This window comes from Serratia sp. CY84636, from assembly GCF_052166245.1.
GTDB classification, from domain to species: Bacteria; Pseudomonadota; Gammaproteobacteria; order Enterobacterales; family Enterobacteriaceae; genus Serratia; species Serratia nevei.
Genome location: NZ_JBJNOX010000002.1, coordinates 1,458,576 through 1,919,948, shown reverse-complemented (window position 1 = coordinate 1,919,948; position 461,373 = coordinate 1,458,576). Strand labels below are relative to the sequence as shown.

Genomic DNA, 461,373 nt, shown 5'->3' with positions numbered 1-461,373 from the left:
GGCAGCAAGAAGTGGCCAGCGTGCAGCAACGCCTGGAGCAGGCGTTGAGCAAGGTGGCGGATGCGCCGATTAGCGTGCTGTGCGCCGGGCGTACCGACGCCGGGGTGCACGCCACCGGGCAGGTGGTGCATTTCGAAACCACCGCGCGCCGCAAGGACGCCGCCTGGACGATGGGGGTAAATACCCATCTGCCGCCGGATATCGCGGTGCGTTGGGTGAGCCCCGTCGCCGACGATTTTCACGCGCGCTTCAGCGCCACCGCGCGCCGCTACCGCTATATTATTTTCAACCATCGCTACCGGCCGGCGGTGCTGCAACAGGGGGTGACGCACTTTTATCACCCGCTGGACGCCGAACGCATGCATCGGGCGGCGCAGGCGCTGCTGGGCGAGAACGACTTCACTTCGTTCCGCGCGGTGCAATGTCAGTCGCGCACCCCGTGGCGCTGCGTAAAACACGTTAAGGTTACGCGCTACGGCGAATATATTGTGGTAGATATCAAGGCGAATGCCTTCGTGCATCACATGGTTCGCAACATCGTCGGCAGCCTGATGGAGATCGGCTGCGGCAATCAGGATGAGAACTGGATGGCCGAGTTGCTGGCGCTGAAAGATCGCAATCTGGCGGCGGCGACGGCGCGAGCCGAGGGGCTGTATCTGGTTGCCGTGGATTACCCTGACCACTTTGGTCTACCGCGGCCGCCGATGGGGCCGCTGTTTTTGCCCGACGATTAAACGCCGGCACGCCTGAAAGCGTCGCTCCCTTGTGCTTCTGCCGGGTGACTGAAACACCCGGCATCAATGAGAGAATTTATGGACATCATCAAGTTTATTATTGATTTCATTCTGCATATTGATGTGCACCTGGCCGAACTGGTCGCACAATACGGCATGTGGGTCTACGCTATTCTGTTCCTGATCCTGTTTTGCGAAACCGGTCTGGTGGTGACGCCGTTCCTGCCGGGGGATTCTTTGCTGTTTGTCGCTGGTGCGCTGGCGGCGTTGCCGACCAACGATCTTAACGTGCACACCATGGTGGCGTTGATGGTGGTGGCGGCGATCCTCGGCGATGCGGTGAACTACACTATCGGGCGGTTGTTCGGCGAGAAGCTGTTCAGCAACCCGAATTCGAAAATTTTCCGCCGCAGCTATCTGGACAAGACGCACCAGTTCTATGAGAAACACGGTGGGAAAACGATTATTCTGGCGCGATTCGTGCCGATCGTGCGTACTTTTGCGCCGTTCGTCGCCGGTATGGGGCATATGTCCTATCGCCACTTCGCCGCCTACAACGTGATTGGCGCACTGGTTTGGGTGCTGCTCTTCACTTATGCTGGCTACCTGTTCGGCGATCTGCCGGTGGTGCAGGAGAACCTGAAACTGCTGATCGTCGGGATCATCATCGTTTCGATTCTGCCGGGCGTGATTGAAATTTGGCGCCACAAGCGCGCGGCCGCCCGCCAGCAAAAACAGTAAAAACATTGTTTAACCTGTCGGTTCGACCAGTTTTTTGTCCACAGCGTCGGGCCGATATGGTTTAATGAGCGACATTATGGTCTGTTCCTGCGAACAACCCTGAAGCCGATGCCTCAGTCGCCGCGCTTGCCGCGCCGCGAACGGGCATTTTTTCATTGGGGTGTTTTCGGGGGGATTGTTAAAGCATGAACAGCGGACTGGCGTGTGCCAGGTTCAAACAGAAAGGTCATCGATGAGCTGGATTGAACGAATTCTTAACAAGAGCAATATCACACAAACCCGTAAGGCGAGCATTCCTGAAGGGGTCTGGACCAAATGCGACAGCTGCGGCCAGGTTCTCTACCGCGCCGAGCTGGAGCGTAATCTGGAAGTGTGTCCGAAGTGCGACCACCACATGCGTATGGGCGCGCGCGCGCGTCTGCATACCCTGCTGGACGAAGGCAGCGAAGTGGAGCTGGGCAGCGATCTGGAGCCGAAAGACGTTCTGAAATTCAAGGATTCCAAGCGCTATAAAGATCGCCTGGTCGCCGCACAGAAAGCGACCGGCGAGAAAGACGCGCTGGTGGTGATGAAGGGCACGCTGTACGGCATGCCGATCGTCGCGGCCTCCTTCGAATTCGCCTTCATCGGCGGCTCGATGTCTTCCGTGGTCGGCGCGCGCTTCGTGCGTGCGGTTGAGCAGGCGCTGGAGGACAACTGTCCGCTGGTGTGCTTCTCCGCCAGCGGCGGCGCGCGCATGCAGGAAGCGCTGATGTCGCTGATGCAGATGGCGAAAACCAGCGCGGCGTTGGCCAAAATGCAGGAGCGCGGCTTGCCGTATATCTCCGTGCTGACCGACCCGACCATGGGCGGCGTTTCTGCCAGCCTGGCAATGCTGGGCGACATCAACATCGCCGAGCCGAAAGCGCTGATCGGCTTTGCCGGCCCGCGCGTCATCGAGCAGACCGTGCGCGAGAAATTGCCGCCGGGCTTCCAGCGCAGCGAGTTCCTGATCGAAAAAGGCGCGATCGACATGATCGTTCGCCGTCCGGAAATGCGCCAGACGTTGGCGAGCATTCTGTCCAAGCTGACCAACCAGCCGCAGCCGCATTTCGATGAGGCCGCGCCGGTCATTGAGCCGGAGCCGCAGGCCGACGCCTGAGGCAAAGACAGATCCCGCCCGGGTTCAGCCGCCACTTTGTGGCTAAGTGACGGCTGATGCCCGTTCCCTGCCGGCCGCAGCCCATCTCGCTGCGGTTTGCAGGCTGGCGGCAGTCACGAAGCGCATCGCCTTTACCGCGGTGAGGGTGGTGCCCTGATGGATTAATGAACCCAAGTTCAGTGATGGGACTCATGCAAAACCACCAAATTCCCCAAGCCACGTCGCCATTGAGCTCGTGGCTTTATTATCTGGAACGTCTGCACAGCCAGGCGATCGAACTCGGCCTTGAGCGCGTACAGCGCGTCGCGGCGCATCTGGATTTACTGACCCCCGCTCCCACGGTGTTCACCGTTGCCGGCACCAACGGCAAAGGCACCACCTGTCGTACCCTCGAAGCCATTCTGCTGGCCGCCGGCCTGCGCGTCGGCGTCTACAGTTCGCCGCATCTGGTGCGCTATACCGAACGCGTGCGCATTCAGGGGGAAGAGCTGAGCGAAGCGGAGCACAGCCGCTCGTTCGCCGCCATTGAAGCCGGCCGCGGCGAAACGTCGCTGACCTATTTCGAATTCGGCACCCTGTCGGCGCTGCAGCTGTTCAAACAGGCGCGGCTCGACGTGGTGATCCTGGAAGTGGGGCTGGGCGGGCGTCTCGACGCCACCAACATCGTCGATCCGAGCGTGGCGGTGATCACCAGCATCGCGCTCGATCACACCGACTGGCTGGGCAACGATCGCGAAAGCATCGGCCGCGAGAAGGCCGGCATTTTCCGCAGCGGCAAGCCGGCGGTGGTGGGCGAACCCGACATGCCGGACAGCATTCGTCAGGTTGCCGAAACGCTGGGCGCGCCGCTGTATCGCCGCGGCGAAGCCTGGAGCTTCAGCGAGCAGGGCGATCGCTGGCAGTGGCAGGGCGGCGACACGCTGCTGACCGATCTGCCGACGCCGAACGTACCGCTGGCCAACGCCGCTACCGCGCTGGCGGCGCTGAACTGCTCCCCGCTGGAAATCGACGAACGCGCGATCTTCACCGGGCTGCAACAGGCGACGCTGCCGGGGCGTTTCCAGATCGTGCGGCGGGAGCCGACGCTGATCCTCGACGTGGCGCACAACCCGCACGCCGCCGGCTATCTGGCCGGGCGCCTGGCCAAACTGCCGCGCGACGGCGGCAAGGTGCGCGCGGTGGTGGGCATGCTGTCGGACAAAGACATCGCCGGCACGCTCGCCTGCCTCAGCGAGCAGGTGGATGAATGGTACTGCGCACCGCTCGACGGGCCGCGCGGCGCCAGCGTCGAACAGCTGGCGCAACATCTGACGGAACCGCGCCGCTTTAATGATGTCGAAACTGCCTGGCGGCAGGCTATGCAGGATGCTGATAAACAGGATATTGTGATCGTCTGTGGATCGTTCCACACCGTGGCGCAGGTGATGGCGGCGTTAGACGAGATGCGGGGAGTGTGAGTGGCGAGTAAATTTCAGAACCGACTGGTCGGAACCGTGATTCTGGTGGCGCTGGGGGTAATCATCCTGCCAGGGCTGCTGGACGGCAAAAAGAAGCATTACGAGGATGAATTCGCGGCCATTCCGTTGGTGCCGAAGGCGGGCGATGTCGAAGAGAACGACGTGCTGCCGCCGGTGACGCAGCCACTGCCGGCACAGCCGCCGGAAGGGGCGGGCGCGCTGGTCGAGCAGCAGGCGGCCAACGAAGCGGCGGCGCAACAGGCGGCGCGGCAGACTGCTCAGCAGCCGACGCAGGTGGCACCATCGCCGGTCGAAACGCGTCCTCAACCGGTGCCGCAGCCCAAGCCGAAACCGGTAGAAACCAAACCGGTAGAAGTGAAGCCGAAACCGGCACCACAACCGAAGCCGGTGGAAGTGAAGCCGGCGCCGAAGCCGGAACCGAAACCTGAACCGACGCCGAAGCCTGAACCGGCACCGCAGCCGAAACCGGCGGAAGAAAAAGCGCCGGCTGGACAAGCCTATGTCGTGCAGCTCGGGGCGTTGAAAAACGCCGCCAAGGCGAACGAGATTGTCGCCTCGCTGCGCCTCTCGGGCTATCGCGCCTTTACCGTGCCGTCAACGCCGGTGCAGGGGCAGATCACCCGCATCTACGTTGGCCCGGACGCTTCCAAGCAGAAGCTGCAGGCGGCGCTGCCGTCGCTGAACTCGATCAGCGGGCTGAGCGGGCAGGTGAAGCCGTACGGCCGTTAAACCCCGCGGGGGCGCAGCAGGATGCGCCCCTGAATTAAGGAGTGGTGGAGCGAAAGCGAGAAAAACCGCGCCTTTTACAGGCGAAATCACCTATGTAGGCGCGGCGATTGGGAATTTTTTAATCGCCGCTTTTTATTTGTAACGTGGTAGGAAATCCCCTACGCAAACGTTTTCTTTTTCTGTTAGAATTCGCCGCGAATTGGATGCAGGGGCGATTCATCATTGGAATAGTTCATGGTCTGGATTGATTACGTCATTATAGCGGTGATTGGATTTTCGGCTCTGGTGAGCCTGATCCGAGGGTTTGTTCGCGAAGCATTGTCACTTGTGACATGGGGATGTGCGTTTTTTGTTGCCAGCCATTTCTACTCTTACCTTGCGGTCTATTTCACTCGTTTTGAAGATGAACTGGTGCGAAACGGCATCGCGATCGCGATTTTGTTCATCGCGACCTTGATCGTAGGGGCTATTGTTAACTATGTGATTAGCTCACTGGTAGAGAAAACCGGGTTGTCGGGCACCGACCGCGTGTTGGGCATCTGCTTCGGCGCGCTGCGCGGAGTGTTGATCGTCGCGGCGATCCTGTTCTTCCTGGACACCTTTACCGGCTTCTCACAAAGCGCCGACTGGAAACAGTCGCAGCTCATTCCCCAGTTCAGTTACGTCATCAGGTGGTTCTTTGACTACCTGCAGAGCACGTCGAGTTTCTTGCCGACCCAATTGCCGGGGCGGTAGCGCTGATGAGGAAAAGACAACATGTGCGGTATTGTCGGTATCGCCGGTTTCATGCCGGTAAACCAGTCGATTTATGATGCGCTGACGGTGCTTCAGCACCGTGGCCAGGATGCCGCAGGCATCGTCACCATTGACGCCCACAACGGGTTCCGTTTGCGTAAAGCCAACGGCCTGGTGAAAGATGTGTTTGAGGCGCGCCATATGCAACGCTTGCAGGGCAACATGGGCATTGGCCATGTGCGTTACCCGACGGCCGGCAGCTCGAGCGCCTCTGAGGCCCAGCCTTTCTACGTCAACTCGCCGTTCGGCATTACGCTGGCCCACAACGGTAACCTGACCAACGCCCATGAGCTGCGCCAAAATCTGTTCGAAAGCGGCCGCCGCCATGTCAACACCACCTCCGACTCGGAAATCCTGCTGAACGTGCTGGCCAGCGAGCTGGACCGCTTCCCGCACTACCCGCTGGAGGCCGACAACATCTTTACCGCGGTCGCCGCCATGCATCAGCAACTGCGCGGCGCTTACGCCTGCGTGGCGATGATCATCGGCCACGGCCTGCTGGCGTTCCGCGACCCGAACGGCATTCGCCCGCTGGTGATCGGCAAGCGCACGCTGGAGGATGGCCGTAGCGAGTACATGGTGGCCTCCGAGAGCGTGGCGCTGGATACCCTGGGCTTTGAGTTCCTGCGCGACGTGGCGCCGGGCGAAGCGGTGTACATCACCACCAAGGGCCAGCTGTTCACCCGCCAGTGCGCGGAGAACCCGAAAACCAACCCGTGCCTGTTCGAATACGTTTATTTCGCGCGCCCGGACTCCTTTATGGACAAGATCTCGGTCTACAGCGCCCGCGTGCGCATGGGCCAGAAGCTGGGTGAGAAGATCGCCCGCGAGTGGGAAGATCTGGACATCGACGTGGTGATCCCGATTCCGGAAACCTCCTGCGACATCGCGCTGGAGATCGCGCGCATTCTCGAGAAGCCATACCGCCAGGGCTTCGTGAAGAACCGCTACGTCGGCCGCACCTTCATCATGCCGGGCCAGCAGGCGCGTCGCCAGTCGGTGCGCCGCAAGCTGAACGCCAACCGCGCCGAGTTCCGCGACAAGAACGTGTTGCTGGTGGATGATTCCATCGTGCGCGGCACCACGTCGGAACAGATCGTCGAGATGGCGCGCGAAGCGGGCGCCAAGCGCGTGTACCTGGCTTCCGCCGCGCCGGAAGTGCGCTTCCCGAACGTCTACGGCATCGACATGCCGAGCGCCAACGAACTGATCGCCCACGGGCGTGAAGTGGATGAAATCCGCCAGATCATCGGCGCCGACGGGCTGATTTTCCAGGACCTGGACGATCTGATCGAAGCGGTGCGCGAAGAGAACCCGGACATCACCCAGTTCGAATGTTCGGTGTTCAACGGCATCTACGTGACCAAAGACGTCGACCAAAGCTATCTGGAATACCTGGAGTCGCTGCGCAGCGACGACGCCAAGGCGCTGCGGGTGCAAACCGAAGCGGAAAATCTGGAACTGCACAACGAAGGCTAGCCGCCTGCGTTGATCCCTCAGGGTGCATCGCCGCGTCTGCGGCGGTGCACCTTGCTCCTCTGACTTGCTTATCCCTCGCCATTGCGGCAAAGTCTGCCTGATCTTACTTTTTACGGCAGAGGCCATTTTCCATGAAACGACTCATCATCGGCATTTCCGGCGCCAGCGGCGCTGTCTACGGCGTGCGCCTGTTGCAGGTTTTGCGCGACGTCGCAGAGGTGGAAACCCATTTGGTGATGAGCAACGCGGCAAGACAGACGCTGGCGCTGGAAACGCCGTACAGCCTGCGTGAAGTGCAGGCGCTGGCCGATGTGGTGCACGACGCACGCGACATCGCCGCCGGCATCTCCTCCGGCTCCTTCAAGACCCTGGGCATGGCGATCCTGCCCTGCTCGATCAAAACCCTGTCCGGCATCGTCAACAGCTACAGCGACGGGCTGCTGACTCGCGCCGCCGACGTGGTGCTCAAAGAGCGCCGCCGTTTGGTGCTGTGCGTGCGGGAAACGCCGCTGCATTTGGGGCACCTGCGGTTGATGACCCAGGCGGCGGAGATGGGGGCGGTCATCATGCCGCCGGTGCCGGCGTTTTACCACCAGCCGAAAAGCGTGGAAGACATCATCGATCAGACCGTCAATCGGGTGATTGACCAGTTTGATATCGAACTGCCGACCGATCTGTTCACCCGCTGGCAGGGTGCTAATTAACAGTTTTATCCCTAAATTGGTACATTTGTGCAACACCGCACTGAATTGGGGCGGAGTATGCACCATAATGATCCCACTTCATCACGCTCACTGTTTCATGGCGCCGCCTTGTCGCGGCTGCCAGTGGCGCGGCCCCGACCGGCCGATTTAATTTTGCGGTTATCGTCCCAGGAAACAGTATTGTGAAGGCCGGAGCCGTTCCCTCCGCCCGTAGCACCGAATGTGGCACGATTACTGCAAATTGATTTGGTGGGGAAAGTAATGCCCGTAGTGGCATCAAAAAAATCAATTTGAGGGTAATTTATGAAAAAGCGGGTTTTGATTTTGCCGTTAGTTCTGGCTTTGAGCGCCGCCAGCAGCGCCTTTGCCGCCATTCCTTCCACGCTGAAGATTGGCACCGATCCGACATACGCGCCGTTTGAATCCAAAAACGCCAAAGGCGAGCTGGTCGGCTTTGACATCGATTTGGCCAAAGAGCTGTGCAAACGCATCAATACCCAATGCACCTTCGTGGAGAGCGACTTCGACGCGCTGATCCCATCCCTCAAGGCGAAGAAGATTGACGCCATTATCTCTTCGCTGTCCATCACTGAAAAACGCCAGCAGGAAATCGCCTTTACCGACAAGCTGTATGCCGCCAACGCGCGTCTGATCGCGCCGAAGGGCTCCAAGCTGCTGCCAACCGCCGAAGCGCTGAAAGGCAAGAGCGTGGGCGTGCTGCAGGGCACCACCCAGGAAGCCTACGCCAACGCCATGTGGCAGCCGAAAGGGGTGACCGTCGTGCCTTACCAGAACCAGGATCTGGCTTATGCCGACCTGGCCTCCGGCCGTATCGATGCCGCCTTCCAGGATGAAGTGGCGGGCAGCGACGGCTTCCTGAAACAGCCGCCGGGCAAAGACTATGCGTTCGCCGGCGAATCGGTGAAGGATGACAAGTTCTTCGGCGTCGGCACAGGCATGGGGCTGCGCAAGACCGATACCGAGCTGAAAGCGGCGCTGGACAAAGCCTTCGCCGAGATGCGTAAAGACGGCACCTACGACAAATACGCGAAAAAGTACTTCGACTTTGACGTCTACGGCGGGTAATCCGCTTCCCGTTCCATGCTGTGACTGCGGGGCCGGTGCGCCGGCCCCGATGGTTCGGATCCTAGACCACAGGGTGAAGTAGATGCTGCAAGGCTATTCCCAACTGATTTTCGAGGGGGCTCTGGTGACGTTGGAGCTGGCCCTCAGTTCCGTGGTGCTGGCGGTGGTGATCGGTCTGATCGGCGCCGGTGGCAAACTGTCTCATAACCCCTTTATCTCCGGCCTGTTCGGCGCCTATACCACGCTGATCCGCGGCGTGCCCGATCTGGTGCTGATGCTGCTGATCTTTTACGGTTTGCAGATCGCGCTGAACAACATCACCACGCTGCTGGGCTTCGCGCAGATCGATATCGATCCGCTCGGCGCCGGCATCATTACCCTCGGCTTTATCTACGGCGCTTATTTTACCGAGACCTTCCGCGGCGCCTATCTGGCGGTGCCGAAAGGGCAGATCGAAGCGGCGACGGCCTACGGCTTCAGCGGCGCGCAGATCTTCCGGCGCATTCTGTTCCCGGCGATGATGCGTTTCGCCTTGCCGGGCATCGGCAACAACTGGCAGGTGATCCTGAAGGCGACGGCGCTGGTGTCGATCCTCGGCCTGAACGACGTGGTGAAAGCCACGCAGCTGGCGGGGAAAGGCACCTATCAGCCGTTCTTCTTCGCCATCGTGGCCGGCGTGGTTTACCTGATCTTCACTACCGTTTCCAACGGCGTGCTGCTGTGGCTTGAACGGCGTTACTCACTGGGCGTCAAGAGGGCCGAGCTATGATCGACATCCTGCAACAGTATTGGCAGTCGCTGCTGTGGAGCGACGGCTACCGCTTCACCGGCGTGGCGGTAACGCTGTGGCTGCTGATCGCCTCGGTGGTGATGGGCGGGCTGCTGGCGATCCCGATGGCGGTGGCGCGCGTCTCTTCCATCCGCTGGGTGCGTTTCCCGGTGTGGCTCTACACCTATGTGTTTCGCGGTACGCCGCTGTACGTGCAGCTGCTGGTGTTCTACTCCGGCATGTACAGCCTTGAGATCGTGCGCGGCAGCGAGTTTCTCAATGCGTTTTTCCGCAGCGGGCTCAACTGCACCATCCTGGCGCTGACGCTCAACACCTGCGCCTATACCACCGAGATCTTCGCCGGGGCCATCCGCTCGGTGCCGCACGGTGAAATCGAGGCCGCCAACGCCTACGGTTTCTCGCGCTTCAAGATGTATCGCTGCATCATTTTGCCTTCGGCGCTGCGTACCGCGCTGCCGGCTTACAGCAACGAAGTGATCCTGATGCTGCACTCCACCGCGCTGGCGTTTACCGCCACCGTGCCGGATCTGCTGAAGATCGCGCGCGACATCAACGCCGCGACCTATCAGCCGTTCTACGCCTTCGGCATCGCGGCGGTGCTGTACCTGATCATCTCCTACGTGTTAATCAGCCTGTTCCGCAAGGCTGAAAAACGCTGGATGGCACACGTTAGTCACTGATAAATGACGGGAAGAAAAACCATGTCTGAGAATAAATTAGCCGTCACCGAACTGCACAAACGCTATGGCGATCACGAAGTGCTGAAGGGCGTCTCGCTGGCGGCCAACGCCGGGGATGTGATCAGCATCATCGGCTCCTCCGGCTCCGGCAAAAGTACCTTTCTGCGCTGCATCAACTTCCTCGAGAAGCCGAGCGAAGGCTCGATCAGCCTGAACAACGAAGACATTCGCATGGTGCGCGACAAAGACGGCCAGCTGAAGGTGTTCGACAAGAAGCAGCTGCAGCTGCTGCGCACCCGCCTGACCATGGTGTTCCAGCATTTCAATCTGTGGAGCCACATGACGGTGCTCGAGAACGTGATGGAGGCGCCGGTGCAGGTGCTGGGGCTGAGCAAGGCCGAAGCGCACGAGCGCGCGGTGCGCTATCTGGATAAGGTGGGCATCGATGAGCGGGCGCGCGGCAAATACCCGGTGCACCTGTCGGGCGGCCAGCAGCAGCGCGTTTCTATCGCCCGCGCGTTGGCGATGGAGCCGGAAGTGCTGCTGTTTGACGAGCCGACGTCGGCGCTGGATCCCGAGCTGGTGGGCGAGGTGCTGCGTATCATGCAGAAGCTGGCGGAGGAGGGGAAAACCATGGTGGTGGTGACGCACGAAATGGAGTTTGCGCGCCACGTTTCCAACCACGTGATCTTCCTGCACAAAGGGTTGATTGAAGAGCAGGGGCCGCCGGCCGAGCTGTTCGGCAACCCCAAAAGCCCGCGCCTGCAGCAGTTCCTGTCCGGCGCGTTGAAGTAACGTCAGATCAGCGGGCTTCGGCCCGCTGATTAATCACGTCATCCAGAGCCTGTTCCAGCTCCAGATAGCGGAAGTGGAAGCCGGCCTCCTCCAGCCGCTTCGGCACCGCCCGCTGGCCGCCGAGCACCAGCACCGCCGCTTCCCCCATCAACAAACGCATGACGAACGCCGGCACCCGCAGAAACGCCGGGCGATCGAGCACGTTGGCCAATTGGGCGGCGAACTGTTCGTTATGCACCGGGTAGGGAGCGACCATGTTGAACGGGCCGGTCAGCGTGGCGTGATCCAGCAGATAAATAATGCCGTTGACCATGTCTTCGAGATGGATCCACGGCAGGTATTGGCGGCCGTCGCCGATCGGGCCGCCCAGCCCGAAGCGGAACGGCGGCAGCATTTTAGCCAGCGCGCCGCCCTGTGGCGCCAGCACCACGCCGGTGCGCAGCAGGCAGACCCGGGTGGCGTCGCTCTGCGCCTGCAGCGCCAGCGCTTCCCAGCGTTGGCACAGCTGGTGGGTGAATTCGTCGTGCGGCGGCTCCTCTTCGGTGACCACCGCCTGCCCCTGGTCGCCGTAGTAGCCGACGGCGGAACCGGAAATCAGCACGCCGGGCGGCGTGCTGCCTGCCTTGAAAAGCTGCGCCAACCGCTCGGTCAGATCCCAGCGGCTATGGCACAGCCGCTGTTTCTGCTGTGCGCTCCAGCGCTTGTCGGCGATAGGTTCGCCGGCCAAATTGATCACCGCATCGAAGTCATCCAGCGACTGCCGGTCGTCCAGCGTTTGCCAATAGCTCGGCTGGTCGCCCAGCCTGGCCCGGGCTCGCCGTTCGTCTCGCGTCAGCACCGTAATTTGGTGAGAAAGCGCCAGCAGCCTGGCCGTCAGGCTGCTGCCTATCAATCCCGTTGCGCCGGTGATCAGGATCCGCATGGTCGACCTCCCTGAGTTAGTCCCGGCGGTAGCTCATGGTCATGGAGACCGAATCGGCGTAGCGCAGGGCCAGAAGTTTATCTATCTCCACTTCAGCATAGGTCACCCAGGCATGTTCTTTTACGATATCGAGCACATCCTGCGTTAATTTTTCCAGCAGCGCGAAACGGTTATCTTCCACATGGCGGATGATCGCTTTGGTGATGGTGCGGTAGTTGAGCGCGTCGGCGATGTCTTCGCTGTTGCGCGCCTTGTCCGCCGGGTAGTGGATCACCACGTTAATCAGGACGTCCTGTCGGTTGTTGATTTCTTCTTCCTTGATACCGATGAACGTGCGCAACCGCAGATTTTTAATGCGAATAACGGCGTCGGGTTGACTGAAAGACATCAGAGATTCTCCATAGGTCTGATTATTGGCGTTCAGAATACACGGAAAGTAGGGAAATGATAACGCAGGGGCGATGTGACTCCCCGGCGGCGGGGAGTCGGGGAGCGGGGGTTAGCCCTGTTCAGCCAGCTTATAGGCGCGCTCGGTCGCCGGGCGGTTGCTGATGCGCTCGAACCAGTTGCGCACCGCCGGGTAATCCGCCAGATCGATGCGCTGGCGCGGATGCGACACCACCCACGGGTAGGTGGCGATATCGGCGATGCTGTAGTTGTCGCCGCCCAGGTACGGGTGTTTTTGCAGTTCGGCTTCCAGCACGCCGTACAGCCGCTTGGTCTCCAGCTGGTAGCGCTCAATGGCGTAAGGCACCGGCTGCGGCGCGTAGTGGTTGAAGTGGTGATTCTGCCCGAGCATCGGCCCGAACCCGGCCACCTGCCAGAACAGCCACTGCAGGGTGGCGGCGCGTTCGCGCAGGCCCTTGCTCAACAGCTTGCCGGTTTTCTCCGCCAGATACAGCAGGATTTCCCCGGACTCGAACAGGCTGATTGGCGCGCCGCCGTCCACCGGTTGCTGATCGACGATCGCCGGGATTTTGTTGTTGGGAGAAATGCTCAGAAAGTCCGGTTTGTACTGCTCGCCGGCGCTGATGTTTACGCGATGGATACGGTAGGGTAAGCCGACCTCTTCCAAAAACAAGGTGATCTTGTGACCATTGGGAGTAGGCGCGTAATACAGGTCAATCATGTTGCCTCCTGCGGTAAGGTGATCTGTAATTCATTACACGTTGCTGCGGTCTTCGCCGCGCACAAAGGTATATCAGAGATCCAACAATAGCAGCTAAGGATAGCAGGCTATGTGGGATTCGTCCGATGCTATCTGCGCGGTTGGATCACAATTCTCCACCGGGGCGGACGGCGGTTTGCCGCACGGCGCCGGCGCGGTAAAATGGCGCTTATTTCCCTCTATAGGACAAGGTTATGAAGCTGATGTTCGCCTCGGATATTCACGGATCGCTGCCGGCCACCGAACGCGTGCTGAAATTGTTCGAACAAAACGGCGCCGACTGGTTGATTCTTCTGGGTGATTTGCTGAATCACGGCCCGCGCAACGCGCTGCCGGCCGGGTATCAGCCCGCTCAGGTTGCCGAACGATTGAATCGCTATAGCGACAAGATCATCGCCGTTCGCGGCAATTGCGACAGCGAGGTCGATCAGATGCTGCTGACGTTTCCCATCGAGGCGCCCTGGCAACAGGTTTTACTGCAAAAAAGACGATTGTTTTTGACCCACGGTCACCTTTATCATCCCTCGGCACTGCCGCCGTTATCCCGCGGTGACGTCTTGGCCTACGGCCATACGCATCTGCCGCAGGCGGAGCGGCAGGGTGAGATCTATTGCTTCAATCCGGGCTCGGTCAGCATTCCCAAAGGGGGCTTTCCGGCCAGCTACGGCATGTTGGATCGGGGCACTTTGCGCGTGCTGACGCTCGACGACGGCAAGGTCGTCGCGGAAGTGGCGTTAACACGCTAAACGCACTAATTTATACACACACAATAAAAATCTTTGAAAAACACTCATTGATTAACCAGCGCGCGGGATGCATCGCGCCAAAATAGAAGGTTTTAGAGGATGGCGGAACAGGGTCAGGCTGCAGATACCGAATGGGTTGATATCGTCGACGAGCAAAACGAGGTGATCGCGCAATCCAGTCGTCAACAGATGCGGGCGGAGCGGCTGCGCCATCGTGCTACCTATATTGTGGTGCATGATGGGATGGGAAAAATTCTGGTGCAGCGTCGCACCGAGATCAAGGACTTCTACCCGGGCTGGTTGGACGCAACGGCGGGTGGCGTAGTGCAAAGCGGTGAAAACGTGCTGGATTCGGCGCGCCGCGAGGCGGAAGAAGAGCTGGGCATTGCCGGTGTGCCTTTCGCCGAACACGGTCTGTTCTACTTCGAAGAAGAGCAGTGCCGGGTGTGGGGCGCGCTGTTCAGCTGCGTATCGCACGGCCCGTTCGCGCTGCAGGAAGAAGAAGTGGCCGAGGTGTGCTGGCTGACGCCGGAAGAGATCACCGCGCGCTGCGACGAGTTTACCCCGGATTCGCTGAAGGCGCTGTCGCTGTGGCTGACGCGCAACAACGAGCAGGATTACGGTAAGCCGCTCGACAACCATTGAGACGCCAACGCGTGAGAAAGCCGGTCATCGACCGGCTTTTTTTATGGCGCGGATTCAGCAGCTGTCGCGGCGGCACAGCGTGGCGGGCAGGGAGCCTGCCGGCAGCCAGGGCTGCTCGTTCAGGCGCGCCAGCAGCGCCTGGCCGGCCTGAATGCCGATGTCGCGATGCGGAATGGTCATGGTGGTCAGCGGCGGCTGGCAGACCCGGCTGAACTCGCTGTTGCCGAACCCCACCACCGCCAGATTGTCCGGCACCTTGATGCGCCGCCGTTGGCATTCATACAGCGCGCCGCCGGCCAGTTCGTCCGAGGCGCACACCAGCGCGTCCAGCTCCGGCCAGGCCAGCAGGAATTCCGGCAGCTGCTGCGCGCCGGTGCTGAAGCTGGCGGGCTGCGCGGCGTTGATCACCCGATGCGGCGACATATGGTTGCGCAGCAGCGCCTTGTGCCAGCCCTGCAGGTGCTGCTGGAAGATCCACTGTTCCTGGTTGGCGCACAGCAGCCCGATGTTCTGATAGCCGCTGGCGATCACCGTTTGCGTCAGCTGATACATGGCCGCCACGTAGTCGATGCCGATGCTCATGTCGATAGGATCGGCGCGCACGGCGCCGATCTCCACCACCGGAATGTTGGCGGCGATCAGCGCGTTGCGGGCGTTTTGCGAATGCTCGACGCTGAGCAGCACCGCCGCCGCCAGGTTGTAAGAGAGCAGGGTCTCCAGCAATTTCTCTTCGCGCTCCAGATGGTGCTGCGACTCCGCCAGCATGATGTGATAACCGGCCGGCTGCAGCACTTTCTGCAGGCCGGCGAACATCTCGGCGCAGCCGGATTCGGACAGGCTGGGCACCACCATGGCGATGGTGTAGGACGAGGCCGACGCCAGCGAACTGGCGGCCAGGTTGGGCAGATACCCCAGTTCGCTCACCGCGGCTTCAATCTTCTCGCGCAGTTTGTCTGAAACCTGCTCCGGCGTGCGCAGCGCGCGCGACACCGTCATGGTGCCGACGCCCGCCAGCTGCGCTACGTCAGCCAACGTCACCCTGCCCGTGCTGCGTCGTTTTTTACCGATCGACATGCCTAATCCCGACTGAAATGCGCGCGCGGCGCATAAAAATGGTGAGGGTGGGAAGCCGACGGCGCGGCTTCGACGATCCCCGTATGCGGCACATTCTACCCCGTTACCCGAAAGAGCGAGAAAAAATTGTGGTTAACGCCATGCCGCAGCGCGGCGTTTTGATAGCGCTATCACAGATCTGCATGATAGCGCTTTGGTAGCGCTATCTTTGTGATATCCATCACTGTGTGGCCGGGTGGGGTTGATTAAAGTTTTACCGTCGTCGGTGAATTAATCACCGGCCGAAACCATCAACCTTTAGGAGGGTAACGTGCTGAAAGAGTGGCTGACCGCCGATCATATACAGCTGTGCGAACGGGTGGAGGACTGGCGCCAGGCGGTAACGCTGAGTGCGCAGCCGCTGCTGCAAGACGGCGTGATCACGCCGAATTACCTGACGGCCATCTTTCATCAGCAGGAGAAGCTCGGGCCTTACTTTGTCCTGGCGCCGGGCATCGCCATGCCGCACGCCCGGCCCGAAGAGGGCGCCAACGCGTTGGGATTATCGCTGTTGAAGATCCATCAGGGGGTGAACTTTCATTCCGCGGATAACGATCCGGTTCAGGTGGTGGTGATGCTTTCGGCGCCCGACGGCGACAGCCACATCGAATTGATTTCGCAACTGGCGGAATTATTTTCAGACAATCAGGCCATGGAGGCGTTATTTCACGCCAAAGATAAACGGCAAATCGAGGATATTATCGCCCGCTATTAACGCTTAATCACCAGGAACACTATTAATGCTAACAACGCCGGGAATATGACCGGCGGCGCTACCCTACACGCTAAATTCAACAGGTGGATATTATGAAAATCATGGCGATTTGCGGTTCCGGTCTCGGCAGCAGTTTTATGGTGGAAATGAACATTAAAAAGGTGCTGAAAAAGATGGGCGTGGAGGCCGAGGTCGAACACTCCGATCTGTCGTCCGCCACCCCCGGCGCCGCCGACGTGTTCGTGATGGCGAAAGACATCGCCGACAGCGCCAGCGTACCGGCCGAGCAGCTGGTGGTGATCAGCAACATCATCGACATTAATGAGCTGGAAGCCAAGCTGCGCGCTTACTTCGAAGCCCACTCAATCATCTGAATAAAACGATTGGCGAGGTGGATATGTTTATCCAGGAAACGCTTAAGTTTGTGGTGGATATATTAAAGGTGCCTTCGGTACTGGTCGGGCTTATTGCGCTGATCGGTTTGCTGGCGCAAAAGAAATCGTTTTCCGACGTGGTAAAAGGCACGGTAAAAACCATTCTCGGCTTTATCGTTTTGGGCGGCGGCGCCACGGTATTGGTCGGATCGCTCAATCCGCTGGGCGGCATGTTCGAACACGCGTTCAATATTCAGGGCATCATTCCGAATAACGAAGCCATTGTCTCCATCGCGCTGGAGAAATACGGCGCCTCCACCGCGCTGATCATGGCGTTCGGCATGGTGGCGAATATCGTGGTGGCGCGCTTCACCCGGCTGAAATACATCTTCCTGACCGGCCACCACACCTTCTACATGGCCTGCATGATCGGCATCATCCTGACGGTGGCGGGCTTCGAGGGCGTGCAGCTGGTGTTTACCGGCGCGCTGACCCTGGGGCTGGTGATGGCGTTCTTCCCGGCGATCGCCCAGCGCTATATGCGCCGCATCACCGGCAATGACGATATCGCCTTCGGCCACTTCGGCACCCTGGGCTACGTGCTGTCCGGCTGGATCGGCTCGAAGGTGGGTAAAAACTCGCGCTCGACCGAGGAGATGAACCTGCCGAAAAACCTCAGCTTCCTGCGCGACAGCTCCATTTCGATCTCGATGACCATGATCGTCATCTACCTGATCCTGGCGATCTGCGCCGGGCGGGCCTATGTTGAAAGCGAGCTCAGCGGCGGCCAGAACTACCTGGTGTATTCGATCATTCAGGCCATCACCTTCGCCGCCGGGGTGTTCATCATCCTGCAGGGCGTGCGTTTGATTCTGGCGGAAATCGTGCCGGCGTTCACCGGCTTCTCGGAAAAGCTGGTGCCGAATGCGCGGCCGGCGCTGGATTGCCCGGTGGTCTATTCCTATGCCCCCAACGCGGTGCTGATCGGCTTCCTGTTCAGCTTCCTTGGCGGATTGGCCGGGCTGTTCCTGCTGGGGCAGCTGAAGATGGTATTGATCCTGCCCGGCGTGGTGCCGCACTTCTTCACTGGCGCTACCGCCGGGGTGTTCGGCAACGCCACCGGCGGGCGGCGTGGCGCGATGCTGGGCGCCTTCGCCAACGGGCTGCTGATCACCTTCCTGCCGGTATTGCTGCTGCCGGTGCTGGGGGCGCTGGGCTTTGCCAACACCACCTTCTCCGACGCCGACTTCGGCGCGATCGGCATCCTGCTGGGCAATATGGCGCGCTTTATGTCGAAGGAGATGATCATGCTGGCGATCGTCGCCGTGTTCGCGCTGCTGGTGGCGCATAACTTCCTGGGAAAACGCAAAGGCGCGCCGGCCGCTGACCGCGTCGAGAAATAACGAGGGCAGACTGATGAACTACACAACGAGCGAAACGGAAATTGGAGAGCTGTATACCCTGGCGCGGGCGATCCGCCTGGAAACGCTGAAAGCGCTGACCGGGCTGGGCTTCGGCCACTACGGCGGCTGTATGTCGGTGGTGGAGACGCTGGCGGTGTTGTACGGCAGCGTGATGCGCATCGATCCGGCGGATCCGGACTGGCCGGAGCGCGATGACTTCGTGCTGTCGAAAGGGCACGCCGGCCCGGCGCTTTACAGCACGCTGGCGATCAAGGGCTACTTCCCGCTGGCGGAGCTGAAGACCCTCAACCAGAACGGCACGCGTCTGCCGAGCCACCCGGACCGGCTGCGCACGCGCGGCGTGGACGCCACCACCGGCTCGCTGGGGCAGGGCGTGTCGATCGCCGCCGGCATGGCGTTGTCCCATCGGCTGGCGGGGCGCCGCAATCGGGTGTTCAGCATCCTCGGTGACGGGGAACTGAACGAAGGGCAGTGCTGGGAGGCGTTCCAGTTTATCGCCCACCACAATCTGAACAACCTGACGCTGTTCATCGATTACAACAAGCAACAGCTGGACGGCGCGCTGGACGAGGTGATCCAACCGTTCGATCTGGCCGCCAAGTTCCGCGCCTTCGGCTTTGAGGTGCAGACCATCAAGGGCGATGACATCGCGGCGCTGCTGGCGGCGGTGGCGCCGGCGCGCGGCGGCGAACAGCGGCCGCTGGCGATCGTGCTCGACAGCATCAAAGGGCAGGGCGTGGCCTATCTGGAAAACCTGTCGAACTCTCACCACCTGCGCCTGACGCCGGACGTGCAGCAGGAAATCGAAAAAGCCATCGCCGAACTGGAGGCCGCCCATGTTTAACGTAGTGACGCAGTTGGAAAACGACGCCGTCGAAATGCGCAAAGTCTACGCCGGCGCGGTGCGTCGGCAGATTGAGGCGGGCGCGCCGATCATCGCGCTGGAGGCGGATCTGATGAGCTCGATGGCGATGGATGGCGTGCACAAGGATCACCCGCAGCACGTGATCAACTGCGGCATCATGGAGGCCAACGTGATCGGCGTCGCCGCCGGGCTGTCGCTCACCGGCCGGGTGCCGTTCGTGCATACCTTTACCGCCTTCGCCAGCCGCCGCTGTTTCGATCAGCTGTTCATGTCGCTGGATTATCAGCGCAACAACGTCAAGGTAATCGCCTCCGACGCCGGGGTGAGCGCCTGCCACAACGGCGGCACCCACATGTCGTTCGAGGATATGGGCATCGTGCGCGGGCTGGCGCATTCGGTGGTGCTGGAGGTGACCGACGCCACCATGTTCGCCGATATTCTGCGCCAGCTGATGGATCTGCGCGGCTTCTACTGGGTGCGCACCATTCGCAAGCAGGCGACGCGCATCTACCAGGAGGGCTCGTGCTTTACCATCGGCAAGGGCAACCTGCTGCGCGACGGCGACGACATTACGCTGATTGCCAATGGCATCATGGTGGCGGAGGCGCTGAAGGCGGCTCAGATGCTGGCGCAGCAGGGCGTCAGCGCGGCGGTGATCGATATGTTCACCCTCAAGCCTATCGACCGTGAACTGATCAAAACCTATGCGGCCAAAACCGGGCGCATCGTCACCTGTGAAAACCACAGCATTCATAACGGGCTGGGATCGGCGGTGGCGGAGGTGCTGGCGGAAGAGTGCCCGACGCCGATGCGGCGCGTGGGGGTGAAGGAGCGTTACGGCCAGGTGGGCACCCAGGCGTTTTTACAGCAGGAGTACGGCCTGACCGCCGAGCATATTCTGGAGGCCGCCGGGCAGCTGTTGTAAAGCAGAATAGGAATTACCTGCATTCTCTTCGGTAATCGAATCGGTTATTACCCGCGAGGTGTTCTGCCCTGAGACGTTGATCAACATGTTACCCATTGCAAAGTCCCCTAGGGGACTTTTTCTTTTTTTATTGATAATAACTGGCCAATGTAGGAATAAAACATGATAATTGAAAAATAGATCAATAAATACAATTAGTTATATTTATTTCGTGAATGATATGTATCACACTCTCTTATTCATACATGGAGTGAATAAGGGAGTGTGCAATTTTTCCATTAACCCTATGATTGAATGACATCCAACTCTCAAGGAGGAGATTATGGCCGTAGTTCCATTACTGCCGCCAGGCGGTTTTACTGTTCTTGCCAGAAACTTGCGCGAGGCGCGCAGGCAGGGGCAACCGCGTAACATGGCGTTGCCTGGTACTTACTATTGGTTCTACCATCAGGTAAAAAATCGGGGCCCTTGGGATTACAAACAGCAAAATCGCGCATTGGCTAACTTTGGTAATTTCAATTATGGTGCAACCGGTACCGCGGCTGGAATTCCCGCAGATATTTTGTTGATGGGCGCTGGATTTGCTCAGTCACGGGCAGGAACATCGCGGTCAGAATGGAGTCATTGGTATCAACGTCCGCCGTATGGTGATGACCCTCAGGATCAATATTGGATCAAACAAGGAATTGATTATGCAACTCGGCATGGTTACTAAATGGGCTCATCGGCTATTGACGACGGTTTTGTTGGTTATTGTCGTTGGCTTTGCGGGGTATTGGTATGCCACCCGCGATACTTATGACGATAAGCTCTACAGCAAAAAGCAGTTGACCGACGAGATTTGGCTCTATGTCACCGAGTACCAGAATGCGGGGGCCACTGACACGGATGTGTATCGTTACTATTTGAACAGAAGCCTGGATGGGGACCCTATCAACGTGCTGAGTCAAAGCGCGCCAATTTTGACGGCGGATCGGGCTGATGCAACTATCCTTGGTGAGGGTAACCGCATCACCATCAATTTTTCCGGGAAGGTGTATTCCTTTACGAATTCGGCATTTTTCTATGCCACGAACAGCCAAACACCCATCATGCCTACCATTGATTTTTCTGCAAGGGGTGTCAGTGCCTGGCGATGATGATGGGCGCAGCTGATTTGGCGGGTATTGTCTAAAACAGCATAATCACAAGAATATCAGGCATAAAAAAGCCAGTCAGGTAATCCTGACTGGCTTTTTTTAACGGTTTATTACGCCTTGGCGGCTGCGTCAGCCTGGGAAGACTGGATCGCCGTCAGCGCGACGGTGTAGACGATATCGTCAACCAGTGCGCCGCGCGACAGGTCGTTCACCGGCTTGCGCATGCCTTGCAGCATCGGCCCGATGGAAACCAGGTCAGCGGAACGCTGTACCGCTTTGTAGGTGGTGTTGCCGGTGTTCAGATCCGGGAAGATGAACACGGTCGCCTGGCCGGCTACCGGTGAGTTCGGCGCCTTGGACTTGGCAACGTCGGCCATGATGGCGGCGTCGTACTGCAGCGGGCCGTCGATGATCAGGTCCGGGCGTTTTTCCTGCGCCAGACGGGTCGCTTCGCGCACTTTCTCGACGTCGCTGCCCGCACCGGAGTTGCCGGTGGAGTAGGAGATCATCGCTACGCGAGGCTCGATGCCGAAGGCCGCGGCGGAATCCGCAGACTGGATGGCGATCTCAGACAGCTGCTCGGCGGTCGGATCCGGGTTGATCGCGCAGTCGCCGTAGACCAGTACCTGGTCAGGCAGCAGCATGAAGAACACGGAGGACACCAGCGAGCTGCCCGGCGCGGTTTTGATCAGCTGCAACGGCGGACGGATGGTGTTGGCGGTGGTGTGAACCGCGCCGGAGACCAGACCGTCGACTTCGCCTTGTTCCAGCATCAGGGTGCCGAGCACCACGTTGTCTTCCAGCTGCTCGCGCGCGACCACTTCGGTCATGCCTTTGCTCTTGCGCAGCTCAACCAGACGCGGCACGTAGTTTTCACGTACGGCGACCGGATCGACGATTTCGATGCCTTTGCCCAGCTCAACGCCTTGCGCTGCCGCGACGCGCTGGATCTCGTCCGGGTTGCCGAGCAACACGCATTCCGCGATGCCGCGTTCGGCGCAGATGGCTGCCGCTTTCACGGTGCGCGGCTCGTCGCCTTCCGGCAGCACGATGCGTTTGCCGGCTTTACGCGCCAGCTCGGTCAGCTCGTAACGGAACGCCGGTGGAGACAGACGGCGTGAACGTTCGGAGGTGGCGGTCAGCGAGTCGATCCACTCGGTGTTGATGTGGCTGGCCACGTAGTTCTGCACTTTCTCGATGCGCTGGTGGTCGTCCGCCGGCACTTCGAGGTTGAAGCTCTGCAGGCTCAGCGAGGTCTGCCAGGTGTTGGTGTCGACCATGAACACCGGCAGGCCGGTCTGGAAGGCGCGTTCGCACAGCTTCTTGATCGGCTCGTCGATGGCGTAGCCGCCGGTCAGCAGGATGGCGCCGATTTCCACGCCGTTCATCGCCGCCAGGCAGGCGGAGACCAGCACGTCAGGACGGTCTGCGGAGGTCACCAGCAGAGAGCCCGGGCGGAAGTGTTCCAGCATGTGCGGGATGCTGCGCGCACAGAAGGTCACGGACTTCACGCGGCGAGTCATGATGTCGCCTTCGTTAACCACGCGGGCCTTCAGGTGGCGAGCCATGTCGATGGCGCGGGTGGCGATCAGATCGAAGCTCCACGGCACGCAGCCCAGAACCGGCAGCGGGCTGTTGGCGAACAGCTGCGCAGGATCGACGTGGGCGATGCTGGCTTTGGTGGAGTCGTCGAAGATTTCGGATAGGTCAGGACGGGTGCGGCCCTGATCGTCGACCGGTGCGTTCAGCTTGTTGATGATTACGCCGGTGATGTTTTTGTTCTTGCTGCCGCCGAAGCTGGTGCGCGCCAGTTCGATGCGCTCTTTCAGCTGCGCCGGGGAGTCGTTGCCCAGCGCCAGCACGAAGACGATCTCGGCGTTCAGGGTTTTGGCGATCTCGTAGTTCAGCGCGTTGGCGAACTGATGCTTGCGGGTCGGCACCAGGCCTTCGATCAGCACCACTTCCGCGTCTTTGGTGTTCTCGTGGTAGCGCGCCACGATCTCTTCCATCAGCACGTCTTGCTGGTTGGAGCTCAGCAGGCCCTCAACGTAGTCCATGCGCAGCGGTTCGGCCGCCGTAATGGTGGAGTTGCTGCTGCGGATGATGGTGGTGGTCTGGTCGAGCGCGTTGTCGCCGGTGCGCGGTTGAGCGATAGGCTTGAACACGCTCAGACGAACGCCTTTTTGCTCCATGGAGCGGATGACACCCAGGCTGACGCTGGTCAGGCCGACGCTGGTGCCGGTGGGGATCAACATAATAGTACGTGACACAGAATAGTCCTCTTCACGATTAACATGAGGCTAAAACAACACCGTCAGCCTGGGCTGACGGTGTTTTGAGAGCATTACGCGGTCAGGCGGGATGCGTCCTGCGCGATGACCAACTCTTCGTTGGTCGGGATCACCAGCGCCAGGCGGCTGCCGTCTTTGGTGATGGCGCCGGATTTGCCGAAGCGAGCGGCCATGTTGCGGTCGTGGTCGATTTCGAAGCCCAGCAGGCCCAGTTTGTTCAGGGTCAGCTCACGCACCATGCCGGCGTTCTCGCCGATGCCGCCGGTGAAGATCACCGCGTCCAGACGGCCTTCCATCAGGGCGCTGTATGCGCCGATGTATTTGGCCAGACGGTGGCAGAACACGTCCATGGCGCGTTTGGCGTCGGCTTTGCTGTCGTAGTTGTCTTCAACGTAACGGCAGTCGCTGGTGACTTCGGTCAGGCCCAGCAGGCCGGATTCTTTGGTCAGCATCTTGTTGATCTGGTCAACGCTCATGCCCAGAGAATCGTGCAGGTGGAAGATGATAGCCGGATCGATGTCACCGCTGCGGGTGCCCATCACCAGGCCTTCCAGCGGGGTCAGACCCATGGAGGTGTCAACGCACTGGCCGTTGCGCACTGCGGTAACGGAACCGCCGTTGCCCAGGTGGCAAGTGATCACGTTCACTTCTTCTACCGGCTTGTTCAGCATCTTCGCGGCTTCCTGAGTCACGTAGAAGTGGCTGGTGCCGTGTGCGCCGTAGCGGCGAACGCCGTGGTCGCGGTACAGGCTGTACGGCAGGGCGTACAGGTAAGATTCTTCCGGCATGGTCTGGTGGAACGCGGTGTCGAACACGGCAACGTTCTTGTCGGCCAGGTTAGGGAAGGATTTCAGCGCTTCCGCGATGCCGATCAGGTGAGCCGGGTTGTGCAGTGGTGCAAACGGCACGGAATCTTTGATACCCTGCAGAACTTCGTCGTTGATCACGGCGGAAGCGGTAAACTTCTCGCCGCCGTGCACGATGCGGTGGCCGATAGCGGTCAGCTGCGCAGAAAGCTCTGGTTTTTGTGCCAGAATAGTATTAACAATGAAGTTCAGCGCTTCGCTGTGTGCAGCGCCGGCCCCCAGGGCAGCTTCGTGTTTGGCGCCGTCCATTTTCCACTTGATGCGAGCTTCAGGCAGGTGGAAACACTCGGCCAAACCGGAGAGGAATTCGTCGCCGTTAACGGCATCGATGATGGCGAATTTCAGAGAAGAACTGCCGCAGTTAAGAACCAGTACTAGCTTACTCGACATGGAAGTACCTACTTAAATAGTCGTGTTGTTAAAAGAAAATCGAAAACACGTGGTGAATTAATCGTCAATCAGACAACAAGCGTAGCGCATAGTGCCGATGACATTTATGATTAACATCATGTGAAGTGCACAAATCACAGGATGATGGAAAAACCGATGATTTCTCTGCGGTTTAAATAATCTTGATTTTTATAGGGCTAAAAGTTGACAAAATTTGCGTCATCTTCTACCGGCCACAAGGCCGGCTTAGGATACCGATAGCCCGGTGCAAACACAAAATAAATTTAAAGCTTCAAATTTTTTAGTATGGTCTCTGGCAGCACGCTTTTAGTTTCTTTACGTGACGTTGAGGTACGCAATGACGAGCAAACCGTCCGGTTCCGTAAGCTGGTTTCAGGTCTTCCAGCGCGGGCAGCATTATATGAAAACCTGGCCGTCGGACAAACGTCTGGCACCGGTCTTTCCGGAGAACCGCGTTGCGCGTGCCACCCGTTTCGCTATCCGTTTCATGCCGCCGTTGGCGATTTTCACGCTGACCTGGCAGATCGCGCTTGGCGGTCAGCTCGGCCCGGCGATCGCCACCGCGCTGTTCGCCTGCAGCCTGCCGATGCAGGGACTGTGGTGGCTGGGGCGCCGTTCGGTCACGCCGCTGCCGCCGACGCTGCTGCAATGGTTCCATGAGGTGCGCAACAAGCTGACGGAAGCCGGGCAGGCGGTCGCGCCGCTCGAAGGCACGCCGACCTATCAGACGTTGGCCGATCTGCTCAAACGTGCTTTTAAGCAGCTGGACAAAACCTTCCTCGACGATCTGTAACTGAGAAAAGGCCGCGTTGATGCGGCCTTTTTCGTCTAAGCGTCAATAACCCCGGTTTAAATCAAAGAACGGTCGAGTTGTGATTTCCTGCGTTCTTGCGCTGTGCGATGCTCCCGCCATCACACAGAAATGAGGAAATCCTGATGGAAATGACCAACGCCCAGCGGCTGATCCTGTCGAACCAGTACAAGATGATGACCCTGCTCGACCCGGACAACGGCGACCGTTATCGCCGGTTGCAAACCATCGTCGAACGCGGCTTCGGGTTGCAAATGCGCGAACTGGATCGCGACTTCGGCGAACTGAGCGAAGAGGTGTGCCGCACCATCATCAACGTGATGGAGATGCACCATGCGCTGCAGGTTTCCTGGGGCAACCTGAAAGAGAAGCAGGATCTGGACGAGCGCCGCCTGGCGTTTCTCGGCTTCGACGCCGCCACCGAAGCGCGCTACCTGAGCTACGTGCGTTTCCTGGTCAGCACCGAGGGGCGTTATACTCACTTCGATTCCGGCAGCCACGGTTTCAACGCCCAGACCAAAATGTGGGAAAAATACCAGCGTATGCTGGCGATCTGGCTGGCCTGTCCGCGCCAGTATCACCTGAGCGCCGTTGAGATAGCGCAAATCATCAATGCTTGATTAAGAAGAGGTTTTCTGTGGAGTGTAAGGGTTTTCTGTTCGATCTTGATGGCACCCTGGTGGATTCATTGCCGGCGGTAGAGCGCGCCTGGACGCACTGGGCCGAGCGCCGCGGTGTCAACCCGCAAGCGGTGCTGGATTTCATTCACGGTAAACAGGCCATTACTTCTCTGCGCCACTTTATGCCGGGCGAAAGCGAAGCGGAAATTCAGCGCGAGTTCGAGTTGCTGGAGCAGGCCGAAGCGCAGGATACCGACGGCGTTCGCGCGCTGCCGGGCGCGATTGCGCTGCTGGAGCGCCTGAACGCGCTCGGTATCCCTTGGGCGATCGTCACCTCCGGTTCGGTGCCGGTGGCCGGCGCTCGCCGCCAGGCCGGCGGTTTGCCGCAGCCGGAGGTGTTCATCACCGCCGAGCAGGTTAAACACGGTAAGCCACAGCCCGACGCCTATCTGCTGGGCGCCGAGCGCCTGGGGCTTGCGCCGCACGAGTGCGTGGTGGTTGAAGACGCGCCGGCCGGCATTCTCTCCGGCCTGGCGGCGGGCTGCCAGGTGATTGCGGTCAACGCGCCGGCGGATGCGCCGAAGCTGGAGCAGGTCGACCTGCGGCTGGATTCGCTGGCGCAGATCGCCGTCGATAAAACGGCGCAGGGCGCGATCGTTCGCCGGCTGGCCTGAGCGGCATTATCTTCACCCTAATTGATTAGACCCCGCTTCGGCGGGGTTTTTTTATGCTATTTTTTAGACCCTTGGACATTTGCCGGATGAGGCCGTTTTGAACAGCGAATTACTGTGGGTGCTGAGTTTACTGCTGATTGCCATCGTGCTGTTTACCACCAACAAGCTGCGCATGGACGTGGTGGCCCTGTTGGTGATCATCGCCTTCGTGCTGAGCGGCACGCTCAGCCTGCAGGAGGCGACGGTCGGTTTCAGCGATCCCAACGTGATTTTGATCGCGGCGCTGTTCGTGATCGGCGAAGGGCTGGTGCGCACCGGCGTGGCCTATCAGGTGGGGGACTGGCTGGTGAAAGTGGCCGGCAGCAGCGAAACCAAAATGTTGATGCTGCTGATGGTGACGGTCGCCGGGCTGGGGGCGTTCATGAGCTCGACCGGCGTGGTGGCGATCTTTATCCCGGTGGTGCTCAGCGTGACGGCCAGAATGAAGATCGCGCCGGGGCGGCTGATGATGCCGCTCAGTTTCGCCGGGCTTATCAGCGGCATGATGACGCTGGTGGCCACGCCGCCCAACATGGTGGTCAACAGCGAGCTGGTGCGAGAAGGCATCCATGGTTTCGGTTTCTTCAGCGTGACGCCCATTGGCCTGGTGGTGCTGGCGCTGGGCGTCGGTTACATGCTGATCGCCCGGCGTTGGCTGGGCTGCGGTGAAACGGGCAAAGCCGGCGATGACTGGCAGCGCCGTACCTTCCGCGATTTGATCCGCGACTACAAGCTGACCGGTCGCGCGCGGCGGCTGGCTGTCCGCAGCGCTTCGCCGCTGATCGGGCGTTCGCTGGATGAACTGCACCTGCGTGCGCGTTATGGCGCCAACGTGGTGGGTATCGAGCGCTGGAAACGCTTCCGGCGGGTGATGGTCAGCGCCTCTGGCAGCACCGAGCTGCGCGAGGGCGACGTTCTTTTGATCGACATGTCGGACAGCCAGGTCGATCTGCGCGAATTCTGCGGCGAGCAGCGGCTGGAGCCGATGGTGCTGCGCGGCGATTACTTCTCTGAACAGTCGCGCAACGTCGGCATGGCGGAAGTGTCGCTGATCCCGGACTCGGCGCTGCTGGGCAAAAGCCTGCGCGAAGCGGCGTTCCGCAGCCGCTACGATCTCAACGTGGTGGGCATCCGCCGCCACGGCGAGACGCTGGGCGGCAAGCTGGTGGACGAGCCGCTGGAGCTGGGCGACATTTTGCTGGTGATCGGTGACTGGAAGGCGATCCGTCAGCTGCAGGCCAAAACCCACGACTTTATCGTGCTCAACCTGCCGGCCGAGGTGGACGAAGTGGCGCCGGCGATCACGCAGGCGCCGCACGCGCTGTTTTGCCTGGCGTTGATGGTGGCAATGATGTTGACCGACGAAATCCCCAATCCGATCGCGGCGCTGATCGCTTGCCTGCTGATGGGTAAGTTCCGCTGTATCGATATGGAAAGCGCCTATAAATCGATCCATTGGCCGAGCATTATTTTGATCGTCGGGATGATGCCGTTTGCGCAGGCGCTGCAAAAGACCGGCGGGGTGGATCTGATCGTCAGCGGGCTGATGGACGTCGCCGGCGGCGCGGGGCCGCGCGTGATGCTGCTGTGCCTGTTCGTCTTGTGTGCCACCATCGGCCTGTTTATTTCCAACACCGCGACGGCGGTGCTGATGGCGCCGATCGCCATCGCCGCCGCGCGCGAAATGGGCGTCTCGCCATACCCATTTGCGATGATTATCGCCATCGCCGCGTCCGCCGCCTTTATGACGCCGGTCTCTTCACCGGTCAACACGTTGGTGCTGGGGCCGGGCAATTACAAGTTCGGCGATTTCGTGCGTCTCGGCGTGCCGTTCACTCTGCTGGTGATGGCGGTCAGCGTGATTGTGGTGCCGTGGCTCTACGGCTTTTAACGGCGCAGCGAGGCTGCGCCGGCGGGGTTACAGCGAACTGTCGAGGCTGATTTCGTCCAATGACAGGCTGAAGCTGGGAATGAACACGTCCATGAAGTAGTCCATTTCCGGGCTGCGGCGCTGTTCCAGGGTTTTATCCAGCCGCGCCTTGGCCAGGGTGAATTCGTTGTTGCCGGCAGAGAGTTCCTCCAGGCATTTCAGGTAGGCGCACAGCGCGTCTGCCTGCTTCACTACCTGCTTTTCATCTTCGCTGTAGTAGTGCTCATCGAGAATGGTGCGGAAATCGTTGCGCAGCTCCGCGGGGATCATGTCCAGCAGCTTTTGCTGGGCGATCTTTTCGATCTTCTTGTATTCATGGGCGATCTGCGGATTGTAGTACTTGATCGGCGTCGGCATGTCGCCGGTGATCACTTCGCTGGCGTCGTGGTACATCGCCAGCAGCGCAACGCGGTCGGCGTTGAGGTTGCCGTTGAATTTGCGGTTCTTGATCACCGCCAACGCGTGGGCGACAAAGGCCACCTGCAGACTGTGTTCGGAGACGTTCTCGGTACGCACGTTGCGCATCAGCGGCCAGCGGTTGATCAGTTTCAGGCGGGACAGATGGGCGAAGAAATGGCTCTGGCTCATGGTGCTCTCTTTAACGGCAAGTGAGGGCCCCATTGTGAAGCAGTGACGGCGAATTTTGCAACCGGGCAATGAGAGAAGGGCGCAGCAAGGCGCTGCGCCCCAGGCGATTACTGGTGGTAACCTTCCAGGAAGCGGCCCAGCTTGCCGACCGCCATTTCCAGTTCATCTACGCGCGGCAGGGTGACGATACGCACGTGATCCGGGTAAGGCCAGTTGAACGCGGTGCCCTGCACCAGCAGCACTTTTTCCTGCAGCAGCAGGTCAAGCACCAGCTTCTGGTCGTCGTGGATGTTGAAGCGCTTGGCGTCGATGCGCGGGAACATATACAGCGCGCCCTGTGGCTTCACGCAAGAGACGCCCGGGATGTCGTTGAGCAGTTCCCAGGTGCGATTGCGTTGTTCGTACAGGCGGCCGCCAGGCTGAATGAATTCGCTGATGCTCTGATAACCGCCCAGCGCGGTTTGAATGGCGTGTTGCATCGGCACGTTGGCGCACAGGCGCATCGAAGCCAGCATCTCCAGCCCTTCGATATAGCCTTTGGCGTGTTTCTTCGGCCCGTTCAGCACCATCCAGCCCTGGCGGAAGCCCGCCACGCGGTAGGTTTTCGACAGGCCGTTGAAGGTCACGGTCAGCAGATCCGGCGCCAGCGCGGCGATCGAATGGTGCTCGGCTTCGTCATACAGGATCTTGTCGTAGATCTCGTCGGCGAAGATGATCAGGTTGTGTTGACGGGCGATCTCGACGATCTGTTCCAGCAGCGCTTTGCTGTAAACCGCGCCGGTCGGGTTGTTCGGGTTGATGATCACGATGCCGCGGGTGCGCGGGGTGATCTTGCTGATGATGTCGTCCAGATCCGGGAACCAGCCGGCCTGCTCATCGCACAGGTAGTGCACGGCCTTACCGCCGGACAGCGATACCGCGGCGGTCCACAGCGGGTAGTCCGGCGCCGGCACCAGCATTTCGTCGCCGCTGTTGAGCAGCGCCTGCATGGATTGGACGATCAGCTCCGAGACGCCGTTGCCAATGTAGATATCCTCAACGGTCACGTCACGCATGTTGCGCGCCTGGTAGTGCTGCATGATCGCTTTACGCGCCGAGAAGAGGCCTTTGGAATCGGAGTAGCCTTGCGCCGTGGGCAGATTGCGGATCACGTCGACCAGGATTTCGTCCGGGGCGTCGAAACCGAACGGGGCAGGGTTGCCGATGTTCAGTTTCAGGACTTTATTGCCTTCTTCTTCAAGACGTTTAGCTTCTTTAAGCACCGGGCCGCGAATGTCATAGCAGACGTTGTCCAGTTTGCTGGATTTCTCAATGGGGGACATAAAAAGTTGAGCCTTTTGCTGGGATAGGGGCGCTCCTACCGTGGGACGCCGCAACCCGCCCAATGTACTCCTGGCGTAGTTGCTTTTGAAGGGTTTTGCACGCCTTTGGTGCAAATGCATGTCGTAACGGGGGATTTTAGTTATGATAAGCAAAGGTAAAGTTATTTTGTGGTTCATAATTTCATGAACTATAATTTTACTAGGGTTTTGTTCTGTAAAATCCCGCCTCGATAAACGCGACGTGCCGGCGATCGTGGCCGGCAGCAGTGAACTGATAAGCCGAAAGGGAGAATAGGCTTCAATAAACTGTAAAGGAACGATAATACCGGAGTTGTCTGATAGCGGGGTGTCAGTTAGCGCACCACACTAAGAAAAATGACATATTTACATTAGCTTTACTTTATATTTTACCTTAAGCATTGTTTATGTGGTTATAGGATTATTATTTAAAGCAAAAATCTTACTGATTGAATTTATTAAATTCATTGAGTGGTAACACGAAGTCGGTAGCGTTAATTATTTATCTTTTTTGCTCTGTAATGCAGTCTGAACGCCGGTTGATAAGGGTTCTCAGTAGCACGAATGGAGTGGAAATTAGGCAGTATGAATGAGTAAAATCTCAGGTTCGGTGGGGGTTTTCCCTTTTCACCGGTATTCAGTCCCCCGCGTTCTATAAGCACCATCGATAGATCGCATTTTAAAAAGCGATAGAGGTAACGAATCATAAGTAATTTTTTTGCCCTCCACTTATGAGTGGGGTACTGTCATAACAGGCTCCGTCCTTTTCAACGGCGTCTGAGAAACACACCAGGGTAGTAGTTCGTAAATTAGAATTTAAAAAAGTGAAGAATACACTATGACAACTGCAAATCGTCCGATACTTAATCTCGACCTCGATCTGCTAAGAACCTTTGTTGCGGTTGCTGATTTGAATACCTTTGCGGCGGCGGCGGTTGCCGTATGCCGTACTCAATCAGCCGTCAGTCAACAAATGCAGCGATTAGAGCAACTGGTCGGCAAAGAACTGTTTGCCCGCCATGGGCGTAACAAACTCCTGACTGAGCATGGTATTCAGCTTCTCGGTTATGCCAGGAAGATCCTGCGCTTTAACGACGAAGCCTGTACCTCGCTGATGTACAACAATATTAAAGGTGTTCTGACCATCGGCGCTTCCGACGACACCGCCGATACCATTCTGCCTTTCCTGTTGAACCGCGTGACCGCCATCTATCCGAAGCTGGCCATTGACGTGCGCGTAAAGCGCAGCACGACGATGGTCGATCTGCTGGAAGAGGGCGAGATCGATCTGGCGGTGACCACGGCCGATCCGGCCGGACATCCGCATATCGTGCTGCGCACATCGCCGACGCTGTGGTACTGCGCCGCCGATTACCACTATCAGGCGGGCGAACCGATCCCGTTGGTGGTGATGGATGAGCCAAGCCCGTTCCGCGCGCTGGCGATCAAGCAGCTGGACGAAGCCGGTATCCCTTGGCGCATCGCCTATGTCGCTTCCACGCTGTCCGCAGTGCGGGCGGCCTGTAAGGCCGGCCTGGGCGTGACCGCGCGGCCGATCGAGATGATGAGCCCCGATCTGCGGGTGCTGGGGGCGGTGGAAGGTTTGCCGCCGCTGCCGGATACCCAGTATGCGCTGTGCAAAAACGCGCAGTGCAGCAATGAGCTGGCGATGGCCATCTTCAGCGCAATGCAGGGCGGCAATGACGGTTATGGCTTCAACGGCGCGGAAGCCGGTCTCCAGGGCGATCAGGATGACGCCAGCCTGGTGGACGAAGAAGAATAACGCCGCGGCGTTAGATCTGATGAAAACCTCTGCTTCGGCGGAGGTTTTTTTTGCCCTTTTTTTGGCGATTTTTACTGTTATAGGGATTTAATGACGATTTTGTTATGAGTTGGCTGTTTTATTAACTTTTAAGCGTTACTGAAAAGAGAGTTTGGCCGGGTTTAAGACGCTGAGTTTGTTTTTTGAGCAATAAGATTGAATGGGTTAAAGGCATGGTAATAGCAGGGTTATTTTGTTAGCTTATAGCGGCCGTTTTTGCGGCTTAATTTGAGGAAAATTGTTAAAGGGCCACACTTTTTTTGAGGATTTATGCTGAAAACGTGTCCTGGATCAAAAAAATACCCCTAGGTAGTGAGTGGAAGAACAGGGAATTCCTGAGACAATGGTATAGTAAAACTGAAATGTGCACGTTGGTTTATATCTATCTGTTTCTACACAAAAATTAACTGACACGATTTAGCCAGCCCCTGGCGCATCAAATGTTAATCAAATGATACGTATGTAAACTAGTGTGTAGATACTTTTGTCAAAGTTGACAAAAGGTTATAGAAAGGAGTAAAAAGCCCACAGAAAAACGCTGCCTAACTCGCTGTAAAAGCAGTTTGTTTGTGTGGTTATTTATCCTTCCCTTAAATCGATGTGGCGCACTAACTGCCGGTGACAAGAGCAGCGCGATCGACGCCACTTTTGATGAGTAAGCATAGAGTATGTCAACAACCACTGAAGTTATCGCTCATCACTGGGCGCTCGCCGTATTTCTCGTCGTGGCTATCGGGCTTTGCGGCTTAATGCTGCTGGGTGCGTTCTTCTTGGGCGGGAGAGCCCGGGCGCGCGCCAAACACACCCCGTTTGAATCAGGCATCGACTCGGTCGGTACGGCGCGCATGCGCTTGTCCGCCAAGTTCTACCTGGTGGCCATGTTCTTCGTTATTTTCGACGTTGAAGCCTTATACCTGTATGCCTGGTCGGTCTCGGTTCGCGAGAGCGGTTGGGTAGGCTTTATCGAAGCCGCCATTTTCATTTTGGTGCTATTGGCCGGTCTGGTTTATCTGGTGCGCATCGGCGCGTTGGATTGGACTCCGGCGCGTTCCCAACGCCGCAGCAAACCGAGCACGATCACTAACACCAACAGTCATCCGCAGTAACAGCGAGGCATTAAGATGGACTATACGCTCACCCGCATAGACCCGAACGGTGAGAACGACCGTTATCCCCTGCAAAAACAGGAGATCGTCGCCGATCCCCTGGAACAACAGGTCCACCGCACGGTTTACATGGGTAAACTCGAACATGCGCTGCATGACATGGTGAACTGGGGGCGTAAAAACTCTATTTGGCCGTATAACTTCGGCCTTTCGTGCTGTTACGTGGAGATGGTGACGTCGTTTACCGCCGTTCACGACGTGGCGCGTTTCGGTGCGGAAGTACTGCGCGCCTCCCCGCGTCAGGCTGACCTGATGGTGGTGGCCGGTACCTGTTTCACCAAGATGGCCCCGGTCATCCAACGCCTGTACGAGCAGATGCTGGAGCCTAAGTGGGTGATCTCGATGGGCGCCTGCGCCAACTCCGGCGGCATGTACGACATCTATTCCGTGGTGCAGGGCGTGGACAAGTTCCTGCCGGTCGACGTGTACATTCCCGGCTGCCCGCCGCGTCCGGAAGCCTACATGCAAGCGCTGATGCTGCTGCAGGAATCCATCGGCAAAGAACGTCGCCCGCTGTCGTGGGTTGTCGGCGATCAGGGCGTTTACCGCGCCAATATGCAGTCTGAAAGAGAGCGTAAACACGGCGAACGCATCGCGGTGACCAACCTCCGGACGCCTGACGAGATTTAAGACGTTCATTTAACGTCCATCTTAGTGCGCTATTGGTTAACACAGCGAAAAGTGAAACTTGCGGCGAATAACCCTTTAGTGTGGTGAAAAAAAATTATGACAGATTTGACGACGCACGACGCCTTGCCTGCCTGGCAGACCCGAGATCACCTTGACGACCCGGTGATCGGCGAACTGCGCAACCGTTTTGGGCCGGAAGCCTTTACTGTTCAGGCCACCCGTACCGGCATGCCCGTGGTATGGGTTAAACCTGACCAGTTGCTGGAAGTAATGACGTTCCTGAGAAAACAGCCGAAGCCGTATGTCATGCTGTTCGATCTGCATGGCGTGGACGAACGTCTTCGCACCCACCGCGACGGCCTGCCCGCTGCGGATTTCTCCGTTTTCTACCATCTGATTTCCATCGAACGCAACCGCGACATCATGCTGAAGGTGGCGCTGTCTGAAAAAGACCTGCACGTGCCGACGGCGACCAAGGTGTTCCCGAACGCCAACTGGTACGAGCGCGAAACCTGGGAAATGTTCGGCATCACCTTCGACGGCCACCCGCACCTGTCGCGCATCATGATGCCGCAGACCTGGGAAGGGCACCCGCTGCGCAAGGACTACCCGGCGCGCGCCACCGAATTCGATCCTTTCGTGCTGACCAAGCAGAAAGAAGATCTGGAGATGGAAGCGCTGACCTTCAAGCCGGAAGACTGGGGCATGAAGCGCGGTACCGAGAACGAAGACTTCATGTTCCTCAACCTCGGCCCGAACCACCCGTCCGCGCACGGTGCGTTCCGCATCATTCTGCAGCTGGACGGCGAAGAGATCGTCGACTGCGTACCGGATATCGGCTATCACCACCGCGGCGCCGAGAAGATGGGCGAGCGTCAATCCTGGCACAGCTACATTCCGTACACCGACCGTATCGAGTACCTCGGCGGCTGCGTGAACGAAATGCCTTATGTGCTGGCGGTCGAGAAGCTGGCCGGCATCAAGGTGCCTGAGCGCGTCGACACCATCCGCGTGATGCTGTCCGAGCTGTTCCGCATCAACAGCCACCTGCTGTACATCTCCACCTTCATTCAGGACGTCGGCGCGATGACCCCGGTGTTCTTCGCCTTTACCGACCGTCAGAAAATCTACGATCTGGTGGAAGCGATCACCGGTTTCCGTATGCACCCGGCCTGGTTCCGCATCGGCGGCGTCGCGCACGATCTGCCGCGCGGCTGGGATCGCCTGCTGCGTGAATTCCTCGACTGGATGCCGAAGCGTCTGGACTCCTACGTGAAAGCGGCGCTGAAGAACAGCATCCTGAAAGGCCGTTCCATCGGCGTAGCCTCTTACAACGCCAAAGAAGCGCTGGAGTGGGGCGTGACCGGCGCCGGCCTGCGTGCCACCGGCGTCGAGTTCGACGTGCGTAAATGGCGTCCGTACTCCGGCTACGAGAACTTCGACTTCGAAGTGCCGGTCGGCGACGGCACCAGCGACTGCTACACCCGCGTGATGCTGAAGGTGGAAGAGCTGCGCCAGAGCCTGCGCATTCTCGAACAGTGCCTGAACAACATGCCGGAAGGCCCGTTCAAGGCCGATCACCCGCTGACCACGCCGCCGCCGAAAGAGCGCACGCTGCAGCATATTGAAACGCTGATCACCCACTTCCTGCAGGTTTCCTGGGGTCCGGTGATGCCAGCCAACGAATCATTCCAGATGATTGAAGCCACCAAAGGGATCAATAGCTACTACCTGACCAGCGACGGCAGCACCATGAGCTACCGCACCCGGGTACGTACGCCGAGCTTTGCGCACCTGCAGCAGATCCCATCGGTCATCCGTGGCAGCCTGGTTTCCGACCTGATCGTCTATCTGGGTAGTATCGATTTTGTAATGTCAGATGTGGACCGCTAACTATGCATGATCAAAAAGACAATCACGCAGTCAATGATGCGCTCGAGCCCATCAACGCAGCCGCTCCTCAGAGCGGCGTTGATGCATTTGTACTGAGCGCGGAAGAACGTGATGCGATCGAGCACGAAAAGCACCATTACGAGGATCCGCGCGCCGCTTCCATCGAAGCACTGAAAATTGTGCAGAAGCAGCGCGGCTGGGTTCCGGACGGTGCGATTTACGCCATCGCGGAAGTGCTGGGCATCCCCGCCAGCGACGTAGAAGGCGTGGCCACGTTCTACAGCCAGATTTTCCGTCAGCCAGTAGGACGTCACGTGATCCGTTATTGTGACAGCGTTGTTTGTCACATCACCGGTTACCAGGGCATTCAGGCCGCTATCGAGAAGAAGCTGAACATCAAGCCGGGTCAAACCACCTTTGATGGCCGCTTCACGCTGTTGCCGACCTGCTGTCTGGGCAACTGCGATAAAGGGCCGACCATGATGATTGATGACGACACTCACAGTCAGCTGAAGCCTGAAGATATCGAGACGCTACTGGAGCAGTATCAATGACCAAGCACATTGTACGCACTCCCGAAACGCATCCGCTGACCTGGCGTCTGCGCGATGACAAGCAGCCGCTGTGGCTGGACGAGTACCGCAGCAAAAACGGCTATGCCGGCGCAGAAAAGGCCCTCAAAGGCCTGGCCCCGGACGAGATCGTCGGCCTGGTGAAAGACTCCGGGCTGAAGGGCCGCGGCGGCGCGGGCTTCTCCACCGGTTTGAAGTGGAGCCTGATGCCGAAGGACGAATCCATGAACATCCGTTACCTGCTGTGTAACGCCGATGAAATGGAGCCGGGCACCTATAAAGACCGCCTGCTGATGGAGCAGCTGCCGCATCTGCTGGTGGAAGGCATGTTGATCTCCGCGTTCGCGCTGAAAGCCTACCGTGGGTACATCTTCCTGCGCGGTGAGTACATCGAAGCGGCGGCGCACCTGCGTCGCGCCATCGCGGAAGCCACCGAAGCCGGCTATCTGGGCAAGAACATTCTCGGCACCGGGTTCGATTTCGAGCTGATCGTGCACACCGGCGCCGGCCGTTACATCTGCGGCGAAGAAACCGCGCTGATCAACTCGCTGGAAGGCCGCCGCGCCAACCCGCGTTCCAAGCCGCCATTCCCGGCCAGCGCCGGCGTATGGGGCAAGCCGACCTGCGTCAACAACGTCGAAACGCTGTGCAACGTGCCGGCCATTTTGGCGAACGGCGTGGAGTGGTACACCGGCATCTCCGGCAGTGAAGACAAAGGCACCAAGCTGATGGGCTTCTCCGGCCGGGTGAAAAATCCGGGCGTCTGGGAGCTGCCGTTCGGCACCACCGCGCGCGAGATCCTGGAAGACTACGCCGGCGGCATGCGCGACGGTCTGCGCTTCAAAGCCTGGCAGCCGGGCGGTGCGGGGACCGACTTCCTGACCGCCGATCACCTCGATCTGCCGATGGAATACGGCGCGATCGGCAAAGCCGGCAGCCGTCTCGGCACCGCGCTGGCGATGGCGGTAGACCATGAGATCGGCATGGTGCCGCTGGTGCGTAACCTGGAAGAGTTCTTCGCCCGCGAGTCCTGCGGCTGGTGTACGCCATGCCGCGACGGCCTGCCGTGGAGCGTGAAGATCCTGCGTGCGTTGGAAAACGGCGAAGGGCAGCCGGGGGATATCGAAACCCTCGAACAGCTGTGCCGTTCCCTCGGCCCGGGCAAAACCTTCTGCGCCCACGCGCCAGGTGCCGTAGAGCCACTGCAAAGCGCGATTAAATATTTCCGTGAAGAGTTCGAGGCGGGCATCGCCGTGCAGCACTTCGGCAACGCCCATGCGATTGGCGGCATTCAGCCGAACAATCTGCTGAAGCAGCGCTGGTAAGCCGACTCGCCCGAACACGGCCAGAATTTTTGATTAACGCCTGCCGCAAGGCAGGCCACTTGGAAGCATGCTGACTATGGCTACGATTCATGTAGACGGCAAAGAGTATGAGGTAGACGGAGCGGACAACCTGCTGCAGGCTTGTCTTTCCCTCGGCCTTGATATTCCTTACTTTTGCTGGCATCCGGCGCTGGGAAGCGTCGGCGCTTGCCGCCAATGTGCGGTAAAGCAATACCAAAACGCGGAAGATACGCGCGGCCGTTTGGTGATGTCCTGTATGACCCCGGCATCCGACGGCACCTTCATCTCCATCGATGACGGCGAAGCGAAGCAGTTCCGTGAAAGCGTGGTCGAGTGGTTGATGACCAACCACCCGCACGATTGCCCGGTCTGTGAAGAAGGCGGTAACTGTCACCTGCAGGATATGACGGTAATGACCGGCCACAGCTTCCGCCGCTACCGCTTCACCAAACGCACCCACAACAACCAGGAGCTGGGGCCGTTTATCTCGCATGAGATGAACCGCTGCATCGCCTGCTACCGCTGCGTGCGTTACTACAAAGACTATGCGGACGGCACCGACTTCGGCGTGTACGGCGCGCACGACAACGTCTACTTCGGTCGCCCGGAAAGCGGCACGCTGGAAAGCGAGTTCTCCGGCAACCTGGTGGAAGTGTGCCCGACCGGCGTATTCACCGACAAAACGCACTCCGAACGCTACAACCGTAAATGGGACATGCAGTTCGCGCCGAGCATTTGCCAGCAGTGCAGCATCGGCTGTAACACCAGCCCGGGCGAACGCTATGGCGAGCTGCGCCGTATCGAAAACCGTTACAACGGCAGCGTGAACCACTACTTCCTGTGCGACCGCGGCCGTTTCGGTTACGGCTACGTCAACCAGAAAGATCGTCCGCGTCAACCGCAGCAGCTGCGCGGCGATGACTGGATCACCCTGAACGCCGAGCAGGCGATGCAGGGCGCGGCGGACATCCTGCGTCAGGCGAAGAAAACCATCGGCATCGGCTCCCCGCGCGCCAGCCTGGAAAGCAACTTCGCGCTGCGCGAGCTGGTCGGCGCCGAGAACTACTACACCGGTATCGCTCAGGCGGAGCAATCACGCCTTGCGCTGATGCTGAACGTGCTGAAAAACGGCGGCGTCCATACGCCGGCGCTGCGTGAGATCGAAGATTACGACGCGGTGCTGGTGCTGGGCGAAGACCTGACGCAAACCGGTGCGCGTATCGCGCTGTCCGTGCGCCAGGCCGTCAAGGGGAAAGCCCGCGCGATGGCGGCGGCGCAACGCGTGGCCGACTGGCAGATCGCGGCGGTGCAGAACATCGGTCAGCACGCCAAGTACCCTCTGTTCACCACCAACGTCGACAACACCCGTCTGGACGACATCGCCGCCTGGAATTACCGCGCGCCGGTGGACGAACAGGCGCGCTTCGGCTTCGCCATCGCTCACGCGCTGGACAGCGCGGCGCCGGCGGTGAACGATCTGGCTGAAGGCCTGAACAAGAAAGTCGATATCATCGTGCAGGCGCTGACCGGCGCACGCAAACCGCTGATCGTGACCGGCAGCAACGCCGGCAGCGAAGCCATCATCGAAGCGGCGGCCAACATCGCCAAAGCGTTGAAGGGCCGCGGTTCCGATGTCGGCATCACCTTCGTGGCGGGCGCAGCCAACAGCATGGGCCTGGCGATGATCGGCGGCGGTTCGCTCGATCAGGCGCTGGAACAGCTGGCGAGCGGCGCAGCAGACACCGCCATCGTGATGGAAAACGATCTCTATCGTCATGCGCCGGCGGCGCAGGTGGATGCGGCGTTGGCCAAGGTCAACAACCTGATCGTCGCCGACCACCAGCGCACTGCGATCATGGACAAAGCCAACCTGATCCTCTCCTCGGCCAGCTTCGCCGAGAGCGACGGTACGCTGATCAACCAGGAAGGCCGCGCGCAGCGCTTCTTCCAGGTATACGATCCGGCTTACTACGACGACGCCAAGAAGAATCAGTTCACCGTGATGCTGGAAAGCTGGCGCTGGATGCACTCGCTGCACTCCACCTACACCAGCCGCCACGTGGACTGGACCCAGCTCGATGACGTGATCACCGCTTGCGTTGCCGCGTTGCCGCAGCTGCAGGGCATCGTCGACGCTGCGCCGGACGCGACTTTCCGCATTCGCGGTCAGAAGCTGGCGCGTTCGCCGCACCGCTCCAGCGGCCGTACCGCCATGCGCGCCAACATCAGCGTGCACGAGCCGCGTCAGCCACAGGATAAAGACACCATGTTCGCCTTCTCGATGGAAGGGAACAACAGCCCGCTGGCCGATCGTCAGCAGATCCCGTTCGCCTGGGCACCAGGCTGGAACTCACCGCAGGCATGGAACAAGTTCCAGGCCGAAGTGGGCGGCAAACTGCGCCACGGCGATCCGGGCGTGCGCCTGATCGAAGCGGGGGAGGGCAGCCTCGGTTACTTCGATCGCGTGCCTGCCGCGTTCAATCCGGTCGACGGCTGGCGTGTCGCGCCTTACTACCACCTGTTCGGCAGCGACGAAATGTCGCAGCGCTCTCACGTGATCCAGCAGCGCATGCCGGAAGCCTACGTGATGGTCAACCCGGCCGACGCGGCGACGCTTGGCGTCAACGCGGGCAGCCTGGTGGAGTTCAGTTGTGCGGGCCAGACCCTGCGTCTGCCGGTGCGTCTGAGTGAAACCCTGACCCAGGGCCAGGTTGGTTTGCCGCTCGGCTTGCCAGGGATCCCGCCGATCTTGGTGGGTGCTAAGGTAGACAATCTGCGGGAGGCAGCACGATGAGCTGGTTTACCCCTGAGGTGATCGACATTCTGATCGCCATTCTTAAAGCGGTCGTGATCCTGTTGGTGGTCGTGGCGTGCGGGGCATTCATGAGCTTCGGCGAACGCCGTCTGCTCGGCCTGTTCCAGAACCGCTACGGACCGAACCGCGTAGGCTGGGGCGGCTCGCTGCAGCTGGTCGCCGACATGATCAAAATGTTCTTCAAGGAAGACTGGGTACCGAGATTCTCCGACCGGGTGATCTTCACCCTGGCGCCGATGATCGCCTTTACTTCCCTGTTGCTGGCATTTGCCATCGTTCCGGTCAGCCCGACCTGGGCGGTGTCCGATCTCAACATCGGTATTCTGTTCTTCCTGATGATGGCCGGCCTGGCGGTGTACGCCGTGCTGTTCGCCGGATGGTCGAGCAACAACAAATACTCGCTGTTGGGCGCGATGCGCGCCTCCGCGCAAACCCTGAGCTACGAAGTGTTCATCGGCCTGTCGCTGATGGGCGTGGTGATGCAGGCGGATTCGTTCAACATGCAGGCCATCGTTGAATCCCAGGCGCACGTCTGGAACGTCATTCCGCAGTTCTTCGGCTTCGTGACCTTCGCGATCGCCGGCGTGGCGGTGTGCCACCGTCACCCGTTTGACCAGCCGGAAGCCGAGCAGGAACTGGCCGACGGTTACCACATCGAATATTCCGGCATGAAGTTCGGTCTGTTCTTCGTGGGGGAATACATCGGTATCGTCACCGTGTCCGCCCTGATTGTGACGTTGTTCTTCGGCGGCTGGCAGGGTCCGTTCCTGCCGCCATTCATCTGGTTCGCGTTGAAAACGGCCTTCTTCATGATGATGTTCATCCTGATCCGTGCCGCGCTGCCGCGTCCGCGTTATGACCAGGTGATGTCCTTCGGCTGGAAAGTGTGCCTGCCGCTGACGCTGCTGAACCTGCTGGCAACCGCCGCGGTCATTTTGTACAACGCTCAATAAGGGGTGAATAAACCATGACATTGAAAGAGTTAGTGGTTGGTTTCGGCACCCAGGTGCGCAGCATTTGGATGATTGGCATGCATGCCTTCGCCAAGCGCGAAACCCAGATGTATCCGGAAGAACCGGTTTACCTGCCGCCGCGCTACCGTGGCCGCATCGTGCTGACGCGCGATCCGGACGGCGAAGAGCGCTGCGTCGCCTGTAACCTGTGTGCGGTGGCCTGCCCGGTCGGCTGTATCTCGCTGCAAAAAGCGGAGCAGAAAGACGGCCGTTGGTATCCGGAGTTCTTCCGCATCAACTTCTCGCGCTGCATTTTCTGTGGCCTGTGCGAAGAGGCTTGCCCGACTACCGCTATCCAGCTGACGCCGGATTTCGAACTGGGTGAGTACAAGCGTCAGGATCTGGTGTACGAAAAAGAAGATCTGTTGATCTCGGGGCCGGGTAAATATCCGGAATATAACTTCTACCGGATGGCCGGTATGGCGATTGACGGCAAAGCCAAAGGCGAAGCCGAAAACGAAGCCAAACCGATCGACGTCAAAGGTCTGTTGCCCTAAGGAGCCAGCAAGCATGGAAATTGCATTTTACCTGGCAGGTTTGATTGCGGTGGCCGCGACGATTCGCGTGATCACCCATACCAACCCTGTGCATGCGCTGCTGTATCTGATCGTCTCGTTATTGGCGATCTCGGCAGTCTTCTTCTCTCTCGGCGCCTACTTTGCCGCCGCGTTGGAAATCATCGTTTATGCGGGCGCCATCATGGTGCTGTTCGTGTTCGTGGTGATGATGCTGAACCTCGGCAACGTGCAGCAGCAAGAGCGCGACTGGATGAAGCCGACGGTGTGGATCGGGCCTGGCCTGCTGTCACTGGCGCTGCTGGTGGTATTGATCGTCGCGATCCGCAGCGTATCCGATCAGGGCATCAGCGGTGAGATGGTCGACGCGAAGGCGGTGGGCATCAGCCTGTTCGGGCCTTACGTACTGGCGGTTGAGCTGGCTTCAATGCTGCTGTTGGCGGGGCTGGTTGTCGCCTTCCATATCGGCCGCGAGCACAAGCCTGGCGAGGTGCTGAGCAACGCGCCGGTGGGTGGCGAAATGGCGAGAAGAAAATCGGAGGAGCAAGCATGATCCCTCTTCAACACGGCCTGATCCTGGCGGCTATCCTGTTTGTGCTCGGGTTGACCGGGCTGCTGGTGCGCCGCAACCTGCTGTTTATGCTGATCAGCCTGGAAGTGATGATCAACGCTGCGGCGTTGGCGTTTATCGTGGCGGGAAGCTACTGGGGCCAGGCGGACGGGCAGGTGATGTACATCCTGGCGATCAGCCTGGCGGCAGCCGAGGCCAGTATCGGCCTGGCGCTGCTGCTGCAGCTCTACCGTCGTCGTCATACCCTGAATATTGATACTGTCAGTGAGATGCGCGGATGAACCTATTATATTTAACAATTCTGCTACCGCTGATCGGGTTCCTGCTGTTGGCATTTTCCCGCGGTCGTTGGTCTGAGAACACGGCGGCCACCGTCGGCGTGGGCTCTATCGGCCTGGCTGCGCTGGTCACGGTGTATGTGGCGATGGATTTCTTCGCCCAGAAAGCCGCCGGCGTGCAGCTGTTCGAGCAAAGCCTGTGGACCTGGATGGCCGTCGGCAACTTCAATATCGGCGTGACTCTGGTGCTGGACGGCCTGTCGCTGACCATGCTGTCGGTGGTCACCGGCGTCGGCTTCTTCATCCACATGTTCGCTTCCTGGTACATGCGCGGTGAAGAGGGCTATTCGCGCTTCTTCGCCTACACCAACCTGTTTATCGCCAGCATGGTGGTCTTGGTGCTGGCGGACAACCTGCTGCTGATGTATCTGGGTTGGGAAGGCGTGGGCCTGTGCAGCTACCTGTTGATCGGCTTCTACTACAAAGATCCGGCCAACGGCGCGGCGGCGATGAAAGCCTTTATCGTCACCCGCGTGGGCGACGTGTTCCTGGCGTTCGCGCTGTTCATCCTCTACAACGAGCTGGGCACGCTGAACATCCGTGAGCTGATGATCCTGGCGCCGCAGAAACTGGCGGTGGGCGATACGGCCATCACCTGGGCGACGCTGATGCTGCTGGGCGGCGCGGTCGGTAAATCGGCGCAGCTGCCGTTGCAAACCTGGCTGGCGGACGCGATGGCGGGCCCAACCCCGGTTTCTGCACTGATCCACGCGGCAACCATGGTGACCGCAGGCGTCTACCTGATCGCCCGCACGCACGGCCTGTTCCTGATGGCGCCGGAAGTGCTGCACCTGGTGGGCATCGTCGGTGCGGTCACTCTGCTGCTGGCCGGCTTCGCCGCGCTGGTGCAGACCGACATCAAGCGCGTGCTCGCTTACTCCACCATGAGCCAGATCGGTTACATGTTCCTGGCGCTGGGCGTGCAGGCATGGGACGCGGCGATCTTCCACCTGATGACCCACGCGTTCTTCAAGGCGCTGCTGTTCCTGTCGTCCGGTTCGGTGATCCTGGCCTGCCACCATGAGCAAAACATCTTCAAGATGGGCGGCCTGCGCAAGAGCATCCCGCTGGTGTACGTCTGCTTCCTGGTGGGTGGCGCGGCGCTGTCTGCGTTGCCGCTGGTCACGGCCGGCTTCTTCAGTAAGGACGAGATCCTGGCGGGCGCGATGGCCAACGGCCACATCAACCTGATGGTGGCCGGCCTGGTCGGTGCGTTCATGACCTCGCTGTACACCTTCCGTATGATTTTCATCGTGTTCCATGGCGAAGAGAAAATCAAAGCGCATGCCGGTAAAGGCATCACTCACCACCTGCCGCTGCTGGTTCTGCTGGTGCTGTCCACCTTCGTCGGCGCGATGATCGTGCCGCCGTTGCAGGGCGTGCTGCCGGATACGACCGAGCTGGCGCACGGCAGCGTGCTGACGCTTGAAATCACCTCCGGCGTGGTAGCTATCGTCGGCATTCTGCTGGCGGCCGCGCTGTGGCTGGGCAAACGCAGCCTGGTCAACAGCATCGCCAACAGCGCGCCAGGGCGTTTCTTCTCGACCTGGTGGTTCCATGCCTGGGGCTTCGACTGGCTGTATGACAAAGTGTTCGTCAAGCCGTACCTGGGCATTGCGAAGCTGCTGCAGCGCGATCCGCTGAACTCGCTGATGAACCTGCCGGCCGTCTTCTCCCGCTGGGGGAACCGCGGTCTGACGGTGAGCGAGAACGGTCAGGTGCGTTGGTATATAGCGTCTATGGGTGTGGGTGCAGTGGTCGTATTGGCTCTGTTGATTTTGGTTTAATTGAATAATTTAAACAGACGCATTTTTCGGGCGTAGCGCCGGGCAGGCGCTACGTACAAAGTTTGAAATTATTCGTATAAGGGACACAAAACGCCATGCTATTACCTTGGCTAATTCTTATCCCCTTTATCGGCGGTCTGCTGTGCTGGCAGCTTGAGCGCTTCGGTACTAAGGTGCCGCGCTGGATAGCGCTGATCGCAATGGGGCTGACGTTGGCGCTCTCTCTGCAGCTGTGGATGCAGGGCGGCTATACCTTGACCACGCCGAAAGGCATTCCGCAGTGGCAGAGCGAATTCCTGCTGCCGTGGATCCCACGCTTCGGCATCTCCATCCACCTGGCGCTGGACGGCCTGTCGCTGCTGATGGTGGTGTTGACCGGTCTGCTGGGCGTGCTGGCGATCCTCTGTTCCTGGCGTGAAATCCAGAAGTATCAGGGCTTCTTCCACCTCAACCTGCTGTGGATCCTGGGCGGCGTTATCGGCGTGTTCCTCGCCATCGACATGTTCCTGTTCTTCTTCTTCTGGGAAATGATGTTGGTGCCGATGTACTTCCTGATCGCGCTGTGGGGCCACAAGGCGTCGGACGGTAAAACCCGTATCACCGCGGCGACCAAGTTCTTCATCTACACCCAGGCCAGCGGTCTGGTGATGCTGATTGCGATCCTGGGCCTGGTGTTCGTGCACTACAACGCGACCGGCGTATGGACCTTCGATTACGAAGACCTGCTGCAAACGCCGATGTCCCACAACGTGCAATATCTGTTGATGCTGGGCTTCTTCATCGCCTTCGCGGTGAAAATGCCGGTGGTGCCGCTGCACGGCTGGTTGCCGGACGCGCACAGCCAGGCACCGACCGCAGGTTCCGTCGACCTGGCGGGCATCTTGCTGAAAACGGCGGCCTACGGCCTGCTGCGTTTCAGCCTGCCGCTGTTCCCTGAGGCTTCGCACGAGTTTGCGCCAATCGCCATGTGGCTGGGCGTGATCGGCATCTTCTACGGCGCCTGGATGGCGTTCGCGCAGACCGACATCAAGCGTCTTATCGCCTACACCTCGGTTTCGCACATGGGCTTCGTGCTGATCGCCATCTACACCGGCAGCCAGCTGGCTTACCAGGGCGCGGTGATCCAGATGATCGCGCACGGTCTGTCCGCCGCCGGTATGTTTATCATCTGCGGCCAGCTGTATGAGCGTCTGCATACCCGCGACATGCGTCAGATGGGCGGCCTGTGGGGGCGGATCAAATTCATCCCTGCGCTGTCGCTGTTCTTCGCCGTGGCTACGCTGGGGATGCCGGGTACCGGTAACTTCGTCGGCGAATTCATGATTCTGTTCGGCAGCTACCAGGTCGTGCCGGTGATCACCGTGATTTCTACCTTCGGTCTGGTGTTCGCTTCGGTTTACTCGCTGATCATGATGCAGCGCGCTTATTACGGTGCGCCTAAATCCGACCAGCCGCTGCAGGGCATGACCGCGCGCGAGCTGTTCATCATTCTGCTGCTGGTGGTGTTGCTGGTTCTGCTGGGGGTTTACCCGCAGCCGATTCTGGATACTTCCAACGCGGCGATGAGCAACGTGCAACACTGGTTTGGTTCGTCAGTTTCAGCAATTTCAACAACAAGGCCGTAATTCGCCATGACAATAACTCCTCAACAACTGATCGCACTGCTGCCGCTGTTGATCGTCGGATTGACGGTGGTGGTTGTGATGCTAGGCATTGCGTGGCGACGCGACCACTTTATCAACGCCACCCTGACCGTGATCGGTCTCAACCTGGCGCTGCTTTCGCTGTACTTTGTCGGCCAGGCAGGCCCAATGGACGTCACCCCGCTGCTGCGGGTTGACGGTTACTCGATGTTCTACACCGGGCTGGTGCTGCTGGCGAGTCTGGCGACCTGCACCTTCGCCTATCCTTGGCTGGTCGGCTATCCGGATAACCGCGAAGAGTTCTACCTGCTGGTGCTGATCGCCGCCATGGGGGGCATCCTGCTGGCGAGCGCCAACCATCTGGCTTCGCTGTTCATCGGTATCGAGCTGATCTCGCTGCCGCTGTTCGGCCTGGTGGGCTACGCCTACCGCCAGAAGCGCCCGCTGGAAGCCGCCATCAAGTACATGCTGCTGTCCGCCGCCGCGTCGTCGTTCCTGCTGTTCGGTATGGCGCTGCTGTATGCCGAGTCCGGCGATCTGTCGCTGGCCGGCCTCGGCAAGAGCCTGCAGGAAAACATGATGCACCAGCCGCTGATCCTGGCCGGTATGGGCATGATGATCGTCGGTCTGGGCTTCAAGCTGTCGCTGGTGCCGTTCCAACTGTGGACGCCGGACGTGTATCAGGGCGCGCCTGCGCCGGTCTCGACCTTCCTGGCGACCGCCAGCAAGATCGCGATCTTCGCGGTCGTGATGCGTCTGTTCCTGTATGCCCCGGCCGCCGACAACGAGGCGCTGCGCATGGTGCTGTCGATCATCGCGTTCTGCTCTATCTTGTTCGGTAACCTGATGGCCATCAGCCAGACCAACATCAAGCGTCTGCTGGGCTACTCGTCGATCGCTCACCTGGGCTACCTGCTGGTGGCGCTGATTGCGGTGCAAACCCATCAGCTGTCGCTGGAAACCGCCGGCGTTTACCTGGCCGGTTACCTGTTCAGCAGCCTGGGCGCCTTCGGCGTGGTCAGCCTGATGTCCAGCCCGTACCGCGGCCCGGATGCGGATTCGCTGTTCTCTTACCGTGGTCTGTTCTGGCACAAGCCAATCTTGTCCGCGGTGATGACGGTGATGATGCTGTCGCTGGCCGGTATCCCGATGACGCTGGGCTTTATCGGTAAGTTCTTCGTGATCGCGATGGGCGTCAGCGCGCACCTGTGGTGGCTGACCGGCGCAGTTGTGGTAGGCAGCGCCATCGGCCTGTACTACTACCTGCGCGTGACCGTCAGCCTGTTCCTCAGCGCGCCGGAATCACTGCAACGTGATACCCCGAACAACTGGGCGTTGACCGCCGGTGGCGTCGTGGTGCTGATCTCAGCCGCGCTGGTGCTGCTGTTGGGCGTCTATCCGCAGCCGCTGATTTCGCTGGTGCAGATGGCTCAGCCGACGTTCTGATAACGCTTCAGACGGTAAAAAGGTCGCTTCGGCGACCTTTTTTTATGGGCGGGGGAAAGAAGCTATTACAACGTCATTTGTGCCGGTTGGCAGCGATAGAGGACAGCCAGCTTTTCCCGGGTTTTCTTTTGTGGTTTCGAGTGAGGGGCTTCCCATTGGGAAACGGCGGATTGTGTCGTGCCCAATTTTTCCGCTACATCGTATTGCGAGAGGCCACGGAAAATTCGCCAAGCGGCAATCAAGCTGACGTCTTGATCCAGCATGATGGAAACGACTTCATGGGGGACGGTTTCATCATCATGCTTATCGGCATGGTAGGGAAGAGGCTCGTAGTCCTCTTGCTGTCTCACAAGCCTTTTATACTCATCGAGCGGCAATACCACATAGAGCGGCTGGCCGGAGTCATCATGGATATACTGTAACTTCGCCATTCGGCATACCTCTGACTTTCAATAAGTTGTCGATGTTCTGCGTTTTACCTGCTGAATCAGGCACACGACAGGTTCATCATCGACGATCTCAAAAATAATGCGGTAGTTCCCTGCGCGTAGACGGTACTGGTTATCGGTACCGTGCAGCTTTTTAATGTCCAGTCTGACGGTCGGGAAAGTGCCCAAGAGTTCAACCTTGTGCGCAATGGCCAACCGGTTCTGAGAAGGCAGTGTCATCAATTGTTTCAGTGCTTTACGTGACCAGCTGATCTTTGCCATTGTTCCCTCGGGCCGAATGCACGTCCTGTGCAGTGATTAGATAATAAGCTTTATATCTTATTATTTCAATCTTGGACGAAGAAGGATACGTGAGACATCAGCGATGTTTCTCCACGTGTCGGCACTCAGCCGTAATGGACGCTAAACGACGTTTCCAGCGCCTGCACCACCGCGCGCACGCGGGCGGCGCGTTGCAAATCGGGATGCAGCACCAGCCAGATATCCACCCAGTCTTTGTTCTCCGGGAGCAGGCGCACCAGCTCCGGGTCTTTGTCCGCCAAAAACGCGGAGAGCAGGCCGATGCCCAGCCCGCTGCGGGTGGCGGAGCGCAGCAGCAGCTGCGAATTGCATTGCAGCACGACGTTGGGCTCGTGCAGAGCCTCGCCGCAGAAATTGTTCCAGTGGCGCGGCACCAGCTCGCGCGGGAACATCAGCAGATCGTGGCCGCGCAGCTGCTCGCCCCTGACCGGCATGCCGCGCCGCGCCAGGTAGTGCTGAGAGGCGTACAGACCCATTTCGATGGTGGCTAAGCGTTTGATGATCAGCTCGTCGTCATCGGGGCGGGCGCCGCGGATCGCCAGATCTGCGCCGTGGTAAGAGATATCGGCGATGTTCAGCGCCGTTAACAGCGTGACGGTGATGGCGGGGTAGCGTTCCCGCAGATCTTGCAGCGCCGGCATCACGAAGGCTTCGGCCAGGGTGTCGGTGGTGGCGATGCGCACGTTGCCACACAGGCTTTCGTCACCGCTGGCGGCTTTACGGTTGATCGCCTGCACCGCATTTTCCATCTTCATCACGTCCGCCAGCATCTCCTCCCCCAGCGGGCTGAGGGCGAAGGATTTCGGCGTGCGGATAAACAGCTTGGAGCCGAGCGCATCTTCGAAAGCGGACAGCCGTCGACCGACGGTCGCCTGATCGACATGCAGCTGGCTGGCGGCTTTGCGTAGCGTGCCACAGCGTGCGACGGCCAAAAAGAAGCGCGCGTCGTCCCAATTCATCATGCCATTTCCTCTCTGCAGATTTGTCGGCACCGTGGGGCACGGGCCAAGCCAGGCGAACAATAACGGTTTCTATCATAAAGCGTTGTTCCGTCCGGGGGGAGACAAAGACGGTTAACGGCCTGCACATCGGCGGTTATTTCTCCGGTGATGCAAGAATGCATCAGGGTGATTCATTCTTGACGATACTTCGCCCGTCGCCGTAACGCTATGATAAGCGCCGTTCCCGGCTCGTCGGGTGAGGAAAAACGTCGATGGCAGGCCGCCACCTGCCGACTTTGGGAGTTAAAGCATGTCAGAAAATACCGCCATCCAGGACACGGTGCCGAAAAACGCGCAGGCATCGCGCATGGGTATTCTATTGTTCCTGGCATTGGCACTGATGTCGGCATTGCTGAACAGCAGTGCGCCGACGCCGCTGTATCCGCTGTATCAGCAGCAGCTTGCGCTGAGCTCCGTCAGCCTCACCGTTGTTTACGGCGCTTACGCCGCCGGCGTGCTGATCGCTTTGTTCGGCGTCGGCAATCTGTCCGGCAAAGTGAAGGATTTGCGCAGCATGATCGTGCCGGCATTGCTGGTGGTGTTGAGCGGTGCGCTGCTGTTCGCGCGGGCTGATACCTTTGCCATGATGCTCATGGCACGACTGTTAGCCGGGGTGGGCACCGGGGCATTGACCGGTGCGGCAAACATCGCGTTGGTGCGTTTTGGGCCACGAGACGGCGGTAAAAACGCCGCGCTGATCGCCACGTTGTCCTTTACCACAGGATTGGCGCTGGGCCCGATCTTCAGCGGCATCGCTTTGCAGACCGGTTTTCATCCCACGACGCTGCCGTTCGTTTTCATCATGGTCATTGCCGCCGTGGCTGCGTTGGGCGTGGTGTTCTCGTGGCCGCGTGGCGTGGTTACGGCGCCGACCCATGCTGCGCCGGCTGCGACAGAAAAAAGCTCGCTGCTCGATGGCCTGCGCGCCACCGGCGGTAAATTCTATGTCTGTGCCGGGGCGCTGTTTATCTGTTGGGCCCTGGCCGCCAGCATTTTGGCTATCGGCCCCAGCGTGGCGGAAACGCTGTTAGGCCTGCACGCTCGAGGCGTCTTTGGCTATGCGATTGCGGTTTATCTGTTGATCGCCGGTATCAGCCAGATCCTGAGCCGCCGCCTTAACGCCCGCCATTCGCTGTTGTTCGGTTGCCTGGCGCAGGTGCTGGCGGCGGTGGTATTCGCCGTGGCGATCCAGTGGCATTCACTGTGGCTGGCGGCTGCGGGGCTGGTGGTGGCCGGCTATGCTTACGGCGCCATTTTCGTTGGCAGCGCGACCCTGGTAAACCTGATTTCGCCGCCGGCCAGCCATGCACGTTTGCTTTCGCTGTTTTACGTGATCGCTTATATCGCCAACTGGGTGCCTATCTTGCTGGGGATCGTGGTCGACCGTGTCGATCTACAGCAGGCAACCCATCTGCTGTTCCTTAGCAGCACCACGGTATGCCTGTTGTTGGCATGGATGACGGTACGTGCTGGGTTCCCACGTTAATAGTTTTGTGATTGAAATCTCTTTTATTTAATTAATTATTCTTTAATTGCATTTATATTGTGATTTTAATCACATGAAATGACCGGCTTTCGGGTAAACTGCGCGCTTTCTTTTTGCCGCGGGTCACTTTATGAACGTTCTTTTCGCCATTGCCGTTACTACCGGGATCCTCTCCGGCGTGTGGGGCTGGGTTGCCGTCAGCCTGGGGCTGATCGGTTGGGCCGGTTTTCTCGGCTGCACGGCGTATTTCGCCTGCCCGCAGGGTGGGTTGAAAGGGCTGGTGATCGGCGCGTTGACCTGCTGCAGCGGCGTCTTCTGGGCAATGGCGATCATCCACGGCAGCGAACTGGCGCCGCAGTGGAATCTCTTGGGGTATCTGCTGACCGGCGTCGTGGCATTCCTGATGTGCATTCAGGCCAAACAGCAGTGGCTGGGGTTCGTGCCCGGCACCTTTATCGGCGCCTGCGCGACCTTCGCCGGCGGCGGTGATTGGCCGCTGGTGACGCTTTCCCTGCTGGTGGGCCTACTGTTCGGCTATGCGATGAAAAACAGCGGTTTGTGGTGGGCGGCGCTCAGCGAAAAAGCCCGCGCTACGCCGCCGATGGGCTCGAATGCCGGCTCAAACGGTGCCGCCGAGTGAGAGGCGGTAATGCAGATCGTGGCGCTCGGCGCAAGGTTCGCCCGCGATCCGCAACAGCAGCATTTCGGCGGCGGTTTTCCCCATGTCAAAGCGCGGCGTGATCACGCTGGCGATGCTCGGCGTGGTCGCCTGGCCAATATCCAGGCCGTGAAATCCCGATAACGCAACCTCTTGCGGCACGCGCACGCCGAGACGCAGGCAGGCCTGCAACACGCCCACCGCCAGATCGTCGTTGGTGCACAGGATACCGTCGAGCTGCGGGTAGCGTTCGCGCGCCATCGCCAGCATGTCGGCGCCGATCGAAACCGAAGAGACCCGATGCGGCGCGATCTGACGCGGCGTTTGCCCCTGAGCCGCCATGGCGCGGCAGTACCCCCGATAGCGTTTATTGTCGCGGGCGTCCGACATGGCGCCAAAGTAAACGATATGCCGTTTGCCGCTGGCGAGCAGCGCTTCGGTCATGTCATACCCCGCCTGTTCATTATCGAACCCCACCGCAATCCGCCCCGGCGGCGCGTCGAGATCCATCACCTGCGCGAGGGGGATTTTGGCGGCGCCGAGGTAGGTCTCTGCGCGCAAGGTATGCGCAGAATCGGTGAGGATCAGCCCGGCGATCGGGTAGCTCAACAGCTGCGCGATCTGCTCTTCTTCCCGTTGCGGGCTGTAATCGTAGTTCATCACCAGCGTTTGGTAACCCCGCGCTTGGGTAACGGATTCGATGCCGGCCAGCAGATCGGCGAAGATCTGGTTGTTGAAGGAGGGGACCAGCACGCCGAGACGCGGTTTTCTGCCGGCCTGTGCGGCATCGGCGCCGGTGACGTTCAGCTCCCGCATGACCTGCGCAATGCGTTCGGCGGTGTCGGCCGCCACTTTTTCCGGCGTGCGCAGGAAGCGGCTGACGGTCATTTTGGTCACGCCGGCCAATTGTGCGATGTCCTGTAGCGTAACGCGGGGGTGTTTCATTCGGTGGCCTTCACGGGCGGCGCGGCAAGGGCGGATAGCGGTATGTTAACAAATCGATTTGGCGATAACAATGAATGCACCTCTATTGAAAATAGCCATTTTTCAATCGGATAGCTGATTTTTACCCGCGTGCTGCCTGCGTGAGATCACGTTAAGGGTAACAGGGTTTCGTAACATGATTTTCAGTGATTTTCATCACGTTTTTACCGGTAACAATCGGCTGAGATAGAGGCCTGTCCGATTGGAGGCCTGATGGCCGGGAATCACCATGAACAATCTGTTTTCACTGGATAACAAAATCGTCTTGATCACCGGCGCCTCGCGCGGCATCGGTTTTCTGCTGGCGCGCGGCCTGGCGCAGCAAGGCGCACATATTCTGGTCAACGCCACCACCGAAGAACATGCCCGGCACGCCGCCGAGCGCCTGCGCGAAGAGGGCCTGCGTGCCGATGCGGCGGCGTTCGACGTCACCGATTCCCAGGCGGTGCATGCCGCCATCGACCGTATCGAAGCGGATATCGGCGCGATAGACGTCTTGATCAACAACGCCGGCATCCAGCGCCGCCACCCGTTCACCGAGTTTCCGGAGCAAGACTGGGACGACATCATCGCCGTCAACCAGAAGGCGGTCTTCATCGTGTCGCAAACCGTGGCGCGTTATATGGTGCCGCGCCGGCGCGGCAAGATAGTCAACATCGGCTCGATGCAAAGCGAGCTGGGGCGGGACACCATCACCCCTTATGCGGCGTCCAAGGGGGCGGTGAAAATGCTGACGCGCGGCATGTGCGTGGAGCTGGCGCGCTACAACATTCAGGTCAACGGCATTGCTCCCGGCTACTTCAAAACCGAGATGACGCAGGCGCTGGCCGACGATCCGGCCTTCACCGCCTGGCTGACCCAACGCACGCCCGCCGCGCGCTGGGGCGATCCGCAGGAGCTGATCGGCGCGGCGGTGTTCCTGGCCGCCGACGCCTCCGCCTTCGTCAACGGGCAGCTGCTGTTTGTCGATGGCGGCATGTCGGCGGCGGTGTAACCTTTTTCGTGGAGTCTTGAGATGAAAATTCAAACCCAGTCCTGCGTGGTCAATGGCAAACGAGACGTGGCGGTGATCGCGCAAGAAGTGGATTACCGGGGGCAGGGAACGCTGGTGAAAATCAGCCGCGGCGGCATCTGTGGTTCCGATCTGCATTACTTCCAGGAAGGCAAGGTCGGCAATTTTCAGGTGCGTCAGCCGATGGTGCTGGGCCATGAGGTGATCGGCGAGGTGGTCGCCAGCGATTCACCGCGGCTGCCGGTCGGGCAGAAGGTGGCGCTCAATCCCAGCAAACCCTGCGGGCAGTGTAAATACTGTCTGGCGCAGCAAAGCAATCAATGCGTCGAGATGCGTTTTTTCGGCAGCGCGATGTATTTTCCGCACGTTGACGGCGCTTTTACCCAATACAAAGTGGTGGATAGCGCGCAGTGTGTCCCTTACGGCGCCGATCGCGACGACAGGGTGATGGTGTTCGCCGAACCGCTGGCGGTGGCGATCCACGCAGCGAAACAGCCCGGCGACGTGACGGGAAAAAAGGTCTTCGTGTCCGGCGTCGGCCCGATCGGCTGCCTGTTGGTGGCGGCGCTGAAAGCGCTGGGCGCCGTCGAGATTGTCTGTGCCGATCTCAGCCCGCGCTGCCTGGCGATCGCCAGGCAAATGGGGGCCGATCGGTGCCTGCATGCCGCGGACGACGATGTTAGCGATTATCAGCAGGACAAGGGGTATTTCGACGTCGCCTTCGAAGTGGCGGGGCACCCGCAGTCGCTGCAGCGCTGTCTGGAGATCACCCGCGCCAAAGGCACCGTGGTGCAGGTGGGCATGGGCGGCAGCTTCCCCGATTTCCCGCTGATGTTGTTGATCGCCAAGGAGTTGAACCTGCTCGGATCCTTCCGCTTCGTGGCGGAGTTTGCGCTGGCGGTGGCGTGGCTGGCCGACGGCGTGGTCGATCCGCTGCCGTTGCTGTCGGCGGAGTTCGCCAGCGGGCAGCTGGCGCAGGCGCTGGAGTTTGCCGGCGATAAGCGCCAGGCCGCCAAGGTGCAATTGGTGTTTTCGGGTAAAAGTCCGATGGCCGCAGGCGGCGATCCTTGTCTATAGTGTAGGAACGCTTAATTTTTCAACCACGGAGATCTCACGATGGCAAGACATACGGATGCTGAGCAAACTACGCTGGATGACGATCTGAGAATGCTGACCGAGACGCTGGAAGAAGTGCTGCAATACACCGGCGATCGCGCGGATCAGGCTTACGTCGACATCAAGTCGCACGCCGAGCAGGCGCTGAGTGAGGTCAAGGCGCGCTGGGCGAACACCGGTGAATCCTACTACGCGCGCGCCAAAGAAGCGGTGCACCGCACCGACGACTACGTGCGGGATAAACCCTGGCACAGCGTAGGTATCGGCGCCACCGTCGGGCTGGTGCTGGGGCTGCTGCTGGCCCGTAAATAAATCACGGCATCGGGGCGGCGCAGGCCGCCTCGTGCTTTTCTGCAGACTGTGTTGTTCATCTCGCTGTTTCCCCGCTGGCTTTCCCTTATCCCGCCTATACTTCCCGCTAGCCGTCGTCGGAGCGCCTTTATTTCCCTTGTTTTTGTATGGACGGATTGAGCCGGCGTCGCCGCAAGTGTAAAGTATTTGTGTTTTTATTGTTTATTTTTTGTTCTAAATCAAATAATTATCTGGTGTAAACACCCAGGGATATACGGCGTTCTTGCGCTGGCGCAAAAGCCGTGAAAATAACACCTCATATAATACAGAGCGTAACTACAGGCGCGGCGTCCGTCGGCTGCGCCGGAGACGATCTCTGCTAACTGACTTGTGAGCGAACTATGTCGACAAGTGTTTTTAATCGCCGGTGGGCGGCTGTGCTGCTCGAGGCGCTGGCCCGCCATGGGGTGCGGCATGTTTGTATCGCTCCGGGATCGCGCTCCACGCCGCTGACGCTGGCCGCTGCGGCCAACCGATCGTTTATCTGTCATACCCATTTTGATGAGCGCGGGCTCGGCCATCTGGCGCTTGGGCTGGCGAAGGCGGCGCGTGAGCCGGTGGCGGTGATCGTCACGTCCGGCACCGCGGCGGCGAACCTTTATCCCGCGTTGATCGAAGCCGGCCTGACCGGTGAGCGGCTGGTGTTTCTCACCGCCGATCGGCCGCCGGAACTGATCGACTGCGGCGCCAATCAGGCGATCCGTCAAAGCGGCCTCTACAGCAGCCACCCGACGCTGGCGATCGATCTGCCGCGTCCTACGCCGGATATTCCGGCCGCGTGGCTGGCCTCCAGCGTCGACAGCGCGATGGCGCGCTTGCAACACGGCGCTTTGCATATCAACTGCCCGTTCGCCGAGCCGCTGTACGGCGGCGACGAACGTCACTATGCCGATTGGTCCGCCGCGCTGGGCGACTGGTGGCAGAGCGATCGTCCGTGGCTGCAGGAAAGCGAGACGCGTGCGGCGCCATTGCCGCAGCCGGACTGGTTCTTCTGGCGGCAGAAACGCGGCGTGGTGCTGGCCGGGCGCATGAGCGCGCAAGAGGGCGCTCAGGTGGCCGAATGGGCCGCAACGCTGGGCTGGCCGCTGATCGGCGACGTGCTGTCGCAGACCGGGCAACCGCTGCCCTGCGCCGATTTGTGGCTCGCTCACCCGCAGGCGCAGCGCGTACTGCAAGATGCGCAACTGGTGGTGCAGTTCGGCGGCAGCCTGACCGGCAAACGCCTGCTGCAGTGGCAGGCGCAGTGCCGGCCGGAAGAGTATTGGGTCATCGACGAGCTGCCGGGGCGGCTCGATCCGGCCCAGCACCGGGGGCGGCGACTGCGCGCCGGCGTGGCGCAGTGGTTGGCGCAGCACCCGGCACAGCCGCGCGCGCCGTGGGCCGCCGGGCTGGCCGCGCTGGCAGATAAGGCGCTGACGGCGGCATCCACGCATCTGCACGATAACTTTGGCGAAGCGCAGCTGGCGCATCGCCTGCCGGAACTGCTGCCGGAGAACGGCCAGCTGTTTCTCGGCAACAGCCTGGTGGTGCGACTGATTGACGCGTTAACGCCATTGCCCGTCGCCTACCCGGTATTCAGCAACCGCGGCGCCAGCGGCATCGACGGCCTGGTCTCCACCGCCGCCGGCGTGCAGCGCGCAACCGCCAGGCCGACGTTGGCGGTGGTGGGCGATCTTTCCGCTCTGTATGACCTCAATGCGCTGGCGCTGCTGCGCCAGAGCTCGGCGCCAACGGTGTTGATCGTCGTCAACAACAACGGCGGCCAAATTTTCTCGCTGCTGCCGACGCCGGAAGAGGATCGTCAGCGCTTTTACTGCATGCCGCAGAACGTCGAGTTTAGCCACGCGGCGGCGATGTTCCAGCTGGGTTATGCGCGGCCGGAGAACTGGAGCCAGCTGCAACAGGCGGTTGAACAAGGCTGGCGGCGCAGCGGCGCTACGCTTATCGAACTGCAGGTGCCGCCGAGCGCGGGGGCCGAAAGCCTGCAATACCTGGTGCAACAGATGGCGGTGCAATGATGCTGGCGACGCGAATTTTGCAACAGGGCGAAGCGGGCCGCCCGTGGCTGGTGTGGCTGCATGGCCTGCTCGGCAACAACAATGAATGGCGGGTGATCGCCGCACGCTGCCCGGAATGGCCGTCGCTGGCCATCGATCTGCCCGGCCACGGCGATTCCGTGGCGGTGAGCTGCCACGGCTTCGACGACATCAGCGCGCAGATTGCCGCCACGCTGCAGCTGCGCAATATCGAACGCTATTGGCTGGTGGGCTACTCGCTCGGCGGGCGCATCGCCATGTATCACGCCTGCCACGGCCGCCATGCCGGCCTGCAGGGGGTGATCGTCGAGGGCGGCAACCCGGGGCTGGAGGACGAAGAGCAGCGCCGTCGGCGCTGCGAACAGGATGCGCTGTGGGCGGCGCGTTTTCGCAGTGAGCCGATCGCCGAGGTCCTGGCGGACTGGTATCAGCAGCCGGTGTTCAAAGAGCTTAGCCACGTGCACCGCCAGGCGCTGATCGCCGCGCGCTCGGTCAACAGCGGCCCGGCGATCGCCGACATGCTCGAAGCCACGTCGCTCGGGCGGCAGCCCTATCTGGCGCCGCAGCTGCGCCAACTGAGCGTGCCGCTGCAGGTGCTGTGCGGTGAGAACGACCCCAAATTTCAACGGCTGGCGCGCGACGCCGGGTTGCCGTTGCGCATCGTGCCGCAGGCCGGGCACAACGCGCATCTGGCCAATCCGCAGGATTTCGTCGCCGAGCTGCAGACCTTTCTCGTTAACCCTGGTTAAAGGAACCGAACATGCTTTATCCGAATGAAGAACAGCTGTATGCCGCCATCGCCTGGCAGGATTGCACCGGCGATTTCGAAGACATTCTGTATCACAAGTCCGCCGACGGCATCGCCAAAATCACCATTAACCGGCCGCAGGTGCGCAATGCGTTTCGCCCGCAAACGGTTAAAGAGATGATCGACGCGCTGGCCAACGCCCGTTACGACGACGGCATCGGCGTCATTATTCTGACCGGCGCCGGCGATAAGGCCTTCTGCTCCGGTGGCGATCAGAAAGTGCGCGGCGACTACGGCGGCTATCGCGACGACAGCGGCGTGCATCACCTCAACGTGCTGGACTTCCAGCGCCAGATCCGCACCTGCCCGAAACCGGTGGTGGCGATGGTGGCCGGTTATTCGATCGGCGGCGGACACGTGCTGCACATGATGTGCGATCTGACCATCGCGGCGGATAACGCCATCTTCGGCCAGACCGGCCCGAAAGTGGGCTCGTTCGACGGCGGCTGGGGTGCGTCTTACATGGCGCGCATCGTCGGCCAGAAGAAGGCGCGCGAAATCTGGTTCCTGTGCCGCCAGTACGATGCCGCTGCCGCGTTGGACATGGGCCTGGTCAATACCGTGGTGCCGCTGGCCGATCTGGAAAAAGAGACGGTGCGCTGGTGCCGAGAAATGCTGCAGAACAGCCCGATGGCGCTGCGCTGCCTGAAGGCGGCGCTGAACGCCGACTGCGACGGCCAGGCCGGTTTGCAGGAGCTGGCGGGCAACGCCACCATGCTGTTCTACATGACCGACGAAGGGCAGGAAGGGCGCAACGCGTTCAACGAGAAGCGTCAGCCGGACTTCAGCAAATTCAAGCGTAACCCGTAATGAGCGGGGTAAACCGCAGCGCGGCGCTTTACCGTTACAGCCTGCCGATGGAGGCGGGCGTGGTGCTGCGCAATCAGCGGTTGAAAACGCGTGACGGATGGGTGGTGCAGCTGCGTCAGGGCGAGCGTGAAGGCTGGGGCGAGATCGCGCCGCTGCCGGAATTCAGCCGGGAAACGTTGGCGCAGGCCGAACAGGTCGCGTTGGACTGGCTGCAGGTCTGGTTGGCGGGCAACGAACCGGATGACAGCACGCTGCCCTCGGTGGCCTTTGGGATTAGCTGCGCGCAGGCCGAGCTGGAGCAGCGCTTGCCGACGCAGGCGGATTTTCGCAAGGCGCCGCTGTGCACCGGCGATCCGGACGAGCTGTTCGAGATATTGAGCGCCTTGCCGGGCGAGAAAGTCGCGAAAGTGAAGGTGGGGCTGTATGAGGCGGTGCGCGACGGCATGATCGTCAACGTGCTGCTGGAGGCGCTGCCGGATCTGCGGCTGCGGCTGGATGCCAACCGCAGCTGGACCCGCGCCAAAGCCGACGGTTTCGCCAAATACGTCAACCCGGCGTGGCGCGATCGCATCGCCTTTTTGGAAGAGCCCTGCAAGACCCGTGATGAATCGCGCGATTTCGCCCGGGCGACCGGCATTGCCATCGCCTGGGATGAGAGCGTGCGTGAGGCGGACTTTGTGGTGCAGGCCGAGCCGGGCGTGGCAGCCATCGTGATCAAGCCGACGCTGGTCGGCAGCCTGGCGCGCTGCCAGGCGCTGGTGGCGCAGGCGCATGCGGCGGGGCTGACGGCGGTGATCAGTTCCAGCATCGAGTCCAGCCTGGGGTTAACCCAGCTGGCGCGCATCGCCCGCTGGCTGACGCCGGACACCGTGCCGGGGCTGGATACGCTGGGGCTGATGCAGGCGCAGGTGCTGCGGCCTTGGCCAGGCAGCGCATTGCCGCTGCTGGATATTTCGGCGCTGGAGTGCCTATGGCGCCGTTAAGCGATTGGCCGTGGCGACACTGGGCGCGCCTTCAGCCGCAGGCGACGGCCCTGTTGCTCGGCGAACAGCCGCTGAGTTGGCTGGCGTTGCAAGGCCAGGTGGATGAGCTGGCGGCGGATTTTCAGCACCAGGGCGTGGAGCCGGGCTGCGGCGTGGCGCTGTGCGGTAAAAACAGCTATCCGCTGCTGTTGGCCTATCTGGCGCTGCTGCAATGCGGCGCGCGTCTGTTGCCGCTCAATCCCGCCTTGCCGACGCCGCTGCTGACGCAGCTGTTACCCGAATTAGACATCACCTTTGCCTTCGGCCCGGATCCGTTGCCGGCGCTGCCGGAAGAGGTGATTCGATTGACGCCGCCCTCGACCGAGCCGCGCTGGCCGAACCTGCCGAGGTGGGATGTGCGGCGTCTGGCGACGCTGACGCTGACCTCGGGCTCCAGCGGCATGCCTAAAGCGGCCGCACACAGCTACGCCAACCATCTGGCCAGCGCCGACGGGGTGTTGCGGTTGATGGATTTTCAGCGCGAGGATTGCTGGCTGCTGTCACTGCCGCTGTTTCATGTCTCCGGCCAGGGCATCGTCTGGCGCTGGCTGGCGGCGGGTGCGCGGCTGGCAGTGCGCGAAATGCATCCGCTGGCCGAGGCATTAGTGGGCTGCACGCACGCCTCGCTGGTGCCGACACAGCTCTGGCGGCTGCTGGCGCAACCGCTGACGGGCACGACGCTGAAAGAGGTGCTGCTCGGCGGCGCAATGATCCCGGTGGCGCTGACCGAACGGGCGGAGGCGGCGGGGATCCGCTGCTGGTGCGGCTACGGCTTGACCGAACTGGCTTCCACGGTGTGCGCCAAGCGCGCCGATGCGCGGCCGGGCGTTGGCCTGCCGCTCGGCGGCCGCGAGATCAAACTGGTGGACGAAGAAGTCTGGATCCGCGCCGACAGCCTGGCGCTCGGCTACTGGCGTCATGGGCATCTGCAGCCGCTGGCCGATGAACAGGGCTGGTTTGCGACCCGCGATCGCGGCGCGATGGCCGAGGGGGAACTGCGTATTCTCGGCCGGTTGGACAACCTGTTTTTCAGCGGCGGTGAAGGGGTGCAGCCGGAGGATATCGAACGCGTGCTGGCGGCGCATCCGCAGATCACGCAGGCGTTTGTGGTGCCGGTGGCGGACGCCGAGTTCGGCCAGCGGCCGGTGGCGGTGATCGACGGCGAACCGTCGCTGTCGCTGGCGGCGTTGCTCGCCTGGTCGCAGGATAAGCTGGCCAATTTCCAACGCCCGGCGGCGTTGCTCCCGCTGCCTGAGGAGCTGAAAAACGGCGGCATCAAGATTTCGCGCCGCCAGTTGCAGCAGTGGGTGGCGCAGCGTCTCTCTCAGGCATAAAAAAGCCGCCCGACAGGGCGGCTGAGCGGATGGCAGCAGGGGGGTTATTTCAGCCCCAGCGCCTTGGCGACGCCGGCGCCGTAGTCCGGGTGCACCTTGGTGAACAGCTCGACCTGACGGCGCTGGATGTGTTCCGGCACCTGCGACAGTTCGCCGGCGATGCGGGTGAACATGCGCTGGTGCTCTTCGGCGCTCAGCAGGTTGAACAGCGCGCGCGGCTGGCTATAGTAATCGTCGTCTTCACGATGATTCCAGTGGTCGGCCGCGCCCTCAATGCTCAGCGGTGGCTCGCTGAAGTCCGGCTGCTCCTGGAACAGGCCGAAGCTGTTCGGTTCGTAGGTGGCGCCGTTGCCGCTGTTGCCGTCCACGCGCATCGCGCCGTCGCGATGGTAGTTGTGGAACGGGCATTTGGCGCCGTTCACCGGGATCTGGTGATGGTTGACGCCCAGGCGATAACGGTGCGCATCGCCATAGGAGAACAGACGGCCCTGCAGCATTTTATCCGGTGAGAAACTGATGCCCGGCACCACGTTGGCGGGGTTCATCGCCACCTGCTCAACCTCTGAGAAGTAGTTGTCGGGGTTGCGGTTCAGCTCGAAATAGCCGACGTCGATCAGCGGATAGTCGCCGTGCGGCCACACCTTGGTCAGATCGAACGGGTTATATGGCGTCTGCGAGGCTTCGTGTTCCGGCATGATCTGAATTTGCAGCTTCCAGCGCGGGAAGTCGCCGCGTTTGATCGCGTCGAACAGATCGCGCTGTGAGCTTTCGCGATCCTTGGCGATGATCGCTTCCGCTTCTTCATCCATCAGGTTTTCAATGCCTTGCTCGCAGCGGAAGTGGAATTTCACCCAGAAACGTTCGTTGGCGGCATTGATAAAGCTGAAGGTGTGGCTGCCGAAACCGTGCATGTGACGGTAGGATTTCGGAATGCCGCGATCGCTGAAGTCAATGGTCAGCTGGTGCAGCGATTCCGGCAGGTGGGAGAAGAAGTCCCACTTGTAGACGGGGTTGCGCAGGTTGGTATGCGGATCGCGTTTCACCACGTGGTTGAGATCGGGGAACTTCAGCGGATCGCGCAGATAGAACACCGGCGTATCGTTGCCCACCAAATCCCAGTTGCCTTCTTCGGTATAGAACTTCATGGCGAAGCCGCGAATGTCGCGCTCGGCGTCGGCGGCGCCGCGCTCACCGGCGACGGTGGAGAAGCGGATAAACATGTCGGTCTGTTTGCCGACCTCGGAGAAGATCTTGGCGCGTGTGTAGCGGGTGATGTCGTGGGTAACGGTAAAGGTGCCGTAGGCGCCGGATCCTTTGGCGTGCATGCGGCGCTCGGGGATAACCTCACGGTCGAAGTGGGCCAGTTTTTCCAGGAACCACACGTCCTGCAACAGCATCGGGCCGCGTTTGCCTGCGGTGATCACGTTATTGTTATCGACAACCGGGGCGCCGGCTGCGGTGGTCAGTCCTTTCTTGCTCATCACTTGCTCCTTATCGTAGTGCAGTTAAGTAAAGACTCGGGCGGTTTAAGCGTTCATCAGCATAGTCCTTTGGCGGGGCTTCTTCCCCTGACCTTGGTCAAAGCCACTACTAGTTGTAGCTCTATTGGCGAGCGGCGGCAAATAGGTCTCGGTTATCGTTGGCATCGCCTTGACGAATATAGAATCTTGTTTGCAAATATTTACATTTATTTGATTATTGAAGAATTTTTTCGCTTTTATCCCTTAAATACTCATTGCGCTTTGGTATAGACTCGTGACGTTATTATTATGCGTTGATTCGATCATTCGGTACGGATGACAAACCAGAGGGAAAGATGATGAAAAAGACTTGGGTCGCGTGCGCGGCAGGATTGCTGTTTGTGACCGGTGCGGCGAACGCCATCAGCGTGTCGGGCGAAGCCGGGCAGCACTACACCAACCTGGGCGTCGGCATGAGCACCGGCTCTTCAGGCTTAGGCCTGACCGGCAACTGGGCGCGCAGCGACCACGACGGCAACGTCGGCAGCCTGGGGCTGAACTTCGGCGTGCCGCTGGGGCCGTTGACGGCGACCGTGGGTGCCAAAGCGCTGTACCTCAGCCCGAAAGACGGGAAGAGCGGCGGGGCGGTGGCGCTGGGCGGCGGCCTGGAGTGGGAGATTAACCGTTACTTCAGCCTGCACGGCGAAGGGTACTTTGCGCCTGAATCCTTCACCAGCGGCGTGAAAGCCTATAACGAAGCCAGCGGCGGCCTGCGCTGGAAGTTCCGTCCGCTGAGCGTGGATGTGGGCTACCGTTACATGAAGATGGAAGGCAAAGACGGGCGTCGCGACAATACGCTGGCCGATGGCCCTTATGTCGGTGTCGGCCTGAGCTTCTAAGGCCGGCTGACGGCTGCGGCTCATCGCGTTTTCCGAATCCCTCGGTCATTGGCCGGGGGATTTTTATTTGTGCCATCAACGGGAAATCCATCCGGACTCTGAATGGCAAAAGATTAAATAATTTAAAGACTCGACGATCGGCATCGCCATAGGCGAGCACATGCCGTAAAATGCGTAATATAAATGTTTATATAACGATATGGACGTCATGACTTACCGAAATCCACTGGCGGCGCTGATGCCGCTGCTTGCCTCACTCTTTCCTTATACCGCTGCGGCGCAGGCCGATCGTGACGAGGTGTTGACCGTCACCGGCAGCGCGTTAACCCCCGCGACGGAAAGCGCATCCGGCGCCGGTTTTAAAACGCCGGAGATTGAACTCGGGCCGCTGGGTACCAGGGCCTGGATCGATACGCCTTATTCTTCTACCACCGTGACCCAACCGATGATCAAAAATCAGCAGGCGAAAAGCGTCGCCGAATTGCTGAAATATTCACCGAGTACGCAGATGCAGGCTCGCGGCGGCATGGACGTCGGGCGGCCTCAAAGCCGCGGTATGCAGGGCAGCGTGGTGGCGAACAGCCGCCTGGATGGGTTGAACATTGTCTCCACCACGGCCTTTCCCGTTGAAATGCTGGAACGGCTGGACGTGCTCAACAGCCTGACCGGCGCGTTGTATGGCCCTGCGAGCCCGGCCGGGCAGTTCAACTTTGTGGCGAAACGCCCGACGCCGCAACCGTTACGCGAGGTGACGCTCGGGTATCAGAGCCGCAGCGCCTTCAGCGGCCACGTCGATCTCGGCGGCCATCTCGACGACGACAATATGTTTGGCTATCGCATCAATGCCCTCAACGAAGAGGGCGAAGGCAGCGTTGACGACAGTACCCTGCGCCGACGGCTGTTGGCCGTGGCGTTCGACTGGAATATCAAGCCGGGCACGCAGCTGCAGCTGGACGCCAGCCATTACGAGTTCCTGCAAAAGGGCTACCCCGGCGGCTTCAGCTATGGGCCGAATGTTCCGTTGCCCTCCGCCCCTAATCCGCAAAATAAACACCTGGCGCTCGAGACGGCGGGCAACGATTTAACCACCGACACCCTCAGTACGCGCCTGATTCATTACTTCAATGACGATTGGTCAGTCACGGGCGGCATAGGGTGGCAACAGGCAGATCGCGCCATGCGTTCGGTATCCAGCACTCTGCTCAACGGCAGCGGCGATATAAAACGGTCGATGAGCGACTCCAGCGCCTCGGGGCGATTTCGGGTGTTGAGTAATACGCTGGCGCTGAACGGCCATGTCGATACCGGTTCGGTGGGGCATGAGTTGGCGCTCGCTACGACGGGCTACGTCTGGTCTATCTGCAGCGGCAAGGGGGCCAGCCGGCGCTACGATTTGGGCATCGACAATATGTACCATCCGTCGGCGCTGCATGAGCCGGGCGACGGAAAAATCTCCAAGAACGGCGCGCGCTATAAATCCAGCGAGAACAGCCAGCAGAGCGTGACGTTCGGCGATACGCTGACATTCAATCCGCAGTGGTCGGCGATGCTGTATTTAAGCGAAAGCTGGTTGCAGACGCGGAATTACAGCGCTGACGGCAAGAAAATCGAAGAAGACAATCAGCAGGGTTTGAGCCCGAATGCGGCGTTGATGTACAAAATCACCCCGACGCTGATGGCCTATGTCAGCTATGCCGACTCGCTGGAGCAAGGCGGTACGGCCCCGTTGGGGGAAGGCGTGAAGAACGAAGGGCAGACGCTCAAGCCCTATCGCAGTCGGCAATATGAGATTGGCCTGAAAGCCGACGTCGGGGAGATGAACCTCGGCGCCGCGCTGTTCCGCCTCAAGCGGCCGTTCGCTTATGTTGACGCCGAAGACCGGGTGTACAAGGAGCAAGGCGAACAGGTGAACAATGGCCTGGAGCTGACGGCCGCTGGGCGCGTGGGTGACGGGCTGAGCCTTTTTGGCGGCGTCACTCTGCTCGATCCGCAACTGAAAGAGACGGTTTCCGACAGCACACGCGACAAACGCGTGGTCGGTGTGCCGAAGGTGCAGGCCAATATGCTGGTGGAGTACAGCTTGCCGTCGATGCCGCAATGGGTCTATAGCGCCAACGTGCACTATACCGGCAAGCGAGCGGCGAACGACACCAACAGCGCCTGGGCTGACAGTTACACCACGCTGGACCTGGGGGCCCGCTACGTTACCCGGATTCATTCTGTGCCTGCGACCTGGCGGCTGGCGGTCAATAACGTCACTAACGAACATTACTGGGCCTCTATTTTCCCCTCGGGCACGGATGGTAATGGCGGTTCGTCGAGCGCCTTTCTCGGCAACGGCCGTGAAGTGCGCGCATCTGTCACGTTTGACTTCTGAGGGCGCTATGAGGATCGCATCGTTGTCTGCATGGGCACTGTTGGTTGGCGTGTTGTTGCACGGCGATTTGTGGGCTGCATCACCTGCGAGCGAAATGCGTATTGCCTCGCCGTGGCCCGCGCAAAACGCCATCATCGCGATGCTGGGTTATGGCGATAACATCGTCGGCACCTCGAATGTCGCGAAACAGATCCCGCTGTTTCGCCAAAGCCTGCCGCGCATTGACGCCGTTCCGGTGGTGAGTGTGAATAGTGGGCAAGCGTTGAATCCGGAACAAATCATCGCGCTTGGCACTCGGCTGCTGTTTGTGCCTGACAGCATGAAAGTGCCGCAATTGGATTTACTCGAACGGGCTGGGGTGCGCGTATTGGCGTTTAAAGCCAATTCGATGGCGGCTCTGCGCGCGCGAGTGTTAAAAACGGGGGCCGCGCTGGGGCCGGATGCACAGGAAAAAGCGTTGGCTTACGAGCGCTATTTTTCTCGTAATGTGGCGCGCGTCGCCGAGCGACTGAAGGATTTACCGCCAGGGCAGCGCATTCGCGTTTATCACAGCATGGGCAATCCGCTGACCACCTCAGGGCGACCGTCGCTTAACCAGGATTGGATGGATCTGGCCGGCGCCGCCAACGTGGCGGAAACGTGGTTTGGTCTGAAAAAAGAGGGGGCGGGCGAAGTGGCGTTGGAGCAGATCGTGGCCGCCAATCCGCAGGTGATCGTGGCGATGAACAGGCGCGATGCCGAAGAGATACGCACGTCCGCGCAATGGCAGGGCATCGATGCCGTTTTGCGGCATCGGGTCGTGGTCAATCCCAAGGGGATGTTCTGGTGGTGTCGCGAGACCAGCGAAGAGGCGCTGCAGTTTTTATGGTTGGCGAAAACGCTGTACCCGGCACGTTTTGCCGACATTGACATGCGGGAAGAGACGAGAAGTTTTTATCGGGACTTTTTCGGTCTGTCGCTCACTGCGGCGCAGATTGACGCTATTCTTAATCCACCCGCTTGAACAGATTCGGGGGCCCAAACGGCCCCCGAATGCGTTACCCCACCGCCGGCAGCATGCCGCTGGCGATGCCCAGTTGAATCGCGATGACCGTCACCCCGCAGACAAACACCAACGCCAGCGCCGGCGTACCGCCCCAGACGCGATACTGCGCCTGATGTTTTTGGCGCGTTTTCCACACCAGCAGTGAAGGCAACAGCAGCGCCAGCACCGACAGGGCGATGGCGGCGAATCCCAACGCCAGCACGAAGCCGCGCGGGTAGAACAGCGCAAAGGCCAGCGGCGGCAGGAAGGTGATGGCGCCGGTTTGCAGGCGGCCACGCACGTTGTCTTGCCGCTTGAACAGGTCGGCCAGGAAATCGAACAGCCCGAGCGCCACGCCGAGGAACGAGGTCGCCAGCGCCAGATCGGCGAACAGGTGCACCGCCAGTTCAACGTGCGGCGAAGCCACCGCATCGCGCACCGCCTGCAACAGGCCATTCAGCCCGGCCTGCTGCGCCAGAATGCCGACGAAGGTGTCGGAGCTGATGCTGCCCAGCGTCGCCAGCTGCCAGAAGATATAGGCGATCAGCGGGATCGCGCTGCCGATGATAAACACCCAACGCAGTTTGCGAATGTTGCCGCCCATGTAGTTGACGATGCTCGGCACGCTGCCGTGGAAGCCGAAGGAGGTGAAAATAACCGGAATGGCCGACAGCGCCAGGCCTTGCTCCAGCGGCAGCGTCATCAGATTGGTCTGGTGGATATTCGGCAACATCAGGCCGAGCATCACCACCAGAAACACCACTTTGGCGCTGAACAGGATGCGGTTGAACAAGTCGACCGAGTGGGTGCCGATGCACACCACGCCGCCGGCCACCAGGGTGAACAGCAGCACGCCGAGCGACACCGGGAAGTCCTGCGACGTCCATTGGCTGATGCTGGTGGCGAGCAATTCGCCGGCGCCGCTGATATAGGCGGCGGTGAGGGCATACATCAGGAACATCATGCTAAAGCTGGTCAGCCATTGGCCGCCGCCGCCGAGATAACGTTTGGCGAGCGTGCCCAGACCGGTATCCGCTTGCTCATGCTGGTAAACCTCCACCAGCAGCAGCGCGGTGTAACACATTAACAGCCACAGCCCGACCAGTAAGGCCAGCGTGACGCCGAAGCCGACTCCGGCTGCTGCCAGCGGCATCGCCAGCATCCCGGCGCCAATGGTGGTGCCCGCCACGATAAAAACACTGCCAAGAGTGCGATTCTTCACGTTTTTTCTCTACCAGCCGAAAGATTTTGAAAATTATAGGTAACGATTTATGAGGATGGCAGGATAGTGGAAGCCCTAATTTGTGTCAAACCGGCGTTACGCATGGTGTACAGTAATGTTTACATTGCGGCGGGCTGCATGGCGCATGAGGAACGGGCCCATGGCTGAAATTATCCGCAGGCGGCTAGTGAAAAGTTATTTACGGGCTTCTATAGTGGAATGACCAAAAAATGTGGGAGAGATCAATGTTAAGGGTGGAGATGCTCAGCACCGGCGATGAGGTGCTGCACGGGCAAATTATTGATACCAACGCCGCCTGGCTGGCGGACTACCTGTTCCAGCAGGGGGTGCCGATGAGCGGGCGTGAAACGGTCGGGGACAGCCTCTCTGCGTTGATCGAGATCCTGCAGGAACGAAGCCATATCGCCGATGTGCTGATCGTCAACGGCGGCCTGGGGCCGACCAGCGACGATCTCAGCGCGCTGGCTGCCGCGAAAGCCTGTGGCGTAGAGCTGGTCGAACGGGCCGACTGGCTGGCGCGCATGGAAGCCTATTTCGCCGAGCGCGGGCGGCCGATGGCCCCTTCCAACCGCAAGCAGGCGCAGATCCCGGCCAACGCGGAAATGCTGGATAACCCGGTAGGTACCGCCTGTGGGTTTGCGCTGCAGCTGAACCAATGTCAGATGTTCTTCACCCCCGGCGTGCCGTCGGAATTCAAAGTGATGGTCGAACAGCAGATCGTGCCGCGCCTGCGCCAGCGCTTCACCTTGCCGGCGCCGCCGCTGTGCCTGCGCCTGACCACCTTCGGTACCTCCGAGAGCGATCTGGCCGCCGAGCTGGATGGCATGCCGCTGCCGCCGGAAGTGGTGCTGGGCTACCGCTCATCCAGCCCGATTATCGAGCTGAAGCTGACCGGGCCTGAAAGCCGGCGTGCGGAAATGGAGCAGGCCTGGCGGCGCGTGCGCGAGGTGGCGGGGGACAACTGCATCTTTGAAGGCACCGCCGGGTTGCCGGCGACGCTGACGCAGGGTCTGAATCAGCAAGGGCTGAAGCTGGCGTTGAGCGAGCAGTTCAGCGCCGGGTTGATCAATCTGCAGCTGCAGAGCGAAGGGGCGCCGCTGGCGGGGGGCGAGCTGTTGCCGGCGCACTGCATCGAAACGCTGGAAACGACGCTGGCGCGCGCCCGTTCGCTAGCGGAATTGACCGGTGCGCCGTTGGCGTTGGCGGTCAGCGCCATGCGCGACGAGCAGGTGAGCATTGCGCTGCATACGCCGCGCGGCGGCATTGGCCAGACCGTGCGTTATCGGGCGTCGCGCCACGGTCTGCGGCTGCGGCAGGAGTCGGTGGCGATGCTGGCGCTGGATATGCTGCGCCGCTGGCTGAATGGGGGCCAGGCGTGCGGTAAAAACGCCTGGCTGGAGGTGGTGGAAATTATCGAGTGACGGTCATGGCACTGAGTCGCCGGCGTCACGGTTTTGCTGCAGCCGTTCGGACGCCAGGCGTGAAAGGCGTATCGCCGCCGCGCCCCGCGTTAGCAGATCTGCACCATAGTCCTTGAGCGCCTGCGCGGCGCTGCCGGCCTGCGCCAGATGCATCGCCAGGCTGGCGGCGTCCGCCAACGCGGTGTTGGCGCCTAGCCCGCCCGCCGGGCTCATGGCGTGCACGGCGTCGCCGAGAAAGGCGATGCGTTCGCTGTGCCACACCGGCATCGCCTGCGTGACCTGCACCGCCCGCACGCTGAGTGACTGAGGATCCGCCAGCGCTAACGCCGTTTGCAAAGCGGGGGCCCATCCCTGCGAGATATGCCTTACGCGCGCCTGCAGCGCAGCGCTTCCCTCCGCCCGCGCCGGCCCGCCGAGCCGTTCAGCCGTTCCGATACAGGCCCAATAGAGATAGTCGTCGACCGGCGTGAGGGGGCAGTCCGGCGCATAGTCGGCTGCCAGCTGCGCCATAGGCGCCTGAAAGCGCATCGGTTCAATCACCAGCGACAAGCCGTCGGCGAAGACGACCGACACGCCGCGCAGCAATTCGGGGGCCAATTGGGCACGGGTCGCCGCATCGAGCGGCGTTTTGCCGTAGAGGGTGACCGCGCCGCTGTCTTCGGGCCCCGCCTCGGGCAGGCAGCGCCGCCGCACCAGCGAGTTGACGCCGTCGGCGGCGATCAGCACATCGACCCGCACATGCTCGCCGTTGGCGAACTGAAGCTCCACGCCCTGCGGCGTTTGTGCAAATTCACACAGGGTATAGCCGAAGCGCACCCGGTCTTGCAGACCGGTGAGCAGGATTTCGCGCAGCGTTTGCCGATGAATGCCGAGATCGCCGCTCGGTTCCTGCGCCTGCCGCGGGCTGGAGGGCAGCCAGTGCTCGGGGCGTCGGGCGTTGAGCGGGGCAAGCTGCGGATCCCATAGATTGCTCTCGCCGCTGTTTTGCGCGTTGCCGGCGCAGAGCAACCGGTAATGCGCCGGCGGCAGACAGGCGGCCAGTGCCTGCTGGCCCGTCGGATCGATGCGCAGCCGGTAGCCCTGCTCGCGCGCTTGCGGCGTGGTGTCGCGTTCAAACACCGTGGCGTGGATGCCGAAGCGGCGCAGTCCCTGAGCCAGACACAGGCCGCCGGGCCCGGCGCCGATAATGCCAATGCTGAGTGTTGTCATCATGTTCCCTCGTGAGTCAGTGGCCACAAACGGGAGCGGCCGGAAGCATTTCATTATGTCGGCGCAGGAAAAGGTTGATATAACGGTATCTGGACTAAAAATAGTGATAAGTGGCCAATATGAACGATAATCCTCACTTCGCCGACGCTGACTGCAGCGAATGGCGGGCGGGCCCCTGGCTGATCGCCCTTGGCGGCCGCGACGCGGCAGGCCGGGAGTATCGGTTGGGCACGCGCGAATACGGCTGGCATCAGCATGTGCGCGGGCAGCTGTTGTGCGTCGAAAGCGGTTTGCTGCATGTGCGCACGGCGCACGGCGATTGGGTGCTGCCGCCGCAGCGGGCGGGGTGGATCCCGCCGGCGACGCAGCACCGGGTGCAGGTCTGCGGCGCGCTGAGCGGCTGGAGTTTGCTGCTGGCGCCGGAGACCTGCAACGACCTGTCGAATGCACCCTGCGTCATCGGTATTAGCCCCGTGCTGCAGGCGCTGGCTCTGCGAGCAGAAGGCTGGGATAAACGCAGCGCGCTCACCCTGGAGCAGGATCGCATGGCGCAGGTGATGCGGGACGAGATACGTCTGGCGCCAACGGAGCCGCTGCATTTGCCGATGTCGTCCCATCCGCGCCTGGCCGGCGTTCTGCAGGCCTTGCTGGCGCAGCCGGGGAGCGAGCGTTCGCTGGAAGCCTGGGCCGAATGGGGGGCGATGTCGCCGCGTACCCTGCGGCGGCTGATGATCGGCGAAACGGGGCTGAGTTTTACCCAGTGGCGCCAGCAGGCTCGGTTGTCATATGCATTGGCGAAGCTGGCCGAAGGTGAAACGGTGTTGCAGATCGCGGAAACGCTGGGGTATGCCTCGCCGAGTAATTTTATCGCCATGTTTCGCAAAGCCTTTGGCGATTCTCCGGCGCGTTATTTTTCCGCATCGGCAGGAAAGGGGCGCTAAGCGAAATACTTTGAGGATGGTTATATATCCCTGATTAATCATAATCTTATAGGGGATATTCGCGGCGAGGGAATGCTGTTACTCTTTTGGCGGGTGCTTGAGACTGTTCGTCTTGGGCATTGTGTGACAAGGCGGATAGATGAAAGCCCCAGACTGACTCTCAATCAGAATGGGGCTGCACATACCGCCTAGACACCGGTATGGTAGCCCCTTCACAGCAAGGAGGCAAGCATGCGTTTAAAGCATGTGTTTCACTCGCTAACCGTTGTATGTATTACGGTTTTGTTATTTATCTGGATGATAAGAGACTCGCTGTGCGAGCTGAAAATCTACCAGGAAAAAATCACTATCCTGATCAGGTTGGCGTGTGAGGTGAAGCGGTAATCATAGGGCGGGGGCAACCCCGCCTTCTGGTCTCCAGGCGCGGTTTCCGGCACCCGACTTTACATTTCCAGCTCGATATCCGTCAGCGGCATACAGCAGCAGGGCAGGATCTCGCCGGCGTTGATAAACGCCAGCGGCTGTTGGCGGTAGGCCACTTCGCCTTTCACCAGCTTCAGGCGGCAGGCGCCGCAATAGCCGGAGCGGCATTGGTACTCCACCTGCACGTCGTGCAGTTCCAGCACGTCGAGCAGGCAGTTTTCACTGTTGGGGCAGGAGAGCTGCGTGCCGGCGGCGCGCAGCGTTACGATTGGCGTCGCCATCGCTTACAGTTCGAAGTCGCTCAGGTCGTCGGCGTTGATCTCCGAGTCGATCTGGCCAACCAGGTAGGAGCTCACTTCCACTTCCTGCGGCGCCACCTGTACGTTGTCGGACACCAACCAGGCGTTGATCCACGGGATCGGGTTGGAGCGGGTTTCGAACGGCAGACCGAGGCCGACCGCCTGCATGCGGATATTGGTGATGTACTCCACATACTGGCACAGGATGTCTTTGTTCAGGCCGATCATCGAACCGTCGCGGAACAGGTATTCCGCCCACTCTTTTTCCTGCTGGGCGGCCAGCACGAACAGATCGTAGCACTGCTGCTGGCATTCTTCGGCGATCTCTGCCATTTCCGGATCGTCGGCGCCGGAACGCATCAGGTTCAGCATGTGCTGGGTGCCGGTCAGGTGCAGCGCTTCGTCGCGGGCGATCAGCTTGATGATTTTGGCGTTGCCTTCCATCAGTTCGCGCTCGGCGAACGCGAAGGAGCAGGCGAAGCTGACGTAGAAGCGGATCGCTTCCAGCGCGTTCACGCTCATCAGGCACAGGTACAGCTGCTTCTTCAGCGCGCGCAGATTGACGGTGACGGTTTTACCGTTCACCTGGTGGGTGCCTTCACCCAGCAGGTGATAGTAGCTGGTCATCTCGATCAGATCGTCGTAGTAGCCGGAGATGTCTTTCGCGCGCTTCTTGATCTCTTCGTTGGTGACGATGTCGTCGAACACCAGCGCCGGATCGTTGACGATGTTGCGGATGATGTGAGTGTAGGAACGGGAGTGGATAGTCTCGGAGAACGACCAGGTTTCCACCCAGGTTTCCAGCTCAGGGATCGAGATCAGCGGCAGCAGGGCGACGTTCGGGCTGCGGCCCTGGATGGAATCCAGCAGCGTCTGATACTTCAGGTTGCTGATGAAGATGTGCTTCTCGTGCTCCGGCAGCGCCTGGTAATCGATGCGATCGCGGGAGACGTCAACTTCTTCCGGGCGCCAGAAGAAGGAGAGCTGTTTTTCGATCAGCTTTTCGAAGATTTCATGCTTTTGCTGGTCGAAACGCGCAACGTTTACCGACTGGCCGAAGAACATCGGCTCTTGCAGCTGGTCGTTTTTGGTCTGAGAAAAAGTGGTGTAAGCCATAAGCCTGAATCCATCGTAACGTGGCTAAATGAAGGGGCCGGAAAATTCCGGCCCGCTAGGTCAAACTTTAGATCTTGCAGGCGCCGCTTTCGCAGTCGTCATCGCCGGCCTTGGCAGGCTGCAAATCTTCCTGGGCGTCTTCCGCACCGTCGCGGGTGTTTTGGTAGTACAGCGTTTTCACGCCGAACTTGTAGGTGGTGAGCAGGTCTTTCAACAGCTGCTTCATCGGCACCTTGCCGCCCGGGAAGCGGGTCGGATCGTAGTTGGTGTTGGCCGAAATCGACTGGTCGATGAATTTCTGCATCAGCCCCACCAGCTGCAGATAGCCGTCGTTGCTTGGCATTTCCCACAGCAGCTCGTAGTTGTCTTTCAGACGCTCATACTCCGGCACCACCTGGCGCAGGATGCCGTCTTTCGACGCCTTGATGCTGATGTGGCCGCGCGGCGGCTCGATGCCGTTAGTGGCGTTGGAAATCTGCGAAGAGGTTTCCGACGGCATCAGCGCAGACAGGGTCGAGTTGCGCAGGCCGGTTTCCTGGATCTCTTTACGCAGGGTTTCCCAGTCGTAGTGCAGCGGCTCGTTGCAGACCGCATCCAAATCTTTCTTGTAAGTGTCGATCGGCAGGATACCCTGCGAATAAGTGGTCTCTTTGAACCACGGGCAAGCGCCTTGTTCCTGAGCCAGACGGTTGGAGGCTTTCAGCAGATAGTACTGAATGGCTTCGAACGTTTTGTGCGTCAGGTTGTTGGCGCTGCCGTCGGAGTAGCGCACGCCGTTCTTCGCCAGGTAATAGGCGAAGTTGATGACGCCGATGCCCAAGGTGCGGCGGCCCATCGCGCCACGGTGTGCGGCCTTGATCGGATAATCCTGATAATCCAGCAGGGCGTCGAGCGAGCGCACCGCCAGGGTTGCCAATTCTTCCAGGTCGTCCAGGCTGTCGATCGCGCCCAGGTTGAAAGCGGACAGGGTACACAGCGCAATCTCGCCGTTTTCGTCGTTGACGTCTTCCAGCGGCTTGGTCGGCAGGGCGATTTCCAGGCACAGGTTGGACTGACGCACCGGCGCGATCTGCGGATCGAACGGGCTGTGGGTGTTGCAGTGGTCGACGTTCTGGATGTAGATGCGGCCGGTAGAGGCGCGCTCTTGCATCATCAGCGAGAACAGCTCAACCGCTTTCACGCGTTTCTGGCGAATGCTGTCGTCTTTCTCGTACTGGGTATACAGGCGTTCGAATTCGTCCTGATCGGCGAAGAACGCGTCATACAGCCCCGGCACGTCGGACGGGCTGAACAGGGTGATGTCTTCGCCCTTGATCAGACGCTGGTACATCAGGCGGTTCAGCTGCACGCCGTAGTCCATGTGACGCACGCGGTTGCCTTCAACGCCACGGTTGTTTTTCAACACCAGCAGGCTTTCCACTTCCAGGTGCCACATCGGGTAGAACAGCGTTGCCGCGCCACCGCGCACGCCGCCCTGCGAGCAGGATTTAACGGCGGTCTGGAAGTGTTTGTAGAACGGAATACAGCCGGTATGGAAGGCTTCACCGCCACGGATCGGGCTGCCCAGCGCGCGGATGCGGCCGGCGTTGATACCGATGCCGGCGCGCTGCGAAACGTATTTCACAATGGCGCTGGAGGTGGCGTTGATGGAGTCCAGGCTGTCGCCGCACTCGATCAGCACGCAGGAGCTGAACTGGCGGGTTGGGGTGCGCACGCCGGACATGATCGGCGTAGGCAGCGAAATCTTGAAGGTGGAAATCGCGTCGTAGAAACGTTTGACGTAATCCAGACGAGTTTCACGCGGGTAGTTGGAGAACAGGCAAGCGGACACCAGCATGTACAGGAACTGGGCGCTTTCGTAAATCTCGCCGCTGACGCGGTTCTGCACCAGATACTTGCCTTCCAGCTGCTTGACGGCGGCATAGGAGAAGTTCATGTCGCGCCAGTGATCGATAAAGGAATCCATCTGCTCGAACTCTTCAGCGCTGTAGTCTTCCAGCAGATGCTTATCGTATTTGCCCATCTCGACCATGCGAGTGACGTGGGCGTGCAGCTTCGGCGGCTCGAACTGGCCATAAGCCTTTTTGCGCAGGTGGAAGATCGCCAGGCGAGCGGCCAGGTACTGATAGTCCGGCGCATCGCGGGAGATCAGATCGGCTGCGGCTTTGATGATGGTTTCATGAATGTCGGCGGTTTTGATGCCGTCATAAAACTGAATGTGTGAACGCAACTCTACTTGAGAAACCGAGACGTTGTGTAATCCCTCTGCGGCCCAATCGATGACCCGGTGGATTTTGTCGAGATTGATGCGCTCTTTACGGCCATCGCGTTTAGTTACAAGCAGACTTTGGTTCATGTGGTGTTTTACCTGTCCGTATGGTGCCCCTAAGCAGAAGTGTAGTCGCTCTGCTCAGTATGTAAACACTATATATAGGGGTTGTATGTCGGTGAGGTAACAAGATAGTGAGAAAAAACGGCGTTTGCAAGTGAACAAAACCGGCCTAATTTGTGGATAACTTGGGGGTGAAATGTAACTTGCCGCGCGAAGCGCGCGCCGTGACTGGCGCGACAAGCTTGTCAATAAGCGCGATCAGATTTTACTGAAAAACTGAAAAAACCGATCGTTTGGCGCTTTATTAAACGTTAGAAAAAAACGGCATATTGATCTGATTTAATATTCTAAAAAACTGTTTACAACGGCTATTTTGATCGAAGTCGCGGAAATTAGGTATTTTTCCGAATGCTCCGCCGGCGCCGCCCCCCGGTAATGCAGGGCCGGCGCGGTTTACAACGCTTAGCCTTCGTGCTGGGTGTGCACCATGTAGTTCACGTCAACGTTGCGTCCAAGCTTGAAATGATCGGTGATCGGGTTGTAATGCAGGCCGATCATGTGCTTTTCGCGCAGCGGCGTGCCGTCGACCCAGCCGATCAGTTCGGAAGGGCGAATGAACTTCTTATGATCGTGGGTGCCCTGCGGCACCATCTTCAGCACGTACTCCGCGCCGATCACCGCCATCAGCCAGGCTTTGGTGTTGCGGTTGATGGTGGAGAAGAACACATGGCCGCCCGGTTTCACCAACTGGGCGCAGGCGCGCACCACCGAGGCCGGATCCGGCACGTGCTCCAGCATCTCCATGCAGGTGACGACGTCATAGCGTTGCGGGTTGGCCTGAGCGTGGCTTTCCACCGTCTCCTGCACGTAAGTGACGTTCATGCCGCTTTCCAGCGCGTGCAGCCGCGCGACCTGCAGCGGCTCCGCGCCCATGTCCAAGCCGGTGACCTTGGCGCCTTCGCGCGCCATGCTTTCCGCCAGAATGCCGCCGCCGCAGCCCACGTCGAGCACCTGCTTGTCAAAAATGCCGCCGGCGCGCTGCATGATGTAGTTCAGGCGCAGCGGGTTGATGCGGTGCAGCGGTTTGAACTCGCCTTCCAGATCCCACCAGCGGGAGGCGACGGCCTCGAACTTGGCGATTTCCTGGTGGTCAACGTTTTGCACTCGGCTGGATGATTCTGCGTTCATGGGCTTGTCTGGCTCCTTGTTCTCGTTGCGCGGATTATACATGTTCCGGCGCGGCATCGTCTGCGCCGATGCGTTTTTAGCGCACTTATCTGCACAATTTCCGTGAAACAGCGGCGGTTATTTTCCCGTAAAGCGTGCTTTGTGATATAGTTTTACACCTTTGCCACTATGGCAGCGGGCAGATGAATCATTAGTAGAGGGATAGCAGCTCCATGAGCGACCTTGCCAGAGAAATCACACCGGTAAACATCGAAGACGAGTTGAAAAACTCGTATCTGGACTATGCGATGTCCGTTATTGTCGGACGTGCGCTGCCAGATGTTCGTGATGGACTGAAGCCGGTTCACCGCCGCGTTCTGTACGCGATGAGCGTACTGGGTAACGACTGGAATAAACCATACAAGAAATCGGCCCGTGTCGTCGGGGACGTGATCGGTAAATATCACCCACACGGTGACAGCGCGGTTTACGACACTATCGTGCGTATGGCCCAGCCGTTTTCACTGCGCTACATGCTGGTGGACGGCCAGGGTAACTTCGGTTCCGTCGACGGCGACTCCGCCGCGGCGATGCGTTATACCGAAGTGCGCATGTCCAAGATTGCTCACGAACTGTTGGCGGACCTGGAAAAAGAAACCGTCGACTTCGTGCCTAACTATGATGGCACCGAGCAGATCCCGGCCGTCATGCCGACCAAGATCCCGAACCTGCTGGTCAACGGCTCGTCGGGTATCGCCGTGGGCATGGCCACCAATATTCCACCGCACAACCTGGCGGAAGTCGTCAACGGCTGCCTGGCCTATATCGACGATGAAAACATCAGCATCGAAGGGCTGATGGAACACATCCCGGGGCCGGACTTCCCGACGGCGGCGATCATCAATGGCCGCCGCGGCATTGAAGAGGCCTACCGCACCGGGCGCGGCAAAGTCTACCTGCGCGCGCGCGCGGAAGTGGAAGCCGACGCCAAGACTGGGCGCGAAACCATCATCGTTCACGAGATCCCGTATCAGGTGAACAAGGCGCGTCTGATCGAGAAGATCGCCGAGCTGGTAAAAGAAAAACGCGTGGAAGGCATCAGCGCGCTGCGCGACGAGTCCGATAAAGACGGCATGCGCATCGTGATCGAAGTCAAACGCGACGCGGTCGGCGAAGTGGTGCTGAACAACCTGTATGCGCTGACGCAACTGCAGGTCACCTTCGGCATCAACATGGTTGCGCTGCATCAGGGCCAGCCTAAGTTGCTGAACCTGAAAGACATCCTCGAAGCCTTCGTGCGTCACCGCCGCGAAGTGGTTACCCGCCGCACCATCTTCGAACTGCGCAAGGCCCGCGACCGCGCCCATATCCTGGAAGCGCTGGCCATCGCGCTGGCCAACATCGATCCGATCATCGAGCTGATTCGCCGTGCGCCGACCCCGGCCGAAGCGAAAGTTGCGCTGGTGGCGCAACCGTGGGATCTGGGCAACGTCAGCGCCATGCTGGAGCGCGCCGGTGACGACGCCGCCCGCCCTGAGTGGCTGGAGCCGGAGTTCGGCATCCGCGACGGAAAATACTACCTGACCGAGCAGCAGGCTCAGGCGATTCTGGATCTGCGCCTGCAGAAACTGACCGGCCTGGAGCACGAGAAGCTGCTGGACGAATATAAAGAACTGCTCAACTTTATCGCCGAGCTGATCTTTATTCTGGAAAGCCCAGAGCGCCTGATGGAAGTGATCCGCGAAGAGCTGGTGGCGGTCAAAGAGCTGTACAACGACGGCCGCCGCACCGAGATCACCGCCAATACTTCCGACATCAACATCGAAGACCTGATCAACCAGGAAGACGTGGTGGTGACCCTGTCTCATCAGGGCTACGTGAAGTATCAGCCGCTGTCCGACTATGAAGCTCAACGCCGCGGCGGCAAAGGCAAATCTGCGGCGCGTATTAAAGAAGAAGACTTTATCGATCGCCTGCTGGTGGCCAACACCCACGATACGATCCTGTGCTTCTCCAGCCGTGGCCGCCTGTACTGGATGAAGGTGTACCAACTGCCTGAAGCCAGCCGTGGCGCGCGCGGTCGCCCAATCGTCAACCTGCTGCCGCTGGAGGCCGATGAGCGTATCACCGCTATCCTGCCGGTACGCGAGTATGAAGAAGGGCGCCACGTGTTCATGGCCACCGCCAGCGGTACCGTGAAGAAAACTGCGCTGACCGAGTTCAGCCGCCCACGCAGCGCCGGCATCATCGCCGTCAACCTCAACGAGGGCGACGAACTGATCGGTGTCGATCTGACCGACGGCAGCAACGAAGTGATGTTGTTCTCCGCCAACGGTAAAGTGGTACGCTTCCCGGAAACGCAGGTGCGTTCGATGGGCCGCACCGCAACCGGCGTGCGCGGCATCAACCTCGGCGAAGGCGACAGCGTGATCTCCCTGATCGTGCCGCGCGGCGAAGGCGACATCCTGACCGTGACGCAAAACGGCTTCGGTAAACGCACCGCCGTGACCGAATATCCGACCAAGTCACGCGCCACCCAGGGGGTTATCTCCATCAAGGTGAGCGAGCGTAACGGCCAGGTGGTCGGCGCCGTACAGGTGGAAACCAGCGACCAGATCATGATGATCACCGATGCCGGCACGCTGGTGCGTACCCGCGTTTCGGAAGTCAGCGTGGTGGGCCGTAACACCCAGGGCGTGACGCTGATTCGCACGGCGGAAGACGAAAACGTCGTCGGCCTGCAGCGCGTGGCCGAGCCGGTGGAAGACGAAGAGCTGGACAGCCTGGAACCGGGCGCGGAAGCGGTGGAAGAAGACACCACGCCGCTGGACGATGGCGACGACGCGGCTGAGCCGATGGACGACGACAACGTTTAAAGCAGGGTGAGGGCGTCGGCATGCCGACACCCTAATGCACTGAGACAGAAGGGCCTGGCAGCGATGCTAGGCCCTTTTTCAGTTATATGGTTTAATTGGCGCACCGAGCCGCCGGCTGCCGCGCCGGCGAATGCGTGCACCGCCACTGACTTTCGTATGGTATCCGATTGAAATACTTAGCCTCTTTTCGAACTACGCTGAAGATATCCCGCTATCTGTTCCGGGTGCTGGCGATTTTGCTGTGGTCGTTGGGAGCGCTGCTCACCACCTTTTATATTCTGAATATCCTGCATCAGAAAGAATCGGACATCCGGCAGGAGTACAACCTCAATTTTGATCAGGCGCAGGGCTACATCCGCCATTCCGCCGACATCATCCGCGACATCAAGTATATGGCGGAGAACCGCCTCAACGGGTCGGTCAGCAGCCTGGACATGTTCAGCGGCGTGTTTCCCGGCAAGGGCAGCCCGCCGCAATTCTTTCCGCTGTACCCGGAGTCCAACTGCACGCTGAGCACCACCTACCGCAGTTCGCTCGATTCGCTGAGCGGCCTGATCCAGTATTGGAAAGAGAACTTCGTGGCGGCCTACGATCTCAACCGGGTGTTCTTCATCGGCGGCGACAGCCTGTGTATGGCGGAGTTCGGCGGCGGCAACGCGAGCGCCAATCGGGAAAACGTGCTGAAGTCGCTGCACGAGCGCATTCTGAAATACCGCAACGCCAAGAATCTGGACAAAGACAACAACCTGTATTGGATCAGCCCTAGCGCGCAGCGGCCGGACGTCGGCTATCTGTATGTGCTGACGCCGATTTATATCGGCAACAAGCTGGAGGCGCTGCTGGGCATCGAACAGACCGTTCGGCTGGAGGATTTCGTTACCGCCGGCAACCTGCCGATCGGCGTCACGCTGCTGGATGAGAACAACGAGCCGGTGCTGCGCCTGGCGGACGGCGATCGCTATGCCGCTTCGCTCAACAGCTATCCCACAGAGCACGCCTACTTCGGCTATGTCGACAATTATCGCGATCTGATCCTGAAGAAAGCGCTGCCGCCTTCTTCGCTGAGCATCGTCTATGCGCTGCCGGTGAAAAGCGTAGTAGAACGCTTCAAAATGCTGATCCTCAACGCGCTGTTGCTGAACCTGCTGTCGGCCATCGTGCTGTTCACGCTGGCGTGGCTGTTTGAACGTAAAATGTTCCTGCCGGCGGAGGACAACGCCTTCCGCCTGGAAGAGCACGAGCAGTTCAACCGCAAGATCGTCGCTTCGGCGCCGGTGGGTATCTGTATCCTGCGCATCAGCGACGGCACCAATATCCTGAGTAACGAACTGGCGCACAACTACATCAACCTGTTGACCCACGAAGATCGCGATCGCATTACGCGCATCATTTGCGAGCAGCAGGCGAATTTCGTCGATGTAATGACCAGCAATAACAACAACCTGCAGATCAGCTTTGTCCACTCGCGCTACCGTAACGAAGAGGTGGCGATTTGCGTGTTGGTGGACGTCAGCGCCCGCGTGAAGATGGAAGAGTCGCTGCAAGAGATGGCGGCGGCGGCGGAACAGGCCAGTCAGTCCAAATCGATGTTCCTGGCCACCGTCAGCCATGAGCTGCGCACGCCGCTGTACGGCATTATCGGCAACCTCGATTTGCTGCAAACCAAGGCGCTGCCGCAAGGGGTCGATCGGTTGGTCAATGCGATGAACAACTCTTCCGGCCTGCTGCTGAAAATCATCAGCGATATTCTCGATTTCTCCAAAATCGAGTCCGAGCAGCTGAAGATAGAACCGCGCGAGTTCTCCTGCCTGGAGGTGATCACCCATATCGCCGGTAACTATTTGCCGCTGGTGGTGAAGAAACGTCTGGGGCTGTACTGCTTTATCGAACAGAACGTGCCGGAGCGCATTTTCGGCGATCCGGTGCGGCTGCAGCAGGTGCTCTCCAACCTGGTGAACAACGCCATCAAGTTCACCGATACCGGCTGTATCGTGCTGCAGGTCTGCACCCGCGGCAGCTATCTGGAATTCAGCGTACGCGATACCGGCGTCGGTATTCCGGAGAAGGAAATTTCGCGCCTGTTCGATCCGTTCTTCCAGGTGGGCACCGGCGTGCAGCGCCATTTCCAGGGAACCGGCCTGGGGTTGGCGATCTGTGAGAAACTGATCAACCTGATGGACGGCGATATCGCCGTCGAGTCCGAACCGGGTCTGGGCAGCTTGTTCAGCATCCGCATTCCGCTGTTCAACGCTCAGTTCCCCATCCCGCAGGCCAGCGATACCTGGCAGGGCCGTCGGCTGTGGCTGGATATCCGCAATCAGCGGCTGGAAAGTTACCTGATGGCGATTCTGGGGGGCTACGGCGCCGATATCCAGCGCTATGACGGCCAAGAGACCGCCGCCGGAGAGGTGATGCTCAGCGATCATCCGCTGATGCTGGACACGCCGCTGCTGGCTCAGATCCAATTCTCTACCGAACATATCGGCCCATCGCTGGAAACTCGGCCGGGTTATTGGATGCACAGTACCTCCACGCCGCGAGAAACGCTGAGCTTGCTCAACCGGTTGTTCGGCGTCGGCAGCGGCGCGGCAGAGGCGCTGGTGCAGCTGCCGGTGCCCGCCAAGGCCAGCGCGGCGGACAACGGCGATATTCATCTGCTGGTGGTTGACGATCATCCGATCAACCGTCGCCTGCTGTCCGATCAACTGGGATCGCTGGGGTATCAGGTGGTGACCGCCAACGACGGCGTCGACGCGCTCGGCGTGCTGAAACAGCACCACGTCGATATTGTGCTGACCGACGTCAATATGCCGAACATGGACGGCTATCGCCTGACGCAGGAACTGCGACAGATGCAGTTCAGCGCGCCGGTGATCGGCGTGACGGCGAACGCGCTGGCGGAAGAGAAGCAGCGCTGCCTCGAGGCGGGTATGGATAACTGCCTGTCGAAACCGGTCACGCTGGAGACGCTGGCACAGACGCTGGCTTACTACAGCCAACGGGTACGCTACAGCCGCAGCGAGGCTTGAAAAGCAAACAGGCACGGCGAATGCCGTGCCTGTTTGGCGCTAACCTGCCGTGAGGCGGGATTTAGTCTTTGTCCAACGGCGTCATGCTGACGGAGGAGAGGTAGTTGAGCAGGGCGATGTCGTTCTCGACGCCCAGCTTCATCATCGCCGATTTCTTCTGGCTGCTGATGGTTTTGATGCTGCGGTTGAGTTTCTTGGCGATTTCGGTCACCAGGAAACCTTCGGCGAACAGACGCAGCACTTCGCTCTCTTTCGGCGACAGGCGTTTGTCGCCATAGCCGCTGGCGCTGATTTTTTCCAGCAGTTTAGAGACGCTTTCCGGCGTGAACTTCTTGCCTTTCTGCAGGGCGGCCAGCGCCTTCGGCAGATCGGTCGGCGCGCCTTGTTTCAGCACGATGCCTTCGATATCCAGATCCAATACCGCGCTCAGGATCGCCGGGTTGTTGTTCATGGTCAGCACGATGATCGACAACTGCGGATAGTGGCGCTTGATGTACTTAATCAGCGTGATGCCGTCGCCATACTTGTCACCCGGCATCGACAGATCGGTGATCAGCACGTTGGCGTCCAGCTTGGACAGATTGTTGATCAGTGCGGTTGAGTCTTCGAACTCCCCAACGACATTCACCCATTCAATTTGCTCAAGTGACTTCCGGATGCCAAACAGTACGATAGGATGGTCATCAGCAATAATTACGTTCAGGTTATTCATGTTGTTGGCTACCTTGCTTCAGCAGTCTGCTGACGAAAAAATCAATCTGACTGATGTTATTCTCGATCTCGGGCGCATCACCTTCTGCGATGCGCTGTTCTAACGATTCGCACAGCTGCTTGCCGGGAAGCAGATTTAACATGGCAAACACGCCTTTAAGGCGGTGTGCGGTTTGTGACAGCGCATTGAAATCACTGCTGCCCGCCTCAGTATACAGTTTTTTGACATCGTCGGGTACTGTATCGACAAACAGCCCATAGTAATCACTTGATTTCAATTGTTTTTCATAGAGTTGGATATCTTCTGAGCTCAATGAAAGCGGGCTTTCTTCCTGTTCCAGCGCGGCCATTTGCTGTTCGATCAGCATCAGCACGGCGTCGATTAATGCGCCGTTCAGATTATAGTTCACCCGAATGTAGCGTTTATCCAGCGCTTGCCAGCCCGGCTCATCGGTCGCCAGCAACAGGGTATAATCATCGGCGCGCTGCGGGTTATCGGTCAGCAGCACGTCATAATCTCGGTTGACCGCGCGATCTTCGGCGACGAGACAGTCGGCGCCGTAGGCCTGCAGCAAACGGGTCACGATGCCGCGCACTTCATCCGACGTGACGTCCAACAGGGCGGTGACGCCGTCGAGCAACTTTTCCTGCTCCTGCGGCTCTTTTTTCTCCATCTCCATGGCGACGCGAATGGTATAGCGAGTGCCGATATCCACCTTGCTGCGAATGTCCAACTGGCCATTAAGTTTTTTGCACAGCTGGTTGCACAGGAAGAAGGTGAGCCCGGAACCGTGGTTGAAGCGGTCCACCAGCGTCTGGCTGAGGAAGGGATAGTTGAGGTTGCTGATCTCTTCGTTGGAGATGCCGGAGCCGGTGTCATTGATTTGGAAAATCAGGCGATCCGGGTGCTCGGGCTCATGGTCGACAACCAGCGAAATCTTGCCGCAGGCGGTGGTGATAATGGCGTAATGCACCAGCAGCGCAATCACTTTGCGCAGCGCGTTGGCGTCGCCGATATAGTTCTGCTCGACGTCCAGCTGGAAATGCTTGAACAGCGCCAGCCCCTTCTGGTTAAGGGCGGGCAGGGCCTCCAGCAGCAACTCGTCGACCATCGCCGCCGGGTTGAACGGTTCGCGCGTAGGCTGCCAGTCCTGGGTTTCCAACCGGGTCAGCAGGGTAATGTTATCGATCAAACCTAGCACCGAAGCCGACTCCGCGGTCAACTGGCCCAGCAGTGCCTGCTGCTGCTCCTCATCCGGCCGGTTGCGCAGACGATCGACCAGATCGTGCATATGGCGTACCGGCTGATTGAGCTCGATGCCCAGGTTGTGCAGCATCAGCTTGCGTGCCTGAACGTTCTTGTCGTATTCGCGCCGCGCCTGCTGCAGCCGCTTGTTCACCATCACCTCTTTATCCTGATCGTGCATCAGGAACAGGTAGGTGTCCGGCGACAGCTGGCTGCGGAAGATACGGATTTCATACACTTCATTGTTGACCGTCGCCTGGATCACCCCGTGATGCTGTTCGGCCATATGGGCGATTTTTTGCAGGCTGAGGTGCGGCAGCAGATGTTCGGCGATTTTGTTGCTGGCGATCACCGTATTGTTGGCGAAGCTGTAGACCAGCAGGCCGGAAGGCAGGCTGGAGACGATCTCCTGATTCAGCGCGCGCTCGGCTTCCAGCTCCACCGCCATGTTTTCGCTCGGGCGAATGTACTGGCGGCGGATAAAGTAGATGCTCAGCATCGACAGCGCCAGCAGCAGCAGGTTGATCGCGATCAGCCAGATGTTGTTGCGCAGCAGATCGATAGCCAGATTGATGGCCGAAACGCGATATACCACCTTCAGAGGCGCATTGGGCAGGGCGGCGCTGAACTCGACCCAACCGCCGCTCATCGTCGCATGGGTACCGAGAGCCGTTTCCGCCGGGATGGCGCTGTCGTCGAGATCGACATCGTCCGGCAGCAGCAGGAAATTGGCGCGGGCCAGATTGGCCGGAATGATGTCGTTGATCGGCAAGTCGAAGGCGATCACCGTCGCCAGATGCCCCGGTTGATTAAAGGTGGTGCGAATCGAGAACGAATAGGCGTTCTGGAAACGCTGCTTGCGCAGATCGGAAAAGCTTTCGCGCTCGTCGAGCATGTTGGCCTGTTGCAGCATCTCTGCGCGGCGTTCGTCCGCCGAGGTGGTCAGGTAGCTCTCTCGAAAGCGCGAAGCCAGCTCTTTGAGCGGTTGGGTGGTGATCAGACTGAGGCTGTTGTCCTGACCATTGAGGTAATACATGGCGTAGTTCTCGGTCTTGGCACCCCAGCGGGTGTCCAGATAATCCGAGATGTTGGCGATCATCGCCAGCGTGTTCTCGTCATGGCTGCCGAAGATCACCGCGTCGGTTTTCTTGTGCGGCTTCTCGACATAATAGACGTCGGGCCGCAGGCGGGTTTCCTGCAAGCTGGGATCGCCATTCTGCGCCGGCGCATTGCCGAATTTGTCATAGACCTGGTAGGTCATATAGCGGTAGGTATCGATACGCTTTTGCAGCGAACCGGCAATGCTGTTCAGCGTGTACTTCTTTTCCGCCAGCCAGGCGTTGGTGTAGTTGTAACCATACAGGCCAATGCCGATCGTCAGCAGCACGATAAACAGCAGGAAGCAGCGGGTAATGTTGCTGGAGCTGATGGTCAGTTGTTTATTTTGCATAGTGGCTGCACATTCCTGAATCAGCGAGTGACGGCCTTGGCGCTGGCGGTTACCGCCAACAGCAGAGCGGCTACGCAGGCGAAAGCCACCGTCAGGCTGGAAAACTGAGCGATAAAGCCGATCAGCGCCGGACCGGCCAGAATGCCGGCATAGCCGACGGTGGTGACGGAGGCGATCGCCAAATTGGCCGGCATGTCGCGCTGGTTGCCGGCCGCGCTGAACAGGATCGGCACAACGTTCGAGGCGCCCAGGCCGACCAGCATGAAACCGACCAGCGACACGGTGGCGTGATTGAAGGCGATGGCCAGGCTCAGACCGAGTGCGGCGCACAGGCTGCCCAGCAGCAGCACCCGGTAGCGGCCCAGCGAATTCACCACCCGATCGCCATTGAGCCGGCCGAGCGTCATGGTGATGGAAAACAGCGCATAGCCCAGGCCGGCCTGGCTATGTTCGACGCCGCGCAGCGTGGTGAGGAACAGCGCGCTCCAGTCGAGCATCGATCCTTCCGCCAGAAACATGATAAAGCACAGGATGCCGATGAACATCACCCAGCCGCGCGGCAAAACGAACATCGGCCCGCCGTCGTCGGCGCCGCTCTCACGCAGCAGATGGCGGCTGGCGAGCGCCAGCAGCACTATCACCGCCAGTACGGTAAGCAGGGTGGATTGCAGCGGCGTCAGGCCCAGCCACAGCAGCGCGCTGACGCCACCGGCGCCGGCAATGCCGCCGATGCTGAAGAAACCGTGAAAACCGGACATCATCGCCTTGCCGCTGGCGCGTTCAACGATCACCGCCTGAACGTTCATCGCCACGTCGATCATGCCGATCGCTGCCCCAAACAGCAGCAGCGCCACGGCCATGCCGCCGAGGGAATCCATCAGCGCCAGCAGCGGCAGATCGATGCATAACCCGAGCCCCGCCATCAGGATCACCGCGCGGCAGCCCAATTTGCCGGTCAGGAAACCGGTCAGCGGCATCGCCAGCATGGAACCGGCGCCGATACAGAGCAGCAACAGGCCGAGCGAGCCGTCATCGATACCGATGCGCGTTTTGGCGAAGGGGACCAGCGGCGCCCAGGCGGCCATGCCGAGGCCGGCGACGAAAAAGGCCAGACGGGTGGCGATCTGTTGAGGAACGCCGGGCGTTTGCTGTTCATTGCACAAGGTGGCTGTCATGTAAGCGTCAGGATCTTGGGTCAAAAGAGTGGCGAAAGTTACTGACAGTTTTTATCACAATCCGCGATCCGGGTCGAAAAGATTCGCGTTTGGTTCCTCTCTGGCACCGCCTCTGCGCACCAGCCACAGGGCGATCACCTGGACTATATACGCCTTTTGCCGTTGGTCGAGCGCGATACCCTGCGGTATGCCGTGCCATTTTTCCAGACAGCCGCGGCAGCAGGTGGCGGTGGCGTGCTGGGCGACGAACACCGGGTGGCCGCGCATCGGCGTTTGCTTGCCGTCATTCTTGGGATGGGCGGCGGCCAGGCGGCGGTCGATGAAATCGCGGGCATGGCTGAGGATCAGCGGCAGGCCTTTGTCATCGAGATAGGTTTGGTCTTTGGGATTCAAACGGAAGCGGGCGCGGAAGGGGGAGCTTTGCAGCCGCCGCCAGAGCGCGTCAGGGTGAAATGGCATCATGACTTTACTCGCTGAAGATGAGCTTTTTTTCAGGCTACCAGAAGTGAAACTCCACGGCTAATTATGCCTGCGGCAAGAAATAACGGATGGGATAAAGCACGAAATGAAAAACAAGCTCAATTTGTAGACTAAAATAAGGAAAAAGATTAGCAATTAGTGCGGAAGTGAATTAGTGAAACTATATCATGAGGTTATTTATTTGTGTGCTATTTGTACGAGTTGAAATTGTGAGGAGAGTGTGAAGAAAAATAAAAAACCGGCCATAAGCCGGTTAAAGGAATGCTGAAATTATCTTCGGATAATGAAGGTAATAATGAAAATAATGATGATAGCGAGGTGATTATAGCGACTGAGTGCGGACAGCGTTTTGGCACAATGTGCTTATTGCCCGGTTCAATTGTATGGTTGCCTTTTTTTTCTTAAAGATATGTATAACTACATGATTTTTTATCAATTAATCTATTCTTTGTCTTTAAGTGCTTTATTTTGTTTGTCTGTAAGGTTTTGTGAAAGTTCGCGCGTATTTACATTTTGAAACCTTTATTAATTACAATGAAACACTATCGGATACTTGGTATCATTTTCTTTCTGGATTAATATAACCCTTGTTACCAGAATGGTAATGCACAGTCGTGCTAATAATGCTCGAAAAGGGCAGTGGCCGTAGCTCGACATAATTAACGAGGATAATAACAATGAAACTTCGAGTACTCTCTCTGATGGTACCCGCACTGCTGGTTGCAGGCACAGCAGGCGCGGCGGAAATCTACAACAAAGACGGTAATAAACTGGATTTGTACGGTAAAGTCGACGGTCTTCACTATTTCTCCAGCAATGATGGCGCGGACGGCGATCAGTCTTATATGCGTTTTGGCCTGCGTGGCGAAACGCAAATCAGCGATCAGCTGACCGGTTACGGCCAGTGGGAATATCAGGCTAACCTGAACCACGCTGAAAACCAGGACAACAAGAACTTCACCCGTTACGGCTTCGCCGGTCTGAAATTCGGCGACTACGGTTCCTTCGACTATGGTCGTAACACCGGCGTGCTGTACGACGTCGCGGCTTACACCGACTTGCAGCCTGAGTTCGACGGCTCGACCTACGGCGCTGACCAGTTCATGTTCCAGCGTTCCAGCGGCCTGGCGACCTACCGTAACAACGGCTTCTTCGGTTTGGTTGACGGCCTGAACTTCGCCCTGCAGTACCAGGGTAAGAACGGCAGCCCAGAAGAAACAAACAACGGCCGTGACGTTCTGGGTCAGAACGGCGAAGGCTACGGCATGTCCATGAGCTATGACATGGGCTACGGCATCAGTGCTGCCGGTGCCTTCTTCAACTCTCGTCGTACCAGCGAGCAGAACGGCGGTGGCGGCTACCAGAACATCATGGGCCGCGGCGATAAAGCAGAAGGGTATTCCGGCGGTCTGAAATATGACGCCAACGATACTTACCTGGCTGTGATGTTCACCCAGTCTTACAACGCGGCGCGTTTCGGTAGCTCTACCAGCGATGCTTTCGGTTACGCCAACAAGGCGCAGAGCTTCGAAGCCTACGCGCACTACCAGTTCGACTTCGGTCTGCGTCCGTTCGTGGGCTATAACCAGACCAAAGGTAAAGACCTGGGTCGCGCCGGCAACGGTAAGGACTACGGTGATGAAGATCTGGTCAAATTCGTCGACCTGGGCGCGACCTACTTCTTCAACAAAAACATGTCCACCTATGTTGACTACAAAATCAACCTGTTGGACAACAACGACTTCACCCAAGCTGCCGGTATCAACACCGACAACGTGGTTGCCGTGGGCCTGGTTTACCAGTTCTAAGCCTCTGCATGTGAATGTCATCGCGCGGCCTTCGGGTCGCGCTTTTTTTTGCCTGTGAAGAAGCACGGATTGATCCGTGAGCGGCACGGGAAGCGCTTTGGGTTTCCGCCCCTCGGCCTACGCTGTCAATACAGCAAACAGAGCGGAGGTGATATGGAGCTCAAGATCGATAAAGTGATCGAGACTGTGTTGTACGTCAGCGATATTGAGCGCGCGGACGCTTTCTATCGAGAGGTGCTGCAGCTGCCGGTGATGGTCGCCAACGAGCGATTTCGCGCCTATAACGTCGGCGATCGGAGCGTATTGCTGCTGTTTGTCGAGGGTGATTCGCTGCGCGGGGCGCAGTATCCGACCGGCTTTATTCCCGCGCACGATGGCGTGGGGCCGGCGCATATCGGGCTGGCGGTGGCGAAAGAACAGCTGCTGCATTGGGAACGGCATCTGATGGCCAACGGCGTGGAGATTGAGGGACGGATGCGTTGGGAGCAGGGCGGCGAGAGCATTTATTTTCGCGATCCCGACGCCCACCTGTTGGAGCTGGTGACGCCGGGCATCTGGGCCAATTACTGATCGAAGCCGCCTTGCGCCAGTATTGTCAGCGTGGCATCCAGCACCTGCAGCGCTGCCTGTGGTTGCCGCTCTATCTGCACCCTGACAATGGCGCCGTCGATCAACATCGCCAGCATCGCTGCGTGCTGTTCCCGCTGTGGGCCGGCGGGCAGGTGGCGCGCCAACTCATCCGTCATCTGCCGCTTATGCTGGCTGGCGATGTGCAGGCTTTCCGGCAGCAGGTCGGCGATCTCCACCGCCGTATTGATAAATGCGCAGCCGCGAAAGCGCGGATCGTCGAACCATTCCGCCAGGCAGGGGGCCAGCGCCGGCAGCAGCCCGCCGGCCTGCGCCACATGGCGCGCCAACGATGCGCTGAACCAGTCCAGCCACTGCTGATGGCGATAGGCCAAAAACGCCGTAATCAGGTCGTTCTTGCTGGGAAAATGGCGGTAGAACGTCACCTTGGTCACCCCTGATTCCTTGATGATGCGATCGATGCCGGTGGCGCGGATCCCCTCCTGATAAAACAGATCATGCGCCGTCAGCAAAATGCGCTGGCGAGCGGGTAAGGCGTTGAGATCGGCGGTCATCATTTTCTCCCGGGCTATTTTCGGGTGATTGTAGACAACTCTGTCTACATGCGCTAGCGTAATGTTGTAGACAGAGTTGTCTACATGCCTTCACTCAGGAGATGAACATGAGCATTAAACCCCCATTGCCGCCTTTTACCCGCGAATCCGCCATCGAGAAGGTGCGGCTGGCGGAGGATGCCTGGAACAGTCGCGATCCTGAACGCGTATCGCAGGTATATTCCCTCGATACCCATTGGCGTAACCGCGCGGAGTTTGTCGACGGCCGCGCAGCGGTGGTCGGTTTTTTACAACGCAAATGGGCGAAAGAACTGGAGTATCGGCTAATCAAGGAACTGTGGGCGTTTGATGGCGCGCGCATCGCGGTGCGTTTCGCCTATGAATGGCGCGACGATTCCGGCAACTGGTATCGCAGCTTCGGCAACGAAAACTGGGAGTTCAATCAGGAGGGGCTGATGATCAACCGCCATGCGTGCATCAACGACATGCCGATCCGCGAACAGGATCGGCGTTTTCACTGGCCGCTCGGCCGGCGGCCGGATGATGTCCCGGCCCTGAGCGATTTCGGTTTTTGAATCTGACGTCGCGCCCGCGATGGCCGCTCGTGAGGAAAAGCGCACCGATCGACAAAGGGGAATTTGTAGAAAAGCCTTTCCACTTCTAGACTTAGGGGACAACAAACGCACTCCAAGAGGACAAGCTATGACGAAGAAGTTGGTTTTGGCCGTCGGCACTGCGGCGGTATTTTCCATTCTTGCCGGCTGCACCGCCTATGACCGCGCAACCAGTTATGTCAATGAGCCGGTGGTCAGCGATGTCAAAGTAGGGATGACCAAGCAGCAGGTGCGGGCTATCGCCGGTCCGCCGTCGACCACCGCCACGCTGGTTCATGCGCAGGGCACTTGCGACACCTATGCGGTGGCGCCGCGCGACGGCAAAGTGCAAACGTACTTTGTCAGCTACAACGACACGGGCCATGTCATGAACAAGGGCTATCAAACCTGTTCAGACTACGATTCTCAGCCGAAATAATCGCGTTTCGGCCGACACAAAAAGCCTCGCTTGCGCGGGGCTTTTCATTTTTTAAGCGTTTAAGGCCTGAAGTTTAGGCAACTGCACCGGTTGTGCTATTTTTTTGCATGAAAACGATAGACATTTCATAACGGTATCGCTAATATCAGCGCCCATTGGAAGGATGGCCGAGTGGTTTAAGGCAACGGTCTTGAAAACCGTCGAGTGTAACAGCTCCCAGAGTTCGAATCTCTGTCCTTCCGCCAAATTCAGCCGGCTTAGCTCAGTAGGTAGAGCAACTGACTTGTAATCAGTAGGTCACCAGTTCGATTCCGGTAGCCGGCACCATGATAAAAGCCCCAGCAGCGATGCTGGGGCTTTTTGTTATGCGCTGCACGCTGACACCGAAGGATCAAATTAACCTATAGGCGGGGCTTTCATCTGCCGCATGGAGCTTGGACATTCATCACGGAGGGGAGGAGCCTATGGCTTATTCTGGCAGAAATATAGCCGGAGGATGAGCCGTCTATCAGGTAGGGTTCAAATCTCAGTGACCAGCCACTGATCCGCTTCTTCGAACATCTCTTCCAACATTCGGTTCAGCTTCTCACGATCGCTTTTGCTGGCGTCGGAGTTCAGGCCGTTGGCCTGCATCGGTTTTACGCGCACTTCGGCTTCAGGAAACAGCGCATGCACGCGTTTTTCCAGCTCGTTGCGAATAATCTCGGCGGCGTTGGGTAGCCCAGCGACGTTGCGCTTGTCGTACACTAATTCTACAAACATGACTCACCTGTAAATACTGATTTAATGTACAGTATTCTGGCCTGAGGAAGGCGGGTTGGCAAGAGTGGGAAAGCAATTTTGCATGAGGCGTTCATTCTTGCGCTGTGCGCGACCAAGCCTGCAGCTGAATCACTAATTCGGCGAGGCTGGCGGCCTGCATTTTTTCCATGACTTTCGCCCGGTGAACCTCCACGGTGCGCAGCGCGATATTCAGCTGCTCCGCCATTTCCCGATTCATCATACCCCGCACCACCAGATGCGCGATCTCGCGTTCTTTCGGCGTGAGCGTGCGGTAGCGGCCGAGGGTTTCATGGCGCTGCCAGGCCTCGGCGGAGATGTTCTTCGCCCGTTCAAGGGCGGCGATCAGCGGTTCAGCGGCGATCGGTTTTTGCAGGAAGTCCACCGCGCCGTACTTCATCTGCTCCACCGCCATCGGCACGTCGCCATGGCCGGACAGGAACACCACCGCCAGCGTGCTGCCGAGGCGGCGCAGCTCAGCGTAGGCCTGGTGCCCATCGAGTTTCGGCATCCTCATGTCCAGCAAGACGATCCCGGTCTGAAACAGGTCGGCCTGCGCCAAAAAGTCGGTGCTGTCATTCCAGCACTGCACGTCGTGGCCGAGGCTGGTCAGCAAAAAATGGCAGGCGTCGGTGACGGCGACGTCATCGTCCACCAGATGAATTAGCGACATGGTTTTCCTCATCGTTCAATATGAAATGCAGCGTTACGCACAGCCCATTGCGGCTGTCGGGGGCGGGGCGGTTAGCCAGGCGGATTTCGCCGCCGCCATAGCGGGCCAGGCGCCGACAAATGGCTAACCCCAGCCCCATGCCGCCGGCTTTGGTGGTGTTGAAGGGGCGAAAAGCCTGTTCCAGCCCGGCCGTTGTCATGCCGCCCGCGTTGTCCTGCAGATGCAACTCGATCGCCCGTTCGCTCTGGGTGGCGGAAAGCCAGACGGCATTGGCCCCGGCCTGCGCCGCATTCAGCAGCAGGTTCGCCAGCAGCTGTTCCAGCAGCGCCGGCGGCAGGGTTAGCGTCAGCGAAGGCGCCACGTTGTTGAACAACGTCAGGTCGGGATAGCGCTGCGTCAGGCGCAGCAGCGCCCACACCCGCTCGGCGGTTTCGCTTACCGCAGCGGGCTGCCAGCGCGTTTGATCTATCGCCTTAGCGGTGGGCTGTGCCCACTGGCGCAGGTTATGAATCGTTTCGCCGCCGCGCTGCGCCTGTCGGTCGATATTTTCCAGCGGCCCCAGCAACGGATGCCCGGCGTCCGTGTTGCGCAGTTGGATCAGGCATCCTTGCGCATAGTGGCGAATAGCCGCCAGCGGTTGATTGAGCTCGTGTGCGAAGCCGGAGGCCATTTCCCCCAGCACGTTCAGTTGCCTGGCGTTCTCCAGCGCCTGCTCCTGCCGCCGCAGTTGCTCTCCGGCATGGAGCAACTGCCGCCCGCGCCGGCGTACCAGCAGCGCGATCCAGATGTGGTTGACGATCAACAGCGCCAGCACCGCCAGCGACAGGCCGACGGCCGTCTGATGCTGGATCAGCCAGCTTTTGATATCCAGCCACAGCCGCCGCTGTTCCGGGTGCTGATTGACGGCGCGCAGCAGCGCTTCCACCTCGCTGGTCGAGGCCGGTGCGCCCCACAGGAAGGGTGACTGCGGCGGTGCGGTCAGCAAGGCTCTTGCCACCGCATCCACCAGTGAGTTATCCAGGCCGGGCAGGGCGGCGAACGACCAGTTGGGGTAAAGCGGCGTGCTGGTAACGCAGGGAACCGATGCGGCCTGTTGCAACAGCGGGCGAAAATCCGCCGGATTGATCAGGCCTTCCTGATCCATTTTCTCCAGCAGGCAAACGGGGACGATGGCGGCCTGAATGGCGCGTTCGCGCAACAGATAGAGCAGGGCGTCGGCAGGGAAACCGGTAAAGCGCAGGTGAAAATCGCGCTCGGGCCGTATGCCGGCATCGCTGAGCGCCTTATAACCGGTCAGATAACCGCCGAAGGCCTGCGGATCGATGGCGCCCACCGTTTTGCCCATCAGCGCCTGCGGCGTCGTAATGCCGCTGTCGCGCCGCACCAGGATCACGCTGCCGATGATGTTGCCCGTTGCCCGGTCGCCGTTGGCGGCGCGCAACGACGCCAGCCAGCGCAGATGATAGTGGCTGTTCAGCTGTACAAACTGCGCCGGATTGGTGACCACGAACTGCACGCTGCCCTGATTGACCGCTTCACGCATCTGCGCCAAATCGAGCGGCCGCAGGTGGAAGCGTTCACCGCCGACGCTGCCGTTGAGCCTGTCGATCAGCGGCTGCCAGTCACGCGCGGTCGCTGCATCGCCGCGCATCGCCAGCACGCCGACCGACCACTCGCCCGCCTGTGCCGCCATCCCCCAGCCGAGACTGAGCAGCAGTAATAACACGACCCTCACGGCCCCTCCTGGTGGGCAATCTGCCTGCCGTCACTTGTTTTAGATCAACGTTAGGTTCGGTATGTGGTTAACCACAATAGAGCTGAGCCCAACGCCATTTTTACACTGTAAATCATCGACATTGTTTATTCATCTAACGGGCATCAATAGCGTGATCGGGGTGATGCCCAGGGTGTGGGAGAGGCGCATGGATTTCGGTAAACGGCAGTTTTTGCAGCGGCTGGGCGTGTTGACGGCGGGGGCTTCGCTGATCCCCATGGCGGAAGCCGGGCTGACGTGGGCGCCGACGCGGCGCGAGGGGGATGTTCGCCGACGCTATGCGATGCTGATCGACCTGCGGCGCTGCGTCGGGTGCCAGGCCTGTACCGTGAGCTGCGCCATTGAAAACCAGACGCCGCATGGGGAGTTTCGCACCACGGTAAACCAGTACCAGGTCAGCCTCGAAGGCGAAGAGCTGGCGACCAACGTGCTGCTGCCCAGGCTGTGCAACCACTGCGACAACCCGCCCTGCGTGCCGGTATGCCCAGTACAGGCCACCTTCCAGCGCGAGGACGGGATCGTGGTGGTCGACAACAAACGCTGCGTGGGATGCGCTTATTGCGTGCAGGCCTGTCCGTACGATGCCCGCTTTATCAATCACGCCACCCAAACGGCGGACAAATGCACCTTCTGCGTGCACCGGCTGGAAGCGGGATTGCTGCCGGCGTGCGTGGAGTCGTGTGTGGGCGGGGCGCGGATCATCGGCGACATGCGCGATCCGCACAGCACGCTGAGCAAGCTGCTGCGGCGCCACGAGGACGAGATCAAAGTCCTCAAGCCGGAGAATCAAACCGCGCCCCACGTCTTTTATCTGGGGCTGGATGACGCCTTCGTCACGCCGCTGCCGGGCCGGGCGCAGGTCGCCTTATGGGGGGAGGGACGATGAGCCGCCAACTGATGATCGCAGAAGTGCTGAGCCAGCCGCAGGCGGTGAGCTGGCTGCCGTGGGCCGTGCAATATTTCTTCTTTATCGGCATCGCCGCCTGCGCCGCGTTGCTGGCCTGCGTGTGGCGCTGGCGCGGTGGAGATAACGCCACGCATCTGGAGCGCATGGCGCTGTTTATCGGGCTGACGTGCGCCATCACCGCGCCGCTGGCGTTGACCGCCGATCTGCATCAAACCGCCCGTTTCTGGCATTTCTACGCTTATCCGACGCCCTGGTCGTGGATGCCGTGGGGGGCGCTGTTCTTGCCGCTGTTTACCTTGTTGATCGGCCTGTGGTTTATCGCGGTCGAATTTACGCGGCTGACGGGCAGGCGGGTGGCGCTGCTGCGTGGGATAGCGCCCGCTTGTGCGCTGGTAGCTATCGGCCTGCTGTTGTACACCGGGCGTGAGGTTTCCGTCGTGCGCGCCCGCCCCATCTGGTTCAGCTATGGATTTCCGATCGTGATGTTCCTCAGCGCGCTGCAGGCGCTCTTGGCCCTGTTGCTGTTGGCGATGCGCAAACGGCCCGGACTGCAAGCGCCGCTGGCGCGCGGGATGCTGCTGACGCTGTTGCTGCTCGGCGGGGCGATCCTGCTGTGGGTGTGCGGCGATACGCTATCCGGCGCGGCGGTACGCCACTGGCTGCAGACGCAGGCGACGGCACGTCAGTATGCCGCCGGGTGGATCGCGCTGTGGGCACTGGCGCTGGCGTGTGCCGCCTGGGCCGCCTATCGACGTTTGCCGCGCGGCGGCGCGCCGCTGCTGGTGGCCGGCGCGCTGGGGCTGAGCTGGCTAATGCGCTGGACGCTGTTGATCGAGGTGCAAACCCTCCCGAAATACAACGCGTCTTATTCCCTCTATAGCCTGCCGCTGGGTACCGACGGCTTGCTGGCGATCGTCGGCACTTTCGGGCTGTGGCTGGCGTTAATGATCATGGTGCGTGAAGCACAGGCGTTTTTATTGCGGAGAAAACAACATGGCTAAACTCACCCGGCGTCAGTGGTTGAAAGTGGGCCTGGCCTTCGGCGGGTTGTCCGCTTTTGGCCTGAGCTATCGTGAGGTCGCCAAACGGGCGATCGACGGCTTGATTCACGGCACCTCAGGGCGGGTGACGTTGGATCGCATCAACGGCAACTCTCTGCTGCCCGAAGGGCGGGCAATGCCGGAATGGCAAGGCAATCCGCAGCAGGCCATCTCAATGACCCAGTGTTTCGGCTGCTGGACGCAATGCGGCGTGCGGGTTCGGGTGGACAGACAGACCGATCGGGTATTGCGCATTGCCGGCAACCCTTATCATCCGCTGTCTCAGGAACGGCACGTCGACTCGGCGTTGCCGTTGCAGGAGGCGTTGGCGCAGCTGGGCGGCGAAAGCGGCCTCGACGCCCGTTCCACCGCCTGCGCGCGCGGCGCCACGCTGCTGGAGGGGCTTTACAGCCCGCTGCGCGTGCTGGAGCCGATGAAGCGCGTCGGCAAGCGCGGCGAGGGCAAGTGGCAACGCATCAGCTTCGAACAGCTGATCGCTGAAGTGGTGGAGGGCGGCGATCTGTTCGGCGAGGGGCATGTGGACGGCCTGCGGGCGATCCGCGATCTGGAAACGCCGATCGACGCCCGGCGGCCGGGGCTGGGGCCGAAAGCCAACCAGCTGCTGGTGACCAACGCCGGTGACGACGGGCGCGACAGCTTCCTGCGGCGCTTCGCCCAGAACAGCTTCGGCAGCAAAAACTTCGGCGCACACGGCGCTTATTGTGGGCTGGCCTACCGTGCCGGCTCCGGTGCATTGATGAACGATCTGGACAAGAACCCGCATGTGAAACCGGACTGGGAACAGGTCGAATTCGCGCTGTTTATGGGCACCTCGCCGGCGCAGTCCGGCAACCCGTTCAAGCGCCAGGCCCGGCAGCTGGCCAGCGCCAGATTGCGCAGCGAGTTTCGCTATGCGGTGGTGGCGCCGGCGCTGCCGCTGACCACCACGCTGGCGGACGATCATGGCCATTGGATCCCGATATTGCCGGGCACGGACTCGGCGCTGGCGATGGCGATGATCCAGTGGATCCTCGACAACCGGCGTTATCAGGCCGGCTATCTCGCCATCCCGTCGGAGGTCGCCATGCAGCGTGCCGGCGAGAAGAGCTGGACCAACGCCACGCATCTGGTGATCGCCGAGAGCGAGCACCCGCTGGCGGGGCAGCATCTGACGCTTGCTCATCTGAACGGCGCCGAGTCGGCGTCGCCGCTGGTCGTCAACGGCGCGGGGGAGCTGGTGCCGGCCGAGGCGTGCGACCGTGCCGAGCTGTGGGTAACCCGCACGGTGACGCTGCACGACGGCGCGCAGGTGGCGGTGAAAAGTGGTTTCCAGTGTCTGAAAGAGGCCGCCGATAAACTGTCGCCGGAGGCGTACAGCCGGGAATGCGGCGTGCCGGTGGCGCGCATCGCGGCGCTGGCCGAGGCTTTTACCGCCCATGGGCGCAAGGCGGCGGTGATCGCCCATGGCGGGATGATGGCGGCAAACGGGTTTTACAATACCTGGTCGGTGATGATGCTCAATGTGTTGATCGGTAACCTTAGCCTGGAGGGTGGAGTGTTCGTCGGCGGCGGCAAATTCAACGGCTTTGCCGAGGGGCCGCGCTATAACCTGGTCGAGTTTCCCGGCCTGGTAAAACCGAAGGGGCTGAATATCGCGCGCAGCAAGGCCGCCTATGAAACCTCCGACGAATACCGCGAAAAAGTGGCGGCGGGCGTTTCACCCTGGCCGGCCAGGGCGCCCTGGTATCCGTTCGTCGCTGGGCAGTTGACCGAGCTGCTGACGTCTGCGCTGGCGGGGTATCCGTACGGGCTCAAAGCCTGGATCTCGAACATGACCAACCCCCTGTACGGTATTGCCGGGTTGCGCGGCGTGGCGGAGGAGCGGCTTAAAGATCCGGCGCGTTTACCGCTGTTTATCGCCATCGATGCATTTATCAACGAAACGACGGCGCTGGCCGACTATATCATCCCGGATACCCATAACTTTGAGAGCTGGGGATTCAGCGCTCCCTGGGGCGGCGTCGCCAGCAAGGCCACTACCGCGCGCTGGCCGATAGTGACGCCGGCGACCGCGAAAACGGCGCAAGGGCAGCCGATTTCCATGGAGGCGTTTTGCATCGCCGTCGCCAAACGCCTGGGGCTGCCGGGGTTTGGCGATCGCGCGATCGGCGACGGCCAGGGCGGGCTGCTGCCGCTCAACCGCGCCGAGGATTATTATCTGCGCGCCGCCGCCAACGTGGCGTTTGCCGGCAAGGCGCCGGTGCCGGCCGCGAGGGCGGAAGAGCTGGCGCTGTGCGGCGTCGATCGCTTGTTGCCGCAGCTTGCGCAGACGCTGCGCGCCGATGAAATCGACCGCGTGGCGTTTATCTACAGCCGCGGCGGCCGCTTCGCCGATCATGACAGCGGTCGCCGCGACGGCAGCGTGGGCAACCGTTGGGAGAAGCCGCTGCAGATCTGGAATGCGGAAGTGGCAAAGCACCGCCATGCGATCACCGGCGAGCGTTTCAGCGGCTGCCCCACCTGTTACCCGGCGCGTTTGTCGGACGGCCGCGCGGTGGAAGAGCTCTACCCTGAGCGGCAGTGGCCGCTGCGGCTGATGTCCTTCAAATCCAATGTGATGAGCAGCTCCACCGCGGTGATCCGGCGCTTGCACGACGTGAAGCCGGTGAACCTGGTGGCCCTGAACCCGGCGGACGGGGTGCGTTTCGGCATTCAACACGGTGATTGGGTGAGCATCAGTACGCCGGGCGGCAGCCGGGAGGCGCAGATCAGTTTGCTGGCGGGGGTCATGCCTGGCGTGATCGCGGTGGAACACGGTTACGGCCACTGGGAGATGGGCGCCAGCCAGCACTACCTGGACGGCGAACCGCTGGCGATGGATGAGCGCATCGCCGCCGGCATCAACCTTAATGATTTGGGCTTTGCCGATCCGACGCGCGAAGTGCCGAACACCTGGCTGGATTGGGTAACCGGTGCGGCGGTGCGCCAGGGCATTCCTGCGGCGATCGTCAAACTTTCCGCGTAAACGGCAGACGAAAAAAAACCTGCTGTAACAGCAGGTTTTCTTAAATTTGGTCGGCATGAGAGGATTATGCGCATCTTCGATGCTTGCCCTGCGGGCCGTTGCTAAAGCAACGTGGTCTCACTGCGCTCGGCTCAAACCTCCTTCGGAGATTCTCATCCTCTCAGCGTGCAGACGAAAAAAAACCTGCTGTAACAGCAGGTTTTCTTGAATTTGGTCGGCATGAGAGGATTCGAACCTCCGACCCCCGACACCCCATGACGGTGCGCTACCAGGCTGCGCTACATGCCGACGCTATGAAAAATCATACTACCGATTCCCGATGTTAATGCAAGCGCCTCGCCACTTGATTGCTTTAGTTTTAAGCAGTTAGTTGGCGATAAAGCGTTTTACATCGGTCAGCACCTGCAACAGCAGAGCAAGCTGCGGTTTCTCGTCTTTTATTTCATCGCCGTTCTGATCGTAGACGCGATAGTTGCCGCTGTTGTCCAGCATCAGCGTCTGCGTCGGCGTGGTGATCACCAGCTGATTGCCATCGCCGGTGGCGATCCAGTTGTTGCGGCGCTGGGCGGTGAACAGATCTTCGCCCTGCGAATAGTCTTTCGGCGCGGTCTTCACGTGCAGCAACCGTTGCATCAGGGTGCGCATCACGTCGTTATGGCCGGTCAGCTTGCTGATGGTCTGGGCCGGGGTGCCCGGCCAGTGGATCACCAACGGTACCTGCAGCTGCGCCTGGTTGAAGCCGTTGCCGGCCCCCCATTGGCCTTTGCCGCTGTCGTTGAATTCGACGCCGTGCTCGGCGGTGATCACCACCACGGTTTTGTCCAGCAGGCCGCGCTGTTTCAGGGTGTCCAGCACCTGGGCTATCTGGGCATCCACGTCTTGCGCGCCGGTACGATAGCGCTGGATAAAGTCGGCCGGCGCCGGGGTTTTGGCACCTTCGGCCGGCTCGGCGCCGCTGAAGTTGATATAGGAGAACCACGGCTCTTTATCGCCCTGATCCGTCAGCCAGCGCTGCCATTGCTGCGTGGTTTGCGCGTCGCTTTGCGGCGCCGGCGTCGGCAGCGAGAAGTCGGTCAACAGGGCCTGACGGTACAGGCTGGCGTTGAAGCCGTCGGAGGAGAACAGACCCAGCTGGTAGCCTTGATCGCTGAGCGCATTGATCAGCGCCGACGGCTTGCGCCCGGCGAGCACGCTGTCCAGATAGGTCGGGGAAATGCCGTAGAACAGGCCGAACAGCCCGGTATCGGCATGGTTGCCTGAACTGTAATGATCGCTGAAACGCACGTTTTCCTGGGCGAAGCGCGTCAGCGCCGGCATGTCTTGCGCCACGTCTTTGGCGCGAATGCCGTCTACCACGATCATCAGCAGGTTATAGCCGCTGCCTTTATCGCCGTAGCTGAGATCGCTGAGCGGATATTCCACCGCCACCGCTTCCGGATTGCCTTGTTGCACCAGGCGGCGCTCATACTCTTGCTGGTCGAGCAGGCCGTGTTTTTCGAGGAACTTGCGCGCGGTCATCGGGTACGAGAGCGGCAGGTTGGCTCGCTGCATGGTGATCGGGCGATAGAAGTTGGCGTCGGCCCAGATATAAATCAGGTGCGACGCGAAAAAGGCGCTGATAAACAGCGCCGCCAGCGGCTTGCCGAAACGGCGGCGATTCAGGCTGCGCAGCTTTTGCCAGCTCCAGGTGCCGAACAGCATCTCCACCAGGAAGATCACCGGCACGCAGATAAACATCAGCTGCCAGTCGCGCGAAAGCTCGCTTTGGTCCGGGTTGACCACCAGATCCCACACCACCGGATTGAGGTGCAGGTGGAAATGGGAGAACACTTCGCTGTCGACCAGCAACAGCGTGAGCCCGGCGGTGGCCAGCGCGGCGGAAATAAATCGCAGCAGCCGCTGCGACATCACCACGAAGGTGAGCGGGAAGATCACCAGCAAATAGCCGGCGAACACGATAAAGCTGAAATGCCCCAGCAGGCTGACCAGAGCATAGACGCGGCCCAGCAGGGAAGCGGGCCAGTCGGTGACAAACAGGTAGCGGCTACCCAGCCCAAGGGCGAGCAGAATGTTGAATAAGGCGAACCAGTGCCCCCAGCTGATCATCTGGGAGACTTTTTCACGATAACGCTGACGGTTTGTCACCATAAGTCAATATTAATGCGCTTTATCTTCACGGACAGAAGCCTGCAGGGCTTCCGCGAACGATCTCGCCAGGGTTTTCCGCTGCGCGGGGGCAACGCTGGTGTTGATCAAATTAGTGACCATGTTGCCCAGCACCATCAGGGAAAGATCGGTGGGGGTATGGTGTTTTTCCAGAACATTGACCAGCTCTGAGAGCAGTTGTTCAACGTGTTCGTCACTGTAACGGGATGATTGTGGCATAAAATTGCGCTTAGTAATCTGCAAAGTGCTCTATCTTACCGTATAGGACAGTGATTTTCCGCTCTTTTATCACTTCCTGTCATTCGGGAAATCGTTCGCCCGCGCCGGGGCGGCCCCTCGCTGCGCCTTTCCGGTTTGCCGCAGTTTTTTAGTATTGCAGGGCGGGGCCTTCAGTGTTTGAATACGCGCCTAAAGAACAGGAGGATTTACCATGAGTCTGGATATCGACCAGATCGCTCTGCATCAGTTGGTGAAACGCGACGAGCAAACGCTGGACGTGGTGCTGCGCGATTCCTTGCTTCCCGCCAACGCGGCGGTAGAAGAAATGATGGCGGAATTGCATCGCGTCTACAGCGCCAAGAGCAAGGCCTTAGGCCTGTTCAACGAAGGCAGCGAACTGGCGGAAGCGCTGCGTACCTGCCGCAAGGACGATAAAGACTTTCTGGCCTTCAGCCGCGCGGCGACCGGCCGCCTGCGCGACGAACTGGCGAAGTATCCGTTCGCCGAAGGCGGCGTGGTACTGTTCGGCCAATACCGCTATCTGGCGGTGGAGTACCTGCTGATCGCGGTGTTGAACAGCCGTAACAGCATGCGCGTCAACGAAGAGCTGGATATCAACACCACGCACTATCTGGACATCAACAACGCCGATATCGTTGCGCGCATCGATCTGACCGAGTGGGAAACCAACCCGGAATCGACCCGCTACCTGACCTTCCTGCGCGGGCGCGTGGGCCGCAAGGTCGCCGACTTCTTCATGGACTTCCTGGCGGCGTCCGAAGGGTTGGACACCAAGGCGCAAAACCGCGGGCTGCTGCAGGCGGTAGACGACTATTGCGCCGATGCGCAGCTGGACAAGAACGAGCGCCAGTCGGTGCGCCAGCAGGTGTACAGCTACTGCAACGAACAGCTGCAGGCGGGCGAAGAGATTGAACTGCAGGCGCTGTCGCAGGAGCTGTCGCCGGTCGGCGAGAAAGACTTCATGCAGTTCTCCAGCGAGCAAGGGTATGAGCTGGAAGAGAGCTTCCCGGCGGATCGCGGCACGCTGCGCCAGCTGACCAAATTTGCCGGCAGCGGCGGCGGCATCAGCCTGAACTTCGACGCCATGCTGCTGGGCGAGCGCATTTTCTGGGATGCGGCCACCGACACGCTGACCATCAAAGGCACGCCGCCGAACCTGCGCGATCAGCTGCAGCGCCGGACCGGCAGCGGCAAGTAAGCTTGCCGAATCGCAGACAATAAAAAACGCCGCAATTGCGGCGTTCTTTATTTCGGCGTCCCGAAAGGTTCGAAAACGTAGCGATTAAACGCGAACGAAGTCGATGTGAGCCAGTTTTGGCTTGAACGGGTGACGCTGTACAGCCTGAACCTTAACTTTGGTTTCTTTACCGTCGATAACCAGAGTTACTGCTTCGCTGTAGAATTCTGGTTTAGCTTCCATGTTCTTAACAGAATCATGGTCCAATTCGATGGAAACTGCAGCTTCTTTGCCACCGTAAACGATAGCTGGGAATTTGTTTGCTGCACGCAGGCGGCGGCTCGCACCTTTACCCTGGTCTTTACGTACTTCTACATTGATAGTGAACATTGTTTTTTCTCTTAAAAGAAAATTTACCCTGCTACAGGCGACCCAAGTAGCAAGTTCGGAAACCCGCTTTAACGCTGGGCAGGCCCAGGTAAAGCGCGCGGCATTTTAACGGAAAGCCGCCCGCAGGGCAACGAAAACCTGCCCAGGTTGGGGACAGTTCGCTCAGGCCAATTGATTGGCGCGGCGGAAACGGCCTTGATAATCGAACACTTTCTCGCGCACCTGCCAAAACTGCCCGCGTTTGCGCGCCACCACGAAATCCGGATGGCGCAGCGCCTGCTGTTGCGCCAGCACGTCGGCGGCGGTGTGCCAGGCGAACGGCACGCCCGGCGCGCGCTGATGCGGGCGCAGGAACAGCATCTCGAACGCTTTGCGCTGCGCCGGCGTCTGCAGACGGAAGCGCTCGCTGGTGCTGGTGCCGTCCTCGTCGTAATAGGTGGCCTTCAGCCATTCGCCCTTGTCGTCGCGGCCGCTTTGCAGTTCCATGCCGCCGCAGCGCAGCACCAGCGCATCTTTCAGCTTCAGCGCCGCTTTCAGCATGTCGTCGGGATCGACCAGCACTTCCTGGCACTGATGGCAGCGGCGCGCGGCGATGTCGTTCTCCGCGCCGCAGTGCGGGCAGCTCTTGAATCGGAAGCGGTAATCGCACTGCTCGCGGTGGCCGTCGTCGTCCTCCAGCCAGCCCTGACAGCGGCGGCCGTAGTGCTCGATGATGTCGCCGTTTTCGGTGCACTTGCCCCAGAACAGGTTGGCGAAGCCGCAGGCCGGGCAGAACACCTGCACCGGTTGGCTGTCACCGTGCGGCTTGCTGACGCCGACCTCCGGCGTGAACAGGTCGTGCGGGTTGCCGGCGTAGTCGAGGATCAGGCAATCCTCCTTGCCGGGCGCCAGCCGCAGCCCGCGGCCGACGATCTGCTGATACAGGCTGACGGACTCGGTCGGGCGCAGGATCGCGATCAGATCGACGTGCGGCGCGTCGAAGCCGGTGGTCAATACCGCGACGTTGACCAGATAGCGCAGCCGCTGCTGTTTGAACGCCTCGATCAGCGCATCGCGCTCGGCGGGCGGCGTTTCGGCGCTGACCAGCGCGGCCTCGCCGGTTGGCAGCAGACTGTGGATCTCGCGGGCGTGCTCGACGGTGGCGGCGAAGATCATCACCCCTTTGCGGTCTTCGGCGTACTCCACAATCTGGCTGATGATATGCGGCGTGACGCGGTTTTGCCGCTTCAGCTCGCGGTTCAGATCCGCTTCGCTGAACAGGCCGTTGCTTCTGGCCTCCAGCCGGCTGAAATCGTACTGCACGATCGGCATGTCCAGCCGCTCAGGCGGCACCAGGAAGCCGTTCTTAATCATGTAGCGCAGCGGCAGCTCGTAGATGCAGTCGCGAAACAGGCTGGCGCCGTCGCCGCGGGTGAAGCCGTGGTAGTGATACTGGTAAATCCAGCCCTTGCCTAGGCGATAGGGCGTGGCGGTCAGCCCCAGCAGCCGCAGCTGCGGGTTGGTTTTCTGCAAATGCTGGATGATTTGCTGGTACTGGCTGTCGTCGTCGTCGCTGATGCGGTGGCATTCATCGACGATCAGCAGCGAAAAGGCGCCGTCGAACAGCGGCAGATTGCGCGCCACCGACTGCACGCTGCCGAACACCACCTTGCCGGCGCTCTCTTTCTGCTGCAGGCCGGCGGCGAAGATGTCCGCTTCCAGGCCGTAGGCGCAGTATTTGGCGTGGTTTTGCGCCACCAGTTCCTTGACGTGCGCCAGCACCAGCACCCGCCCGCGGGCGCGCTTCGCCAGCTCGGCGATCACCAGGCTTTTGCCGGCGCCGGTCGGCAGCACGATCAGCGCCGGTTCGGGGTGCCGCCGGAAATGATTGATGGTGGCTTCGACCGCTTCCAGTTGGTAGGGGCGTAGGGTAAAGGCCATAATGAACGCCGTGGGTTGAGATGGGCCGTCGGGAAGCGGCTTTGTCACCGCTGCTCTCACAGAAACCGTGACATTCTACTCCCCGGACAGCCGAAAAATTTCTATTATTATGCCTTCTACGCGCGCGCGCTGCGAGGAGCGTGAAAATTACCTCTGTCGGGCAACGCGTTGTGCCGCTATACTCGTGTGACAGCAATCGCTGTTCCCCCACGCGATTCCCCCCCTGAACCTGCCATTTGCACCCGGTGCAACGGCGGGCGTCATATTTTGGCAATACGATCAATGCGATCATAACAACGACAGGCAAAGCAGATCCCATGCGATTGGACAAGTTTTTATCTCAGCAGTTAGGCATCAGCCGTGCGCTGGTTGCGCGCGAACTTCGGGCTAAACGCGTCACCGTGGATGGTGAGGTAGTGAAGAGCGGGGCGATCAAACTGACCCCGGAGCAAGAAGTGGCGTTCGACGGCAATCCGCTGCAGCAGCAGAACGGCCCGCGCTATTTCATGCTCAATAAACCGCAGGGCTACGTCTGCTCCACCGACGATCCCGATCATCCGACGGTGCTGTATTTTCTCGATGAACCGGTCGCGTACAAGCTGCACGCCGCCGGACGGCTGGATATCGACACCACCGGGCTGGTGTTGATGACCGACGATGGCCAGTGGTCGCACCGCGTCACGTCGCCGCGCCACCACTGCGAGAAAACCTATCTGGTGACGCTGGAGCACCCGTTGGCGGAAGACACCGCGCAGCGTTTCGCCGAAGGGGTGCAACTGCACAACGAGAAAGACCTGACGCGCCCGGCGACGCTGGAGCAGGTCGACGAGCGCGTAGTGCGCCTGACCCTCAGCGAAGGGCGCTACCACCAGGTGAAGCGGATGTTCGCTGCCGTCGGCAACCGGGTGATCGAGTTGCACCGTGAGCGCATCGGCGCCATCGTGCTGGATGACGATCTGGCGCCGGGCGAATACCGCCCACTGACCGAAGAAGAGATCGCCAGCGTGGGCGCGCCGCACCTGCAGGACTGAAAACCGATCATCGATTGCGGCCGATTAAGGAGTCGTGGAACGTGCAACAGAACCGAACCTCTCATCTCGGTTTGATTTTCATTTTGGGCCTGTTGTCCATGTTGATGCCGTTGGCCATCGACATGTACCTGCCCAGTATGCCGGTGATCGCCGCCCAGTTTGGCGTCGAGTCCGGCAGCGTGCAGATGACCCTCAGCGCCTATATGCTCGGCTTTGCCTTCGGGCAGCTGTTCTATGGGCCGATGTCGGACAGCCTCGGCCGCAAGCCGGTGATCCTGTGGGGAACGCTGATCTTCGCCATCGCCGGCTGCGCCTGCGCCATGGCGCAATCGATCGATCAGCTGATCGGGCTGCGTTTCCTGCACGGCCTGGCGGCGGCGGCCGCCAGCGTGGTGATCAATGCCCTGATGCGCGATATGTTCACCAAGGATGAGTTCTCGCGCATGATGTCGTTCGTCATTCTGGTGATGACCATCGCGCCGCTGCTGGCGCCGATGATCGGCGGTGCGCTGTTGCTGTGGTTCAGCTGGCACGCCATCTTTTGGACCATGGGCGCCGCGGCGCTGATCGGTTCACTGCTGGTGGCCCTGTTCATCAAGGAGACGCTGCCGAAAGAGCGCCGACAACGGTTCCACCTGCACACCACGCTGGGCAACTTCGGTTCGCTGTTCCGCCATAAGCGGGTGCTCAGCTACATGCTCGCCAGCGCCTTCTCGTTTGCGGGCATGTTCTCGTTCCTCAGCGCCGGGCCGTTCGTCTACATCGAACTGAACCACGTTTCGCCGCAGCATTTCGGCTACTATTTTGCGCTGAACATCGTCTTCCTGTTCCTGACGACGCTGATCAACAGCCGCAACGTGCGGCGGTTCGGCGCGGTCAAGATGTTCAAGCTGGGGCTGTTGGTACAGTTGGCGATGGGGCTGTGGCTGGTGGCGGTGAGCGCCGTCGGCCTGGGCTTCTGGGCGCTGGTGATCGGCGTTGCGGTCTATCTGGGGTGCATCGCGATGATCTCCTCCAACGCCATGGCGGTGATCCTGGATGACTTCCCGCATATGGCGGGCACCGCGTCTTCGCTGGCCGGCACATTGCGCTTCAGCATCGGCGCGCTGGTGGGGGCGGTCCTGTCGATGGCGCCGGGTAAAAGCGCGTGGCCCATGGTTACCTCAATGGCGCTGTGCAGCATCGTGGCGGTGCTGTTTTATCTTTACGCCAGCCGGCCACGCGATCGCGCGGCCTGACGTTCTCCCAATGCGGGGCGTGTCGCCCCGCATCGTCATAGGGTTGCGCCCTGCCATTTCAGGGTGCAACTGGCAATTGAAATTTTGTTGCTAAATATACGCAAGCTAATCAATTGGCCATTTTCCCCTCTGTGTGTTTTTTGTTAAAAAATTCCGCCGCCGCACCACCCCATATTCCCCGGGAGGCGCGGCGTTCTGCCGGCTGAGCGCGGCGGGGGGGTTGTATTAGGATTGATGTAAATCAAGGCATTAGCAGGGAAGGCTGCGCTAACGTGGTGGGGAAAATGTTTCTTCATTGTAAAAATATGGCGACGGAAAAGTAGTCGCATTGCAAGAAAAAAGAGTTGAGATCGCTGCGGGAAAGGGTTACATATAACGCAAAAATGCGAGCTGAGTCGCAAAATGCCGTGAAATAACACCGCACGGCGCGCCAAAAAATGGCACGGCATCGGCAAGCACGGGGTCTGGTTAATGGCTAGCGGCAAAATTTACATTTAAATAACATTTGTGCGCGGCAGAGTCGGGAGTCAGCGGCTATAACTTAGTAACCCTGTCAGGTAAAAGTGTTTCACCTTTTCAATCTAGGGATTTCATGTGGAGAATATCCAACTTTCGGTAGTGCATCGCTTGCCGCAAAGTTATCGTTGGCTATCCGGTTTCACCGGCGTGAAGGTAGAACCGATTCCGTTTAACGGAATAGACGAAGATAACAACCTGATAGGGCTGAAGTTACTCAGCCATGAAGGGGCCGAGGCCTGGCAGGTAATGCAACAGCTCAATCTGTCGCTGCAGGAGATTCAGGTCGACTGCGCGATCGTCGAATGGGAAGGGGAGCCTTGCCTGTTCGTGCAGCGCAGCGACGAGAGCGCCACCATGTGCCGCCTGAAAAACGTCGGCGCCGCGATCGCCGAACCGCTCAGCGCGCAATACCCCTTCTAGAATTCGCCGCTAATCCGCCAACTGCAGCAGTTGACGGGTATAGTCGGCGGCGGGCGCCGCGAAAATCGCCCGGCAGTCTCCCTGTTCAACCACTTCTCCCTGTCGCAACACGATGACCTGGTGGCATAGCGAACGCACCACCTGCAGGTCATGGCTGATGAACAGATAAGCCAGTCGGTGGCGTTGCTGCAGCGATTTCAGCAGCGTCAGGATCTGCGCCTGCACCGATTTATCCAGCGAAGAGGTCGGCTCGTCGAGGATCAGCAGCTGCGGCTGCAGGATCAGCGCGCGCGCGATGGCGATACGCTGGCGCTGCCCGCCGGAAAACTCGGTGGGATAGCGATGGCGCAGCTGCGGATCCAGGCCGACTTCCTGCAACACCTCGATCACGCGCTGTTCCCGCTGCTCTGCGCTAAGCCGCTGGTGCACTTCCAGCCCTTCGGCGATGATTTGCTGCACGTTCAGGCGCGGGTTCAGGGCGGAGTAGGGATCCTGGAAGACGATTTGCATCCGGCTGCGGTAGGGCAGCATCTGCTTCATCGTGAGCGGGTGCAGCGGTTCGCCGTCGAACCAGATGGCGCCCTGTGAGGCCAACAGGCGCAGCAGCGCCAGCCCGGTGGTGCTTTTACCCGAGCCGGATTCTCCCACCAGCCCCACGCTTTCCCCGGCGCGCAGCTCGAAACTCAATGATTTCAATGCATAGTGATAATCCACCGTGCGGCGCAGCAGGCCGCGGCGGATGGGGAAGCGTACCTGCAGATCTTCCACCCTGAGCAGCGGCCGCTCATCGCCGGGGCGCCCGTTGGCCGCGGCAGGCAGCGGCAGCGGTTCACCGACGTCCTCGGCGGCCAGCAGCTGCTGCGTGTAAGGATGCTGCGGCTGGCTGAACAGTTGCGCACGGCCGTTTTGCTCCACGCAGCGTCCCTGACGCATTACCGCCACGTTGTCCGCCAGGCGGCGCACGATATTCAGGTTATGGGTGATGAACAACAGCCCCATGCCCATCTCCTGCTTCAGCTCTTGCAGCAGCGTCAGGATCTGCGCCTGGATAGTGACGTCGAGCGCGGTGGTGGGCTCGTCGGCGATCAGCAGTTTCGGGCGAGTCAGCACCGCCATGGCGATCATCACCCGCTGGCGTTCACCGCCGGACAGCTGATGCGGGTAATCCTGCAGCCGGCTTTTGGCCTGACGGATGCCGACGCGCTCCAGGCATTCGACGATCTCTGCGCGCGCGGCTTCGCGCCGCAGGCCGCGGTGCAGCATCAGCACTTCCGCGAGCTGTTTTTCGATGGTGTGCAGCGGGTTAAGCGACACCATCGGTTCCTGAAAGATCATCGCGATCTGATTGCCTCGCACCTTGCGCAGCGCCGCTTCCGGCGCATGCAGCAACGAGTCGCCGTTGAACAGGATATCACCGGCAGGGTAAACCACCGGCGGCGCGGGCAGCAGGCGCAGTATCGACAGGGCGGTGACGCTTTTGCCGGAGCCGGATTCCCCCACCAGCGCCAGCGTTTCCGCCGGCGCGATTTGCAGCGAGAGTGCGTTGACCACCGGCGTGACGGTGTCGCCCTGGCGAAAGGCGATGCTGAGATCCTGAATAGCGAGCAAAGGAGTGGCCATATCAATGCGCCTTGCTGGGGTCAAAGGCGTCGCGTACCGCTTCGCCGATAAAGATTAATAACGACAGCAGCACCGCCAAGACCAGGAAGGCGGTGATGCCGAGCCACGGCGCCTGCAGATTGTTTTTGCCCTGCAGCAGCAATTCGCCGAGCGACGGCGAGCCTATCGGCAGACCGAAACCGAGGAAATCGAGCGACGTCAGGGTGGTGATCGAGCCGCACAGGATAAACGGCAGGAAGGTCAGCGTCGCCACCATGGCGTTGGGCAGCATATGGCGGGACATGATCACCCGATCCGGTACGCCCATGGCGCGCGCGGCGCGGATGTAGTCAAAATTGCGCGTGCGCAGGAATTCGGCGCGCACTACCCCCACCAGGCTCATCCAGCCGAACAGGATGGTGATGCCGAGCAGCCACCAGAAATTGGGCTGGACGATGCTCGACAGCAGAATGATCAGAAACAGCGTCGGCATGCCCGACCACACTTCGATAAAGCGCTGCCCCCACAGATCGAAACGCCCGCCGTAATACCCCTGGGTCGCGCCGACGCACACGCCGATCAGGCTGGAAAACAGCGTCAACGCCAGGCCGAACAGCATCGAGATGCGAAAACCGTACAGAACACGAGCGAGCACGTCGCCGCCGTTGCTGTCGGTGCCCAGCAGGTTGTGGCGCGAAGGCGGCGAGGGGAAGGGCACCTCGGTGGCGAAGTTGATGGTGTCGTAGCTGAAGCGGATCGGCGCCCAAACCGCCCAGCCGTGCCGTTCGATCTGCCGCTGTACGAACGGATCCTGATAGTCGGCTTCGGTGTTCAGCTCGCCGCCGAAGGCGGTTTCGCTGTAGTTAATCATAAACGGTAGGTACAACCGGCCTTCATAACGCACCAACAGCGGTTTGTCATTGGCGATCAGATCGGCGGCCAGGCTCAGGGTGAATAGCACCAAGAAGATCCACAGCGACCAGTAGCCGCGGCGGTTGCGGCGAAAACGCGCCCAGCGCGCCTGGTTGATCGGGCTAAGGCGGCTCATTGGCGGGCCTCGAAGTCAATGCGCGGATCGACCAGGGTGTAGGTGATATCGCTGAGGATATTCAACAGCAGGCCGATCAGGGTGAAGATATACAGCGTGCCGAACATCACCGGGTAGTCGCGCTGCAGCGTGGCGTCGTAGCCCAGCAGCCCCAGGCCGTTGAGCGAGAACATCACCTCAATCAGCAGCGAGCCGGTGAAGAACATGCTGATAAAGGTGGCCGGAAAACCGGCGATCACCAGCAGCATGGCGTTGCGGAACACGTGGCGGTAGAGGATTTTTTTCTCATCCAGCCCTTTGGCGCGGGCGGTGGTGACGTACTGCTTGCGGATCTCGTCGAGGAACGAGTTCTTGGTCAGCATGGTCAGGGTGGCGAAGCCGCCGATCACCGTCGCCAGCACCGGCAGGGTGATGTGCCACAGGTAGTCGGCGATCTTTGCCGGCCACGAGAGGGTGTCGAAGTTGCTGGACACCAGGCCGCGCAGCGGGAACCAGTCGAGGTAGCTGCCGCCGGCGAACAGCACGATCATCAGGATGGCGAACAGGAAAGCCGGAATGGCGTAGCCGATGATGATCAGCGTGCTGCTCCAGGTATCGAAGGCGCTGCCGTTGTGGACGGCCTTGCGGATGCCGAGCGGGATCGACACCAGGTAAATGATCAGCGTGCTCCAAAGGCCCAGCGTGATGGAGACCGGCAGGCTCTGGCCGATCAGCTGCATCACCGAAGCGCCGCGAAACAGGCTGTCGCCGAAGTCGAAGCGCATATAGTTCCACAGCATGGTGAAGTAGCGTTCGTGCAGCGGTTTGTCGAAGCCGTAACGTTGGGTGATCTCGGCGATCACCTCCGGATCCAGGCCGCGCGAACCGCGGTATTGGCCGTCGCCAGCCGCGATGCCCGCCCGGGCATGACCCAGGCCTTCACCTGCGCCGCCGCTGCCAAAACCGCTGCCGTGCCCCAGCTCAATGGCGGCGATGGCTTGATCGACCGGACCGCCGGGCGCAATTTGCACGATAAAAAAGTTGATGGTGATGATCGCCCACAGCGTGGGGATCACCAATAACAGTCTGCGTATCAGATAGGCCGCCATTCCGACTCCTTATTGCCGTTGAGCCGGTAAACGCGCCGCCTTGTTGACGTCGTACCACCAGTTATCGAAGCCGATCGCATAGGCCGGGCGGATCGGCGGCGTGGAGAACTTGTCCCAATAGGCGTAGCGATCGTGGTTGGAGTACCACATCGGCAGCATGTAGTTGTTCCAGGTCAGCACCCGGTCCAGCGCGCGGCCGAGCGGCAGCAGGGCTTTTTCGTCGCCCTGATGGGCGGCGATTTGCCTGACCAGGCTGTCGACCGCCGGATCTTTGACGCCGGCCGTGTTGTAGCTGGAATCGATGTACTGCGAATCCCACAGGATTTGCAGATCGGCGCTGGGGAACGGCATCGCCATGTACACCGTCGACATCATGTCGAAATCGCGCTCGCGCATGCGACGGGTGTACTGCGAGGCATCAACCTCGCGAATTTGCATCTCGATGCCCAGCCGCTGCAGGTTGTGGCGGAAGGGTAATACGTACTGGAAGTTGCTGCCGCTCAGCAGCATCAGTTCGAAGGTGAACGGCTGACCGGTTTTGGCGTTGACCAGCTTTTGATTTTTGACCACCCAACCGGCTTCTTTCAGTAGTTGAGTCGCTTTCAGCAGATTTTGCCGATCGTTGCCGCTGCCGTCGGAGGAGGGCGGCTGGTAGATGCTGGTAAACACCTCCGGCGGTATCTGGCCTTTGAGCGGTGCCAGCAAGGCCAGTTCGGCGGCGTCCGGGTAGCTACGGGCGGCGTAGGCGGTGTTTTGGAAATAGCTGTCGGCGCGCTGATAAGCGTTGTAATACAGCGCCTTGTTCATCCAGTTGAAGTCGAAAGCCAGGCCAATCGCTTCCCGTACCCGGCGATCGGCAAACAGCGGTTTTTGCAGGTTGAACGCCAGCCAGCGGGTATTCTGCGCCGCCTGGTTGGTCTCGTCCTGCTTGATGATGTAGTTGCGCGCGAAGTTGCCGCCCTGGTACTGGGTGGCCCAGCTTTTGGGCGACGGCTCGATGCGAAAATCGTAAGCCCCGGCCTTGAAGGCTTCCAGCGCCACTTTATCGTCCAGGTAATAATCGTAGCGAATGCTGTCGAAGTTATAGCGGCCGCGATTCACCGGCAGGTTGGCGGCCCAGTAGTCGCGCACTCGCTGGTAGGTGATGTACTGGCCGAGGCGGTAATCGCCGATTTTATACGGGCCGCTGGCGAGCGGCGGGGTGCTGAGCGGTTCGTTGAGCTTATGGTTTTTCCAGAAGCTTTCCGGCAATACGCGCAGGCTGAGCAGGCTGAGGATTTGCTCACGGTTGGCTTTAGGCAGCTCGATGCGCACCGTCAGCCGGGAAATGGCCTTGACCGTGACGCCTTTGTAATAGGAGCGAAACTGCGGCACGCCTTCGGTCATGAATTTATTGAAGGTGAAGGCCACGTCGGCGGCGGTGATCGGGCTGCCGTCTTGGAAGCGGGCGCGCGCGTTGATATCCAACTCCATCCAGCGCATGTCGGCCGGGAAACGGGCCGATTCGGCAATCAGCGGATAATAGCTGCCGGGTTCGTCGTCGGAGTTGGTGAACAGCGTATCGTACAGCTCCATCGTGCGTTCACCGGGTACGCCACGGGTGGCGAAGCGGTTGAAGTTGTCGTAGGTGCCGATGGCCGCCAGCCGTACGTCGCCGCCCTTGGGCGCCGCCGGGTTGACGTAGTCGAAATGGCTGAAGTCGGTGGCGTATTTCGGTTCACCGAGAAGGGCGAAAGCGTAGCTTTCGTTGAGGGCTTCGGCCTGCAGACCGAAGCTCAGTGCCGAGAGCACCAGAGCAGCGAAAATGCGCACGGACATCGGACGGTAAGCTCCTGCTGTGGAATAAAGTACAACCTGCGCCCAGCATAACATTCTTCGGGTGGGCGCAGGGTAAAGATGCTTAAAGATTAACTATTTTTTTGCCTGATAATCAAAGACCTGATGAGCATTGCAGTAGGCGACGAAGTTGTCGATGCTCAGCGGCTTGCTGAAGTAGTATCCCTGCATGAAGTTGACGCCGTGTTCTTGCAGGAACTGCATCTGCTCGGCGGTTTCGACGCCTTCGGCCACCGTCAGCATTTTCAGCTTTTTCGCCAGCGAGATCACCGCATCCAGCACCGGCGCGGTGACCGTGTCCTGGCCAATGGTGTTGACGAAGCCACGGTCGATCTTCAGGTAATCCATGGTGAAGCGCTCAAGATAGATCAACGCGCTGTGCCCGGTGCCAAAATCGTCTACCGCGATCTCGATGCCCTGTTTGTGCAGCCAGTCAAACTCCGCCAGCGCGCTCTCTTCTTCCACCATGCCGCGCTCGGTGATTTCAAACACCAGCGTAAAGTAATCACCCGGCAGCTGCGCCAACAGTTCATACACGTCCTGGTGGAAGGACGGTGCGCTAAGGTGGGCGGGGGAGATGTTGAGGCCGACTTTACCTCCCCGTGGCAGCGCTTTGGCAAGCTGCGGCGCATCTTCGGCGATCAGCCTGAACAGCTGGCGGGTAAGCGGCACGATCAGCCCGTTGCTTTCGGCGTAGGGGATAAAGACATCGGGCGGGATGCGGCCCTCGATCGGATGCTGCCAGCGAATCAGCGCTTCCAGCCCGCCGATGCTGTTGCTGTCGGTGTGGAACACCGGCTGGTATTCGATAAAGAACTCGTTGCGCTTGATGCCGCGCAGCAGCGCGCGCTCCGGGCTTTGCCGCAGCAGCAGCATGTAGTAGCAGAGTACGCCGATCATCAATGACAGCACCAGGCTGCCCAACAGCGTCAGGCGAATGTCGTTGGGCGTCAGCTTCTCGTTGTAGAACATGATGGTCAACGGCAGATTGGGCAGCGTCAGGTTATCCGCCTTGCCTTTCGGCAGTTGATCGACCGGCATCAGGTTCGGGCTGAAAGTGGTCAGCGCGCGATTGCCCATCACGATGGCGATGCCCGGCGCCTGTTCGTCGTGCGAGGTGAACAGCAGATAGGGCATCAGATCGATGTCCAGCGTAGCGAGGATGCCGGTGGCCTGCTCGCCGGGATGCCGCAGCCAAACCGCAACCGCAGGCTTATTTGGCACGATCGGCGTGCCCTGCTGCAGCTTGAGATCCAAAGGCAGATCCCAGTCGATGTCCTGATAGAGGTTTTTCATCGGCAGCATCATGTCGCCGGTGGCGGAGGAGCAATAGGCGTAGCCGTCTTTCACCAACAGAAAGGTGCGCACGCCGCTGGTAAAGGCCGCCTGGTAGGTAATGTCCGACTGGCTGGAGAGGCAAGGCTTGTCCAACAGCGGCATCATTTGCTGCATCACGGCCGTCAGATGCGAGATATAACCCAGCGTGAACTTTTGCGTACGCGCTTCGACTTTATGTTGATATTGCGTGCGCTGGTGGTTGATCAAAGAAAGCGTGACCGCGGTGAATAGCGTAAAAAATACCAGAGCGGCGACGCCGCTTTTAGCCAGGCTGCGCTGTCGGTGAGAGACGCTGCGGGCGAAAGCCCTTTTCAAGCCCATAACCGAGTCCTCTGCAACAGGGCGTCAGGGGTGTCGCACAGCCAGTTAATGGATTGTACCAACGGCTTTTTTTTCATTTTTGCCTTTTTATCCCGTACCAACCGGCGGCGCCGTTTAAATACGCGGCGTCGCCGACAGAAATATAATGCGCCTATTCTAAGCGGAAACGTTTTAAATAACGCCGGGGCGCCGTTGCCGTCATCTGACGATAATAGGCGAGTTTTTCCTCGACGGCGCGATTTCCTGCCAACAGTTTATCAAAATAATGGCGTGCGGCGGCGTTAAGCGGGGAGAGGTGACGATAAGCCAGGGACCAAGCGCGAGGGCACCTGTTCAACCGCCAAAAAAAACGCCGCCCGTAGGCGGCGCTTATCGCTCGTTTGGTATTCGGAATCTTCAAGGCGATGCGCCGTCAGCCGCTGGTCAGCACCCGGCGCGCTTCTCGATAACGTTTGTCCCAATAGTTATCGGTCAGCTTGGAAATCATGACACCACTGCTGGTGGAGGCGTGAACGAATTGATCGTTGCCTAAATAGATGCCGACATGGCGCCCGGTAGAGCCGGCGCGGAACAGCACCAAATCGCCGGCGCGCAGCTTGGTGCGCTGGATTTTCTTGCCGAGATCTTCCTGTTCATAGGTAGAGCGCGGTAAATCCATGCCGAACTGTTCGCGGAAGGTACGCTGCACAAACGCCGAGCAATCGATGCCGCGCTTGGTGTCACCGCCTAAGCGGTAGCGAACGCCTTTCCAGTCCGCGTACTGATCCATAATCTTTGACTTGACGTCAACGTTGCGGACCATCGCTTCGAATTCATCCTGAGAGGCTTGCAGTAAAAGACCGTCTTTGTCATTAACTGCACGCATCTCAGTTTGTGCGTTATTCAAGTTCGAAGTGTGAGTCGAGCTGCACGCTGACAGCATAACCGCCGCGGCAATTGCAGGGACTACCCGCAAAAAATATCTCAGAAACGGTTGAGATTTGACCATTGTTGTTGTTTTCCCTTGAAGTCCTTAACGACGAAAGTCGCTACCTGAAAAATGCCAAACGGAACGAGCCTAGTCCGCACCTGTTGCATCGACAACCAGTTACCGTTGAAAACGTGCGAGAACGCACATTTTTATCGGATTCCATACTGATTCGACTTAAACCAGGCACAAACGCATCTGAGATTACCGGAACAAATAGGGGATTGCGAGCCTTTTTCCCGTCTTTTTTATATGAATTTGTGATGTAACATAATGTAAATCTTCATATAAAAAACGCCAATTGTCCGATGTATGAATCTGGCGTGAAATCAGGTTGCAAAAGAGTTAACGGGCGGCGGTGAAATTTTGTGCGCGGCGCGGGGGGAGAGCACGGGAGGCGTGGGCCTCCCGGCATGAGTCATAGACGCAAGTTATGGTTGGCCGGGGCGGTGCTTGCCAGGCAACAGGCGATTCAACCGATCGACAATCCAGTCGCTGCAAGGCGTCATCAGCACCCAGCTGGCGCCTACCAGCACCACGGACAGCGAACCGACGGCGATATCGGTAAACCAGTGGGCGCCAATCATCACGCGTGGCAATGAAAAGACCAGCGTAATCAGCAGGGCGACGGCGAAGGCGCCGCGGCCGAAATAGCGCAGCATAAAGCAGGAAAAAATAATCAGCATCATGCCGTGGTCGCCGGGGAAGCTGTCGCCGGAAGCGTCCTTGGTCGGGATGCCGGTCAGCTCGCTGACGCGATGGATATTGTCGAAGGTCAGGGTAGGGCTCGGATGTTTCACCGGCAGCAGATGGCCAAGCTGATTCAGCACCACGGCGGTCAGCAGCATCACCACGCCGGTGATCACCAGGCGGCGGCGGCCGGCGGCGTCCTGCTTCAGGTAGAAGTACAGATACAGCAGACCCATGGCGAGCAGCGAAATGACATCAAACGCGCGGTTATTGGTGATGGCGACCAGATGCAAAAATGCCGGGTCGGTAGCCAGATGGCGGTTAAAGAAGAAAAAAATCGCCGAATCCAGGGTAAACCAGCCGCCGTGATTGGCCGGCAGGAACCAGGACAGAAACAGCGCAACGCCCAGTAAGTTGAAGAAGAGAATGAAGGGTAAATTGCGGCGTGTCATGACATAACCTGTTGAAAAAATGAAAACGAAACAAAACCCGGCCGCCCTGCGACAACCGGGGGGGCAACGGTACGGGGTTTAACTTAAACGAATCTTAAACAAGGCGGATTGCAGGGCGTTCCAGTCGGTATTTTCGCTGTGGATCAGTTCAATCCGGCTGTCGAGCGGCGCGAGCGGGCGGGTTTCGATGTTGAGATCCTGCCCCTGCCGATTGATCAGCAATGTGCCTTCGGGAATGCGCACCACGCCTTTGGCGCGTTCGACCGGCGCGAGTCGTACCCACTCCATAAAGCCGACGGTGTCGAACTGGGTGTCGGCGTCAAAAATCCAGCCGCAGCTGGTGAAGCCTTGCCCCTCGTTCAGCGCTCGCCGCCAGCGGGCGTGCTCCGGCAATCGCAGCGCCGCCAGCCCCTGCGTTTTCGCCTGACCATGATGATGCTGCGCGTCCGGTAATTCTGCACGATTCGTGCGCGGGAGGGACAACAGCGCGACATCCGCTTGGCCTTGCGTGATGGTGTAGCAGGGCCGCTGCAGCGGATCTTGTGCCCTCCAGGCTTCCAGCGCCTGCCTGTCTTCCGGCTGATAGGTATCGCTTTTGCTGGCCAAAATAACGTCGGCCGCGGCCAGCTGATCGCGGAAGTTTTCGTTGTCGCGGTAACGGGGGTGGCTGAGCTGGCGGGCATCCAGCAGGCACAGCGTGGCCTGCAAATCGATCCAGCCGGCATAGCTCTCCTGGGTCAGCAGCGACAGGATTTGTTTCGGATGCCCGAGCCCGGTCGGCTCGATCAGCAGCCGGTCCGGTTTGGCCTGCTGCAACAGCATATTCAAGCCCACCTGCATCGGCAGGCCGTTAACGCAACACATGCAACCGCCGGGGATCTCTTTGAGCACCGCGCCGCTGTCCGCCAGCAGCGCGCCGTCGATGCCGATCTCGCCGAATTCGTTGACCAGTACCGCCCAGCGTTCCTGGTCGGGCTTATGAGCCAGCAAATGGCGGATGGTGGTGGTTTTACCGCTGCCGAGAAAGCCGGTAATCAAATTGGTTTTGGTCATTAATAATTCCTGGCGTAAAAATTAACTTGCTTAATAAATGAGTTACGCTGCCTTGTCGGTGAAGCGGCCGCAATTTAATTTGTGCTCTATCTCGCAAATTTTGCACGTCACCCTGCGCTTTTCAACCGGCAAAAGCCACCTTTAAAATCAAGAAAATTCTTAGATAAAACCCTGTATTAGATGCGGTTAACTTTTGTTAGTAGCTTGTTTTTACATTGTTAATGACGCGATTAACGATCAAATTGCGTCCCTTTCCTTGCGATTATTCCTAACAAGATCCTCTATGGTTAAATTGGCTTAACTAAAAATGAGGTTGCCATGAATACCTTTCGGTTATTTTTGATCGTAGGAATGTTGTTTTCATGGACGGCAGTGAGTCATGCAGGAGTGGCCGGCGGGGTAATTCGCTTCGTCGGTTCTATCGTTGAAAGTCCTTGCACGGTCAATATTGCAGATTCTAAGGCGAATACGCAATGTTACCGCAACGGCCAGCGTTATCAGGCCCAGCAAGCGTTGTCAGGTTTTGATACTACACGCAAAGAACTTCCGCTAAATCTAGGCACAACCGAAATGAAGTGGGTAGACCAACAGAAGAAGCTCGCTGTTATGACGGTCGTTTATCGTTAAGTCGTTCCGCCATGCCGGCGTAACGTTACGCCGGCATGGTTATTCTCGGCCCTGCAGGCTCCTCACCGCATCACCCACTCCTTCACCGTTTCACGCGCCCCGCGATCGCGCAGGGACAAATAGGCTTGCGTTACCGCTTCGGTAAACGCCGCATGCGCCGCCAGCGTTTCGCCGAACACCGATTTCAGCGCCAGCAGCGCCGTTACGCGTCGCCGATCGTCCGTTGTGGCGGCGATCGTCTGTTGCAACACGTCTGCCAGCGGATCGCGAATGTCGATCGGCTGACCGGCGTCATCGACGCCGCCGACGTAACGCATCCAGCCCGCCACGCCCAGCGCCAGCCCGCTATAGTCACCGCCGTGCCGCAAATGCCAACGCACCGCGTCCAGCAGGCGTTGCGGCAGCTTCTGCGAGCCGTCCATGGCGATCTGCCAGGTGAGGTGTTGCAGCGCCGGATTGTTGAAGCGCGCGATAAGCTGTGCGGCGTAGTCGGCCAGACTGATGCCGGTGACGCTCAGCGTCGGGGCCTGTTCGTCCAGCATCAACCGCAGGGCGGCGCGGCGGTAGTGCTCATCCGCCATGCACTCGTTGATATAGCGGTAGCCGCCCAGGTAACCGAGGTAAGCCAGGAATGAGTGGCTGCCGTTCAGCATGCGCAGCTTCATGTGTTCAAACGGCAGTACATCGCTGACCAGTTGGACGCCGGCCTGCTCCCACGCCGGGCGTCCGGCGATAAAGTTGTCTTCCACCACCCATTGGATGAAGGGCTCGCAGGCGATGGCGCATTCGTCGCGCACGCCGCCCAGCGCGGCGGCGATCTCATCCAGCGTGGCCGGCGTGGCGGCCGGCACGATGCGATCCACCATGGTGCAGGGGAAGGTGGCGGCGGTGGCGATCCAGTCGGCGAGTGCCGGATCCCGCGCCTGCGCCAGATCGAGCACCGCCCGGCGCAGCACGTGGCCGTTCTCCGGAATATTGTCGCAGGAGAGCAGGGAGAAGGCGGGCAGGCCGCGTTCGCGCCGCAGCCGCAGCGCTTCCACCAAAATGCCCGGCACGGTCTGCGGCTGATGCGGCCACGCCAGATCGGCGACGATCCCCGAATGCTGTCGATCCAGCCGCCCGCTGCCGGGCTCGATGCAATAGCCTTTTTCGGTGATGGTCATCGAAACGATCGCCACCTGCGGCTCGGCCAGCTTCTCCAGCACCGCGGCGATGCCTTCCAGCTTGCGATGCAGGCTCTCATGCACCGCACCGACCACGATGGCCTGATGGCCGTCCGCGCCTTTCTCCAGCACGCTGTACAGATGATCCTGTTGCCGCAGCGCCTCAAACAGCGGCACGCCGCCGGAAAGACTGATTTCGCAAATGCCCCAATCGCCGCCTTGGGCGTTCAGCACCCGATCGGTCAGCAGCGCCTGATGCGCGCGGTGGAACGCGCCGAAGCCAAGGTGCACGATGCGGCTGCGCAGGGCCCGGCGGTCATAGTCCGGCTGCCGGACGGCGCTCGGCAGCGGGGTGTTGGCGATCGTTTTCATCTCATCTCCAAAACGGGTAAGACAGCTGGCGGGCCACTTGCGCCAAGTTAGCAGACCAGTTTTTCGCCGCGCAGGCTGGGTGGCACCGGTGATAAAAAACTGCGACCAGTGTAAGGATGTCGGCCAGTTAAAGGAATTGGTCAGTCCAAAATAAGCCAGAATCGTGAAGTGGATCAACCAATGAGGGGTTCGGTTTTGACAGCGCAGGGCGAAAGAGTAAGTTAAAGATAACTGACATCTAAATTAAACTGGTATAACAGCATTGCGGTGCGAGACAGGCATAAGGACAAAACATGGAACAAACATGGCGTTGGTATGGCCCGAACGATCCGGTTTCTTTGGACGATGTGCGTCAGGCCGGGGCGACAGGGGTGGTGACGGCGCTGCATCATATCGCGAACGGTGAAGTCTGGCCGATCGACGAAATCCGCGCGCGGCAGGCGCTGTTGGCGGAAAAGGGGCTGGTGTGGTCGGTGGTGGAGAGCGTGCCAGTACATGAGGAGATCAAAACCCACAGCGGCGACTGGCGGCGGTATATCGCCAATTACCAGCAGTCGCTGCGCAACCTGGCGGCCTGCGGCATCGATACCGTCTGCTACAACTTCATGCCGATCCTCGACTGGACGCGCACCGATCTGGCCTATCCGCTGCCGGACGGTTCCAAAGCGCTGCGTTTCGATCAGATAGCCTTCGCCGCGTTCGAGCTGCATATCCTGCAGCGCGCCGGCGCCGAAGCCGACTATACGCCGCAGGAACGCAGCCAGGCGGCGGCCCGTTTCGCCGCCATGAGCGAGGAAGAAAAAAATCGGCTGACCGGTAACATCATCGCCGGGCTGCCGGGGGCGGAGGAGGGCTACACGCTGGATCAGTTCCGCCGCCGGTTGGCGGAATACGACGGCATCGACAAGGCGCGGCTGCGCGAAAACATGGCGGTCTTTCTGCGTGCCATCGTGCCGGTGGCGGAAGAGGCCGGCATCCGGCTGGCGGTGCACCCCGACGATCCGCCGCGGCCGATCCTCGGCCTGCCGCGCATCGTCTCCACGATTGAAGACATGCAGTGGCTGAAGCAGACCGTCGACAGCATTTATAACGGCTTCACCCTATGCACCGGTTCATACGGCGTGCGCGCCGATAACGATCTGGTGCGGATGATTGAGACCTTCGGCGATCGCATTCACTTTACCCACCTTCGCGCCACCTGCCGCGAGGAGAACCCGAAAAGCTTCCACGAAGGGGCGCACTTGCAGGGCGATGTGGACATGGTGGCGGTGCTCGAAGCGATCCTGACCGAAGAGCTGCGTCGGCAACGGGCAGGCGATCGGCGGCCGATCCCGATGCGCCCCGATCATGGGCATCAGATGCTGGACGACTTGAAAAAGAAAACCAATCCGGGCTATTCGGCCATCGGGCGGTTGAAAGGGCTGGCGGAGCTGCGCGGCGTCGAGCTGGCGCTCAAGCGGCGCTTTTTCCCGGAATTGCCGTAGCGGAAAAGGGAACGGGGCCGAGACTCGGCCCCGCTGGCGTCGACTAGTCGGCGCGGCTCATGTAGCGGCGTTCGGCGATATGAATGCGAATCTTGTCGCCGGCGCTGAGGTATTCCGGCACGTGGATCACCAGGCCGGTCGCCATGGTGGCCGGTTTGTTGCGGGCGCTGGCGGAAGCGCCTTTGATGCCCGGCGCGGTCTCGACGATTTCCATATCCACGGTCTGCGGCAGCTCCAGCGCCAGCACCTGGCCGTCCAGCGTCAGCACCTGCATGCCCGGCAGACCGCCTTCCGGAATGAACAGCAGCTCGTCTTCGATCTGGTCTTTCTTGAAGATGTACGGCGTGTAGTCTTCGTCATCCATGAACACGTATTCTTCACCGTCGATATAGGAGAAGTTCACCTTGCGGCGCGACAGGGAAATGGTGTCCAGGATATCGTCGCCCTTGAAGCGTTCTTCCACTTTCAGGCCGGTGCGCACGTCGGAGAAGCGCATTTTGTACAGGGTGCTGGCGCCGCGGGCGCTCGGGCTCTGCACGTCGATATCTTTTACCAGCAGCAATTTGCCGTTGTAGCTGATCGCCATGCCGCGCTTAATTTCGTTAGCTCTTGCCATTTCAATTCATCCGCAATGAAGAGTATTAGAGAAGTTGCGACAAGGTACTCGCGCCGCTGATTTCAGGCAATAGCCCGGCGTAAAAACAGTGCGGGAAAGGGAGAGCAGATGCTCTCCCTTCGGGGATTAGTGGAAGACCGGCAGCAGACCGAACAGCGACAGAATATGCGCGGCGGCGTTGATCAAGCCGAACAGGATGACGAACAGGATCACGCCGTTGCCGCCCGGTGCGCGGTATCCCGCCTGCGGATAGCGGCGGCGGCTGGCGCGCGCCATCAGCGCCGGCACGATCACTGCCCAAATGGTGGCCGCCAGCCCGGCGAAGCCGATGGCGTACAGGAAACCGTTCGGGAACAGCAGCGCGGCCAGGGTCGGCGGCACAAAGGTCACCAGCGCGGTCTTGCTGCGTCCGACGGCGTCGTCCTTGAACTTGCAGAAGTCCGCCAGGTAATCGAACAGGCCCAGCGACACGCCGAGGAACGAGCTGGCCAGCGCCATATAGGAGAAGGCGTTCAGCAGTTGGCTGACGGTCTGGCTGCTGGAGACGTTGCCCATTTGCTTGAGCAGGCTGCCGATATTGCCGCCCTCGGCGATCACCTGCTTGAAGGCGTCGCGTGCGATATTGCCCTGAATCACATACTGCCACAGGATGTAGATCGCCAGCGCCAGCAGGGTGCCGTACACCAGGCTGCGCACCACGGAGCCGCTGTCCTTGTGGTAGTACTTCACCAGCCCGGGAATGTTGCCGTGGTAACCGAACGAGGTCAGCAGGTAAGGCAGCGCCGCCAGGGCGTAAGGCAGATAGCTGGCCTGATCATCGCCGGTGTTGAACAGCACCGCAGGCTGCACGTGGGTGAACATGTCGCCCACCGACATCACGAAGGTGATCACCATACCGCCGATCAGAATGGTGCTCAGGCGATCGACCGCGCGGGTGGAGAGCCAGACGATAAACGCCACGACCAGCGCGAACACCAGGCCGGCGGTGGTCTGGCCGACGCCGACGATGCCCTCCAGCGTATGCGCGATAATCGAGCCGCCGGCGGAGATATAGGCGTAGGTCAGGATGTACAGCACGAACGCTACCGACAGGCCGTTCACGGCGTTCCAGCCTTTACCCAGCAGATCCTTGACCATGGTGTTGAAGCTGGCGCCGCTCGGATAGTGCAGCGTGGCTTCGAGGATCATCAGGCCGGAAAGCAACATGCAGGCCCAGGTATACACCAGCAGCGCGACGGAGCCGCTGAACCAGACACCGGAAGTGACGATCGGAATGGAAAACATGCCGGCGCCAACGGCGGTTCCGGCAATGATCATCGCGCCGCCGAGGACGGAAGGGCGGGCCAGCTTCTGGATGGTGTCCGTAGACATGCGTGCTCCTGATGGAAGAGGTTCTTTTGTACTAGCTCAATGGTACATGGGTGTATGGCGCATGTAAAGCGGGGTAATTGCACGTTTCACGCGTTTTTATCTGTAAATCAAGGTGTGTTGGGCGTTTATTCGCCATACGATGACGCCGGCCGGCGCAGGGCGATGAGTGTAAAGATCGCCGGGGCGCAGGGATTCTGCTGGCGGCCGCCGCGCACGGCTGCTATTGTCGCGCTTCTTTTCCCCAGCCCACCAGGAGTAGCGCTGATGGACTGTCGCAGCGACTGCGGCGCCTGCTGTATCGCGCCGTCAATATCCAGCCCGATCCCCGGCATGCCGAACGGCAAGCCCGCCAATACCCGCTGCATTCACCTGGATGAGCAGCTGCGCTGCGGCCTGTTTCATTCGCCGCTGCGGCCGAAAGTGTGCGGCAACCTGCAGCCGAGCCGCGACATGTGCCACGATCACCGCGATCAGGCGCTGATTTATCTCGCCAGGCTGGAAGCGGACACCGCGCCCTAAGCGTCTTTCAACCGCCACAGGCACAGCGTGGCCCCCACCGTCATCGCCAGCGCGGCGTAAAACACCGCATGGTAGTTCCAGATTTCCGCCACCGCGCCGGCGATCGAGCCGGCGATGATCCAGCCCACCCGGGTGGTGTTGGTGAACAGCGTGGTGGCCGCGCCGGCCTGGCCGGGCATCAAATCCTGAAAATAGAGCATGCCGATCCCCGCCAGCACGCCGATAAACGCCGCATTCAGCAGCTGCAGAGCGATGAGCTGCCAGCTGCCGGTGATAAACAGCAGGCCGCAGTAGAACAGCACGCCGGCGACCACCGCCCCGCGCATCAGGCGGCGTTTGCCGCAGCGCTTCGCCGCCAGGCCGGCGAGCAGCATGACCGGGATCTCCAGCCCGGCGGCGGCGCCCATCAATATCCCGGCCAGCCGCTCCGGCAGCCGCAGCTCGTGCACCACGTACAGCGGCATGTTGATCAGGTACATGCTGTTGGCGGTCCACATCAGGGTGCAGGCAACGAACAGCAGCAGCGAATCGCGGCGGTGCTGCTGCGGTGCGGCCAGGGGCGCGTTCGTCGCCGCGGTTTTCGGCATCGAGGGCAGCCGTTTCCACACCAGCAGGCCGCACAGCACAAAGGCCGCCGCGCCCGCCAGATACATGGCCTTAAAGCCGAAGCCCAGCGCCAGCGCGAAGGCGATCGGCGGGCCAATGACCCAGGCCAGGGAGACCTGGGCGCGCATGATGGAGGTGAACATCACCGCCTCGCGGCCGGTACGGTCGGCATGCTCACGCGCCAGCGCAAACATCTGCGGGTTGGCGGTGGAGCCGAAGCTGGTAAGCACCACGCCGACGATCAGCAGCAGAGAGTAGTTGCGGCTCCAGGCGAACAGCGTGAACCCCAGCGCACCCAGCATGCAGCAGAGGAAGATCAGCGATTTGCGGTCGCCTTGTTTATCCGAACGGCCGGCGAGAAACTGGCTGACCAGAATGCCGATCACCGCGCTGCCGGTAAAGAACAGCCCGACCAGCGCCGGGCGTACCTTGACCTCGGTTTCCAGAAACAGGCTCAGCGTCGGGGTTTGCAACGCACCGGCGATGCCGGTAAGAAACGCCACCGCCAAAAAGGCCAGCGAAGTGAGATCGGGCGCGCGTCGCGTTATTGCGGATGAAGTCGGCATGGTGGTTGATAATTCGTCGAAAAAGGAAGGTCGCGCGCATCATACGCCCGTTGAAATGAAACGCAAACCGCTCCCTTGCGGCGAAGGGTAAACGGATATGTCGTGCGGCGACGAGAAAAAAGGGGCGCGTTGCGCCCCCCAGACCGTTGACAAAGGAGGAAAAAACGTGGTTTTTCCTCCTTTGTGGTCATCAGCCGAAAATCAATTCATTGATTTTCCCTGTTTGTTATCCGCTGCTTTCTGCAAACCGGGCAATGACATGAGGTTTGTCATCAACCTCAGGGGCGCGTCGCGCCCCTTTGCTTGCCGGTAAATCAGGCGCCTTGTGGCACCGCGTGCGCGGTATTTTTCAATACCGGCCCCCGATATTTCTCGATCTGCAGCTGCGCCATCTGCCCGCAGTTGCCCTGCGCCAGGCTGGAAGAGCCGATGTCGAAGGTCAGGCAGTTGACGTTGCCGTTCTTGCACAGCGAGCCCGGCTGCGCCGGATCGGCCGGATCGAACCAGGCGCCTTCGCTGATGCGCACCACGCCCGGTCGCACGTCTTCGCTGACCACCGCGCCCACCAGGATCTGGCCGCGATCGTTGAACGCCCGCACCAGATCGCCGCCGCTGATGCCGCGCGGCTGCGCGTCCTGCGGATGGATCAGGATAGCTTCACGATCCGCTACCGCGTATTTCTCGCGCAGCGGCGTGTTGTCGAGCTGAGAGTGCAGCCGGTTGGTCGGGTGCGCGGTATTGAGCGACAGCGGATATTTGGCCGCTTCCGGCCCGCGATACCACTCGTGCGGCGGCATCCAGGTCGGGATGCCGGGGCAATCCTCGTAATGCATTTTGGCGATGGCGTCGGAGTAGATCTCGATCTTGCCCGACGGCGTGCCCAGCGGGTTCAACAGCGGGTTGTCGCGATAGTCGGCGAAGCGCACCCACTGCGTGTTGGCCTCCGGCACCGGGAAGCGCACGTAGTTGTTGGATTGCCAGAACATGTCGAACGGCGGCAGCGCCACCCGGGCCGCGCGCGCCTGGTTCTTCATGTCGTCGTACATGCCTTTCAGCCACTGGGTTTCGTCTTTGCCCTCGGTAAAGGCCTCCTGCACGCCCAGCCTGGCCGCCATCGCCGAGAAGATGTCGAAGTCGCTGCGCGACTCGTGCTGCGGCGGCACGCATTGATGCATCGGGAACACATAGAGCTGCGAATAGTCGCCGCCCATTTCCAGATCGTTGCGCTCGTAGCTGGTGGTGGCCGGTAGCACGATGTCGGCATGCTTGGCGGTAGCGGTCCAGTAAGGCTCGTTGACCACGATGGTGTCCGGCCGCTGCCAGGCTTTGACCAGGTTATTGGTGTCCTGATGCTGGTGGAAGGTGTTGCCGCCCGCCACATACACCATTTTCACCTCAGGGTAAGTGACCTTGGCACCGTTGAAGTCGATGGTTTTGCCCGGATTGCTCAGGCATTCGGCGATGCGCGCCACCGGGATCGGCGCCGGGGAGTTCTTCGGCGCGTTGCCGGCGGAGATGCCGGCGATGATGCCGCCCTTGGCGGTCGGGCTGCCGCCGGAGGAATAGTGGTAGCTGAAGCCGAAGCCGCCGCCCGGCAGGCCGATCTGGCCGAGCATCGCCGCCACCGTCACCAGCAGCCAGTGCTGCTGTTCGCCGTGGTGCTGGCGCTGAATGCCCCAGCCGCCCATGATCATGGTGCGATGCTTCGCCATCTCGCGCGCCAGACCGCGCAGCGTGTCGGCATCGACGCCGCTGATGTCGGCCGCCCATTCGGCGGTTTTCGCCACGCCGTCGCTCTCGCCCAGCAGGTAGGCCTGGAACTTGTCGAAGCCGACGGTGTAGGTTTTCAGGAAGTCCGGGTTATGCAGCTTCTCGGTCAGCAGCGTGTGGGCGATGCCGATCAGCATGGCGCCGTCGGTATAAGGACGCGGGGCGATCCACTGCGCATTGACGAATTTGGCGCTGTCGCTGTGCACCGGATCGATGCTGATCACCCGGGTGCCTTTCTTCTTCAGCGCCTCGAAGCCGGTCTGGCCGACGTGATCCGGCACGTTCCAGCTGTTTTTCAGCGTGACCATCGGGTTGCAGCCCCACAGGATCACCAGCTCGCTGTTCTCGATCACGTTCGGCCAGGCGGTCTGCTGTTCGTAGACCTCCATCGAACCGACCACGTGCGACATGATCACCTGCGCCGCGCCGGTGGAGTAGTCGCCGGCGTAGCCGAGGAAACCGCCGGTCAGGTTCATCAGGCGCTGCAGCAGCGTGCGGCTGTTGTGCAGCATGCCGACGCTTTTCCAGCCGTAGGAACCGGCGTAAATCGACTGCGGCCCGTGATCTTTTTGCAGGCGAACGATCTCATTGCACACCAGCTCGGTCGCTTTGTCCCAGCTGACGCGCACCCACTCGTCGCGGCCGCGCAGCTCGGTATGGCTGCCGGGGCCGCCCTCCAGCCAGCTTTTACGCACCATCGGGTATTTGATGCGGTTCTCGGCGTGCACCTGATAAGGCGCCATGGTGATCAGCTCATTCGGATACGGATCGTCCTGCACCGGCTGCACGCCGACCATCTTGCCGTCCTGCACGATGGCCTCGAACGCGCCCCAGTGGGCGCCGGTCAGAATGCCTTTTTGCGCCTGACGCAAGACGATGAACTGCGGCAGCGCTTCGCTGATGGCCTGCGCCAGCGCCGCTTTGGGCCATAAGCCAGCCAGCAGCGGGGCGGCGGCCAGCGCGGCGGCCCCGGTCAGGAAGCGGCGGCGGCTCATTGTTAACGGTTGTTGTTTGCTCATTACGCTTCTCCCTTAAAGCTTGGCCGGTGCGGCAGGTGGCATGTCGCTGGCGTGTTTTTGTACGTATTGCGTCAGCACGCGCAGCTGTTCCTGCGTCAGCGAGGTGCGCGGCGCCATGCCTTTGATGACGCCGATCCATTGGTTGGCGTTGAAGCGATCGAGCGCGGTCAGCCCGTGGCAACCGGTGCAGTTGGCCGACATCATGTCCGCGGCGTAGCGCCAGATTTTTTGCTGATCGTCGATCAACTGTTTACGCGGCAGCCACACCTGCAGAGAAACCTGATGCCAGACCAGGCCGGTTTCCGCATCGGTCTGGGTGGAGGCGGTCTTCAGCTGTTGGCGCGCGTCTTCACCCAGCAGCACGCTGAGGATGCGTTTGCCCTGCGCGGCGTAGAACACTTCGCTGACGCCGTCCTGCTGCCAGCCGCTGACGGTGGCCAGCACCTTGTCGCCCTGCTGCTTAACCACCTGCACTTCGGTGGACGGCATCAGGTTGCCGGCGTTATGGCTGTCGTTGGCGCCGAGGAAGAACGGCTCGGTGGCGATGGTGTAGAGGGTGGTGGCGTCCGGTGCGGTCAGCGCCGCGGCCTTAGCCAGCTCGGCGGCGCCGGCCTGGGTTTCGCCGCTCATGTCCGGCAGGATGTGGGCCACGCCCTTATGGCAGTCGATGCAGGTCTCGCCCTGTTTGATCGCCACCGGGTGCTGCAGGCGCGCCTCAGGGCGCTGGGCGGTGATGTCCATGGCGTCGTAGCTGTGGCAGGAGCGGCAGGTGGCCGAGTCGTTCTCTTTCAGCGTTTTCCAGACCGACTGCGCCATCGCCAGCTTGTGCGCTTCGTATTTTTCCGGCGTATCGATGGTGCCGACCATCTCGCCATAAATGTCTTTCACCGCGCGGATTTTGGTCCACAGGTAATCGATCGGCTGGTGCGGCACGTGGCAGTCGGCGCACTCGGCGCGGATGCCCTTGGTGTTTTGGAAGTGGACGCTGCCCTGATATTCGGCCAGCGGTTGTTGCATGGTGTGGCAGGAAACGCAGAAGGCGGTATCGCTGGTTTTATGGAAGACGGTGGCGGTCCCGGCCAACAGCGCCGCGCCGAGGATAATCCCCAGCAGCAAAAGCCATAGCCACCCCCACCGGCGCTTTTTTTCAAAGCCAGTCAGTTTTTTGCTCATGGTAAACCCGCTTATAATTATGAATTTAAAATAAAATCTTGCCAAAAGGCCGCCGACCGGAGGTCAGAATGCCACGTCGATTGCAGGGGTAATAATAGAAGAGGGTTAACCCCATAGGGTTATCCGTAGTCAAAAAAAGGGCATATATCGCAAAAAATAGCGTTATATTCTAATTTATATAGCGGTGGGGCAGTGCGGCAGGGGAGGCGAGCGCAACACGCGCTCGCGATGGGTCAGGCCGTGGGCACATAGGCCTGGCCGCTCAGCCACAGGCGGATGGCGGTGCGGCTGGCTTCGAAATGCGGTTCCGGCAGGGCGTCCGGCGCGCACCAGCGCCACTCGGCGCACTTTTCGGGTTCTTTCAACTCGGCGCTGCCGCCGGGATGTTCCACTTGCAGGCAGATGGACACCGTGTGTTTGCCTTCGGCGCGCCAGGTTTGCAGATTGTTGCTGACGCCAACGAAGCGCGGCGGAGCGATGAGCAACCCGGTCTCTTCGGCGATTTCGCGCTGGGCGCACTGCTCGAAGGTTTCGCCGGTATCCAGATGCCCGCCGGGGATCGACCAAAAGGGCGCGTGCGGGCCGCAGCGTTTGCCCAACAAAATCTCGCCCTGCGGGTTGACGATGATCACCCCGACGCCCGTCACTACGTTCATGCTTTTCTCCGTCAGCAAAGTTTCAGCACAGTATGTCATTTTGCCCCGGCGCTGACCAATGCGCCGGCGAAAGTGTGCGTAAGCTCAAAAATCTGCAATGGCAAAAGGGAGAAAGCTTGCTTTCGCCTTGCGCTGCTTACACACTCCTTGAAACGTTTCAGCGTTATCCGGCCGCTTGTGGCGAGCGGGTAACGCTCCTTTTTCTCAATGAAGCTGAAACGATTCAATTCAGCAGGAGAGGAGAATCATGTTCCAGTTGTCACCGCAAGACATTCATCTGGGCGCCGCTGCCGACGGTAAGCAGGAGGCCATCCGCCAGGTGGCCGCCGCCCTGACCGAAGCGGGCTGCGTCAGCGCCGGTTACGTGGACGGCATGCTGCAGCGCGAACTGCAGACGTCCACCTATCTGGGCAACGGCATCGCCATTCCGCACGGCACCACCGATACCCGCGATCTGGTGCTGAAAACCGGTGTGCAGGTATTCCAGTTCCCGCAGGGCATCGCCTGGGGCGAAGGCCAGACCGCCTATGTGGCGATCGGCATCGCCGCCCGCTCCGACGAGCATTTGGCGCTGCTGCGCCAGCTCACGCACGTGCTGAGCGATGACAGCGTGGCGGAGCGGCTGGCGAAAACCACCTCCGCGGAAGAGCTGCGCAGCCTGCTGATGGGCGAACAGCAGAGCGCCGAATTCCAGTTTGACGTTTCGCTGATTGCGCTCGACGTCGCGGCCGACAGCCTGATGACGCTGCAGGCGCTGAATGCCGGCCGGCTGCAAAAGGCCGGCGCGGTCAACGCGCAGTTCGTCAGCGATGCCATCACCCGCAAGCCGCTGAACCTGGGGCAGGGCATCTGGCTGAGCGACAGCGTCGAAGGCAACCTGGCCAGCGCGGCCACCGTCAGCCGTCCGGCGCAGGCTTTCGTGGAAGACGGCGAGCCGGTGGCGCTGCTGCTGACGGTGTCGGTTGCCGATGCGCAGCCGCTGGCGGTGCTCAACTACCTCAGCGACCTGCTGCTGGCCAACAAAGCTGAACGCCTGCTGAAGGCGGATGCCGCCGGGGTGCTGGCGCTGCTGACCAGCGAAGTGGCCGAGGAAAGCAGCGTGCTGAGCGCCGAGTTTGTGATCCGCAACGAGCACGGCCTGCACGCACGGCCGGGCACGGCGCTGGTCAACGTGATCAAAAGTTTCAACAGTGACATCACCGTCACCAACCTGGACGGCAGCGGTAAGCCGGCCAACGGGCGCAGCCTGATGAAGGTGGTGGCGCTGGGCGTGAAGAAAGGGCATCACCTGCGCTTTACCGCCAATGGAGAAGATGCTGAAGCCGCGCTGAAGGCGATTGGCGAAGCGATTAATGAAGGACTGGGCGAGGGCGCAGCATGAGCAGAAGAGTAGCAACGATCACCTTGAACCCGGCGTACGATCTGGTGGGTTTCTGCCCGCAGATCGAGCGCGGGGAAGTCAACCGGGTAAAAACCGCCGGCCTGCACGCCGCCGGTAAGGGTATCAACGTCGCCAAAGTGTTGAAGGATTTGGGCATCGACGTCACCGTCGGCGGTTTCCTGGGCAAAGACAATCAGGACGGTTTCCAGCTGCTGTTCAGCGATCTGGGGATCGCCAACCGCTTCCAGGTGGTGCCGGGCCGCACCCGCATCAACGTCAAGCTGACGGAAAAAGACGGTGAAGTGACCGACTTCAACTTCTCCGGTTTTGAAGTCACACCGCAGGATTGGGATCGCTTCGTCAGCGACTCGCTGAGCTGGCTGGGCCAGTTCGACATGGTGGCGGTGAGCGGCAGCCTGCCGGCCGGCGTCGATCCCGATGCCTTTACCGACTGGATGACCCAGCTGCGCGCCAAGTGCCCGTGCATCATTTTCGACAGCAGCCGCGAAGCGCTGGTCGCCGGGCTGAAGGCCTCGCCGTGGCTGGTGAAGCCGAACCGCCGCGAGCTGGAAATCTGGGCCGGCCGCCCGCTGCCGACGCTGGCGGACGTGGTCGAGGCCGCGCATGCGCTGCGCGAACAGGGCATCGCCCACGTGGTGATCTCCCTCGGCGCGGAAGGTGCGCTGTGGGTTAACGCGTCCGGCGCCTGGATCGCCAAACCGCCGTCCTGTGAGGTGGTCAGCACCGTGGGCGCCGGCGATTCGATGGTCGGGGGCCTGATTTACGGCCTGCTGATGCGCGAATCCAGTGAACATACCCTGCGTCTGGCCACGGCGGTAGCGGCGCTGGCGGTCAGCCAGAGCAACGTCGGCGTGACCGATCGTCCCCAGTTGGCCGCGATGATGGCGCGCGTCGATCTGAAACCTTTCAATCAATAGCAGGAGGCAGAATGAAAACGCTGCTGATGGTAGACAGTTCGCTGGGGCAGGCCCGAGGCCACCTGGCGAAACGCATGCTGGAGGCTGCCGCGGCCAAAACCGGCCTGACGCTGGTCGAGTCGCTGCAGGACGCCGAACTGGTGGCGGTGGCGGGGCAGTCTGCCCCTGCTGACGCCGGGCTGAACGGCAAATTGGTGTATGTGGGCGACGTAGAGCAGGCGGTGCGTGAACCGGACGCTTTTCTGGCGCGCGCCAAGGCCGAAGCTGAAACCTATCAGGCACCGCAGGCAGCGGCGCCGGTGAAAGCCGATGGGCAAAAACGCATCGTGGCGATCACCGCTTGCCCAACCGGCGTGGCGCACACCTTTATGGCGGCCGAAGCCATTGAAAGCGAAGCGAAGAAACGCGGCTGGTGGGTGAAGGTGGAAACGCGCGGCTCCGTCGGCGCCGGCAACGCCATCACCCCGGAAGAAGTGGCGGCGGCGGATCTGGTAATCGTCGCGGCGGATATCGAGGTGGATCTGGATAAGTTTGCCGGTAAGCCGATGTACCGCACTTCCACCGGCCTGGCGCTGAAGAAAACCGCCCAGGAACTGGACAAGGCGCTGGCCGAGGCCGAGGTGTTCCAGCCGCAGCAGCGCGGTAGCGCGGCGCCGGCGGGTAAAAAGAAAGAGGGCAACGGCCCGTATCGCCACCTGCTGACCGGCGTGTCCTACATGCTGCCGATGGTGGTGGCCGGCGGTCTGTGTATCGCGCTGTCGTTCGTGTTCGGCATCAAGGCGTTTGAAGTCAAAGGCACGTTGGCGGCGGCGCTGATGCAGATCGGCGGCGGCTCCGCCTTTGCGCTGATGGTGCCGGTATTGGCCGGTTTCATCGCCTTCTCCATCGCGGATCGCCCGGGCCTGACGCCGGGCCTGATCGGCGGCATGCTGGCCGTGAGCACCGGCGCCGGGTTCCTCGGCGGCATCATCGCCGGTTTCCTGGCGGGTTACGTCGCCAAGGCGATCAGCAGCAAGCTGCGTCTGCCGCAGAGCATGGAAGCGCTAAAGCCAATCTTGATCATTCCGCTGGTGGCCAGCCTGATCACCGGTCTTATCATGATTTACGTGGTCGGCACGCCGGTGGCGAAAATCATGGAAGGTCTGACCCATTGGCTGCAGTCGCTGGGCACCGCCAACGCGGTGCTGCTGGGGGCGATTCTCGGCGCGATGATGTGTACCGACATGGGCGGCCCGGTGAACAAAGCGGCCTACGCCTTTGGCGTGGCGCTGCTCAGCTCCTCGGTGTATGCGCCAATGGCGGCGATCATGGCCGCCGGCATGGTGCCTCCGCTGGCGATGGGGCTGGCGACGCTGCTGGCGCGCCACAAGTTCGAGAAATCCGAACGGGAAGGCGGCAAAGCGGCGCTGGTGCTGGGCCTGTGCTTTATCTCTGAAGGGGCGATCCCGTTCGCCGCCCGCGATCCGATGCGCGTGCTGCCTTGCTGCATCGCCGGCGGGGCGCTGACCGGCGCGCTGTCGATGGCGTTCGGTGCCAAACTGATGGCGCCGCACGGCGGGCTGTTCGTGCTGCTGATCCCGGGTGCAATCACGCCGGTGCTGCTGTATCTGGTGGCGATCGCCGCCGGTACCCTGCTGGCGGGCGTGGCTTATGCCCTGCTGAAGCGTGCTGAAACGTCGGTCGCCGCCGCGGCGTAACTGACGTCGGTATCGCCAAAACGCGCAGCCCTGGGCTGCGCGTTTTTGTTTGTGGTTTAGGCCGTTAGCACGATTTACCCCTGGCCAAAAGCCACACCGCTTTCTAAGCTGACAGCGCGACTTTGTTCATGCGAACAAGGAATGACTCAAGGAGATTCATCCGTGGCTAAAAAAGTGGCGATCGTACTGGCATCCGGTTTCGCCGATTGGGAATACGCGCTGATTGCCGGCGTTGGCGGCCCGTTTTATGGGCTGGAGGTGGCGTTTTTTGCGCCGCAGCCCGGAAAGTTTCGCTCGCAGGGCGGGCTGACGGTAGAGGTTGAAAAAAGCGTGGCCGAATTGGCGGATTGGCGCCCCGAGGTGCTGGTGGTGGTCGGCGGTACCCTGTGGGAAACCGAACGGGCGCCGGACATCAGCGCGTTGCTCAACGAGCAGTTTCAACGCGGCGCAACCTTGACGGGCATTTGCGGTGGAACGTTGGCGCTGGCGCGGGCCGGCCTGTTGAACGGCAGGGCGCATACCTCCAACGATGCTGGGTTTTTGACGCGCCATGCTGAGGGCTACACCGGGCAGCGCCATTTCGTTGCGAGCGCCGCCGCCGTCGTGGATGACCGTGTCATTACGGCACCGGGATCGGCGCCGGTCAGCTTTACCACCGCCGTGTTCAGGGCTGCGGGCCTGGATGAAGAGACGCTGCGCCAGCTCAGCGCCATGCTGGCGGCGGAGCACGCGGTGGGGGAAACCGCTCGCGCCTAGGCGAGCGGCCAGAGGTGGGTTACTGCTGTGCCTTCAGCCAGGCGATCTCTTCCGCCCAGATATCCGGATTTACCGTTTCCAGAATCAGCGGGATATTGTCGAAACGCGGATCGCGCATGATGTAGCTGAACACCGTTTTGCCGATGTTGCCCTCTCCCAGGCTGTGGTGGCGGTCGACGCGGCTGTTGAACTCGCTCTTGGCGTCGTTCAGGTGCATGCCGCGCAGGTAGTTGAAACCGACGATGTCGCCAAGCTGCTTAAAAGTGCGCTCGCACTCTTCTTCGGTACGCAGATCGTATCCGGCGGCGAAGGCGTGGCAGGTGTCGATGCAAACGCCGACGCGGCTCTTGTCTTCCACGCCGTCGATGATCGCCGCCAGATGTTCGAATTTGAAGCCCAGGTTACTGCCCTGGCCGGCGGTGTTTTCGATCACCGCCGTCACGCCGGCGGTTTTGTCCAGCGCGATGTTGATCGATTCGGCGATGCGCGCCAGGCACTTGTCTTCATCGATTTGCAGCAGGTGGCTGCCCGGGTGGAAGTTCAGCAGCGTTAGCCCCAGCTGTTCGCAGCGCTGCAACTCGTCGATAAACGCCTCGCGCGATTTTTCCAACGCCTCGGCCACCGGGTGGCCCAGGTTGATCAGGTAGCTGTCGTGCGGCAGGATTTGCCCCGGCCCGAAGCCGTACTGCGCGCAGGCGCTCTTGAACTTATCGATCACGTCGGCGGCCAGCGGCGCGGCCTTCCATTGACGCTGATTTTTGGTGAACAGGGCGAACGCGGTCGCCTCCAATTCGTGCGCGCGGATAACCGCCTGATCCACGCCGCCTGACGCGCTGACATGTGCACCGACAAACTTCATCTTCATTCTCCTGTGTTATCGGTGACATTATGGCATTGATGGCGGGCGGATTGAATGATGAAAAGCGGCGGCCCGCCGAAGCGGGCCGCTGAAGGGGATGATTAGAGCCAGTGTTGCACCAGCTGGTTTATCGCGCCGCCGCCGACCAGCAGCCAGACGAACAGCAGCGTGGCCAACAGAATCGGTTTCATCCCGGCCTGGCGCACGGCGCTGATGTGGGTGGTCAGCCCCAACGCCGCCATCGCCATCGCCAGCATCCAGGTGTCGGCGGTGATCAGATGGTGCACCAGCGTGGCCGGCAGCAGGTTGAAGGAGTTCAGCCCGGCGACGGCGATAAACAGCACGGCAAACCACGGAATGGTGATGGCGGATTTTTCCGCCTTGCCTGCGCTGCCGCGGCTGATGTAGCCCGACAGCAGCAGCAGGAACGGCGCCAGCATCATCACGCGGATCATCTTGGCGATCACCGCCGCATTTTCGGCGTCCGGCCCAATGGCGTGCCCGGCCGCAACCACCTGAGCCACTTCGTGGATGGTGGAGCCGGCGTAGATGCCGAAGGTTTCCTGGCTGAACGGCAGCCACTGGAAGTGTTCATTCAGCTGATACAGCCATGGGTAGGCGAAGATCGCCAGGGTGCCGAACACCACCACGGTCGAGACCGCCACCGCCACTTTGCTGGAGTCGGCCTTCAGCACCGGCTCGGTGGCCATCACCGCCGCCGCGCCGCAAATGCTGCTGCCGGCGCCGATCAGCATCGCGGTCTGGCTGTCGATGCCAAACACTTTCTTGCCGAGCCAGCAGGCCAGCAGGAAGGTGGTGGTCAGGGTCAGCGCATCGATGATGATGCCGCTGGCGCCCACGTCGGCGATTTGCTGAAAGGTCAGGCGGAAGCCGTAAAGGATAATGCCCAGACGCAGCAGGCGTTGTTTGGCCAGCTGTACGCCGCCGTGACAAACGGTTTGCCAGCGGGGATACAGCGTGTTGCCCACCAGAATGCCGAACAGGATCGCCAGCGTCAGCGCCCCCAGGCCCAGCTCCGCCACCCAGGGAATGTCGCCGGCCCAGACGGCCAGCGCGGTGAGCGCGCCGGTGAGCGCCAGCCCCGGCACCAGGCGCGGCAGGCCGAACAGCGGAAAGCGTCGCTCGGGATAAGTGTGAGTGGTATCAGTCGCCATAAAAGTCAGTCCTTCAGTCTGTTTCTTGCTGCTAAGAGTACGTTTGGGCTGAATAAAAGAGAAATTGATTATATATTTATAACCTATCTGAATAAGTGGTATGGCGTCAGGCATTGGCATAAAGCCGCATTGCGGCTAGGGTGAGGAGGAGCGGCGAGCCGCCGTCAACTTTCCAACTGAACAGGAGCAGGCGATGGATACCGACGATCAACGCAGAGAGCAGATAGACCAGGAAGTGGGGCGCGCGGTGCGGCGGTTGATTGAAGAAAACAAGGTGGTCGATCGCGATCGCCTGGTGGCGATGCTGCAATTAATACAGCGGGACGAAGCCGGCACGCCGCGCGAGGCGGTGCTGGCCGCGGCGGCGCAGCTGGTCGCCTTGGGCAAGTAACGGGCCGAATTGGCCGTAAACCGGGTAGCCTCGCCGGGCTACCCACATCATGTTGACATCATTTTGTGGTTCTCTGGCAGAACCCTTTTTCACTACCGGGACGGCTATGCATATCACGTTGCGTCAACTGGAAGTCTTCACCGAAGTGCTGAAAAGCGGTTCGACCACTCAGGCCTCGGTGGTGCTGGCGCTGTCGCAGTCGGCGGTCAGCGCGGCGCTGGCGGATCTGGAGGGGCAACTGGGCGTGCAGCTGTTCGATCGCGTCGGCAAACGGCTGGTGATCAACGAGCACGGCCGGTTGTTGTATCCCAAGGCGCTGGCGCTGCTGGAGCAGGCGGGGGAGATCGAGCAGCTGTTTCGCCATGACGGCGGGGCGCTGCGCATCGCCGCCAGCAGTACCATCGGCAACTACATGCTGCCGGAGATGATCGCCCGTTACCGCCGGGACTTTCCGGCCACGCCGCTGGAGCTGAACGTCGGCAACAGCCAGGACGTGATCGTAGCGGTGGCGGATTTCCGCGTCGATCTGGGGCTGATCGAAGGGCCTTGCCATATGCCGGAGCTGGTGACGCAGCCGTGGCTGGAGGACGAGCTGGTGGTGTTCGCCGCGCCGGACAACCCGCTGACCCGTCAACCGCCGACGCTCGAGGCGTTGGCCAATGCGCCGTGGATCTTGCGCGAGCGCGGTTCGGGCACCCGCGAGGTGCTGGATCATCTGCTGTTGGCGCACCTGCCGCACTTCCAGCTGGTGATGGAGCTCGGCAACTCGGAGGCTATCAAGCACGCGGTGCGGCACGGCATCGGCATCAGCTGCCTGTCGCGGCGGGTGGTGGCGGAACAGCTGGCCAGCGGCGCGCTGGTAGAACTGCCGGTACCGCTGCCGCCGCTGCGGCGCACCCTGTACCTGATCCGCCATCGGCAAAAGCACATTTCCAACGCATTACAGCGTTTTCTCAGCTATTGCGCGCTGTAATCGGCAGCGCGTCACGCCCTCTGCTGCCGCGCAGGCCGGAAAAAGCATAAAAACCTGCGCGCGCTCACATTAATGAGAGTAAGTAAGGCCATAAGGGCCGCGGCTAATAATTGCCTCTGAATTATGAAGCTATCTTATATCAGTGCAATGTTGCTAGTTCACCGGCGGGTATTTGTTACAATCCGCCCTCATTTTTCAAAGAGCAGATAGGGTACGAATGGCTCAGCAGGATATAAAAACATCGGGGCAGCAAGCACCCGGATTGCGCCGCGAGCTGAAAGCCCGGCATTTGACCATGATCGCCATCGGCGGCTCCATCGGCACCGGCCTGTTCGTCGCCTCGGGGGCCACGGTTTCTCAGGCAGGCCCCGGCGGGGCGCTGTTGTCTTACGCGCTGATCGGTTTGATGGTGTACTTCCTGATGACCAGCCTGGGCGAACTGGCGGCCTTTATGCCGGTCTCCGGTTCATTCTCCACTTACGGCGCCAAATACGTGGAAGAAGGCTTCGGCTTCGCGCTGGGCTGGAACTACTGGTACAACTGGGCGGTGACCATCGCCGTTGATCTGGTGGCCTCGCAGTTGGTGATGAGCTACTGGTTCCCGGACACCCCCGGCTGGATCTGGAGCGCGCTGTTCCTCGGCCTGATGTTCCTGCTGAACTACATTTCGGTGAAAGGGTTCGGCGAGGCGGAATACTGGTTCGCGCTGATCAAGGTCAGCACCGTGATTATCTTCATCGCCGTCGGCGTGCTGATGATCGTCGGCATTCTGAAGGGTGGCGAGCACGCCGGCTGGCAGAACTGGACGATAGGGGACGCGCCGTTCGCCGGTGGCTTCTCGGCGATGATCGGCGTGGCCATGATCGTCGGCTTCTCGTTCCAGGGCACCGAACTCATCGGCATCGCGGCCGGCGAATCGGAAAACCCGGGTAAAAACATCCCGCGCGCGGTGCGTCAGGTGTTCTGGCGTATCCTGCTGTTCTATATCTTCGCCATTCTGATCATCAGCCTGATCATTCCGTATACCGATCCGAGCCTGCTGCGCAACGACGTGAAGGACATCAGCGTCAGCCCGTTCACCCTGGTGTTCCAGCATGCCGGCCTGCTGTCGGCGGCGGCGGTGATGAACGCGGTGATCCTGACGGCGGTGCTGTCGGCCGGTAACTCGGGCATGTACGCCTCTACCCGCATGCTGTTCACCCTGGCGTCGGAAGGCAAGGCGCCGCGCATCTTCGCCAAGCTGTCGAAAGGCGGCGTGCCGCGCAACGCGCTGTACGCGACCTGCGTGGTGGCCGGGCTGTGCTTCCTGACGTCGATGTTCGGCAACCAGTCGGTTTACCTGTGGCTGCTGAATACCTCGGGCATGACCGGTTTCATCGCCTGGTTGGGCATCGCCATCAGCCACTATCGCTTCCGTCGCGGTTACATGCTGCAGGGGCGCGATCTGAACGACTTGCCGTACCGTTCCGGGTTCTTCCCGCTGGGGCCGATCTTCGCCTTCGTGCTGTGCCTGATCATTACCCTGGGCCAGAACTACCAGGCCTTCCTGCAAGACAAGATCGACTGGTACGGCGTGACCGCGACCTACATCGGCATTCCGCTGTTCCTGCTGATCTGGTTTGGTTACAAGCTGTCGCGCGGCACCCGCGTCGTGAAGTACAGCGAAATGGAATTCCCGAAGATGGACGTGAAGTAATTTTCGGAGAGTGAGACGCGGCGGGGGTTCCCGCCGCGTGTGGTTTTACTTTTTCCCGCCTTTGGCTTCCGCCAGCGCCTGCTGCGCCGAGCTCATCAAATTTTCCACCGTCGCATAATCCTGCGTCAGCGCCAAAATGCCGGCGTTGAGCTGCATGTTCACCTCGCCGAACGCGCCAAAATCGTAGGGTGCCTCCAGCGGCGGCACGATGCGCGCGAGGAACTCGCTTTCCGCGCCGTAGGGCAGATCGTGCACCAGTATCAAAAACAGGCCGCCGGTATAGCGGCAGACGTAGTCGCTGGGGCGGATCAGCGTCTTGAGGCGCTCGCCGACGGTGCGCAGCACGTCATCGCCAATCTGGACGCCGTGGCTTTGGTAGAGCGCAGCCAGCGGACCGAACTCAAGAATGAACAGGTGGGAGATCGTCTGCGCTGCTGCGGGGCGGCAGATGCTGCGCATCACCACCTCGCCGCCCGCTCGGTTGAGGAAGCCGGTCAGGCGATCGCGGTGCGACGCCTGCTGCTTCTCCCAAGCCAGCGTGACGTGCTGTACCCGCTGACGGTGGTAGCGAGCGATCATGCCATGGGCCAGCACCAGCCACAGCGGCGCGAGGTCCGCCAGGACAAACAGGTTTTGCACGCGCGACAGCGGCGCCGCCAGCAGGTAGGGCAGCGTCAGCGCGATCACCTCAAGCAGCGCGAAGCGCGGCGCGGCGGCGTGGCGCTGCATCAGCCAGCAGGCCAGGGCGGTGATCGTCAGCCCGGCGAACAGGATTAAAACGAAGCGGCCTGACAGCATCGCCAGCGCGGCGCTGGCGCCGACCAGCAGCATCCACAGCAGCACTGTCACCAGCATGGCGTCCGGCCAGGCGGGTTGGCGCCGCTGCGCCAACCCGGCGCGTCCGGCGGTTAACAGCAACAGCAGCAGCAGCAAACCGATGCCGACCAGCCGCTGGTTCAGCCAGGCGTACCCCACCAACAGCGCCGCCGGCCCCACGGCATTCAGCCAGGGGGTGAGGGGAGAGGGCGTCAGCGTGAGCCGCAGCTGGCGTTGAAACGGCTCGTCGTCGGCGTGCAGCGGGCTGTACAACAGCCAGTTCAGCAGCGCCGGGCGTTTGGGCGTTACCGCCGGAGATGGACTTCTCATTACAGCCTCGTCAATAAAGGCCGCTCTTGCGGCGGCCTGAAGGTTTTTTGCACGCGCGGTGCTGTGGTTTTGGATTCTAAGTGGTTTTTTCGTTATTTGTCAGAGTCTGGTCGGATCAGGAATAACTTTCAGAATAATGAACCTAATGGCCGTTGGCGGGGTAAAGGCGAGGGGATGAAAAATGGCGATAGAAAACAATTTATTACATTTTCTTAACGCCGTTTTCACCTATTGATATGATTGATAAGTATTATCGTTTGCTTTATTGTTAACGGCTGCGCGCAGGCTGTCGCCGCGCGCTTTCCGGTTTACGGCGGACGCTTTCGCGCCGCTGTCATGATGGTTGTAACAGGTATCCTAACTAATGAGCGTATCCACCGATCCCATGACTGAAGCCAAGGGGCAACCCGACGCCGGCGTGATGGGGCGTTATCAGCATATTCTTCGCCATCGCCTGTTGATGATGGGCGTGTTGGCACTGGCAATCCTGGGCTCGCTGCTGCTGGATTTCACCATGGGGCCGTCCGGGCTGTCGCTGTCGTCCTTATGGCAAACGCTGCTCGATCCCGCCGCGGCCGATGCCGGCACGCGGGTGATCGTCTGGGACATCCGCTTGCCTTATGCGCTGATGGCGGTGGTGGTGGGCTTTGCGCTCGGCCTGGCCGGGGCGGAAATGCAGACCATCCTGAATAACCCGCTGGCCAGCCCCTTTACCCTCGGCGTGTCTTCCGCCGCGGCCTTTGGCGCCGCGCTGGCGATCGTGCTCGGCATCGGCATTCCGGGCATTCCCGATCAGTGGTTCATCTCCGCCAACGCCTTTATCTTTGCGCTGTTCGCCGCGCTGATGCTCGACGGCATCACGCGCTGGACGCGGGTCGCCACCTCCGGCGTGGTGCTGTTCGGCATCGCACTGGTGTTTACCTTCAACGCGCTGGTATCGATGATGCAGTTCATCGCCAGCGAGGACACGCTGCAGGGGCTGGTATTCTGGACCATGGGCAGCCTGGCGCGCGCCTCGTGGGACAAGCTGGGCATCCTGTTCGGCGTTTTCGCCGTGCTGCTGCCGCTGTCGATGATGAGCTCGTGGAAACTGACCGCGCTGCGTCTGGGTGAAGATCGGGCGGTGAGCTTCGGTATCGATGTGCGCCGTCTGCGGCTGGCCACGCTGCTGCGCATCAGCATTCTCTCGGCGCTGGCGGTGGCCTTCGTCGGGCCGATCGGCTTTATCGGCCTGGTGGCGCCGCACATCGCCCGCATGATCTTCGGCGAAGATCACCGCTTCTATCTGCCGGCCAGCGCGCTGATTGGCGCGCTGGTGCTGTCGATGGCCTCGGTGGCGTCGAAAAATCTGGTGCCCGGGGTGATCATTCCGGTGGGCATCGTCACGTCGCTGGTCGGGGTGCCGTTCTTCCTGAGCATTATTCTGCGCCACCGGGGGAACGTATGATCCAGGGCTTACGAATAGAAAACTTCTCGGCGGGCTACCCGAAGCGCCCGGTGATCGACGATCTCTCGGTGCCGATGCTGCCGCGCGGGCAAATCACCGTGCTGCTGGGGCCGAACGGCAGCGGCAAATCGACGCTGCTGCGCTCGCTGGCCGGGCTGAACCCGGCGCAGGGCAAGCTGTGGCTGGACGACGGCGATCTGATGCAGATGCCGTTCGCCCGTCGGGCGGAGAAAGTGGTCTATCTGCCGCAGTCGCTGCCCGCCGGGGTGCATCTGCACGTGCTGGAGTCGATCATCGTGGCGCAGCGCGCCTCGGGCGGCCGCAGCAACGCCGGCAGCGAAGCGGAAGTGATGGCCCTGCTGGAGCAGTTGGGCATCGCGCACCTGGCGCTGAGCTACCTCGATCAACTGTCCGGCGGCCAGAAACAGCTGGTGGGATTGGCGCAGTCACTGATCCGTCAGCCCTCGCTGTTGCTGCTGGATGAGCCGCTGAGCGCGCTCGATCTCAACTATCAGTTCCACGTGATGGATTTGGTGCGCCGCGAAACCCGCAAGCGCAATATCGTGACGGTGGTGGTAGTGCATGACATCAACATCGCGCTGCGCCACGGCGACCACGTGCTGATGCTGCAGGATGGCGATCTGATCGCCGACGGTGCGCCGGAGCAGGTGATTACGCCGCAGAGCCTGGCACGGGTCTACGGCGTGCGCGGGCGCATCGAACGCTGCTCGCAGGGCACGCCGCAGGTGCTGATAGACGGGCTGGTAAACCAGCCGACGATTTAACCCAAGAAAAAGCCCGGCATCGCCGGGCTTTCTTTATCGCGCAGTGTGGTTCAGCGCCTCGCTCACGCGTTCGACGACGTGCTGGGCGGTGACGATGCCGCCGGACAGATACACCTCGGCCGCCGGCAGGTAAACCACCTGGCCTTTTTTCACCGCCGTGGTTTTCTTCAGCGCGGTACCGGTAAGGATTTTCTGCGGTGCCACCGCGTTCGGCCGTCCGGTCGCGGCGTCTCTGTCGATAACGAACAGCCAGTCCGGATTCAGTTTGGCCACCTGCTCAGGCGTCAGCTTGTTGCCGCGCACGTCTTTTTCGTCGGACTGCAGCGCAGACGAGAAGCCGAGGGCGTCATAGACGAAGCTGAAACGACTCTTGGGGGCGTAGGCGCTGATCTTGCCGCCGGAGAACAGCACCACCAGCCCGCGCCCGGCCTGAGCGGCCTGCGGTTTGACCGCCGCGATCTGCGCATCCAGCTTATCAACCGCCGCCTGCGCCTGCTGCTGCTTATCGAACAGCTCGCCCAGCTGCAGCGTGCGCTGTTTCAGGCTGCCCAACTGATCCTGCGGATCGACGGACATGTTCAGCGTCGGCGCCAGCGCGTTCAGCTCGTCATAGGCTTTGGCAGCGCGGCCGGCGATCAGGATCAGATCCGGCTTGGCGGCGCGCAGCACGGCCATATCCGGCTCGAACAGGGTGCCGGCATTGAGGTATTTGTCATCCTGATAGCGCTTCAGATTATCCGGCAAGTTCTTGCGGTTGCCGGGCAGCGCCAGCGGCTCGACACCCAACAGCTGCAGCGTTTCAAGCGAGGCGTAATCCAGCACCACGATGCGCTGCGGGTGCTTTTTCACCTCGGTGCTGCCGTTCAGGTGCTGGACGTTGACGGTGGCCGGCGCCACCGGCGCGTCGGTTTTGCTGTGGCAACCCGCCAGCGCCATCGCGGCCAGCAGGGCGATCATCAGGGGGGAGCGGCGTAATCTCATGGAGCTTCCTCACGGTGATGGAATGAAAAGGGCGCGCAGCGCGCGCCCAGGGGCATCAGAAGTTGTAGGTCATGCCGACGGTGTAACGGCGGCCGTCCAGCGTGGTGCGGTAGTGGTCGTAATCCACGGTTTTGTCGAGGATGTTGTAAACCCCGCCGGTCAGCTGCAGGTTCTTCGCCGCCTGATAGCTCAGGCCCGCATCGACAAAGGTGTAGGATGGGGTGCTGGTCTCCATCGACGTGCGGCTCAGGTAGTCAGAGGTGCGGCTGCGGAAGTTGACGCGCGACCACAGGCTGAGGTCCTGCGTGGCCTGCCAGTCCAGCACGGTGTTGAGCATGTGCTTCGGCATCTGGTTGAGCGCCTTACCCTGGAAGTCGCCGCTCTTCTGTTCGGAAGCGGTGTAGGTGTAGTTGGTGTTCCACTTCCAGTCTTTGTTGATCTGCCAGCCGAAGGTGGCCTCTACGCCGCGCATATTGGCTTTGTCGACGTTGACGCGATCGCTGATAAAGTCATAGACATCGTTGCCGATCTTGCAGTCCGGCGTGTCTTCGCAGCGGCGTACTTCGGTGATCTTGTTCTTGAAGTCGGTGTTGAAGACCGTCACGCCGGCGTTGACGCCTTTCAGGCTATCCCACATCAGGCCGATCTCTTCGCTCAGGCTCTTCTCCGGCTGCAGATCCGGGTTGCCGACGATGATGCCGTTACGCACGCCGCCGCCGGTGACCTGGCCCCAGCTGGCGGAGGATTGGCGCAGATCCGGCGAACGGTAGCCGGCGGAGACGCCGCCTTTCATCGTCCACTGCTCGGTCAGGTGCCAGACGCCGTACATGCGCGGCGACCAGTGGCTGCCGAAGTTCTGATCGCGATCCATACGGATGCCGCTGGTCAGGCTGAAGTCATTGGTCAGCGCCCATTCGTCTTCGGCGAACAGCGCCCAGCTCCAGCGCGTCAGCTGGTTGACGTCTTTCGCCGAGCTCAGCTGGTTGCCGCTGTCGCCCAGTTTCTCATAGCGGTATTGGCCGCCGAGGTTCAGCATGTGGGAACCCAGCTCGAACTGGTTCTGGGTGTTGAAGATGGTGTTGTACATCTTCATCTTGCGGCCCGGGTTATTGGTCTCTTCCCGCTGAACGTAGCTGGTGGAGTTGCCGAAGTCGTAATAACCGTTGTGGGTCAGCGAGTAGTTGGTGCGCGTGTAGAGATCTTCGCTGCGAGAGGTAGGTTTGCACTTGCCTTTGCTGCAACGCTCTGCCACCACCGATTTGCCCGGTGTGCTGTTGCGATCCTGCAGCGAGCGGCCGATTTCGAAGTCGAATTCGTTTTTCTCGTCCGGCGTCAGGGTGAACACCGCGGTGCCGCTGCGCATGCGCTGTTCGTTGTAACCGTTGGCGATTTTATCTTCGGCGCGGCGCGACAGCAAGCCGTTGACCCGCACGCCGAGCAGGCCTTCAATCAGCGGGCCGGAGGCGTAGGCGTTGGTCTGGAACAGATCGCCGGAATCGCGGTTTTCCTGAAGGGTGGCGTCGCCGTGCAGCGAGCCTTTCCACTCGGTGCGGGAGGTCTTGCGGGTGATGACGTTGATCACGCCGCCCATGGCGTCGGAACCGTACAGCGAAGACATCGGCCCGCGCACCACTTCGATACGCTCGATGGCTTCCATCGGCGGCAGCCAGCCCTGTTCGATGCCGGCGTTGTCGCTGTTCGGACGGGTACCGCGGGTGTCAACGCGCTTGCCGTCCACCAGGATCAGCGTGTACTTGGAGGACATGCCGCGGATGCTGATGTCACTGCTGCTGGCGCCGCCGGTGACCACCACGCCCGGCACGTCTTTCAGCGCGTCGGTCACGTCGCGATAGGCCTTGTCTTCAATTTGCTGGCGTGGGATCACCGAGATGGAAGCGGCGGAGTCCTGAATTTTTTGCTGGAAGCCGGAGGCGGTGACGACCATGGTGTCCTGGGTGTCATCCTGCGGCGCGGCCAGCGCGGCGGTGGCGCTGAGTGAGGCGACGACCAGAGCGGCGAGCTTGCTGTAACGTGGCGTTTCCATGAGGTAAACCTTTCCTGGATTGAAGTGAAAGTAATTAACCAATTGAATTTCTAATGAAATTATTCATCGTTCGCTGAGAAATACTTCGCTTCGTCAGCGTTGCGTGAGGGTATTGTAAGGATTTTTTACTGAATGTAAACGCTAATGATAATTCATATCATTTGTATGCTTGTTCTGCTGACGGGAAAGGGTAACCGGATGAATTAAAGGGAAAAGCGGCGCAGCGGGCGTGCGCCGGGGAGGATCAGCGCTTCTGGATGTAGGTGATGGCCAGCGCCAACGCCAGCACCAGGCCTTTGATAATGTCCATGGCGTAGTAGGGCACCGACAGCATCACCAGGCCGTTTTGCAGCACGCCGAGGATCACCGCGCCGATCAGGGTGCCGAGCGCATTGGGTTTACCGGCCCCGGCCAGCGAGAAGCCGATATAGGCCGCCGCCACCGCGTCCATCAGATAACCGCCGCCGGCGTTGACCTGCGAAGAGCCGATACGTGACGCCAGCAAGATGCCGCCAAGCGCCGCCAGCCAAGAGGAAATGACGTAAGCGGCAACCCTGTAACGCACGGTGCGGATGCCCGACAGACGTGCGGCTTCGGGGTTGCCGCCGATGGCATACATGCGGCGGCCATGCTTGGTCAACGACAGGAACAGCTGCACCGCGACGGTGACCGCCAGCATGATCAGCACGATCACCGGCACCTGGCCGAGGGCGGAAAACACCTCCGGGATCAGGCCTTCCGCCATGTCACCATTCGGCAGCACCATGTTTTGGGTGATGGATCCGCCGTAGCTGTAGGTCATCGCCACGCCCTGGATCACGAACAGGCTGGCCAGCGTCGCCAGCATATCGGGAATTCTGAACACCACGATCAGCAGGGCGTTGAACAGGCCGACCAGCGTGCACAGCAGCAGCGTTACCACGATGGCGCCGGTGGTGCCGAATCCGTGCCAGACGAACAGCGAAATCACCAGCGCGTTGGCCAACGAGGCGGTTGAGCCGACCGACAGATCGAAACCGCCGACCGACAGCGAGATAGAGACGCCGATGGCGATCACCGTCACGATGGCGATCGAACGCAGGATATTGATGATGTTGTTGGCATCGAGAAAGTTGTCCGACGCCAGGCCGAACAGGGCGATCAGCGCCGCCACGGTCAGCAACATGCCCCATTTGTAGAGGAAATCGAACAGCTGTTGGCGCCAGGGCAGCGCAGGCCGCAGGGCTAATTCTTTACTCACGCAGGGGTTCCTCCGGTGGAATAGAGCAATAAGGTTTCTTCGTCGATGTCGGCGGCGTTCAACTCCGCCACGATGCGGCCGTCCCACAGCACGCAGATGCGATCGCACAGGCCAACCAGCTCGGCGAACTCGCCGGAGGCGTAAATCACGCCTTTGCCGGCGCGCGCCAGGCCGTCGATCAGGCCAAACAGCTCTTGCTTGGCCTTGATGTCCACGCCCTTGGTCGGTTCATCGAAGATCAGCACCTCGGCGTTGCCGCGCAGCCATTTGCCGATCGCCACTTTTTGTTGATTGCCGCCGGACAGGCGCGCCAGCCGCTGTTGCGGGCCCGAGGCGCGAATGTTCAGGCGCTGCATGATCTCGCGCGCCCAGCGCAGCGCTTGCCGCCGGCTGAACAGGCTCCAGCGCGAGAAGCTGTCGTCGGCGCTGACGCTCAGGTTCATCGGGATCGCCTCATCGATGAAGATGCCCTCTTTGCGGCGCTCTTCCGGCACCAGCGCCAATCCTTGTTCGACCGAGAGGTGCGGCGCGCGCGGTGCCCAGGGTTGCCCGCGCAGTTCGCCGCGCTCGAGCTGCACGGCGCTGGCGCCGAACAGCGCTTTGCACAGCTCGGTTTTGCCGGCTCCGGCCAGCCCGGCGATGCCGAGAATTTCGCCCTCATGCAGCCGCAGCGAAACGTCGCGCAGCTTGTGGCGATCGCGCAAGCCTTGCACCTGCAGCAGCGTTCGCTCGGCGTGCGGCGGGCGCGGCGGCGGGAAAATGTCGTCCAGCCGATGGCCGAGCATCTTCTCGACGATCTGCTCGCCGCTCAGCCCGCGCATGGGGTCTTCACTGACGCGCCGGCCGTCGCGCAGCACCGTCAGCCGATCGCAAATGTCGCTCAGTTCGTGGATGCGGTGGGAAATAAACACGATGCCGATGCCTTCGGATTGCAGGCGGCGCACCACGTTAAACAGGCGCTCGCTCTCGGCGCGATCGAGCGGCGCGGTCGGTTCGTCGAGCACCAGAAAACGGCAGCGGTGCGACAGCGCACGCGCCAGCAACACCTGCTGTTTTTCCGCCAGCGTGCAGTCCGCCAGCCGCCTGCGCGGGTTGAGCGGCAGCGCCCATTGCTGCAGCAACTGCGCGGCGCGGCGGTGCAGCTCCGCCCAGTTCAGCCAGTGGCCCGGCTCGTTCAGCCAGTCCAGCATGATGTTTTCCGCCACCGACAGCGTGGGGATCAGCGCGACATCGACCTCTTGCTGCACCACGTGAATACCGTGGAGGCGCGCCTGCAGCGGGGAGTGGATCGCCACCGCCTGGCCGTCGATCAGGATCTCGCCGCGATAATGATCGTGGGCGCCGGAGAGGATCGCCATCAGCGTCGACTTGCCCGCGCCGTTGGCGCCGACCAGCGCGTGGATTGAACCGCCCTGCAGCGTGAAGTCTACGTCCTGCAGCGCGTTGAAGCCGGCGAAGGCGATCGAGATATTGCGCATCTCGAGGCGTGAAGGCGTTGCGGTTGGCATAGAGCAATAAGGCCGTTTAGATGTTTAGATGGCTGTTCTGCTCTGTTGTAACACAGATTGCGCCGTTGGCAACCAACAAAATGGCATAACGGCGGTGAAAAACGCGTTGGCGGGCAGGGGCGCAACCCGCGTCAGGCTGCGCCGGTGCGAGAAGCGTCAGAAGGTGGTGGGGGTGTGTGCGCTGACGATGCGGCAGATGCGCGCCGAGGTATTGCTGAAGCTGTGCGGGATGCCGGTGTTGATGGCATAACTCTGGCCGGCGGTCAGGCAGTAGCTCTGGCCGTTGATGGTCAGCACGATCTCGCCTTCCAGCAGGGTGCCGATCTCTTCGCCCTGGTGCTTGATCTTTTCGCCGGTGGTGGTGCCGGGCTGGTAGGTTTCCAGCATCATCGCCAGGTTGCGCGTCGGGCTGCCGTTGTGCACCAGCTTCATCGACACCCCCTGACTGCCGATCTCAATCAGGTCCTCGGCGTCGATCACCACGCGCGGTTCGTCGGCGGCTTCCGGTTCGGCAAAGAATTCAGACAGCGACAGGCCATACACCTTCAGCAGCTTTTGCAGCGTGCTGATGGCCGGGCTGACTTTGTCCTGTTCGATGGTGCTGATCGCACTGTGGGTTAACCCGGACAGTTCGGCGACCCGGCGCTGCGACAAACCCAATTGCTGACGGATTTGCGACAGGCGTTTGCCCGGTGCCAAGCTGGCTTCGCTCATAACGGTACTTCCTTCTGGTAGGGGCGACAGGCAGACATGAATATCGCTATCGGGCGCCTGTCTGGGCGATAACGATGCTGCATGATATCGGTAGTTAGGGCAGGTTTGGAAAATATATTGCCCATGTTCACTCTCGGTGCGTTGGACGAAATAATTGACGTAAAAAGGACGGCAAGGCCTTTTCGGTCAATATTTTATCAATTTAGCAGCCGGTGGCGAATAATCAAACGGGATTGTAACATTTGCAAACCTATTCTGTTAAGGCTATGTTTCATATTGTGGATGTTATTTTGAGCGCCCAGCAGCGGCGCAGCCTGGCGAGAAATCCAATCATGTGTTGAATCGAACGGCGGACGGGCGCCAACGCGCCTTAAGAGCATAATGGCGGGTGACGTATGCAAACCAATAGCGCAGCAGTTGAACATTTTGCACAGCATCATGAAGAGAGGCGAAGTAGCGCGTTCCAAAATGAGGTTGCTCATTATTTGGAACGCCATCCCGCCACGCAGTATGTCGATATCCTTCTCACCGATCTCAATGGTTCCTTCCGCGGCAAACGCATACCCGTCTCAGGGTTGAAAAAACTGGAAAAAGGCAGCTACTTCCCCGCGTCGGTGTTCGCCATGGACATTCTCGGCAACGTGGTGGAGGAAACCGGTCTTGGGCAGGAGCTCGGCGAACCGGACCGCGTATGCCTGCCGGTGCCCGGCTCGCTGACGCCGTCGGCCGCCGATCCGGAGCATATCGGCCAGGTGCTGCTGACCATGCTGGATGAAGATGGCACTCCCTTTGACGTTGAACCCCGCAATGTGCTGAACCGCGTGTGGCAGGCGCTGCGGCAGCGCGGCTTGTTCCCGGTGGCAGCGGTAGAGTTGGAGTTTTATCTCATCGATCGGCAGCGCGACGCGGAGGGCGATCTGCAGCCGCCGTGCGCGCCCGGTACCCAGGAGCGCAACACCCAAAGCCAGGTGTATTCCGTCGATAACCTGAACCATTTCGCCGAGGTGCTGAACGACATCGACGCGCTGGCGAAGCTGCAGGGGCTGCCGGCGGACGGCGCGGTGGCGGAGGCGTCGCCGGGGCAGTTCGAGGTCAACCTGCGTCATACCGACGATATCTTGCTGGCCTGCGACCACGCGCTGGCGCTGAAGCGGCTGGTGCGGCTGGTGGCCGAGAACCACGACATGCACGCCACCTTTATGGCCAAACCCTATGAGGATTACGCCGGCAGCGGCATGCACGTGCATGTCAGCATGCAGGACGGGGCGGGCAACAACCTGTTCGCCGACGCGGAAGGCGAGGATTCACCGCTATTGAAACAGGCGCTGGCCGGGATGATCACCCTGATGCCGGCATCGATGGCGCTGCTGGCGCCGAACGTCAACGCCTACCGGCGCTTCCAGCCGGGGATGTATGTGCCGATCCAGGCCGCCTGGGGCCACAACAACCGCACCGTGGCGCTGCGCATTCCCTGCGGCGAACCGGAGAACCACCGGGTGGAGTACCGCGTGGCCGGTGCCGACGCCAATCCCTATCTGGTGATGGCGGCGATCCTGGCCGGCATGCTGTACGGGCTGGACAACGCGCTGCCGCTGCCAGAGCCGGTGACCGGCAACGGCCTGGAGCAGGAGGGGCTGCCGTTGCCGATCCGCCAGAGCGACGCATTGTACGAGTTCGAACACCAGCACGCGCTGACCCATTATCTGGGCGAGCGTTTTACCCAGGTTTATCACGCCTGCAAGACGGACGAACTGCTGCAGTTTGAACGGCGGGTGACGGAAACCGAGATCGACTGGATGTTGAAAAATGCCTGAATGGGCGTATAAAGTAAGAGGTATGTGCGGGCGACCGGCCTGCTGGTAGCGGATTAATTCGCCTGCCGAGCTGGTTTTCCGTTCGATCGACAAAAAGAATTTGTATTTGAGGGCTTCCGGATCTTGTCATCCGGAGGCATTCTGGTGCAAAATATCTCAAATGCAGATAGCCGACGTTTTAACGCGTCGGTTATTTTTTTTGCATTAAGTTTTACCAACGTAGCGTTTCATACACCAAGCGAGGCCGGACACCGATCCGGATAGATAAATAGTTTCGTGCACGATCAAACAAAACTTTATGGTCGTGACTCATGAGGATTAGAAAGATGGGGCAATTTTTCACTTTAGCACCGGTGCCCGCCGGTTTCCGCTGTGGCCGCAGCGACTATGGAGCAGCCGAGGTTTCCTCGACCCGTTATCCAGCTTACAATCCCCTTCTTTTAGAATTAAGTCGCTCGTTGCGAAGTTTCCCCGCAACCTTAAGTCTTGGCGTGTCCGCCATCCGCAAGGCTCAAGGTAAGGGGGGGCTGAACAATGTCCGATAATACCCTCAACGCCGCTCCGGCTCAGCGCACCCAGCTGCGCAAAACCCTGACTTTGGTTCCGGTAGTGATGATGGGCCTGGCTTATCTGCAGCCAATGACCATCTTCGATACCTTCGGCATCGTATCCGGCCTGACCGATGGTCACGTCGCGACTGCGTACGCCTTCGCTCTGCTGGCGATCCTGTTTACCGCCCTGAGCTACGGCAAGCTGGTGAAGAAGTTCCCTTCCGCCGGTTCTGCCTACACTTACGCCCAGAAAGCCATCAGCCCGCACGTCGGCTTTATGGTGGGCTGGTCATCGCTGCTGGACTACCTGTTCATGCCGATGATTAACATCTTGCTGGCCAAGATTTACCTGGAAGCGATTTTCCCGGGCGTCCCGTCCTGGATCTTCGTGGCGGTGCTGGTCGGCTTGATGACGATTTTCAACCTGCGCGGCATCAAGCTGGTGGCTAACCTGAACTCCATCATCGTGGTGGTGCAGGTGGCGATCATGATCGTGTTCCTCGGCCTGGTGATCAACGGCATTTACCACGGCGAAGGCGCCGGTACGCTGGTCAGCAGCCGTCCGTTCTGGTCCGATAACGCCCACGTGGTGCCGATGATTACCGGCGCGACCATCCTGTGCTTCTCGTTCCTGGGCTTCGACGGCATCAGCTCGCTGTCTGAAGAGACCAAAGACGCAGAGAAAGTGATCCCGAAAGCCATCTTCCTGACGGCGCTGATCGGCGGCATTATCTTTATCGTGGTGTCTTACTTCGTGCAGCTGTACTTCCCGGACATCTCGCGCTTCAAGGATCCTGACGCGTCGCAGCCTGAAATCATGCTGTACGTGGCGGGCAAGTTCTTCCAGTCGGTGATCCTGGTGTTCTCCTGCGTGACGGTATTGGCGTCTGGCATGGCGGCACATGCGGGCGTTTCGCGTCTGATGTACGTGATGGGCCGCGACGGCGTGTTCCCGACTCGCTTCTTCGGCTATGTGCATCCGAAGTGGCGTACCCCGGCGCTGAACGTGCTGCTGGTGGGCGCCATCGCGCTGTCCGCGGTATCGTTTGACCTGGTGACCGCGACCGCGCTGATCAACTTCGGTGCGCTGGTGGCCTTCACCTTCGTCAACCTGTCGGTGATCTCGCAGTTCTATATCCGCGACAAGATGAACCGCACCGTGAAGGACACGTTCAACTACCTGATCCTGCCGGTGATGGGCGCACTGACCGTCGGCGCGCTGTGGATCAACCTGGAAGCCAGCTCGATGACGCTGGGTCTGGTCTGGGCGGCTATCGGCCTGATCTACCTGGCCTTCGTCACCCGCAGCTTCCGTTTGCCGGTGCCGCAAGCGAGCGAAGACGCCGCCTAAGCGCGAGCCGTCTCCTCTGCCACCAAAAAGGCCGCATTTGCGGCCTTTTTATTGTGCTGACAAGAGAGGAAAAAACGGGACTTTTCCTCTCTTGTGGTTATCAGCCGAAAATCAATGAATTGATTTTCCTTATTTTGACCGGCTGCCGACGGTAAGCCCGGCAACGCCATCAGGTTTGTCATAAACCTCAAGGCCGCATTCGCGGCCTTTTCCTTTTCTGCTTGCAGCGGGTTTTACCCCACCAACTCTTTGCCGTAATCGAACAGCGCTTTCAGCAGGGCGGTTTTCTCTTTGTCGCCTTCGTGCAGGTTATACAGCGATTCGAGCTGCAGCAGGTAACTCTGCACGCGCTCCGCGCTCAACGCTTCCTGGCGGTGCTGCAGCCAGCGGCGCTGCTCGGCATCGTCCAGCGTATTCGGGTAGTTGCGCGCGCGGAAGCGGAACAGCAGCTCTTTCATGCGGCCGTCGCTGAAGGCCAGATCCAACGCCGGCAGGTTTTGCGGCTTGGTCTGCTGAATAATCCTCATTGCCGCCTTGTCGGTGTCGCTGAAGAAACCGTCGTACAACCGGGCGTCGACGTCGTCGGAGCCTTTGAACGGCTCGGCTTCGGCGAACAGCGCCACCACTTTCTCGCGCACTTCCGGGTGCTGTTTCAGCAGCTGCAGGTTCTGCAGGCAGGCCTGGCGATCGATGCCCAGCCGCTCGGCGTTCTCCGGCAGCAGGGTTTTGGCCGGCGCCAGCACCGGGCATTTGTTGATGTGCACCAGCTTGATCGGCACCGGCGCCTGATCCGGCGCCAGGTCGTCGCGGCGGGTATACAGGCGTTCACGCAGCTGCTCGGCGCTCAGCGTCAGCAGCGGCGTCATATCGCCGGCGAGATCGCACATGATCACCGCGTTCTTGTTGTCCGGGTGCCAGGCCAACGGCGACACCCAGCTGGTGTTGCCGCGCGCTGCACCGAACATGCCGGAGACATGCACCAGCGGCGTCATTTCCGCGACGTCGATCAGGGCGTTCAGCTTGTGCTTGTTGCGGTGCTGCAGCAGGAAATCGAACAGCCGGGGCTGCGCCTGCTTGACCAGTTTGGCCATGGCGATGGTGGCGTAAACGTCCGACATCGCGTCGTGAGCCTGCGTGTGCTCGACACCGTTGGCGCGCGTCAGGTGTTCGAGGCGGAAGCTGGGGAAGCCGTCTTCGTTTTCCGGCCAGACGATGCCGTCGGGGCGCAGGGCATAGCAGGCGCGCATCACATCCAGCAGATCCCAGCGCGAGTTGCCGTTTTGCCAGCTGTAGGCATAGGGATCGTAGAAATTGCGATAGAAGATATTGCGGCTCACTTCGTCATCGAAGCGGATGTTGTTGTAACCGAGAATGCAGGTGCCGGCCACGCTGAAGGCCTGATGGATTTGGCGGGTGAACTCGGCCTCGTTAACGCCTTTGGCGCGCGCCACCTGCGGCGTGATGCCGGTGATCATCACCGCCTCGGGTTCCGGCAGGTAGTCGTCGGCCGGGGCGCAGTAGATGACCAGCGGCTCTTCGATAATGTTGAAATCCATATCGGTGCGCACGCCGGCGAACTGCGCCGGGCGATCCAGCGACGGGCTTTTGCCGAAGGTTTCGTAATCGTGAATATAAAATGTGGCCGTTGCCTTGCTGCTCAAAATCGCGTCTCTTCAGTGGCGGATACAAGATGCCCCTATTGTAACGGCGTGGGGAGCGATGCCAAGCGGCGGTTAGCGAAATGCGCGCAATTACGCACGGCGATAATAATCCAGCCGTTGATGAAAGTAGGGGAGCAGGTGGTCGGGGATCTGTTGTTCCGTTTCCGCCTGGGTCGAGGCGATGCCGTAGCGCTCGTTGTAGATCACGCTGATGGCCAGCAAATCGGTTTCTATTTTTTCGCGTTGTGCCTGCGGTAAGCTATCCAGCTTTCGAGCCATCGTTATCTCCCTGTTAACCTTAGGGCATAATAGGATCGTTAGCGGGTCTTGTCCCTACCCATTCCGGGGGGCGGTGGACGCCTGAGCGCCTTGCTGCGAGCAGGGGGCCAGGCTGTGGCGCGCGGCGAACTCGCTCTGCGGCTGGTGTGCATTGAGGCGATCCGCCCGGTTATACAGCGAACAGGCGCCGCCGATGACCGCCACCCAAAACAGGGTGCACAGCAGCAAAACCCCCAACCAGGCTTTTTGGTTATAGGTCATAAGTCCTCCACGGACGAGAAGAGAAATAACATTGACCGTTAAATTAAATCAGGGGCTACATCAATGGTATTTAAACAGTAGGGATTAATCGCAATGCGTGCCCGACTCTTTTGTTACGAAATCCATGATGGATGTTTCAAAAGATTCCTTAAGATAATATTAAGAAAATTGAGTAGGGGCGCCGTAATTCTATTTAATATTTGTTTAATTATCCGCAGATACAATCTTCCACATTCAATGCCAATGTGGGTGACAATTATGAAAACGCTACTGTTGACCGGCGCTACCGGCTTTCTCGGTGGTGCAGTTCTCGAAAAATTATTGATTGAAAATCAGTCTATTAATTATCTTTTGCTGGTGCGCGCCGATGATGCGCAGCAAGGGCTGGCCCGTATTCGCACGAATATGGAAAAGTTTAATATCGATGCGAACCTGCTGTCTAAAATTACGATAGAAAATATATTGTTGGGCGACCTTTCCGAGCCGGCCGACTTTTTAACTGACGCACGTATTAACAATGTCACGCACGTTATTAACTGTGCAGCCGTTGCTTCATTTGGTAATAACCCGCTCATTTGGAAGGTAAACGTAGAAGGCACTCTGGCCTTTGCCGAAAGAATGGCGCAGGTGCCGGGATTAAAACGTTTCCTGCACGTCGGTACCGCCATGTCTTGTTCGCCGGAGCCGGGTTCGCTGGTGGCGGAGAGCGGCGAGTTTGAGGAAGACGCCGAGCACCTGGTGGAATATACGCGTTCCAAATCCACCATCGAACAGCTGATGCGCCAACGCTGCCCGCAAATGCCGCTGACCATCGCTCGTCCGTCGATCGTGGTGGGGCACACCCGCCTGGGCTGCCAGCCTTCCAGCAGCATTTTCTGGGTGTTCGGCATGGCGCTGATGCTGCGCAAGTTCATGTGCTCGCTGCAGGACAATATCGACGTGATCCCGGCGGACTACTGTGCGGATGCACTGGTGATGCTGATGAACAGCGAAACGCTGGAGAACGACGTGTATCACATCTCTGCCGGCGTGGAGAGCAGCGTCAGCTTTGCAGAAATCGACAACGCCATGGCGGCCGCGCTGGAAAAAGCGCCGGTGGGCGATGAGTATGCGCAGGTGACCTATGACGCGCTGGTGAAAATGCGCCGCCAGCTGAAAGACATTTTCGGCCCGTGCAACGAGCGGCTGATGCTGAAAGCGATGCGCCTGTACGGATCGTTCGCCATGCTCAACGTGCGTTTCAGCAACGAGAAGATCCTCAAGCTGGGTATGCCGAAGCCGCCGCGCTTCACCGACTACATCGCCGGCTGCGTACAGTCGACCCGCGGGCTGTCTATCCAGCAGCAGATGGTGGTGGACTTCAAATAACCGCCGGGCGCAGCGGGCGCCCGAGGTTGTTCCGCTACCAGGACGAAGAGGACCAGAAGACGCGGCCGAGCACCACCAGTTGCTCTTTGCGCTGCTGATAGCTGAGGTGCTCGTCCTGGTACTCTTCCCGGTTGAGGGAGCGGATGATGACGCCGCCGTCCGGCTGCTCGATCAGCACCTTCACCCGCAGCAAATTGCCGTGGCGGATGGCGTAGGTCTTGCCTTCCCGGATGCGCGTGTCGTCGGTGTTGATGCCGACCACGTCGCCGTCCTGCAGGCGCGGCTCCATGCTGGAGCCGGAGATGCGAATAATACGCGCGGCGTTGACCGCCACCCCCATCTTGTGCAGGTAGTAACGGCGGAAGATCAGCGAAAACTCCTCGCGATCGACGATTTCGTAGCAGCCGTCGCCGGCGGAAAAATCAATATCCAGCAGCGGGATCTCCACAAACTCTTCCTTGTCCTGTTCGGTATCTTCCCATACCACCGGTTTCAAACGGGCGGGCTGGAAGTCCGACTCCGCCGCCACGTTGTCAAACGGGCGCACCAGCTGCTTTTCGTGAAACACGTCGAACCAGCCCTTGGGCAAATTCAGCCTGGCCTCGATCCGCCTGGCCAGATTGTCGCCAAGATTGCGGGAGGATTTTTCCCCGATGATTTGGCTCAGCGTCGGCGCGGAAGACTCAACCAGCGTGGCGAACTCATTCTGGTTGACGCCTTGCCGGGCGTAGCGGGCCATCAATTCGCGCAGATTGTTGCGCCTGATTTCTTTAGTTTCCATTGTTCGATGATCGCACTCTTTAGCAAAAAGGTAAATAACGGTTTTGCTAAAAAACGCTTGCGCATAATTTAGCAATTAGCTAAAACAAAAAGGGTGAGCCAAAGGTTCACCTGTGCGGAGCGGCCTGTCATGATGAGAGGCCGCTCAGTGAAATCAAACGAGAGAGGGACTTTACGATGTACAAGATTGATTACAATAGCTACCGATCGGTCGCCAGCTTCGGCCACCGCGTGCGCTTTCTGGTGCTGCACTACACGGCGCAAAACTTTGCCGACTCGGTGAAGTCGTTGACCGGAAAATCGGTCAGCGCGCACTATCTGGTGCCGGATCCGACCGAGGCCACCTATCAGGCCGCCGGCTTTAGCGGCGTGCGCATTTTCAACCTGGTGGACGAGAACGAGCGCGCCTGGCATGCCGGCACCAGCCAATGGGGCACCCGCAGCAATATCAACGACACCTCGATCGGCATCGAGATCGTCAACCTGGCGAGCGGTGACGGTGAAAACATCACCTTCCCGCCGTTTAACCCGCAGCAGATCGAGGCGGTCACCCAGCTGGCGCAGAATATCCTGCAGCGTTACCCGGACATCTCGCCGGTGAACGTGGTGGCGCACTCCGACATCGCGCCGGGCCGCAAGAGCGATCCGGGCCCGCAGTTCCCGTGGCAGCAGCTGTATCAGGCCGGCGTCGGCGCCTGGTATGACGAGGCGACCAAGCAGCAGCGCCAGCAGGAATACTGCCGTCAGGGGCTGCCGGCGCAGGCCGAGCTGCTGAAGCTGTTCACCCAATACGGCTATGACACCTCGGCGGCCAATACCGCAGAAGGCTATCGCCAGCTGGTGCGGGCGTTCCAGCTGCACTTCCGCCAGCAGAAGTATGACGGCGTGATGGATGTCGAAACCGCCGCCGTTCTGCGCGCGCTGGTCGACAAGTACGCCGCCTGAGCCTGACCGCGAATGGGGGACGCCTCATTCGCCTTTTCCTTGCCGGGCTTCCTCCGCTAAAATAGCGGCCTGGCTGGTCTTTATCGGAGGCATCGTGCGCCTCGATCGAAAAATCTCTTCCCTTGAATTGCTGACCTACCGCCACTATCGCATCGTCCACGGCGTGCGCATCGGGCTGGCGTTTATCCTGACCTTTCTGCTGATCCGCTTGCTGGCGGTGCCCGAAGGCACCTGGCCGCTGATCACCCTGGTGGTGGTGATGGGGCCGATCTCGTTTTGGGGCAACGTGCTGCAGCGGGCGCTGCAACGCATTGCCGGCACGGTGTTCGGTGCCGCGTCCGGCCTGATCGCCCTGTATCTGGAACTCTATTCGCTGCCGCTGATGCTGGCTTGGTGCGGCGTGGTGATGTTCGTCTGCGGCTACCTGACGCTGGGCAAACGGCCGTATATGGCGCTGCTGGTGGGGATCACGCTGGCGGTGGTGTGCGGCGCGGGCGCCGGCGACATGCATACCGCGCTGTGGCGCAGCGGCGACGTGATCTTCGGCTCGCTGCTGGCGCTGTTGTTCACCAGCATCTACCCACAGCGCGCCTATATTCTGTGGCGCATGCAGATGGCGGACTGTCTGCAAACCGCCGCCCGCCTCTACGGCGCGTATTTTTCGCCGAACGTCATTGAGCGGCCGCGGCTGGAGCCGCAGCTCAAGGATCTGTTGAATCAGGTGGTGAAGCTGCGCAGCCTGATCGTGCCCGCCAGCAAGGAAACCCGCATCCCCAAAGCGGTGTTCGAGGCGGTGCAAACCCTCAGCCGCAATCTGGTGTGCACGCTGGAGCTGATGGCCGACGCCTACTGGGCCTCGCGTGAAACGCACTTCATCATGTTGAACGCCCACACGCTGCGCAGCACCCAGCTGCTGACGCTGAGCTCGCTGGAATCGCTGGCGGTGCTGATGCGCGAAGGGCCCCAGGCGCAGCGGCAGGCGGCGGCGGGGCAGCTGGCGGAGATCGCCGGCGAGCTGAAAACGCTGATGCAAGAGGTCAGCCTCGGTCAGCACGGCGAAGCGCCGATTTACGGCTATGTCTGGCTCAGCATGGAGCTGGCGCAGCAGCTGGAAGAGCTGGGGGATCTGCTCCAGGTCTGCACCGCCGCCGGGCGCGAATAAGGGGTCAGATCATGAAGGCGGCGCTTTGGGTTTTGGCTGCCGGGGCAAAGTGGGTAAGATAAGGCAATCACTGTTGTGCCGGACCGCCACAAACCTGTATCTTGGTGCCATGTGGCCGTAAGCAAATGAATCTGTGTATTACTAAAGCAAGGGTATAAAGATGGATAATGCAAATAAGCCGAGTTTCCAGGACGTGCTGGAGTTTGTGCGTATGTTCCGCCGCAAAAACAAACTGCAACGCGAGATCGTCGACAACGAAAAGAAAATTCGTGATAACCAGAAGCGCGTGCTGCTGCTCGACAACCTGAGTGAGTACATCAAGCCCGGCATGAGCATTGAAGACATTCAGGGCATCATCGCCAACATGCGCAGCGACTACGAAGATCGCGTTGATGACTACATCATCAAAAATGCCGATCTGTCCAAAGAACGCCGCGAGCTGTCCAAAAAGCTGAAAGCGATGGGCGAAGTGAAGTAACCCGCTTTAGCGGGCCGGGCGTCCTGCCTGGCCCGCATCCTTATCCCGTCTGATTTTCCGTTCTTGCCGACACTGCCGTTTCCGTTGGGGCGTTCCCCGGCGGCCGAAGGCGCCTCCCCATCCTGCAGGATCTGCAGGTGACCGCCGGGGAACGCTTGTTACTGCTCCGCGCCGTACATGTCGAAGTCGAAATACCTGTCGTTGATTTTCTTGTAAGTGCCGTTGGCGCGGATCGCCTGCAGCGCGGCGTTGAAGGCGTTCAGCAGCGCGGTATCGTCTTTGCGCACCCCGATGCCGTCGCCGACGCCGAAGTATTTGCTGTCGGTCAGCTCGGCGCCGATAAAGGCGAAATCTTTGCCGCCGGGCGTTTTGAAGAACTCGCTGGCGCTGACGCTGGCCAGCAGCGACGCATCCAGCCGGCCGTTGGCCAAATCTTCGTTCACTTCCTGTTGGCTTTGGTAAGCCACCACGTTAACGCCGGCCGGGCGCCACTGCGCGTTGGCGTAGGCCTCCTGGCTGGAGCCTTGCTGCACGCCGACCGATTTGCCCTTCAGCGAGGCGACGGTAGGCTGCAAGTTGCTGCCCTTATGCGCCACCAGCCGCGCCGGGGCGTTCGAGACTTTGCTGGAGAAAGCGATCTGCTGCCGGCGCTGCGGCGTGATGGTCATCGACGAGGCGATGGCGTCGAACTTCTTCGCCTGCAGGCCGGGGATCATGCCGTCCCAGCTGCTTTCTACCCACACGCATTTGGCCTGCATCTGATCGCACAGCGCCTGGGCGATATCGACGCCGAAGCCGGTCAGCTTGCCCTGCGGGGTTTTATATTCCAGCGGTGGAAAGGTGGGATCGATGCCCAGCTTGATCACTTTGCCGCTGAATTCACCGCTCAGCGCGGGAAAGCTCGCGGCCAGCGGCAGCAACAACAACAGCCCTTTGATGGTTTTCATGTCATTTCCTCAGCGTTGGCGATTAAACCGCAGGGCGAGCTAAAAAGCGCTCGACCAATTTGACCCAGTAGGTGGCGCCCAGCGACAGACTGTCGTCGTTGAAGTCATAACCGGGGTTGTGCAGAGAATTGCCCGGCGTGGCGGGGCCGTTGCCGATCGAGATGTAGCTGCCCGGGCACTTCTCCAGCATAAAGGCGAAATCTTCGCTGGCGGTGAACGGCCGCAGCGTGGGGATAACCTGACTCTCTCCGGCCCATTCCAGCGCCACCGCGCGCGCCAGCTCGGTTTCTGCCGGATGGTTCACCAGCACCGGGTAGCCGTGCTGATAGTCGATCTCCGCGCGGGCGCCGAAGCTGGCGGCCTGCGCCGTGACCAGCTCGGTGATGCGCTGCTCCAGCCGCTCACGCACCGCCGCCGTCAGCGCGCGCACGCTGAGCGTCAGAGTGGCGGTCGCCGGGATCACGTTGGCGGCCTGGCCGGCCTGCATCGCCCCCACGGTGACGATCGCGGTTTCCTGCGGATCGATATTGCGCGCCACGATGGTTTGCAGGCTCATGACGATGGCCGCGCAGGCCACCACCGGATCGACGGTGCTCTGCGGCACCGCGCCGTGGCCGCCGTGGCCGTGCAGGGTGATGTGTACCGTATCGGCCGAGCACATGAAGGGGCCGCTGGCGAAGCCCAGGTGGCCGGTGGGGAAGCCGGGCACGTTGTGCATGGCGAACACCGCGTCGCAAGGGAAGCGCTCAAACAGGCCGTCTTCAATCATCACTCTGGCGCCGCCGCCGCCTTCTTCCGCCGGCTGAAAGATCAGGTGCAGCGTGCCGCTGAAGTTCGGCTGCCGCGCCAGATAGCGCGCCGCCGCCAGCAGCATGGCGGTGTGCCCGTCGTGGCCGCAGGCGTGCATCACCCCGGAATGGGTACTGGCGTGCGGCAAGCCGGTCGTTTCGGCAATCGGCAGGGCGTCCATGTCGGCGCGGATGCCGAGCGATTTTCCTGGCCCGCGCTGCAGTGTGGCGACAACGCCGGTTTGTCCTACGCCGCGCGTGACGCGGTAACCCCATTCCTCCAGCCGCTGCGCCACCAGATCCGAGGTGGCGAACTCTTGGAAGCCCAGCTCCGGGTGGGCGTGAATGTGGCGGCGAAGCGCGACCATCTCATCATGAACGGCGGCGATCTCAGGCAGTACGAGTGAAAGGTTCATCACGGTCTCCGGCAAAATGGCCCCGGCCAACGGGCGGGGAATGGGGCAGAGGGATAGGCATCGAGACTAGCAAACTCCGTTTTTGCCGGGTAGCCGCCGTTCGGTTATGCTGACAACCAATGATTGTCAGGAGGTGAACATGAAACTGCACCAACTGCAGGCGCTGGTGGCCAGCGCCGACAGCGGCAGCATTCGCGCGGCGGCGCGGCATCTGGGGCTGTCGCAGGCGGCGGTGACCCGTGCGCTGCGCGAACTGGAGCAGGAGCAGGCGCTGCCGCTGCTGATCCGCACCCCGACCGGGCTGGGCTTTACCCCCTACGGCAAAACCCTGCTGGCGCACGCCCGGCTGGTGTTGAATCAGCTGGAACAGGCGCAGGGGGAAATGGCGGCGCTGCGCGGGCGGGCGGCGGATCTGGTCAAGGCGGCGATCACCCCCTGGCTGATGCTGACGGTGCTGCCGCCAGCGGTGATGGCGTTTCGCAGCAAGGTGCCGGCGGTGCGGCTGGAACTGTCGGAAAGCCTGATGGCCAACGCCCAGTCGCAGCTGCGCGAGGGCACGATGGACTTTGCCATCACGCCGCTGCCGGCGTCGTCGGCGCCGCAGGAGTTTCACTGCGAGCCGCTGCTGGAGTATGAAACGGCGTACATGGTGCGGCGCGGCCACCCGTTGGCGCACAGTACCTCGCTGCATCAGCTGCTGGAGCAGGATTGGGTGATGAGCTATACCCCGGAAAGTTTCGATGCGCTGCTCGACGAGGTGTTTCACCGCCACGGCGCGCGCCTGCCGCGCCAGCGCATTATCCAGGCGCATTCGTTCGGCATGCTGCAGGCGCTGGTGGAGTCCGCCGAGATGTGCACCTGGTGCCCGCGGCCGATCGTCGCGCTGCCGCAGTTCGTCTCCCGCGTGCAGCCGCTGGCGCTGCGGGAGAGCTGCCAGCCGGCGCAGCTGAATATCGTCACCCGGCGCAACAGCATTCTGAGCGCCGCCGCCCATGCGTTTATCGACACGCTGGTGCGCACCCTGCGCCAGCAGGCGCGATCGTCGCGGCCGGAAGATCGCCAGATCTACGATCGCGTGCGCCTGCTGATTTAGCGGATCCCCACGGATCGACGATCCCGTAAATGGGATCGCGATCCGCATTTGTAGCATTTTTAGCCGCAATGTTAACGATATGTGATTTTGCTCAAATAATTATTTTTGCAGCTTTGGTTATATGTCGCTCTATGTTCACGTTGTCATTTTGAGTTTTCCTGGGTGTTTGATGATTAATCAATTGAAATTTATCACTTTATAACGTTTGTTGTTTTTTGTTGGATAAAAATGACAACGTCAACATTAAGAAAATTCAAGCGTTTAAAGAGTGTATTGGAGGAAGAGATGAGCCAGTTGCCGGAAAAAATGCGTGCGGTCGTTTGCCACGGCCCGCAGGACTATCGTTTCGAACAGGTGCCCACGCCGCTGCCGAAGGCGCGCGAGCTGGTGATCAAGGTGGAAGGCTGCGGCATCTGCGCCGGCGACTGCAAGTGCAAGAATGGCGCACAGATGTTTTGGGGGGAGAACCCGTGGGTTAAACCGCCGGTGGTGCCGGGCCACGAGTTCTACGGCCGCATCGCCGCGCTGGGCGAGGGCGCGGAAGGCAAATACCGGCTCGGCGAGCGGGTGATCGCCGAGCAGATCGTGCCGTGCTGGGAGTGCCGCTACTGCAAATCCGGCAGTTACTGGATGTGTGAGACGCATAACATTTACGGCTTCCAAAAAGACGTGGCGGAGGGCGGCATGGCGGAGTATATGCGCTTTTCAGAGAACGCCATCGTGCACAAGATCCCGGAAAGCCTGAGCCATGAAGACGCGGTATTGATTGAGCCGATGGCCTGCGCCATCCATACCGTGGCGCGCGGCGACATCCAGCTGGACGACGTGGTGGTGCTGGCCGGCGCCGGGCCGCTCGGGCTGTGCATGGTGCAGGTGGCGCGCCTGAAGACGCCGAAGAAACTGATCGTGATCGACGCCATCGACGAGCGGCTGGCACTGGCGAAGGAATTTGGCGCCGACGTGGTGATCAACCCGCTGAAGGAAGACGCCGACCAGATCGTCAAATCGCTGACCGGCGGCTACGGCTGCGACGTTTACATCGAGGCCACCGGCGCGCCGATCGGCGTCACCCAGGGGCTGCAGATGATCCGCAAGCTGGGCCGCTTCGTGGAGTTCAGCGTGTTCGGCAAGGAAACCACCGTCGACTGGTCCATCATCGGCGATCGCAAAGAGCTGGACATCCGCGGCGCGCACCTGGCGCCCTACAGCTACGAAATCGCCATCGATCTGTTCGAGCGCGGGCTGGTGACCTCCAACGGCGTGATTACCCACAGCTATTCATTGAACGACTGGGACGAAGCCTTCGCCCTGGCGGACTCGACCGACTCCATCAAGGTGATCCTGGTTCCCTGACCCTCCCGCTGTACCGCTGTTGCAGTCACGACCGCCGGCCCGCTCGCAATGGGGGGCCGGCCGGTCGGCCAAACGTAAAGACATGCTGTTGCTCTGATAACCACAACAAGAAGCTTCCCTACAGGAGAATTGGCTATGTTTTCATTATTCAAAAAGACCTTACCTTTTATCGTCGCCGGTGGAATGTTGGTGGCCAGCCATGGGGCGCTGGCCAAGCAAATCACTATCGGTATGTCGTTCCAGGAAATGAACAACGACTACTTTGTCACCATGAAGCAGGCGCTGGATCAGGCGGCGGCGGATATCGGCGCCAAGGTGTACGTGGCCGATGCGCGCCATGACGTCGCCAAACAGATCGGCGACGTGGAAGACATGCTGCAGAAGAAGGTGGATATCCTGCTGATCAACCCGACCGATTCGGTGGGGGTGCAGTCGGCGGTGATCTCCGCCCATAAGGCCGGCGCGGTGGTGGTGGCGATCGACGCGCAGGCGGAAGGGCCGCTGGACTCGTTCGTCGGATCGGAAAACTACGACGCCGGCTTCCAGGCGGGCGAATACCTGGCGAAAGCGCTGGGCGGCAAAGGCAAGGTGGCGATCCTCGACGGCATCCCAGTGGTGCCGATCCTGGAGCGCGTGCGCGGCTTTGAAGCGGCGATGAAGAAATACCCCGACATCAAGATCGTCACCAAGCAAAACGGCAAGCAGGAGCGCGACACCGCGCTGACCGTGACCGAAAACATGCTGCAGTCGGCGCCGGATCTGGCGGGCATCTTCAGCGTCAACGACGTCGGCGCGCTCGGCGCCCTGGCGGCGATCGAAAGCAACGGCGCCAAGGTCAAGCTGGTGAGCGTCGACGGCCAGCCGGAAGCCATCAAAGAGATCCTCAAGCCGAACTCGCCGTTCATCGCCACCTCGGCGCAGTTCCCGCGCGACCAGCTGCGCATCGCGCTCGGCATTGCGCTGGCCCGCTACTGGGGCGCCACGGTGCCGAAAACCGTGCCGGTCAAAGTGAAGCTGATCGACCGCAGCAATGCGGCCGGCTTTAGCTGGTAACAGCGGCCGGGTTCGCCCCGCTGCGGCGGGGCGTTCGGCGCGGAGGGTAATGCGGTGACACCTTTACTGGAACTGAAGCGAATAAAGAAAAGCTTTCCCGGCGTGAAGGCGCTGGACGGCATCGATCTGGCCATTCAGCGCGGCGAAGTGCACGCCCTGTTGGGCGAAAACGGCGCCGGCAAATCGACGCTGGTGAAAATCATGTGCGGCATCTATCAGCCGGACGAGGGCGATATTTTTATCGACGGCGAGCAGCGCCGCTTTAACAACTATCGCCAGGCGATCGAGGCCGGGGTCGGCATTATTTTTCAGGAGTTCTCGTTGATTCCCTACATGAGCGCCATCGACAACATCTTCCTCAACCGGGAGATCAGGAACCGCTGGGGCCTGCTGGATCGGCGGGCGATGCGGCGCAAGGCCGAGGCCATTTTCAAGCGGCTGACGGTGGCTATCGATCTCGATTGCCCGGTGGAACAGCTGAGCGTGGCGCAGCAGCAGTTCGTTGAGATCGCCAAGGCGCTGTCGCTGGAGGCGAGGGTGCTGGTGCTGGATGAGCCGACCGCCACGTTGACGCCGGGCGAGGCCGAGCACCTGTTCAGCGTGATGAACGATCTGCGGTTGCTGGGCGTCGGCATGGTGTTTATCTCGCACCACCTGGACGAGATCTTCACCATCTGCGATCGCATTACCGTGCTGCGCGACGGCGCATACATCGAAACGCTGGCCACCGGCGACACCAACGTGGAAGAGCTGGTGCGGCTGATGGTCGGGCGCAAAATCGAGAACGCCTTCCCGGTGAAACAGCACCCGGTCGATACCGCGACGGTGCTGCTGGAGGCGGAGATCCAGCGCGAGAAGCACGGCGCGACCGACCGCTTCCACCTGCACAAGGGCGAGATCCTCGGCTTCGCCGGGCTGGTGGGCTCCGGGCGCACCGAGACCGTCTCGGCGCTAATCGGCGCCAGCCGCTGCCACCGCAAACGCGTCAGCCTCGGCGGCCAACCGGCGGCGCTGCGCTCCCCGGCGCAGGCGCTGGCGCAGGGTATCGGCCTGCTGCCGGAGAGCCGCAAAACCGAGGGCCTGGTGCTGCCGTTTTCGGTGGCGCAGAACATCACCCTCAACCGGCACCACCGGCGCGGCAAGATCTTCGTCAGCGCCCGTAAGGATCGCGACGTGGTGCAGCGGCTGATCCGCGCCGTGGGCGTGAAAACCCCGGACGCCGAGACCGCCGTCAGCACCCTGAGCGGCGGCAACCAACAGAAGGTGGTGATCGCCCGCTGGCTCAACAACGACTGCAACATCCTGATCTTCGACGAGCCGACGCGCGGCATCGACGTGGGCGCCAAGGCCGAGATCTACCAGCTGATGCAGCAACTGACCCTGCAGGGCATCTCCATCATCATGATTTCCTCCGAACTGCCGGAGATCATCGGCGTGTGCGACCGCGTGCTGGTGTTTCGCGGCGGCCACATCGTCGCCGAGCTGACCGGCGACGACATCGAATCCAACCACATCATGCTTCACGCGACCGGGAGTGCCTTATGATCGGAATTGAACAACCCGCCGTGGCGCGCCGCGCCGCCGGCCCCAGCCTCGGCAAGCGCTGGGAAAAACTGCTGCATCACCCGGCGGTCTTGCCGTTTATCGGCTTCGTAATCTTGTTCATATTGATGAGCCTGCTGAACGACAGCTTCCTCAGCGTCAACAACCTGACCAACGTGGCGCGCCAGGTGTCTATCAATGCCATCATCGCGGTGGGCATGACCTGCGCCATCCTGACCGGCGGCATCGATCTCTCGGTGGGGCCGGTGATGGCGCTGGCCGGTTCGGTCGCCGCCGGGCTGATGCTGGCGGCGGTGCCGATCCCGCTGGCGATGGTGGCGGCGCTGGCGCTCGGCGCGCTGTTCGGCCTGGCCAACGGCGCCTGCATCGCCTACCTGCGCATGCCGCCGATCATCGTCACCCTGGCGTCGATGGGCATCGCCCGCGGCCTGGCGCTGCTCTATACCGGCGGCTACCCAATCTCCGGCCTGCCCGACGTCTTCGCGTTCTTCGGCCGCGGCACGGTGCTGGGCATTCAGGTGCCGATCCTGATCATGCTCGGCGTGTATGTGCTGGCCTGGCTGATGCTCAACCAGCTGCCGTTCGGCCGCTACGTCTACGCGATGGGCGGCAACGAAGAGGCGGCGCGCCTGAGCGGCATCCGCGTGCCGCGCTACAAGATGCTGGTGTACGTGATCAGCGGCCTGACCGCCGCGCTGGCCGGGCTGGTGTTGACCTCGCGCCTGATGAGCGGGCAGCCCAACGCCGGCGAAGGCTTCGAGCTGGACGCCATCGCCGCCGTAGTGCTGGGCGGGGCGGCGATCTCCGGCGGGCGCGGCGCCATCATTGGCACGCTGGTGGGGGCGATGATGCTCGGGGTGCTCAACAACGGCCTCAATCTGATGAACGTATCGCCGTATATCCAGAACGTGGTGAAGGGCGGCATCATCCTGGCCGCCATCTACCTCAGCTCCGTGCGGCGCAAATAGGAGGCGCGATGTCAGTCTTTCTTGGCATAGACGTCGGCGGCACGGTGATCAAGGCCGGGCTGTACCGGGCAAGCGGCGAAGAGCTGGCAGTTGCCGAGCGCGACGGCGCGGCGATTGCCGCCCAGCCGGGCTTCAGCGAACGCAATATGGACGCGCTGTGGGATGACGTTTGCGCGGCGATCCGCCAGACGCTGCACGCGGCGGGGCTGGAGGCCGGGCAGGTGCGCGGCGTCAGCTTCTCGGCGCACGGCAAAGGGCTGTACGCCATCGACCGCCACGGCAAGCCGGTCGGCAACGGCATCCTCTCTTCGGACAACCGCGCGGCGGCCACGGCGGCTGAGCTGCGCCGCGCCGGCGTGGACGCGCAGACCTACCCGCGCAGCCTGCAGCCGCTGTGGCCCAGCCACCCGGCGCTGCTGCTGCGCTGGCTGAAGCACCGGCAACCGGCGCAGTACGCCGCCGTCGATCGCATCCTGATGGCGCACGACTACCTGCGCTTTCGCCTCACCGGCGAGGCGGCGGCCGAGGTGACCAACATCTCTGGCAGCAACTTGTTTAACCAGCACAGCGGCGCTTACGATCCGGCGCTGATGGCGGCCTTCGGCATCGAAGAGGCGCAGGAGAAGACCGCACCGGTGATCGGCTCGGCGCAGCTGGCCGGGCGGGTGACGGCTGCGGCGGCGGCGCAGTGCGGCCTGCGAACGGGCACCGCGGTGTACGGCGGCCTGTTCGACGTGGTGGGCGCGGCGCTCAGCTCCGGCGTGGCCGACGATCGCACACTCAGCGCGGTGGCGGGCACCTGGTCGATTGCCACCTGCGTGACCGAGCGCATCATTCCCGCCGATTACCCCTACGCCTGGGGGCGCTACTGCATCGACGGCCGCTATTTCGTGCACGAAGGCAGCCCGACCTCGGCAGGCAATTTGGCCTGGTTCCTGCGCCAGTTCTGCGCCGACGATCGGCAGCGCTATGCCCAGTTCAATGCCTGGGTGGCCGAGCGCCGCGAGCAGCCCAGCGGGCTGCTGTTCCTGCCTTATCTGTACGGCTCCAACCTCGGCGGCAACACGCCGGGTGGGCTGATCGGCCTGAGCGCCCACCACGAGATGGCGGACGTGGTGCAGGCGATCTACCAGGGCATCGTGTTCTCGCACCTGATCCATCAGGAGCGCATGGTGCAGCTGAACCCGCGCATCGAGCGGGTGCGCATGACCGGCGGGCCGACGCAGTCCGAGGTGTGGATGCAGATGTACGCCGACGCCGGCAACCTGCCGCTCGAAGTGGTGGAAACCCGCCAAAGCGGCTGCCGCGCCGCCGCCCTGTGCGCCGCCGTCGGCGCCGGGGAGTACGCCGGGTTCGCCGAAGCGATCGCCGCCGCGCCGCCCAAGCTGCGCTGTTATTATCCCGCGACCGCCGCCCACCGGAGCCTGCGCGCCCAGCAGGCACGCTATCTGGCGGTCGCTCAGGCTTTGAGTGAGGTGACTGATGCAAACGACTAACGCCGCCTGTCTGGGGCTGTATGAAAAGGCGCTGCCCGCCGATCTGAGCTGGCCGCAGCGGCTGGCCACCGCCGCCGAGCTGGGTTTTGAATTTGTGGAGATGTCGATCGACGAACACCCGGCGCGCCAGCAGCGGCTGGACTGGGATCGCCGCCAGCGGCTGGCGTTTATCCAGGCGCGGCTCGACAGCGGGGTGACGGTGCCGAGCCTGTGCCTGTCGGCGCACCGGCGCGATCCGTTCGGCAGCGCTGACGCCGCCACCCGCGAGCGGGCGCGGGTGCTGATGAGCAAGGCGCTGGAACTGGCGACGGATCTCGGCATCCGCAACATCCAGCTGGCGGGTTACGACGTCTATTACGAACCCGCCGATCGCCACAGCCGCGAGCGCTTTATCGAGGGCATGCAGTGGGCGGCGGCGCAGGCCGCCAGGGCGCAGGTGATGCTGTCGGTGGAGGTGATGGACACGCCGTTCATCAACAGCATCAGCAAATGGCGCGACATCGCCCGCCACGTCAACAGCCCGTGGTTCACGGTGTATCCCGATCTCGGCAACCTCAGCGCCTGGGGCAACGACGTCGCCGCCGAGCTGGCGCTGGGCATCGGCAGCATCACCGCCGTGCACCTCAAAGACACCGTCGCGGTGGGGCCGGGCAGCGCCGGGCAGTTCCGCGACGTGCCGTTCGGCGAGGGCTGCGTAGATTTCGCCCACGCCTTTTCCGTGCTCAATGCGCTCGGCTATCGCGGCCCCTACCTGCTGGAGATGTGGGCGCGCGAAGACGGGCAGGACAAGCAACGCATCGCCCAGGCCAAGGCCTGGATCGAACAACAGATGAATGAGGGAGGCATCGCATGCTGAACGAACTCAAGCGGCAGGTGCTGGCCGCTAACCTCAGCCTGCCGGCATACGGGCTGGTGACCTTTACCTGGGGCAACGTCTCGGCGATCGACCGCCAGAGCGGGCTGGTGGTGATCAAGCCTTCGGGCATCGCCTACGAGGCGATGACGCTGGAGGATCTGGTGGTGGTGGATCTGGAGGGCAAGGTGCGCGAAGGGCACCGCAAACCCTCATCCGACACCGCCACCCACCTGGCGCTGTACCGCGCCTTCGCCGACATCGGCGGCGTGGTGCACACCCACAGCCGCAACGCCACCATCTGGGCGCAGGCTGGGCAACCGATCCCGGCGCTGGGCACCACCCACGCCGACTACTTTTACGGCGACATCCCCTGCACCCGGCCGATGAGCGAGGCGGAGATCGCCGGGGATTACGAGGGGGAAACCGGTAAGGTGATTATCGAGACCTTCAACCAGGCGGGGCGCGATCCGCAGCAGGTGCCGGGAGTGCTGGTCTATTCCCACGGCCCGTTTGCCTGGGGCAAGGACGCGGCGGATGCGGTGCACAACGCGGTGGTGCTGGAAGAGGTGGCGATCATGGCGATGGCGACGCGCCAGCTGGCGCCGGCCATCGCCCCGATGCAGCCGGAGCTATTGGACAAACATTTCCTGCGCAAGCACGGCAAACACGCCTACTATGGGCAATAGTGCCCGTCAGCGATTCAACAGCGAGCCGGTGAAGAATTCTCTGCGCACCGGCAGCTCGCCGCGCGGGCTGTGAATGGCGCTGAACAGCAGCTCCGCGGCGATCTCCCCCAGTTTCTGCGTATCGTGATACACCCCCGGAATGTGCAGGCCGTAAGCGCCGGCGCGCGGCGGCTCGTCTATCGAAAAGAACTTCACCTGCTCATAAAGCCCCATCTCGTGGCAGATGGCGATGGCGCCCAGCGTGATGATGCCGTTCAGGCCGATGATGTAATCCGGGCGGTTCTCCGGCTGCGCCAGATAGGCGCGCACCTCGCTTTCCTGCGAGGTGAAATCATAGTCGCCGTTGATAATATGAATCTCACGGCCGCTGCCCTGCAGCGCCGCGACGATGCCGGCGGTGCGCGTTAAGGTGATTTCCGAATCCGCCGGGCCGCCGATGATCAGCAGCTTCTGCTCCGGCTGCTCCGCCAGATAGCGCCCGGCCAGCACGCCGATCTCGCGGTTATCGAGGAACACGCCGCTCAGCTGCTGATCGTAAAGGTCACGGTCGATCAGGATCAGCGGCACGCCGTACACCTCGGCCAGCTCGAGATAGGCGGGGCGGTAGCGCTTGTCGTCACGCACCGCCGACAGCAGAATGCCGCGCGCCTTGTAGCCGAACAGCGCCTGAATGGCGCGCATTTCCGCCTCTTCGCTGCCGTCGGTGTCGAACAGCATGATCTGGTAGCCCTGCTGGCGCGCAATGCGCGACACGGTCTTGATCAGGCCGGAATAGAACGGGTTGTACATGCTGCTGGTGACGATGCCGATAATCTGGCTGCTGCTGCTTTTCAGCCCCTGCGCAAAGGCGTTGGGCACATAGTTCAGCTCTTTGGCGATGGCGTGAATGCGCTCGCGGGTTTCCGGCTTGACCAGCTCGGGCTTATTGAAGGCGCGGGAAACGGTGATATTGGTCACCCTGGCGCGGCGGGCGATATCCACGATAGTGGCATTGGGATTGGCTTTCGACACCGTCTTTCCTTGCGTTATGCCTCAACAGATCCCTTATTGTAGGGAAAGGGCGGGGGCGGTGCTAGGGGGGAGTTGGGGGATGGAGTGGGGGAGGGAAAATAATGGAATAAAAATAGATGTAATAATGTCGTTGGTTTATTAATTGTGAATTGAATCATTTTATGTGGCTGTATTATGTTGGAGGAACCTTTGCTATGGTGTGGGTCATGGTCGAAGCTAGGTGTCAATGGCTGCTTTGTGCCAAAAACGGACATAGCATACGCTAAAGTAAAAGCAGGAGTTAATACCTGTGAGGGGTAAAAACGCCCATCGAGTAACAAGAGTAACTGTAGTGATTCAGAATCATGAAAAAATTTTCTTTATACAGAGTAAAAAACCATTTAATATGATTAGCAGATTAAATTTAAGAGTGAAGGATATATACTATGTGGCTAATCAACTTATGTTAATGGAACTAAAAAATTAAAACCTCAATGAATTAATCGGTGGATCAAAAAAATATATCACTCCTAGAATTCAGAGAGAGAAGGCTAATGATTTTCAAAAATAGACTTCTGAACAAGCAATGAAAGTGTGGGAAATTAACTAATACATCAAGATATACTTTAAACGAATAACATATAAAGTCACAATCAAAGGTAGATGAAAAATGTTAGACTTAGAATATGCTGTAACTGAGCCTTTTTTAAATTACCATTTATTTCATGAAGGTTTAAATACGAAGGTTAAGGTTTTAACCTCATCACTTAATCATGTGATTGAATATTTATTGACGCCTGGCAATGAAAATAAAATGAATGAGCTCATTAAGAAAACTGATAAATCTTGGCAATTCCCGCCGAATTTTTCACTTCCAAGCCCTCCAGTCGATGAATCAAATTTAAAAAATAAAACATCATCAAGAAGACAAGATAAGGAAGATGATAATAATGAATTGCATTATCAATTAAAAAAAAAGGAATTAGCGCAAGAGATGCTGTATTGGTATGTAAGTGAAATGGCTATATTTGGCAGTTTTTCTGCTTTGGATGATTGTATTGTCGATATTGATTCTTGGTTTTCAAGCTGGGCAATGTTTAATAACACTCAAGATAAAAAATCGGAATCAACCAGTAGTAACAAAATTGAAAGGTTATATGATTCACACGAATGGGATATGAAGAATATAAAGACATTTCTTCCGATCTATGAATATTTTTTAGCAGTTAGAAATTCAATAGCGCATAGGCAATCCAAAGCATCTCATAAGTTATCAGAGATATCAAAATCCCAAGAATTAAAAGAGTCAGTAGAGAGAAACTTCCCAAGAGGTAAACCATTAAGGGAATTTAAATATAATGAAGATATATTCATCTCTCCAAAAACGTCGTTGCTATGCTCTCACATAATAAGATTAATTTTCGAAGATATCAATAAATACATCATAAAAAAAATGGGTATTGAAGGTATCATCTACATGTCATGCAAACTTGCATTTGAACCATCATCTTATAATGAAAACAAAGTTGTTAACTTAGCTAAAAATAGATTGAACGAAATCGTCAGTGGTCGATATCATGTTATTATAAAAGGTGAGGATGAAGCCGTTAAGGTTGCTGAGTCACTTGGCATTTGGCGTGATTGCGCTAAATTTCATGCGAACAATATGAGGAAGTTAGATCCTAAATTCTAATCTTATCGCGAAATAATTTATGTGTCAGAGTTTCCCTAGCGCTATTGCGATAATGTTTTATTGGCCTATGCCTCACAGATTAACACAGGGCGATGTTAAAAGTCGCCTTTTATAGTCAGAACAGTTTCGTACTTCTGCTTTTCGCTCACAGCGGCCTTCCAGGCAAGTTAACTAGTCCGCTTCGTGCCAAAAGCAGACGTTGAAAGTAGGAGCGCCCAAGAAATGATGATAATCGTGTTGTTACATACTGATTTTAAGCATGTTAAGATATACGAAAAATTCATATCAGCTTCTGATTTTCTAAACCCGACGTGATGGATGACACAACCAATTCCAATGATTGTAGATGGTTTAAACTGTTAATAATTGCATAAGGAGTTATGAGTGTGATGCATATTTCAAATAGTAATTTCATGGAGTTAAGTCGTGAAAAGGGAGTATTCTTAGAGCAAAATATTTTTAAAGGGAAAATAATCAAACAATTTCAAGGTCGAGGTGGATTGATATATATAGTTGAGAGAGATTGCATTCCAAAGTTCGTGGCTTATAAAACCACGCAAGAATTTGAGAAAGAGGACATTTCAACTATTAAAGTTGGAGCTATTGAAAATATCGAAAGAGAAGCCGGGAATTGGTTTAGATACTCCAATCACCCTTTATTAATAAGACCTTTTTCAGTAACATTAATCAATAACTTTCCTATAATTTGCATGCCATACTGTAATGGCGATCTTAGCGCCTTCACGCGATCCAAACAAAGCCTTACAAGTGTTATTATTTTATCATTGCAAATAATTAAAGGGTTGATAGAGGCAAGTAAAGCAGGCCTAAAACATCACCAAGACATAAAGCCGGATAATATACTCTACATTGATCTAAGTGAAAAGTATAGAAACTTTCCGCCTGAAGATGTTGAACACTATTTAAGATATTCAGTTAGAATTGCAGATTTTGGTGTGGCAAATGCATATCTAAATGGACATCCTGGCGGTACAAATGTATATAAGGCACCAGAGCAGTATGATATTGAAATGTTTCCAGGATGTTTCGAACCGGATGTTTTTTCTGTAGGGATTATAATTGCAGAACTTTTTCAAGGCTACCATCCAGCTATATCAGCTAAAGATGAAAATGAGCGCATTAGGAGTTGGAAGGGAAAAAGACTTAAGCGCTGGGCATTATATGGGGTAAGAAACTATAAAATCGCCGAGAGTGAAAATGAAGCAATTTTAATAAGGTTAATAGATGAAATGTTATCGCCCAATCCAAGTTTAAGACCGTCCTTCGAATCATGTTATGGTGTCCTGAGTGAAATTTTAATGAAATCAGACCCCAAAAGCTTTGAGTTTTTTGATACGCTAATTTCTCATTATGATCAAATTTCCAATGTAAGTGGCATTGAAGGAAAACTATTCAATTTAATAAAGCTATCGAAAATCAAAAGCCAACTAACTCCAATTATAGATGAGTTGTCTTCTGAGCTTGTCACTCTAATGAGCATGGACACATATAATACCAAGCAGATAATGGTCATTTATCATTATGCAAAGGCGCTATATAGAATATCGAATGCTAATAAAATCATAGACTTTCATGCACTAATAATTTCCGCATTTGAAATTATAGTATATTTCTTACTTGAACACCCTGAAGAAATAATATCATCTCAACGGTATCCAGTTATGGATAATTCCATCTCTATAGGTAGCGATTTTGAATCGAGTGCTGAAGTATTTAATGAGTCAATAAAAATCTTATCTCTCTTGGGGTATGATGAAAACTTAAATCTTTTAGTACGTAATTCACCGAACAAAGTAATTAAAGCATTTCTTATTTTCGGCATTGCTCAGGATTTAAGGTCAAATCATCATCATAGTGAAGCTTATCAGAAACTTTCCGAATTGAGAGCATTGATTCCTATAGATTCAAAGTTTGAAGAGGTTTTTGCACATTGGGAAAAAGAAATTATCTTTTGGGAATCAATTCAAACGCATTCCTGAAGGTGAGTAATATTTCTAAAACGGTCTGCTTCACACTATTGTGGGGCAGTCATACCATAAGCATCTAAGAAAAACAGTCCATTATCCCTTAAAGATCTACCCAACTTCTCTGAAGTCGAACCACCTCTCCTCGCTCACAGCTGCCCCTCTAATGCCACCATTCAAAGCAATAACCCAGCGCTAGCAGCGCTGGAGCGAAGGCGCTCATTGGAGGAGCATCAATCCCCGCTTAAGAGCGGACGGACCAACAACGCAGGCGATGCTCCCCACGCTCGACTACCGGTAACAACACCGCTAATCTAGCAGTGACTTTTCACCCCCAACCCCCCGCCACAACCCCGGCAACAACCCCAACGTCTCATCAATCAGCGCCCGCCGGTCATTGCCTGGCTTCCAGATGGTCACCATGGTTTGGCTGATCCCCTGGCTGCCCACTTCGGTGCGCAGCGTGTTGACGTTTTTCCACCGTTCCGCATGCATATGCGTCGGCAAGAACCCCCAGCCGCAGCCCTGTTCAAGCAGGGTGCGCAACATCTCAAACTCGTTGGTGAAAATGGTATGCCCGGAAATTTGCAGGCGGCGCGCCACGGGTTCGTCAGAATCCGGGTGCATAATCACCTGCGGCGTGAGCGAGAGCTCCAGCAGCGAGAGCGGCTGTTCCGCGCTGGGGAAAAGCGCTTTAGACGCGTAAAAATCCATCTCTATCGCCCCTAAGGCGCGCCACTCCATGGCGTCGCCCACGCTGCGGTTGCGCGCCTGGCAGATGCCCAGATCGGCTTGGCCGCTCGCCAGCAGGCTTTCCGCCTCGTCGCGCGAGGCATTAATCAGGCTCAGGCGCGTGTTGCGTTGGGCCATGGTGGCAATCAGTGCCTGCAGCAGCGCGCGGGGCGTGAAGGGATCGTAGACCAGCGAGATTTCCTGCGCCGCGCTCTTCGGCACGTCTTTGGCAAATGCCTCAAACGCTTTCACCTGGCGCATCAGCAGGTGCGCCTGGCGTTGCAGCTGTTCGCCTTCCGGCGTCAGGTGCAGGCTGCGCCCCTCGCGCAGGAACAGCGCATAGCCTAAGCCATCCTCGAGAAAATCAATCAAATCGCGCAGCGTCGTGCGGTCTTTACCCAGTTTGAGCGCGGCTTTCGCCAGGCTGCCGTGCTCGGCCACGGCGGTGAAGGCTTCCAGTTGGGCAAAGGAATAAATCAGGCTCGGCACGCGGTTCTCCCGTCGATTTTGCGGGGGATTTTCCCCCATCAGGCGTTTTTTATTATAGGCCGCGTTTTTTTAAGCTGAACGCCTTCCTGAGCTAAGCGAGAAAAAATATGAAAAGCAAAGTGTTTAACCGCAGCCTGCTGGCGGGCGTTGTCATCAGTCTCTGCAGCGGCCTGCTGGCGCCCGCCGCGCTGGCCGCCTGTGCGGGCACCGAACTCAGCGCCTGCCCTGTGCCTTTCGATGCGCAATTGCCGGACACGCACAAGATGCTCACCTGGAGCCAGAGCGACCGGGTGATCGGTTTTCGTAACGACTACCGTAACTATGCGGGAGATGTGTTTCATCACGGCAATGCCACGCCGCTGCTGGCTGCCGCTAAACCGCTAACGGACGCCAGCTATCGGGTGAATGGCAAAACCTACAGCCTGCAGGATTACCTGCAGCGCCAGAACGTCAGTGGCATGCTGGTATTGAAGGACGGCAAAATCGCCTGGAAATATCTGGGGCAGGGCAATACCGACGCTACCCTGTGGACGTCGCGCTCGGTGGGCAAATCCGTGGTCGCCACGCTGGTGGGCGTGGCGATTAAACAGGGCAAGATCCGCTCGCTCGACGATCTCATCACGCAATACGAACCCGATCTGAAAGGCACGGCGTGGGACGGCGTAACCCTCAGGCAGCTGATCACCCATACCTCCGGCGTGGCGTGGAATGAGGATTACACCAACCCGAAATCAGACTTCGCGCAGCTGACCGAGTGTGAAGCCAGGCCCGGCACCTACGCCTGCGTGCGCAAGCTGGTGGCCGGTTTGCACCGCGCGCATCCGGCCGGGCAGAACTGGTCTTACTCCTCCGGCGGCGCGTGGCTGCTGGGCGACGTGCTGGAGCGCGCTACCGGCATGCCGCTGGCGGCCTATCTGCAGCAAAGCATCTGGCAGCCGTACGGCATGGCGAACGACGGCGTGTGGCATGCCTACGCCAAAGGCCAGCACGACGTGGGGGCGCACGGCTTCAACGCCACACTGGAAGACTGGGGGCGCTTCGGCGAATTCATCATGCATAACGGGAAGCTGCCGAACGGCAGACAGATCCTGCCGGAAGATTGGGTAGCCCAGTCGGCCAACTGGACGCGGGCGGCGGGCTCGGTGTCGGCGGCGCATCCTAACGGCATCTACGGCTTCCAGTGGTGGAACAACGAAGTGCCAGTGAATGCGGCCAACGTAGAACCCGCCCCGCAGGCATCCCTGAAACATTCCCTGTGGGCGCTGGGGATCTTCGGCCAGATGATTATGGTCAATCAGGCGGAGAATCTGGTGATCGTCCAGTGGTCTACCTGGCCGCAGGCGGAGCCTTCTTTCAGCGCACAACCGCTGGAGGCCTCGCTGATGTTTAGCGCGATAGCGAAGGAACTGCGTTAATTCCACGGAGCGAGCAGGGGCGGATGGCGGTTGCCATTCTGCCTCTGAGCGGCATATTCCATGTCTTCGACGCTGACTTTAAGGGAGTCTCAATTCTTTACAGGTAGAGGAGGCCAGTCTCCACCGTTTTTAATTAATAACTCTTTTATCTTGTTAATTTTCTCTTTATCCTCGGCATCGCCTACCCCTCTATCTATAAAGCGTTGGAGCTGATTGCCCATAGTCCAACCAAACTTACCCTTGATTTTATTATCTGCACCTCTCTCCAGCAGAAGTATAGTATGATCAAACGAACGAGAATCCAGAGAGCTTATTAATATGGTATTCCCCAATGAATCCATTGTATTTATATCCGCACCATAATCCAGCATCACCTTTAACGTTTCGGGGTTTTTCGCTTCTAACGCTTCGAATATAATGGGTTGATTGAATACCTTATCTTTTGCGTTTGGCGATAAACCACCGTCGAGCATGGCCTTGATCCAAATTCCCTTGTCGGCTTTCATGACAAATTCCGCCGGGCTGCTTCCCCCTTCCGGTCTGGGCTGCAACGGGTCTGCGCCAGCTTTAACCAGGTCGGTTATTATTTTCAGCCTTTCCGGCGTATTTTTATCATAGATTGCGTTTAATACAGACCAAAACAACAGGGTCATGTCTGCCTTAACCGGTCGATTCAGTTCTTCCTTGCTTATAGAGGGAAGCTTCTCTTTCAGTTTCACTTCATCGCCATCATAAATCAGCTGCGCGATGTCCAGCTGCCGGCCTTCAAAAAAATCCTGTGGCTCATATTCCATGCTTTTGTTGCATCCTTGCACCATGAGAACAGTAAACAGTAGCGCTATTGCCATTATCAATTTGCTCATATTCTCCCCCTGAGAATGGTGACATCCTCGTCTGTCTGGTCTTCAATCCGTTTGATTGCGTGGTCTATAGCGTGTTTATCGAAAACCAGATGTAACCTGACAGCCCCAGTATAATAACCGGCAGCTGTCAGATCTGCGTTGATGAAATTACTGTGTTTCCTTTGCTCCTTTCAAAAGCATGAGCTCGAGTATTTTCTTACACTGTACATTGTATTCTGAGCCATCTTGGCTGTCTTTTATTTGCCGATTCACTGCTGTTAACAGCGAAAGATTGTTTATATTTACCGGGTTAGGATTCGCACCCCGATTGAGCAGTAAGGTCATATGCTCAAAGGCTGAGCTAAAAAAAGCATCCATTAATAAGGTTTGTTGCAAGGAGTCTCTGATGTTTATATCCGCGCCATAATCCAGCATCACCTTTAATGTTTCAGGGTTTTTGGCTTTGATTGTTTGGAATACAATGGGCTCATTGAATACCTTATCTTTTGCGTTTGGCGGTAAACCGCCGTCGAGCATGGCTTTGACCCAAATCCCCTTGTCGGCTTTCATGACGAATTCCGCCGGGCTGCTTCCTCCCTCTGGTCTGGGCTGCAACGGGTCTGCGCCAGCTTTAACCAGGTCGGTTATTATTTTCAGCTTTTCCGGCGTGTTTTTATCATAGATTGAGTTCAACACCGACCAAAACAGCAGGGTCATGTCTGCTTTCACTGGTCGATTCAGTTCTTCCTTGCTTATTGAAGGAAGCTTCTCATTCAGTTTCTCTTCGTCGCCATCATAAATCAGCTGTGCGACTTCCAATTGACGGCCTTCAAAAAAATCCTGTGGTTCATATTCCATGTTTTTTTTGCATCCTTGCATCATGAGAACAGTAAACAGTAACGCCATTGCCATTATCCACTTGCTCATATTCTCCCCCTGATAGTGGCGACATCCTCGTCTTTCTGATCTTCAATCAACTTTATTGTCTGGTCTATACCGTGTTTATCGAGCAGGGTTCCTGTCCCTCCGGCAAGCGTGTGCGGTATGCCAGCGGCATCAGGCACCGCCAGTGATGACCACTCTTTCAAGGTGAAAGGCAATGCTACGCCCCAGGGTTTTTGTAAAGCATCGGGCAGGGCATTTCTTATAAGCTCATAGTCACTTTCGTTATTAACCTCCTGTAACGTGGTTAACAGCTCTCCCTCAACTCGATAGGCCTGTATGTTCTTGGTTGAACCAATCATTTCAGCTCCGTATTTCCCTACAGTTCCATGATGGAGTCCGGCTGCATTAAACGTCCAGGCGGGTTTTCCACTGGTCATTGATGCGGCGGAGGCCATTCCCCCGCCCAATGAATGACCAGAAATATCGACACCGGAGGAGTTCTTTACTTGTAATCCTATTTTAACCGCCTGCTTATAATAATCTGAGTTCGCCCCCATCCCCTGCGCGCCATTATTTATCCAGTCATTCATATTTTTAATTCCTGACAAATCGCCCCTAAGGGCCTTTTTGGCGGCGCTGCCGATTCCCTCCGGGAACTCTGGTGCTCTTGATCCTCTGAACACGACCGTTGGGTTCATCTCTTTACCAAAAACAGTGCTATCAGGTTGATATACCCTTGCCAAAAAATCCGGAGATTCATCCCTGTCGAAGAGCATATTTCTGTTTAGCCCAATTTTACTCAGGGCAGCATTATCGTTACTGATATCTTTCCAACCTTCGGGAACGCCGGGAGTCTCCTTTAGCGGATTCGTGGTCTTGTAGATATTCTCCGCCAGTTTTGCCTTCTCGACGGCGACATTGTTTGCCGCCAGGCGTTCTGAGGCGATTCGGGCGTCCGGGTAGATACTCCGTTGCCCGCGGCCAATGAGGTATTCGATGGAGCCCTGAGGGGCATGTTATCGAACGGCAGTCAGCGGTAGCTAACGGCGCATAGGACACCAGATAAGGGATGATAACGGCTCAGGCCAATTTGTAAAGTGGGCCAAAGGTTAACCGGAAAGTTCTTGTTTTCCAAAGGCTCCTGCGGGTTTTTAACCCCGCCGATCAAACCGATAAACCAGCGCCAACGCCAGCGCCAGGATCAAAAGCGGCGGGGCGAGGGCGGTGAGGGGCGCGTTGAGGGCGAACAACAACCCCAGGTTGAGGACGATCTGGTAAGCGATGTAGGTCAGCAGCCCGACGATCACGCCGAGCGCTAATCGGCTGCCCATGCCGGGGGCGCGCGGGGCGGTGAAGGTAAACGGGATGGCCAGCAAAATCATCGCCAGCACCAGCAGGGGCTGGCCGAGTTTTTTCCACAGCGCCAGGCGGTATTCGGTGCTGGGCTGCCCCGATCCTTGCAGGTAATCGATATAGCGTTCCAGCTGTTGGAGCGAGAAGCTGCCCGCCGGCAGGGTCAGCTCTTTCAGGCTCGGCACGGCGAACAGCGAGCGCCACGGCAGGCTGCTTTGCCGCTCAATCGTCTCCTTTCCGCCTTGCCAGCTTTTTTGCATCACGTTGTGCAGCAGCCAGCTGCCGTCGGCGGCGGTGCTGGCGCTGTCGGCGTAAAGGTAAGATTCCAGCGCGCGGTTGGCCTGATAACGGAAGATCTCAATGCCGTGGGGCTGGTCGTTCTCATCGACGGTTTTGACCGTCACAAACTCGTTGCCGCGCCGTGCCCACAGTGGGTTAACGGTGACGTCGTTATCGTTCGACTGCGCCAGCGCGTTGTTCTTCATCTGCAGCGCGCGTTGCTGCAGCGGCGAGGCCGGCCACTCATCGAGGGCGCCGAGTGAGAGGTTCATCAGCAGCCCGGCGGCGAGCATCACCAGCGCAATGCGGAATATCGACATCCCGGCCGAGCGGATCGCGGTCAGTTCCAGGGTTTTCGACAGCTGCCCCAGCCCGACGATGCCGCCGAGCAGCGCGATAAACGGCCCCAGATCGACCAGGCTGCGCGGCAGGGTCAGCACGGTCACCAGCAGCGCCTGCTGCCAGCGGTAGCCGCCCGGGGTCACGTCCTCCAGCTCGTTGATCAGCGTAAAGGTGGTGAACAGCGGGATGAGCAGCCCGGCCGCGGCGGCGAAGCCGATGAATACGTTGCGGATCAGGTAACGGCTAAAAATAGTCATCGGGAGGCTTTCCGCAGCAGGGATAAATCGCGCGCCAGCAGCAGGGCGATACCAGCAGCCATCGCCAGCGGCACCAGCCAAACGCCGGGGATCGTCGGCAGAGAGCCGTTGGCCACCAGCGTGCGGCAAATGTTGCCGCCATAGAAAATCACGGTAAACAGCACCGTCAGTGGCAGCAGTGCGGCGTAGCGGCCCTGCCGCGGCTTGATGCGGCTAAAGGGGATCGCCAGCAGCACCATCAGCACGGTGGTCAGCCCGCGGCTTTCGCGCCATTGCAGTTCGGCGGCGTCACCCGGATCGGCGGAGCGCGCCAGCTCCGCCGGCGAGGCCGACTTGTGCCGGCTCTCGGCGCTGGGCACGAACGGCTTGAGCGCGATGTCAAAGTTGTCGTAGTTCTGCCCGTTGTCGTCGGTGCCCTGACGATCCAGCACATAGGCGGTGCCGGTTTTCAGCCGCACGGCGGGGCTGGCGGGGGAGGCGTCGAGTACCTCCACCGACTGCGCGCGGTACAGGTTGGTGTGATGGCCGCCGCGCACATAAATCAGGGCGTCCGTCAGGTGGTTGGCCGTTTTGTCGACGTGACTGGCGAGGATCATGCGGCCGTTGCCGCTGACGTTGAATTTGTCGGCCTGCAGGTGGCTCACGTCCAGCACCGACTGCGACTGTTGCTGCAGCTGATAAATATTGGCGTACGCCCAAGGCCTGCCATACAGCGACAGCAGCGTGACCGCTATCGCCAGCGGTACGGCCAGTATCAGCACCGCTTTGTACAGCCGCAGCGGGCTGGCGCCGGCGGCCAGCATGGCGGTGATCTCCGCATCGCTGTACAGCTGGCTCAGCGCCACCGCCACCGAGACATACAGCGCGACGGGCAAGATCATCTCCAGCGCGATCAGCGATTTATAGAAAACCACGTCGGCCACCACCCGCAGCGCCAGCGTGCCGTTGGCAGCGTCGGTCAGGTAGCGCTGGGCGGAGTAGCTGGCGAACATGAAGATCAGAAACCCGGCGATCATGATCACCAGGCGGCGGATCTCAACCGTGATGTAGCGTTCAATCAAAGACATGCGTCATCGGCTCCCGGCGGCGTGCGCTTCATGGCGTCTCCCGATCGATCAGGGCGCGCAACAGGGCGATCACCTGATCAACTTCCTGCGGGGTGAGTGCGCCGTCCTTCGCCCACTGCACGCGCCCGGCCTGGTCCAGCACCACGATGGTGGAGCTCTCCTCCGGCAGCCGCCAGGCCATGCGCCCCAGCCCGTCGCTGTCGACGATGAACTGCGCCCAGGGGTAATGCCGCTTGTTTTTCTCGATCTTGCCGCGCACGAAGAAGCCGGAGCCCGGTATCGCGTCGTCGGTGTTGACGATGGTGGTCGGCTGGAAGCGATCGCCCGGCAGGTTCGCGTCTTTGACGGCGTTGATCAGCAGCGAGTTCTTCTTTTTGGCGGAGGTGCGGCCGGCGATGTACTGGATCACCCGCACCTTGCCCGCCAGCTTTGCGCTGTTCCACGGCCGGTAGCTGAAATCGCCGTTGCGCAGCAGCAGCTCGCCGCGATCGGCGATGGCGATCGGCGCCACCGGCCGGCCATGCACGAAGTTATGCGCAGATACCGCCAGCGGCGACAGCAGCAGCGCAAGGGGCAGCAAGCGGCGTAACGTCATCATGGCTCCGTGCAACCCGCTTATCTGCCCGCCGCGATGGCCGGCTGGGAAAACGACAGCGGAAAGCGCGCCAGCAGCAGCTCCAGGCGCTGGCGGATGTCGATATCCAGGATCGCCGGCCGATCATAGATATCGCCGCCGGCCAGCTTGTCCGCCACCATCACGTCATGCCGGTCGCCCATCAGGCCGTTAATCGCTGCCAGGAAGCGTGAGATCTGCCGGGCTTCGCGGTTGTCGGGATCGATCGATCTCAGCGTGTCGTAAAATGAGACCTGGCGGCTGACGATTTTGCGCACGTCGTGGAACTGATGCCCGGTCAGCGCCGGGCTGGCGATCAGCGTCTGCAGCTGGCGCATCTGTTCCTGGCGGTAGGTGATAAAGCCCTGTGCGCTTTCCAGGCGAGTGTGGCGCAGCGCATAGCGCACGGACGACCACACCGGCTTGCTGAGCAGCAGCCGCAGCAGGTTGCCGTACAGCGTCAGGTTCTTCTGGTTGCCGTTGCGAAACGCATCCTGAAAATGGCCGAGCACCACGGTGGTGGTGTGGAACAGGCGGTTGGCGCGGTGGGGCGCGCCGTACAGCTGCTGGGCGAAGCGCAGGTGCTTATAGCGGGCGCGGATATATTTGTAGCGCATGCGGGTAGCCGCCGCCAACTGCGGTTCTTGCAGGAAACCGTTCACCAGTTGCAGCAGCTCGCGGCGGGAAAAGCCGTCTTCCCAAAACTGCAGGCACAGCGCGTAGTTGTCCCGAATGCTCTCGGGGGAACACTGCAAATCAATCTGCTGCGGCAGGCTGATATTCGCCTCAACCAGGTCATCCTCTTCCACCGCGACAAACAGCGCCTGGGTGGTTTCGGCGGAGAACTTCTTCCAATTATCGTTAGCGGTCATTAATTACTCTCTTTGGGCACATTCAGCCCCAACATAAAGCGATTGCGGTAGGCGCCGATCGTCGGTATCAGGGATAACAGAACGTCTAAACATTGCCCCAGTAAATAAGCGAAGGCGGCGCCCTGCACGCCGAAGGCATATGCCATCGACACCAGCAGCGCAATGTAGGCCGCCGAGGCCGTCGCCTGCGCGATCAGGAAGGCGCGCTGCTTGCCTGCCATAAACAGTAAGGATTCCTGCGGGAAGCCCATCATGGAAACGATGATCGCGCCCAGCATGATTTGAATCAGGTCATAGGCTTCCAGGTATTGCTGCCCGAAGACGGCGGAAATGAGCGGCTTGCCCACCAGCAGCATCAACACCGCGACGGCCAGGCCGATGCCGCCGGCCAGCAGCGAGGAGCGCAGGCCCAGCAGCCACGGGGTCTTGGTGCGCGGATCCAGGCGCATGATCTCGGGATAGAAGCTTTTCTCCAGCAGCTTGGCCGGGGTGCCCGTCGCATCGAAGAAGGTCATGGCGATCTTGAACAGCCCGGCGGCGGCCGGCCCGAGCACCACGCCCACCAGCACGGTGGTGCAGGAGTTGCGTGCGGCCCAGATGGTATGGGCGATGTTGGTGGTCCAGACGAAGTTCCAGGCGCCCTCGATGCGGCGCGCGACGTTGAACAGGCGCGGCCTCAGCGCGCCGTGGATATCGCGGCGGCGCAGTTCGCGCGCGGTGAACCACCAAAACAGCGTGCCGCCGATCAGGTTAGAGGTGTACCAGGTGACGATAAAGCCGGGGAATCCCAGATCGAAATAATAGGAGATGACGCTGCCCACCGCCTGCAGGAACGGCTTGATCGCCTGCTGGATGGCGATGAGATCGAAGCGGTTGAAGGCGCGCAGCACGCCGGTCGGCGTGGACGAGGTCATCGACGGGATCAGGGTGCAGTACAGCATGGCGAGCCAGAAACTTTCGCTGTCCAGCCCCAGGGCGTGGGACAAGAACGGCAGCATGATCATGCCGCCCAGTACGGCGATGACGCCGCTGGCGATATCCAGCCCGAAGGAGAAGGCGACGACGTCGCGGAAGCGCCCGGTGTTTTGGTGCTCCAGCGCCGGGGTACCGAATTGCACCACAAACTGCCAGGTCTGGAATTTGATGAAATCGCTGACCGCTTTGGTATAGGCCTGGATCACCACCAGCACGCCGAACATTTCAGGCGACATGCCTTTACCGGCGCAGGAGAGCGCCAGCAGGCCGAGCAGCGCGCTGGCCACGCTGCCGGAGCCTAAGTAGGCGGCATTACGTAAAATGGAGCGAAACGCGCCATCGGAAAACCACCGTTTCATAACCCAAACCAGCCGTTATCGTTGTTTTGCTGCATCTTGTGTTCCGCTGTCATGCGCTTGCCCTGTATGCGTTTAATAAACCTGAGTTTCTTCGCCGGCGTTTTCGCCGGGTTGCCCGATGTCGCTCTGTGGGCGCTTCACGGGGGGCACCACGGCCGAAATGGCGTTGAGCGCGTTGCTCAGCACCTCGTCGTAAGGGGCTCTGGCGTCCAGCTCGATGAGGCGCGCGCCGTTGTACTGCAGGCGCACCATGGCGGAAATCTTGTCTTTCAGCTCTTCATAGCTGTGATCGGGCTTACGGGAAAACGCCGTATCGACGTCGATATCGAGGCGAATGATCAGCGCCGGCCGATAGACGGCCATGCGTTGATATAAACGGCGTTCGCGCGCCGCCAGGCGGCTCAATAGCCAGCTTTTTGCGCGCTCCACGCCGATACCGGGCCCGTCGTAGTAAAAACCAGAAATTTCCGCCTGCGGGTAGCGATCGCTGATCACCAGCACGCCGCTCTGCGCCAGCCGCCGCACCTTGCGCAGGTTGGAGGCGCGCCACAGCGAAAAGCCGTACATGATCAGCGCCGCCCACAGCGCCGGCGGCCTGTTGCTCATGCGTTGGGTTTTATCGGATTTGGCCGCCAGGCGCCGTTCCAGCCACACGCCGATGAACGGCAACTTCTTGATTTTGTCGCCGTCTTCGCCGGAGATCAGCCCTAAATAGCGCCGCTGCGTGGGGCGATGCTGCTGCAGGTTTTTCACCAGATCGGCGGTCAGCGTGGACTTGCCCGTGCCGTCGCTGCCCACCACGGCAATCAGCCCGCTAATGCAGGTGGAAGAGGAGTGCTGTTCGGCAGTGAGTTTATTTTTTTTCATCTGTTTCGGTACGAAAAGGTTATTTGTCGGTTAGGCATTGGCGGCCCTCAGCGATATTTTAACGGCGCGCAGCGATTCTTCGAAAATATGGCTGGCCGGTTCTCGGCCGTCTAAATCCAGTATGTTAGCGCCGTTAAACGTCAGGTGCGGTATGACGGCGATCTTTTCACGCAACGCCGCCAGCGAGTGATCGGGTTTGCGTGAATAGGCCGTTTGCTCGTCAATATCCAGCCGAATTAATAATAAGGGCTGATAAGACGCCATCCATTGGTACAGGTGTTGTTCGCGCTTTCTCAGCCAGCGTACCCAGCGATTGCCGCCGGCGGTTTTTGCCAGCTGCGGGCCATCGAAACGAAACCCTGCCACTTCGGCCTGCGGATAACGATCGGTAATCAGCAATGCGCCGCGGCGACTTTTCTTCAGCATGCGGCGGAATTTATAGACGCGCCAATAGGAAAGTAAAAAAATCACCAGCGCCGTGGCATTATCCGGCGGTGCGGAAGGGCGATCGTGCACGCGCTGCGACTTCTTCAGCAAATAACGCCCGAAGGGCGCGCCAATAATCGGCAGTGAACTGATCCATTCGCCGATACGCCCGGAAGACTGGCCGAGATAAAGCAGTTCGGCAGGTTCTTTTGCCGATAAGGCGTTGACCAGGCTGGCGGCCAAGGTAGATTTTCCCGAGCCGTCACAGCCGGTTATCGCTATTACGCGCACGGGCGAGCGATCAGACGAAGGTCTTATCTGCTGACTCACAATAATTGATCCAATGCGAAAAAAACTATTGTATTCCAATACGCCTTGGGTTCAAGATATTTATTGTGCTTTGCTACGATAAAATAATGAGATGGGTATTTTTGTTCGTTATTCGAATTGATATTCATGGCGTTCGTTCTTGTTATTTTGTGCTAATTGTTCGCGCGCAGGTCAGTTTCGCTTTTTATGTTAATTTCCGGAATGGCCCGCAGCGGAAAAAGAGCAGAGGTTTTTAATTTTCGCTTAATCTTTTGTGCTGTTTGGCGCTGCATTGAGGCAATTTATTTTGCGCGGCTGCCGAGCAAGGTTAAGCGTGATTTCGCTTCAAACATGGCACGCCGTTTCTGGTGTATTGAAAGAGAGTCTTATTATGAGTGCAAAATTTCCGCCGTTGATTGCGGTTATTGGCAGCGACGGATCGGGTAAGTCCACCGTTTGTGAACATCTGATCGAATATGTGAAACATTATGGCCCGGCGGTGCAGGTGCATCTGGGCAAACAGGCGGGCAACGTCGGGCGCGCGGCAGCGAAATTGCCGCTGCTCGGGCGCTCGGTGGGCAAGGCGATCGAGAGCAATACCAAAAAAGTCAAAACGAAAAAATCCCGGATTGGCCTGTTGCCGTCGGCGGTGATCATCGCGTTCGTGGGGCGGCGGCTGCTGCGTTTTCGTCGCATGCTGGCGTTTCGGCGGCAAGGGTTCATCGTGCTGACCGACCGTTTTCCGCAGGCGCAAATCCCCGGCGCTTACGACGGCACGGTATTTCCCGTCGACGTTGAAGGGAGCCGTTTTGTCCGTTGGCTGGCGGCGCGCGAGCGGGCGGCGTTCCAATGGATGGCGGGGCAAAAACCGGATCTGGTGCTCAAGCTGAATGTCAGTCTGGCGGTGGCCTGCGCGCGCAAACCCGATCACCGCAAAGCGGCGCTGGAGAAGAAGATCGCCGCCACGCCGTTATTGACGTTTGAAGGTGCCGACATCGTGGATCTTGATGCCGATCGGCCGATCGAGGAGGTGCTTTCTGCGGCGGAAAAAGCCATCGCGGAATTTATGGCGGCGCAGGGGTATCGCTATTCGACTGATGAGGTATCAACGGCTGCGCACTGAGGTGCGCATCGGTTCGGCAGGGCGGCGATGCCATTTTCGGCACCGCCGCCGCGGTCGAGAGGAAAAGGCTTTATTTTTTCAGCGCCGCAAAGGCGCGCACGATGGTGTCGATCTCTTCATCGCTGTGCGCGGCATTGACGCTGCAGCGCAGCAGGGTAACGCCCGCCGGCGCGGCGGGTGGCAGCACCAGATTCACATACACGCCGTGGGCGATCAGCTCACGCCAGAAACGCAGCCCTTCTTCCTTCGAGCCGATCATCACCGGCACCACCGGGCTGATGCGCGGCCCCAGGGTATACCCCAGCTCGGCGAGGCCGTGGTACAGGCGGTGCGCATTGCTCCACAGTTTTTCCCGCAGCTCGGGATGGCGCGCGATTTTTTGCAGCGCCGTGCGCACCGACGCGATGCTGGAAGGCGACGGCGACGCGGTAAAGATATACGGCCGGCTGCTGTAGCGCAGCACGTCCATCCCCTTGCCACCGACGGCGAAACCGCCGATCGAAGCCAGGCTTTTGCTGAAGGTGCCCAGGATGATATCCACGTCTTGCTCGACGCCCAGCGCTTCGGCCAGGCCGCGGCCGTGCTCGCCCATCACGCCGAAGGAGTGTGCTTCGTCGACCAGCAGATAGCCGCCGAGCCGCCGCTTGATGTCGACGATTTCCACCAGCGGGGCGACGTCGCCCAGCATGCTGTAGATGCCTTCCACGATAATGATCGCCTCGCGGGCCCGTTCGCCCAGGCGCACCATGCGGCGCTCCAGATCGGCGGCATCGTTGTGGCGGAAGCGAATAATCTCCGCGCCGCCGAGGGCGCAGGCGTCGTAAATGCTCGCGTGGCTGTCCGCGTCGATCAACACCACGGAGCCCGGCCCCGCCAGGGTGCTGATGACGCCCAGGTTGGCGGTATAGCCGGTGGAGAATACGATGGCGCTGGGGCGATCGAAGAATTCCGCCAGCTCCCGTTCCAGCGTCAGGTGCGATCCGTAGCTGCCGTTCGCCATGCGCGAGCCGGTGGTGCCGGTGCCGAGTGCGGCCAGGGCCGTTTGGCCGGCGGCGATCGCCTGCGCATCGAAGGTCAGGCCGAGATAATTATTGGTGCCGGCGAGGACAATCTTTTGATCGCCGATGCGGCCCTGGGTGGCGGAATACACTTCGTCGAGACAGGTGCCGAACGGATTCAGACCGGACGTTTGAAATTGTTCACGGTCATTGGCGAGCCGCGCAAACTTATCATACAGTCCCATGGCTTTTCTCCAGATAAGGGCGCAGCGCGTCAAGCAGTTGCTCAGGCGTTCTGACATCAAGCAATATATTGATAGGAATGGAGATATCTAATTCATCTTCCAGCATCATCAGCAGATCCAGGACTCTGATGGATTCCAGGCCAAGATCATTGACGAGATCGCTATCAGGTTTTATTTCCACTCCGCCTTCGACGATACCTTGCAAACACGTCAGGATATAATCCATTACAGCATCGCGATTTAGCATAAGAACGTTGACACACCTCTATTTGGAATAATTAAAACAGCCCTTCACGCAGCGCGCGCTCCAAACTCACCTGTGGAAACCAATTAATCTGTTGCGACAGCGCGTGATTGCTGGCGGACCAGTCATGATGGGTTAATTCGCGTATTTTGCTGCGCGTCAGCATCGGTTCCTGTTTGACCAGGCGGTTCCACACCACGCTGATATCCGCCAGGGCTTTCAGCAGCGGCAGCGGAATGCCTACCAGACGCACCGGCCCGTGCCGCACGGCGGCGCCGATGTCCCGCAGGCGCAGCCAGTTATAGCCTTCGGCCACGCCGTCGCACAGTTCGTAAATATTTGGCTGCGCGGGTTCGGCCTGCACCCATTGGCTGACCGCCTTGGCCAAATCGCTCACGTGCAGAAAAGAGAGCCTGGCGTCAGGCGCGCCCAGCCGGGGCAGCACGCCGCGCAGCAGGCCGTTGAACAGCGGCTTCAGCTCTTTATCGCCGGGCCCGTAAACCGCCGTCGGGCGGAAAATTCCCAGCGCGATGTCGCCCGTGGCGGCGATGAGTTGCTGCTCGGCGGCCTGCTTTGAATGGGCGTACCAGGACAGCGCCGGATGGCGGGCCGCCAGCGACGACATGAACAGGAAGCGATGGCAGCGGCCGTTCTGCCTGGCGGCCTGCATCAGGTTCAGGCTACCGGTCACGTTGCAGCGGGTGAACACCGCTTCCGCATGCCCGCGCACCTGGCCCGCACAGTGCACTACGCACTCCGCGCCGCGCACCAGCTCGGTGAGCGAGGGCCGATCTTCCAGCGTGCCGGGGATCCACTGCAGGTTGTCGATGGCGGCTTTTCCGGCTTGCCGCGTCAGGGCGCGCACGCTAAACCCTTGCGCCAGCAGTTCCTGGACGATGTGCCGGCCGATAAAACCGGTCGCGCCCGTCACCGCCACGGTGCCGCTCATTGCGCGAAACCGGCCAGCTGCGGCATTTGCGGGTAGAGCGAGGCGCTCAGCCAGCGTTTTTTGGCCTCGGCGCGGGCGGGTTTGCCCGACGACGTGCGGGGAATGCTGTGCGGCGGCAGCAGTTCGATGTCCACCGCGATGCCGAACTCGCTTTGAATGCGCGCGCTCAGCGAATGCACGATTTGCTCCCGGCGTTCTTCCGAGCTGACTCGGCACTGGATTTGCAAAATGATCCTGGCCGCCTCGTCGTGTTCTTCGGTCACGAAGGCAATCGCATCGCCGGAACGGATTTCCGGTTCAGATTCCGCGACGTACTCGATATCCTGCGGCCAGATATTGCGGCCGCGAATGATGATCAGATCTTTCTTGCGGCCGGTGACGTACAGATAGCCGTCCAGCAGATAGCCCAGATCGCCGGTGTCCATCCAGCCGGTCACCTGGATCTGCTGTTGGGATTCGTCGTCGCAGAAATAGCCGTTCATCAGGCTGGGGCCGGAAATCGTGATGTGGCCGACCTGGCGTTCCGGCAGCGGCTGCCCGGTTTCGCTGCGGATCTCGATGCGGTGGCCGGGCAACGCTCGGCCGCAGTTGACGAAGGTCGAGACGGCGCGGGTCTTCTTGCCGGGCGCGACCGCCTTGCCCTGGTACTCCAAAATATCGCGGTCGACCGCGTTGGTTTGCGGGCCGGAGCAAGGGTCGGAAAAGCTCACCGCCAGGGTGTTCTCGGCCAGGCCGTAGCACGGCATGAAGGCTTTGCTGTCGAAGTTGATGCTGCTGAAGTGTTCGCCGAACTGGCCGAGCAGCTCGGCCGGGATCGGCTCAGCGCCTACACCCGCGACCCGCCAGCTGGAGAGATCCAGATCGGCCAGCTCTTTGGCGTTGCTGCGGCGCAGGCACAGGTCGTAGCCGAACGGCGGGGCGACGGACACCGTGCCGCGATTCTTGGCGATCAGTTTCAGCCACTGCATCGGGCGCATGGCGAAATCTTGCGTGCGCAGGTAATCGACGGACAGCTGGGTCGCCACCGGGGTCAGCAGGAAACCGACCAGGCCCATATCGTGATAGAAGGGCAGCCAGGAGACGCAGCGGTCGCCCGCGCGCAGCTTGATCCCGTCGCGGCTGATCGCGTTCAGGTTCGCCATGGCCGCCCGCTGGGTAATGATCACGCCGCGCGGAAAGCGGGTGCTGCCCGAGGTGTATTGGAGATAGGCGATGTCGTCGGGCGAAGGTGCGGGCAACGCGATTTCCGGCTCCGGCAAGGCGTTAAAATCCTCGTCGCTGAGGATGTGCAGCGACGGCGCCTTTTCCGTGGCCGAGGCGATCAGCGGCGTCCACTCTTCGCTGCTGATGATTGCCACGGGGTTACAGCTGGCGATCAGCCCCTTCAGCTTGGCGGTGTAGGAGTCGCGTTGGCCGACGCCCATCGGGATCGCCAGCGGCACCGCCACCAGGCCGGCATATTGGCAGGCGAAAAAGGCTTCGACGAATCCCGCGCTGGTTTCGGCGATCAGCGCCACGCGATCACCTTTCTTGAGTTTCAGCGACAATAAACGCCGCGCGCCCGAGATCGCTTTTTGCTGCAGCGTGCGGTATTCGAGCACGGTCACAAGTTGATTGCGCCGATCGTAAAAATTCATTCCCGTATTGCCCAGCGCCGCGTAATCCAACGCGTCCACTAAAGTGGGGAAGTCCGCATAGCGCATGGGAAGAGAATGAACGGAACTTGTTTCAGACATAGACAAACTAGCCATAGATTAAAAATCACCAAAAGAGATAAAAGACTCTTGGCGAGGTAATTGATATTTTACTATGAATAGGGTTTGAATAAGTTTGTTATTCAACCATCTTCATTCCACGAACAGCGTATATTACCGTGCTTGAACGGTACGCCGGTTATTACCCGGGCAGAGTGTGGGTTGCCCGTTTTATCAGCCTTGTACGGCACCCTAGCGATATACAGGGGGCTATTGTAAGCTCCGGGTTTCGCCGTTCTTTAGCCTGAATGTGTCGGGCAGGAAATAACTGTCGACTCATGGGTTATGACCTCGTGCATGGCTATCTTAGAACTTAAACACTTCCTAAACAGTATGCCGCAAGAAATCAAAAAGTGAATGGCTCATTTAAGTTGAATCTTAAAAAGAGCATTAAGTGGTAAAAATGGCGATCCCGCTCCTGATTAAAGTCGGTACACTAAATGCGGCAGATTTCTTTTGCCCATACAGCACGAAATAATAAAAGAGCATCATTAGCGTAGCATGTCAGCGCCGCTTTTTGTTTCCCTTTTTTCGAACAATCATGGAAACCTCAGGGTAAATATCGGGCAATGAGCACGCTGATTCACCGGGGGTAATATTCGGTTTTTCTTATCGTTGAACCGGAGGCAATACACAATCCAACTAAAGAGAACAGCATAAAAAATGCTAAAGGCGTTGTCGCGCGCTTATTTAATTATTTTATTAAAACGTAAGGCTATTTATGATCCGCATTGAGAAAGTTCTGGATAAACGCGAGCTTAAAGAATTTATTGCTTTCCCCTCGTTACTGTTTCGCGATGATCCAAACTGGATTGAGCCGCTGTATTTAGAGCGCGAAGAGCATCTGTCAAAGAAGAATCCCGGCACCGACCATATCGAATGGCAGGCGTGGGTGGCCAAAAAGCAGGGGAAGGTCGTTGGGCGCATCACCGCACAAATTGATTCCCTGCACCGCGAGCTGCATGGCGAGGATACCGGCCACTTCGGCATGATCGACGCCGTTGACGATCCCGCCGTATTCAGCGCGTTGTTCACGGTGGCGGAGGAGTGGTTGAGGTCGAAAGGCGCGCGCAAAATCACCGGGCCGTTCAGCCTCAATATCAATCAGGAAAGCGGCCTGTTGGTCGAGGGGTTCGACACCCCGCCCTCGGCGCTGATGACGCACGCCAAGCCTTATTACGCGCCCCAGATAGCGCAGCAGGGCTATAGCGAAGGGATTGATTTACTTGCCTATTGGATGAAAAGAACCGATCTGCACTTTTCGCCGTCGTTAACCCGGATGATGGACCAGGTACGCAAAAAGGTGACCGTTCGCCGCCTCAACCGCAAGCGCTTTCGCGAGGAGATGCAGGTGCTGCGCGAGGTGTTCAACTCCGGGTGGCAGCATAACTGGGGGTTTGTCCCGTTCACCGAGCATGAGTTCGCCACCATGGGGGATCAGCTGAAGTTTCTGGTGCCCGACGATATGATCCATATCGCCGAGGTGGATGGCGCCCCCTGCGCCTTTATCGTCGGCTTGCCGAACATTAACGAAGCGATTGCCGATCTGCAGGGGCGGTTATTGCCGTTCGGCTGGGCGAAACTCTTGTGGCGGCTGAAAGTCAGCGGCGTGCGCACCGCACGCGTGCCGTTGATGGGCGTGCGCCAGGAATATCAATTCAGCCGCATCGGGCCGATTATTGCGCTGTTGCTGATTGAAGCGCTGCGCGAGCCTTTCGCCAAGCGTAATATCGACGCATTGGAAATGTCTTGGATCCTGGAAACCAATACCGGCATGCGGACGATTTTAGAACGCATCGGCGCGGTTCCCTATAAGCGCTACCGCTTGTACGAGAAAACGCTTTAACCGGCTGATAACGTTTCGTCTTTTAACGTCCTCAGGATAATAAGCCCGCCAGGGCATTTTTCGCGCTGGTCGTTTCACTGTTGTGCGGGCATCGCGTGAGCGAATGAATCCTCTCCTGAGGGCAAACGGTTAAGGTCTTTAATTAATAAACCCGAGATAAATTCACGGCGCGTGATTTATTTGCGGGCGTTGTCGTCGTGTTGATGAGAGCAAATGCTATGCCTGGAAATAAGAAAAAGGGAATAAGCCGATTAACCTACAGCATAAGGAACTCATGGGCCGGGGTTATTGACGCGGTGCTTACCGAAGATGCGTTCCGCCAATTATTGGTTATTAACGCCATTTTACTGGTTGTTACATTTGGTTTAGATATTACAAAAATGGAGCGACTGTTATTAATTATCTGCAGTTTCCTGCTATTGGTGGTGGAGCTGCTGAATACGGCGATTGAAACCGTGGTCGATCGCATTTCGCTGGAATTACATCCGTTATCCAAACGCGCCAAAGATTTGGGTGGCGCAGCGCAGCTGGTGGCGGTGGTGCTGACTATCGTTGTTTGGGCAACGGTGCTGCTGGGGCGATAGGGGTTTGAGTGGTTCAACCACCAGGCGGTTGTCGTGGCGATATAAGCGGTTATCATCGTTGTTTTGCGTTCAGCAAGGAGAGTAGGCCGTTATGCCCGTGAATTTTGATCTCAACGATCTTTATGCGTTTCGCGCGCTGGTGGAGTACGGCAATTTTCGGCTGGCCGCAGAGTCCATCTGCCTGTCGCAGTCGGCATTGAGCCGCAGGATTGAGAAGCTGGAAAACGCGCTGGGCATCAAACTGTTCGATCGCACCACCCGGCGCGTGACCTTGACGCTGTACGGGCAGGCTTTTGCCGAGCGTTCGGATCAGCTGCTGATGAATGTCGAAGCGGTGTTGGCCGATATCGATAAGGTCAGCCAGGAGCGTACCGGGCTGGTCACCGTCGCCACGGTGCCGTCGGCGGCCTACTATTTCATGCCCGACGTGATACGCCGCTTCCGGCTTCGCTATCCGCGCGTGCGCGTTAAGCTGATCGACGGCAGCGCAGGCAATGTCATCGAGGCGGTCACCGGCGGCCAGGCCGATTTCGGCATCTGCTTTGCCGGGCGCCTGCAGCCTAATCTTGAATTTGTGCCGTTGGTGGGGGACGTTTACGTGGCCGCCTGCCGGCGCGACCATCCGCTCGCCGCTAAAAAGAGCCTCACCTGGCGGGAGTTTTATCAGCAGGACTACGTGTCGCTGGATAAAACCTCCGGCAATCGCAATCTGCTCGATCAGCGCCTGGAACACCTCATGCCGGAGCGCCCCAGCGTGTGCGAAACTCGCCATGTGACGACCATGCTGGGCATGGTTGAGGCGGGCATCGGCATTGCCGCCGTGCCCGCCATGTCGATGCCCGCTTCAGAACATTCGGTGTTGACGTCGGTGCCACTGGTCGATCCGGTGGTGAAACGCAGCGTGGGCCTCATCAGACGCGGCGGCCGCATGCAGTCTTTCGTCGCCGCCGAGCTGGAAAAGCTGATTACTGAACAGTATCACTCAGCCTGACCGGCTGCTGCGCCGGCACGGTTCGCATGCCGGTCGCGCGAATGGTCGGCTGTGCCTGAGAGGAGGCGAGGAAGTCCAGCAGCGCTTTGCCTTCGCGGCGGTGCTCCGCCTTGGCAGTTACCGCGCCGGCGAAGCGGGTGATGTACTGCACGTTTTCCGGCAGCTCGCCGATAAAGGTGACGCCCGCCACGGGCAGCAATTCGCTGACCTGCTGGAAGCCCAGCGCGTATTTCCCTTGCGCCACTTCAGAGGCCACCGGAATGCGCTCAACCACGTGCGCTTTTCCTTTCACCTGTTCCTCGATGCCCAGCTTTTTGAACAGTTGGCCGCTGACGTAGCGGCCGCTGGCGCTGTCGGAATAGGCGAAAGAGTCGGCTTGCAGCAAGGCATTGCGCAGGTCGGCATCCGTTTTTATCGCCGGTTTGGGCGCGCCCTGTTTCACCACTATGCCAATCGGCGAATCGGCCAGCTCCACGCGCGAGCCCGGCTGGAGCCAGCCGCTTTTGTCCAGTTGGGTCAACGCGTCGCCCACCATGATCACCACATCGGCTTTCTCTCCGCGCGCCAGCCGCGCAGGGATCGCCTGCGGCGTTTTCCCCATGGAAGGGCCGGACACCAGAATGATTTTGTCGCCGCTTTGAGCTTCATATTCCGGGGCCAGTTTCTCCAGCGCGGCTTTGAAGCCGCCGGAGATCATCACGGTCAGGTCTTTGGCCAGCGCCGCCGTACTGAAGGAGGCGCACACGAGCAGGGTGATGATCGAACGAGTGAGTTTCTGCATGACATGATTCCTTATGGCGATGGCGCGTTAGCGTGCGGTTTGCAGCGGCATGGCGATGCGGCGATACAGATACAGCGTCGCCAGCAAGGCGCACAGCGCGGCGAAGCTCATCCAGTAGCCCGGTGAAGCCTTATCGCCGGTGTATTCGATCAACGCGGTGGAGATCACCGGCGTAAAGCCGCCGAATACCGCCGTCGCCAGGCTGTAGGCCAGCGAGAACCCGGCCACCCGCACTTCCGTTGGCATGATCTCGGTTAAGGCCGGGATCATCGCGCCGTTGTAGAGGCCATAAATGAAGGACAGCCACAGCAGCACGGCCAGCATCATGCTGAAGCTGGGGGCGGCGGCGAGCAGGCTGAGCGCCGGGTAGGCGGTGGCCAGCGTCAGCAGCGTCATGGCGACCAGCACCGGTTTGCGGCCGAAGCGATCCGACAGCGCACCGCCGATGGGCAGCCAGATGAAGTTGGAAATCGCGACCAGTAAAGTGACCAGCAAGCTGTCGGAGGCGCTGAGCAGCAGCACCTTTTTGCCGAAGGTTGGCGCATACACGGTGATCAGGTAAAACGCGGTGGTGGTCATGGCGACCATCAGCATGCCGGCGATCACCACCGGCCAGTTTTTCAGCAGGGTTTTAAACACGTCGCGCATCGCCAGGTGGTGGCGGCGGGCGGTAAATTCCTGTGTTTCTTCCAGCTTGCGGCGCAGTAGGAAGATGAAGGGAACGATCAGGCAGCCGAACAGGAAAGGCAGGCGCCATCCCCACTCGCGAATAGCGCTTTCCTCCAGCGCCGCGTTGAGCGCGAAGCCCATTGCCGCCGCCACCATGATCGCCACCTGCTGGCTGCCGGACTGCCAGCTGGTGTAGAAGCCCTTACGGCCCGGCGTGGCGATTTCGGCCAGATAGACGGACACGCCGCCCAGCTCCGCGCCCGCCGAGAAGCCTTGCAGCAGGCGCCCGCACAGCACCAGCAGCGGCGCCCAAAGCCCGATGCTTTGGTAAGAAGGGATAAGCACGATCAGGAAGGTGCCCGTAGCCATGATCGACAGGGTGACGATCAGCCCTTTGCGGCGGCCGACTTTATCGATGTAGGCGCCCAGCACGATGGCGCCAATGGGGCGCATCAGAAAACCTGCGCCGAATACCGCGAAGGTCATCATCAGCGAGGCAAATTCGCTGTTGGCCGGGAAAAAGGTGTGTGCGATGTAGGTGGCGTAAAAGCCGAACAGAAAGAAGTCGAACTGTTCCAGAAAGTTGCCGGAGGTGACGCGCAGGATCGCGCCGGCTCGGGTCCGGGTGGTCATGGGTGAGGTAGAGGAATGCATCTTTATCTCCAGTTTGCTATTGGCGCCTGACGCCACGCCTGTTGCTGAAGATTCGCTCAGGAAAATAAACTAAATAAGCGCAATAAACGCATGGCGCGATGCGTTTGGCGCATCAATCGGCGTTAACAATACTGCCTAACCCGATGTAACGTGGTGTTAACAAATTTATTGCTCACCGCCCGCTGCGTAGAACGCCGAAAACGGCATGCGCATTTTGTGACAGGGTTCATAAAGGGAGCGCAGGGAAACGCCCCATGCCTCTGAACGATTGTTCGATGCCGCTCGTAAAAAGGTGAATGCCTCGCACTGCGTTTGCAAAATGCGTGGATGTACGTTCAGCCTTGCAGTAACAACGCACGCCTTTGCATGTCATCCCGGTACCTCTCTGCTATAGCTTTACATCTATATAGTTGTTGATCTATATTGCAGGGAGGTCCCGTGTGGGAAATTAAAACAACGGATGTGTTTGATGACTGGTTTAGCTCACTCAACGATGCCGATCGGGCCGGCGTGCTTGCCGCATTGATGGTCCTACGGGAAAAGGGACCCGGGCTGCCCAGACCCTATGCCGATACGGTGAAAGGCTCACGTTACAGCAATATGAAGGAGTTGCGCATTCAGAGCCGTGGCGAACCGTTGCGGGCATTCTTCGCTTTCGATCCGTACCGTATTGGCATTATTCTTTGCGCGGGCAATAAAGCCGGCAATGAAAAACGCTTTTACGATCGAATGCTTCAGATTGCCGATCGGGAATTCACCTGTTGGCTGAACACATTAAACGAGAAGGAGTGACGCGATGGGCAGAACGCTGGAACAGCTTATTGCGGATGAAAAGCCCGAGGTCGTGGCCAACGCGCAGGCGCTGGCGGCGGACATCATGCTGAACATTCACCTTGCCGAGCTGCGCGAAAAAGTACAGAAAACGCAGGTTGAAATGGCGCAGGCGCTGGGGATCCGGCAGCCGACCGTGGCCGTGATGGAAAAACCGGGCCGCGATCTGAAACTGTCTTCGCTAAAACGCTACGTTGAGGCGGCCGGTGGCAAATTGCGGCTGGACATCGAACTGCCGGACGGCTCTCACTACGAGTTTGTGCTGTAAGCGCTAACGGCAGAAAGGCACAAAGCCCGCTTAGGATCTCCGGAGCGGGCTTTGTGCACCAGGGCTCCTTTGACACAAGCAGGCGGCCGTGAAAGCAAAGAGGCTCAAGACGGGCAGGCTTTATGGGCGCTTCCGTTTGGGCCAGATAGCGTTAAGCAGGTCACCCGTCGTACCTTCGCGATAAACCATCCCCTTGCTCAAAGCTGAAACGATACGACTTATGTTGATGAATCGCTCATTTAACGTGCAAAAAATTAATGCATTTCATTAAAATTGCGATGATATTCGTATTTTTATCGCACTATTTATTCAAATATTCACCCGGTGAAGTTCATCACATTTCTTTAACCTGCTTAACAGTAGATTTTTCTCGTTAATGGAAAATCGATTCAGCTAAAGGGGAAGGGAAATGAAGAAAACGTGGTTTATAGCGATGTTTTCGGCTCTGATTTCAGGGCAGGCGGCGGCACATAGTTGGGTGCTGACCAGCGCTGAAGATGGCGTGGAGAAAGGAAACTGGAAGATTTCGAGTGAGGCGCTGAAGATTAAGGATAAAACGTTCAGCATTGAGCAGAAAGTGCTGCACGGCGGCAAGCAGGAAGGCAGCAAGGTCGTGATTATCCGCAGCCAGGATGGCCTGACCATCACCCTCAGCCCCACGCGCGGCATGAACCTCCTGAGGGCAGAAGGATTTGGCGCGAAAATGGGATGGGATTCCCCGGTCAAAGAGGTGGTCAACCCCGCCTTTATCAACCTGGAAAGTCGCAATGGGCTCGGTTGGCTGGAAGGTTTCAATGAGATGATGGTGCGTTGTGGCTATGAGTGGACCGGTCATCCGGTGAGCGAAGGAGGGCAAATTTACACGTTGCACGGCAAAGCGGGCAATACGCCGGCCTCGCGGGTTGAGGTTGAGGTAGCGGATACGGCGCCGTATGAAATTCGTATTCGCGGCCTGATCAAAGAGAACACATTCAAAAAAGCCGATCTGCAAACCCTGACCGAATTGCGCTATGTGCCCGGCAGCAACAGTTTCAGCCTGCATGATGTGTTAACCAACCGGGCGGATTACCCCCATGACTACCAGATTATTTATCACAGTAATTTCGGTGCGCCGATTCTGGAAAATGGCGCCCGCTTCCTGGCGCCGATGGCCAGCATCAGCCCGTTTAACGACTATGCTAAAGCCGGGCTGAAGACCTGGGGAACCTATGCCGGCCCCACCAAAGGGTTTGATGAAATGGTCTTTAACATTAAGCCATTATCGGACCCGAATCATCAAACGCTGGCGGCGCTGGTCAATAACGCGGGCGACAAAGGGGTGGCTATTCAGTTCGATACCCGCCAATTACCCGTCCTGACGCTGTGGAAGAATACCGATACGTTAAAACAGGGGTATGTGACGGGGATTGAGCCGGGCACCAGCTATGCCTACCCGGTCACCATCGAGCGCGAACAAAAACGCGTTAAACAGTTGCAGCCTGGCGCCAGTGCGCAGTTTGATCTGACCTATACCTTGCTGCACAACAAGGCGCAGGTGGCTGATCTGGAGAAGAGGATTGCTGATATTCAGGGCAAGGTAAAAATCGATGAGAATGCCGTGCCGATAGCCAAAGAGTAGCGCGTTCTTGCGACTTGTTTAGCGCTAAAAAACAAAAAGCCCGCTCAGGCTTTCCTGAGCGGGCTTTTCTCGATATGGCTGATTGTCAGGGGGGCGTTCGCGCGGCAAAACGCTACTTTGGGGCAGGTGTCCCATCAAACTTCAGCACATCAATGAGCAGAGAAAAGGCGGAGCCAGGGTGTTTGCGATGCGGGTAGTAAAGGTGATACCCCGGTAAATCCGGGGTGAACTTGTCCAAGACGCGGACGAGTTTTTTCTCGTCAAGGGCGGTCTGCACCTGATCGTAGGGCAGGTAGGCCAGACCGTGCCCGTCGATTGCGGCATCCAGGATCAGGTCGATGGTGTTTAACAACAGCTGGCCTTCCATGCGTACCCGGACTTCACGCCCACCGCGGATGAGCCGCCAGCGGTTGGCGGTAGCCGATGTGGGAAGATAGAGGTTAATCGCCTGATGATCGACCAACTGCGCCACCGAGGTCGGGGTGCCTCGCCGGGCAAGATATTCCGGCGCGCCAACGATCGCCATCGGAATATCAGGCCCAATCCGCACGGCAATCATATCCTTATCCATCTCTCCCCCCAGACGGACGCCGGCATCGAAACGCTCGGCGACCACATCGCTAAGACCATAGTCGATGAGGAGCTGCACGTTTATTTCTGGGTGAGATTTCAGCAGCGTGCGCATGGCGGGCAGCAACAGGGTTTTTGCCGCATGCTCCACCGTGGTGATGCGTAGCGTGCCGGAAGGGCGGTTGCGCAGCTCGCCCAGTGAAGTCATGACGGAATCCAGGTCTTGCAGCATGGGGCCAAGGGTCGACAAGAGCTGCTCCCCGGCCTCGGTGGGCACTACGCTGCGCGTGGTGCGCGTCAGCAGACGAAACCCCAACCGTTCTTCGATGCGGCGGACGATCTGGCTTAACGCCGACTGCGCCATGCCCAGGCGGGCCGCGGCCCGGGTGAAGCTGCGCTCCTCGGCGACCACCACAAATGCCACCAAATCGGCTATCTCATCACGTTTCATCTCTGTTTTCCGTTCGGCTGATTAATCATTTAAGTGATAGGTCTAATAATTATTTTGGGTCTAATCATCTTAATGTTCAATGTCTATAGTGAGAATCAGAAACGATGTAGTTAACCGACCACCCTGATGAGGAACCGGATGATGAACCAGAAAATCAGCTTCACGAATAGCAATAACCCAACCATCGATCTTTCCGCAGTGCTCTACTTCCCACCGGCGTTCGACGCGGGCCGTCAGTATCCGGCCATCGTCGTTTCTCACCCGGGGGGCGGCGTGAAAGAGCAAACCGCCGGCACCTATGCCGCAAAACTGGCGGAGCAGGGGTTTGTGACCGTGGCTTACGATGCCTCTTATCAGGGGGAAAGCGGCGGCGAACCCCGTCAGTTGGAAAACCCTTATATCCGCACCGAAGACGTCAGCGCGGTGATTGATTACCTGACCACGCTGCCTTATGTCGACAATGCGCGCATTGGCGCGATGGGCATTTGCGCCGGCGCGGGCTATACCGCCAACGCCGCGATCCAGGATCGCCGCATCAAGGCGATCGGCACCGTCAGCGCCGTCAATATCGGCTCGATGTTCCGCAACGGGTGGGAAAACAATGTGAAGTCCATTGATGCGCTGCCGTATGTTGAGGCGGGTTCCAACGCCCGTACCGGCGATATCAGCAGCGGTGAACATGCCACCATGCCGCTGGCACCGATGAAAGAATCCGATGCGCCGAACGAAGAGCTGCGCCAGGCCTGGGAGTATTACCATACCCCGCGCGCGCAATATCCGACGGCGCCCGGCTATGCGACGCTGCGCAGCCTCAACCAGATCATTACCTACGACGCCTACCATATGGCCGAAGTGTATCTGACCCAGCCGATGCAGATCGTGGCGGGCAGCGTGGCGGGCAGTAAATGGATGAGTGACGATTTATACGATCGCGCCGCGAGCAGCGACAAGCGTTACCACATTGTCGAAGGCGCGAATCATATGGAATTGTATGACGGCAAAGCCTATGTCGCCGAAGCCGTTTCCGTCCTGGCACCGTTCTTTGGGGAGACGCTGTAATGAAAAATATCCGCATCCAAAACGCCGATATGGCCTGGCACATCGCCGCCCACATTCAGCTGCCGCCGGGGTTCGATGAATCCAAGCGCTACCCGACGGTGGTCAGCGTCCATCCTTTCGGCAGCTGCAAGGAACAAACCTCCGGCAATGTTTACGGCAAGGCGTTGGCGGAGCAGGGGTACGTCGTTATCGCCTATGACGCCAGTTTTCAGGGCGAGTCGGGCGGGGCGCCGCGCTGGATAGAGGATCCGACCCAACGGGTGGAGGACATCAGCCGCGTCATCGACTATGCCGTCACCTTGCCGTATGTCGATGCGGAGCGTATCGGCGTGCTGGGCATCTGCGGCGGCGGCGGCTATGCCGTCAATGCCACGCTGACAGAGAAACGCATCAAAGCCGTGGTGAGCATCACCGGCGTTAATATTGGGCGACTCTTCCGCGAAGGCTTCAGCGGCTACGATCCGCTGGGCGCGCTGAACGCGATGGCTGCGCAGCGCACCCGGGAAGCGCGGGGCGGAGAGCTTCAGGTCAATGAACTGCTGCCCGCCAGTCCTCAAGAGGCAACGGCCCATGGGCTCACCGAACGCGACGTTTTCGAAGCGACAGACTATTACAAGACCGCGCGCGGCCAACAGCCGGGTGGCGCGACGCGCATGTTGTTCTCGCATGCGCAAAAAACGCTGGCCTGGGATGCCTTTGCCTTTGCCGAGGTGCTGCTGACTCAGCCGGTGATGGTGGTGGTGGGCGAGAAAGTCGGTGCTTTTGGCGCCTATCGCGATGGCATGGAAGTCTATGGGCGCGCAACGGCTTCGGCGCATCGCGAGCTGGTCTCGTTAGCGGACTTTTCACATTACGAGCTGTATGACAAGCCGGAAGCCGTTCGTGCAGCGATGGACAAGGTGCTACCGTTTTTAGCCGCGCACCTGGGTGAATAACCGATGGAGAACACCATGAAGAATGTATTGATCCTTGGCGCCGGCGGCCAAATCGCCCGTCATGTTATCGACCGATTGGCGGATGAACAGTCGCTTGTGCAAACGTTGTTCGCTCGCCAGCCGGAAAAAATCCGGTCGCGCCCGGCCAACGGCCGGATCCTTATCGGCGATGTGTTGAACCCGTCCGCATTGGAACAAGCGATGCAGGGCCAGGATCTGGTGTACGCCAACCTGACGGGGGAGGATCTGGATGTGCAGGCTGAGGCGGTGATTGCCGCCATGCAGGCCAGCGGCGTCAAACGCCTGATCTTCGTTCTTTCGCTGGGGATTTATGATGAGGTCCCGGGAAAATTCGGTGAATGGAACAACGCGATCATCGGTGAGCCCCTCAAGCCATTTCGTCGGGCGGCTGACGCGATTGAAGCCTCTGGGCTGGACTATACCATTCTGCGCCCGGCCTGGTTAACGGATGAAGACCTGGTTGACTATGAGCTTACCGCCCGCGATGCGCCGTTCAAAGGAACCATCGTATCGCGCAAGAGCGTCGCCGCTTTAATTGCCGACATCATCGAGCAACCGAAAAAACATCTGGGTGAGAACATTGGCGTCAACCAGCCGGGCACTGACGGTGACAAGCCGTATTTTATGTAAATACCCGCCATAAAATTTATCTATATTCATTTGCTCAACCGCCCGGCGTATTACTCGATGACATCGTGATACGTCCTAGTTTGCAATTGACGCTTTAGTGCCTCGACACCTCGTACTGCGATGAGGCAGTACGAGTTTTTAAACCGATTAAGGTGAACAGATATGAATCGCATTTGGTTTGTCACCGGCGCCGCGCGCGGCATGGGCGCCCATATTGTCAGGGCTGCGTTGCAACAGGGGGACTGTGTGGTTGCAACGGGGCGGGATAGGGAAAAATTGCGCCGGACATTCAGCGATGTTGCAGCGGAAAAGATTGAGCTGCTGGAGCTTGATGTTCGTGATGAACATCAGGCGCTGGCTGCTGCAGATGCGGCCGTGAGCCGTTTTGGCCGCATTGATGTATTAGTGAATAATGCCGGGTTCTGTCTGTTGGGGCGTTTTGAAGAAGCGACAGCCGAACAGATAGAGCAGCATTTCGGCATGGCCAATGTATTGCGCGCGGTGCGGCGCCAGCGGGGCGGGCGCATTATCAACACCTCTTCCATCGCCGGCGTGAAAGCCGTCGCGAACGCCACATTTTATTCCGCGTCGAAGTTTGCCGTGGAAGGCATGACCCTGGCGTTGGCCGATGAGGTCGCGCCTCTTGGAATTACCGTCACCGCCGTTGAGCCCGGCTTTTTCCGCACCGAATTCCTCAATGACAGTTCTGCCCGGTACGGGGAAAGAAGCATTGCCGATTATGCCGCTTTTGGCAGCGCGCGCGAGCTACTGGCATCTGCCGATGGTCAGCAACAGGGCGATCCTGCCAAACTTGCGCAGGTGATTTGCCGGTTGGTGGAAATGGACACGCCTCCGCGCCAGCTATTAATCGGTAATGATGCTCTCGATTTCGTCATGCCGACGTTGCAGTCCCGCATCGCAGAAACGTGGGAGTTTGAGGCGCTCAGCAAGACGACCGATTTTGCTTAATGGCATCAAGGCGCTTACCTATGTATGGAACCCTCATCGGTTTGACGGTCGTTTTGCTGGCTATTTTGGGCGTATTGGCCTCTGTCACGCTGATTGAAAATCGACAAGCCGCCCAGTTGGCCAAGATAGAGCCTCATGCGCATTCAGAAGAAAACGCATCGCGTACCGCCGTCGTTTATTTTTCTCGTTCAGGGAGTACGGCGCTGGCCGCTCGCCATATCGCTAACCGCCTGGATGCACAGCTCTTCAGGCTTGATGCACCGAACTATGCCCCTGGCTTGCTAGGGCTGTCGTATGCGCTGAAAGACGCCACTTTGCTGAAAGAGCGGCAGGATGCGTTGCCCGAGATAACGCCGGCCAAGATTGACTTGACGCCGTTTGACACCCTCTGGTTGGGCTCGCCGATCTGGCTATACAGCCCGGCGCCGCCGATTTGGGCTTTTATTGAGAACAGCGATTTCAGCGGTAAACGGGTCATCCTGTTTAATACCCACAACAGCCACTTCTCGGACGAGCATATCGCGCGTTTTAAAGCCCAGGTGCTTGCACGGGGAGCATTAACTTTCGAGCATCGCACGGTGCTGCGAGGGCGAATGACGCAGCAAATCACACCGGAACAGATGCTGCAATTTATCGATGAACGCTGGCTGGGAACCCCGCTGGCGAAGTGATTTTTTATGATTTTTGATTTTAGATCAATATGTTAAATGCTGAGAGAATTATGAAAGATCCATTAATGCAGCCATTTTTATTTAAAAACGGCCTTGAGATGCGTAATCGCATCGTGATGGCCCCAATGACCACCTGGTCAGCCAATGATGATGAAACTATCTCAGATGCGGAGTTAGCCTATTATCGGGCACGCGCGAACGGTGTTGGGTTGGTGCTGACAGGCTGTTCCCATGTACAGCGAAATGGCATCGGGTTTACTCATGAGTTCGCGGCCTATGACGATCGCTTTATCCCGAGCCTGAAACGGCTGGCGGATGCCGCTAAAAGCGGCGGCGCGCCGGCGATCCTGCAACTCTTTCACGCGGGAAATAAAGCCGTTCCGGCCTTGATCCCCGATGGCGACCTCGTTGGCGCCAGTGCGCTAGCCGCACCGGCAGGCCCGTTTAACGATGGCAAAAAAGCCGGCCGCGCGTTAAGCCATGACGAAATTCTGACTGTGATCCGCGATTTTGGCGAAGCCACTCGCCGCGCGATTGAGGCGGGGTTCGATGGCGTGGAATTGCATGGCGCCCATGGTTTCCTGCTCCAAAACTTTTTCTCCCCGTATTTCAATCAGCGCACGGATGAATGGGGCGGTTCTCTGGAGAATCGCATGCGTTTCCCCTTGGAAGTGGCGCGCGAAGTTCGGCGAGTTATCGAACGCCATGCTACACAGCCTTTCTTATTGGGGTATCGGTTGTCTCCGGAAGAATCCGGCGAGAAGGGACTGCGTATAGATGATTCTCTGGCGTTGGCGAACCAATTGACGGAAGAGGCGCTTATCGATTATTTGCACATCTCGCTGCACCATGTACTGACGGACACCCCTCGGGATGACGAGGATGAAAAGAGTACGCTGGCAAGGTTCATTGAGCTGAATAACGGCCGTTTGCCGATACTGGCCGCCGGAAAAATCACGTCGTCGGACGTGGCACGGCAAGCGCTGGATGCCGGATTGTCCATGGTCGCTTTGGGACGCGCGATGGTTATGAATCCCCAATGGGTGGAGAGAGTACAATCAGGTCATGAAGGAAGCATGAACGTCAAACTCAACGCGTCGCAAGATCCGGATGAATTACAGATCCCACATAAACTGTGGCAAGCGATTCAAAATACCCCAGGCTGGTTCCCGAGCTGAAGGCCGCCATTGCCATGTTGTCCCTGGGCGGTGATGATGTGCTGACATGCACCGTAAACGCTATTGAAACACCGGTTAGCGATCCAGATAGCCGGTGGTCATTCCTGAATGAATGAACCCTCTCTTGCTGCGAGTTATAATCCGAAAAGCAAAAAGCCCGCCTAAGTTTCCTTAAGCGGGCTTTTCTAAATATGGCTCCTCTGACTGGACTCGAACCAGTGACATACGGATTAACAGTCCGCCGTTCTACCGACTGAACTACAGAGGAATCGTGTGAACGGGGCGAATAATAGCGGGGCGCCTGGGGTTTGTCAAAGCGCTAAACTGCAAAAAAAGTGCGTTTGCTGAGGGAATGAGCACCTTGCGCTGTTTTTCGGCATCTTTCGCCGGCAGGCGCTGATTTTTCCCGCCTGTTTCGTTGTCATATCGCTTGCACAAGCCCTTGCACGGCGATGGTGCAGGGCCACTCTCCCTCTCATGCCCCCTCTCACGCTAGCCGTACGGCCCTGACCCCGTTATCCCCGCCAAGCGCCGCGCCGCAACTGATATGTAGGATGAATAAGCAAACAATATGTATTCGTCGTCACAATGGCTGGATTTTTGCTTACCCATTTTTGGGGAATGCGACTGCGCTCTCAAGAAAATTATTTTCCCCGTCTACACATAAAGTGACTGATCCGCGCCCCCGGGCGTTTCGCTACAACAGTGCTGAGGAAGATAACAATGTCATCGAAATTGATAAAAAGTCCGCTCGCTGCTTTGCTCATCGGTTGTTTAGGTACGGCGTTTTCCGCGCAGGCCGATATCGTCATCGGCGTCGCCGGGCCGTTCTCCGGGCCGAACGCCACCTATGGCGATCAGTATTGGCGCGGGGCTTCGCAGGCGGCGGCGGACATCAACGCCGCCGGCGGCATCAAAGGGGAAAAAATCAAGCTGGTGCAGGGGGATGACGCCTGCGAACCGAAACAGGCGGTCGCGGTCGCCAACCGGCTGGTGGATCAGGACAAGGTCTCGGCGGTGGTCGGCCACTTCTGCTCCTCTTCCACCATGCCCGCCTCCGAGGTGTATGACGAGGCCGGCATCATCGCCATCACCCCCGGCTCCACCAACCCGCAAATCACCGAGCGCGGCATGAAGACCATGTTCCGCATGTGCGGGCGCGACGATCAGCAGGGCGCGATCGCCACCAACTACATGCTGGATACCCTGAAGGCCAAACGCATCGCGGTGATCCACGATAAAGACACCTACGGCCAGGGGCTGGCGGATGCCGCCAAGGCGGCGATGAACAAGCGCGGAGTCAAAGAAGTGCTGTATGAGGGGCTGTCGCGCGGCGAGAAAGACTTCAACGCGCTGGTGACCAAGATCGCCTCGGTCAAGCCGGACGTGGTCTACTTCGGCGGCTGCCATCCGGAAGCCGGGCCGCTGGTGCGCCAGATGCGCGAGCAGGGCGTGACCGCCAAGTTCTTCTCCGGCGACTGCGTGGTGACCGAAGAGCTGGTGACCGCCGCCGGCGGGCCGCAGTACACCAACGGCGTGCTGATGACCTTCGGCAACGATCCGCGTCTGATCCCGGAAGGCAAGGCGGTGATCGCCAAGTTCCGCGCCAGCGGCTTTGAACCGGAAGGGTACACCCTCTACTCCTACGCCTCGATTCAGGCGATCGCCGCCGCCTTCAACGCCACCGGCGGCAAAGACAGCGCCAAGGCCGCCGAATGGCTGAAGTCGCACGACGTCGATACCGTGATGGGCAAAAAGGCCTGGGACCAGAAGGGCGACCTGAAGGTCTCGGACTACGTGGTCTACCAATGGGATGACAAGGGCAAATATCACCAGCTTTGAACAACCCAATACTGAAGTTGTGACCCTATGACCGACGGGCTCGCCGCTCTGGCGAGCCCGTTCCGCGATGACCTTTGGGCCGCGTCGGACTGCGTTGGCGGCCTTACCAGGCGAGACTGCTCATTATGGATGTATTCTTTCTGCAACAGCTGATCAACGGCCTGACCCTTGGCGCAGTGTATGGCCTGATCGCCATCGGCTACACCATGGTTTACGGCATCATCGGCATGATCAACTTCGCCCACGGCGAGGTGTACATGATCTCCGCCTACCTGTGCGCCATCGGCTTGGCGCTGCTGTCGTTCTTCGGGCTGCACTCGTTCCCGCTGCTGATCCTCGGCACGCTGGTGTTCACCATCGTCATCACCGGGGTGTACGGCTGGGTGATCGAGCGCATCGCCTACAAGCCGCTGCGCAACTCCACCCGCCTGGCGCCCTTGATCTCCGCCATCGGCATGTCGTTAATCCTGCAAAACTACGCGCAGATAAGCCAGGGGCCGCGCCAGCAGGGCATCCCGACGCTGCTGAGCGGCGTGTTCCGCCTGGAGTTCGACGGCGGCGTGGTGCAGATCACTTACACCAAGGTGTTTATTCTGGTGGCGTCGCTGCTCGGCATGGCGATCCTCACCTACATCATTCAGCGCACCCGGCTGGGGCGCATCTGCCGCGCCACTCAGCAGGATCGCAAAATGGCTTCGATTCTCGGCATCAATACCGATCGGGTGATCTCGCTGGTGTTCGTGATCGGCGCCGCCATGGCCGGGCTGGCCGGGGTGCTGATCACCATGAACTACGGCACCTTCGATTTTTACGTCGGCTTTATCATCGGCATCAAGGCCTTCACCGCCGCGGTGCTGGGTGGCATCGGCTCGCTGCCGGGGGCCATGCTGGGCGGGCTGCTGCTCGGGGTGGCGGAGGCGCAGTTCGCCGGCATGGTGAACTCGGATTACAAGGACGTGTTCTCCTTCGGGTTGCTGGTGGCGATCCTGATCTTCCGTCCGCAGGGCCTGCTCGGTCGGCCGCTGATCGCCAAGGTTTAAGGAGAATGCCATGTCGCAATCCGTGATCAACGGCGGGCTGGACGTTAAACGCAGCCTGCTGGACGCCGTCTTGGCCGGGCTGATCGCCCTGATCGTGTTCGGGCCGATCGTCGGCATCGTGCTGAACGGTTACAGCTTCAACTTCGAGCCGCACCGGTTGGTGTGGATTATCATCGCGGTGATGGCCGGGCGGCTGTTGCTGAGCCTGTTCTTGCAAACCGCGCCGGGGCGCAGGGTGCTGGCGCGTTTCGACGGCGGCAACGACGGCGTTTACGTGCGGCCGCTGGGCTATAAATCCAACCTGCGCTGGATCCTGCCGCTGATGGCGGCGATCGCGCTGCTGTTCCCGTTCGTCGCCACCAAATACCTGCTGACGGTGGCGATCCTCGGTCTGATCTACGTGCTGCTCGGCCTGGGGCTGAATATCGTGGTCGGCCTGGCGGGGCTGCTCGATCTGGGGTACGTGGCGTTTTACGCCATCGGCGCCTACGGGCTGGCGCTGGGCTATCAGTACCTCGGGCTGGGATTTTGGGCGATGCTGCCGCTGGGGGCGCTGATGGCGGCGCTGGCCGGCGCGCTGCTGGGCTTTCCGGTGCTGCGCATGCACGGCGACTACCTGGCGATCGTCACGCTGGGGTTTGGGGAGATCATCCGGCTGGTGCTGAACAACTGGATGTCGCTCACCGGCGGGCCGAACGGCGTCTCGGTGCCGGCGCCGACGGTGTTCGGCCTGGAGTTCGGCCGCCGCGCCAAAGACGGCGGGGTGCCGATCCACGAGTTTCTCGGCATCGATTACAATCCCAACCTCAAGTTCATTTTCATCTATGCGGTGCTGTTTTTGGTGGTGCTGCTGGTGCTGTACATCAAGCACCGGCTGACGCGCATGCCGATCGGCCGCGCCTGGGAGGCGCTGCGCGAGGATGAGATCGCCTGCCGCTCTCTCGGGCTCAATCACGTGCTGGTGAAGCTGTCGGCGTTTATGCTGGGTGCCTCCACCGCCGGGCTGGCGGGGGTGTTTTTCGCCACCTATCAGGGCTTCGTCAACCCGACCTCGTTCACCTTCTTCGAGTCGGCGCTGATCCTGGCGATCGTGGTGCTGGGCGGCATGGGCTCCACCCTCGGCGTGGTGCTGGCGGCCTTCGTGCTGACGGTGGCGCCGGAGCTGCTGCGCAGCTTCGCGGAATACCGGGTGCTGCTGTTCGGCGTGCTGATGGTGGCGATGATGATCTGGCGGCCGCGCGGGCTGGTGCGCATCAGCCGCGCCAGCTTCGCCGAACGCAAGGGGGTGGCGCCATGAGCGACGCCATTTTGCGGGTGGAGCACCTGATGATGCGCTTTGGCGGCATCAAGGCGCTGAACGACGTCAATCTGGAGGTGGAGCGCGGCTCCATCACCGCCCTGATTGGCCCCAACGGCGCCGGCAAGACCACGGTGTTCAACTGCCTGACCGGCTTTTACCGCGCCAGCGGCGGCGCGATCCTGCTCAATACCCACAAGCGGCCGACCGACGTGATCCAGGTGCTGGGGCAGAAGTTTCGCGCCGGCGACTGGATACGCCCGAAGCAGCTCGGCTCGCGCCTCTATTACAAGATGTTCGGCGGCACCCACCTGGTCAACCGCGCCGGGCTGGCGCGCACCTTCCAGAATATCCGCCTGTTCCGCGAAATGTCGGTGGTGGAGAACCTGCTGGTGGCGCAGCACATGCAGAGCAACCGCAACCTGATCGCCGGGGTGCTGAATACGCCGGGCTACCGCCGGGCGGAGAGCGCCGCGCTGGATCACGCCTTCTACTGGCTGGAGGTGGTGGATCTGGTGGACTGCGCCAACCGGCTGGCGGGGGAAATGTCCTACGGCCAGCAGCGGCGGCTGGAGATCGCGCGCGCCATGTGCACCGCGCCGGAGATGATCTGCCTCGACGAGCCGGCCGCCGGGCTGAACCCGGTGGAAACGGCCACGCTGAGCCGCATCATCCGTTTTCTGCGCCAGCATCACGGCATCACGGTGCTGCTGATCGAGCATGACATGGGCATGGTGATGGAGATCTCCGATCGGGTGATCGTGCTCGATCACGGCGACGTGATCGCCCGCGGCACGCCGCAGGAGATCCAGCACAACGAGGCGGTGATCGCCGCCTACCTGGGCGCGGACGAAGAGGAGCTGGCGGGATGAGCGAAGCGATGCTGGAATTTCGCGAAGTGGACGTGTTTTACGGGCCGATCCAGGCGCTGCGCCAGGTGTCGCTGCAGGTCAACGCCGGGGAGACGGTGGCGCTGATCGGCGCCAACGGCGCGGGCAAATCCACGCTGTTGATGTCGATCTTCGGCCAGCCGCGCATCGCCGGCGGGCAGATCCTGTTTGGCGGCGAGGACATCAGCCGCCGCTCCACGCACTACGTAGCGGCCGGCGGCATCGCGCAGGCGCCGGAGGGGCGGCGCATCTTCCCGGACATGAGCGTGGAGGAGAACCTGCTGATGGGCACCATCACCGTCGGCAATCGCTATCTGGAAGAGGATTTGCCGCGCATGTTCGAGCTGTTTCCGCGCCTCAAGGAGCGGCGCAACCAGCGGGCGATGACCCTGTCCGGCGGCGAGCAGCAGATGCTGGCGATCGCCCGCGCGCTGATGAGCCGGCCGAAGCTGCTGCTGTTGGACGAGCCGAGCCTGGGGCTGGCGCCGATCGTGGTGCGGCAGATCTTCGGCGTGCTGCGCGAGCTGACCCGCAGCGGCATGACGTTGTTTCTGGTGGAGCAGAACGCCAACCATGCGCTGAAGCTGTCCGATCGCGGCTATGTGATGGTCAACGGCCAGATCCGCCTCACCGGCAGCGGGCAAGAGCTGTTGAACGATCCGGAGGTAAGAAAGGCCTATCTGGGCGGCGGTTGAGCGCCGCCCTTGGGCAGGGAGGCCCGTGTTCAGAACTGGCGCTGCATCCAGCGCACGTTCAGCCGCACCAGGGCGATGATGGCGCTGGAGAGCAGCCGCAACCCGCCGGGCATGTCGCGGCGGCGGATGTCCAGCAGCAGCACGGTGCGCACCTGCGCGCTGTCGTTCCACACCTCGTGTTCGAAGGTATCGTCCCACAGCATGAACTCCCCCTCGTGCAGCCGGTATTCGCGGCCGTCCACTTTCAGCACCGCCGCCGGCACCCCGTCGGCGCGTTTGGGCATGTCCAGCACCAGATAGCCGCGCAGAATGCCGCGGAACGGCCCGCGGTGGGGTGGCACCTGTTTACCGGGCGCCAGGAAGGAGAGCGAGGCGGACAGCACGTCCGGCGACGAGGCGATCAGCGCTGCCAGCGTCGGGCAGCGTGCCAGGTTGCGGGCGATCGGCTGGCCGTAGGCCTTCATGATGAACATGCGCCAGTCGCGCGCGTCGTTGGCGGAGATCGATTCCTGCTGGATCATGATCTCGTGAAAACGGGGAATATTGTGCAGATCGTGGGCGACGGTCAGCGCCTCTTCGCGGATCTGCCGCCATTGGGCGGTGAAACGTTCGGCGTCGGGGAACAGCGCGGCACTGTCGAGCACCGGCTTGCCCTGAATGCGGCGATCGTAAACATTGCGCAATGCGAGCACGGACCAATCATAAATCGCGGACATAATGACCTCGCCTCAGAAAACGCCAAATGGACACTGCGCGCGGTTCTTCGGCGCGGCGCGTCGTCTGCGGCGGCCGGAGGGGAAGAGCGGCAGGAAAAATTGGTACGCTTCAAGAGATTAGCACAGCATTTGTGCAACCGTGTGTCTGCGAATGTGTCGAAATGCGGCGAAAAAAACCACACAATTAAAGTGTGACGCGTATCGCATTTAGCGGGCCGGTTGGTTAAAATATCGCTACTTGCCCGCACCTGTCCGGATTTTGTTTACCATGGAACACGCTGCCGTTTCGCGCTCAACCGCCTGGTTGCGCGTGGTTATCCTCGCCGTCTCGGCCTTTATCTTCAACACCACCGAATTTATTCCGGTCGGTCTGCTGAGCGACATCGCCGCCAGCTTCTCGATGCAAACCGAACAGGTCGGCCTGATCATCACCATCTACGCCTGGATCGTCGCCGCCGCCTCGTTGGCGTGCATGCTGCTGACCAGCAAAATCGAGCGCCGCAAGCTGCTGATCGGCGTGTTCATGCTGTTTATCGCCAGCCACGTGCTGACCGCCGTGGCCTGGAATTTTACCACGCTGGTCATCTCGCGCGCCGGCGTGGCGCTGGCGCACTCGGTGTTCTGGTCGATCACCGCCTCGCTGGCGATCCGCGTGGCGCCGCCGGGCAAGAAAGCCCAGGCGCTGAGCCTGCTGGCGGGCGGCACCGCGCTGGCGATGGTGCTCGGGCTGCCGCTCGGGCGGGTGGTGGGGCAGCTGCTCGGCTGGCGCATGACCTTTATCGGCATCGCGGTGTGCGCCACCCTGGCGCTGGTGCTGCTGTGGCGCCTGCTGCCGGTGCTGAAAAGCGAGCACTCCGGTTCGCTGGCCAGCGTGCCGCTGCTGTTCAAACGCCCGGCGCTGCTGGCGCTGTACATGCTGACCGTCATCGTGGTGACGGCACACTTCACCGCCTACAGCTACATCGAGCCGTTTATCCAGACCGTGGCCGGGCTGTCGGAGAACTTCACCACGCTGATGCTGCTGCTGTTCGGCGCCGCCGGCATCGTCGGCAGCCTGCTGTTCAGCCGCTACAGCGAGCGTTTTCCTTCCGGCTTCTTTATCGGCGCCATCGCGCTGCTGGCCTTGAGCCTGCTGCTGCTGTTGCCGGCCGCCGGCAGCGAAAGCCACCTGACCGTGCTGTGCATCTTCTGGGGCATGGCGATCATGGCCATCGGCCTGTCGATGCAGGCCAAAGTACTGAGCCTGGCGCCGGATGCCACCGACGTGGCGATGGCGATTTTCTCCGGCCTGTACAACTTCGGCATCGGCAGCGGGGCGCTGCTGGGCAACCAGGTGAGCCTGCATCTGGGCATGGGCAACATCGGCTTCGTCGCCGCGCCGCTGGCGCTGATCGCTCTCGGTTGGTGCCTGCTGAGCTTCTACCGCAGCGAACGGCTGCAGCAGCACTCCAGCCGTTAAGCTGTCGATTCGGGATGCCGCTGCGGCATCCCAGGTTGCATTTTCCTGCTATAAAACAGGCTGCTGCAGCGTTTTATGCTTAACTTTTTTTCATAGTCTGCTAATTAAAAATTTAACTCCGACGCCGCTTCGCTAGCATAGAAAGTCATCAAAAATGTTAATGCGAGGTTAACGGTGAGTGACTCTGTAGCGGCGTCGCCGATCCATGCGCGGGATTTGGCGGCCAGAATCGACGCCTTGCCCGCGTCGGCCGGCCTGTGGCGCTTTATCATTCTGCTGTCGCTGGGCGGCTTTTTCGAACTCTACGATCTGTTCCAGACCGGCTATATCAGCACCGGCCTTATCGCCGACGGCATTTTCCACACCGGCGCGCAGGGCGTCTTCGGCGTGTCGGACCAGGCGGCCTTCGCCTCCGCCACTTTTCTTGGCCTGTTCGTCGGCGCCAGCCTGCTGAGCCCGTACGCCGATCGCTTCGGCCGCCGCGCCACCTTCATGTTTGCCCTGATCTGGTATGGCGCCTTCTCGCTGCTGCTGGCGTTTCAACAGCAGGCGGAGTGGGTGATCTTTCTGCGCTTTCTGGTGGGCGTCGGGCTCGGCATTGAGCTGGTGACCATCGATACCTACCTGACGGAGTGGGTGCCCGCGCATCTGCGCACCCGGGCTTTTGCCTTCGCGTTCTTCGTGCAGTTCCTGTCGGTGCCGGCGGTGGCGCTGATGTCCTGGTGGCTGGTGCCGCAGACGATTTGGGGCCTGAGCGGCTGGCGCTACGTGGTGATCGCCGGCGCGCTGGCTTCGTTGGTGATCTGGCTGGTGCGTAAGGGGCTGCCGGAGTCGCCGCGCTGGCTGGTTCAGCAGCGGCGCTATGCGCAGGCCCGGCAGGTGATGCGGGATATGGAGCGGCGCTGCGGCGTGGCGCCCGCGGACTTTCCGTCGCGCCCGGTTGACGATGCCGAGGGCGCGCCGCTGCGCGGCCGCTTTCGCGATATCTGGGCGCCGCAGTATCGCGATCGCACGCTGATGCTGGTGGTGATGAATTTCTTTCAGGCCATCGGCTTCTTCGGCTTCGGCAACTGGCTGCCGGCGCTGCTGTCGGGCAAGGGCGCTTCGGTCACCCACAGCCTGCTGTACGCTTTCTTCATCACGCTGGCCTACCCGCTGGGCTCGCTGCTGTGCAGCTTCTACGCCGACAAGATGGAGAATAAGTGGCAGATCGTGTTGTCTTGCCTGGTGACGGTGATCTTCGGCTCGCTGTTCGCGCTGCAGAACAACCCGCTGTGGCTGATCCTGTGCGGCTTCTTCATCACCTGGTCCAACGCCTGGCTGACCTACAGCTACCACTCCTATCAATCCGAGATCTTCCCGACCCACATCCGCGCCCGCGCCGTCGGTTTCTGCTACTCCTTCAGCCGGCTGTCGACGGTGTTCAGCAGCATCATTATCGGCATTATCTTGCAGTACGGCGGTTCGCTGGGGGTGATCGCGTTTATCGTCGCCAGCATGCTGATCGTGATGCTGGTGATCGGGCTGTTCGGCCCGAAAACGCGCGGCATCGATCTGGAAAACATCTGACGTTTTGCGCCGGCGGTGACGCCGGCCTCTTCAGCAAAAAAACTCGCGATCATGCGAAAATTATTCCGTTATCACTGCTTTTGCGCCTGCCGTACTGTTACCTGGTACAAAATCCAATTCAATACCGAGCGGGGAACACGTCATGAGCATCCTCACCGCGCCCGATGGCGCGCGCATTTTCTATAAGGATTGGGGCCGCGGCCAGCCGATCCTGTTCTCCCACGGTTGGCCGCTGTCCGCCGACGCCTGGGACAACCAGCTGCTGTTTTTCGGCCAGAGCGGGTTCCGGGTGATCGCCCACGATCGCCGCAGCCACGGCCGTTCGGATCAGACCTGGCACGGCAACGACATCAACCAATACGCCGACGATCTGGCTCTGCTGATTGAAACGCTGGATCTGCGCGATCTGATCCTGGTCGGCCACGCCATCGGCGGCGGCGAAGTGGCGCGCTACATCGGCCGCCACGGCAGCGATCGGGTGGCGAAAGTGGTGCTGGTGGGCGCCGTGCCGCCGCTGATGCTGCAAACGCCAACCAACCCGGAAGGCGCACCCATGGCGGCCTTCGACGGCATTCGCAGCGGCGTGGCGGGCAACCGCTCGCAGTTCTTCAAAGATCTGGCGGTGCCGTTCTACGGCTTCCACTGCGACGAGGTGGAGAGCAATGCGGGGCTGATCGACCACTTCTGGCTGATGGCCATGCAGGGCGGCGTGAAAGGGCAGTACGACGGCGTGAGCGCGTTCTCCGAAGTGGATTACACCGCCGATCTGTTGGCGATCGACAGACCGACGCTGCTGGTGCACGGCGACGCCGATCAGATCGTGCCGATCGGCGCCTCGGCGCTGAAAGCCGCTAAGCTTATGCAACAGGCGGAGCTGAACGTTTACGCCGGCGGCGCTCACGGCTTGGCGCAGGTCGATCCCGATCGCTTCAACGCCGATCTGCTGGCCTTTATCCAGAATTCGCCGTTCTAAGGGGGCGCGATGAACCTGACTGCTATCGCCGCCCGCTGCGCGCAGCGGCTGCATGCGCCCGCGGTGCGCTGGCTGCTGCTGCTCGCCATTTGCGCCGCCTACATCCAGGGCGGGTTGGTCAAGGCGCTGAACGTCGAAGGCGCGGTTGCCGAGATGACCCACTTCGGCCTGCAGCCGGCGGCGCTGTTCGCCGTGCTGGTGACGCTGCTGGAACTGGCGGCGTCGGCGCTGATCCTGAGCGGCTTTTATCGCTGGCTCGGCGCGTTGGCGCTGGCCGGTTTTACCCTGATGGCGACGCTGATGGCCAATCCGTTCTGGCAGTTCGACGGGGCGGAGCGCGGCCAGATGATGAACGGATTTTTTGAACACCTCGGGCTGGCCGGCGCGCTGTTGCTGGTGGCATTTAACGATTTGAAGGAGCGAACGGATGGCTGAACAGACGGAAAACAAGGCGGCGGCGGGCGGCTTCGCGCCGCTGAAAATCCCATTATTTGCGGTGCTGTGGGGCGCCACGGTGCTCGGCAACGTCGGCAGCTTTATGCGCGACGTCGCCAGCTCGTGGCTGATCACCGATCTGTCGAGCAACCCCTCGGCGGTGGCGCTGATGCAGACCGCCGCCACGCTGCCGGTGTTCCTGCTGGCGATCCCGGCGGGGGTACTGTCGGACATCCTCGATCGGCGGCGCTTTCTGATCTTCGTGCAAATTCTGCTGGCCTGCGTCAGCGGCAGCCTGCTGGTGCTGTCGCAGACCGGTGCGCTGACGGTGGAATACCTGCTGGCGCTGACCTTCGTCGGCGGCATCGGTGCGGCGCTGATGGGGCCGACCTGGCAGGCGATCGTGCCGGAGCTGGTGCCGCGCACCGAGCTGAAAAACGCCGTGGCGCTGAACTCGCTCGGCATCAACATCGCCCGCTCCATCGGCCCGGCGGCCGGCGGGCTGCTGCTGGCCAGCTTCGGCGCCGGCGCGGCCTACGGCGCGGACGTGATGAGCTATGTGCTGGTGATCGCGGCGCTGCTGTGGTGGAAGCGGCCGAAGGCCGAGGACAGCGGCCTGTCGGAACACTTCTTCGGCGCTTTCCGCGCCGGGCTGCGCTATGCCCGTTCCAGCCGTGAGCTGCACGTGGTGCTGCTGCGGGCAGCGGTGTTCTTCGCCTTCTCCAGCTCGGTCTGGGCGCTGCTGCCGCTGGTGGCGCGCCGCATGCTGGGCGGCAGCGCCGGCTTTTACGGCGTGCTGCTGGGGGCGGTAGGCGCCGGGGCGATCCTCGGGGCGATCGCGCTGCCGCGCCTGCGCCAGCGGCTGAATGCCGACGGGCTGGTGCTGCTGGCGGCGGTGCTGACCGCCGTGGTGATGGCGGCCCTGTCGCTGGCACCGCCGCAGTGGCTGGCGGTGGTGCTGCTGTTGGTGCTGGGCGCCGGCTGGATCATTGCGCTGACCACGCTCAACGGCGCGGCGCAGGGCGTGCTGCCCAACTGGGTGCGCGGCCGCGGCCTGGCCATCTACCTGATGGTGTTCAACGGCGCGATGGCGGCAGGCAGTCTGCTGTGGGGGCTGGTGGCGCAGGAGCTGGGCGTGGCCGCCACGCTGCTGGTCGGCGGCGTCGGCCTGTTGGCGGCGGGGCTGCTGTTCCACCGCCTGCGCTTGCCGACCGGCGAGGCCGATCTGCAGCCGTCGAACCATTGGCCGGAGCCGCTGGTCAACACGCCGGTTGAGAACGATCGCGGCCCGGTGATGATTCAGGTGGAGTACCGCATCCGCGAACAGGATCGGCCGCAGTTCCTGCGCACGCTGCTGATGCTGGAGCGGGCACGCCGCCGCGACGGCGCTTACGCCTGGGGCATTACCGAGCACACCGGCGATCCGGAATGCATCATGGAGTGGTTCCTGGTGGAGTCCTGGGCGGAGCACCTGCGGCAGCACCAGCGGGTGTCGCACGCCGACGCCGATCTGCAGCAGGAGGCGCTGCGCTTCCACATCGGGCCGGAGAAACCGGTGGTGCATCACTTCCTGTCGCTCGACCGGCATCAGGTGAAGCATTAACTGCACGGCCAGGCGGTGAGAAGGTGCTATGCTTTTGGTCGGTTCGGCGGCGCGGCCGCCGTAAGACGAATGTAGTCAGCACAGGGAGACACATTGATGACGGCACCTTCTGCTTTTGCCCGCGAGCTTGGGCTGCGCTATCCGATCGTTCAGGGGCCGATGAACGGCGCGTCGCCGCCGGCATTGGCGGTGGCGGTGAGCAACGCCGGGGCGCTGGGCTCGTGCGCGGCGGCGCTGTCTTCACCGGCGGTGATCCTCGAACGCGTGCAGCAGATCCGCGCGCAGACCGCCGCGCCGTTCAACATCAACCTGTTTCTGCTCGATGAGCAGCACCCGGATCTCGCCGAGCTCAAGCGCGCCCAGCACCTGTTGCGGCCGTTCCGCGAAGCGCTGGAGCTGAGCGAACCGCCGATCCCCACCCAATTCGCCGAAAACAACCGCGACCAGATCGCGGCCTTGCTGGAGGCTGCGCCGCCGGTGGCCAGCTTCACCTTCGGCGTGCTGCCGCGCGCCACGGTCACGCAGTTCAAGAAGGCCGGCTCGCGGGTGATTGGCACCGCCACCACGGTGGCGGAAGCCCGCGCCTGGGAAGAGGCGGGCGCCGACTTCGTTTGCGTCTCGGGCTCGGAGGCGGGCGGCCACCGCCCGACCTTCCTCGGCGACATCGAGCAATCCTGCGTCGGCCTGATGGCCCTGCTGCCGCAGGTGGTGGCGGCGGTGAAGATCCCGGTGATCGCCGCGGGCGGCATCATGAACGGGCGCGGCATCGCGGCGGCGCGCTTGCTGGGCGCGCAGGCGGCGCAGCTGGGTACCGCGTTCCTGTGCAGCCCGGAGTCGGGCATCGCCGAAGCCTGGCGGGCGGCGCTGAGCAACGCCGGTGATGACAGCACGCGCCTGACGCGCGCCTTCAGCGGCCGCCCGGCGCGCGGCATCGTTAATGATTTCATGCGCCAGATGCGCGCGGAAGAGGCGCAGATCCTGCCTTATCCGGTGCAGAACGCGCTCACCGGCGATATCCGCCAGGCGGCGGCCAAGGCCGGGCGCGGGGAGTTTATGTCGCTGTGGGCCGGGCAGGGAGTGGGCCTGGCGCGGCCGATGCCGGCGGCGGAGCTGGTCGCCACCCTGGCGGCGGAGCTGGAAGCGGTGTGACCTCGTCTGCGCGATTTGGGGGGAGCAACGGAGCCAAAACCGTCGTTTTCTGACCCTGGGCTCGACTGAAAACCAATCTGGCGTGGAATTAGCCACCAAAGAAAACGTCCAGCAAACACTCGGTTGCTGGACGCTGCTTAAAACTCACTTATCGAAGGCACCGGTAACTACTCAATACCGTATTTTTTCTCGGTTACGAATGCGGGTTCTTTCCAGTTCGGTCCCTTCTTACACCCAGAACCATAAGTTCTAGCTGAAAAAACCTGACCACTATCCTCAAGCTTTTTTGTCTCATGGATTAGCTTGATGTTATAAGATTCATACTTCTCAGCAGCTTTATGCCGGCCAAAAAACCGGTCCATTGATGGATACGCTATACCGTTTTCTCCACGACTTACCAGAAATAAAATAACATCGGCCATATCTTCATTTTTAACCATTTCATCAAAATCAATCATTTAAACACCTCGATATTTATTTCTGCGGATTCAACGCTTCAGGCGTATACAAAAGAGTTTCATCAGAACTCAACCTATAGTCTTCCAACGTCGCCGTATGGGTGTTGTTCCAGACTTCGTAGTCATTTTCGGGAACCGTACTATCTGCGATCCCCAGAGCACGATAACGCTCAAGTTCCCTGACTTCATGGGTGTAGTAACGTTTGTCGGTGTCAGTCGCCTGTAGTTCACCCTTCAGGATTTTCTCCAAACGATCGATCATTACCGCATTTTCCGCTGACGCCCCAAACCGCCCGGTATGCAGCTTCACTTTATCCACGCCGGCGCGGTCAATGATGGCGGTTTTCCAGTCCAGATTCTGAATTGGGCCACCGGCCTTGTCCGTGTTGTAGTCGCGACCACTGTATTGCCCTTTGGCGTTGGTTTCACCATAGATACCACTGAGCATGACATAGACTGGCTCAACACCGGCCCCCGTTGCATCAGGCTGCCAGTAGATAAAATCCTGCAGTGGCAGGTCGCCTGCCGGAAAGGTCGTCGTGACGATACTGTCGGCCTGCTTTATCTCTGTACCGGTATGCACCGGCGTTACCGGCGCGGCTGGCGCAGGATTGCCGGTATGCCACGGACCTGAAGGGGCGGCGCCCGGGTTTATCAAAATGGTTCGCCCCGGCGCACCGGCCACCGCCGGCAAGGTGATCCGGTCCAGGCCGGTTGTTTCATCGCGAACCGGCAGATACACCGGCACGGTAGCGGAGACGCCGCCCGTTCCTGTTTTGACCAGTATTACCTCTTGCTGGCCGTTATTCCCCCGGCGAATAAACCCGCGCACCGGTAAATCGACCGTGGTCATTTCCGGCTGAATCGGTGTTTTCCCTGCGGCAACGAGGCTGGCCGGAACGGTAAACATCTGTGTCAAATCACGACCCAGCAATTTATCAATATCGCTCTGACTTTCACCGGCTTTCCCCGGCCAGAATCCGACAACGAAGGCACCGACTGCCGGGCCTGCAGCACTGACCGTGGCAATCCGGGAAACTTCCACCGCGCCGCGCCACACTCCACCGGATACCCAGCCGGCCAGCTCACTGGCGGTGGTCATCACGCTGTTGACCCATGTCGATAATTGTACCATACCGCCCGCACGGTTGAGCACCATGACCCCGGCGGTGGCCATCGCGGCATTGGCCGCTTTTATCATGCCGGGTGTATAGACCGGGGCGTCCAGTACGCCGGCTTTGGCGAACAGCGCTTTCCGTGCTGCTTCAGTCTTGCGGGCTTCTTCAGCCTTACGGGCCTCTTCGGCTTTGCGGGCTTCTTCAGCTCGACGGGCTTCCTCTGCTTTGCGAGCTTCTTCAACTCGACGGGCCTCCTCTGCTTTGCGGGCCTCTTCTGCCTTGGCCTTTGCCTCCGGGGTTTTGGCAGCAAGTTCCGTCTTAAGCTGGTTGATGCCATCATCGCTGAGGCCGCGCTTTTCCAGTTCGCTGATCAACACGCTCAGCACATACCGGTTTTGCTCGGTGTCTGCCATTAAACCGTAAAGCGTTTTCACCCCATTCCTGAAATCGCCGCGGTCGAGCTGGTCAAACGCTTGATTATACGTATCGGGTGCAGAGTGTCGGTATAAGGCGATTTGTAATGCGCGCCGCTCTTCCTCCGTGAGTTTCATGAAATGCGCCATTTTTTTGCGCAGATACATCAGATTTTTAAAGTTTTCTTTTGAAAACGCAGACGGCGGTGCGGTCACCATACCCGGGATATTGATTAACGGATACAGGACGTTGGGCAGACTATGATTAAACCGCGTCGCCGTGTTTCTGACGGTCACCTGCAGTGGCAGTTTTGCGCCGAACAGGTTGCCGCGCAGGTTGTTTTCATTTTTCCTCATGGAATTCAACAACACACGGTCATTTTTCCAGTATTTGCAGTTTTCTCGCCCACAAACGGGGCAATGGTCATTATCGGACTTGTTCAGATACTCATCCAACACCGTACTGAATCCGATACCCAGCGTTTGACCGGACGGGTCAGGACGTGGTTCCAGTCGGTTTTGAACACCCATGCGGGAGATATCGGGGGCCGAATAAATATTAATGTTTGTGCTCCCGACAGGACCGGTCGGATTGGTATCATAGCCCAATCCATTCAATCGACCGGTTTCCTGGGGGCTAAAACCACTGTATACCCCCGGCAACTGACCGTTGCCAACGGCCCCTGACCCGGCATTGAGTTGCGGAGGTGGGTCAGAAAGCACCACCATTTCTTCTTCAGCAATATCTTGCGGCATTTTTTTCATCCTTGTTTCATGGGGTTATACAGCGATCCAGCCGGACGACTGTTGCTGATTTACTTCTGCGCGAGTGCCTTTTCCAGCGTTACCAGTCGTGTTTCCAGCTCGATACGGGCTTTGCGCTCTGCATTACATTCGGCCTCTCGGAGCGCTCGTTCTTCCTTAAGCGCTTCAACCAGCAGCGCCACCACGCCGTTGATATTGATGCTACGGGCGTCTTTCAGCACGCTGCCATCATTGAGCTTCAGCTCGGTCTGGGTCACGGATTGGGGGAGAATTTCTTCCACTTCCTGCGCAATCACGCCGGCTTCTGGCAGCCCCTGTTTGAGGTAGGTGTAACCGCCGATATGGGCCAGCTTGTCCAGGGCGCCGTCAATTTTTGTGATATCGGTTTTCATGCGGGCGTCGGAACTGCTGTGCCAGCCGCCGTTGGCAAAAGCGTTACCATCATGACGAAATTCGTACCAGCCATTGGCACCACCATTACCAACATGGACCCCCATGAAATGATGCTGACCGATACGTTCATAGTGGTAGAGATTGGTGAACAGGTCGCCGGCGCCCTGCAGATGTAGCCCGTTCGTCACCCGCTCTGCATCGTTATTATTCTTGTTTCCGCTAATCCAAATCCATCCATCGGGGTTACGTTTAGTCAGTTGGCCCACAGACAGTTCCGCATTCGGCCTGACCTGGAGTTCGTTCCAGTTTCCCTGCCAGTCGCGGTAAGAGAGCAGGCCATAATCCTCTTTGCCGGCGACCACGCGTGACCCCATCAACATGGCCGTAGTGATGTTACCGCTGGTGAAGTCGGTATGTACGGCCGCCGCATCATAGACCTGCCCATTAATAAGTGGGGCTGGACCGGTGGTCGCGGTGGAGATGCCGGCATTATGCGACACCATCGCCCCGCCGGAGATATCTACGCCGTTGCGCAGCGCCACCCGACCGGAAGCCAGATTGAACGAGAAGGGGCGCAGCGTGTTCCACTGCCCGTCCTGGGCCTGCCCGTTTGGTGTGGTCAGGGCATAAAAATCTTTGCCGTCGTTACGCAACATCACGCCGGCGTTGCCGTTAGCCAGTCGAAAGCCGTTGGCAGATTTTGAGACGATTTCACCGTCGCTGATGACCCGTTTGCGAAGGGTGGTGAGTGATTTAAGTTCGGTGATGTCGTCGTTGACGCCACTCTGTACCTGGGCATTTTTCTTTTGTTCAGCCATGATAATTCCTCGGTTTATTAATAAGTTCCTGCCATGGAAATGGCGCATGGTAACGCTTTACAGACAGTTAACGACGCTACGCATTTAAGGCGAGGATGGTCAAAAATTACGAAAACTGTATGCATGAACAGTAGTTTGTGAGCATCAAGAATAAATATCAAATGATAATGATAATCGTTTGTTGTGTGGTGGATGAGACAAGAAAGAAGAACGGATGATTTCTGGCGATGACGTGATAACTTATTAATTTATAGATTAATAGTCATTTAAATTGACTGCTTAAGTGCGTTTGTTGTTCCGTTGCTCCCCACACCCATTTACTGCTTTGGCGATATGGGAACCGAGCATAAAACGCCAGCGGCAGGCCTGAAAATAGATGAACAGCCCGGCGTTCGCGCCGGACTGCGGGTTTGTCTTGGCTAGACGAGAATATCGGCGGAGGCGTCGACCTGCCCAACGATTTTAACCAGGAAATCAGGCTGGTTATGACCGGAGAGATTGATCGCCAGATCGGTGACATTCTGCTGCGAGTCATAATTCAGCGCCGCTTCATACAACGAGCCGCTTAAACTATTCACGAAGTGCAACTCGCTCCCTTCTGCCTTAGCCGTCTGGTTGATCCACGAGAGATCGATTTTATCCACCGCCGTCTGGAAATCACGGATCCAGTCCGGTGAGGCGGCTTGGCTGTCGCCGACTGCGCGGAAGACAAAGGTGTCCGCGCCTGCATTGCCCCAGAGCTGATCGGCGCCGCCGGCACCGTAAATGATGTCGTTGCCTGCACCGCCTTTTAGCGTATTGTTCAGTGCGTTGCCCACTAAAATGTCGGCGCCGCTGCCGCCGATGATATTTTCAATCTGCGCGCCGTAGGCGATGGCGATATTCGCCTTCAAGCCGCCCACATCTGAGAATGCGCCTTCGTTAATGTTGATTCGCTGATCTTGGTTGTAGCCTGAAAAATCCAGCGTGTCATTGCCGCCGGCATCCCAGATAGCCGCCACGATTTTGTCCGTGGACGTCTTAACGCTCAAAAAGTCTCTGTCCGTATTCGAGTTGAAACCATAGGTGGTATCGCCGGTGCGCGTGGTGGTATTCGCGCCGTACAGCTTCTGTATGGCGGTAATATCATCCAGCTGCGGCCCCGAGGGCCAAACGCCTTTATAGTCAGCGCTGGTGTATTGCTCGCTAAAATAGCTCATTAAAGAATATTGATGATCGTCTTCATAATACTTCGCCGAGTTGGTGTAGGTGGGGTAAGTCGCGTTGGAGGCATCATAGTTTCCGGGGTGGGAGAGCCCGAGCGCATGCCCTATTTCATGGGTGAGCGTATCCCTGGCATAGTTATTGGTCTGCGGATTCGAAGCGTCGTAGCCTTTGTTACCGCTGATCCATATCGTGCTTTTGAGATCGTTTTGCGTACTTTCATAGGAGGTGTAATTGCCTCCGCTGGCCGCCTTATAAAAACCAAACTTTATATCAGCGCTTTTGGCATCGGTGCCTTTGACCTCGGTGAAGGTGATATTGGCCACGTCCGACCAGGATTGCAATGAAAGCTTGGTTTGGGCTTGCTGCGCGGCGGTAAGCTGCGCGGCGCCCGTCTTGTCGCTGCCGGTATAGACGGGGAAAGAGTAGGTCAAGGTAGCCGCATGGTCGGTCACGCCTTTGCCATTGGCGGAATAATGGCTCCTCAGCAGCAGATCAGAAACCTCTTGCGTGGTATATGACGGTTTACTGCTCCCCGCGTGATCGCCTCTTTCATAACGGTTTATATAATCGGAAATCTTATCGGTCGCTAATGACATATCAAACTCCTTTGGACGTTGACAATATTGCACCTAACGCTCTATATGCTCGTACACAGGTTTGAAAATCAGGGATAATTAAGGTGATATCATTGGCTTGCCTCCTTGGTCTGGCTTGAATATCGCACTCAAGCGGGATATGTCCTTATCATTAATCACGGTGAGGAATTAATGGTGCGCAGTGGTTGGCTGAAAGCAGTATAGGCATAATTATTTTATTAATGAGTTATTCTTATATGAATCTTTTACATAAGATATGCGTAAAAGGCGTGCTTAAATAACCAGGTGGAATTAAACATTTATTTAATATTACTCTGTAATTGGATCGCGAAGTTTATGTGACTGATTTATCTTTTTGCTTTTCTTTGATTTTTATCTGTGAATGGCGGTGAGTACCCGCCATTGCCGTAATGCATATGGGCGGCTACTCGCCGGCGATCGACATTAATTGAGTACGGGATTATTAAGGGCGCCCGCGTACACCAATTAACTTGACTGATACTTAAAAACGGTAGGTGCCCTGCGCCAGCACGAAATTCATGTTTTTCAGCCCGGCATGCTGCTGCAGGCTGTGGCCGACGTCGAAGTAGACATAGGCTACCTTGAACTGGAGATCGCTGCGCGGCGTCCAGGTGGTTTCGACCTGATACTGGTTGCCGATAAAGCGCGAGCCTTGCTCGCTGCCTTTCACCGGGCGCATTGGCCCGAGGTAGAAGGCATCCTCACGGCGTTGCCGCCATAGCGCGTCCCAGCTGAAATCGATGGACAGGGTTTGCCACGGCGTAATCGTGACCGAAGGGTGGATGGCGATCAGGTTAGCCGGCGCCACCAGCCCGTTCTCGGTCAGGTAGGGCAGCTTGGGGTACATGGCGTTAAAGGTATTGAGCTGCCCATCGTGACCGTTTTTATCGCCGCTGGCGATGCCAATCTTGCCGCCGAAGCGCGGTTGCCAGCGCCAGTCGCTCACCGTATACCCGGCGTGCGCCGACGCCGACCAGGCGCGGATGTCGCGCTGTTCTGCGCTGCCGAACTGCCAGGCGGCCTCGTTGTCCCAGTCGAATCCCTGCGCCGCGCCGAAAATGCGCGCGCCGACGGTATAGCGCCGCTCTTGCCCGCTGAGCTGCGCGTAGTGGGCGTCGCTATCCTCAAAGCCGAAGGTGTAGAGATCGAGCGAGGAAGCCAGCGCGGCCAGCGGCGTGGTGCCGTACAGCCCCCACACCTTTTGGCTGTTGTCGGTATCGTCGTCGAAACTGCCGGTCTTGAGCGTAATGGGGTGGCCGATAAAGGCGTCGAGGCGGTTTTTGTCCTTGACCCAGCTGGCGCGGATAGCGTCGAAGGCGCGGCGTACGTTGGGGCCGTCGCGGGTGCCCAGCAGGTGCAGCGAGCCCAGCGCAATCTCCTGGCGACCGATCCGCAGGGTGCCGAGGCCGTAGGCGGTGGGCAGTTTCATATCCACATAGCCCTGGCCGAGGTAAGCATGATCTTCGTCGGTCGGCTTGCGCCCGCGGTCGCGCGGCGTGGCCAGCGACGATCCCACCTGCACATAGGCGCCGACATAGTCGCCGTAGTCGAGGCGCGCGCCAACCAGCAAGCGCTGCATGAAGGTGTCGTCGCGTCCGCCGTTCAGATCCCGCTGATCCGTCCATTCATAGCGCTCGCGCAGTGAACCGTCAAAAGACAGGGTGGCCGCATCGCCCAGGGGGATATTTTTCCAGGGAGACGCGGCGGGCTCCGCCGCCAGGGCGGGGAGCGTGGAGAACAGCAACAGTGCGGGAAGCGTGCGTTTCATCATGGATATCCGAAGAAAAAAGCGCGCCGCAGCGCGCCTTGGGTTTATTTAGCCGTCTGGTGAATTTCGGCGATGTAGCCGCCGGGGAAACGCACCAGCGCCGAGGCGCGGCGCTCCGCCGCCGTCGAACGCCACAGCACCTGCGCGCCGCTGGCCGTCGCTTTGGCCAGCGTGGCCGGCAGATCGTCGACGCCATAGCCGGTGCGCTCATGGCCGAACGGATAAGGCAGATGCCCGTCGGTGACGAAAATGCGCGTTTTGCCGAAGCGGGAGTCCAATTCGATCTGGCGGATCTTGCCGTTGTCGCTGCGGCCGATTGCCGCATCGCTGACCAGTTCGTCGCTCACGACCTTGCCGTGCGAGAACGCTTGGTAGCTTTTCAGGAAATCGTCGACGCGGTAGGCGGAGAGATACAGGCGGTTTTCCGGCACGCTCAGCAGTGGCTTGTAGTCAGGCGCCTTGGTGTGCCAATAGAGCTGCATGTTGACGCCGCCGGGCCACTGGATCACCGCGTCGCGGCCGATCGGATCGTCGAAAGGCGCAACCTGCACATCGGCGCCGGCGGCCCTGGCCTGGCGGATGGCGGCGTCCATATCCCTGACCAGAAAACCGTTGCGCTCGGTGCCGAACGGGTGCGGGATCGGCGTTTTGAAATCGAACACCGAGAAGCTGCCGGCCGGCGTCAGTATCAGCTGGGAGTAAGTTTCGCTCGGCGTGGGCGTGACGTTGACCAGCACGCGTTCGGTGCTGGTACCGCCGAATGTTTTCAGAATGCTGTCGACAAAGGCATCCATCTTGCCGCGTTCGACGTAAACATGTGTGGTGTCATATTGCGGCCCTACGGCGAGAGACGCCGTATCGGCCGCCCAGGACATTGCCGGGAGCAGCAGCGCAAGGGCCGATATCCTCAGCCGACGAGAAGAAATACCGATAATATGTTGCATGATGACCTCCAGGTAGCGGTTATTTTCCTGAGTAAAGTGTGATTCCCTATGACCTTTCCCGTCGGTTGAAAAATAAAAAAGAAAAGCGCAGTGCGCGGGGTGAAGCATTAAATAAGGGCGAGCGTCTGGCGCCTGGGAAAATATCACCCAGGTGCAGAACCTCTTTTTTATTGGCATAAAAACGGTGGGCGCTTTTGGCGGCCGGGCCCGCAGCCGCTAAGGGGCGGCGATGAGAATAAGGCCCGCCTTGGCGCATATTGAGGTGAATCGAGGATAATCCATAACGGTGTTCTCCTGGATGGGATATATCGCATTAGCCAGCTGAGTTTACGGTCTTCATTGCCGTCTAAATATAAATACAGCATTAAAAGAATTGCCGCCCATCAAATTTTTATATGACTTGTTGAGTAAATACGAATAAGCGGGTAAAGAGAATATCGCGGCGCCAGCCATGGCTCGCCGAAGCAGGCCGTTGAGGGGGCTTACGCCAGGTTTGGGCGATCGTCGTAAGGGTTATTGATGTTCTTAGCGGGAAGGAACAGCGCGAAGATCAGCATTACATAGGGTGTGAAGCAGAACCATGTCAGGCACCAACCACCGGAGTAACCCGCATCATGCAAACGGCGCACATTGGCCGCTAGCATAGGCAGCAGAAACGCCGCAAGCGCGAAAATGGAAATCTCATTCATCTTGCTGGCGATAACGGCGAGATAAAGCAGAAACCAAACGTGCTGGCACAAAAGCAGCATTGAGTAAGGCCCACGGCTTTCGCGGCCTGAGTAAGTGAAGGTCTTTTTGTAACTGCTGAAGAGCGGGTGAGCGCTGTCCGATGTCTTTATCATGCCATCTCCTTGGCTGCGGTTAGCCAACGTTAGCACGAGATTGCGATAAAGATATGCATCAATGATTAAAAAGCCCGCCAGGTTTACCGTGGCGGGCTTTGTGCTGTCGCTTAGTTACGCCAGATCGAAACGATCGAGGTTCATCACTTTGTTCCAGGCGGCGACGAAGTCGTGGGCGAACTTCTCCTGCGCGTCGGCGCTGCCGTAGACTTCGGCCAGCGCGCGCAGCTGCGCGTGTGAACCGAACACCAGATCGACGCGGCTGCCGGTCCACTTGACCGCACCGCTGCGGCGATCGCGCCCTTCGAACAGGCCGTCTTCACCGACCGGGTGCCAGGTGGTGCCCATGTCGAGCAGGTTGACGAAGAAGTCGTTGGTCAGCGCCTGCGGCCGCTGGGTGAACACGCCGTGCTGTGTGCCGCCGACGTTGGCACCGAGCACCCGCAGCCCGCCGACCAGCACCGTCATTTCCGGCGCGGTCAGGGTCAGCAGCTGCGCCTTGTCGACCAGCAGCGTTTCGGCCGGCACGCGGTATTTGCCCTTCAGGAAGTTGCGGAATCCGTCGGCGAGCGGCTCCATCGCTTCGAAGGAGTCCACGTCGGTCTGCTCCTGCGAAGCGTCCATGCGGCCCGGCGCGAACGGCACCGTCAGGGCCAAACCGGCGTTCTTCGCCGCCTGTTCCACGCCCGCGGCACCGGCCAGTACGATCAGATCTGCCAGCGAGACGCGCTTGCCGCCGGTCTGGGCATCGTTGAAGGTGCGTTGGATGCTCTCCAGCTTGGCCAGCGTCGCGGCGAGCTGCGCAGGCTGGTTGACCGCCCAGTCTTTTTGCGGCGCCAGGCGAATGCGCGCGCCGTTGGCGCCGCCGCGTTTGTCGGAACCGCGGAAGCTCGAAGCGGAAGCCCAGGCGGTGGAGACCAGCGCCGACACCGGCAGGCCAGAAGCCAGCACGGCGTTTTTCAGCGCGGCGATGTCCTGCTCGTCGATCAGCGGATGATCGACCGCCGGGATCGGATCCTGCCAAATCAGCTCTTCCTGCGGCACTTCCGGGCCGAGGTAGCGCGCACGCGGCCCCATGTCGCGGTGGGTCAGCTTGAACCAGGCGCGGGCGAAGGCGTCGGCCAGCTCCTCCGGGTGCTCATAGAAGCGGCGCGAAATCTTCTCGTAGGCCGGATCGAAGCGCAGCGACAGATCGGTGGTCAGCATGGTCGGGCGGCGTTTCTTGTTCGGATCGAAGGCGTCGGGAATGGTTTCACCGATGTCTTTCGCCACCCACTGATGCGCGCCGGCCGGACTTTGGCTCAGCTCCCATTCGTATTCGAACAGGTGGCGGAAGAAGTCGTGGTTCCACTGGGTTGGGGTGGTGGTCCAGGTGACTTCCAGGCCGCTGGTGATGGCGTCTTTGCCGACGCCGGTGCCGAAGGTGCTGTGCCAGCCGAGGCCCTGCGACTCCAGCCCGGCCGCTTCCGGATCGGCGCCGACGTTAGACGCCGGGCCGGCGCCGTGGGTCTTGCCGAAGGTGTGGCCGCCGGCGATCAGCGCCACGGTTTCTTCGTCGTTCATCGCCATGCGGGCGAAGGTTTCACGGATGTCGCGCGCGGCGGCCACCGGATCGGGGTTGCCGTCCGGGCCTTCCGGGTTGACGTAGATCAGGCCCATCTGCACCGCCGCCAGCGGGTCTTCCAGGTCACGGTCGCCCGAGTAGCGGCTGTTTGGCCCGCCGCTCAGTTCCAGCCAGATCTTCTCCGAACCCCAGTAGACGTCGTCCGGCTCCCAGGTGTCGGCGCGGCCGCCGGCATAGCCGAAGGTTTTAAAGCCCATCGATTCCAGCGCCACGTTGCCGGTCAGGATAATCAGGTCGGCCCAAGAGATATTGCGGCCGTATTTCTGTTTGATTGGCCACAGCAGGCGGCGCGCCTTGTCGAGGCTGACGTTGTCCGGCCAGCTGTTGAGCGGCGCGAAGCGCTGCTGGCCTTCGCCCGCGCCGCCGCGGCCGTCGCCGATGCGGTAGGTGCCGGCACTGTGCCAGGCCATGCGGATGAACAGGCCGCCGTAGTGGCCGAAGTCCGCCGGCCACCATGCCTGCGAGTCGGTCATCAGGGCGTGCAGATCCTGTTTGACCGCCGCCAGATCGAGACTGTTGAAGGCATCGGCGTAGTTGAAGTCTTTGTCCATCGGATCGGACAGGGGGGAGTGCTGATGCAGCGGTTTCAGGCTGAGCTGATTAGGCCACCAATCCTGATTGGTGGGGCCGTCTTGCGGTGCGGGCTGCTTGCCGCCCGAAAACGGGCATTTGCTTTCAGTTGTCATAATGCGCTCTCTGCTTCCGTAAAGGTGCTCCAGCCGCCGGGCGTGGAGCGGTTAACAAGGCATGCGGGTCAGGCTTGCGTCGGGTGTTGCGCTAAGTAACTGAACTCAATGGAATCACATCGCCCCGGCCGCTAACGGGCACAGGGCGACTCATGGCTAAGCTTAGTCAGCGGCGGCGGAGAGATAAAATAGGAATGAGTGAATATTGCGATAGCTTGCGGCGATTTATGGGGGTGTTATTGATAGCCAGCACGCCGCCTTATCGACGCCGCAACATCACCTTGAGCACCGCGTCTGCCAGCTTGCCGAACGGTGCACGCAGCAGATCGGTGAAGTGCCAGCGGCTTTGGATGAAGACGCCCTTGGCGTGGCTCAGCGCCCGGAATCCTTCAATGCCGTGATAGGCCCCCATGCCGCTGGGGCCGATGCCGCCGAACGGCAGATCGTCCTGGGCAAAATGCAGCAGGGTGGCGTTGACGCTGACGTTGCCGGAGGTGGTGCGCGCCAGCAGCCTGTCCTGCAGCGTGCCGCCTGGGCCAAAGTAGTACAGCGCCAGCGGGCGCGGCCCGGCGTTGATAACGTCGATCGCTTCATCAAAGGCGGCGTAGGTGCGTATCGGCAGCAGCGGCCCGAAGATCTCCTCTTGCATGATCCGGCTGTCGTCGGGGGCGCCGACGATCAGCGTGGGGGCGAGGGTTTTCGGCCGTTCCGCCGCCGAGTTCGGGCGATGGCCGACCGGATGGATTTGCGCGCCGCGCGCCTGGGCGTCGGTGAGCAGATCCTGCAAACGGTGGTAGTGCCTGTCGTTGATGATGGCGCCGTAGTCATGGCTCGTCGGCCCGTCAGGGTAAAACGCTTTGACCGCCGCGTCGTAGAGCGCGATGAAGTTTTCCACATCGTCCTGATGGATTAACAGGTAATCGGGTGCGATGCAGGTTTGGCCCGCGTTCGACAGCTTGCCGAACACCAGGCTGTTAACGGTTCTGGCGGTGAGCGCGCCGGGCGCCACGACGGCGGGGCTTTTGCCGCCCAGCTCGAGCGTCAAGGGCACCAGATTTTTACCGGCCGCCTGCATGATCTGGCGGCCGATCGTCGTGCTGCCGGTGAACACCAGGTGATCGAACGCCAGTGTGCTGAACCCGGCCCCGACGTCCGGCCCGCCGGTTACCACCGCGACCTCATCGGCGGGAAACAGCGCCGCCAGCATGGTTTCGATGAGTTGACTGGTGCGCGGCGTGAGTTCCGAAGGTTTCAGCATCACGCGGTTGCCGGCGGCCAGGGCGGTGGCCAGCGGGATGAAGGTCAACGAGAAGGGGTAGTTCCACGGTGCCATGACGCCAATCACGCCCTTAGGTTGGTATTGCACGTAGGCGCGCCCGGCCTGGTACGGCAGGGCGACGTGGCGGCGTTCCGGCTGCATAAAGCGCTTCAGGTGGCGCAGCAGATAATCGATCGCCTGCACGGTGACCAGGATCTCCAGAATGTCGGTTTCGTAAGGCGAGCGGTGGCCGAAGTCCGCGCTGACGGCCGCCGTCAGCGCACCGCGCTGGGCCAAAATGGCGCTCCGCAGGCGGCGCAGGGCGGTTTTGCGCTGAGCGATCGTCGGTGCGCCGTCGCGCAGGAAGGCATGGCGCTGGGCGGCAAGCCGTTGCTCCATCGTCATGAGGATGTCATCTCCCTGCACTTGAATTCTCCTGATGCCGAGTGAAAGCGGGAATGCGGTTTGCCGAATCGTGTTTGACCTTAAAGTGAGCTTTAAACCTATACTCGTTAAATGATCAACGCAAGATCGTCGGCCAACCGGGATGAGGGAGCCAGAGATCCCGGCGCCGTGCGCAGTATAAACCTTCTTTTTTAACCATAGTGTAAATGGGAGAAACGACATGGGTTACGTAACAACCAGCGATGGCGTCGAGATTTTCTACAAGGATTGGGGCCCCAAAAACGGCAAGGTTATCTACTTCCACCACGGCTGGCCGCTGTCCAGCGACGACTGGGATGCCCAGATGCTGTTCTTCGTGAACAAAGGGTTCCGCGTGGTGGCGCACGATCGCCGCGGCCACGGCCGCTCCAGCCAGGTGTCGGAAGGGCACGACATGGACCACTACGCCGATGACGTCGCCGCGGTGGTAAAACACCTGGGCGTGCAGGGCGCGATGCACGTGGGCCACTCGACGGGCGGCGGCGAAGTGGTGCGCTATATCGTGCGCCACGCCGAGGACAAGGTGTCCAAAGCGGTGCTGATCAGCGCGGTGCCGCCGCTGATGGTAAAAACCGACGCCAATCCGCAGGGCACCCCCAAAGCGGTGTTCGATGATTTCCAGGCGCAGCTGGCCGCCAACCGGGCACAGTTCTATTACGACGTGCCCGCCGGCCCGTTCTACGGCTATAACCGCCCGGGCGCCAAACCCTCTGAGGCGATTATCTGGAACTGGTGGCGCCAGGGTATGATGGGCGGCGCCAAGGCGCACTACGACGGCATTGTCGCCTTCTCGCAGACCGATTTCACCGAGGATCTCAAGAAGATTGCCATTCCGGTGCTGGTGATCCACGGCGACGACGATCAGGTGGTGCCTTATCAGGACTCCGGCGTGCTGTCGGCCAAGCTGGTGCAAAACGGCACGCTCCATACCTATAAGGGCGGGCCGCACGGCATCCCGACCACCCATGCCGATCAGGTCAACGCCGATCTGCTGGCGTTCGTGAACAGCTAAAGACTCAACGCGTCGCGAGCCTCGCCCCTCACCGGACGGGGCTTTTTATTGGCTGCGGGAGAGCGGATCACCAATGATAGCTGATGCCCATATCGAGCTTGTCCGACGCATCGACGCCGGCCGCGTGCTGCGAAAGGTTATTGAATTCATAGTTAATGAACACCTGCATATTGCCGTTGAGCAACCAGGTGACCCCCAACTCCTCATAGTTCAATAAGTCCGTGTTCCGGCCTGCCCGGGCCTGTATCAAGCGGGTATAGCCGATGTTGGGTTGAATATGGTCCGTCAGCCGATATTTGGCGAGCGCTTCATAACTTGACGCCGAGCCGCGGTTAGCGGTTTGTTGCGGGCTGATGGCGTTGTCGCTTTGGGTGAACACGGCCGCAAGATAGATTTTTTTCGACGCATAGAGAACCCCTTCGGCCAGCGTGTCGATGCGCCGGCGATAACCGGCGGCGTGTTGCTGCCGCTGCGTGGTTTGAGACGCTGAGGCGGCGGCGATGAGGCTGAGCGTCGGCGTCAGCGCATAACGGAACGAGGCGCCGAATCCGTTGCCGTTTTGTTTGCCCGGCGCTTGCCGTTCGTCGCCGTCTTTGAACTGGTATTGCAGCGCGAGGGCGGCGCGCCGCTGAAACAGGCTGAAAGTTTGGCGGTAGGTGAGCAGGTTATGCGCCCGGCCGCGCATAAAGTTGTCGATGTAGTTGTAGGCCATCTCTCTAAACAGCGGGGAGCGATCGGTCAGGGCGGTCACATCATAAAGCACGCCCCAGTTGCGGCCGATATCGAGGCTGCCCAGGGCGGCGTTTTGCACGCCGATATAGGCGAGCCGGGTGCTGTTGCGCGTCGCGTCGGCGAAGCTGACGGTATATTCCCAGTGGGCGTAGGCCTGCCAGCGCGGCGCGATCTTTTTTTTGCCTATCAGGCCGAAATAGAGGTAGCTGCGGTCGCCGTCGTCGCGTTCGTTGTGGCCGCTGTAGCGTCTGGCGATAATCGTGCCGTAGAAATTCAGGCTGTTTTGCTGCGATCCCGTCAACGACACGGCGAAGGCGCCGCGCGGTAACAAGGCCAGCAGGGGGAAAAGCATGACCGCCGAAAAATAACGAGGATTGCGTTTTATCATGATGGCACCGTCCCTGTGCGCGGCAAGCCCGTGAGCTTGCCGCCCCGGCGAAGCTTAAGCGTGCGTTTCGCGTTTAAAGTAGCTGACGATCCCCTGAGCGATCGCCGTGGCAATTTTATTTCGGAAGGCGGGGGTGCCGAGCAGCCTTTCTTCCTCAGGGTTGGTGATGAAAGAGGTTTCCACCAAGACGGAAGGAATATACGGGGACTTTAAGACCACGAAGGCCGCCTGTTCGGTATTTTTGGCATGCAGATGATGGATGGGCGCAATATGTTGAATCAGGTGCGAGCCCAGCGCCAGGCTTTCTTTGATCGTTTCCGTCTGCTCCAAGTCAAACAGTATCTTCTGCAAATAGCGGTCTTTCTTGATGACGTTAGGGCCGGCGAGATCGTCCGCCGCGTTTTCACTGTTCGATAAGTATTTCGCCATCGCGCTGCTGGCGCCTTTATTGGAAAGCGCAAAGACCGAAGCGCCGCAGGCGCTGGGGCAGGTAAAACCGTCGGCGTGGATGGACATGAAAAGATCCGCGCCATGCCGGTGCGCGATCTCCACCCGATCGTAAAGCGGAATAAAAACGTCGCTGTCGCGCGTCAGGCGGGCATCGATGCCGTGTCGATCGAGCTGTGCACGCACATTTCTGGCGATCTCCAGAACGACATGTTTTTCCAGCGAACCGGTGTGGCCAATGGCACCGGAGTCGATGCCGCCATGACCGGGATCCAACATGACCAGGAATCTTTTTCGCGCACCGTGAGGCTTGGGGCGCGGCAGGCCGTGGGCGTGAGCCAGCGGGGAAACGGCGCCGTTCAGCGCCAGGGCCGCCAGCCCTGCCAACATCATTCTGCGGCGAGATAACCGGGTGTTCAAAAGGTCCGTCTTAGCCATAAGGGTAACCAGCATAAAAGGAAAGGGTGTTTTTGTTATAACATAACAATTCCGTGCTTCGGCGGGGTTGTCTGTTAGCGGCTGTTACTTTTAATGTCATTCCTTAAGTTCACTGGTTTTTTATACTGCATTTATTTTGTTTATTGAATGTTCGTATTGATATTTATTTGTTTTGTATTTGTTAATTCTTATTTTGACACACTATTTAATCTAATATTTCAAATGAGATTTATTCTCCTTCTTAATTGATATGTTATAACGTAATTAATAAAACGGATAAAAAACGGGGTCTTTGCCGCCGGCATGAAGCCACTCACGTTTTTGGAGCGTTAACATGACTTTTAAACACCAGGAAAAAGAGACATTAAATATATTCGCCGTTCTCGCGGTCTCGTTAAGCACGGTCATCGCCATGCTCGACAGTACCATCGCCAACGTGGCACTGCCGGTGATCGCCAAAGATTTCGGCGTTTCCGAATCGGCCTCCATCATGATTATTAATGCCTACCAGTTTGCCGTCGTCGCCTCTTTGATGCCCTTCGCGGCGCTGGGCCGCGCGGTGGGCAATAAAAAGATCTTTATAGCCGGGGTGGTGCTGTTCGCTTTTTCATCCTTGGGCTGCGCGCTGTCTACGACGCTGACGATGTTGACGGCGTTCCGAGTAATACAGGGCTTCGGTGCGGCGGCGGTACTCAGCGTCAATGCGGCGCTGATCAAGGAGATATACCCGGAAAGGCTGCTTGGGCGCGGCCTGGGCATAAACGTGATGGTGGTGTCGGTTTCGGCCGCCGCCGGGCCGTCCATCGCCTCGGCGATACTTTCTCAAACGAGCTGGAACTGGCTGTTTACCATCAATGTTCCCATCGCCTGCCTGTCGCTGTTGCTGAGCCTGATCTTCCTGGCCCCCCGCGAGCGACGCAGCGGTGGATTCGACAGCGGCGGGGCTCTGTTGGTGTTTGTGCTGTTCATCGCTTTCTCGCTCAGCACCATGAGCATGACCACCCACCATCTGCCGGCGGCGGCGCTGAGCTTTGCGGTATTCGCCGGGCTGGCCGGGTTGCTGTATATCAATCAGAAAAGAAAGGCCAACGCCGCGCTGATCCCGATCGCGATGCTGCATAATCCGACGCTGTCATTGTCTTTGCTGATGTCGATGCTGTCTTACAGCACCCAGCTTTTGGCTTTTGTATCGCTGCCTTTCTATTTCCACAATGTCCTGCAAAGAAACGTGGTGGATATCGGTCTGTTGCTGACCGCCTGGCCGCTGGCCACCATGGCGTCTTCGCTAATTTCCGGCGATTTGGCCAAGAAATACGATCCCAATCTTGTTGCCCTCTCGGGCCTTGCCTGTCTGCTGGCAGGCATGCTGCTGATGGCCAATCTGCCCAGCGATCCGTCGAATGGGGCGATCGTATGGCGCGTGGCGCTGTGCGGCATCGGTTTTGGCCTGTTTCAATCACCGAACAACCTGCTGATCATGACGTCGGTCTCCCATGAAAACAGCAGCATCGCCAGCGGCCTGTTGGGCAGCTCCCGGCTGATTGGGCAAATCGTCGGTTCGGCGTTAGTGGCGATTTTCTTCAATATGCGCGGCGCGCAAGCGACGAATATCAGTTTAATGGCGGGGGCGGCATTCTCGTTCCTTTCTCTGGTCGTGAGCTATATGCGCTTCAAGTCCGCCGTTACGTTAAAAACCAGCAAATAGAAGCACGAGGTTTCCCATGCGATTTGTCCCATTAGTGCCGTTGGTTATCGGGATGGCGGCGTTTTCCCTTGCCGGCTGCACGACCTACCACGACGTGGCATTGCAACAACAAGAGGCGGGGCTCAATAGCCCGTATTACCTGCTGCAGCCGCCGGTCTATGTCGGCGACCAGTTGAAATATGGCCTGAAGGACGGCAGCGGCGGCGAGCTGACGGTAGCAAAGGTTGAACCTAAAGACATCGTCGCCGACAGCGGAAAAATCATTCCTCTGTCGCAGCTTTCTTTCCTGCAACGAAAAGACCTTTCCACAGGGAAAACCGCCGCGTTGGTCGGCGGCGGCGCGGTCGCCACCACGGCAATCGTGTTTGTGGCCGGGATCACCATTATGGCAGCAGGCATCGCCGCATCGGCCTAATACAGCCCATTGACGCGCGCCGCCGAGCGTGCGCGCAGGAGGCACCATGTGCGTCACAGTGAAATTTATCGCCACCGCTCTGCTGGCAATATTTGCCTTGCCGACGGTGCCTTGCGCCGGCGCCAGCCTGCCGGCGGCGGCCGAACCGTTGCAAAGCGCGGCGGCGCAAACGCTGCCCGGCAGCTACCCGCGGATCGTCATCACCGGCAACTGCCCCTTCGGCGTGATCCTGGCGAACGAGGCGGCCTACCGGCACGTCGTCGGCGTGGGGCCCTGGGCGTTCATGCATGCCGATAGGCATGTATTGAAGGACATGAAGCCTGACATCGGCAGGATCACCTCCGCCTTCATCAATAAGGACTACCGGGTCAACATGGAATCGTTAATGAATCTACGGCCCGACATTATTTATTACTACGGCAAAAGCCAGGACGATCGGCTGGAAAGAGCGGGCGTGATGACCGTCGATCTGGATGCCGGTGGGCAGACAAAATACCAGCCGATGGCTACCCAGGTGTATTGGGAGAACACTTTCGCCGACACGCTCGGCCTGCCGCGCACGCACAAATTCAAAGACGCCTGGGAAAAGACCCTGAAGCAGATCCGCCCCTATGCCGCAGCCATCCATGCGCAGCACGTCAGGGCGTTGTATCTCGAAGAAAGTGACGGCAGGCAGCTGAAGGTGAGTGGCCCGCATACCTACGGCGACACCTACCTGAAAATGGCCGGCATGGACAACGTCGCCGGGGATTTGCCGGTGAAAGGGGATGCCGGCAGGTACATCAACGTTTCGATGGAGCAGATCATGGCCTGGGACCCGGATGTGATTTTCGTGGTGTTCGGCAGCGCCAAAGCGCTGCTGCACGGGGGGATCCCCGGCCAGGCCTGGGAAACGCTCAGGGCGGTAAAAAACGGCAAGGTTTTCTCGACGCCGGTGGGCATTCATAACTGGGGGGGCCTGTCGGCGGAAACATCGCTGCTGCCGCTGTTTATGATCAACCGCTATGCCCCTGAAGACATTAGCGACAAGACGCTGCGGGAGGAGACGCGCCGCTATTATCAGACGATGTTCTCCTATGCGATCCCGGACCGGTTGCTGGATGAGGTGCTGGCACAGCGCTAGTGCCACGGTTGAATAGCATTCATTAATGGGGGGAGCTTGGGGATGCCGGGCAGAGGAAAATATGTGGCGATCCTGGCGGGGCTGTTTTTGGCCTTGTGTGTGGCCGCCGTCGCATCACTGTTTGCCGGCCGCTACGCCTTGTCGGCCCACGATGTGATGCAGATTTTATGGCAGGGGAACATGCCGGGGGAAAACCCGACCCGCTATTCGGTGATTTTTAACCTGCGTGCGCCGCGGGTGGTGGCGGTGATGCTGGTGGGCGGTGGGTTGGCGGTCGCCGGCGCGACCTTTCAGGCGGTGCTGAAAAACGCGTTAGCCAGCCCGGACGTGCTGGGCACCTCTTCCGCCTCCGCCTTTGGCGCCGCGCTGGGCATTTTATTGAGTTTGCCTTTTGCCCTGAGTGCCATGCTGTCGTTTCTTTTCGGCGTGGTGAGCCTGCTGCTGGTGTTCGGCATCTGCCGCCTGAAACGTCGGCAGGATGCACTGACGACGATCCTGTCCGGCATGATTATCGCGTCGTTGTTTATCGCGTTTGTCTCGGTCATAAAATATGTCGCCGATCCGCAGGATACCTTGCCGGCGATCGTCTTCTGGCTGATGGGCAGCTTCGCTTCGGTGGCGAAAGCGCAGGTCTATTGGCTAATCCCGCTGTTTGCGGCGTGTTACCTGACAATCTATCGGCTCAGGTGGAAAATGAACATTCTCTCGCTGGGGGACGACGAGGCGCGCATTGCCGGCCTGAATCCGCCCCGGTTGAAGATCCTGCTGCTGATCGCCGCCTCCCTGCTGGTTTCCGCTTCGGTAAGCTTGGCCGGCGTGGTGGGATGGGTCGGCTTGGTGATCCCGCATCTGGTGAGAAGTGTACTGGGGTATAACCACGGCCGCCTGATCCCGGTCTCGGCGCTGAGCGGTGCGTTGTTTTTGCTGGCGATCGATAATATCGCCAGAGGCGCCACCTACGCAGAAATCCCGATCGGCATCCTGACCGCGCTGATCGGTGCGCCGCTTTTCGCCACGCTTTTTATTATGGGCAATCGATATGATCACCGCTAGCCGACTATCCTTTGGTTTCAAAGGGCGGGAGCCCATTTTCGACAACGTCAGCTTCGAGCTTAAGCGCGGCGAGATCCTCAGCGTGCTGGGCCCGAACGGCGCCGGCAAAACCACGCTGCTGAGAAATATTGCGGGCCTGTGTCGGCCCAGCGCCGGCTGGTGCGAGATCGGCCGTGTCGATAATCGAGAGGCGCGCCTGGCCTATGTGCCGCAGGCGAAGGCGCCACATTTTTCCTATGGCGTACTCGATTTTGTCACTTTCGGCTGCGTTCGTCAGGCCGGACTGTTTGCCCGGCCGGGAAAGCACGATTTCGCCAGGGCGCAGGCGGTGCTGCAATCTCTGGAAATCGGCCCGTTGGCGCAGAAAAGCATCGATCAGATCAGCGGCGGTGAACTGCAGATGTGTTATTTCGCCAAGGCGCTGATGGCAGATCCTGACGTCATGATCCTTGATGAGCCGGAGTCGAACCTGGATTTTTACAATCAGGCAAAAATGATCGAGATGCTCTGGCGCCTCGCCAAAGAGCGGCAGATGACGATCGTGCTGAATACGCATTTCCTCAATTACGCCGAACGCATCTCCGACAAGTGTTTACTGATGACAAAACGGCAGTCGTTGTTTGGCGTTAAAAGCGCTGTGCTGCGGGAAGATATCCTGGAGCGCTATTTCCGGGTGCCGGTAAGAAAGTGCCGCTATGAATACCAGGGCGCCGGCGAAGAAACCTTTATTATCGCTCTGCGCAATCTCGCCTGAGTTTCGGCTGCAAAGATTGCTTGAGGGATATCCCTCATTGCGGCCCCGCCGGCGGTTATTTAAGCTGAAAGGGCAACGTAACGGTGAATATGGAGATAATCATGACTGATTCAGTGTCCAACGATCGTAATCCCACCCCGGATGTGGCGGAAGACAACGCGTTCTTCCCATCGCCTTACTCCCTCAGCCAGTACACCTCGTCCAAAACCGACTTTGCGGGCGCCAGCTACCCGAACGCCTATCGCGGCGGCAAGTGGAAGGTGCTGATGATCGCCTCGCAGGAGCGCTACCTGCTGATGCAAAACGGCAAATTCTTCTCCACCGGCAACCACCCGGTCGAGATGCTGTTGCCGATGTATCACCTGGATCTGGCCGGTTTCGAGATCGACATCGCCACGCCGTCCGGCGATCCGGTGAAGCTGGAGATGTGGGCGTTCCCGCAGGAAGACGAAGCGGTCAAGGCCACCTATGAGAAGTACCGCAGCCAACTCAAGCAGCCGAAAAAGCTGACGGAGGTGGTGAAGGATCTGGATGGCGGCAACTACCTCGGCGTTTTCATCCCCGGCGGCCACGGCGTGCTGAATGATATTCCGTTCAGCGAAGAGGTGAAAAAGACCCTGCACTGGGCGCACGACAACGATCGCTACGTGATTTCGCTGTGCCACGGGCCGGCGGGCCTGCTGGCGGCGGGCATCGGCGAGCGCAAAGAGGATTTCCTCTATCGCGGCTATGAGATGTGCGTGTTCCCGGACTCGCTCGATACCGGCGCCAACATCGACATCGGCTACATCCCCGGCCCGATGCCCTGGCTGGTGGGCGAACGCCTGCGCGAGCGGGGCGTCAAGATCGTCAACGCCGACATCACCGGCAAGGTGCATAAAGATCGGCGCTTGCTGACCGGCGACAGCCCGCTGGCTTCCAACAATCTCGGCAAACTGGCGGCAGAGACGCTGCTGGCCGACGTCGCCACGCGATGAGCGACGAGATCGCGCAGCGCGCTTTCCAGACGGCGCTGGCGATGGACCACGAGCGAACCCTGTCCGCCATTCAGGGGCGGGTTCGCGCCTTCGCCGCGCCGTTCGGCTTCGATCGCTTTGTGCTGTTTTCCGCTTCCGCCACGGCGGAGGCGGGGATCGAGCATATCTACTGGGTCGAGGGCGATTGGTTCGGCGACGGCGAGGCGGTCGATGCGTTGACCTACGTGCGGCACTGCCCGGTGACCCGGCACATGCTGCGGGCCAGCGAGCCGTTCTTCTGGACCAAGACCCGGGCGCAGCAGGGCGAGCGCTACCGGATTGTGCGCACGCCGCGCGGCGCCGGCCTGCACGGCGTGCAGATCCCGGTGTTTGGCCCGGCCGGTTTGGAGGGGGCCGTCAGCCTGGGGGGCGAGCGCATCGATGCCTCGCCGCCGGTGCGGCTGGCGCTGTCGCTGGTGGGCACGGCGGCCTTTCTGGCGGCGCGGCGGTTGTTTGAACCGGCGGCTGGCGAGGGAGAGGGCCGGTTGTCGGCGCGCGAGCGCGAGGTGCTGAGCTGGACCGCCATCGGCCGGCGGCAGGCGGATATCGCTGCGATGCTCGGCCTGTCTGAACGCACGGTGGAAAACCACCTGCGCCGCATTCGCCAACGCCTCGGCGCCGCCACCACCGCGCAGGCGATCAGCGTGGCGATCCGCCTGGGGGAGATCGCCCCCGAGAGCCGTTAGCCCGCCGCCATTTGCCGCAGCAGCCACTCGCGCAGCGCAATGATATCGGGGCGCTGCGCAGTTTCTTCGGTGGCCACCAGATAGTAGTTGGCGCCGGGTAACGACATCTCGAACGGCGCGGCCAGCACGCCGCGCTGCAACAAATCGCGCGCCAGCAGCCGGCTGGCGATCACCACCCCCTGGCCCGCCACCGCCGCCTGCAGCGCATGGGTTTCGTCGCTGAAGGTCAGCCCGGCTTCCACATTCAACCCTTCCGGCCCGTAGCGCCGTCGCCAGTTTTCCCAGGTCGGCGCGTCGGCGGGCACCTGCCGATGTTCCACGTGAAACAGCGTTACCCGCTGCAAATCTTCGATGCGCTCCAGCGCCAGCGCCGGGCTGGCCACCACGATAAAACGATCCTCATGCAGCAAGGTGCAGTGCAGATCGCTTTCCGGCGTTTCGCGGTAGCGAATGGCGACGTCCACGGTGCGCTGGCTGAGATCGACGCGCTCGACGCTGGTGTGCAGGCGCAGATCGATGGTGGGAAACTCCGCCTTGAAATCCGCCAGGCGCGGTACCAGCCAGTGGGTGAGAAAATTGGAGGTGGTGGTGACGGTCAGCGCCGGCGGCTGCTGGGCGCGGGTGACTTGGGCGACGGACTGCTCCAGCGCGGCGAAGGCGCGCTGGGTGCCGGCATACAGGATCTCGCCGGTCTCGGTCAGGCTGACGCCCTGCGCGCTGCGCTCGCACACCCGGCATTCCAGCACCGACTCCAGCAGCTTGATCTGATGGCTGACCGCCGTCGCGCTGACGCCCAGCTCTTCGGCGGCCAGTTTGAAGCTGCGACAGCCGGCCACGGCGTGGAAGGCGCGCAGCGCGCCCAGCGGCGGCAAACGGGGTTTTCTCATGGCTGAGTTATTCTCATCTAAGGCTGAAAACTATGAGTTTGTCTGACCGATTATACAAGAGATAGGCTACTGACATGTGAACAGGGGAATGAATTAATTTCATCATTTCCACATGTCGGGAGTGAACGATGAGCCTTTATATCAACAACGGCGCCCTGGGCGCCATGGAACACACGGGAACGGCGGCGAGCGGTCTGGCGCTCAGCGTGCCGGTCGCGGCGGGCGCCTTGCTGCTGAAGACCGAAAGCCTGCTGGGCATCGGCGCAACGCTGATGCTGCTAACGGCATTGGCGCTGGCGTTTCTCGGCGGCGCCGCACTGGCCCGCTGGCAGCCGCTGCGGAACCGGCCTGCGCTGGCTATGCTCCGCTACGGCTTTTTGCTGGCGGCGGCGGGATGGCTATTGACGCTGCTGATGCTGTTCGGTGGCCATGATTGGCCGGCCCTGCTGGCGGGCATCGCCCTCGGCGGCCTGGGGCAGGGCGTAGCCTACCGCACGGCGGTGGGGGAGAAAGCGGCGTTCGCCGTGGCGTGCAGGCTGGCGACGGTGGTGAGCATCGTGGCCGTGGTGGTGGCCGCGTTGCTGATTCAAACCTACGCCGCGCCGGGCGCGAGAGGAGGCTGTTTCGCGCTGGCGTTGCTGGTCGATCTGGCGCTGTTGGGGGCGTTGATGGCGCGGGTTGCGGAGCGGGATGGGGCCTGAGCCGTCGCGCTGAAGGTAAACAACCCGCCGGTAAATCCGGCGGGCTTCGCTTAGGCGGCCGCGAGCTCTTGCGGTATAACGGTTTGCAAGCCGACGAGCTGAATGGCCGGCTGCTCCAGCGTGATGCCGAAGTCGCCTTGATCCCAATTGTAGATATTGACGACGTGCTGATTGAGCGCGCTTTCGCCCTGCATGAATATCGACAGATCCTGCGTATGGGTTTGCGCGTTGTAGTTCAGCGAGAAGCTGCTGTTTGAGCCTTCGGCGCCGAAGGCCAGCAGGTGGTTATCGATAGACAGGGAAGAGGCCTGTAAAAAGCCCAGTTCGAAGCTGTCGTCGATGTAGATATTGTGGGTCTGCTTCACGGGAATATTCAGCAGGCTGTTGGGGAAGGGAACATCGTTGGACAGCATGCTCAGGTTTACGCCGAGATAATCCTGCGGCGCACTCCCACCCGGCGCAGTGGTATAGCCGTGCTCGAAGCGAATCTCGCTGGAGCCTTTGCCCAGGTTAACCTCCAGGCCGTTGGCCGGTGTCAGCACCCGATCGTTAAAGGTGACGTTATCCTTAAAGTCCGTCAGCTTTACCGCCTCGATGTTGTACAGCCCGTCCTTAAAACCGTACAGCCCGATGCCGTTTTTCTCGATCACCCCGCGCCCGCCATAGCTGCCCTGGGCGTCAAACTTCAGGTTTACCCCGTGCGACAGGCTGGAATAATCGACCGTATCATGGCCGCTGCCGCCGTCGATGACCGTCCAGCCGTAGTTGCCGGCATTGTTTTGCCAGCCGCGCGGCACGCTGATGGTGTCGTCGCCGCTGCCGGTGTTAACGGCGATATTGCCGAACGCCAGCGTGAAATCGTCGTCATACAGCGTACCGACGCGGTACAGATTCGGCGTGGACAGCACGTCGGCAATGTCGTTGAAAATCGCCGAGCCGATATCCAGCTTGCCGGGAATGAGGCTGCCGCCGCCGGTCACGCTGCTGCCGTAGGATTCGGTGTAGAAATCACGCGCCGCTTCGGCGGCCAGGCGGATGGTCTCGTGGCCAATGCCGAGGGTGGTCAAATAGGTGGGCACTTCGCCCGCCAGCAGCGTTTCAACCACGTAACTGAGGTTTTTCATCTGCATGGAGACCTGCGCTGCGGCAATCAGATCGTAAGTCCCGCCTTCCACCTTAAAGGCCGAGGTGTCGTTGGTCGCCACCCATTCGGTAAAGAACGAGGTATCGCCTAAATAAGAGAACAGCGTGGTGCCGGCCCAGGGGGAATAGTTAGGGGCGCCGGTCGAGGAAGCATCGGTGAACACCTCGGACGCCGCCGCGCCGGCGTCAATCAGGCCGACCTCGTGAATATCCGGCACTTTGGCGCTGGTGGGCGGGGCATCCGGCAGCGGCGCGTTGGGATCGCTGCTCAGATCGACGCCAAACAGCGTCTTGGCGAAGTTCTTGGCGATGTTGTCGGAGGCATTTTGAATGCGCGTTTCCCAGTCATCGGGAACATGCCCGGTGCGCAGCTCATACTGCAGCTTGGTTTGGTCGCGAATGTAATGGGCAAACGCCCCCTGATTCGAGTTCACGCCATAGGCGCCTTTGATCCAGGTATACACCGCGATGTCCACGCCCTGAATAGGTTGATTGGCATGGTTGGGATCGGTGAGCGCATCGACGGAGGCGGCATACACGGCCGGCCAATCGCCGGCTTTGGCGGCCTCCCAAATCGCTTGCAGTTTTTCTCGGTCGGTAATGACGTAAGCCATATAAACACTCCTTATTGCTGAGAGATTGCTGTGAAATTCAACATGATGAATGGAGGCGCGCGATGGAATAAACCGAAACCCGTACAGCCAGAAACGCGCATGCCGCGAGCCGCAGCGAACGATGGGCGGCAGGCGCCCATAGCGAAAGGATAGACGCAACTTGCTGAGCGAGAGAGATTGGCTTATCGATTGTTTTTACAGAATTATTGTTGTAAATCGGCGGGTAAATCCGCGTATTGGCGTCAGGAAGGAATTTTCGTCAGCTCGGTTAGGAATCTTCTTAGATAAAAGAGTGGGTTTCGCTGGTGGGGCCAAGCGTCGGCGTTATGGCGGTGGCTGCCGCTTTGCGGGTTCACACCGACGGCAACGCAGGAGGGCGATTTCTCTCTGGCGCTGCTGGAGTGTGGAATGGGGGGGAATGCTGGAGTGGGGACTCTGGCGGTCGGTTTTGTGCCAGAAGCGGACATTGATGATGTGAAGATATATAGTGGTAGATTGCCTATCGATAGTTGATATTACCCGAGATTGTCTCCGAAAATTATGATTAACGGATTGCTGATCAGTCGGATCCTAGCAAAAGACTCATATCAAAACCAGTTATCCGAAAACCAAATTCTTTATATAATTTCAAAGCCCTTTGATTGTCCGGTGACACTCTGAGTTCCACCTCATATGCGCCCTGTTGAGTCAGCTCATTCAGGAATGCACGGATAAAATCCCGACCCATTCCCTTACCCTGAAATTCTGGGAGAAGCATTATATCTGACAAAAAGGCTGAGTTATCTTCCAGGCTGAACCACAGATATCCCGCAGCCTGACCGTCATGTTCATAAGTTCTAAAATGGTTATTCTGAGTATTGATACCCGCTGGCAAGGCTGCTTTAAATGATTTCGACGCCTCTATCTGGGCTTTTTTACGACTGTATCGATGATTTGCCATCAGGTCTTCAACATAGTCATTTAAAGAGAGGCCCCCCCAGAGGCCAAATTCGTCGTCATGCATGGGCCTATAAATTGATTTGGGGATTTTTGACTGTTTTGTTTTCAATTTACTGTCTCATTCTTAATAGCAACGTAACGCATACTTAGTACTACTCTACCGAATTATCCGCCGATTCAGCATGATAAAATTATATCATATAGCTTTGTCAACTGAGCGTAATTTTGCTGACGCCGAAGTCTGCACTTCGCTCAAAGCAGACCCAATGATCACGTAGCCTGTCCGTTGCGTGCCAGAAGCGGACGTTCACGTCCGTTCTTGAAATATTGGCCCGATAATTCAGCATTAAATTTTCCGGTTAATACGCAACGCATCCACAACGAGTGAAAACGCTGGGGAAGGCTGTTTACGGCTGGGATAATAAAGATAGTAGCCGGGAAAAGGACGGCACCATTCTTCAAGCACGCGGATCAGTTTTCCTTCCTGCAGATGTGTGCCGAACTCCTCTTCAGGTAAAAAGGCAATGCCCAGTCCGGCAAGAGCTGCGTCAACGACGTGTTCCGATGTGTTAAACGTCATTTGCCCTTCAACCCGAACGTGAAATTTACCGTTTTCCTGCTCAAACTCCCAGGCGTAAATTTTCCCCGATTGAACCATGCGCTCATTAATACAGCAGTGTTGCATCAGATCGCGTGGCGTCTGAGGGGCGGCGCACCGGGCAAAATACTCAGGGGAAGCTACAGCCGCCATGCGCAGTTTCGGGCCAATGGGTACGGCTATCATATCTTTGTCGATAGTGTCTCCGAGCCGCACGCCGGCATCAAAACGGTCCGCCACGATATCCCGGAACCCGTGGTTGGCATCAAACTCAATATGAATATCAGGATATTCGCGTAACAGTGGTGTCAGCTTTGGCAGCAGCGTGGTCTTCAGAACATTAGGTCCACATGTAATACGGACGGTCCCCGCAGGTTTATCACGCAGTGCCGTCAGCATGTCCAGCTCGGCTTCAATCTCATCAATACGATGGCCCACAGACTGCAGCAGGCGTTCCCCGGCGGCGGTCACTGACACGCTGCGCGTGGTTCGCGTCAGCAGGCGGATTTGCATCCGTTCTTCCAGCCCGGAAATCGCCTGGCTCAGTGCGGGCTGGGTCACGCCGAGCTGGGCGGCAGCGCGCGTAAAGCTGCCCTCACGCGCCACGGTGACGAAAGAGAGTAAGTCGTTGAGATTGCGTCTGGCCATGCTCGTTCCCGGTCCATTTATAAATTTTACTTATAAGGGTATTAAGTATTCATTAGCTAGTTAACCCGCTGCATATTGGTAACAATAATGCGATGAAAAAGTCAACGCTAACCCTTATGCAAAACGCTTACTGCAGAACATCACTGCTGCTCCTTGCCGGCCTGCTTTTCGTCACGCAGTCCGCTATGGCGGGTGACAACGACCGGGGAGTGGCGCAGGAGACGCTTATGAAAATTGAGATCATTGTGGAGGGAGAAACCGCCACCGCCACCCTCTTTGATACGCCGACAGGCCGGGACTTTGCGTCTTTGCTTCCCCTCAGCCTGACGTTGGAAGACTATGACGATATTGAGCGTATAAGCGACCTGCCGCGCAGGCTTTCCACGGTGCAGGCACCGGACGGCATGACGCCGGAAGCCGGAGATATCACTTACTACGCGCCCTGGGGCAACCTGGCGATTTTTGCCCAGGGCAGGGCTTACGCCCGTTCACTGATCCCGTTAGGGAAAGTGGATTCCGGACTGCCGGTCCTGCAGCGCCACGGACCTCTTGCGGTGCAGATCAGGGTCGCCAACTGACCCGCAGCACCTTCCGTACCGCGATTATCCCCCTTATCCCGTCTCCGTATGCCGTTTCAGCTCTTCCTGCAGCGCTGAAGGCTCCGGGGCACAGACTTCATGTTATCTACTGAAAAGAAATCCCTGAATGAGTAATAAGACAGACGAAAACAGAAAAAAAAACACCGGAAGCGGGAAACAGCCTGCGCACTGGAGTGGTGTCTTTGCCATGACGCTGTGCGTCTTCGCCCTGATCGCCTCCGAATTCATGCCGGTCAGCCTGCTGACACCGATGGCGCAGACCCTTAGTGTCACCGAAGGCATGGCCGGACAGGGCATCGCCATTTCCGGGGCATTTGCAGTGGTAACCAGCCTGTTTATTTCCGTGCTGGCAGGCACGCTTAACCGGAAAACGCTGCTGCTCGGCCTGACCTGCATGATGGCAATTTCCGGTGCTGTTATTGCGATGGCACCCAATTACCTGACCTATATGGCGGGCAGGGCTCTGATTGGCATCGTAGTCGGCGGGTTCTGGTCGATGTCGGCAGCCACGGCGATGCGTTTGGTTCCGGTGCACCGAGTTCCGCTGGCGTTGGCCATTTTTAACAGCGGCAATGCACTGGCCACGGTCATCGCGGCCCCTTTGGGCAGTTGGCTCGGTTCGGTGATCGGCTGGCGCGGGGCCTTCTTTTGTCTGGTGCCGGTCGCGATCGCCGCGTTTATCTGGCAGTTGTTCAGCCTGCCCTCCATGCAGGTCACCCGGCAGAGTAACGGTGCCAGCAATGTCTTCACGCTGTTTCGCCGTCGAGTGGTCACGTTAGGCATGCTGGGCGTCGGCATCTTCTTTATGGGGCAGTTCACGCTCTTTACCTACATCAGGCCTTTCCTTGAAACGGTGACGAAGGTGGATGCTTCAGTGGTCACCCTAATCCTGCTGGTTATCGGTGTCGCGGGTTTCATCGGCACCACGCTGATTGGCAGAGTGCTGAAACGCGGCTTCTACTCGACCCTGATAGCCATTCCGGTGCTGATGGCCATCACCGCGCTGGCACTGATCGCTTTTGGCAGTCAGGTGGCCATCGTGATGGTGCTGCTCGGGTTGTGGGGGCTGATTTCTACCGGTGCGCCGGTGGGGTGGTGGGCCTGGGTACCGCGTATCTTTCCGCAGAATGCCGAAGCCGGCGGCGGGCTGATGGTGGCAATGGTCCAGTTATCCATTGCGCTAGGTTCAACGGTAGGGGGGCTGCTTTTCGATCACCACGGCTACCAGAGCACTTTCTTGGCCAGCGTCACGATGCTGCTTATCGCGGCCGGGCTGATTTTCCTGACCTCACGCGCAGACACCTCTGCCAGAGACCATTCATAAACCCTGGAGTTATGTCATGACAGGTAAAGCTTACGGTGCCCATGCGGGCACACTGCCGCTGGAGCCGATGGATATCACCCGTCGCGCCTCCGGCGCCCGTGATGTGCAGATTGATTTCGCGTTCTGCGGCGTCTGCCATTCGGATAACGCCACCCTGGCTTAATGATAAGGAGACCATCATGAAAAAATTTACGTTAGCGCTGGGGCTGTTGATCAGTGCATTTGCTTCCTCTGCGGCGGATATGTCCCGTGGGGCCGATAATTTTTATAAAAGCGATAAGGTGACGCAGCAAAAAGTCACCTTTAAAAACCAGTATCAGATGGCCGTGGTCGGCAACCTGTTTATCCCGAAAAAGATGAACCAGAATACCCGACACCCGGCGATCGTCGTTGGTCACCCGATGGGAGCCGTTAAGGAACAGAGTTCGAATCTTTATGCGCAGAAGCTGGCGGAGCAGGGGTTTGTCACGCTGGCTATCGATCTCTCTTTCTGGGGAGAAAGCGAGGGCAAACCGGGGCACCTGATTTCACCGGAAATCTACACAGATGATTTCAGCGCGGCGGTTGATTATCTAAGCACACAGCCGTTTGTTGATCCGGATAGCATCGGTGTATTAGGTATCTGCGGCAGCGGAAGTTTTGTTATCAGTGCTGCCAAGATTGACCCGCGTATGAAAGCCATTGCCACCGTCAGCATGTATGACATGGGGGCTGCATTTCGCAACGGCCTCAACCATTCCCAGACGCCGGAACAACGAAAGGCCTTTATCCGGTCAGCCACAGAGCAGCGTTTAGCAGAGTTTCAGGGAGGCGAGACGGCCTACATTCCCGGTACCGTGAATACACTGGACGCTTCAACGCCGGATATTCAGCGTGAGTTTTTCGATTTCTACCGCACCGAACGCGGTGGTTACACCCCGAAGGGTGAGAAAGAAGCACTGACGACGAAACCGATGTTGAGCAGTATCGGCAAGTTTATGAACTTCTATCCGTTCAACGATATTGAAACCATTTCACCGCGTCCGATGCTGTTTATCACCGGCGATCGGGCTCACTCAAAAGAGTTCAGCGAGGATGCATTCAAACGCGCCGGTCAGCCTAAAGAGCTTTATGTCGTACCGGGCGCAGGGCATGTCGATCTCTATGATCGTACCGACGTGATCCCTTTTGACAAACTGACAGACTTTTTCCGTAAGAACCTGCAATAACACGTTCAGTTAAGGAGCATCTGACATGAACTATAAACATCTGGGTCGTACCGGCCTGCGGGTGAGCCGCATCGGTCTCGGTACCATGAATTTCGGTGAGCTGACGGATGAGCCGGCCAGCTTCAGGATCATGGATGAAGCCGTGGATGCGGGTATCAACTTTTTCGATACCGCTGACGTCTATGGCGGACCGCAGTCACCGGATATGGCAAAGGGGTACGGGACATCCGAAGAAATCATCGGTAACTGGTTGGCGCGCAGTGGCCTGCGTGACCGAATCGTGCTGGCCACGAAAGTTTACCAGCCGATGGATACGGGCCCGAATGACAAATATCTGTCCGCTTACCATATTCGCCGGGCCTGTGAGGCCAGTCTGAAAAGACTGAAAACGGACCATATCGATCTCTACCAGATGCACCATATCGACCGGAACACCCCCTGGGAGGAAATCTGGCAGGCCATGGAACAGCTGATCCGTGAGGGTAAAATCAGCTGCGTGGGCAGCAGTAACTTTGCCGGCTGGGATATTGCCACCGCACAGTGCACGGCTGATGCGCGCAACCTGCTGGGGCTGGCATCGGAACAGAGCCTTTACAACCTGACCCAGCGCACGGTTGAGCTTGAAGTCATTCCGGCACTGCGCCATTACGGCATTGGCCTGATCCCCTGGAGCCCGGTCGGGATGGGGATGCTGGGTGGCGTGCTGAAAAAAATTGCCGATGGCCGCCGGGCAACACCGCAGCTGCAGGCACAAATCAATCGCTTGCGGCCGCAACTGGAGGCCTGGGAAACGCTGTGTGATGAGCTGGGGGAGGCGCCCTCAGACGTGGCGTTGGCCTGGCTGTTGCAGAACCCCGTGGTTACCGCTGTGCTCAGTGGTCCGCGCACAGCTGAACAGCTCCGTCAGAATCTCAATGCCCTGACGTTGTCCCTTTCAGGCGATACGCTCAAAAGACTGGATACCATCTGGCCGGGACCGGGTGGGGAAGCCCCTGAAGCCTACGCATGGTAACCGTTATCCGTGTTAACAATGACCGGCCTTCGGGTCGGTAAGTACGTTATTTCAGTCAAATTTATTTATCACCTGAAGATGTTGTTCTTTGCTTTAATACTTTGATGTCCGCTCTCGCTCATAGCGGACTTTCTCCCCAAGTGCCGATCCGCCTGGCGCCAGAAGCGGACTATCGTTCGCCTGACCACATAAGCCTCAGTGCGATGAAACAAATACCGAGGCAGGCTGCGCGGGCGGAATGGCGAAGTGATGCTGCATACGCTTTATCTCCTCTGCCGGTGGCAGGCCAAACAGACGCTTGAATTCGCGGTTAAATTGCGATGGGCTTTCATAGCCAACGGCGTAACTCGCGGCGGCGGCGGTGATTTGTTGGCGCACCATCAGCATCCGTGCCTGGTGCAGGCGTACCGATTTCACATACTGCATCGGCGGCATCTGCGTTATCGCCTTGAAATGGCTATGAAAGGTCGGCACGCTCATGCCGGCCCTCATCGCCAGCTGCGTCAGCGTTAACGGCTCCGCGTAAGCGGCATGGATGTGCTGCAACGCTTTACCGATTTTGCCAAACTGGCCCTGCAAGGCCAGCGCGGCACGCATTGCGTTGCCCTGTGCGCCTGTCAGCACGCGAAAATAAAGCTCACGCACCCGCGCCGGGCCGAGGATCGCCGCCTCAAGCGGGTTGGTCAGGACGTCAAGTAAGCGAAGTACGGCCATTTCTACCGCGTCGTCCATCGGGCTCGACATCATGCTTTGCGGCGCGACGGGAGGATGCGGGGCGCCATGCTGTTCAATCTGCAGCATCAGTTCCGCGGCAAGCTGAAAATCCAGATGCATATAAATCGCCAGCAGCGGATGTGCTGCCGACGCGTCGGTTTCCATCACAAACGGCACCGGCACCGAAACCGCCAGGTAGTGCTGCTCATCATATAAATAGGTCTGTTGACCGAAATAGCCGCGTTTGCTGCCCTGGCAGACGATCACGATCCCCGGATCGTAAAGCACCGGCGTTCTGGCAAGCGGGCGATCGGAGCGCAAAATTCGCACATCAGGCAGGGCAGTGAGGTTGTATCCCTCTTGCACCGCAAGTCTATTCATCAGGGCAATCATGTCGGACATCCCACCACCTCATAAAATCAGGCAAGAAAAAGAGAAGATATGGCCTAAAAATGCGGCAGAGTAGAGAATACCATGCAACCTTCATGGTTCATGGGAGTTCTTTTTATGGCATCTGCAAAAACGATTTTAATCACCGGCGTCAGCAGTGGCTTTGGCCAGGCGCTGGCGCGGGAAGCCCTCGCCGTAGGGCATCGGGTTGTAGGAACGGTGCGCAACAGCGGAGCACTGCAGGCTTTCAGCGAGCTCGATACGCAGCGGGCTTTTGGCTATCTGCTTGATGTCACGGACGTTGAGCGTATTGATGAGGTGGTTGGAGAGATAGAGTCCGCCGTCGGCCCGATAGATGTGCTGGTGAACAATGCCGGTTATGGCCACGAAGGCATTCTGGAAGAATCCCCGCTTGCAGAGCTGCGCCGCCAGTTTGAGGTCAATGTGTTTGGCGCGGTGGCGATGATCAAAGCCGTGCTACCGGGCATGCGCCAGCGCCGTCGCGGCCACATTATCAATGTCACCTCAATGGGCAGTTTCATTACCTTGCCCGGTATCAGCTATTACTGCGGCAGCAAATTTGCACTGGAAGGGATATCAGAAACTTTAAGTAAAGAGCTTGCCCCGTTCAACCTACACGTGACCGCCGTGGCGCCGGGCTCGTTTCGGACGGACTGGGCCGGGCGTTCAATGGTACGCAGCCCTCGCTGTCTCCCGGACTATGACGCGTTATTTGAACCTGTTCGTCAGGCGCGTCAGGAAAAAAGCGGCAAGCAACTGGGCGATCCCGTGAAGGCGGCTCACGCCATGCTGGCATTGATCGAGAGCCGGAATCCACCCACGCATCTGTTGTTAGGCAGTGATGCATTAAGTTTGGTGCGGCAAAAGCTCGAGGCGTTAGGCAAGGAAATTGAACAGTGGGAGAAACTCACCCGTTCAACGGATGGCTGAACGGTTTCGGGTAGGGAGAGTGCAGGGGATCATCGATGATGATCGCCCAACAGCAAAAAGCCCGCTCAGGTTTCCCTGAGCGGGCTTCTCTAAATATGGCTCCTCTGACTGGACTCGAACCAGTGACATACGGATTAACAGTCCGCCGTTCTACCGACTGAACTACAGAGGAATCGTGTGAACGGGGCGAATAATAGCGAGGCGCCGTCGGCATGTCAAAGGCGGATTACACATTCTGTGACTGTTTGCTTACAGAATGCGCAACCCGTTGAGTTTTTTGGCAGATTTAGCTCTCGGGCGCCCGCTGCAGGCGCAGCTGATAGCGGTAAACGCCGGCGGTGAGCAGGTAATCCCGGTGCACGCTCGGGCTCCAGGAATCGTCGCCGCCCACCCCCATGTGGAAGCCGTCCAGATGCAGCCAGGTGCCTGCTTCCGGCTGCAGCAGATGCTGGTGGCTGCAGGCCATCAGCTGTGGCAGGCCGTAGCGGCTGAGCGAGAAGTGGAAGCGGCCGTCGATGCGCCAGCCGCCGTAGCGCAGGCTGCGGGTGTCGCAGCGCAGGCCGTTCTCGCCGGGGAAAATATACGGCGTGTGCAGATCTGCCAGCGGCAGGCGCCAGCGCCCGTGCTGCGCGGCCAGGCGGCGATCCGGGTAGTTCTCGTGCGGGCCCAGGCCCAGCCATTCCGCCTGCGATTGCACCGTCGCCAGTTGGCAGTGCAGGCCGATGCGCGCCGGCGGCGGCAGAGTATCGGCCACCTCGACCTCCACGCTCACGTTCACCGCGCCCAGCGCATCGAACAGCCACTGTTTGCGGCTAAGCAGCAAAATTTGCCCGTCCACGCCGAACTGGTGTTCGCTCACCACCCGCACGCCGTTTTGCAGCGCATCGGCCTGCAGCCGCGTGCAGCGTTCCTCCAGCCGGTACAGGCCCGCCAGCTTCCAGCGTTCGACCCAGGCGTTGGGATCGATATGGTCCGCCTCGCTGACGCCGATGTCGTTATCGATCGGCGCGCGCGCAAAGCCGTCGCGCAGCGGCGTCAGCAGCTGCGGCTGCTCATTCTGCCACCACTGCGTCAGGTGGCCGCTGCTGCGCTCGAAGCGCCAGCGCTGGTCGCCGTGGGTGAGGGTCAGCCCCTGATCGTCTTCAATCAGCGTGGGCGGCACGCCCTGCGGCGGCGGCGGGGCGGGATGCAGCGCGCGCGGCACCCGCCACTGATCCCAGGCGCAGCGGTGGTGCGCTTCGGACCAGTCGGTGGCCTGCGGCTGCACCACCTCCACGTTCAGCCACAGCTCGCCGGGCTGGTGCAGCATCGGCAGGCGATCGAGCAGGGTGAAGCGAGCGCTGCCCTGCGGCGGCAGCGCCAGATCGAAGCTGCCGCTGGCGCGCTCCACGCCGTCCAGCTCCAGCCGCCAGTTGAGCTGCTCGTTGTCGGTGTGGCGGAACAGGTAATCGCTGGTGACGGTCAGCGTCAGCGCGGCGGCGTCGAAGGCGAAGCGGAACAGCTGCTGCGCCCGCTGCGCTTCGAACAGCGCCGGGTGCGGGGTGCGATCCGCGAACACCAGCCCGTTCAGGCAGAACTGGCGATCGTTGGGGGTATCGCCGAAGTCGCCGCCGTAGGCCCAGTACTCTTCGCCCTGGGCGTCGCGCCTGATCAGCGCCTGATCGACCCAGTCCCAGACAAAGCCGCCCTGCAGGCGCGGATAGTGGTGGAACGCGCGCCAGTAACGCTCAAAGCCGCCGAAGCTGTTGCCCATCGCATGGGCGTATTCGCACAGGATCAGCGGCCGCTGTTCCTCCGGCAGGCCGATCCACTTGCCGATCGCCCATTTGGGCACCGCCGGGAACGGCTGATCCTGATCCACTCTGGCATACATCGGGCAGATGATGTCGGTAGCGGCGGTGTCGGCGCCGCCGCCTTCATATTGCACCGGGCGGGTTGGATCCTGGCTTTTCACCCAGCGGTACAGCGCGTCGTGGTTCACGCCGTGGCCGGACTCGTTGCCCAGCGACCAGATAATGATGCAAGGGTGGTTGCGATCGCGCTGCACCATGCGGGTGACGCGCTCGCTCATCGCCGGCAGCCACAGCGGATCGTCAGCCAGGCGGTTCATCGGCTGCATGCCGTGGGTCTCGATATTGGCTTCGTCCACCACGTAAAGCCCATAGCGGTCGCACAGCCGGTACCACAGCGGATGGTTGGGGTAATGGGAACAGCGCACCGCGTTGAAGTTGTGCTGCTTCATCAGCAGGATGTCGTGGCGCATCGTCGCCTCGTCCATCACCTGGCCGTGGCGCGGATGATGCTCGTGGCGGTTAACGCCGCGGATCAGCAGCGGCTGCCCGTTGAGCTTCAGCAACCCGCCGCTGATTTCTACCTGGCGGAAGCCGACGTCATAGGCCTCCACCTCGATGACCTCCCCCTCGGGTGAGAGCAGGGTGACGGTGGCGCGATACAGCGCGGGCGTTTCGGCGCTCCACAGCGCCGGGCGTTCTACCGGCAGGCGCAGCGTGACGCGATCGTCATGGGCGCCGCGCTCGTCCACGATCTCGCTGCCGAGCGGCTGGGTGCGTTCGGCCACCCGCGCGCCATCGCGCCACAGCTGAACCTGCACCTGCAGCGGGCCGGGCCGGCTGGCGCGTGCCGTCACCACCAGTTCGCCGCGGGTAAAGCGGTCATGCAGCGGCGTGGTGATGCGCACATCGCTCAGGTGCGCGGCGGGTTTGTGCAGCAGGCTGACGTCGCGGAAGATGCCGCTCATGCGCCACATGTCCTGATCTTCGAGATAGCTGCCGTCGCACCAGCGCAGCACCATCACCGCCAGCCGGTTTTCTCCCGCCTGTAGCCACGGGCTGAGATCGAACTCCGCCGGCAGGCGGCTGTCCTGCGAATAGCCGGCCCAGTGGCCGTTGCACCACAAATAGAACGCCGAGTTGACGCCGTCGAAGATGACGCGCGTCTGGCCGGCGGCCAGCCAGGCCGGATCGACGCTGAAGGTGCGCGAGTAGCAGCCGGTCGGGTTGTCTTCCGGCACGCGCGGCGGATCGACCGGGAACGGGTAGCGCACGTTGGTATAGATCGGCGCATCGTAGCCGGCGAGCTGCCAGTTGCCCGGCACCGCCAGCGGGGCGGCGTCCGGTAAATCCTGCTGCAGCCAGCCTTCCGGCGCCGCCTCTGGGCGCGGGAAATAGCTGAAGCGCCACTCGCCGTTCAGCGACCTGCGGCTGGCGCTGGGGGCATCGTCGCGCGCGTCTTCCACCGTGCGCCAGCTGGCGAACGGCGGGTGGGCATCCAGCCGGCGGTAGTGGGTGCAGGCCGGGTTTTGCCAGTCACGGCGGGCGAGGATCTCGGTCAGGGAAGCAAGGGGCGCAGCGGGCATCGGCGATCGTCCAGTCGGCTAGGTGATGCTCACCAAGATGCTGACCGGCGCATAAAAAGTAAAGCGGTTACACGCAACCTTGCAAGGGCGATCAAATAACCGTTAATGCGGTTCGCCGGCGCGGTAGATCCGCTGTGGGCGGCCGACCTTGCCGTAAATGATCTCGGCGCGCAGCTGCTGCGCGGCGGTGCAAAACTCCAGATAACGGCGCGCGGTGGTGCGGCTGAGTCCCATTTTTTGCGCAACGCTTTCAGCGGTGTGGCGCGCGGCGGGTTCGGCAAACAGCGCGCGGACCTTGCCCAGCGTCAGCTCGTCGATGCCGGCGGGCAGCGCCGCCTGCTGTTCGCCGCGGGCGTAGGTGTTGAACATCTCGTCGATGCGGCGCTGGTTGAGGCGCGCTTTGTCCTTCAGCGCTTCGCGGCGCTGGCTGAAGCGCTGCAGGGTCTGGCTCAGCCGGTCATAGGCCAGCGGTTTGATCAGGTAGTCGAACACGCCGTAACGCAACGCCTCGGCCACGGTGGCCATGTCGCTGGCGGCGGTGATGAACACGATGCCGCCGCGATACCCGCTCAGCGTCAGTTCGCGCAGCAGGGTGATGCCCTGGCCGTCGGGCAGAAAGTTGTCCAGCAGGATCAGGTCCGGCTTGAAGCGCTCGGTCATGGCGCGCGCCTGCGCCAGGGTGCCGGCCAGCCAAATCTGGCGGCAGCCGCCGTTCTGGCGGATAAACTCCGCGTGCATTTCCGCCAGCGGCGTTTCGTCTTCAACGATCAGGATGTTCAGCCATTCCATAATGAAACCTACTATTGCAATCAAGATGCTAAATGAATGTAAGTAAATTGCGGCGCTAAATAAAGATTATCTCAATAATAAACACCATAAGATTAATTAAGCAAATAAAGAACATTAAATAACTTATTAACCGGAATCGGTTTGTGAAATAGGTCAATAATCGGCGTTTTTTTTCTGTTTACCATTGATTTATCGAACGCGAAACGGCGTTTATCTCCATGGTTTTTAAGGTTTTAATTACCCTTGTTGATGTTAATTAAAATGCCTTTTTGTATTTAATTTGTTGTTTGTCAGTTAACCCAGAGAGCGTGTTATGTTAGGCGATGCCGTATTTAATCGGGTAAAGCGATCGGATCATAAAGCGATTTCGGAAATAAGCGCCTTCTTGCGCAGTAACGATCTGAATATCGACACCACGGTTGAAATATTTATTACCGTTACCCAGCACGACAAATTGGTCGCCTGCGGCGGCATCGCCGACAATATTATCAAATGCGTCGCCATCAGCCCGCTGATGCGCGGCGAAGGGTTGGCGCTGGCGCTGGCGACCGAGCTGGTGAACCTAGCCTACGAGCGCCACCACACTCAGCTGTTTATCTACACCAAGGTGCAGAACGAGCAGCTGTTCCGCCAATGCGGTTTCTACCCGATCGCCACCGTGCCGGGCATCGTGGTGCTGATGGAAAACAGCCCGTGCCGCCTGAAGCGCTACGCCGCCCAGCTGGCGAGCCAGCGCCGGCCGGGCGACACCATCGGCAGCATCGTGATGAACGCCAACCCCTTCACCCGCGGGCATCAGTATCTGGTGCGTCAGGCGGCCAAACGCTGCGACTGGCTGCACCTGTTTTTAGTGAAGGAAAACACCTCGCGCTTCAGCTATGAAGACCGCCGCCGGCTGGTGCTGGCCGGCACCGCCGATATTCCCAACCTCACGGTACACGAAGGCTCGCAGTACGTGATCTCGCGCGCCACCTTCCCCTGTTACTTCATCAAGGATCAGGGCGTGGCCGACGACTGTTACACCGAAATCGATCTGAAGATCTTCCGCCAGTATCTGGCGCCCGCGCTGGGCATTACCCACCGCTTCGTCGGCAACGAGCCGTTTTGCGCGGTGACCGCGAAATATAACCGCGACATGCGCTACTGGCTGGAAACGCCGGCGCTGCCCAGTCCGCCGATCGCGCTGGTGGAAATCGAGCGTTTGCAATATCAGGGCACGGCGATCTCCGCCTCCTGGGTGCGCAAGCTGCTGGCGGCGGGGGACTTCCACGCCGCCGCGCCGCTGGTGCCGCCGGACACCCTGTACTACCTGCAGGATCTGCAAACGCAGCGCCGGGCCAAGGCGGCCCCGCATCCTTTTGAGTCCGCACAATCAGGTGAATGATGAAAATTATCCGAGAAGCAATGGCCGGCACGCTGGAATCCAGCGATGTCATGGTGCGCATCGCGCCCGCCGAGGGGCCGCAGCACGATCTGTTGATCGCCAGCAGCGTGGAAAAACAGTTCGGCGCGGCGATCCGCCACACCCTGCTGGAGGTGCTGCAGCGCTATGAGGTGGAGCCGGTGCAGGTGATCGTCGACGACAAGGGGGCGCTGGACTGCGTGCTGCGCGCCCGGCTGGAAACCGCGCTGATGCGCGCCTGCGAGGGCGGCCAGCTGCCGTGGGAGGCGAAAGATGAAAACGCTGAATAAAACCCGGCTGCGCCGCAGCATGTTGTTCGTCCCCGGCGCCAACGCGGCGATGGTCAGCAACGCCTTTATCTACCAGGCCGATGCGCTGATGTTCGATCTGGAAGACTCGGTGATCCTGCGTGAAAAAGACGCGGCGCGCCGGCTGGTGTACCACGCGCTGCAGCACCCGCTGTACCAGGAGGTGGAAACCATCGTGCGCGTCAATGCGCTCGACTCTGCCTACGGCCTGGCGGACCTGCAGGCGGTGGTGCGCGGCGGCGCGGACATCGTGCGCCTGCCGAAGACCGACAGCGCGCAGGACGTTGTCGACATGGAACGCGAGATTGCCGCCATCGAAGCGGCCTGCGGCCGGCCGGTCGGTAGCACCGGGCTGCTGGCAGCGATCGAATCGGCGCAGGGCATCACCAATGCGGTGGCGATCGCGCATGCTTCGCCGCGGCTTATCGGCATCGCGCTGGGGGCGGAAGACTACGTGCGCAACCTGCGCACCGAGCGCTCGCCGGAGGGCATCGAGCTGCTGTTCGCCCGCTGCTCGCTGCTGCAGGCGGCGCGCGCCGCCGGCATTCAGGCGTTCGACACCGTCTATTCCGACGCCAATAACGAAGCCGGCTTCCTGCAGGAAGCGGCGCTGATCAAACAGCTCGGCTTCGACGGCAAATCGCTGATCAACCCGCGCCAGATTGAGCTGCTGCACAACCTGTACGCGCCGACCGCCAAAGAGGTGGCGCACGCGCAGCGGGTGGTGGACGCCGCCGAAGCGGCGGAGCGGGAAGGGCGCGGCGTGGTGTCGCTCAACGGAAAAATGGTCGACAGCCCGGTGATTGAACGCGCCCGGCTGGTGCTGGAGCGCGCCGCGCTGTCCGGCTTACGGGAAGAACCGGCGCAGCACGGGGAGGAAGCATGATGAACCGCCAACAACGATTGATGACCTTCGCTAACCCGGCGGATCTGCCGGGCTATCAGGACGTGTCCAAAGCCAATCTGCAGGCGCGCAAACCGCGCGATCTCAAGCTGTGCGATTCCTTGCAGGAAGCGGTGCGCCGCAGCGGGCTGCAGGACGGCATGACCATCTCCTTCCACCATGCGTTTCGCGGCGGCGATTTGACCCTCAATCAGGTGATGGAGACGCTGGCGGCGATGGGGTTCCGCAACCTGACGCTGGCCTCCAGCTCGCTGACCGACTGCCATGCGCCGCTGGTTGAGCATATCCGCCACGGCGTGGTGAGCCGCATTTACACCTCCGGGCTGCGCGGCCCGCTGGCGGACGCCGTTTCGCGCGGCCTGCTGGCGGAGCCGGTGCAAATTCACTCGCACGGTGGCCGGGTCAATCTGATCGAATCCGGCGAGCTGAAGATAGACGTGGCCTTCCTCGGCGTGCCGGCCTGCGATGAGTTCGGCAACGCCAACGGTTACAGCGGTGAAGCCTGCTGCGGCTCGCTCGGCTATGCGCGGGTGGACGCCGAGGCGGCGGGCACCGTGGTGCTGCTGACCGAGCAACTGGTGCCGTATCCGCATCATCCCGCCAGCCTGGCGCAGGATCGGGTGGATCTGATCGTGCAGCTGGAGCGGGTGGGCGACGCCGACAAGATCGGCGCTGACGCCACGCGCATGACCTCGAACCCGCGCGAGCTGCTGATCGCCCGCCGCGCCGCCGAGGTGATCGCCGGTTCCGGCTACTTCACCGAAGGCTTCTCGCTGCAAACCGGCACCGGCGGCGCCTCGCTGGCGGTGACCCGGTTCCTGGAGGACAAGATGCGCGCCCGCGGCATTCGCGCCGCGTTCGCCCTCGGCGGCATCACCTCGACCATGGTGGATCTGCACGAGAAAGGGCTGATCGGCAAGCTGCTGGACGTGCAGAGCTTCGATCGGGCGGCGGCGACCTCGCTGGCGCGCAACCCGCGCCATATCGAAATCAGCGCCAACCAGTACGCCAACTTCAGCTCCAAGGGCGCCTCTGTTGATCGGCTCGACGTGGTGGTGCTGAGCGCGCTGGAAATCGACACCGGCTTCAACGTTAACGTGCTGACCGGCTCCGACGGCGTGCTGCGCGGCGCGTCCGGTGGCCACTGCGACACCGCCGCCGCCGCGCGGCTGGCGATCATCGTTGCGCCGTTGGTGCGCGGGCGCATCCCGACGCTGGTGGAGCAGGTGACTACCTGCGTCACGCCGGGCTCCAGCATCGACATTCTGGTGACCGACCACGGCATCGCCGTCAACCCGGCGCGGCCGGAGCTGGCGCAGCGTCTGCGGGAGGCCGGCCTCGAGGTGGTGAGCATCGACTGGCTGCGCGCCCGTGCGCTGCAGCTGACCGGCGAACCGCAGCCGATCGCCTTTACCGACAAGGTGGTGGCGGTGGTGCGCTACCGCGACGGCTCGGTGATCGACGTGGTGCATCAGGTGGCGGAGTAAGCGATGGCCGCCGTCGATCCCCAACTGGCTGCTGAACGCGCGGTCAGCCTGCCGGAGCTGCTCACCAGCCGCGAATGCCGTCAGGCGCGCCAGCAGGCGTGGCTGGCGCAGCACGAGTGCACGCTGCTGGTGCTGACGCTGGTGGTGCCCGGCCCGGTGAAGGACAGCGCGCTGACGCGCGGCATCTTCAACCTAGGGTGGGCGGCGCTGCTGCGACTGTGCGCCGAACAGGGTTGGCCCAGCCCGCAGGCCGAGGCGCTGGCGCTCTCCACCGGCTGCGAAGGGTTTGTCGCGCTGCGCGCCGATGCCCAGCGGGTGAAGGACTGCGCCATGCAGCTGGAGGTGAGCCGCCCGATCGGCCGGCTGTGGGATATCGACGTGCTGGATACGCAGGGGCGCATTTTGTCGCGCCGCGACATCGGCCTGCCGGAACGGCGCTGCCTGCTGTGCGGCCAACCGGCCAAGATCTGCGCCCGCCAGCGGCGGCACAGCAGCGAGCAGCTGCTGCATGAAATGGAAAGGATGTTCAACGATGCGATCTCTGCCGATTAACCTGCCCGCCCACCGTGCCGAACCGGCCTGCGATTTCGCCCGCGCCGCTTTCCGCGCGCTGCTGGTGGAAGTCAACCTCACGCCCAAGCCGGGGCTGGTGGATCGCCATAACACTGGCGCCCACCGCGACATGGATCTCGGGCACTTCTATCGCAGCGCCCGCGCCATCGGCGTGTGGCTGCCGCGCTTTATCCAACGCGGGCGCGAGGACGCCGCTTTGCCGGCAGAGCAGCAGCTGGCGCGGCTGCGGCCGCTCGGCCTGGCCTGCGAAAACCAGATGTTCCGCGCCACCGGCGGCATTAATACCCACAAGGGCAGCGTGTTCTCGCTCGGGTTGCTGTGCACCGCCTTCGGCCGCCTGCAGCAGCAGGGCCGCGCCATCGGCGCCGAAGCGCTGTGCGCCGAGGTGGCGGCGATGTGCCGGGGGCTGGTGGATCGCGAGCTGCGGCGCAACAACGCGGGGCAGACCGCCGGCCAGCGGCTGTTCGCCGCGCACGGGTTGAGCGGCGCACGCGGCGAGGCGGAGGCCGGTTTCCGGCTGGTCATTGACGGCGCGCTGCCGCTGTATCGGCAACGGCTGGTCGCCGATGGCGACGAACAGCGGGCGCTGCTGGACAGCCTGCTGTGGCTGATGGCCCACAACGACGACACCAACGTCGCCTCGCGCGGCGGCCTGCACGGGCTGCGCTGGCTGCGGCGCCGGGCGGCATTGCTGCTGGCGCAGGGCGGCTCGGCGGGGGAGGCGGGTCTGGCGCGCCTGCGGCGCTTCGATGCCGACTGCATCGCTCGCAACCTCAGCCCCGGCGGCAGCGCCGACCTGTTGATAGTGACCTGGCTGCTGGCGCAGCTGGGTGCCCAAGAATAATAACCAAGCCTTCAGGAGAGTCCCTATGTCCCAAACCCAGGAAAAGATCTGGAAAGCGATAGCGCCGCTGGCGGTGCTCGCGATCCTGTTATTGATACCGGTGCCCGACGGCATGCCGCCGCAGGCCTGGCACTACTTCGCCATCTTCGTGGCGATGATCGTCGGCATGATTCTGGAGCCGATCCCGGCCACCGCCATCAGCTTTATCGCAGTGACCGTCAGCGTGCTGAGCGCCAACTGGGTGCTGTTCGGCGCGCAGGAGCTGGCGGAGCCGGGCTTCAAGGCCGGTAAAGAGGCGCTGAAATGGGGGCTGGCGGGCTTCTCCAGCACCACCGTCTGGCTGGTGTTCGGCGCCTTTATCTTCGCGCTGGGCTACGAGGCCACCGGGCTGGGGCGGCGCATCGCGCTGTTCCTGGTGAAGTTCATGGGCAAGCGCACGCTGACGCTGGGCTATGCGGTGGTGATCATCGATATCCTGCTGGCGCCGTTCACGCCGTCCAACACCGCGCGCACCGGCGGCACGGTATTCCCGGTGGTGAAAAACCTGCCGCCGCTGTTCGATTCCTTCCCCAACGATCCCTCCTCGCGCCGTATCGGCGGTTACCTGATGTGGATGATGGTGGTCGGTACCAGCATCAGCTCCTCGATGTTCGTCACCGGCGCCGCGCCGAACGTGCTGGGCATCGAGTTCGTCGGCAAGATCGCCGGGGTGCACATCAGCTGGATGCAGTGGTTCCTGGCGTTCCTGCCGGTCGGCCTGCTGCTGCTGATCATCGCGCCGCTGATCTCCTACTACCTGTACAAACCGGGCGTGACCCACAGCAGCGAAGTGGCCGCCTGGGCGGATACCGCGCTGGGGGAAATGGGCAAGCTGACGCGCAAGGAATACACCCTGATCGGCCTGGTGCTGCTCAGCCTGTGCCTGTGGGTGTTCGGCGGCAAAATGCTGGATGCCACCGCGGTGTGCCTGCTGGCGGTGTCGCTGATGCTGGCGCTGCACGTGGTGTCGTGGAAAGAGATCACCAAATATTCCAGCGCCTGGAACACGCTGGTTAACCTGGCGACGCTGGTGGTGATGGCCAACGGCCTGACGCGTTCCGGCTTTATCGACTGGTTCGCCCAGACCATGAGCACCCACCTGGACGGCTTCTCGCCGAACATGACGGTGGTGGCGCTGGTGCTGGTGTTCTACTTCGCCCACTACCTGTTCGCCAGCCTGTCGGCGCACACCGCCACCATGCTGCCGGTGATCCTGGCGGTCGGCAAAGGGTTGCCGGGCGTGCCGATGGAGCAGCTGTCGATGCTGCTGGTGCTGTCGATCGGTATCATGGGCGTGCTGACGCCGTACGCCACCGGCCCGGGGGTGATCATCTACGGCTGCGGCTACGTGAAGTCGAAAGACTACTGGCGCCTGGGCGGTATTCTCGGCGTGGTGTACATCGCCGCGCTGCTGCTGATCGGCTGGCCGATCATGAGCCTGTGGTACTGAGTTGAAGCCACGCGGCCACCGCCCGGTGGCCGCGGTTACGATCCTTTCCCGTGAACCCTGTCACACACTTGTCACACTAACCCCGCCATCATACTCGGGCAAACGCTAACACCTTAAAAATAATCATTTTCCGGGAGCCTCTGCGGATGAGAAAAAAAACCTTATTGCTGTGCCTGCCTTTGTTATTCACCGGGAACGCGCTGGCGGAAGCCGGCGGTTATCAGCTGGAACAGGCGCTGGTCATGAGCCGCCATAACCTGCGCGCGCCGCTGGCCAACAACGGCAGCGTGCTGGCGCAGTCTACGCCGAAGGCCTGGCCGGCCTGGGAAACGCCGGGCGGCCAGCTGACCACCAAGGGCGGGGTGCTGGAAGTGTATATGGGGCACTACTTCAACGCCTGGCTGAAGCAGACCGGCCTGTTGCCGCAAGAGGGCTGCCCGACCGCCGGCAGCGTGTACGTCTACGCCAACAGCCTGCAGCGCACGGTCGCCACCGCGCAGTTCTTCAGCAACGGCGCGTTCCCCGGCTGCGACGTCAGCGTGCACCATCAGGACAAGATGGGCGAGATGGATCCGACCTTCAACCCGATCATCACCGACACCAGCGAGGCCTTCAACCAGCAGGCGCTGGCGGCGATGAACGCCGCGCTGGGCTCGCTGAAGCTGGACGCCTCTTACCAACAGCTGGCGAAGATCATCGACTACAAGGATTCCGCCGCCTGCAAGACCGACAAACACTGTGATCTGACCAAAGAAGCCAGCGTGATGAGCGCGGTGCCGGGCAAAGAGCCGGGCGTCTCCGGCCCGCTGCGGGTGGGCAACTCGCTGGTGGACGCCTTTATGCTGCAGTATTACGAAGGTTTCCCGATGAAAGAGGTGGCCTGGGGCAAAATCGCCACCCCGCACCAGTGGCAGCAGCTGGCGCAGCTGAAAGACGGCTATCAGGACTCGCTGTTCACCTCGCCGGTGGTGGCGCAGAACGTCGCCAAGCCGCTGCTGACCTACATCAACAACGCGCTGCTCGGCGAGCGCAAACCGGACGCGCCGAAGCTGACGGTGCTGGTCGGCCACGATTCCAATATTGCCTCGCTGCTGTCGGCCATGCAGTTCCAGCCGTATCAGCTGCCGCAGCAATACGAGAAAACGCCGATCGGCGGCAAACTGGTGTTCCAGCGCTGGCGCGACGCGCAGAACGACCGTGAACTGCTGAAGATCGAGTACGTCTATCAGTCCACCGAACAGCTGCGCAAGGCGACGCCGCTGACGCTGCAAACCCCGCCGCAGCGAGTAACGCTGGCGCTGAAAGGCTGCCCGATCGACAAAGACGGCTTCTGCGCCTGGAGCGATTTCGAAAAGACCATGAAAGGCATCTTGTAATGCCCAGCCTCTCTCCCGCGCGCGGGGGAGAGGCCTCTCCCCATCCCGGCTAACGCGCCGCCACGCAGGCCTTAACGCCATTTATTTTGCCCAGGGTCATTGTTGCAGGCCGTTTCGGGGGCTAACATCATCAGCCTGCCTGTTTATCATGGATACCGCCGTTGCCCACTTTTATCCGCAATATCGAATTTTTCACGCCGGACGGCTATCCGGGCCAGGTGGCGCGCTGCCATTTTGCGCTGGCGGAGTATCGCGACGAGCGTTTTCCCGAGGCGGGCTTTGCGCTGCCGGATCATCTGGCGCGTGCGGTGCCGAAGCGCCGTGCGGAGTATCTGGCCGGGCGTGTTCTGGCGCGGCAACTGTTGGCGCCGCTCGGTTTTGCCGACTTCACGCTGGCGCGCGGCGAAGATCGTGCGCCGCAGTGGCCGCCGGGCATCGCCGGGGCGCTGAGCCATAATTCGGATACCGCGTTGTGCGCCGTGCACCGCGAGAGCGGGCTGGGCGGCGTGGGGCTGGATGTGGAGACGCTGCTCTCCGACGTGCGGGCGCAGGAGCTGTGGGGGGCGATCGTTTCCCCGGCGGAGCGCGAGGCGTTGCTGCGCGAGGCGCTGCCGTTCAATGAACTGCTGACGCTGACGTTTTCCGCCAAAGAGAGCCTGTTCAAGGCGCTTTATCCGCAGGTGCGCTGTTACTTCGATTTTCTCGATGCGCGCATGGTCGCCGTGGATATGCAGCGGCAGACGTTTGTATTAGCGCTGCTTAAGGCGTTGACGCCAAATTGCCCCGCCGGCCGCCGGTTTAACGGGCGTTTTTGGCGTGAAGGTGACGATGTCACGACTTTTATTTTCTGCTAAAACACAATAATAACAGTGTGTTATTTCTTACTTTGCCGTAACGCGGATTTGCCGCAGCGGGCGGAAAGATTCATTCATCGGAGATTGACCCACGGTGGGGATCCGGTGTAATTTATCCTCCTTTTATGGCTAATGATAATTATTCGCATAAACATTATCATTGGTAAGGCGCAACAAAGGAGTGGTCTAGTGGCGACACTGACGACAGAAAACCAAACCTTCCCCGGGTTTGTGTACGCCGAACAATCGACCTTTTTGTACCGGTCCGAATTCCGTTCCCTCTCCGCCGATGGCGTGTTCGAGCGTATCGAGACGCCGGCGTTTGGCGGCGAGCAGGAAAGCAGCGCGCTGGCGCAGCATATCCGCCAGGCGCTGGCGCGCGCCAAAGCCGCCGGCCAGGAGACGCCGGTGGTGGTGGGCGCCATTCCGTTCGATACGCGTCGGCCTTCCAGCCTGTACGTGCCTGAAAACTGCCAGTTTGTCGCCAACGACAGCTTTACCCGCGCCGCGCGCCCGATGCTGCAACAGCCGCATCGCCTGGCCGCCTGCACCAGCATTCCGGACGAGCCGCGCTTCAAGCATGCGGTGGCGGAAGCGGTCAGCCGCTTTAAACAGGGCAAGCTGGACAAGGCGGTGCTGTCGCGCATCCTCGACATCGAGCTGGAGCAGCCGGTGGCGGGCCACCAGATCCTCAATAACCTGATGGTGCAGAACCCGAGCGGTTACCACTTTTCCCTGCCGCTGGCCGATGGCGGCGTGCTGATCGGCGCCAGCCCGGAACTGCTGATCCGCAAGCAGGGCGGCGAGATCCACACCAATCCGCTGGCGGGCTCGGCGCGCCGTCAGGACGATCCGCAGCAGGATCGCCTTGGCAGCGAGCGCCTGATGCGCTCGACCAAAGACAAATACGAACACAAGCTGGTGATCGACGACATTCGCCGCCACCTGGCGCCATTGTGCGCCAGCCTGAGCGTGCCCAGCGGCCCGTCGCTGCTCAGCACCGGCACCATGTGGCACCTGTCCACCCGCATTCGCGGCGAGCTGCTGAACCCGAATCTCAACGTGATGCAGCTGGCCTGCCTGCTGCATCCGACGCCGGCGCTGTGCGGCTTCCCGACCGAGAGCGCCCGCCAACTGATCGCCGATCTGGAACCACACGATCGCGGCCTGTTCAGCGGCATCGTCGGCTGGTGCGACGCCAACGGCGACGGCGAGTGGGCGATCGTCATCCGCAGCGGCCTGCTGCGCGGCAACCGGGTGCGGCTGTTCGCCGGCGCGGGCATCGTCGCCGCTTCGACACCGCAGTCCGAGTGGATGGAAACCGCCGCCAAACTGGGCACCATGCTCAACGCTTTCGGCCTGAACAGCGGCGCGCTGTAGGCCTCTTTGCGGCGCCGTGCGCGCCGCGTCATACGCTTTCGCAGGAGACAACGATGAACAACAACATGACCCGGCAGCGTGCCCGGATGGCGGTGTGCGCATGAGCATTCAGATGGATTTCACCGGCAAACGCGTGTGGGTGACCGGCGCGGCGCGCGGCATCGGCGAGCAGATCGCCCGGCATTTTTTGACGCAGGGCGCCGAGGTGGTGGGATTTGACCGCGAGTTCGCCAACCCTGATCTGCCTTACCCTTGCGTGACGCTGGACATCAGCCGGCCGGAGCAGGTGGAGGCGGTGTGCCGCCAACAGCTGGCGGAGAACCCGCGACTGGACGTGTTGATCAACGCCGCCGGCATTCTGCGCATGGGCAATACCGAAGATCTGAGCGTGGATGACTGGCATCAGTGCATCAACGTCAACGCCTCGGGGGCGTTTTACCTGTTCCGCGCCGTGCTGCCGCACTTCAAGGCGCAGCGCAGCGGAGCGATCGTCAGCATCGGCTCCAACGCCGCGCACGTGCCGCGCGCGCAGATGGCGGCCTACTGCGCCTCCAAGGCGGCGCTGACCAGCCTGAACCACTGTGTGGGGTTGGAGATGGCGCCGTTCGGCGTGCGCTGCAATCTGGTGTCGCCGGGCTCGACCGACACGCCGATGCAGCGCGGCATGTGGCAGACCGACGACGCGCAGCAACGCACCATCGCCGGCTTCCCCGAGATGTTCAAGCTGGGGATCCCGCTGGGCAAAATCGCCCGCCCGGATGAGATCGCCAACGCGGTGTTGTTCCTGGCCTCCGATTTGGCCAGCCACATCACCATGCAGGACATCGTGATCGACGGCGGCGCCACGCTGGCCGCCTGAGTCAGACCCGCTGGCGGCGCAGCAGGTGCTGCGCGCCTTCCGCCGCCAGCAGCAGTACCGCCAGCCAGATCGCCAGATAGGTTGGCCATTCGCTTTGGCTGATGCTCTCGCCGAGCAGCAGCGCGACGATCACCAGCAGCACCGGCTCCACATAGCTCAGCAGGCCGAACAGGCTGAACGGCAGCAGGCGGCTGGCGAGGATGTAACACACCAGCGCCACGGCGCTGATGACGCCGAGCAGCGGAATGCGCCAATACAGCTCGGCATTGATCTGCAGCGCCGCTGCGCCGCCGTCGCCGAAGGCGAACCAGGCCGCCGCCGGCAGCATCAGCGCCAGCTCGCACCACAGCCCGCCGAGATTGTCGGTGCCGAAACGCCGCCGCAAAATAAAGTAGAGCGGATAGCCCAGTGCCACCACCAGCGTCGGCCACGAGACGCCGCCCGCCTGATACAGCTCATTGCCTACCCCCACCATGGCGCACGCCACCGCCAGCGTTTGCAGCAGCGACAGCCGATCGCGGTAGATCAAACGGCCCGCCAGCACCATGGTCAGCGGCAGCAGAAAATAGCCGAGCGATACGTCGAGCGCCTTGCCGTGCAGTGGCGCCCACAGGAACAGCCACAGCTGCACCCCCAGCAGCGCCGAGGTGAGCAGGAGGCCCAGCAGGCGCTGCGGCCGTTGGCCGATCCAGGCCAGCGTGTCGCCCACCTTGCGCCAATCGCCGGACAGCGCCATAAACAGCGTCAGGAACGGCAGCGTCAGCAGCGTGCGCCAGCCGTAGACCTGCTCGCCGTTCAGCGGGGTGAGGGTAGAGGTGAAGTAATACATCGCGCCGAACAGGATGGAGGCGACGACCGAAAGAGTGATGCCCTTAATCACACGCATTCCTGGTGAGTGATTGATTTTATGGCGGCTACTGTAGAGAAATTTGCCGCCAACGACAATGGCATTGCCGGGCGCTGGACAATCGGCGGCGGCGGGTTACAATGATTGCTGTGTATTCATACAGGTTGTGGCGATGACAATCGATCTTTTTGAAGACGCGCTGCCGCCGCCGTGGCGCGAAGAGATCGCCCCCGGCGCGGTGGTGATGCACGGCTTCGTGCGCGATCACGGGCCGGAACTGCTGGCGGCGGTGCAGGGCGTCGTCGCCCAGGTGCCGTGGCGGCATTTGACCACCCCCGGCGGGCATGTGATGTCGGTGGCGATGAGCTGGTGCGGCAACGGCTGGACCAGCGACAGCCGCGGCTACCGTTACTCGGAACGCGACGCGCGCAGCGGCAAACGCTGGCCGCCGATCCCGCCTATCCTGATGGCGCTGGCGGACGAAGCCGCGCAGCAGGCGGGCTTCGGCCCCTTCGTGCCGGACTCTTGCCTGATGAACCGTTACGATCCGGGCAGCAAGCTGTCGCTGCATCAGGATAAAGACGAGCACGACTTCGGTGCGCCGATCGTCTCGGTGTCGCTCGGGCTGCCGGCGGTGTTTCAGTTCGGCGGGCTGCAACGCAGCGACCGGGCGCGGCGCATCCCCTTGGCGCACGGCGACGTGGTGGTATGGGGCGGCCCATCGCGGCTCTGTTTTCACGGCATCCTGCCGGTCAAGGAAGGCTACCACTCGCTGGTGGGGCCGCACCGCATCAACATCACGCTACGCAAGGCGCTTTAGCTGCGGCTCCTGCGCCAGGCAGGCGACGAGATAGTCGATAAACACCCGCAGTTTGGGCGGCAGATACTGGTTAGGCGCGTAAAGTAACCACAGGCCACCGTGATAGCTGCTGAGGAAATCCCATTCCGGCAACACCTGCACGATCTCGCCGTCGTCGAGCGCCTGGCGGGCGGTAAAATACGGCAGGCTGCCGATGCCGATATGCTGTTTCACCGCGTCCAGCCGCACGCCGGTGTGGTTGGCGGCGTAGCGGCCGCGCACGTTGACCGTCACCGTTTTGCCGCTGCGGCGGAGCTTCCATTGCGCGTCGCTCGGCGTTTCTCCCAGATAGATGCAGCTGTGCGCCGCCAGATCGTGCGGGTGCTGCGGTGTGCCGTGCTGCGCCAGGTAGTGAGGCGTGGCGCACAGCAGATGGTCTATTCTCATCAACTGGCGGCCGATCAACCCGGGCGACGGGCGATCGGTAATGCGCAGCGCCAGATCGACCCGATCGTCGATCAAATCCATGTAGCGATCTTCCAGCCGCAGCCTCACGTCCACCTTCGGGTAGCGGCGCAGGAACTCCGGCATGTGCGGATGCAGCACGAAGCGGCCCACCGCTTTGGGTACGCTGACGCTGACCAGCCCTTCGGGCTCCGCGGCGCCGCGCCCGCCGATCGCCATGACCGCGTCGGCCGCCGCCAGCAGGGTGCGGCAGTGCGCAAACGCCTCTTCGCCGCTTTCGCTCAGCCGCAGTTTGCGGGTGGTGCGGTGCAGCAGCTGCAGCGCCAGCGCCTGTTCGAGCTTCGCCACGCTGCGGCTGACGGCAGAAGGCGAAGCGCCCAGCTTGCGGGCGGCGGCGGAAAAGCTGCCGCTCTCTACCACCTGAACGAACACGGCCATTTCGGGCAGCAGCGCGTAAGAAAGATTTGTGCTCATGACGCAAAGGTCCATTGTGATGTCGGCGGATTATCCTCCGATTATGACATGAATATAATGGCTCTTCGAACCGAGGAGAAAATGATGACCGAACGACGTTATTACTACAGCGACGATGTACAGGGCCAGGCACAGGTGCTGAGCTGCGCGTCGGCCGAGGCGGGCGCTTACGCCGTGGAGCTGGACGCTACGCTGTTTCATCCACAGGGCGGTGGCCAGCCGTCCGACGTAGGGGCGTTAGGCGGCGTCGCCGTGCTGCGGGTGCAACAGCAGGGGGACTCCGTGGTGCATTTTACCGCCGCGCCGCTGCCGATCGGGCCGGTCACGATGCAAATCGATGAAGCGCAGCGTCGGCTGCATGCCCGCTGGCACTCCGGCGGGCATCTGATCGGCTGGCTGGGAGAAACCCGAGGCTGGCGGCCGGTCAAGGCGCATCATTGGCCGGGGGAAGGGCGCATCACGTTTACGCCAGGGCCGGATGCGCAGACGGTAGAAGCGGACTTTTTGCAGGCGGAGCTGGCGCGCTTGATCGCCGCCGATTTACCCCGCCGCCAACAGGCGGTGGAGGGGATGCGCCAGGTCGGTTTCGGCGAACTGCCCGCCTACGGCTGCGGCGGCACCCATGTCGCCACGCTGGCGGAGGTGGGGGCAATTGCGATCACCGGCGTAAAGATGAAGAAAGGGCAGCTGATCGTGCAGTATGAGCTGAGTTGAATAAGGGGCTTCAGCGCCCGGCCTGCCGCAGCTGGGTGCAGAACGCGCATTGGCATCCCGCTACCGGCACCGCCGCGCAGCTGCCGATGTTCACCGGCTGGGCGTCCATGGCGTGAAAGCCGTAAAACAGATTTTCGATGTTTTGTTCCGCCGCGCGCGCCTGTTCCGGGCGCGGTTCGGGCACTTTTGACTGAAACGCCGCGGCCTTGCCGGCCAGCAGGCTGAGAAACAGCAGCGACAGCTGGATTTTCATCGTCGTCTTCCTTTGGCTGAAGTTGTGATACGTTATAACAAAACCCCATCAATGCCAAGCGGCGGCGCTGCTGCCACTCACGTTATTTTTACGCGCTGCAACAGTTTCTCATTCAATTAACACTTCGACATATCTCTTGCTGATACGCTGACTAATAATTCAAATTACAAAAATTGCCTCATTAAACGAATATTTAGATACTCGCTGTGCGGCCTGGCCAGTGCTGACACGTTTTTAAATTCTGAGCATACAGAAAGATGCCTCTGTAGGTATCGTCACGCACTCTGGATAGGACATCGCCACCATGGGCTCTTTTTTTAAGCAGGTCTACCGCTATTCCCACGCGCGCCCTTATCGGCATAACGAAAACCTCTGGCCCTACGTGAAGATCGCGCGTGGCGAAGGCGGTGAAATCGCCGCCTTATGGTACAAGCACCGGCCGGTGCCGATCGTCCCGCTGAGCGAACTGCGCAGCAGCTGCCGGGGGGAGGTGCTGCTGACGGCTACCGGCCCGTCGGTGAAGGCGCTGCGCTTCGAAAATATTCCCGCGATGCCCGCCATCGGGGTCAACGGCGCCTATTTTCTGCATCGGCAGGTGGATTTTCGCTTCTACGTCATCGTGGACATGGGATTTATCGACAGCCGCCCAGAGATCGTGCGCGACGTCATTCAACGGCCTGAGCTGACGCTGTTCACCACCGTGCACGGCGTGGCGCGCATTCTCGATCGCTTTGGCCCGGCGGCGATCGGTTGCCGATTGGCGATCGTCGAAGACGCGGCCTGCAAGATTTACCGCCCCCGGATCGACAGCGGCGCGCTGTGGGAGCACTACTGCCGGGAAAACGGCGTGGTTTTTGCCGCCGAGAGCCGCATGCTCGGCTTTAGCCAGGATATCCGCTGCGGCATTTTCGATGCCGGCACCGTGGCCTATTGGGCGCTGCAAATTATCGCCTATCTCGGCTTCAAGCAGCTGTTTATCGCCGGGCTGGACATGAACAACTTCCACCAGCCGCGCTTTTACGAAACGGAGCAGGATCGGTTGCCCACGTTCCTGGCGGACAAGGTGGAGTCGCTGGTGATCCCCGCTTTTCGACACGCCGGCGCGATCATGAAAAAGCAGCAGATCGCGATAAAAAACCTCTCCCTGCACAGCGCTATCGGCAGCGATATCTTCGAGAAGGTGGACGGCAATGTTTACTTTCAGCAAGCCTGAGCGGTGTTATCGCTTCGGCAGCGCGCTGTTTTTAGCCTTCGCGTTTTTCAGCGCGATCTTTTGCGGGCAGACCCGCGTCAACAACCTGTTTCATTTGGCGGCGCTGCTGTGGCTGGCCGCCGTATTCACCTGGCCGCCGCTGCGGCGGCAGCTGTGGGCCAATCGTCAGGCGCGCTGGGGCGGCGGGCTGGCGCTGATATTTTTGCTTTATTATTCCCTCAGCGCGCTGTGGGGCGAGACGCCGGGCGACATGCCGTCGGCCCTGACCCACAGCGCCTATATCCTGCTCTACCTCGCCTGGCTGGTGACGCTGCTCGACGGTGAGCGGCGTCACCAACTGCAGTGGGCGATGCTGGCCGGCATGACGGCGCTGTGCCTGTATCTGACGCTGGTCGACGCCCCGTCGATTTATCATCTGCGAGAAACCACCGCCCGCAATCCGGGGCCGAGCAACGTGATCGATCTGGCCGGTTACGCCGCCATCGCCATTTTGTTGAGCCTGATGATTTTCCGCGATACCGGGCAAAAAGCGGCGCTGTGCTTTATCCCGCCGCTGCTGGCATTCATGGTGCTGACGCAAAGCCGCGGCCCGCTGATCGCACTGGCGCTCGCGGTGGTGGTGGCGATGCCTTATCGACACCGGCCGGGACGGTGGCTGTGGTTTCTGTTGCCCGGCGCGCTGGCTGTGGTTCTTGCCGTCGTTTACAGCGCGATCGGCGAAATGTTGCTGACGCGTTTTGGCGAGCTGTATCAACAGAGCTTTGTTCGCATCAGCATTTGGCGCCACAGCCTGGCGCTGATCGAACAGGCGCCGTTCTTCGGCTACGGCTTTGATAAGCAGCTTAACTTTCTCAATTACACCGGCGAGCTGAACCACACCACGCACAGCCTGTACCTCGGCGCGTTGCTGAAGGGCGGCTGTGTGGGTTTCCTGTTGCTGCTGGCGCTGCTGGGATATGGCGCGCGGCTCGCCATCGCACACTGGCGCGCAGGGCGGCGCTGGGAGGCGGGCCTGTTTCTGTTTATGCTGGTGTTCTACAGTTCGCAGGGCATGTTTGTGATCGCCAATCCGGCGGAGTTTTGGTACCTGTTTTGGCTGCCGCTGGCGCTGCTGCTGTCGCAGCCTAAACGGCGGCCGATCGGGACGGTGCAGACGACAGCGCCGCCAGCGTCTTCTCCAGCACCTGTTCCGCCGCGATAATACTAAGCGGCTGGCGGCGCTCAGCGGCACTTAGCGCGGCGCTGTCAACCGGCACGTGCATCACCTGATGCCGTTCGCTGTCCTGATAGGGGCCGGTATGCCGCGGGTTAGCGGTGACGAACAGGCTGACGGTGGCGGTTTTCAACGCTACGGCGAGGTGGAGCGGGCCGGTATCGCCGGTCACCAGCACCTGCAGATTGGCGATCGTCGCCAGCAGTTGCGGTAACGTGGTCGTGCCGATATGGCTTACCACCCGCTGTTGCTGTTCCTCGCTCAAACCCGCCATAAATTCCTGCTCGAGGCTGCGCTCCGCCTTGCTGCCAATCAACTCGACCTGACAGTCGGGGGAGTGCGCCAGCAGCCGTTGCGCCAGCTCAACAAAGCGATCGACCGGCCAACGGCGCAGCGTCTCGGAGGCGCCCATCTGAAAGCCGATCAGGATCTTGCCCGCCGGTTTCGCCAGCGCGGGAAAAGCGACCGGGATGAACATGTCGGGATTGTCGGTGCGGCATCCCAATTGCCCCACCATATCCAGCTTGCGCTGAATCAAATGGCCGCCGGTGCTGCGGCTGACGCCGGTCAGCCAGCGCTCCATGCCGCTCGGTTTGTTGCCGTAAATGTCTTTGAACAGGTATTGGCAACCGGCGGCGATGGCGACCAGCACGTCGTAAGGCGCCTTCGAGTGCAGGATGACCGCCAGCTGCGGCCGGTTTTTTCGCAGGCGCCGGATAACGGCCAACATGTCTTTGGCCTTGTGGTCCCAGTAAATCACGTCATGAAAGCAGGGGCTGCCTTCGACCAGCTGCCGGTTTTTATGGCTGGAGACCAGCGTGATTTGCGCGCCGGGATAGCGTTCGCACAGTGCGCGGATGGCGGGCGTATTGAACATCAGATCGCCGAGGGCGCTGGTGGAGAAAATCACGATGCGTTCAAAGGATTGCTGCGGATCGAAGCTCGCTGCGGGCCGGAAATTGCCCGCGATGCGGGTATAGAGACGTAAACCGGCGTTGGCCGCCGCTATTTTCCACTGTTTAGACATTGCAGTTCGCTTCCGCTTGAGATCGGCGGCCACCGTCTGGCGCCGCGTGGTATCATACAAGCGCGGCCACGGCGGGCCAATGGCCCGCAACAGATTGCGACAGATGCTAACGTTATGTTTGCAATTGCTGCCGGGCGCCGCGCTTACTCCTCCCAGACCTGCGTACTGCGCGGGCTGTCCATCTGATAATCCGAGTAGGGGCGAGTGAAGAACTCGCGCCCCAGTTCGCGGGCGGCCTGCAGCGGATTGCGCGGATCGCGGGCGATCTCGCCGCGCTGGTTGCCGGCGCCGTGCACTACCCCGACGAAGGCGGAATGGGTGTAGCGGCTGAACTCCTGGAGCTGATGCACGATGCCCAGCGCCGCGCCGGGGTAGGTTTCTTCCGACGCCACCGCCAGCCCGATGCGCTTGCCGCTCATGCGCTGGTGCACCTGTTCCGCCTGAGGGTAGGCGTTGGAATAGAAGCTGAACGAGCGATCGAAAAAGGCTTTGGTTTGCGCCGACATGCCGTACCAGTAAATCGGCGTGCAGAATACCGCGCCATCGGCCGGCAGGAAGTGCTCCAGGAACAGCTCGGCGTAGCGATCGGCCGGCGGCGGCGTGTGGCGTTCATCGCTCAGAAAACCGCTCAGGTAATCATCGAGAAAATGCAGGCTGGCGGACGTGCCGGCTTCGGCGGCGCCCGACAGGATCGCTTGCGCCAACGTGGCGCTGTTGCCGTCGCGGCGCGGGCTGCCGACCAGCACCACCAGACGTTTGGATTGATGAGTTGTATTCATGTCATGTTCCTCGGTATGAAGTGGATTCAGCCCTACTCTAGAAACAAGTGCCGGCGGACGACAAATGACCGCTTTTCTGCCAGGATGATTTCAACTCATCTCAAGAGGCTTCGCCATGTTTGCCACGCTGCCCGTCAACGCATTACGCACCTTTGAATCCGCCGCTCGCCTGCGCAGCTTCAAGCTGGCGGCGGCCGAGCTGGCGGTGACGCCGACGGCGATTTCGCACCAGATCAAAGCGCTGGAACAGCAGTTGGGGTTTGCGCTGTTCGAGCGGGTGCCGCGCGGCGTGCGGCTGACGCCGAAAGGCGAAACGCTGTTTGCCGGGGTGCACGGCGCGCTGCTGGACATCGCCGCCACGCTCGAGGGCCTGCGGCCGCAGCCCAGCACCGGGTCGCTGTGCGTCTCGGTCACGCACTCTTTCGCGGCGCTGTGGCTGGTGCCGCGCCTGGGGCGTTTCTACCAGGCGTACCCGCACTATCTGGTGCGCCTGGAGGCCTGCGCCGAGGTGATCGATCTGCAGCAGGACGCCAGCGTGGACGTGGCGGTGCGTTACAGCCGCGCGCAGTATCCTGCGCTGCATCAGACGGCGCGGCTGGAGGAAAGCTTTGGCGTCTACGCCGCACCGGGGCTGGCCGCCGCCGAGCCGGAAAATCCGGTGCTGATCACCGTCAAGTGGGGGGATTCGGCGCTGTACGACAGTGGCTGGCATGACTGGTGCCGAGCCGCGGGCGTAGACTGGTGGCAGCGTCATGCGGCGATGCGCAGCTATCATGAGGAGCATTACGCCCTGCAGGCGGCGGTGGCCGGGCAGGGGCTGGTGCTCGCCAGCTCGGTGATGGTATCCGATATGGTGGACAACGGTCTGTTGGTGGCGTATCGGCCGGAGGTGCGCGTACCGGGCGCCGCCTACAGCGTGTTGTGCGCGCCGGGGCGCGAACGGCATCCGCCGGTCAGGGCATTCCTCGCCTGGCTGCAGCAGGAGCTGCCGCAGGGCAATGGCACGAAATAAAAGTTTTATCGTCCTAAGCTGTGGGAATATCAGCGAACTTTTGTTTTTACTTCACTGCGAGAACCTATCATGAGCCAGCCAAGAACCTCCGATTACCCGATTGATGCGCAATTTATCGAGCGCTGGTCGCCGCGCGCGATGGCCAACGACGCCATCGACGATCAAACGCTGCTGAGCTTTTTTGAAGCGGCACGCTGGTCGCCTTCGGCCTACAACATTCAGCCGTGGCGCTTTGCCTACAGCAAGCACGGTTCCGACAGCTGGGAGAACTACCTGGAGTTCTTGATTGACTTCAACCGTGGCTGGGCGCAGCACGCCTCGGCGCTGGTGGTGATCGTCTCCAAAACCACCAGCCTGAACGGCGAGCGGCTGGTGGACAACCCGACCCATGCGTTCGACACCGGCGCTGCCTGGGCCAGCCTGGCGCATCAGGCGCACCTGAAAGGCTGGTTGACCCACTGCATGAGCGGCATTCACCACGACAAGATCAAAGCGGCGCTACAGCTGCCGGACGACTATGCGGTGCACGCCATGGTGGCGATCGGCAAGCCGGGTGACAAGGCCCGCCTGCCGGATTTCCTGCAGGAAAAAGAGGCGCCGTCGGGCCGCCTGCCGCTGGGCAAGACCGTCAGCGAAGGGCTGAATTTCACGCTGTGATTGTCCGCTTTCCCTCAGGCCCGCTTGGCGGGCCTTTTTTATGCGGCGAGTAAAACTTAGGGAGTATGTTCTCGTTCGCCCATTCGCTGTATATTTTATTATATAGCGATGGCGTGATGAGGAGGAAACCGTGGGTGACCATTTTGGCAAAGGGCTGTTGGCGGGGCTAAAGGCGGAAAACCTGAAGCCGGAGACGGAGCTGTCGCGCTTTTGCTCCGACTACAAGCGCGGCTTTGTGCTCGGCTATGCGCACCATTTGGCGCAGCGCTGCGGCGACGAAAACCGGGCGGCGTTCGAAGCCGGGCAGCTGAGCCGCGCCTATGGCCTCGGCAGTGAGCCGATGAGCGAGTTCTTTTCCGGCGGCGACAGCCGGCTGGCGGAGAAGTTTTTCCGCGCCGGCTATAACCGGCCGACGCAGGGCTAGCGCGGGCGGGGCGTCAGGCGGCGCTCAGCACCGCCACCATATACACGCACGGTTGGTCGCTCTGGTTTTCAAAGCGGCAGTCCGCCGGCGGGCCGAGCTCCAGGCAGTCTCCCTCGGCCATGTCATGGCGCGCGTCACCTTCCACAAAGACCAACTCGCCGGATAAAACCCAGATCAGCTGACGCTTGAAGGCATACACCGAAGCCGGCATCGGGATCGTCGCGCCGGCCGGCAGTTCGATACGTACCAGATCGAGCGGCAGATCGGTGCGCGGCGAAACGTGGCGCCGCACGTAGCCGCTCTCCGGATCGACCCAGACCGGCTGATCTTCCCGGCGCAGCAGCCGGCCTTCCTGCGTTTCCGCCCGGGCGATCAGCTTGGACATGCTGAGGCCGAACGCCCCCGCCAGCCTGCCCAGCAGCATCGCCGTCGGGCTGCTCTCGCCGCGCTCGATCTTATGAACCATCGCCCGTGAAACGCCCGCCTGCTCAGCCAGATCGGACAGCGACCAGTGGCGCGCCTCGCGTTCAATGCGAATGCGTGCGCCGATCAGCTGATTTAGATTGTCTAATTTAATATTCATATCGTAGTATTATAGTGGACAATTGGCCGGGGTAAACCATGATTATACGAAATGCGACGCTCAACGATAGCGCGGCGATTGCCGCCATCTATAACGACGCGGTGTTGAACAGCACCGCCATCTGGAATGAACAAACGGTGGATGCGGCCAATCGCGCGGCGTGGATCGGCGAACGGCAGGCGGCGGGCTACCCGGTGCTGGTGGCGGTGAACGGCGCGGACGAGGCGATCGGCTACGCGTCGTTCGGCGACTGGCGCGCCTGGGACGGCTATCGCCATACCGTAGAACACTCGGTGTATGTCCATCAGGCGCATCGCGGTGGAGGGATTGGCAAAGCGCTGTTGATCGCCCTGATCGCACGGGCGCGGGAGATCGGCAAGCACGTGATGGTGGCCGGCATCGAATCCGGCAATCAGGCCTCGATTAAGCTGCACCTGGCGCTCGGGTTCCGCGAGGTGGGGCGCATGGAGCAGGTGGGCGCCAAATTCGGCCAATGGCTGGATCTGACGTTCCTGCAGCTGACGCTCGACGAGCGGGCCACGCCGCCCGCACGCTGATCCCGGGAGACAGAGCGATGAATATGCTGTTGCTGCTGGTGGCGGCGGGAATGGGGCTGGTGGTGCAGAATCTGCTGATGGTGCGCATTACCGAAAGCGTCTCGACCATCCTTATCACACTGGTGATCAACTCCAGCGTCGGTTTGCTGTTGCTGGTGGGGTTGCTGCTGGCCAAAAATGGCCTCGGCGCGGTGGCGGAAGTGACCGGCGCCGCCAGGTGGTGGATGCTGCTGCCGGGGCTGCTGGGATCGCTGTTCGTGTTCGCCGGCATCCTGGGCTACCAAAAACTGGGGGCAGCGGCCACCATCTCGATCCTGGTCGCCAGCCAGCTGTGCATGGGGCTGCTGGTGGACGTCTACCGCGCCGGCCCGGCGGCGCTGCGCGAGAATCTGCCGGCGCTGTTCGGCGCGCTGCTGCTGGTGGCGGGCGCCTATCTGGTGGCGAAACGCAGCTTTTGACGGCGGCTGAAAGGCAAAAAGCCCGCTCGGGTTTCCCTGAGCGGGCTTCTCTAAATATGGCTCCTCTGACTGGGATCGCCTTTGCCAGTAACAGGCTAATACATAAGCTAAACTTGAATTCACTTGTTGTCAAGACCACCAGAATGACCACCATTTTTCTTCCCTATACGCCGATAGAATCACTGGGGGATAATTACACTTTAATCATTTATATAAAAATTAGTTAAGGATTCGCGGGTAATCATGAAAAAACATGGCACCCTAACTTGGATCTCATTTGCCAGTGACTGGCGAAAAATTAAGCAAAAAGAGGATTCTTATTTGCTCAAGCCAACCAGAATAATCACCAAACTAATGAGCTAGTAAACCATTAAGGTATAGGCTTGGTTTACACCAGATAGGGTGTAACTAGTTGTATGGAATGCTTAAAAGTGATCATATGTAACTCTCATGGTTGATTGCATCTTTAATCATACATTCTGGTAATTGCACTTAACTACAAAATCTGAGATCGTTTTAACATTTGATGAATTCAAATGAATTCGGTGAGCTATCCTTAGGTTGTACTGACACTAGGCTAAGGGATTGTAAACAGCCGTAGCCGTCAGTTCTGAGGGATCCCTTCTGCTCACCATACTTTTGAGTCCATTGGCAAAAAAAACGAGCAGGATTCAGACATATGGCAAATATAAGGATTAAATACCATGCTAATGAACACAGCATTCTATATGCGGAGACTGGGGGCTGTTGCCCGCTCTGTACATTACCTATGATGTTCAAGAAAGCAAGTTCTAGACATCCTAGTATAGGATATGAGATTGCTCATATTTATCCATTAAATCCGAATAAATCGCAGGCAAAGGCTCTTGAGCAATATTCAGTACCTGATGACATCAATTCCCTTGAAAATGTAATTCTCTTATGCCCAAATTGCCATACAAAGTATGACAAAGATTTCAAAATCGAAGAATATCTTAGGCTTTATAATATTAAAAATGGCTATCTTAGTGAGACAAAGGCAAAACAAACAGCTTCTCAATATGCTCTGCAAGATGAAGTGTGCGAAATATTAGATCTCATTGTGCTTGGTGATGATAATTTTGCAAATTTTTCTGAGACTAAACTAGATGTCAGTTCGCTTAATGAAAAACTCAAGACCGATATGAGTCCTTTGCAGAAGCGAGAAATTCGTTTAAATGTTATCGACTATTTTGTACCTATTAGGAATCATATCCGACTTCTCGAACAGTTGGATCAAGCCGCCATACGAATACTACAGAATCAAGTAAATACCTATTATCTGATAATGGAAAAGCAAAACCCTAAGAATAAGGATTTAGTTTTTAACTATGTTTCACAATGGATAAGCTTGAAGTCTGGTAAATCCATTATTGCATCCAAGATCCTTACATCTTTTTTTATCCAAAATTGCGAGGTATTCGATGCTAGTTCCAACTAAATTCACGAGTCTTGAAGAGTCGACCATTTTTAAAATGCTAGTCATTTTAAAAAACAAAGTAGACGACGAAAAATTGTCGGATTTATTGACAAGAACTTCGGCGAGCTTTCAAGATGCTTCGGAATTTTTACATGCTTTAGATATCCTATATGTTCTTGGTTTGATTGATGTTGATGTTTCGATGGAAACGATAAATTATGTTAAGTAAAATAATCTGCTCACTTTTCAATCATGGTGAAATATCATTCAATTATGGCTTGAATGTAATTCTTGGTGATGATAATGCTAAAAACTCAATTGGAAAATCCTCTGCTTTGATGGTCATTGATTTTGCTATGGGTGGTATGTCTCTTTTGGATGATAAGGCTGGTATTATCAAGTCTATGGGGCACCATAGTTATATCTTTGAATTTATTTTTGACGATGTTGTATATTATTTTAAACGGTCAACAAGTGAATCCAATGTGGTTCATGTGTGCAATATGCATTATAAAGCAATTGATGAAATTAGCATTGGTGATTATACAGATAAACTCAAAATACTCTATAACTTAGAGCATCTAAAAAGTAGTTTTCGTTCACTTGTTAGTCCTTTCAGTCGAATATGGAATAAAGGTGCTTTAGACCCTGAACAACCATTTTCTGGCGATGTGAAAGAATCAGCAGGAGTAGCTATTGGACGACTCATCGATCTCTTTGAATATACGGAAGATATCGCTGAAGGGAAGTCTACTTTAGACGAATATAATGAAAGGAAAAAACTCATATCCAAGTCGATGAATGCTCAAATCATTCCCAAGATCAACAAGGCTCAATACAAGACCAATCAGAAAATAATAACTGACAACAATGATGCTATTAAAGCCTTGAAACAGGGGTTTACGGGAGCTCTAAGCGCCTATGAAGCTCTCTTTGACGAAGAATTGCGTAAACTTCATCAGCAAAAAAATGAATTAGGTAGCCAAAAAAATGATGTGCTAATAAAAATAGAACGAATTAATCGAGATATCTCAGGGGTAACACCGAGATTAACTGCTAATATTTCTCTTATTAAGGAGTTTTTCCCTAATGTAGATTCAGAACGTCTTGAGCAGGTTGAGTCTTTTCATCAAAATATCACTAAAATAGTGCAAAAAGAACTTAAAAAAGGTCTTGCATTGTATTCTGAAAACTTATTGCAAATCAATACTAAGATCGTTGCTTTGGAGAATAAAATACGAACTGGTTTGGCAGCAAAAGGAACGCCAGATGATTTGTTCATTCGAGTGTTTGAACTAAAAGAACTTGCAGATAAAGCTGCTGAAGAGAATAGCTTTTATGATAAAAAGGTAGCTATCGGCAGGGACGCGTTGCTATCCAAAGAACGTTTGGAAGCGATATACTTTGGTATATTCCTTAATATAGAAAATGCACTAAATATAAAATTAAAAAACTTCAATAAAGTAGTTTACGGGCCGAGCAGAAATGCATCTCAGCTTAGGATAAAAAATGCAAATTCATACAACTTCATCTCGCCCGAGGATACTGGAACTGGAAAGTCTTATGCAGGCTTAGTTGCATTCGATCTTGCTATGCTTTCACTAACTAACCTGCCGTTCATAATCCATGATTCAGTTATCTACAAGAATATTGAGGTTCCTGCCACAGGGAATATAATCCGAATTCTAGCATCTGTTAAACGTAAGCAGATATTCCTTTCATTTGATGAAGCCGCAAAATTCGGTGCCAAAGTTGAACGATTGCTGCGGATTCATACCGTTCTCAAGTTGAGCGATAACGATCTGCTCTATACGAAAGACTGGAGGGAGCAGCAATAGTTAATTGATATGTATTAATAATAATTACTGGCTTGAATAGCCAGTAATTAGAATAAATGACTAGTACATCATCAATATTTTCTTTTAATGAACCATTTCGTAAGGGGGCGGCGAGGACTCCGTCGCCGCCAAGTGTAAATTCACTATGGTCTTATCTCAGTTTTCCTCGAAGTTGCAAACTTGCCTCTGGTAAATGTCTACGAATAATAAGGTCATCTGCGCACTCCATTTTTTCTGACCCTTGAGGACTAAGTTTCTGGAGTTTATGATCTGTCGGAATCGCCGGGGCTAGTGGCGAACTGAGTGATATCCAAGTTTCTGCACCCGTAGCCAGGCGTGTAGCAACAATTGGAATTACTATTGCTCCAGCTTCATTGTCATATCGTTGAACTTCACGAGAGAAAGAAAATTCGGTTCCATACTGCCGAATCAGATCACGGGCGAGAAGATCAAGCGATCGTCGAGTACGCTCGGCAGGATAAGGCGGATATCCACCATCAAACGCATGTTCAATAAACTGAATGCCGAGTTTGCGATCTAGGAGCGAGTGGTCCATTCGATTGCGGAAACTTTGCAGGCAGCGATAGCAGGATGTGTCGCAGTTTTCTGGACAACTTGCTAGAAGATTTCGCGTGTGCTCAAACAATTCTCTTGCCCGATTCACAAGTTCGGTCGAAAACCCTGCACCTCCTGCCAATGTGTCATATAGGAAAATTTCAACTTCGTTACCGCTTGCGCCTTTTTCTGTCAAAGCTGGGCGGTATTCGGCTAGAACTTCTCCCGGTTCAATATCTAGTGTTTGACACGCAGCCTTGGCCATAGCTTCGCATAGAGTTCTAAGTACAGAATCAGCTTCTATACTGCCGGGCAAGAGTTGGAACGGCTCTGTTAGCGGGAATGAAAATAATGCAATGTCAGTTTTGAAATCAGTCCCAAGAATTACGTGACGTTTTGCCGCTCCTCCTGGGCAGATGGAGCCTTCTTCACTGCGGAATGGCGTAGCGTGTGGTTGTGAGAGTAGTTCCTCAGGAGCCGCCGATGACTCGATTCGACCACAGGCGAGACAATAATCGTAGCCATCTTTATCGACACCAGTATTTGATACTAAGAGAAATTCTCTCGCTTTGAAAGCACGCACCCGCTCGGATACCTGAATCCAGCTCTTGTCAGGATTAGGCGTTTGCATGACTAACTTGGCACGCGTCGCTCTTGCGGTCTCGTTTGGTGAGTCTGGCTCAGTTTCCGGCGGTGTATCGATTGGGTGCGCAAAGCCGACAGGACGGAACCAGACCCTTGCCGGGCCGAAAGAGTTGGGTGTGTTGCAGGCTGGACAAGTCTCTGTCGTGTTCTCCCTCTCTTTTAAGTAATCGTCAGTCCTTGCATGGGAGCAAGTGCTGCACTCGAAGTAGAGTTTTCGTTTTCCCCAAGCGTCCCGTCGTTCGGCTGGATAAGGAGAATATATAGCTTTGGATGTATACTGTTTGCCGTTTATCCAGAGTTGCTTGTTTGGTGCGTATTGAGATAGAGCCAGTGCAAGCCCCTGAGCGGGAGCATAATCTATAACCGATGTGAACGGGGTTGATCTCTCTTGATTGAAAACGTGAAATGCCACAACATCGGTTGGAAACGCATACCGTGGAACTACTCCCCGGTAAAGGAGACGGTCAAGTAGTTTATCCGTGGCGGGATCAACAATATGTACGTTATCCTCTGACTCGGTCATTATCTCATTCTCGGTTTGATCACCAGAGTCGTCCTTACTTTTTTCTAGGGCGGCGTTGACATCTTGGTTCTCTGATTGAATAAAATCTATGGCTTCGTCAATCGTATCTGTCGCGTCAACCATCATTTCAGCAATCAACCTATGGCGATCATCTGGCGACAACTCAGTGGGTAGCCAGCGATCAGCCGCGTTAGCGAGGTCTTGTGCATTATCTTCTAGCCATTTAGCAAAATCATAACGATTGAGCAAAGGTCCCCGAGTTTTGAAATCACCGACTTTGCCCAAAACGGAAAACAAATTAGGATCGGCACCTGGGATTAATCCAGGAATACGGTCTTCATGATAGCGCTGAAGCAGGTAGGCGCGAAGATGGCGTCGCGTTATTTCCGGATTTTCTAACGTGAGGCGTGGATCAATGACATTACCCCGTATCATTTCCTCTGGATCCGTAAAATAATGGTCGTCATGGCTGTCCGAGCTGCCAAATGCTACAACAGTCGCAACTGCATTAGCACGTCGGCCTGCTCGGCCAGCACGCTGCTGATAATTGGCGCGGGTTGGAGGCATATTACGAAGTGCCACGCCTGAAAGATCACCGATATCAATACCTACTTCCATAGTCGTGGTGCTTGAAAGCACATCAATAGCGGGTTCACCAGGGCGGTCCTTATCTCTCCAGGCGACATCGATATCCTGAAATCTTATTTCGTGTCGCTCAGAGTGAGAGAAGGCTTCATCCGGCTGCGCCGCTCCAAGTTGAGCTGTGTGCTCTGCTGCAATAATGGTCATTAGTTGGGGGTCTTCAACATCAAGTGCTGAAGCGATAGGGTCGCGATAAAAACCACGACGTGCCTTGTAAACCTCATCTAAAGCGGGATCAAAGTTGCTCACATCAGAACTTTCACAGTCAATACATCTACTGAGAGTTCCGACTGGGCGATGAACAGATTTGCAACTATTGCATCGCTGCCACTGACCATTTAAATGAAGAGAAAGCTTCGAAGCAACTAAACGATGTCCCCCTCCCATTGTTTGCTCGGTAAAAATGGTCAGAAGAGTTGGAAGCCAATTCTTTTTGAATATTGATTTCGATTGCTTCGATACAAGAACTCGGTTCATGGCAGTAAATACCCCTTGATGGGATCTCACTCGTTCATTCCACCAAGAGTCAGGCATGTCTGAAAACCAGATTCCCGGATCAAGCGTCCAGCATCGCAGCCAAGCTCGACAGACTGTCAATTTAGCCTCCTCGGTTTCGGCGACTCCTGGTAGATCGGGAAGTTTTACAATCTTGGACGAGATTTGTGGAGGCTCGCCAATCGTGGCGATCGCCAAGGCCTCCAGATCAAGTCCCATGTTCGTATGTTTAAACGTATCGGAGATTGCCTGCATAAGACGCTGCGGGCATCGGGACAACGAACTGAGGAGTTGAAAGAGCTGTATACCTGCGGGAGATGGGCCTGGACTTGGTCCTTCTACCTCTGAAAGTGTTTCTGCATCACCAAGTTGGGGCCTTAGTCGAACGCCTAACTTATGGGCAGCCACTAAAACTGATAAGTACGCATGGTTGAGCACAAGAGTTTTGGAGAAGTCCGGATCGCGGCTAAGAATCTTATAACCCAACGGAAGGAGTGCCCGCACAGCATCACGTAAGGAATAGTTCTGAAGTGTGCCAGCCAGACGAGCGGCTACTTGGCGAGAATCAGAGAAGATTAGAACCTTACGCCCACGAAGTGGCGCAAAAGAAGTTTGTTGCTGTGGACCAGGGGGCTGTATTCTTAGCTGTGATCCCAATAAAGCCTGAAACGGTTGATCGCCCTTGGTCTGATGATCTTGAACGCTAGATTGTCCATGACCTGCCATCTGGTTGCAACATGCACAAGGAGCGAATTGCCCTGGACCTGCTCCACGGGTTGTATCTTTCGAGCCATCTGTTACGGGCTTTGCAGGAGCAAGGAAGACGGTTCGATATTTCTCTCCTAGTACATCTGGATTAAGCTGGCCCGATACAAGATCATAGTAAGCGGCTTTGGCTTTATCATCCGATGGCGGTTCTTCAATAAGAAGATCAAGAGGATGAAGAGCCTCTATAAGCCCTGAAGCAGTCTCAATTCTTTCACCTTCTTTGGACCATAAATAGCGTGGCTGCGCAACATCATTTGTATAGGCCCTGGCATATGAAGTGCCACAATGACGGCAAGTATAATATTCCAAAACCGGAGCGCCGCAACTGCATCGCTCGTGTGGTTGCGAGAACAATCTTCCGGCAGGGCTTCGCCTGTCTCTGAGGGCATCGGGGCAATTGGGATCCATGCATATCCATAAGCCAGGAAGTCCACGGAAGAATGAATGTATTCTGCATGGAAGAAGGCTAGCTTCGTTTGGTGTTTTTTTCGCGCGGCTCCCAAATGCGAGTAATACCGTTGTGGCTTTTTCCAAAAGATTCGATGGTATTGTATCGTCAAAGATTATTTCTGGTAGTTTGGAGAGCGATACCGCAGCAGTCATAGTCTCATTTACAAGTCGATTAAATGGCGCGTAATCGTACAGCGCCAGATAAAGTTTAGCGTCCACATCACTTACATCTTTGACTGATACCCCTCGAAACTTTAGAAAGTTCTCAATCGCTGCCAATTGTTGACTATGGTCTGCTGAATAGAACTGTTTAAGATTAACAGCAGCAAGGGTGTTTATATCGACCATTGATCCACGGTCCTCAGGAGAACGTAACTGTAGTTCTCCTACTATTGACACGAATGATTCGGCCGATACTCCGGAAAGCTGTGCGCCGAATACACCAGCATTTTTCTTACCCTCATCACTGAAGCTTGCGGTCGAGCATATGACTTGGAACCTCTCGGCTGGTATACCAAGACGTTCTCTTAGTCTACGTATCAATAATCCGACTTCAGCACCTTGTGCTCCTCTGTAAAGATGAGCTTCATCAAGAACGATAAGAAATTTCTCGTCCGGGCAAGCGTCCAACCATTCTTTTGTTGCGTCAAATATGCCACGCTCAATGGGACGCATCATCATATATTCAAGCATCGAATAGTTTGTAATGAGAAGATCGGGTGGAGATGCATGAACTTCATGGCGTGTAATTAGTTCAGAATCGTGTGGACGGCAGATTGCTCGCTTCGCCCAAGGCACAGGAGCTTTACCCAACCAGTCGGAAACACTTTCTTTGGATGGCCATTTTCCCCGTACCTTTAAGGTATCAAAGAGTTTAGCCGCGCGGTATTCTTCCCCGTCGGAAGGGGAATGTTCATAGCGTCGTTTCGCATCCTCGATCTCACCGAAAAATTCACCAATAGATGCTAGTCGTTTACTATCTTTATTAGGTGTGCGCAGGCCCGCATATGGGGTACGGCTGGTATAACGCGCGAAGAGGACGGGACGCTTAGCCCATTTTTCGAATAGAGCAACGGTTTGAGGGGAACCGAACATTGTTCGCAATCGACTTAATTGGTCGTTCACGAGGGCGTTCATAGGATAAAGCACTAATGCGCGAACAGCATTATATTTTTTAAAGCGCTCTGGGTTCTCGCAGGCTTCAATTGCGAACTTCCCTAATATCGGTAAGAGGAATGATTCAGTTTTGCCAGAACCTGTTCCCGTCATAATCATAAGGTTTCGATTATTGTTGAGAATCTCTTGTAGGGCCTCCAATTGATGGGTATAGGGGGAAGGGTAAATTACTGGTTTTCCTGATTTTGTGTCAGAAAGAACTCTCAATGCTTCAAGTGCCGCTGGTGGCAAACTATCAATCTCATTATAAGGACTGGCGCTCTTATAGCGGGGAGTCGATTCCAGATATGGAGCCTGATAGATGCCACCGATCTGATTCAATAGTTCACGACGCTGTTTGACTATGGAAGGGTGGCCGATGTGATATGTCGCCTCGATATAATGCGTCAGGCTCTGCCGTAATTCGTCAATTGTTTGTTGTATTGTGGCTGTTTTCATTTAGTGCTCCCATACTAATCCCGAGTTAGCCAGAGGGATTCCTCTAGCCAATGAAGTTCTTCTTCACTATTATGTAAAGGCAGTGAAAATTGCAGCAAGGCGCGATGAGGCTTTAAACGTTCACCGACCAGACTAAGACGCCTAATCGCCCAAGAAGGAAGAGGAGATGTAAAGGACAGCACAGTTATCTCCTTTTCATAAACAACTCTGACCTGTTGCGGAGAGCCAGTAAGTGCATCCATCGCAGCGAGTAATCGCCAGGCTTCATCACAATCTCGAAAGCGCGCATCTCCTGAATGAATATCAACGAAGCGTTGGACTAATCCGTCCCGAATTTCGGCAAGGCACCACAGTCTTGCCCCGTAGCGTTGTGGGCGTCGGGCAATATAAATTCCAGCATGTTGTTCGTTTAGTGACTGCCATCTGCCTTTATAGTATGAAGTTGTATTGCTAATATCAATTATCTCAAAATTCTCTATTTTTTCCGGATGTATATCGTTGGGGAGTCTGCTGATCCACGATTTTACAAGTTTGTCGGCTGTAATCGAAACTGGTGCACGTAGCCATGTAATTATAGGTAACTCAATAAGTCCTAGATCGATAAGTGTTTGCCGACATGATTGCGTATTGCTTGGTGTGAGTATTCTTAAACCACTCGGGTAATAAACGAGATTAAAGTCATTTACCTGTGGCGGAGTGACATCATCACCAGCCACTCCCACTATAATGAATGTCCCATCTCTTCGAAGCACAAACGCCGGTGGAGCAGGGCGCAAAATGAGGTTCGTTTCCCCCGCGATTTCGTCCCGCATTTCAAGAAGATCACCCAAGTTGACAAGGTCGTCAATAATATCGTAGATGAGTGTCTTTAAGTTCTCAGGCTCGTCAGTTAATGGGCCTAGGGAATTCATTAGGAGTGAGCATACTGTCCGAATCGAACAAGGAGCTTCAATGAAAACGGTTCTCCGCAACGCTTGAGCGATTAATGCATTATCAAGTTTTTGCAAGTCAGGAAGTCCTAATGAGCGAGATGAATACTTTAGGCAATCAGCCCGGCTAAGTATTTTAATATTGTTCATAAGACCTCCGTCTTAGAGCTCGTTTTCTGGCAGTGTGCCACTAGACGCGCAAAATACGCTCCGCGGATTAGCGCAGAGTTTTTCCGTAGCATATCGAATGCATTTGGTGATGCGAGGTCCGAGGGTTTCACGGTATGCGGTTGAAATGCCAATTTCAGTGCAAGACGATAGAGGATGTCTGTTTCCGGAATTTTATAAGCATGCGCCAGTCGAAAGAATTCTAGTTCAGCAGTTTCTGCATCATGATCATATTGCCAATCTTGTGTGCTCAATAAGCCTGAAGCGAATCCTTGTGAATAATAAACTCGCCTATAAAGAAATCCAATGTCTCTTTTACCAGTTTGAACCTTGTTTATATCTTCTGCCCAGTCATTACCGCATAGATATCGTTCAAGTTCTTTTTCAAGTGTGAGAATAGCGTTGCGCCGAGCCAAAAAAGCCATTGGTCCTATCAGCCTCCGAGCTCCCTGCCAATACCGCAGAGCATTGATAATGGTTAGCGGCTGTGGTTCTTCTGCGGACACATGAGTCAGAATATTCAGATCTCGAAAATCAGAAATTTGGCGCTGCGAAGCCATAGCGATCACTTCGTAAGTTTGATCATTGATGCTTGCAACAAACAAACCGCCCTCACCACGAAGCTCTAGTCCGGACAGAGCCTGTTCATAGTCCACTTCGTGACCAATTTCAACAGCGTTCAAATCATATCTCTTTACAGAAGGCAGACTTTTTTCCTCTGTATCATCGGTGAGTCGGATAGTACGTTTGTCTAAACGTAGCCACCGTAAAGGTTCTGCTTTCTTGTCGAATCGCACGCTCTCTAGGCCATATTCGTCCAACGATATGAGTAATTCTATACACGCGGAACGATCAACATGTTCAATGTAGTTGTCTGCTGTCAGTTTCTGTACGATAAGTTTAGATATTCTCTCATCGTCAACAGGAGCTTTGTAATTGCCAATCGGCTCTATATGAAAAAGCGTGCCGTCTGCGTTGAAGAAACGGATTTCCAGTTTAACAATACGCCCGGCAGGAGCCATAAACCTCAGGGTGGCTGCGTGGTCAAGAAACTGCTCTAATGTGGCTCCCTGCGGTTCAAGCTTGAGGCTAACCCCTGCTTTTCCGGAGACAGTCTTTTGCCAAGGTGCTGCTAAACGCACCCTAATGAGGATTTCTTCGCTTATTATGTTGCTGCCGGTAGCTACGCCGAGTGCAGATAAAGATACATAATACAAACCTATTGGAAGCTTACCGAGCGAAATGAACGTTTTTCCGTTGGGTTCCGGACGCAGATGTACAGGAGGATGTTTATTAATAATGATCTGTAATTCGTCGGCTTCAACATCCGATGCTAGGTAAAACATGACAACTTCTGTGTCAAGAAACTCCAGCGCGTCATCTACATTGTTCCATCGGGCAGTCATACCTATTGATTCGGCTCGTATGCCTAACTTATATCCAAGCCCAATCGACGATAATGCTGCTATTTTTCCAGCATCTACTTTCGTAGGAATTGAAAATTGCCAAACGTCGGCTCCAGTTGTCTGTGACTGAACAGGAGTAAGCGATAGACTATCGATAACTTCAGTGGGCACTGTATTCGAACAGACAAGTAAATAAGCTTGGTTAGCTTTTACATGCCGTCCCGTGACTTCAACAGCCGTACCATCTGAACGTACCTTTAGTAGCCGTAAAGTCGTTGCAGGGAAAAGCAGCCTTTCCTGCAAAGAGGCTGTAACTTTTTCAAAAGGGCGATCGAATTCGAAAACAGAATGATTATCAGTTGGGTATGCCGAGAGTGGTTCTTCTATTCCTCCGGTGTAAGAAAATAATGCCCGGCCCGGCATCCATGCATTGCCTCCACCATAATAACGAAAGCGCATATGAGAGTGTTCTAAATCAAGCGGGGATAGTCCGGCCTGACGAAGAGATGTTGCAATGTCGGGAATTACGAGCCTTAGGTTCCACTCTGTTAAACCTCTTTGCCGTGCAATTAGCCGAGGTTTTACTGTACAAGTTTTCGAGAGAGTTACATTTTCTTGGATACTTTTTGAAGAAGATATAAAGCTTGTACTATACAAATTGACGAAACGAGCCTCACGGAGTACTCGTCTTACTTCCTTTAGGCGAGTACCAAATGAACCAAGCTTATCGAAGTCGTCTATGATGCGGCGCAATGTGCTTTTCTCAATGGGGGAGATAACATCAACGACATCTTCAAGACGCATCGCCATTACAATTCGTGCTGTTAGAGTTTTTTGTTGTAAGAAACCCTCGAACCGAGATGAACCACCATGATATTCATCGCTTAGTAGTTCACCTATTTCTTCTAATGTAAGCTCACCACTTCTAGTCAGTAAATGGCGAAGATTGTATAGGTGATCGGCAAAAAAACGTTGTAGATATCTTGGCAGAATGGCTTGCGTGATTGGCCAAGAAATAATAGGGAACTGCTGTGCCCATGACCCGGAGGGGGTGACACTATTAAAATCAGTAGTAAATCGTCTATACCATATACGGATTTGATCACGGTCTCCAAACTTAGGCCAGGAGGGAAAGGCTATAGCAAAGGAATCCCAATATTCGGTTCCGTCATATGTGTAACCTATCTCAGCAGCGGCAGCGATCCATACCAGCCAAAAAGTGCGAGTAGCACGTTTTGTTGTATTCAAGTTGGCATTGAGAAGCGATTGAGCAGTAGAAATCTCTGCTTCGCTCAGACCATGCTCGATCGCATAAACGGGATAATTTTCGGTAGCCCGCAGATCACGTAGTCGAGAATAATGCTGGTATAGCCTCTCTTGAAGTTCTGCTAGATTCACTTCTCTTCCTCCCAACTCCTTTAGGCAATTTTACTAGTTATTACGTCCAGTTTTAATCCTTTAATTAGTAAGGATATATCGTCCCGTCTCCAGTTCTTATAATAACCCTGCCTTAGAGCTCGCGGTTCAATCCATCTCTTACGCGCAAGTTCAGATATTTCATCAATAGTTTTTAAGGTTGAAAGGTCGGGTGTACCCCTACCAGTCGCGAGAATTTCTTTTGCATTTTCAGCGAGCTGGCAGAAAAATACCTCTCTTTGGATTCCATGACGTAAAACCGCTTGGTTAATCCCGAGTTGTTTCAGGGCAGCTTTGATAGTTCTGAGCCGCCAATTTGAGCCTTCGCCAAAGCAATGTTGATCGGCATACGGGTGCTCTGCGAGTCGAAGATATTCACGCATCTCCCCAAATAACTCATCGGTAATATGAAAATGCCCCCAGCCGACGGTATAACCGATTGGTTCAAAATAACTTATGCTATCTAGCTTCAGTCGATTATAAAGTGATGAACGCCCCATGGAAGAACTTGTTGTTACTGCGAGTAAGTGAGCGTATTTATCTTTACCAGAAATAATGCCCGTCGTTGAACCATAATTTCGTAGGAAATCGTCATAAACTTCTCGTGAGCGGATTAAACAGGCAATCGCTTTACCGCCTAAAAGCATATTGTAGGGGGGAACCGCTCCAAGAACGTAAGCATCAAGTATGTTAACTAGCCGACTTGATCGATCATTAGATGTCCATCCGATTAAATTATCACGTACAGATAAGTTAAAAACTGGATCTCCTAATGCAAATATTCCAGCAAGTCGGTCATGCCCTCTGTCCCACACGAGGTACCGCATGCGGCGACCGTAACCATTTGATACTGGAACAGACCAGGTTAAAGATGCTGCCCTAAAGAGTTTGGATTCGAACGAATTCGCAGAAACTTTTATCAATGATAAGCGAATCTTAGTTGGATCAATCTCATTTCCGTTGGCAAAATATGGTATGGCACTTGGCAAGAATTCAGATATAAATTGCTCAGAGGAGCGTAGACGTTCTTCACGTTGAGCGCTGTGCAGTTGACGGATAGATTCTTTTCCTGACTCAGGACGAACTAGTGTTCCATCCGGCCCTTTTTGAAACCCCAGCTGTGTAAAATGTGAGCGTATTTTGCGTTTTAAGCTAGCCTCTGGGGTAAAGGCTTGTGCTACTGGGGCTTTCTCTCCATTGCTCTTACACTTAACTGATTTCAATGCCTTACCTTAATCTTCTAATTCAGTTAGTTAATGTACAGTTTATAATACTTGCAGGTTACTTTCATCACAATGGACATAAAATTTTTCTTACTTCCATAGTTTTAACATTGGTCTTCTGGTGGGGGGCATTGATTAGCGGTCTAACATAAAAGATTTGATAATCTGTGTTTCTCTATTGCATTGAAAATTATATGTTTTTTATTTTTGTAAGTATTGAAGAATCTATGTGAGGTGATCAGGAAAAAACGGCTGGATTAGTGTGTGAACTTTTCAATCTCAGTGGATGAGAGTACGCTCCCAAGTAGAAATGTCTGATCTTGTTTAGCAAAAGCATCCTGTTCATTTTTGATACTTGGATTTACATTGGATTCTAGCACGAACGAGGAACGAACAAATTTTCTATTGGTAAATTTCATAGATGCAAAGCGGTTCTCTGCTAAGCCATTTACAGCTAATAGGTCAAACAGCACTACACCCTCAAAACCAAGTTGATCGAGTTCAATTGCTAGACCTTTTAATTGACGCAAAGGGTGAAAATCCGCTGTGGCAGTTATAACAGCTATTTCACCAATAATGCGTATTTTTTGAATCATAATTTTCACATTCTCGCTGTATATAAGCTATCGATCGCAGAATATGTGTTTTTAGATAAACTTATTGCCTTTTCAAGGGTATCTATCATGCGACTGCCATCTGCAAACTCTTCCATATGGAAAAGTGTATGACGATGTTTCCTATAGAATGTATAGCCGTTATTCAAAGCATCCTGCATCCCTACATTTCTAACCATTGCACTGTATTGAGGTTTTAAAGTACATAACCCACGATTGATATCAAAAAAGTCGCCAAAACCATGTTCTGCATCTTCAACAGACATATTGTAAATGCACATCTGCTCTTTCAGCACTCCTTCGAGAGCCCGTAGGTCCGGATAGAGTAATAGGCAATAATCTGGTAACTGTGGTGAGGCTAATTTCACACAACAGCTAGAGATTAGCAGTTTTTTTACTGATTCAGGTAAGAGTTCATAGCTTCTAGGAAATGCCGTTTTTATATAGTCATCGGCCATCTCCTTTCTAATTATCTCAGCGCTACTATCATCTTTGCGATATAATACTTGTTCTAATCCTTTGAGATCCAGTAAATCTGTAAGCATGAAAATAACACGACGATAACATGACAAAGGTTTACCCTGTATTTGTAAAACTCTTGTCCGTCGATGGTGAGTGAGAGTTAAGTGGTCTTGATGTGCAATACTTTTTAGCGTTACCTGCTTACAGTTGTCCTCATCACGTAAGAGATTGAGTTCAATATCACCAGCCTCCAAAACGCATTCTAATATAGGATCGAATGATTCTGTAGTTATTCCTTTCAATGAATAATTGACGTTTTCAAATTCTGCTGGGTCGATTGTATCCCTTAAATATGAAGCAAGTGTTTCACCAACTGGTTGATTTTTACCTAGTTTCCACTGAATCGTAGTTGTACCTGTATGGTTGAGGTGAAAATCAACAGTTGAGAATTCCGACCCAGTAGAGCCAAAAACCACCCTTTTCCTTTTGGGAAATGTTTGTATATCTCCATCAAGCTGATAGCCGTGAGATTCCAGAAAGTTCTGGATATTGAGATCAAGGTTTTCTCGGTTAAGATTCAGATCTCTGTAGTCAACCACGATTTTCACACCCCTTTCTCTCAATTATTTGTAATCTTTTAACAGAAGATTATAACACCATTTTTAAATTAAGTCATGCTCTAAAAAGTGATGATGGCGAAGATTGGTATTCCAGTAAAAATCCTAGTTTATTAGATAGTTAAACGGCAGTGTGGAGTCACCTCGGTGAGGCAAATGCAAAGGGAAGGTGGCATATAGCGAAGATTCAAGCCACACGCTTTCATACGGAACGGAATTATTTTTAATGGAATGCAATTAATTATAAGATCAGAGTCAATTTATAATAACACCATATAACTATAGTGGTGGTTTTAAATTTATTATTCTAACTGAAAAATTGGAATTTCAAGTGAATTTGCGATCAACTAAAAGATTTTCACATATTTAGAATGCCTTTTAAAGGCTGGTTGTAAAAATAATCACCTACAGTTCATTATTTCCTCCTTAGGAACAATATATTAATCTCTGCCAGTTATGCTTATACTATATCTAAAACCCCAAACCCCAAACCCCAAACCCCAAACCCCAAACCCCAAACCCCAAACCCCAAACCCCAAACCCCAAACCCCTTTCACCGCTGCAACTGAGGGGCGCTAAGCCCGGCTATATAGGGGCAAGTTTTTCTCCTGTGAGCTTTTCGTTCTTCATATCAGCTTCTGGTTAATCGTTTCCCAACACAACCCATCCTGCAAGGGTAAATGGCACGCATGCTGCGCCCTTGCAGGACAGAACGATGCCGGGAAAACGAACCGTCAGGCGATACGAAGACGAAAATCATACACTGACGGAGAAAAAACATGTCGATTTCCCTGCACACCACCCGGACAAGCGCCCCTAACATCGCAGTGGCGACCAGCGAATCCCCGCTGGACCCGTCAGGCTCCTCAAAAACGAAATTTTCTAGAACCAAAATCGACATTTACCAGACTGTTACTGACAACATCATTGCAGCGCTGGAAGCCGGTGTAAAACCGTGGTCCTGCCCGTGGCAGCGTGTATCCGGTATGTCTGGTTTGCCATCCAATTACGCCACCGGCGTAACCTACAGCGGGATGAATATCATGTTGCTGTGGTGCAGTGCATCTAAGCAGGGTTTCAGCGATTCCCGCTGGATGACCTACAAACAGGCACAGGCAGCAGGTGGGCAGGTTCGCAAAGGTGAACATGGCACTACAGCCATTTTCTATACGACCCTGGAAAAGGAAAACGACGCCGGAGAAGTTGAACAAATCCCGATGTTGAAAACTTTCACTGTGTTTAACATTCAGCAAATTGACGGTTTGCCCCTGATAACTGAAACGGCTAGCCCGGAAGCAACCTTTGACCCGTTGCCGCAGGCTGAGAATCTGTTACGGAAGAGCGGCGCAAACATTATCGAGAAGGGACAAAACGCCTTTTTCAGCCCATCAACTGATGAGGTCTGGCTACCGGAGTGCCATCTTTTCGCTGATGCGGCAAACTTCTACGCTACCGGCCTGCATGAGCTGGTTCACTGGAGTGGGGGTAAAAAACGCCTGAACCGTGAAATGAAAGGGAAGCTTGGCAGTGCGGATTATGCAGAGGAAGAACTTGTTGCGGAGCTGGGAAGTGCCTTTCTGATGGCGGATTTGGGGATCGATGGCGAAGTACAACATGAAAGCTACATCGCTTCCTGGCTGGAAGCCCTGAAAAACGACAAGCGCTATATTTTCAAAGCGGCCAGCGCAGCCTCTAAAGCGCGACTTCCAGCAGGCCTTTTTCTTCAATCCCTTTCAGCAGATCAATGAAATGACGGGGTTTAAGTCCGGTAACTGACAGATGTCCGATAACCGGAAAGACATGATTGTTCAGGCAGGCAAGCAGACGGTCAGCGGTATTCTGTGACCATTTTTTATTGCTTTTATGCCAGGCCAGAGCCACGGTTTTAAACACCTTCTCCGTTGGGCTGGCACTGCGTTCTGCGGCCCGCTGCTTTACCGGGTTGATGTTCAGCGCCAGCATCTTACGGATACCTTCGCGCTGCTGGCGGGCATCAGACAGGGAGACGGCAGGATAGGCACCCAGTGCAATGCGGGATTCTTTTCTGTTGATACGATATTTGAGATACCAGAGACGTGAACCGCCTGGATAAACTAAAAGGTACAGACCGTGAGAATCGGAAACTTTGAAGGGTTTTACGGATGGTTTTGAGTTGCGGATTTTTGAGTCGTTAAGAGACATTTGGGGGTCACTCCGTCATCGAACCAACTTGACCCCAAATCTGACCACCAAATTCTCCCGATGTGGAGGGTAAACTGAAAATGCATCGGGAAGACTTTTCACGCTAACTTATTGAATCAGCATCACATAAGGATTCGCAAAGCGGCATGAAAACAAGAATTTGGCTCCTCTGACTGGACTCGAACCAGTGACATACGGATTAACAGTCCGCCGTTCTACCGACTGAACTACAGAGGAATCGTGTGAACGGGGCGAATAATAGCGGGGCGGTTGCGGCTTGTAAAGCGTGAAAGCGCCCGATGCGTTCGTTTGCTGCAAGATTGCCCAACCTGCTGCTTTTTCTCGCTTTTGTCGCTTATCCCGCGCGCAGTGCCCCCGGATGGCCCGTTGTTCGGGCCGTTGCTTGCCTGTGGTGCAACGTCTGCCCTGCGCGGTGGCGCTCGCCGCCCGACGAACGGCCGTCGGCCGCCGTGTATCCCGCTTCCATGGCCGTTTACCGACTCTGGCCCGGATCTTGCTGCGGTGCCTGACCGGATTTCGGCATTCTCAATTTAGCGGCTCGCTGGAGGCACTATGAATTTCAGACGTCTGAAGTACTTCGTGAAAATCGTTGATATCGGCAGCCTGACCCAGGCGGCGGAGGTGTTGCATATCGCCCAGCCGGCGCTCAGCCAGCAGCTGGCGACGCTGGAAGGGGAGCTGAAACAACAGCTGCTGATCCGCACCAAGCGCGGCGTACAGCCGACCGAGGCCGGCAATATTCTCTATGCCCACGCGCAGACCATTCTGCGCCAGTGCGAGCAGGCGCAGAGCGCGGTTAACAGCGCCGGGCAGGCGATGAGCGGCCAGGTGTCTCTCGGGTTGGCGTCGGGCAGCACCGCGGCGCAGCTGGCGCTGCCGCTGCTGCAGAGCCTGCGCGATCAGCAGCCGGGTATCCTGCTCAGCCTGCATGAGAACAGCGGCGCGGCGCTGGCCGGGCAGGTGGCCAATCAGACGCTGGACATGGCGATGGTCTACGGCGCCAAGATGCCCGCCGGGCTGCACGCCATCGCACTGATGCGCGAAGATCTCTATCTGGTGGCGACGCGCGCGGTGCCGCATCCCGGCAACAGCGTCGAGCTGCTGGACGTGGCGCGGCTGAACCTGTTCCTGCCGCGCGAGGGCGATGCGGTGCGCAACCTGCTGGAAGAGGCGATGGCGCTGCGCAAGCTGGCTGCCAACGTGGTGGGGGAGATCGAATCCTCGGGCGCGCTGAGCGCCGCGATCGCCGGCGGGCTGGGGGCGACCGTGCTGCCGGAATCGGTGGCGCGCGCGATGATCGGCCCGGCCAAGGCCTGGATGGCGCGCATCAATGCGCCGACGATGTCGGTGCCGCTGGCGCTGTGCATGTCGGGCCAACAGGCGCTGTCCGCCCCGGCGCTGCTGGTCAAAGACATGCTGCTGTCGATCGCCGGCGGCCGCAGCCAGGAGAAACGCGCGCTGGCGCTGGTGCGTTGAGGAAAAAACGGCCCGCCGCAGCGGGCCTGATAACCGTTATCGGAACGGCGGTTCGTTGAAGGTGCGCAGCTTGCGCGAGTGCAGGCGATCGCCCTCGGCGCGCAGCAGATCGATGGCGCAGATGCCGATCTGCAGGTGCTCGGAGATCGCCCCTTCGTAGAAGCGGTTGGCCTGGCCCGGCAGTTTTATTTCGCCGTGCAGCGGTTTGTCGGAGACGCACAACAGCGTGCCGTACGGCACCCGGAAGCGGTAACCCTGAGCGGCGATGGTGGCGCTCTCCATGTCGACCGCCACCGCGCGGCTGAGGTTGAAGCGCCGCGCCGAAGCGGAATAGCGCAGCTCCCAGTTGCGATCGTCGGTGGTGACCACGGTGCCGGTGCGCAAGCGCTGTTTGACCTCTTCGCCGGGCATGCCGCTGACCATCTTGGTGGCGTCGTACAGGGCGCGCTGCACCTCGGCGATGCTCGGGATCGGAATATCCGGCGGCAGCACCGCATCCAGCACGTGATCGTCGCGTAGATAGGCGTGGGCCAGCACATAATCGCCGATCTTCTGGCTTTCGCGCAGGCCGCCGCAGTGGCCGATCATCAGCCAGGCGCTCGGGCGCAGCACCGCCAGGTGATCGCAGATGGTTTTGGCGTTGGACGGGCCGACGCCGATGTTGATCAGCGTGATGCCCTGGCCGGTGCGCGAAATCAGGTGATAGGCCGGCATCTGGTGGTTTTTCCACGCCAGATCGGATACCGCCTGCTCCGGGGCGCTGGTTTCCGGCGTGATGTAGGTGCCGCCGGCGCTGGAGAGCGCGATGTACGGGCTGGCCGGATCGGCGATCTGGGCGCAGGCCCAGCGCACGAACTCATCCACATAGCGGGTGTAGTTGGTGAACAGCACGAACGGCTGGAAGTGCTCCACCGGCGTGCCGGTGTAGTGCCGCAGCCGCGCCAGCGAGAAATCCGCGCGCAGCGCATCGAAATGCGACAGCGGGAAATGGTTGTCGGTGGTGTGGTACAGGCCGTCGGCGGTTTCGTCACCGATCTGCGCCAGCTCGGTGGTGGGGAAATGCTGCGCGATGCCGGCGCTCATCGAGCGATCGAGCGCCAGGCTGGAGCCGTCGATCACGTAAGGGAACGGGATCTCCTGCTGCGACGGCGCCACTTCGATATGGGCGGCGTAATCGTGCTCCAGCATCGCCAGCTGTTCGGCCAGATAGTGGCGGAACAGCTGCGGCCGGGTCACGGTGGTGCTGTAGCTGCCGGGATGGGTGAAGCGGCCGAAGGCGCGGGTTTTGCTCGGGCCGGATTGCTGCCCGTCCCAGCTGACGCGCAGTTCGGGATACACGAACAGCCCGGCGGCGCGCGCCTGCGCATCCGGCAGCGTGCCGTGGCTGATAAAGTCGCCGACCGCCTGACGCAGCGCGTCTACCGCGGCGTCATACAGGGCTTCCAGTTGATCGAGTGCCTGATCGGCGCTGAGGCCGCTGCGAGGTGGGGCATAGCTCATACTTTCTCCTTGGATGTCCCGGCTCTGTGGCGGGGTTGCGGCGTTTTACCGTCACAGGTTAGCCGAAGAAGGGCGTAAAAGCTTGGTCGAAATGACGGGCGCGGCAAAGAAAATACCGCGCCCGTGAAGGCGTGGGGATCAGGAGGCGGGGGCGGCCGCTTCGACCTTCAGCGACACCAGCCCGATGCCCAGCTTCTTCGGCGTGAAGCCGCCGCTGGCGCTCTCTTTCGGCTCGGTGGGGGCCGGCGGGGTAATGCTGATCTTCTGCGCGCCGCGCGGGTTGTCGAAGCGCAGGGTGACGGTGCTGTCCTGTTCGCCGAGCGACACGAAACGCTCTTCGTCGCCGACGCGCACCGAAATCGGTTCGCCGACGTTGTTGCCGTAGGCGCGGGCGCGCAACACCAGATCGAAGGTCTTCGGCAGCGGATCGACGTAATCGATGTCGACCGCCGGCGCCAGGTTGGCGTCGGACCAGCGGCCCCACTCCTCGACGCCGGAAACGCCGGTAATGGCCTTCACCTGCTCCGGCAGGCCGGGCAGCATGAACTCGATGCTGTCCGCCTGGTACTTCATCGCCGCGTCTTCCACCTGCAGGCGAGCGACGGCGTTTTGGTAATCGGCGACGCTGTCCGCCGCCGGGGCGGTAAAGTTCACCTTACCGCGGAAGCGTTCGCCGCTGGCCTGCACGATCTGCGGCGGCGAGGCCAGGGTGCCGGAGGCCACGCAGATGTCGGTGCTCAGCGCCAGTTTCGGCGCCCAGACCCGGCCGATCTCGTAGCATTTATCGACCCAGACGAATTTCTCCCCCGCCCCCAGTCCGGCCAGCTGCTTGCGCAGCGGGGTGGAGAGGTAGACGTTGAACATCGGTTCGATACGGTTATCGCCCACCCGCAGGATGAACGGCACCTTGTAGGTGACGCCGGAGAAGCTGAAGCTGCGCTGGCGCGTATCCACGCTGTAGTCGCTGATGCGGTTCAGCAGGCCCCACTGGTTGATCACCGCCGGTTTCCAGCCGTTGATTTTCTCTTCGATGTTCAGGAACACCGTAGACAGCGATGGCGCCGACAGGCTGCTGCGGCCGAGGCCGATGTAATTGTCGCCGCCCATCACGTCCAGCACCGTGGCGCCGTTGTCCAGCGTGCTGCGTTTCTCGTTGCGCTGTTCCGCCAGCGGCCGGGTGCCGTCGATGATAAAGAACAGGTTGCGGCGCTTCTGTTTGGTCAGGATATCGTAGGCGGTGTTGTTCATCGCCAGATGATCGGAGGACACCACGATCACGGTGTTGTTGAAATAGGGCGAGCGTTTGATCTTGTCGATCAGCGCGGCGATGTGTTGCTGGCTGCAGGCCACTGCGCTCAGCGAGCGGTTTTCCTTGTTCTGCCAGGCGTAACTTCTCTTGCTGCAGCCGGCGGAGATAAAGCCGTCCGGGTGATGGGTATCGACGGTCAGGGTAAACAGCGAGAAGGGTTGGCGCTGTTTGGACAGCTCGACGAACTTGCCGTACACCACGTCCAGCACGCTGTCGTCGTACCAGCCCCAGTCGTTTTTGTAGCTCGGATCGGCGACCTGTTCGCGCAGCTCTTTGAAGCCATAAACGTGGTCGAAGCCGTGGGATTTCAGGAAGGTGTCTTTACCGGCGAACGCCAGCTCGGCGCCCTGATAGAAATAGTTGCTGTAGCCGGCGGCCTTCAGCACGTCGCCCAGGCAGACGTTCTCCGGGTAGAAGGTGGAGACCGCGCTGGAGGCGTTGCCGTCGAAGGGGGCGAACAGCGGAATGCCGCACTGCGAGGCGACCATGCCGGCGATGGTGTACCCGGTGCCCGGCAACTGCTGGGTGTTGCTGAAATCGATGCTGCCCGCGCGCAGGGCGTTCAGCTCGTCGGCCAGGCCGGGAAACAGCTCGGTGTCGAAGTAGGTGCGCTCCAGGCTCTCGGCATAAATGTACACCAGGTTCGGCCGTTTGCCCTGCACGGTCTTTTTCGGCGCCTTGTAGTAGGTGGTGAAATCGGCGGTATCGCCGACGATCTGGCTCTTGACCAGCAGCGAGATGTCCTGAAACGCCGGGGTGGTGCCGACCGAAAACAGCGCCAGCAGCACGGCGACGACGCTGTAGGCCACGCTGCTGCCTTTGGCCTTGCGGCGCAGCATGCTGCGGGCCAGCACCGCGAAGATAAGCCCCAACCCCGCCAGCAGGCCGATAAACGGCAGCACGTATTTGCTGATGCCCGCGCCTTTGAGGCTGCTGGTGACGGTGTAAATCACCGCGTCGGTGATGCCGTCGCCGGTGAAGTAGTTGCTGGCGATCAGGATGACGTTCAGCACCAGATAGCTGCCGAGCAGCGTCAGCAGAATGGCGAACCACCAGCGGTTGGCGGCGGCCCGGGTGCGATAAATCAAAATCGACGCCAAAAAGAGAACAAACGAAACGACTGCTAAAACCATCCGCCAAACCTTGTCTGATTGAAATAAAACCGTTGCTGCCCTGGGTTGCGCCGCCGAGCGTGCCGCGGCGCGAAAAGTGAAGGGTATAGCCTATTGCCGGCGGCGGAACAACGCGCGATCTCCCGCTACGGCCGACGAGCGGCGGCTATTGTACATTTTTATGACAATAGTGTGACGTTAATCACGCCGACGGCGGCCTCGGCGGCGAAAGCTTGCTGGTCGGAGGTTTCGCTCTACGCTTAATGAGCGCCACGACGGTGCGCCCATCAGCCATTCAGGAGGAAGTATGCAGACGATTCCCGCCGCGGTACTCGACGATCTGGCCCCGCAAGGCGTGTTGCGCGCGGCGATCAACTACGGCAATCCGGTGCTGGCACAGGCCGGGGCCGGTGGCAAACCGCAAGGCGCTTCGGTGGAGCTGGCCGCCGCGCTGGCCCAGGAACTGGGCGTGGCGCTCGAACTGGTCACCTATGACGCGGCGGGCAAGGTATTCGCCGACCTGGACAGCGGCGCCTGGAACCTGGCGTTTATGGCCATCGAGCCGGTGCGCGCGGCGCAGATCGCCTTCAGCGAGCCCTACGTGATCATCGAGGGAACCTATCTGGTGGCGAACGACGCGCCTTACTTTGAGGTGGCGCAGCTCGACAGGCCGGAGGTGCGCATCGCGGTCGGCCAGGGGGCGGCGTACGATCTGTTTTTATCGCGCACGCTGCAGCAGGCGCAGCTGGTGCGGGCGGCAACCTCCGCCGAGGCGATCGCGCTGTTTTTCGAACGGGGGTTGGAGGCGGCGGCCGGCGTGCGCCAGCCGCTGTTGGCCGCCGCGGCCGCCCATCCCGGCTACCGGGTGCTGGAGGGGCACTTCACCGCCATCCGGCAGGCGATGGCGGTGCCGCGGCAAAAAACTCAGGGCGCCGCCTACGTGAACGATTTTATCGAGCGCTGCAAAGCCAACGGGTTGGTGAAGGCGGCCTTGCAGCGCAGCGGCCAGGGCGAGGTGACGGTGGCGCCACCGGCCGCCTCGGCGTGATCAGTCCAGCTCTACCGCGTACTGTTCCACCGGCGTGATTTTCTTGATCAGCTTGTTGTCGAACAGGAACTGTTCGTAAGCCTGGTAGCGTGCCCGATCCAGCTTGGCCGGATCGCGCGCGAACAGCGGCAGGCTGGCTTGCCACGCCTGTTTGTTCAGCTCGGTATTCAGCTCCGGGTGCGCCTTGGCGAACGCCAGCCAGGTGTCCTGCGGGTGCGCATGCAGGTAGTCGCTGCCTTGCTTCAACGCGGCGAGGAACTTGCGGATTTTCGGCTCGTTCACCGCATCGCGGTGGGCGACGATGATCAGCTCGTCGTAGGCCGGCACGCCGTAATCTTCGACGTTGAACACCACCGGCGTCTTGCCCTGCAGCTTCAGCTCCAGCGCTTCGATGTTGCGGTAGCCGCCGATCACCGCATCGACCTGGCCCGCCAGCAGGGCGCTGGTCAGCTGGAAGTTGACGTTGATGAGCTTGATGTCCTGCGGCTTGAGGTGCTCGTGTTCGACCATGGTGGCCAGCGTCGCCTGTTCGATGCCGCTGACCGAGTAACCCACCGTTTTGCCCTTGAGATCCGCCGGCGACGTGATGTTTTTATCCAGCGCGATCACCGTATTCAGCGGCGTGTTGATCAGCGTGCCGACGCGCATCAGCGGCAGGCCCTGATCGGCGAAGAAATGCAGCTGCGGCTGATAGGTGATGGCGAGGTCGGCCTGTTTGGCGGCCACCAGCCGCGGCGGCAGCGCCGGATCGGACGGCGGCACGATCTTGACGTCCAGCCCTTCGGCCTTGAAGGCGCCGATCTGCTCGGCCACCATAATCGGCGCGTGATCGGGGTTGATGTACCAGTCGAGCACCAGCGTCAGCTTTTCGGCCGCGCCGGCCTGGCCGGTGATGGCGGCGCCGAGCAGCAGCCCGCAAACGGTTTGTTTGATCATGGTCGTTCCTTTATCCCTGGTTATGGTTGCAATCATCAGTCGTTTTCCGGCGCCCAGGCGATCAGGCGCCGCAGCAGCGCATCCACCGCAGCCCACAGCAGCACGGTCATCAGCACCAAAATAAACAGCGCGGCGAAGCAGACGTCGGTCTGCATGCGCGCGTTGGCGTTCAGCATCACGTAGCCCAGCCCTTCGGCCGAGCCGACCCATTCGCCGATGATGGCGCCGATCGGCGCGACGGCGGCGGCCATGCGCAGGCCGGAGCCGAAGGCCGGCAGCGCCGCCATCAGCCGCACGTGCCGCAGCTGCGCCCAGCGCGAAGCGCGCATCGTGCGCGCCAGATCGAGATAGTCGTTGTTGACCCGGCGCAGCCCGTCGAAAAAGGCCGACACCACCGGGAAGAAAATCACCAGCACCGCCATCGCCACCTTGGCACTCATGCCGAAGCCGAACCACAGCACCAGCAGCGGCGCCAGGGCGAACACCGGTATCGCCTGGCTGGTAAGCACCAGCGGCATCAGCCAGCGCTGCAGGCGCGGCGAGAAGATCATGCCCAGCGCCAGCGCCGCGCCGAGCAGCACGCCCAGCGCCAGCCCGCTGACGATCTCCGAAGCGGTGACCAGCGTGTGCCAGGCGAGGTAGCCGCGCCCGTCCCACAGCGCCTGCGCCACCGCGCTCGGCGTGGGCAGCAGAAAGGCCGGAATGCCGCTTTGCGCCGCCAGCCACCACAGCAGCAGCAGGCCGGCAAACACCGTCAGCCCACGCCGTAGGCGGGTAAGCCCACGCTCTTTGGCAATATTCATTGCGCGGCCCTCACCAGCTGTTGCAGCAGTTCGGCCTGGCTTTTCAGCAGGTCGGCGTCATCCGGCGCGCGCGGCGGTTGCCCGCTGATGCGGTGGCTATCGTCGAGGCCCAGCGGCCAGGGCGACAGCACCAGCAGGCGGTGGCTCAGGCGGCAGGCCTCCATCGGATCGTGGGTGATCAGCAGCACGGTGTTTTGCGCCAGCAGTTCGGCGGCCAGGCTCTGGATCTCGGCGCGGGTAATGGCGTCCAGCGCGGAAAAGGGTTCGTCCATCAGCACGATCGGCTGGCGTTCGTAGAGCGTGCGGGCGATGGCGGCGCGCTGGCGCATGCCGCCGGACAGCGCGGCGGGCAGGCTGCGGCCATGCGCGGCCAGGCCCACGCGCTCCAGCAGGTGCGCCGCCCACGCCCGATCCGTCACTTCGCCGCGCAGCCGCGAGCCGAGGGCGACGTTCTCCTCGACGGTCAGCCATGGGTAGAGCAGGTCTTTTTGCCCCATGTAGGCGATGCGCCCGGCGATCGGCAAACCGTCGCTGCCGGTCACCGTGCCCGAGGTCGCCCGTTCCAGGCCGGCGATGATCTTCAGCAGGCTGGTTTTGCCGGCGCCGCTGGCGCCGAGCAGGGCGACGAAGCTGCCGCCGGCGATGTCGAAGCTCAGCCGGTCGAAGACGATTTGCTGACCGAAACGCAGGCTAAGATCCTGCACCTGGATGCCGGGCGGGAGAAGCGGGGAGGTCATGAGGCGTTCAGCCCCATCTGCCAAAATGCCGATTCCAGCTGGGTGGCGGTGGTGAAAATCTGCGCCAGCTCGGTGAAGCGGCCTGGTGCGCCGCGCTGGTGGCCGACGGTCTCGAGCAGCTCGATGGCAGCGCGCACGCCGGCCAGATAGCCCTCGTCACCGTAGTTGCGGATCCAGGAGGCGTAAGGATTGCCCTCCATTTTGGTGGCGGGGTCGTGCAGCAGCCGCAGGCCGATTTCGGCATAGCCGGCCACGCAGGGCAGCAGGCCGGCCAGCAGATCGAGGGCGTCGCCGGCATGGCCGATATCCAGCACGTAGCGGGTGTAGTTCATGGTCTCCGCCGCTTCCGGCTGGGCGGCGATCTGCGCCTCGTTCAAGCCCCATTCGGCGCAGTAGGCCACGTGCAGCGGCAGTTCGGCGACGATGCCGTTGAGCGAGGTGGTGGCGGCGCGCATCTCTGGCAGGGTGCGTAGCTTGCTGACCAGCAGCGCGTAGGCGCGGGCGAAGTGCAGCAGGAACAGATAGTCCTGGGTCAGGTAGCGACGAAAAGCGCGTTCGGGCAAGGTGCCGGCGGCCAGCTGCTGCAGAAACGGGTGATCGACGTAATCTTGCCAGTGGCTGCCGGCTTGTTGGCGCAACCGGCCGTAAAGACCGCTTTCGAACAGGGTGGTGATGGACATGGGACCTCCTTGAGTCAGTGGAGATCCGGGCACGCTGGGGTATGAACAGGCAACGGGTGAGAGCGTTGTTGCCTAACCGTCCCTTCGCTGGCATGACCCAGATCAGGTTCAAAGGGTTCGGCTTGCGCCATCTCAGCCCGTAACAGGACACCCCTCGGAGCTGCTTGTTATACGACATTTGTTTTTTGATTACAATCGCCGGGCGGCGCGGCGGCAATCGGTTCGTTTAGTGCGATCGGGGGCGATTTTGCTGGCGCAGAGCGCGCGATTTTTGTCACTGTAGGCCGATGATTTTGCCTTTGAGGACGATTCCCGATGAAAAAGATTGGTTTTCTCTCGTTTGGCCACTGGTCGCCTTCCGCCCAGTCCGGCACCCGTTCCGCGGCGGATGCGCTGCTGCAGTCCATCGATCTGGCGGTCGCCGCCGAAGATCTGGGGGCGGACGGCGCCTATTTTCGCGTACACCACTTTGCACGCCAGCTGGGGTCGCCGTTCCCGCTGCTGGCCGCCATCGGCGCCAAAACCCAACGCATCGAGATCGGCACCGGCGTGATCGACATGCGTTATGAAAATCCGCTGTACATGGTGGAAGACGCCGGCGCGGCGGATCTGATCGCCGGCGGGCGGCTGCAGCTCGGCATCAGCCGCGGCTCGCCGGAGCAGGTGATCGACGGCTGGCGCTATTTCGGCTATGCCCCGGCCGATGGCGAGAGCGACGCGGACATGGCCCGCCGCCATACCGAAGTGTTCCTGGAAGCGCTGCGCGGCGAAGGGTTCGCCGAGCCCAATCCACAGCCGATGTTCCCGAATCCGCCTGGGCTGCTGCGGCCGGAGCCGTTTTCCGCCGGGCTGCGCGATCGCATCTGGTGGGGCGCCGGTTCGAACGCCACCGCCGTCTGGGCGGCGAAGCTCGGCATGCACCTGCAAAGCTCGACGCTCAAGAACGACGAGACCGGCGAACCCTTCCACATCCAGCAGGCCAAGCAGATCCGCGCCTACCGCGCCGCCTGGCAAGAGGCCGGCCACGCGCATGAGCCGCGGGTTTCCGTGAGCCGCAGCATCTTCGCGCTGGTGGATCAGCGGGATCGCAACTACTTCGGCGGCGGTGGCAAGGAGGGCGATCAGCTCGGATATATCGACGCGCAGACCCGGGCGATCTTCGGCCGCAGCTATGCCGCCGAGCCGGACGTGCTGATCGAGCAGCTGGCGCAGGACGAGGCCATCGCCGAAGCGGATACGCTGCTGCTGACCGTGCCTAACCAGCTGGGCGTGGATTACAACGCCCACGTGATCGAATCGATTTTAACCCATGTCGCGCCGGCGCTCGGCTGGCGCTAAACGGAGGAGTGACATGTCACGCATTTTTATTACCGGTTCGGTAGACGGGCTGGGCCGTGCCGCCGCGCAAACGCTGTTGGACGAAGGGCATCAGGTGATTTTGCATGCGCGTGAGCCCGGCCGTTTGGACGCGGTGCGGGATCTGCTGGATCGCGGTGCGCAGGCGGCGATCGGCGATCTGTCCGATGTGCAGCAGATCCGGCAGCTTGCCGAGCAGGTCAATCGCCTCGGCCGCCCGGACGCGGTGATCCACAACGCCGGTATGTTTACCGGGCCGCAGGTGATGCCGGTGAACGTGATTGCGCCTTACCTGCTGACGGCCCTGATCGAACGCCCCAAGCGTATCGTCTACCTGAGCAGCAGCATGCACTTTGACGGCGTGCCGGAACTGAACGGCGTAGACTGGCTCGGCGGCGCTGCGGGCTCCTATTCGGACAGCAAGCTGTTCGTCACCGCGCTGGCCGCCGCCGTGGCGCGCCTGTGGCCTGACGTGATCAGCAGCGCGGTCGATCCAGGCTGGGTGCCGACCAAAATGGGCGGCGCGGATGCGCCCGACGATCTGGCGCTGGGGCATGTGACGCAGGCGTGGTTGGTGACCAGCGATGAGCCGCAGGTCCTGGCGTCCGGCGGCTATTGGCACCATCAGCAACGGTTCGATCCCCACGCGGCGGTGCACGACGAGGCGTTTCAAACGGCGCTGCTGGCGCAGTTGGCGCGCGCCGGCGGGGTGAACCTGCCGCAGGCTTGAGGACAGTGCTTTGTTGGCCCGTCGGCGCTTGCCTGCGGGCTTTTTTATGCCCGCAGGGTGAACCGGCGAGGCTTTTCTTATACAGTGGCTGTCTGACCTGTTTTGACTGTTTTCTCTATTTTTGCCATGCACACATTCCTGATTATCGTCCCTGAAGGGGGCATGCTGTTCGAAGCGGCGGGCATCGCCGATATCCTGATGCAGGCTAACCGTCTGAGCCCTGTCGAGACGCCGCTGTATCAGATCGCGGTCGCCACCACGCAATCCCATCGGGTGGTGCACGGCCTGTCCGGGCTGAGCCTGTTGGCCGATCATCGCCTGGCGGATCTCGATCCGGCCCTGCCGCGCGATACCGTCATTGTTGCCGGCAAGGGGGCGACCGAAGAAGAGGGCGCCCTGGTGGCGGATTGGCTGCGCCGCGCGGCGCCACAGACGCGCCGTATCGCTTCCGTTTGCGGCGGGGCTCTGCTGCTGGCCGAAGCCGGGTTGCTGGACGGGCGGCGGGCGACTACCCACTGGCGGCTGGCGGAAACGCTGCAGGCGCGCTTCCCGCGGGTGCAGGTCGAGAACGGCCCGATCTACGTGCAGGATGGGCCGATCTGGACCTCCGGCGGCGTCAGCTCCGGCTTCGACCTGACGTTGGCGCTGGTGGAGGACGATTACGGCTTCGTGCAGGCGCGCGAAGTGGCGCAGGATCTGGTGATGTTTCTGCGTCGCCCCGGCGGACAGGCGCAGTTCAGCCGCTACCCGCTCAACCAGGCCAAATCGCCGGGCCCGATCCGCGACCTGCAGTCCTGGATCCTGGAAAACCTCGCCGACGATCTCAGCGTCGATCGGTTGGCCGAACGCGTGGCGATGAGCCCGCGCAACTTTACCCGGGTGTTCACCCGCGAGACGGGCATTTCTCCCGCCAAATTCGTCGAAGAAGGGCGGTTGCATACCGCCAGGCAGCGCCTCGAGCAGAGTGCGGAGGGCATCGAACAGATCGCGCTGGCCACCGGTTTCGGCAACGGCCTTAACCTGCGGCGGGTGTTTGAGCGCAAACTGCAGCTGACCCCGAGCGAATACCGCGAACGCTTCCACGCGCGCAATTTGGCGTAAATTGATCGGTAAACGTCATTTACGCCGCCTCGTGGCAGGGCTAGATTTGAGGCAAAGCCCAAAACGAGGAGAGCATCATGGTGAAAGTAGGCATTAACGGCTTCGGCAGGATCGGGCGCAACGTGCTGCGCGCGGCGCTGGGGCGCAGCGATTTTGAAGTGGTGGCGATCAACGATCTGACGGACAGCAAGACGCTGGCGCACCTGCTGAAATACGACACGCTTTCCGGCACGCTGGCGGCCAGGGTGGAAGCCGGTGACAACCAGCTGCTGCTGGACGGCCGGCCGATTCAGGTGTTTTCGCAGCGCGATCCCGCCGAGATCCCGTGGAGCAGCGTGGGCGTGGACGTGGTGATCGAAGCGACGGGCTTCTTTACCGAGAAAGCCAAGGCGGAAGTGCACATCACGCACGGCGGCGCCAAGCGGGTGATTATCTCGGCGCCGGCCAAGAACGACGACATCACCATCGTCATGGGGGTTAACGACCAGCTCTACGATCCGGCGCTGCATAAAGTGGTCAGCAACGGCAGCTGCACCACCAACGGGCTGGCACCCGCCGCGCAGGTGCTGCATCAGGCGTTCGGCATCGAATACGGGCTGATGAACACCACCCACGCCTATACCAACAGCCAGGCGCTGCACGATCAGCCGGAAAAAGATCTGCGCGGCGCGCGGGCTGCGGCAGAGTCGATCGTGCCTTACTCCAGCGGCGCGGCCAAAGCGCTCGGCAAGGTGATCCCGGATCTCGACGGCCGCCTGACCGGTTACTCGCTGCGGGTGCCGGTGCCGGTCGTCTCGATCGTCGATCTGACGGTGACGCTGAAACGCCCGGCGACGGTGGAGGAAATCAACGCCGCTTTCCGCGCGGCGGCGGCATCCGGCCCGCTGAAAGGAATTTTGGGCTACAGCGATGAACCACTGGTGTCGAGCGACTACCGGGGCGACGCCCGCTCATCGATTATCGATGGTTTGTCTACGCTGGTCATCGGCGGCAACCTGGTGAAAGTGCTCGCCTGGTATGACAATGAGTGGGGGTTCTCCAATCGGTTGGTCGATCTGGCGCTGCTGATGGAAAAACGCGGGCTGTAAATGCCCCATAGCAAAAAGCCCGCTTAAGTTTCCTTAAGCGGGCTTCTCTAAATATGGCTCCTCTGACTGGACTCGAACCAGTGACATACGGATTAACAGTCCGCCGTTCTACCGACTGAACTACAGAGGAATCGTGTGAACGGGGCGCATGATATCCAGCAGCCCCGGGTGTGTCAACGCTAAATTGCCTTGAGTGGTTCGACTGCTCGGTATCTGAGCAATGTGCTCGTCAATCAGCCCATTGCGCGTCGTTTTCCGCCTGGGCGCGCAGCAGGCGCGCCAGCGGATCCTGGCGGTAGAAGCGGCAAAAGTGCTGATACAGCGCCGGAAAGCGTTCGGCCAGCAGCTCGGGGGCGCTGAAAAAATACTCCGACAGCACGGCGAAGCACTCGGCCGCATCGGTGGCGGCGTAGGCATCCATGCTGGCGGCCTCTTCACCGACCATGTCGATCTCGTCCTGCAGGCTTTCCATCGCGGCGTGCAGATCGTGCTCCCAGGCGGCCACCTCGCGCAGCGGGATCGGCGGTACGCCGGTAGCGACGCCGCCGTTGCGCATATCCAGCTTATGCACCGCTTCGTGGATCACCAGATTGAAACCGGACAGATCGAAAGAGTCCTGCACGTCTTGCCAGTTGAGCACGATCGGCCCCTGTTCCCAGCTCTGGCCGGACTGCACCACCGGCCCCGAGTGCACCAGGCCAATTTCGTCCTGCCATTCGTCTTCCACCACGAACGGGGTGGGATAGAGCAGAATTTCGTTGAAGCCGTCGAGGCACTCCGCGCCGAGTTCCAGCACCGGCAGGGCGAACAGCAGGGCGATGCGCGCCTGCATTTGCGAGGTGAGCTGCAGCCCCTGCAGCGGCACGATGCGCTTTTGCTGCAAGATCTGCCCGGCAACGGCCACCAGCCGCTGCTGCTCCTGCTCATTCAGCGGCGAGAGCAGCGGGATCGCCAACGCGTCCTGCCACTGGGCCTGAGTGTCTGCCTGGGGTTGAGAGGGTTGAGTCGCTTTCCACGGCCATTTAATCATCAGGTTGCTCGTAAACTCATCACTTGAACGTTCAGCGGTATGCTAATGCTGTAAAAATGCCGTAAAAGCGGGCATGATAGCAAGCGTTGTTAGGAGAGATGCCGGAGCGGCTGAACGGACCAGTCTCGAAAACTGGAGTAGGGGCAACTCTACCGGGGGTTCAAATCCCCCTCTCTCCGCCACTAAATTTTATTATCTCATTGAGTTAAATAGTTTTTTATCATTTTACTATCTTCCGGTATGCCAATCAGTATGCCATTCATGACTAGCTTGCTTTGATTCATTCTGGACTCTATTAGACAACTTTCTGCAGAACACGTTATCACTTAGCCAGCATATTCGGGTAGTGCTTTGCGACTATGTCATTCAATTTGTGAACTAAGTCGTGGCGTTTGAAAGTGATATGCGCGGTCCCTTTCTGGAAGTACTTTATCGTAAACATCTCATCCTCGTAGCGAGTGCTGTTCCTTTGCGCATGAATGTGATCGCCGAGACGGCGAGTGACATCTTCGCGATTGTCGGGGATAGGCTGCCCATCGAGCAGCATCAACATGCGTTCAAGGTCCGTTAACCGGTCGCGCTGCCAGCCCCAGTTCAGACCAAATCCCCATCTGTCGTGTTTTACGACGCCTTCCGCGATGATTTTCTTCCCAAACTTACAAGGTAAGTTCGACTTGTAATTCCAGCTCAGGCTTTTGAAAACGTTTATCACCCCGCGCTCAAATACCTCCTCTTTGCTTTGATGGAGTTGTTCAAACGTACTGAGGATGTTGCTTTCGCTGACGGCGGGGATATCCTCATTTTCCAGACTGTTGTGCCACTCGGTACGGGCCTGTGCGTCCATCAGGCTCAGCATGCCGGACTTTAGCATCAGGTCTCGCCATATATCGCGGTCGATATTGCGGGTAATCGCCTTCATGGCGGTTTCCGGTTTTTCCGTAAACCAACAGTCGTAGCGGTGGCCAGGTCGCATACCCCAGTCCTTTGCCGTACCGCCGCCGATGCTGTTGGTCAGCGTTGAGATAGCATCAAGCTGGTGGATTAAGGCTTCTATTTGCGTCAGCGCGGCGTTGCGTCCGGTGACGATACGTTCAATGCTGGTAGAGCAAATCACGTCTGTGTGGCCGGTTAATACTTCAGGTTCAGTCTGCATATTTCGTTCTCCGTAATGAAAACACCCGCCGGTTTAAGGGCGGGTGCTATGTTGTGGTGGCTGTCATTGTGTTTGGGTCAGGGAGGATGCCGGGGCGTTCACCAGTCAAAGGTCTCAATCCCCGACAGAATATCGCCTGCAGCGTCGAGGTTCAGGAGAGCGATGGAGTGATGGTTCATCAGCGTAACAACCAACCGGCGGCAGGCTTTTGACGCCCCTAACCGTTTGAGATGAAGTACCGGATGCCGCCAGGCATTGAGCCTAATCAGGTAGCCCGTTCCGGTAAAATGGAGCCACTCACCGTGGGCATACTCCTCCTGCTGGTGTGAGGCGTGATACAGCAGAGAGTTATCTCCGTCGGTGATGTGGGCGGTACTGCACTGGATACCCGTGAGCAGTGCGCCGGTGGGGAGTGTGTCACTGCTCATGGTTGCTTGCCCCCCTGAATGGCACGTGTGACCTCCCGGTAGCCGGTTCGCATCATCAGGCCGCAGGCCCGGCGGGCGCGCAGGATGTCGATAACGCTCACAAGGGGCGATTGCGCCTGACCGGTGAAGCTCCTGCGGTCAATGCGCACCAGATCAAATTTTTCCACCATGGTATTCAGCGCATCCGCGAGGGAGATACCGTCATCAATATGGGCTTGTATCACGGCATCCTCGCTGAAAGTGGTGTCGTTGAGCGTCAGGCCGTAGTGCTGCGCCAGCAGGTAGGCGAGCAAGGATTGCCAGACAGTTATGGGGGACGGGCACGACGAAGCCGCCCGAGTGGATGATACGGGTACTGTTCGCATAAGGCGTATCTCTTTTGTTGGATAGTAAAATGATGTGAGACTAAAAATACGGGAGAGTTTTACCTGAGTGTTTCAGGTGTCGGATAAATCGCAATGTAGACGTAGCCGTATGAGCCGAGGCTATCTGCTTCACAGGTCAGGCCATGGCAATACAGCGTGACACAGTGCTGATGGCGCGGATTGAGCTCACCAGATAGCAGCATCAATTCCAGATGTTTGATAAATTGCGGAAAAGCATTCTCCAAGTCACGGCGCTGGGCGTCGCTGAAAATACCGCTGATGTCTGCCCGGTCGGCCAGAAAATGCAGCCGTTCCCCCTCCTGTACCAGACGGGCGCCAAACTGCGGCGTGACGTTGCGCTTTAGTCCCCAGGCGGGAACATTATGGGTTGATGGCATGTAGTGCCTCCTGATTGCGTCGGATAAATCATAAGAGCCCGTGTTCGGCGAACGAGTACACGGTCAGGCCGCCGACAATGCAGTGGTCCAGCACGCGGACGTCAATCAGCGCCAGCGCGTCCTGTATCCGTTGGGTGATAAGTTTGTCTGCCTCACTGGGATCGGAATGCCCAGAAGGATGGCAGTGCGCAACAATGACCGCGGCGGCGTTATGTTTCAGTGCACCCTTCACGATTTCACGCGGATGCACCTGGGTGCTGGCGATGCTGCCGCTAAACAGGGATTCATGCGCCAGCAGGCGATGCTGGTTATCGAGATAGAGCACCATAAAGACTTCGCGCTCCAGCCGGGCCATCTGCAGGCGCAGCCAGTCGCGCACCATGAACGGGGCAGTGAAGGGCTCACCCGGTTTGCGTAAATGCTGCTCCAGCAACGCCAGTGCTCGTTGAATGGTGCGTTGGGTGGGCAAGGGCAAACCGGCGGTTGCCGGAGATAAGGTGATATTCATCATGATGGTGTGCCGTTGTCTGCAGGGTTAGTCGATGATGCGCATGATGGCGTTGCTTTCGGGATGGCTGAGAGCGTAATCCCGCAGGCGATAGTAATGTTCGGTCATGGCGTCGCATTCGGTGCGGCAGGCGTGTTGGCTGTAAGTGATGAGGCAAGCGATGATGCCGGCGGCCTCATGTCCTACCGTTGCGTTATTGCCGTTAAGCGCGTTAAAGAGCATGTACTCGCCTTCGGTGGACGGGATAATGAATGCCCCACCGTTACTGAGGGTGTAAAACTCCCAATAATCTCCGTGGTAGTCCTTACACAGAAGGTTGAGCCAGGAAAATATTGTTGACTCGAGGTGAAGCCATCGCGGAATGTCACCAAAGTGCTGTAGCCAAAATGACAGGCGATCTTCGTCATTAACGAGACTCGCGGTCAGCGTTGAGTGGTTGCTTATCGGACGTGCTGATGGTGTGCTGTTGGCAGTATTCTCTTTCACAAATATTATCCTTACGTTGAGGTGGATTGGGCCAGGCAGCAGCCGGCCGCGTTGGGGACAGCGAGAAACGGCGGTATCACGCCATAAAAAATGCCCCGCTCGGATGAACGGGGCATTTGGGTATCAGTCAGGGAGGCACATTGTCATCGTGATAGACAAGTCTCTCTGACAAGTGTGTATTTTCGAAGCGCATCAGCCAACTATCTTCTTTGGAAGTGAGCCATCGTTAGCGAATAAAAGTGGGGGATAAAAGATTAGTTTTCACCGGTGGGAATGCCGGCGCCGACTTTACAGTCGGATTGCGAAAACGCGGGCAAAACCTGTCCGGCGCCTTTCAGCGTAAAACGGGTGGTTTGCATCCCTTCACCGCTAACGATCACCGTCTTGCCTTTGCGCAGCTTGTTCCAGGCGAAGCGCACGTTATCCGCACCCACTCGGGAGAGCACGTCATTAAATGGGATGGGGTCACTGCCATCAGCAGAGACATAAAATAACCGCGTTTGCGTCCGCGCATCATAGTTGGTCAGTGAGTGTCCCGCGGCATCGGTGAACATCACGAACATGGTCTTATAGGGATGTTACGCCTGAAGCATTACAGACTGCGATGCATAGCCATTCAGCACATATAGGGCTGATTGCTGATGAAGGTGCTAATGTTCTGGACAGGAAGGTAATGAATGATTTGAGCTTTATTAACTCAATGTGGGATGGTGTCAGCTTTCATGTTGACCGTAAAACGACACAAAGCTTTACGATAGAAAATGGGCGTATCACGCTGTCAGTTATGGTGCAGAAAAAACTGTTTGATCTGTATTTAAAACGACAGGGGGAACGAGCGCGTGGAAGTGGTTTTTTTGCGCGTTGCTTACCGGTATTGATTGATGAACGTCTCACCACGCAGGGTGAGCGTTTTATTAAAGAGTATTCCAGCGAAAGAAGGTTTTTAGAGGGTTTTTATCAGCGTATAAATGAAATATTAGCAGAGGATGTGGAAAGTGATGCATTAATCAAACGGGGGGGGGTTATCGTTTGAGCCTTCAGCTCAGTATGCATGGGAGGCCATTTACAATCAAATAGAGAGCCGTATCGGTCCCGATGAAGAGTATGCCAATATGAATGATTTTGCGTCTAAGTTGGCGAATAACGTTGCCCGACTCGCTGCCCTATTAAGTTATTTTTCGGAGGGCGAATGCCCAGTAAAAAGGCATTATGTGGAGAGTGCATGGTCGCTATGTGAGTGGTACATGCAACAGGCTGTAAATATTTTCGGTAATGAAGGGGGCTATTATGAAGCCTTGTTATTGGCCTGGTTGCATCGTGAGTATTCCCGAACGGGACGAAATCATGTCAGGTATAATGATATACGGCGCTTTGGACCTAACGCGTTACGAAAAGGAAAGTTGTTGGACAGAGTGATTGATAGCCTTGAAAGGGAGGAAGCAATAGAAATTGACTATTCACGCAATGGTGCAAGAGTTGTGTGTGAATACCATCGTTTTCATAACAATTCGTTCACAAAAAATCCGGTTTTTGTGTACTAATGCATTGCTACCGTTGCGATTGTCGCAGGATTTGAGCAGCAATTATAAAAAAAGCGCAAAACTAATTTCAGAGTAAAATTGTTTCTGATGTTTATTATTGTCATGGGTTTTATTCCGGTGGTGGAGTTTGTTTTTAGGTGATAAATAAACAATGTGGTGTCGGTATAGTTATATATGTTTGATACCACTATCTACTCTCTCTATAAAACCACTCTGTTGATACTTTATTCATGCGTCGTGAGTGTGAGTGATAAATCTATTAACAATGACATGTGATTAATGATGGTGGCTTAATGAGCCCACTATAAATGGTCTGGTTAAGTGTTGAATTATTGCCGGGGATACCCAATGTAACAGGTGTGGGTTTGTACTCTGCATGCGTAATCGTGAAATAATCTGATTTAACCAAATGAGCAGGCGGTTTACTATGGGGTCAAGGTGAAAATGTATTCCTATAATTCTCAATATCAACAGGCATTTTATGATGTTATTCAGGATGCTGTAAGTGAGTTTCCACGCACTTTAGCTTTAAGAGTTGATTTGCGTTTTCCTCGAGGTTATCAATATGGATTATCCAACAAAGAGGTTACCCGTTTTATCGAATCGCTGAAGGCCAAACTGAAAGTGGATTGCCAAAAGAAGAATCGACGCTGGAGACGTAATTGGGTTAATAGATTGCGCTATGCGTGGGTGCGGGAGGTCGGTGAGCGTAATCGCCGTAAGCATTATCACGTTTTACTCCTGCTGAATAAAGACTTCTACTACGGCGCTGGAAAATTTGATTCAAATGACAGTTTAGCTGCATTAATCCAGCAGGCGTGGTGCAGTGCATTAAATGTGGACAGGGAACAATATTCGGCATTGGCTAATCTGACTAAAAATGGGATGTATTATTTGAATGGTAATTCCTCTGATTATATGCAACAGGTTACCGATTTACTGAAACGTATGGATTACCTGGCAAAAGACCATACAAAGTGTTACGACGACGGATATCGCTCCATTGGGACGAGTCGTGGATAGGATTATTGGGGGGATGTCTACAGCCAGATAATGATGAATAGATTTGGTGGGTATGTCCCCCATAATTCCAGAGTCATCGGATCTATTATTTAAGCTTGCCGATGTCGAAGATATTCCCGCAGCGAACGGTAGCCTAACGCGCTGTGCGGATGCCATTCGTTGTAATGTTTGAACGCCATCGCCAGATTTTACACTGTCGTTCGCGCATCCGGACAGCTGCGCGCGACCTTCAGCAGGCCGGTGTTCGCCGAGTTGTGCCGCCTGCTGCGCACTCGTCGGGATGGCAATCGCACCCGCAGCTATCAAGGGCGACATGTCTCGTTGCATGTGCAGGAGAACGGTGACATCGGTCTGGCTCTGCCGAATTTGCGGCACTGGCGGAACCCGCCGCGTTGTACGGCGAGCTGTGATCACCGCAGCAACGCAATATTATCAGGTCTGCCCTATAGTTAGGGACGATCGTCGAGGAGAAGTCTTGCAGCAAAAGTTCATTTTTAACCAATGGATGATGACATGAGAAAACCTACGTTTGCCGCTGCTGTATTGTGCATTAAGCCGACGCACGGTGCCGGTGCGGCACCTTGCGCCATCATCAAAATCATCCCTGTTTTTCCTGAACAGGCTCTGTTGAAAAATACCAATGGCATCGTCAATGTGAAATACGATATCGAATACGACGGCACGGTCAGCCAGTGAAGGATCGTGGATTTACCTTTAACTTCACCATCAAACAGCATAACTCGGTCTATAGCAACGGGGTCCTGTTTCGCTGATTGCCCGAAAAGCAGGTATGATAGCAAGCTCGAAAGATGAACAAGTCCGATGCCCAAGGAGGTGCGAATGACTGACATTGACTGTCTCAGCGGCTTTCACGTGCGTGTACCCATGGTCGACAACCAGCTTTGCCGCTTCGAACTTAATTTTAACAAAAAATTTGAGGTAATAATGAATATTGAAATCAAACCTGTTATAGACCCGTCAAATGACAAACGTGTTATTTTGTTAATTGAACAATTAAACGCAGCTCTTAATCACATAACAGGAAATGATGGTTCGAAGAATGCCGATTTAGCAGATTTTTCCCAAGAAAGTGCACTGTTTCTACTGGCGTTGAGAAACGGAGAGGCCGTTGCATGTGGCGGTTTTCGTCCTTTGAGTTCTACAACTTGTGAACTCAAAAGGATGTTTGCAATGGAAAAGAAATCCGGACTAGGACTAAGAATTCTGCAAGAGTTAGAATCCGCGGCTAAAAGTTATGGTTATCAGCGTATCTGTCTCGAAACCAGAAGGATTAATCATGTTGCGGTAAACTTTTATTTGAAGAACGGTTATCAGGTTATTGAAAATTATGGGGTTTATGTTGGCCGCTCTGAAGCTGTTTGTTTCGGCAAGATGTTGGGTTTTTATTGAAAATAAGAAGTTCTTATTCCATAGCTCATTGTCATAAAATCCTCTTATGAAATTAGGTAAGGGTAAAAAAATCTATGCTATCCGATTGATTTTTTTGTATTTTAACCTCACTGGTAATTTTTTTGTTTTTTATCTCAACAATTGCCATTAGCATTTTATTCTTTCTCGAGACTAAAAGTTAGTGAGGTGGCCAAATAATGATAAGGATTTTGGTTTTTTATGTGAAAGCAATGCCAGTCTAAAGGGTGATTTGATTTTTGTGAATTTTTCATGTCAATGGTATTGACACTTCATTACAAAGATATATAGTAAAAAAACTAAAGTTAATTATTAAATAATAATACATAAAATATAATTTTATCTTATAAGTGGTAATTTATTGCCAGGAATAAACGTGGTGCCTTTTCGGTAGGCGCTTTTCAATGTTTTTTCTGGTAAATAAAAATGAATATAGCCATCGTTGCAATGCAAGGGGTTTTCCCAGGCGCCGAAGACGTCGATTTGTTATGGAAAAATATTAAGTCTGGCATTGTTTCAATTCATGAGTTTCCAGCAACCACTGAAGAAAAACCGGGGCAAAATTGGATCCATCGTCGTCCACTTCTCGAAAATCCTCAATTTTTTGACGCCGAGTTTTTCGGGTTAAGTGCAATAGAGGCCGAAGCTCTCGACCCGCAGCTTCGGTTGTTGATGGAGCAATCTTGGCTGGCATTGGAACAGGCTGGCGGATGCCATGAAGATCAGCGCTTGCGCACGGGTATTTTCGCCGGTGTACGCCACTCCCGCTATTTCGAAGAACATTTACAGCACAACCCCCGTCATTTAGCCGCTTTTGGCCCGGACTATTTGCAAATGATGAACCGCAAAGACAGTGCGGCTACGCTTATTGCCTATCGTCTGGGCCTGGGTGGCCCGGCCATTAGTGTCAATACGGCCTGCTCGACGTCGCTGCTTGCCGTTCATCTTGCCTGTAACAGTCTTCTGACCTGGGAATGCGACGTTGCGCTGGCGGGCGGGGCCGCAATACCGGCTTTTAGCGCTGAGTCTCAGTTAGCCATCCCCGGTGGATTCTTATCACCGGATGGCCTGTGTCGCCCATTTTCAGTGGATGCTAATGGCACGATCGACGGTGCCGGTATTGCCATTGTTGCTCTCAAGCGCCTTGAGGATGCGCTTCGAGATGGTAATGCTATCCACGGAGTGATCCTTGGCAGTGCTGTTAACAACGACGGTAATGACAAAGTCGGGTATTCCGCTCCCAGTGTCAGCGGGCAAGCTCGCGTTATTGCCGATGCGCTGGCTGTTGCGAATGTCAGCGTAGACGATATCGGTTATATAGAAACTCATGGTACCGGCACTCAGTTGGGTGATTCTATTGAAATTCGTGCGCTGACTCAGGCCTGGATGCAGCATACTGGGCGTATTGGTTTCTGTGCGCTGGGATCTATCAAGGCCAATATCGGCCATCTTGGTACCGCCGCCGGGGTCACCGGGCTGATCAAGGCATGCTGTGCAGTACGTGATGGGATTATTCCCCCACAGCCGCATTGTGAAACTCCTCACCCAGCATTGAAATTAACAGAGTCACCGTTTCGTATTGCACAACAGGAAGAGTCCTGGCAATCCGACCGCATGCCGCGTCTGGCCGCTGTCAGCAGTTTTGGTATTGGCGGCACCAATGTCCATTTGATCTTGCAACAACCGCCAGAACAGACCTCTCAGCCTGTAACCCTCGCGCAGCCGTCGCTGTTACTGCTGTCAGCTAAAAGTCAGGCTGCTCTGGAACACCAGCGGCAAAATCTAGCGGCGAAGCTGGTGTCACACACGGATGCTGATTTAGCGGGTCTGGCAACCACACTGGCCTTAAGCCGTAGCCACTTTACCTGGCGCATGGCAATCACGGCAGAAAAGGTCGATCAGGCGGCCAAAAAGTTACTGGCGGCGGATATCAGTACAAAGGTTATCAGGGACGACTGCAGGGTGGCCTTCCTGTTCCCTGGACAAGGTTCTCAATACCCACAAATGACGCTGGCGCTTTATCATCAACGGGCGGATTACCGTGACTGGCTGGATCAGGCGGCACGCTGTCTGCATCGCCATCTTGACGTTGACCTGCTGACACTGCTGGAGTCGGATGCAAACACGTTAATGTCCACAGAGTATGCGCAACCGGCCTTGTTTGCGACCGGGTGGGCGCTGGCACAATGGTGGCGTCAGCATGGGGTTGAGCCGGAGATATTACTCGGCCACAGCATTGGCGAGTGGGTCGCCGCCTGTGTGTCGGGGGTATTTTCCCTTGATGATGCCATGCGTCTGGTGTGCCTGCGGGGACGTCTGATGCAGGCCGCATGCCCCGGACGCATGATGTCGGTGTCGCAAAGTGCCACTATCCTGAAGACTCTGCTACCGCCTGGGCTGGAAATTGCCGTCATCAACCAGCATAACACCTGTGTGGTGGGCGGCGATGCCACGCTGCTTGAGGAGCTGGAAAAGGTTCTATTGCAACAGGAAGTCGCCTGCCGTTATTTGCAGACTTCACATGCATTCCACACGGCCTCCATGACGCCTGCGGCACAAGAGTTTCTTCAGTCCGTGGCTGCCACACCCCGTAATGCGCCCCTCATTCCGATTGTTTCGAATGTCACCGGCCAGATATTGACCACTGAAATGGCGTTGTCCGCGCATTATTGGGCGGATCACATCCGTGAACCGGTGCAGTTTGCGGCGGGGCTGGAATGTATTGCTTCGCAGGGAGTGGACGTCTTGCTGGAGTGCGGACCGGGCAACGCGTTGTCATCACTGACCCGCGGCGTCTTGCCTGACGCCGTGACGATCAGCAGTCAGCCACATGCCTCCCGTGCAGAACATTCAACTGCCGCGCTGCTGCAGGCCGCGGGGGAACTGTGGACCCAAGGTGTAGCGTTAGATTATGGGGCACTAATGACCACTCCTCTGGATCTTCAGCGGTATAGCCTGCCGGGCTACGGATTTAACCGTAGCAATTACTGGGCTGAACCTCATCCTATCGCTGATACCACCGCCATCAGTCAGTTGTTAGCCTCTCGCGGTGCGGCACTGAGTCTTGATGGTAAGGAATATCGCAGCCAGCAAGAGATTCAGGCCTTTTTTAGCCAATTAATGGTAATGGCACCACCTGTCGATTCTCATACCTCAACCCCTGTCAGGAACCTCACGATGAAACAACCCGATGCCACCAGTCCTGCTCTGGAGAGTGATATTCAGACGCAAGTCACCGTTATCTGGCAGGAAGTACTGGCTCTGCCTTCTATCAAGCCTGATGAGAATTTTTTCGATCTCGGTGGCAACTCGTTATGGGCTTTGCAGATTGTAAGCAAGATTAACGCCAACTTTGGCTGCGAGATCCATCTCTCCGAATTGCTCCATGCTGCCACGATAGCAGATCTCTCCGCGCTTATTGAACAACGTCTATTCAACAGTGTGGATGATGCAGAGTTGAACACGCTGCTCGGCGAGTTGGGTAACCTTTCCGAAAGCGAACTGCTGGCATTGTTGCAGGAAGGGCAAGGGGCAACTGATGAATGAATTCCTCAAAGAAAAGTTGGCGGGGCTGACGCCTCAGCAAAGGGAGCAACTGCGTCAGCGTAGCGCGCAAAGAGCACAGAAACCGTTGCCCGAGACCACCGGCACACTAGATTTCAGTTTGTTTTTTTTCTCGGCCAGTGATGAAGATGGCGCGGCCAATAAATATGACATGTTGTTCCGCTGTGCCGAATTTGGCGATCGCAACGGGATTAAAGCTATCTGGTTGCCGGAGCGGCATTTCACCGCGTTTGGTGGTCTGTATCCCAACCCTTCAGTGCTGGCCGCGGCACTGGCCGTGCAAACAGAAAATCTGGAACTGCGGGCGGGCAGTGTCGTGGTGCCTCTGCACAATCCGGTGCGGATTGTCGAGGAGTGGTCGGTCGTTGATAACCTCTCCAATGGGCGAGTTGCTCTGGCACTAGCCAGCGGATGGCACAAAGGAGATTTTGCCTTACGCCCTGAAGCCTGGCATGACCGTCGTGAGCGGGTGGCCAGAGGAATGGAACAAATGCAACGTCTGTGGAGAGGGGAAGAGGTCACCGTGCCGGGTGTTGACGGGGAAAAAGTTAAGGTCCGCACCTGGCCACGCCCGGTACAGCCCGCGCTGCGCTACTGGCTGACCTGCAGTTCACCGGAGGGCTGGGTTCGGGCCGGAGAGCAAGGTTGCAACGTGCTTTGTATGCTGGGCAATTCTCTCAGCATGCTGGAAGAGAACATTATGCGTTATCGCCAGGCCAGAGAAAAAGCAGGCCTTGAGCCGCAAGAGGGAACCATCAGCGTGATGTTGCATACCTATCTGGACAACGACATCCACCGGGCTAAGTCACTGGTTCGTGAGCCGATGTTGCGTTATCTGGAGGGATATATCCGCCAATACGATGGTCTGGTGGATGCGGATATCAGCCAAAGTGTGAATGCCAACAAAGAGCAGTTCCTCGAATTTGCTTTCGAGCGTTATTTCGAGCAGGCCGCGCTCTTTGGCCCGGTAGAAAAATGCCGCCGGCTCACCCACACCTTGAGTGCCATGGGAGTCAATGAGATCGCCTGCCTGATTGATTTTGGCGTCAGTGTCGAAGATACGCTGGCGAGTCTGGCCCTTTTGCGTGAGCTTGCTCCCACTCATTCCTGCCCGGTAGGGCAAGAGCCTAAGGTAAACTGATATGTCTGATGTGAATCCATCCTTGTCTGCCCTGAGCCCAGAATTGAAAAATAAGCTGCTGGCTCAATTATCCCGACGCGCTAAAACTGCCAATGAAGTCCAAGAGGTGCTGGAAAATCAACCTGCGCCTTGGCTGACCCTGGATCAGCGGCCATTACTGACGCTTTTTGCTGCCGGAGAAGAGCAGCCGGTCGACGCGGTGTCTATTACATGCCTGAACGATCGTGTGGTGGGTAACGGTTTTAGTTTGCGGGATATTACCCACGGTATTTGCGGTGATTTACCCCTGCTTAGCAATATCCGTCAGCTTCCTGAAGGACGGATCGCTACGCTGACGTTGCCGCGCACCTACGGGCAAATATATTCTCAAAGTGGGGATATCGTCCGGCTGGTTGAGCAAAGCCTGAACATTGCCCATTCGCTGGGCGCGCGCGCCGTTTCACTCACGGGTCTGATCCCATCGGCCACCCGCTATGGTCAGGATATCCGCCATCGCCCTGACCAACCTCTGATCACTACGGGGCATGCGACCACCACATCGGCTGTGGTGCTGTCATTGCAAAAACTGCTACAGGTTGCCGGTCGCAATCTGACCGATGAGGATCTGAGTTTCATTGGACTAGGGTCTGTAGGCACTGCGGCACTTACGCTGATGTTGACGGTATTGCCCCATCCGCGCAGCCTGACGTTGTGCGATCTTTACTCCCGCCGTGAAGCTCTTGATGCGCTGATGCGGCATCTGCGTGAAGATCTGGGCTATGAAGGCAAACTCAGGTTTGTTCCCTCGGGGCGAGTTTGCCCGGATGAAATTTATGAGGCGACGACATTGGTTGGGGCAACTAATGTCCCTGACGTTGTGGATGTCTCGCGGCTGCGCCCGGGTACGCTGGTCGTGGACGATTCGGACCCTCATTGCTTCGATGCATCCAGGGCGATTGAGCGCCTGGAAACGCAGGGCGATATTCTGTTCACCGAAGGCGGAGCGCTGCGTGCACCAGCGGAAATCCGGCACCGCATTTATGTGCCAAAGGCGCTGGAGTGGGCACTGCAATACCCGGCAGACGATGACAATGCCCATCATATCACCGGCTGTATTCTTTCCAGTCTGCTCTCCGGTAAGTTTGATTACCCGGCGACCTTGGGGATGGTAGAGCCGCAACATGCCGTGACGCACTATCAGGCGCTGGTGGAAAGAGGGTATCAGGCTGCCAACCTTCACTGTGGCCCCTGGCGTGTACCGGCTTCGGCGATCGCTGCATTCCGCCGCCAGTTTAGTGCGGGGGAGATTTAAATATGGTATCGCCGGTAGATCGTCTCGTCTGTTTTCATCATGTGATTCAATATTGGGCGCAAAAACGCCCGGAAACTATTGCTTTCCATTACTTGCCGGATGGGGAAAGTGTCACTACGACCCTGAGCTATGCACACCTGGACCGACAGGCTCGTCAGGTTGCGCAAATGTTACGCAATCATGACCTGAGTAAGCGGCCGGTACTGCTCCAGTTCCGGCCAGGCACTGACTTTATCGTGGCATTTTTCGGCTGTTTATACGCGGGAGCGATTGCCGTCTCTGCGTATCCACCGGGGAGCAACCGGTCGAAAACGGACCGCTTGCAAAAACTTATTGCCAGCAGTCAGGCCACCACAATTCTGACCAATCAGGAAACCCTGGCAGAGGTACAGCGTGAAAGTGAAGGTGAAGTTTTTACCATGCTCTGCCTGGAAGAGGCGTTGTCTGAAGAAAGTATTGAATGGCAAGAGACGGCTCTGACGGGGGAGGACATTGCTTTCCTGCAATATTCCTCAGGTTCTACCGGTGATCCGAAGGGCGTGATCGTCACTCATGCAAATCTGATGAGCAATCAGCGGGCTATCCGTCAGGGGATGGGCAATGGCGACCATACAGTGTTTGCCAGCTGGCTACCTCTGTTTCATGACATGGGACTTATCGGCAATGTCATGCAGCCGCTGTATCTGGGCGTAAGCTGCTGGCTGATGCCGCCGATGGCATTTTTGCAAAAACCACTGCGCTGGTTAAAGCTGATTTCTGAGGCGGGGGTGACCTGCACTGGGGGGCCGGATTTTGCCTATGCGTTGTGTGTAAATAAGGTGAGCGAAGCAGAGCGTGAAGGTTTAGATCTATCACGCTGGGCGGTGGCCTACAACGGTGCGGAGCCTATTCGCAGTGAAACCGTGGCACGTTTTCAGGCCGCCTATGCCCCTTATGGCTTGCAACCTGGGGCGATGTATCCCTGCTACGGTCTGGCGGAGGCGACGTTGTTCGTTTCTGGTGATCGGGCGGGGACGCCTCTGACCACGTTACTTATCGACAGCGAAGCGCTCAGTGCCGGTCTGGCACTGGCCAGCCAGGAGGGTAAAGGCGTCACGCTGGTTAGCAGCGGACATATCTGGGGGGAGATGCAAGTAGTTGTCGCCGATCCTCATAAGCTCACCCGCTGTGCAGACGGGCAGGTTGGTGAAATCTGGCTATTGGGTAACAGCGTCACTAAAGGGTACTGGAATGCGCCTGAAGCCAACTCAACGCTGTGGGCATCTTTGGCGCAAGAGCCGGACAAAAGCTACCTGCGTACCGGCGATCTGGGATTTCTCCATGAGGGCCAGCTGTATGTGACCGGACGCTTAAAAGAGGTGCTGATTGTCCGTGGTCGTAACCACTATCCGCAAGATATTGAACACACAGTGCAATGTGCCTGCCCTGAGTTTGTCAGCGGCAGCGGTGTGACGTTTATGGCGGGTGACGAACTGGTGGTCGTACAGGAAATCAGGCGCAGTGCCTTGCGTCACTTTGATTTTGAACGGGCGCTGGAACAAACCCGTAGCGCTGTTGCCCTGCAGCATGGCTTGACGCTGGCGCATCTGGTTGCTGTCAAACCCGGCACGGTAGCAAAAACGTCAAGCGGTAAACTGCGCCGGCGTTTTATGTGCAGCCAATGGCAAGCGGGGCAAATTTCAGCGATCGGCACCTCACACCGAGCAAAATCTTCAACGATCCGTGATTCGGCGCTTATCACGTTGCTGGGGGCCAAAGGGCTCAGCGTCCGGCCACAACATACGCTGAGCGAGCTGGGGATTGATTCGCTACAACGACTTGAATTGCACGCCTTTCTGGAACAGGAACTGAACAGGTCAATTCCGCTGGAATTATTACTCGACGATCTGACTCTGGACACTATCGATCAGCAGCTTCAGACGCAACCAGTTTCCGTGCTGGCGGACCAATCCCCGGAAGTTCACACAGAGCAAGTTTCGGAGATCACACCCTGGCAGCAGGCGATCTGGTTGCATCAGCAGGCTAATCCCGATACCGCATTCTACAATCTGGCGACGTTAGTCGATCTTCCTGACGGCGTTACATCACAACAGGTGCAACGTTCGCTGGATACACTGACCATTGCCCATCCACAGCTCTCTGCAACGCTGAATCACAACGAGTGGAGCATTGGCACCGGTGTGATGCTGGAATATGTGGATGTCTCTGGTTGGACACCGGCGCAGCGCACGGCATGGCTGATGGATTTCCGCTCACGTCCCTTCGATTTGGCTGCGACAGCTCCGTGGCGTTGTGCGCTGCTGTCCTCTGATGGACTGGGCAGCCAACTGGCACTGGCGGCTCATCATCTGGTTATCGACCACATGGCTGCACAGACGTTGTTAGCGGATTTGGCTCGGGTGGTCGCCGGAGAGCATTGCGTGACGGGAGATACCCCGTTGCCAGTTATGCTGGGTGCCTCTCACGCCAGTGCTGCCTCTGATCAAAAAGCCGATGCCAGTTGGCTGGCGTCGCTGATCATGGCGCCGGAGCAAATAGAATTCAATCTGCCTATACCGTCGCAACTGGCGGCGATGGCCAGCGTACGCCACATTTTGCCTGCGTCTGAGATCCAGGCGCTGAAACACCATACGAGGCTGACGAGAACGACGCTGCATGTTTTACTGGCCAGCGGGTTTGCCGCATTACTTGCACGCTACAGTGGTGAAACGCATATCACGCTGGGTGTGCCGGTTTCAGTCCGTACACCCCGGCAGGCGCAATGGGTGGGTAATGCGGTCAACATACTGCCATTGCCGTTGCAGTTAGATGAAGAGACGACCCTGAATACGTTGCTAGAACAGGTCACGGCAAAAACTCATTTGCTGCTGCGTCATCGTTTTCTGCCTTACCTTTCGCTGCTTGAGCAGGTGCGTGAGCATCAGCCACGTCGTAACAGCCTTTATCATGCTGTATTCGCATGCCAAAACGAAATGCCGCATTCCCCGCGTTTCATCCCCGCAGCGGCAGCGCAAAGTACATTTTCACTGCTGGTTTTCCCCTCACCGCAACAGATTGTACTAGAGCTGGAGTTTGAGCCAACCCGCTGTGATATCGCCACGGCACAACGGCTGTTGGGACATTTACAACAGTGGCTGAGCGAGGCTTTACGTCAGCCTGACACTGCAATTAACCGGTTGGGGTATCTGCCGGTCCATGAGCAGGCGGCACTAGGTCTGCTCTGGCGGCCTGCAGTGCCTGATTTACGCCGGGATGATGTGATAACCCGTTTCTGCCAACAGGCAGGGAAACATCCTGAGAAGATCGCTGTTGAAGACCGGAACGGCAATTGTTCTTATCGGGATTTACTGACACTGGCTGAAGGTTACTCGGCACTGCTGCATAAGCAGAATGTTCAGCCGGGCGAACGTATTGGCCTGGCCATGGCGCGCGATCGCCACCTGCCTGCAGCCATGCTGGCGATTCATGCCGCAGGAGCCAGCTACGTGCCCATGGATTTCAGCTACCCGGCGGAACGTCTGGCGATGATGATGGAAGACAGCCAGTGTCGTATCGTGATGACGCGTGAATGTGCACGATTCCCAGAGCATCGGGTCATTACTCCGGAAGATTTAATGCCGGAAGTCACAGGGCGCCTGGCTGCGGCACAGTCTGACTCTGTCGCTTATGTTTTGTACACTTCCGGCTCTACCGGCAGACCGAAAGGGGTCCAGGTAACACATGCCAATATCGCCGCGCTTCTGGACTGGGCACAGGGTTGCCTGAGTGATCAGGAGCGGGAGCGTGTACTGGCATCGACATCTGTCTGTTTTGACCTGTCGGTATTTGAAATTTTTGTGCCACTGTGTCTGGGCACCTGTTGCGTCATGGTTGAACGCATCCTCGATCTGGCCGTACATCCGGTGGATGTTTCGCTGGTGAACACCGTCCCCTCTGCTGTTGAAGCCCTGCTTCAGGCTGATGCTTTCCCTGAGCGCGCGCGGGTGGCGCTGGTGGCCGGTGAACCTTTCCGCCAGTCCCTGGTTGATCGCCTCCTGAGATGCGTACCGCTCCCAAGGCTACTGGATCTATACGGGCCGACTGAAGACACCGTTTATTCCACCTGCGCGCAGAGATATCTCGGCGGCGAAGAAACAATTGGGACCCCGCTCCCAGGTACCCGGGCTTATGTGCTGGACGAATTCCTGCAGCCTGTTGCGCAAAACATGCCGGGAGAGCTGTGGCTGGCTGGCGAGAAGCTGTCGCAAGGTTACCTGCAACAGCCTGAGCTGAATGCTGCCGCCTTTATGTTGCCTGCGGCGTTGAGTCATCTTGAAACCCGCGCCTACCGTACCGGTGATCGCGTCCGCCTCCTTCCTGACGGGCGTTTGGTTTATCTGGGACGCCTGGATCACCAGATAAAGTTGCACGGCTATCGTATCGAAATTGGCGAGATTGAACGCTGCTTGCTGCGTGCACCGGGCCTGCGTGAAGTCGTCGTCAATGTGATTGATAATCCTGCAGGACAAAAGCAGTTATCCGCATGGTACATCCCCGCAGGGCGTGACCCGGGCGCTGTGGCATTGCGCTGCCACCTTTTGCAGGTACTGCCAGAATGGATGGTGCCTTCGGCCTGGCTGGCGATGGATACATTCCCACAGACACCGAACGGCAAAATTGATCGTCGCGCCTTGCCGCAGCCTGTGGCGGGAGATTCTCCATCGCAGCCTTTGTTGCGTGAGGATGAACATCAACTGGCGGATTTGTGGCATCAGGTTTTGGGGCAGCGCCCTCTGAACCGGGAGGCGCATTTCGTCAGTCTGGGGGGGAATTCCCTGCTCGCTGTGCAACTCCGTCAGCGGTTAAGTCACTTCTTTGATGTCGAGATTCCAGTGGCTTTGCTGCTCAATCACCGAGTGCTGGGGGAACAGGCGGATGCCTTGAATGCCTATCTGCAACAGAACGCATCTCGCGATGATCTTGAGGAAATTTCATTATGAACCAGATAATTGCGCTCTATGAGCAGTTAACGGCGATGGGCGTAGCCCTGGAACAGGCCGGGGGAAAATTACGTATCCGGGCGCCGAAAGGGGTAATAAATGAAGAACTTAAAAACCGCTTACAGTTGCACAAGTCTGGGTTACTACAACTGTTGACCGGCGAAGGTGATGGTATACCTGCCAGTGAAGGACAGACCCGGCTTTGGTTGTGGCAACAACAACAGGCCGGTGATGCCTATCATCTGGCTCTGGGCTTGCAACTCTCGGGGCCACTGGATCCGGCATTGCTTTGCCGGAGTTTGAATGAAGAAATTGCGTCTCACCCAGCACTATGTACCCGGCTGGTAGAAACCGATCAGGGCTTATACCAGCGCCTTGCAAATGGACCTGCGGAGATTATTTTACGACAGGCTCCTGCCGGTACGCCGCAGGAGTGGCTGAATGCGCTGGCCGCTCCGGCTTTTGATTTAGCACAAGAGGCACCGCTTCGCGCGCAATTACTGCAGCGGAGCGAAAATTGTCATATGTTGCTGATGGTTTTTCATCATACGGCGCTTGATGGCTGGAGCCTGGGAATAGTGCTCAGCAGATTGGCTCAACGCTATCAGGGACAGGCACCGGCGGGAGAGAACCTGCCTTTATATCGGCGTGTCGCCGATACTCATGAGGCTGATACCTGGTGGGACGCCTACCTGCAAGATGCACCCGAACCTATCTTGTTCCCGTCAGCCGGACGTGAGCCATCGCAGACTGACCATCTGGTATTTCCCGTCGACGACGCGCTGTGGAAGCGTCTTTCAGATTTATCCGGCCAGAGCGGTATTAGCCTGCACCATTGGCTGAATGCGGTCTTCCATCTGCTGCTAAGTAAACTGTATGGAAAAAACGACACTATTTTGCAAACCCCTTATGCCAACCGCAATGACATGCAAGACTCCTCGCGCGTAGGGTTTCTGGTCAATACGCTGTTCAGTCGTGCGCGTATGAAACCTGAACAAACATTACATTCGCTGGTGCAGGCGCTGGCGGAGCAGACGCAGGAAAGCATGCTTCACAGTCACGCCTCATATCGGGAGCTAATGTTCCGGCACCCGAATGCCGTAAGCAATATTATGTTCAGCCTTGAAAGTGATCTTACTGACGGGTTTGCATTGCCCGGCATTGATATCAGCCTGATTCGTTATCAGCCCCGGCAACCCAAGTTTGACCTGATGCTTACTGTCATTCCGGGTAAAAAGCCGCAGTGCCTGTTCGAATTCCGTAAGGGGGCATTAACGTCTCAGGAAGTGAGCAGAATGGGCGAGGCCTATCTGCGCCTTTTGCAACAAATGGCAGAGGCGCCTTACGCGCCGCTTCAGGCAACACGTCTCTGGACGGATACCGGATTACCGGTGCTGCCGCAAGCGCCGGATAGCATACTGGCGCGCATTGAACGGCAGGTCAAACGGACGCCACAGGGCATCGCCGTCGCACAAGGAGATGAATACTGGTCTTATGCGCGACTGTGGGCAAGAGTCGGGCGAATAGTGGAATGGCTGCGTGCGGAGGGAGTTTGCCCTGGCTCCAACGTAGGCATTTGCCTGCCTGCCGGACCGCAGTCGTTGGCGGCGACCTTAGGTGTCCTGGCCGCCGGGTGTGCCTATGTGCCATTGGATAATCAACAACCTCAAGCGCGTTTACAAGGCATGATTGCGGATGCCGGGCTGGTCCGGGTGATTGATCCACACACTCTCCCTGCGGGAGAGTGTGCTGAGGATTGGGTGCCGTGCTCTCCTTCACCGCTTGACCCTGCCTGGCTGATATTTACCTCCGGTTCAACGGGAACGCCTAAAGCAGCGATTGTGCATCACGGAGGGGTGTCGCGCCTGTTGGACTGGTATCTGCAAGAGCTTACGCAAGAAGAGCCGATGCACGCACTGTTGATCAGCAATACGTCTTTCGATTTAACGCAAAAAAATCTGTTTGCGCCACTCATGTGTGGCGGGCAGGTCCTTTTCCCTGTGATGGAGCAGTTTGATCCCCAGGCCATTCTGGCTGCTCTGACGCAATTCCGTGCCACCGTCATTAACTGTACGCCGACAGCGTTTATCTCTCTACTGCAAGAATCTAGAGAACGGGACTATGTCGCACTTGACTCCCTGCGGTATGTGGTGCTCGGAGGGGAACCGATCCTGCTGGCACCTCTTCGCCAGTGGCAACAACAACGACCGACACCATGCCATTTCATTAACAGTTACGGGCCGACAGAGTGTGCCGATGTGGTGGCTTGGCACCGGCTGAAGCGTCCTTTGGACGCACGGGATAATCCCGTCCCCATCGGGCGGCCTGTTCCGGGGGCTGTTCTTTCTGTGGTCGATCTTCACGGGCAGCCCCTGCCGCCGGGTACCACAGGTGAACTGATGATCGACGGGGACGGCGTCGGGCTGGGGTATCACCAACGGCCCGATATCACAGCTCGACAGTTTTTACCCGCGGGCTGCGGCGTCAACCATCGGCGTTATTTAACCGGCGACCGCGCTCAATTACGCGAAGACGGCAATCTTTACTATCTCGGCCGCAGCGATCGCCAGATAAAGCTTAATGGCTATCGTATTGAAATTGAAGAAATCGAAGCCGCATTACTGGCCACAGGTTTGGTGGATAAAACAGCCGTTGCCTTACGTGAAGATACCCGCTGTCATGCCATTCTGGTTGCTTTTTATTGCAGTACCCAACCCGATTTAACTGAGCGGAACTTGCGCGATGCACTCAGTCAGCGGCTGGCGCACTATCAGATGCCGGCACGTTACGTGCTGCTGGATGATATGCCGCTGACGCGCAGTGGAAAAATTGACCGTAACGCGTTACCACAGACTCTGCCGCCGGGCCAATATGTTTCGTCGGAGGGTATGTTACATCCGGGGCTGGAGAAGGAGGTAGCGGAGATCTGGCAATCATTGCTGGGCTGTCTGGTTGAGGATCGTGATGCCGATTTTTTTGCGCTTGGCGGGCATTCACTACTGGCGATGGAAATGGTGCGCGAAGTCCGTCGTCGTCTTAAGCGACCTGCGCGTACCGGTCTGTTGCTGCAAAAGCCTCGTCTTGCCGATTTTGCCGATGCGCTGGCCCGGTTACCCGTGGATCAACCTTTACCGGCAACTGTGTACACCCGTGATCCCCATGCGCAGCATCCTCTTACCGCGATGCAGCAAAGGTTGTGGTTCCTTTGGCGTCTCGGCGGGGCGGGCAGCGATTATTCCATGTGTGCCGCCTGGCAACTGGAGGGCATGCTGGACAGCTCCCGGTTGCAGAATGCACTGGCCGCAGTGGTCGCGCGGCATGAAATCCTTGGCAGTCGGTTGATTGAGGATCAACAGGGACCCCGTTACGCTGTCTCGCTACAGGATGGTCCGGTAGCACTGGAAGAGTATGACATTACCGAAGGGGATTTCCCGGCGTTCCGTCAGCGGTTTCATGCGGAACCTGTCGATCTGGCACAGGATCGTTTTATCCGTTTTGCGCTGGTGCATACGGCACAAAAACGTCACTACCTGTTGGTTAATCTGCATCATATTGCCGCTGATGGGTTGTCATTGCCGGTGCTGATGGAGGATTTACAGGCTGCATGGCAGAACGTTCTTCCTGTCGAACCTGCGCCACAGTTTTCCGGGTTAATCCGCCTACGTGAGATGAATTATCCGGGGTTACGCGAGCACTGGAAAAGCTGGCTGACCGATGCGCCGCAAACGTCACTGTTTCCGGCGGATGGTGCAGAGGGGCAATATCCGGGGCGTGAGGCAGGGGTCCAAAAACTGGAACTGTCACCACAACAGTGGCAGCGCGTCAGGCAACAGGCGCGCCAATGGAACGTCACGCCGTTTATTGTGATGTTAAGCAGCTGGTTCATTTTGTTGCAGCGATACAGTCGTCAGGATGATCTGATTCTGGGCGTACCGGTTGCACTGCGTGATGATCCTGACAGTGACCGGGTCATCGGTCCATTGCTTAATAACATCCCGTTGAGGGTGCAGTGTGATAGCGCCCTGTCAACAGAAGAGATCGTTCGTCGGGTGGCGTCATCCTTTGATCAGGCCATGAGCGCAGCCGAACTGCCTTTTGAAGAGATTGTGGATGTCGTCAATCCGTTACGAAATGCACAACAGTCACCTTTATTTCAGATTCAGGTGGTGGAAGATCCGGCTAACCTGAGCAGACTGGAACTTGAGGGGATAAAAGTCACTGCCTGTCCTGCGTTGTCGCAGCAGGCAAAATATGATCTTAACGTTCATTTCCAACCGCAGGACGAGGCCTTCAGCGGTTATCTCGCTTATCGCACGGCTTTGTATGGCAAAGACACGATGGCCCGGTTGGCACAGGCCTGGCAACGGCTGCTCATCGCCATGTTGGCAACACCTCAGGAAGCTACGGGCAAACTGAGTCTTCTATCCGCAGAGGATTTTGCGGGCCAGCAGGAAAGGTTGTGCCACACCGACCTCTCGCTCGATACCACGGGCACATTGCATGGGCTATTCGAGCAACAGGTGCAGCGCACGCCGCAGGCGACGGCGGTCATAGGGCCTGACGGCAGCCTCAGCTACACGCAACTTGATGAGTGGGCCAACCGGCTGGCACATGGCCTTATCGCCGCAGGGGTGTCCTCCGGTGACTGTGTTTCCGTGTGTCTGCCACGCAGTGCCGCCCGAATTGCGGTGCTATATGGCGTACTTAAAGCGGGCGGTATGTATCTGCCTGTCGATCCGCAGTGGCCCGCAGAACGACAATCTTTGGTACGCGATCAGGCACGACCTACGCTGCATATTGACGAGCATTGCCTTGCATTACTTGCGGAAGGGCAGCCTGACACGGCGGTGAACCGGAGGGTTGATGCACAGATGTGCTGTTATCTGATGTACACCTCAGGCTCCACCGGTGTACCAAAAGGTGTGCCTATCCGGCACGGAGGCGTGGCGCACGACTTACTGTTCCTGATCCGCCGTCTGGCGCTGGGGACGGGCGACCGTGTGCTGCAACTCACGTCTTTCAGTTTTGATCCCGCTGTGCGCGATCTGTTCGCCACTCTAGCCTGTGGTGCAACCGCTATTTTGCCTGATGATGCCACGGCAACGCATCCGGCACGCATTCTGACCCTGATGGCCGAACATCGCGTCAGTCATGTGCTGTCGATGGTCCCTACGTTACTGCGTGCATTGCTGGCAGAAAACCAGGCCCTTGGCGCACTGCGGGTACTTATGCTTAACGGCGAACGGCTGCGCGGTGACGATCTCACTCATTCCCGGCGTGTTTTTGGTCAACAGCTTACTCTTATCAATCAGTACGGGCCTACTGAAGCCACCATGACCAGCGCCACACATGTCGCGACCCCTGGCGATGAACAGGCACTGACCGTGCCACTGGGTATTGCCAATCCCAATACGCAATTGCTGGTGATGGATGAGCAAGGGATGGTTTTGCCAGAGGGGGCAGTGGGTGAAATTTGCATTGCCGGACCAGGTTTGTCAGAAGGGTATTTCGGACAGAACTCCTCGGAAACGTTTGTCTGGCGCACCTTACCCGATGGCGAACGCCGCCGATTCTACCGCAGTGGTGACCTTGGACGCTGGAACAATGACGGTGTACTGACCTTCCTGGGGCGACTGGATTTCCAGGTCAAATTGCGCGGTAACCGTATCGAACTGGGTGAAATTGATGCCTGTCTGGGGCAACTGCCGGAAATACGTCACTGCGCAGTTAATGTGATTGGTGATGAACGAAACCCTGTGCTGGCGGCCTGGATTGCGGAAAGTTCACCGGGCGCGGTAAAGCTCGATACCCTGAAACAGGCGCTGATGACAAAACTGCCTGCCTACATGGTGCCTTCAAGTTTCACGCTTTTGCCAGAACTGCCTTTAACGGCCAGCGGCAAGGTGGATCGCCGTCGTTTACCCCAGCAAATCCCCCAGCAATCACGGGGAAAAGTTACTCCGCTCACCTCTGACGAACGGGTTATCGCTGAAGTCTGGCAACAGTTGCTTGAACTAAACGCGCTGCCCGATTGTGACACCAATTTTTTCGAGATGGGTGCCAATTCATTGATGATGGTACAGGCCAGCGAGCGGATCACCCGAGCGTTAGGCCGCCCTCTGGCGGTCGTTGATCTGTTTGCTAACCCTAACATCAGGGCGCTGAGTCGATCCCTTGCACAAAAGGTAACCGGGCCACAAGTGCTCTCCGATATCAATACGCATGCCAGCAAACGCCGCGCCGCGCTGGCGCAAGTTCGCGAACGCCGTACACCCGTTCAGACACAAAGGAATAACTCATGAGCAACACTCACCCGGATCGCCTGACACGTGGTATGCAAACTATTGAATCTTTGGCATTGCCGATGGGTAACCCGCACGGGCTTCTGCACGGGATGCGTCTGCATGCCCCTAAGTTTAAACAACATTTCTTGCAGGAACTGGGCGATCATTTTGTAACAGAACAGGCTGTCGATGAGAAAACCCGCGTTCTGTTGTCGTTAGTACTGGCCTGCACGGCAGGTACGCCTGCTGCATTGCTGGAGTTTTGTACCGGTGCGGCATTAAGACAGGGTTGGCAGCGGGAACAAGTTTTGAACGCGGTTGAACTTACGGCGTTATTTAACGGCTGGCCGGCGGCGATTGAAGCGACTCAGACCGTAATAGCGACCTTCGGCAAACTTGATACTGTCACTCAGGAGACTCAAAAAAATGACGCACGCTGAGGCACATGGCCGCTTCTTTCCGCTGGATGAACACGGATACATTGTCAATGACACCTCACACAGTTATTTTCCGGCTGAATTTGGTCAACGGTTGGTCGGGGCGTTCCAGCATGCTTTTCCGTCCGGGCTGCGGGCCGTTTATCTGCGAGGTTCAGTGGCACGCGGCACGTTTGTACCGCATCTGTCTGATCTGGACGCCTTTGCCGTCCTCGATGATGCGTGCCCGACAGAGCCGTTAGCCATAGAGGCTGCCTTGGCTGCTGAATTACGCACATTACTCCCAGGGGTGACGGAGCTGGAATTTACCACCTGCCATGAATACGAAGTGTTGGGCAATTATCTGGGGGTATGGCCATTTTTTATTAAAACCCAATCACTGCTGCTTTACGGGGTGGATTATGCCTCTCTGCTGGCGCCTTATCGACCCGGCGTTGCCATCATGGGGGAGGCGTTGTGGCTACCTCAGCGGGTCGCTGAATATCAGCGGCGTCTGATCCAGCGTGAATGGCAGGCAAAGCCGCAGTTTCTGTGCGAATGGATGATGAAGGCAGTGGTCCGCGCCGCGTTCGAGCTGACTATGGAACAACAGCATTGCTACACACGGGATCTAGCACTTTGCTGTCAGGTATTTTGCATGCAGTACCCACATCAGGCCGGTCTGTGCCGTCAGGCAATGGCATGGGCCATTTCGCCGGATGAGGATCTTGCCGGTCAGCAGCGGTTGCTTGGCGAATTCTGCCCCTGGATAGAAAAACAATCGAAACGTTTGATGGTTGAGTATCGCCTTGATCCCACTGATTACCATCTAGCCCCTGCCGGGGAGGGCGCTCCATGAGCAATCTTACTGAAACACTGCGTAATAAAAGTCTGCAAACCATCTGGTCAGCGGTTTTGATCAGTACACTGGGTAATTTTTTACTGATGCTTTCACTGTCAGTTTATGTATGGCGGATCACCGGCAGTAATTTTCTGGCATCGGCAGTTTTTGCCGTGCAGTGGGGAGCTATTATATTTTCCGCGCCGCTGGTCAGTCGCCTTTTGCAACGTATTCCTGCTGCCAGACTGGCTGCGGGAAGTGAGTGGTTGGGGGGCGTGGTGTCACTGGCAATAGGCCTGAGCTATCAGCATTTGTGGCTAATATTTGTACTTCTCGCTTTGCGCGGGCTGGTGGAAAGCCTCAGTAAAGCGGCGCGTGTGGTTGCGCTTAAAAGTAGTGTTCCCGCGCCTTTATTGGGGCGTGCTGCATCGCTGTTCGGTACCGGGACTTTTATCGGTATTGCCGTCGGCTCTTTGCTTGGGGCTGCATTAGTGGAAAAAGTCTCGTTGGAATGGGTAGCATTCATTGACAGTCTGACTTTCGTGGTCTCAGGCAGTCTGTATTTCCTGTTATGGCTTCGTAACCGAGGAATGGAAAGCGCTGCGCCAGCTAGCAGTGGCAGCGCATTACGCCCGGCATTCGATGCACTGCGTCAACAACCCCAACTGCGCCGGCAATTTGTCTGGGTGATCCTGACCACGGCACTTTTGCAGGGGTTTCATAATGTCGCGCGGACCCTGTTGCCCATCAATCTTCTGGGACTGGGGGAAGAGGGGGTCATGTTGCTGCAGGCGATCGCCAGTGCCAGTTTCTTTTTCGGTGCGTTAGTGGTGGCTTTGCTGATGCAGGGTGAAAACCAAAGCTGGCGTAATCAACCGTGGCTTATTGCGTTACTGAGCATTGTGCTGATGCAGTTCTCGCTGTTGACGCCTGTGGTTTGGTTGAGTCTGACCGGCTACGCACTCTATCTGTTTGTCTTCGAGATAGCCTTCACCTTCTGTCAGAAAAATATGATTGTTCAATGCCCTCAGTCGGCGATGGCGGCGGTGTCATCCAGTGCGTTATCGATTTCCACGCTCGGTATGGTGCTGGCTATTATTGTGGGTGGGGCGCTTTCTGACCGGGTTGGGCTGGTCGCGACGGGCTGGGTATTCTGCGCGCTGTTTGCTGCAGTTTTGTTGTGGGTCGAATTGCCTTACTGGCTGGGGAAAAACCAACGTTCAACGCTGGAGGAGCAGGCAAATGATTAACTGGTTGCGCAGCGATTTGAGCGAAAAGCTGGTGTGGTGGATGAAACCTGGCGCTGACAATACGCCGTTGTCTGACCTGCTGACCATCCTGCAACGCGGAACGCTGACGGGTGAACTTCCTCCCTACATTTTAGGAGAACGCCGCTGCATCGCTTTTACTGAAATTCCCCTTATTCAGGCTGCACGGCTGCTGCTCAATGCGCGGTCGGCGGGGTTAAATTTTGCACCTTACGGGTTGCAGTTCGATCGCAATGCCATGTTTGCCAAGGGAGCACGGCAAACCATCCATCAACCTTTGTTTGAGGCGGAGTGCCTTAGTGCAGATCAACGTTTTCGTCACGTCACGCTGGTACCGGAAAACGGGGTGGACTTCACATGGAAGCGCGAATGGCGGCTGCCGGTGGATGAGTACGTATTTGACGCAGACCAGTGCACGCTGATTTTGCCCGACCGTCAGGCATTGCAATGGTTAAGACAGCATTTTTCATCGCCAATGACTGGCAACGTACTTCTTCTGGAGGATCTTTTATGACCCTGGCATTGTCCCACGGCGCATCACCACAGCATAGTTTATGGTCGCTCAACTCCCTGCAAGACGCACTCCGGTTGGCAGCGCGTCATCCGGATAATGGGATTGAAACCCTGAATGCTGAAGGAGAGCGCTCGTTCTGGCGCTACGCAGATTTTTATCCACAGGCTATTGCTGCCAGTCATGCGTTGGCAGAAGCGGGAATAAAGCCGGGGGAACGGGTTTTGTTGCGCCTGCTCTGCCCAGCAGATTTTGTACTTTCTCTCTGGGGATGTTTGTTGCTCGGTGCTGTTGCGGTACCGATTGCCGCCGGACAACCCTGGCCGGAGAATGAGCAAGCGTTAACACAAGCACTGGCAGCCCTGAAGTTAATTCGCCCTGCTGCAATGATTGGTGCGGGTCGAGATCTGGCGCATTTCCGGTTGCTCCAGAAAAACATGCCGCAGGCACAGATGCCTGTTATTGACGTTGCGATGTTACGTGCACGGCCTGCCAGTCGTGAACTGACCCGGACGGTAGCACGAGGTGATGATTTAGCCGTCATTTTCCCTACATCAGGCTCTACCGGGCAACCCAAGCTGGTGACTCAAAGTGTCCGTGCATTGCTCGCGATGGCAGCAGGAAGCGCGCAGATGAATAATTTTACGGAACAGGATGTCTTCCTGAACTGGATGCCTATGGAACACGTTGGTTCAGTGGCATTTTTGGGTATTTTGCCTACCTGCTGCGCGGCGCAACAAATCCATCTGGCCACCGCCTGGGTAGAAGCCGATCTGGGGCGTTTTCCTCGCCAGGTCGCACAGAACCGGGCAACAGTCGGTTGGGTACCTAATCATGTCTTCAGCCAACTGGCACAATGCCAGGCTGCACCTGACTGGGACTTCAGCAGCCTGCGTTTTCTGGTTAATGCCGGAGAAAGTATCAGTGACCAGATGGTTCACTGTGTCAGGCAATTCGCAGGTTATGGGTTAACGGCTGCTGCATTGCGGCCCGCATTCGGCATGTCAGAAACTTGCTCGGGGCTGACCTGGTCAGATGGCGATGGCCAGCGGATCAGTGGTTATGTCGATTCAGGTATGCCTATCCCCGGAGCAAGTTTGCGTGTCACGGGTGCGAAGGGAGAGTTACTCCGGGAAGGTGAGGTGGGCGATTTGCAGGTCCGAGGTCCTTCCGTGACTCGGGGATACTTTAACGGTGAGGCCGAAAGCTGCTTCCTGCCCGAGGGCTGGTTTGTGACAGGCGACCGCGCATTTCTGCAGCAAGGGCGATTGTATATCACCGATCGTGAGGGCGATGCTATTGAGGGTATCGCGATGCCCGGTTATCAGCTTGAAGCCGAGCTGGAACGGTTGCCAGGCGTCCGTGCTGGCTACACCGCTGTCTGTATGGCAGCCGGACTCATCGGTATTTTTTACGTCGTCCAGACGGGGGCCGATGCCCAGACGGTAGCCAGCCGGATAGCGCAGCGTGCAGGCGAAATTATCGACGCAGTGCCGTACCGTTTGTTCCGGTGTGAAAGCCAGAACATACCACGGACATCCATCGGCAAAATTCAACGTAAGGTATTGCGCCGTCGTCTGGCTGGGATGATTGAACAGGAAGCCGTTGAATGAAATGTCATGCATTCGGTTATGCTGGCAGCAGCGATAACGCTTTCATCTCGCTTAATGCCGGATGGCCACGGGCATTATCGCTGCGACAGTACGTCTATCCCGGGCGAGGAAGTCGTGTATCGGCCGATTTTGCTGCCTCGCTGGGATTATTAGCACGCCAGGCGGCACAAGAGATCGCTGCAGAGCAGCCGGTGGTACTGCTAGGTTACAGTCTTGGGGCGCTGGTGGCTTATGAAACGGCACGGGTCCTTCGTAGCAAGAATAAGCAGGTGGCAGCGCTGGTGGTCTGCGCGATGAATGCACCACATTGCCAACAGCCGTCCCGACAGGTGCATCAGATGGATTTGCCTGAACTGACTCGTTATCTGGCAGACCTCGGTGGTACACCGCCGGAAATTCTGCGCTCAACAGAACTGATGGCTTGGTTTGCTCCGGCAATACAGGCCGATTATCGTTTACTCGACGGCTATCTGCCGCCTTCGGAAGGCGCTCTGGACTGCCCGATCGTGGCACTTTATGGTGAAGACGATCCGCTGACGACGCTGACGGGGATTAAGGAATGGCGTCGTTGCACCCGTGCCTCTTTCGAATGCGCCAGCCTTCCTGGCGGACACTTCTTCCTGCAGAATCAGCCTGAAACCATGACTTCTTTGTTATTCAATCTGTTACCTTCCCTCACGCTGAAGGAAATATCTGTATGAACGCAGATCTTTGTTTCGAATTTTGTGCGATGAACAGCCGCGTCGGTGACATTGCCGGCAACAGTCAGCGTATTCAGCAAGCCTGGCAGCAGGCGCGGGCACGTCATGCTGACTTGCTGTTTTTACCAGAGATGGCGCTGTCCGGCTATCCGGCTGAAGATCTGGTGTTGAGGCGCGCCTTTATGCAGCAGATCGAGCAGGAAGTTACTGCTCTGGTGGCACTGTCGGTCAGCGCGGATACGGCATTAATGCTGACGACACCGTGGTATGACCAGGGAAAACTGATCAATAGCGCGTTGCTGATTGATAAGGGGAGGATTGTACAGATTATCGCCAAGTGCGAACTGCCTAACTACGGCGTTTTTGATGAAGCGCGCTGGTTTCAGCCGGGGCAGTCACCTTGTCCGGTGACGTTCCGGGGGCAACAACTGGGGGTGATGATCTGTGAAGATGCCTGGTTGCCACGTCTAGCCCGACAACTGGAACGTGCCGGAGCGACGGTGCTTATTTCTCTCAATGCTAGCCCGTGGACACAAAACAAACGAGCCCAGCGCCTGCAAGTGTTGCGCCAGCGGGTCAGTGAAACCCGTCTTCCGCTAATTTATCTGAATCTGCTGGGAGGACAGGATGAACTGGTATTCGACGGGGGTGGTGCCGTATTGAATGCGCAGGGGAGTGTGGTCATGCATTGGCCCGCCTGGCAGGAACAGTCATTCACCGTTTATCTCGACAGACAAAGTGGTCAGCCGCGTCTGATGCAGTCTGTGCCAGAGCCCGATGAGGATCCGCTTGCGGATTTGTACCATGCATTGCTGTTAGGCTTACGTGATTACGCCGTGAAAAATGGTTTTGGCAGCGTATTGCTGGGGCTTTCTGGCGGTATTGATTCAGCACTAGTGGCGGTACTGGCCGCTGATGCCTTGGGTGTCGGGCAGGTTCGTGCAGTGATGTTACCTTCACGTTATAGCAGTCACGGAAGTATGGCGGATGCGCGGGAACTGGCGCAACGCTGCGGTATCATGCTTTATTCACTGCCGATAGCAGAACCGCATGCCGCATTAGAACAGACGCTTTCCTGGTTCCTGGGGGATGAACCCTTACAAGACCTCACGGAGCAAAATCTTCAGGCTCGCATCCGTGGTACGCTCCTGATGGCGTTATCTAATCAGTGGGGCTCTCTGCTGCTCTCTACGGGGAATAAGTCCGAAGTTGCCGTGGGGTATTGCACGCTGTATGGCGATATGTGCGGGGGCTTTAATCCCATCAAGGATGTCTACAAAACGCTGGTCTATGCCCTCTGCCAGTGGCGTAACCAATATCAGCCTCAGCAGGGATACCTGCGGGCGACGGATGTGATCCCACAAGCGATTCTGACCAAAGCGCCCAGCGCGGAATTGAAGCCGGGTCAGCAGGACAGTGACAGCTTGCCGCCTTACGAAACCTTGGATGCCTTGTTACGGCTTTTGATCGAAGAAAACCTTTCCTGCGACGAACTTAAGGCTAAGGGTTTTTCGTCTGAGGATATCCATCGGGTCGCGGGGTTGTTGGAGAGAGCTGAATACAAACGGCGCCAGGCTGCGCCGGGAATTAAAATCAGTGAGCTAGCACTTTCAAGAGAGCGGCGCTATCCCATCACTAACGGCTTCGTTTTGTCGGCGAATCACACTGCAAGCGAGGTTTTAAACGCATCATGATTGTGTCGAACATGTTGTTAACTTTTGTTCTCACTAATTTGGCGTTAAACGTAACGCCTGGTCCGGCGGTGATCCAGGTTACGAGCCATGCGTTTACTCAGGGCTGGCAGCGGGCGCAACTGTCAGTGTTGGGCATTTTGTGTGGTAACGCGCTGTATTGTCTGCTTTCTGCCGTGGGGTTGGGGGCATTGTTGATGGCGTGGCCGCATGTTTATCAGATCCTGCGCTATGCTGGGGCACTGTATCTGGTCTGGCTGGCGTTAAAACGTTTGTGGCAATCCTCCAGAGGTTCTGCCCTGAAAATTGCACACAAAGAGGTGTATTCCTTATCTTCCCTATTCCGTGAAAGTTTTCTGTTGCAGCTTTCTAACCCTAAATCGCTCCTGTTTTTCTGCGCGCTGTTGCCGGTATTCATTGGCGTCTCTGACGGACAGGGCGGGATAGCTATCCTGCTGCTCGGGCTGTTGGCTATCGCGTTGGAATATCCTGTGTTGCTCGGCTACACGCTGGTCAGTTCGACTCTGGCAAAACGGATAAATCAGGGAAATGACCGCGGACGCAGAGTGATCGATGTGATTTGCGCGTTTCTATTGCTGTCTTCAGCATCACTGGTGCTTTTTGCCTGAGGGATACGGGGTTTTTATGTCAAAGGGTTATCGTCGTACAGGTAAGATTTTTTTGGGGTTGGTCACTGGCATTTTTATATTGCTGCTGCTGTCCGCCATGGCTGGCTGGCTGGCATTGCATCAGAGTCTGCCCACGTTAGACGGCACGTTGAAGGTATCCGGCTTGACCGGTGAAGTGAAGGTCATGCGGGATCGACGTGGTGTGCCGGATATTGTTGCAGCAGATAGCCAGTCGGCCTATTTTGCTCTCGGTTTTTTACATGGACAGGAGCGGTTTTTCCAAATGGATTTGCTGCGTCGCAGCGCCGCAGGCGAGCTGGCAGCACTGGTAGGTAAAGGCGGTCTCAAGATGGACCGGCAGCGACGGATATTTCAACTACGTGAGCGGGTTCGGCGTGAATTATCGGTGCTTCCTGAAGCTCAGAGGCAGCGCTTAGCGTCCTATACTGACGGGGTGAATGCCGGCTTACATGCTCTGAAAAGCCGCCCATTCGAGTACTGGCTATTGCGCACGTCACCTGAATCCTGGCGTGATGAAGACAGCTTGCTGGTCATTGCTGCCATGTATTTCGACCTTCAGGGTACTCAACCTGGCAGGGAATATGCACGTGGATGGATCGCCAGAAACAATCCTTCACAGGCCGATTTTCTTCTGCCTACAGGTAGTCGCTGGGATACGCCGCTTTCCGGTAATGTCCCTGTATCACCGGAAATCCCCCGTACTGCACCGGTTTGGTGGGGCAAACCAAGCGGTACTGGTGAGGTGAAAACCGGGGAGGATATGAAAGGAAGCAACGGCTGGCTGATTGCCCGGGATGGCAAAGCTTTTCTGGCGAATGACATGCATCTTGGGCTAGCGTTACCCGGGATCTGGTATCAAGCGCAGATCCAATACGTGCAGCAAAATGAAAAGATAAAGCTGGCCGGGATCACGCTTCCCGGTGTGCCGTTCTTACTCAGTGGAAGTAACGGTAATATTGCTTGGGGTTTTACTAACAGTTATGTGGATACCTTCGATTGGGTCATCGTGGATGAAAGTGTAAAAATACGCTCACAACAGGTCGCACTGGCGGTGAATCATGGTCTGGCGGAAACATTCACGGTTCGCACTAGCGACTGGGGGCCGGTGGTATCAACACCCCTCGGTGATATGGCGATGCGATGGGCAATTGAATTACCTGGAGCACTTAACCTTAACTTGATGGCGATAGGTGAAGAGAAAAGTGTTGATGCTGCCCTAGAGACGGGGAAACGCGCGGGGATCCCGGTGCAAAATCTCCTGGTGGCCGACAGCCATGGCAATATTGGCTGGACCCTGGCTGGCGCACTACCCGACCGGTTTTCTCCCGGGCAGCAAAACACGTTTCCGCTTCAGGCTACGCCGCAGAGTCAGTGGCGTGCAGAGTCTCTTAACCCCGACCGCCACCCACTGCGTGTTAATCCTGCAGAAGCTGGTATTGTTACCGCGAATAATCGCCTACTGTTTGATACCACAGGAGATGAACTCGGCGACGGTGGAGCGGACATGGGGGTTCGTTCTTTTGCTATTTCGCAGAAGCTGAAATCGAAAATCTCTGTCAACGTCCAGAGCATGCATGAGTTGCAACTGGACAATCAAGCGCTGTTGCTGCAGTCATGGCGTGACTGGTTGCTACATAGTCTCGGCCAGCGTCAGGAAGGAGAAACCACTGACCGCACACGGATGCGCACCCTGCTGGCCTCATGGGATGGCAATGCCAGCGCCGGTTCGGCCGCTTATGCACTCGTCGCCCGCTGGCGTGATGATCTCTACTCAACGCTTTTCGGTGAGCTGGACAGCCAGCTGGCAAGCCAATGGCCGCAGGCTATTTACCGGCGTGCCAACCCTCGCTGGGATGAAACCTTATTCTCACTGATGAATGCGGGAAAATGGGTGCCAAGAGGGAATAGCAGTTGGGAAGACTTTACGCGGCATTCGCTGGATATTGCCTGGCAGGCGACGGCAGCAGGCCATACGACCTGGGGCGATGTCAATCGTAGTGATTATGAGCATCCGCTGGCGAAGTCACTGCCGTTAGTGGGGCGTTACTTGCGTTCACCTGTCGTGCCGTTATCAGGGGATAACAATGTTATCCATGTGAATCGCCCGTCATTTGGGGCCTCTGAGCGAATGGTTGTTTCCCCTGGAGATGAGCAACAGGCCACGCTGAGCTTACCGTCAGGGCAAAGTGGTAATCCACTTAGTCCTTGGTGGTTAAATAATTTTTCTAATTGGACACAAGAAGATGCTCAGCCGATGTTGCCAGGCGAAGCCAAATATCAGTTAATTCTTGAAGGTAATTAATATCAGATAATACCCTCTCCTCAAGGTTTCACTCTTGGGGGAGGGATTACTTTGCTATACTCGGTCGTTTGGAGAGCTTTCAGGTTGGCATCAGAGAATGGAAGGGGTTAAGGGACAGACCCGCAGCCTGAATTAATTAAATGAACTTAAAGGTAAATATCTGACAGGCTCTGAATTGAAATCGATGTCGTTTGCAACCACCCTAAAATTTGGTCATATGGTACCGATTGAGGAGCAATTGTATCTATTGGAGCGAGATGTTAGCGGGGAGCCATTACCGTCAGCCATGTTGTTGTAGACGGATATGTACCTTAACTGGACTGACCCCATGGCTGTAGACATATCCTGTCCTCACGACGAGGCCTGTTCAAAGGTCTCCGGACTGACGCCGCCGAGATGACTGTGGCGCCGGGCCCGGTTGTAGAACACTTCAATGTAATCGAAGATATCGGCCCGGGCCAGATCCCGGGTTTTATAGATGCGTTTTCTGATCCGCTCTTTTTTCAGTGAACTGAAGAACGATTCGGCCACTGCATTATCCCAGCAGTTGCCACGCCGGCTCATGCTCGGGACCAGGTTATCGGCCCGGCAGAAGCGCTGCCAGTCGTCGCTGCCGTACTGGCTGCCCTGGTCTGAGTGCACGATGACCTCGCTGTCCGGTTTACGCCGCCAGAGCGCCGTCATTAGTGCATCCAGCGCCAGTTCGCGTGAGAGAGTGGGCTTCATCGACCAGCCGACCACGTTACGGGCGAAGAGATCGATAACCACCGCCAGATACAACCATCCCTGCCAGGTGCGGATATAAGTAATATCGGTGACCCAGACCTGATTGGCCCGGACAACGGTAAACTGCCGCTGCACGCGATTAGGAGCGACCACTGAAGGTCTGCCGGCGATACGACGTGGCGCTTTATAGCCGCGTACAGCTTTAATCCGGTTCAGCGAGCCTGTACATAGATTTGTGTAATTACCTGATTTTGATATGTTCAATCCAACATCAAAAACAGGTTAATTTATGGACGAAAAACAGTTGCAGGCTCTGGCTAACGAACTGGCCAAAAATCTCAAAACCCCTGACGACCTCAACCAGTTCGATCGTCTGCTGAAAAAAATTAGTGTCGAGGCGGCGCTCAACACCGAAATGACCCACCACCTCGGCTACGATAAAAATCAGCCCAAACCGGCGACCAACGCCCGCAACGGCTATACCCAAAAGACGGTTATCACTGGCAATGGCCCGCTGGAGCTGCGTACACCGCGCGATCGTGATGGCTCTTTCGAACCGCAGCTGGTGAAGAAGAACCAGACCCGGCTCACCGGTATGGATAACCAGATTTTATCCTTATATGCCAAAGGGATGACCACCCGCGAGATAGCGGCTGCATTCAAAGAGCTGTATGACGCGGATGTCTCCCCTGCGCTGGTATCGAAGGTCACCGACGCAGTGATGGAACAGGTTACCGAATGGCAAAACCGTCCACTGGATGCGGTATATCCCATTGTTTATCTTGACTGTATCGTTCTGAAAGTCCGGCAGGACAACCGCGTCATCAACAAGTCCGTGTTGCTGGCGCTGGGTATCAATATCGAAGGCCAGAAAGAACTGCTGGGTATGTGGCTGGCTGAAAATGAGGGTGCGAAGTTCTGGCTGAACGTGCTGACAGAACTGAAAAACCGTGGCCTGAACGATATCCTCATCGCCTGTGTCGACGGCCTGAAAGGCTTCCCGGACGCCATCAATACAGTGTATCCGGAAGCCCGCATCCAGCTGTGCATCGTGCATATGGTGCGCAACAGCCTGCGGTTCGTCTCCTGGAAGGACTACAAAGCCGTCACCCGCGACCTGAAAGCCATCTATCAGGCTCCCACGGAAGAAGCAGGCCAGCAGGCGCTGGAAGAGTTCGCCAGCGCCTGGGACAGTCGCTACCCGCAGATAAGTCGGAGCTGGCAGGCAAACTGGGCCAACCTGACGACGTTCTTCGCTTACCCGGCAGACATCCGCAAGGTGATCTACACAACGAATGCCATCGAGTCGCTGAACAGCGTGATCCGGCATGCCATCAAGAAGCGCAAGGTGTTCCCGACGGACGACGCAGTGAAAAAGGTGGTGTGGCTGGCAATCCAGGCTGCGTCACAGAAATGGACGATGCCCCTGAGGGACTGGCGTATGGCGATGAGCCGCTTTATTATCGAGTTCGGTGACCGCCTGGACGGTCACTACTGAGAAAAGGCATTTACACAGAATCGTGTACAGGGTCAATCCATTGGTTCCCATGTTTTTCATTTTTCCAGCCCGGCAGTAATTCTGCATGAACTTTTCGTGCAGCCGTTTCAAACGTTGGAATCGCCTCTTTTTCCGACTCTGCTTTTCGGGCATCTAACGGGTCTATCCCATTAGCTATTTGTTCTCGCATTGGAAGTGCAAGCTTGCCCGCTTGGGCTATCCCAATATCAGGATAAGACCCCAAGCCAGCATTACGTCTCTTGCCAGTAATTGGGCTGGTATAACGAAAAACCCACTTACCCAGACCTTTTGTTGGAGACGAATGGAGAGTCAACCCTGTAATTTCACCATGGGGTAAAGAGGAATCTCCTGGCTTAATGTGCCGGGCTTTTGTATCTGTCAGTATTGCCATAAGATGATTGACCTACATTTTCAGTATGCCATCCAGTATGCCATGAATGTCAGATTTACTTGATATTCGGTTATGCTGTATTGGACAAGGTTTATCATAGTTATTTGATAAATATAGAAACATTGGCATTGGTTGGCTCTGGTTAGATTCGAAATAGGCGGCCCCTCTCTCCGCCACTATTCAATCACTTACGAATAAATCTTTCAACGATCCCCATCACAGTAAAACTTCCGTCCTGACCGGTTGCTGCCCCTTTTCCTTGCCCCGATCCTTTTTCGTCTTACCGTTTGTCATGTTGCGAACGATAGGGCGGGTTTGACACCGCCCGTTGCTTATGGGATTGACTCACTCACTAACCCCCATGCCCACTGGATATCTCTCGCCGGATGACTTGTCCGGTAGCGCATAGGCGATAATGTAGTCGCCGCGCATCGGTGATTGCCGCGCGCCACCCGCATTGATGACAATGTACTGTTTGCCGGTTTTCGGCGAGAGGTAAGTCATCGGGCCGGATTGGCTCCCTACCGGCAAGCGCGACTTCCAAATCTCTTTACCGTTGGCGGTATCAAAGGCGCGTAAATAGAAATCCTGCGTGCCGGCGAAAAACAGGAGACCCGACTGCGTCGACAGCGGCGCGCCCAGCGTTGGCATGCCGATAGGGATCGGCATACGCATGCTGATGCCGAGCGGCCCGGTATCCTCGACTGTCCCGACAGGGACCTGCCACACCAATTTGCCGGTAGTCAGGTCTACGGCGGACATCGTGCCGAACGGCGGTTTCTGGCAGGGGATCCCCAACGGGGAGAGGAACCGTTCTCGCATGGCCCCGAACGGGGTCCCCTCCATCGGGACTATCCCCATTTCAATACCGCTGGCGTTGGTCGGAACCTTATCCCTCGGCACCAGATAATGCGCCAATCCCAGACGCATGTCGTTGACGAACATCAGGTTATTGTGCGGATCCACGGAGACGCTGCCCCAGTTCATCCCTCCCAGGGAGCCTGGGTATTGAAGGGCGCGGTCTTCACCCGGCGGGGTGAAAATGCCCTGATAGCGCATTTCTTTAAACTGAATGCGGCATAGCAGCAGGTCAATCGGCGTTGCGCCCCACATATCCGACTCTTTCAGCTGTTCATTGCCTATCATCGGCATTCCCACCGAGTACGGCTGGGTGGGGGAATAGCGTTCACCCTTGATCGTTCCCGCCGGCACAGGGCGCTCCACAACTTGCGCGACGGGCTCGCCGGTCACGCGGTTGAGCATGAAAATCATGCCTTGCTTGCTGGTTTGCACCAGAACCGGCGTAATGCCGCCTTTGCCGTTGGGCAAGTCGAACAAGAGTGGTTGTGAGGGCAAATCGAAGTCCCACAGATCGTGGTGGGTCGTCTGATAGTGCCAGCGAACTTTGCCGGTAGCGGCGTCTACGGCGACGACGGCGGAGCTGTATTTATCGTCCAACGCGCTGCGAGTGCCACCGAAAAAGTCTGGCGTCGCGTTGCCTGTGGGTAAATAGATTAAGTTCAACTGTTTGTCATAGGACATGGCTGACCAGACATTCGGCGTGCCGCGAGTATAGGTTTGCCCCTCCGGCGGCAGGCCGCTCAGTTCAGGATTGCCCGGATCCCAGGCCCACACGAGGTTGCCGGAGTGGACATCATAAGCTCGAACAACGCCGGGAGGTTCGTCGGTGGAAAAGTTATCCGCTACGCGCCCCCCCACGACGACGATTTCTCCGGCTACCAGCGGCGTGGAGGTTTGTTGATAATAGCCCGGTTTGATTTCGCCCATGCCGCTGCCGAGATCGACGGTACCGCGATCGCCAAAGGCGTTGCACAATTTCCCCGTGTCGGCATCAAGGGCGATGAGTCGAGCGTCAATTGTGGGCAGGAACAAACGGCGCGAACAGAGCGCGGATGGGCGACTCGGGTTTGCTACCGCGGGTGTGGCGTGACTCTCGTAGTAACCCAGGCCCCGGCAGCGTTGCCAGTTCGGCGAGGCGGCTTGCGGATCGAAACGCCATTTTTCTTTCCCGCTATCCACATCCAAAGCCAGCACTTTACTGTATGGGGTGCAGACATAAAGCGTGTCGCCGACCTGCAAAGGCGTATTTTGATCTTCCGCACCCGAACCTTTACTTGCGGGAATATCGCCGGTATGGGCCATCCAAGCCACCTGCAATCGGGCAACGTTCTGTTTGTTTATTTGGTCAAGTGCGGCGAAGCGATCGCCGTAAGGGGTATTTCCCCAGTGCTCCCAATTCTTTTGCTGCTCACCGGCGGCTACCGGAAACACGGGAATGGCTTTCGTCGCGCTGACCAGCGGTTGGGATCTGAACATCCACCCGAAGCTGACGCCCAGCCCGATAGCGAGGAGCGCTGCTAAGCCGAAAGCCGGGCCTTTTTTGGCCGAATGGCCGGGCATTAATGGCCAGGCGATAGCGCAAAGAAACGCTAAAACGCCGAGGGTGAAAAGGCGCGAGAACAGTGGCCAGTAATGCCAGCCGGCATCGGCGACGGCCCAAAACAGGGAGGCGACGAAGGCGATCGCGTACAGGATGATGCCGCTGCGACGGCGGCGAGCAATCAGTATGGCGGCGATAATCATCGCCAGACCCATCGCCATGAAATAAAACGTTCCGCCGACGAAGGCCAATCTGGCGCCGAGAAGGCAGATTACCAGGCCGATAATGAACATCAATCCGGCAAGAAACCACAGGAAGTACTTTTTCCCGTCCCGCGTCCTATGCGCTTTTTGCATATGAGCTCCTTAGTGACTTTTCTCTGAGGTGGTTAAGTAAGGGGAATGAGGTGGCGTCTTTTCCGGAGAAAGGAAGGCAGGGAATGTTACCCCTGATATCCTGTCGCCGCTCTTCAAACGAGGTGCGACCCCGTGCGTTCAGCGAATGTCATTTGAACGTGCGTCAAAGCAGGCCGCATACTCATGCCCTGCCGCCTGGCGAACTTGATAGCGCCCTTTGGCGACGATCATCGCCACCGTCAGTAACGCCGGTAGCGCCAGCACGGTGAAAATGGTGCTGAAGCTCCAACCGAGCGCCAACATTTCAGCGCCGGCCAGAGCGCTTAATATGGCGCCCAAACGACCGATGCCGTGCATCCAGCTGGATCCGGTTGCCCGAGCCTCGGTGGGATAAAAGCTGGCCGACAGGGCGTTCATACCGGTGTTGGCTCCCCCGATGCAGAATCCGATCGCCATCGCGCAGCCTCCCATCAAGACCGGGTAGCCCATCGCCGGCCCCATAAGCAGAGTGAACAGCGCCCCCATCCCATAAATGGACGCCAAAGCGCGATGCGGTTCGGATCTGTCCATCAGCCAGCCGGAAAACAGCGAGCCCAGCGTGCCGCCGGCCTGAAACAGTGCGGTGATGATCGCCGCTTGCGTGACGTTGAAGCCGCCTTCTTTAATGAGCAGCGGCAGCCAGTTGCCCAAGGTATAGAACAGAAACAGCGCGGCAAAATACGAGCCCCACAACATTAAACTGCCGAAGCGGTACTGCGTGCTCACCACTAATTTGATGGGATGCGTGCAGGCCTGGTTTGGCGAGGGCAGCATGACGGTGCTGTGCCGAAGATCGAGCTCGGGCGCCAGCTTCGCCAAAATCCGCTGAATGCCGCCATTTGCTGCCCGTTTCGCTACCAGGAAGCAAACCGATTCGGGTAACGCCACGACCAACAAGGGAACGAACAGAACAGGCAAAACGCCGCCGAGCAGCAGCACGGCGTGCCAACCAAAGCGCGGCATCAGCCAAGAGGCGGCAAACCCGCCGAACGCCGCGCCGAAGGTGAATCCGCAGAAGACGACGGTAATTAAGAAAGCGCGGCGCCTGGCAGGCGCGAATTCCGCTACCAGTGTGCCGACATTCGGCATGGCGGCACCCAATCCCAATCCAGTGAGCAGGCGAAATAACATCATCTGCTCCATATTTTGAGAAAATGCCGTCGCCAGTGTCCAGATGCCAAAAAAGAATACGCTGTTAATGATGACCACTTTGCGGCCAAATCGGTCTGAAAGCGGGCCGGAAAGCATCGCGCCCAACGACAGGCCAATCAACGCCGCACTGATCACCAGGCCCAACTCGCGGTTAGTAATCTGCCAGTCCGCTTTTAGCTCAGGAGCAATAAACCCCATGATGGCGATATCGAATCCATCCAGAGCAATGATGCAAAAGCCGAGCAACACGACCATCTTTTGCCATTTTCCTAAGGGGCGACCGTCGATCAGCGCCCGTACATTAATTGCTTTGTTTTCCGCCATGAGGATGCTCCGGTGCAAGAGTTGAGTGTCGTCACTATAAGCAGCCGCTGGGGAGGCGATAAATGGCGATTATCGAAATAGTGTGCGTTTATCGGTCATTTTGGTGGCGGCGTGACGCGAGATGGATGTTAACGTTTTGTTATGGAAAGAGATTGCGATGGGAAATACGGCGTCGGAGGCAGATGAGGAGTGTGAGCGCGATCATTAACCTTTTCAGTCACATGAAACAATAAGCGGGCCTCGATGGCCCGCAGAGGCTAACGCATGGCGGTCAGTCTCACCGGCGCATTGGCGGCGCCGAAGCCGCGGTAGCCGCCCCGACGTTCCAATAGCTCGAAGAAGAAGCGTCCTTTCTCGTAGGCGACGGTGTAGACATGCAGTAACTCCCCACCTTGCTCGTCTCGATCGTAGAGCACATTGAACGCTTGCAGTTGCGAAAGGAAAACGGGATCAAGATCGAATCGCGCTCGAAGGTCTTGATAGTAGTTATCGGGGATGCGCAGCGTTTTTAATCCGCGCGCCTGCGCCGCTTTCACCATGCTGAACAAATCCTCGCAGCCAAAGGCGACGTGCTGCAACCCCGCGCCCTGATAGGTGGTTAACGCCTGGGCGATTTGGGTTTCCCGGTTCACCGACATATTCAGCGGCAGCCGGATGGCGTCGTTGGGGCTGCGCAACACGCGGCTGCGGACCAAACCCAGCGGATCGGGCAATTCCCACTCGTTGTCCTGCACAAACCCCGGCACGCTGCGCAGGAACATGATCCAGTTGCCGCAAGATTCGTCCGCCAGCGCTATCGCCAGGTGATCGATGCTCTGCAGCGCGGGTTGTGGCGCGCTGCGATGGGTCAGATGAAAGTCGGTATGATAAATATCGTGCCCGGGGTCTTCGTCCGCCTCCACCAGATAGATAAGGCTGCCGTCCGGCGCGCACAGGGCGGGAATCTGCCGCTCGTTGGGGCCGGTTTCTCCTTGCCAGAGGGCATAGCCATAGTCTTGCGCCCGCCGCAGTAAACGTTCTACGCCGCGCACCCGCCATGCGACGGCGCAAAGGGAAATGCCGTGCAAATGATAATAGCCGCTGGCCTGACTTTCCGGCTGGGCATTCAGAATGACGTTCACTTTACCGCTGCGATAGAGGGCGACGCTTTTGGTGCGATGTTCTCCGGCGTGAACCAACCCCAGCTGCGTCAGCCATTGGCCCATCGCCAGCCCGTCGTTGTGCGAGACGGCAAATTCGATAAACTCCAGCGCCAGCAAGGGGGGATGCGTTTCTGAATGAAATAATGAATGTTCTATGAGCGAGGTGATGGCGTTGGGCAGCAGTGGCTGTTTGGCCAGCCAGTCATGGGTTTGTTCCTCCAGCCACAACAACGACCGGAAACCGTCCTGTGCCGTGGGCAGCACCGGCGAGGCGCGGAAACCATCGTTAAATATTTCCAACGACCAGGCGCCGCGGTAACCATGAGCGGAAAGCTGAGTCATAAACTGGGCCAGGTTCAGTTCTCCTTGTCCGGGGAAACAGCGGAAATGGCGGCTCCAGGTGAGCACATCCATCTTCAACAACGGCGCATCCGCCAGTTGGACAAACACAATTTTTTCGGGTGGCACTTCATCGAGGCCGTCAAGGTTGTCGCCGCGCGACAAAATGTGAAAACTATCGAGAATGAGCCCCAACGCCGGATGGTCTACGGCCTTAACCCGCGCCCAGGCGTCCCGCCACATATTCACGTGACGTCCCCATGCCAATGATTCATAACCGACAGTAATATCATACTCGGCGGCCAATTCCGCCAGCGCGCGCAAATCGCGCACTTGAGTGGTCATGTCGTCGCTGCTGTCGGGTGAGACGTTGCTGCAGAGCAACATGCGCGAGCAGCCCAATTGCTGCATGACCTCGAACTTGCGAGCCGCCCGGGAAAGGTTCTGCGCCAGCTTTTCGCGCGGGCCTCCTTCGAAGTCCCGAAACGGCTGAAACAGTAAAATCTCCAGGCCCAGCTCGGCGCACAGATCGCGGATTTGCGCCGGTGAACCGGGGTAATAGACCAGATCGTTATCGAAAATTTCGACGCCATCAAAGCCTGCGGCGGCAATGGCCCGCAGTTTTTCCGGCAGCGAGCCCGATACCGAGACCGTAGCGATAGAACGTTTCATTATTGCCTCCAGTTAAGCGGTCATGGATTGACCTTAAAGCGACCATTCAGTGGTGAGGCGAACCACCGACGGGAATTGAAACCTGTTATGGACCAAATGAAATGTTTCGTCAATTCGTCACGTTACATGATTTTTTGTTATATAAAGCGATCGGTTTTCTCACTTTACTTTTACATATTGCGCTTCCTACACTCTGTCGCCTGTACCCGAAAAAAATAAGGATACCAGGATGAAAAGTGATTGGACGGCTCGTGAACTGGTGCATCGCGATTACAGCCATCATCCGCCGGCGCTGGCGCCGCTGTACAAAACCAGCGTGCTGCGATCGCCGCGTAATGCATTAATCTCATTGCAAAACTCGCTGTCTGAACTGACTGCCCCCGTTTTCACGCCAAGGGATATCGGCCCGATTGATAACGATCTGATCCTGAACTACGCCAAAGACGGCTTACCGATCGGCGAGCGGATCATCGTGCATGGATTTGTTCGTGATGCCTTCGGGGCGCCGGTGCGCAACGCGCTGGTCGAGGTCTGGCAGGCCAATGCGGGGGGGCGCTATCGCCACAAAAAGGATCAGTATCTGGCGCCCATCGATCCCAACTTTGGCGGCTGCGGCAGAATGTTGACGGACGAGCAGGGGTATTATTGCTTTCGTACGATCAAGCCGGGCCCGTATCCCTGGCGCAATCAGGTCAGCGACTGGCGTCCGGCGCATATTCACTTCTCGCTCTCCGGCGAGGCGTTTGCGCAGCGGTTGATAACGCAGATGTATTTCGAAGGCGATCCGTTGCTCGTTCGTTGTCCCATCCTGCAGTCGGTGGGCAGCGACGATGCGATGCGCACGCTGATTGCCGAGCTGGATATGCATGCGGCGGTGCCGTTGGACAGCCTGGCCTACCGTTTCGACCTGGTGCTGCGGGGCCATCGGGCCACGTGGTTTGAGAATCGTACACAGGGAGCGGCGTGATGAAAAAGTATTTGCCTGAAACGGCCTCGCAAACCGCCGGCCCCTATGTGCACATAGGCTTGGCGCCGCATGCCGCCGGCTTTGATATTTTTGAGCGTAATTTCACCCATGTGTTGACGCAGCCGGAGACGCGCGGGGAACGCATCATAGTGGAAGGGCATGTCTATGATGGTTCCGGCACGCCGGTTCGGGATGCGCTGGTTGAAGTCTGGCAGGCCAACGCCGCCGGTCGATACCAGCATCCCGCCGACGGCCAACGAGATAAACCCGACGACCCCGCTTTTCGCGGCTGGGGGCGAACCTGTTCGGATTTCACCAGTGGCCTGTGGCAATTTGAGACGATTAAACCGGGGCGGGTGAGGGGGCGCGATGGTCGCATGATGGCGCCTCATCTCAATTTATGGATCGTGGCCCGCGGTATCAATATCGGGTTGAATACGCGCCTTTACTTTGCCGACGAGCAGGCGGCGAACGCCGAAGATCCAGTGTTGAATCTCATTGAATGGGAAAAACGGCGCGGCACGTTATTGGCGCAAAGGCGTCAGCGCGGCGACCAGACGGTATACCATTTCGATATCTGGTTACAGGGTGAGAACGAGACCGTTTTTTTTGATATTTGACCCCCGTTCGTCCTGAGAATGAGCTTGCCGCGTCGGCGGCAAGTTAATACTATAAATCATGAACATGACCTCTCGGTTTAGCCAACGCATACGTCTGCGTCACCTGCACGCCTTTGTCGCCACCGCGCAGCAGGGGACGCTGGTGCGCGCCGCACAGCAATTGGGCCTCACGCAGCCCGCACTCTCCAAAACGCTCAACGAACTGGAAAGCTTAGCCGGCGAGCGCCTGTTTTCGCGCAACCGGCAGGGGGCGGAGCTGACCGCCGCCGGGGAGCGTTTCCTGCAGGATGCGGGGCGCGTTTTGGATGCGCTGAACGTGCTGGGCCGTACGATCGCTTCGGACAGCGAGGCGCTGCCGGCGCCATTGCATATCGGTGCACTCCCTACCACGGTAGTGAGTCTGGTCGCGCCGGTTGTGGTGGGCTTGCAGCAGCAATCCCCGGGTTGGCGTATGCAGGTCTCGACGTTGGCCAACGATGCGTTGATCATGGCAGTGAGATCCGGGCAATTAACCTTGGGGATAGGGCGCATGTCAGATCCCTCTCGCATGGAAGGGCTCAATTTCGAGCTGCTGTACCATGAAACGCTGCGGCTGGTGGTTTCCCCCCATCATCCGCTGCTGCATGCGGATGTCACGCTGGCGGAGGCCCTGAGTTGGCCATTGGTGCTCTCACCGCGTGGGACCGTACCGCGCCAGAATGCGGAGGCGCTTATTGTCAGCCACGGCCTGGCCGTGCCGGAAGGATGCGTCGAGACCTTGTCGATCACCCTGGCGCGTTGCCTGACGCTGCAGTATGGCTATGTTTGGCTGGTGCCTTACGGCGCGGTGCGCGACGATCTGTTCGGCAATCATTTGCGTGCGCTGCCGTTGCCTACTCAGGGCATGGCAGAGCCGTTGGGCATCATTACCCGGCAAGAGGCGTTCACGCCCCCTGAGCAACAGCGCCTGGTCGCAGCGCTGCGTCAGAGAGTGTTGGATGTGCCGGTATAAACGGCTGTTTTATTCGACCGGTGGCTGCCCGGCATCGTGTTCGGCAAAGACGGATTGCGCCAGATGAAAGGCGGCGTTCGAGGCGGGCAGGCCACAGTAAAGCGCCGCATGCATCAGCACTTCTTTGAGCTCTTCGCGCGTGACGCCGTTGTTGAAGGCGGCACGTAGATGCATTTTCAGTTCAGCTTCGCGATTTAAGGCGATCAACATCGCGATGGTGAGCAGGCTGCGGGTATGGCGCGACAGACCCGGACGCGTCCACATCTCCCCCCAGGCGTAGCGAGTGATGAAATGTTGAAACTCTTCGTTGAACGACGACAGCGTCGCGAGGGTATTATCGACATGCTCATCGCCCAATACGGCTCTGCGCATCGTCATACCTTGCCGATAGCGTTGCCGCTGCGTGAGCTGTTCATCCAAAAAGGCCCGGAAGGTGCGATTAAATGCCCGCCAGGCCTCGACGCTGGAAAGGTGGGAGGCGGGCAAGATGACGAGTTGAGCGTCGGGAATGCCCGCCACTAACGCTTTTGCATCATCGACGGTGGTTACCGCGTCGTCATGTCCGGCGATAATCAGCGTCGGCACGAGAATACCTTCCAGCTCGGCGCGTAAATCGGCGTTTGCCAGCGCTTCGCAGCAAGCGGCATAGCTGTCGGGATCGCAGGCGGTGAGCTGTTGCAATAATGCTTGCACCCTGGCGGGGGCGGATTGGCAAAATGCCGGCGTGAACCAGCGTGATGCTGCGCCATCGCTGACGGCGGACATCCCGGACTGGCGCACTTGCGCGGCGCGTTGTTGCCAATTCGCCGCCGTCCCGATTTTTGCTGCGCTATTGGCGAGGGTCAACGTCAGCAAGCGATCGGGATGAAAACGCGCCAGCCATAATCCTGTTAACCCTCCCATGGAGATGCCGCAAAAATGAACGCGCTCAATCGCCAGAGCGTCCAGCAATGACAGCACCTGTCTGCCTAATTGCGCCAGCGAGTCGGGTTGTCCACTGGGCGGCGATGCGCCGTGGCCGGCAACGTCGTATCGCAGAATACGATAGTGGGGGATGAGCGCGTCGCGCTGCGGTTGCCACATTTCCAACGACGTCCCCAGCGAATTGCTGAACAGAACGACCGGGGCGTTTTCGGGCCCTTCCAGGACATAATTCAACATCATTGCTCCTTCTCGGCCGTTGCCAAAACTTGTTGGATGAAACGCTGTGCGCTGCCTATGGCATTGGCCGGATCGAGCAACGTCTCCAGCTTTTCCCGGCTGAGCCGTGAAGAGACTTCCGCATCGGCGCACAGTAGGGTTAACAGGGATTGCTGCGTTTCCTGTGCCTGGCGGCAACATTGCGCGATATGCTGGTGCGCCTGTTGGCGGCCGAGAAGCGGGGCTAAGGCCAGGGAAACCGATTCAGCCATGATTTGCCCCTGCGTCAGCGCCAGATTGCGCCGCATCGCCGCTTCATGCACCTGCAGGCCGTTAATGAGGTCAAGGCTTTGCGCCATTGTCGCTCCGCTCAGCACCAGGAGTTGCGGCAGGCTTTGCCACTCGGCCTGCCAGCCTCCCAGCGCGCGTTCGTGCTCTTGCACCAGGCCGGCATATAACCCCGACATCAGCGCAGGCAAGCGGTTAGCCGCGCTGAGGATGGCGGCGCAGAGTACCGGATTACGCTTATGCGGCATGGTGGAGGAACCGCCGCGACCCGGGGCCGACGGCTCGCTGATTTCAGCGACCTCGGTTTGCATCAACAGCGACAGGTCGCGCGCCAGCTTGCCAAGCGTTCCCGTGAGCCCGGCATACCAGCCGGCCAGTTCCAACAACCGGTCGCGTTGGGTATGCCACGGCGTGGCGCTGCGCGGCAGCGCCAGCGCTTCCGCCAGCGCCTGCTCGACGCGTTCTCCCCGCTCGCCGAATGAGGCGAGCGTGCCGGCGGCACCGCCGAATTGCAGCGCGAGCGCGCGTGGCCGCATCTCGGCCAGACGAACCCGAAAGCGCAGCAAGGCGTCCAGCGTGCCGGCCAACTTCAGCCCCAGCGTCGTGGGTAACGCGTGTTGCAGCCAGGTGCGGCCGACCATTAACGTTGCGCTATGGCGCCGACATTGCGCCGTCAGTGCCGCAATCAGCTGATTGAGCAGCGTTTCGGTTTGGCTAAGCGCGCTGCGCAGTTGCAGCATCAGCCCGCTGTCCATCGCATCCTGACTGGTTGCCCCCCAGTGAACGAAACGCGCCGCTTCCGGCGAGCTTTGAGCCACCAGCGCCGTCAATTGTTTGACGAGCGGAATCGCTAAATTGCCCGCCAATCCGGCGGACTGCGCCAGTGCGGCGGCGTCGAGTTTCTCCGCCCGGCAGTGGCTGCGTATGATTCGAGCCGACTCGTTATCGATCAGCCTGGCCGAGGCCAGAGCTTGCGCCAGGCCGGCTTCGAAATCGAGCATGCCCTGTAGCAGGGCCGTATCGCTGAAGCAGGGCGTCAAAGGCGACGTCATAAACATTGCGCTATAGAGTGACATTGGTTATATCCGTTCCAGAATCAAGGCGACGCCCTGCCCAACACCTACGCACATGGTGCACAGGGCAAAGCGCCCGCCGGTGCGACGCAGCTGATAAGCGGCGGTCATGGCCAGCCTGCCGCCGGATGCGCCCAGAGGATGGCCCAGCGCGATGGCGCCGCCGTGAGGGTTGACCTGTTCCGCATCATCCGGTAACCCCAGAGCGCGCGTCACGGCCAGTGCCTGGGCGGCAAAGGCCTCATTCAATTCGATGGCGTCCATTTGCGCCAGGCGCAGACCGATTTGCGCCAGTACCTTGCGAACCGCGGGAACCGGCCCGTACCCCATGATGCGCGGTTCTACGCCGCAGGCTGACATGGCGACCACTCGCGCCAGCGGGGCGAGTCCATACTGCACCGCTGCCCGCTCGCTGGCAATGAGCAGGGCGCTGGCCCCGTCGTTGATGCCCGATGCGTTGCCGGCGGTGACGCTCCCCTCGGCGTGTACGACGCCCTTCAGGGCGGACAGCGCGGCTAAAGAAGTGCTGCGGGGATGTTCGTCGCGCTTTATGCAAAGCGGTTCGCCTTTGCGCTGGGGAATGCTGACGGCGATCAGTTCCTCATCAAACAAGCCCAGCTCCTGAGCGCGGGCAGTGCGCTGTTGGCTGCGCAACGCGAAGGCGTCTTGATCGGTGCGGCTGATGGTGAAATCGCGGGCCACATTTTCGGCGGTTTCAGGCATGGTTTCGACACCAAACTGAGCGCGCATTTGCGGGTTGATAAAACGCCACCCCATGGTCGTATCTTCCATTTTCAACGCCCGACTGAAGGCGCTGTCCGCTTTGCCTGTGACAAACGGCGCGCGCGACATGCTTTCCACGCCACCCGCGATGACGATCTCCGCTTCGCCGCATTTAATGGTGCGCGCCGCCATCCCCACCGCGTCCAATCCCGAACCGCACAGGCGATTGAGAGTGGTGCCCGGTACGGTGTGGGGCAATCCTGCTAACAGCAGCGCCATTCGCGCCACGTTGCGGTTGTCTTCACCGGCCTGGTTGGCGCACCCCAGAATAACGTCATCAATGGCCTGAGGATCCAGCTGCGGCAGTCTGGCAAGCAGCGCCTTCAGGGGCAGGGCGGCCAAATCGTCGGCGCGCAGAGCGGATAAGGCGCCACCGTAACGGCCAAATGGCGTACGAACGGCATCGCAGATAAAAGCCTGTTGCATGGCGATTTCCTCAAGCTGGGGTCAATTCGGATTGCAGTAAACGTACCGGCGTTAAGGCTTGCAGCGCGTCGAAGGTGAGCCCCGGACACAGCTCCAGCACCCGCGGGCCGCCCCGCGTAATCTCGACGATCGCCATATCCGTATAAATACGGCTGACGCAACCTAACCCGGTCAGCGGGTAGCTGCATTGTTCCACCAGCTTGCATTCGCCGGTTTTGGTCAGATAGTCCATCATCACATAGACCTGGCGCGCGCCGATAGCCAGATCCATTGCGCCTCCCACCGCCGGAATCGCGTCTTCGGCACCGGTGCTCCAGTTGGCCAGATCGCCGGCGACCGACACCTGATAAGCCCCCATCACACAGATATCGAGATGGCCGCCGCGCATCATGGTAAAGGAGTCGGCATGATGGAAATAACAGCCGCCGGGCAGCAATGTCACCTGCTCTTTACCGGCATTGATAAGTTCCGGATCCTCTTCGCCCGGTGCGGGCGACGGCCCCATGCCGAGCAGGCCATTTTCACTGTGCAGAATCACTTCCTTGTCGGCGGGCAGGTAGTTGGCGATCCGCGTGGGCAGCCCGATCCCGAGATTGACATAAGATCCTTCCGGAATATCGCGCGCTACCCGTTGGGCTAGCTGGTCACGGGTTAATTTTTGCATGTAGAACTCCTCAGGCTGAGATGGAAAGCGTAGAAGGGCGAGTCACTGCCACCAGGCGCTGCACGAAAATGCCCGGAGTCACCACGTTTTCCGGATCCAGGCTCCCTAACGGCACCACTTCAGAGACCTGCGCTATCGTGGTGGTCGCGGCCATGGCCATCACCGGGCCAAAATTGCGCGCCGCTTTGCGGTAAACCAGATTGCCCCAGCGATCGCCCCGATGGGCTTTTATCAACGCAAAGTCAGCTTTTAACGGTGTTTCGAACACGTAATGGCGTCCGTCGATTTCACGTGTTTCTTTGCCTTGCGCCAGCGGCGTGCCAAAGGCCGTTGGGGTGAAAATGCCGCCTAAGCCGCTGCCCGCCGCCTGCATGCGCGCCGCAAGGTTACCCTGCGGCACCAGCTCCAGCTCGATTGCGCCGCGGCGATAAAGGCCATCGAATACCCAGGAGTCGGCCTGGCGCGGAAAAGAACAAATCATTTTTCGTACACAACCGGTCTTAAGCAGCGCCGCGAGGCCGCTTTCTCCGTTGCCGGCGTTATTGCTGATCACCGTAAGATCGCGAGCACCGAGGCCAATCAATGCATCGATCAACTCCAGCGGTTGTCCTGCAGGGCCAAAGCCGCCAATCATGATGCACGCACCGTCCGGAATGACTGATACGGCTTCTTCCAGGGTGGCCACACTTTTATCGATCATCTGCTGTTCCTTTCGTTCGGCGCTCGCCGGGGAATGTTTTCGCGTTAGGGGAAAAGTAGATCGTACGTCACATGCAAACAATACCGATTATCGAAAAAGTGTGCGATTATCGGCTATTGTTTAACGGGGGTTCGCAGGCTGTGATCGTCGGCACACCGACATTTCATCAAGACGGCAGGGTAACGAGAATGGAAAAAGAACAGGAAATTACGCGCAGCAGCACCGACCCCTGGAAAGGGGATCCCGATTTCATGGCCTCTTTGGCGCGAGGACTGGAAGTCTTGCAGGCTTTTACTCCGCAGCGGCGGCTGATGTCGGTATCGCAGGTTAGTCAACGTACCGGCATTCCGCGTGCGGCCGTCCGCCGCTGTCTTTACACCCTGAGTAAACTGGGGTTTGTGTACGCGGAAGACGGCAAGAACTATGAGCTGCGCCCGCGCGTTTTATCGCTGGGCCATAACTGGCTGGCGGCTTCTCCATTAGCCAACGCGGCGCAGCCGGTGTTGAGGCAGCTCAGCCAAACACTCAATGAGTCCTGTTCCATGGCCATATTGGACGGTGATGACATTCTGTATATCGCCCGCGCATCCACTTCGCGGATCATGACCATCGATTTACACGTCGGCAGTCGTTTACCGGCCAGCACGACGTCGATGGGGCGTGTTCTGCTGAGCGGGCTCGCCAATGAGCCATTAAATGACTATTTGGCGCGGTTGACGCAACTGCGCTATACCAGCCATACCTTGGTGAGCGTCAGTGCGCTGCGAGAAGAGCTGGCACGCGTACGTCAGCAGGGATATGCCATCAACGATCAGGAGCTGGAGATTGGCTTGCGTTCACTGGCGGTGCCGCTCACCACGCCGGACGGCCGTATCGCCGCAGCGTTGAACGTCGGTGTGCACGCCGGCCAGGTTTCCGCCGAGAGGTTGTATCAGCACCATTTACCGTTGTTGCGCATAGCTGCCGCCGAGATATCGTTGCTGTTACACGACTAAAGGGCAGTGGATACTGTCCGATTGAGTTAATGGTTGGTTTTTCTCGAATGCAGAAAAATCATGCGTCAACGCCTTTCCGCATCTTGGGAGAGTGTCGGTGGGGCCGAATCCTCGTCGCTATCCACCGGCAAGGTCGTCAGCGTTCCTGATGATGTTCTTGCATGCGACGCTAAAATCATCAGCCCGACTTTCACGCTTCCAGCGCGCTGTGAATATAGCGTTGCGGCGATACGCCCAGTTTTTTGCGGAACATGGCGATGAACGCGCTAGGGCTGGCGTAACCCAGTTCGTGGGCCAGTTGACCCACGGCTACGCCGCGCGCCAGATTGCATACCGCCTCCAGCAGGCGAATTTGCTGGCGCCATTCGGAAAAGCTCAGCGCGGTCTCTTCGCGAAACAGCCTCGCCAGGGTGCGTTCGCTGGCGCCGACCTTTTTCCCCCACCAGGCGAGCGTTTCGCCATGGCCCAATTCGCGGCACAAAGCATCGCATACCTGGCGCAGGCGCCGGTCGCTCGGCAGGGTCACGTGACACAGTTGGCCTGTCTGCATACGTTGAAACTCATCGCTCAGCAGATTTTGAATGAGCGTAAGCCGTTCGGCGGAAATGGCGTTTTCAAGCCCGGCGGCAATCAGGGGATGTAGCAGGGGAGTGGCGCTCAACCCCTGGGGGCGTGCGCCATAGCGACGAGAAAAGGGCGGCGTAAAATAGATGTTGTGCGTCACGACGTCATTGATGGCTTCCAAACCGTGCGGTGTGCCGCTGGGGAGCCAAATGGCGCGGCCCGGCGAGAGCAGCCAGATATGCTGCGCGGTGGCGATTTTCGCCACGCCGCGCAGCGGCAAAATCAGCTGCCCCTGCTCATGCTGATGGACGGGCTCTTGGCTGCCGGGGCTGTAGCGCAGTTGACGCAGGCCTTCAATACCGTGATGGGATGTCATGTTTACCTGCCTCTGTCCGGTTCTCACCATTTGTGCCTATTGCTGCGATAACGGACAACGTTTGTCCGTCTGGCGACATCCTGACTGTCGGTAGCGCCATTCTGCCATGAACGGGCTTCTCTTTTAAAGTTGAATAATTATCATTTCCATCAAATTCTACTAACAGTCGGAAAGGCGAAGAGACAGATGGGCAAATTTTTCAGGGAAAAACCGTTGAAAGTGCTGGTATATACGATAATCGCAGGCTATAGCGGGCAAGCCTTTACCGCGGATGGCGGGCAGAATACCACAAAAGAAGAGACGCTGGTGGTGAGCGCGGCGGCGTCTCAGGATCAGGATGACGAGAGCACGCTGGTGGCGCACGGCGCCGCCTCCGCGACGAAGTCAAACCAGCCGATTAGCCGCACTTCACAGAGCATCTCTGTGGTGACGCAAGCAGAGATTGACGCGCAAGCGGCGAAAAACGTCCCGCAGGCGCTGCGCTATGTTTCCGGCGTCAACTCGGAGAGCGCCGGACCGGATACCCGTTTCGACACCATCATCGTGCGCGGTTTTGAAGCCGACGAATACCTTGATGGCCTGCGGCTGCCGCGCGAAGCGTGGTGGAGCCGTCCGGCGTGGGATCCGTTCCTGCTGTCGCGCATCGAAGTGGTCAAAGGCCCTTCCTCGGTACTGTATGGCCAGGCGAATCCCGGCGGGATCGTCAACCTGGTCAGCAAAACGCCGCAGGCGACCCCGTCCGGTGAGGTGTATGTCAGCGCGGGCAACGAAAATCAGTTTGGCGCCGGCGTCGACGCCACCGGGCCGCTGAACGATAACGGCACGCTGTTGGGGCGCGTGGCGGGGACCTTTTTTGATACCGAAACCCAGGTCGATCATACCCGCTATCAGCATTATGACATCGCGCCGTCGCTGACGTGGCAGCCGGATGCGCACACCAGCCTGACGATTATTTCGCAGCTGCGCAAAGATCCGGACAGCGGATTCTACAACCAGATGCCGCTTTCCGGCACCTTGACGCCCAACCCGTACGGCCACATCTCGACCCGTTTTTATGGCGGCCAGCCGGGCTTCGACAAGTACGAACGCCAGCAGGGCAGCATCGGTTACCAGTTCCGGCACGATTTCAACGATACGGTGACTTTCCGCCAGAATCTGCGTTACCTCAGCAGCACCGGCGACTATCTGATGGTCTATCCATGGGGTGTGCATGCGGATGCGCCGCTCATCGATCGCTATTCGATGAACCTGAAGGAGAGCATGACCAACTTCGCGGTGGATAACCAGGCTGAATTCCACTTTGATACCGGTCGGGTGAAACATACGCTGCTGACCGGGATCGACCGGATGCATACCTCGGTGCGCAGCCAGTCGGGCTACGGCGACGCCAGCCCGATTAACTTCCTCAACCCGGACTATAGCGTGCCGGTGGCCATACCGCCGCTCGATAGCAGTACGCACAATACGCTCGATCAAACCGGGCTCTATCTCCAGGACCAACTCGAACTGGGGAGCTGGATCCTGAACCTGGCCGGCCGTTACGACGCGGCGAAAACCAAAAGTATCGATCTGCTGAACGACGCTCGTACCGAGCGCAATGACTATGCAACGACCGGGCGCGCCGGACTGCTGTACCACTTCGATAACGGATTGGCGCCTTACATCAGCTATTCCACTTCGTTTGTGCCGAGCAGCAGCAATGACTTTTACGGCCACGCCTTTAAACCGACCGAAGGCAAGCAGACGGAAGTGGGGTTGAAATACGATCCGGTCGGGCTGGATGCCTTGTTTACCCTGGCGTTGTACGACCTGCGGGAAACCAACGTGGCGACCGCCGATCCCGATCACCCGAACTTCAGCGTGCAGACCGGCGAAGTGCGCTCGCGCGGAGTTGAGCTTGATGGCCGCATCAATATCACGCCGGCGTGGTCGGTGCTGGCATCGTACAACCTGACCGATCCGAAAGTGCTGAGTGCCAACGACGATACGCAGGGCAAGCGTCCGGTGGGCATTGCGCGCAATACCGCCAAGCTCTGGAGCCAATATGCCTTCGACGGCGCGCTTGACGGTGTGACGCTGGGCGGCGGCGTGCGCTATGTCGGCACCAGCTACGCCACCACGGACAACGGCCTGAAGGTGCCGGCGGCCACGGTCTACGATGCGCGCGTCGGCTATCAGTGGCGCCAATGGCAGCTGGCGCTGAATGCCGCCAATCTCGGCAACAAAACCTACCTGGCTTCCTGCTCCAACAATGGCTGCGAGTATGCGCTGAAACGCCAGTACATCGCGACCCTCAGCTATAAGTGGTGACAGATGCTGTCGCGACGCAGGTTGTTGACCGCTCTCCTGTTGGCCCCGCTTTACGCGCGGGCCGACGCCGGCCGGCCGCCGCAAAAGCTGGCCGTGTTGGATTGGGGACTGACGGAAATTCTGTTGGCGCTGGGGGTGACTCCGGCGGGCGTCTCAGCGCCGGATTGGTATCGCAAGCTGATCCCGACGCCTACGCTGCCTGCGTCGGCGTTGGATCTTGGCCTGCTGTTTCAGCCCAATCTGGAAACGCTGTACGCACTGCGGCCGGACGCGATTGTCATCACGCCGCAGCATGCGTTGCTGAAGCCGGCGCTTGAACGTATCGCGCCGACGATCGCGCTGCCGGCTCATGGGCTGGCGGAACTCATCAGCGCCGCCCGGCAATTGGGCGAACGGCTTCAGCGGCAGCCTCAGGCCGCGCAGATATTGGCCAGCCTGAACGGCAAGCTGAGCCGCGCCTCGCTGCTGGCGCGGCAGGTTGAACGTCCGGCGCTGCTCGCCGCCCCGGTAGATGCGCTGCACCTGCGGGTCTACACCGCAGGCAGTCTTCCCGGCGACGTATTGGCCGCCTGCGGGCTGCGCAACGGATGGCATGGCGGCGCGGGAGCGGAAGGCAGCGTGCTGGTGGAGCTGACCCGCATTGCCGATCTGAATGCGCGGCTGATGCTGTTGACGCCTGACGATCAGCGGGAGTCGGTGTCTCAATGGCGCCAAAGCTCGCTGTGGCAACGTCTGCCGCTGACCGCAGCGCACAACCTGAACCTGATAGAAGAAAACATCAGCGATGCCGGCGCCCTGATAACCGCCGGGCGCTTTGCCGATATTTTTACCGGGATGATGATGAGGTGGCGTGATGTATGAATCTTTTTCCCGCCGTCTTTCCTGGGGGGTAATCGCCGCGTTGTGGCTGACGTCGTTGCCGTTGGCGCTGACCGATATTCATCGGCAGGGCGGCATTGTCGCGTTGTTCTCCGAGCATAATCTCGATCCGGCGGCCATTATCCTGCATAGCATGTGGTTGCCGCGTCAGGGTATGGCGATGGTGGGGGGCGCTACGCTGGGGCTGTGCGGCTGGTTAATGCAGCGTGCGCTGCGCAATCCCTTGGCGGAGCCGATGACGCTCGGCATGACCGCCGGAGCGACGTTGGCGATGGGGCTGGCATCGTTGTGGCTGCCGTCGCTGCTGGTCGGCGCGCGCACCGCCGTGGTGATTGCCGGTGAGATTGCGGCGCTCGCGTGCGTGCTGGCGCTCAGCTGGCGTCAGCGCATGTCGCCGCTGGCGATGGTGCAGGCGGGCATCATGATCAATTTGTGGTGTGGGGCACTGACTTTGCTGATCGCCATTATCAACGATCGCTTTTTACTTCAGGTGCTGATGTGGGGAGGCGGTTCGCTGGCGGTGGAAAACGGGCAAATTCTGCTGCGGATGTTGCCGTGGCTCGCGGTCTGCGTAATGGGCCTGTTGTTCTTGCTGCGCCCGCTTGAACTGCTGCAACTGCCGGAAACCGTGGTCAGCAGCCTTGGTGCATCGCCGGTGCGCATCCGCGCCGCCGCGGTGCTGCTGGCGCTGACCATGAGCGCCCTCATCATTAACGCCGTCGGCGTCATCGGTTTTTTGGGGCTCGCAGCGCCCCATCTGGCGCGCTTTGGCGGCGCGCGAACATCCCGGCAAATGGTGCTGCATACGGCGCTCATCGGTGCGGGCCTGCTGTGGCTGACCGATCTTTGCGTCTCTCGCGTGTCGTTGGAGAGCGGTCAGCTGCTGCCCGTCGGCATGCTGACCGCCCTTACCGGCGGCCCGTTGCTGATGCTGTTGGCGCGTTTTGCACGGCAGCAAAGTATCGATCTTGCACCGCCGTTGCCGGTGTCGCAGACCTCGCATCAACAACGGTTCATCTGGTTGTCGGCCGGCATTCTGGCTGCGGGGATCGTGGTCTCTTTATGTTTCGGCCATGGATTGCAGCATTGGCACTGGGCGGAAAGAGGGGAGCTGGCGAACCTGCTGCCATTGCGATTGCCACGACTGCTGGCGGCGATGAGCGCCGGTGCGCTGCTGGCGGGGGCCGGCGTGTTGATGCAGCGGGTGAGCGGGAATCCGCTCGCCAGTCCGGAAGTGCTGGGTATCGGCGGTGGCGCGGCCATGGGGGTTACGGCCTTCGTGTTTTTGCTTCCCGCTGGCGGCAGTGGCTGGCTGCTGGCGAGTAGCCTGGGGGGCGCGCTGATAAGCCTGTTGCTGACGTTGTGGAACAGCCGTCGAAGCGACTTTAATCCGCAGCGGGTATTGCTCAATGGTTTGGCGCTGAATGCACTATGCCAGGCCGCGGTCAGCATCGTTATGCTCAACAATCTTGCCGCAAGTGCGGTGTTGTTGCCGCTGATGACGGGCAGTACCTATTACGTCGGCGCGTCGTTGGCCCAAGGCGTGTTTGTCATCACGCTGGTTCTCCTGGCGCTGATGCCGCTGTTTCGCCGCTGGCTGGTGCTGTTGCCGATGGGTAACGTCGCCGGCGCGCTCGGTGTGCCAGTGCCGCGCGCACGTTTCAGCGTGTTGGCGATGGCGGCAGTCATGACCGGGCTTGCGACGTTGCTGGTCGGCCCGGTGTCTTTCATCGGCCTGCTGGGGCCGCATCTGGCGCGCAAGATGGGCGCGAAAGGGCCGCTGATGCAGCTCTATACCGCCGTGCTGTTGTCATCCGCCATCATGACCGTTGCCGACTGGCTGGGGCGCAATGCGCTCTACCCGCGCCAGCTGCCGGTCGGGTTGGTGGCGTCGCTGATCGGCGTCCCCCTGCTGGTATGGCCGTTAATTCGTAATAAGACATCCCGGTCAAAACCATAAAAAGTGTGAGTATGAGCAAGGAATTTGCATGTCGGTATTAATGATGTTGTTTCGTATGGTGCGCGGTTGGCTACTGCTCGCCGTGGTCGCCGGTGTCGTCAGCGGGCTGTGCAATGCCTCTTTGCTGGCGATGATCAATCACGGTCTGACGCAATCCAATGAGGCTTCATGGCTGAGTCCGGGAGGCGATTTTGCGTTACTGACGCTGTTGATGCTGGCGGCGCGCGTGGTTTCTCAAACCACGTTTATGGCGCTGGGACAAAAGGTGAAGGCGCGCTTGCGCAGCGAACTGGTGCAAGACGTCAGCGAAACGCGCTGGCTGCTGTTGGAGAAAGCGGGGATGGCAAGAACGCTGTCCGTGCTGACACAGGATCTCGATACGCTGGTGGTGTTTTTCGTCAGCCTGCCCAATCTGCTGATTTTCGGCGCCGTTATCGTTGGCTGCCTGATTTACCTTGGCAGCCTGTCATTGAGCGTACTGGCGCTGGCATTGGCGGTGATTGCCTGCGGCAGCCTGGGCTACCGCGCCGCGCACGGCCCCGCGATGCGTTTGTTGCGCCGATCGCGTCAGCGGGAAGATACGCTGATTCAGCAATGCAAAAAATTGTTTGACGGTGCAAGGGAGTTTCGGCTTAACGCGGTGCGCCGCCGTCAATTCGTCAGCGGTGAACTGGCGCAAAATATTGACGCGGTTCGCCGGGAGAGAACCCGCGGTTACGTGTTGTACGGTTTGGCGAGCAGTTGGGGAAGCGCGCTGTTTTTCGCTTTCATCGGCCTGGTGTTGTTCAGCTTGCGCGACGGGCTGGCTTTGGACGAGCGGGCGCTTACCGGCTATATCATGGTGTTTCTGTATATGATTGTGCCGGTCGAAGGGCTGTTATCCGCGCTGCCCACCCTGGCCGGTGCGCGGGTGGCCATGCAGCGGGTACAGTCGCTGCGCGCGCAACTCAGGCCCGAAGTTCCACAGCGCCATTTTACGCCCCCTCCTTTTGCTTCGTTGGCGTTGGATAATGTCCGTTACCAATATCAGAACGAAGAAGGGGAGCATTTCACCCTTGGCCCGCTGAATATGCACATTGCGCCCGGTGAACTCATTTTTATCGTCGGTGGCAATGGCAGCGGCAAGACGACGTTGGCGAATCTGCTGGTGGGAATTTATCCTCCCGATAACGGCGCGATTTTGCTTAATGGCGAGCCGGTCAGCGACGATCTTCTGGAAATATACCGTCGGCATTTTTCGGTGGTGTTCAACGACTTCTTTCTTTTTGACGATGTGGCGTTCGTCACTGAGCGCACGCCAAAGCAGGTCGAACATCTGCTTCGCCTGCTGAAGTTAAGCCATAAAGTCAGTTTTGCCCACGGCCGTTTTTCAACAATCGCGCTCTCTCAAGGGCAGAGAAAACGGCTGGCTTTACTGCAGGCGTGGTTGGAAGAGCGCCCTGTTTATCTGTTTGATGAGTGGGCCGCCGATCAGGATCCGGAGTTTAAGGCGGTGTTTTACCTTGAACTCTTGCCGATGCTGAAGGCCGAAGGCAAAACGGTCATCGCGATTACTCACGACGATCGCTATTTCTACCTGGCGGATCGCATCATCAAGCTGGAATCGGGGCTGGTGGTCCCATCGACGCATGGCGTGCCGTCATGATGCGCATTGCTTTCACCCAGCACGATATTGGGCTTTTTTCCCCTCATGCTTGATGATTCGCCCCGGCTTTCCTCTGCGCAGTGAACGCGGTGATAGTGTACTGTTGCCCGCGGGTAAGGTAATTTGCTGATGGCAATGACGACTGACGCGGGGGCTAATGGGCATGAACGAGAAAATCGACTATCACATCGAGAAATACCATTTCGCGCCGCTGGATGAGGCCCCGCGGCTTGCGCACCAGTGGAGCGAGGTGCTGAACGAGTGCCGCGAGACGCAGGCCGGAGCGGAGGAGCGTCTGCGCATTGCGCTGCTCAACGTGGATTATGTGACCAGTTTCGAACTGCCTTTCCGGTTATTGCTGGTGCGGGCGCCGCAGCTGATCGCCGGAATACGGGAGGAGCTGCCGCTCAGCCAGAAGAATGTGGTGTTCAACGGCAAGCGTTTCGGCTGCGTCTACAGCCTGAAAAGCGATTTGAGCGGCGTGCCGGAGGCCTTTCAGTACAGCCTGTCGACCCGCATTCACCGCCGGGCGGCATCGGGCGTGGACGCGCTGCCATACCGGGAAATCGCCAAGGCGCTCAAGGCGCCGCGTGAGCGGCTCAGGTTGGCGCTCGAGCAAGGGCTGCCGGTAACGGCGCTGGACGGATTGTTCTGGTTCGGCATCCAGCGTATTGCCGCCGAGGTGCGCAGGCTAAGAAAAACCGGCATGGCGATCGTGACGGCGGAAACGGAGATCTTCGACACCCTGACCGGCACCACGCGCAAGGTCCCGGTGTACCGCCTGGCCGAGAGTTAATGGCCGATCGCCGGCGGTTCAGACTATAAAGCTTGATTCCCGCCGGGCTTTGCCTGGCTCTTCCAGGTTCTTTTTTTACCCGCATCTCCTCGCCGCTCGGCAAGCAAACCGACGCGACGTATTCCTCAAACCTGAACCGTGTTCGTTCTGCCGCTGCACAACGCAAACGACGGGCCACCGCCGATAGCCGGTGCCACGATGGTGTTTCCGGTCGGCGGCGTCGTTTGCCGCCCACCTTTGGCTAACATCGACGAGGGTTTGAAGGAGAAGAGTATGTTGAAACGTTTTGCACTGCTGTGCTGGTGCCTGTTCGGCGCTAACGCGCTGGCGGCGGGCCCCAATGCCAATATCAAGTATTACGGCTATGACTGGCTGGACTTTTATGAAACCGCCACGCCGTCTTTCAGCGCCACAGAAGCGCTTAAGGCGATTACCGACACCGGCTTCAGTATGACCAATCTGAATGTGGTGCACACGATGGCAAGCCTTAATCTGCCCGTTTGCGCCGGTGGCACCTGCGCCGTGAACATTCAGGCTGGCTCGGGGGCGGTATCGGGATCGCCGTTTATCGATATCTGCCCTGGGGCGGTCTCGAACAGCAGTTGCCAGGCCGCAGGTTCCTGGAACGCTATCTGGACGGTGGTCAAGAAGATCGCCGAAGCTAAATATAAGCCGGGCGCCATTTATTTTATCGATGAGCCGTTCGACGTTCCTGCCTTACAGACCGCGGGGAAATATGACGCTTACCAATACTCCAGCTATGTTTGCACCCTGCGGCAGGCTATGCAGCAGTATGGGGTCGCGATCCCCGTCTATACCATCTTGTCCTACCGGCATGCCAACAACGCTGAATGGATCCGTGAAATACAGCAGGGCGCACCCGCGACCGCGTGCCCGGCCAACGTCAAAAGCACGCCCGATTGGGTTGGGGTGGATAACTACAACTGGTCGGTGGCGGATATGTGGAGTACCTACAATCGCCTGGCGCCGATAAGCGCAGCCGGGCAAAAGTGGGTGTTGGTACCGCCCTCTACGGCGTCGTTAGGAATGAACGACCAGCAACTTCATGCGCAAATTCAACTGTATTGGGATTTCATTAATCGGTATCCGACTGCGCCCGTGGTTTATATCATGAACTGGCGGTTTGATCGCGCGGTCACCGAGAACCGCGCGGTCTTCCCCGAATCGACCGCCTTATTATCTTTCATGGCGAACACGCTGCTCACCAAACCTTAAGCGTGCACAAAGGAGGTTCGAATCAGGAACCTCCTTAATTATGGTATCGCTTACCGATAGGCTTCATTGCGCGCAATCGCGTATTTGCCGCTGCCCAGCAGCAGGATGGCAAGCCCGCCCATAAAGAACACCAGTTCGTTTTCAATGCCCCAGGCGCCGACGTCGGTAACGGTGAATACCTTGCCAGTGCCCACCATCAAAAATGCCACCACCAGCGTAAAGGCGTAAACCAGCGCGGCGGGGCGGGTGAACAGCCCCAAAATGATCAGTATCGGCGCCAGGATCTCGCCCACGTACACGCCATAGGCGATGAAGGCGGGCAGCCCCTGTTCCTGCAGCGCGCCGGCGATCCAGCCGACGCCATGCTGAATTTTCGCTACGCCGTGAAACAGCATCAGCCCGCCGAAGGTCAATCTGAGCGCCAACTTGCCGGCGTCCGGGCGATCAAAAAGACGAGTGAATGCCGCATTCAGTGATTTAACCATGGCCTTTTCTCCTGAATAGGAATGATTTTCAATCAATGTACCAGTCAGGTGAATGCGAAAGATGTCCTGGATCAGTAAAACGGTGGGCTTCGCGCCGACTTTTCGCGTGAGGTGGAGGGATAGTTGAAAGGCGGCGGCTCTCTCAGGGAGCGCACGTTCAAGGAGGCAGGGGAGGTTACGTTCCGCTTTTTCACCCGCAGTAACATTCTCACACCGGCTGAACGTAGGGTAAAAAAAGTCTCTGGGCCGTTTTCATGCGTTACCTGGCTATGCGGCTGCACATTCTTTTTATGTCTGTTTTTACCCCCGGAGTCGCGGCGGCGGCACTGCGTGAGGATGGCGGCAACATAAAGATCAATAAGGTTTTTTTCCTTAATAATAATCGACGACGCGCGTGTAATATAACCCTATAGGGTTAATATTGTTTTTATTTTGTACCGCTAACTAATTAGCGGTTCTTTTTCGCGATCTTATTGGGAATTATCTTGCTTATTTTGTTTTGCGAAAGTTGATCCTGTGGGAAGGAATGTTGCCCGTTGCATTTATTTCCGATTTTTTCCTTGTTTTTTGATGTGAATTCAACGGTGAAGAGATTTCGACTGATTTTATGAGTGGCATTATGAACGGCTGTAAACTTTGGTGAACTATTTTTATCAGACTAAAAATAATAGAAATACTGTTTTTTCAAGTTATTGAATTGTTTAATAACTGTATATTATTTTGTTAATTTTTTATTAAAAAAATAATATTTTTCCTTGATATTGGTTTTGGCTTTGCTAGTATCAAATTAGTGGTCTTATCAGTTAGGAAAACATCCCTTGAGCATGGAGTGGATCGCTGGCCATAACGGGGTTATCGCCGTCACAAGATTGAAGTGGTTATTTTGCCGGCAGGTGAAATGATATTATTCATACCACTTTATCGAACCCAGCGATTTTTTAGATGCTGACTCAGTGCTGGCCTGGCGTAAAAGAATACGTCGGTGAATGGGGGGTGAATCTTAAGTTAATCTGATCATTACCCTGGGTTAACTATAAAAAATGTGCTTTATCAACCCAGCTGTTTGCGTGCCAATACCGTGTTAGGTGCGCCACGGCGGAATGTTAACTCAGAACCTAAGCTTTAAAATTAATAATCAAAACTCTCGCCAAATTGTTTATTTTCACACCAGGTTTCGCATTTGTAAGTACTGAGTGCTGGAAATGAAAGTCACACTGTCATCGTGTTCTCATGATCATTGCGTGCTACCCGATCGCAAGAAACGAATGACTGTCATGCTTGTATGAAAAAATTTCACTATTTACCATGGTTACCATTTGATTGTTAAATTATTTGTATTCTGAGGTTTTATTGGAATTATCCTACCAACGGAGAAACGTTGTTTTTAGGGCATTTTTTGATTTTTTTCCTATTATTAGCTTGCATAATTATTGTTTGTAACTTATTGATTTTAAAATGGAAAAATAAATATGTAAATGTAAAATAGTTTAAACCGATCACTGAGTTTTTATTGATAGGTTTAATCTATTATTGTTGTTAATATTAATACATCTAAACAATTTGCGGGCTTGGTGACGACTAATTACGCTAAAAGGACTCTGGGAAAGACTGGCGAATGTAAAAGCCCATTTTTATAGGCTTTATGTTTGTAGTGCTGATGAAAAGGATATCAGGCCATGAATGAAGTCATCTCAACAGCAGTTAACGGCGTCGAATTTGACCCTCGATACAGTGAAATTGAATTCACGTTATCGGAATTTGACAGCCAAACCGATCCGCTGAATGCCGTGGATAATGCACGCGACATCAATTGGCATGCTATTCGCGAGCAATCCGCCGCCTTACTTGAACAGTGCTTCGATTTACATGTCGTGCTGTGGTTTATGCGCGCTAACCTTCATATCGATGGTTTTTCGGCTGTCTATCAAGGCATCAGGGCTATCGACGGCAAATATGCCGAAGAGGGGAGCACCATTTTCCCTCAGGCCGATATGGAGCCGGCGACGGACAGCTTCCATGCGGCCGCGTTAGGCTGGCTCGCTACCTCGTCCTGCCTGCACGAAATCAAAAACAGCAAGATCTTCCCCGATACGCCGTTAACCACCGATGAACTGCTCAATATGCGAATGGACGAGCAGGAAGGCAAAAGCCTGCATTTTTCGGAAGTGGTGAAGGTGTTGGGGCAGGCTGACAGCTATTTTGCCGGCAGAAATATGCCGTCATTAAAAGAACAGCTGTCGCAGGGAATCGACGCCTTGGAGCGCGTGGAAAACTACGCCAACCTGCAGGCTGAAGATTACCGTCTGGACTGCCGCCAGGTACGCGACTATTTAGCGCTCTTCAGCCGCCAACTGCTCTCTCTCGAACAGCAGGAATTGCCGGAGGAGATCGGCGCTGCGCCGGCCGACGCGGAAGCGGCGGAGGCGCCGGCCACCCTGCCTGGCAAATATATCCGTTCCCGGCAGGATGTCATCTTGCTGTTGGACCAGGTTTTGGACTATTTCCAAAACTATGAGCCCAGCCATCCGGCCCCCATTCTCATTCGACGTTCACAAAAAATGATCGGTATGGACTTCGCGACGATTGTTGAGGAGCTTTTGCCGGAATCTCTGGCCTCGTTAAATCAATTGTCCGGGAAGTAATTTTTCTCACAAAGGAGTTTTCCAATGGCTAAGGACTCAAGCTCTCAGAAATTTATCGGTAAAAATAACGCGCCCCGCGTGCAAATTGAATATGACGTAGAGCTCTACGGTTCACAAAAGAAAGTAGAGTTACCTTTTGTCACGGGGGTCATGTCCGATCTCTCTGGGCATCGGAAAAAACCTTTGCTGCCGATCGAAGAGCGAAAATTCCTGACGTTCGATCAGGACAATTTCAACGATCGCATGCGGGCCATTAAACCTCGTCTTCAATTTTACGTGGAGAATACCTTGAGTGAGGACGATGCGCTGCTGGACGTGGAATTAGAGTTTGAATCGATGGAGGATTTTTCGCCCGGCGCCATCGCCAAACGGGTTCCGCAGATGCAACGCCTGCTGGAGGCCCGCGAACATCTCACGGAACTGATCACGTATATGGATGGCAAATCCAGCGCGGAAGAGGTGGTGAAGAATCTGCTGGAGAAGCCCGATTTTCTGCATCGTTTGGTGACGGATGCACGTAAAACGGTCGCGGATGCGGAACAGGATGTGCAGGATTCCGGGAATAAAGGAGATGAGGAATGAGAGCGAGGCAACGACGCTATTCAGCTAAGCAGCAGGCAACGGCGGTCGCTGAAGTTGAAACGCAGGAAACGGAAAACGAGCTTGACGGTCTGCTCAAGCGTTCGTTCCGGCCCAGAACGAACGAGGCCTCAGAAGCGGTTCGTCGGGCCATCGGCACGCTGTCCGAATATGCCAACCAGGGCAAGGTCAAGGTCAGCCAGGATGTCGTATTGACCATTGAATCGCTGATCGCCCAGATCGACGAGCAGCTTTCGCAGCAGATGAACAATATCTTGCACCATAAGGAGTTCCAGAAGCTGGAGTCCGCCTGGCAAGGTCTGAGTTATCTGGTCGACAATACCAACGTCAGCGAAACGCTGAAGATTCGGGTATTGAACATCAGCCAGGATGAGCTGACGCGCAATCTGCGGCGCTACCGAGGATCGGCCTGGGATCAAAGCCCGGTGTTCAAACAAATTTATGAACAAGAGTATGGCCAGTTCGGTGGCGAGCCGTTCGGCTGCATCATCGGCGATTTTGAGTTCGATCACAGCCCGATGAGCGTGACGCTGCTGACGGAGCTGGCGAAAATTTCCGCCGCCTCGCACTGTCCGTTTATTTCCGCCGCTTCGCCGTCGCTGCTGCAGATGAGCAAGTGGAACGAATTGGGCAACCCGCGGGATATCGGCAAGATTTTCACCACGCCGGAATACGCTTCCTGGCGCCGCCTGCGCGAAAGCAACGATTCGCGTTATCTGGTGCTGACCATGCCGCGTTTCCTGTCGCGTTTGCCTTACGGTGCGAAGACCAACCCGATCGAAGAGTTCGCCTTCGAGGAGGCCGTCAGGCCAGATATGGATGATGATTTCTCCTGGGCCAACTCGGCGTATGCGATGGGCGTCAACATCAACCGCGCCTTCCATGAGTACGGCTGGTGTTCGAAAATCCGCGGCATCGAATCCGGCGGCTCGGTGGAGGAACTGCCCGCCTACGCGTTCCCTTCCGATGAGGGCGGTTATGAGCTGACGTGCCCGACGGAGGTCGCCATTTCCGATCGGCGCGAGCAAGAGCTGTCAGACGCCGGGTTCTTGCCTTTGGTGTATCGCAAACATTCTGATTTCGCCGCCTTTATCGGTTCTTGCACCATGCATGCCCCGGCGAAATATGAAGATCCGGATGCGACGGCCAACGCCAAGCTTTCCTCCCGGCTGCCGTACATTTTTGCCACGTGCCGCTTTGCACACTATTTGAAATGCATCGTACGCGACAAAATCGGTTCTTTCCGTTCCAGAGACGATATGCAGCTGTGGCTGAATGACTGGCTGATGAATTACGTGGATGGCGATCCTTCCGTGTCGACGGAAGCGACGAAAGCGCGTCGTCCATTGGCCGCCGCCGAAGTTCGCGTTGAGGATGTTGAAGACGATCCGGGTTATTACCGCGCACATTTCTATTTGCGCCCGCATTACCAATTGGAAGGCATGACCGTGTCCTTGCGATTGGTATCAAAACTTCCGTCAGCCAAAAAAGATGGGAGCAGATAAGTCACGGCTGGTCATTGGTTTGGATATTGCCGACGTTAATTATTAAATGGCGTGGGTGAGAATTGATATTTCATTGAAATTTAGCGGCGTTATTCTCTGCGCCATGGCTATTTATTAATGGCTAATGGGTTCCCATTGTCGCTATTTCAATGATTGCGTAGGCAATATAACGACTTATCTGAGTAGACATTTCAATTAACGTAGTAGGACCTATCAGTCAAGGAGACAAAAATGAGCACTAAAGCTTTAGTAGACTATTTTTTGAAGATTGAAGGTGTTGACGGTGAATCCCCTGACCAAACTTATCCGGGATGGATTCAGCTGCAAGCCTGGCAATGGGCGGAGGAAAATGCCGGGCGCTGGGGATTCGGCAGCGGCGGTGGTTCCGGCAAAGTCGAAATGAAAGACTTTGAATTCCGTATGGTAAGCAATAAGGCTTCGCCGAAGCTGTTTCTGATGTGCGCCACCGGCGAGCATATTCCTCAGGCAAAACTTGTTTGCCGTAAATCAGGCCAGGGTCAGCAAGATTTTATTGCCGTGACCTTCAGTAACTGCCTGGTTTCCTCATTCAAGACCGTGGGTAATATGCCGCTGAACTCCACCATCGGTACTGAAATCGATACCGTGCTGCCCACCGATGTTATCAAGCTGAATTTCGCACGTATCGAAGTTGAGTACAAAGAGCAAAACAACGATGGCTCCATGGGTGCGGTGATTAAGACGGGGTATGACCTCAAGCTTAACGCCCGCATCTGATCATTGATGTCGTAACACTTATTGCAGGCCGTCTGCCCGCAGATCTTGCGGGCAGACACACTCATTACCGCGAGGTGTTAAATGAAAGCGTCATTACCCATGCTATTCGATAAGCTCAGCGTGAGAAGTCAAAGCGGCAGCGCCGATAATTGGCGGCGCGTCCTGGTGCGCGATATCGAATTCTTATTGAATGACGCATCGCGCAGCGCAGATTTAAAACTTCACGATTATGCGCACAGCGAAAGCTCGGTATTGAATTATGGCCTGCCGTCGCTGAGCCAACGAATACCGATTAATACCGATCCGCTAACGCTGGCGAGACATATACAAAGAATCATTACGTCTTTTGAGCCACGGCTGGATCCGAAAACGATTCGCGTGGTGCCGGTAGTGAATGAGCGTCAATCGTATGTATTGGCGATCTTATTCGATATCTATGGCACCTGCTCATTACCGGGTGACGAAATGCTGGTGAATTTGCGCATAGCTCTTGATTATTCCTGTGGCGCCGTACACGTATTTGATTAATAGAGGTGACTATGTTCAGTGAGCGTTTTCTCCAATTATATAATGATGAGCTGCGTTATTTTCGCGAGGCCGGCCGTCAGTTCGCCTCTTCGCATCCCCAGGTCGCTCAGCATTTAGGCATGCATATCGACGGCGTGCTGGATCCTTTCGTCGAGCGCCTGTTGGAGGGCTCTGCTTTTCTTTGCACCCGCATCCAGGAAAAGCTGAACAACGAACAGCCAGAATTCGCCTTGCAAATGCTTTCGCGCCTGGCGCCCTTGTGGTACACGCCGGTTCCCGCGATCGCCACCGTCGCGATTAAGCCCGATCTCTCTTTTCCCCAGTGGCACAGCCAGGTTGACCTGCCGCGCGGGAGCCGCATGACCCTGAACGATATCTCGCTGAACAACAAACCCGCCACGTTCACCACGGCGCGGCATATTAAAGTGCAGCCCGTTGAGATTGCACTGGCGGAATGCGAAATCTTGCCGCCTCACCATTTGCCCGACGGTGCCGCCAGGCATATGCAAGACTGTTCGGCCTACGTCAGAATCGGCCTGACCACGCACGGCGTGTTGCCCGTCTCGGAACTGGATCTCGAGCCGTTGCACCTGACGTTGGCGGAAGATACGGTGCGGGCCAACCAGCTGATGGCCGCGCTGCTTAATCGCACCTTGCGCATCGTGCTATGGGCGAAAAACGACGATCGGCCGGTCATCAAAGTCTTGCAACCGGAAAGCCTGCGTCTGGGCGGCGTCGGCGACGAAGAGGCGCTGTTGCCCACCGCGGTGGGGGAATTGCCCGGCAACCGCCTGATGCGCGAGTACTTTGCGGCGCCGAGCCGCTTCTTCAGCCTGGAGCTGCATGGCGTGCGGGACTTTCTGCGCCAATGTGAACGCGTCCATGAATTCGAGATTTTGTTCGCGCTTGAGCAACGCCCGCTTACGCTGATCGGTCGCGTCAACGCCAGGGATTTTCATCTTTTCGCGACCCCGGTCATCAACCTGTATCGCCGCCATTGCTCGCCGGTGCTGCTGACGGGAGAGCGCACGGAGCATCAGCTGGTGGTCGATCGTTTGAACACCTCGCTGTATGAGATTCATAGCGTCAAACAGGTGAAGGGCATGCTGCCCGACGGCAACCCGGTGATTTTCTCTTCGCTGCAGGCCGACGTGCACTACGACTGCGAGCGGGAGCCGGCCGGCTATACGTTACACCGCCGCCGGGAACCGTCCCCATCCAAATACAACAACCCGCACCTGCCCAACGAAGATACCTTTATCGCCATTTCGCCGGGCAAAAGCGGCATCGACATCGATGACATCACGTCGCTCAGCGTCGAGGCGCTGGTCTGCGAACGGCATCTGGTGCCTGCGCACCTGCAGCAACCGCATTTCCAGCTGGAAACGGCGATGCCGATCCATCAGGTGGAGATCGTCCGCTATCCGAGCAACCCCGTCGCGGTGCCGAACATCAGCCAGGCGTGGCAAGCGATCCAGATGCTGGCCTCCAATCCTTTGCGCCATGCGCGCCCTGACGTGCAGGATTGCTCGGCGCTGTTGCGCGACTGGCTGTCGTTGTTCTGCCATCAGGACGACTCCAGCCAGCGCAAACGCATCGCCAGCATCAAAAACGCCTGGGTGGAGCACCACTTCGAACGCAATCAGGGGCCGGGGCCGCTGGCCTGGATCCGCGGGGCCGAGATCGCCGTCAACCTAAGCGCCAACCATCATGCCGATCACGGCGCCTATCTGTTCGGCAAAATATTGCACCACGCGCTGAGCCAATACGGCGACCTGAACCAAACGTTGAGCATGAAGCTGTTGCTGGATGGGGAAACCCACGCCGACTGGGGGGCGCTCTACTATGGCTGATATGTCGCTGATGCGCGAAACGGCGCTGTCGTTGGAACAGGCGCCGGCGCCGGGGGCCCAAGGCGAAAGCCTGGGCCAGGCCGAAATCCGCGGGCTGTCCAATCGGCAGGATTTCTTCGAGCTGTTGCGGCGCATCGAGCGTGCGCAGCCGGATGCGCCGCGGCTCGGCGTCTCCAACGATCGCAGCCGCGAAAGGCTCTGCATCACCCAGCCGGCGGATATGGGCTTTGCCTCGCGTGAAATCGCCTCCATCGTACAACGCCCTACGCAGGTGCTGATTCAGGCGCGGCATTTCGGCATGTTCGCCCCTTACGGCCCGCTGCCGATCCATGTGACCGAGCACGCGCGCACCGAAGTCATCGCCAGGCGCAATCAGGCGTTCCAGCAGTTCGTCGGCATCGTCAGCCAGCGCTTCGCCGTACTGCATTACCGGGCCTGGGCGCAGCTGAAGGCGATGATCGGGCATGACCATGACGATGACAAAAACCCGTTTTTGCATCATCTGCGGCAGACGGTGGGCGTCGACACCACGTTGGCCGTGAACCCGCATATCCAGCGCCTGCGCGAAGCCTACCCCGGCATTTATCTGCCGGGCCGCCGCTCGCTGCGCCAGCTTAACAAGATGCTGGCGGCCTACTTCGCGGTTCCCATCGAAATTACGCCGCGCTACGCCAAATGGATCGACGACGGCAAAAAAAACGGCAGCCAAAAGCTGGGCAAGCTGGGGAGCACGCGCATCGGTAGCCGCTTTTTCGATGCCCAGTACGGCGCGCATATTCAAATCGGGCCGCTGGGGGCCCCGCATTATCAGCAGTATCAGCGCGGCAGCCGGCGGCTGCAGGCGCTGGTGAGCATCTGCCATGACTTCACGAGCCATCAGCTGATGTTGGACGTCAGCCTGCTGATCGCCACGGAGCCGGGCATGGCGGCGCAGCTGGGCGGCAAGTCGCTGAGTAAAGACAGCTGGCTGAAACCTAAGACAGGGACGTTTAGGCAGCTGGTTTATCAATCAACAACTTAATATAAGGAAATTTAAGGTGTATCAACGAGAACGTCTTTTTTCGCGATTGGGCCACTTTGCTTATCAGTCCTTCGTTGAAGCCACCAAGCTGTGCCGGACCTTCAGGCACGAATACGTGGAGCTTGAACACTGGCTGAAAGTCCTGGTGGACAAAGAACGCGGCGACTTGCCGCTGATCCTGGCGCACTACGCGATCAATATTCAGCGCGTAAGCGATGCGTTGGATCGCATTCTCCATACCTTGCCAAACCGGACGAATGCGGTGGTGGATCTGTCGACGCAGTTGGAAACGGTGGTGGAAAGAGGGCTGCTGATGAGCCAGCTCGCCGAAACGCCGTCCGGCGGCGTGCGCACCATCCATATCCTGGTCGGCATTCTGCAGGATCCCACGCTGCAGCGCAGCCTGTACCGGCTGAGCGAAGAGTTTAAAAAACTGCCGATCCCGCAGCTGTTCGACGACTACCCGGCGATTCTGGCGGAGTCTGTCGAACACGAGGAGGAAGAAGAAGAAAGCTACGGCGCGCTCGGCGAGGCGCCGGATGCGCCCGAGACGGTCGAGATACTCGATAAATGGTGTGCGGACCTGACTCGTCAGGCGCGCGACGGTGAAATTGACCCGGTGATTGGCCGCGAAGCGGAGCTGCGCCAGGTGATCGACATTTTGCTGCGCCGTCGGCAGAACAACCCGATTTTGGTGGGCGAAGCCGGGGTCGGCAAAACGGCCGTGGCGGAAGCGCTGGCCTGCAAGATAGCCCAAGGGCAGGTGCCGCCGCTGCTGCAGGGCGCCCGGCTGCTGTCTTTGGATCTGGGGCGCATGCAGGCCGGGGCGAGCATGCGGGGCGAATTCGAATCGCGCCTGAAAGCGCTGATCGACGCCATTGCGCATTCGGCCGTGCCGGTGATTTTGTTCTGCGACGAGGCGCATACGCTGGTGGGCGCCGGCGGGCAGGCCGGCACCGGCGACGCCGTCAACCTGTTGAAACCGATGCTGGCCAGGGGCGCGCTGCGCATGGTGGCGGCGACCACCTGGTCGGAATACAAACAGTTCATCGAGCCGGATGCCGCGCTGACGCGCCGTTTCCAGTACGTGCTGGTTTCAGAGCCGGACGAAGAGAATGCGGTGAACATGATGCGCGCCATCGCCCCGCATTTTGCGCAGCACCACAGCGTCAAGATCCGCGAGTCGGCGCTGCAGGCGGCGGTGCACTTGTCGCTGCGCCATCTGCCGTCGCGGCAGCTGCCGGACAAGGCCATCAGCCTGCTGGACACCGCCTGCGCGCGGGTGGCGCTGAGCCAACATGCGCAGCCTGAAAAAATCGAGTCGCTCGAGGCCGGGCTGGCGGTGAAGCGTACCGAAATGCACGGCCTGCAGGAAGAAAGCAAATTCGACGATCTGGCGCTCACCCGCATCAGCGAATTGCAGCAGACGCTCAGCGAGATGGAAGGAGAGCTGGATGCGCTGCGTCAGCGGCAGGCGCAGGAGCAGCAGGCGGTCACCACCTTGCTCGATGCAGAGCAGCAGTCGCCGGATCGTTTGCCGCAGCTGGCTACCGAGTTGGGCGAGCTGCAGGGCGGCGGTCTGCCGCTGGTGTATCCGTGGGTGGACGATCGCGTCGTGGCGGAGGTGCTGTCGGATTGGACCGGCATCCCCACCGGCCGCATGCTGCAAAGCGATCTGGACAATGCGCTCAACCTCAACCAACTGCTGAGTCGCCAGATTTTCGGCCAGCAGACGGCGATCGACGAAATCGCGCAGGCGGTGAGGATCTCCCGCGCCGGCATCCAGGCGCACGATCGGCCGTTGGGCGTTTTCATGCTGTCCGGCCCGAGCGGCGTCGGCAAAACGGAGACCGCGTTCGCCCTGGCGGAGGCGATGTACGGCGGCGCGCATAACCTGATCGTCTTCAATATGAGCGAGTTTCAAGAGTCGCACACCGTCTCCACGCTGAAGGGGGCGCCGCCGGGCTATGTCGGCTATGGCAAGGGCGGCAAATTGACGGAGGCGGTGCGGCGCAAACCCTATTCCATCGTGCTGCTCGACGAATTCGACAAGGCGCATCCCGATATCCATGAAGCGTTCTATCAAGTCTTCGACAAGGGCGTGATGGAGGACGGCGAGGGCCGCATGATCAGCTTCCGCCAGTGCTTTATTTTGATGACCAGCAACATCGGCGCCGGCGAAATAGAAGCGACGCTGGCGGAAACGCCGGAGCTGAAAACCGAGGCGCTGCGCCCGATGCTGCACGACGTCTTGGCGCGCTTTTTCCCGGCGGCGCTGTTGGCGCGCATGAACGTCATTCCTTACGTGCCGCTTTCCACCGAAGCGATAACCCATATCGCCACCAAACAGATTTCACGTTTACAGCAGCGTTTGCACAAAGAAGTGGGCGTGTCGCTGGTGCTGGAGGGCGACATCCCTGGCTGGATCGCCAAACGCATCAGCGCCCATCCATCGCGCGGAAGAGCGGTCGAGTCGCTGCTGCAGCAGGCGATCTTGCCGCCGATCAGCAATGAAGTGCTGCAGCGCAAACGGACGGGACAGGAACTGCAGAATATCCAACTCATGGTCGAGAACGATAGCTTAAGTGTTTATTTCGACTGATTTTTAATTTACCGCCGGCCCGCAAACGCGGGGCGGGGTTCGATATCGGATCAGAGAGGTTGTTATGCCTTTAATCGAAATTGATAACCCGGTGTTAGCCGAATTAAATGCGTTTCCACTCAGCTTCACCACCCAAGAAGGGTTGTCGAGCAACTCGCAATATTCGCTCGAATTCGAATGCGAACAGGCGGACGTGGATTATGAATCCTTGCTGGGTGAAGGGATCCGCATCCAGATAGAAAGGCCGGATTTCGGCTCGCGGCCTTTCTACGCTTACGTGATCGGCGCGTCCGATGCGGGGCAGCATCAGGATAAGTTCGTGTACAAACTGGAGCTGAGCACCTGGCTGTGGTTTTTGATGCAGAACCGCAACAGCCGTATTTTCCAGGATCTGAACGTGCTCGACATCATCGAGCAAATCTTCTCTCGCTATGGCTTTGCCGACTACCGTCTGGATATTCAAGGCACCTATCCGACGCGTGAGTATTGCGTGCAATTTTCCGAAACGGATTTTGCGTTTATCAGCCGCCTGCTGGAAGACGAAGGCATCTGGTATTACTTCGATCACGCCGAGGATAAGCACACGCTGGTGATCACCGACCGGCAGGATTTCGACGATCTGGATTTCGGTTACGCCGTGTTGCCGTTCATGCCGGACAGCGAAGAAAACCGCGCTATCCGCGAAGGGATCCAGCGCATCCAGCGTTCCCGCAAAGTGCGTCCGAATGAAATCGTGCTGCGCGACTTCGACTTCCAGAACCCGCGCAAGAACCTGCAAACCAAGGTGGAAGAGAGCCGCCTCGGCCTGCAGAACACGCCGCTGGAGTGGTACGACTACGCGGCGGGCTATGTGGATACTGAACGCGGCGAGAATCTGGCGCGTTTGCGCCTGGAAGAAATGCAAAGCGACGGCCACCTGCTGTTTGGCGAGAGCAACGCCGTCGGGTTGATGGCCGGCAAGGACTTCTCCTTGATTTTGCACCCGGACGCCAACCGCAACCGCCGCTTCAAACTGACCCGCTGCGACTATGTGTTCGTGCAAGATGGCCCCGACAGCAGCAGCGACGGCCGCAACGTGACCTGCCGTTTCAACGCGTTGAACGACGACGTGGCGTTCCGCCCGCTGCGCGAGACGCCCAAGCCGCAGATGCCGGGCATCCAGAGCGCCACCGTGGTCGGCGCACCCAATTCCGAAGTGCATACCGACAAGTTTGCGCGCATTCGCGTGCACTTCCACTGGGATCGCTACAAAACCACCGAGGAAGACAGCTCGTGCTGGATCCGCGTGGTGCAGGCCTGGGCGGGGAAAGGCTGGGGCGTGATCGCCATGCCGCGCGTCGGCCAGGAAGTGTTGGTGACCTATGTCGACGGCGATCTCGATCGCCCGATGGTGACAGGTATCGTTTATAACGGCGATAACCCGCCGCCTTATCAACTGCCTGAATACATCAACTACTCGGGGATGGTGTCGCGCTCGCTGCGCTTCGGCAAACCGCAGCATGCCAGCCAGCTGACCTTCGACGACAACCGCAACAACGAACGCGTCATGCTGCACGCCGAACGCGATCTGCAAACCACGGTCGAGCGCAACCAGGCCACCGAGGTGGGGATGGACAAGTTCGACATCATCCGCCGCACCTTTACGGACTGGTTCACCAACCACGTTTCTTACAAGGATTACGTCTTCAGCATTACCGGATTTAACGCGTCGATCACCGGCGTCAGCGCCTCACTGACCGGCGTCAGTCTTAGCGCCACCGGGGTCAGCACCTCGTTTACCGGCGTCAGCACCTCGTTCACCGGCGTGAGCACGTCGTTTACCGGCGTGAGCACGTCGTTCACCGGGTTGAGCACGTCATTTACCGGGCAGAGCACCAGCTGCACCGGCGTCTCCAACTCGATGACCGGCGAAAGTAACTCCTTCACCAGCATCAGCAACAGCATGACCGGCGAGAGCAACAGCTATACCACGGTCAGCACCAGCCAGACCGGCAGCAGCACCAGCTTTACCGGCGTGAGCGTGAGCACCACCGGCTCATCGACCAGCACCACCGGCTGCAGTATCAGCACCACCGGTTCGTCGACCAGCACCACCGGTTGCAGCATCAGCACCACCGGCAGCAGCGTGAGCACCACCGGCAGCAGCGTCGGCACTACCGGCAGCAGCGTCAGCAGCACTGGCAGCAGCGTCAGCAATACCGGTAGCAGCGTCAGCAATACCGGCAGCAGCACCAGCACGACGGGGGTGTCCATCAGCTACACCGGCGCGTCACTGTCCGAGACCGGCGTCGATTTGAAAAAAGTCGGGATGCAAAGCAAAAACTAACGAGGCGCGGCAATGAGAATCATACGGCCACAGCAATTGGTGGCGATTAAAGGAAGTTACCAGATCGGCACAGACAGCAGGCTCGGCATCAGCGTCGTGGCCGGATGCTACCTGTCCCGACCGGAACACTTCGTGAACGAAGCCGAAATCTGGGAGGCGTGGAAACGCGCGCCGCTCAGCCTGCCGGTGCTGGATGTGGCCGAGCCGAAGCCGTTCGCCGAATACCTGATCGCCGGCCATGCCGGCATCGGTCAGCCGGTAAAAACGCTGGACGTCAGCGCCGACATCGGCGGGCTTAAGCGCCGTTGGCGGGTCGAGGGCGAGGGCCGACGCGGCGCGATGGGGGCGGAACCTTTCCTCAGCGTGCCGCTGGATCACACCTCGGCCTGGGGCGGGAAAGACAACAAGGAGAATCCGTTGGGGCGCGGTTGCAATGATGGGCTGCGGCCGCTGCTGATGACCTTGTCCGCCGAGGGCTCCGCACAGGAACGCTCCCCGTTGGCGGCGCCGGCGCCGGTGCCGCACGAGTTTTTGCTGCGTAAGGCGCACATCGACAAGGTGGCGGGCCAGATCGCCAACAAAGCGTATCTGGAAACGGCTTTCCCCGGATTGCCGGCCGATATCGATCGGCGCTACTACCAGATGGCGCCGCCGGCGCAGTGGCTGCCGGAAGCGGCGTGGCCGGATAGGGTGCCCTTTGAACTGCAGGGCGTCGGCGCGCAGAGCCAGGCGATACGCGGCGAGCTGCCGGCGGTGCGCGGGCGGGCATTCATCGGCCGCCACGATAGCGAAGGCCTCGAGGAAATCGAACTGCAGCGAAAAACGCTGTGGTTCCTGCCCGACAGCGACATGGCGCTGATTATTTTCACCGGCAATGCGCCGCTGACGCATCTTCTGGACGAGTCCATCGAGTCCCTGATGCTGGCGTTGGATCGTTGCGACGCGCCGCGCCCGTTCGATTATTTCCGGCAGGTGCACCATAAGCGTAGCGACGACGAGGCTTCGCCCTTCGAGTTCCTGTTCGATCCGGATCTGATGCCGGCGGAGATGGGGCTGAACGTCATCCAGGCGGCGTCGGATCACCCCAGCGATCTGCGTTACGATCCGTCGCCCACGTCTTTGGGCGACTCCGCCGTTTTCTATCAACGCATTCGCGAGGCGATTGCCTTGCACCAGCAACAGACGGCGGCGGAGCCCGCCCCCGTGACGTTGCCCGATTTGCCGGATCTGCCTGCCGAAGAGGGTAACGACGCGTTTTTCCCCGCTAGCGCGACCGTGGAAGGGAAAACCTTCACCGGATTGCGCAGCCCTGCGCTGTCGGACAAGCATTTTCTGCAATGCCGTTTTGAGCGCTGCGATTTTTCACAGGCCGTTCTGGAGAACTGCACCTTCGAAAACTGCGTTTTTGATGCGGTCAACCTGACGCAGGCGGCGCTGCGCCGGATCCGCATGGTGTCGTGCACCCTGCAAAAGCCGCTGATGGCGGAAAGCGTATGGCAGGAGGTGGTCCTCGAAAAAGTGACGCTGGAAGAGCCGCAGGGGCAAGGCATGCGGGCCGAGGGCGTGAAGCTCGATTACTGCGTCTTCGAGCGGGGAGATTTCACCGCGAGCCGCTTTGAGCGCGGGGCGATTGGCAACGGCATGTTCAACGGCTCGACGCTGATCCGCGCGCAATTCCTGCAAGGGGAGCTGGACGCCTGCGTCTTCAACCGCTGTCTGGCCGAGGGGGCGGTGGCGCTGGATATGGCGTTAACCAAGAACTCGTTTCTTGGCGGCAATTGGCGCGGCGTGCGCTTCGAACGTTGCCGAATCGAGAGCATGACGGCGGGGATGCAGGTGAATTTCTCCCACGGCGTGTTCAGCGACTGCTGCTTCACCAAAGTGGGGCTGAAAGCGGCGCGTATGGAGAGGTGTCAGCTGCAGTACAGCGTTTTCACCGAATGCAATTTCGACGAGGCCGACCTGACGGCTTGCGCGATCGTCGGCTGCGACCTGGCCGGCGTGCGGTTTAAAGACAGCGTGCTGGCGCACGCCCGCTGGCAAAACAGCAGCGCCCAGCAAGCCATGTTTTATAACGCCGATTTGCGCGATGCGGGATTTGAGCAGTGCAACCTGGCGGCGGCGAATCTGGCGATGACCTGGCAGGACGCCGGCACCCGTTTCAGCGGGTGTTTGCTGGAGCGGGCGTGCTGGGTACCGCGCAGAATTATTCAGGGGGACTATGCGCATGAAAACTGAAAGCCGCGTGATTCAGCAGGCCCTGCCTGACACCGAGGTGATTGAGCTGGAGGTCGCTCAGGCGGTGTCGCAGACGCCGCCCCTGCCGCGAACCTTCAAAAAGCGGCGCTTCCACGATCGCGAGCTGAAAGGGCTGACGCTGAGCGACTGTTCTTTCATCGACTGCCATTTCGAGCGCGTCACGTTTGAAGGATGCGATTTGCGGGCGGTGCGCTTTGAGGGCTGCACCCTGAACGAGGTCAACGTGGTCGGCGGCAGCTTGCTGCGCCTGTCGTTCAACGAATGCCGGTTTGACAACCTGACGCTGCAACGGGGGCTGCTGTGCAATCTGGCGTGCAACGACACCACGCTGCGTGGGTGCTACATCGGCGACTGTCTGCTGGACGACTGCAGTTTGATCCAGTGCGAGGTCAACGGGGCGGAAGTCGAGCGCAGCAGCCTGGGGCACCTGGCCGTGCAGTCCAGCACCCTGACCAACATGATGTTCCAACAGGACATCATTCAGGACGCCAACTGGTATGCCTGTCAACTCACGCAGTGCCTGTGGCAGGCATCGACCCTCGAACGCCACATCATGGGGAGCTGCCGGCTGGAGAAATGCAGCTGGCAGACGATCGAGGGGCAGGCGCGCATCTGGTTCACCTGCCGCCTGTCGGGCTGCAACCTGGCCCAGCTGCGGCTGCAGGGCGCCAGCTTTCACCGCAGCGAGCTGGAAGGGTGCTCGTTCGCCGACAGCGATCTGACGTCGGCGATCTTTGCCGAAGTGCAGGCGCTGCGCTGCGATTTCGAGCGCGCGACGCTGACTCTGGCGCAGGCGCAGAAGGCCCGGTTCAGCGAATGCGCGATGAACGGCGCCCACTGGGGGCGCGCCAGGCTGACGCAGGCGGAGTTCATGGCGTGCGATCTGGCGCTGGCCAACATGGAACAGGCCGAGATGCGGGAGGCGAACCTGATGGAACAGCCGTTGACCGCCGCCCAGCAACAGAGCGCCCGCCTGCATGGGGCGAAGCGTCATCGCGCCGAAAATGTGCCGCTTACCGCCGATCCGTTCTTGAGTGCGATCGACGCCTGGTATGCGCATCAACAACCGGGACCGCGGCAACCGTCGTATCAACGGCCAACAGGAGTAAGCAGATATGTATAAGTCCAGAAGAGAGCATCAGAAGGTCTATGCCAACGCCAGGGTGACGCCTTTGCAGTTGGTGCGCAGCGCTCCGCTTGCCGAACAAGGGGGGCGCAAGGTGGTGACGCTGGCGGCCGACGCCAATGGCGGCCTGTATGTCGATGGCATGCGCGCCCACTGCCTGGCGGTCGCCACCAGCTGCCTGGTTCAGCCGCTGGCGGGCGATCGCGTTTGCGTCATCGTCGACGGCGACAAATTGGTCATTACCGAGATCCTGTCGCGACAACAGGCGCACGCCGTCATGACGCTGGACAGCCGCAGCGCCAACTTGCGCATCGTGGCGCCGGAGATCGAACTGCAAGGCGGCAAGCGGCTGACGTTGCGCAGCCCGCACTTTACGCTGCTGACGCGCAGCAGCCGCTGGGTCGCCGAAACGCTGCACCAAATCTCTCAACGCCTGTTTGTGCGCAGCAAGCACGCAAACCGGCGGGTGGAGGAAACCGACGAGGTGCTGGCGAAGCACATCATTCAGGATGCCCGGCAATCCCTCGTCATCAACAGTGAAATTGGTTCCCTGAAGTCTTCGGCGGTGCTGAAGATCGACGGCGGCCAGATACATATGGGGTAAGTCATCATGACCGCAGCCAACAACAACACGGCCGGGATCAGCTTCGCCGGCTGTGACCCGATGATCCCGGCGCCGGGCCCGAATACCGCGCCCAACAATACCGGCATACCGAACGTGCCTAACTATTTCCTTTGCGGCGGCAATGAACAGAACATCGGCAGCATTCGCGTGGCCACCGTCGATTCGGGCGGGGTGATCGGCGCCGCCTCGGGGACGCATTCGGCACAGATGCAGCCGATGCAGGGGTCGGGGAAGTATTTCACCGGCGGCATGCCGGTCACGCGGTTAGGTGATTCCAGCACGACGAACAACAACAACATGGTCGCCACTCAGGTCGCGCCGAGCCAGACCAAATGTTTCGTTAATGCATAGGAGTTCAGCATGGTGAAGACGCTCCGGGGGATCGCGGCAGGGGGACTGTTGGCGGTGGGGATGCTGAGCGGGTGCAGCTGGTTTTCTCACGACGAGGCTGCCGATGAGGGGCGTCGATTGCGGTTTATCGATGTCGAGGTGACCGCCAACGACAACGTGAACCCGAATGCGGCCGGGGAGGCGCAGCCGGTCAAGGTGTGCGTCATCGAAACCAATCGCTCGGGGTGGATGCCCGAGGGGATTGGCGATGGCGCCCCTTGCCGGGAGACGGCACCGTCGGAAGGGGCGCTGAGCCGGCACCAGAGCATTTTGCAACCGAGGGAGACGCTGCGTTATCGCTTCGAGGTGCCGGCGGGGCAAGAGCGATGGGTCGTCGTGGGGGCGGAATTTCAGCAAATCAGCGGGGTATTGCCGCTCGCCGAGCAAAAATCGCCCGCGCAGGCTGATTCGCAAATGAAGGTGATGGTGGGGATGACGTCACTCAGCATAGTGACTAACGACAAAATGGATGAATGACATGTTACCTAAACAACGCGTCGCCTGGGTAGAAGGCATGTTGATGGAACCGCAGCATTTCCAGCAGCAGGAACGTTTTTTCGAGCACTTGATTGAAGCGCGCTTGCGCAGCGTCGAAACCTTTACCTGGGGGTTCCTGACGCTGGAAATCGACAACGGGCTATTGGAGCAGGGCAAGTTTGCGCTGAAGAAAGCCAAGGGCGTTTTCCCCGACGGCACGGCGTTCAGCATGCCTGAGGATATTCCGCTGCCGCCACCGCTGGTGCTGGGAGAGGGCTGCCAGGGGAAAGTGGTGTGCCTGTCCGTGCTGATGGACATTGCCGGCAATGCCCAGATCGATCTTATCCAGGATGAGCGGAAAAGCAGCCGTTTTCGCACCATGGACGCCGACGTGCCGGATCGCAACCACGGCGTCAGCCTGGAGGGAACACCGCGCGTGTGCACGATGCAGCTGGGGAGCCTGGTGACGCGGCTAAGCCTGGAAGATGCGGTCAGCAGCGCGGAAAGCGTGCTGCCGGTCGGCTTCGTGCGCGAACTCACCAGCGATCGTCGGGTGCTGCTGGATGAGCGCGCCCTGCCGCCGATGTTGGACTTCCGCGCCATCGGCTGGCTGCCCGCGTTCACCACCGAATTGCTTGGGCTGATCAGCCAGCGTCTGGAGTCGGTGTTCCGTCCGGATGTGCATATGACGATCGGCGGGCTGTCCGAGCTGCTGGAACTGCTGCTGCTGCAAACCTTGAGCGAATTCAATTTGCGCATCAGCCAACTGTTGGCCAGCCCGCAGGTGCATCCAGAAACCCTGTTCGACACGTTGTTGAGCCTGCTGGGGCGGCTCAGCATCATTCCCGGCGGCGAGCGGCTCTGGGACCGGGCCGATTTGGTGTATCTGCACGATGAGCCGCACAACTGCTATTTCCAGCTGTTCGCCTCGATTCGCCGCGCGCTGTCGCTGGTGATCGAAGCGCCGGCGGTGGCGCTGCCGTTTATCGATCGCGGCGACAGCATCTACCTGTGCCCGAACGACTCGCAGCTGCGGCTGGAAAAACTGGTGTTTGCCGTCAGCTGCGGTTTGTCCATCGAGCATCTGCGTTCGTACTTCCCCGCGCAGGTCAAGCTGGGGCCGGTCGAGAAAATCATTCAGCTGATCGATCTTCAATTACCGGGCGCTCGCTTGCTGCCGATGGCTTCGCCGCCGCGGCACATACCGTATTACCCGAACAGCATCTATTTCGAGGTGGATCATGCCGACCCGATTTACAAGGAAATGATGGGCGGCTCGGCGATGGCGCTCAGCATCGTGGGTGATTTCCCGGACCTGCGTTTTGACGTCTGGGGATTAAGGCAAGGGAGGGTGGGATGAACGAATTCGAGAGGAAAATCCGCGAGGCGATGGCGGTAACGCGCAACAACGCGACCCCGCGTCTCCCCACGTCCGGCTCGGTGGGCAAAACCACGGCGGAAATCGCCGCGCTGTCCTTCGGCGCGCGGGCGTTGGCCGCCAAGCTGCGGCCGGGAAGCGCCGGGGTGGCGGCGCCCCCCGAACCCAAACCTTATGAAGCAGAAACCGCCGTCCCGGAAAGCGTCGAACCCGCGCCTGGCGATCGCCAGGCCGATGCGGCGCCGACCTCGAGCGGGCTGTTTGGCCGCGCCGCGCTGAGCAAGCCCGGCGTAATGATGGGCCACTGGGACAACCCGCTGATCGCCGCCGCCATTCCGGTATTGCTGCAGGTGGAGCGGGTGCGCGATCAGAAACAGCTGAACCCGGCGGCGGTGCGTGCGCAGATCGTGCGGGAGATCCAACAATTCCAGCAGACGTTGCTGGCGGATCACGTTGCGCCGGGCGATGTGGACAAGCTGGCCTATCTGCTGTGTTCCTACGTGGACGAGTGCTGCATGAGCACGCTGGAGTCCGGGGAACTGAACCTCAGCCTGCTGGTGGAGTTTTATCGCGATGCCTGGGGTGGGGAAAAATGCTTCGAGCACCTGCAAGAGTATCTGGCCGCCTCGCCGCGCAACAAGGAGATCCTGGCGTTTTACGATCTGATCCTGTCGCTGGGGTTTGAGGGGCAGTTCCACGTGATGGAGCGCGGCGCGGTGCTGTTGGCCGACGTGCGCAATCGCCTTGACGGTTATCTGTACAGCCAGAATCCGACGCAGACGCTGGCCGATGCCGAACCGAGCAAAGTGGTGCGCAAGGCCACCCGTATCACGCCGCTCAAACTGCTGTGCTACGGCCTGGCGATAGCGCTGCTGGCGTATGCCTCGGCCGCCTGGTATCTGCATGACCAGTCCCGCGCGCTGCGCAACGCCATTCTGGCCTGGACGCCGCCGCAGCCGCGCAAAATCAACATTATGGAGACGCTGCCGCAGCCGCTGCCGCAAATCCTCAGCGAAGGGTGGCTGGAGGTGCGCGCCGATCCGCGCGGCTGGCTGTTGATCTTCACCTCCGACGGCGCCTTTGCCACCGGGCAGTCGAAGCTGTCGGAAGAGTTTAAAAAGAAACGCAATATTGAGCGTCTGGGGGAAGCGCTGGCGCCGTGGCCAGGCGATCTGGAGGTGATCGGGCATACCGACAACAAACCGTATCGCAACACCTCCAACAACTCCAACCTGAAACTGTCGGAAGCCCGCGCGCAGACGGTGGCCGACAAGCTGCGGGAATCATTGGCCAACAGTAAATACAACCGCACCGTGACGTCGGTCGGCAAGGGCGATCAGGAGCCGCTGGACGACAACGCGACGGAAGAAGGGCGCCGCCGCAACCGCCGGGTGGACATCCTTTGGAAAATCGGCGAGAGGGAGATGGCTTCACCGTCTGCCACGTTGAATCAGGCAGGGGTAGCCGCCGAGGTCCCCGAGGATAACTAAGACATCCGTCGGCGTAGAGATAATAAGGAAATTATATGATACGTAGATCATTCATATTGGTGATTGCCTTGCTGCTGTGTGCGGTGGTGTGGTGGATTGGGCCGCTGATCGCCATCGGCACCTACCGGCCGCTGCTGTCGGTCTGGGTCAGAGGCATCATCATCGCCCTGATCCTGTGCTGGGCGCTGTGGCCGTTCGTGGCGACGTTTTTATCCTGGGTGTTCCGCCACGCGCGGGCGCCGGCCCCGGCTAAAAGAAAAACCGCGCAGCGAGATCGCGTGACCTCGCGTTTTTACGACGCCTTGCGCACCTTGCAATACGTCGGCACGTCGAAGCAGCGCACCCCCTGGCAGCGTTTCAAATACCGCCTGGCGCGCCGTTATATCAGTGAAAAGCCCTGGTTCCTCGTCATTGGGCCGCCGGGCAGCGGCAAAACCTCGCTGATCGGCGAAAGCGGCGAACGTTTCTTGCTGGCTGAACACTATGGCCTGCAGCAGACCGTGGACGTCGGGCCGACCCAGGATTGCAACTGGTGGCTGGCGGAGAACTCGGTGTATGTGGACACCTCCGGTGAATGGCTGCAGCTGAACGGCCTTGGCGAAGACGGCGCCAGGGCGCGCGATACCCTGTTCAAACTGATCCGGCGCCACCGCCGCCATCCGGGCATCGACGGCATCATGCTGTGCCTGGATGCACGCTGGCTGCTGCATGCCTCGCTGACGGAAAGAAAATCCGTCGCCGATGCGCTGCGCGTGCGCCTGCTGGAAATGGCCTCATGGTTCCGCTGCGAGCTGCCGGTCTATCTTACCATCAGCCACCTCGATCAACTGGTCGGCGGCGAGACCTTCCTGTCGATGCTGGGCGACGACCTGTTGCAAAAAGGGATGGGGTTCAGCCTGAACCGGGCCGAACAGGGCGAAACCCCGTTCGAGCAGTATGAAGATCTCTACCGGGAGATGGTGGCGCGCGTCAGCCATCACGTGCTCGAACTGCTGCACGATGCGCCGGACGGCCAGAACCGCCAACAGCTGCTGTTCTTCACCGAGTCGTTGGGATCGCTGGGCAACCCGCTGTATTCGCTGCTGGAGCAGATTTTCCCGCAAACGCCGGTGGGCTACGCCTGCCATTTGCAACAGGTATGGCTGGGCAGCACCATCGCCTTGCCGCCGCAGGGCGCGATTTATAACGCGGAAGCGGCGGATATCTATGAAGCCCGTCCCACCGGGCGCATTTACCACCCAGAGCTGAATTACGCCAGGCAGGAGCGCGGGGTGCTGCAACAGTCTTCTCACGCCAGGCCGCTCGGCAGCCGCATGAGTTCCCTGGGCCGCTATGTGCTGGTGCTGGTGCTGCTGGCGGTCTCTTTTAACCTGCTGGCGATGCGTTACCTGTGGGAGAGCGATTACATCTCTTACATTGCGGCGCGCTTTGACGAAACGAAGCGCATCGTGCGCGAAATACCGGTCACGAATCGCGTCAGCGACGATGTCATCTCCGCCTATGAGCAGCTGGGATACATGAACGCGCAGCTGGGCGGTGAGGTTTCGCCGGTGCCGAATCCCTATTTCGAGCACAAGCTGATCAACAGCGCGGCGCAAAAGACCTACCAACGCCATTTGCTGCAGATCTTCTGGCCGGCGGTGGAAAACTATATCGCGGACGAACTCAAGAATGACGTTTCGGCGTCCAACAAGGACGTCTACGGCACGCTGAAAGTGTATCTGATGATGGGCGAACCCTCGCACCGTTCTGCCGAGGCGCTGGTCGACTGGTTCATGACGCGCTGGGATAGCTTTATGCCGCAGGGCTACACCGACATGAACAAAGGCATTTTCGCTTACCACCTGCGGGAAATGTTCTCTCTGCCGAATGCGCCGGTCATGAAAATGAACGGTGACCTGCTGCGCCTGGCGCGGGTGAAAGCGATGAATATTCCGATGCAGGTCAGGGTGGTGCGCCGCATCGAAGAGAAACCGCTACCGGCGGCGATCAACGACATTTCATTGGCCGACGCCGCGGGGCCGAACGTGTCATTGATGCTGCGCCGCAAGAGCCAGGCGACGGTCACCGATACCGCCGTGCCGGGGTTCTATACCCGCGCCAGCTACCGCGATGTCTTCCTGGCACAGCTCGATGACGCCGCCAAAGACATGATCGAAGAAGAGTCCTGGGTGCTGCGCGACAGCGCGGAAGGGAAAAACGCGGTGAACTCGCTGGCTTCGGCGCAGAAGCTGGCCGACGAGGCGAGGAAGCTTTACCTCATCGAGTATGCGGACAAATGGGATGCCTTCATGCGCGACGTGCGAGCCCGGCCGGTCAACGGGCTGGAGGATGCGGCGATATTGGCGCGCCAGCTGTCCGATCCTTCATCCCCGCTGGCCAACCTGGTGCGTTTTGCCGCGCGTGAAACCAGCATGACCGGCACCAACCAGGGCGATGCGGCGAGCTGGTTCGATCGCCAGCGCAATCGTATTGAACAGCAGCGGCGTGACATTCTCGGCGAGATTTCCGGCGAGCGCGCGCGTTTTCGTCTCACGCCGGAACGCGCGGTGGAAGACCGTTTTGAGCTGCTTCGCCGCCTGGGGTATCAGCTGTTGCAGACCACCAACGCCAGCAACGATCCGCTGAGCCGCAGTTTCGAAGCGCTGTACAGCCAGCTGACCACGCTCTCCACCTCATTGCGCGGTGGCCAGGTGGTGCCCGCCGGCGGCACGCTGAAGCGGCTGCAGCTGGATGCGGCGCGTCAGCCGGAACCGGTGCGCAGCGTCATGATGGATCTGTTGCAGGTCGGCGACAGCCAAACGATCCAGCAGAGCCAGAAGAACCTGAGCAAAGGCGCTTCATCGCTGGCTTCCGGGCTGTGCAAGGGCAGCATCAGCGGGCGCTATCCGTTCTCGCGCAACGCCAGAGCGGAGGTCGGCATCGAGGACTTCTCGCGCATGTTTGGGCAGAACGGCGCCATGCAGCAGTTCTTCGATGAAAACCTGGCCGCTTACGTGGATATCAACGCGCAGAAATGGAATGCCAAACCGGGGTCTGAGGGGATCGTTAATGCGAGCACGCTCGGCGCGTTTGAAAATGCCCGTTTGATTCGCGACACCTTCTTCACCGCCGGCGACAAACTCTCGTTTTCCATGTTCATCAGGCCGCTGTCCCTGACGCCGACCATCACGGAAGCGACCCTGGACATCGATGGGCAGGTGATTAACTACAGCCATGGTTTTAGTCAGCCCACGCGTATCGATTGGCCCGGCCCGAAAGGCGGCAGCTATGTTCGGCTGACCTTCCGCACCGGCACCGGCCAGATCCAGGTCGCCAGTTTCGACGGGCCCTGGGCCTTATTCCGGATGTTCGATGCCAGCAATCCCGTGCCGCTTTCCAGCGACAGGCGAGAGCTGACGATGTCGATGTCGTCGGTGGTGGGCGTACTCAAACTGGAACTGCGCTCGACGATGAAAGATTTCCCACTTTGGTCACGGGCGTTGCGAGGATTCTCGTGCCCGAAAGCGATGTAAACACAACCGTAAAGAGGTGATAAACATGTTAGATCCAGCCAAAATTTTAGAAACCATGAAGGCCGGCGGCAATTTGGGCACCAACTCCCAATCGTCGCTGAGCCAGCCGTTTATGCAAGGCGTCAGCAATATTCAAATGTCGGGGCCGGATGCGGCCAAGTCGGTCATGAGTAACGTGACAAAATCTTGCGATGATATGTTCGGCAATATGAAGGGCATTTTTAATGGGCTGCAGTCGAATGTGAACGCACACCAAAAAATGCAAACGGGCGAACAGCCGAAAGATTTTAATGTTTCTATGGACGATCTTCGCCCGGCGATTGCGAAAGGGTTCCCGCACGAAATGGCGGACTTCTTTTCCAAAGTGCCGAAACTGTAATCTGCAACTCGGTGGGTAATTTACCGGGGGGCCGAAATGCCCCCTGGTATTCACAAGGAGAGGTGAGATGATCAACGAATGGATGTTAAAAAATGCCAACAAACGCATGGGCTTTTTTATTGTGGTGATCCCCAGCCTGTTTTTTTGGATGATGCTTTTTCTGACCTTTTATCTTTTTTGATTCTTTGAGGTAAAAAAAAAGCACCCGCTAAGGTGCTTAAAGTGAAACGAATTAAAAAAATAGGAAGGGATGAAAATGCGTTATTACAGTTTTGAAATGATCTGCAATCCGCTGGAGATCAGCGCATCGACGGCCAGACCAATACCTTTACCGATGGTGCCGACAACGGTTTTGGCATCCGGGTTAACACCGGCAATCGCGGAAATGGTATCAATACCGGTTCCAACTGCACTGCCAATCAGTGTCCCTACGTCACCAAAAAAACCAGCACCGTTCACTTGTTCAATTTCAATTGCGGATAGTTCTTTCATGATTGAAACTCCTTTTTCAGTTAGCCCTTTACTTCAGGCAATTTCATTATTGCAAATCAGGTCTTTTTTTCAACAGAAGTATTACTATTTTTTATACTATTCTGTTGTCTGTTATTTTAATTTCGTATCGTTAGAGTATATATTGCCGAAGCCTGATTTTCGTCTCCCCGTTCGTGCTGAATGAGGGATGCCGGTTTTAATTTTCAATCTGAATGACCTATATCTGAAGGGGAATTTATGAAGGTTTTGACGACACCGGAAAGACCTTTCCGCTATGAAGATCTGGCGGAAAAAATTGTCACCGAGGCCAGAAGCCGCTTGGGCTGCGCCGCTCTGCGGTTTTTAGACTGCCTGATCCAGGGATATGGCCCGCCGGTGATTGTCTTTGATATCTATAATAATCACGGTAAGTTGCAAACGGTGAAACTGATTCTCCCCATCGGAAGTCATAAGCAGTTAAAAAAAGATCACCTCGGGCTGATCGCCTGCCTGGAGGCTAAAAAACTGGTGAGATTAAAAAAGATATAAACAATGTTCCGCATCGGCAACGCCGACTGAGTTCTTCTTGTTTTTCGTCACACCGCTGAATAATCTCTGTCCCTGCCTGGATTCTCTTATATCCGCGGACGATGCGTTCGCCTTTTTTCAACCCATCAACACATTTTTTTGGAATCACTTATCGCCATAAAGTGTAGCTTTTCTTTATGCATTTTTTTTACAATAGGATTAATATGGTTATAGAGGGTTTTTTAATATGGCCTGCCGGGGTAACGGCACATCTCGAGATAAAGCATTATCCCGTCTTTCTTCTAAGTAAAATCCTAATACATAATCGGATGCTCTTAACAATCAATACAGAGCCGTGTTATGTTCTATATTATGTTTTTTTTCGATATTTATCTGGATATATTGCGCTCTTGGAGTAAAATTAACTTATCAGAGAAAATTATTGGCACCGTATCACGGATGGCAATGATGCACTATAAATATATCTTACGGTAACCCTTTACCTTGTGAACGCGGTACTTCCCCGCGTCTTGCTTTTGTGTGCTCTCCAGGGCTGATGAGTTTATATCATATATAAAATACACTTTTTGCGAGGCGAAGACGTTTCCGCATCGCATATAACGCTTTTTTATTAAAAAGCATCTCAAAACTAAAAAATAATCACAGCAATCATATTGCAGTAAGGAGAGTGGGCAAGCGTAGTCAAAAGGGAGGTTTGTTAATGGAGCGCGTCAATATTGCTATCGTCGATCAAAATCAATTTTTCAAGCTTGGGTTGGGGCTCGCCTTGCAAGAGGGTTTTCTCCAGAATGGTGTCAAGGCCAAGATCACGGGAGAGGAACGGGCCAACATTATATTCCGGGCGCCGGATAAGCGGGTGTCCATCAATTTTTGCCATACCCAGCTTTTGCAGGGCAACTTTTCTTCTATTCCGCTCTATTTTTCAATACTGGAGCATAAAACGATTTTTCCAAAAATCCATTGCAATCTAGAGGCCGGAAGCATTACGCGCAAAGACGGCGTGGCGGCGATCGTGGATAAGGTCATGGTTTGCTATCGCAAGAAAAACAGTTTGGTTTCAAGCTATTGCCCGCGTTGCCGCACCCAGTTGACCTTTAGCGAAGGGAAGGTGTGCCGTCTGATTCATCTGGGATACTCGCAAAATCAAACTGCGATGTTGCTCGGCATCAGCCCGAAAACGGTCAGCATTCATAAACGCTCTGCGATGAGAAAACTGAATATCGATAACAATATTGAATTCTTGCGCTGGTTAAAAATGCACAGCGACTCTTGTTAATGGAGAGGGGGAAAGTGACGATCTGATTCGGTATTTTTACCGGCGCAGGCGGCGATCGTTCATGGTTGCCGCCTGGCATGGAATAGGTTTTATAGGGAGATAAAACATGGCTGATTTTGTAAGGGAAACGGTTTCCAAAAATCATTTCAAATTATTGCAGGATCTTTATGGCAGAGATCTGGGCGGGGAACGTTTCCTGCACTGGAAGCATCTGCTCGATCCGCATTGTGGCGCGCCAAGGGAGAAGACGGGCATATTCTACAAGGATCGCGAACGTTATCTCGGGATGTTCGTTTCAAGCTTTTATCCCTTTAAGATCAACGGTGTTAGTGTCAATGTCAATATGCTTGGCGATCTTGGCATCCATCGTCAGGTAAAGTCCGCCACCGTACTGAAAGATTTTTTCCTGCAGGCCAGACGGTCGGACGTGGCGGCGGATATCTGCTTTTCCGATGACAGGAAGATCCGGGTTTACGAAAAAATATTTAGAAAGTATTTAACAACCAATACCCAAATCTATCCTTATGTCGAATTAACCTTAAAGCCTGACAAGTTTATGGCATTTCGTTTTGCTGAAAGTGGGCTCGCACAGCAGGCAAGCTTCATCAATAATTTAGGGCGGGAAAAAGATCGCCGCGCCTTTGAGTATATTGAAAAACACCCCCTGTACCATAAAATTCATTATATCAACAAAGGCAGCCACTACGCCGTGATTGGCTGTTCTCATGAATGTGCCGAACTCTTGGATATTTCCAACCCTTCCAGGGAGTGTTTTTCCTGGGCCATCGGTGTGTGTCGGCATCTGCATAGCCGTTGCAAAGTAATGATCCCCCTCGCTTTTTATAAGTCGGTTTGCGCTCAGGCGGCGGAGGTCATTTCAGAAAAACGCATCAACATGCTTATCGGCTATTACTCACAAAAGATAAGCGATCTGATGCCGAAAGAGGTTTGGGTATGCCGCATGGATCGCCGTTAAGCAGGGCTTGTGTCTTCTAAATGGAGTGTTTGTCATGGAAGAAATTCCTGTATCACCCTACTCAAAAGTTTTTATCGATGAATATGATCGCCATCCTGAAGGCTGCAATTACAACGTATTGGTGCTGCAGCGAATTGAGGGCGCGCTGGATCCCATCCGGTTGCAAGCCGCGCTGAATGCGCTGGTGCAAGATCATGTACTGCTGAACAGCCATATTCATGAACAGGATGGCGAGCTGTATTGGCGCCGCAATGACGCAATCCATCCGTTGCAGCATTACACGGACCGCACGCTGCTGACGCAAGTGATTCGCCGGCCCTTCGATATTTACCGCGGGCCGCTTTATCGCTGGGCGCTATTCGCCGAGGGGGAGCGGCGCTATACCTTGGCGTTGGTCGGCCACCATCTGGTGATTGACGGCGCCTCTTCCGACGAGTTTTTCTCCCTGGTGAGCCAGTACTATCGCCAACAGCGGCTGGCGACGCGCGTCGAGGCGGCCGAGATCGCCGCCGTTAACCGGCAACTGCAGCAGGAGGTGAAGCAACTGGCCGCCGAGGGGGCGCTGGCGCATTGGCGCGCCGAAGCGGAAAGTTTGGGCGTGCTCGAGGTGCCGTTTGAGCGAAGCGGCGCCGGCCGTGAAGACGAAGCGGGTGAGCTGCGCTTCCACTTTCCCAAAGCGCAATGGAAAGCGCTGAAACAGGCCTCGGGGATTCGGCGAGTGAATGATTTCCTGGCGTTGCTGGTGCTGTGGGGCATCTTGATGGCGCGCAGCGGCAATCAGGAAACGGTCTACATCAGTTATCCGGTGTCGATCAAGAAGGGGCAAAAATTTGCGCTCGGCGGCCATGTGAACACCAGCGTGTTGCCCCTCTCTTTGCGTGACGGCGCGAGTTTTTCCGACGTTTATCGACGGGCGCTGGCATTTATTACCGCCGCGCCGCCGCAGTCGCGCCAACGTTTTAACCAGCTGCCCACGCAAGAGGTGGTGCGGGCGTTGGGGATCCGCGCGTTACCGATCTCCTTTGCCCAAACCAACTTGCGCGATGCGGCATTGCCGCTGGCCGATTGCGCCACCTGGCCGCTATTCGAAGCCAATCACGATATGGCCAGCGCGGCGCTCTCGCTGGAATACGAAGACCGGGCCGATATTGATGCGTTGCAGTTCCGGTTGCGCTTTCGCCAGGGCATGTTTGACGAGGAAGACATGCGCGACTGCGCGGCGCATTTTACTCGCCTGATGCAACAGGCGATGAGCGCGCCTGACGCCCCGTTAAGCCACATGGCCTTCTATCCCGCCGCCGACAGGTCGCCGCCGGATAATGAGAGTCTCCCGCTGCCAGGGGAGACCCTCAGCGCCCGTTTTGAAGCGATCGCGCAACGCTATCCGGAAAACATCGCGCTGGAGTATGAGGGGCTGCGCGTCAGCTACCGTGAGTTGAACGGCATGGCGAACAGCCTGGCGCGCGAGATCGTGCTTCGCTATGCGTCGCTGACCGGGGCCGAGCCCCAGGCCGACGTGCCGATCGCGCTATACAGCGAAAAAAGCCTGGAAATGGTCGTGGCGCTGCTGGCGGTGCTGAAAACCGGCGCGGCCTATGTGCCGATCTCCTGCCATTATCCCCAGGCGCGTATTCAACATATTCTTGCGGAAACGCGGGCGGCCTTGGTGATTGCCGGGCCCTCTATGCAGACGGCGGCGGAAGCGTTGGCGGCGATGATGCCGCATCCCCAGGCCGTGCTGACACTGGGCGATCTGAGCCGCCTGCCGCATGAACGGCATAATCTGCCGGTGGTCACCGCCGCCGAACGGCTTGGCGCGATCATTTATACCTCGGGGTCGACGGGAGTGCCGAAAGGCGTGATGCTCGAGCAGCAGGCGATGTGCGGGTTGGCGACCGCGTCCGGCATCGCGATTACGCCCGAAGATGTCTTGTTGTTCCTGTCCAGCCCGGCGTTCGACGCGGCGACGTTCGAAGTGTGGGGCGCCTTGCTCAACGGCGCCAAACTGGTGGTCATCCGCGACACGGAAGATATCGCCGGCGATGTGCCGCAGCTGGAAGCGCTGCTGCGTCGGCAGCAGGTGTCGATTCTTTGGGCCACGCGCAGCTTGTTCGATCATCTCTACCTCAGCAACCCCGATCTGTTTGCCGGGCTGCGCTATCTGCTGGTGGGCGGGGAGGCGCTGACCGCCACGCTGATGCAGCGCCTGGTGCGGCAACCCCACCGCCCTCAGTGGGTCATCAATGGCTATGGCCCCACCGAATGCACCACGTTCACCACGATGTACGCTATCGCTCAGGACGAAGCGCGCAGCAGCATTCCCATCGGCAGGGCGATACCGGGGCGTGAGCTCTACGTGCTGGATCGCTGGCGGCAACCGCTGCCGCCGGGCTTGGCCGGCGAGTTGTATATCGGCGGTTCGGCGCTGGCGCGCGGTTATCTCAACCAGCCGCAGCAAACCCAGGCGAGTTTCATCGAGTTGCACGGCCGGCGCTTATACAAAACCGGCGATCGGGTGCGTTGGCTGCGCGACGGCAATCTGGAATATCTCGGCAGAAATGATTGCCAGGTGAAAATTCGCGGATTCAGGATTGAACTCAGCGAGATAGAAAATGCGATCAATGCCCTGGAGGGCGTCGAGAAAGGCGTAGTGGTGGATGTCGTCCATCGGGAGAGCAAGCGCCTTGCCGCCTATTTGCTGATGGCGCGGGGCGTGGCCTGGGATCCTGCCGAATTACGCTCCCGGCTTGAGCGCAGTTTGCCGGATTATATGGTGCCGTCCAGCTATGTCGAGATTGACGAGATACCGCTGACGGTTAACGGCAAGTTGGATCGCTCGGCCTTGCCCGCGCCGCAATTCGCGCAAAGCGGGCGTTATGCCGCGCCGGAGAACCCGCTGGAGGCGCTGATTTGTTCCCTGTGGTCGAACATTCTTGGCGTGGAGACCGTGGGCATCGACGACGACTTTTTCCGATTGGGCGGCGATTCGATCCAAAGCATTGTGTTCACCAGCGAATTGAGCAAGTCGGGTTACCACAGCAACTCGCGTGCGGTGTTCGAAACCAGAAATGCGCGGGCTCTGGCCCAGCGCATTCTGCGGCAGCAAGACGCGGTTACCGCGCTCAACGAACAGGGTGAACTGCAGGGCGAATTCGAGCTGCTGCCGATTCAACGCTGGTACCGTGAGCTGGCGCCGAATCGCAGCGCCTTCTTCAACCAGACTTTTTTGGTGCGGGTACCGCCGATGTCCGCCGAACAGGTCGCCGATCTGGTGGATGCGCTGGCGGATCAGCATGACATGCTGCGCGCGCGTTTTAGCGTCGACGACGCCGGCGTCATCGTGTCGCAGCGCTACCTGTCAGCGGCCGACGGCGGCCCTTCATGGGGCTACTATGACCTGGCGCTTTGTCGCCAAAGCCGCGCCGAGCTGCTGCGCCAATGGCAATCGGGGTTTGATCCGGCGGCAGGGCCGATATGCCGCTTCGTTTACATCTTTGACAGCCGCGCCCCCGGCTACGCGCTGATGTTCTGCGCGTTTCATCATCTGATCGTCGATGTGGTTTCCTGGCGCGTCATCGTCAGCGATCTGCAGCGGTTGCATCAGGGGGAATCGCTGCCGGAAAAAGGCACCAGCTACCGCCAATGGGGAGAACGGTTAAGGCAATACGCGGCAACCCGGCAAGACCAATGCGCTTACTGGCTGGCGATGATCGCCGGGCAGCCCGATTACGCCACGCTCAGCGGCGTGGCGCAGGCCCCTGAATTTTGCCGCTTCGAGTGCGATGTGGCGTTGACCGCGCTGCTGATGGACGGTTGCCACCAGGCCTACAACACCTCGGTGCGCGAAGTGCTGTTAGCGGCCCTGGCGCCGGTGTTGCAGGCATGGCACGGCAGTGCGGACAGTTACCTCACGCTGGAACACCATGGCCGCGATATCAATGACGATAAGATCCGGCTTGAGGGCACCGTCGGCTGGTTCACCGCCTTGATGCCCTTGCGCATCACCGCGCACGAGTGCCAAAAAACCACGCTGCGCGCCATCAAGGACAGGCTGAGAAAGATGCCTGACCACGGTATCGGTTATTCGGCGCTGAAATACGCTTCAGCGCCGGGCGATGAGGTGCCGGCTTGCCTGCGGCGCCACCGCCTGCCGGCCATTTCGTTCAATTATCTCGGCGCGTTCAACGAGCAGGCCGACGACGCGTTATGGGCCTTGATCGACCAAACGGCGGATTTGGAAAATGGCGCGATGCCGGTCAGCGGCAACGTATTGGATCTGGTGCTTTATGTTCACGACGATCGGCTAAGCATCGTCATGTCAGGTTTGCTGCCGCATGAAACGCTGTCGCGGATCGGGTCGCACTATGTCGACAGCCTGTCGGCGCTGGTCGAGTACTGCTGCCACGAAGCCGGCAACGGCGTTTGTCTCGCCAGCCCGGGCGACTTCCCCCATGCCGACGTCAGCCTCGCCGAATTGGATCGCTGGCAGCAAAAGCATCGCCTCGCCGCCGTTTTCGAAGCCACGGTAACCCAGCGAGAGTTGATGTATTTCAACCGACTCAACCGCGAGTATCAGATCGACCAGGCGGTTTATGAGATCGCGGGGCCGTTGCAGCCCGAGGTGTTGAATCAGGCATGGGCGCTGGCGCTGCAGCGGTTTGAAATGCTGCGCGCCGGATTTGACGATCAAACCCGCCGCGGCCGGCCCAACGTCTTTATCTGCGAGACGCTGCAGGCGCCGATCGCGATGGACGATTGGTCGGATGCCGCGCCAGCCTCTCTGGAGGAACGGATGGAGGCGCTGCTGGCCCGGGAGAGGGAGACCGCGTTTGAGCTGGATGCGCCGCCGTTGATTCGCTGGCGCCTCATCAGGTTGCATGCGGACGAGCACTATCTGGTGCAGACCTTTAACCACATTCTGTTTGATGGATGGTCGCTGGGGGTCTTGTTCGGCCAGTGGTTCAACGATTACCTCGCCCTGTTGGCGGGCCGGGTGCCGGCGCTGGAGATTAACCGATTCGAGCCTTTTGCCGCCCATGTGCGCACGCACGGCAATGATCCTGAGGCGCGGGCCTTCTGGGCAGACTATTTGCGGGATGCGCCGGTCAATCAACGCTTGCCGCTGACTGCCGCACCGCAGCTCGTACCGCAGGGGCGCCGGATGCGTCAGCATGGCGACGAATTCTCCAGCGCGCAGATGGCGCGCCTCACCGCGTTTTGTCGGCGGCAGGGGATCACGGTCAACCAACTGACGCAGCTGGCCTGGATGCTGGCGCTGGCCGAGGCGCTGGCTTGCGATGATATCGCCATCGGCACGACCATGAGCGAGCGCCCGGCCGACATTGAGCAGGTGCAGACGCTGTTTGGCCTGTGTGTCGCAAGCCCGGTGCTGCGGCTGCGGGCGATTCGCCGCCGCCCCCTTTATGAGCTGCTGGATGACATCGCGGATTCACAAACCTTCCGGCAGAAATACGCCTTTTCCGAACTGAATCGATACGACGAGAATTGGGTGCCCACCTCGCCGTTCGGCAGCCTGTTCGTGTTCGAAAACATGCCGAAACCGGCGATGGATCCACGGCTGCCGTTTCAGTGCCGCGTGATGGATATCGTCAGCGGCAGCAATCACCAAACGGTGCTGTGCCTGTTCCCCGAGGCGGAACGGCTCGCCATTTCACTGTTTTATGATTCCCACGAGATCGCTCGGGAAAACATCGTCGAATTGGGCCGACGTTTTCTGATTATTGCGCTCGCGATCGCCAATCTCCCGCCCGACAGCGACATCTGCGCTGAGGACGGGATTATCCAGGCTGAGGAGGCATGATATGTGGCTGGCAGTCGACGGCAAAATAAAGTACCGGGCGATCGTGAGCGATCTTGACGGCACCTTGCTCGATCCGTCCGGGAATTTATCCGATGTGACGGTGGAAACGCTCAACATTTTACAGCGTCGGGGGTTGGAAATCGTCATTGCAACGGGGCGCTGCGATGCGGATGCGCGCGGGATCGTGGATGGGCTGGGGTTCTCGCCGGTGATCGTTTCTTGCAACGGCGCGATGGTCAACATCGAAGGGCAGGCGGTGGCGGATAGAAGCTATTTTTTGCCCGCAGAGCTGCAAACCGGGCTGATCGATTTTTTATTCGCCAGCCCGTTCCACGTGACCCTGTTCACCCGAGAGGGCTGGATGATGGCCGAAGAGAACCCGCATTTTTCTGACTACGTCAAAACGTCGGGCGTGGCCTGCCGCTATGTCGAGCCTGAGGCCATGAAGCGGCAGCGGATATTGAAGGTACTGGTGCATGGGGACGCGGCGCCGATCGAGACGCTCTTTGACCAGGTCAACCAGGCCTTCGGCAAAACGCTGTCCATCTGTAAGTCCTCCACGGAAACGATAGACATCATGGATAAGCATATTTCCAAGGCCAGAAGCGTGGCCGACTATTTGAATTCCAAACAGATAGCGATGCGCGATTGCCTCTCTTTCGGCGATGCGATGAACGATCTGGACATGCTGCGCTGGGCCGGAACGGGCGTGGTCATGGGCAATGCCATGAGCGAATTGAAACGCGCTCTGCCGTTGAATCCGGTGGCGTTGCCCAATAGCCGCAATGGCGTCGCAGACTATCTCTGTCGTGAATTCGGTCTGTTCTGACGTTTTCACCGGGCAAGGTTTATTGGCAGACAAAAGGAGGTGAACGAACAGTGAGGGTTTCATTTTCTCAAAACGGAACACTTAGATTAATGCAAAGGAGCGAGTATGAAAGAACTGACTGAAGCAGAAGTTATGGCGGTATCCGGCGCGGGCATCGCTTCCGACGCCGGCAAAATCCTGGGTACGGGTATTGGCGCCATCGTGGATGCCGGCACCGGTCTTTTCGGTATCCATGCGGATGCGTCAAACGCCGGCGCAAAACTCGGTGAAGGCATTGGCGCCGTCATCGATGCCGGGATTAGCGCGTTCTCGCAGTTGTTTGGCCGCAAATCCTCTTGAGCCTCTAATGAAAAGTGCCCGCAAGGGCACTTTTAAATCAACCGCGAGCGCGGTGCAGGGAACGGGGCGGGAGGATGAATGGCAAATAAAATCATGCTGATTATGGTTATCAATCTTTTTGTGGCGGTGGCATTGGCGGTGTTTAACGTCATCTATATCCAAAAGAAGATGGATATCCGCTACCCCAGTGACGCCACCCCCTTTCAGGTCGCGGAGAAAGCGCAGGCCAGAATCCTGTCTATGAGACAGACCGCGGTGTTTTTAAACAACAATCCCGTGGTGGCGTTTACGTTGGAAATTACTGCCAAGCGCAGGCAGTTCACCCTGACGGATCATCGCGAGGTCGTGCTCTACGTCGCCATGAGTCGTTATCAGGAGAACCGCATTTATAGCGTGCTGGTGGGGGAAAACGAGAACGATGTGATGTTCGAAAAAGACAGCTTCGGCTACCCGATATTATTTCATCACGCCTCGTGAGGCTGTTGATGCCCGTTTGCCGCCGCGCCGGCCTGCGAGGGCGGGGCAACGCCAACTATCGTGGGGGAAAAATGTTAAAGATCTCCGCTTATATTACCTTGATTTGGCTGGCGTTGGCCGTCTGCCGGTACGCCGCGGCCAAGGAGGAAGACACCTGCTTCGCCGATGAGCACCCAGCATTACAGACGGTGATCCCTTGCTATAACCAGCAACTGGCCACGCTGCCCCTGTCATTTTCGTTAAAAAGCGTGGAGAGCGGCCAACACGCGGAAATTCGTCATTATCGGCTGATGTCGCAATCCTGGTCGCCGCAAGACGCGATCCGGCCGACGCAGTGGTGGCACGACGTGGACATTTATATTCCCAACGGGGCATTCACCGGTAAAGCGTTGCTGGTGATGAGCGAAGACTGCGCGTGCAGCGCCGCCGGCCCGGGAACGTCGGGCAATCAAAAGCCGGCGTTTTCCGCCGAGGCGCTGGCGGCGCAGAGCAAAACGGTGGTGGTGGTGGTCAATCGGCTGCCTTACCCGTACCTGGAATACCAAAATGAGGGACGGCGCCGTTCAGGGGCGGATAGCCGGGCGAGGGGATGGCGATTGTTCCTGGATGATGCCGATGAATATTTGATGATGCCGCTGCATATCCCGATGACGGCGGCGCTGTCGCAAACCATGACGCTGGCGCAACGCGAATTGCGCCAGTGGGGGATAGACAAATTTATCGTCGCGGGCGTGTCTGAGGGGGGAACCACGGCCATGCTGACGGCGCTTTCAGATGAGCGCATCGATGCCGTGGCCGCCATTTTCCCTGAGGGGATCGCGGCGCGGCAGGTGATGAAGCATACCTATCGCACGTATGGCGGGCGTTGGCCTTTGGCGTTTCATCCTTATTACCAACTGGGCATCGATCGGCGCATAGAGACCCCGGCGTTTGACAAGCTGATGCAGATTGAAGATCCCATCGAATATCCCCCTCTGGCCGAGCGCGGGCGGCCTCCGGCACCGAAGTATTTCATCGTCGCCGGCGGCGACGAACGCTATCCGCCCGACAGCACGCGGTTTTATTTGAATAAGCTGCCGGGGGAGGTCTCGATGCGAGCCATCGCCGGCGACGAGCGCACGGTCCCCGAACGCGCTGTTCTGGCCTTGGTCAACCGTCGTCAGCGTGATATTGCGCTACCGACGATCGAGGTGCAGAGCAACGCCTCAGAGACGGCGCTGCGCACGCTCCGCTTTTCCGAGCCGCCGATCAGGGTGTTGCGCTGGACTGCGCATAACCGCACGGCCCGAGATTTTCGCTACTCGTGCGGCGTGCGTTATACCTCGGCGCCGCTGGAGGCGAACCGCGGTGAATTTCGGCTGAACGCCCCTGCACAGGGTTGGGAGGCCACCTTTATCGAAGCCGAGTTTAGCGACGGGTATATCGCGACCTCGCCGGTCTTTATCACCCCTGACGACCGCTACCCGATCGCCGCACCGGCGGGCGATGGCCTGGCGTGTGAAACCTTACCGGGCCGAGGGCTGGGGGAGGATTATCGCCATGACGATTAATCCCACTGAAAATAAGACGGAAAAGCGTTTACTGTGAATTGAACGTCAAGAGAACGCGGCTACATCGCTGAATTAACCTGTGTCAGAAGGGAACCGTTGATGATCGGCGGCGCCCTTTCTGCAGCATGATTACGCTGATTTATTGTCGGCGTTTTCTTATTTAAGAGAAAACTTCCCTTCATATTTCACCTCTTCTGAACGCTTAATCGTTATTGCCCTATCCGGTTTCGCCGTCGACGCGCCGCAGCCCCTTAGCAAGAATCAAAAAACTCTCCAGTCATTGGCTCCCGCGCGGCGTCTTTCATTTTTGTGACAACTCATCCTTACGCACATTCATTGAAGAGGAAATGAGTGGTTTATCTTGTGGATGGTGTATGAAGCATGCTGATAAACCTTTCCTTTTCGGCCAGAGGAATGAATCAAGAAACGCCGTTTTTTTGGTTTTTTTAAAATAAAAATAAGAATGATGCCAATTCGATTCGGGGTGATTATCTTTTCTCATCTTTACATTGATTTTATGTATTGCTAAAGAGGGAAAGCCAAGCATAATTAACTGTGAAAGGGGCGGAGCTCCTATTCGCCTTATCACGGATTAGCCGTGATAGGGATATTTTTAAGTTTGTCCAATCAAAAGGAGAAGTACCCATGATGGAAAAAAAAGTGATTATGTTGGCATTGGTTGCGGCGAGTTTTTCGAGTGCTTTGCCTGCCCTGGCGGCAGACGGGCAGGTTAATTTTACCGGGAATATTGTTGATGCCGCGTGCAAGGTCACAAATGACTTGAGTAATCCATTAAATGTTGTTCTGGGCGATGTGGCCCGAACGGCATTTGCGGGGGGCAAGGGATCCACTTCCTCGGCGACTAAATTTACGCTGGAAGTGACGGATTGTCCGGATACGGTAAAAAGCGCCACCGTTAAGTTCGACGGCGCGGCCGATAATGGTGACAACAACGTATTGCAGCTGACCCAGGAAACGGATGTCGCCACGGGCGTTGGCATCCAGCTGTCTGATATTTCTAATAATGTTCTTCCGCTTTACACGGCCTCAACGGCCTATCCGCTGGCTTCCGGCAGCGGCGTGAAAAACAATCTTGATTTTACCGCGCGTTATATTTCCACGCTTGCAGATGTGACTGCCGGTAAAGCCAATAGCGTCGCGACCTTCACGCTGAATTACAACTGATAATATTTTCTTGCCCGCTGGTTTCCAGCGGGCCGTATTGCCTCGGAGATAATATTATGCGGTTTAATTGCTGCAGTGCCCTAATGGGATTCATTTTATTATTATTTTTTTCTACGGCGCAGGCCGGTGTGGTTGTCGGTGGAACGCGAGTAATTTTTAACGGTGAAAAAAAAGAAGCCTCAATCAGCGTCGACAACCCGGACAACGAACCTTATTTAATCCAGTCCTGGCTGGATAATCAACAGAGCGGCGTGGATAAGATAGCCTTTATTATTACGCCGCCTTTATTTCGTCTGGATGGGCATCAGGAGAATATGCTGCGCATCGTCCGCGTCGGCGATGACTTGCCGAAGGATAAAGAGAGCCTGTATTGGATGAATATAAAGTCCATTCCTTCGACAGAACACACGGGTAAGTCGAACACGTTGCAAATCGCGGTAAAAACGCGCCTCAAACTGATTTATCGCCCTGCGGCGCTGCTCAAACAGGTTCCCGAGGATGTGACTCAACGGTTGACGTGGCAGCGCGTCGGCAAGGAATTAAAACTCACCAACCCCACGCCGTATTATATGAATTTTCATTATGTTCGCATCGGCGGGCGCGAAATGAAAGAGGTGACTTATATCGCGCCGATGAGTAGTGAAATGTTTTCATTGCCGGTTTCTGGCGCGTCGTCGGTCAGTTGGAAATTAATTAACGACTACGGCGGCACCGGCAAGGAGCATCAGTCAGGTATTTAACCGCCAGGGGATGGGCGGCAGAAGGGAATAACGAATTCAATAATGGAGCTAATGAATGATAACTCGTCAGCGTAGAGCAGCGAAGCGGGATGCTTGGCTGAAGCGCATCGTCTTATTCACGGCAACCACGGCGGTATGCGGCAACATGGCCAACCCCGCCTTTTCCCGTGACTATTTCAATCCGGCGTTGCTGGAAACGGGGCGTTCGGGCCAACAGCCTGTTGACCTGTCGGTGTTTGAAAACGGCAACCAGGTGCCCGGCAAGTATCGGGTGGATATTTGGGTGAATGACATGCTGATGGAGACGCGTGATGTTCGGTTTGTCATCAAGCCCGGCGGCGACGATAAAGCCGGCCTGCAGCCTTGCCTGACGGGGGAGGATTTACAACGGCTCGGCGTGAAGATCGAGCGGTTTCCCGCATTGAACCGCGCGGAAGAGTGCGCGAATTTGGCCGCCATCCCGCAGGCCTCGGCGCAATTTCAATTTAACCGCCAGCGGCTGGTGCTGAGCATTCCCCAGGCGGCGTTGGAAAATCGGGTGCGTGGCTATGTACCGCCCGAACTGTGGGACGAAGGGATGCCGGCGATGCTGCTTAACTACGGTTTCACCGGCAGCAACAGCAAGGGGCGCGATCGTTTTACCCAGAGCGCGAGCAGCTACTACCTCAACCTGCGGCCGGGGTTCAATCTGGGGGCCTGGCGGGTGCGGAATTACACCACCTGGAGCTACAACAGCGGCGGTGGCGGGCGGCAGTCGGAAGATCGCTGGGACACCGTCTATACCTACGCCCAGCGCAATATCATCAGCCTGAAGAGCTTGCTCACGCTCGGTGAAAGCAGCACTCCGTCCGATGTGTTTGACAGCGTGTCGTTTCGCGGCGCGCAGCTGGCCTCCGATGACGACATGTTGCCGGAAAGCCTGCGCGGCTATGCGCCGGTGGTGCGCGGCATTGCGCGCAGCAACGCGCAGGTGGTCATTCGCCAAAACGGTTATGTCATCTACCAGAGTTATGTCGCGCCGGGCGCGTTCGAGATTTCTGACATGTATCCGACCGGCGGCAGCGGCGATTTGGACGTGACGATCAAAGAGGCGGACGGCAGCGAACAGCATATGACCGTGCCTTTTGCCAGCTTGCCGGTATTGCAACGCGAAGGGCGCCTGAAATACGCGCTGACGTCCGGCCAATATCGCACTTACGATCACAGCGTGGAGAAAAAGGTTTTCTCGCAGGGCAGCCTGATTTACGGCTTGCCGGCCGGCTTTACCCTCTATGGCGGCGGGCAATTCGCCGGCCCGTATCAATCCTTGGCCTTGGGGGTGGGTAAAAACCTGGGCGAGTTCGGCGCCCTGTCGGTGGACGCGACTCAGGCCTGGGCGAAACAGGAACATCAGCCGAAAAGCGACGGCCAGTCGTGGCGCGTGCGCTACAGCAAAAACATCGTAGCGACCGGCACGAACTTCGCCATTGCCGGCTACCGCTATTCGACCAGCGGCTATTATGGGCTGCAGGAAGTGCTGGACACCTACCGCAGCGGCAACCGCTACGCCCTGACAGACCGCCGTAAAAACCGCGCCGAGATTACGCTCAACCAGAATTTATGGGAGGGGGCGGGGTCGCTTTCCCTCAGTGCGGTCAGCGAAGATTACTGGAATTCCGAGCGCAACATGCAATCGCTGAGCGCGGGTTACAACAATAGCTGGAATGGCATCAGTTACGGTTTTAACTACAGCTACAACCGTAATTCACAGGCGATTTACGGTGACTCAGACCGGGGACAACGGCGTATTTACGATCGCGACCAACTGTTTGCCTTCAATATCAGCGTGCCGTTGGAGAAATGGCTGAGCAACACCTACGCCACCTATAGCCTCAATACCAGCCAAAAAGGCAATACCAGCCATACGGCGGGGCTCAACGGCACGGCGCTGGCCGGCAACAACCTCAACTGGAGCGTACAGGAAGGGTATGGCAATCAGGGCCAGGGCAACAGCGGCAATGCCAACCTTGACTGGCGTGCCACCTACGGCGAACTCGTCGCGGGATACGCTTACGATCGCAGCCAACAGCGCGTCAACTATGGCGTAAAAGGGGGCGTGATTGCCCACGAAGACGGCGTTACCTTCGGCCAGCCCTTTGGCGAGACGGCCGCCCTGGTGACGGCGGCCGGCGCCAGCGATGTGGCGGTCGGCAACCAGGTCGGGGTGAAAACCGATTGGCGCGGCTATGCCATCGTTCCTTATGCCACCCCTTATCGCAACAACTCGATTCGTCTTGATGTGGAGAGTTTGCCGGATGATGTCGATCTCGCGCTGACCAACCAGTTGGTCACGCCTACCCGCGGCGCGGTAAGCCGGGCGAATTTCAAGGCGCACGTCGGCAAAAGGATCCTGATGAGAGTCACGGATCCACATGGGGTGCCTCTCCCTCTGGGGGCCAGCGTCCGCGATGCGGATCATTCGGCGCAGCCGTTCCTGATTGGTGGGGATGGGTTGGTTTATCTGTCCGGCATGGCGGAACAAGGTCGACTCATCGTGCAGTGGGGGCGAAATGCCGAGCATCAGTGCCGCATCAGCTATCAACTGCCGGCGGAGAAACCCGCTGCAGGGATCCAAACCCTCAATGGCGTTTGCCAATAGATCTCGCTCCGTATCCATCATGACTTGTTAAGTGAGAGTGAAAATGAACGTTTTTATCAGGATATTCGGTTACGGCGCTCTGCTATGGCTGGCGACGCTAACGACGGTGGCGTATGCCGGCACCTGTACCACCAACGCGAAAACCATCCGCATGGGGTTGCTGACGCTGGCCGTGGATCCGCGTATTGAAATCGGCGAACAGTTGGCTGTCCGTACGGAAAACAGCATCAGCGGCACGACGTTTTCTTTCCTTTGCTCGGGCTCGGTGGCCTATCGCTCCCTGTCGCCGCTGACGCCGAGTGCGCTGCCCGGCGTGTTTGAAACGGGCATCGACGGCGTAGGCGTGACGATTTCGGACCTGTGGCAGAGCAATAAGAACGTGCCTTTCAATACGGCGATTTCGCCCAACCTGCTGACGCCGTGGATCAACCGCAATGATGTCAGGCTGACGTTTATCAAAACCGGCCCGATTAAAACCGGCGGTGATATGGGGGGGAAGATTATCGCCAGATATTATCTGGACTCGACCTCGGTATTGGACTTGAGCATTTCCGGCATGAAGGTCATTCAGAAAAGCTGCCTGGTGGATTTGAATTATAAAAATCAAACGGTGGACTTAGGCAGCCCAAAACGCAGCGAATTTAATGGGGTCGGCAGCAGCGCGGTGTCTTCCGAACGTAACTTCTTCGTGGTCCTGCAATGCCAGGAAGACAATATTCCGGTACAGGTGACGTTTGAAGCGGCCGGAAATTCGCCGGGCGTAGGCATGATCGCTATTGCCGACGGTTCTGATGCGGCAAAGGGCGTTGCCGTGGAGGTCCTGGACGAGAACCGTAATCCGCTCACGTTTTCCCGGCCGATTAACTATCACACCGCTGCCGAAAAAGAGATCAGAATTCCCTTAATGGCGCGTTATAAGCAGACGGGGGACATTAGCCCCGGGCAGGCCGATGCCGTCATGACATTCACCATTACGCAGAATTAAGGGAGCCGCATCAAAAATATAATGCCGTCTTTTCCCGCGGCATTATTGGTGGCATCCGGCGCTGCAGGCCGATGCCAATGCAATGACAACACGCATGTATGGCTGTGTTTGTCCGTTTAAATATGGAGATTAACCAATGAAAGAACTGTCTGTTATCGAAATGAATGAAGTGTCAGGCGCCTATTCCTGGGATATGAGCAATGGGCTGGCCGGCCTGATTGGCAGCGCCGTCACCAATGCCGCGGAAGCCGTTTCGTCCGTTGCTTTGGGCGCCGCGGTCGGCAGCATGGCGGGCGCCGTCATCGGCGGTAAGCACGGCGGCGACGGCGGCGGTCTGCTGGGCGTCGGCTCCATTGGCCAGGGCGTTGGCATGGTCGCTGCGGGTATTCTGGGCGGCGTGGCCAGCGGCGTGGCCGCGGCCGTTGTTGGCTGGGATACCACCCTGGAATACTCCAAAAAAGGCCTCGATGGGCTGATTAACGGCACCATCAGCTAAATCAATATTGCTGTCCAAGGCCGCAGCGCTCGCGCTGCGGCTGTCTCCCGGTCAGGCATGCGCAGGTCTTCCTATGAGTGATAATAAGAGCAGAAATATTTTCCGCCAGGAGGCGGTCAATTATCAACGTCAAAGATGGACCGGCAGAGCGCTGCTGATTTCCGGCGCGTCCAGCTCTGTGATTGCCGTGACGTGCCTCGTTTTTATTCTTATTTTGGCGAGCGCGCTCTATTTTTGTGAATATACGCGCAGGGTGGATGTCGAGGGGGAGGTGATCAGCATTCCGCATTCGACGAACGTTTTTTCTTCCCAATATGGCTATGTGAATCGGTCTTTCCACCAGGCCGGTGATGTGGTGGAAAAAGACGAGCCGCTGTATATCATCGATGTTTCCAGAAGCACGGCCTCGGGTAATGTCAGCCATATTGCCGCGGGTGAAATCAACAAGCAGATCGGCAATCTGGATTCGATCATCAGCAAGCTGAAAAAAAACAAAGACGCGATGCTGGAGAACCTGAGAAAACAGATCGACAGCTATGAGATAGCGTATAAAGAAACGGAAAAACTTAACCTCAGTGCCAGAGACGGCATGGAAAAAATGAGGGAGAGTTTGAAAAACTATGAGCATTACCTGACGAAAGGGTTGATTACCAAGGATCAGCTGAATTATCAGCGTTCGCTCTTTCAGCAACAGCAGAGTTCCTATCAGGCGCTCAACAGCCAAAAGATTCAGCAGAATATCCAGCTGTCGCAGCTGCGCAGCGATCTGCTGATTCGCGCCGCCGATTACGACAATCAAATATCGCAAAGCGAATCGCAACGCAGCGAGCTGCAACGCCAATTGGCGGAATCCAACGCCGGCGACCAGGTGATTATCAAGGCGCCGCTGAAGGGGAAAATCGAGTCGCTGAGCGTGACCGCCGGGCAGGTGGTCGAGAGCGGCAGCAGCCTGGCGCAGATCAAGCCGATTGAGAACATCAAATATTATCTGGTGTTGTGGCTGCCGAATAACAGTTTGCCCTACGTGAAAATCGGCGATGGCATCAACATTCGCTACGAGGCTTTTCCCTCGGACAAGTTCGGCCAGTTTCCGGGGCGCATTGAATCCATCTCTTCGGTTCCGGCTTCTCCGCAGGAGATGGCGGAATACAGCAGCGGCAATAAAAGGGAGCGAAACGCCTACTACAAAGTGTTGGCGTCCATCAGCGACACGCAATTCAGCGACAAAGGGAAATATCTGGAGATCAGCAGTGGGCTGCAGGCCAGGGTGATTGTGTTCCTGGATAAGAAACCGCTTTATCAATGGGCGGTCGCGCCTTTGTATGACATAAAAAACAGCGTGGTGGGGAGAGTCGATGAAGGATCATAATCTTTTTGAACGGATCAACGAAAAGTTAACGTTCTCTCTGCGTAAACGGGTGCCGAGCATCTTGCAGTCGGAGTCGTCGGAGTGCGGCCTGGCCTGCCTCGCGATGATCTCTTCTTATTACGGATTTAATGTGGATATGCTGAGCCTGCGGCAGCGATTCGGCATTTCCACCCAGGGCGCGACCCTGGGCACCCTGTCACAAATCGCGGCGCAAATTCAGCTGAAGACGCGGGCCTTGTCGCTGGACATCGATGAAATCAATCAACTGAAAACGCCCTGCGTATTGCATTGGAACATGAACCATTTCGTGGTGCTGGTTAAGGTTCAGCGCGCGGGCTTTGTGATTCACGACCCTGCCTTCGGGCGCCGAGTGATTGGCCTGCAAGAGATGTCGAACCATTTTACCGGCATTGCGCTGGAGCTGTGGCCCGACAAGGCTTTTCAGCAAGAGACCTTAAAGACCCGTTTACGCCTGCTGGATTTGATGAAAAATATCGAGGGGCTGCCGGGAACGCTGCTCAAGATTTTTGCCTTATCGCTCGTCATCGAGTCGGTCAACCTGCTGCTGCCCGTGGGGACCCAGCTCGTGACCGACCATGTCATTCAGGCGCATGACTACAGCTTGCTGACGGTCATCTGTTTGGGGTTGATCTTCTTCACCCTGTTTCGCGCCGTGGTCAGCATCGCCAGGGCCTGGATTTCCATCGTGCTGGGGACGCTGACCGATATCCAGTGGAAGACGACGCTGTTCGAACATTTGCTGAAGCTGCCGCTGGACTTTTTCGAGAAACGGCACCTGGGGGATATCCAATCGCGGTTTTCCTCACTGGATGCGATCAGAACCACCTTTACCAATAATATCGTCGGCGGGATCATCGACGGCATCATGACGGTCGGCTTGTTCGTGATGATGATGGTCTATGGCGGCTGGCTGGTCTGGGTGGTGTCAGGCTTCACCCTGGTCTACATCCTCATCAGGATGATGACCTACCGCACCTACCGCCAATTCTCGGAGGAACAAATCGTCAAGGCGGCCAAGGCCAACTCGCATTTCATGGAGACGCTGTACGGTATTTCCACGGTCAAAGCGCTGGGCATCAAGGAAACGCGCTCCAGCTATTGGCTCAATTTGAATGTCGATGCCGCCAATACCAATATCAAAATCACCCGTTTCAATATGATGTTCGGCGGGATCAATACCTTTATCACCACGCTCGATCAGGTGGCGATACTTTGGCTCGGCGCCATGATGGTCATCGACAATACGATGACGCTCGGCATGTTCATGGCGTTCAACGCCTATCGCGGCCAGTTCTCGCAGCGGGCTTCCAGCCTGATCGATCTGGCGATCGGCCTGCGCATGCTGTCGCTGCACAATGAGAGGATATCCGACATCGTCTTTACCGATGCGGAGGCGGAGTCCGCGCCGCGGCAGGTCTTCGAACCGGGCAAGGGGGTTGCCGTTGAGGTTAAAAACCTCACCTATCAATATGACGCGCTGTCCCGGCCGATCTTTAAAGACCTGGATATCCGCATTGCCGCCGGCGAGAGCGTCGCCATCGTCGGGGCGTCAGGCGTGGGGAAAACCACCTTGCTGAAGGTCATGTGCGGCTTGCTCAACCCAACCTCGGGAGAGATCCTGGCCGACATGATGGATATCCATAAAATCGGCGTGAATAACTACCGCAATGCGATCGCCTGCGTGTTGCAGGACGACCGGTTATTCTCCGGCTCGATCGCGGAAAACATCAGCGGCTTCGAGGTCAACGCCAATAAAGAGTGGATTGTGGCCTGTGCGATGCACAGCAACATTCACGAGGAAATCATGCAGATGCCGATGGGTTACGAAACCCTGATCGGAGAGCTGGGGAACGGCATCTCCGGCGGGCAAAAGCAACGTCTGTTTATTGCACGCGCCCTCTACCGGCGACCAAGCGTGCTGTTTATGGATGAAGCGACCAGCCATCTGGACGTTGAGAATGAATTGGCGATCAACCGGGCGATATCTTCGCTGAATATCACGCGCGTGATTGTCGCCCACAGAAAATCGACGATCGACTCGGCGGATAGGGTGGTGGCGCTGGGGGCCGCGAGCGGCGGCTAACGCTCGCCCGGCAACCCAGGCTGTCCCCGCGGCCAAAATCGCGGTAAAATGCAGCAGTTGACCTTATCGCACGCCATCAGGCCGCCGTACTCGCTATGAAAATGCGCAAACCGCGCCGTCCGCCCGGGCGGTGGATCTATTACATCCTGCATGAAGACATGCTGTGGCCCTGCCCGGTCAAATGGGAGTGGGAGAGCGGCTATAACGCCTGGCTGCCGTTTTACTATTCCCCCACGCTGGAGTTCGTCGCCGGCAACCCCGCCCGCGCCACCAAAGTCAGCAGCGGTCGGCGTTAAGCGGGCAGCGCGTGCTGCTCGCCTTGCCGCTCGGCATCCGCTCACCTAAGATCATTGCATCACCCACAGGTTTTCCGGGAGCTCCCATGTCTACTCTGTTTCGCACTTCTCTTTGCGGCGCGGTGGCGTTGCTGCTGCTGGCGGGCTGTCAGCAAACGGCGCATAAACCGACGCCGCCGCTGCAGGCGCAGTTGGATCACATCGCTTCGATGCTGGCCGGCGGGCACTTCCTGCGCGTGGACTGCGGGCGCAGCGATGTGCCGGACGATGTCAAATTGCAACGCACCGCGATGCGAGCGGCGCAGCATCGCGGCTGGGATACGCAGGCGGCAGGGTATCGGCAGCTGCCGGCGCTCACCCAGGCGCGCTACCTGACTCTGCAGCAGGACAATCAGCTGCTGACGGACAAATGCACCACACTCAGCCGCAGCACCGCACGCTTTATCGCGGCGGCGCAGGCCGATCAGGAAGACTACATGGAGTAGCGCGACGGTGTGCCTTTCGGGCGCTCGTCGCGGGCGCCCAAAAATTCTTTGCAGGATAACGATTTATCGCTCATCATTTGAAATGATGTTTCACTTTTATCCATCGAGCCCACCTTGAACCTGTATGCCGCCCTGCGTCAGCGCGTGGAAAATACGCCCTGGTACGCCAAACGGAAAAGCTACCGCGTGCTGTTCTGGCGCGAAATCACGCCGCTGGCGGTGCCCATTTTTCTGGAGAACGCCTGCGTTCTGTTGATGGGGGTGCTGAGCACCTTTCTGGTGAGCTGGCTCGGTAAAGAGGCGATGGCCGGGGTGGGGCTGGCGGACAGCTTCAACATGGTGATCATCGCCTTTTTCGCCGCGGTGGATCTCGGCACCACCGTGGTGGTGGCCTTCAGCCTCGGCAAGCGCGATCGTCGGCGGGCGCGCGCGGCGGCGCGTCAGTCCCTGGTCTTGATGACCGGCGTGGCGCTGCTGTTGGCGGCAGGCATCCATCTGGCGGGCGAACCGATCATCGATGTGATCGCCGGGGCGGCCTCGCCGGAGGTGAAGGCGCTGGCGCTCTCTTACCTGCAGACCACGGTGTGGAGCTACCCGGCGGCGGCGATTGCGCTGATTGGCAGCGGCGCATTGCGCGGCGCGGGCAACACCAAGATCCCGCTGCTGATCAACGGCGGCATGAATATCCTCAATATCATCATCAGCAGCATTCTGATTTACGGCATGCTCGGCTGGCACGGGCTGGGCTTCGTCGGCGCCGGGCTGGGGCTGACGATTTCCCGCTATATCGGTGCCATCGCCATTCTCTATGTGCTGGCGATCGGTTTTAACCCGGCGCTGCACATCACGCTGAAAAGCTATTTCACGCCGCTGAAGATGAGCATCCTGTGGGAAGTGCTGGGGATCGGCATTCCCGCCAGCGTCGAATCGGTGCTGTTCAACGGCGGCAAGCTGCTGACGCAGATGTTCGTCGCCGGCATGGGCACCAACGTGATCGCCGGCAACTTCATCGCTTTTTCTATCGCTTCGCTGATCAACTTGCCGGGCAACGCGCTGGGCTCTGCCTCGACCATCATCGTGGGGCGGCGGCTCGGCAAAGGCGAGATCGGCCAGGCGGAGCGGCAGCTGCGCCATATTTTCTGGCTGTCGACCCTCGGGCTGACCGCCATCGCCTGGGGCACGGCGCCGCTGGCCGGCGTCTTTGCCGCGTTCTATACCTCGCAGGATGACGTAAAAACGGTAGTGAAAACCCTCATCTGGCTCAACGCCGCCTTTATGCCGATCTGGGCCGCTTCCTGGGTGTTGCCCGCCGGGCTGAAAGGCGCGCGCGACGCCCGCTTCGCCATGTGGGTGACGATGCTGGGCATGTGGGGCTGCCGCGTGGTGGCCGGTTATGTGCTGGGCATTGAACTGGGCATGGGCGTGGTGGGCGTCTGGCTGGGGATGTTTCTCGATTGGGCGGTGCGCGGCGCTTTGTTTTACTGGCGCATGGTCAGCGGGCGCTGGCTGTGGAAATATCCGCGGGTCAGGCGCACGGACGCCGGATAGTCTCGTCCGTGCGAAGCCTGCCGGTAGCCTGGGGGACACCGGCAGGAAAAACGCGTTCAGAGGGAAGGGTACCAGCGCAACGACTTATTGACCGGCCCCGGCGTGACCAACACTTTGCCCCGGCCGGCCAGATTCAACAGCAGGTTGCGCGCCTGATAGATGGTGATGTCGTTAGACTCGGCCAGCTGGCGAGTGGTGGGCCACTCGCCGGGGGGCGGGGGGGCCGCACCGTTGGCCACAGGGCAGAGGCGGTGCAGCGTGGTTAATAAATGCTGCTGCAGGTTTTGTAATTCTTGTTGTTTTGGCGTGCGTTTTATCATGTCAGCCTCCCTTAAGCCTCAGCCGAGTTTTGATATAACGGTAAGCGTCTCCCGGACAATAATGCTCTGTTCCGGCAATACCCTTCTTGAACCGGTCGCGAACGCCTGCCTGAACCCGATATTTCCGTTGCGATAATCCCGCGGCACTCACCGATCAGAAGGGGTAACGGGGTGGCTAAATGCTCAGCCTGCTGTATGTAATGGCTGTAATTCATATCTTTTCTCCATTATTTACTGCCCGGTGCCGGTTTTTACCGGACCGAATTGATAAGCCTCCCTTTCCTTTTCCGGATCATTATAACGCAAATAGAAAAAAGGCGATCAATAATGTCGCGTGATATATATTTTACGAGATAATTGACTGACGTTGTTAATTTTACGATCTGTTGTTTCGCAAAAATATATTTGCCCTGTGGTTTTTGGGCTTATATCTCGTATTTATTGCTTTTGCCGGAAATGACTTTTCAAATTGTCGCGGTTTTTGTAACAATATTCGGGCCAAGACAAGCGAATAAGTTAAATCTTAGTGTAATTTTCATGATGGGTAGTAAATTTTGTGGAAATTTAAAGATTTGATTTTTTTCTTTCTCGTCAGCGTGAGTTTTGCTGAATACCTAAAATGGGTAATGATGAAATAAAATACGCGATTTAATTATCGTGAGGGTTTGCTTTGTCTGCGGATAATACCGTTTTCATTCTGGATTATATAAATAACTGTTAAAGGAACGGGAGCGATCCTGCGCTTTTTACATAAATTAAAGGAATAAGTGAATTATGAAACTGAACAAAATCATGCTGGCAGCGGCTCTGGCGTTTGGCGTTTCTTCTCTGGCGCATGCCGGCGATCAGGGGCATGGCAAAGTGACGTTTACCGGTTCCATTATTGATGCGCCTTGCTCCATTTCTCCTGAGACCGTGGACCAGACCGTGGATATGGGCCAGGTTTCCAACGTTGCGTTGAAAAATGGCGGCAAATCGGCGCCACGCCAGTTCGATATCAAACTGGAACAGTGCGACAACTCGACGCTGAAAACCGTCACGACCACCTTCGAAGGCAAAGCCTCTGCCGCCAACAAGGATCTGCTGGGCATCGTCGGCACCGCCAGCGGCGCCAGCATCGCCATCACCGACACCGCCAGCAATCCGATCAAGCTGGGCACCGCCACGGCTCCGCATAACCTGGGTGCCGGTACCAACACGCTGCGCTTTGCGGCTTACCTGCAGGGCGACGGCGCTTCCGCCAGCGTGGTTCCGGGTGATTTCACCGCCGTAGCCGACTTCAAGCTGGCTTACCAGTAAGCCTGCGCCATTGGCGTGACTTTTTGCATGCGGGGGTTCCCCGCATGCATTTTTCCAAGATGGAAGGGCAGTTGTCAGGAGGTTCAGTGCGCCGATTTATTCACCCTTTAGTGTCTCCTTGCATATTGATGGCCACGCTGATGAGCCCGGCCGTGTCGGCGGCGCCCAGCTCTCAAGGCTGGGGGCGCGTAAATATGCAAGGAGCCATTATTGATACCGCTTGCGCGATCGCCGCCGGCAGCCGCGAACAGACTATCGATATGGCCGTAATGCCGACGGGAAATATGATGCGTGACGGTTTGGGCAATACACATGCCTTCACCATTGAATTAATCAACTGCACGCTTGAGCGCCCGAAGCCGAATTTACCGGACTGGCGGCAGTTTCAGGTGGTTTTCGACGGTGATGCCGAGGGCGATTTATTCGGCGTGCACGGCGAAGCGAAAGGCATCGCGCTGCAAATATCCGATGGCCTGGGGAATATTGCCGCGCCAGGTCGGCCGTTGCCGCTTGGCGATATAACGCCAGGCAGCATGTCGCTTAATTATTCCATAAAGCTGGTTGCCAATAATCAACCGATGCGTGCAGGGGATTATTTTTCCGCCGTGCGTTTTAAGCTGGATTATTACTGAGCGCTGCGATTGCGGCGAGCCGCAACGCCAGAATTATACGATATAAGGTTAGGGATATGATGTTGTCGCCTGCTGGGAAGCTATTTCGTTTTCAGGTGCTGGGGTTATGTATCACGCTGGCGCTGGGAAGTTCATCAACGTGGGTATATGCCGAAGACGGTATTCAGTTTAATGCCGACATTTTGGACGTGAACGATCGCAAAAATATCGACCTAAGCCAATTTTCCCGCAGTGGATACATTATGCCGGGAAGTTACAGCATGGTGGTTCATCTCAATAAAAGCGAGTTACCCGAGCAGAAAATCCCTTTTTATCCGCCGGACAAGGAACCTGACGGCAGCCGCGCCTGCGTCGGCAAAGCGCTGGTCGATCAGCTGGGGCTGAAATCGGCGGCGATGCAAACGCTCACCTGGTGGCATCAGGGAGAGTGTCTGGATGAGTCCAGCCTGAAAGGGATGGTGTCGCGCGGCGATCTGGCGACGGGCGCGCTGTATTTAAGCGTGCCGCAGGCCTACCTGGAATACAGCTCGGAAGACTGGGATCCGCCGTCGCGTTGGGATGAAGGCATTCCGGGCCTGCTGTTCGATTACAACGTCAACGCCCAGAGCCGGCAGCAGCAGCAGGGCGGTACGCGGGGGTACAGCGTCAGCGGCAACGGCACCGCCGGCGCCAACCTCGGCGCCTGGCGCCTGCGCGCCGACTGGCAGGGGCAGGTGAACCATCAGACCGGCAGCGGGCAATCGACCGACAAACGGTTGGACTGGAGCCGTTACTACGCCTATCGGGCCGTTTCCGCGCTGCGCTCGCGCCTGACGTTGGGTGAGGATTATCTGGATTCGGGCATTTTCGACAGCTTCCGCTTCTCCGGCGTGAGCCTGGTGTCGGACGACAACATGCTGCCGCCTAACCTGCGCGGCTATGCGCCTGAGGTGGTCGGGGTCGCCAAAACCAACGCCAAGGTGACGATCAGCCAACAGGGGCGGGTGATCTATGAAACTCAGGTGGCGGCGGGGCCGTTTCGCATTCAGGACATCAACGACGCCATCAGCGGCGAACTGGACGTGCGGGTGGAGGAGCAGGATGGCAGCGTGCAGGCGTTCAAGGTCAACACCGCCAGTATTCCGTACCTGACGCGCCCCGGCTCGTGGCGCTTCAAGCTGGCCGCCGGCAAACCTTCGGACTGGCAGCACCATTCGCGCGGGCCGCTGTTCGGCACCGGCGAGTTCTCCTGGGGCGTCAGCAACGGGTGGTCGCTGTATGGCGGGGCGCTGCTGGGCGGCGACTATAACGCGCTGTCGCTGGGGATAGGCCGCGATCTGATGATGTTCGGTGCGCTGTCGTTCGACGCCACCCAGTCGCGGGCGCGGTTGCCGCAGCGGGATGAGACGCTGAGCGGCGGCTCTTATCGCGTGAGCTATTCGAAAACCTTCGACGAGCTGGACAGTCAGGTCACCTTCGCAGGCTATCGCTTCTCGGAGGAGGACTTCATGAGCATGGGCGAATACCTTGATGCGCGCTATTACGGCAGCCGGGTCGGCAACAACAAGGAGATGTACACCATCACCTTCAACAAGCAGTTCCGCGACTGGGGGCTGAGCAGCTATCTCAACTACAGCCACCAGACCTATTGGGATCGTCCGTCCAACGATCGTTACAACCTGACGCTGTCGCGCTATTTCGATCTCGGCGAGATAAAAAACCTGAATCTGTCGCTGTCGGCCTACCGCAACCGCTACAACGAAACCAACGACGACGGCATGTACCTGTCGCTGTCGATGCCGTGGGGCAACGGTGCCACGCTCAGCTACAACAGCACGGTGAACCGCAATGACAACACGAACCGGGTGGGGTACTACCAGCGAGTCGATGAGCACAACAACTATCAGCTGAGTGCCGGCAGCTCGCGCCGCGGCGCCAACCTGAGCGGCTACTACAACCACGAGGGCGATGCGGCGCGCCTGAGCGCCAACGCCAGCTATCAGGAAGGACGCTACAGCGCCGTGGGGCTGTCCGCGCAGGGCGGCATGACGCTGACGCCGGAAGGCGGCGCGTTGCACCGCGTCGGCATGATTGGCGGCACGCGCCTGCTGCTGGACACCAACGGCGTGGCCGGGGTGCCGGTACGCGGCTACGGCAGCACCGTCAGCACCAACCGCTTCGGCAAGGCGGTGGTGGCGGACGTCAACAGCTACTACCGCAACAAGGCCAGCATCGATCTGGACAAGCTGGGCGACAACGCCGAAGCCACCCGCTCGGTGGTGCAGGCTACCCTGACCGAAGGCGCGATCGGCTACCGTCAGTTTGACGTCATCGCCGGCGAGAAGGCAATGGCGATCGTCAAACTGGCGGACGGCAGCACGCCGCCGTTCGGCGCCACGGTGCTGAACGCCCGTAAACAAGAAACCGGCATCGTCAACGACGGCGGCAGCGTCTACCTGAGCGGCATCAACGCCGGCGAGATCATGACGCTTCACTGGAGCGGCGCGGCGCAGTGTCAGGTGCAGCTGCCTGCCACGCTGCCGGCCGACATGCTCACGCGTACGCTGCTGCTGCCTTGCCGGCCGATCGCCGCGGCGCCGGCGGAGCCGGTTGAATAAATTCATCATCCTGAATTTGGAGTTATCGACAACATGCAAACTTTTTCTCTGAAAACCGCGGCGGTGCTCGTGCTGCTGGGCGCCACGGTGTCGCAGCACGCGCAGGCGGCGATCGCGCTCGACCGCACCCGGGTGATCTTCGACGGCGGCCAGAACTCGGTCAGCCTCAATCTCAGTAACCAGAACAAACAGCTGCCGTACCTGGCGCAGGGCTGGCTGGAGGACGAGCAGGGCAACAAGATCCAGAGCCCGCTGGTGGTGTTGCCGCCGGTGCAGCGCATCGAGCCGGGCAAACCGAGCCAGATCAAGATCCAGGCGCTGCCGGCGGCCAAACAGCTGCCGCAGGACCGCGAGACGCTGTACTACTTCAACCTGCGCGAGATCCCGCCGAAGAGCAACAAGCCCAATACGCTGCAGATCGCGCTGCAGACGCGCATCAAGCTGTTCTACCGCCCGGCGGCTATCGTGCCGAGCCGTACCGACATGGCGACGCCGTGGCAGGAGCAGCTGACGCTGACGCGGCAAGGAGAGCGTTACCAGGTCAATAACCCGACGCCGTACTACATCACCATCGTCGATGCGGGCAGCAAAAAGGGCGGCGAGGGCGTGAAGGGGTTTGAGCCTTTCATGATCGCGCCGAAAAGCCAGGCGAGCCTGACCGTCGGCGCAGCGGCTCTGGGCGGCAGCCCGGTGCTGACCTACATCAACGATTACGGCGGCCGGCCGCAGATGATCTTCAGCTGCAGCGGCACGAGCTGCAAGGTGGTGCCGGAGAAACGGACGGCTTCATAACCCGCGCTGTGAGCCATTCAGGGGTAAAGGATGAAACGAGAACGGAAAAAAATCGGCGCAGGCGCGTTGCTGCTGGCGCTCAGTCTGGGCGTGATAGCGATGCCGCCGGCGCAGGCCGACGAGGTGGACAACTGGCAGGTAGAGGGCGCCAATGGCGTGCTGCAGGTGTACGGCGCGCTGACGGAGAGCGCCTGCCGGTTGGAGATGACCAGCGCGCGGCAGGACATCTGGCTGGGTGAGACCGGCACCGCACGGTTGCGGCAGGTCGGCGATCGCGGGCAGCCGGTGGCGTTCGAGCTGCGCTTGCAGGATTGTCTGCGCACCCCGGGCGGCCAGCGTGATGCGCGCACCGGCGCGTTGACCTGGGCGCCGAATCAGCCGGCGGTGACGGTCAGCTTCGGCTCGACGGCGGACAGCGACAACCCGCAGCTGGTGAAAGCGCAGGGTACCACCGGGCTGGGGCTGCGCCTGCTGGACGGCCGCGGCCGCGACGTTCGTCTGGGCAGCCGCGGGCAACCGCTGCTGTTGACGCCGGGGCAAGATGCATTGAGCTACAGCGTGACGCCGGAGCGAACCGCGGCGCCGCTGATGGCCGGCGCGTATCGGGCGACGGTGGATTTTAGGCTGAGTTATGACTGAGGCGAGGCGATGGCACAGAAGATAACGCGTTGCCGGGCAGCGTTCTGGCTGGCGGGGATGCTGGCGCTGGGCCAACTGCCGGCGCAGGCGACCACGGTGAACGTGCGGGTCACCGTGCTTTCGCCCCCCTGCATCATCAACGGCGGGCGCCCGATTGAGGTGGACTTTGGCGATGAGGTGATGACCACCCGCATCGACGGCGCCAATTATCGGCGGGCGGTGAATTACACGCTGACGTGCAGCGGGCAGAGCAGCAACGGGCTCAAGCTGCAGGTGCAGGGGGCGGCGAGCGGTTTCGACGGCCAGCTGCTGCGCACCAGCAAGGACGGGCTAGGCATTGCGCTGCTGAACGGCGGCCGCCGCTGGCCGGTCAATCAATGGCTGAGCTTTACCTATCCGGCCGCGCCGACGCTTGAGGCGGTGCCGGTGAAATCGGCTTCCGCCAGGCTGACGGCGGGCGAGTTCACCGCCGGCGCCACCATGAAGGTGGATTACCAGTAACGCGGGAGCGAGAGCATGAAACAACGTTTTACGGCGAGCGTGCTGCTGTGCGCCGCGATGGCGTGCCCTTTCGCCTGGGCGGAAAAAACGGTCGACATGCAGTTTCGCGGCACGCTGATCGCGCCGCCGCCCTGCACCCTTAACGACGACGGGATCATCGACGTGGACTTCGGCGATCGCGTCGGCATCAACAAGGTTGATGGCGTGAACTACCGACAAACCATCGGCTACCGCATTCGCTGCGAACCGGGGATCGGCAAATGGGACATGTTGCTGAGCCTGACCGGCACCGCCGCGACGTTCGACGAAGCGGCGGTGCAAACCAATCGGCGCTCTCTGGGGATCCGCATTTACCAGAACGCCCAACCGTTCAAAGTGGGCAGCGCACTGCCCGTCGATCCCGCCAAACCGCCGTTGCTGGAAGCGGTGCCGGTCGGCAAACCGGGCGAAGCTTTGACGGAAGGCGCATTCGAGGCCGCGGCGACGCTGCGGGCCGACTACCAATGAACAAGGAGGCGCGCGTGAAAACAATACAAGCCCGCCGCCGGCCAGGCGGCCACGGAGCCATCGGCCTGCTGTTGCTGACGCTGGGCGTGAACGGCGCGGCGCACGCGGTGGACAACCTGCGCATGCACGGAGCGCTGGTGGCGGAGCCTTGCGTCATCCAGCCGGGCGACGAAGACATCGAGCTGGATTTCGGCACGCTGGTCGACAAATACCTGTACCTGAACCAGCGCACGCAGGGGCAACCGTTCGAGCTGCGGCTGACGGAGTGCGATCTCAGCCTGGGCAAGACGGTCTCGATCACCTTCAAAGGCACGGAGAATGCGCAGCTGCCGGGGCTTCTGGCACTGGCGGCGAGCAGCCAGGCGCGCGGGATCGCCATCGGCATGGAGACGCCGCAGGGGCAGCCGTTACCGCTCAACAGCGCCGGCGGCAAGTACCCGTTGCAGAACGGCAGCACGGTTATCGGCGTGCAGGCTTATGTGCGCGGCGAACCGGAAGCGATCGCGAAGCGAGCTATCGGTCGCGGCGCTTTCAGCGCCATTGCGACTTTCAGTCTGGATTACCAATGAGCGCCGGGCTCCGGCACCACAGAATAAGGATATGACGCGATGCAGCGTGTTCACTTCAGATGGATGTACTTACTGCTTGGCCTGCTGCCGGGGCTGTGCTCGGCGCAAATATACTCGTACGTGACCAAGAGCACCGGCTCCCCCAGCAACGCGTCCTATGAATTTGTGCTCGAAAGCTGGGATACGGACGATTCGTCGCCCAATCCCTGTTACCAGCAAAGTATGTGCGCGGTGGGGATCAACCACCGCCACACCAGTGCCAATACCGGCGGCAGTACGGCGGTGACACCGTCGACCTCTATCGTCGGCTCAGGGCGCTACCCACAGATCACCCAATTGAGGACGATGGGCGAACTCAGCCGCTTCTACCAAAACATCTATCCGTTGCCGATTGTCGGCGCGACTTCTCATGTGGGGGACGCTATCACTCAGGAGTGTGTCGGGCTGTTTTATACCACCAGTTCCTCTTCCGTTGTTCAGGGGGCCAGTGCGAGATTGATGCCGAGCAGCGTTTGCGGCATCGCGCCACCGCCGGTCGGGGTGTGCGGCATCGATGAGCAACAGCTCGATCTGAACCACGGGGTGTTGCCGGATACCGAACTGGTGGGCAACACGGCGCGTGGCAGCCTGCGCGTGGTTTGCTCGCAGAAGATGAACATCGTCATGTATATCCGTGTCGGCAGCAATGGCCGCCTGGATCTGGGGAACTCCGGCGTTTACAGCACGCTGCGCATCAATGGCGCTCTGGGCAACCTGGGTTACCAGTTCACTGCGGATACACGCGGCGTCACGGTGCCGATCACTTCCACGCTCGGCGTGACCGGAACGGTCAAGGCCGGCGATTACTCGGGGCAATCGGTCGCCATTCTGGCGCTGCCGTAGCCGCATTACCCCCGCCGCGCGCAGGCGCGATGCCGCGTTATGTCGTTGAGCCGCCCGCCATCGGGGGGATGGCTCACGCTCGGTGGCGGCCGGAAAGGATTATTTTAAAGGGAGCGTGCCGATGGAAAGCACCATCACTCTGGCGTTTATCGATAATGACCGTTTCTTTATTGAAGGATTGCAGCGGCTGCTGCTGGCGTATTTCTCGCGCTGCGGCATGCGGGTTCAGCTGCTGGACGCCGCACAGGCGCATCGGGCGGATATGGTGTTCCAGTCCGTGGAGCGAGACTGGCAGGCGCGTTTCTGCCTGCGTTCAGTGAGCGGCAGCCGACCGATCAACTTTGCGCTGCGTGAGCCGGGCGATATTCGCTGGCGCGATAAGCCGCGTTGCATCAGCGAAACGGGGGTGATCTTCCGCAATGACTCGCCGGACAGCGTAGTCAGACAGCTGGACCTGGCGCTGGCGGCGCGGGCGCAAAGCGGGGCAGCGCACCGCTGCCATTGGTGCGAACGGCAGCGCATTACCCGCCGCGAGCAGGACGTGATGCGCTATCTGGCCTGTGAATTGCCGCAGACCACCATTGCGCGCAACCTGCACCTGAGCGTGAAAACCGTCAGCAACCACAAACAGGCGGCGATGAGAAAACTGGGTTTCAAACGCAACGCGGATCTCTACCACTGGCTGCGAATGGGCGGGTTGAAAACCGTAGAGCGGCCGCGAGGGTGACGGCGCGGCTCAGGCGCCAGACCTACGCCTGAGCCGCTGCGGCGTCAATACAGCAGGGTCATCGCGCTGAAGAACAACAGCGTCAACGCGATGATGATGACGTTTTGCGTGGCTTTGCGCACCAGCTTACCGGCGCTCAGACGGCTGTCGATGACGTAGAGCAGCGGCACCATCAGTAGCACGTAGGCAAACATCAGCATGGCGGTAAAAGGCTGCACATTCATTCCGGCGGCTCCTGTGGGTCATCTTGGCCGATCAGGTGCACCAGCACGGCCTCTGTTTGATGGGGAAGCCCGACAAAGGGCGAATGGACGGGGTGAGCCGGCTCGAACGGCAGGCCGGCGCGCCGCGTCTTCACCGCCGCTTGCAGGATCTTCTTTTGGTGTCTTTGCGTGTGGTCGACCATGCGCCTCCGAATAGGGCCGCCCGCAGGCGGCCGACTGCCATATTGCCCATTAAGGTGGAGAAGGATTGCGGGCCACTGCCGGGGCCACGCACTCATAATATTGCGAATGATAATTATTATCAATAATGAAAATGAAAAAATTAAGGGTATTGCGGGCGGCGCATCAGGCGGGGCGTAAAAAGAAAAAGCACGCCTTGCGGCGTGCTTTGCAGGGTATTACCGGTGGCGGTTACTTCTGATCGGGCAGCGCGTAAGCGACCACATAGTCGCCCAGCTTGGTGCCGAAGGAACCGTGGCCGCCGGCGTAGATCAGGACGTACTGCTTACCGTTGACCTCATAGGTCATCGGCGTCGCCTGGCCGCCGGCCGGCAAGCGCGCTTCCCACAGCTTCTCACCGTTGGTCACGCTGAAGGCGCGCAGGTAGTTGTCTGCGGTGGCGCCGATGAAGAACACGTTACCGGCGGTGGTCACCGGGCCGCCCAGCATCGGCATGCCCATTTTGAACGGCAGTGGCAGCGGGGAGCTGTCGCGCACGGTGCCGATGCGTTTTTTCCACACGATGTCGTTGGTTTTCAGATCAACGGCGGAAATGTAACCCCAGGCCGGCTGTTTGCACGGCAGGCCGAACGGTGACAGGAACGGATTCAGCGTGACGCCGAACGGCACGCCATACTGCGGCTGGATACCGGTTTCGGTACCGCTGCCGCCCTTGTCGCCTTCCGGCGGCTCAATCGGGTTGCCTGGGCCGCGTGGGATCAGTTTGGAGACGAACGGCAGCGCAATTGGGTTGGCGATGGCGATTTCGCGATCGGTATCGACGGCCAGGCCGCCCCACTCGAACATGCCGAGGTTACCCGGGAACACCAGCGTGCCCTGCTCGGAAGGCGGGGTGAAGGTGCCTTCATAACGCAGGCTGTGGAACATCACGCGGCAGACCAGCTGGTCATAGATGGTCGCGCCCCACATGTCTGCACCGGTCAGTTTCTTCTCAGGGCGGAAGGTCAGCTCGGAGAACGGCTGGGTCGGTGACAGGCGATCGCCTTTGGCCGGCCCCTGCGGTACCGGTTTCTCCGGCGCCGGCACCACCAGTTCGCCGTTGGTGCGGTTCAGCACGAAGATGTTGCCGGTTTTGGTCGGCACATAGATGACCGGCACTTTTTTACCGCTCTTGTCGGTAATGTCCGCCAGGGTCGGCTGCGCCGGCACGTCCATGTCCCACAGGTCATGGTGGACCGTCTGATAGAACCAGGCCAGCTTGCCGGTGGAGGCGTTCAGCGCCAACAGGCCGCTGGCGTAGCGCTCCATTTCCGGGGTGCGGTTGCCGCCCCAGATGTCCGGCGTGGCGACGCCCATCGGCAGATAGACGATATCCAGCTTGGCGTCATAAGCGGCCGGTGCCCAGGAGTTCGGCGAGTTCGGCACGAAGTGATGCTCGTCCGCCGGGATGGCGTTCGGATCTTTCGCGCCCGGATCGAAGGCCCACAGCAGCTTGCCGCTGTTGACGTCGAAGCCGCGGATCACGCCGGAAGGCTCGCGGGTGGAGTAGTTGTCGGTCACGGCGCCGGCGACGACGATCACTTTATCGGTGATCACCGGCGGCGAAGTCGGCTCGTAGTGGCCCGGCGTCGCATACGGCATGTTGCTCTGCAGGTTCAGTTCGCCGTTGTTGGCGAAGTCCGGGCACGGTTTGCCGGTTTCGGCGTCCAGCGCGAACAGGCGGCCGTCGTTGACCGGCAGAATGATGCGGCGTGCGCACATCGCCGGTGCGGCGTTGCCGGCAGCGTCTGCGGCGGCAGCGGTTTCGTGGTAAGACACGCCACGGCAGGTGATGTGCTGGAAGGTCGGGTTGTACTTCAGCTGCGGATCAAACTTCCATTTTTCTTTACCGGTGGCGGCATCCAGCGCAAACAGCTTCTGGTGCGGCGTACACATGTAAAGGGTATCGCGGATCTTGATCGGCGTGACTTCGTTGGTGATTTCACCCGGATCGTTGGCGGTCTTCAGATCGCCGGTCTGGAAACGCCAAACCTCTTGCAGCTGGCCAACGTTTTTGTCGTTGATCTGGCTCAGCGGCGAGTAACGGGTGCCTTCCTGGGTGCGGCCATAAGCCGGCCAGTCGGCGCCGGTGGTGTCTTTAGGCTGCACCTGCGCGGCGTCGAGGGTGCCGTTGATCTCTTGCGGATCGTTGAACACGGCATAGGCCAGCGCAATGACGGTGATGACCAGCGCTGCGCTCAGCGCACCGTAGGCGAACTTGCCGTTGGCCACCAGCTTACGGTAGATAAACGGCAATACCAGCCACAGGCCGAAGAAGAAGGTGACGTCCAGACGCGGCGTCAACGCCCAGAAGTCCGGGCCGACTTCCCACAAGGCCCAAACGGTGGTGCCCAACAGGAACACGGCATACAGCAGCAGCGCAGTGGCGCGGCGGCGGAACAGCAGCCAAGAGGTCGCCAGCAGCACCAGCCCGGCGATGATGTAATACAGCGAACCGCCCAACTTGGCCAGCCAAATGCCGCCGCCGAGCAGATAAAGCCCGCTCAGGGCGGCAAACAGCGCCGTTATGACGATAAGCGGCGATAGTGACGCTTTATTTTGCATAGCAATACCCTTACCAAAAATGAAAGTCCCCGATTTAGAGATTAAGCCAAATCGGAAAAAACACGCGGTTTCTCCCTAATATTTCAGCGGGAAGCCGCTAGGGTGACGTAAAACCCATCCCGTCTTTTAACCTTAAGGTGCTTTGCCTTATTCAAAGCGGTAAGACAAGGTGGCGCCGCCACCCCAGTTGCGACCCGGCGCCGGCTCGAAATAGCGGCCGTTGCCTTCGTTGACGATCACCGAACCGACGTAACGGCGATCGAACACGTTATCTACCCGGCTGAACACGTCCAGCGCCCAGCGGTTCCAGGTAAAGCGATAGCCGGCGTTTACGCCGGCCACGGTGTAAGAGGGGGCCTGCGCGCTGTTGGCGTCGTTGGCCTGAATGTCGCTCATGTAGCGCAGCTCCGCGCCGGCGTGCCAGCCTTCCGGCGGCGCAAAGGCCAGCGAAGCGTAGCCCATGTTGCGCGCGATGCCCGGCAGGCGATTGCCGGCGGGAATAGTCTGGGCCGGGGTACAAACGGCTTTGCCGCACATATCGCTGCGGTAGGTGGCGTCCAGCAGCGTCCAGGCCATATGCAGGCGCCAGTCCAGCGCAAACTCTTGATCCAGCGCCAGCTCCAGGCCGCGCCGCCGGGTTTTGCCGGCGTTGGCATAGCTGCTGCGTCCGCCGCTGCTTTCCGCCACCACCAGCTCGTTATCGGTATCGGTCTGGAACAGGGCCGCGCTCACCAGGCCGTTGCCGAGGCGCAGTTTGCTGCCCAGTTCGACGGTATCGCTGGTGGAAGGCTGTAGGCCGATGTTGAGGCCCGTCTGGCCGTCGGGACGGTAGGAGAGCTCGTTGATGGTGGGGGTTTCAAAGCCGCGGCCGGCGGAGAGATAGACGTTCCACGCCGGATTGATCTTGTAGTTGAGCGAGCCCATCGGCAGCCACTGGTGGTAGCGTTTGCTGCCGCTGTCGTCGCCGTTGCGCGGCGTGATGTAGTAGTCGGTCGAGTCGAAGCTGACCGTGCTGTAGCGCAGGCCGGCGTCCAGCGTCCAGTGCGGCGTCAGTTGCCAGGAGGTTTGCAGGTAAGGATCCAGGTTCCAGATGCGGTTCTTCTCGTTGCGCCGCTGGTCGCCTTTCTCGCCGTAGTCCACTGTGCCGTCTCGCAGAATAAAGTTTTCGAACCCCTGGCGGCGTTCGGTCATGGTTTCATAATCCAGACCGCCGATCAGTGTTACCGGTAACGATGCGAGAGTATCCTCATGCTTCCAGCGAGTGTCAATGCCCTGATATTTTCTTTCCAGCACGATCACCCCGCCGGCGTGGGTGGGGTTGAGCTGCGGCCCCATCGGGATGGATTGGTATTGCGTGGTGTGGCGCTCGCCGTGGTAGGCGGTCAGGGTCAGTTCATCGCGCTCGCTCATCTGGCGTTGATAGCGCAGGCCGGCCTGGGTCTGGTCGAGCGATTTGCGGGTGTTGTATTGATCCGCGCGCGGCGCCTGGCGCGGGTTGGCCTTCCATTCCGCCTCTGTCAGGCCGCCCGGATCGCCGGCGTCAATCGAGACGCTGTTGAACATCAGCGTCAGGGTACTGACGTCGTCCAGCCGCACGCCGAGCTTGCCGTTGCCGAGGTTTTTCCGCGCGGCGCTGTGATCGCGGTAGCCCTGGGTGGTAAAGCGGGTGCCGGAGATGGCGTAGTTGACGTCGCCGGCCTGGGTACCGTCGCCGGTGGCGCCGGTCGCTTTCACCCCGTAGCGCCAGGTGTTGTCGCTGCCGAAATAGCCGCCGGCTTCCAGCGTCGGCGGCTGGGTGCCGGTTATCGTATCAACATTGATAACCCCGCCCGAGGCGTTGCCGTACAGCGCGGAATAAGGGCCGCGCAGCACCTCGATGCGTTCGACGGAATTGATGTCGATATTGGAGGTTTGCCCCTGGCCGTCGGGCATGGTGGCGGGAATGCCGTCGACGTACATGCGCACCCCGCGCACGCCGAACATCGAACGGCTGCCGAACCCGCGTATCGACATCTGCAGATCCTGCGCATAGTTTTGCCGATTTTGGATCTGCAGGCCCGGCACGCTGCCGAGGTTTTCCGACAGATTAATCTGCGGCGCGGCGTTGCGCAGGGTTTCGCCGTCGATCACGCTAACGGAGACCGGCGACCCCAGCTCGGTCAATCCGGTGGGTTGCGCCATCACCACCAAGGTGTCGCTGTCTTTTTGCTCCGCCGCCAGGGCCGAGCCGATACAGATCGGCTGCAGCAATAACAGGGTTGCCGGGGTCAAGGCGGGACGTTTTTTATTCATCAGATAATTCTGCCAATAATGCTGAAAGAGTTGCCCGCAAAGGGGCGAAAATAGCCATTTTTGACTCCCTGTACTGGCATTCAATGGGAAGGAAACTGCATCCTGCAAAGAGTATAGGATATTCCGACATCGTGCGCTTTGGAATAGCGCAGCAGAAAGAGGTGTGTTTTTAATTAAGAAAATTCTCTATTCAATAGTGATTTTCTGGGCGTTTTTAAATTACCATTACTTATCTTAAATATAATCCTATTTGTTTTTTTAATTTGTTTCTTTCATTTATTTTATTAATGAATGTAATGTAGTCAATCCATTGGTAGAAAATAAAAATAAATCCTACTTGGTTGTTTTTTATGATGTTTATTTATTTGTATTTTTGTGGCTTTATTTTTTATAAAAATAAAATAATATTCGCACTTATGTTTTTAGCTTTTCAGCTAACAGCTCAATCGCATAACGACCACGCTATTTATTTAATGCATAAGTAGTGGTTGATATATTTTTGGAATATATTAAAAGGGAATTGCTTTATGAACGTGCTCATCGCTTCACCCTATACCCACACGTTTTGGAATGAGTACGTGCTCAATCCACACTCCTGCGAGTACAACCTGGTGCTGGATCAGACGATTGAGGGAGAGCTGGACGTCGGACGATTGCGCGCGGCGATCGACGGGGTTTGCCGGGACTATATTCTGTTTCACCACGTTTTGGATGACAGTTCCTCGCCACTGCGCTGGGTAAAGACGGCGAAAAAAATTGCGTTGGAAACGCTCGATGCCGATTGTGATGTCGGTAAGTTAATCAACACGCCGTTCGATCTCCGGGAAGGGCCGCTGTGCCGCTTCTACCTGATTGAGCTGGCCCCTCAGCGCTATAACCTGATCATTGTCGTTCATCACATCCTGATCGACGGCCTGTCGGGGCAGGAGTTCTACAGCGCCGTTTCTGCCTATTACAATCGCGGCGCGGCGGTGGCGCCGCCGCAGGCGGATGAAACGGACATCTGCACATTGTACGAGCGTTATGAGGCGGATGTCGCGACGCTGAAGCACGAGTTCGGCTCTGCGTCATTTTGGGGCAACCTGCTGGCTGAATGCGCTCCGCGCGTGGCGTTGCCTTATCTTCCCGGCGCAGCCCCCGAAGCGCCCGGTGCCGGTGAAGTGCGCTTTAGGTTACCGTTCGCCGAGTGGCAGGCGCTGAAATCCGGCGTCAGGTATGCCAATCCTTTCCTGATATTCAAGACGCTGTGGGCGTTGCTGATCGCCCGGCAATCCGCGCAGGAAACGGTGCATATCGGTTATCCCGTCGCGCCGGAGGGCGGCGAGGCGCTGTTCTTCGGCGCACAGGTCAATACCGCCGTGTTCCCCTTGACCCTCGCCCCGGGGGCCACGTTCAATCAGCTGTACCGCGCGACGCTGGCCTACAGCAAAGCGCTCAAGGCGGCAGGCAAGCTGCGGCACAGCCAGTTGCCGGTTTATGACATGCTGAGCCTCAGCCCGGTGCGTCAGCTGAACGTCAACTTTACCCAGGCTTACCTGAAAGATGCGCCGCTGGCGCTCGACGGCTGTTGCATCGGCGTCAATCATCGCTTCAACGTCGATTTGGCCGGTTCGGAACTGCTGCTGGAGTATCAGCCTACCGAGCAGGCCTTTGAGTTTCGTCTGCGCTACCGCCCCGATCTGTTCGACGCGACCCAAATGACGGAGATGGCGGAGCAGTATCTCTGGCTGTTGCAGCGCGCGTTAACCGAACCGGACGCGCCGATTGCCGCTTGGCCGCAGCTGACGGCGCAGCAGGTTTTACGCTGCCGCGACGGCTGGGAGAGCGGGCCGGCAACGGCCGATGCGGAAGCGACGCTGCTCGAGGGCGTGGCCAGACAGGCGCGCCGTCACCCGGATCGCGTCGCCGTGACCGATGCCAAAGGATCGCTCAGCTACCGCCAGCTGGCGCAGCGCAGCGATCGTCTGGCGCTGCGGCTGCGGGCGGAGTATCAACGGCTGTGCGGCGTGGCCATGCCGCCGGAGACGCTGATCCCGCTGTATCTGCAGCGCAGCGCGGAGGCGGTGGTGGCGATGCTGGCCATCATGAAGGCGGGCGGTGCCTATGTGCCGCTGGATCCCGCCGCGCCGGCACAGCGGCTGGATTATATCCTGCAAGAGGTCAACAGCCCGATCGTCTTGACCGAAAACGCGTTGCAGGCTGCGGCGCAGCGATTGGCGCCAGGCGGTCTTTGCCTGTCGGCAGATGAACCGCTCGCCGACGCGGATGCCGCAGCCTTGCCGAGTGTGGACGCCCGGCAGTTGGCCTACGTGATTTACACCTCCGGCACTTCCGGGCGGCCAAAAGGCACGCTGTGCGAGCACCGGGGCGCGGCCAATATGGTGCGGGGCCACACGCAGCGTTTGTTGTGCAATGAGCCGGATGCGCTCAACTGCCTGCAGTTCGCGTCGCTGGCGTTTGACGCGCACGTCTTCGAAGTGTTCGTGGCTCTGGACAATGGTCACCGGCTGTTCATCGCGAGCGAAGCGCAGCGGCGGGATCCGGCGAAGTTGTGCGAACAGATGGCGGCCTGGGGCATCGAGGCCTGCTTCCTGCCGCCGGCGCTGCTTGGCACCTTGCCTGAACTTCCGGCTTCGGTGCGCTATCTCGCGACCGGCGGTGAGGCGACCGCGCAGGAAGCGCTCGACCATTACCTGGCCAGCGGCATGCAGGTCGCGAACATGTATGGCCCGACCGAAGCCTCGGTCAGCGCCAGCCTGAATATCTATCGCCGCAACGGCGCGCGCAATATCGGCCACGCTATCGCCAATATGCGTTGTTATGTGATTGACGAGAAAGATAATTTGTTACCGTTGGGCGTAGAAGGCGAGCTGTGCCTGGCCGGCGTGGGGTTGGCGCGGGGATACCTGAACCTGCCGGCGCTGACGGCGTCCACGTTCGTCGCCAACCCATTTGAACTGCGGGAACCGTACCGGCGCCTGTATCGCACCGGTGACAGAGTGCGGCGCTTGGCCGACGGCGGTCTGGAGTATCTCGGGCGGCACGATCAGCAAATCAAGATCAACGGCTATCGCATCGAATTGGGCGAAATAGAAATGCAGCTGCGTGCGCTGCCTGAGGTGGCCGAGGCGGTGGTGAGTCTGCGTCCCGGCACTACGGACCAGCTGGCGGCTTGGTATGTGCCGCAAGCTGGCGCGGAGCCGGAGGCCGGCGACATCTTGCAACGCCTGGCGGCGCAGCTGCCGCACTACATGTTGCCTTCGGCGATGCGGGCGCTGGCGGCGCTGCCGCTGACGGTGAGCCGCAAGGTCGATTACCGGGCATTGCCGGAACCGCTGCCGGTCGAGCCGCAAACGGCGTTTCGCCGGCCGGGCACGCCGCTGGAGACCCGTCTGTCGGCGCTGTTCAACCGGCTGCTGGGGGGCGATGTTGGCGTGGACGACAACTTCTTCCGCCTCGGCGGCAACTCCATTATGGCCATCAGGCTGTGCCACGAAGTGAATAAACTGCCGGGGGCAAAGATCTCGGTACTGACGTTGAATCAGCATCCGACGGTGGCCGCATTGAGCGAGCACATCGCCGCCCAACGGCAGGCGCCGCCGGATGAGCTGCCGATCCTCTCCGGCGGGCTGCGGGAGGCGCCGCTGTCGCTTCAGCAGTCGCGGCTGTGGTTTGTTCAGCAACTGTCGGTGAATGCCACGCATTATCTGTCGCCGGTGCTGCTGCGGCTGCCGCCGGATGTCGATGACGAACGCTTTGCGGCGTGTCTGCAGGCGATCGTCGAGCGCCACCAGATCTTGCGCAGCCTGATCCGCCAGAATGACCGGGGCGAAGCCAGTCAGTGGGTCAGCGACACCGTGCTGCCGGTACCTTTGCTGACGCTGAGCGCCGATGAATTTGACGCTGCGCTGGCGCAAGCCTGCAGCCAGCCGATGGATTTGACGCGCGAGCTGCCGCTGCGCGCCACGCGCTACCGTTACCGCGATGCGGCGGAGCGGGAAACGACCGTTTGCCTGTTGGTGTTCCATCACATCGTCTTTGACGGCTGGTCGCTTGAGGTGCTGTTGCAGGAATTGGACGCGCGCTATCGCGGGACGTGGCGTGAGGCGACAGAGCCGGCGTTGCAATACCTTGACTATGCGTGCTGGCAACAAGCGCCGGAAGATGTGCAGCGCCGGGCGGATGAATTGGCCTTTTGGCGGCAAGCGCTGGCAGGTTGCCAGCAACTCGATCTGCCGTTGGACTTTTTGCGGCCGGCGGTCTTCGACGAGCGCGGTGACAACAGCGAAGTGCCGTTGCCGGCGGCGCTGGTGAAGGCGCTGGATGCGCTGGCACGCAGAGAGGGGGTGACGCTGCATGCGGTGATGCTGGCGGGGTTAATGCTGCTGTTGTCCCGCTACAGCGGCCAGAACGATGTCATGGTCGGTACGCCGCTGGCGAACCGCCACCGCCCCGAACTGGAGAATCTGATTGGGTTCTTCGTCAATACGCTGCCTTTACGCCAGCGGCTCGATCCGCGTCATCGCGTCGCCGAGTTTGTGCGGCAGGTGGCGGCCACGACGCTGCAGGCGCAGCAGCATCAGACGCTGTCGCTGGAAGCGCTGGTGGACGATCTGGCGCTGCCGCGCGATTTTTCTCGCCATCCGCTGTTCCAGGTCATGTTCGCGCTGGAGAGCGAGGGCGGCGCGCAGGCGCGCCCGGACTGGCTGTCGGTGGTCGATCTGAGCGCTTATGAGCGCACCGCCAAGTTCGACCTGACGCTCACGCTGACGCCGCAGGGCGAGCAGATGCGTGCCCGCTTCAACTTCGCTTCGGCGTTGTTCAGCAAGGCGTCGATGGATCGGCTGGCCGGCTACTATCTCGCCGTATTGCAGCAGATGGCTTACCACGACGACTGGCCGCTGGAAAACATCCGCTTGCAACCGCAAAGCCAGGCGCTGCCGGCCGGATCCCCCTTCGGCTATGCGTTTGAACGCAGCCTGCAACAGGATTTCGTGCAGCATGCGCGGCGCAATCCGCAGGCCGTGGCGGTTGTCGATGAGCAGGGGGAGATGACTTACGGCGAGCTGCACGAGGCGGCGTTGACGCTGGCCACTCAGCTGCGCGTGCAAGGACGGGTGACCGGCGACGCCATCGCCGTCATCGCCGACAAAGGGCGCCGGCAGCCGGTAGCCCTGCTGGCGGCGCTGATGTGCGGTAAGGCGTTCTTGCCGATGGAGGCGGCATGGCCACCGCAGCGGCGGCTGAAAGTGATGGCGCAGGCCGGCATCAATACGCTGCTCAGCGATGCACCCTGGGCCTGCGCCGAGATCAACCTGATCGAACTGAATGCCGCAGGGCTGGCGGCGCAGCTGCCGCTGCCGGAACAGCGCCTGCCGGCGCTGGATGCCGGGCCTGACAGCCTGGCCTATATCATTTTCACCTCAGGATCGACCGGCACACCGAAGGGCGTGGCGATCGAACATCGCAGCGCGGTGAACATGCTGGAGGGCGTGCGGCGGTATTTCGGCCTCAACGAGCGGGATCGCAGCCTGGCCCTCAGCGCGTTGAGCTTCGATCTGGCGATCTTCGACATTTTCAGCCCGCTGAGCGCCGGCGGTGCGGTCGTGATGCCGGCCGAGCGGGACAGGAGCAATCCGCAGGCCTGGTATCAATTGATGATGGCCCATCGGGTGACGCAATGGCTGAGCGCACCGGCGCTGATGGAGCTGTTGCTGGATTACGTGAACGGCGCGGGGTTAACGGCAGGGCCGGCACCGGCGCTGCGGGCGGTGATGGTGGGGGGCGATTGGATCGCCACCTCGCTGCCGGAACGCTGCCTGGCCTGGGCGCCGCACGGCCGTTTTTGCAGCGCCGGCGGCGCGACGGAGGCGGCGATCTTCACCATGCTGTACGAGGTCCCGCGCGGTCAGAACATTCGGTCGGTCAGCATTCCTTACGGCAAACCGTTGCCGCACCAGCGTTGCTATATCCTGGACGCCGGGCGACGGCCCGCCGCGCCGGGGGTGCGAGGGGAAATCTATCTGGCGGGTGAGGGCCTGGCGCGCGGGTATTACGGCGATCCGCAACGCACCGCCGAGAGTTTTTTCTGGCATGACGAGCTGCAGGAGCGGGTGTACCGCACCGGCGACGCGGGCCGATGGCTGGAGGATGGCAACGTGGAGTTCATGGGGCGCCTCGATCAGCAGATCAAGCTGAACGGCTATCGCATCGAGCTGGGGGAGATAGAACATGCGGTGCTCGCCTATCCGGGCGTGACCGCCTGTTGCTGCGTGCTCGTCAGGCAACCGCAGCCCTGCCTGGCCGCGTACTACGTTGCCGATGAGACGATCGCCCCCCAGGCGCTGGCTCAGCACTTGAGCAGCCAACTGCCTCCGTACATGGTGCCGCAGGCGCTGATGCAGCTGGCGCAGCTGCCGCTGACCGAAAACGGCAAGATAGCCCGACAGGCCTTGCCGCAGCCGGAAAGGGCGGTGCGTGAGTTCGTCGCGGCGCGGGGCGAATGGGAGAACGCCTGTCTGGCGGTGTGGCGCGATTTGCTGCAGCGGCAGGATATCGGCGTGGAGGACAACTTCTTCTCGCTGGGGGGCAACTCTCTTCTGGCTATTCAGGCCTGTTATCAGATCGGCCGGCGGCTGGCGCGTGAGGTAACGTTGAGCGAGCTGGGGCGGTTCCCGACGATCCGTTCGCTGTGTCGCGCGTTGCAGCAACAGGAGCAGGGCGCCGCGCCGGTGTCGATCCCGCCGCTGCGGCAACGGGAGTATCCGCTCTCTTCTTCACAGCTGCAGCTGTGGTTTATCGAGAATCTGAACGGCGGCGGCAATCTTTACCATGTGCCGATGCTGTTCCGTCTCGGCGACGAGGTGTGTCTGGCGGCTTACGAGCGCAGTTTACAGGCGGTCGTCGCCCGGCATCAGGTTTTACACAGCCTGATTGTCCAGATGCCATCCCAAAGCGCCGTATCCCGAGCCTGTGAACTGACGCTTTCGCTGGAGCGCGTGACGCTGGAGGCGGCGCACTGGCCGGACAGGCTGCGGCAGGATATCGACCGGCCGTTCGCGCTGGGGGCGGAATTGCCGATCAGGGCGGCCGTTTACCGGGTGGCGCAGCCGGATGGTGGGTGGGTGAATTACAGCCTGATTCTGGTGCATCACCTGGCGTTTGACGGCTGGTCGCAGCCGGTGCTGCTGCAGGAGCTGGACGTGCTGTATCAGGCGCAGCGGCAAGGGCGAGAGGCCGGGCTGGCGGCGTTGCCGTTGCACTATGGCGACTATGCCGTCTGGCAGCGGCGCTGGCTGGATTCCGTTCAGGCGTATGAGGCGAAAGCCTATTGGCGCCAAGCCCTGGCGGGGTGGCAGGCGCTGGAAATGCCGCTCGATTTCGTGCGGCCGGCGCGCTTCGATCATCGTGGCGCCAACCACGTCATCGCGCTGCCGGAGGCGCTGGTGGCGCAGGCGGCGCAGTTCGCCCGGCAGCAGGGCGTCACGCCGTTTGCGCTGTATCTTGCGGCCTTTAATTTGCTGCTCGGTTACTTCAGCGGCCAGCAAGACATTCTGGTCGGTACGCCGGTCGCCAACCGACCGGTGGCAGAGACCCGCTCAGCGATCGGATTCTTCGTCAACACGCTGCCGCTGCGCTCGCAAATAGACGATGCGGCGTCGCTGAACGATTATGTGCATCGCGTCTTTGACGGCGTGCTGCAGGCGCAGCGGTATCAGAATTTGCCGTTGGATCAGCTGATCGAACTGCTGCAGGTGCCGCGCGATCTGTCGCGCCATCCGCTGTTCCAGGCGCTGTTCGCGCTGGAGGAGGCGGGGGCCGCGCCGGCCTGGCTGGCGCCGCAGGATCTGCTGGCGCACTACCAGGCGGCCAAATTCGATTTGACGCTGAGCATCCAGTCGGCGCCGCAGGGCGGGCGGGCGATCTTCAACTATGCCACCGCCTTGTTTGCACCGGCTACGCTGGCGCTGCTGGGGGAGTATTATCTGACGATCCTCACGCAGATCGTCAATCACGGGGAGCAGCGCGTCAGCCAGTTGGCGCTGATCTCGGAGAGTGAAATGGCGCGGCAGCGCGCCTTCCATCAATCCTGTCCACCGGCCTACGATTTCGAACGCGCCATCCATCATGACTTCATCCGCCAGGCTGGGCGCGATCCGCAGCGGGTGGCAATCGTCGATGAATGGGGCGAGCTGAGCTACGGTGAGCTGTATCGGCGGGCGCTGACGTTGTCGTTGCAGCTGCGTGAGCACGCGGACATGCGCGCCGAGACCATCGCAGTGATGGTGGACAAAGGGCGGGCGCAGATCATTGCGGTGCTGGCGATTCTGATGGCCGGCAAGGCCTATTTGCCGCTGGACGGCGCCTGGCCGGAACGCCGCCGTCTGGATATCGTCGCGCAGTCGCAGACCCGGGTGATTCTGAGCAGCCGGGAGTGGGGGGCCAGCGGTGAGGCCAGGCTGTTGACGATCGATCCGCAGGGGGCCGTCATGGAGTTGCCGCCGGCTCCGCCGGGCGAGGCTGTTTTGCCGGCACCTTCCGCGCTGGCCTATGTGATCTTCACCTCCGGCTCTACCGGCGCGCCGAAAGGGGTGGCGATAGAACATCGCGGCGCGGTGAACAGCATCATCGATACGTTGCACCAGCTGGAACTCGGCGCGGACGATCGCGGGTTGGCGCTCAGCGCGTTGAGTTTCGACATTTCGGTGTTCGATATTTTCGGCCTGCTGTCGGTGGGGGGCGCCATAGTGATGCCGTCCGAAACCGAACGCTACCAGCCTGAGGCCTGGCATCGGCTGTTGATGACCCAGGGCGTAACCTTCTGGAATTCCGCGCCTTCAGTGATGACGCTGCTGGTGGAGCAGTTGGAGTCCGCCGCGTCGCAGGCGCAGTGGCCGCAGCTGCGCAATGTGGTGCTGGTGGGCGAGGTGATCTCCCGCCAACTGCCGGCGCGTATTCGCCAATGGCGGCCAGGGTGCCGGATCGTCAGCGCCGGGGGCGCGACCGAGAGCTCCATTTGGTCGATCCTGTACGACATCCCGGAAACGCCGATCCTGGCGCCCAGCGTGCCTTACGGCCAGGCGATGGCGCATCAGCGCTTTTACGTGCTGGATCGCCATCAGCGCGTACTGCCGCCTTGCTTGCCGGGAGAGCAATACATCGGTGGGGCCGGCGTGGCGCGCGGCTATTACCGCAATCCGTCGCTGACCGAAGAGAAGTTCATCTACCATCCGGAACTGGGGGAGCGGCTTTATCGCACCGGCGACGCCGGCCGCTATTTGCCGGACGGCAACCTGGAGTTCCTCGGCCGTATGGATTTTCAGGTGAAAATCAACGGCTACCGCGTTGAGCTGGGAGAGGTCGAGCAATGTGCGCTGGCGTTCGGCGCGATCAAATCCTGCTGCGCGGTCGTGCTGTCGGAGGCGCATCGGCAGCGCCTGGCGCTGTATTACGTCAGCGAGGCGCCGCTGGATGAATCGGCGCTGCTGGCCTTTATGAGCGGGCAACTGCCGTTGTACATGCTGCCTGCGGCGCTGATGCGGCTGGACGCTCTGCCATATAACTCCAGCGGCAAACTGGATCGCAAGGCGTTGCCTGCGCCGGCGGCGAGCGAACCGCAGGCCTATGTCGCTCCCGCGAACGAGCTGGAACAGCAGCTGTGCGCGCTGTGGCAGGCTGCGCTGCAGTGCGGACAGGTCGGCATGACGGACGATTTCTTCCTGCTGGGCGGCACCTCGATCAAGGCCATTTCCCTGTGTGTCGGCATGGGCGAACTGATGGCCGCGCCGGTGCCGGTGGTGCAGCTGTTGCAAAGCCGCACCCTGAAAAACCTGCTGGCCGCAAACGAACGCCGCCTGGTCTTGCCGCTTAACCGTTGGGCAGAGGGCGCGCCCGTCGTATGGATGATCCACCCGGCGCTGGTGGGGGCGGAAGCGTTTCACGCTTTCGCTCAGCCGTTGCAGGGGCGATTCAACTGTTACGGCGTCGACAACCATAACCTTTACCATCAACCGGCCATCGACTCGCTCGGCGATCTGGCCGAACGGTATCTGAACGACATGATCGCCGCCGGCCTGCTGCAAGGCGCCGGGCCGGTGCGCATTCTCGGTTGGTCGCTGGGGGGCATCATCGCGCTGGAGATTGCCGCCCGGCTGGAGGCGCGCGGCTGCCGTAACGTGCAACTGTATCTGCTGGACAGCTTCTACCGGCAGGCCACGGCGGAGTTGCCTTTGGAGCAGCTGTTGCCGGCGTTGGGCATCGAGGGCGAGGCGGCGACACGCGCCATGGCCGCAGGGCAGGCGGAGCGACGGCTGTCTGAGGGGAGTCTGAGCCGCAGGCTGCAAACCACGAAGGTGACGTTGTTCAAGGCGATGGAGGGTAACCCGCAGTTGCCGGAAGCGGTCACGGCGCCGCTGCTGGCGGTGGAAGATAATGGGCTTGGCGCCGCCTGCGAGCGGCTGCAGGTTATCCCGCTGGCTTGTCATCACCACAACATCCTGCTGTGTGAGGCGAAGATCGGGCAAGCGCTTAACGAGAGTCTCTGATTCATGAGCCTGGCTCATAAGCCCAAGCGTATTTCGCCCCATAGTCATGGCGGCGGTTGCGTTTTACAGTCATCACACCGGAGCGGCTCCGCGCCAGGCGGGGCCGGTATCAATCAGCGGGAGAGTGAAGATGCAAACACGCAAGTTGGGGCGCGAAGGGCTGGAAGTATCGGCGTTGGGGTTGGGCTGCATGGGGCTGAGTTTTGGCTACGGCCCGGCCACCGACAAACGGCAGGCGATCGAACTGATCCGCGCCGCGGTTGACGAGGGGGTGACGCTCTTCGATACCGCCGAGATTTATGGTCCGTTCACGAACGAGGAACTGCTGGGCGAAGCGCTGGCGCCGGTGCGCGATCGGGTCGTCATCGCCACCAAATTCGGTTTCGATCTGCCGCAGCCGGCGGGGCAACAGGTGTTGAACAGCCGTCCGGAGCATATTCGCCGGGCGGTGGAGGGTTCGCTGAAGCGCTTGCGGATAGAGACGATCGATTTGTTGTATCAGCACCGCGTCGATCCCGAGGTGCCTATCGAGGAGGTGGCCGGTACGGTGCAGCAACTGATTCGCGAAGGGAAAGTAAAGTATTTCGGCCTGTCGGAAGCCGGTGCGCAAACCATTCGGCGAGCTCACGCGGTGCAGCCGGTCACGGCGCTGCAAAGCGAATATTCGCTGTGGTGGCGCGAGCCGGAGCGTGAAATCTTGCCGACGCTGGCAGAGCTGGGCATCGGTCTGGTGCCGTTCAGCCCGCTCGGCAAGGGCTTTCTCACCGGCGCCATTACCGAGAACACCTCTTTCGACAGCGGCGATTTTCGCAACGTGGTGCCGCGCTTCAGCGCCGAGGCGCGCCGGGCCAACCAGGCGCTGGTGGATGTGCTGGGGCAGATAGCGCAGCGCAAGGGCGTGACGCCGGCGCAGATCGCTCTGGCCTGGCTGCTGGCGCAGCAGCCGTGGATCGTGCCGATCCCGGGAACCACCAAGCGTCACCGGCTGGAAGAAAACCTCGCGGCGGCGGCGGTCGCGTTGGCGGCGGACGAACTGGGCGAGATTGAGCGCGCGCTCTGCGCGATCGACGTGATCGGCGATCGCTACCCGGCGCATCTGCAGAAAAACGTCGGGCGTTAAGCCCCGCGCCGCAGCGCCTCAATCAGCAGCGCAAAGGCGGTGGTGTGCTGCCTGCGGCTCGGATAATAGAGGTAATAGCCGGGAAACGGCGGGCACCAGTCGTCCAGCGCCATCTGCAGCCGGCCGTCGGCCAGCGGCTCGGCGACGGTATCTTCCGGCACGAAGGCGATGCCGAGGCCGAGCTGCGCGGCGTCGATCCGCTGGCGCAGGCTGTTGAAGGTCAGTTGCCCCTCCACCCGCACTTTAATCTCCCGGCCATCGCGGGCAAATTCCCAGGCATACAGCCCGCCGAGGGTGGGGAGCCGCATATTGATGCAGCGATGGTTTTGCAGCGCTTGCGGCGTGGCAGGGAGGCCGTAACGGGAGAAATAGTCAGGGGAGGCGACGGGCACCATGCGCATGTCCGGCCCGATGCGCACCGCGACCATGTCCTTCGCCACCTGTTCTCCCAGCCGGATGCCGGCGTCGAAACGCCCGGCGACGATGTCGGTCAGGCTGTTGTCGACGGTGATTTCCACGTTGATATCCGGGTAATCGACGAGAAAAGTGCGCAGCACCGGCCACAGCACCGCATCCACCGCGTGTTCGCCGGCGGTGATGCGGATGTTGCCGGCGGGCCGATCGCGCATTTCACCCAGCGCGTTCAGCTCGCTTTCAATCTCCGCCAAGCGCGGGCCAATGCTGTTGAGCAGCCGCTCACCGGCTTCGGTGGGGGCGACGCTGCGGGTGGTGCGCGTGAGCAAGCGCAGCGCCAGGCGCTCTTCCAGCCCACGAATGGCGTGGCTGAGCGCCGATTGGGAAACCCCAAGCTGCGCCGCCGCTTTGGTGAAGCTGCGCTCCCTGGCCACCATCAGGAAAGCGATCAGATCGTTAAAGTTTTCTTTCAACATACCGGCACCGAAGAGGAAGGTGAGCGCACTGTCGCGCGCAGATTTATGAATTGAGCTCATAGCTCCTTGCGCATTTTACCCGCTAGTCGCCGTAAAAGCATGGCGCTATCTTGGCATCACTGACTCATGACGATCAGCGCCGGCGGTGAGAGCCGGCGCGGAGGACACGACAGATGAAAATACAACGCAGCGGTTCGATCCCTTCACAGCGCGGTTCGGCAGAATATTTTACCGGGCAGGTACGCATCGACGCGCCGTTCGCCGGTGACGCGCCGGCCAGGGTGGGCGGCGCGACCGTCACCTTTGAACCCGGCGCCCGCACGGCCTGGCATACCCATCCGCTCGGCCAGACGCTGATCGTCACCCAGGGGCGCGGGTGGATCCAAATGTGGGGCGAGACCACGCAGGAAATGCACCCCGGCGATATCGTCTGGATCCCGGCAGGCGTCAAACACTGGCACGGCGCGACGCCGGACACCGCCATGACCCATATCGCCATCGCCGAAGCGGTGGACGGCAGCCCGGTGACCTGGCTGGAGGCGGTCAGCGAGGCGGAGTACCGGCAATAAGGCCGCTCAGGCCTCGTGGCTCTGCTCGCAAAACCGCAGGCGGTTGCCGAACGGATCGGTCAGGTTCAGCTCTTTGCCCCAGTCGACAACCTCCAACCCCGGCCGGGCATAGCGGTAGTTTTTGGCCGTGAGCTCCCGGTGCAGCGCGTCGATATCGTGCACCGGGATGAAAATAGCGGCGCCGGGCGTGCTGTCGCCATAGTGTTCGCTCAGGTGCAGCGTCAATCCGGCGCGGGTCACCTGCATGTACAGCGGCAGATCTTCGCTGAAACGGTGCTCCCACTCCAGCGTGAAACCGAGAAAGTCCAGATAAAACTCTTTGGCCTTGTCGACCGCAAAAATGCGCAGGATCGGAATGGCGGGGGAGAAGGTGATCATCGTCGATCTCACTGTTACGTTAGCGGCAGCCGATATGGATATCGACCGCCTCGGGGCCGGTATAGGCTTCGAAGTCGGTCAGAAAGCGGCGTTCGATTTCCGGGTGTTGCTCGAAGTAGGCCCAGATGGCTTGCCAGCCTGCGATAACCGCCTCCGGCATGGCGCCACGGGCCTGGAACACCAGATAGCGGCCGGGTTGGATGTGCAAACCGCTCTCTGCCGCGCTGCCGGCGGTGACGTCAAACGGCCCGCCGGCGTCGGAGGCGTAGTTGGAGTAGACCCCATAGACCGGCGTGGCGGGCGAGGTGGCGAAAAAGTCTGACCACAGCGCCGGGATTTTTGCCGTCTCGGGCCGGGTTTCGTCCTGATTGGTGGTTCTGACCGTTTGGCCGGCGACGTAAAAGCCGGGCAGTTGTATCACGAGAGGTTGCATACTGGAAATTCCTTTTAACCGTTCGAACGAGAGGCCTAAAGGTAGCAAAGGCTTTCCGGATCCGCCAGACAGGGCCCCCGCAGACGCGGAGGCCGATCGCATCAAGCGCCCAAACCGCCAAGGCACAGGTATTTGATCTCGAGATAGTCCTCGATGCCGTATTTTGAGCCTTCGCGGCCCAAACCGGAGTGCTTCATGCCGCCGAACGGCGCCACCTCGGTGGAAATCAGCCCTTCGTTGATGCCGACGATGCCGTACTCCAGCGCTTCGGCCACGCGCATCACCCGGCCGATGTCGCGGCTGTAGAAGTAAGCGGCCAGGCCGAACGGCGTGTCGTTGGCCAGTTCGATGGCTTCCGCTTCCTGGTTGAAGCGGATCAGGGGCGCCACCGGGCCGAACGTTTCCTCGCGGAAGATTTTCGCCGTGCGCGGTACGTCGGTCAGGATGGTCGGGGTGAAGAAATTGCCGCCCAGCGCGTCAGGCTTGCCGCCCAGCAGCACCGAGGCGCCGTGCTCGACGGCGTCGGCGATGTGCTCGCGCACTTTCTCCACCGCGTCCGGGTTAATCAAGGGGCCGATGGTGACGCCATCATCCAGGCCGTTGCCGACTTTCAGCTTGGCGACGGCGGCTTTCAGCTTGGCGGCGAAGGCGTCGTACACGCCGTCCTGCACCAGAAAACGGTTGGTGCAGACACAGGTCTGGCCGGCGTTGCGGTATTTCGAGGCGACCGCGCCGGCCACGGCGGCGTCCAGATCGGCGTCGTCGAAGACGATAAACGGCGCGTTGCCGCCCAATTCCATGCTGGTTTTCTTGATGGTGGGCGCACACTGGGCCAGCAGCTGCGCGCCGACTTCGGTGCTGCCGGTGAAGGAGAGTTTACGCACATCCGGGTTGGCGGTGAGTTCGCCGCCGATGCCTTTGCTGGGGCCGGTGATCACGTTGCACACCCCGGCGGGCAGCCCGGCGCGCTCCGCCAGCACGGCGATCGCCAGCGCCGAGAACGGGGTCTGGCTGGCGGGGCGGATCACCCCGGTGCAGCCGGCGGCCCAGCCGGGGCCGGCTTTGCGGGTGATCATCGCCGCCGGAAAGTTCCACGGGGTGATGGCGGCGAACACGCCGATCGGCTCTTTCTGCACGATGATGCGGCGGCCCGCCTGGGGTTGCGGAATGGTGTCGCCGTAGACCCGCTTGCCTTCCTCGGCGAACCATTCGATAAAGGAGGCGGCATAGGCGATCTCACCGCGGCTTTCAGCCAGCGGTTTGCCCTGTTCCGCCGTCATGATGCGCGCCAGATCCTCCTGATTTTCCATCATCAGCTCAAACAGCCGCCGCAGTTTGCCGGCGCGTTCTTTGGCGGTCAGCGCACGCCAGGCGGGCAGCGCTTTTTTGGCGGCGGCGATGGCGCGTGTGGTTTCT

The 461,373-nt window shown here is 58.7% G+C and carries 389 protein-coding genes, 8 tRNA genes, 1 other RNA gene, 6 pseudogenes and 1 riboswitch (2 of these 405 running past the window's edge); of the genes and pseudogenes, 248 read left to right on the top strand and 156 right to left on the bottom strand.

Annotated features, from left to right (window positions below):
• From truA to hisP, 12 genes are all read left to right on the top strand, one after another.
• A protein-coding gene (truA, locus tag ACJ8QI_RS13515) for a tRNA pseudouridine(38-40) synthase TruA (RefSeq protein ID WP_094460894.1) crosses the window boundary here: on the top strand, positions 1-734 show its 3' portion. Its footprint begins 88 nt before the window's first position; 734 of the gene's 822 nt are visible here — the last part of the coding sequence; the start codon falls outside the window, past its left edge; its stop codon occupies positions 732-734.
• A 78-nt stretch (positions 735-812) separates the two neighbouring features.
• Positions 813-1,475, top strand: a complete 663-nt coding sequence (locus ACJ8QI_RS13510) for a DedA family protein (RefSeq protein ID WP_019453745.1) — start codon at positions 813-815, stop codon at positions 1,473-1,475.
• A 232-nt stretch (positions 1,476-1,707) separates the two neighbouring features.
• Positions 1,708-2,616, top strand: a complete 909-nt coding sequence (gene accD / locus ACJ8QI_RS13505) for an acetyl-CoA carboxylase, carboxyltransferase subunit beta (RefSeq protein ID WP_025303691.1) — start codon at positions 1,708-1,710, stop codon at positions 2,614-2,616.
• Between the two features lie 191 nt (positions 2,617-2,807).
• Positions 2,808-4,073, top strand: coding sequence for a bifunctional tetrahydrofolate synthase/dihydrofolate synthase (gene folC / locus ACJ8QI_RS13500; protein WP_047730185.1), 1,266 nt, complete (start codon positions 2,808-2,810; stop codon positions 4,071-4,073).
• On the top strand, positions 4,074-4,823 hold the full coding sequence (gene dedD, locus ACJ8QI_RS13495; RefSeq protein ID WP_442532641.1) for a cell division protein DedD: 750 nt from the start codon (positions 4,074-4,076) through the stop codon (positions 4,821-4,823).
• 234 nt (positions 4,824-5,057) lie between these two features.
• Positions 5,058-5,558, top strand: a complete 501-nt coding sequence (cvpA, locus tag ACJ8QI_RS13490) for a colicin V production protein (RefSeq protein ID WP_004936119.1) — start codon at positions 5,058-5,060, stop codon at positions 5,556-5,558.
• A gap of 21 nt (positions 5,559-5,579) precedes the next feature.
• Positions 5,580-7,097, top strand: a complete 1,518-nt coding sequence (gene purF / locus ACJ8QI_RS13485; protein WP_049200165.1) for an amidophosphoribosyltransferase — start codon at positions 5,580-5,582, stop codon at positions 7,095-7,097.
• Between the two features lie 131 nt (positions 7,098-7,228).
• A complete protein-coding gene (locus ACJ8QI_RS13480; RefSeq protein ID WP_073532549.1) occupies positions 7,229-7,801 on the top strand; it encodes a UbiX family flavin prenyltransferase in 573 nt (190 codons plus the stop codon).
• Between the two features lie 303 nt (positions 7,802-8,104).
• A complete protein-coding gene (gene hisJ / locus ACJ8QI_RS13475; protein ID WP_019453740.1) occupies positions 8,105-8,887 on the top strand; it encodes a histidine ABC transporter substrate-binding protein HisJ in 783 nt (260 codons plus the stop codon).
• An 82-nt stretch (positions 8,888-8,969) separates the two neighbouring features.
• Entirely contained in the window at positions 8,970-9,656 is a 687-nt protein-coding gene (locus ACJ8QI_RS13470) for a histidine ABC transporter permease HisQ (protein WP_049200166.1), read from the top strand.
• Entirely contained in the window at positions 9,653-10,357 is a 705-nt protein-coding gene (locus ACJ8QI_RS13465) for an ABC transporter permease (RefSeq protein WP_159318314.1), read from the top strand. Before ACJ8QI_RS13470 ends, ACJ8QI_RS13465 begins: the two co-directional genes overlap by 4 nt.
• A gap of 21 nt (positions 10,358-10,378) precedes the next feature.
• Positions 10,379-11,152 (top strand): histidine ABC transporter ATP-binding protein HisP, encoded by a 774-nt coding sequence (hisP, locus tag ACJ8QI_RS13460; protein ID WP_038876434.1) that lies wholly within the window; start codon positions 10,379-10,381, stop codon positions 11,150-11,152.
• Between the two features lie 7 nt (positions 11,153-11,159).
• On the opposite strand, the gene ACJ8QI_RS13455 is transcribed toward hisP, so the two are convergent.
• The 3 genes from ACJ8QI_RS13455 to yfcG form a co-directional block, all read right to left on the bottom strand.
• On the bottom strand, positions 11,160-12,074 hold the full coding sequence (locus ACJ8QI_RS13455) for a TIGR01777 family oxidoreductase (protein WP_442532640.1): 915 nt from the start codon (positions 12,072-12,074) through the stop codon (positions 11,160-11,162).
• Positions 12,075-12,090: 16 nt separating this feature from the next.
• Positions 12,091-12,462 (bottom strand): dihydroneopterin triphosphate 2'-epimerase, encoded by a 372-nt coding sequence (gene folX, locus ACJ8QI_RS13450; protein WP_025303682.1) that lies wholly within the window; start codon positions 12,460-12,462, stop codon positions 12,091-12,093.
• 111 nt (positions 12,463-12,573) lie between these two features.
• Complete coding sequence (gene yfcG / locus ACJ8QI_RS13445) at positions 12,574-13,203, bottom strand: GSH-dependent disulfide bond oxidoreductase (RefSeq protein ID WP_055317045.1); 630 nt, start codon at positions 13,201-13,203, stop codon at positions 12,574-12,576.
• A gap of 233 nt (positions 13,204-13,436) precedes the next feature.
• Between yfcG and yfcE the strand changes: the two genes are divergently transcribed.
• Both yfcE and yfcD read left to right on the top strand, forming a co-directional pair.
• On the top strand, positions 13,437-13,988 hold the full coding sequence (gene yfcE, locus ACJ8QI_RS13440; protein WP_442532639.1) for a phosphodiesterase: 552 nt from the start codon (positions 13,437-13,439) through the stop codon (positions 13,986-13,988).
• Positions 13,989-14,087: 99 nt separating this feature from the next.
• Complete coding sequence (gene yfcD / locus ACJ8QI_RS13435) at positions 14,088-14,633, top strand: NUDIX hydrolase YfcD (RefSeq protein WP_004936086.1); 546 nt, start codon at positions 14,088-14,090, stop codon at positions 14,631-14,633.
• Between the two features lie 54 nt (positions 14,634-14,687).
• On the opposite strand, the gene ACJ8QI_RS13430 is transcribed toward yfcD, so the two are convergent.
• Complete coding sequence (locus ACJ8QI_RS13430) at positions 14,688-15,707, bottom strand: LacI family DNA-binding transcriptional regulator (protein WP_038876425.1); 1,020 nt, start codon at positions 15,705-15,707, stop codon at positions 14,688-14,690.
• Between the two features lie 310 nt (positions 15,708-16,017).
• Here ACJ8QI_RS13430 and ACJ8QI_RS13425 point away from each other — a divergent pair, with 310 nt between their 5' ends.
• The 7 genes from ACJ8QI_RS13425 (at position 16,018) to ACJ8QI_RS13395 (ending at position 21,188) form a co-directional block, all read left to right on the top strand.
• Complete coding sequence (locus tag ACJ8QI_RS13425; RefSeq protein WP_038876423.1) at positions 16,018-16,461, top strand: PTS sugar transporter subunit IIA; 444 nt, start codon at positions 16,018-16,020, stop codon at positions 16,459-16,461.
• 92 nt (positions 16,462-16,553) lie between these two features.
• The gene (locus ACJ8QI_RS13420) at positions 16,554-16,835 is read left to right on the top strand and encodes a PTS sugar transporter subunit IIB (protein ID WP_025303676.1); all 282 of its coding nucleotides are present in this window, start codon (positions 16,554-16,556) and stop codon (positions 16,833-16,835) included.
• A gap of 23 nt (positions 16,836-16,858) precedes the next feature.
• On the top strand, positions 16,859-18,238 hold the full coding sequence (locus ACJ8QI_RS13415; RefSeq protein ID WP_442532702.1) for a PTS ascorbate transporter subunit IIC: 1,380 nt from the start codon (positions 16,859-16,861) through the stop codon (positions 18,236-18,238).
• A 13-nt stretch (positions 18,239-18,251) separates the two neighbouring features.
• Positions 18,252-19,103, top strand: a complete 852-nt coding sequence (locus ACJ8QI_RS13410) for a transketolase (RefSeq protein ID WP_442532638.1) — start codon at positions 18,252-18,254, stop codon at positions 19,101-19,103.
• Positions 19,096-20,049: a transketolase family protein gene (locus ACJ8QI_RS13405; RefSeq protein WP_442532637.1), complete on the top strand. Its 954-nt coding sequence runs from the start codon at positions 19,096-19,098 to the stop codon at positions 20,047-20,049. Before ACJ8QI_RS13410 ends, ACJ8QI_RS13405 begins: the two co-directional genes overlap by 8 nt.
• A 322-nt stretch (positions 20,050-20,371) precedes the next feature.
• Positions 20,372-20,764: a polymorphic toxin type 44 domain-containing protein gene (locus ACJ8QI_RS13400; protein ID WP_141967581.1), complete on the top strand. Its 393-nt coding sequence runs from the start codon at positions 20,372-20,374 to the stop codon at positions 20,762-20,764.
• Entirely contained in the window at positions 20,742-21,188 is a 447-nt protein-coding gene (locus ACJ8QI_RS13395; protein WP_185742273.1) for a hypothetical protein, read from the top strand. Before ACJ8QI_RS13400 ends, ACJ8QI_RS13395 begins: the two co-directional genes overlap by 23 nt.
• A gap of 110 nt (positions 21,189-21,298) precedes the next feature.
• Here ACJ8QI_RS13395 and pta read toward each other — a convergent pair whose 3' ends face one another.
• Together pta and ackA are read right to left on the bottom strand one after the other, a co-directional pair.
• The gene (gene pta / locus ACJ8QI_RS13390) at positions 21,299-23,458 is read right to left on the bottom strand and encodes a phosphate acetyltransferase (RefSeq protein ID WP_049203683.1); all 2,160 of its coding nucleotides are present in this window, start codon (positions 23,456-23,458) and stop codon (positions 21,299-21,301) included.
• A 74-nt stretch (positions 23,459-23,532) separates the two neighbouring features.
• Positions 23,533-24,735 carry an acetate kinase gene (ackA, locus tag ACJ8QI_RS13385; RefSeq protein ID WP_055312511.1) on the bottom strand — a complete coding sequence of 401 codons (1,203 nt, stop codon included), beginning with the start codon at positions 24,733-24,735 and terminating at the stop codon, positions 23,533-23,535.
• A 358-nt stretch (positions 24,736-25,093) separates the two neighbouring features.
• On the opposite strand from ackA, the gene yfbV reads away from it, so the two are divergent.
• The 4 genes from yfbV (at position 25,094) to ACJ8QI_RS13365 (ending at position 28,791) form a co-directional block, all read left to right on the top strand.
• Positions 25,094-25,549 carry a terminus macrodomain insulation protein YfbV gene (gene yfbV / locus ACJ8QI_RS13380; protein ID WP_004936061.1) on the top strand — a complete coding sequence of 152 codons (456 nt, stop codon included), beginning with the start codon at positions 25,094-25,096 and terminating at the stop codon, positions 25,547-25,549.
• Positions 25,550-25,692: 143 nt separating this feature from the next.
• Positions 25,693-26,187 (top strand): YfbU family protein, encoded by a 495-nt coding sequence (locus ACJ8QI_RS13375; protein ID WP_016926898.1) that lies wholly within the window; start codon positions 25,693-25,695, stop codon positions 26,185-26,187.
• Between the two features lie 17 nt (positions 26,188-26,204).
• Complete coding sequence (locus tag ACJ8QI_RS13370) at positions 26,205-26,861, top strand: sugar phosphatase (protein WP_060420045.1); 657 nt, start codon at positions 26,205-26,207, stop codon at positions 26,859-26,861.
• A 79-nt stretch (positions 26,862-26,940) separates the two neighbouring features.
• Complete coding sequence (locus tag ACJ8QI_RS13365) at positions 26,941-28,791, top strand: SLC13 family permease (RefSeq protein WP_442532636.1); 1,851 nt, start codon at positions 26,941-26,943, stop codon at positions 28,789-28,791.
• A gap of 27 nt (positions 28,792-28,818) precedes the next feature.
• Here the strand turns inward: ACJ8QI_RS13365 and yfbR are convergent, their stop codons facing one another.
• Together yfbR and ACJ8QI_RS13355 are read right to left on the bottom strand one after the other, a co-directional pair.
• Positions 28,819-29,418: a 5'-deoxynucleotidase gene (gene yfbR, locus ACJ8QI_RS13360; protein ID WP_025303666.1), complete on the bottom strand. Its 600-nt coding sequence runs from the start codon at positions 29,416-29,418 to the stop codon at positions 28,819-28,821.
• Between the two features lie 107 nt (positions 29,419-29,525).
• Positions 29,526-30,740 carry a pyridoxal phosphate-dependent aminotransferase gene (locus ACJ8QI_RS13355; protein ID WP_004936047.1) on the bottom strand — a complete coding sequence of 405 codons (1,215 nt, stop codon included), beginning with the start codon at positions 30,738-30,740 and terminating at the stop codon, positions 29,526-29,528.
• An 856-nt stretch (positions 30,741-31,596) separates the two neighbouring features.
• Here ACJ8QI_RS13355 and lrhA point away from each other — a divergent pair.
• The 14 genes from lrhA to nuoN all read left to right on the top strand — a co-directional run bounded on the left by lrhA (position 31,597) and on the right by nuoN (position 48,315).
• Positions 31,597-32,541 carry a transcriptional regulator LrhA gene (gene lrhA, locus ACJ8QI_RS13350; protein WP_004936045.1) on the top strand — a complete coding sequence of 315 codons (945 nt, stop codon included), beginning with the start codon at positions 31,597-31,599 and terminating at the stop codon, positions 32,539-32,541.
• A 707-nt stretch (positions 32,542-33,248) separates the two neighbouring features.
• Positions 33,249-33,686, top strand: coding sequence for an NADH-quinone oxidoreductase subunit NuoA (nuoA, locus tag ACJ8QI_RS13345; protein ID WP_025303663.1), 438 nt, complete (start codon positions 33,249-33,251; stop codon positions 33,684-33,686).
• A gap of 15 nt (positions 33,687-33,701) precedes the next feature.
• Positions 33,702-34,376 carry a NuoB/complex I 20 kDa subunit family protein gene (locus tag ACJ8QI_RS13340; RefSeq protein WP_004936039.1) on the top strand — a complete coding sequence of 225 codons (675 nt, stop codon included), beginning with the start codon at positions 33,702-33,704 and terminating at the stop codon, positions 34,374-34,376.
• A gap of 96 nt (positions 34,377-34,472) precedes the next feature.
• A complete protein-coding gene (gene nuoC / locus ACJ8QI_RS13335; protein WP_004936036.1) occupies positions 34,473-36,269 on the top strand; it encodes an NADH-quinone oxidoreductase subunit C/D in 1,797 nt (598 codons plus the stop codon).
• Between the two features lie 2 nt (positions 36,270-36,271).
• A complete protein-coding gene (gene nuoE / locus ACJ8QI_RS13330; RefSeq protein WP_015378580.1) occupies positions 36,272-36,823 on the top strand; it encodes an NADH-quinone oxidoreductase subunit NuoE in 552 nt (183 codons plus the stop codon).
• Positions 36,820-38,166: an NADH-quinone oxidoreductase subunit NuoF gene (gene nuoF, locus ACJ8QI_RS13325; protein ID WP_015378579.1), complete on the top strand. Its 1,347-nt coding sequence runs from the start codon at positions 36,820-36,822 to the stop codon at positions 38,164-38,166. The genes nuoE and nuoF overlap by 4 nt, the downstream gene beginning before the upstream one ends.
• 76 nt (positions 38,167-38,242) lie before the next feature.
• Positions 38,243-40,981 carry an NADH-quinone oxidoreductase subunit NuoG gene (gene nuoG / locus ACJ8QI_RS13320; protein ID WP_442532635.1) on the top strand — a complete coding sequence of 913 codons (2,739 nt, stop codon included), beginning with the start codon at positions 38,243-38,245 and terminating at the stop codon, positions 40,979-40,981.
• Complete coding sequence (gene nuoH, locus ACJ8QI_RS13315) at positions 40,978-41,955, top strand: NADH-quinone oxidoreductase subunit NuoH (RefSeq protein ID WP_004936022.1); 978 nt, start codon at positions 40,978-40,980, stop codon at positions 41,953-41,955. The genes nuoG and nuoH overlap by 4 nt, the downstream gene beginning before the upstream one ends.
• 14 nt (positions 41,956-41,969) lie before the next feature.
• Positions 41,970-42,512, top strand: a complete 543-nt coding sequence (gene nuoI / locus ACJ8QI_RS13310) for an NADH-quinone oxidoreductase subunit NuoI (RefSeq protein ID WP_025160170.1) — start codon at positions 41,970-41,972, stop codon at positions 42,510-42,512.
• Between the two features lie 13 nt (positions 42,513-42,525).
• Positions 42,526-43,083 (top strand): NADH-quinone oxidoreductase subunit J, encoded by a 558-nt coding sequence (nuoJ, locus tag ACJ8QI_RS13305; RefSeq protein ID WP_004936018.1) that lies wholly within the window; start codon positions 42,526-42,528, stop codon positions 43,081-43,083.
• Entirely contained in the window at positions 43,080-43,382 is a 303-nt protein-coding gene (gene nuoK, locus ACJ8QI_RS13300) for an NADH-quinone oxidoreductase subunit NuoK (RefSeq protein ID WP_004936014.1), read from the top strand. Before nuoJ ends, nuoK begins: the two co-directional genes overlap by 4 nt.
• Entirely contained in the window at positions 43,379-45,226 is a 1,848-nt protein-coding gene (gene nuoL, locus ACJ8QI_RS13295; protein ID WP_019453716.1) for an NADH-quinone oxidoreductase subunit L, read from the top strand. Before nuoK ends, nuoL begins: the two co-directional genes overlap by 4 nt.
• Positions 45,227-45,321: 95 nt before the next feature.
• On the top strand, positions 45,322-46,851 hold the full coding sequence (gene nuoM / locus ACJ8QI_RS13290; protein WP_025303660.1) for an NADH-quinone oxidoreductase subunit M: 1,530 nt from the start codon (positions 45,322-45,324) through the stop codon (positions 46,849-46,851).
• 6 nt (positions 46,852-46,857) lie between these two features.
• Entirely contained in the window at positions 46,858-48,315 is a 1,458-nt protein-coding gene (gene nuoN / locus ACJ8QI_RS13285; RefSeq protein WP_033635324.1) for an NADH-quinone oxidoreductase subunit NuoN, read from the top strand.
• A 65-nt stretch (positions 48,316-48,380) separates the two neighbouring features.
• Here nuoN and ACJ8QI_RS13280 read toward each other — a convergent pair whose 3' ends face one another.
• The 3 genes from ACJ8QI_RS13280 to ACJ8QI_RS13270 all read right to left on the bottom strand — a co-directional run bounded on the left by ACJ8QI_RS13280 (position 48,381) and on the right by ACJ8QI_RS13270 (position 50,026).
• Entirely contained in the window at positions 48,381-48,746 is a 366-nt protein-coding gene (locus tag ACJ8QI_RS13280) for a helix-turn-helix domain-containing protein (protein ID WP_072022352.1), read from the bottom strand.
• A gap of 18 nt (positions 48,747-48,764) precedes the next feature.
• Positions 48,765-49,025: a type II toxin-antitoxin system RelE family toxin gene (locus ACJ8QI_RS13275; protein WP_033635320.1), complete on the bottom strand. Its 261-nt coding sequence runs from the start codon at positions 49,023-49,025 to the stop codon at positions 48,765-48,767.
• Between the two features lie 125 nt (positions 49,026-49,150).
• Positions 49,151-50,026 (bottom strand): LysR family transcriptional regulator, encoded by an 876-nt coding sequence (locus ACJ8QI_RS13270; RefSeq protein WP_084827357.1) that lies wholly within the window; start codon positions 50,024-50,026, stop codon positions 49,151-49,153.
• A 289-nt stretch (positions 50,027-50,315) separates the two neighbouring features.
• Here ACJ8QI_RS13270 and ACJ8QI_RS13265 point away from each other — a divergent pair, with 289 nt between their 5' ends.
• Together ACJ8QI_RS13265 and ACJ8QI_RS13260 are read left to right on the top strand one after the other, a co-directional pair.
• Positions 50,316-51,551, top strand: a complete 1,236-nt coding sequence (locus ACJ8QI_RS13265) for an MFS transporter (RefSeq protein WP_442532634.1) — start codon at positions 50,316-50,318, stop codon at positions 51,549-51,551.
• Between the two features lie 130 nt (positions 51,552-51,681).
• A complete protein-coding gene (locus ACJ8QI_RS13260; RefSeq protein ID WP_442532633.1) occupies positions 51,682-52,191 on the top strand; it encodes a DUF1097 domain-containing protein in 510 nt (169 codons plus the stop codon).
• Here ACJ8QI_RS13260 and ACJ8QI_RS13255 read toward each other — a convergent pair.
• A complete protein-coding gene (locus tag ACJ8QI_RS13255; protein WP_442532632.1) occupies positions 52,171-53,154 on the bottom strand; it encodes a LacI family DNA-binding transcriptional regulator in 984 nt (327 codons plus the stop codon). The genes ACJ8QI_RS13260 and ACJ8QI_RS13255 overlap by 21 nt on opposite strands.
• Positions 53,155-53,422: 268 nt before the next feature.
• Here ACJ8QI_RS13255 and idnO point away from each other — a divergent pair, with 268 nt between their 5' ends.
• The 8 genes from idnO to menE all read left to right on the top strand — a co-directional run bounded on the left by idnO (position 53,423) and on the right by menE (position 61,682).
• The gene (gene idnO, locus ACJ8QI_RS13250) at positions 53,423-54,187 is read left to right on the top strand and encodes a gluconate 5-dehydrogenase (RefSeq protein WP_033635314.1); all 765 of its coding nucleotides are present in this window, start codon (positions 53,423-53,425) and stop codon (positions 54,185-54,187) included.
• A 21-nt stretch (positions 54,188-54,208) separates the two neighbouring features.
• A complete protein-coding gene (idnD, locus tag ACJ8QI_RS13245) occupies positions 54,209-55,282 on the top strand; it encodes an L-idonate 5-dehydrogenase (RefSeq protein WP_442532631.1) in 1,074 nt (357 codons plus the stop codon).
• Between the two features lie 39 nt (positions 55,283-55,321).
• Positions 55,322-55,633, top strand: a complete 312-nt coding sequence (gene elaB / locus ACJ8QI_RS13240; protein ID WP_025160172.1) for a stress response protein ElaB — start codon at positions 55,322-55,324, stop codon at positions 55,631-55,633.
• A 380-nt stretch (positions 55,634-56,013) separates the two neighbouring features.
• Positions 56,014-57,690 (top strand): 2-succinyl-5-enolpyruvyl-6-hydroxy-3-cyclohexene-1-carboxylic-acid synthase, encoded by a 1,677-nt coding sequence (gene menD, locus ACJ8QI_RS13235; protein ID WP_141959801.1) that lies wholly within the window; start codon positions 56,014-56,016, stop codon positions 57,688-57,690.
• Complete coding sequence (gene menH / locus ACJ8QI_RS13230) at positions 57,687-58,457, top strand: 2-succinyl-6-hydroxy-2,4-cyclohexadiene-1-carboxylate synthase (protein ID WP_060420066.1); 771 nt, start codon at positions 57,687-57,689, stop codon at positions 58,455-58,457. Before menD ends, menH begins: the two co-directional genes overlap by 4 nt.
• 11 nt (positions 58,458-58,468) lie before the next feature.
• Complete coding sequence (gene menB / locus ACJ8QI_RS13225; protein WP_033635308.1) at positions 58,469-59,326, top strand: 1,4-dihydroxy-2-naphthoyl-CoA synthase; 858 nt, start codon at positions 58,469-58,471, stop codon at positions 59,324-59,326.
• Positions 59,326-60,309, top strand: coding sequence for an o-succinylbenzoate synthase (gene menC, locus ACJ8QI_RS13220; protein WP_442532630.1), 984 nt, complete (start codon positions 59,326-59,328; stop codon positions 60,307-60,309). Before menB ends, menC begins: the two co-directional genes overlap by 1 nt.
• On the top strand, positions 60,297-61,682 hold the full coding sequence (gene menE, locus ACJ8QI_RS13215) for an o-succinylbenzoate--CoA ligase (protein ID WP_442532629.1): 1,386 nt from the start codon (positions 60,297-60,299) through the stop codon (positions 61,680-61,682). Before menC ends, menE begins: the two co-directional genes overlap by 13 nt.
• A gap of 44 nt (positions 61,683-61,726) precedes the next feature.
• On the opposite strand, the gene katA is transcribed toward menE, so the two are convergent.
• The gene (gene katA / locus ACJ8QI_RS13210; RefSeq protein ID WP_060420075.1) at positions 61,727-63,163 is read right to left on the bottom strand and encodes a catalase KatA; all 1,437 of its coding nucleotides are present in this window, start codon (positions 63,161-63,163) and stop codon (positions 61,727-61,729) included.
• Positions 63,164-63,501: 338 nt separating this feature from the next.
• Here katA and ACJ8QI_RS13205 point away from each other — a divergent pair, with 338 nt between their 5' ends.
• The 3 genes from ACJ8QI_RS13205 to ACJ8QI_RS13195 all read left to right on the top strand — a co-directional run bounded on the left by ACJ8QI_RS13205 (position 63,502) and on the right by ACJ8QI_RS13195 (position 67,421).
• Positions 63,502-64,041 carry a YfaZ family outer membrane protein gene (locus ACJ8QI_RS13205; protein ID WP_442532628.1) on the top strand — a complete coding sequence of 180 codons (540 nt, stop codon included), beginning with the start codon at positions 63,502-63,504 and terminating at the stop codon, positions 64,039-64,041.
• A gap of 199 nt (positions 64,042-64,240) precedes the next feature.
• Entirely contained in the window at positions 64,241-66,418 is a 2,178-nt protein-coding gene (locus ACJ8QI_RS13200) for a TonB-dependent receptor (RefSeq protein WP_442532627.1), read from the top strand.
• Between the two features lie 7 nt (positions 66,419-66,425).
• Entirely contained in the window at positions 66,426-67,421 is a 996-nt protein-coding gene (locus tag ACJ8QI_RS13195) for an ABC transporter substrate-binding protein (RefSeq protein WP_060439380.1), read from the top strand.
• Positions 67,422-67,455: 34 nt separating this feature from the next.
• Here ACJ8QI_RS13195 and tyrP read toward each other — a convergent pair whose 3' ends face one another.
• Positions 67,456-68,664, bottom strand: coding sequence for a tyrosine transporter TyrP (tyrP, locus tag ACJ8QI_RS13190; protein WP_004935940.1), 1,209 nt, complete (start codon positions 68,662-68,664; stop codon positions 67,456-67,458).
• Between the two features lie 245 nt (positions 68,665-68,909).
• On the opposite strand from tyrP, the gene ACJ8QI_RS13185 reads away from it, so the two are divergent.
• Positions 68,910-70,106 carry a nicotinamide mononucleotide deamidase-related protein YfaY gene (locus ACJ8QI_RS13185; RefSeq protein ID WP_442532626.1) on the top strand — a complete coding sequence of 399 codons (1,197 nt, stop codon included), beginning with the start codon at positions 68,910-68,912 and terminating at the stop codon, positions 70,104-70,106.
• Positions 70,107-70,109: 3 nt separating this feature from the next.
• Here ACJ8QI_RS13185 and ACJ8QI_RS13180 read toward each other — a convergent pair whose 3' ends face one another.
• Positions 70,110-71,318: an FAD-dependent oxidoreductase gene (locus ACJ8QI_RS13180; RefSeq protein WP_442532625.1), complete on the bottom strand. Its 1,209-nt coding sequence runs from the start codon at positions 71,316-71,318 to the stop codon at positions 70,110-70,112.
• Between the two features lie 116 nt (positions 71,319-71,434).
• On the opposite strand from ACJ8QI_RS13180, the gene ACJ8QI_RS13175 reads away from it, so the two are divergent.
• Both ACJ8QI_RS13175 and ACJ8QI_RS13170 read left to right on the top strand, forming a co-directional pair.
• Positions 71,435-72,256 (top strand): AraC family transcriptional regulator, encoded by an 822-nt coding sequence (locus ACJ8QI_RS13175; protein ID WP_442532624.1) that lies wholly within the window; start codon positions 71,435-71,437, stop codon positions 72,254-72,256.
• 231 nt (positions 72,257-72,487) lie between these two features.
• Positions 72,488-72,640 (top strand): Hok/Gef family protein, encoded by a 153-nt coding sequence (locus ACJ8QI_RS13170; RefSeq protein WP_442532623.1) that lies wholly within the window; start codon positions 72,488-72,490, stop codon positions 72,638-72,640.
• Between the two features lie 59 nt (positions 72,641-72,699).
• Here ACJ8QI_RS13170 and yfaE read toward each other — a convergent pair whose 3' ends face one another.
• The 4 genes from yfaE to ubiG form a co-directional block, all read right to left on the bottom strand.
• A complete protein-coding gene (gene yfaE, locus ACJ8QI_RS13165) occupies positions 72,700-72,960 on the bottom strand; it encodes a class I ribonucleotide reductase maintenance protein YfaE (protein WP_033653779.1) in 261 nt (86 codons plus the stop codon).
• Positions 72,961-72,963: 3 nt separating this feature from the next.
• Complete coding sequence (nrdB, locus tag ACJ8QI_RS13160; RefSeq protein ID WP_019453694.1) at positions 72,964-74,094, bottom strand: class Ia ribonucleoside-diphosphate reductase subunit beta; 1,131 nt, start codon at positions 74,092-74,094, stop codon at positions 72,964-72,966.
• A 67-nt stretch (positions 74,095-74,161) separates the two neighbouring features.
• The gene (gene nrdA, locus ACJ8QI_RS13155; protein WP_033648028.1) at positions 74,162-76,450 is read right to left on the bottom strand and encodes a class 1a ribonucleoside-diphosphate reductase subunit alpha; all 2,289 of its coding nucleotides are present in this window, start codon (positions 76,448-76,450) and stop codon (positions 74,162-74,164) included.
• A 438-nt stretch (positions 76,451-76,888) separates the two neighbouring features.
• The gene (gene ubiG, locus ACJ8QI_RS13150) at positions 76,889-77,614 is read right to left on the bottom strand and encodes a bifunctional 2-polyprenyl-6-hydroxyphenol methylase/3-demethylubiquinol 3-O-methyltransferase UbiG (RefSeq protein WP_033641383.1); all 726 of its coding nucleotides are present in this window, start codon (positions 77,612-77,614) and stop codon (positions 76,889-76,891) included.
• 212 nt (positions 77,615-77,826) lie between these two features.
• Between ubiG and gyrA the strand changes: the two genes are divergently transcribed.
• Positions 77,827-80,469 carry a DNA topoisomerase (ATP-hydrolyzing) subunit A gene (gene gyrA / locus ACJ8QI_RS13145; RefSeq protein ID WP_004935906.1) on the top strand — a complete coding sequence of 881 codons (2,643 nt, stop codon included), beginning with the start codon at positions 77,827-77,829 and terminating at the stop codon, positions 80,467-80,469.
• Positions 80,470-80,636: 167 nt separating this feature from the next.
• Complete coding sequence (gene rcsC, locus ACJ8QI_RS13140) at positions 80,637-83,498, top strand: two-component system sensor histidine kinase RcsC (protein ID WP_442532622.1); 2,862 nt, start codon at positions 80,637-80,639, stop codon at positions 83,496-83,498.
• Positions 83,499-83,559: 61 nt separating this feature from the next.
• Here the strand turns inward: rcsC and rcsB are convergent, their stop codons facing one another.
• Genes rcsB through ACJ8QI_RS13120 form a run of 4 tightly spaced genes read right to left on the bottom strand, consistent with a single transcriptional unit; the run spans position 83,560 to position 88,542 of the window.
• A complete protein-coding gene (gene rcsB, locus ACJ8QI_RS13135) occupies positions 83,560-84,210 on the bottom strand; it encodes a response regulator transcription factor RcsB (RefSeq protein ID WP_004935900.1) in 651 nt (216 codons plus the stop codon).
• On the bottom strand, positions 84,203-86,905 hold the full coding sequence (gene rcsD, locus ACJ8QI_RS13130) for a phosphotransferase RcsD (RefSeq protein WP_442532621.1): 2,703 nt from the start codon (positions 86,903-86,905) through the stop codon (positions 84,203-84,205). The genes rcsB and rcsD overlap by 8 nt, the downstream gene beginning before the upstream one ends.
• Positions 86,906-86,925: 20 nt before the next feature.
• Positions 86,926-88,080, bottom strand: a complete 1,155-nt coding sequence (locus ACJ8QI_RS13125) for an MFS transporter (RefSeq protein ID WP_047730202.1) — start codon at positions 88,078-88,080, stop codon at positions 86,926-86,928.
• 54 nt (positions 88,081-88,134) lie between these two features.
• On the bottom strand, positions 88,135-88,542 hold the full coding sequence (locus ACJ8QI_RS13120; RefSeq protein ID WP_442532620.1) for a DUF4186 domain-containing protein: 408 nt from the start codon (positions 88,540-88,542) through the stop codon (positions 88,135-88,137).
• A 695-nt stretch (positions 88,543-89,237) separates the two neighbouring features.
• On the opposite strand from ACJ8QI_RS13120, the gene ompC reads away from it, so the two are divergent.
• Both ompC and ACJ8QI_RS13110 read left to right on the top strand, forming a co-directional pair.
• Entirely contained in the window at positions 89,238-90,368 is a 1,131-nt protein-coding gene (gene ompC, locus ACJ8QI_RS13115) for a porin OmpC (protein WP_049200197.1), read from the top strand.
• A 153-nt stretch (positions 90,369-90,521) separates the two neighbouring features.
• On the top strand, positions 90,522-90,938 hold the full coding sequence (locus ACJ8QI_RS13110; RefSeq protein ID WP_019453684.1) for a VOC family protein: 417 nt from the start codon (positions 90,522-90,524) through the stop codon (positions 90,936-90,938).
• Here ACJ8QI_RS13110 and ACJ8QI_RS13105 read toward each other — a convergent pair.
• Positions 90,932-91,510 carry a TetR/AcrR family transcriptional regulator gene (locus ACJ8QI_RS13105; protein WP_442532701.1) on the bottom strand — a complete coding sequence of 193 codons (579 nt, stop codon included), beginning with the start codon at positions 91,508-91,510 and terminating at the stop codon, positions 90,932-90,934. The genes ACJ8QI_RS13110 and ACJ8QI_RS13105 overlap by 7 nt on opposite strands.
• Before the next feature lie 107 nt (positions 91,511-91,617).
• Between ACJ8QI_RS13105 and ACJ8QI_RS13100 the strand changes: the two genes are divergently transcribed.
• The 4 genes from ACJ8QI_RS13100 (at position 91,618) to ACJ8QI_RS13085 (ending at position 92,869) form a co-directional block, all read left to right on the top strand.
• Positions 91,618-92,085, top strand: a complete 468-nt coding sequence (locus ACJ8QI_RS13100) for a nuclear transport factor 2 family protein (protein WP_025303631.1) — start codon at positions 91,618-91,620, stop codon at positions 92,083-92,085.
• Between the two features lie 127 nt (positions 92,086-92,212).
• Complete coding sequence (gene osmE, locus ACJ8QI_RS13095) at positions 92,213-92,542, top strand: osmotically-inducible lipoprotein OsmE (protein ID WP_019453681.1); 330 nt, start codon at positions 92,213-92,215, stop codon at positions 92,540-92,542.
• Positions 92,543-92,699: 157 nt separating this feature from the next.
• Positions 92,700-92,787 (top strand) — tRNA-Ser (locus ACJ8QI_RS13090).
• A 6-nt stretch (positions 92,788-92,793) separates the two neighbouring features.
• Positions 92,794-92,869 (top strand) — tRNA-Thr (locus ACJ8QI_RS13085).
• A gap of 192 nt (positions 92,870-93,061) precedes the next feature.
• On the opposite strand, the gene ACJ8QI_RS13080 is transcribed toward ACJ8QI_RS13085, so the two are convergent.
• From ACJ8QI_RS13080 to ttrS, 3 genes are all read right to left on the bottom strand, one after another.
• Positions 93,062-93,304, bottom strand: a complete 243-nt coding sequence (locus ACJ8QI_RS13080; RefSeq protein ID WP_084827369.1) for a DinI family protein — start codon at positions 93,302-93,304, stop codon at positions 93,062-93,064.
• Positions 93,305-93,395: 91 nt separating this feature from the next.
• Positions 93,396-93,995, bottom strand: coding sequence for a tetrathionate respiration response regulator TtrR (gene ttrR / locus ACJ8QI_RS13075; protein WP_442532619.1), 600 nt, complete (start codon positions 93,993-93,995; stop codon positions 93,396-93,398).
• Positions 93,967-95,688: a tetrathionate respiration histidine kinase TtrS gene (gene ttrS / locus ACJ8QI_RS13070; protein WP_442532700.1), complete on the bottom strand. Its 1,722-nt coding sequence runs from the start codon at positions 95,686-95,688 to the stop codon at positions 93,967-93,969. The genes ttrR and ttrS overlap by 29 nt, the downstream gene beginning before the upstream one ends.
• Positions 95,689-95,917: 229 nt before the next feature.
• Here ttrS and ttrB point away from each other — a divergent pair, with 229 nt between their 5' ends.
• Genes ttrB through ttrA form a run of 3 tightly spaced genes read left to right on the top strand, consistent with a single transcriptional unit; the run spans position 95,918 to position 100,741 of the window.
• Positions 95,918-96,655 (top strand): tetrathionate reductase subunit TtrB, encoded by a 738-nt coding sequence (ttrB, locus tag ACJ8QI_RS13065; RefSeq protein ID WP_442532618.1) that lies wholly within the window; start codon positions 95,918-95,920, stop codon positions 96,653-96,655.
• The gene (ttrC, locus tag ACJ8QI_RS13060; protein ID WP_442532617.1) at positions 96,652-97,677 is read left to right on the top strand and encodes a tetrathionate reductase subunit TtrC; all 1,026 of its coding nucleotides are present in this window, start codon (positions 96,652-96,654) and stop codon (positions 97,675-97,677) included. The genes ttrB and ttrC overlap by 4 nt, the downstream gene beginning before the upstream one ends.
• Positions 97,670-100,741 carry a tetrathionate reductase subunit TtrA gene (gene ttrA / locus ACJ8QI_RS13055; protein ID WP_442532616.1) on the top strand — a complete coding sequence of 1,024 codons (3,072 nt, stop codon included), beginning with the start codon at positions 97,670-97,672 and terminating at the stop codon, positions 100,739-100,741. The genes ttrC and ttrA overlap by 8 nt, the downstream gene beginning before the upstream one ends.
• 47 nt (positions 100,742-100,788) lie before the next feature.
• Here the strand turns inward: ttrA and ACJ8QI_RS13050 are convergent.
• The 4 genes from ACJ8QI_RS13050 to ACJ8QI_RS13035 all read right to left on the bottom strand — a co-directional run bounded on the left by ACJ8QI_RS13050 (position 100,789) and on the right by ACJ8QI_RS13035 (position 103,126).
• Positions 100,789-100,918, bottom strand: a non-coding RNA gene (locus ACJ8QI_RS13050) — RtT sRNA.
• A gap of 34 nt (positions 100,919-100,952) precedes the next feature.
• A tRNA-Pro gene (locus tag ACJ8QI_RS13045) sits at positions 100,953-101,029 on the bottom strand.
• Between the two features lie 78 nt (positions 101,030-101,107).
• Complete coding sequence (gene yejM, locus ACJ8QI_RS13040; RefSeq protein ID WP_084827374.1) at positions 101,108-102,889, bottom strand: LPS biosynthesis-modulating metalloenzyme YejM; 1,782 nt, start codon at positions 102,887-102,889, stop codon at positions 101,108-101,110.
• 9 nt (positions 102,890-102,898) lie between these two features.
• Positions 102,899-103,126, bottom strand: coding sequence for a YejL family protein (locus ACJ8QI_RS13035; protein WP_004935782.1), 228 nt, complete (start codon positions 103,124-103,126; stop codon positions 102,899-102,901).
• A 211-nt stretch (positions 103,127-103,337) separates the two neighbouring features.
• Here ACJ8QI_RS13035 and yejK point away from each other — a divergent pair, with 211 nt between their 5' ends.
• A complete protein-coding gene (gene yejK, locus ACJ8QI_RS13030; protein ID WP_060420164.1) occupies positions 103,338-104,345 on the top strand; it encodes a nucleoid-associated protein YejK in 1,008 nt (335 codons plus the stop codon).
• An 84-nt stretch (positions 104,346-104,429) separates the two neighbouring features.
• Here yejK and rplY read toward each other — a convergent pair whose 3' ends face one another.
• Complete coding sequence (rplY, locus tag ACJ8QI_RS13025) at positions 104,430-104,714, bottom strand: 50S ribosomal protein L25 (RefSeq protein WP_019453645.1); 285 nt, start codon at positions 104,712-104,714, stop codon at positions 104,430-104,432.
• 162 nt (positions 104,715-104,876) lie between these two features.
• Positions 104,877-106,634, bottom strand: coding sequence for a DEAD/DEAH box helicase (locus ACJ8QI_RS13020; RefSeq protein WP_087763384.1), 1,758 nt, complete (start codon positions 106,632-106,634; stop codon positions 104,877-104,879).
• A 317-nt stretch (positions 106,635-106,951) separates the two neighbouring features.
• Between ACJ8QI_RS13020 and rsuA the strand changes: the two genes are divergently transcribed.
• The 3 genes from rsuA to ACJ8QI_RS13005 all read left to right on the top strand — a co-directional run bounded on the left by rsuA (position 106,952) and on the right by ACJ8QI_RS13005 (position 109,842).
• A complete protein-coding gene (gene rsuA, locus ACJ8QI_RS13015; RefSeq protein ID WP_060420171.1) occupies positions 106,952-107,665 on the top strand; it encodes a 16S rRNA pseudouridine(516) synthase RsuA in 714 nt (237 codons plus the stop codon).
• Positions 107,666-107,706: 41 nt separating this feature from the next.
• Positions 107,707-108,903, top strand: a complete 1,197-nt coding sequence (locus tag ACJ8QI_RS13010; RefSeq protein WP_213873470.1) for a Bcr/CflA family multidrug efflux MFS transporter — start codon at positions 107,707-107,709, stop codon at positions 108,901-108,903.
• Between the two features lie 594 nt (positions 108,904-109,497).
• Positions 109,498-109,842 (top strand): YejG family protein, encoded by a 345-nt coding sequence (locus ACJ8QI_RS13005; RefSeq protein ID WP_047730237.1) that lies wholly within the window; start codon positions 109,498-109,500, stop codon positions 109,840-109,842.
• A 9-nt stretch (positions 109,843-109,851) separates the two neighbouring features.
• On the opposite strand, the gene yejF is transcribed toward ACJ8QI_RS13005, so the two are convergent.
• The 8 genes from yejF to ACJ8QI_RS12965 form a co-directional block, all read right to left on the bottom strand.
• Positions 109,852-111,462 carry a microcin C ABC transporter ATP-binding protein YejF gene (gene yejF / locus ACJ8QI_RS13000; protein ID WP_401427278.1) on the bottom strand — a complete coding sequence of 537 codons (1,611 nt, stop codon included), beginning with the start codon at positions 111,460-111,462 and terminating at the stop codon, positions 109,852-109,854.
• Between the two features lies 1 nt (position 111,463).
• Complete coding sequence (locus ACJ8QI_RS12995; protein ID WP_060420176.1) at positions 111,464-112,489, bottom strand: ABC transporter permease; 1,026 nt, start codon at positions 112,487-112,489, stop codon at positions 111,464-111,466.
• Complete coding sequence (locus tag ACJ8QI_RS12990; RefSeq protein ID WP_060420179.1) at positions 112,486-113,577, bottom strand: microcin C ABC transporter permease YejB; 1,092 nt, start codon at positions 113,575-113,577, stop codon at positions 112,486-112,488. Before ACJ8QI_RS12990 ends, ACJ8QI_RS12995 begins: the two co-directional genes overlap by 4 nt.
• 9 nt (positions 113,578-113,586) lie before the next feature.
• Positions 113,587-115,395 carry an extracellular solute-binding protein gene (locus tag ACJ8QI_RS12985; RefSeq protein WP_060420182.1) on the bottom strand — a complete coding sequence of 603 codons (1,809 nt, stop codon included), beginning with the start codon at positions 115,393-115,395 and terminating at the stop codon, positions 113,587-113,589.
• A gap of 93 nt (positions 115,396-115,488) precedes the next feature.
• The gene (locus ACJ8QI_RS12980; protein ID WP_060420184.1) at positions 115,489-117,072 is read right to left on the bottom strand and encodes a cyclic di-GMP phosphodiesterase; all 1,584 of its coding nucleotides are present in this window, start codon (positions 117,070-117,072) and stop codon (positions 115,489-115,491) included.
• Between the two features lie 412 nt (positions 117,073-117,484).
• The gene (gene mepS / locus ACJ8QI_RS12975; RefSeq protein ID WP_038876300.1) at positions 117,485-118,060 is read right to left on the bottom strand and encodes a bifunctional murein DD-endopeptidase/murein LD-carboxypeptidase; all 576 of its coding nucleotides are present in this window, start codon (positions 118,058-118,060) and stop codon (positions 117,485-117,487) included.
• Positions 118,061-118,470: 410 nt separating this feature from the next.
• The gene (locus tag ACJ8QI_RS12970) at positions 118,471-119,181 is read right to left on the bottom strand and encodes a phosphatase PAP2 family protein (protein ID WP_038876299.1); all 711 of its coding nucleotides are present in this window, start codon (positions 119,179-119,181) and stop codon (positions 118,471-118,473) included.
• A gap of 78 nt (positions 119,182-119,259) precedes the next feature.
• Positions 119,260-120,234, bottom strand: a complete 975-nt coding sequence (locus ACJ8QI_RS12965) for a CobW family GTP-binding protein (protein ID WP_442532615.1) — start codon at positions 120,232-120,234, stop codon at positions 119,260-119,262.
• 318 nt (positions 120,235-120,552) lie between these two features.
• Here ACJ8QI_RS12965 and ACJ8QI_RS12960 point away from each other — a divergent pair, with 318 nt between their 5' ends.
• The gene (locus ACJ8QI_RS12960) at positions 120,553-120,861 is read left to right on the top strand and encodes a type 1 fimbrial protein (RefSeq protein ID WP_033635274.1); all 309 of its coding nucleotides are present in this window, start codon (positions 120,553-120,555) and stop codon (positions 120,859-120,861) included.
• A gap of 62 nt (positions 120,862-120,923) precedes the next feature.
• Here the strand turns inward: ACJ8QI_RS12960 and ACJ8QI_RS12955 are convergent, their stop codons facing one another.
• On the bottom strand, positions 120,924-122,396 hold the full coding sequence (locus ACJ8QI_RS12955; protein ID WP_084827380.1) for a mannitol dehydrogenase family protein: 1,473 nt from the start codon (positions 122,394-122,396) through the stop codon (positions 120,924-120,926).
• 293 nt (positions 122,397-122,689) lie between these two features.
• Here ACJ8QI_RS12955 and uxuA point away from each other — a divergent pair, with 293 nt between their 5' ends.
• Positions 122,690-123,880: a mannonate dehydratase gene (gene uxuA / locus ACJ8QI_RS12950; RefSeq protein ID WP_442532614.1), complete on the top strand. Its 1,191-nt coding sequence runs from the start codon at positions 122,690-122,692 to the stop codon at positions 123,878-123,880.
• Positions 123,881-123,923: 43 nt separating this feature from the next.
• Here uxuA and yeiP read toward each other — a convergent pair whose 3' ends face one another.
• Both yeiP and mtr read right to left on the bottom strand, forming a co-directional pair.
• Positions 123,924-124,496, bottom strand: a complete 573-nt coding sequence (gene yeiP, locus ACJ8QI_RS12945) for an elongation factor P-like protein YeiP (protein WP_004935725.1) — start codon at positions 124,494-124,496, stop codon at positions 123,924-123,926.
• Between the two features lie 126 nt (positions 124,497-124,622).
• Positions 124,623-125,867: a tryptophan permease gene (gene mtr, locus ACJ8QI_RS12940; RefSeq protein WP_060439415.1), complete on the bottom strand. Its 1,245-nt coding sequence runs from the start codon at positions 125,865-125,867 to the stop codon at positions 124,623-124,625.
• Between the two features lie 264 nt (positions 125,868-126,131).
• Here mtr and ACJ8QI_RS12935 point away from each other — a divergent pair, with 264 nt between their 5' ends.
• Complete coding sequence (locus ACJ8QI_RS12935) at positions 126,132-126,386, top strand: YkgJ family cysteine cluster protein (protein ID WP_060420200.1); 255 nt, start codon at positions 126,132-126,134, stop codon at positions 126,384-126,386.
• Here ACJ8QI_RS12935 and ACJ8QI_RS12930 read toward each other — a convergent pair.
• From ACJ8QI_RS12930 to ACJ8QI_RS12915, 4 genes are all read right to left on the bottom strand, one after another.
• Positions 126,383-127,558 (bottom strand): sugar efflux transporter, encoded by a 1,176-nt coding sequence (locus ACJ8QI_RS12930; RefSeq protein WP_442532613.1) that lies wholly within the window; start codon positions 127,556-127,558, stop codon positions 126,383-126,385. The genes ACJ8QI_RS12935 and ACJ8QI_RS12930 overlap by 4 nt on opposite strands.
• Before the next feature lie 314 nt (positions 127,559-127,872).
• Complete coding sequence (torA, locus tag ACJ8QI_RS12925) at positions 127,873-130,347, bottom strand: trimethylamine-N-oxide reductase TorA (RefSeq protein WP_060439419.1); 2,475 nt, start codon at positions 130,345-130,347, stop codon at positions 127,873-127,875.
• 12 nt (positions 130,348-130,359) lie between these two features.
• Positions 130,360-131,520 (bottom strand): NapC/NirT family cytochrome c, encoded by a 1,161-nt coding sequence (locus ACJ8QI_RS12920; protein WP_187322611.1) that lies wholly within the window; start codon positions 131,518-131,520, stop codon positions 130,360-130,362.
• Positions 131,521-131,753: 233 nt separating this feature from the next.
• A complete protein-coding gene (locus tag ACJ8QI_RS12915; protein ID WP_060439421.1) occupies positions 131,754-132,176 on the bottom strand; it encodes a nucleotide triphosphate diphosphatase NUDT15 in 423 nt (140 codons plus the stop codon).
• 247 nt (positions 132,177-132,423) lie between these two features.
• On the opposite strand from ACJ8QI_RS12915, the gene fruB reads away from it, so the two are divergent.
• The 4 genes from fruB (at position 132,424) to ACJ8QI_RS12895 (ending at position 136,948) form a co-directional block, all read left to right on the top strand.
• Positions 132,424-133,557 carry a fused PTS fructose transporter subunit IIA/HPr protein gene (fruB, locus tag ACJ8QI_RS12910; RefSeq protein ID WP_060439423.1) on the top strand — a complete coding sequence of 378 codons (1,134 nt, stop codon included), beginning with the start codon at positions 132,424-132,426 and terminating at the stop codon, positions 133,555-133,557.
• Complete coding sequence (fruK, locus tag ACJ8QI_RS12905) at positions 133,554-134,495, top strand: 1-phosphofructokinase (protein ID WP_015378523.1); 942 nt, start codon at positions 133,554-133,556, stop codon at positions 134,493-134,495. The genes fruB and fruK overlap by 4 nt, the downstream gene beginning before the upstream one ends.
• Before the next feature lie 11 nt (positions 134,496-134,506).
• Positions 134,507-136,192, top strand: coding sequence for a PTS fructose transporter subunit IIBC (gene fruA / locus ACJ8QI_RS12900; RefSeq protein ID WP_087763354.1), 1,686 nt, complete (start codon positions 134,507-134,509; stop codon positions 136,190-136,192).
• Between the two features lie 162 nt (positions 136,193-136,354).
• Positions 136,355-136,948, top strand: a complete 594-nt coding sequence (locus ACJ8QI_RS12895) for a DJ-1/PfpI family protein (RefSeq protein ID WP_080440205.1) — start codon at positions 136,355-136,357, stop codon at positions 136,946-136,948.
• Between the two features lie 19 nt (positions 136,949-136,967).
• Here ACJ8QI_RS12895 and nfo read toward each other — a convergent pair whose 3' ends face one another.
• Positions 136,968-137,807, bottom strand: coding sequence for a deoxyribonuclease IV (gene nfo, locus ACJ8QI_RS12890; RefSeq protein WP_016926988.1), 840 nt, complete (start codon positions 137,805-137,807; stop codon positions 136,968-136,970).
• A gap of 101 nt (positions 137,808-137,908) precedes the next feature.
• Positions 137,909-138,982 carry a YeiH family protein gene (locus ACJ8QI_RS12885; RefSeq protein WP_060420222.1) on the bottom strand — a complete coding sequence of 358 codons (1,074 nt, stop codon included), beginning with the start codon at positions 138,980-138,982 and terminating at the stop codon, positions 137,909-137,911.
• Positions 138,983-139,175: 193 nt separating this feature from the next.
• Between ACJ8QI_RS12885 and ACJ8QI_RS12880 the strand changes: the two genes are divergently transcribed.
• From ACJ8QI_RS12880 to ACJ8QI_RS12870, 3 genes are all read left to right on the top strand, one after another.
• Entirely contained in the window at positions 139,176-139,373 is a 198-nt protein-coding gene (locus tag ACJ8QI_RS12880) for a hypothetical protein (protein WP_038877849.1), read from the top strand.
• Positions 139,374-139,479: 106 nt separating this feature from the next.
• Positions 139,480-140,346: a DNA-binding transcriptional regulator YeiE gene (gene yieE / locus ACJ8QI_RS12875; protein WP_016926991.1), complete on the top strand. Its 867-nt coding sequence runs from the start codon at positions 139,480-139,482 to the stop codon at positions 140,344-140,346.
• 217 nt (positions 140,347-140,563) lie between these two features.
• Complete coding sequence (locus ACJ8QI_RS12870) at positions 140,564-142,042, top strand: amino acid permease (RefSeq protein WP_025160186.1); 1,479 nt, start codon at positions 140,564-140,566, stop codon at positions 142,040-142,042.
• 45 nt (positions 142,043-142,087) lie between these two features.
• Here ACJ8QI_RS12870 and ACJ8QI_RS12865 read toward each other — a convergent pair whose 3' ends face one another.
• Positions 142,088-143,188 (bottom strand): GGDEF domain-containing protein, encoded by a 1,101-nt coding sequence (locus ACJ8QI_RS12865; protein WP_102984366.1) that lies wholly within the window; start codon positions 143,186-143,188, stop codon positions 142,088-142,090.
• Positions 143,189-143,552: 364 nt separating this feature from the next.
• Here ACJ8QI_RS12865 and ACJ8QI_RS12860 point away from each other — a divergent pair, with 364 nt between their 5' ends.
• Both ACJ8QI_RS12860 and ACJ8QI_RS12855 read left to right on the top strand, forming a co-directional pair.
• Positions 143,553-144,635: a FecCD family ABC transporter permease gene (locus ACJ8QI_RS12860; RefSeq protein WP_087763352.1), complete on the top strand. Its 1,083-nt coding sequence runs from the start codon at positions 143,553-143,555 to the stop codon at positions 144,633-144,635.
• On the top strand, positions 144,632-145,420 hold the full coding sequence (locus ACJ8QI_RS12855; protein WP_038877856.1) for an ABC transporter ATP-binding protein: 789 nt from the start codon (positions 144,632-144,634) through the stop codon (positions 145,418-145,420). The genes ACJ8QI_RS12860 and ACJ8QI_RS12855 overlap by 4 nt, the downstream gene beginning before the upstream one ends.
• Before the next feature lie 33 nt (positions 145,421-145,453).
• Here ACJ8QI_RS12855 and ACJ8QI_RS12850 read toward each other — a convergent pair whose 3' ends face one another.
• The 6 genes from ACJ8QI_RS12850 to ACJ8QI_RS12825 form a co-directional block, all read right to left on the bottom strand.
• A complete protein-coding gene (locus ACJ8QI_RS12850) occupies positions 145,454-146,401 on the bottom strand; it encodes a siderophore ABC transporter substrate-binding protein (RefSeq protein WP_147840099.1) in 948 nt (315 codons plus the stop codon).
• A 55-nt stretch (positions 146,402-146,456) separates the two neighbouring features.
• Positions 146,457-148,445 (bottom strand): ligand-gated channel protein, encoded by a 1,989-nt coding sequence (locus ACJ8QI_RS12845; RefSeq protein ID WP_060420232.1) that lies wholly within the window; start codon positions 148,443-148,445, stop codon positions 146,457-146,459.
• 244 nt (positions 148,446-148,689) lie between these two features.
• On the bottom strand, positions 148,690-149,685 hold the full coding sequence (locus ACJ8QI_RS12840) for an ABC transporter permease (RefSeq protein WP_033648150.1): 996 nt from the start codon (positions 149,683-149,685) through the stop codon (positions 148,690-148,692).
• The gene (locus tag ACJ8QI_RS12835) at positions 149,682-151,193 is read right to left on the bottom strand and encodes a sugar ABC transporter ATP-binding protein (protein WP_442532612.1); all 1,512 of its coding nucleotides are present in this window, start codon (positions 151,191-151,193) and stop codon (positions 149,682-149,684) included. The genes ACJ8QI_RS12840 and ACJ8QI_RS12835 overlap by 4 nt, the downstream gene beginning before the upstream one ends.
• A 156-nt stretch (positions 151,194-151,349) precedes the next feature.
• Positions 151,350-151,907: an HTH-type transcriptional regulator PuuR gene (gene puuR, locus ACJ8QI_RS12830; protein ID WP_038877865.1), complete on the bottom strand. Its 558-nt coding sequence runs from the start codon at positions 151,905-151,907 to the stop codon at positions 151,350-151,352.
• A gap of 197 nt (positions 151,908-152,104) precedes the next feature.
• Complete coding sequence (locus ACJ8QI_RS12825; RefSeq protein ID WP_180547260.1) at positions 152,105-152,389, bottom strand: hypothetical protein; 285 nt, start codon at positions 152,387-152,389, stop codon at positions 152,105-152,107.
• Here ACJ8QI_RS12825 and ACJ8QI_RS12820 point away from each other — a divergent pair.
• Together ACJ8QI_RS12820 and ACJ8QI_RS12815 are read left to right on the top strand one after the other, a co-directional pair.
• Positions 152,303-153,721, top strand: coding sequence for a glutamine synthetase family protein (locus tag ACJ8QI_RS12820; RefSeq protein ID WP_060420247.1), 1,419 nt, complete (start codon positions 152,303-152,305; stop codon positions 153,719-153,721). The genes ACJ8QI_RS12825 and ACJ8QI_RS12820 overlap by 87 nt on opposite strands.
• Positions 153,722-154,255: 534 nt before the next feature.
• Positions 154,256-155,623: an APC family permease gene (locus ACJ8QI_RS12815; RefSeq protein ID WP_099784150.1), complete on the top strand. Its 1,368-nt coding sequence runs from the start codon at positions 154,256-154,258 to the stop codon at positions 155,621-155,623.
• Here ACJ8QI_RS12815 and ACJ8QI_RS12810 read toward each other — a convergent pair.
• From ACJ8QI_RS12810 to ACJ8QI_RS12795, 4 genes are all read right to left on the bottom strand, one after another.
• Entirely contained in the window at positions 155,620-155,805 is a 186-nt protein-coding gene (locus ACJ8QI_RS12810) for a hypothetical protein (RefSeq protein ID WP_185741743.1), read from the bottom strand. The genes ACJ8QI_RS12815 and ACJ8QI_RS12810 overlap by 4 nt on opposite strands.
• A gap of 51 nt (positions 155,806-155,856) precedes the next feature.
• Positions 155,857-157,284 (bottom strand): exodeoxyribonuclease I, encoded by a 1,428-nt coding sequence (sbcB, locus tag ACJ8QI_RS12805; RefSeq protein WP_442532611.1) that lies wholly within the window; start codon positions 157,282-157,284, stop codon positions 155,857-155,859.
• Positions 157,285-157,374: 90 nt separating this feature from the next.
• On the bottom strand, positions 157,375-157,563 hold the full coding sequence (locus ACJ8QI_RS12800) for a DNA polymerase III subunit theta (RefSeq protein ID WP_049200522.1): 189 nt from the start codon (positions 157,561-157,563) through the stop codon (positions 157,375-157,377).
• Positions 157,564-157,617: 54 nt separating this feature from the next.
• Positions 157,618-157,824: a hypothetical protein gene (locus ACJ8QI_RS12795; RefSeq protein ID WP_038877873.1), complete on the bottom strand. Its 207-nt coding sequence runs from the start codon at positions 157,822-157,824 to the stop codon at positions 157,618-157,620.
• A gap of 258 nt (positions 157,825-158,082) precedes the next feature.
• Between ACJ8QI_RS12795 and ACJ8QI_RS12790 the strand changes: the two genes are divergently transcribed.
• Positions 158,083-159,192 (top strand): SDR family oxidoreductase, encoded by a 1,110-nt coding sequence (locus tag ACJ8QI_RS12790; protein ID WP_070914708.1) that lies wholly within the window; start codon positions 158,083-158,085, stop codon positions 159,190-159,192.
• Between the two features lie 34 nt (positions 159,193-159,226).
• Here the strand turns inward: ACJ8QI_RS12790 and ACJ8QI_RS12785 are convergent, their stop codons facing one another.
• Positions 159,227-159,973: a S24 family peptidase gene (locus ACJ8QI_RS12785; protein WP_019453597.1), complete on the bottom strand. Its 747-nt coding sequence runs from the start codon at positions 159,971-159,973 to the stop codon at positions 159,227-159,229.
• 176 nt (positions 159,974-160,149) lie between these two features.
• Here ACJ8QI_RS12785 and ACJ8QI_RS12780 point away from each other — a divergent pair, with 176 nt between their 5' ends.
• From ACJ8QI_RS12780 to tmaR, 3 genes are all read left to right on the top strand, one after another.
• Positions 160,150-160,917, top strand: a complete 768-nt coding sequence (locus tag ACJ8QI_RS12780; RefSeq protein ID WP_102984371.1) for an N-acetylmuramoyl-L-alanine amidase — start codon at positions 160,150-160,152, stop codon at positions 160,915-160,917.
• Positions 160,918-161,011: 94 nt separating this feature from the next.
• Positions 161,012-162,079 (top strand): FUSC family protein, encoded by a 1,068-nt coding sequence (locus ACJ8QI_RS12775; RefSeq protein ID WP_087763348.1) that lies wholly within the window; start codon positions 161,012-161,014, stop codon positions 162,077-162,079.
• A gap of 160 nt (positions 162,080-162,239) precedes the next feature.
• Positions 162,240-162,557 (top strand): PTS system regulator TmaR, encoded by a 318-nt coding sequence (gene tmaR / locus ACJ8QI_RS12770; protein ID WP_004935612.1) that lies wholly within the window; start codon positions 162,240-162,242, stop codon positions 162,555-162,557.
• Positions 162,558-162,715: 158 nt separating this feature from the next.
• Here tmaR and ACJ8QI_RS12765 read toward each other — a convergent pair whose 3' ends face one another.
• Positions 162,716-163,504 (bottom strand): ABC transporter substrate-binding protein, encoded by a 789-nt coding sequence (locus tag ACJ8QI_RS12765; RefSeq protein WP_110158163.1) that lies wholly within the window; start codon positions 163,502-163,504, stop codon positions 162,716-162,718.
• A gap of 22 nt (positions 163,505-163,526) precedes the next feature.
• Positions 163,527-164,708, bottom strand: coding sequence for a M20 aminoacylase family protein (locus tag ACJ8QI_RS12760; protein WP_442532610.1), 1,182 nt, complete (start codon positions 164,706-164,708; stop codon positions 163,527-163,529).
• A 139-nt stretch (positions 164,709-164,847) separates the two neighbouring features.
• On the opposite strand from ACJ8QI_RS12760, the gene ACJ8QI_RS12755 reads away from it, so the two are divergent.
• From ACJ8QI_RS12755 to araD, 8 genes are all read left to right on the top strand, one after another.
• On the top strand, positions 164,848-165,801 hold the full coding sequence (locus tag ACJ8QI_RS12755) for a LysR family transcriptional regulator (protein ID WP_100396378.1): 954 nt from the start codon (positions 164,848-164,850) through the stop codon (positions 165,799-165,801).
• 285 nt (positions 165,802-166,086) lie between these two features.
• Positions 166,087-167,154 carry a zinc-binding dehydrogenase gene (locus ACJ8QI_RS12750; protein ID WP_060420265.1) on the top strand — a complete coding sequence of 356 codons (1,068 nt, stop codon included), beginning with the start codon at positions 166,087-166,089 and terminating at the stop codon, positions 167,152-167,154.
• 135 nt (positions 167,155-167,289) lie between these two features.
• On the top strand, positions 167,290-168,207 hold the full coding sequence (locus ACJ8QI_RS12745) for an ABC transporter substrate-binding protein (protein ID WP_121976668.1): 918 nt from the start codon (positions 167,290-167,292) through the stop codon (positions 168,205-168,207).
• Between the two features lie 54 nt (positions 168,208-168,261).
• A complete protein-coding gene (locus ACJ8QI_RS12740; protein WP_043136367.1) occupies positions 168,262-169,752 on the top strand; it encodes a sugar ABC transporter ATP-binding protein in 1,491 nt (496 codons plus the stop codon).
• Positions 169,749-170,738 (top strand): ABC transporter permease, encoded by a 990-nt coding sequence (locus tag ACJ8QI_RS12735; RefSeq protein ID WP_442532609.1) that lies wholly within the window; start codon positions 169,749-169,751, stop codon positions 170,736-170,738. Before ACJ8QI_RS12740 ends, ACJ8QI_RS12735 begins: the two co-directional genes overlap by 4 nt.
• 8 nt (positions 170,739-170,746) lie before the next feature.
• Positions 170,747-172,234, top strand: coding sequence for an FGGY-family carbohydrate kinase (locus ACJ8QI_RS12730; RefSeq protein ID WP_442532608.1), 1,488 nt, complete (start codon positions 170,747-170,749; stop codon positions 172,232-172,234).
• Positions 172,221-173,090 (top strand): L-ribulose-5-phosphate 3-epimerase, encoded by an 870-nt coding sequence (locus ACJ8QI_RS12725; protein WP_442532607.1) that lies wholly within the window; start codon positions 172,221-172,223, stop codon positions 173,088-173,090. Before ACJ8QI_RS12730 ends, ACJ8QI_RS12725 begins: the two co-directional genes overlap by 14 nt.
• A complete protein-coding gene (gene araD, locus ACJ8QI_RS12720) occupies positions 173,084-173,776 on the top strand; it encodes an L-ribulose-5-phosphate 4-epimerase (protein WP_033632583.1) in 693 nt (230 codons plus the stop codon). Before ACJ8QI_RS12725 ends, araD begins: the two co-directional genes overlap by 7 nt.
• A 6-nt stretch (positions 173,777-173,782) precedes the next feature.
• On the opposite strand, the gene ACJ8QI_RS12715 is transcribed toward araD, so the two are convergent.
• Positions 173,783-174,787: a LacI family DNA-binding transcriptional regulator gene (locus ACJ8QI_RS12715; protein WP_043136352.1), complete on the bottom strand. Its 1,005-nt coding sequence runs from the start codon at positions 174,785-174,787 to the stop codon at positions 173,783-173,785.
• Between the two features lie 649 nt (positions 174,788-175,436).
• On the opposite strand from ACJ8QI_RS12715, the gene ACJ8QI_RS12710 reads away from it, so the two are divergent.
• Together ACJ8QI_RS12710 and ACJ8QI_RS12705 are read left to right on the top strand one after the other, a co-directional pair.
• Entirely contained in the window at positions 175,437-176,459 is a 1,023-nt protein-coding gene (locus tag ACJ8QI_RS12710) for a hypothetical protein (RefSeq protein WP_442532606.1), read from the top strand.
• Between the two features lie 389 nt (positions 176,460-176,848).
• Positions 176,849-178,459, top strand: coding sequence for a protein kinase domain-containing protein (locus ACJ8QI_RS12705; RefSeq protein WP_442532699.1), 1,611 nt, complete (start codon positions 176,849-176,851; stop codon positions 178,457-178,459).
• A gap of 294 nt (positions 178,460-178,753) precedes the next feature.
• Here ACJ8QI_RS12705 and ACJ8QI_RS12700 read toward each other — a convergent pair whose 3' ends face one another.
• Positions 178,754-179,665, bottom strand: a complete 912-nt coding sequence (locus ACJ8QI_RS12700; protein WP_442532605.1) for a LysR family transcriptional regulator — start codon at positions 179,663-179,665, stop codon at positions 178,754-178,756.
• Positions 179,666-179,772: 107 nt separating this feature from the next.
• Between ACJ8QI_RS12700 and ACJ8QI_RS12695 the strand changes: the two genes are divergently transcribed.
• Entirely contained in the window at positions 179,773-181,080 is a 1,308-nt protein-coding gene (locus tag ACJ8QI_RS12695; protein WP_442532604.1) for a serine hydrolase domain-containing protein, read from the top strand.
• A gap of 89 nt (positions 181,081-181,169) precedes the next feature.
• Here the strand turns inward: ACJ8QI_RS12695 and ACJ8QI_RS12690 are convergent, their stop codons facing one another.
• The 10 genes and pseudogenes from ACJ8QI_RS12690 to ACJ8QI_RS12645 form a co-directional block, all read right to left on the bottom strand.
• Positions 181,170-181,943 carry an ankyrin repeat domain-containing protein gene (locus ACJ8QI_RS12690; protein ID WP_197773904.1) on the bottom strand — a complete coding sequence of 258 codons (774 nt, stop codon included), beginning with the start codon at positions 181,941-181,943 and terminating at the stop codon, positions 181,170-181,172.
• Positions 181,944-182,090: 147 nt separating this feature from the next.
• Positions 182,091-182,849, bottom strand: a complete 759-nt coding sequence (locus tag ACJ8QI_RS12685; protein WP_442532603.1) for an ankyrin repeat domain-containing protein — start codon at positions 182,847-182,849, stop codon at positions 182,091-182,093.
• A pseudogene (locus ACJ8QI_RS12680) lies at positions 182,846-183,796 on the bottom strand (phospholipase); the annotation flags it as partial. The pseudogene ACJ8QI_RS12680 and the gene ACJ8QI_RS12685, both read right to left, overlap by 4 nt.
• A 162-nt stretch (positions 183,797-183,958) precedes the next feature.
• Positions 183,959-185,038 carry an LPS export ABC transporter permease LptG gene (gene lptG, locus ACJ8QI_RS12675; protein WP_442532602.1) on the bottom strand — a complete coding sequence of 360 codons (1,080 nt, stop codon included), beginning with the start codon at positions 185,036-185,038 and terminating at the stop codon, positions 183,959-183,961.
• A complete protein-coding gene (gene lptF / locus ACJ8QI_RS12670) occupies positions 185,035-186,105 on the bottom strand; it encodes an LPS export ABC transporter permease LptF (RefSeq protein WP_442532601.1) in 1,071 nt (356 codons plus the stop codon). Before lptF ends, lptG begins: the two co-directional genes overlap by 4 nt.
• 28 nt (positions 186,106-186,133) lie before the next feature.
• Positions 186,134-186,700, bottom strand: a complete 567-nt coding sequence (locus ACJ8QI_RS12665; protein ID WP_102984382.1) for a YtfJ family protein — start codon at positions 186,698-186,700, stop codon at positions 186,134-186,136.
• Between the two features lie 20 nt (positions 186,701-186,720).
• Positions 186,721-187,590, bottom strand: a complete 870-nt coding sequence (locus tag ACJ8QI_RS12660; protein ID WP_102984383.1) for a hypothetical protein — start codon at positions 187,588-187,590, stop codon at positions 186,721-186,723.
• Positions 187,590-188,924, bottom strand: a complete 1,335-nt coding sequence (locus ACJ8QI_RS12655; protein WP_442532600.1) for a lipopolysaccharide biosynthesis protein — start codon at positions 188,922-188,924, stop codon at positions 187,590-187,592. Before ACJ8QI_RS12655 ends, ACJ8QI_RS12660 begins: the two co-directional genes overlap by 1 nt.
• 72 nt (positions 188,925-188,996) lie before the next feature.
• Positions 188,997-189,791 (bottom strand): hypothetical protein, encoded by a 795-nt coding sequence (locus tag ACJ8QI_RS12650; protein WP_442532599.1) that lies wholly within the window; start codon positions 189,789-189,791, stop codon positions 188,997-188,999.
• 30 nt (positions 189,792-189,821) lie between these two features.
• Positions 189,822-190,547 carry a hypothetical protein gene (locus ACJ8QI_RS12645; protein WP_442532698.1) on the bottom strand — a complete coding sequence of 242 codons (726 nt, stop codon included), beginning with the start codon at positions 190,545-190,547 and terminating at the stop codon, positions 189,822-189,824.
• 370 nt (positions 190,548-190,917) lie between these two features.
• On the opposite strand from ACJ8QI_RS12645, the gene ACJ8QI_RS12640 reads away from it, so the two are divergent.
• Positions 190,918-191,649, top strand: a complete 732-nt coding sequence (locus ACJ8QI_RS12640) for an ATP-binding protein (protein ID WP_060420300.1) — start codon at positions 190,918-190,920, stop codon at positions 191,647-191,649.
• Positions 191,650-191,719: 70 nt separating this feature from the next.
• On the opposite strand, the gene spt is transcribed toward ACJ8QI_RS12640, so the two are convergent.
• The 4 genes from spt to ACJ8QI_RS12620 are packed head-to-tail and all read right to left on the bottom strand — an operon-like array spanning position 191,720 to position 195,821.
• Positions 191,720-192,892, bottom strand: a complete 1,173-nt coding sequence (spt, locus tag ACJ8QI_RS12635) for a serine palmitoyltransferase (protein ID WP_442532598.1) — start codon at positions 192,890-192,892, stop codon at positions 191,720-191,722.
• Positions 192,879-193,139, bottom strand: a complete 261-nt coding sequence (locus ACJ8QI_RS12630) for an acyl carrier protein (RefSeq protein ID WP_019453571.1) — start codon at positions 193,137-193,139, stop codon at positions 192,879-192,881. The genes spt and ACJ8QI_RS12630 overlap by 14 nt, the downstream gene beginning before the upstream one ends.
• Before the next feature lie 31 nt (positions 193,140-193,170).
• Positions 193,171-194,085 carry an NAD-dependent epimerase/dehydratase family protein gene (locus tag ACJ8QI_RS12625; protein ID WP_060439470.1) on the bottom strand — a complete coding sequence of 305 codons (915 nt, stop codon included), beginning with the start codon at positions 194,083-194,085 and terminating at the stop codon, positions 193,171-193,173.
• On the bottom strand, positions 194,082-195,821 hold the full coding sequence (locus tag ACJ8QI_RS12620) for a fatty acyl-AMP ligase (protein WP_442532597.1): 1,740 nt from the start codon (positions 195,819-195,821) through the stop codon (positions 194,082-194,084). Before ACJ8QI_RS12620 ends, ACJ8QI_RS12625 begins: the two co-directional genes overlap by 4 nt.
• Before the next feature lie 739 nt (positions 195,822-196,560).
• Between ACJ8QI_RS12620 and ACJ8QI_RS12615 the strand changes: the two genes are divergently transcribed.
• The 3 genes from ACJ8QI_RS12615 (at position 196,561) to ACJ8QI_RS12605 (ending at position 199,260) form a co-directional block, all read left to right on the top strand.
• On the top strand, positions 196,561-197,685 hold the full coding sequence (locus ACJ8QI_RS12615) for a DNA-binding protein (RefSeq protein ID WP_060420308.1): 1,125 nt from the start codon (positions 196,561-196,563) through the stop codon (positions 197,683-197,685).
• A gap of 218 nt (positions 197,686-197,903) precedes the next feature.
• On the top strand, positions 197,904-198,269 hold the full coding sequence (locus tag ACJ8QI_RS12610) for a diacylglycerol kinase (protein ID WP_072265422.1): 366 nt from the start codon (positions 197,904-197,906) through the stop codon (positions 198,267-198,269).
• A 91-nt stretch (positions 198,270-198,360) separates the two neighbouring features.
• Entirely contained in the window at positions 198,361-199,260 is a 900-nt protein-coding gene (locus tag ACJ8QI_RS12605; protein ID WP_442532596.1) for a LysR family transcriptional regulator, read from the top strand.
• Here the strand turns inward: ACJ8QI_RS12605 and ACJ8QI_RS12600 are convergent.
• Entirely contained in the window at positions 199,235-200,041 is an 807-nt protein-coding gene (locus ACJ8QI_RS12600; RefSeq protein WP_336842707.1) for a substrate-binding domain-containing protein, read from the bottom strand. The two genes, ACJ8QI_RS12605 and ACJ8QI_RS12600, sit on opposite strands and share 26 nt — an antisense overlap.
• 27 nt (positions 200,042-200,068) lie before the next feature.
• Entirely contained in the window at positions 200,069-201,364 is a 1,296-nt protein-coding gene (locus tag ACJ8QI_RS12595) for an MFS transporter (protein ID WP_442532595.1), read from the bottom strand.
• Positions 201,365-201,802: 438 nt separating this feature from the next.
• Between ACJ8QI_RS12595 and ACJ8QI_RS12590 the strand changes: the two genes are divergently transcribed.
• From ACJ8QI_RS12590 to ACJ8QI_RS12580, 3 genes are all read left to right on the top strand, one after another.
• A complete protein-coding gene (locus tag ACJ8QI_RS12590; protein ID WP_336842705.1) occupies positions 201,803-202,156 on the top strand; it encodes a type II toxin-antitoxin system RelE/ParE family toxin in 354 nt (117 codons plus the stop codon).
• A 4-nt stretch (positions 202,157-202,160) separates the two neighbouring features.
• Positions 202,161-202,463, top strand: coding sequence for an XRE family transcriptional regulator (locus ACJ8QI_RS12585; RefSeq protein ID WP_197768081.1), 303 nt, complete (start codon positions 202,161-202,163; stop codon positions 202,461-202,463).
• A gap of 409 nt (positions 202,464-202,872) precedes the next feature.
• The gene (locus ACJ8QI_RS12580; protein ID WP_442532594.1) at positions 202,873-204,081 is read left to right on the top strand and encodes an aldose 1-epimerase family protein; all 1,209 of its coding nucleotides are present in this window, start codon (positions 202,873-202,875) and stop codon (positions 204,079-204,081) included.
• Between the two features lie 112 nt (positions 204,082-204,193).
• On the opposite strand, the gene ACJ8QI_RS12575 is transcribed toward ACJ8QI_RS12580, so the two are convergent.
• Positions 204,194-205,102: a LysR family transcriptional regulator gene (locus tag ACJ8QI_RS12575; RefSeq protein WP_336842700.1), complete on the bottom strand. Its 909-nt coding sequence runs from the start codon at positions 205,100-205,102 to the stop codon at positions 204,194-204,196.
• A gap of 138 nt (positions 205,103-205,240) precedes the next feature.
• Between ACJ8QI_RS12575 and ACJ8QI_RS12570 the strand changes: the two genes are divergently transcribed.
• The 6 genes from ACJ8QI_RS12570 to ACJ8QI_RS12545 all read left to right on the top strand — a co-directional run bounded on the left by ACJ8QI_RS12570 (position 205,241) and on the right by ACJ8QI_RS12545 (position 210,565).
• The gene (locus ACJ8QI_RS12570; protein ID WP_336842698.1) at positions 205,241-206,161 is read left to right on the top strand and encodes an alpha/beta hydrolase; all 921 of its coding nucleotides are present in this window, start codon (positions 205,241-205,243) and stop codon (positions 206,159-206,161) included.
• Positions 206,161-207,096, top strand: a complete 936-nt coding sequence (locus ACJ8QI_RS12565; protein WP_336842696.1) for an alpha/beta hydrolase — start codon at positions 206,161-206,163, stop codon at positions 207,094-207,096. The genes ACJ8QI_RS12570 and ACJ8QI_RS12565 overlap by 1 nt, the downstream gene beginning before the upstream one ends.
• A gap of 15 nt (positions 207,097-207,111) precedes the next feature.
• Positions 207,112-207,747 (top strand): SDR family oxidoreductase, encoded by a 636-nt coding sequence (locus ACJ8QI_RS12560; RefSeq protein WP_004935489.1) that lies wholly within the window; start codon positions 207,112-207,114, stop codon positions 207,745-207,747.
• A 162-nt stretch (positions 207,748-207,909) separates the two neighbouring features.
• A complete protein-coding gene (locus tag ACJ8QI_RS12555; protein WP_442532593.1) occupies positions 207,910-208,716 on the top strand; it encodes an SDR family NAD(P)-dependent oxidoreductase in 807 nt (268 codons plus the stop codon).
• 20 nt (positions 208,717-208,736) lie between these two features.
• On the top strand, positions 208,737-209,387 hold the full coding sequence (locus tag ACJ8QI_RS12550) for a flavodoxin family protein (RefSeq protein WP_442532592.1): 651 nt from the start codon (positions 208,737-208,739) through the stop codon (positions 209,385-209,387).
• A gap of 50 nt (positions 209,388-209,437) precedes the next feature.
• The gene (locus tag ACJ8QI_RS12545) at positions 209,438-210,565 is read left to right on the top strand and encodes an NADH-dependent flavin oxidoreductase (RefSeq protein ID WP_442532591.1); all 1,128 of its coding nucleotides are present in this window, start codon (positions 209,438-209,440) and stop codon (positions 210,563-210,565) included.
• Between the two features lie 192 nt (positions 210,566-210,757).
• Here the strand turns inward: ACJ8QI_RS12545 and ACJ8QI_RS12540 are convergent.
• Positions 210,758-210,833: transfer RNA gene (locus ACJ8QI_RS12540), tRNA-Asn, on the bottom strand.
• Between the two features lie 455 nt (positions 210,834-211,288).
• On the opposite strand from ACJ8QI_RS12540, the gene ACJ8QI_RS12535 reads away from it, so the two are divergent.
• The 5 genes from ACJ8QI_RS12535 to ACJ8QI_RS12515 all read left to right on the top strand — a co-directional run bounded on the left by ACJ8QI_RS12535 (position 211,289) and on the right by ACJ8QI_RS12515 (position 216,329).
• Complete coding sequence (locus tag ACJ8QI_RS12535) at positions 211,289-212,407, top strand: branched-chain amino acid ABC transporter substrate-binding protein (protein WP_048234441.1); 1,119 nt, start codon at positions 211,289-211,291, stop codon at positions 212,405-212,407.
• Positions 212,408-212,532: 125 nt separating this feature from the next.
• Positions 212,533-213,447, top strand: coding sequence for an ABC transporter permease subunit (locus tag ACJ8QI_RS12530; RefSeq protein ID WP_004928592.1), 915 nt, complete (start codon positions 212,533-212,535; stop codon positions 213,445-213,447).
• Between the two features lie 10 nt (positions 213,448-213,457).
• Positions 213,458-214,744: a high-affinity branched-chain amino acid ABC transporter permease LivM gene (livM, locus tag ACJ8QI_RS12525; protein WP_060420324.1), complete on the top strand. Its 1,287-nt coding sequence runs from the start codon at positions 213,458-213,460 to the stop codon at positions 214,742-214,744.
• Positions 214,741-215,616: an ABC transporter ATP-binding protein gene (locus tag ACJ8QI_RS12520; RefSeq protein ID WP_187322584.1), complete on the top strand. Its 876-nt coding sequence runs from the start codon at positions 214,741-214,743 to the stop codon at positions 215,614-215,616. The genes livM and ACJ8QI_RS12520 overlap by 4 nt, the downstream gene beginning before the upstream one ends.
• Positions 215,613-216,329, top strand: a complete 717-nt coding sequence (locus tag ACJ8QI_RS12515; RefSeq protein WP_041035896.1) for an ABC transporter ATP-binding protein — start codon at positions 215,613-215,615, stop codon at positions 216,327-216,329. The genes ACJ8QI_RS12520 and ACJ8QI_RS12515 overlap by 4 nt, the downstream gene beginning before the upstream one ends.
• A gap of 29 nt (positions 216,330-216,358) precedes the next feature.
• Here ACJ8QI_RS12515 and ACJ8QI_RS12510 read toward each other — a convergent pair whose 3' ends face one another.
• Positions 216,359-217,045 carry an aspartyl/asparaginyl beta-hydroxylase domain-containing protein gene (locus ACJ8QI_RS12510; protein ID WP_041035890.1) on the bottom strand — a complete coding sequence of 229 codons (687 nt, stop codon included), beginning with the start codon at positions 217,043-217,045 and terminating at the stop codon, positions 216,359-216,361.
• Between the two features lie 268 nt (positions 217,046-217,313).
• Here ACJ8QI_RS12510 and ACJ8QI_RS12505 point away from each other — a divergent pair, with 268 nt between their 5' ends.
• The 6 genes from ACJ8QI_RS12505 to ACJ8QI_RS12480 all read left to right on the top strand — a co-directional run bounded on the left by ACJ8QI_RS12505 (position 217,314) and on the right by ACJ8QI_RS12480 (position 224,233).
• Positions 217,314-218,504, top strand: a complete 1,191-nt coding sequence (locus ACJ8QI_RS12505; RefSeq protein ID WP_342119998.1) for a sugar transporter — start codon at positions 217,314-217,316, stop codon at positions 218,502-218,504.
• Between the two features lie 174 nt (positions 218,505-218,678).
• Positions 218,679-220,073 (top strand): MFS transporter, encoded by a 1,395-nt coding sequence (locus ACJ8QI_RS12500; protein WP_174135406.1) that lies wholly within the window; start codon positions 218,679-218,681, stop codon positions 220,071-220,073.
• 142 nt (positions 220,074-220,215) lie between these two features.
• Positions 220,216-221,046, top strand: a complete 831-nt coding sequence (locus ACJ8QI_RS12495; RefSeq protein WP_197862583.1) for an alpha/beta fold hydrolase — start codon at positions 220,216-220,218, stop codon at positions 221,044-221,046.
• 9 nt (positions 221,047-221,055) lie between these two features.
• On the top strand, positions 221,056-221,481 hold the full coding sequence (locus tag ACJ8QI_RS12490; protein ID WP_033635204.1) for a DoxX family protein: 426 nt from the start codon (positions 221,056-221,058) through the stop codon (positions 221,479-221,481).
• On the top strand, positions 221,474-223,084 hold the full coding sequence (locus ACJ8QI_RS12485) for an MFS transporter (protein WP_025303481.1): 1,611 nt from the start codon (positions 221,474-221,476) through the stop codon (positions 223,082-223,084). Before ACJ8QI_RS12490 ends, ACJ8QI_RS12485 begins: the two co-directional genes overlap by 8 nt.
• A 96-nt stretch (positions 223,085-223,180) precedes the next feature.
• Positions 223,181-224,233 (top strand): NAD(P)H-dependent flavin oxidoreductase, encoded by a 1,053-nt coding sequence (locus ACJ8QI_RS12480; RefSeq protein WP_442532590.1) that lies wholly within the window; start codon positions 223,181-223,183, stop codon positions 224,231-224,233.
• A gap of 167 nt (positions 224,234-224,400) precedes the next feature.
• Here the strand turns inward: ACJ8QI_RS12480 and ACJ8QI_RS12475 are convergent, their stop codons facing one another.
• The 9 genes from ACJ8QI_RS12475 to ACJ8QI_RS12435 all read right to left on the bottom strand — a co-directional run bounded on the left by ACJ8QI_RS12475 (position 224,401) and on the right by ACJ8QI_RS12435 (position 237,548).
• A complete protein-coding gene (locus ACJ8QI_RS12475) occupies positions 224,401-224,691 on the bottom strand; it encodes a hypothetical protein (protein WP_049295977.1) in 291 nt (96 codons plus the stop codon).
• A gap of 16 nt (positions 224,692-224,707) precedes the next feature.
• Positions 224,708-226,987 (bottom strand): S-type pyocin domain-containing protein, encoded by a 2,280-nt coding sequence (locus ACJ8QI_RS12470; RefSeq protein ID WP_442532589.1) that lies wholly within the window; start codon positions 226,985-226,987, stop codon positions 224,708-224,710.
• Positions 226,988-227,037: 50 nt separating this feature from the next.
• On the bottom strand, positions 227,038-228,198 hold the full coding sequence (locus ACJ8QI_RS12465; RefSeq protein WP_442532588.1) for a phage tail fiber protein: 1,161 nt from the start codon (positions 228,196-228,198) through the stop codon (positions 227,038-227,040).
• 419 nt (positions 228,199-228,617) lie between these two features.
• Positions 228,618-230,000 carry a serralysin family metalloprotease gene (locus ACJ8QI_RS12460; RefSeq protein ID WP_442532587.1) on the bottom strand — a complete coding sequence of 461 codons (1,383 nt, stop codon included), beginning with the start codon at positions 229,998-230,000 and terminating at the stop codon, positions 228,618-228,620.
• Between the two features lie 502 nt (positions 230,001-230,502).
• A complete protein-coding gene (locus tag ACJ8QI_RS12455) occupies positions 230,503-231,792 on the bottom strand; it encodes an alginate export family protein (RefSeq protein ID WP_442532586.1) in 1,290 nt (429 codons plus the stop codon).
• Positions 231,793-231,833: 41 nt separating this feature from the next.
• On the bottom strand, positions 231,834-232,733 hold the full coding sequence (locus ACJ8QI_RS12450) for a glyoxalase (protein ID WP_442532585.1): 900 nt from the start codon (positions 232,731-232,733) through the stop codon (positions 231,834-231,836).
• A 482-nt stretch (positions 232,734-233,215) separates the two neighbouring features.
• Complete coding sequence (locus ACJ8QI_RS12445) at positions 233,216-233,575, bottom strand: DUF805 domain-containing protein (protein WP_060420345.1); 360 nt, start codon at positions 233,573-233,575, stop codon at positions 233,216-233,218.
• A 114-nt stretch (positions 233,576-233,689) separates the two neighbouring features.
• A complete protein-coding gene (gene katG, locus ACJ8QI_RS12440; protein ID WP_149571238.1) occupies positions 233,690-235,885 on the bottom strand; it encodes a catalase/peroxidase HPI in 2,196 nt (731 codons plus the stop codon).
• 259 nt (positions 235,886-236,144) lie between these two features.
• Positions 236,145-237,548, bottom strand: coding sequence for a coniferyl aldehyde dehydrogenase (locus ACJ8QI_RS12435; protein WP_442532584.1), 1,404 nt, complete (start codon positions 237,546-237,548; stop codon positions 236,145-236,147).
• Between the two features lie 220 nt (positions 237,549-237,768).
• Here ACJ8QI_RS12435 and ACJ8QI_RS12430 point away from each other — a divergent pair, with 220 nt between their 5' ends.
• Entirely contained in the window at positions 237,769-238,599 is an 831-nt protein-coding gene (locus ACJ8QI_RS12430; protein WP_442532583.1) for an alpha/beta fold hydrolase, read from the top strand.
• A 67-nt stretch (positions 238,600-238,666) separates the two neighbouring features.
• Here ACJ8QI_RS12430 and ACJ8QI_RS12425 read toward each other — a convergent pair whose 3' ends face one another.
• Both ACJ8QI_RS12425 and amiA read right to left on the bottom strand, forming a co-directional pair.
• Entirely contained in the window at positions 238,667-239,719 is a 1,053-nt protein-coding gene (locus ACJ8QI_RS12425; RefSeq protein WP_442532582.1) for a porin, read from the bottom strand.
• A 54-nt stretch (positions 239,720-239,773) separates the two neighbouring features.
• On the bottom strand, positions 239,774-240,604 hold the full coding sequence (amiA, locus tag ACJ8QI_RS12420) for an N-acetylmuramoyl-L-alanine amidase AmiA (protein ID WP_149571236.1): 831 nt from the start codon (positions 240,602-240,604) through the stop codon (positions 239,774-239,776).
• 334 nt (positions 240,605-240,938) lie between these two features.
• On the opposite strand from amiA, the gene ACJ8QI_RS12415 reads away from it, so the two are divergent.
• The 7 genes from ACJ8QI_RS12415 to ACJ8QI_RS12385 all read left to right on the top strand — a co-directional run bounded on the left by ACJ8QI_RS12415 (position 240,939) and on the right by ACJ8QI_RS12385 (position 247,356).
• On the top strand, positions 240,939-242,309 hold the full coding sequence (locus tag ACJ8QI_RS12415) for an MFS transporter (RefSeq protein ID WP_442532581.1): 1,371 nt from the start codon (positions 240,939-240,941) through the stop codon (positions 242,307-242,309).
• Positions 242,310-242,325: 16 nt separating this feature from the next.
• Positions 242,326-242,724, top strand: coding sequence for a hypothetical protein (locus ACJ8QI_RS12410; protein ID WP_442532580.1), 399 nt, complete (start codon positions 242,326-242,328; stop codon positions 242,722-242,724).
• A gap of 46 nt (positions 242,725-242,770) precedes the next feature.
• A complete protein-coding gene (locus tag ACJ8QI_RS12405; protein ID WP_442532579.1) occupies positions 242,771-243,847 on the top strand; it encodes an ABC transporter substrate-binding protein in 1,077 nt (358 codons plus the stop codon).
• Positions 243,848-243,889: 42 nt separating this feature from the next.
• A complete protein-coding gene (locus ACJ8QI_RS12400; RefSeq protein WP_442532578.1) occupies positions 243,890-244,900 on the top strand; it encodes a FecCD family ABC transporter permease in 1,011 nt (336 codons plus the stop codon).
• Positions 244,887-245,654, top strand: a complete 768-nt coding sequence (locus ACJ8QI_RS12395; RefSeq protein WP_060420360.1) for an ABC transporter ATP-binding protein — start codon at positions 244,887-244,889, stop codon at positions 245,652-245,654. Before ACJ8QI_RS12400 ends, ACJ8QI_RS12395 begins: the two co-directional genes overlap by 14 nt.
• 101 nt (positions 245,655-245,755) lie before the next feature.
• Positions 245,756-246,631, top strand: a complete 876-nt coding sequence (gene hchA / locus ACJ8QI_RS12390; RefSeq protein ID WP_442532577.1) for a glyoxalase III HchA — start codon at positions 245,756-245,758, stop codon at positions 246,629-246,631.
• Entirely contained in the window at positions 246,628-247,356 is a 729-nt protein-coding gene (locus ACJ8QI_RS12385; RefSeq protein ID WP_202669814.1) for a PA1136 family autoinducer-binding transcriptional regulator, read from the top strand. The genes hchA and ACJ8QI_RS12385 overlap by 4 nt, the downstream gene beginning before the upstream one ends.
• On the opposite strand, the gene ACJ8QI_RS12380 is transcribed toward ACJ8QI_RS12385, so the two are convergent.
• A complete protein-coding gene (locus ACJ8QI_RS12380; protein ID WP_442532576.1) occupies positions 247,353-248,243 on the bottom strand; it encodes a LysR substrate-binding domain-containing protein in 891 nt (296 codons plus the stop codon). The two genes, ACJ8QI_RS12385 and ACJ8QI_RS12380, sit on opposite strands and share 4 nt — an antisense overlap.
• 128 nt (positions 248,244-248,371) lie before the next feature.
• Here ACJ8QI_RS12380 and ACJ8QI_RS12375 point away from each other — a divergent pair, with 128 nt between their 5' ends.
• Positions 248,372-248,944, top strand: a complete 573-nt coding sequence (locus ACJ8QI_RS12375; protein WP_442532575.1) for a hypothetical protein — start codon at positions 248,372-248,374, stop codon at positions 248,942-248,944.
• A gap of 50 nt (positions 248,945-248,994) precedes the next feature.
• Here ACJ8QI_RS12375 and ACJ8QI_RS12370 read toward each other — a convergent pair whose 3' ends face one another.
• The 3 genes from ACJ8QI_RS12370 to ACJ8QI_RS12360 form a co-directional block, all read right to left on the bottom strand.
• Entirely contained in the window at positions 248,995-250,701 is a 1,707-nt protein-coding gene (locus ACJ8QI_RS12370) for a hemolysin (protein ID WP_442532574.1), read from the bottom strand.
• Positions 250,702-251,260: 559 nt separating this feature from the next.
• Positions 251,261-251,749 (bottom strand): GNAT family N-acetyltransferase, encoded by a 489-nt coding sequence (locus ACJ8QI_RS12365; RefSeq protein WP_004928661.1) that lies wholly within the window; start codon positions 251,747-251,749, stop codon positions 251,261-251,263.
• A 237-nt stretch (positions 251,750-251,986) separates the two neighbouring features.
• Complete coding sequence (locus ACJ8QI_RS12360; protein ID WP_004928662.1) at positions 251,987-252,886, bottom strand: LysR family transcriptional regulator; 900 nt, start codon at positions 252,884-252,886, stop codon at positions 251,987-251,989.
• Between the two features lie 227 nt (positions 252,887-253,113).
• On the opposite strand from ACJ8QI_RS12360, the gene ACJ8QI_RS12355 reads away from it, so the two are divergent.
• The 5 genes and pseudogenes from ACJ8QI_RS12355 (at position 253,114) to ACJ8QI_RS12335 (ending at position 257,029) form a co-directional block, all read left to right on the top strand.
• Positions 253,114-253,464, top strand: a complete 351-nt coding sequence (locus ACJ8QI_RS12355) for a cyclophilin-like fold protein (RefSeq protein ID WP_015378446.1) — start codon at positions 253,114-253,116, stop codon at positions 253,462-253,464.
• A gap of 127 nt (positions 253,465-253,591) precedes the next feature.
• A complete protein-coding gene (locus ACJ8QI_RS12350; RefSeq protein WP_336842660.1) occupies positions 253,592-254,809 on the top strand; it encodes an MFS transporter in 1,218 nt (405 codons plus the stop codon).
• Between the two features lie 16 nt (positions 254,810-254,825).
• A pseudogene (locus ACJ8QI_RS12345) lies at positions 254,826-254,954 on the top strand (alcohol dehydrogenase); the annotation flags it as partial.
• A gap of 34 nt (positions 254,955-254,988) precedes the next feature.
• Entirely contained in the window at positions 254,989-256,017 is a 1,029-nt protein-coding gene (locus ACJ8QI_RS12340; RefSeq protein WP_004928673.1) for an alpha/beta hydrolase, read from the top strand.
• 25 nt (positions 256,018-256,042) lie between these two features.
• Positions 256,043-257,029, top strand: a complete 987-nt coding sequence (locus ACJ8QI_RS12335) for an aldo/keto reductase (RefSeq protein WP_442532573.1) — start codon at positions 256,043-256,045, stop codon at positions 257,027-257,029.
• 195 nt (positions 257,030-257,224) lie between these two features.
• Here the strand turns inward: ACJ8QI_RS12335 and ACJ8QI_RS12330 are convergent, their stop codons facing one another.
• A complete protein-coding gene (locus tag ACJ8QI_RS12330) occupies positions 257,225-258,145 on the bottom strand; it encodes an AraC family transcriptional regulator (RefSeq protein WP_442532572.1) in 921 nt (306 codons plus the stop codon).
• Between the two features lie 105 nt (positions 258,146-258,250).
• Here ACJ8QI_RS12330 and ACJ8QI_RS12325 point away from each other — a divergent pair, with 105 nt between their 5' ends.
• The gene (locus tag ACJ8QI_RS12325; protein WP_336842889.1) at positions 258,251-259,084 is read left to right on the top strand and encodes an oxidoreductase; all 834 of its coding nucleotides are present in this window, start codon (positions 258,251-258,253) and stop codon (positions 259,082-259,084) included.
• A gap of 96 nt (positions 259,085-259,180) precedes the next feature.
• Here ACJ8QI_RS12325 and ACJ8QI_RS12320 read toward each other — a convergent pair.
• The 3 genes from ACJ8QI_RS12320 to dpiA form a co-directional block, all read right to left on the bottom strand.
• A tRNA-Asn gene (locus ACJ8QI_RS12320) sits at positions 259,181-259,256 on the bottom strand.
• A 114-nt stretch (positions 259,257-259,370) separates the two neighbouring features.
• Entirely contained in the window at positions 259,371-262,460 is a 3,090-nt protein-coding gene (locus ACJ8QI_RS12315) for a beta-galactosidase (RefSeq protein ID WP_442532571.1), read from the bottom strand.
• Positions 262,461-262,562: 102 nt separating this feature from the next.
• Positions 262,563-263,249 carry a two-component response regulator DpiA gene (dpiA, locus tag ACJ8QI_RS12310; protein ID WP_021505854.1) on the bottom strand — a complete coding sequence of 229 codons (687 nt, stop codon included), beginning with the start codon at positions 263,247-263,249 and terminating at the stop codon, positions 262,563-262,565.
• A gap of 313 nt (positions 263,250-263,562) precedes the next feature.
• Between dpiA and citC the strand changes: the two genes are divergently transcribed.
• The 11 genes from citC to dhbA all read left to right on the top strand — a co-directional run bounded on the left by citC (position 263,563) and on the right by dhbA (position 274,725).
• Positions 263,563-264,633 carry a [citrate (pro-3S)-lyase] ligase gene (gene citC / locus ACJ8QI_RS12305; RefSeq protein WP_442532570.1) on the top strand — a complete coding sequence of 357 codons (1,071 nt, stop codon included), beginning with the start codon at positions 263,563-263,565 and terminating at the stop codon, positions 264,631-264,633.
• The gene (citD, locus tag ACJ8QI_RS12300) at positions 264,633-264,941 is read left to right on the top strand and encodes a citrate lyase acyl carrier protein (protein WP_019452464.1); all 309 of its coding nucleotides are present in this window, start codon (positions 264,633-264,635) and stop codon (positions 264,939-264,941) included. Before citC ends, citD begins: the two co-directional genes overlap by 1 nt.
• The gene (citE, locus tag ACJ8QI_RS12295; protein ID WP_016927085.1) at positions 264,925-265,845 is read left to right on the top strand and encodes a citrate (pro-3S)-lyase subunit beta; all 921 of its coding nucleotides are present in this window, start codon (positions 264,925-264,927) and stop codon (positions 265,843-265,845) included. Before citD ends, citE begins: the two co-directional genes overlap by 17 nt.
• Positions 265,845-267,350: a citrate lyase subunit alpha gene (gene citF, locus ACJ8QI_RS12290; protein WP_004940815.1), complete on the top strand. Its 1,506-nt coding sequence runs from the start codon at positions 265,845-265,847 to the stop codon at positions 267,348-267,350. Before citE ends, citF begins: the two co-directional genes overlap by 1 nt.
• A 3-nt stretch (positions 267,351-267,353) precedes the next feature.
• A complete protein-coding gene (citX, locus tag ACJ8QI_RS12285; protein ID WP_033654921.1) occupies positions 267,354-267,902 on the top strand; it encodes a citrate lyase holo-[acyl-carrier protein] synthase in 549 nt (182 codons plus the stop codon).
• Positions 267,883-268,767, top strand: a complete 885-nt coding sequence (citG, locus tag ACJ8QI_RS12280) for a triphosphoribosyl-dephospho-CoA synthase CitG (protein WP_442532569.1) — start codon at positions 267,883-267,885, stop codon at positions 268,765-268,767. The genes citX and citG overlap by 20 nt, the downstream gene beginning before the upstream one ends.
• A 25-nt stretch (positions 268,768-268,792) precedes the next feature.
• Complete coding sequence (locus ACJ8QI_RS12275) at positions 268,793-270,256, top strand: anion permease (RefSeq protein ID WP_004940821.1); 1,464 nt, start codon at positions 268,793-268,795, stop codon at positions 270,254-270,256.
• Positions 270,257-270,402: 146 nt separating this feature from the next.
• A complete protein-coding gene (gene agp / locus ACJ8QI_RS12270; protein ID WP_442532568.1) occupies positions 270,403-271,632 on the top strand; it encodes a bifunctional glucose-1-phosphatase/inositol phosphatase in 1,230 nt (409 codons plus the stop codon).
• Between the two features lie 161 nt (positions 271,633-271,793).
• Positions 271,794-272,486, top strand: coding sequence for a 4'-phosphopantetheinyl transferase family protein (locus tag ACJ8QI_RS12265; protein WP_442532567.1), 693 nt, complete (start codon positions 271,794-271,796; stop codon positions 272,484-272,486).
• Between the two features lie 189 nt (positions 272,487-272,675).
• Positions 272,676-273,866 carry an isochorismate synthase gene (locus ACJ8QI_RS12260; protein ID WP_442532566.1) on the top strand — a complete coding sequence of 397 codons (1,191 nt, stop codon included), beginning with the start codon at positions 272,676-272,678 and terminating at the stop codon, positions 273,864-273,866.
• A 100-nt stretch (positions 273,867-273,966) separates the two neighbouring features.
• Positions 273,967-274,725, top strand: coding sequence for a 2,3-dihydro-2,3-dihydroxybenzoate dehydrogenase (gene dhbA / locus ACJ8QI_RS12255; protein WP_147840141.1), 759 nt, complete (start codon positions 273,967-273,969; stop codon positions 274,723-274,725).
• Position 274,726: 1 nt separating this feature from the next.
• On the opposite strand, the gene rarD is transcribed toward dhbA, so the two are convergent.
• Entirely contained in the window at positions 274,727-275,605 is an 879-nt protein-coding gene (gene rarD / locus ACJ8QI_RS12250; RefSeq protein WP_442532565.1) for an EamA family transporter RarD, read from the bottom strand.
• A 139-nt stretch (positions 275,606-275,744) separates the two neighbouring features.
• Here rarD and alkB point away from each other — a divergent pair, with 139 nt between their 5' ends.
• Positions 275,745-276,392: a DNA oxidative demethylase AlkB gene (gene alkB, locus ACJ8QI_RS12245; protein ID WP_089194933.1), complete on the top strand. Its 648-nt coding sequence runs from the start codon at positions 275,745-275,747 to the stop codon at positions 276,390-276,392.
• Here alkB and ACJ8QI_RS12240 read toward each other — a convergent pair.
• The gene (locus tag ACJ8QI_RS12240; protein WP_442532564.1) at positions 276,375-277,310 is read right to left on the bottom strand and encodes a LysR family transcriptional regulator; all 936 of its coding nucleotides are present in this window, start codon (positions 277,308-277,310) and stop codon (positions 276,375-276,377) included. The genes alkB and ACJ8QI_RS12240 overlap by 18 nt on opposite strands.
• An 84-nt stretch (positions 277,311-277,394) precedes the next feature.
• On the opposite strand from ACJ8QI_RS12240, the gene ACJ8QI_RS12235 reads away from it, so the two are divergent.
• Entirely contained in the window at positions 277,395-278,024 is a 630-nt protein-coding gene (locus ACJ8QI_RS12235) for an alanyl-tRNA editing protein (RefSeq protein ID WP_442532563.1), read from the top strand.
• Positions 278,025-278,034: 10 nt separating this feature from the next.
• Here ACJ8QI_RS12235 and ACJ8QI_RS12230 read toward each other — a convergent pair whose 3' ends face one another.
• Positions 278,035-278,277 (bottom strand): hypothetical protein, encoded by a 243-nt coding sequence (locus ACJ8QI_RS12230; protein ID WP_025303447.1) that lies wholly within the window; start codon positions 278,275-278,277, stop codon positions 278,035-278,037.
• A 304-nt stretch (positions 278,278-278,581) separates the two neighbouring features.
• Here ACJ8QI_RS12230 and ACJ8QI_RS12225 point away from each other — a divergent pair, with 304 nt between their 5' ends.
• Complete coding sequence (locus ACJ8QI_RS12225; protein ID WP_060420392.1) at positions 278,582-279,490, top strand: hypothetical protein; 909 nt, start codon at positions 278,582-278,584, stop codon at positions 279,488-279,490.
• Positions 279,468-280,691, top strand: a complete 1,224-nt coding sequence (locus ACJ8QI_RS12220; RefSeq protein WP_308344571.1) for an O-antigen ligase family protein — start codon at positions 279,468-279,470, stop codon at positions 280,689-280,691. Before ACJ8QI_RS12225 ends, ACJ8QI_RS12220 begins: the two co-directional genes overlap by 23 nt.
• Here ACJ8QI_RS12220 and ACJ8QI_RS12215 read toward each other — a convergent pair.
• Together ACJ8QI_RS12215 and ACJ8QI_RS12210 are read right to left on the bottom strand one after the other, a co-directional pair.
• A complete protein-coding gene (locus ACJ8QI_RS12215; RefSeq protein WP_308343544.1) occupies positions 280,615-281,730 on the bottom strand; it encodes a glycosyltransferase family 9 protein in 1,116 nt (371 codons plus the stop codon). The two genes, ACJ8QI_RS12220 and ACJ8QI_RS12215, sit on opposite strands and share 77 nt — an antisense overlap.
• Positions 281,731-281,873: 143 nt before the next feature.
• Entirely contained in the window at positions 281,874-282,509 is a 636-nt protein-coding gene (locus ACJ8QI_RS12210; protein WP_308343545.1) for a flavodoxin family protein, read from the bottom strand.
• 115 nt (positions 282,510-282,624) lie between these two features.
• Here ACJ8QI_RS12210 and ACJ8QI_RS12205 point away from each other — a divergent pair, with 115 nt between their 5' ends.
• The 3 genes from ACJ8QI_RS12205 to ACJ8QI_RS12195 all read left to right on the top strand — a co-directional run bounded on the left by ACJ8QI_RS12205 (position 282,625) and on the right by ACJ8QI_RS12195 (position 284,602).
• The gene (locus ACJ8QI_RS12205) at positions 282,625-283,521 is read left to right on the top strand and encodes a LysR substrate-binding domain-containing protein (RefSeq protein ID WP_100396965.1); all 897 of its coding nucleotides are present in this window, start codon (positions 282,625-282,627) and stop codon (positions 283,519-283,521) included.
• A gap of 69 nt (positions 283,522-283,590) precedes the next feature.
• On the top strand, positions 283,591-284,178 hold the full coding sequence (locus ACJ8QI_RS12200) for a nitroreductase family protein (protein ID WP_033635168.1): 588 nt from the start codon (positions 283,591-283,593) through the stop codon (positions 284,176-284,178).
• Between the two features lie 130 nt (positions 284,179-284,308).
• The gene (locus ACJ8QI_RS12195; RefSeq protein ID WP_038878018.1) at positions 284,309-284,602 is read left to right on the top strand and encodes a DUF2623 family protein; all 294 of its coding nucleotides are present in this window, start codon (positions 284,309-284,311) and stop codon (positions 284,600-284,602) included.
• A gap of 13 nt (positions 284,603-284,615) precedes the next feature.
• Here ACJ8QI_RS12195 and ACJ8QI_RS12190 read toward each other — a convergent pair whose 3' ends face one another.
• Positions 284,616-285,185, bottom strand: a complete 570-nt coding sequence (locus tag ACJ8QI_RS12190; RefSeq protein WP_038878021.1) for a helix-turn-helix domain-containing protein — start codon at positions 285,183-285,185, stop codon at positions 284,616-284,618.
• Positions 285,186-285,223: 38 nt separating this feature from the next.
• On the opposite strand from ACJ8QI_RS12190, the gene ACJ8QI_RS12185 reads away from it, so the two are divergent.
• The 5 genes from ACJ8QI_RS12185 (at position 285,224) to ACJ8QI_RS12165 (ending at position 289,476) form a co-directional block, all read left to right on the top strand.
• Positions 285,224-285,742: a GNAT family N-acetyltransferase gene (locus ACJ8QI_RS12185; RefSeq protein WP_442532562.1), complete on the top strand. Its 519-nt coding sequence runs from the start codon at positions 285,224-285,226 to the stop codon at positions 285,740-285,742.
• Between the two features lie 17 nt (positions 285,743-285,759).
• Positions 285,760-286,200, top strand: a complete 441-nt coding sequence (locus ACJ8QI_RS12180) for a DMT family transporter (protein WP_193159261.1) — start codon at positions 285,760-285,762, stop codon at positions 286,198-286,200.
• A gap of 679 nt (positions 286,201-286,879) precedes the next feature.
• Positions 286,880-287,659 carry an ABC-three component system protein gene (locus ACJ8QI_RS12175; protein WP_442532561.1) on the top strand — a complete coding sequence of 260 codons (780 nt, stop codon included), beginning with the start codon at positions 286,880-286,882 and terminating at the stop codon, positions 287,657-287,659.
• Positions 287,643-287,867: an ABC-three component system middle component 7 gene (locus tag ACJ8QI_RS12170; RefSeq protein ID WP_095101317.1), complete on the top strand. Its 225-nt coding sequence runs from the start codon at positions 287,643-287,645 to the stop codon at positions 287,865-287,867. The genes ACJ8QI_RS12175 and ACJ8QI_RS12170 overlap by 17 nt, the downstream gene beginning before the upstream one ends.
• Positions 287,857-289,476 carry a DUF2326 domain-containing protein gene (locus ACJ8QI_RS12165; RefSeq protein WP_442532560.1) on the top strand — a complete coding sequence of 540 codons (1,620 nt, stop codon included), beginning with the start codon at positions 287,857-287,859 and terminating at the stop codon, positions 289,474-289,476. Before ACJ8QI_RS12170 ends, ACJ8QI_RS12165 begins: the two co-directional genes overlap by 11 nt.
• Before the next feature lie 151 nt (positions 289,477-289,627).
• Here the strand turns inward: ACJ8QI_RS12165 and ACJ8QI_RS12160 are convergent, their stop codons facing one another.
• From ACJ8QI_RS12160 to ACJ8QI_RS12135, 6 genes are all read right to left on the bottom strand, one after another.
• A complete protein-coding gene (locus ACJ8QI_RS12160; protein ID WP_442532559.1) occupies positions 289,628-295,168 on the bottom strand; it encodes a DEAD/DEAH box helicase in 5,541 nt (1,846 codons plus the stop codon).
• Positions 295,169-295,182: 14 nt separating this feature from the next.
• Complete coding sequence (locus ACJ8QI_RS12155) at positions 295,183-296,247, bottom strand: hypothetical protein (RefSeq protein WP_442532558.1); 1,065 nt, start codon at positions 296,245-296,247, stop codon at positions 295,183-295,185.
• Positions 296,244-299,069 carry a hypothetical protein gene (locus ACJ8QI_RS12150; protein ID WP_442532557.1) on the bottom strand — a complete coding sequence of 942 codons (2,826 nt, stop codon included), beginning with the start codon at positions 299,067-299,069 and terminating at the stop codon, positions 296,244-296,246. Before ACJ8QI_RS12150 ends, ACJ8QI_RS12155 begins: the two co-directional genes overlap by 4 nt.
• Before the next feature lie 20 nt (positions 299,070-299,089).
• Positions 299,090-300,310, bottom strand: a complete 1,221-nt coding sequence (locus ACJ8QI_RS12145; protein WP_095101392.1) for a Druantia anti-phage system protein DruA — start codon at positions 300,308-300,310, stop codon at positions 299,090-299,092.
• A 257-nt stretch (positions 300,311-300,567) separates the two neighbouring features.
• Positions 300,568-300,906: a type II toxin-antitoxin system RnlB family antitoxin gene (locus ACJ8QI_RS12140; protein ID WP_060854645.1), complete on the bottom strand. Its 339-nt coding sequence runs from the start codon at positions 300,904-300,906 to the stop codon at positions 300,568-300,570.
• 5 nt (positions 300,907-300,911) lie between these two features.
• Entirely contained in the window at positions 300,912-301,994 is a 1,083-nt protein-coding gene (locus ACJ8QI_RS12135) for a type II toxin-antitoxin system RnlA family toxin (RefSeq protein WP_442532556.1), read from the bottom strand.
• Positions 301,995-302,782: 788 nt separating this feature from the next.
• Here ACJ8QI_RS12135 and ACJ8QI_RS12130 point away from each other — a divergent pair.
• Complete coding sequence (locus tag ACJ8QI_RS12130; RefSeq protein WP_442532555.1) at positions 302,783-303,751, top strand: ArdC family protein; 969 nt, start codon at positions 302,783-302,785, stop codon at positions 303,749-303,751.
• On the opposite strand, the pseudogene ACJ8QI_RS12125 reads toward ACJ8QI_RS12130, so the two are convergent.
• Positions 303,702-304,184, bottom strand: a pseudogene (locus ACJ8QI_RS12125) (tyrosine-type recombinase/integrase); the annotation flags it as partial. The gene ACJ8QI_RS12130 and the pseudogene ACJ8QI_RS12125 overlap by 50 nt on opposite strands.
• A 161-nt stretch (positions 304,185-304,345) precedes the next feature.
• Positions 304,346-304,421 (bottom strand) — tRNA-Asn (locus tag ACJ8QI_RS12120).
• Positions 304,422-304,757: 336 nt separating this feature from the next.
• On the opposite strand from ACJ8QI_RS12120, the gene nac reads away from it, so the two are divergent.
• Positions 304,758-305,681, top strand: coding sequence for a nitrogen assimilation transcriptional regulator NAC (gene nac, locus ACJ8QI_RS12115; RefSeq protein ID WP_060420410.1), 924 nt, complete (start codon positions 304,758-304,760; stop codon positions 305,679-305,681).
• A 36-nt stretch (positions 305,682-305,717) separates the two neighbouring features.
• Here nac and ACJ8QI_RS12110 read toward each other — a convergent pair whose 3' ends face one another.
• Both ACJ8QI_RS12110 and opgB read right to left on the bottom strand, forming a co-directional pair.
• The gene (locus tag ACJ8QI_RS12110; protein ID WP_060439559.1) at positions 305,718-307,181 is read right to left on the bottom strand and encodes an AMP nucleosidase; all 1,464 of its coding nucleotides are present in this window, start codon (positions 307,179-307,181) and stop codon (positions 305,718-305,720) included.
• 138 nt (positions 307,182-307,319) lie between these two features.
• On the bottom strand, positions 307,320-309,623 hold the full coding sequence (gene opgB, locus ACJ8QI_RS12105; RefSeq protein WP_442532554.1) for a phosphatidylglycerol--membrane-oligosaccharide glycerophosphotransferase: 2,304 nt from the start codon (positions 309,621-309,623) through the stop codon (positions 307,320-307,322).
• Between the two features lie 286 nt (positions 309,624-309,909).
• On the opposite strand from opgB, the gene ACJ8QI_RS12100 reads away from it, so the two are divergent.
• Positions 309,910-310,650, top strand: a complete 741-nt coding sequence (locus ACJ8QI_RS12100; RefSeq protein ID WP_049198701.1) for a transporter substrate-binding domain-containing protein — start codon at positions 309,910-309,912, stop codon at positions 310,648-310,650.
• Here ACJ8QI_RS12100 and ACJ8QI_RS12095 read toward each other — a convergent pair whose 3' ends face one another.
• The 4 genes from ACJ8QI_RS12095 to ACJ8QI_RS12080 are packed head-to-tail and all read right to left on the bottom strand — an operon-like array spanning position 310,651 to position 313,806.
• Complete coding sequence (locus ACJ8QI_RS12095; RefSeq protein ID WP_060420414.1) at positions 310,651-311,586, bottom strand: ABC transporter substrate-binding protein; 936 nt, start codon at positions 311,584-311,586, stop codon at positions 310,651-310,653.
• Positions 311,587-311,621: 35 nt separating this feature from the next.
• Positions 311,622-312,389: an ABC transporter permease gene (locus ACJ8QI_RS12090; RefSeq protein ID WP_180547441.1), complete on the bottom strand. Its 768-nt coding sequence runs from the start codon at positions 312,387-312,389 to the stop codon at positions 311,622-311,624.
• On the bottom strand, positions 312,386-313,126 hold the full coding sequence (locus tag ACJ8QI_RS12085) for an ABC transporter ATP-binding protein (RefSeq protein ID WP_442532553.1): 741 nt from the start codon (positions 313,124-313,126) through the stop codon (positions 312,386-312,388). The genes ACJ8QI_RS12090 and ACJ8QI_RS12085 overlap by 4 nt, the downstream gene beginning before the upstream one ends.
• Positions 313,123-313,806, bottom strand: a complete 684-nt coding sequence (locus ACJ8QI_RS12080) for a TenA family protein (protein ID WP_442532552.1) — start codon at positions 313,804-313,806, stop codon at positions 313,123-313,125. The genes ACJ8QI_RS12085 and ACJ8QI_RS12080 overlap by 4 nt, the downstream gene beginning before the upstream one ends.
• Positions 313,807-313,868: 62 nt before the next feature.
• Positions 313,869-313,971, bottom strand: a riboswitch (TPP riboswitch).
• A gap of 150 nt (positions 313,972-314,121) precedes the next feature.
• Here ACJ8QI_RS12080 and ACJ8QI_RS12075 point away from each other — a divergent pair.
• The 4 genes from ACJ8QI_RS12075 to gap all read left to right on the top strand — a co-directional run bounded on the left by ACJ8QI_RS12075 (position 314,122) and on the right by gap (position 318,081).
• Positions 314,122-315,144 (top strand): LLM class flavin-dependent oxidoreductase, encoded by a 1,023-nt coding sequence (locus ACJ8QI_RS12075; protein ID WP_055313476.1) that lies wholly within the window; start codon positions 314,122-314,124, stop codon positions 315,142-315,144.
• A 13-nt stretch (positions 315,145-315,157) separates the two neighbouring features.
• Positions 315,158-315,892, top strand: coding sequence for an SDR family NAD(P)-dependent oxidoreductase (locus tag ACJ8QI_RS12070; RefSeq protein WP_142110161.1), 735 nt, complete (start codon positions 315,158-315,160; stop codon positions 315,890-315,892).
• A gap of 126 nt (positions 315,893-316,018) precedes the next feature.
• Positions 316,019-316,993: a GlxA family transcriptional regulator gene (locus tag ACJ8QI_RS12065; protein ID WP_442532551.1), complete on the top strand. Its 975-nt coding sequence runs from the start codon at positions 316,019-316,021 to the stop codon at positions 316,991-316,993.
• Positions 316,994-317,070: 77 nt separating this feature from the next.
• Entirely contained in the window at positions 317,071-318,081 is a 1,011-nt protein-coding gene (gap, locus tag ACJ8QI_RS12060; RefSeq protein ID WP_049234371.1) for a type I glyceraldehyde-3-phosphate dehydrogenase, read from the top strand.
• 54 nt (positions 318,082-318,135) lie between these two features.
• Here the strand turns inward: gap and ACJ8QI_RS12055 are convergent.
• Both ACJ8QI_RS12055 and mtfA read right to left on the bottom strand, forming a co-directional pair.
• Positions 318,136-318,211: transfer RNA gene (locus ACJ8QI_RS12055), tRNA-Asn, on the bottom strand.
• A gap of 99 nt (positions 318,212-318,310) precedes the next feature.
• Complete coding sequence (mtfA, locus tag ACJ8QI_RS12050; RefSeq protein ID WP_063990435.1) at positions 318,311-319,111, bottom strand: DgsA anti-repressor MtfA; 801 nt, start codon at positions 319,109-319,111, stop codon at positions 318,311-318,313.
• Between the two features lie 92 nt (positions 319,112-319,203).
• On the opposite strand from mtfA, the gene ACJ8QI_RS12045 reads away from it, so the two are divergent.
• Positions 319,204-319,293: transfer RNA gene (locus tag ACJ8QI_RS12045), tRNA-Ser, on the top strand.
• A gap of 140 nt (positions 319,294-319,433) precedes the next feature.
• Here ACJ8QI_RS12045 and ACJ8QI_RS12040 read toward each other — a convergent pair.
• The 7 genes from ACJ8QI_RS12040 to ACJ8QI_RS12010 all read right to left on the bottom strand — a co-directional run bounded on the left by ACJ8QI_RS12040 (position 319,434) and on the right by ACJ8QI_RS12010 (position 323,006).
• Positions 319,434-320,264 (bottom strand): DUF4942 domain-containing protein, encoded by an 831-nt coding sequence (locus tag ACJ8QI_RS12040; protein ID WP_211130593.1) that lies wholly within the window; start codon positions 320,262-320,264, stop codon positions 319,434-319,436.
• 98 nt (positions 320,265-320,362) lie between these two features.
• Positions 320,363-320,692 (bottom strand): DUF5983 family protein, encoded by a 330-nt coding sequence (locus tag ACJ8QI_RS12035; RefSeq protein ID WP_442532550.1) that lies wholly within the window; start codon positions 320,690-320,692, stop codon positions 320,363-320,365.
• The gene (locus tag ACJ8QI_RS12030) at positions 320,689-321,057 is read right to left on the bottom strand and encodes a TA system toxin CbtA family protein (protein WP_198772672.1); all 369 of its coding nucleotides are present in this window, start codon (positions 321,055-321,057) and stop codon (positions 320,689-320,691) included. The genes ACJ8QI_RS12035 and ACJ8QI_RS12030 overlap by 4 nt, the downstream gene beginning before the upstream one ends.
• Positions 321,058-321,116: 59 nt before the next feature.
• A complete protein-coding gene (locus tag ACJ8QI_RS12025) occupies positions 321,117-321,455 on the bottom strand; it encodes a type IV toxin-antitoxin system YeeU family antitoxin (RefSeq protein WP_211130591.1) in 339 nt (112 codons plus the stop codon).
• A 28-nt stretch (positions 321,456-321,483) separates the two neighbouring features.
• Complete coding sequence (gene radC / locus ACJ8QI_RS12020) at positions 321,484-321,963, bottom strand: RadC family protein (protein WP_211130596.1); 480 nt, start codon at positions 321,961-321,963, stop codon at positions 321,484-321,486.
• Positions 321,964-321,990: 27 nt separating this feature from the next.
• Positions 321,991-322,449 carry an antirestriction protein gene (locus tag ACJ8QI_RS12015; RefSeq protein ID WP_345790208.1) on the bottom strand — a complete coding sequence of 153 codons (459 nt, stop codon included), beginning with the start codon at positions 322,447-322,449 and terminating at the stop codon, positions 321,991-321,993.
• Positions 322,450-322,703: 254 nt separating this feature from the next.
• Positions 322,704-323,006 (bottom strand): hypothetical protein, encoded by a 303-nt coding sequence (locus ACJ8QI_RS12010; RefSeq protein WP_442532549.1) that lies wholly within the window; start codon positions 323,004-323,006, stop codon positions 322,704-322,706.
• 47 nt (positions 323,007-323,053) lie between these two features.
• Here ACJ8QI_RS12010 and ACJ8QI_RS12005 point away from each other — a divergent pair, with 47 nt between their 5' ends.
• From ACJ8QI_RS12005 to ACJ8QI_RS11995, 3 genes are all read left to right on the top strand, one after another.
• The gene (locus tag ACJ8QI_RS12005; RefSeq protein WP_442532548.1) at positions 323,054-323,482 is read left to right on the top strand and encodes a DUF3987 domain-containing protein; all 429 of its coding nucleotides are present in this window, start codon (positions 323,054-323,056) and stop codon (positions 323,480-323,482) included.
• 28 nt (positions 323,483-323,510) lie between these two features.
• Positions 323,511-323,990: a DUF3987 domain-containing protein gene (locus tag ACJ8QI_RS12000; protein WP_442532697.1), complete on the top strand. Its 480-nt coding sequence runs from the start codon at positions 323,511-323,513 to the stop codon at positions 323,988-323,990.
• A 444-nt stretch (positions 323,991-324,434) separates the two neighbouring features.
• Positions 324,435-325,013, top strand: a complete 579-nt coding sequence (locus ACJ8QI_RS11995) for an inovirus Gp2 family protein (protein ID WP_442532696.1) — start codon at positions 324,435-324,437, stop codon at positions 325,011-325,013.
• A gap of 89 nt (positions 325,014-325,102) precedes the next feature.
• On the opposite strand, the pseudogene ACJ8QI_RS11990 reads toward ACJ8QI_RS11995, so the two are convergent.
• Positions 325,103-325,201, bottom strand: a pseudogene (locus ACJ8QI_RS11990) (integrase core domain-containing protein); the annotation flags it as partial.
• A 325-nt stretch (positions 325,202-325,526) separates the two neighbouring features.
• Between ACJ8QI_RS11990 and ACJ8QI_RS11985 the strand changes: the two are divergent.
• From ACJ8QI_RS11985 to ACJ8QI_RS11910, 16 genes are all read left to right on the top strand, one after another.
• Positions 325,527-325,709, top strand: coding sequence for a hypothetical protein (locus tag ACJ8QI_RS11985; protein WP_134268199.1), 183 nt, complete (start codon positions 325,527-325,529; stop codon positions 325,707-325,709).
• A gap of 144 nt (positions 325,710-325,853) precedes the next feature.
• On the top strand, positions 325,854-326,423 hold the full coding sequence (locus ACJ8QI_RS11980) for a GNAT family N-acetyltransferase (protein ID WP_134268201.1): 570 nt from the start codon (positions 325,854-325,856) through the stop codon (positions 326,421-326,423).
• Positions 326,424-326,867: 444 nt separating this feature from the next.
• The gene (locus ACJ8QI_RS11975) at positions 326,868-329,987 is read left to right on the top strand and encodes a type I polyketide synthase (RefSeq protein WP_442532547.1); all 3,120 of its coding nucleotides are present in this window, start codon (positions 326,868-326,870) and stop codon (positions 329,985-329,987) included.
• Complete coding sequence (locus tag ACJ8QI_RS11970; RefSeq protein WP_442532546.1) at positions 329,980-331,146, top strand: MupA/Atu3671 family FMN-dependent luciferase-like monooxygenase; 1,167 nt, start codon at positions 329,980-329,982, stop codon at positions 331,144-331,146. Before ACJ8QI_RS11975 ends, ACJ8QI_RS11970 begins: the two co-directional genes overlap by 8 nt.
• A 1-nt stretch (position 331,147) precedes the next feature.
• Entirely contained in the window at positions 331,148-332,437 is a 1,290-nt protein-coding gene (locus ACJ8QI_RS11965; protein ID WP_442532545.1) for a hypothetical protein, read from the top strand.
• A gap of 2 nt (positions 332,438-332,439) precedes the next feature.
• The gene (locus ACJ8QI_RS11960) at positions 332,440-337,416 is read left to right on the top strand and encodes an amino acid adenylation domain-containing protein (RefSeq protein WP_442532544.1); all 4,977 of its coding nucleotides are present in this window, start codon (positions 332,440-332,442) and stop codon (positions 337,414-337,416) included.
• Positions 337,413-343,718 (top strand): amino acid adenylation domain-containing protein, encoded by a 6,306-nt coding sequence (locus tag ACJ8QI_RS11955; protein ID WP_442532543.1) that lies wholly within the window; start codon positions 337,413-337,415, stop codon positions 343,716-343,718. Before ACJ8QI_RS11960 ends, ACJ8QI_RS11955 begins: the two co-directional genes overlap by 4 nt.
• Positions 343,715-344,140, top strand: coding sequence for a carboxymuconolactone decarboxylase family protein (locus ACJ8QI_RS11950; protein ID WP_442532542.1), 426 nt, complete (start codon positions 343,715-343,717; stop codon positions 344,138-344,140). The genes ACJ8QI_RS11955 and ACJ8QI_RS11950 overlap by 4 nt, the downstream gene beginning before the upstream one ends.
• Positions 344,127-344,975, top strand: a complete 849-nt coding sequence (locus ACJ8QI_RS11945; RefSeq protein WP_442532541.1) for a hypothetical protein — start codon at positions 344,127-344,129, stop codon at positions 344,973-344,975. Before ACJ8QI_RS11950 ends, ACJ8QI_RS11945 begins: the two co-directional genes overlap by 14 nt.
• The gene (locus ACJ8QI_RS11940) at positions 344,972-346,207 is read left to right on the top strand and encodes an MFS transporter (RefSeq protein WP_442532540.1); all 1,236 of its coding nucleotides are present in this window, start codon (positions 344,972-344,974) and stop codon (positions 346,205-346,207) included. Before ACJ8QI_RS11945 ends, ACJ8QI_RS11940 begins: the two co-directional genes overlap by 4 nt.
• Complete coding sequence (locus ACJ8QI_RS11935) at positions 346,200-346,739, top strand: hypothetical protein (protein ID WP_261450698.1); 540 nt, start codon at positions 346,200-346,202, stop codon at positions 346,737-346,739. The genes ACJ8QI_RS11940 and ACJ8QI_RS11935 overlap by 8 nt, the downstream gene beginning before the upstream one ends.
• Complete coding sequence (locus ACJ8QI_RS11930) at positions 346,673-348,349, top strand: AMP-binding protein (RefSeq protein WP_442532539.1); 1,677 nt, start codon at positions 346,673-346,675, stop codon at positions 348,347-348,349. The genes ACJ8QI_RS11935 and ACJ8QI_RS11930 overlap by 67 nt, the downstream gene beginning before the upstream one ends.
• Positions 348,346-349,050, top strand: a complete 705-nt coding sequence (locus ACJ8QI_RS11925) for a thioesterase II family protein (protein ID WP_442532538.1) — start codon at positions 348,346-348,348, stop codon at positions 349,048-349,050. The genes ACJ8QI_RS11930 and ACJ8QI_RS11925 overlap by 4 nt, the downstream gene beginning before the upstream one ends.
• On the top strand, positions 349,047-350,744 hold the full coding sequence (locus ACJ8QI_RS11920; RefSeq protein WP_097101751.1) for an NAD+ synthase: 1,698 nt from the start codon (positions 349,047-349,049) through the stop codon (positions 350,742-350,744). Before ACJ8QI_RS11925 ends, ACJ8QI_RS11920 begins: the two co-directional genes overlap by 4 nt.
• On the top strand, positions 350,741-351,370 hold the full coding sequence (locus ACJ8QI_RS11915; RefSeq protein ID WP_016927152.1) for a LysE family translocator: 630 nt from the start codon (positions 350,741-350,743) through the stop codon (positions 351,368-351,370). Before ACJ8QI_RS11920 ends, ACJ8QI_RS11915 begins: the two co-directional genes overlap by 4 nt.
• 16 nt (positions 351,371-351,386) lie before the next feature.
• Complete coding sequence (locus tag ACJ8QI_RS11910) at positions 351,387-353,693, top strand: penicillin acylase family protein (RefSeq protein ID WP_442532537.1); 2,307 nt, start codon at positions 351,387-351,389, stop codon at positions 353,691-353,693.
• Positions 353,694-354,044: 351 nt separating this feature from the next.
• Here ACJ8QI_RS11910 and ACJ8QI_RS11905 read toward each other — a convergent pair.
• A pseudogene (locus ACJ8QI_RS11905) lies at positions 354,045-354,632 on the bottom strand (IS3 family transposase); the annotation flags it as partial.
• Between the two features lie 76 nt (positions 354,633-354,708).
• Here ACJ8QI_RS11905 and ACJ8QI_RS11900 point away from each other — a divergent pair.
• Positions 354,709-355,917: an IS256 family transposase gene (locus ACJ8QI_RS11900; protein WP_442532536.1), complete on the top strand. Its 1,209-nt coding sequence runs from the start codon at positions 354,709-354,711 to the stop codon at positions 355,915-355,917.
• A 19-nt stretch (positions 355,918-355,936) separates the two neighbouring features.
• On the opposite strand, the pseudogene ACJ8QI_RS11895 reads toward ACJ8QI_RS11900, so the two are convergent.
• From ACJ8QI_RS11895 to ACJ8QI_RS11880, 4 genes and pseudogenes are all read right to left on the bottom strand, one after another.
• A pseudogene (locus ACJ8QI_RS11895) lies at positions 355,937-356,329 on the bottom strand (Arm DNA-binding domain-containing protein); the annotation flags it as partial.
• A gap of 345 nt (positions 356,330-356,674) precedes the next feature.
• Positions 356,675-359,086 (bottom strand): membrane-bound PQQ-dependent dehydrogenase, glucose/quinate/shikimate family, encoded by a 2,412-nt coding sequence (locus tag ACJ8QI_RS11890; protein WP_442532535.1) that lies wholly within the window; start codon positions 359,084-359,086, stop codon positions 356,675-356,677.
• Positions 359,087-359,224: 138 nt separating this feature from the next.
• A complete protein-coding gene (locus ACJ8QI_RS11885) occupies positions 359,225-360,601 on the bottom strand; it encodes an MFS transporter (protein WP_442532534.1) in 1,377 nt (458 codons plus the stop codon).
• Between the two features lie 257 nt (positions 360,602-360,858).
• Positions 360,859-362,754 carry a bifunctional sugar phosphate isomerase/epimerase/4-hydroxyphenylpyruvate dioxygenase family protein gene (locus ACJ8QI_RS11880; RefSeq protein WP_442532533.1) on the bottom strand — a complete coding sequence of 632 codons (1,896 nt, stop codon included), beginning with the start codon at positions 362,752-362,754 and terminating at the stop codon, positions 360,859-360,861.
• Positions 362,755-362,983: 229 nt separating this feature from the next.
• Between ACJ8QI_RS11880 and pcaH the strand changes: the two genes are divergently transcribed.
• From pcaH to ACJ8QI_RS11865, 3 genes are read left to right on the top strand one after another with little or no spacing between them, the layout of a single operon-like run.
• A complete protein-coding gene (pcaH, locus tag ACJ8QI_RS11875; protein ID WP_336842612.1) occupies positions 362,984-363,721 on the top strand; it encodes a protocatechuate 3,4-dioxygenase subunit beta in 738 nt (245 codons plus the stop codon).
• Positions 363,721-364,341: a protocatechuate 3,4-dioxygenase subunit alpha gene (gene pcaG, locus ACJ8QI_RS11870; protein WP_336842610.1), complete on the top strand. Its 621-nt coding sequence runs from the start codon at positions 363,721-363,723 to the stop codon at positions 364,339-364,341. Before pcaH ends, pcaG begins: the two co-directional genes overlap by 1 nt.
• Before the next feature lie 58 nt (positions 364,342-364,399).
• A complete protein-coding gene (locus tag ACJ8QI_RS11865) occupies positions 364,400-365,332 on the top strand; it encodes a LysR substrate-binding domain-containing protein (protein WP_442532532.1) in 933 nt (310 codons plus the stop codon).
• A gap of 9 nt (positions 365,333-365,341) precedes the next feature.
• Here the strand turns inward: ACJ8QI_RS11865 and pcaDC are convergent, their stop codons facing one another.
• From pcaDC to ACJ8QI_RS11840, 5 genes are read right to left on the bottom strand one after another with little or no spacing between them, the layout of a single operon-like run.
• Positions 365,342-366,496, bottom strand: a complete 1,155-nt coding sequence (pcaDC, locus tag ACJ8QI_RS11860) for a bifunctional 3-oxoadipate enol-lactonase/4-carboxymuconolactone decarboxylase PcaDC (RefSeq protein WP_442532531.1) — start codon at positions 366,494-366,496, stop codon at positions 365,342-365,344.
• On the bottom strand, positions 366,493-367,836 hold the full coding sequence (gene pcaB / locus ACJ8QI_RS11855; protein WP_442532530.1) for a 3-carboxy-cis,cis-muconate cycloisomerase: 1,344 nt from the start codon (positions 367,834-367,836) through the stop codon (positions 366,493-366,495). Before pcaB ends, pcaDC begins: the two co-directional genes overlap by 4 nt.
• 3 nt (positions 367,837-367,839) lie before the next feature.
• Entirely contained in the window at positions 367,840-369,042 is a 1,203-nt protein-coding gene (gene pcaF / locus ACJ8QI_RS11850) for a 3-oxoadipyl-CoA thiolase (RefSeq protein ID WP_442532529.1), read from the bottom strand.
• Between the two features lie 10 nt (positions 369,043-369,052).
• On the bottom strand, positions 369,053-369,706 hold the full coding sequence (locus ACJ8QI_RS11845) for a 3-oxoacid CoA-transferase subunit B (protein ID WP_336842602.1): 654 nt from the start codon (positions 369,704-369,706) through the stop codon (positions 369,053-369,055).
• A 10-nt stretch (positions 369,707-369,716) separates the two neighbouring features.
• Positions 369,717-370,406 (bottom strand): 3-oxoacid CoA-transferase subunit A, encoded by a 690-nt coding sequence (locus ACJ8QI_RS11840; protein ID WP_336842600.1) that lies wholly within the window; start codon positions 370,404-370,406, stop codon positions 369,717-369,719.
• A gap of 188 nt (positions 370,407-370,594) precedes the next feature.
• Between ACJ8QI_RS11840 and ACJ8QI_RS11835 the strand changes: the two genes are divergently transcribed.
• Complete coding sequence (locus tag ACJ8QI_RS11835) at positions 370,595-371,401, top strand: IclR family transcriptional regulator domain-containing protein (RefSeq protein ID WP_336842886.1); 807 nt, start codon at positions 370,595-370,597, stop codon at positions 371,399-371,401.
• Between the two features lie 190 nt (positions 371,402-371,591).
• Here the strand turns inward: ACJ8QI_RS11835 and ACJ8QI_RS11830 are convergent, their stop codons facing one another.
• Entirely contained in the window at positions 371,592-372,341 is a 750-nt protein-coding gene (locus tag ACJ8QI_RS11830) for an AraC family transcriptional regulator (RefSeq protein ID WP_049240784.1), read from the bottom strand.
• A 219-nt stretch (positions 372,342-372,560) separates the two neighbouring features.
• Here ACJ8QI_RS11830 and ACJ8QI_RS11825 point away from each other — a divergent pair, with 219 nt between their 5' ends.
• From ACJ8QI_RS11825 to ACJ8QI_RS11800, 6 genes are all read left to right on the top strand, one after another.
• Complete coding sequence (locus ACJ8QI_RS11825) at positions 372,561-374,651, top strand: TonB-dependent siderophore receptor (protein ID WP_259677977.1); 2,091 nt, start codon at positions 372,561-372,563, stop codon at positions 374,649-374,651.
• A gap of 21 nt (positions 374,652-374,672) precedes the next feature.
• Positions 374,673-375,512 carry an iron-siderophore ABC transporter substrate-binding protein gene (locus ACJ8QI_RS11820; protein WP_442532528.1) on the top strand — a complete coding sequence of 280 codons (840 nt, stop codon included), beginning with the start codon at positions 374,673-374,675 and terminating at the stop codon, positions 375,510-375,512.
• Positions 375,505-377,490 carry a Fe(3+)-hydroxamate ABC transporter permease FhuB gene (gene fhuB / locus ACJ8QI_RS11815; RefSeq protein ID WP_442532527.1) on the top strand — a complete coding sequence of 662 codons (1,986 nt, stop codon included), beginning with the start codon at positions 375,505-375,507 and terminating at the stop codon, positions 377,488-377,490. The genes ACJ8QI_RS11820 and fhuB overlap by 8 nt, the downstream gene beginning before the upstream one ends.
• A gap of 28 nt (positions 377,491-377,518) precedes the next feature.
• Entirely contained in the window at positions 377,519-379,135 is a 1,617-nt protein-coding gene (locus tag ACJ8QI_RS11810; RefSeq protein WP_442532526.1) for a cyclic peptide export ABC transporter, read from the top strand.
• Between the two features lie 163 nt (positions 379,136-379,298).
• On the top strand, positions 379,299-379,931 hold the full coding sequence (locus tag ACJ8QI_RS11805; protein WP_038872328.1) for a helix-turn-helix domain-containing protein: 633 nt from the start codon (positions 379,299-379,301) through the stop codon (positions 379,929-379,931).
• Positions 379,932-380,204: 273 nt separating this feature from the next.
• Complete coding sequence (locus tag ACJ8QI_RS11800; protein ID WP_442532525.1) at positions 380,205-381,167, top strand: hypothetical protein; 963 nt, start codon at positions 380,205-380,207, stop codon at positions 381,165-381,167.
• A 50-nt stretch (positions 381,168-381,217) separates the two neighbouring features.
• Here ACJ8QI_RS11800 and ACJ8QI_RS11795 read toward each other — a convergent pair whose 3' ends face one another.
• Positions 381,218-381,652 (bottom strand): DoxX family protein, encoded by a 435-nt coding sequence (locus ACJ8QI_RS11795; protein ID WP_060420434.1) that lies wholly within the window; start codon positions 381,650-381,652, stop codon positions 381,218-381,220.
• A 1,676-nt stretch (positions 381,653-383,328) separates the two neighbouring features.
• Here ACJ8QI_RS11795 and ACJ8QI_RS11790 point away from each other — a divergent pair.
• The 18 genes from ACJ8QI_RS11790 (at position 383,329) to ACJ8QI_RS11705 (ending at position 407,124) form a co-directional block, all read left to right on the top strand.
• A complete protein-coding gene (locus ACJ8QI_RS11790) occupies positions 383,329-384,294 on the top strand; it encodes an ImpA family type VI secretion system protein (protein ID WP_060439586.1) in 966 nt (321 codons plus the stop codon).
• 24 nt (positions 384,295-384,318) lie between these two features.
• Positions 384,319-384,876 carry a type VI secretion system contractile sheath small subunit gene (gene tssB / locus ACJ8QI_RS11785; protein WP_038872309.1) on the top strand — a complete coding sequence of 186 codons (558 nt, stop codon included), beginning with the start codon at positions 384,319-384,321 and terminating at the stop codon, positions 384,874-384,876.
• Positions 384,873-386,399: a type VI secretion system contractile sheath large subunit gene (tssC, locus tag ACJ8QI_RS11780; protein ID WP_019456177.1), complete on the top strand. Its 1,527-nt coding sequence runs from the start codon at positions 384,873-384,875 to the stop codon at positions 386,397-386,399. Before tssB ends, tssC begins: the two co-directional genes overlap by 4 nt.
• 231 nt (positions 386,400-386,630) lie before the next feature.
• Positions 386,631-387,155, top strand: coding sequence for an Hcp family type VI secretion system effector (locus ACJ8QI_RS11775; RefSeq protein WP_004935369.1), 525 nt, complete (start codon positions 386,631-386,633; stop codon positions 387,153-387,155).
• 81 nt (positions 387,156-387,236) lie between these two features.
• A complete protein-coding gene (locus ACJ8QI_RS11770; RefSeq protein ID WP_038872306.1) occupies positions 387,237-387,683 on the top strand; it encodes a type VI secretion system baseplate subunit TssE in 447 nt (148 codons plus the stop codon).
• 11 nt (positions 387,684-387,694) lie between these two features.
• Positions 387,695-389,536, top strand: coding sequence for a type VI secretion system baseplate subunit TssF (tssF, locus tag ACJ8QI_RS11765; protein ID WP_055317104.1), 1,842 nt, complete (start codon positions 387,695-387,697; stop codon positions 389,534-389,536).
• The gene (tssG, locus tag ACJ8QI_RS11760; protein ID WP_070914588.1) at positions 389,529-390,557 is read left to right on the top strand and encodes a type VI secretion system baseplate subunit TssG; all 1,029 of its coding nucleotides are present in this window, start codon (positions 389,529-389,531) and stop codon (positions 390,555-390,557) included. Before tssF ends, tssG begins: the two co-directional genes overlap by 8 nt.
• A 16-nt stretch (positions 390,558-390,573) precedes the next feature.
• Entirely contained in the window at positions 390,574-393,159 is a 2,586-nt protein-coding gene (gene tssH, locus ACJ8QI_RS11755; RefSeq protein ID WP_060420440.1) for a type VI secretion system ATPase TssH, read from the top strand.
• A 64-nt stretch (positions 393,160-393,223) separates the two neighbouring features.
• The gene (vgrG, locus tag ACJ8QI_RS11750) at positions 393,224-395,485 is read left to right on the top strand and encodes a type VI secretion system tip protein VgrG (protein WP_060420442.1); all 2,262 of its coding nucleotides are present in this window, start codon (positions 393,224-393,226) and stop codon (positions 395,483-395,485) included.
• A gap of 12 nt (positions 395,486-395,497) precedes the next feature.
• The gene (locus ACJ8QI_RS11745; RefSeq protein ID WP_442532524.1) at positions 395,498-397,723 is read left to right on the top strand and encodes a DUF2169 domain-containing protein; all 2,226 of its coding nucleotides are present in this window, start codon (positions 395,498-395,500) and stop codon (positions 397,721-397,723) included.
• Positions 397,713-398,867, top strand: coding sequence for a pentapeptide repeat-containing protein (locus ACJ8QI_RS11740; RefSeq protein WP_442532523.1), 1,155 nt, complete (start codon positions 397,713-397,715; stop codon positions 398,865-398,867). Before ACJ8QI_RS11745 ends, ACJ8QI_RS11740 begins: the two co-directional genes overlap by 11 nt.
• A complete protein-coding gene (locus ACJ8QI_RS11735) occupies positions 398,860-399,474 on the top strand; it encodes a DUF3540 domain-containing protein (RefSeq protein WP_087763130.1) in 615 nt (204 codons plus the stop codon). Before ACJ8QI_RS11740 ends, ACJ8QI_RS11735 begins: the two co-directional genes overlap by 8 nt.
• Positions 399,475-399,480: 6 nt before the next feature.
• Positions 399,481-399,846, top strand: a complete 366-nt coding sequence (locus tag ACJ8QI_RS11730; RefSeq protein ID WP_038872288.1) for a PAAR-like domain-containing protein — start codon at positions 399,481-399,483, stop codon at positions 399,844-399,846.
• Between the two features lie 9 nt (positions 399,847-399,855).
• On the top strand, positions 399,856-400,362 hold the full coding sequence (locus tag ACJ8QI_RS11725; protein WP_442532522.1) for a type VI secretion lipoprotein TssJ: 507 nt from the start codon (positions 399,856-399,858) through the stop codon (positions 400,360-400,362).
• A gap of 1 nt (position 400,363) precedes the next feature.
• Positions 400,364-401,722, top strand: a complete 1,359-nt coding sequence (gene tssK / locus ACJ8QI_RS11720) for a type VI secretion system baseplate subunit TssK (RefSeq protein ID WP_038872282.1) — start codon at positions 400,364-400,366, stop codon at positions 401,720-401,722.
• Positions 401,719-403,230 carry a type IVB secretion system protein IcmH/DotU gene (gene icmH, locus ACJ8QI_RS11715; RefSeq protein ID WP_089186149.1) on the top strand — a complete coding sequence of 504 codons (1,512 nt, stop codon included), beginning with the start codon at positions 401,719-401,721 and terminating at the stop codon, positions 403,228-403,230. The genes tssK and icmH overlap by 4 nt, the downstream gene beginning before the upstream one ends.
• 35 nt (positions 403,231-403,265) lie before the next feature.
• Positions 403,266-406,745, top strand: a complete 3,480-nt coding sequence (gene tssM, locus ACJ8QI_RS11710) for a type VI secretion system membrane subunit TssM (RefSeq protein WP_442532521.1) — start codon at positions 403,266-403,268, stop codon at positions 406,743-406,745.
• Between the two features lie 25 nt (positions 406,746-406,770).
• A complete protein-coding gene (locus ACJ8QI_RS11705; protein WP_004935323.1) occupies positions 406,771-407,124 on the top strand; it encodes a DUF6277 family protein in 354 nt (117 codons plus the stop codon).
• A 264-nt stretch (positions 407,125-407,388) separates the two neighbouring features.
• Here the strand turns inward: ACJ8QI_RS11705 and ACJ8QI_RS11700 are convergent, their stop codons facing one another.
• Positions 407,389-407,616, bottom strand: coding sequence for a hypothetical protein (locus tag ACJ8QI_RS11700; protein WP_019453435.1), 228 nt, complete (start codon positions 407,614-407,616; stop codon positions 407,389-407,391).
• Between the two features lie 237 nt (positions 407,617-407,853).
• Between ACJ8QI_RS11700 and ACJ8QI_RS11695 the strand changes: the two genes are divergently transcribed.
• The 18 genes from ACJ8QI_RS11695 (at position 407,854) to ACJ8QI_RS11610 (ending at position 431,258) form a co-directional block, all read left to right on the top strand.
• Entirely contained in the window at positions 407,854-408,144 is a 291-nt protein-coding gene (locus ACJ8QI_RS11695) for a hypothetical protein (RefSeq protein ID WP_038872271.1), read from the top strand.
• Between the two features lie 700 nt (positions 408,145-408,844).
• Entirely contained in the window at positions 408,845-409,420 is a 576-nt protein-coding gene (locus ACJ8QI_RS11690; protein WP_060420452.1) for a helix-turn-helix transcriptional regulator, read from the top strand.
• A 106-nt stretch (positions 409,421-409,526) separates the two neighbouring features.
• A complete protein-coding gene (locus ACJ8QI_RS11685; RefSeq protein WP_084827579.1) occupies positions 409,527-410,396 on the top strand; it encodes a hypothetical protein in 870 nt (289 codons plus the stop codon).
• A 34-nt stretch (positions 410,397-410,430) separates the two neighbouring features.
• Entirely contained in the window at positions 410,431-416,217 is a 5,787-nt protein-coding gene (locus ACJ8QI_RS11680; protein ID WP_442532520.1) for an amino acid adenylation domain-containing protein, read from the top strand.
• A 1-nt stretch (position 416,218) separates the two neighbouring features.
• Positions 416,219-417,046, top strand: coding sequence for a Cof-type HAD-IIB family hydrolase (locus tag ACJ8QI_RS11675; RefSeq protein WP_060420458.1), 828 nt, complete (start codon positions 416,219-416,221; stop codon positions 417,044-417,046).
• Positions 417,047-417,151: 105 nt separating this feature from the next.
• Positions 417,152-417,385 carry a hypothetical protein gene (locus ACJ8QI_RS11670; RefSeq protein WP_038872255.1) on the top strand — a complete coding sequence of 78 codons (234 nt, stop codon included), beginning with the start codon at positions 417,152-417,154 and terminating at the stop codon, positions 417,383-417,385.
• Positions 417,386-417,463: 78 nt separating this feature from the next.
• Positions 417,464-417,862, top strand: coding sequence for a hypothetical protein (locus ACJ8QI_RS11665; protein WP_060439610.1), 399 nt, complete (start codon positions 417,464-417,466; stop codon positions 417,860-417,862).
• A gap of 71 nt (positions 417,863-417,933) precedes the next feature.
• Positions 417,934-419,412: a PhoPQ-activated protein PqaA family protein gene (locus tag ACJ8QI_RS11660; RefSeq protein WP_164268048.1), complete on the top strand. Its 1,479-nt coding sequence runs from the start codon at positions 417,934-417,936 to the stop codon at positions 419,410-419,412.
• Positions 419,413-420,057: 645 nt separating this feature from the next.
• On the top strand, positions 420,058-420,597 hold the full coding sequence (locus tag ACJ8QI_RS11655; RefSeq protein ID WP_038872246.1) for a fimbrial protein: 540 nt from the start codon (positions 420,058-420,060) through the stop codon (positions 420,595-420,597).
• 56 nt (positions 420,598-420,653) lie between these two features.
• Positions 420,654-421,337, top strand: coding sequence for a fimbrial biogenesis chaperone (locus ACJ8QI_RS11650; protein WP_084827581.1), 684 nt, complete (start codon positions 420,654-420,656; stop codon positions 421,335-421,337).
• A gap of 55 nt (positions 421,338-421,392) precedes the next feature.
• Positions 421,393-423,975, top strand: coding sequence for a fimbria/pilus outer membrane usher protein (locus ACJ8QI_RS11645; RefSeq protein ID WP_442532519.1), 2,583 nt, complete (start codon positions 421,393-421,395; stop codon positions 423,973-423,975).
• Between the two features lie 43 nt (positions 423,976-424,018).
• Positions 424,019-424,960 carry a fimbrial protein gene (locus tag ACJ8QI_RS11640; RefSeq protein ID WP_060420468.1) on the top strand — a complete coding sequence of 314 codons (942 nt, stop codon included), beginning with the start codon at positions 424,019-424,021 and terminating at the stop codon, positions 424,958-424,960.
• A gap of 136 nt (positions 424,961-425,096) precedes the next feature.
• Entirely contained in the window at positions 425,097-425,456 is a 360-nt protein-coding gene (locus ACJ8QI_RS11635) for a hypothetical protein (protein ID WP_060420470.1), read from the top strand.
• Positions 425,457-425,529: 73 nt separating this feature from the next.
• Entirely contained in the window at positions 425,530-426,825 is a 1,296-nt protein-coding gene (locus ACJ8QI_RS11630; RefSeq protein WP_060439614.1) for an HlyD family secretion protein, read from the top strand.
• A complete protein-coding gene (locus ACJ8QI_RS11625; protein WP_102984441.1) occupies positions 426,812-428,929 on the top strand; it encodes a peptidase domain-containing ABC transporter in 2,118 nt (705 codons plus the stop codon). Before ACJ8QI_RS11630 ends, ACJ8QI_RS11625 begins: the two co-directional genes overlap by 14 nt.
• A gap of 95 nt (positions 428,930-429,024) precedes the next feature.
• Complete coding sequence (locus tag ACJ8QI_RS11620) at positions 429,025-429,225, top strand: hypothetical protein (protein ID WP_016927170.1); 201 nt, start codon at positions 429,025-429,027, stop codon at positions 429,223-429,225.
• An 86-nt stretch (positions 429,226-429,311) separates the two neighbouring features.
• Positions 429,312-429,710, top strand: coding sequence for a type II secretion system pilot lipoprotein GspS (gspS, locus tag ACJ8QI_RS11615; RefSeq protein WP_060420474.1), 399 nt, complete (start codon positions 429,312-429,314; stop codon positions 429,708-429,710).
• Between the two features lie 114 nt (positions 429,711-429,824).
• The gene (locus tag ACJ8QI_RS11610) at positions 429,825-431,258 is read left to right on the top strand and encodes an EmmdR/YeeO family multidrug/toxin efflux MATE transporter (RefSeq protein WP_060439618.1); all 1,434 of its coding nucleotides are present in this window, start codon (positions 429,825-429,827) and stop codon (positions 431,256-431,258) included.
• A 56-nt stretch (positions 431,259-431,314) separates the two neighbouring features.
• On the opposite strand, the gene ACJ8QI_RS11605 is transcribed toward ACJ8QI_RS11610, so the two are convergent.
• On the bottom strand, positions 431,315-431,578 hold the full coding sequence (locus ACJ8QI_RS11605; protein WP_060420478.1) for a FaeA/PapI family transcriptional regulator: 264 nt from the start codon (positions 431,576-431,578) through the stop codon (positions 431,315-431,317).
• 774 nt (positions 431,579-432,352) lie between these two features.
• Here ACJ8QI_RS11605 and ACJ8QI_RS11600 point away from each other — a divergent pair.
• The 10 genes from ACJ8QI_RS11600 to ACJ8QI_RS11555 all read left to right on the top strand — a co-directional run bounded on the left by ACJ8QI_RS11600 (position 432,353) and on the right by ACJ8QI_RS11555 (position 440,723).
• The gene (locus tag ACJ8QI_RS11600) at positions 432,353-432,877 is read left to right on the top strand and encodes a fimbrial protein (RefSeq protein ID WP_060420481.1); all 525 of its coding nucleotides are present in this window, start codon (positions 432,353-432,355) and stop codon (positions 432,875-432,877) included.
• Positions 432,878-433,005: 128 nt separating this feature from the next.
• Positions 433,006-433,509 (top strand): fimbrial protein, encoded by a 504-nt coding sequence (locus tag ACJ8QI_RS11595; RefSeq protein ID WP_080432905.1) that lies wholly within the window; start codon positions 433,006-433,008, stop codon positions 433,507-433,509.
• Positions 433,510-433,565: 56 nt separating this feature from the next.
• Positions 433,566-436,106: an outer membrane usher protein gene (locus tag ACJ8QI_RS11590; protein WP_442532518.1), complete on the top strand. Its 2,541-nt coding sequence runs from the start codon at positions 433,566-433,568 to the stop codon at positions 436,104-436,106.
• A gap of 33 nt (positions 436,107-436,139) precedes the next feature.
• A complete protein-coding gene (locus tag ACJ8QI_RS11585) occupies positions 436,140-436,898 on the top strand; it encodes a fimbria/pilus periplasmic chaperone (protein ID WP_442532517.1) in 759 nt (252 codons plus the stop codon).
• 30 nt (positions 436,899-436,928) lie between these two features.
• Positions 436,929-437,537 (top strand): fimbrial protein, encoded by a 609-nt coding sequence (locus ACJ8QI_RS11580; protein ID WP_060420492.1) that lies wholly within the window; start codon positions 436,929-436,931, stop codon positions 437,535-437,537.
• 9 nt (positions 437,538-437,546) lie between these two features.
• On the top strand, positions 437,547-438,038 hold the full coding sequence (locus tag ACJ8QI_RS11575) for a fimbrial protein (RefSeq protein ID WP_060420495.1): 492 nt from the start codon (positions 437,547-437,549) through the stop codon (positions 438,036-438,038).
• Between the two features lie 15 nt (positions 438,039-438,053).
• Complete coding sequence (locus ACJ8QI_RS11570) at positions 438,054-438,545, top strand: fimbrial protein (protein ID WP_141959635.1); 492 nt, start codon at positions 438,054-438,056, stop codon at positions 438,543-438,545.
• A 14-nt stretch (positions 438,546-438,559) separates the two neighbouring features.
• Positions 438,560-439,114, top strand: coding sequence for a fimbrial protein (locus tag ACJ8QI_RS11565; protein ID WP_370592990.1), 555 nt, complete (start codon positions 438,560-438,562; stop codon positions 439,112-439,114).
• Positions 439,115-439,153: 39 nt separating this feature from the next.
• Positions 439,154-439,996, top strand: coding sequence for an MrpH family fimbial adhesin (locus tag ACJ8QI_RS11560; protein WP_089186140.1), 843 nt, complete (start codon positions 439,154-439,156; stop codon positions 439,994-439,996).
• A 121-nt stretch (positions 439,997-440,117) separates the two neighbouring features.
• Positions 440,118-440,723 (top strand): helix-turn-helix transcriptional regulator, encoded by a 606-nt coding sequence (locus ACJ8QI_RS11555; RefSeq protein WP_084827590.1) that lies wholly within the window; start codon positions 440,118-440,120, stop codon positions 440,721-440,723.
• Between the two features lie 44 nt (positions 440,724-440,767).
• Here the strand turns inward: ACJ8QI_RS11555 and ACJ8QI_RS11550 are convergent, their stop codons facing one another.
• The 4 genes from ACJ8QI_RS11550 to pqqU form a co-directional block, all read right to left on the bottom strand.
• Positions 440,768-440,947: a hypothetical protein gene (locus ACJ8QI_RS11550; protein WP_038872213.1), complete on the bottom strand. Its 180-nt coding sequence runs from the start codon at positions 440,945-440,947 to the stop codon at positions 440,768-440,770.
• Positions 440,944-441,129, bottom strand: a complete 186-nt coding sequence (locus ACJ8QI_RS11545) for a hypothetical protein (RefSeq protein WP_060420507.1) — start codon at positions 441,127-441,129, stop codon at positions 440,944-440,946. The genes ACJ8QI_RS11550 and ACJ8QI_RS11545 overlap by 4 nt, the downstream gene beginning before the upstream one ends.
• Positions 441,130-441,358: 229 nt before the next feature.
• A complete protein-coding gene (locus tag ACJ8QI_RS11540) occupies positions 441,359-443,731 on the bottom strand; it encodes a glucose/quinate/shikimate family membrane-bound PQQ-dependent dehydrogenase (RefSeq protein ID WP_060420510.1) in 2,373 nt (790 codons plus the stop codon).
• Positions 443,732-443,878: 147 nt separating this feature from the next.
• The gene (gene pqqU, locus ACJ8QI_RS11535) at positions 443,879-446,023 is read right to left on the bottom strand and encodes a TonB-dependent receptor PqqU (RefSeq protein ID WP_442532516.1); all 2,145 of its coding nucleotides are present in this window, start codon (positions 446,021-446,023) and stop codon (positions 443,879-443,881) included.
• Between the two features lie 527 nt (positions 446,024-446,550).
• Between pqqU and ACJ8QI_RS11530 the strand changes: the two genes are divergently transcribed.
• Together ACJ8QI_RS11530 and ACJ8QI_RS11525 are read left to right on the top strand one after the other, a co-directional pair.
• Positions 446,551-456,567 (top strand): amino acid adenylation domain-containing protein, encoded by a 10,017-nt coding sequence (locus ACJ8QI_RS11530; protein WP_442532515.1) that lies wholly within the window; start codon positions 446,551-446,553, stop codon positions 456,565-456,567.
• Positions 456,568-456,697: 130 nt separating this feature from the next.
• Positions 456,698-457,687, top strand: coding sequence for an aldo/keto reductase (locus ACJ8QI_RS11525; RefSeq protein WP_070914598.1), 990 nt, complete (start codon positions 456,698-456,700; stop codon positions 457,685-457,687).
• On the opposite strand, the gene ACJ8QI_RS11520 is transcribed toward ACJ8QI_RS11525, so the two are convergent.
• On the bottom strand, positions 457,684-458,577 hold the full coding sequence (locus ACJ8QI_RS11520) for a LysR family transcriptional regulator (RefSeq protein ID WP_060420891.1): 894 nt from the start codon (positions 458,575-458,577) through the stop codon (positions 457,684-457,686). The genes ACJ8QI_RS11525 and ACJ8QI_RS11520 overlap by 4 nt on opposite strands.
• 173 nt (positions 458,578-458,750) lie before the next feature.
• Between ACJ8QI_RS11520 and ACJ8QI_RS11515 the strand changes: the two genes are divergently transcribed.
• The gene (locus ACJ8QI_RS11515; RefSeq protein WP_060422406.1) at positions 458,751-459,146 is read left to right on the top strand and encodes a (R)-mandelonitrile lyase; all 396 of its coding nucleotides are present in this window, start codon (positions 458,751-458,753) and stop codon (positions 459,144-459,146) included.
• A gap of 6 nt (positions 459,147-459,152) precedes the next feature.
• Here the strand turns inward: ACJ8QI_RS11515 and ACJ8QI_RS11510 are convergent, their stop codons facing one another.
• The 3 genes from ACJ8QI_RS11510 to gabD form a co-directional block, all read right to left on the bottom strand.
• Entirely contained in the window at positions 459,153-459,521 is a 369-nt protein-coding gene (locus tag ACJ8QI_RS11510; protein ID WP_165384357.1) for a glyoxalase superfamily protein, read from the bottom strand.
• Positions 459,522-459,543: 22 nt separating this feature from the next.
• Positions 459,544-459,957, bottom strand: a complete 414-nt coding sequence (locus ACJ8QI_RS11505) for a GyrI-like domain-containing protein (RefSeq protein WP_041035758.1) — start codon at positions 459,955-459,957, stop codon at positions 459,544-459,546.
• A 101-nt stretch (positions 459,958-460,058) separates the two neighbouring features.
• Positions 460,059-461,373 carry the 3' portion of an NADP-dependent succinate-semialdehyde dehydrogenase gene (gabD, locus tag ACJ8QI_RS11500; protein ID WP_442532514.1) on the bottom strand. 161 nt of this gene lie beyond the right edge of the window, so only the last 1,315 of its 1,476 coding nucleotides appear in the window; its start codon lies beyond the right edge, outside the window; it ends in the stop codon at positions 460,059-460,061.

Bases quoted from the DNA above. Each gene is read 5' to 3' on its own strand.
- ACJ8QI_RS13510 (WP_019453745.1), top strand. From the start codon at position 813: ATGGACATCATCAAGTTTATTATTGATTTCATTCTGCATATTGATGTG.
- accD (WP_025303691.1), top strand. From the start codon at position 1,708: ATGAGCTGGATTGAACGAATTCTTAACAAGAGCAATATCACACAAACC.
- folC (WP_047730185.1), top strand. From the start codon at position 2,808: ATGCAAAACCACCAAATTCCCCAAGCCACGTCGCCATTGAGCTCGTGG.
- cvpA (WP_004936119.1), top strand. From the start codon at position 5,058: ATGGTCTGGATTGATTACGTCATTATAGCGGTGATTGGATTTTCGGCT.
- purF (WP_049200165.1), top strand. From the start codon at position 5,580: ATGTGCGGTATTGTCGGTATCGCCGGTTTCATGCCGGTAAACCAGTCG.
- ACJ8QI_RS13480 (WP_073532549.1), top strand. From the start codon at position 7,229: ATGAAACGACTCATCATCGGCATTTCCGGCGCCAGCGGCGCTGTCTAC.
- hisJ (WP_019453740.1), top strand. From the start codon at position 8,105: ATGAAAAAGCGGGTTTTGATTTTGCCGTTAGTTCTGGCTTTGAGCGCC.
- ACJ8QI_RS13470 (WP_049200166.1), top strand. From the start codon at position 8,970: ATGCTGCAAGGCTATTCCCAACTGATTTTCGAGGGGGCTCTGGTGACG.
- ACJ8QI_RS13465 (WP_159318314.1), top strand. From the start codon at position 9,653: ATGATCGACATCCTGCAACAGTATTGGCAGTCGCTGCTGTGGAGCGAC.
- hisP (WP_038876434.1), top strand. From the start codon at position 10,379: ATGTCTGAGAATAAATTAGCCGTCACCGAACTGCACAAACGCTATGGC.
- ACJ8QI_RS13455 (WP_442532640.1), bottom strand. From the start codon at position 12,074: ATGCGGATCCTGATCACCGGCGCAACGGGATTGATAGGCAGCAGCCTG.
- folX (WP_025303682.1), bottom strand. From the start codon at position 12,462: ATGTCTTTCAGTCAACCCGACGCCGTTATTCGCATTAAAAATCTGCGG.
- yfcG (WP_055317045.1), bottom strand. From the start codon at position 13,203: ATGATTGACCTGTATTACGCGCCTACTCCCAATGGTCACAAGATCACC.
- yfcE (WP_442532639.1), top strand. From the start codon at position 13,437: ATGAAGCTGATGTTCGCCTCGGATATTCACGGATCGCTGCCGGCCACC.
- yfcD (WP_004936086.1), top strand. From the start codon at position 14,088: ATGGCGGAACAGGGTCAGGCTGCAGATACCGAATGGGTTGATATCGTC.
- ACJ8QI_RS13430 (WP_038876425.1), bottom strand. From the start codon at position 15,707: ATGTCGATCGGTAAAAAACGACGCAGCACGGGCAGGGTGACGTTGGCT.
- ACJ8QI_RS13420 (WP_025303676.1), top strand. From the start codon at position 16,554: ATGAAAATCATGGCGATTTGCGGTTCCGGTCTCGGCAGCAGTTTTATG.
- ACJ8QI_RS13415 (WP_442532702.1), top strand. From the start codon at position 16,859: ATGTTTATCCAGGAAACGCTTAAGTTTGTGGTGGATATATTAAAGGTG.
- ACJ8QI_RS13410 (WP_442532638.1), top strand. From the start codon at position 18,252: ATGAACTACACAACGAGCGAAACGGAAATTGGAGAGCTGTATACCCTG.
- ACJ8QI_RS13405 (WP_442532637.1), top strand. From the start codon at position 19,096: ATGTTTAACGTAGTGACGCAGTTGGAAAACGACGCCGTCGAAATGCGC.
- ACJ8QI_RS13400 (WP_141967581.1), top strand. From the start codon at position 20,372: ATGGCCGTAGTTCCATTACTGCCGCCAGGCGGTTTTACTGTTCTTGCC.
- ACJ8QI_RS13395 (WP_185742273.1), top strand. From the start codon at position 20,742: ATGCAACTCGGCATGGTTACTAAATGGGCTCATCGGCTATTGACGACG.
- ackA (WP_055312511.1), bottom strand. From the start codon at position 24,735: ATGTCGAGTAAGCTAGTACTGGTTCTTAACTGCGGCAGTTCTTCTCTG.
- yfbV (WP_004936061.1), top strand. From the start codon at position 25,094: ATGACGAGCAAACCGTCCGGTTCCGTAAGCTGGTTTCAGGTCTTCCAG.
- ACJ8QI_RS13375 (WP_016926898.1), top strand. From the start codon at position 25,693: ATGGAAATGACCAACGCCCAGCGGCTGATCCTGTCGAACCAGTACAAG.
- yfbR (WP_025303666.1), bottom strand. From the start codon at position 29,418: ATGAGCCAGAGCCATTTCTTCGCCCATCTGTCCCGCCTGAAACTGATC.
- ACJ8QI_RS13355 (WP_004936047.1), bottom strand. From the start codon at position 30,740: ATGTCCCCCATTGAGAAATCCAGCAAACTGGACAACGTCTGCTATGAC.
- lrhA (WP_004936045.1), top strand. From the start codon at position 31,597: ATGACAACTGCAAATCGTCCGATACTTAATCTCGACCTCGATCTGCTA.
- nuoA (WP_025303663.1), top strand. From the start codon at position 33,249: ATGTCAACAACCACTGAAGTTATCGCTCATCACTGGGCGCTCGCCGTA.
- ACJ8QI_RS13340 (WP_004936039.1), top strand. From the start codon at position 33,702: ATGGACTATACGCTCACCCGCATAGACCCGAACGGTGAGAACGACCGT.
- nuoC (WP_004936036.1), top strand. From the start codon at position 34,473: ATGACAGATTTGACGACGCACGACGCCTTGCCTGCCTGGCAGACCCGA.
- nuoE (WP_015378580.1), top strand. From the start codon at position 36,272: ATGCATGATCAAAAAGACAATCACGCAGTCAATGATGCGCTCGAGCCC.
- nuoF (WP_015378579.1), top strand. From the start codon at position 36,820: ATGACCAAGCACATTGTACGCACTCCCGAAACGCATCCGCTGACCTGG.
- nuoG (WP_442532635.1), top strand. From the start codon at position 38,243: ATGGCTACGATTCATGTAGACGGCAAAGAGTATGAGGTAGACGGAGCG.
- nuoH (WP_004936022.1), top strand. From the start codon at position 40,978: ATGAGCTGGTTTACCCCTGAGGTGATCGACATTCTGATCGCCATTCTT.
- nuoI (WP_025160170.1), top strand. From the start codon at position 41,970: ATGACATTGAAAGAGTTAGTGGTTGGTTTCGGCACCCAGGTGCGCAGC.
- nuoJ (WP_004936018.1), top strand. From the start codon at position 42,526: ATGGAAATTGCATTTTACCTGGCAGGTTTGATTGCGGTGGCCGCGACG.
- nuoK (WP_004936014.1), top strand. From the start codon at position 43,080: ATGATCCCTCTTCAACACGGCCTGATCCTGGCGGCTATCCTGTTTGTG.
- nuoL (WP_019453716.1), top strand. From the start codon at position 43,379: ATGAACCTATTATATTTAACAATTCTGCTACCGCTGATCGGGTTCCTG.
- nuoM (WP_025303660.1), top strand. From the start codon at position 45,322: ATGCTATTACCTTGGCTAATTCTTATCCCCTTTATCGGCGGTCTGCTG.
- nuoN (WP_033635324.1), top strand. From the start codon at position 46,858: ATGACAATAACTCCTCAACAACTGATCGCACTGCTGCCGCTGTTGATC.
- ACJ8QI_RS13280 (WP_072022352.1), bottom strand. From the start codon at position 48,746: ATGGCGAAGTTACAGTATATCCATGATGACTCCGGCCAGCCGCTCTAT.
- ACJ8QI_RS13275 (WP_033635320.1), bottom strand. From the start codon at position 49,025: ATGGCAAAGATCAGCTGGTCACGTAAAGCACTGAAACAATTGATGACA.
- ACJ8QI_RS13270 (WP_084827357.1), bottom strand. From the start codon at position 50,026: ATGATGAATTGGGACGACGCGCGCTTCTTTTTGGCCGTCGCACGCTGT.
- ACJ8QI_RS13265 (WP_442532634.1), top strand. From the start codon at position 50,316: ATGTCAGAAAATACCGCCATCCAGGACACGGTGCCGAAAAACGCGCAG.
- ACJ8QI_RS13260 (WP_442532633.1), top strand. From the start codon at position 51,682: ATGAACGTTCTTTTCGCCATTGCCGTTACTACCGGGATCCTCTCCGGC.
- ACJ8QI_RS13255 (WP_442532632.1), bottom strand. From the start codon at position 53,154: ATGAAACACCCCCGCGTTACGCTACAGGACATCGCACAATTGGCCGGC.
- idnO (WP_033635314.1), top strand. From the start codon at position 53,423: ATGAACAATCTGTTTTCACTGGATAACAAAATCGTCTTGATCACCGGC.
- idnD (WP_442532631.1), top strand. From the start codon at position 54,209: ATGAAAATTCAAACCCAGTCCTGCGTGGTCAATGGCAAACGAGACGTG.
- elaB (WP_025160172.1), top strand. From the start codon at position 55,322: ATGGCAAGACATACGGATGCTGAGCAAACTACGCTGGATGACGATCTG.
- menD (WP_141959801.1), top strand. From the start codon at position 56,014: ATGTCGACAAGTGTTTTTAATCGCCGGTGGGCGGCTGTGCTGCTCGAG.
- menH (WP_060420066.1), top strand. From the start codon at position 57,687: ATGATGCTGGCGACGCGAATTTTGCAACAGGGCGAAGCGGGCCGCCCG.
- menB (WP_033635308.1), top strand. From the start codon at position 58,469: ATGCTTTATCCGAATGAAGAACAGCTGTATGCCGCCATCGCCTGGCAG.
- menC (WP_442532630.1), top strand. From the start codon at position 59,326: ATGAGCGGGGTAAACCGCAGCGCGGCGCTTTACCGTTACAGCCTGCCG.
- menE (WP_442532629.1), top strand. From the start codon at position 60,297: ATGGCGCCGTTAAGCGATTGGCCGTGGCGACACTGGGCGCGCCTTCAG.
- katA (WP_060420075.1), bottom strand. From the start codon at position 63,163: ATGAGCAAGAAAGGACTGACCACCGCAGCCGGCGCCCCGGTTGTCGAT.
- ACJ8QI_RS13205 (WP_442532628.1), top strand. From the start codon at position 63,502: ATGAAAAAGACTTGGGTCGCGTGCGCGGCAGGATTGCTGTTTGTGACC.
- ACJ8QI_RS13200 (WP_442532627.1), top strand. From the start codon at position 64,241: ATGGACGTCATGACTTACCGAAATCCACTGGCGGCGCTGATGCCGCTG.
- ACJ8QI_RS13195 (WP_060439380.1), top strand. From the start codon at position 66,426: ATGAGGATCGCATCGTTGTCTGCATGGGCACTGTTGGTTGGCGTGTTG.
- ACJ8QI_RS13185 (WP_442532626.1), top strand. From the start codon at position 68,910: ATGTTAAGGGTGGAGATGCTCAGCACCGGCGATGAGGTGCTGCACGGG.
- ACJ8QI_RS13180 (WP_442532625.1), bottom strand. From the start codon at position 71,318: ATGATGACAACACTCAGCATTGGCATTATCGGCGCCGGGCCCGGCGGC.
- ACJ8QI_RS13175 (WP_442532624.1), top strand. From the start codon at position 71,435: ATGAACGATAATCCTCACTTCGCCGACGCTGACTGCAGCGAATGGCGG.
- ACJ8QI_RS13170 (WP_442532623.1), top strand. From the start codon at position 72,488: ATGCGTTTAAAGCATGTGTTTCACTCGCTAACCGTTGTATGTATTACG.
- yfaE (WP_033653779.1), bottom strand. From the start codon at position 72,960: ATGGCGACGCCAATCGTAACGCTGCGCGCCGCCGGCACGCAGCTCTCC.
- nrdB (WP_019453694.1), bottom strand. From the start codon at position 74,094: ATGGCTTACACCACTTTTTCTCAGACCAAAAACGACCAGCTGCAAGAG.
- nrdA (WP_033648028.1), bottom strand. From the start codon at position 76,450: ATGAACCAAAGTCTGCTTGTAACTAAACGCGATGGCCGTAAAGAGCGC.
- ubiG (WP_033641383.1), bottom strand. From the start codon at position 77,614: ATGAACGCAGAATCATCCAGCCGAGTGCAAAACGTTGACCACCAGGAA.
- gyrA (WP_004935906.1), top strand. From the start codon at position 77,827: ATGAGCGACCTTGCCAGAGAAATCACACCGGTAAACATCGAAGACGAG.
- rcsB (WP_004935900.1), bottom strand. From the start codon at position 84,210: ATGAATAACCTGAACGTAATTATTGCTGATGACCATCCTATCGTACTG.
- rcsD (WP_442532621.1), bottom strand. From the start codon at position 86,905: ATGCAAAATAAACAACTGACCATCAGCTCCAGCAACATTACCCGCTGC.
- ACJ8QI_RS13125 (WP_047730202.1), bottom strand. From the start codon at position 88,080: ATGACAGCCACCTTGTGCAATGAACAGCAAACGCCCGGCGTTCCTCAA.
- ACJ8QI_RS13120 (WP_442532620.1), bottom strand. From the start codon at position 88,542: ATGATGCCATTTCACCCTGACGCGCTCTGGCGGCGGCTGCAAAGCTCC.
- ompC (WP_049200197.1), top strand. From the start codon at position 89,238: ATGAAACTTCGAGTACTCTCTCTGATGGTACCCGCACTGCTGGTTGCA.
- ACJ8QI_RS13110 (WP_019453684.1), top strand. From the start codon at position 90,522: ATGGAGCTCAAGATCGATAAAGTGATCGAGACTGTGTTGTACGTCAGC.
- ACJ8QI_RS13105 (WP_442532701.1), bottom strand. From the start codon at position 91,510: ATGACCGCCGATCTCAACGCCTTACCCGCTCGCCAGCGCATTTTGCTG.
- ACJ8QI_RS13100 (WP_025303631.1), top strand. From the start codon at position 91,618: ATGAGCATTAAACCCCCATTGCCGCCTTTTACCCGCGAATCCGCCATC.
- osmE (WP_019453681.1), top strand. From the start codon at position 92,213: ATGACGAAGAAGTTGGTTTTGGCCGTCGGCACTGCGGCGGTATTTTCC.
- ACJ8QI_RS13080 (WP_084827369.1), bottom strand. From the start codon at position 93,304: ATGTTTGTAGAATTAGTGTACGACAAGCGCAACGTCGCTGGGCTACCC.
- ttrR (WP_442532619.1), bottom strand. From the start codon at position 93,995: ATGTCGCTAATTCATCTGGTGGACGATGACGTCGCCGTCACCGACGCC.
- ttrS (WP_442532700.1), bottom strand. From the start codon at position 95,688: ATGGCGGCACAGGCGGGCGAGTGGTCGGTCGGCGTGCTGGCGATGCGC.
- ttrB (WP_442532618.1), top strand. From the start codon at position 95,918: ATGGATTTCGGTAAACGGCAGTTTTTGCAGCGGCTGGGCGTGTTGACG.
- ttrC (WP_442532617.1), top strand. From the start codon at position 96,652: ATGAGCCGCCAACTGATGATCGCAGAAGTGCTGAGCCAGCCGCAGGCG.
- ttrA (WP_442532616.1), top strand. From the start codon at position 97,670: ATGGCTAAACTCACCCGGCGTCAGTGGTTGAAAGTGGGCCTGGCCTTC.
- yejM (WP_084827374.1), bottom strand. From the start codon at position 102,889: ATGGTGACAAACCGTCAGCGTTATCGTGAAAAAGTCTCCCAGATGATC.
- ACJ8QI_RS13035 (WP_004935782.1), bottom strand. From the start codon at position 103,126: ATGCCACAATCATCCCGTTACAGTGACGAACACGTTGAACAACTGCTC.
- yejK (WP_060420164.1), top strand. From the start codon at position 103,338: ATGAGTCTGGATATCGACCAGATCGCTCTGCATCAGTTGGTGAAACGC.
- rplY (WP_019453645.1), bottom strand. From the start codon at position 104,714: ATGTTCACTATCAATGTAGAAGTACGTAAAGACCAGGGTAAAGGTGCG.
- ACJ8QI_RS13020 (WP_087763384.1), bottom strand. From the start codon at position 106,634: ATGGCCTTTACCCTACGCCCCTACCAACTGGAAGCGGTCGAAGCCACC.
- rsuA (WP_060420171.1), top strand. From the start codon at position 106,952: ATGCGATTGGACAAGTTTTTATCTCAGCAGTTAGGCATCAGCCGTGCG.
- yejF (WP_401427278.1), bottom strand. From the start codon at position 111,462: ATGGCCACTCCTTTGCTCGCTATTCAGGATCTCAGCATCGCCTTTCGC.
- ACJ8QI_RS12995 (WP_060420176.1), bottom strand. From the start codon at position 112,489: ATGAGCCGCCTTAGCCCGATCAACCAGGCGCGCTGGGCGCGTTTTCGC.
- ACJ8QI_RS12990 (WP_060420179.1), bottom strand. From the start codon at position 113,577: ATGGCGGCCTATCTGATACGCAGACTGTTATTGGTGATCCCCACGCTG.
- ACJ8QI_RS12985 (WP_060420182.1), bottom strand. From the start codon at position 115,395: ATGTCCGTGCGCATTTTCGCTGCTCTGGTGCTCTCGGCACTGAGCTTC.
- ACJ8QI_RS12980 (WP_060420184.1), bottom strand. From the start codon at position 117,072: ATGGGCTTGAAAAGGGCTTTCGCCCGCAGCGTCTCTCACCGACAGCGC.
- mepS (WP_038876300.1), bottom strand. From the start codon at position 118,060: ATGGTCAAATCTCAACCGTTTCTGAGATATTTTTTGCGGGTAGTCCCT.
- ACJ8QI_RS12970 (WP_038876299.1), bottom strand. From the start codon at position 119,181: ATGACACGCCGCAATTTACCCTTCATTCTCTTCTTCAACTTACTGGGC.
- ACJ8QI_RS12965 (WP_442532615.1), bottom strand. From the start codon at position 120,234: ATGACCAAAACCAATTTGATTACCGGCTTTCTCGGCAGCGGTAAAACC.
- ACJ8QI_RS12960 (WP_033635274.1), top strand. From the start codon at position 120,553: ATGAATACCTTTCGGTTATTTTTGATCGTAGGAATGTTGTTTTCATGG.
- ACJ8QI_RS12955 (WP_084827380.1), bottom strand. From the start codon at position 122,396: ATGAAAACGATCGCCAACACCCCGCTGCCGAGCGCCGTCCGGCAGCCG.
- uxuA (WP_442532614.1), top strand. From the start codon at position 122,690: ATGGAACAAACATGGCGTTGGTATGGCCCGAACGATCCGGTTTCTTTG.
- yeiP (WP_004935725.1), bottom strand. From the start codon at position 124,496: ATGGCAAGAGCTAACGAAATTAAGCGCGGCATGGCGATCAGCTACAAC.
- mtr (WP_060439415.1), bottom strand. From the start codon at position 125,867: ATGTCTACGGACACCATCCAGAAGCTGGCCCGCCCTTCCGTCCTCGGC.
- ACJ8QI_RS12935 (WP_060420200.1), top strand. From the start codon at position 126,132: ATGGACTGTCGCAGCGACTGCGGCGCCTGCTGTATCGCGCCGTCAATA.
- ACJ8QI_RS12930 (WP_442532613.1), bottom strand. From the start codon at position 127,558: ATGCCGACTTCATCCGCAATAACGCGACGCGCGCCCGATCTCACTTCG.
- torA (WP_060439419.1), bottom strand. From the start codon at position 130,347: ATGAGCAAACAACAACCGTTAACAATGAGCCGCCGCCGCTTCCTGACC.
- ACJ8QI_RS12920 (WP_187322611.1), bottom strand. From the start codon at position 131,520: ATGAGCAAAAAACTGACTGGCTTTGAAAAAAAGCGCCGGTGGGGGTGG.
- ACJ8QI_RS12915 (WP_060439421.1), bottom strand. From the start codon at position 132,176: ATGAACGTAGTGACGGGCGTCGGGGTGATCATCGTCAACCCGCAGGGC.
- fruB (WP_060439423.1), top strand. From the start codon at position 132,424: ATGTTCCAGTTGTCACCGCAAGACATTCATCTGGGCGCCGCTGCCGAC.
- fruK (WP_015378523.1), top strand. From the start codon at position 133,554: ATGAGCAGAAGAGTAGCAACGATCACCTTGAACCCGGCGTACGATCTG.
- fruA (WP_087763354.1), top strand. From the start codon at position 134,507: ATGAAAACGCTGCTGATGGTAGACAGTTCGCTGGGGCAGGCCCGAGGC.
- nfo (WP_016926988.1), bottom strand. From the start codon at position 137,807: ATGAAGTTTGTCGGTGCACATGTCAGCGCGTCAGGCGGCGTGGATCAG.
- ACJ8QI_RS12885 (WP_060420222.1), bottom strand. From the start codon at position 138,982: ATGGCGACTGATACCACTCACACTTATCCCGAGCGACGCTTTCCGCTG.
- ACJ8QI_RS12880 (WP_038877849.1), top strand. From the start codon at position 139,176: ATGGATACCGACGATCAACGCAGAGAGCAGATAGACCAGGAAGTGGGG.
- yieE (WP_016926991.1), top strand. From the start codon at position 139,480: ATGCATATCACGTTGCGTCAACTGGAAGTCTTCACCGAAGTGCTGAAA.
- ACJ8QI_RS12870 (WP_025160186.1), top strand. From the start codon at position 140,564: ATGGCTCAGCAGGATATAAAAACATCGGGGCAGCAAGCACCCGGATTG.
- ACJ8QI_RS12865 (WP_102984366.1), bottom strand. From the start codon at position 143,188: ATGAGAAGTCCATCTCCGGCGGTAACGCCCAAACGCCCGGCGCTGCTG.
- ACJ8QI_RS12860 (WP_087763352.1), top strand. From the start codon at position 143,553: ATGAGCGTATCCACCGATCCCATGACTGAAGCCAAGGGGCAACCCGAC.
- ACJ8QI_RS12855 (WP_038877856.1), top strand. From the start codon at position 144,632: ATGATCCAGGGCTTACGAATAGAAAACTTCTCGGCGGGCTACCCGAAG.
- ACJ8QI_RS12850 (WP_147840099.1), bottom strand. From the start codon at position 146,401: ATGAGATTACGCCGCTCCCCCCTGATGATCGCCCTGCTGGCCGCGATG.
- ACJ8QI_RS12845 (WP_060420232.1), bottom strand. From the start codon at position 148,445: ATGGAAACGCCACGTTACAGCAAGCTCGCCGCTCTGGTCGTCGCCTCA.
- ACJ8QI_RS12835 (WP_442532612.1), bottom strand. From the start codon at position 151,193: ATGCCAACCGCAACGCCTTCACGCCTCGAGATGCGCAATATCTCGATC.
- puuR (WP_038877865.1), bottom strand. From the start codon at position 151,907: ATGAGCGAAGCCAGCTTGGCACCGGGCAAACGCCTGTCGCAAATCCGT.
- ACJ8QI_RS12820 (WP_060420247.1), top strand. From the start codon at position 152,303: ATGCAAACCAATAGCGCAGCAGTTGAACATTTTGCACAGCATCATGAA.
- ACJ8QI_RS12825 (WP_180547260.1), bottom strand. From the start codon at position 152,389: ATGAGCAACCTCATTTTGGAACGCGCTACTTCGCCTCTCTTCATGATG.
- ACJ8QI_RS12815 (WP_099784150.1), top strand. From the start codon at position 154,256: ATGTCCGATAATACCCTCAACGCCGCTCCGGCTCAGCGCACCCAGCTG.
- ACJ8QI_RS12810 (WP_185741743.1), bottom strand. From the start codon at position 155,805: ATGACAAACCTGATGGCGTTGCCGGGCTTACCGTCGGCAGCCGGTCAA.
- ACJ8QI_RS12800 (WP_049200522.1), bottom strand. From the start codon at position 157,563: ATGGCTCGAAAGCTGGATAGCTTACCGCAGGCACAACGCGAAAAAATA.
- ACJ8QI_RS12795 (WP_038877873.1), bottom strand. From the start codon at position 157,824: ATGACCTATAACCAAAAAGCCTGGTTGGGGGTTTTGCTGCTGTGCACC.
- ACJ8QI_RS12790 (WP_070914708.1), top strand. From the start codon at position 158,083: ATGAAAACGCTACTGTTGACCGGCGCTACCGGCTTTCTCGGTGGTGCA.
- ACJ8QI_RS12785 (WP_019453597.1), bottom strand. From the start codon at position 159,973: ATGGAAACTAAAGAAATCAGGCGCAACAATCTGCGCGAATTGATGGCC.
- ACJ8QI_RS12780 (WP_102984371.1), top strand. From the start codon at position 160,150: ATGTACAAGATTGATTACAATAGCTACCGATCGGTCGCCAGCTTCGGC.
- tmaR (WP_004935612.1), top strand. From the start codon at position 162,240: ATGGATAATGCAAATAAGCCGAGTTTCCAGGACGTGCTGGAGTTTGTG.
- ACJ8QI_RS12765 (WP_110158163.1), bottom strand. From the start codon at position 163,504: ATGAAAACCATCAAAGGGCTGTTGTTGTTGCTGCCGCTGGCCGCGAGC.
- ACJ8QI_RS12760 (WP_442532610.1), bottom strand. From the start codon at position 164,708: ATGAACCTTTCACTCGTACTGCCTGAGATCGCCGCCGTTCATGATGAG.
- ACJ8QI_RS12755 (WP_100396378.1), top strand. From the start codon at position 164,848: ATGAAACTGCACCAACTGCAGGCGCTGGTGGCCAGCGCCGACAGCGGC.
- ACJ8QI_RS12750 (WP_060420265.1), top strand. From the start codon at position 166,087: ATGAGCCAGTTGCCGGAAAAAATGCGTGCGGTCGTTTGCCACGGCCCG.
- ACJ8QI_RS12745 (WP_121976668.1), top strand. From the start codon at position 167,290: ATGTTTTCATTATTCAAAAAGACCTTACCTTTTATCGTCGCCGGTGGA.
- ACJ8QI_RS12735 (WP_442532609.1), top strand. From the start codon at position 169,749: ATGATCGGAATTGAACAACCCGCCGTGGCGCGCCGCGCCGCCGGCCCC.
- ACJ8QI_RS12730 (WP_442532608.1), top strand. From the start codon at position 170,747: ATGTCAGTCTTTCTTGGCATAGACGTCGGCGGCACGGTGATCAAGGCC.
- ACJ8QI_RS12725 (WP_442532607.1), top strand. From the start codon at position 172,221: ATGCAAACGACTAACGCCGCCTGTCTGGGGCTGTATGAAAAGGCGCTG.
- araD (WP_033632583.1), top strand. From the start codon at position 173,084: ATGCTGAACGAACTCAAGCGGCAGGTGCTGGCCGCTAACCTCAGCCTG.
- ACJ8QI_RS12710 (WP_442532606.1), top strand. From the start codon at position 175,437: ATGTTAGACTTAGAATATGCTGTAACTGAGCCTTTTTTAAATTACCAT.
- ACJ8QI_RS12705 (WP_442532699.1), top strand. From the start codon at position 176,849: ATGCATATTTCAAATAGTAATTTCATGGAGTTAAGTCGTGAAAAGGGA.
- ACJ8QI_RS12695 (WP_442532604.1), top strand. From the start codon at position 179,773: ATGAAAAGCAAAGTGTTTAACCGCAGCCTGCTGGCGGGCGTTGTCATC.
- ACJ8QI_RS12690 (WP_197773904.1), bottom strand. From the start codon at position 181,943: ATGAGCAAATTGATAATGGCAATAGCGCTACTGTTTACTGTTCTCATG.
- ACJ8QI_RS12685 (WP_442532603.1), bottom strand. From the start codon at position 182,849: ATGAGCAAGTGGATAATGGCAATGGCGTTACTGTTTACTGTTCTCATG.
- lptG (WP_442532602.1), bottom strand. From the start codon at position 185,038: ATGACTATTTTTAGCCGTTACCTGATCCGCAACGTATTCATCGGCTTC.
- lptF (WP_442532601.1), bottom strand. From the start codon at position 186,105: ATGTCTTTGATTGAACGCTACATCACGGTTGAGATCCGCCGCCTGGTG.
- ACJ8QI_RS12665 (WP_102984382.1), bottom strand. From the start codon at position 186,700: ATGACGTTACGCCGCTTGCTGCCCCTTGCGCTGCTGCTGTCGCCGCTG.
- ACJ8QI_RS12660 (WP_102984383.1), bottom strand. From the start codon at position 187,590: ATGACCGCTAACGATAATTGGAAGAAGTTCTCCGCCGAAACCACCCAG.
- ACJ8QI_RS12655 (WP_442532600.1), bottom strand. From the start codon at position 188,924: ATGAAACGGTGGTTTTCCGATGGCGCGTTTCGCTCCATTTTACGTAAT.
- ACJ8QI_RS12650 (WP_442532599.1), bottom strand. From the start codon at position 189,791: ATGAAAAAAAATAAACTCACTGCCGAACAGCACTCCTCTTCCACCTGC.
- ACJ8QI_RS12640 (WP_060420300.1), top strand. From the start codon at position 190,918: ATGAGTGCAAAATTTCCGCCGTTGATTGCGGTTATTGGCAGCGACGGA.
- spt (WP_442532598.1), bottom strand. From the start codon at position 192,892: ATGGGACTGTATGATAAGTTTGCGCGGCTCGCCAATGACCGTGAACAA.
- ACJ8QI_RS12630 (WP_019453571.1), bottom strand. From the start codon at position 193,139: ATGCTAAATCGCGATGCTGTAATGGATTATATCCTGACGTGTTTGCAA.
- ACJ8QI_RS12625 (WP_060439470.1), bottom strand. From the start codon at position 194,085: ATGAGCGGCACCGTGGCGGTGACGGGCGCGACCGGTTTTATCGGCCGG.
- ACJ8QI_RS12620 (WP_442532597.1), bottom strand. From the start codon at position 195,821: ATGTCTGAAACAAGTTCCGTTCATTCTCTTCCCATGCGCTATGCGGAC.
- ACJ8QI_RS12615 (WP_060420308.1), top strand. From the start codon at position 196,561: ATGATCCGCATTGAGAAAGTTCTGGATAAACGCGAGCTTAAAGAATTT.
- ACJ8QI_RS12610 (WP_072265422.1), top strand. From the start codon at position 197,904: ATGCCTGGAAATAAGAAAAAGGGAATAAGCCGATTAACCTACAGCATA.
- ACJ8QI_RS12605 (WP_442532596.1), top strand. From the start codon at position 198,361: ATGCCCGTGAATTTTGATCTCAACGATCTTTATGCGTTTCGCGCGCTG.
- ACJ8QI_RS12600 (WP_336842707.1), bottom strand. From the start codon at position 200,041: ATGCAGAAACTCACTCGTTCGATCATCACCCTGCTCGTGTGCGCCTCC.
- ACJ8QI_RS12595 (WP_442532595.1), bottom strand. From the start codon at position 201,364: ATGCATTCCTCTACCTCACCCATGACCACCCGGACCCGAGCCGGCGCG.
- ACJ8QI_RS12585 (WP_197768081.1), top strand. From the start codon at position 202,161: ATGGGCAGAACGCTGGAACAGCTTATTGCGGATGAAAAGCCCGAGGTC.
- ACJ8QI_RS12580 (WP_442532594.1), top strand. From the start codon at position 202,873: ATGAAGAAAACGTGGTTTATAGCGATGTTTTCGGCTCTGATTTCAGGG.
- ACJ8QI_RS12575 (WP_336842700.1), bottom strand. From the start codon at position 205,102: ATGAAACGTGATGAGATAGCCGATTTGGTGGCATTTGTGGTGGTCGCC.
- ACJ8QI_RS12570 (WP_336842698.1), top strand. From the start codon at position 205,241: ATGATGAACCAGAAAATCAGCTTCACGAATAGCAATAACCCAACCATC.
- ACJ8QI_RS12565 (WP_336842696.1), top strand. From the start codon at position 206,161: ATGAAAAATATCCGCATCCAAAACGCCGATATGGCCTGGCACATCGCC.
- ACJ8QI_RS12560 (WP_004935489.1), top strand. From the start codon at position 207,112: ATGAAGAATGTATTGATCCTTGGCGCCGGCGGCCAAATCGCCCGTCAT.
- ACJ8QI_RS12555 (WP_442532593.1), top strand. From the start codon at position 207,910: ATGAATCGCATTTGGTTTGTCACCGGCGCCGCGCGCGGCATGGGCGCC.
- ACJ8QI_RS12550 (WP_442532592.1), top strand. From the start codon at position 208,737: ATGTATGGAACCCTCATCGGTTTGACGGTCGTTTTGCTGGCTATTTTG.
- ACJ8QI_RS12545 (WP_442532591.1), top strand. From the start codon at position 209,438: ATGAAAGATCCATTAATGCAGCCATTTTTATTTAAAAACGGCCTTGAG.
- ACJ8QI_RS12535 (WP_048234441.1), top strand. From the start codon at position 211,289: ATGTCATCGAAATTGATAAAAAGTCCGCTCGCTGCTTTGCTCATCGGT.
- ACJ8QI_RS12530 (WP_004928592.1), top strand. From the start codon at position 212,533: ATGGATGTATTCTTTCTGCAACAGCTGATCAACGGCCTGACCCTTGGC.
- livM (WP_060420324.1), top strand. From the start codon at position 213,458: ATGTCGCAATCCGTGATCAACGGCGGGCTGGACGTTAAACGCAGCCTG.
- ACJ8QI_RS12520 (WP_187322584.1), top strand. From the start codon at position 214,741: ATGAGCGACGCCATTTTGCGGGTGGAGCACCTGATGATGCGCTTTGGC.
- ACJ8QI_RS12515 (WP_041035896.1), top strand. From the start codon at position 215,613: ATGAGCGAAGCGATGCTGGAATTTCGCGAAGTGGACGTGTTTTACGGG.
- ACJ8QI_RS12510 (WP_041035890.1), bottom strand. From the start codon at position 217,045: ATGTCCGCGATTTATGATTGGTCCGTGCTCGCATTGCGCAATGTTTAC.
- ACJ8QI_RS12505 (WP_342119998.1), top strand. From the start codon at position 217,314: ATGGAACACGCTGCCGTTTCGCGCTCAACCGCCTGGTTGCGCGTGGTT.
- ACJ8QI_RS12495 (WP_197862583.1), top strand. From the start codon at position 220,216: ATGAGCATCCTCACCGCGCCCGATGGCGCGCGCATTTTCTATAAGGAT.
- ACJ8QI_RS12490 (WP_033635204.1), top strand. From the start codon at position 221,056: ATGAACCTGACTGCTATCGCCGCCCGCTGCGCGCAGCGGCTGCATGCG.
- ACJ8QI_RS12485 (WP_025303481.1), top strand. From the start codon at position 221,474: ATGGCTGAACAGACGGAAAACAAGGCGGCGGCGGGCGGCTTCGCGCCG.
- ACJ8QI_RS12480 (WP_442532590.1), top strand. From the start codon at position 223,181: ATGACGGCACCTTCTGCTTTTGCCCGCGAGCTTGGGCTGCGCTATCCG.
- ACJ8QI_RS12475 (WP_049295977.1), bottom strand. From the start codon at position 224,691: ATGATTGATTTTGATGAAATGGTTAAAAATGAAGATATGGCCGATGTT.
- ACJ8QI_RS12470 (WP_442532589.1), bottom strand. From the start codon at position 226,987: ATGAAAAAAATGCCGCAAGATATTGCTGAAGAAGAAATGGTGGTGCTT.
- ACJ8QI_RS12465 (WP_442532588.1), bottom strand. From the start codon at position 228,198: ATGGCTGAACAAAAGAAAAATGCCCAGGTACAGAGTGGCGTCAACGAC.
- ACJ8QI_RS12460 (WP_442532587.1), bottom strand. From the start codon at position 230,000: ATGTCATTAGCGACCGATAAGATTTCCGATTATATAAACCGTTATGAA.
- ACJ8QI_RS12455 (WP_442532586.1), bottom strand. From the start codon at position 231,792: ATGATGAAACGCACGCTTCCCGCACTGTTGCTGTTCTCCACGCTCCCC.
- ACJ8QI_RS12450 (WP_442532585.1), bottom strand. From the start codon at position 232,733: ATGCAACATATTATCGGTATTTCTTCTCGTCGGCTGAGGATATCGGCC.
- ACJ8QI_RS12445 (WP_060420345.1), bottom strand. From the start codon at position 233,575: ATGATAAAGACATCGGACAGCGCTCACCCGCTCTTCAGCAGTTACAAA.
- katG (WP_149571238.1), bottom strand. From the start codon at position 235,885: ATGACAACTGAAAGCAAATGCCCGTTTTCGGGCGGCAAGCAGCCCGCA.
- ACJ8QI_RS12435 (WP_442532584.1), bottom strand. From the start codon at position 237,548: ATGACGATGGAGCAACGGCTTGCCGCCCAGCGCCATGCCTTCCTGCGC.
- ACJ8QI_RS12430 (WP_442532583.1), top strand. From the start codon at position 237,769: ATGGGTTACGTAACAACCAGCGATGGCGTCGAGATTTTCTACAAGGAT.
- ACJ8QI_RS12425 (WP_442532582.1), bottom strand. From the start codon at position 239,719: ATGATAAAACGCAATCCTCGTTATTTTTCGGCGGTCATGCTTTTCCCC.
- amiA (WP_149571236.1), bottom strand. From the start codon at position 240,604: ATGGCTAAGACGGACCTTTTGAACACCCGGTTATCTCGCCGCAGAATG.
- ACJ8QI_RS12415 (WP_442532581.1), top strand. From the start codon at position 240,939: ATGACTTTTAAACACCAGGAAAAAGAGACATTAAATATATTCGCCGTT.
- ACJ8QI_RS12410 (WP_442532580.1), top strand. From the start codon at position 242,326: ATGCGATTTGTCCCATTAGTGCCGTTGGTTATCGGGATGGCGGCGTTT.
- ACJ8QI_RS12405 (WP_442532579.1), top strand. From the start codon at position 242,771: ATGTGCGTCACAGTGAAATTTATCGCCACCGCTCTGCTGGCAATATTT.
- ACJ8QI_RS12400 (WP_442532578.1), top strand. From the start codon at position 243,890: ATGCCGGGCAGAGGAAAATATGTGGCGATCCTGGCGGGGCTGTTTTTG.
- ACJ8QI_RS12395 (WP_060420360.1), top strand. From the start codon at position 244,887: ATGATCACCGCTAGCCGACTATCCTTTGGTTTCAAAGGGCGGGAGCCC.
- hchA (WP_442532577.1), top strand. From the start codon at position 245,756: ATGACTGATTCAGTGTCCAACGATCGTAATCCCACCCCGGATGTGGCG.
- ACJ8QI_RS12385 (WP_202669814.1), top strand. From the start codon at position 246,628: ATGAGCGACGAGATCGCGCAGCGCGCTTTCCAGACGGCGCTGGCGATG.
- ACJ8QI_RS12380 (WP_442532576.1), bottom strand. From the start codon at position 248,243: ATGAGAAAACCCCGTTTGCCGCCGCTGGGCGCGCTGCGCGCCTTCCAC.
- ACJ8QI_RS12375 (WP_442532575.1), top strand. From the start codon at position 248,372: ATGAGCCTTTATATCAACAACGGCGCCCTGGGCGCCATGGAACACACG.
- ACJ8QI_RS12370 (WP_442532574.1), bottom strand. From the start codon at position 250,701: ATGGCTTACGTCATTACCGACCGAGAAAAACTGCAAGCGATTTGGGAG.
- ACJ8QI_RS12360 (WP_004928662.1), bottom strand. From the start codon at position 252,886: ATGGCCAGACGCAATCTCAACGACTTACTCTCTTTCGTCACCGTGGCG.
- ACJ8QI_RS12355 (WP_015378446.1), top strand. From the start codon at position 253,114: ATGAAAATTGAGATCATTGTGGAGGGAGAAACCGCCACCGCCACCCTC.
- ACJ8QI_RS12350 (WP_336842660.1), top strand. From the start codon at position 253,592: ATGAGTAATAAGACAGACGAAAACAGAAAAAAAAACACCGGAAGCGGG.
- ACJ8QI_RS12340 (WP_004928673.1), top strand. From the start codon at position 254,989: ATGAAAAAATTTACGTTAGCGCTGGGGCTGTTGATCAGTGCATTTGCT.
- ACJ8QI_RS12335 (WP_442532573.1), top strand. From the start codon at position 256,043: ATGAACTATAAACATCTGGGTCGTACCGGCCTGCGGGTGAGCCGCATC.
- ACJ8QI_RS12330 (WP_442532572.1), bottom strand. From the start codon at position 258,145: ATGTCCGACATGATTGCCCTGATGAATAGACTTGCGGTGCAAGAGGGA.
- ACJ8QI_RS12325 (WP_336842889.1), top strand. From the start codon at position 258,251: ATGGCATCTGCAAAAACGATTTTAATCACCGGCGTCAGCAGTGGCTTT.
- ACJ8QI_RS12315 (WP_442532571.1), bottom strand. From the start codon at position 262,460: ATGCCCGCTGCGCCCCTTGCTTCCCTGACCGAGATCCTCGCCCGCCGT.
- dpiA (WP_021505854.1), bottom strand. From the start codon at position 263,249: ATGGAATGGCTGAACATCCTGATCGTTGAAGACGAAACGCCGCTGGCG.
- citC (WP_442532570.1), top strand. From the start codon at position 263,563: ATGTTAGGCGATGCCGTATTTAATCGGGTAAAGCGATCGGATCATAAA.
- citD (WP_019452464.1), top strand. From the start codon at position 264,633: ATGAAAATTATCCGAGAAGCAATGGCCGGCACGCTGGAATCCAGCGAT.
- citE (WP_016927085.1), top strand. From the start codon at position 264,925: ATGAAAACGCTGAATAAAACCCGGCTGCGCCGCAGCATGTTGTTCGTC.
- citF (WP_004940815.1), top strand. From the start codon at position 265,845: ATGAACCGCCAACAACGATTGATGACCTTCGCTAACCCGGCGGATCTG.
- citX (WP_033654921.1), top strand. From the start codon at position 267,354: ATGGCCGCCGTCGATCCCCAACTGGCTGCTGAACGCGCGGTCAGCCTG.
- citG (WP_442532569.1), top strand. From the start codon at position 267,883: ATGCGATCTCTGCCGATTAACCTGCCCGCCCACCGTGCCGAACCGGCC.
- ACJ8QI_RS12275 (WP_004940821.1), top strand. From the start codon at position 268,793: ATGTCCCAAACCCAGGAAAAGATCTGGAAAGCGATAGCGCCGCTGGCG.
- agp (WP_442532568.1), top strand. From the start codon at position 270,403: ATGAGAAAAAAAACCTTATTGCTGTGCCTGCCTTTGTTATTCACCGGG.
- dhbA (WP_147840141.1), top strand. From the start codon at position 273,967: ATGAGCATTCAGATGGATTTCACCGGCAAACGCGTGTGGGTGACCGGC.
- alkB (WP_089194933.1), top strand. From the start codon at position 275,745: ATGACAATCGATCTTTTTGAAGACGCGCTGCCGCCGCCGTGGCGCGAA.
- ACJ8QI_RS12240 (WP_442532564.1), bottom strand. From the start codon at position 277,310: ATGAGCACAAATCTTTCTTACGCGCTGCTGCCCGAAATGGCCGTGTTC.
- ACJ8QI_RS12235 (WP_442532563.1), top strand. From the start codon at position 277,395: ATGACCGAACGACGTTATTACTACAGCGACGATGTACAGGGCCAGGCA.
- ACJ8QI_RS12230 (WP_025303447.1), bottom strand. From the start codon at position 278,277: ATGAAAATCCAGCTGTCGCTGCTGTTTCTCAGCCTGCTGGCCGGCAAG.
- ACJ8QI_RS12225 (WP_060420392.1), top strand. From the start codon at position 278,582: ATGGGCTCTTTTTTTAAGCAGGTCTACCGCTATTCCCACGCGCGCCCT.
- ACJ8QI_RS12220 (WP_308344571.1), top strand. From the start codon at position 279,468: ATGTTTACTTTCAGCAAGCCTGAGCGGTGTTATCGCTTCGGCAGCGCG.
- ACJ8QI_RS12215 (WP_308343544.1), bottom strand. From the start codon at position 281,730: ATGTCTAAACAGTGGAAAATAGCGGCGGCCAACGCCGGTTTACGTCTC.
- ACJ8QI_RS12210 (WP_308343545.1), bottom strand. From the start codon at position 282,509: ATGAATACAACTCATCAATCCAAACGTCTGGTGGTGCTGGTCGGCAGC.
- ACJ8QI_RS12205 (WP_100396965.1), top strand. From the start codon at position 282,625: ATGTTTGCCACGCTGCCCGTCAACGCATTACGCACCTTTGAATCCGCC.
- ACJ8QI_RS12200 (WP_033635168.1), top strand. From the start codon at position 283,591: ATGAGCCAGCCAAGAACCTCCGATTACCCGATTGATGCGCAATTTATC.
- ACJ8QI_RS12190 (WP_038878021.1), bottom strand. From the start codon at position 285,185: ATGAATATTAAATTAGACAATCTAAATCAGCTGATCGGCGCACGCATT.
- ACJ8QI_RS12185 (WP_442532562.1), top strand. From the start codon at position 285,224: ATGATTATACGAAATGCGACGCTCAACGATAGCGCGGCGATTGCCGCC.
- ACJ8QI_RS12180 (WP_193159261.1), top strand. From the start codon at position 285,760: ATGAATATGCTGTTGCTGCTGGTGGCGGCGGGAATGGGGCTGGTGGTG.
- ACJ8QI_RS12175 (WP_442532561.1), top strand. From the start codon at position 286,880: ATGGCAAATATAAGGATTAAATACCATGCTAATGAACACAGCATTCTA.
- ACJ8QI_RS12170 (WP_095101317.1), top strand. From the start codon at position 287,643: ATGCTAGTTCCAACTAAATTCACGAGTCTTGAAGAGTCGACCATTTTT.
- ACJ8QI_RS12165 (WP_442532560.1), top strand. From the start codon at position 287,857: ATGTTAAGTAAAATAATCTGCTCACTTTTCAATCATGGTGAAATATCA.
- ACJ8QI_RS12160 (WP_442532559.1), bottom strand. From the start codon at position 295,168: ATGAAAACAGCCACAATACAACAAACAATTGACGAATTACGGCAGAGC.
- ACJ8QI_RS12155 (WP_442532558.1), bottom strand. From the start codon at position 296,247: ATGAACAATATTAAAATACTTAGCCGGGCTGATTGCCTAAAGTATTCA.
- ACJ8QI_RS12140 (WP_060854645.1), bottom strand. From the start codon at position 300,906: ATGATTCAAAAAATACGCATTATTGGTGAAATAGCTGTTATAACTGCC.
- ACJ8QI_RS12130 (WP_442532555.1), top strand. From the start codon at position 302,783: ATGTCGATTTCCCTGCACACCACCCGGACAAGCGCCCCTAACATCGCA.
- nac (WP_060420410.1), top strand. From the start codon at position 304,758: ATGAATTTCAGACGTCTGAAGTACTTCGTGAAAATCGTTGATATCGGC.
- ACJ8QI_RS12110 (WP_060439559.1), bottom strand. From the start codon at position 307,181: ATGAGCTATGCCCCACCTCGCAGCGGCCTCAGCGCCGATCAGGCACTC.
- opgB (WP_442532554.1), bottom strand. From the start codon at position 309,623: ATGGTTTTAGCAGTCGTTTCGTTTGTTCTCTTTTTGGCGTCGATTTTG.
- ACJ8QI_RS12100 (WP_049198701.1), top strand. From the start codon at position 309,910: ATGCAGACGATTCCCGCCGCGGTACTCGACGATCTGGCCCCGCAAGGC.
- ACJ8QI_RS12095 (WP_060420414.1), bottom strand. From the start codon at position 311,586: ATGATCAAACAAACCGTTTGCGGGCTGCTGCTCGGCGCCGCCATCACC.
- ACJ8QI_RS12090 (WP_180547441.1), bottom strand. From the start codon at position 312,389: ATGAATATTGCCAAAGAGCGTGGGCTTACCCGCCTACGGCGTGGGCTG.
- ACJ8QI_RS12085 (WP_442532553.1), bottom strand. From the start codon at position 313,126: ATGACCTCCCCGCTTCTCCCGCCCGGCATCCAGGTGCAGGATCTTAGC.
- ACJ8QI_RS12080 (WP_442532552.1), bottom strand. From the start codon at position 313,806: ATGTCCATCACCACCCTGTTCGAAAGCGGTCTTTACGGCCGGTTGCGC.
- ACJ8QI_RS12075 (WP_055313476.1), top strand. From the start codon at position 314,122: ATGAAAAAGATTGGTTTTCTCTCGTTTGGCCACTGGTCGCCTTCCGCC.
- ACJ8QI_RS12070 (WP_142110161.1), top strand. From the start codon at position 315,158: ATGTCACGCATTTTTATTACCGGTTCGGTAGACGGGCTGGGCCGTGCC.
- ACJ8QI_RS12065 (WP_442532551.1), top strand. From the start codon at position 316,019: ATGCACACATTCCTGATTATCGTCCCTGAAGGGGGCATGCTGTTCGAA.
- gap (WP_049234371.1), top strand. From the start codon at position 317,071: ATGGTGAAAGTAGGCATTAACGGCTTCGGCAGGATCGGGCGCAACGTG.
- mtfA (WP_063990435.1), bottom strand. From the start codon at position 319,111: ATGATTAAATGGCCGTGGAAAGCGACTCAACCCTCTCAACCCCAGGCA.
- ACJ8QI_RS12040 (WP_211130593.1), bottom strand. From the start codon at position 320,264: ATGCAGACTGAACCTGAAGTATTAACCGGCCACACAGACGTGATTTGC.
- ACJ8QI_RS12035 (WP_442532550.1), bottom strand. From the start codon at position 320,692: ATGAGCAGTGACACACTCCCCACCGGCGCACTGCTCACGGGTATCCAG.
- ACJ8QI_RS12030 (WP_198772672.1), bottom strand. From the start codon at position 321,057: ATGCGAACAGTACCCGTATCATCCACTCGGGCGGCTTCGTCGTGCCCG.
- ACJ8QI_RS12025 (WP_211130591.1), bottom strand. From the start codon at position 321,455: ATGCCATCAACCCATAATGTTCCCGCCTGGGGACTAAAGCGCAACGTC.
- radC (WP_211130596.1), bottom strand. From the start codon at position 321,963: ATGAATATCACCTTATCTCCGGCAACCGCCGGTTTGCCCTTGCCCACC.
- ACJ8QI_RS12005 (WP_442532548.1), top strand. From the start codon at position 323,054: ATGCATAGCCATTCAGCACATATAGGGCTGATTGCTGATGAAGGTGCT.
- ACJ8QI_RS11995 (WP_442532696.1), top strand. From the start codon at position 324,435: ATGTATTCCTATAATTCTCAATATCAACAGGCATTTTATGATGTTATT.
- ACJ8QI_RS11985 (WP_134268199.1), top strand. From the start codon at position 325,527: ATGAGAAAACCTACGTTTGCCGCTGCTGTATTGTGCATTAAGCCGACG.
- ACJ8QI_RS11980 (WP_134268201.1), top strand. From the start codon at position 325,854: ATGACTGACATTGACTGTCTCAGCGGCTTTCACGTGCGTGTACCCATG.
- ACJ8QI_RS11975 (WP_442532547.1), top strand. From the start codon at position 326,868: ATGAATATAGCCATCGTTGCAATGCAAGGGGTTTTCCCAGGCGCCGAA.
- ACJ8QI_RS11970 (WP_442532546.1), top strand. From the start codon at position 329,980: ATGAATGAATTCCTCAAAGAAAAGTTGGCGGGGCTGACGCCTCAGCAA.
- ACJ8QI_RS11965 (WP_442532545.1), top strand. From the start codon at position 331,148: ATGTCTGATGTGAATCCATCCTTGTCTGCCCTGAGCCCAGAATTGAAA.
- ACJ8QI_RS11960 (WP_442532544.1), top strand. From the start codon at position 332,440: ATGGTATCGCCGGTAGATCGTCTCGTCTGTTTTCATCATGTGATTCAA.
- ACJ8QI_RS11955 (WP_442532543.1), top strand. From the start codon at position 337,413: ATGAACCAGATAATTGCGCTCTATGAGCAGTTAACGGCGATGGGCGTA.
- ACJ8QI_RS11950 (WP_442532542.1), top strand. From the start codon at position 343,715: ATGAGCAACACTCACCCGGATCGCCTGACACGTGGTATGCAAACTATT.
- ACJ8QI_RS11945 (WP_442532541.1), top strand. From the start codon at position 344,127: ATGACGCACGCTGAGGCACATGGCCGCTTCTTTCCGCTGGATGAACAC.
- ACJ8QI_RS11940 (WP_442532540.1), top strand. From the start codon at position 344,972: ATGAGCAATCTTACTGAAACACTGCGTAATAAAAGTCTGCAAACCATC.
- ACJ8QI_RS11935 (WP_261450698.1), top strand. From the start codon at position 346,200: ATGATTAACTGGTTGCGCAGCGATTTGAGCGAAAAGCTGGTGTGGTGG.
- ACJ8QI_RS11930 (WP_442532539.1), top strand. From the start codon at position 346,673: ATGGTTAAGACAGCATTTTTCATCGCCAATGACTGGCAACGTACTTCT.
- ACJ8QI_RS11925 (WP_442532538.1), top strand. From the start codon at position 348,346: ATGAAATGTCATGCATTCGGTTATGCTGGCAGCAGCGATAACGCTTTC.
- ACJ8QI_RS11920 (WP_097101751.1), top strand. From the start codon at position 349,047: ATGAACGCAGATCTTTGTTTCGAATTTTGTGCGATGAACAGCCGCGTC.
- ACJ8QI_RS11915 (WP_016927152.1), top strand. From the start codon at position 350,741: ATGATTGTGTCGAACATGTTGTTAACTTTTGTTCTCACTAATTTGGCG.
- ACJ8QI_RS11910 (WP_442532537.1), top strand. From the start codon at position 351,387: ATGTCAAAGGGTTATCGTCGTACAGGTAAGATTTTTTTGGGGTTGGTC.
- ACJ8QI_RS11900 (WP_442532536.1), top strand. From the start codon at position 354,709: ATGGACGAAAAACAGTTGCAGGCTCTGGCTAACGAACTGGCCAAAAAT.
- ACJ8QI_RS11890 (WP_442532535.1), bottom strand. From the start codon at position 359,086: ATGCAAAAAGCGCATAGGACGCGGGACGGGAAAAAGTACTTCCTGTGG.
- ACJ8QI_RS11885 (WP_442532534.1), bottom strand. From the start codon at position 360,601: ATGGCGGAAAACAAAGCAATTAATGTACGGGCGCTGATCGACGGTCGC.
- ACJ8QI_RS11880 (WP_442532533.1), bottom strand. From the start codon at position 362,754: ATGAAACGTTCTATCGCTACGGTCTCGGTATCGGGCTCGCTGCCGGAA.
- pcaH (WP_336842612.1), top strand. From the start codon at position 362,984: ATGAAAAGTGATTGGACGGCTCGTGAACTGGTGCATCGCGATTACAGC.
- pcaG (WP_336842610.1), top strand. From the start codon at position 363,721: ATGAAAAAGTATTTGCCTGAAACGGCCTCGCAAACCGCCGGCCCCTAT.
- ACJ8QI_RS11865 (WP_442532532.1), top strand. From the start codon at position 364,400: ATGAACATGACCTCTCGGTTTAGCCAACGCATACGTCTGCGTCACCTG.
- pcaDC (WP_442532531.1), bottom strand. From the start codon at position 366,496: ATGATGTTGAATTATGTCCTGGAAGGGCCCGAAAACGCCCCGGTCGTT.
- pcaB (WP_442532530.1), bottom strand. From the start codon at position 367,836: ATGTCACTCTATAGCGCAATGTTTATGACGTCGCCTTTGACGCCCTGC.
- pcaF (WP_442532529.1), bottom strand. From the start codon at position 369,042: ATGCAACAGGCTTTTATCTGCGATGCCGTTCGTACGCCATTTGGCCGT.
- ACJ8QI_RS11845 (WP_336842602.1), bottom strand. From the start codon at position 369,706: ATGCAAAAATTAACCCGTGACCAGCTAGCCCAACGGGTAGCGCGCGAT.
- ACJ8QI_RS11840 (WP_336842600.1), bottom strand. From the start codon at position 370,406: ATGATCGATAAAAGTGTGGCCACCCTGGAAGAAGCCGTATCAGTCATT.
- ACJ8QI_RS11835 (WP_336842886.1), top strand. From the start codon at position 370,595: ATGGAAAAAGAACAGGAAATTACGCGCAGCAGCACCGACCCCTGGAAA.
- ACJ8QI_RS11830 (WP_049240784.1), bottom strand. From the start codon at position 372,341: ATGACATCCCATCACGGTATTGAAGGCCTGCGTCAACTGCGCTACAGC.
- fhuB (WP_442532527.1), top strand. From the start codon at position 375,505: ATGTATGAATCTTTTTCCCGCCGTCTTTCCTGGGGGGTAATCGCCGCG.
- ACJ8QI_RS11810 (WP_442532526.1), top strand. From the start codon at position 377,519: ATGTCGGTATTAATGATGTTGTTTCGTATGGTGCGCGGTTGGCTACTG.
- ACJ8QI_RS11805 (WP_038872328.1), top strand. From the start codon at position 379,299: ATGAACGAGAAAATCGACTATCACATCGAGAAATACCATTTCGCGCCG.
- ACJ8QI_RS11800 (WP_442532525.1), top strand. From the start codon at position 380,205: ATGTTGAAACGTTTTGCACTGCTGTGCTGGTGCCTGTTCGGCGCTAAC.
- ACJ8QI_RS11795 (WP_060420434.1), bottom strand. From the start codon at position 381,652: ATGGTTAAATCACTGAATGCGGCATTCACTCGTCTTTTTGATCGCCCG.
- ACJ8QI_RS11790 (WP_060439586.1), top strand. From the start codon at position 383,329: ATGAATGAAGTCATCTCAACAGCAGTTAACGGCGTCGAATTTGACCCT.
- tssB (WP_038872309.1), top strand. From the start codon at position 384,319: ATGGCTAAGGACTCAAGCTCTCAGAAATTTATCGGTAAAAATAACGCG.
- tssC (WP_019456177.1), top strand. From the start codon at position 384,873: ATGAGAGCGAGGCAACGACGCTATTCAGCTAAGCAGCAGGCAACGGCG.
- ACJ8QI_RS11775 (WP_004935369.1), top strand. From the start codon at position 386,631: ATGAGCACTAAAGCTTTAGTAGACTATTTTTTGAAGATTGAAGGTGTT.
- ACJ8QI_RS11770 (WP_038872306.1), top strand. From the start codon at position 387,237: ATGAAAGCGTCATTACCCATGCTATTCGATAAGCTCAGCGTGAGAAGT.
- tssF (WP_055317104.1), top strand. From the start codon at position 387,695: ATGTTCAGTGAGCGTTTTCTCCAATTATATAATGATGAGCTGCGTTAT.
- tssG (WP_070914588.1), top strand. From the start codon at position 389,529: ATGGCTGATATGTCGCTGATGCGCGAAACGGCGCTGTCGTTGGAACAG.
- vgrG (WP_060420442.1), top strand. From the start codon at position 393,224: ATGCCTTTAATCGAAATTGATAACCCGGTGTTAGCCGAATTAAATGCG.
- ACJ8QI_RS11745 (WP_442532524.1), top strand. From the start codon at position 395,498: ATGAGAATCATACGGCCACAGCAATTGGTGGCGATTAAAGGAAGTTAC.
- ACJ8QI_RS11740 (WP_442532523.1), top strand. From the start codon at position 397,713: ATGAAAACTGAAAGCCGCGTGATTCAGCAGGCCCTGCCTGACACCGAG.
- ACJ8QI_RS11735 (WP_087763130.1), top strand. From the start codon at position 398,860: ATGTATAAGTCCAGAAGAGAGCATCAGAAGGTCTATGCCAACGCCAGG.
- ACJ8QI_RS11730 (WP_038872288.1), top strand. From the start codon at position 399,481: ATGACCGCAGCCAACAACAACACGGCCGGGATCAGCTTCGCCGGCTGT.
- ACJ8QI_RS11725 (WP_442532522.1), top strand. From the start codon at position 399,856: ATGGTGAAGACGCTCCGGGGGATCGCGGCAGGGGGACTGTTGGCGGTG.
- tssK (WP_038872282.1), top strand. From the start codon at position 400,364: ATGTTACCTAAACAACGCGTCGCCTGGGTAGAAGGCATGTTGATGGAA.
- icmH (WP_089186149.1), top strand. From the start codon at position 401,719: ATGAACGAATTCGAGAGGAAAATCCGCGAGGCGATGGCGGTAACGCGC.
- tssM (WP_442532521.1), top strand. From the start codon at position 403,266: ATGATACGTAGATCATTCATATTGGTGATTGCCTTGCTGCTGTGTGCG.
- ACJ8QI_RS11705 (WP_004935323.1), top strand. From the start codon at position 406,771: ATGTTAGATCCAGCCAAAATTTTAGAAACCATGAAGGCCGGCGGCAAT.
- ACJ8QI_RS11700 (WP_019453435.1), bottom strand. From the start codon at position 407,616: ATGAAAGAACTATCCGCAATTGAAATTGAACAAGTGAACGGTGCTGGT.
- ACJ8QI_RS11695 (WP_038872271.1), top strand. From the start codon at position 407,854: ATGAAGGTTTTGACGACACCGGAAAGACCTTTCCGCTATGAAGATCTG.
- ACJ8QI_RS11690 (WP_060420452.1), top strand. From the start codon at position 408,845: ATGGAGCGCGTCAATATTGCTATCGTCGATCAAAATCAATTTTTCAAG.
- ACJ8QI_RS11685 (WP_084827579.1), top strand. From the start codon at position 409,527: ATGGCTGATTTTGTAAGGGAAACGGTTTCCAAAAATCATTTCAAATTA.
- ACJ8QI_RS11680 (WP_442532520.1), top strand. From the start codon at position 410,431: ATGGAAGAAATTCCTGTATCACCCTACTCAAAAGTTTTTATCGATGAA.
- ACJ8QI_RS11675 (WP_060420458.1), top strand. From the start codon at position 416,219: ATGTGGCTGGCAGTCGACGGCAAAATAAAGTACCGGGCGATCGTGAGC.
- ACJ8QI_RS11670 (WP_038872255.1), top strand. From the start codon at position 417,152: ATGAAAGAACTGACTGAAGCAGAAGTTATGGCGGTATCCGGCGCGGGC.
- ACJ8QI_RS11665 (WP_060439610.1), top strand. From the start codon at position 417,464: ATGGCAAATAAAATCATGCTGATTATGGTTATCAATCTTTTTGTGGCG.
- ACJ8QI_RS11660 (WP_164268048.1), top strand. From the start codon at position 417,934: ATGTTAAAGATCTCCGCTTATATTACCTTGATTTGGCTGGCGTTGGCC.
- ACJ8QI_RS11655 (WP_038872246.1), top strand. From the start codon at position 420,058: ATGATGGAAAAAAAAGTGATTATGTTGGCATTGGTTGCGGCGAGTTTT.
- ACJ8QI_RS11650 (WP_084827581.1), top strand. From the start codon at position 420,654: ATGCGGTTTAATTGCTGCAGTGCCCTAATGGGATTCATTTTATTATTA.
- ACJ8QI_RS11645 (WP_442532519.1), top strand. From the start codon at position 421,393: ATGATAACTCGTCAGCGTAGAGCAGCGAAGCGGGATGCTTGGCTGAAG.
- ACJ8QI_RS11640 (WP_060420468.1), top strand. From the start codon at position 424,019: ATGAACGTTTTTATCAGGATATTCGGTTACGGCGCTCTGCTATGGCTG.
- ACJ8QI_RS11635 (WP_060420470.1), top strand. From the start codon at position 425,097: ATGAAAGAACTGTCTGTTATCGAAATGAATGAAGTGTCAGGCGCCTAT.
- ACJ8QI_RS11630 (WP_060439614.1), top strand. From the start codon at position 425,530: ATGAGTGATAATAAGAGCAGAAATATTTTCCGCCAGGAGGCGGTCAAT.
- ACJ8QI_RS11625 (WP_102984441.1), top strand. From the start codon at position 426,812: ATGAAGGATCATAATCTTTTTGAACGGATCAACGAAAAGTTAACGTTC.
- ACJ8QI_RS11620 (WP_016927170.1), top strand. From the start codon at position 429,025: ATGAAAATGCGCAAACCGCGCCGTCCGCCCGGGCGGTGGATCTATTAC.
- gspS (WP_060420474.1), top strand. From the start codon at position 429,312: ATGTCTACTCTGTTTCGCACTTCTCTTTGCGGCGCGGTGGCGTTGCTG.
- ACJ8QI_RS11605 (WP_060420478.1), bottom strand. From the start codon at position 431,578: ATGATAAAACGCACGCCAAAACAACAAGAATTACAAAACCTGCAGCAG.
- ACJ8QI_RS11600 (WP_060420481.1), top strand. From the start codon at position 432,353: ATGAAACTGAACAAAATCATGCTGGCAGCGGCTCTGGCGTTTGGCGTT.
- ACJ8QI_RS11595 (WP_080432905.1), top strand. From the start codon at position 433,006: ATGGCCACGCTGATGAGCCCGGCCGTGTCGGCGGCGCCCAGCTCTCAA.
- ACJ8QI_RS11590 (WP_442532518.1), top strand. From the start codon at position 433,566: ATGATGTTGTCGCCTGCTGGGAAGCTATTTCGTTTTCAGGTGCTGGGG.
- ACJ8QI_RS11585 (WP_442532517.1), top strand. From the start codon at position 436,140: ATGCAAACTTTTTCTCTGAAAACCGCGGCGGTGCTCGTGCTGCTGGGC.
- ACJ8QI_RS11580 (WP_060420492.1), top strand. From the start codon at position 436,929: ATGAAACGAGAACGGAAAAAAATCGGCGCAGGCGCGTTGCTGCTGGCG.
- ACJ8QI_RS11575 (WP_060420495.1), top strand. From the start codon at position 437,547: ATGGCACAGAAGATAACGCGTTGCCGGGCAGCGTTCTGGCTGGCGGGG.
- ACJ8QI_RS11570 (WP_141959635.1), top strand. From the start codon at position 438,054: ATGAAACAACGTTTTACGGCGAGCGTGCTGCTGTGCGCCGCGATGGCG.
- ACJ8QI_RS11560 (WP_089186140.1), top strand. From the start codon at position 439,154: ATGCAGCGTGTTCACTTCAGATGGATGTACTTACTGCTTGGCCTGCTG.
- ACJ8QI_RS11555 (WP_084827590.1), top strand. From the start codon at position 440,118: ATGGAAAGCACCATCACTCTGGCGTTTATCGATAATGACCGTTTCTTT.
- ACJ8QI_RS11550 (WP_038872213.1), bottom strand. From the start codon at position 440,947: ATGAATGTGCAGCCTTTTACCGCCATGCTGATGTTTGCCTACGTGCTA.
- ACJ8QI_RS11545 (WP_060420507.1), bottom strand. From the start codon at position 441,129: ATGGTCGACCACACGCAAAGACACCAAAAGAAGATCCTGCAAGCGGCG.
- ACJ8QI_RS11540 (WP_060420510.1), bottom strand. From the start codon at position 443,731: ATGCAAAATAAAGCGTCACTATCGCCGCTTATCGTCATAACGGCGCTG.
- pqqU (WP_442532516.1), bottom strand. From the start codon at position 446,023: ATGAATAAAAAACGTCCCGCCTTGACCCCGGCAACCCTGTTATTGCTG.
- ACJ8QI_RS11530 (WP_442532515.1), top strand. From the start codon at position 446,551: ATGAACGTGCTCATCGCTTCACCCTATACCCACACGTTTTGGAATGAG.
- ACJ8QI_RS11525 (WP_070914598.1), top strand. From the start codon at position 456,698: ATGCAAACACGCAAGTTGGGGCGCGAAGGGCTGGAAGTATCGGCGTTG.
- ACJ8QI_RS11520 (WP_060420891.1), bottom strand. From the start codon at position 458,577: ATGTTGAAAGAAAACTTTAACGATCTGATCGCTTTCCTGATGGTGGCC.
- ACJ8QI_RS11515 (WP_060422406.1), top strand. From the start codon at position 458,751: ATGAAAATACAACGCAGCGGTTCGATCCCTTCACAGCGCGGTTCGGCA.
- ACJ8QI_RS11505 (WP_041035758.1), bottom strand. From the start codon at position 459,957: ATGCAACCTCTCGTGATACAACTGCCCGGCTTTTACGTCGCCGGCCAA.